Raw genomic sequence first — 325,589 nt, forward strand, 5'->3', positions numbered from 1 at the left:
TCAGCGGCCACCTAGAGCTGTCGAGCCAGCGTGGCATCGTCCAGACGTTCGTCGAACTGCCCGACCCGCCCGCTCAGACGTCCGGTGGCACCGGTACGGGGGGGAGCGGCGGGTCGACCACGCAGTCGATGGGCAACTCCAGCGAGGTGCAGATGAGTACTGGCATCGACCCCAACCCGGGACAGCCGGAACCCGAAACCGTCGACCGCGTGTTCCCCATCGCCCGGAGCGGCTGGGAGCTGGTCATCCTTGTCGTCGGGACGCTTGCCACCGCTGCTCGCCTCCGCATCGGCCACGACCTCCCCGACGAGTGATGGACCGCCGGGCGGCACTGCGGAGCGTTCGCTTTCGAGTCCTTCATATACGACCTGGCACACCGGGAAACCATGGGCTTCGAGGTACGCCGACGACTCAGTGTTGCCGACACGGTGACGTTGTTCAACGCCGTCGTCGGGTTCGTCGCCGGAGCCATCGCCTTCACTGACCCCCATCTGGCCGCTCGCCTCATTCTACTGGCGGTCATCGCCGATGCAATCGACGGGATCGTTGCCCGGAACGGTGACAGCTCGGCGGTCGGCCCGCTGCTGGATTCCGTGACTGACGTGGTTTCGTTCGGTGCGACACCGAGCCTCTTTCTCTACGTGCTGTTGACGGACGCCTACGGCGGTATCGAGGCCGCACATCCGGCCGTGTTCGTCGGCCTCGCCCTGCTCGCCTCCGCGTATGTCGTGTGTTCCATCGTCAGAACGGCGTTCTACTCGACGTATTTCGACGCACCCGACGAACGGCCGGGTATGCCGAACACGCTCGGGAGTATCATCATCGCGACGGCGTATCTGAGTGGTATTACGAACCCGCTTGTGTTGAGTATCGGCGCGCTCGCCCTCTCGTTCGCGATGATTGCTCCCTTCGACTATCCAAAGCCGGGGCCGAAATACGCCATCCCGATGGGTGTTGTACAAGCCGTCGCCGTCATCGCACCGATGGCGTTCTTCCGGGCCGGGCCGCGGGCGATGCTCGCCATCGCGCTGCTGTTCTTTGCGCTTGGACCGTGGGTTTACCCCAGAGAGTAGCCCTCGCCAGTCGCACTCTGCTCAGACCGTGTCCTCGATGAACTCTCTCAGAATGTCGTTGAACGCCTCGGGCTGTTCGACCATCGCGAGGTGTGCGGCGTCGGGGACGAACGACACCTCCCCGTCGGAGACCTCTCGGGCCAGCGTCTCGTGATACGCCCGCGGGGTCAGTTTGTCGTGCTCGCCACAGACGGCCAGCACAGGTATATCAATCTCGCCGAGTCGGTCTCGCACGTCGAATCCGTGACAGGTCATGAAATCGCGCCGGGTCACGGCCTGCCCGACCGCCGCCATCTGCTCGCGGGAGCGGGCGAGGGCCTCGTGATCCGTGTCGTGGAACAGGCGGTCCCGTTCGTGTAAGAACTCGACGGCGCGGTCCCAGTCGTTTGCGAGCCACTCCTGTAGCCCGTCGAACACCGGGAGTTCGGGGCCGGTCCCCAGCAACACTATTGCCGCGGGCGTCCAGTCCCGCTCCAGCGCCACCCACTGGGCGACGGCCCCACCCAGCGAATTACCGACCAGCACGTCCGCGTCCGTCTCCCGCCCTACAGCGACCACGTCGTCCGCGTAGGCGTCGAGGGTCGTGATCCCGGCATCGGCGTCGATGTCGTCGGAGTCACCGTGCCCGGACAGGTCCAGCGCGACAGCGGGATGAGTCGGTCCGGAGGGCGCGTACTGTCGACCCCACACGCGGTGTGTCGCGCCGCTACCGTGAACATACAGCGCCGTCGGTCCCGCTGTAGCAGACTGCGTCTCTCTGTACGCCGTGACTCGCCCGTCGTGCTCGATCCAGTTCATGCAACACCGTTCGGAAGCGGTGTGGATAAAGGATTGGCGCGCCCAGAACAGGTGTGAACCGCATTCAAGCAACTCCCAAAATTTTCCCGCCGTACGGCGTATTTCGGCGATGGGTTTATATACTTATCACGCTTACTTTGAGTTAGCATGACTTCAGAACAGCAGTTGTTCGACGAGACGCCCCTCCGCCGATTCGAGTACGACGACAGCGTCGTGCTCGCGGCGGACGTGGGACCCGCTGCCGATGCGAGTGTCGATGTGGTCGATGGGACCGTCATCGTCGTCGCTGACGGCCATCAACACGAACAAGAGATCCCTGCCGGTGACGCACGAGCGTTTATCAATCACGGGGTTCTCACTATCGAACTGTCAGAGGACGAGGGAGATAACTGATGAGACTTACTGTCAAACCACTCAAACAGAAAGACGCCGGCCGTGGCCTCGCGGCTATCGACCGCGCCGCGATGGACGAACTCGAACTCGAGAACGGCGACTACATCGTTCTCGAAGGGAAACAGGACAGCCGCGCAGTCGCCCGCGTCTGGCCCGGCTACCCCGAGGACGAGGGGAAGGGTATCGTTCGCATTGACGGGCAGCTTCGTCAGGAAGCCAACGTCGGTATCGACGACCCGGTCAACATCGAAAAGGCCGATGTCAACCCCGCGACCTCGGTCACCGTCGCGCTGCCCCAGAACCTCCGGGTTCGGGGCAACGTCGGCCCGATGATCCGGAACAACCTCAGCGGTCAGGCCGTCACGCAGGGCCAGACCGTACCGGTGAGCTTCGGCCTCGGACCGCTCTCCTCGATGTCCGGCCAGAAGATCCCGCTGAAGATCGCCGAAACCGAGCCCTCCGGGACGGTCGTCGTGACCGACTCCACAGACATACAGGTCAGCGAGATGCCCGCCGAGCAGGTCCACAGCGGCGAGGGCGCACCCGAAGCCCGCGACACGCCTGACGTGACCTACGAGGACATCGGCGGCCTCGACCGCGAGCTCGAACAGGTCCGTGAGATGATCGAGCTGCCGATGCGCCACCCCGAACTGTTCCAGCAGCTCGGTATCGAGCCGCCGAAGGGCGTCCTCCTGCACGGCCCGCCCGGCACCGGAAAGACGCTGATGGCCAAGGCTGTCGCCAACGAGATCGACGCCTACTTCACCACTATCTCCGGCCCGGAGATCATGTCGAAGTACTACGGCGAGAGCGAGGAGCAACTCCGCGAGATCTTCGACGAGGCCTCGGAGAACTCCCCCGCTATCGTCTTCATTGACGAGATCGACTCTATCGCCCCGAAGCGCGGCGAAACTCAGGGTGACGTGGAACGCCGCGTCGTCGCCCAGCTGCTCAGCCTGATGGACGGGCTCGAAGAGCGCGGGCAGGTCATCGTCATCGGCGCGACGAACCGTGTCGACGCCATCGACCCGGCGCTGCGCCGTGGTGGCCGCTTCGACCGCGAAATCGAGATCGGCGTCCCGGACAAGGAGGGCCGCAAGGAAATCCTGCAGGTCCACACCCGCGGAATGCCCCTCGCCGAGGAGATCAACATCGAGAACTACGCCGAGAACACCCACGGCTTCGTCGGCGCTGACCTCGCCTCCCTCACCAAAGAGAGTGCGATGAACGCACTCCGACGTATCCGCCCCGAACTCGACCTCGAATCCGACGAGATCGACGCCGAGGTACTGGAACGGCTGGAGATCAGCGATACGGACTTCCGCGAGGCGATGAAGGGCATCGAGCCCTCCGCGCTCCGGGAGGTCTTCGTCGAAGTCCCGGACGTTACCTGGGACTCCGTCGGTGGCCTCGAAGGCACCAAGGAGCGGCTCCGGGAGACCATCCAGTGGCCGCTGGAGTACGAGGACGTGTTCGAGTCGATGGATCTGGAAGCCGCAAAGGGCGTGCTGATGTACGGCCCGCCCGGCACCGGGAAGACGCTGCTGGCGAAAGCCGTCGCCAACGAGGCCCAGTCCAACTTCATCTCCGTGAAGGGACCGGAACTCCTGAACAAGTTCGTCGGGGAAAGCGAGAAGGGCGTCCGCGAAGTGTTCAGCAAGGCCCGCGAGAACGCCCCGACCGTGGTGTTCTTCGACGAGATCGACTCCATCGCCGGCGAACGTGGCGGCGGCACGACCGACTCCGGCGTCGGCGAGCGCGTCGTCTCCCAGCTCCTGACGGAGCTAGACGGCATCGAGGACATGGAAAACGTCGTGGTCGTCGCGACCACGAACCGGCCGGACCTCATCGACGACGCGCTCCTGCGTCCCGGCCGACTCGACAGGCACGTCCACGTGCCCGTCCCGGACGAGGAGGCCCGCCGCGCCATCTTCCAGGTCCATACCCGTAGCAAGCCGCTGGCCGACGGCGTCGACCTCGACGAACTGGCCAGCCGAACGGACGGCTACGTCGGTGCGGACATCGAAGCGGTCGCCCGCGAGGCGTCGATGGCTGCGACCCGGGAGTTCATCAACAGCGTAGACCCCGAGGAGATCGGCGACAGCGTCAGCAACGTCCGCGTGACGATGGACCACTTCGAGCACGCGCTCGACGAGGTCGGCCCCAGTGTCACCGAGGAGACCCGCGAGCGCTACGACGAGATCGAACAGCGCTTCGACCGGGCCGAACCCGGCGTCACCGACGAAAGCACGGCCAGTCGCACCTTCCAGTAGCGACAGTCGGCAACCCGACGCTGATTTTTGCGTAGTATAGCGGTTTTCTCGGTGCGTTATTCGTCGTCAGCCCTGTCCAGCGTGATTTCGCGACACTCGTAGACTTCTCTCGTCGCACCTGACCCGCCGACGGTGACCGGTCCGGAATCGGTTTCGACGGTGAGCGACCGTTCGGCCGGATTCTTACTCGATGCGGGATAGACGATACTCTGCCGGGCGTTTATTACCGGTCCTGATATCGTCGTCTCAGTGCGGTCCGCCGTCGAGAGTACCCGGGCGCGAGCGGTGATCGCCGTGCCCTCGCGCAGCGCCAGCGCCGCCGCAAGCACCGCGAACTGGAACGCCGAAAACGTCCGCGGGAACACACAGACGTCGGCGATGTAGCATTCCGTTCCCATCAGCCAGTGGCTCCCGAGGAACATCGTGAACTCATCGTGTGCGAGGTTTTCGTTATCGAATTCGGTCGCCTGATAGTCTGCCATCGAATTAGTCAGCAGTCCGGAATGCCCCGTGAGTCCGCGCTGCATATCAGCGGTCACGAGCAGTGGGGTAATGCCGCTCTCGATTGTCCGCACCGCCGTGGCAATATCGTCGTATGCGGGTGTTGGTGCTGCCTCGTCGCCATGGACCAGTAACAACACCAGCACATCCCGCTCGATAGCTGCGCCGAGTTGCGGCACAAACTCATGGAGGGCCGATTTTGGGACCGCGATCGTGAGACTCTCCTCGGCACTGTCGATAAGTGAGTGCATCGCATCGATGACTGCCGACTGGGTCCGATGGGTTTGCAGTCCCGATTGTGCCATCAGCAGAGAATTCGGTGCCACGTGTATAAATCGTCCCCTGAATTCGGAGAGAGCGTCGCTGTGGCGGGAAATGTCATCAGTGACGATAGTTGGGGTGTAACTTCTTTATGTATGTATCTCCTCGGAAGGGTGATGAAGTCACAGCCCACCGTCCTGTTTGTCCGCAGTCCAAGTCAGGACAGGGCCGCGATTTCGATGCTCCGGGACAGTGGTCTCACCGTTCACGAGTTCGACGGGGTTCGTGATTTGGAGTGTGCGCTCGGCGATTACGACGCGGACTGCGTCGTCACGAACTGCGAAGTGGAGAACCTGGACGGGACGCAGTATCTCGGTGGGCTGACGGTTATCGAACGACTGCGGGAGAGCCATCCCGAGATCCCGGTCGTCCTTTTCGCCGAGGTGACAAACGGCGACATCGCCCGCGAAGCGTACAGCCGCGACGTGTTCGGCTACGTTCCGAGTACCGTGAACGACGCCCACCAGCGACTGCTGGCACAGGTCGACGCCGCCGTCGCGTCCAGCCCCGCCCGCCAACGGGCGAACAAGCGAAAACAGCTCAACGAGGCCGTCCGGCTGGTCAATCAGGCCCTCGTCCGCTCACAGTCACGGATGGATATCGAACGCGATATCACGGCGGTTCTGGCGGGCACGGCCAGATACAGCGAGGCCTGTACGGTGACCTGTCAGCACGACAGACCGGTCGTTCGAGCGCTGGGGTCACAGCGTGACCACGTCTCCATCACTGCACCGGAACCGTTGCGCCGGGCCGAGTCGGAGGACCGACTGGTCGTTGCAGACATCGACCCAGCAACGGTCGCGGATGACACAGACGCACTGGAGACAGACTGTTCCCGAGTTCTCGCTGTCCCGCTGGTGTACGATGGGGCGTCGTACGGCGTCCTCGGAGTGTACGCCGACCGTGTCGATATCTTCGACACGGAAGAACAGGATACGTTCAGAGAGGTCGGCCACAATATCGCGCTGGCTATCGACGCGAGCCAGACGAAAGACGCGCTCCAGCAGCGGACGACGGAACTGGAACGACAGAAAGAGCGGCTCCGTGAGCTCGCACAGATCATCTCACACGAACTGCGGAACCCGCTTCAGGCAGCGATGGGACGGGTCGAACTGCTAGCCACTGAACACGCCGCCGAGGAGTTCGACGCCATCCAGCGCAGCCACACCCGGATGTCGTTTCTCATCGACGATCTCATGGAAATCGCTCGACAGGGCGGCAGACAGTACACCGTCGAGCCAGTCACGCTCTCCGACGTGATGGCGGACGCCTGGACGACAGTCGACACCGGTGGGTCGACCATCGAAATCGACTGTACCGAGACGATACTGGCCGATGGCAACCGGCTGTGTCAGCTTGCGGAAAACTTCTTCCGGCTCGCCATGGAGCAGGGCGACACCGGCAAAATAACCGTCACCGACACGGCTGACGGATTCGCCCTCGAATACGACGGTGTCCCGCTGGAGGCGGGGAACAAAGGGCCGTTTGAACTCTATTACGCCTCCAGTGACGAGGGGGTCGGGCTCCACCTCGCCGTGATCCGGGAAATCGCACAGGGCCACGGGTGGGAAATCGCCCTCTCCAACGAATCAACGGAGCGGGTCCGGCTGAACGTCACCGACGTCAAGCGGCCGGCAGCGAAAACCACGTAGCGACCCCGCCTCGCCGTACGCGACTCGAAACCGTATTTTGCATCCAGGCCGGAGTTGTGGTATGGATCTTCAGGCTCGGTATCGCGTGCCAGCACTCACTGGCCTGTTGACGGTCGTGTCGCTCGCGCTCGTGTTCGGAGCCGTTCTCGGGGCGATTCCCCAATCGGCGCTCCCCGCTGCACCCGCGAGCGTTCTCGGGGCGATCCCCCACGCCAACGCCGTGGTCAGCGCCCTCGCTATCGGCACAATCGTCGGCGGTATCCGAGCGATCCGCCGCGGCGACGTCGCCCGACACCGGAAGCTGATGCTCTCCTCGTTCGGACTGTTCGCTCTGTTTCTCGTACTGTACCTCTACCGGATAACACTTGCAGGGCCGACGGACTTCACCGGGCCATCAGTCGTCGAGACATATTTCTACCTGCCCTTCCTCGCCGTCCACATCCTGCTTGCCATCATCGCCATCCCGGCGGTGTACTACGTCTTGCTGCTGGCTTACACGTACCCCGCCTCGGAACTGTCGTCGACGAACCACCCGCGGGCCGGGAAACTGGCCGCAAGCCTGTGGCTGATCTCCTTCTCGATGGGAATCGTCGTGTACGCGATGCTGTATCTGGTCTGGTAAGGACTAGTCGCGATCCGTTCGTAGCAGGCCGAACCACAACATGTCTCGCCACACGCCGTCGAGATGCCACTCCGCCCGGTGGGTGCCTTCTTTCTTGAATCCCAGGCGTTCGACCACCGCGACGGAGCGGTCGTTTCCGCCCACAATCTTTGCCGACCATTTCCGGAGCGCCCGCTGGTCGAAGCCATACTGAACCAGCCTGTCCGCCGCCTCGGTGGCGTACCCCTGCCCCCAGGCGTCCGGGTCGAGCCAGTAGGCCAGTTCGGCTGTGCCTCGCTCCGGGTCGTGGTCCGTCATGGCGACGAGTCCGACCGGCTCGGTTCGGTCCTCGACTGGGCCCGGACTCCCGGCCGGGTCGACACAGACCAGCAGATGGACCGAGTCCTCATCGGAAAGCGTCTCTTCGTAGTAGGTCTCCATCTGGCCGCCGGTCGGCGGGCGGGCGTACGTCCCCAGCCCCCAGACCTTCTCGTCGTGAAAGACGCGCTGTATCCAGTCAAGGTCGTCTCGTTCCGGGGACCGGAGGGCGGTTCGGTCGGTTGCGAGGAAGGACGGCCCTGGCATTGGCGACTCCTCGCTCGGACTGGGGAAAAATGTAGTGCTGTGCAGCACCAACGACGCTAGTCGTCGGCCGGGCTCGATTGCGTCCCGATATCCGGGCGGACAACGTCCCGATCCGTCGCCTCGCCCTCGATATCGTAGGGATACTCGCCGGTGACACAGCCGAGACAGAGGTCAGTCCGGCTCGTCTCCAGCGTCTCCGCGATGGCGTCGATAGAGAGGTACGACAGCGAGTCCGCCTCGATTTCCTCGCGGATCTCGTCGACGGACTGGTTCCCGGCGATGAGTTCATCGCGGGAGGCCATGTCGATACCCATGTAACACGGGGCGACGATTGGCGGCGCGCCGATGCGGACGTGGACTTCTTCGGCACCGGCGTCTTTCAGCAACTTGATCAGTTGCGTCGAGGTGGTCCCGCGGACGATAGAGTCGTCGATGATGGTGACGCTTTTGCCCTCGATTGTGGACTTAATGGGGTTGAGCTTCAGCCGAACGGCCCGCTCGCGTTCGTCTTGGGTCGGCATGATGAACGTGCGGCCGACGTACCGGTTTTTCATCAGCCCCTCGGCGAACTCGATGTCCGAGCCGTCGTCCTGTGCGGCCTCGGCGTACCCGGAGGCGAACGCGCGCCCGGAGTCCGGCACCGGCAACACCACGTCTGATTCGACACCGGACTCCTCCCAGAGTTTCCGGCCCAGTTCGCGCCGGACCTCGTAGACGAGGTTCTCGTCGATGGTCGAGTCCGGTCGCGCGAAGTAGACGTGTTCGAAGAAGCAATGGGCCGTGTTCTCGGGTTCGACGAGCTGATAGGTGTCGTAGCCGGTGCCGTCGGCGTGCAAGACGACGAGTTCGCCGGGCTTGACGTCCCGGATCAGTTCGCCGTCGAGCGTGTCGATGGCAGCCGACTCGGAAGCGAGGACGTAGCCGTCCTCGAGTTCCCCGATACACAGCGGTCGGTTCCCCTGCGGGTCGCGCACGCCGAGGACCGTCTCGTCGTGCATGATGGTCAGCGAGTACGACCCGTGGATGCGGTTCATCGTTCGCTTGACGGCCCGAACCAGATCCTCCTCGAGGAGATTACGCGCGAGGTCGTGGGCGATGACCTCGGTGTCGCCGTCGGACGTGAAGGCGTGGCCGAGGTCGGCCAGTTCGTCGCCGATCTCGTCGGCGTTGACGAGATTCCCGTTGTGGGACAGCCCCAGCGATCCCGACTTGAACGAGACGGAGAACGGCTGGGCACAGCAGGCGTTGACGCTCCCGGCAGTCGGGTATCGAACGTGACCGATACCGTTTGAGCCGTTGAGCGCCTCCAGGTCGCCGGGGTCGAACGCGTCACCGACGAGTCCCATTTCGACGTGGCTGTACTGCTGGAACCCGTCGTGGGTGACGATACCGGCCGATTCCTGGCCGCGGTGCTGGAGCGCGTACAAGGAGTAGTAAAGCGGTCGGGCGGCGTCACGGTCCTCCAGAGAGATGCCAACAACGCCGCACTTCTCGTGCATTTGTGTTGAGTGAGTTATTCGCCCGCTTTCGACTGCCACTCGTAGTCACGCCGCTTGGCCGACTTGCCGAAACCGCACGACGAGCAGACCTTCTTTTTCGTGTGATACGACTTTTCGCCACACCGTCGACACTTCGTGTGCGTCGTGGTGTTTTTCTTGCCCTGACTCGGAGTTCCTGCGCCAGTCATGGAGTAATTGAGACGACGTTATCGCCGCGTATAATCGTTGTGTCTTCATCCTCGACGACGAGGTTCATGTGTTGGTCGTAGCCAGTGAGTTCCCCCTCGAACAGTTCGCCACCCTTCAGCTGTACGGTGACTGTCTCACCGAGGGACGCTTCGAGTACATCTAGCGGTCGTCCACTCATGTACGGTTTGGATAGTGATGGCCGCTTAAACGTACCGTTTGTCTGATGGCCCGCGAGACCGTTCCACTGTCTTACACGTCGACGCTAAACGGCGCTCGCTCGGCCGCTCGGACGGCGAAGCCAGCGAGCAGGTCTGCAAGCGCGTCGAGGTCGTCGGGATCGATGACCTCGACCGGCGTGTGCATGTAGCGGTTCGGCAGCCCGACGTTGACCGACGGGATCCCACCACGTGAGGTGTAGAATGCGTCCGCATCGGTCCCGGTTCGAGTGCCCGCCGCCTGCAACTGGATATCGATGTCCTCGGCCTCGCTCGTCTCTCGAAGAGCGTCGACGGCGACCGGATGGTTCGCGCTCCCGCGGGCGACGACCGGTCCCCCGCCGAGATCCACACCCGTCGCGGCCTTGCCGGGCGAACCCGGTGCGTCCGTCGCGTGCGTCACGTCAGCGGCGATGGCCACGTCCGGCGCGAGGTCGAACCCAACCATCTTCGCCCCCTGTACGCCGACTTCCTCCTGCACTGTCGAGACAGCGTACACCGTCGCATCCGGGTCTGATTCTGCCGCGCGGCGGAGGCCCTCGGCGGCCGCCCAGATACCGATACGGTTGTCCATCCCCCGTGCGGCAAGGCGGCCGTTCTCCAGTTCGCTCAGCGTCTGGACGAACGTCACTGGGTCGCCGCGGTCGACGAGTGAGTCCACCTCGTCGCCGTCCGCTGCACCCACGTCGACGTACTGTTCGGAGATTTCGGGGACCGAATCGTCGTCCGAATCCCGGAGGTGAATCGCGGTCTGTCCCACGACGCCCGAGACGGGGCCGTCTGCCGTGTGAATGGTGACGTGTTGCCCGCGGGAGACGGTCTTGTCAGAGCCGCCGATGCGGCCCAGTTTGACGAAGCCGTCGTCCGTGAAGTCTCGAACGATGAACCCGATTTCGTCACCGTGGCCCGCGAGCGCAACGGTCGTATCGCCGCCCTCGACCTTCGCGACGGCGTTCCCGTAGTCGTCCGTTCGGACCTCGTCGGCGAACTCGCTGACGTAGTCGAGCCACACCCGCTGGCTGTCGGCCTCGTATCCAGACGGGCCGGGCGTTGTCAGCAGCGATTCGAGAAACTCTCGTCGTCGTGTGTCCATACACGAGATAATTGCCCCGTGGTCATGAAAACAACGGACGGCATACGGTCTAGGACATCTCAGCGTGGCCATGGTACCGCCACGGCTAAGAGTCGGGGCGTCGAACTGTCAGTATGGCAGAATTCACCTTCCTCGAAGTACATCTCGACGGTGCGGAGTTCACTGCGAACGCTCCGTTCAGCGCTGGCGACGATGACGACGAATCAGACAGCAAATCACAGTGGTCGCGGACGGACGGGTCGAGCAACGAAACAGATACAGAAGACGGCAGCGGCCCCAGTGTCGGTCGCCTCGCGCTCGCGGTGCTCGGTGTCGTCGCAGTTGTCGCGCTCGTTCTGCGCCTGTATCTCGGCGGGTCAAAAGACGCTGATGACAGCGACGTCGACCTGTAGCGGATAGGTCTCGCTCTCGAACCGAACGCGGGGAGTCGTTTTTACAGGGAGAAGGCCTATTTTCTCCCGCCACATTTCAGGCGTATGGGAATATACCACAGCGTTCAGGCTGTCGCCGGCGCGACCGGCGACGGCCCTATCGACTGGAGTGCCGTCGCCGACGCCGCGAAGGGCGCGACGGATACGGGCGACCTCACCGTCGAGACGCCCGAACGCGACGGCTACGCGACCGACGTTCGGGACGCCAGAGACCGCGTCCGGGAGGTCGGCGAACTCGCCTTTGACCTGCCCGAAACCGTCGAGATCCAGAACCGCCACCACTGGATCGATGCCAACGTCGCCACGTTCAGTCGCGTGATGGAGCCGATCGAACAACAGGCCGAGTACATCCCCGGTATCGCCCGCGTGGTCAACACCGGATCGATGGCCGTTGCACTCTCGTTTCTGGGGAACAACGTCCTGGGCCAGTACGACCCCGTCCTGCTCGCGGACAACGACGCCCACGCACTGTACTTCGTGCGTCCCAACATCCACCGGGTCGCCGACCAGTTGAACGTCGAGCGGGACCGGTTCCGCCGCTGGATCGCGTTCCACGAGGTCACGCACGCGGCGGAGTTCGGTGCGGCCCCGTGGCTGTCTGACCACCTCGAAACGGCGATGGAGGACGCCATCGACAATCTCACCGACGGCAACATCGACCGGGCGACGCTTGGCGAACTCGATACGACGATGACTGCCGTCGAAGGGTACGCGGAACTGCTGATGGACCGTGCCTTCGACGACGAGTACGACGACCTGCGGCGGAAAGTCGACGAGCGCCGGCAGGGACGTGGCCCCATCGCGTCGCTCATGCGCCGACTCCTCGGCCTCGGGATGAAACGCCAGCAGTACGAACGCGGGAAGGCGTTTTTCGACACAGTCGCCGATGCCCGCGGCGTCGCTGCGGCGGGGCGCGTCTGGGACTCACCGGACACCCTGCCCACCGAAGACGAGATAGAGACGCCGACGCTGTGGATCGACCGCGTCGACCCCTGAAACCGCTACAGCACGCTACGCGGTCCCGCGGAACGCTTATTTCTCCGGTTCTTCCACAGGCGCTTCGATCTTCGCGACGTCGAGGAGGATTTCGCTGTTCGATTCGTCGACCGCGACGACCGTCCCGGCGACGACGAGCTTCGAGATCGGCGTCGGGCCGAGAATGACCGCCTGTCCCTCGCTGAAGTCCTGTACCGAACTCTGGAGGTGGAACCGAGCGCGGCACTTCTCCGGGTCGTGGACGTTCGTGAAGTTGATTTCCTCGACGGTGACGTCGACGCGCTCGTAGTCGTGGGCGACGACGACGCTCTCGGCCTCGTCGATCTGCTGGCGGTCGATTGCGTCGAATGCCTCGGACGTCGGCTTGTACCCACCCGTCGGGCCGGGAATACCCTCGACGAGTCCCAGCGAGGTCAGACTCTGCATCTGGTTCCGTACCGTTCCGGGGTTCCGGTCGATCTCCTCTGCGATTGTCTCGCCGGTAACTGCCTCACCGGTCTGTTGATACCTGTTTACCAGCGTCGTAAGCATCGTTCGCTGGCTGTTGTTCAGATCGATGCTAACCATACCGGTGTGTATCGGGAGCGGCTACTTATCCCATTGGGTTCACTCATTTGAACGCCGGTCGAACTCACAGACGGGGCTACTCCATGTATCCCAGCTGCTTCAGGCGGTCTTCGACGGCGTCGTCATCGTCGCTCCCGAGCGCATCATCGATACTGAGTGGCTCGCGTTCGCCGACATCAGGGTCATCAGGGAATACCGGGAGCACCTTGCCGCGCATATCAGTCGGGACAGCGCAGCCGTGGGCAGCCAGCACCGTCGGGGCGATATCGAGAATGCTGATTCTGTCGAGTTCGCCCTGTGGCTCGAAATCCGGGCCGCTGGCGGCGAAGATGCCGTAGGGCGTGTTCTCGGCCGCCCAGCGGTCGGGACCGCTCTGAATGGTCCCGCCGCCGATGCCGTCGTTGACGTGGACGCCTGGGCGCTGGTCGACGACCACGTCGGGGCCCGCATCGACGTAGGGGCCGTTGTACACTTCTTCGCCTCTGTACACGTCAGTGAACAGCGGTCCATGCTCGTCTTCCACCTCGCGTAGGTCAGCCATCAGCGACTCGCGGACCGATTCCACGTCGAACCGGGGGTTGATGTACACCGGCCCCTGGCCGCTGGCGACGACTTTCGTCTGCTCCAGGTCGATGGCTTCGAGCTTGCGGTCCCGTTTGACGCCGTCGCGTTGCGGGACGAGTTGCTGGATGGACTCGGGGACGACGCGGGCGAGTGTGTCCACCAGTCCGGCCCGCTTTGCGACCGCCAGCAGGTTTTCCCGGTCGAGCCCGATTCGCGTGAGGAGCGCGTCGACGCTCGTATCCCGAACTTGGTAGCCGTTCTCGGCCAGCCACTCGTTGATGTAGAACTCCGTCTGGGTCGCGTCACAGCCGTGGTCGGACATCAGGACGAGGTTCAGATCTTCGCGGTCGTCGAGCCGGCCGACCCACTCGTCGACCAGCTTCCACGCGCGCAGGCTCGGCTCGTCGTCCCAGAAGAAGTGATGCAGGACGTTGAGATAGAACAGCGTGACGTGGACGAAATCGAGGTCCCGCTCGTCCATGAGCGTCGTCGCCACCTCGAAGCGCTTCTCTAGCAGGTCCAGAATAGCCTCGACCTCAGCGCCGCGTTCGTCATTCGAGGACAGTAGCGGGTCCGGGTGGACGCTGTAGTCGAACCGCGATTCGAGTTCCTCGGCCAGTTCCGGCGGCGAGGTGTACCCGGAGCTGATCGATCTGTACTCCCCCTCGACGGCGTCCGGACCGCCGGCGACGACGAGGTCGTCGATATCCCGCGGCGGGTACATCGTCGGCATGTTGACGACGCCGGCCGACTGTCCCTCGTCGTTGAGGTAGTCCCACAGCTCGGCGGTGTCGTAGTCGCCGCCGTTCATCACGGTGATTTCGCCCGCGTCGAGGTCGACGTTCTCGAACCAGAAGACACCGAACCCACCGGGGTCCTTGCCCGAGGAGTAGCACTTCCAGTTCGGGAAGGTCACAGGCGGCAGACAGCTCCGCGTCCCCGCCCAGGTGCCGGTGTCCCGTAGCGCGGCCAAGTTCGGGAGCTCGCCGGCCTCGATCCACGGGTCGAGCAGTTCCCAGCTCGCTCCGTCGAGTCCGACGACGAGGGTCTTCGTCATGGTGAGACGGAGACAGGCGAGTCACTAGTCCCTTTCGCACCCGTCCCAGACATGGGTCGCCGGGCGACTACGGGCCGAAACGGACAACGCGTCACTTTTGAGCGCGCCGCCGGAAGGGTCGGTATGAGCAACCGGTCGGACATCGCACCGGACACCGTCTCGGTCGAGTTGACCGAGGACGGCGTCGTCGTGGAGTACCTCGACGGCCGTCAAGCGTTCTACCACGGCGTCCCAACGACGGTCGAAGGGAGTATCCAGACTGCGCCGGGCAAAGACACGCACGTCCTGATTACTGACGAGACAGAGACGTCGGGTATCCTCGTGTACGTCAACGACCTCCGGACACACGACGATATTCTCGAAGAGACAGGCGTCGGTCGGGTCATCCTCGACGACGGCGAGGAGGACGAACTGTTCCCGGGCGTCACGGTTCGGGACAATCAGATGCGGACGGAAGTCGAAGTCGATTACGACGTGACGAACGGTCGGGTGTTCGTCTTCGAGGAGGATGAACTCGGCGAGCGAAGCTTCGAAATCGTCGAGGCGTGACGCCTGTGTGAGGCGGCCGTGACCGCGGAACGAGGACCGTTGACCGCGGAACGAGGACCGTTACTGGATGTAGGACGGGTCTTCGTCGTCGCAGTTCTCCTCGTGCTGGCGCGCGTCGCTCTGGTCGTCGAACATCAGGCCACAGGTCTCGCACTTGTACCACGTGACCTCGTCTCGCTCGGTCTGGACAACCATACCTGAGATTCCGACGGCCGCCCGTATATTATTTTCCCGCAACACAACGGGAACCCTCAAGGGAGTCGGATTGCAAGAAGGCGGCATGAGCGGGGCCACTGACGCCGGTGTCGAACTCACCGTCGAGGGTGCGAACAAGCGCGACGCCGGGCGCGGTATCGCACGGCTACCGGAGTCCGCACGGAACGAGTTGGGCGTGTTGAGCGGGTCGCCCGTTATCATTGAAGGCGACGACAGGACCGTCGTGAAGGTCTGGCCGGCGGACGACGACGGGTCGTTCGTCCGCATCGACTCAGACACCAGAGCGAACGCCGGCGTCAACATCGGCGACACGGTTACAGTGACCAGCGGGTCGGTCTCCGAGGCCGCCGAAATCGCCGTCCAGCCGGTCGATCCGATGCCGGGCAGCGAGGACTACGAGAGTCTGGTCAGGAAGCGGCTGGTCGACCAGATCATCCAGGCCGACGAGCGGACCCACATCGATGGATTGGGTACCTTCCTCGTCCGCAAAACGTCTCCGTCGGGGCCGGTCCGGGTTACCGACGCGACGGCGGTGACCGTGCTACCTGGCCTCGACGGTGGCAGCGACGCGAGCCAGTCGTCGTCCGGCGAGGCAACGACGGCGAACACGCCGACCGCCGAGACTGAGTCCGGCGTGAGCTACGAGGACATCGGCGGTCTCGACGAGGAACTGGACCGTATCCGGGAGATGATAGAGATGCCCCTCTCGGAGCCCGAGGAGTTCCGCCGTCTGGGTATCGACCCGCCAAGCGGGGTCCTGCTGCACGGCCCGCCCGGGACGGGGAAGACCCTCATCGCCCGCGCCGTCGCCAACGAGGTCGACGCCTACTTCGACACTATCTCCGGCCCCGAAATCGTCTCGAAGTACAAGGGTGAGAGCGAGGAGCGGCTCCGGGAGGCCTTCGAGAGAGCCGAAGCGAACGCGCCGGCCATCCTCTTCGTCGACGAGATCGACTCTATCGCCGGCTCCCGCGATGAGGACGCCGACATGGAGAACCGGGTCGTCGCACAGCTGCTCACGCTGATGGACGGCCTCGAAGACCGGGGCCGGGTCGTCGTCATCGGCGCGACGAACCGCGTCGACGCCATCGACCCGGCACTGCGTCGTGGGGGTCGCTTCGACCGCGAGATCGAGATCGGCGTCCCCGGCGAGCACGGCCGGCGCGAGATTATGGACGTCCACACGCGGGACATGCCGCTGCACGACGACGTGGATCTGGACCGCATCGCTGCACAGACACACGGCTTCGTCGGGGCTGACCTCGCGTCGCTGACCACCGAGGCCGCGATGGCCGCGCTCCGGGCCGACCGCGACGACGGCGATGTCCATCAGGACGACTTCGAAACCGCGCTCGCGACGGTCGACCCCAGTGCGATGCGGGAGTACGTCGCCGAGTCGCCGACGGCGACCTTCGACGACGTGGGTGGGCTGTCCGAGGTCAAGCAGACGCTGACTGAGACCATCGAGTGGCCGCTGTCGTACGGTGAACTGTTCACCGCGACGAATACTGACCCGCCGAGCGGCATCCTGCTGTACGGCCCGCCGGGGACGGGGAAGACGCTGCTCGCTCGGGCCGTCGCCGGCGAGAGCGACGTGAACTTCATCCACGTCGCCGGCCCAGAGATCATGGACCGCTACGTCGGCGAGAGCGAGGAAGCCGTGCGGGAGTTGTTCGAGCGTGCCCGACAGACCGCGCCGAGCATCATCTTCCTCGACGAGATCGACGCCATCGCCAGCCACCGCGGCCAGGGCAACGAAGTCACCGAGCGCGTCGTCTCACAGCTGCTCGCCGAACTGGATGGCATCACCGAGAACCCCAATCTGGTCGTTCTAGCTGCGACTAACCGCCGGGACATGATCGACGACGCGCTGCTGCGACCCGGCCGCCTCGAACAGCACGTCGAAGTCCCGAACCCGGACCGTGACGCCCGCGAGGAGATTCTTTCCGTCCACACCGCCGGAAAACCACTCGCTGCTGACACCGATATCGGGGACCTTGCCGAGGAAACAGATGGCTTCTCGGGCGCAGAGCTGGAGGCCGTCGTCCGCGAAGCGTCGATGCTGGCCATCCGGGAGATGGCGTCAGCCTATGGACCCGAGGAAGCCACCGAGAACGCCGACGAGGTGGAGATCACGCCCGAGCACTTCAGTAAAGCGCTGGAGCGGGAACGGGCCCGATAACACTCCGGGCGGCGTGGCCCAGTCGAACCGTGTTTGTCTGTTCTTGCCGCTGAGATACTTCTCCGGGCGATTCCGTCGGAAAGGCGAGGAGAGGCGAAAGGGTCGACTCCGGGAAAGGAGTGAAAAGGCTGTCCGGACAGCCTTGGCGGACGAGCGACGCCGAGTGGCCGAGCAGCGAGACGGGCGTTAGCGCCGGCATCGACGTGAAAAGCGCCTTGCCGGCAGATACTCGTAGCAAATGCACACGCAAAAAAGGCCCGGTTGTCGGGTTCCGGCTACGCGTCGTCGTCGGGCGACTCACCAGTTGGTTCGCCAGTGGGTTCCTGCTGTGGGGCGTCACCGCCGCCGTCGCCGTCTTCTGTGGCCGATTTCGACCCGCCACGTCGGCCCAGCAGCGGGAGCGACCGACCGCGGAGGAGTCGTCGACCGCCGACGACTGGGACGGCGAGGACGACGAGCCACGGTGCGAGACTCGCGGCCGTCACCAGCAGGCCACGGGTGAACACGTACACGTCAGTCACGGAGGAGAGGAACGCAGCGACCAGCGACCGCTCGTGGTACGGCACCTGCTGCGCCGACGGCTCCGGGGCTGGCTCGTGAATCTCGACGCGCAGCGTCGAATAGGCGACCCGCTGTTCGAGCGAGCGCTTCTGCGCTTCGAGCCGTTCGATATCGTTCTGGACCGACGACAGTTCCTCCTCGATGCGGAGCAGCTCCTCCGTGCTGTTGGCCTGTTCGTAGAAGGTCCGCAGTCGGTCGCGGCGCTCCCGGAGGTTGGTCAATCGAGCTTCGAGGTCGACCAGTTTATCGGTCACGTCTTTCGTCGTCGTCTCCTCGGAGCGGACCGTCCCCTGTTCGGCTACCATCGACTGCGTCGGTTCGTACTCCTCGCTTGGCACTCTGACGACGATATACCCGGTGTACCACGTCTCGCCGTCATTTCGGTGGAGTTCGCGGTTGGAGTCGCTCACGTACCCGCCGGACGTGCGAGCGCGGGCAGCGATTGCGTCGGCTGTCGTGGAGTAGTTCGCCACCTCGACGACCATCCGCCCGTTGCGGATGATGGCCCGGTCGGCCGCCGCGTCACCGGCCTGGATATTTTCACTATCGCCGGCGCTTGCCCCGGAATCCGCTGCGACTGGCTGGCTCGACCCGCCGTCGCCGCCGGCCATCTGTGCGCCGTCACCGCCGCCCTGTGCCTCGCTCGTGTCGCCGCTCCCACCCAACCCGGCACAGCCGGCAAGGAGGAGGAGCGCGACGACAGCGAGGACCCTGACTCGCGAAGCCATACGGCATGGATTCGTTCTGAGAGGAGCATAACGACAGCGAACGCTCAAAAACCGCTTTTTGTCAAACAGCGACTGCAGTTACGGCCAGTCCGTCCGGCGGTCAGCAAGCGCTGGGAACTCCTCGCGCACCTGCTCGACACGAGCCGGGTCGAGGGTGGCGGTCACCAGCGCGGGGTGGTCGTCGGCGCTGGCGAGCGTCGACCCCCACGGGTCGTACACCGTCGACCGACCCAGCAGTTCCGCGTCTTCGAACTGTCCGACGCCGTTCGCCGCGGCGACGTACAGCTGGTTCTCGACGGCGCGAGCGCGGCCGAACAGTTTCCAGTGCTCGACGCGCGGATACGGCCACGCGCTGGGCACGAGCGTCAGCGTCACGCCTTCGTCGACGAGGTGGCGGTACAGCTCCGGGAACCGGAGATCATAGCAGGTGGTGACTCCCACGGTGAATCCCTCGAAGTCGACGGTCGGAACAGTCTCACCCGGTTCCAGCAACTGGGATTCCGCGGAGTCGTAGCCAAACAGGTGGTGCTTGCGGTACACTGCCCGTCGCTCCCCGTCTCGGTCGAAGAACACAGCGGTGTTGGCCAGCCCGTCGTCCGCGGGCACGTCGACCCCGGTCTCAGCACTCGCCGCCAAGTCCTCAACGACGCTCCCGGCCAGCACCGCCACGTCGTTGTCTGTTGCGACGCTGCGAATCCGGCTGAGCGTCTCGCCGTCCAGCCCCTCTGCGTCACGGGCGTAGCGGTCGAAGGCGAAGTAGCCGACGTTGAACAGTTCCGGGAGTACGACGAGGTCCGCGCCGTCCGCGGCCGCGTCCCTGATGGCGGTCGTCGCACGGCCGACGTTCTCGGCCACCGAGCCCGATGACACGTCTATCTGGGCAAGCGTGAGCCTCATGCTTCGACTTCGAGGTCGTCCCGAAGTGCCTGTTCGAGGTTCTGCATCTCGTCGTCAAGGTTCCGCTTGAAGAAGCGCTCGACGCCCGGGAGTTTGCCGTCGACGATGAACCGGTTCGTCAGTTTCGTCCCGCCGTCGGCTGTCTCTTCGAGTTCGTGTTCGCCTTGGACGGTCATCACCTTCGAGCGACCGATGAAGCGGGCGTACTCCGGGCGACGCTGCTCGACGTCCTCGGTTTTCACCGTCATCGTCCGGTTGACTACTGGAATCGGGAGCTCGATCGACCAGTTCGCGTGTGTGTCGTCGATGACCTCCCAGTCTGTAACGACGCTAATCGGCCGGGCCCGTTTATCCGGGTCGGTGATGAATTCCCAGACACGTTCCGGTGTGGCCGGCACAGTCATCGTTCGTTCGACCCGGACAGTCATGGAAGGTACTGAGGACTACTGGCCGATGAATCCACCGATTGTCACAGTGTGCAAAACCCGGCGGCGGCTATCCAGTCGGTGTGACGCGCCACGTCGTCGACCGTGCGCGCCCCCACTTCTCGATATCGACTTCGTCGGCCTCCTCAGCTAGGCGCGGGAGCCGCGCGCCCACTTGCTTCGACGAGAGGCCGAGCTGCTCAGCGATGTTCTTCGCGCGGAAGTAGCTCTCCCCACGCGAGACGCTGTCCCGGAGATATTCGAGAATGCGTCGGTCTTCCTCGCTGTAATCGGCCATACAAAAGATACGGTCTCTGCGTTTTTAACGGTTCCCTTCGCAGTCTCGCGGCTGATACCGGTATCAGGCGTCGTAGGCGTGGATCGCCACGATAGCCACGGCCGCGGCCAGCATCGCGAGCCCGAACGCGCCACCGGAGGTCACGAGCAGGTTCCCCGTCTCAAGCTCCTGTGCGTGCAGAATCGCGTAGTTGTAGCTGTTGGTTGCTGTGAACAGGGCCGCGCCGACCGAGACGAGCCCGAACAGCAGGGCCAGGCCCATCCCCATGTCGCTTTTGGACGCCTTGGAACTCATGTACGACGCTTTCGGTGTTGCCCACTTAGTTCATTCGGGCTGGGGCCACAGGATAGGGACCGCCCGTGAACGACACGACCAAGCAAGCAGCGACAGACGACGGCGACTCCCTCAGATAGCCGGTAGTATTTGTCTGCTACCTCAGCTCTCGACACAGAGCGTCCCCGTGTCATCGACTGTTACCGTGTAGCCACAGTACTGGAACAGCATCGGTAACTCCTCTGGGGCGGTGTCCAGCACCGCGTCCAGTCGCTCACCGTCGACAGCCATATCAAGGCTCCCGAGTTGTGTTGGATGACAGTCCTCGAGCGCCGCGACGGTTTCTTTGACGGCGACATGAATGGGTGTCGATGGGTCGACAGGCCGCTTCATACTGGAGTCTTCAGCATCACCAATCAAAGCTACAGGTGTTTTTCACAGCAGCCTGTCGTGCTAGTGAACCTCAGTTACGTAGCGACGGAGTCGGAAAACAGGATAGTCGCTGCGAACCGCGACCGCCTTCCGCGATAGCCGCCTCACTCGATGGTTGTGTGTTCGGACTCCTCGTTGAGTGCGAGATTCGTCGCGATCTCTGCGCTCCGGACCGCGAATTCGGCCGTCTGTTGGAGGCTGACGAGTACTTCACGCACTTCCAGTAGCGCCTCGTTGTCCATTTCGGGCAGGTCGTCGAGGATTTCGTGTTCCTTGTCGCCGATGTCCTTGTACAGCTCCCGGACCTGAATCGCGGTGTCGTAGTTGCGGTCGACGGCCGCCTGCACCGCCAGTTCGGTGATGTCGTTGACCTGGTCGGTGAATTCGCGGATACGCCGCATTGTCGAGCTGTCGACGTTGAGCGAGTGGTCCTCCGTCTCCAGCGCGATCTCGGCGATGTCCTCGGCGTTGTCCGCCGTCAGTTCGAGGTTCTTCGCGATGGAGCGGTAGCCGATGAGCGGGAAGCCGTCGTTGAGACCGATGGCCCGCGCGAGGTTCGGGTTCTGGTAGGCCGTGAAGATGAGCCGCAACAGGAGGACGAATATCTTGTTGGCCTGTCGCTCGCGGTTGAGCGCCCGCTGCGCGAGGTCGGGGTTGCCGTGAGCGAGAGACTTCACTGCCTCGTTTCGCATCGTCGAGCCGGTCGATTCCAACCGTTCGAGGAGGTTGTTGAGCGTGAAGTCCTCCGGGTCGACGGAACAGCGAATCGCGATCCGGTCGGGTGTCTCCTCGATGACACCGAGACCCATCAACTGGGTTTCGGCGTTGTAGACGGCGTTGATGTGCGAGGATTCCAGCGTCTCGCCCTCCGGGGCTTCGACGTGGATGACGCGCCGGCCGAGCACGTACTGGGCGACGATAGCCCGCTCGACGGAATCAGCGTCGAGGTTCTCCGCGTGGATGATAGCTTCTGATTCCTCAGTCTGGACAGACTCGGGCATGACTGTCAGCGTGCCTTTGCCGCCCATTCGTAGCGACACCTCGTCGCCTTTTTCAACGTCGTGCTCACTGGCCCACTCCGCCGGCAACGTCATCGCGAGCGTCGACGGTCCCAATCGCTGGACTTTCCGGGTTTCCATATGTCCTTTGTGGGGCGTGAGATACCTTAATCTTGACTATACATGATAAAATACCGCGAGCGATGTATCATGGCTTGCTGTTTTCGGTTGAGGGGGCCCATACAGAGTATTATAGATTATTTCCGAATAGTGTCGGTCTGAAATCGACATATGCCAGTAAATCACGACAGCAATCCGTATCAGACGACTTCGACGAGCCTGCGTTCGTGTCGCCCGACGCGGACCCGCAGCCAGCCGCGCAGTTCCTCGTCGAGGTCGGAATCACCTGTATCGACGCGGAGCGTGCCGATGCCGTCCAGTTTCCGCCGTGAGGCGACCACTTCGAGGTCACACTGGCTGATGACCGCCGGCGATAGCTGCTGGTTCCCCCGACCGAACACGAACCCCTGCCCGCCGATAGGCGAGACGACGATGACGTTCCGGTCGCCGAGGGCGTCGAGGATGTCAGATTCAGCGGCATCGCGGGCAAGCACCTCCCCGTCACGCCACACGTCCACGCCGAGGGTCGTCCCGTCAAACCCGAGTTGTTCCTTGATAGCGCCGACAGTACTCCCCGGACCAAGGACGTAGGTGACGCCCGACTCGACGGCGTCAGCGACACTCTCGGCGAGGGAGTCGACACTGCCGCCGCCCAGTTGCTTGGCCGACTGGCGCTGGTCAGCGACGGGGACCTCCGCGACGGCCCGGAGTTCAGTGACCACTTCTCCACCTCTGAAAGCGTCCTCGTCGATGTCGTTGACCTCCGCGCGCTCCGTCTCGGAGAAGCGGGCGACGATTCGCCCGGCCGCACGTGGCGACACGCCAAACACGGAGGAGTACACCTTAACACCAGCTGGGACGCCCAGAATCGGGATGTCCGCGTTCAGGTCGTCAAGCGTCGTCGCCACGTCGACGGCCGTGCCGTCGCCGCCGACGAACAGGATCGCGTCCACGTCCGACTCGACAAACGCTCGGACCGCATCTTGGGTGTCATCGCTCGTCGTCTCGTCGGGATTCGCCGGGGAGCCGACTACTGTCGGGTCGAACCCAGCCGCACGAGCGGTACCCGCTCCCATCGGGTCGCCGTACGCGAGCAGTTCCACGTCCGCCCCGATCTCGGCGAGCGATTCCAGCGCTGTTCGTGCCCGGTCCGGTGCGCGTTGCTCCGCACCGCGGCGGCGCGCCTCCGCAATCTTCCCGTCAGTGCCCTTGAGGCCGACGCGGCCGCCCATGCCGGCGATGGGGTTGACCACGACACCGATTCGTCGCATTCGCCGTCACTACGCGACCCTGCGGCAAAAGCGGCCCGGGAACGTGCCTTTCAAGCCACCCCACGCAGAACGCACTGCTATGTCAGTCGTACTCCAGAGTGGCGTCCAGACAGGAATCATCAACGCGTCCGGCGCAGTCATCACGCTCGGTGGCCTGCTGCTTACGTTTCTCTGGCTGAACCACCTCTACCGGTAATCACTCCGCTGTCGGTGACTCGACGCGCTCACTGAACCACGTCGCCGCCTCCTCGACTAGCTCTTCCTCTGTCCCCTCGAACCGGACGGTTACGTGGTCGCCGGGATAGCTACCGACCTTGACCGGGAACTGCTCCTGTACCTCGGCGAGTCGGTCAAGCAGTGCGCTCTCGGGCTCATCGGCGTCGACGGTGCGAACGTACCGCTGCTCGCCGGAGAACTCGTCAGCGATCTCCTCGAACATCCGCTTCATCTCGGCCGGCACGCCCGGCAAGACGTAACAGTTCTCGACGACACAGCCGGGCGCGACGCCCTCGTGGTTGGGCAAGACACGGGACCCCTCCGGCACGTCCCCCGTCCCGTCGGTCAGGTCGTCGCGCGTGTATCCGCCCTGTTCCTCAAGCCACGCGATGGCGTCCTCGCTCTCGACGACGTCCCGCCCGAACGCCGCGGCGACGGCTTCGATTGTCTTGTCGTCGTGCGTCGGTCCGAGGCCGCCCGTAACGATGACGGCGTCGAACTCCGCATGGTACTCGTTGACCACGCGGGCGATATCTGCGATCTCGTCGGGGACGACCGTCGTTCGGCCGACAGTGACGCCACGCTCCGCGAGCTGTTGTCCCAGCCACGCGGCGTTCGTGTTGACCGTCTCGCCACTGAGCAGTTCGTCTCCGACGGTGACTACCGCGACGCGCATATCGCCCGATTGGACTGGGAGACACAAATACTGTCGGTCACAGAACGTGGTAACTGTGTATCCGTTGAATCGGAGAGAAATGCTCCGTCAGGGATTTGAACCCTAGTCATCACCGTGAGAGGGTGATATGATTGGCCGGACTACACCAACGGAGCGTACACAAATTCGTAGCGAGGAGATACGTATAATCATTGCGTTTCGGCCCCGCCCTGTGTTGGTTACTCATACTGTTGGCTGTAACTATGGCAAGATATTCGCTCTATACAGACGGACAGCCGCCAGTATCACTCGTCGTCGAACGGCGATCCGGCGGCGTCGGGCTCCTGACCGGCGAGGCTGATAATGTTCTCGCGGCCGACCCTGAGCTTCGAGATGTCGCCGTCGTCTTCCATGTCCGAAAGGAGCATACTCACCTTCGACTTCGACCAGTCGGTGCTGTCGACGATGTCGACTTGCTTCATTCGGCCGCCGTTCTCCTCCAGCAGTTTGCGGACGCGGTCGCTGTCGGTGAGTAGTTCTTCATCGGGGACTGCCGGTTCCTCCGTTGTGTCGGTGTCTGCTGCAGTATCACTCGGCGGAGCCGTCGACGACTGCTCCGTGTCCGTAGCGGCCGACGGTGACGCAGCGGGCGGTTCGTCGTCGTCACGTCCCAGCACTTGTCCCAGTGTCCCGGACCGCCACGCGGCCGCACCGCCGGCGACGATGACGATCACGACGACAGCGGCCGGGAGCAGCCACGACGGACCGCTGGCGGCCTCGCCAGTTGTGTCACCGCCCGCCGTGGTGGCTCGCTCAGTGCCAGCGCTCTGACCGGTTTCGTGCGGTTGCAGCTCCACGTAAGGCCGGCGGTCGTTGAACGACTGCTCGCCGTTCCACGTGACGCTCTCGCTGTTTTCGAGCGAATCGGGAGCGCTCTGTGAGTCCGGCGTCGGTCGGACGTCGGCGAATTTCAGTCCGGGGCCGCGCTCGAAGACGAACGACTGGCTCGATCCGATGTAGAATCCGCCGTCGAACACGTCGCTGACCTCGACTGCGTCGCCCTCGACGACCGCGAAGTTACGCCAGTGGAACGACATCCGCACTGTGCCAGTGTTTTGCAGCGGGTCGACCGTCGCCGACCGGTCGTAGTCGGTCGCACTCATGTCCCGGCCAGTCACGTTCGCCCCGTACCGTGTCAGCAGCGTCGACTGGTCGACGAAATTCCGGTACAGTGGCTGCTCCGATTGCTCGAACTCCGTGGCGAACTCCTCGAACTGCTGTTGCTCGGATTCGTTCTCGAGCGGGGTCCTGTGGATGATTGCCCACTCCGCGGACCCGTTCTGATACAGCGTAACCTGGAACGTCGTCCGGTCGAACCTGTCGGGCGTCTGGACGCCGACGCTCTCGTCGGCCGGCTGTGACATCGCCAGCGGCGCGGCACCGCTCCCCAGCAGGAGAACCAGCACAAGACTGGCGACGACCAGGCGTACCATCTGTCGTATATCATCGATGGACCGCATAAAAGCGCTGTGAATAGCACTGTTCTCAGTCAGTATCCGGCCAGTGTCCGGTGATTTTTCGAGACTGGTACGACTCACATCGGTGGTGACCGAAACTGGTATCGCGCGCCGTGCGAGCGCTCGAATATCCCGGTCCGCACTGGGTTCGAAGTGGCTCTATTCGACAGTCTGTACCGTGGTATCACTAGTCTCTCGCTCGACACGCGACCATGGGAGGGGGCGATTCTTGTTTTGACACCGGCGTCTTGGCTTCTACACCGGTATTTGGTATGAATTTCCGGTGGGTTATTTAGACAGGAAGGTCCAACGAACGGTAACCTATGGGAATTGCCGAGTTCGCAAGAGATGGCCGTGTGGTGATGGGTGACCGGCCGGGGGCAGCAGTGGTGGCCGCCGTAAGTGGCTTCCTCTTGCTGGATTTAGTTGCAAAGCTCGCTGGGACAACCGTGTTCTTCCTCGGGACCAGATTACTGGGTGGGTCCCTCACCGTGGGCTCGTTGCTCTCGATGGTGGTGGACGGACTGCTTGTCGGACTGGCGGTCGGGCTCGCCGGAATCGGCCTGTCGATGACCTACAGCATCCTCGACTTCGCCAACTTCGCACACGGGGACACGGTGACTGCTGGGGCGTTCCTGGGGTGGGTCGCCGCGTACATCACAGCCGGCCTCGGGACCGGAGCCCCGATTTCCGAACTGTTCATGCTCAATTCGGGGCGGCAGTTGAGCACTGTTTCAACGTTCCTTCCAGTGCTTCTCGGACTCGTCGTCGCCGGTATCGGGTCGGTCGCCGTCGTGTTGCTCGTCGACCGCCTCACCTATCGCCCCATGCGCAATACGGACAACATCTCTTTGCTGATTGCGTCAATCGGTGTCGCGCTTGCGCTGCGCTATCTCATCGCGTTCGTCTTCGGCACACAGACAAGCGGGGTCGCAAGCGGTGGGCTTCGGGTGACGCTGTTCTCGATGATTTCGATAACCGACAACGAGATCACTCTCCTAGTGGTGTCGGTCCTGTTGATGCTCGGCGTCCACCTGCTGTTACAGCGGACGAAGCTCGGCAAAGCGATGCGGGCGATGGCCGACAACGAAGACCTCGCACGCGTGACCGGGATTCCGACCGAGCGTGTGATCCGGCTCACGTGGATTCTCGGCGGCGGCCTGGCAGGCATCGGCGGCTACCTGCTTGTGCTCGAAAGCGGCACGATATCGTTCAACTTCGGCTGGATTCTGCTCCTGCTTATTTTCGCTGCTGTCATCGTCGGCGGCATCGGCTCGATATACGGGGCGATGGCCGGCGGGATTCTCATCGGGCTGGTCGATAGTCTGGCCCTGATCTGGTTGCCATCCGGGCTGACGCGGGCCTCTGCGTTTCTGGTACTCATCGTCGTCCTGTTGTTGCGCCCGTCCGGCATCTTCGGGGGGGTGTCGACAGCATGAGTACTGTTGACAGCGTTCGAAACCGTCTGGACGCACTCCCGGACGTGGGGTTGGTCATCGGCTTCATCGCCAGTATCTGGGCCGTCATGCTCGTGCTGGCGATCGCTGTCGGCGGGGCGAACTGGGCGAACCTCGCCGCCGGCTTCATCGGGAGCGTGACCGTCCTCATGGGCGGCTACGCCATCCTCGCACTGGCGCTGAATCTCCAGTGGGGGTACACCGGGCTGTTCAATATCGGTATTGCAGGGTTCATGGCTGTCGGCGCGTACACAACGGCAGTTCTCACTGCGCCGACGGACCCGGCCGCCGGCGCTGTCCCGGGGCTCGGCCTCCCGCTGTGGGTCGGCCTCATCGGGGGCATGGTGATGGCCGCCGTTATCGGCGGTCTCGCGGCGCTGCCGGCACTCCGACTGAAGGCCGACTATCTCGCCATCGTGACGGTCGCGTTCTCTGAGATCATTCGACTCGTCGTCAACTGGAACGGTCTCGCCGAGGTCTCGCTGTTCGGAGTGCCGTTCGGAACCGGCGGCGCGACTGGCATCTCGTTCAAGTCTGCGAACGAGGTCGCGTCGACGTTCATCAACGGCGTTGGGCAGCCGATCGTAGCTGCCGCGGAGGGCGTCGGCGTCTCCGGGCCGAACCTGGCGAACCTCACGTATGGGATACTCCTCCTGCTGGTCGTGGCTGCGAGCTACTGGGTGCTCGCCCGTATCACGAACTCGCCGTTCGGTCGCGTGCTGAAAGCGATCCGCGAGGACGAGACTGTGACCCAGTCACTCGGCAAAGACACCCGGCGGTTCAAGATCAAGACGTTCATGATCGGCTGTGCGCTGATGGGGCTGGCCGGCGTCCTGTTCCGCGGACAGGCGGGCTACGTCAGCCCACAGCAGTTCAGACCGACGATCACGTTCTACGTGTTCGCAGCGCTCATCATCGGCGGCTCCGGGTCTAACACCGGGAGCATCATCGGCGCGGCGACGTTCTCCGGGCTGCTGTTCTACCTGCCCGCGCGGCTGGGCGAGAACGTCTCGCTGGGCGGCACTCGTGCACCTGGCAACATCATCGACGCAGTCGCCGGACTCGGGTCGCTGGACCCGCTTCCACTCCTTGCATACACCATTAGCAACATCAGTACGCTCCGGTTCGTCCTCATCGGCGTCGTGCTGATATACATCATCCAGAACCAGCCAGACGGGCTGCTCGGCCACCGGAACGAACCCGCAACAAGTGTGCGCCTCGACAGACCGCAGTCGGGGTCCGGAGGTGAGACAGATGAGTGAACCCGACGCGGCACCGCGACAGGAGACCGCCGTCACGAGCGACGCGATCGAGTCGCCGCTGCTGGAAGTCGACGGCCTCCGCAAGGAGTTCGGCGGCGTCGTCGCGGTCGACGGGGCGACGTTCTCCGTGGCAGAGGGGTCGCTCACTGGTCTCATCGGCCCGAACGGGGCCGGCAAGTCGACGACGTTCAACTGCATCACGGGCATTCACGAGCCGACTGGTGGCCGGGTCACCTTCGACGGCCAGAGCATTACCGGGCTCCCACCGTACACACTCGCAAACCGCGGGCTGGTCCGGACGTTCCAGATCGCCCGCGAACTGTCCGAGATGACCGTCATAGAGAACGTGATGCTCGCGCCGGGTGGACAGGTCGGCGAGTCGGTCATCCGGTCGGTGACGCCGGGGCTGCGCGGCGATGTCATCGAGGCAGAGACGGCTGTTCGCGACCGCGCGTGGGAGACGCTGGAGTTCTTCGAGATCGACCATCTCGCCCACGAGAACGCCGGTAATCTCTCCGGCGGTCAGCGGAAACTGCTGGAGATGGCCCGGGTCCTGATGACCGACCCCGAGATGATTTTGCTGGACGAGCCACTTGCCGGTGTCAATCCGACGCTGGAAGAGAAGCTACTGGAGCGGATTCACGAACTCCGCCGAGAGCAGGGCCTGACCTTCCTGCTGGTCGAACACGACATGGACGTCATCATGAACAACTGCGAACACATCATCGTCATGCATCAGGGGAGTGTCCTCGCGGAAGGGGACGCCGAGACTATCAAATCGGACGAGCGGGTACTGGAGGCGTACCTGGGAGGTGACGTATGAGCCAGCGCGCGACTGAGTCCGAAGCTGTCTCGCTTCCCGACCCAGCCGAGCGACTCCTCGCCATCCGGGACCTCGATGCGGGCTATGGCGACCTGCAGGTCCTCAGTGACGTCCACATGGACGTCGCCGACGGCGAGTACGTCGTCATCGTCGGCCCGAACGGAGCCGGCAAGTCGACGGTGATGAAATCCGTCTTCGGCCTGACGACGTACATGGGCGGAGAGGTTATCTTCAGCGGAACCGATATCAGCCAGCGCAATCCCGACGAGATCATTTACGAGGGTATCAGCTACGTCCCCCAGACGGGAAACGTGTTTGGCTCCCTGAGCGTCCGCGAGAACCTCGAAATGGGTGCGTACATCCTCGACGAGGTGCCGGAAGACCGGATTGAAGACGTGTACGACAGGTTCCCTATTCTCCGGGAGCGGTCCGACCAGTCGGCCGGGACGCTGTCGGGCGGCCAACAGCAGATGCTCGCCATGGGGCGGGCGCTGATGCTTGACCCCGACCTGCTGTTGCTCGACGAACCCTCCGCCGGGCTCGCCCCCGACCTCGTCGACGATATGTTCGATCGCATCGACCGCATCAACGACGACGGCACGGCTATTCTGATGGTCGAGCAAAACGCGAAGGAGGCACTGCGACGGTGTGATCGGGGCTACGTGCTCGTACAGGGCCAGAACCGCTACGAGGACGAAGGAACGGTCCTCCTCAACGACGAGCAGGTTCGCCAGGACTTCCTCGGCGGATAACTCGAAAAAAAGCGGCGCCGACAGCTCCGTTACTGGTTCATTGCGCTGTTGATCTCAGACGTGTAGGAGGACTGCTGTTGCTCGAAGCCGACCTGATTGACGATGGTCCCGCCCTCCGCCTCGAACGCGCCGGCGAACGCCTCCTGTAGCGCCTGGCCGTAGCTGTTGTTGACATACAGCGTCGATGCGGTCTCGGCACCGAGTTCGCCCACACCGACCTGCGCGAGAACCTGTCCCTGGAGGGCGTCGCTGGGCGGAGTGCGGAACATGTAGTCGTTGTCTTCGAGGTCGGTAATCGTCGGCGACGTAGACGCTGGCGAACAACCAACGACGGCGCTGTCGATGAGCACGTTTCTGGCGACCTGTATCGACGTTTCGGAGCTGGCTGCCCCGGTAATCGACGGGTAGCCCGCGCTGACGAGGGAGTTGGCCGCGTCGATGCCCGCCTGCGCCTGGGTCTGAGTGTCACCGACTTGGTAGTCGAACTCGAAGTCGACTTCGCCTTCGAGTTGCAGGGCCGGGAGTATTGCCCCATCGCGGATCGGCCTACCGAGCGGCCCGAGGTCGCCGGTTTCGGGCATCAACACACCGAACCGGATCGTGCGTCCGGAGTCGCTCCCGGAGCCGTTCGGTTCCGGTTGCGGGATGTCGTCGCCCGCGCTGAAGTCGACGGTGTCGAGCGATTCGACGCCCCCGCCGTCCTGGAAGCCGAAGACTTGGTACTGCGCGGAAGCCATGTCCCCGTTTTCGTCGAAGTTGACCGCACTCGATGCACCCTCGTACTGGATGTTCTCGCCCGCGGCGGCCGCTTCGACGGCCGCTGGCAGTTCGGAGGGGCCGTACGTGTCGCCCCCGGGGTTGGCGACGACGCGCATGTGATTCCGGACGGCCTGCCCGTCGTTTTCGCCGGCCAGCAGGTTTGCGAGAATCTGGACCGCCGTCGCGTCGTATGCCTGTGACGTGAACACGCCGGCCTCGTCGTAATCGAACTCGGAGGTGAACTGCTCTGTGAACGTATCGACACCGGGCCCGGCCGCTGACGGGGCCGTGCCACGGACGTTCGACATATCGTTGCCGACGTTACTCGGCAGTTCGCCGTCCTGCAGGCCATCGGTGACGAGGATGTCGGCGGCGTCGTCGCCGTAGTCGGCGTAGAAGTCCTTGAACAGTTGCACACCGCTCTGGGGATAGCCGACGACCATCAGCACGTCCGGTGACTCCGGACCGCTGTCGCCCCCGGACTCGGTCCCGGTTCCGGTCATCCCACCATCGCCACCGTCTCCGCCATCCCCGCCGTCTCCGCCGGTCTGTTCGGTTGAACAGCCTGCCAATCCACCAAGCAGACCGACAGTGCTTACCGCCCCAGTGCGCTTCAGGAACGCTCGCCGATTGGTATCGCGACTCATACCACTTACCACTGATTCGGATCTTATAAAACTATATCCTCCCGTAACCTCGCTGTTCCGTAGTCTGCTCCAGTCGCGCCGATATTTTTTGTTGTCTTCGTTAGATATTAACGCCGGAGAAACCGCTATCGACTCAGACGGCTCTCGGACTCTCGGCACATCCGCGAAAAAACGTCGAGTGTTGTCCCTTATTCGACGCGACCGACGACCTTCTCGTACTCTTCAGCAGCCTTGTCCCAGTCGACGACCTCGAAGAAGGCGTCGATGAAGTCACCGCGGGCGGGACCGTAGTCGTAGTAGTAGGAGTGCTCCCAGACGTCGAGTGCGAGGATGGGATGGGAGCCCCAGAGCGCGCCCTGATCGTGCTTGTCGACCGGCACGTTGCGGAGTTGCTTGGCAACGGGGTCGTACACGAGCAGCGCCCAGCCGCCGGCAGCAGATGCGGCAGCTTCGAACTCGCCCTTCCAGCCTTCGTAGGAGCCGAAGTCCTCCTCGATGCGGTCGAGGAGCTCGCCCTCCGGCTCACCGCCGCCGTTGGGGTCCATGTTCTCCCAGAACAGCGTGTGGAGGTAGTGTCCACTGCCGTTGTGGGTGACGTTACCCATCGCGCCGGCGCTCGAACCGAAGTCACCGGATTCGCGGTTCTCGGCGAGCGTCTTCTCGGCCGATTCGAGGCCGTTTACGTACCCCTGATGGTGGGTGTCGTGGTGCCAGGTGAGCACCTGTTCGGAGATGTGTGGCTCCAGTGCGTCGTAGTCGTACGGGAGCGGTGGCAGTTCGGGATTGGAATGTTCGGGCATATGAAAACGCCTCCATCACTATCTGTCGCGCGGCTGCCTGTTAAACGTTTAGGAGCCATTTGGTAGCACTAGGCAAGGACAGCGAGACGGAGCCGTATCTGCCCGCAGCACTGACACCACAACGCGGCCTCGTCTCGCGTGTAAGCACCCGGGAGAGTTCAGTGAAGCGAAACGAAATCGCTTTAGTCGTCTCCTCTGGCCTGCTCGAACATCGTCAGGGCCTGCTCGCGGCGCTCACTGTGGTCGACAACAGGGTCCGGGTACTCCGGCGCAGCGTTGCGCCGCTGTGTGAGCGAACACTCGTTCCAGTCGTGGATAACTTCCGGCGCGGCGTCCCGTAGCTCCGGGACGTACTCTTTAATGTACTCGGCATCCGGGTCGTAGTCTTCGCCCTGTGTCATCGGATTAAAAATGCGGAAATACGGCTGAGCGTCGGTCCCAGTGGAGGCTGCCCACTGCCAGCCGCCGTTGTCGTTGGCCGTGTCGTGATCGACCAGTTTCTCGCGGAACCACTCGTAGCCATGTCGCCAGTCGATGAGCAGGTCCTTCGTGAGGAAGGAGGCAACGATCATCCGGACGCGGTTGTGCATGTACGCCTCCGTCCGGAGCTGTCGCATTCCGGCGTCGACGATGGGATAGCCCGTCTCGCCGTCTTTCCAGGCCTGCAACAGCTCTTCGTCGTTCTCCCACTCGATCGGGTTCTCGTAGGACTTGTAGTTCGAGGTAACGACGTGGGGGTGGGCGAACAGCACCTGCGTGTAGAACTCTCGCCAGGCCAGCTGAGACTGGAACTCCCGCACGGACTCGCGGCGGTCGCCGCCAGTCCCTTCCTTGGCGTCCTGCGTCCGGTCGTACACCTCCCGAATGCCGATAGTTCCGAACTTCAAATGGGCCGAGAGCCGGGAGGTGCATTCGTCGGCCGGGAAATCCCGGCGCTCCTCGTACTCGTAGACGTTCTCGTCGAGGAAGTCATCGAGCAGGGCGCGTGCGTCGTCGGTTCCCGCCGCGGGCACGGTCGCTTCCGGCTCCTCGAAGCTGAGATCGGCCAGCGTCGGGATCGAGTCGCCGTCGACATCGGCCAACTCGTCAGTTGATGGCGGGTCGTAGGGGGCTTTCTTCTCGCGGTCGTGCCACTTCCGGCCGAAGTAGGTGAAGACGCTGTAGGGGTCGCCGTCGTTCGTCGTAATCTCGCCCGGTTCGTGTAACACGGCGTTCTGGACGGCCTCGCGGGCAACGTCCGCGTCGTCGAGTGCTTGCCGGACGGCCGCGTCGCGTTCCCGTGCAAGCCCGGAATAGTCCTTGCCCCAGGTGACTTTCTCCGCGCCGTACTTGGCTGCCAGTTCCGGTAGTACGGACGTGGGGTCGCCCTCAGCAATGACGAGGTCACTGCCGCGGTCGCGGTACCATTCACGCAAACTGTCGAGAGCGTCCAGCATGAACGCGACCCGGGGTGGGCCGGCGTGGTTGAGAACGGCCCTGTCGAAGACGAACACCGGGACCACCGGGTCGGACGGAGTCGCCGCGGCGAGGCCGGCGTTGTCCGTCGCCCGGAGGTCACGGCGGTGCCAGTGCAGGCGCATATATAGTACACGGACCAGCCCGGCCAAAAGCTACTGCCCAACGATGTTGGTCTGTCAGGCGCTGACGGACACCACTGTTATCTTTCCGCCGGTCGAGGGCCAACGTATGGAAGACGCGACCGTGACGCTGTCTATCGACGACGGGATCGCCACAGTGACGCTGAACCAGCCGGAGTCGCGAAACGCCCTGTCAGCGGAGTTGGCCGACGCACTCACTGCTAAGTTCGAATCGGTGACCGACAGCGACGCCCGGTGTGTTGTACTGGAGGGGGCGGGTCCGGCGTTCTGCGCTGGCGGGGACATCAACGCAATGGTACAGGGGGTAGAACACGACCGCCCGCCGGCTACGCAGGTCGAACTGGTGGTCTCGTCGCTCCACGAAGCGATCCGGACCGTCCACAGCTGTCCGCTCCCGGTCGTCGCAAAAATCGACGGCCCCGCCTTCGGTGCCGGCGCAGGACTCGCGCTGGCCTGTGATATGCAAGTCGCAAGCACCGATGGCCAGATCGGCTTCGGCTTCCGCCAGGTCGGACTGGCATGTGACTCCGGCGTCTCCTACTTCCTTCCGCGAATCGTCGGCCCGAACAAGGCCAAGGAACTCCTGTTTACCGGCGAACTGCTGGACGCTGCGGCAGCCGGGGAACTCGGGCTGTTCACCCGGGTGTTCGACGCAGAGACGTTCGAGTCAGCGTTTTCGGAACTCGTCGCGGACATCGCCGCTGGACCGACAGTCGCACTCGGGCACACCAAGCGCCTGGTCAACCGAAGCCTGGACAGTTCGCTGGAACAGGCACTCGAAAACGAAGCCACCGCGCAGGGTCTCGCGTTCACGACTGACGACCACGAGGAAGGGACGACCGCGTTCGTCGAGAAGCGTGACCCGGAGTTCGAGGGCCAGTAAGGTGATGACTGTAACCAATACGACCACTGATTCAGCACCCGCCAGCTAGCCAACAAATAATGCCTCCGAGTGTTCCAACACAGATCCGACCGGCCACTAGTACCGCAGCTGAACGTGTCTGTACCCCCGCTGGGATGGAGGCCACGACATGACCGACGACCCCCCGGACTGGGAGTTCAGCGAGCGGGACATGTACATTCTCCGCGAACTTTCGGCGGACCCCCAGCGGTCGTCCCGCGAGCTTGCGGATCTACTGGAGTCCGAGTACGGCATCGATGTGTCGCACGTAACGGTCAGCGAATCGATCCGGGAAATGCGCGACGCGGACGTCTTCCGTGAGACCATCGTCCCGAACGAGGAACTGTTCAATTTCGCGCTGTTCGAGTTCAAGTTCAACCCCGAGCATTTCGCCGACTCCTGGCACGACGCGATGGTGTCCATTCGGGACGACCGGCACACGCTGTTTTACTTCCTTTCCGACGGCGAATATCAGTGGAAGTCAGTGATGATGTTCCCGAGTCGGACGGCCGAATCCCGCTGGATACACAACTTCTACAAGGAACACGGCGACGTGATTCAGAACGTCCGGAACTCAGTCGTCCACAACGTCCTGAAATTCAAGACGGACCCGGAGCTGTTCACCGAGCTCGACGGCGAGAGATCGTAGCCAAGAGAGGAGACGGGTCGAAATAAAGACGAGGGAGAAGACGGCTCGACAGCGTCGTGGTTACAGTTTCCGCTCGGCGTCCTCGGCCAGTTCCTTCATTCGCTTACTGACCCGGCCCGCGTCCGAGAACTCGTCTTCGCTCATCGCCGTCGCCAGCGAGTTACCGAGTACGAACACGGCGTGTTTGTGCTCGCTTTTCGACTTGTGGACGTCCGATGGCCGCACGTCGAGTTCCTGGTAGGCGTCGAACAGCTCCGGATCGACCGAGTCCATGTCGTCGCGGAAGTACTCCATGATCGTCACCATCTGCTCGTGTAGCTCGAGAAGCTCGTCTTTGTGCATAGCTACAGTATGCGGTGGCACGTCCATAAGAATTGCTTGAGAAGGGATACCAGACGCTCACGCCCGTATTTTCAGAAGACGTACTCGTCGTCGTGGCCCATCATGCCGTCTTCTTCGAACCCTGGTTCCTCGTCTTCGTCCTGTGGTCCGGAGGTTTTGTACGCCTTGAGCCCGGTCGACAGGAGGTCCTCGATGGCTTCCTCGCGGTTGAGGAACTCGCCTTTCTCGACGAGCTGCGCGATTTGCATCTCCAGGTGTTCCGGGATATTGATCTCTACCTTAGGCATCGCAACATAGGGGGCTTCGACTATGCCCTATTTAAACTTGACGGGGGTGTGTTCGGAGATTACATAATTACAATTGTAGAACTGAGAGAGGAACTTTGTGAACCCAGATATTAATTTCCGCGAACCGGAATCTCGGTGGCGCTATGTCGCGTGGCGGGTCAGAACGGCGTAAAATAGGTGGCTCGAACACGACGGCCCGGTCGAACCACACCATGTGGAATCGAGCGTATAGTTAGGCTCAAAGGTGCGCAATCCTAAGGCATGGCTGATGGAACCACTGCGTGGTGACGAGACGACGGTTGGTGAGACAACGGTCGTCGCACGCGGGTGTCGCCTCGACGATGCACCGGTGCGGGCGGTCTTGGAAACAGACGCGCGCCCTCGGTTCTTCTGGGCGGCCGGTACAGAGTCAATCGCAGCCCGCGGGAGCGCGGCGACTGTGACTGCCGACGGGCAGTCGCGGTTCGACGACGTGCGGACAGCGCTTGAAGCGCTGTTCGATGACTGCTCAGTTTCCGAGAACCTCCCGAGTGTCGCTCGACCGCGAGCGTTCGGCGGGTTCGCATTCCACAATGGAAGCCACGACGGAGAGGACTCTCCCTGGGATGGTTTCCCCAGTGCGGCGTTTTTTCTCCCCGAGATACAGGTAACGAAGCGAGACGACGACGCCTGGCTCACGACGGTCGCGACGGGGCCCGAGGCCGCGACCGAAGCTGAGACGCTACTGGAGGAGTGGCGCGACCGGTTGGTCGCGGACCCAGAGACAGAGCCGGGAACCCCGCCGGGCATCTCACACCGGAAGCGAACGCCCACACAGGACGGCTGGCGCGAGCAGGTGGCGGCCGCCACAGAGAGTATCGACCGCGGTGACCTCCAAAAGGTCGTGCTCGCACAGAGCCTGAGTGTCGCGCTGGACGCGGAGCTATCGGTCCCGGACGTGATGGCCCGCCTGTCCGAGACGTACCCGGACTGCTACCGATTCATGCTGTCGCCGGACTCCGGCGGCACCTTCTTCGGAGCCACGCCGGAGCGGCTGGTCTCGGTCCGCGGGCGAACCGTCCGGACGGAGGCACTCGCTGGCTCGACTGGGCGTGGCGACACACCTGCCGAGGACGAGTGGCTCGCCGCCGAACTCCTCGACAGCGAGAAGGACCGCCACGAGCAGAAGCTCGTTGCCGACGCAATACGAGACCAGCTTGAGCCCTTTGCCTCGACAGTCCGCATCGGCGATCGGACCGTCCGTCGGCTCGCCACGGTCCAGCACCTTCGGACGTCGATAACAGCCGAACTCGACGACGACGAGCACGTCCTCTCGCTGGTCGAGGCGCTCCACCCGACACCGGCAGTGGGCGGACTCCCACCGGACGTGGCACTACGGACTATCCGTGAGACGGAGGCGTTCGACCGCGGCTGGTACGCCGCCCCGATCGGCTGGGTCGACGCCGCCGGCAACGGGACCTTCGCTGTCGGCATCCGTTCGGCCGTCGCTACGGAACACGAGGCGACGCTCTTTGCGGGCGCGGGAATCGTCGCGGACAGCGACCCCGACCGCGAGTGGGACGAGGTCCAGCTCAAATACCGGCCGATACTGGACGAGTTGGAATGACGGCCCCGAACGTCAACACGCTGTGGGCAGAGACGCTCGTTTCCGAACTCGCTGCGGGCGGCGTCGACGCGGTGTGTCTCTCGCCCGGCAGTCGCTCGACGCCGCTGACGGTGGCCTTCGCCGAACACCCCGACATCGAAGTGTTCTCCCACCTCGACGAGCGGTCAGCGGCCTTCTTCGCGCTGGGACGCGCCCGCCGAACCGGCGAGCCGACGCCGCTGGTCTGCACGTCGGGCACCGCTGCGGCGAACTACCACCCGGCGGTCATCGAGGCGAACCAGTCGGGCGTCCCGCTGCTCCTGCTGACGGCGGACCGCCCGCCGGAACTCATCGACAGCGGAGCGAACCAGACTGTCGATCAGGAGAAACTGTACGGCGACGCTGTCCGCTGGTATCGAGATATGCCCGAGCCGGAGGCCGAGCCGCGGAAGGTTCGGATGCTACGGACCACGGCGGCCCGCGCGCTCAGAGAGAGTACCGGCAGCGACCCCGGCCCAGTTCACCTGAACTGTCGGTTCCGGAAGCCACTGGAGCCGACGCCGATGGCCGAGGACGACCCGGCGGGCGTTCCGGCCGACTGGGCAGATGGCGACGACGCGGCCGAAACCGGCCGCGACGGCCCGTTCGTCACGACGAGCGAGGGCGTCGCTACGCCGGGCGAAGAATCGGTGCGCCGCGTGCAAGACGCACTCCGGGCCGCCGAACGGGGACTCATCGTCGCTGGGCCGGCCGACCAAGGGCTCAGTGCAGATTCGCTTGAACGGCTGGCGTCGGCTACCGGCTTCCCCGTTCTAGCGGACCCGCTGTCTGACCTGCGGTTCGGTCCACACGTCGACCGCCTCGACGTGCCGGTCTGTGGCGGCTACGACGGCTATCTCGGAAGCGACGGCGTCGACCAGTGGGACGACCCCGATGTCGTCATCCGCTTCGGTGCGTCACCGACTTCGAAGCCGTTGCGTCACTACCTCCGGGACGCCGACTGTCAGCAGTTCCTCGTCGACCCGGCCGGCGGCTGGTCGGAGGCCGAGTTCACGGCGACGGACCTGCTCGTTGCTGACCCCGATGCCACCGTGGATGCGCTCGTAGCCGAGTCGCTGAGTGGCGGCGCAGCGTCGTGGCGTGAACAGTTCGCCAGGGCGGAGCAGGCCCACTGGGACGCCGTTGCTGAAACTGCTTCGGAGACCTACTGGGAGGGGGGCGTCCTCGCGGACGTGGCGGCGCTGGCTCCGGACCCGGCCACGCTGTTCGTTTCGAACAGTATGCCGATACGGGACATGGATCGCTTCGGCCGTCCCCGTGACGCTGACCTGACCGTGCTGGGCAACCGCGGAGCCAGCGGTATCGACGGCATCACTTCAACGGCGCTTGGGGCCGGCAGCGCGACGACCGACCCGCTCGTGCTCGTCACCGGCGACCTGGCGTACTACCACGACATGAACGGCCTGCTCGCGCTCGGCCGCTGTGCGGTAGACGCGACAGTCGTCCTGCTCAACAACGACGGCGGCGGCATCTTCCACATGCTGCCCATTGAGGACCACCCCACGTTCGAGGACCAGTTCCGGACGCCACACGGGCTCGACTTCGAGCCGACGGAGGCGCTCTATTCCCTGGAGTTCGAGCGGGTGGCCGACCGCCGGCAGTTCCGCGAGCGCTTCGGCGACTCAGTCCGGAGCGATGGGACACAGGTCATCGAGGTCCGGTTCGACGCGGGCGATAGCCACGCGGTCAGAGACCGGCTTGCCGAACAGGTCGGGAAAGCCCTCGCTGACGACTGATCTGTTAGAGCCGTAGCACGGACGCCGTCAACAGCGACAGTCCGAACGGGAGCCACGTCCCCGACAGCGCGAGTGCTCCGATAAGTGAGAACGCGCTGATGTTCAGTACGACCAGTAGCACCGCCGTCGTCAGGCTCCAGCTTCCGAACACCATGATCGCAATCGTGGGTTCGGACTGGAGGTAGCCGATCATGAAGAGCGTACAGACTCCGATGGTCACATTGACCCACAGCGGGAACGCCGGAAGCAGTGCGCTGAACAGCATCACTGGATAGAGCGCGAACGTGATGGCAAACAGCGTCAGCCCCCGGCCGGTCGGCATCTCCAGAAGCGACCCGCGGGACAGGGTGTCCGTCTGTCGGACAGCGTACGCGGACGACGAACTCCAGGTTGCGCTGCTGCCGTCACTGTCGCTGAAGCCGCTGGTCGCGGTTGCGCCGGATCGCCAGGTCGACTCTGCGTTCGACGCGGTCGCCGTCTCGCCCGCCGCATCGGTCGACTGGTCGTTACTCGACGACGCATCGGTGCCAGTGGTCGAGCGTTCGTCTTTGTCCTCAGCGACGCGGTCTCTGGCGGCTCGTTCGCGTTGTGCCCGCTCCCGGGCGTTCGTCCGGGACGTCGTCCGGTCAGTGCTCGCTTCGGTTCGGTCGCCAGCCGATTCAGACTCATCATAGCCAGCACGCCGTGCCGCTTGGGCCACGTCACTACCGTCGTCGTCCGCTATGTTGCTCTCGCCCGCGACATAGGTATCGTGACCCAGCCGGTCGTAGCGCGCCCGCTCGTCCTCGTCGGTGAGCACGTCGCGGGCTTCGATGAGCCGCTGTGTCGCCTCGCCGGCGTCGGCCGCGTCGCTCACGTCGGGATGGGTTTCCTTCAGTCGCTCCCGATAGGCCGCTTCGATCGCCGCCGTCGACGCGTCAGTTGGAACGCCCAATACCTCGTAGAACGTCTCGGTCATACCGGGTGTCCCACCTGGATTCGAGGGGTCGACAGGAACGGCCACCGACGCCGCTCAGTCACTCGTTCTCGACGCCCCCTTCGGTCTCTGTGTTGTGTCCGTACGACTCCGACGGCTGCTGATGGTCCCCAGCGGACTCCGATTCACGGGTACGCGCCGTCGCAAGCCGTTCCAGCGCCGTCGCGATCCGTTCGAGCGTGAACACGAACCGCACGACCAGATACAGGAGCCAGGGGACCATAGCTACAATCAGCCCGAGTAGAATCTGCTGGAGGATTATGAAACTGTACACGACAATGAGGATGGAGAGGCCCGCAAGTATCCCCATCACCGCCTTTTTGTTCGATGTGGAGGGCATCGCTAGTCGGTTCGTGTGCGTGGCACCAAAGGGTTTCCTCCGCTGTGTGAGCCTGTACGAGGAATCTTTTTGCGAGGGCCGTCCCGAGCCACGGTATGGTCTCTGAAATATTCGACCCGGAACGGTGGACGGCCATCGACCGGTTCGACTTCACCGATATCACCTATCACCGCTCGACTGAGACGGGTGCGGTCCGCATCGCCTTCGACCGCCCGGAGAAGCGCAACGCCTTCCGGCCGGAGACGGTCGACGAACTCGCGACGGCGCTGGACCACGCCAAGCGCCAGACCGATGTCGGCTGTGTCCTCCTAACCGGGAACGGCCCCTCCGAGAAGGACGGCGGCTGGGCCTTCTGTGCCGGCGGGGACCAGAGCATTCGAGGTGAAAGCGGCTACGAGTACAGCGAGTCGCCACGCGACTCGGACACAGCGAGCGGGGAGCAAAGCGACCCGCGAGAAACGAGCGACGGCGTGGAAGACGACGCGCCGGAGAACGTCGGCCGGCTTCACATCCTCGAAGTCCAGCGACAGATCCGCCACATCCCCAAGCCCGTCGTCGCCGTCGTGCCGGGGTGGGCCGTCGGTGGCGGTCACTCGCTGCACGTCGTCTGTGACCTCACACTTGCCAGCGAGGAGCACGCGAAGTTCCTCCAGACAGACCCCGACGTGGGGAGCTTCGACGGCGGCTTCGGCTCGGCGTATCTCGCGCGACAGGTGGGCCAGAAGAAGGCCCGCGAGGTGTTCTTCCTCGGCAAGACCTACGACGCCGACGAAGCCGCCGACATGGGGATGGTCAACGACGTGGTGCCCCACGAAGAGCTTGAGGACACTGCCATCGAGTGGGCTCAGCGGATGAACGAGAAGTCACCGACGGCGATGCGGATGCTCAAGTACGCGTTCAATCTGGACTCCGATGGCATGGTCGGACAGCAAGTGTTCGCCGGGGAGGCGACGCGGCTGGCCTACATGACCGACGAGGCACAGGAGGGACGGGACGCGTTCAACGAAGGGCGCGACCCGGATTTCGACGACGTGCCGTGGCACTACTAACGCACGCCGCGTAACCGTTAGTCAGTCCTCGTAAGCGAGGGTCATGACCCACTGCGAGAAGGTGTCGTCGTGGGGGTCGACTTCTTCGTCGCCGATGAACGGCGAGAGCTGGTCACCGGCCATCAGAAGCGAGAAGTCGAGGTCGCGGGCCGCGGGGGTCAGATAATACGTGTTATGCCCCTCGTACACTGTTTCCTCACGCTGGATGAGGTCCTTCTCGAACAGGGACTCGACGATGCGACTCCCCTTTCGCGAGGAGACGTCGAGTTCCTTCCAGAAGTCGCTCTGGTGGATGCCACCGGACTCCCGAATCAGTTCGAGCCCGGCCCGCTCGCCGTCAGAAAGGTCCGCCTCCGACGCTGCTGAACTCATGTATTACTCATACCGTGAGTCGGCCGCTTAAATCTGACCTTCGACCGGGCGGTAGGGCGTCCGGCACGGTGGCCCGTCCGCGTACCGATACTCACGGTCGGAGCCCAGTGTAATAAGCGACGACGAGCGCGTGCCGAACCCGTCGCCGTGGACGCAGACGCCGTACTCGTGGTCGCTGATGGTTTCGCCTGCCCGGTCAATCCATCCGTCGGCGGATTCGCCGGGTTCCGGAGCGAGCGCCTCGTGAAGCCGCGTCGCGTTGTTCGCTTGCTCTTCGCCAGCGTCGGGCCGATTGGCCGGAATCCGGTAGTCGCCGTCCGCGCCGACGTTGACGACGACGTGGACACCGGGCTGGAAGTTCCGGACCGCGAGCTGACCGTCCCATTCCAGCAGGACTGCCGCATTCTCGTCGGCCAGCAGGAGATTGAACCCCTCGTACTCGGCCTCCCTCGTCGCTTGCTCGACGGCGCGGGCGGCTGCTTCCGCGCTTTCGTGGCTCAACGTGTCCCGGACGAGCAGGCCGCGCGAGCGGTCACCGGCGAGGTCGGCGTCAACCCAGCGGTTCGTCACCGCCGCCAGCAGGCCGTGCTCGTTGTAGCCGATCCACGTCCCGTCGGCTTCCTCGTCGGCCGGCGCGACGACGCGACTGCCCCAGTGGCGCTGTTGTGGCGGCTGTGACGGCCTATCGAGTCGCTCGTCGCGGTTCGCCGCGACCGCGACCGGCGTGCCGTCGAAGACCTGCCACGCGAGGACGATTGTGCACACGAAAGTGGATACGCTGTGGACGTAGAAAACCGCTTGGCCACGAGCCCCAATCCGCTACGCCGATTCGTTCGACTCGGCGGCAGTCTTGAGGCGCGATCGGACGGCGGAGCGGTCGACGGTGCCCGAAGCCGTCCGCGGGAGCGCGTCGACGGCCCGTACCGTCTTCGGGACCTCGTACGGCGCGAGTCGCTCGGCACAGTGGTCACGAACCGCCGTGGGCGTCACATCGCCGACGACCAGCGCGGCGACACGCTGGCCCCACTCCTCGTCCGGAAGGCCCACGACGGCCGCGTCTTCAATTGCCGGATGGGCACGAATAGTGTCGGCAACCGTGCTCGCGTCGACGTTCTCCCCACCGGTCACGATCTGGTCGTCGACGCGGCCCTCGACCCAGAGGTGTCCGTCCGCGTCCCGATAGCCGATGTCACCGGTCCGGAAACCGTAGTCGCTGAACGCGTCACCGTCACCGTTCAGGTAGCCCGGCGTCACCGTGGGGCCGTCGACGATTATCTCGCCGTGCTCGCCGGGGTCGCACGGCTTGCCATCGGCGACGACCGTAACATCGGTGAACACCAGCGGCTGGCCGACAGTGTCGGCGTTCCCGAAGGCCGTCTCGGGCCGCGCCGTCGCTATCTGGGACGCTGTTTCAGTCATTCCGTAGGTGGGACAGACTGGTATGCCCCGTTCCTGGCACCGTTCGATGAGCGTCTCGCTCGCCGGGCCGCCACCGAGCAGGACGAACCGGAGAGAAGACGGCGGTTCCCAGCCCGCGTCCAGTAGTCGCGACAGCATCGTCGGCACCAGCGAGACGCCCGTTACCCCGTGTTCCGCGAGGACCTGCTGTGTCGCGTCGGCGTCGAACGACCGCTGGACGACGACGGCGGTGCCGTACAGTGCGCTTCGGACGAACGGCGCCAGTCCGCCCATGTGGTACGTCGGTAAACAGACCAGCCAGCGGTCATCCGGGAGCACGCCGAGGCGGTACGACGACGCGACGGCGCTGCCGACGAGGTTGCCGACGGTCAGTCGGACGCCTTTCGGCTCACTGGTCGTCCCCGAGGTGAAGATGACCAGCTGGGTGTCCGTGCGGGAGAGAGATGCCGGGGTCACGTCGGTGGCTGTTTCGTCAGCCGAGACCGCCGCTGCCGTCTCGTCGGCGACGGCAGCCGCTGACAGTTCCCTGTCGACCGAAACGACGGGACAGCCGCCGAGGTCGGCCGCAAGCGACGCAGTGCTGTCTCCACAGACCAGCAGATCGGCGTCGACCGTCGAGAGCTGGCTGTGGAGCGTTTTCGAGTCGAGTTCGACGTTCAGCGGCGCGAGCGTCGCCCCGAGTCGCATCATTGCGAACAGGAGCGTCCCGACCGCCGGCCGCGTGGGCAGGAGCGTCGCGACGGTGGCGTTCGAGGCGTCGAGCCGCTGGTCGAGTTCGGCAGCCACCGCGTCGACGGCGGCGTCGAGTTCCCGGTAGGTGACCTTGTTTCCAGAATCTGCCGCAACCATTGCCGTCCGGTCAGGCGTGGTGTCGGCACGGTGGGTGACGAGGTCCTGTGTCGGCCAGTCGAGAAGGTCACACATCGGTTTCAACCTCCGCCGGCTCGATGCCGAGGCCGGTCGACTGGGGGACCGACATCGCGCCATCGGTTACTGTCGTCGGGTCCGGCGCGAGGTCGGCCGCCAGACGGTCGCCGGTCGCCAGACCGCAGGCCGCAACGTCGGGAATCGCTGCGGCGACGTGCAGCGCCGCAAGGCGGGCAACGACGGCGTCGATGGTCGTCGTGACGACCGGCTCGACACCCTGCTCGCGGGCGCGGAGCGCCAGCGTGTGAGCGTTGCCGGGGCCGCCCAGCACCATCGGTTTCAGTATCAGCACGTCGGCCGCATCGGCGTCGAGTACGCTGTCGACCCGGCGGTCGACAAGGGATTCATCGAGCGCGACACCGACACCGTTGCCCCGCAGCTCGGCGTGGCCGGCGAGATCGTCGGCGGGAAGCGGCTGTTCGACGTAGGCCACGTCCAGCGGCGCGAGCCGGTCGAGGGCGTCTTGCGCCTGGTCACAGGACCACGCGCCGTTGGCGTCGGCTCGCACGGTCACGCCGTCGCCCACCCGCTCGCGAACGGTCCGGACGCGCGCTACGTCTTCGTCGACGGTTCGCTTCCCGACCTTGAGCTTACAGCAATCGTAGCCGGCCTCGACCGCTTGCTCGACGGCGTCGGCGGTCTCAGCCGGGGACCCGTCGCCGACCGTTGCGTTGACCGGAACCCGGTCGCATCGCCTGTCGGACTCGAACCACTGGTACAGCGGCACGCCGTCGGCTCTGGCGTCGGCGTCAAGCAGCGCGGTCGCAAAGCCGTGTCGGGCGGCAGGAACCGATGCGGCGTCCAGCGACAGCAGGACATCTGTGTGCCCGCCGTCGGCTGCGACCGTGGCAGCGTCGTCGAGCCCGCGTTGGCAGTCGTCGACCGACTCCGTCCAGCCCGGGAGCGGCGTGGCTTCGCCGATGCCGGTTTCGCCGCGGTGGTCGTAGCGGACGACGAACCCGGAGCGCCGGCTGATCGTCTCCCGAGCGGTGACAAGTGGGCTTGACAGCGGGAGCGAGAACGAATTGACCTTCATAGTAGCTGTGGGACCGCGAGACCCGCCGCAAACAGGACAGAGTGGGCGAACAGCGTCTGGCCGACCCGTTCGAGCGTCGGGTTCAGTGCGTCCCCGCCGGTCTGTGTGAGGACCGTCTTCGAGACGGCCGCCGCCAGTGGCAGCGTAAGCAGCGGGGCCAGTGCCGGCAGCCCGTACTGATTGTCGAGGGCAAACACGACTGGGACGACGTAGGCCATCCCGACCATCAGGAGAAACTCGACGCGGCTCCACCCGTAGCCCAGATAGACGGCCAGCGTCTTCTTGCCAGCGGCACGGTCCGTCTCGCGGTCTCGGATGTTGTTGACGACGAGAATCGCGGTCGACAAGCCGGCCGCCGGGAGACTTGCCGTGATGGCGGCGGCAGTGACCGACCCCGGCGGTAGTGTCATCGGGAACGTGCCGACGCCGCCTGCGCTCGCAACCGCCTGTACGTAATACGTGCCGGTAACCGCGATGACACCGAAGTAGACGAACACGAACAGGTCGCCTAGGCCACGGTAGCCGTAGGGGAACGGACCGCCGGTGTAGAGAATCCCGGCGGCGATGCCCGAGAGACCGACAACAACGATAGGAAGGCCGCCGATGGCGACGAGATAGACACCAATGACGACAGCGAGGCCGTAGGTCGCTATCATCGCCCGCTTGACCTCCTCGGCGTCGATGAGGCCGCCAGCGGTTACGCGAGTGAACCCCTGTCGCTCGTCGGTGTCGGCCCCCTTCACCGCGTCGTAGTAGTCGTTCGCAAAGTTCGTTCCTACTTGGATTAGCAGCGCGCCCACCAGCGCTGCGACTGCCGGCAATAGAGCGAAGACACCGGCGTGGACTGCCAAGCCCATCCCAACGATGACCGGCGCGGCCCCGGCAGGCAGTGTCTGTGGCCGCGCAGCCATCACCCACGCCTGCCGCTTCGAAACGTCTGCCGTCGCTGTACTCATTGCTGAAAACTGGGGACGCTATCCTCAAAGCGACTGTGGTTCGACAGGCACCCAAAATATGACCGGTTCCGAGACAGCAAGATCAGGGGAGTATCACAACCACTTTATCATGATTAACCATACGATAGCCTGAGATGCATAAGCCACTGCTTACCACGGATTTTCTCGACCGTGCGCGGGAATACTACGGGGACAAAGAGGCTGTCGTCGCCACGACCGGTGAGCGCTTCACGTACGACGAGTTCGGGGAGCGAGCCGACGGGTTCTCGGCAGCGATGGCTGCCCGCGGTATCGAGAAGGGGGATCGGGTGGCCGTGCTGGACCCGAACACGCACTACCAGCTCGAAGCGGCCTACGGAACCATGCAGTTGGGTGCGGTCCACACGCCGCTGAACTACCGGCTCGTGCCGGACGATTTCGAATATATCCTCTCGGACGCCGAGGTCGACGCCGTCTACGCGGACTACGAGTACGCCGAGAAGATCGAGCCGATCCGCGACGAGGTGCCCACCGAAATTTTCGTCACCAACGACACAGATGCAGTCGACGGCGACTGGGAGTCCTTCGATGAGATCATCGAGGAGGCGGGCACCGACTACGAGCGCCCCGAGATGGACGAGGACGACCTCATCACCATCAACTACACGTCGGGGACTACGGGCGACCCGAAGGGTGTCTGCCGGACCCACCGGACCGAGACGCTCCATGCTTACATCGTCGCACTTCATCAGGAGATTTCGGACGACGATGTCTACCTCTGGACGCTCCCGATGTTCCACGTCAACGGCTGGGGCCACATCTTCTCGGTCACCGGCATGGGTGCGAAACACGTCTGTACCCGCGGCGTCGACGCCGAGGGCATCTTCGATGCCGTCAGGACGGAGGACGTGTCCTATCTCTGTGGCGCGCCGACGGTGCTGAACATTCTGGCGGACCGCTACGAGGACCACAACGGCGATATCGAGACGACCGGTGCGAACGACGTGCGCATCGCGACGGCCGGCAGCGCCCCGCCAGAGGCTGTCATCCGAACCGTCGAGGACGACTTCGGCTGGTATCTGAAACACGTCTACGGCGCGACCGAGACCGGCCCGCTCGTCACGACCTCGGACGCTCGGCGCTTCTTCGAGGACGGGAGCGACGCCCGCTTCAGCGTCAAGAAGCGACAGGGTATCGGCTACCTCGGGACGGACGTCCGGGTCGTCGACGAGGATGGCAACGACGTGCCACACGACGACGAGACACTTGGGGAAGTCGTCGTCCGCGGCAATCAAGTGATGGACCGCTACTGGAACAAGCCCGAACAGACGGAAGAGGCCTTCTCCGACCGCGTCGAGGGCTACTACCACATGGGTGACCTGGCGACGGTCGACGAGGACGGCATGATCGCCATCCGCGACCGCAAGAAGGACATCATCATCTCCGGCGGCGAGAATATCTCCAGCATCGAACTGGAGGACACGCTCTACGAACACGACGCTGTCAGCGATGTCGCAGTTATCCCTGCCCCGAGCGATGAGTGGGGCGAAACGCCGAAGGCCTTCGTCGTCCCGAATTCAGGCGACCCCGACAACCCCGGCGTGACGGCCGAGGACCTCCGAACCTTCACCCGAGAACAACTGGCGACCTACAAGGTCGTTCGCCGCGTGGAGTTCGTCGAGGAACTGCCCACGACAGCGACTGGGAAGGTTCAGAAGTACGAACTCCGCGAACAGGAGTGGGAAGACGAAGACGAGATGGTCGGCCAGGGATAGCGGCGCACAGCATCATTGGTCGGAAGTGTAAACCTGTTTATATTTAAACGGGGCCAAAAGATGGAACACGTAGCCCGCCAATGACAGGCACATGTTAGCTTCCGATTTCAGAGATGGTCTTTTAACTCAGCGTCCTATAATGTGTGACTACTACCCAAAGGTATGACGGCTATTGCTGAAACCATCTGTATTCTCCACGTCGACGACGAGCCAGGATTTGCCGAGATGACGGCGTCGTTTCTCGAACGCGAGGACGACCGGTTAGACGTGCAGGCCACGACGAGCGCCGCGACGGGACTGGAGATCCTGGCCGACACCGACATCGATTGCGTCATCTCGGACTACGACATGCCCGACTGGAACGGTATCCAGTTCCTCGAAGCTGTCCGCGAGGAGTACGGTTCGCTTCCCTTCATTCTCTACACCGGCAAAGGCTCCGAAGAGATCGCCAGCGACGCGATATCGGCCGGCGTCACCGACTATTTGCAGAAAGAAAGCGGCACCGACCAGTACGCGGTACTCGCGAACAGAATCACGAACGCTGTTGAGTCCCAGCGTGTCAAACGCGAGCGCAACCGCCAACTCGATGCTATCGAGACTGCACAGGAGGGGATCAGCATTCTCGACGAAGACGGACGGTTCATCTTCGTCAACGAAGCCTATGCGGACCTCTACGGCTACGAACCTGACGAGATGGTCGGTGAACACTGGGAACTGCTGTATCAAGAGGAAGACATTCCACGGATCAACGACGAGATCATCCCGACAGTTCAGGACACCGGGTACTGGAACGGGACGACGACAGGACTCCGTGCCGACGGGAGCACGTTCACGGAAGACCACGTACTCGCTCAGACCGACCGCGGTGAGTTGGTCTGTACGGTCCGAGATATTTCTGAGCAGCGGGACGGCAAACAGGAACTCTCCCGTATTAAACGCGCTATGGATGAGGCCCCTATCGGAATCATACTCGCCGGCCCCAAGCAGGATGACGCCCCAATAACCTACGCCAACAGACGATTTCTGGAGCTTACCGGCTACACCGAGTCGGAGGTATGCGGCCGGAACTGCCGGTTCCTGCAGGGCGAGGCGACCGAGTCGGAGCCGGTCGACGCGATGCGGGCGGCCGTTGACGAGGGCGACCCGGTGTCGGTCGAACTCCGGAACTACCGGAAGGACGGAACCATGTTCTGGAATCAGGTGTCTATCGCCCCGGTCCGTGATGACGACGGAACCGTCGTCAACTACGTCGGGTTCCAGCACGACATCACTGAGCGGAAACAACACGAACGTCGCCTCAAAGCTCTCAGTGAATCAGTTCAGGATCTGCTTCAAGCGGACACGCGTGAAAAAGTCGCCGAGATCGGCGTCGAGACGGCGCGCACTGTACTGGGACTCGAAGCGAACACGATCCACCTCTACGACGAGAACGAACGAATCCTCGAACCGGTCGCCGCCTCTGACGGGATATATGACTTGGTAGACGATTTGCCGACATTCATGCCCGGAGACAGCATCGCGTGGCGAGTCTACGACTCCGGCGACGCGCTCGCCGTCGATGACGTTCACGCCGACCCGGACATCTACAACCCGGACACGCCGATCCAAAGCGAGCTATATCTCCCCCTTGACAAACACGGAATCCTGCTGGCCGGCTCGGAAACGGCCGCGGCGTTCGACCAGCGGGACGTCGTCCTCGGGGAGATCCTTGCTGGACACGTCACCAGCGCACTCAAGCAGGTCGAGGGAACCGAACAGTTGCGCGACCACCAGCGAGAACTCGAACAGCACAACGACCGGCTCGAAGCGTTTACCAGCGTCGTCTCACACGATTTACGGAATCCGCTGAGCGTTGCGCAAGGACGACTGGAACTGGCACGCAAGCAGTGCCAAAGTGAGCATCTGGCCGCTGTCGAGCGAGCACACGAGCGGATGGACACGCTACTAACTGATCTGCTCACACTGGCGCAGGACGGTGAGACCGTGACCGACCCCGAACCGGTGGCGCTCACACCGCTCGTGGAAGATTGCTGGACAAACGTCGAGACGGCCGATGCCACGCTCGTCACCGACATCGACCGGACTGTCCTGGCAAACGAGAGCCGTCTGAAACAGCTATTCGAGAACCTCGTTCGGAACGCGGTCGAGCACGCCGGGCCGGACGTGACCGTGACGGTCGGGGCGGTAGCCGACGGGTTCTACGTTGCGGACGACGGCCCCGGCATCCCCGAAGCCGACCGGGACACCGTGTTCGAAGCCGGCTACTCGACGAGCACGGAGGGGACTGGATTCGGGCTGAGTATCGCCAGGCAGGTCGTGGAGGCACACGGCTGGGAAATCAGCGTCCATGACAGTGCTGACGGCGGCGCACGGTTCGAGATTACCGGTGTCTCGTTTGACGATATGTAGCGACTGGGAGAGCGTCCTTTTCGGCTCTTGTTGGCCCCGTTCAGAGACTCAGTCACCCTATCGCTGTTCGATGCTGAGCGGATGCTCTCGGTGGGATTCGGATGAGTCTGTCCCGTTCGTCCGCAAAAACGTCGGCCAGTCGTGTTCCGTTAGTCTTCGAGCGCGTCGGCGATGCGGTCGAGCGAGCGTCGCATGTCGTGGACTTCGTCCCGGAGCTTTCGCATCTCACGGGTGAGTTCCTCGTTGTCGCTACCGCCGGATTCCTCGTGCTGGCTTGGCGGGCCGCCGCCCATGCCGCCGGGGCCGCCCGGACCGGGACCACCGGGGCCGCCGCCCATCATGCCGCCCATCATCTGCGCGAAGGGGTTGCCCCCGCCCATGCCGCCGGGGCCGCCGCCACCGCCCATCATCTCTTCCATGCGCTCTTCGCGGCTCATCTCTTCGCCATCGCCCTCGCCTTCTTCGCGCTCCTCGGCGCGCTGCTGTCGGATCTCCTCGACCCGCTCGCGGAAGGACTTCTCCTCACCGTTGTCCTCGGTCGCCTCCGCCGATTCGCCAGCGTCTTCAGGTTCATCGTCTGCCATACGCTCGGCTTTGGTTGGGCCGCTGAAAAGGGTTGCCGTCCGAAGACAGTCGGTGTAGATGGTTGGTCAGCGAGGGACGCTGGTCCGGAGGATCGCGCCGTCTTCGGGTGACTGGTTCGCGAAGTTGCAGATGAACAGCGACCCGCGCTGGTCGCCGGTCCCGAAGAGCACGTCCGAGGGGAACACCAAACCGTCGTCCGCTGTTGCGACGGCGTCCGTGGTCCCGTCCGCAGTCACTCTGACGACGCGGTTCTGGCTGTTGGCGGCGACGTAGATGCTACCGTCCCGGCTGGTAATCCCATCTGCACCGAATATCGCACCGCCTTCGAAGAACATCGACGGCTCGCCGGCGGTACCGTCCGACTCGACCGGGACACGGAGCAGCCTGCCAGTGTCTTCGGGGGCTCGCGTCACTGCGACGTAGATATCGCCGTCGGCGTCGCGGGTAATCCCGTTCGCGCCGAAACTCTCCGTCTCCAGCCGGTCGTCGTCCAGCCAGGTCGACCGCTCGCCGTCGGTCGTGACCGCGTAGACCACGCCGCTCTGGGACTCGGTCACCAGCAGGCGCTCCCGGTCGGTATCGTAGTGGATGTCGTTCGGGAACCCACTGATGCCCACGAGCTGTGTCGCTTCGCCGTCAGCTGGGACTTCCCAGACGCCCGCCTGATCGTCCTGCGTGGCGACGGCGACGTACACCGTTCCATCGGGTGCTGTTTCGACGCCGATCGCACCGGGCAGTGTCGCAATCTGTTCGGTGTCGTCGAGCGTGAGGTCGGTCGCACCGGTCTCTGTTTCGGGGACGCGCCGAACCTCGCCGGCCGTGATACCGAAGTACAGGCCACCGTCAGGGCCAAGCGCCATATTCTCGGGCACACGGTCGCCGCCGACCGAGACGAGCGTCTCGACGGCTGCCTGGTCCGGCGTCGCTGTCTCGGTGTCGGTTGCCGGCGGCTCGTCGGTTGTCGTCGTGGGTTCGGCATCACCATCGTCAGTGGGTGACGGCGTCGAGTCAGTGGCAGTCGACTCGTCGCCGCCGGTACAGCCGGCCAGACTCACGCCGGCGATGGCGCTGCAACTCGCCAGGAACCGTCGCCGCGTCGCGCGTCGTCGGGACATACGGATACCTCTCGACGTATGGCTGACACGCCCCTGAACCCTCGGATTACTGAAACGCCGACTGTGGGTACCTGATATGGCTGGCGACGGATTCAGGCGAGCCGTCGGACTAGCACCGAGAGCCCCAGCCCACAGGCGAGCACCACGGCGAGGTTGAACGCCGCGTTGAACAGCGGCCGGTACCGGTCAGTGACGAACGTATCAATCGCTGACGACGCGGAGAAGTAGAACTGCAGTGTCGCGATGAGTGCCACGAGCGTGAGAATAGCGAACACCGCCCACTGCGCGTAGGTAGCTATCGCGGGACCCGAGTCGTCATCGGTCTCGCCGACAGCGTCGCCGGTATCCGCGTCGATATCCTGTGCCACTGTGTCGGTGTTGGAGGTATCACTCATTGGTCTGTCTCCGTGCAACGAGGAGCGCGCTTGCGAGGACCGCAAGCAGTCCGATCAGCGCCGTGAATCCGGGACCATCGGCCGAGGTCTGCTGTGGTTCGTCCATCCCCTGCTCCGCTGGCCGGTCCTGCTCGAAATCGCTGGACTGGAAGCCGACCTGTTCTCTGGTTTCGTTCTCCTGGAGGCGCTCCGTCGGATGGAGGTTCGCCGGGGAACTCTCCGTCCCGACGATGACGCCGTCGGAAAGCAGCATGCCGTCGAGCCAGTAGTTGTAGTCATCAGGCACCGTCAGTTGGGTTCTGACGATCTCAGTCCGGCCGGGGCGGATCTGGCCGACCCGCACGGTCGACTCGTCAGCGATGACATTCGAGTCAGCTTGCCGTGCTCGGAGCCGGAGTGAGAGGTCAGTAGACGGATTGTTGCCGGCGTTCGTGACGTACACTGAGACGTTCAGCGTCGTCCGGTTGTCCGAGACGCCGTCGATCCGGTAGGTGATAGAGTCCAGCGGGACGCCGGCGTTCTCGAAGCGCTGGAAGGCCACGGTACTGCGGGCGTATGCCGGTGTGAGTGCATCGACGTTCTGGACCGACTGCTGACCGGTCTCGATTCGGTCACCGTCCTCGTAGACGATCGTGTCGATCCGATAGCCGCCCGCCCGCTCGACCGTGATGTTCGACCGCACCGATACCTCTCGTTCCCCTTCGACTGTGCCAACCGACTGCCGCGTCGTCGTCGCAACGAGGCCGGTGTCCGAATCGATGGCCCGCGTCTCGACGGTGACGTTCTCGGCGGGACCGCCGCGGTGCGAGAGCCGGGCGTCGATGGCGAGCGTCACTGTCTGGCCGTCGACCGACGCCGGTTCGATGGTCGTCTCGCGGAGGTCGAGGTAGCTCTCGCGAACGTTGTCCTCGGGTTCGGAGAGCGCGCCGGGGACCGCTGTTGCACCGATGAGCATGGTCAGGACGACCACGACCACGCCACCGGTCAGGAGGGTTTCACGTCGCACACGAGGATGGGCAACAGCCGCATTTAAATGTCTTCTGCACTGTCAGATGTGGACTACAGCGACGCTAGTCGCCGGTGTTATCAGAACGCGCCGAGGCTCGACTGAAGGTCGCGGTCGGTTCCGCCGTCTGAAAGTTCGTAGCCGACGAGCTGTCGGAGGTCGACGGCGTAGACGCTGCCGTTGTTCTCAAGCACGGCGACCCGTCCCTTCGTCCCCCGGATGGTCCCCGTCGCTAGCGTCTCGGCCATCGGACGGTCCGAAAGAGAGAGGCCGTACTCGAAGTCGTAGGTCGCAAGCGGGTCGTAGCGCTCACAGAGCGACGCCCACCAGTCCGTATCGACGGACTGGTCGAATCCCGATATCTTCGTGGGGACTCTGACCCGGTCGCCCAACTCGACGGCGATGTCGGCCTCGACCTGCCGGGCGATACGGCCGTCGGCGACGGTCCGAAGGTGGGCGGCCCTGTCGGCCCCCTGCTCGCGGAGCCGCGTCTCCAGCCGCCAGGAGCGGGTGACCCCGACCTTGATCACGTCCGGCGCGAACGCCGCCAGGTACACCGCGTGCTCCTCGTCGCAGGTATCGAGGGGCTTGTTACAGTCCCCGGTACAGCGGGCACACGGCCAGATATCGGTGTGTTCCGGACAGTACGGCGCGGGGTCGTTGCCACAGTGAAAATGTCGGTCGTCGTCGACTGCACCGGCACAGTGGCGCTCGCCGAGCGTGTACGAGAGTTCGGTGCCCGGGTCTAATCGCTCAGTAGTCACGCTCCCGTCCTCGGCCAACAGGAGCGCGGCGTGTTCGTCGACCCGCGCGCGATAACCCACGACCTGCACGTCCGGCGGTTCGGCGCGGAGCCGCAAATGGCTGCCGGGACGATGCTTTTGTGTTTGTCTGTCATATCTCCAGACATGGCAGACCTACAGCTCCGAAGCCCTGCGTTCGGCGACGGCGAGCGCATCCCCGAGGAACACGGCTACTCGGCAGCGAACACGAATCCCCCGCTGGAGGTCGAGCACGTCCCGTCGGACGCGTCATCGCTGCTCCTCATCGTCGATGACCCGGACGCCGAGGAGCCAGCCGGGAAGGTATGGGACCACTGGCTCGTCTGGAACATTCCGCCGGATATAGGTCGGGTTCCGGAGGGATGGACACCTGCCGAGGCCACAGAGGGACAGAACGACTTCGGCGAGGTTGGCTGGGGTGGTCCGAGTCCGCCGGACCGGGAGCACACGTACCGGTTCCTCCTATATGCGCTAGACACGACGCTCGATCTCTCCCCGGCGGCAGACAAGGATGACGTGTACGACGCGGCCAGCGGCCACGTCGTAGAAAAGGCACAGCTAAACGGTACGTACCCGGCCTGAATCCGAGCTTAGAGTTCTTCGAGCAGTTCGCGGGTCGACTGCCGCACCGCGTCGTCGCTCGACTGCTCGGGTTCCCAGCCGAGCGCCGAGAGCTTATCGATGGAGAGGCGCATCCGCGGCACGTCGCCGGTCCAGCCGCGGTCGCCGCCAGTGTACTCGTACTCGGGGTCGATATCCATCTCGTCGGCGACGATGCTGGCGATGCGATCGACTGACGTGGTCGTCCGCGTGCCGAGGTTGAACACGTTGTGGTCCTTATCGGCGTGTTCGACGGCGAACAGCATCGCGTCGAGACACTCGGAGATGTGCATGTAGGACTTCTCCTGGCGGCCGTCGCCGAGAATTGTCAGCGTCGACGGGTCCTCGGTGAGCTTCTCGATGAAGTCGGGGATGACCGCCCCGCGCAGGCGCGGGCCGACGATGTTTGCGAACCGGAACACCCACGACTGGATGTCGTGGCTGTGGGCGTACGTCGAGACGAGCGATTCCTCGGCGAGTTTCGTCGCGCCGTAGACGCTGATGGGTTCAAGCGGCGCGTAGTCTTCCGGCGTCGGCCGCGGCGCTTCGCCGTATACCGTGGACGACGACGTAAACACGAGGTTCTCGACGCCGGCTTCCTGCATCCGTTCGAGGATGTTGTACGTGATGTCGCTGTTGTCCTCGAACTGTCGGCGAGGTGTGTCCGTATCGACCAGTTTCGACGCCGCGAGGTGGACAACGAGGTCGACGTCACTCGTGATAGCCTCGGCGACGATGTCGGGATCAGTGAGGTCGCCATCGAGGTAAGTCGCGTCCTTGTGGACCCACTCAGATTGCCCGTTCGCTTCGTTGTCGACGACCACGACGTCGTTGTCCGGAACGAGGCGCTCAACCAGATGGGACCCGATAAAGCCCGCCCCGCCGGTGACGACTATTCGCTTCTCTGATACGTCCATAGTTGCGATGTTTCGCATGCGAGGTAAAACGTTGCGGTCGCGGCCGATTCCGGGGGAGTCGGTAGGCAAGTAACGGATGACAACGTCGTTTTATAGCTTCCCCTGTGAGAGTCGGCTATGACTCGATTCACACGCCGTAGCGTTCTCTCGGCGACGACTGTAGCGCTCGGCGCGCTAGCCGGATGTGCCGGCGGCGGTTCTGAGTCGACCGAAACGGAGACTGCTGGAACGGAGACGGCAACGCCCCTCCCGGGCCAGCCCCTCTCGACGCCGGTCGCCGGCGACCCCGAGGCTGATGTGACCGTGGCGGTGTACGAAGACTACGCCTGTCCGCACTGCGCGACCTACTCGGAATCCGTCTACCCGAAGGTTCGGGAAGACTACCTCACTGATGGAACCATCCGCTACGAGTTCCACGACTTCCCGGTTCCGGTCGACAAGAACGCCTCGTGGCAGGCCGCAAGCGCCGCGCGCGCCGTGCAGGACAACGTTGGCGACGAGGCCTTCTTCACCTACTCCGAGCGCCTGTTCGCGAATCAGAATCAGTTGGGACCGGACACCTACGCCGACCTGACGGAGGGCATAGACATCGACGGCGAGACGGTTCGAGCGGCCGCGACGGGGGAACTGTACCGCCCGACGATCTCGGGTGACCGCGAGGCCGGTATCGACCGCGGCGTCCAAGGAACACCAGCCGTGTTCGTCAACGACGAGCAGGTCGAGTGGAGCGAAATCGCCTACGAACCGGTGCGGTCAGCTATCGAAGCGGCACGGAGCGACGGATGAAGGACTCACAGCAGGTGACGGTGCTCCGACTGGGCCACCGGCCCGGCCGGGACGAGCGGATGACGACCCACGTCGGGCTGACCGCACGCGCGCTCGGGGCCGATAAGGTCGTGCTGGCCAACGCTGCCCGCAACCAGGCCGACACCATCATCGACATCACCGACCGGTTCGGTGGCCCGTTCGACGTGGCCTCGACAGAGGAGCCAAAGGGGCTCATCCGTGATTTCGAGGGCCGCGTCGTCCACCTGACGATGTACGGCGAGCCGGTCCAAGAGGTTGAGGCTGACGTTCGCGAGGCCCACGCCGAAGCGCCGCTGCTGGTCGTCGTTGGCGCGGAGAAAGTCCCCTTCGAAGTGTACGAACACGCCGACTGGAACGTCGGCGTCACCAACCAGCCACACTCCGAGGTCGCTTCACTGGCCGTCTTCCTCGACCGCCTATTCGAGGGCCGGGAACTGGACCGCGAGTGGGAGAACCCCGATAGAGTCGTCGTGCCGCAGGAGACCGGCAAGCGAGTCGTCGACCCCGACGAGGAGTGATACCCACGCAGTTGTGCCGCGGGCCTTTTATCGCTCGACGCTAACTGTGGCTCAGATGTCGCGTCACAACGTGTTGCTCGTCGTCGCTGACAGTCTCCGCGCCCGGAGCACCTCCGTGCTGGGCTATCGCCGGGAGACGACGCCCTTCCTCGACGCCTTCGCCGAGGAGGCGACGGTGTACACGCAGGCTCGCAGTCCGAGCAACTGGACCGTCCCCAGCCACGTCAGCATGTTCACGGGCCACGAGGCCCACGAACACGGCGTCGACCATACCGCTAGACTCGACGCCGGTCACACAATCTTCGAGGAGCTGGCTGCAGCGGGCTACGACACTGGCTTGTTCTCCGACAATCCGTTTCTGACCGACCACGAATCGGGGCTCGACGACGTGTTCCAGACGGCCGTCGGATCGCCCGAGCAGTATGACTCGGCCTACGAGACGAACGGTTCGCTTGGCGACTGGCCCAACGGCTTCTGGTACGCCGACCGAACGCTGGAGTGGGTCGACGACCGGGAGAGCGAGTGGGCCGCCTGCATCAACTTGATGGACACCCACCGCCCGTACGAACCGCTCGCCGAGTACGACGAGTGGAGCGACGAGCGCTCCCGCGACATGCAGGAGTCGATGGGGTTCAAGTGGCACTGGGAGTTCCTCTCGGGGAACCTCTCGCTTGGCTTCGCCAGCATTCTCGAACAGATATACGACGGTGCCGTCCGGCAGGCCGACGCAATCTTCGAGACCCTGATCCGCGGACTGGACGAACGGGGCGTCCTCGACGACACGCTGGTCGTCTTCGTCGGCGACCACGGCGAAGGCTTCGGCGAGCCGACGGCGATTCCCGAGGAACCACCGGCCGTCAGCCACCGCATCGGCACCCACGATACGATGTACCACGCCCCGCTCGTCGTCCGGGCTCCCGGCCAGCGGGAGGGACACCGCGTCACTGACCTGGCGACACTCAGTCGGTTCCCGGACGCCGTCCGCGCGATGGCGCTCGGCGACGGCAATGCAGACGGGCCGGCGTTTGCGTCGCCGAACGGGACCGTCGTCGCGTCCCAGGCACCCATCGGCCCGGCGATGCGCGAGGAGGCAGAACGGGTCTGTGGTGACGCCGCCCCGTTTGCGAAGCACGCCCGCTTAGTTTATCACGACCGGCCCGGCGACGAGGTCCGGAAGCGGGCGGCGTGGGGAGACAGTGCCCACGAATCCGTCATCAAAGGCTGTGGTGGCACGGCCGAGGACAGCGATATCGATGCCACCGTCGTCCGGAACCACTTCGACAGCGAACGGTACGCCGACGTGGACATCGCGACGCCACTCGACGGCTACACCGAGTTCGAGGACGCGTCCGAGACGCAGTTTGCCGGGGACCTCGACGACCGACTGGAGGCGCTGGGATACAAATGACGACGATACCCGACACCGAACTGGTCCTCGTGGTCGCTGCAGACGAGAACAACGTCATCGGTCTCGATGGCGGCGTCCCCTGGCACTATCCCGAGGACGTGCGCCAGTACAAGGACCGGATCGCCGGCCACCCTATCATCCTCGGCCGGCGGACGTTCGATTCGATGAAGCCCATCCCGGACTGCTACACCGTCGTCCTGACGACCGACGACAGCCGAAGTGCCAATTCGGAGACGGTCGAGTACGCCACGACGCCACAGATCGCCGTCGAGGCAGCCGCCCGCGCCGGTGCGACCGAGGGGTTCGCTGGCGACAGCGCAGAAGCAGCCAACTCGCCGCCCATCACATATGTGATCGGCGGCGAGGCGGTGTACGACCTCTTCCTCCCGTTCACCAGCCGGATTTTCCTCAGCCGTATCTACGAGCGCAACGAGGGTGACCGGTATTTCCCGGATCTGGGTTCGGAGTGGACAGAACTGTCCCGGGAGGCCCACGACGGGTTCGATGTCATCGAGTACGAACAGGTATCGCCGCGACCGCTCGCCGACCTCTGACTGTTCGCCAGTGAAGACGGGCGTCTGGAACTGTCCGTGTCCTGAAAACCACAGCTGTTAAAGTAATTCAAATGACTACTATCTTGCAGCAACTCGTGATGCTAGACAAAATCAAAAAATCAGTCTCGGATGTACTCTCGGGTGGGAAGGGGCAGTCAGACAACGGACCAGAGGCCGGTGCAGTGACGGATAACCGTGTTCGGACTGGCTCCGCCGGCAATGACGGCGCGGACACGGCCGACGAACCTGCATCGAATCTCTACGAGTGTCCGTCCTGTGACTCCGTCTTCGTCGCTATCGACAAAGAGACCTGCTCCTCCTGTCGGACGCCAGTCGAAAAAATCGAATAGTGGGGTGTGTGGGGTTCTAGCGACGGACTACGCTGACGGTAGGACGCAAAAAGGGACTGCTGTCCGCCGTTGTTGCTGTTCGCCTGCAGGCACAACGAGTCTGTCCGAACAGCAGCGTGGTCCCGGCCTCTGTGTCAGCGTTCGAGAGAGGACGACCCGATGGTTTTAACCACGTGACTCCCGGATGTGCGGGTAATGGCTTTTGAGGAACTCTTGGAGGACCCCGTCATACAGAAGTACCTCCACGAGCTGGTCGGACCGAAAGGGATGCCGGTCGCCGCCGCGCCGCCGGACGGCGAAGTGACCGACGAGGAACTGGCCGAGGAGCTCGGGCTCGAACTGAACGACGTACGCAGAGCGCTGTTTATTCTCTACGAGAACGACCTCGCGACCTATCGTCGGCTCCGCGACGAGGACTCCGGGTGGCTCACGTACCTCTGGACGTTCCAGTACGAGAAGATCCCGGAACAACTGCAAGAGGAGATGCACCGCTTGCTCGACGGGCTTGAAGAGCGCCGCGAATACGAGCGGGAAAACGAGTTCTACCTCTGTGAGCACTGTGGCATCCGCTTCGAGTTCGGTGAAGCGATGGAATTCGGCTTCGAGTGCCCCGAATGTGGCAATCAGGTCGAGACGATGGAGAACACCCGCCTCGTCACTGCAATGGAGAACCGTATCGACGAACTCAGAGACGAGCTGAACGCCGACGTGGACGTGGAAGCCTGATGGTCGTTCTCGGTACAAAGGTGTACGTCGCCGGCGACGCCCGGGACCGTACGCTGGACGGACTTCGCTCGATGGTCGGCAACGAACTCAGCGACCTCGACGTAGAGTACGACATCGGCCTCCGCGACGACGAATTCCCGTCGGTGACTGTCGATGGCCCTGACGAAACTGTCGCCCGGAACCTCCTCCGTGAGGAATTCGGCGAGCTGGTCGCCGACCACGAGGACGGTGAAACCTACGTCGGGACCCTCGACAGCTGGGACGAGGACGGCTTCGTCCTCGATGTCGGCTTCGGCCAGACGGTCCGAATCCCGGCCGATCAGCTCGGTCTCGGGCAGGGGACGCCAACCCAGATCCGGAAGCGGTTCGGGCTGGTCCAGCACCTGCCGCTTCGCTTTGTGGCCGGTGACCCTGCAAGCCTTGCAGAGGTCGAGCAGGACCGCCTGTACGAGTGGACCCGTGGCAACGGCCGCATCAACGCAAACAGCGTCACGCGCTCCGAAGCGCGCGCGACAGTCAACCGTGCCGGCCACGCTCAGGACATCGTCACTGTCGAACGCATCGGCCTGTTAGAACAGAGTATCATCTGCAACCCGGACACCGACCCGCCGGGGCTGCTCGCCGATATCGGGCAGTACATGCCGTCAGAGCTGCTGGCAATCGTGCCCTGATTTCGAGCTATGAAACGCCGCCACCTGCTGCTGGTCGCCGTTCTCGCATTGGTCGCCCTCTCGGGCTGTACCGGTTTCTTCGGCTCCGAAGAGGTTGACCCGGACCGACTGAACGAGAACGCGAGCTACGACTGGAACACCTCCGCTGACGGGACCATCGTCATCGAGGAGTCGAAATACACCGCCGTCTACGCCGTCGAAAACGAGACGACGTTCGACGTGTACACTGTCGATGGCCTCGGGCGCGAGCGGAGCGTCCCTATCAGTGCGCTCCGGTTCAGATACCCCAACGGAACGGTCGTCAGCGCCGCTAACTCCTCGCTGAGCGCTACAGAGAGCCGCCAGCGAACTACTATCAATCTCTCCGGGAACGTCTCCGGAAAGGTGGGGTACTCAGTTGGGCGGACCGGCAAACGCTTCGCCTCTCCGACGCTCGTCGAGGACAGCTCGTACACGGTCGTGCTCCCGCCCAACACCGGGGCCGGGATTCCGTTCCTCTCGCGGATTAGCCCGGGTGGCTACGAGTCCGAGACTGTCGGCGGCCAGCAGGTCATCCGCTGGGACGAGGTGACCTCCGACCAGATCATCGTCCGGTACTACCTCGACCGTGACTTGTGGCTGTTCGGCGGCCTGTCGGCCATCGCCATCGTCATCGGCGTCGTGGGAACGCTGTACTACTACCGGCAGCTACAGGCAGTGATTCGCCGACGCAAGGAGGCCGGTATCGACCTTGAAGAGGAGGACGGCGACGACGACCCACGGGACCGCGGACCGCCGCCGGGGATGCGCTGAGGGCTGGTCCAGGCACAGTAAGTACCGACAGGGCGGCGAGGCGCTAACCGCGTCACTTTTTCGGGTCGGGCGTGCACACACGGCTATGAGCAACGGGTGGTTCGCCGGGCTGGACCCGGACGACGATGCGGCCGCTGTCGAACAGATAGAGGCCGGGCGAGCCGACACGCCGGAGGACTGGCCACAGCAGGCCGTCGAGGCAGGGTTCGCCGACGACGAAGCGGCCTACTACGACCGGCTACACGAGGTGACGATGGCGGCCACCAGCGCGGCGGTCGCAAAACAGGAGGGTGCCGACGATCAGCAGCTCGTCCACGCGGTCCGGGCGATGGCCGACTGCGAGCGGACGGCGAATGAACTCGCCGAACGGGTCGCCGAATGGGGCGGGAGCCGGTACGGTGACAGCGGGAGCGGCGTCGAGTACGCCCGCGCGCTGGCCGACCGGGACGACGAGGACGAGGGCGACACGGCCCTCCGGACGCTTGCCGAACAGACGGCCGGGTTGGCTGACGAGGCGGACTCGCTCCGGGCGTACATCGAGCGGACCGCGCCCGCCGTCGCGCCGAACCTCTCGATGCTGGCCGGACCGGTACTTGCGGCCCGGCTTATTTCACTGGCTGGCGGCCTCGAAGCGCTGGCGAAGAAACCGAGCGGAACGGTGCAGGTCCTTGGGGCGGAAGACGCGCTCTTTGCCCACCTCAAGGGGAATGCGCCGTCACCAAAACACGGCGTCATCTTCACCCACGAGTACGTGCGCGGGACCCGGCGGGAGGACCGCGGCTCGGCTGCACGGGCACTTGCCGGGAAGCTCTCGATTGCCGCCCGAATCGACCACTACAGCGGCGACCGTCGGCCGGACCTGCAGGCGGAACTCGATGAACGAATCGAGCGGATTCAGGCCCGAGCCGAGGAGGGCGACGAATGACGCTCCCGGCAGGCGTCGAGCGCCACGACTTCGGCGGCGAGACGAGCCTCGCCACGCAGGGCCAGCCGGTGTACGGCGAGCGGACCGACGGCGACTGGCGACGGTGGGACCCCCACCGCTCGAAGCTCGGCGCGATGCTCGAACAGGGTATGGAAACAGGTCTGGAGGGTGACGAGACCGTGCTGTACCTCGGCGCGGCGGCCGGGACGACCGTGAGCCACGTAGCGGATTTCGCCGGGCCGACCTACGCCGTCGAGTTCGCGCCCCGTCCGGTGCGGGAACTGCTGGACGCCGCGGAGAGCCGACAGAATCTCTTTCCGCTGCTGAAGGACGCACGCAAGCCCGAGAGTTACGCCCACGTCGTCGAACCGGTCGACGTCGTCGTGCAGGACGTGGCGACCAGAGGGCAGGCCCGCGTGGCGGCGCTCAACAAACAGTTCCTGACTGACGACGGGCGGCTCCTCGCGGCCATCAAGGCCCGGAGCGAGGACGTGACAGCCGACCCTGCGGACGTGTTCGACAACGTACGTGAGGAACTTAGCGCCGAGTACGAACTGCTTGAGACGGCGCGACTGGACCCGTATCACGAGGACCATCTCGGTATTGTTGCCCGGCCGCGAGAGGACTAGTTGGGATTGTTACCGCCCTGCCAGAATCGCCCGGGAAGGAACCTAATTGTGCAGCCCGAGCGGGCAGGGACGGAAGGCTTTAGCGGATCGATTCCGATGTGCTGATTAATGGACGCGACGGGTTCTGCCGAGCATTTTACCCGGATGGGAACGCTCGGCATCGAAGAGGAGTTCTACGTCGTCGACGAGTTCGGTCGCCCGACGTCTGGCACAGACGAACTCGTCTACGAGACGGAGCCGCCAGCGGTCCTCGACGGACGGCTCGACCACGAACTGTTCAAGTGCGTTATCGAGACGCAGACGCCGCGCATCGACGACCCGGCGGACGCCGGTGAGAACCTCCGGTCGGTCCGAGATGCGCTGGTCGACCACGCCGAAGCGAACGGGTTCGGTATCGCCGCCGCGGGCCTGCACCCGCTGGCGAAGTGGCGCGAACTCGAACACGCCGAGAAGCCCCGCTACAAGTCACAGCTGGACCGCATCCAGTACCCACAGCATCGCAACACGACCGCGGGTCTGCACGTCCACGTCGGCGTGGACGACGCGGACAAGGCCGTCTGGGTGGCGAACGAACTCCGCTGGCATCTCCCGTTGATGCTCGCGCTGTCGGCCAACTCCCCGTACTGGAACGGCTTCGACACCGGGCTGCAGTCCGCCCGCGGGAAGATCTTCGAGGCCCTGCCTAACACCGGGATGCCGACGGCGTTCGACGATTACGACGCCTTCGAGACCTACGAACGACGGATGCTCGAAACGGGGAGTATCGACGACCGCGGCGAACTTTGGTTCGACGTGCGGCCCCACTCCGGCCACGGTACCGTCGAAGTACGTGCGCCGGACGGACAGGCCGACCCGGACCGGGTGCTGGCCTTCGTTGAATACGTCCACGAACTCGTCGTCGACCTCGCTGAACGCTACGAGGACGGGGAGTCCGGACGGCGGCTCCGCCGGGAATTCCTCGACGAGAACAAGTGGCGCGCGATCCGCCACGGCCAGTCCGCGGACCTGCTGTCGCGTGACCTCTCGACGACGCGCTCGGTCGAGGAACTGGTCGAAATCGAGAGCGACCGGCTGGGTATCGACGGACTGTGGGAGCTGTACGACCGCGAAAGCGGCGCCGAGCGACAGCGCCGGCTTCGGTCGGAGGAGGGCGTCATGGCGCTCGCTGACTCGCTGCGCCTGTCCTGATCTGGGCTGTCGTCTGTGGTCGGACTTGGCTGTGTGATACTCCGTAGCGACAGGAGAGTCTGGGCCAAGGGTTTTTATCCAGCTATAGCTTTTGTCCTCACAGAGACAACGCATGTCTGCAGACGACAACGACCACGACGACCCCGAGGACACAGGCGATGTCCGTGAACGAATCGAACAGGAGGCAGACCGTGCGGTCGAGCAGTTCGACGAAGGGATCGTCGACCTGCTGGCGTGGGCGCTCGACACGGAGACCCGGGCACGGATCTACGTCCACCTGCGGCAACAGCCCGAGAGCACCAGTGAGGAGATAGCCGAGGGGACCGGCCTGTATCCGAGCACGGTCCGCGAGGCTCTGGCGGCGCTCACCGAGGAAGAGGTCGTGACCCGCCAGAAGCGTGAGAGCGACGGTGCGGGCAACAACCCCTACGAGTACAGCGCGATTCCGCCGAGCGACCTCGTCAACACCATCGTCGGTGACATCCAGTCGGAACTAAACACGGTGTTCAACCTCGACGACCACATCGGCGGCGAAACAACGCTGGAACCTGACGACGAGCCAGTGACGATTTCGGTCGAGGATGCGAACGACGGCACGGACGACGCCGACGCCAGCGAGGACACTGGCGACGACGGAGACGAGTCCGAGGGCGAAAACGACGACACTGACGTGTAGTCCAACCCGGCTCCAGCAGGCTGTTTCGCAAGTCGATATTACTAAACCTACCCGCGCCGTTGCCCGGGATATGAATGTCGCGCTGGGGGGAACGTTCGACCCGATTCACGACGGACACCGCGCACTGTTCGAACGCGCATTCGAACTCGGGGACGTGACAGTTGGCCTCACCAGCGACGACCTCGCGCCGAAGACGCGCCACGACCAGCGCCACGTTCGCCCGTTCAGCGAACGGCAATCCGCACTCGCCGACGAACTCGCGACGCTCGCAGCCGATCAGGAGCGCGAATGGGAGGTCCGAGAACTCACCGAGCCGACCGGTATCGCCACGGAGCCGCAGTTCGACACGCTCGTCGTCTCGCCAGAGACGGAGACCGGTGGCCGCCGCATCAACGAAATCCGCGAGGAGCGGGGCCACGACCCGCTCGAAATCGAAGTCGTCCCGCACGTCCGCGCCGAGGACGGCGACATCATCTCTTCGACCCGGATCGTCGAGGGCGAAATCGACGAACACGGGAACCTCACCCCGAACCGCACCGGCCGTCAGAACATTTCGTAGCTACCAGCCCGGCGCTTCTAACCCAGCCGTCTCTAGCAAGTCCTTCCAGCGCTGCTGAATCGTCAACCGGGAGACGTCCGTCGCCTCTGCGACGGCCGACTGGGACCGCTCCTCACCGGCGACCAGCGCACCGACGTACACACTGGCCGCCATTGTCGCCTGCTTCGACCGGTCTTCCTCTGGAACTGTCGAGAGGAACAGATCGACCGCGTGGGACCGCGCCGCTGTCCCGAGGTCGAGCCTGTCCGACGCCGCTTCGATATCGGACAGCCACTCGTCGTGCTCAATGCGGTCACTGGCGCGGTACATACAGATCCGTTGTTCCCCATCCCACCTAAACCTTCGTCGCCCGCAAGCGAAGGGTTCTTGATGCCAACGCGGATATCGACTGGTGCGCGCGGGTTGCCGAGCCAGGCCAAAGGCGTAGCGCTTAGGACGCTATCCCGTAGGGGTCCGCCGGTTCGAATCCGGTCCCGCGCACTTCTCGGCTCGAATAACTCATGAGAGCCGTGAGTGCGGAATGAGGATTCGAAGCACGGAACGAGCGAACAAAGTGAGCGATGTTCAGGCGGTTCGAATCCGGTCCCGCGCAGTCTTGCTGCGAGCAACACGCGAGCAGCAGACTCGCCAGCGGATTCCGAACCCTGGAAGACGAGTGAAATGAGTCTTCCTTCGATTCGAATCCGGTCCCGCGCAGTCTTGTTACAAAGGCGGGCGACAGACTTCGGCCTGATTCCCACACCGCAAGAATCGCGACTGCCGCTTATGTGGAGTGTCCGCGTTCTTCCAAATGAGGGATTGACGATGTCGGTGTATGACCCACTCCGTGACTCGTCTGCTCGCCCCGCAGGATCGGCTCGGTTCGAGTATGCGGTCGACGATGCGGACAATCCGACGGAGCTCACCGTCTTCAGCGATCAGGACGACGAGCTCCCGACCCACTGGATTTCGGTCGACATCGAGCACGCCGTCGCGCTCGACGAGATGCGGTGAGCGAGGGGTGGGCTCGCTCAGGTCGCGTCTGTCGATTTCTTGAACAGGGACTGGACAGCGAACGCTCTGGAAGCGTTGTGTCCGAAGTAAGTTTGCGTGGGTGCAGTCCCAAGGGAATGCACCTGCACTCTGAGAGTGCGTGGGACCGGATTCGAACCGGCGGACCCCTACGGGACAGCGCCCTCAACGCTGCGCCGTTGGCCTGGCTTGGCTACCCACGCGCGCTCTGTCTGAGTGCATTCAACTGTTTCCGGTGGGTAAATAAAAGCGCTTTCGTTTGGACCCGCCCCGGGAGGGTGTGACACTCGGTCGAACCGGACGTTTGAAATATCACGAAACCGCTACGGGGGGCATGGCCAAATACTCGACCGGCAGTGGTGGCGACAGCGCCGGCGGGAGCTGTGAGCTCTGCGGTAGCGACGGCGGCGACCTCCAGACCGCGAACGTCGCTGGTGCGACCCTCCAAGTGTGTGACAGTTGTGCGCGTGACCACGGGGAAAACGAGCGAACGACAGGGAGTGACAGCTCGCGCGACGAACAGAACCGGAAACGCAAAGCCGCACAGAACGCGGCGAAGCTGCAGGACGCACAGCGAGCCGATACGTCCCACTGGGAGGACGGCGCGGATTACGACGACGACCAGCTCCCGTATCTGGTCAGCAAGTACGGCGAGCGCGTGACGGAGGCGCGTCAGGATGAGGGACTGCAGACGAGTGAACTGGCTGAGGAACTCGATCTTGACGAAGCGGATATCCTCGCTGTCGAGCAGGGGCGCGCGACGCAGGCGAACGTCGGCGGGTCGACGATCAAGGCGCTGGAACAGTACCTCGACATCGACCTGGTCGAGTCCAACTGACCCCCTGATATTTTTCCGACTCCGGTGTAACGGCCGGTATGGACCTCTCCGCTGAGCAGCAAGCCATCCGCGACACCGTACGAGAGTTCGCCGTCGAGGACATCCGTCCGAAAGCCGCCGATGCCGACCGCGAGCAGTCTTTTCCCGAGGAGTGCTGGGACGGGCTCGCGGATATCGACATCACCGGGCTAACGACGCCGGCCGAATACGGCGGTTTCGACGCCGACAAACCGACGTACGCGCTGGTCAACGAGGAACTCGCGTACGGGTCGCTCGCGGTCGCGACGGCGCTGTCTGTCCACTGCCTCGCGACCTCGTGTATCGCACAGTTCGGTTCCGAGGCAGTGCAGGACGACTGGCTCCCCGACATGGCCGACGGCCGCCCGGTCGGTGCGTTCGCGCTCTCGGAGCCACAGGCCGGGTCGAACCCGCGGGAGATGTCGACCACCGCTCGGCGGGATGGTGACGAGTACGTCATCGACGGCGAGAAGCAGTGGATAACCAACGGCAAACGGTCGGGCGTCGTCATCGTCTTCGCGAAGGCCGACCCCGACGACCCGGATTCGATAACGCAGTTCCTGGTGCCCAAAGACGCTGAGGGGCTCACCGTCGGCGAGAAAGAGGACAAACTCGGGCTCCGCGCGAGCGACACGACGCCGCTCCAGTTCGACGGCGTCCGTGTGCCCGAACGTTACCAACTGACCGAGGAAGGCAAAGGGATGGCCGCAGCTCTATCGATTCTGACTACCGGGCGGGTCGCAATCGCTGCTCAGGCGGTCGGCCTCGCTCAGTCCGCTCTCGACGAGGCCCTCGACTACGCCAAGGAACGCGAGCAGTTCGACCAGCCGATCAGTGAGTTCCAGACGATTCAGCACAAACTCGCGGACATGGCGACGAACGTGCAGGCGGCGCGGCTGTTGACGTGGAACGCCGCACAGCAACTGGAGCGCGGTGAGCGGGCGAGAGCGGCGGCGAGCATGGCGAAGTACTTCGCGAGCGAGACGGCGGTCGACGTGGCTAACGAGGCGATTCAGATCCATGGCGGCTACGGCTACACGACTGACTACCCTGTCGAGCGCTTCTACCGCGATGCGAAGGTGACGACCATCTACGAGGGAACCAGCGAAATCCAGCAGAACATCATCGCACAGGACTTGCTGGAGTGAGGCCGAGGGGGCGAAGCGGTTTTGCGGGCGTCGGCCCTACCACTGGGTGTGACACACGACGCCGTCATCTACGACCTCGACGGGACACTCGTCAGACTGGCCGTCGATTGGGAGATGGTGACCAGCGACGTCGCGACAGTCCTGCGGGAACGAGACGTCGAGCCCGAGAGCCGCGACCTCTGGGAGATGCTGACGCTGTCTTCGGAGACCGGCCACCGAGATGCTGTCGAAGCGGCGATCACCGACCACGAGCGGACCGGTGCGTACGAATCGGAGCGACTGGCGCTCGCAGACGGCCTCCCACACAGCGTCCCCGTCGGCGTGTGCTCGCTCAACGCTGAGGAGGCGTGTCGGGCGGCGCTGGCTGTTCATGGTCTCGACAGTTACGTCGGTCCGGTTGTCGGCCGTGACACTGTCGAGTCGCCGAAACCAGACCCGAAGGGACTACTGGCGATTGCCGAAGAAATCGGGGTCGATCCCGAAGCAGCGGTGTTCGTCGGTGATTCGAAAAGCGACGCGACGGCCGCACAGCGGGCCGGGATGGCCTTCGAGTGGGCGAGCGAGTTCGATCAGGCCCGGTACCGCGCGTAGAGGTAGACGCAGACGGCCGTCAGGAACCAGATGAGCGCCCCGACGCGGACCGCGAACATCGCCCGCGCGGTCCACGTCTGGAGCGTGACCGCAGTCGACGCAAGGACGACGAGCGGGGAGCCGACGAGAATCGTCGTCACGAACGTGACCTGCATCACCCACCCGAAGTCAACGCCGTCCGGGTCCGTCTTTTCGACTGTTGGCACGTCCGATGGTACAGTTAGGTGGGGCAAGCACCTTGCGGTTTCCTGAGCGAATCGCACAACCCGAACAGGTAAGGCGCAGGCGCGCCCCCGCTCGGATATGCCAACTGTCCGGGATCTGCAGGCGATGGCTGGTGAGGAGCCGATCACGATGATGACAGCCTACGATGCCGTCACCGCGAGCATCGTTGACGACACTGGCGTCGACGTCATTCTCGTCGGCGACAGTATGGGGAACGCCGTCCTCGGCCATGACGACACGCTCCCGGTCACGCTCGATGAGATGGCGTCCCGGGTCGGTGCGGTCGCACGCGGCGCAGACGACGCGCTTGTCGTCGCCGATATGCCGTTTCTCTCCTTCGGCGCGGACAAGAGCGAGAGCATCCAGAACTGCGGACGAATGCTGAAAGAGGAGGGCGCAAACGCGGTCAAGCTCGAATCCGGGCCGCACACGGTCGAGCTGACTGACCGGCTGACGGACCTCGGCATCCCGACGATGGCCCACCTCGGGCTCACGCCACAGAGCGTGAACCAGACCGGCTACACCAGACAGGCGACCGGCCGGGAGGAGGCCGAGGAGATCGTCGACCTCGCGCGAGAACACGAGGACGCCGGCGCGTTCGCGCTGGTACTCGAACACATCCCGGCGAACCTCGCCGCTCAGGTCACCGAGGCCGTCGATATCCCGACAATCGGTATCGGGGCCGGCGGCGACTGTGACGGCCAAGTGCTCGTGTTTACCGACGTGGTCGGCCTCTCCGAGTCCAGCCCACCGTTCGCCGAGCAGTTCGGTGACGTTCGCGGTGAGGTAGCCGACGCTGTCGATGAGTACATTGACGCCGTCGAGTCCGGTGAGTTCCCGGGCGAGTCACACAGCCACACCGAGGAGGAACTCGACGACCTGTACTGAGCCGTCACATCGGTATGCCGACCTACCCAGCTGCAGTCGTCTGGTTTTCCATCCAGGCGTCGTAGGCGGACTGGTTCTTGACGACGACGGTGGCGTCCATCTTGCTATGCCCAGCCCCGCACATCTCGGCGCAGTACAGCCGGTACTCGCCGGGTTCTGTCGCGTGCGTTCGGGCCGTCATCGTCCGGCCGGGGAAGATGTCCTGTTTGACGCCCAGTTGCGGAATGTAGATAGCGTGAATCACGTCCGTCGTCCGCAGCCTGAACGTGACGTTCTGGTCGGCTGGAAGCACGAGCCGTTCCTCAGTCGTGACGTTCGCATCGGCATATGAAAACTCCCACCCCCACTGGTAGGCGAGGACGTCTATCTCCGTATCCTCCGCGAAGACGTCGCCTCCGTCGGCGGCTGCCTCGGCTGCTGCGGGTGTGATGTAGGGGTTGGCCATCACCACGAACGCCGATACGCCGACGAAGACGAGTATTGCACCTGTCGCAGCCGTCCAGGTCACTTCCAGCGCTGGGTCGTCAACCGTCGGCTTCGGGTCGTCGTTGTTCCGGAACCGGTAGATCACGTACACGAGGGTGAGTTCCACGAACAACGTCAGTGGTAGGGCGACGTACAGGAGTTGCGCGTTGAGTTCGTCGATAGCTGCCCTGTTGACCGACTGCGCTGTGGCCGGAGCAGCAAGTAGCGAGAGTCCGACCACGACAAAGCTCGCCCGAATCACGCGCCGTCGGAGACGCATTGTCACACTGTACCAACCGGTATGTCAAATAGCTTGCCCAAGGCCGATACAGGCGAGCGGTGACAGCTAGCGGGTCCGAGCCTCCTGCGTAGTTTTATGAGCGTGGGCGTGTCAGGAATTGGTAACGTGTAGCATGACAAAACGAGCAATCGTTCCGGGCCGGCACGTTACACACAGATGCTAAACAGGGCTATCGTCGAAGGGACCGCGCTGACTGTACTGGCGCTGTCAGTGCTTTGCCTGTGGCTCCGGGAGCGGCGGACGGCGCGACCGGAGAGCGACGGTGGGTACACGACCCGAGAGGAGATCGAATTCGAAATCGGTCGAATCCAGTCCGAAGTGTACCGCTGGCTGACGACGACGGACCACCGGGATATCGGCCTGCTCTACATCGCTTTCGGCACCGCCGCCGGCCTGTGGGGCGGCACCGACGCGATGATGCTGCGGACGGAACTGCTGACGCCGCCGGCAGACATCTGGACGCCGGAGACGTACAACGCGCTGTTTACCACGCACGGTCTGACGATGTTGATATTCTTTGTCCTGCCCGTCTTTTTCGGCATCGGGAACTACGTCCTGCCGCTGCTCATCGGGGCCGACGACATGGCCTTCCCGCGGGTCAACGCCATCGGGTTCTGGCTCCTGCCCCCAGCGCTGATTATGGTCCGGATGGGACTGCTGATTCAGGTGCTCGGCCAGGTGCTGAATCTGGTGCTCCCGGCGGACGCTATCCGGTTTTTCCTCACGATGCGGGAGGTGAGCGTCGGCTGGACGCTGTATGCGCCACTGTCTGTGCAACAGCCCAATCCACAGATAGACCTGCTGTTGCTCGGGTTACACCTGAGCGGCATCGCCACGACGGTCGGGGCCATCAACTTCATCACCACAATCGTCTACGAGCGCGGCGAGGGTGTCAGCTGGGCGAACCTCGACATCTTCTCGTGGAACATGCTCGTCACGAGCGGGATTGCGCTGTTCGCCTTTCCACTGCTTGGAAGCGCGCTCGTGATGCTCCTGCTAGATCGGAACCTCGGAACGGCCTTTTTCGCCACGGAGGGCGGCGGTGCCATCCTCTGGCAACACCTGTTCTGGTTCTGGGGCCACCCGGAAGTGTACATCCTCTTTCTTCCAGCGACAGGGCTGATGAGCCTTATTCTACCGAAGTTCGTCGGGCGCAAACTCTTCGGCTATCAGTTCATCGTCTACTCGACGCTAGGGCTGGGCGTCCTCTCTTTCGGCGTCTGGGCGCATCATATGTTCACGACGAGCGCGGACCCGCGAGTGAAGCTGTCGTTCATGGCCGTCTCCATCGCCATCGCCGTCCCGAGTGCGATCAAGGTGTTCAACTGGATCACGACGATGTGGGAGGGAGACATCCGCCTGACCGCGCCGTTCATTCTCTGTGCCGGCGGCATCGGGACGTTCATCATCGGCGGCGTCACCGGTGTGTTCCTCGCTGTCATCCCCGTCGATATCCTCTATCACGGGACGTACTACGTCGTGGGTCACTTCCACCTCATCGTCGTCGGCATCATCCCGTTCCTGATGATCGCCGCGAGCTACTACTGGTACCCGCTCATCACTGGCCGGTGGTACGACACGCGGATGGCGAGGTTTCAGGCGCTGCTGATCGTCTTTGGCTCGTTCGTGACGTTCATGACGTTGCTGGTCATCGGTGGGCTGGGGCTCCCGCGCCGGCAAGCGATCTACCCGCCCGAGTACCAGTTCGCCCAGCAGATCGCGACCGTTGGCGGCTACGTCATCGGCTTGAGTGCCCTGCTGTGGCTGTACAACATGCTCGTCTCGTACTGGCGAGGGACGCCCGTGACGACGACCGACCCGTGGGGCCTGAAAACGACGAACCAGTTCACACGCGAGTGGCAGTGGTTCGAACAGCGTATGATGGACAAATACGACATGGAGCCGACTGAGCCCGAGACGACGCGGCGTTCCTACGCCCCTGAAGCCGAACCAACTGGGCTGGCCGGCGGCGTCGGCACCGTCGCCCAGACCGTCTCTCGGAACGCCTGGATGGCCGCAGTCGGCGGGTTCGTCGGAACAGTCCTGATGAGCGGCGGACTCCTCACGGCGATACTCATCGGCGTCCTCGACCCGATTTCATTCGGTGAGATCGCCGAACTGGTCGGGCTGCCCGCGAGTCCGGCCATCGGCGCGGTCCTGTTCCTCGTCGGTGGGACCGTCACCTGGCCACTCCTGTTCTTGGCCTTCTCCGACTACCTCCCCGGCCGCCTCCTGTTCGAGACTGGGCTGGTGTTCGCGACACTGATATCCAGCGGGTTCGCCATCGCGTTCTACACCGGCCAGAGCGGGCTCGCGTTCGTCGGCTATCTCACCTTCGTGCTCGTCTCCCACTGGGCGTACGGCATCGGGCTGACCGTGACCTTCCAGTACCTCAAATCGGACGAGACGCTTCGCCGCCGCAGCGAAGGAGGAAGCTAACGGATGAGTTCCGGTGCTGACTCGTTCGTCTTCCAGTATCTCGCGCCCTTCGTCGGCGTCCTGCTCATCGCGGTCGGTATCGCCGGAGCGGTGCCGGGCGGCTACGCACTCGTCGAGCCGGATCTGGAGAACTGTGGCAACCCGACTATCGGCGTGGAAGAGCCGGAACGGACGGCCGAGCGGTTCAGCGGAGGCGGACCGGGACCGCGGCTCCCACAGTTGGCCTTCGAGGAACTCTCCTCGGCCGAACAAACGGCCTTTCTGACGGCTGTAGACGACCCGCTCGGTGAGGAGCAGGTCGTCGGCAGCGTGCCCAACGCCGATGCCTTCCGCCGCGGGGCAGTTGTTACCTACGAAGGTGAAGAATACTACGTGACCATCGTCGCGGAGAACACCTGCTTCGCGGCCGCGCCGCTCCAGTTCCCGCTCGGGGTGTTCGCAATCGCGCTCGGGTTCCTCGGGGTTCTGGCCCCGCCACTGTACCGGCGGCTGGTGCGGCTGGACCAGCGGGCCGGCCGGTCGGAGTAGCGGTCTCGTGGTCGGTGGTTGCTCAGAGCGCAGCACCGACGTACAGCACGACGACAAGGAACACCCACACGAGGTCGACGAAGTGCCAGTACAGCGACGTGGTCCGGATAGCTGTGTCTCGCTCGGGCGTGTAATGGCCCCGGAGCGCGCGACCGAACGCGATAGCGAGCAGCAGGACGCCGAGCGCGACGTGCAGGCCGTGGAGGCCGGTCAAGCCGTAGAACGCGCTCCCGAACGCGCCCGAACCGATACCAAAGCCCTCCACGGCAACGAACTCGTAGTACTCGTACACCTGTCCGGCGAGGAAGACGATGCCAAGCGCGAGCGTCACACCGAGCAGACCGAGGAATCGCCGCCGGTTCCCGCCTTCGAGCGCCTCGTGCCCGTAGTGGAGCGTCACGCTGCTTGCGAGCAGCAGCGCCGTGTTGATGATCACCAGCGAGCCGAGCAACGGCGGGAGGTGAGTCGGCGGCCACGACCCGGCCCGGATGAAGGCATAGTAGACGAAACCGGCGGAAAACGTCGCCACGTCGGACACGAGGAACAGAATCATCGTCGTGGCGTACAGGTCGGAATCGCCATCCCTGCGGTTCCGTAGGTAATCGGCGATGAACGCCTCGTTAGCCCACCCAGCGAGTCCGGTCAGCAGGCCAATCGCACCAGCACCGCCGAGGACAATCGGGACCACAGACGGAACCAGATCTAGTCCGACAAAGACCAGTCCAACGCCCAAGTACAGCGACGCAGCACCGATTGCAGCTATCAGGGGCCACCGGCTTCGGTGTTCGTGGCCGTCTTCGGCGACGTGTTCGGTTCCCGTCTCCGTCGAACCAGCCATGTGAACGCGTAGCACCGGGGCTGGTAAAACGGTACCCCCGTGAGTGGCGCTTCAGTTGTGCGATCCACCCGAATCTTTATCAGACCGTCAACCGACACCGAGAGTGTGGTTTACGAGACGGGTAACCAAACGGTAGACGACGCCGTCGCACGCGTGCTGGACGGCGAGCGCCTCGACCGACGGGACGGGCTGGCTCTCATCGCACAGCCGGTCGACGATCTGGCGGCCGGGGCCGACTACGTGCGCACGCAACTGGGTGACGACACCGTCGACGCGTGTTCGATCGTAAACGCCAAAGCCGGGAACTGCGCGGAGGACTGTGGCTTCTGTGCCCAGTCGGTCCACTTCGACACCGGCATCGACAACTACGGCTTTCTCGGCCCGGAGAAGATACTCGAAGCCGCAAAGCGCGCCGAACGCGACGGCGCACAGCGGTTCGGTATTGTCGTCGCCGAGAAAGGCGTCTCGAAGGAGAACCGCCCCGAGGAGTGGGAGGAGGTCCTCGAAGCCATCCGCCTCGTCCGCGACGAGACGGACGTGGAGGTTGACGCCAGTCTCGGCATCCTCACCGAGGAGGAGGCCGCGATTCTGGCTGACGAGGGGCTCAATCATTACAATCACAACATCGAGACCTCACCGCGGTACTTCCCAGAGGTCGTCCAGACCCACACCTTCGAGAAGCGGGTCGAGACGCTCCAGGTCGCCAAAGAGGCCGGCATGGACCTCTGTGCCGGCGTCATCTTGGGGATGGGCGAATCGCCGACCGACAGGGTCGACGCGGCGATGGCCCTGCAGGACATCGGCATCTCCTCGCTTCCGGTGAACATCCTGAATCCGGTCGCTGGCACCCCCATGGCTGAACAGGGGCTGCCTGATATCACGACCGAGGAGGTCGTCAAGACCATCGCGGTGTACCGCCTGCTCCATCCCGAGTCCCGCGTACGCCTGACTGGCGGGCGCGAGGTCAACCTTGACACCGACGGACAGGTGGCCGCACTGGAGGCCGGCGCGGACGGCATCCTCACCGGTGATTATCTCACTACCGAGGGACAGACGGCGGCCGACGACCTCGAAATCATGGAAGAGGCCGGGCTCGAACCGAACACCGACGCAAACGAGTTCGACCCCGAGGCGGTCAAAGAACGCGCGACCGACGAGACAGAGACGGAGACGGCGGCAGGGACAGCACAGACCAAATCAGAGCTCAAATCCGACGACTGACAATGGACGACATACGCTTTGCAGTGCTTGGAACAGGTGGTATCGGACGGCGGACGCTCGAAGTTTCACAGCACAAGGACGGCCTCACCGCGGTCGCAGCCTGTGACCGCAACGGTGTGGCTATCGACCACAGTGGCCTCGACGTAGACGAACTGCTGGAGGCGACGGAAGGCAACATCGCAAGTGGGCCTGAGGACGCGTCCGGGACGACGCCCGCGACACCCACTGACGACTACGCCTCTGACGGCGGTGCGGCCGCAGTCGAGGGTGGAGGCGACGGCGTCAAACAGCACGGCGAGCAAGCCGGCATCGTCGCCAGTGGGCAGGGTGAGCCGACGGACACGCCCATCGACGACATTATCGCCGAGAGCGACGCCATCGACGCCGTCCTGCTGGCGCTGCCGAACCTCGAACACGACTTCATCCCGCGCGTGGCCGAGCGTTTCGCCGAGGCTGACTACGAGGGCGTCATGATTGACGTACTCAAACGCTCCCGTGTCATCGGGATGCTCGACGACCGTGAGGACCTGCTGAAAGAGTCGGGTATCACGTTCGTTTGCGGTGCTGGCGCGACCCCCGGCTTCCTGACCGGTGCGGCGGCGCTGGCCGCCCAGTCCTTCGTCGAGGTCGAGGAAGTCGAGATCTGGTGGGGCGTCGGCCTCAAATCCGGCTACGAGGACAACCGCGGGACGGTCCGGGAGGACATCGCTCATCTCGACGGCTACGACATCGAGACGGCCCGGGAGATGAGCGAAGCGGAGATCGAGGCCCTCATCGACGAACACGACGGTGTGCTGGAGTTCCACGACATGGAGCACGCTGACGACGTGCTCTTGGAGCGTGCAGGAATCTGCGATGCCGAGGACGTCCACGTCGGCGGCGTCCTCGACGTGCGCTCGGACGAGAAACCGACGACGACGACGGTCAGCGTGACGGGCACGACGTTCGACGGCGAGACCGGCACAAACACCTTCGAACTGGACGACGCGACGAGCATGGAAGCCAACGTCAACGGGCCGGCGCTGGGCTATCTGAAAGCCGGCGTCCGGAACAACCGCGCCGGACACTACGGCGTGTTCGGCCCCGCCGATCTGATGCCTGGCTTCTGAGATCGCCTGATTTTGCTTTGCATGACTCACGGCTTCGACTTGAACGACCGACTCGAACAGCGCGAGGCACAGAACCTTCGCCGGCATCTGGAAGTCGCCGAATCCGTCTCGGCGCGGACCCGATTCGCCGACGACCCGAAAGGAGAGCTCCCGAACTTTGGCGACCAAGCAGTCGTCTTCGCCGCGAACAACTACCTCGGGCTGGCCGACGACAGCCGGGTCCAGCGGGCAGCTGAACTGGGCGCACGGACCGTCGGGACCAGTGCCGGGGCCTCACGGCTGGTCACTGGTGACACGCAGGTCCACCGCGGGCTAGAGCGCGATCTCGCGGCCTCGAAAGGGACCGAGCGAGCGCTGGTGTTCTCGTCTGGCTACGCGGCCAACATCGGGACTATCGATGCGCTGGCCCCGGACGTCGTCTTCTCCGACAAACTGAACCACGCCTCGATTATCGACGGCTGTCGCGTCGGGGCCAGCGAGACAGTCGTCTACGACCACTGTGACCCGGACGACTTGCGAGCGAAACTGGCCACGCGAGCGGCTGATGTCGACGAGGACGAACAGTGGCTCGTGGTCACCGATTCGGTGTTCTCGATGGACGGAGACATCGCGCCCCTGTCGGCTATCTGTGACGCCGTCGACGAGTACGGCGCGTGGCTGATGGTCGACGAGGCACACGCGACGGGGTTGTTCGGCGACAGTGCCGGCGGCGTCGTCCAACACGAGGGGCTGAGCGGCCGTGTCGATGTGCAGTTGGGAACCCTCTCGAAGGCACTGGCGAGCCAAGGCGGCTACATCGCCGGCGACGAGGTGCTTATCGAGTACCTGCTGAACGCCGCGCGGTCGTTCGTCTTCTCGACCGGACTCTCCCCGCCGAACGCCGCGGCGGCCCGCGAGGCGCTGCGAATCGCTCGTGAGACCGAACGGACGACGGAACTCTGGGACACCGTGGCGACACTCAGAGACGGTCTAGAGACGATGGGCTACGAGGTGCTTGGCGAGACACATATCCTTCCGGTGGTCGTCGGTGACCGCGACGACGCGCTGGAACTGGCCGACCGCCTGCGCGACCACGGTATCGTCGCGCCCGCGATCCGCCCGCCAACAGTGCCAGAGGGCACCTCTCGTATCCGGGTCGCGCCAATGGCGACACACACAGCTGACGACATCGCGCAGTGTCTCGACGCCTTCCGGACTGCCGGCACAGAGGTGGGCGTGCTGTGAGCGAAACAAACGACGAGTCGAAACCGGAAGGCGCGGCTGGCCAGATCGCCGAGGACGGTGTCTTCGTCGTCGGTACCGACACCGGCGTCGGCAAGACGGTCGTGACCGCCGGGTTGACGGGCTGGCTGCGCGAGGCGGGGACAGCCGCCGTCGCAGTCAAGCCCTGCCAGACCGGCTATCCGCCGGATGACGACGCAGCGTTCGTCGAGTCTATCTGTGGCACGGCCGACGCGGCAGTCTGTCTACAGCGGTTGTCGCCCCCGCTGGCACCGGAAGTGGCCGCGCGGGAAGCAGACGACGATGTCACGCTTTCCTACGAGTCAATCCGTGACGGGGTTGCCGATGTCGTGGCAGGAAGCGAGACGGCTGTCGTCGAAGGTATCGGCGGCTTGCGTGTCCCGCTCGCGGACGACCGAGAGGTCATCGACCTCGTTTCGGATGTTGGGCTTCCGGCACTGGTCGTCGCCCGTTCAGGTCTCGGCACGCTCAATCACACGGCGCTGACGGTTCAGGCGCTCCGCCGGAGAGGCGTGCCAGTCGTTGGTGTCGTTCTCAACGAGTACGAAGGTGCGACGACCGCTGAGCGCACGAATCCGGGCGTTATCGAACGGATGACCGACTGCACTGTCTGGCCGATACCACCGCTTGAGATAGATTCGTCTGCTAGCGTAATTGACGGCCTCAGGGCGCATCTCCCGCAGTCGGTGTTACAGCCGGCTATCGATCAGTAGCCGTCGTACGTGGCCGAACAAAGGGGATAGAACGGGGGCAAACCCCCGTCGTGTGACACTACGGAGCCGGTAAGGCTCCATCTGATACTTGACTACCGATCACTAAAATAGTAAGGCACGTTTCATCTGGAGATTTCCCCGTAGCCCGGGCCCGTGCTCCGTTAGGAACGGGCTACCGCCCAGCCGAAATGACGGTGCTAGAGGTCGATTGACAGCAGCGACTCGACGTCGACACCGTCGTCGAGTAGCGTCCGCATACGGTCGACCGTTGCCTCATTCCGGGTCTGTCCGGTTCGAAGCACCTCCTCGACTCTGTCTATCGTCGTCCGCGTGTCCGACTGGACTGACAGCACTGGGACGTTTTTCTCGGCCGCCTGTCCGATGACCGCACTGGCGGGCTGGAACCCACCAGTGAGGAGTAGTGCGTTGATACCGGACGCTTCGAGGGCTGCTGTCTGAACCTCCGAGCGGTCGCCGCCGGTGACGACGACGGCGTCGCGCGTCCGCCGGAAGCGTTCGAGCGCACTGCTCCCGCTCATCGCGCCGACGCTGAACCGCTCGACGTGGACATCGGTGTTGGCATCACCAGTGAGGATGTCCGCACCGAGGTTCCGGGCGAGGTCGGCAACAGTGACGCCGGCGAGCGAGCGGTCACGCGGCAGAATGCCGTGGACTGGGATGCCCTCGCCTTCGAGGAACGGGACCACGTCGTCGGCGAGTTCGTCGACCGTCGCGTCGGTGACGCCGTTGAACAGGACGCCGTCGAGTCGATCACCGATCGCTTCGGCCGCCGACAGAATTTCGTCCGTGTCACTGGGCGTGTCGTAGCCGGTGACTAACAGCACACGGGCGTCGAGCAACTCCGCGATATCGATGTCAGTAAGATCGACGATACTGCCAGTCGATAGGTCACTGCTCCCCTCGACGAGGAGCATATCTGTTCCGTCCGAACACGTCTCGATGCCCTCTTGCAGTCGCTCACGGAGTTCATCCGGGTCCTCACGCCCGCGGATGGCTTCCTGAATGAACGTCGGCGAGTAGACGATGGGCTCCATGTCGTGGAGGTCGGTCTCCAGGTCGAGCAGTTCGCGGGCGAGCATCGGGTCCTCGTCCCGCGTCTTGCCGACCGCACTCCGCAGGCGCGTCCCCTTGGGCTTCATGTAGCCGACATCGTAGCCCGCGTCGTGAGCACGCGTCGCGAGCGCGAGCGTGATAGCCGTCTTGCCGATACCTTCCTCAAGCGATGTAACGAGTAGCGTGTTCGTGTCGGTCATAGTTTCTCCTGGTCGAGGGTGAGTCGCAGGTCGACCGCCTGCACCCCGTCGGGCGTCGCGACGAGGGGGTTGATGTCCAGTTCGACGATCGCGGGGAAGTCAGTGACGAGTTGCGAGAGTCGCTGGATTGTCTCAACGAGCGTAGCCTCGTCGACGGGGTCGCGGCCCCGGGCACCCCGCAGCAGCGGTGCGGAGTCGATGTCGTCGAGCATCCCTTTCGCCTCGTTCTCGCTGACGGGGGCGACACTGACAGTGTTGTCTTCGAGTACCTCGACGAAAATACCGCCGAGGCCGAACAACAGCAACGGCCCGAACTGCGGGTCGCGGTTCATCCCGAGAATCGTCTCGACGCCGTTGTCGAGGTCGACCATCTCCTGTACCTGGACGCCGAGAATCGTCGCGTCCTCCTGGTAGTTACGCGCCCTGACGACGAGGTCCTCGTAGGTGTCACGGACCTCCTCGACGGGAACACCGACCTCGACACCGCCGATGTCGGACTTGTGCAGGATGTCCGGACTAACGATTTTCATCACCACGTCGTCGCCGATCTCCTCGGCAATCGCCTCCGCTTCGACAGGCGAGGAAACGACATCGCCCTGCGGTGTGGGAATCCCATACGCGTCGAGCAGTTCCATCGCTTCCACGCCGAGCCGGTTCGACCCGCGCCGGGCACCGGATTCGAGTATCTCCCGGGCCCGCTCGCGGTCCACATCGAAGGTCGTCGGCTCCTCGTACTCGGTTGTCCTGATCTCGCGATAGCGTCTGAGCGCGTCCAGACTCCCGACGGCGCGGGCCGGGTCGAAATAGTTCGGCACGCCCGCTTCGCTCAGGACGTTCGCACCGGCGTCGACCGACTTCCCGCCCATCAGTGTCGCCGCGACGGGTTTCTCGAACCGCTCCTGCTGTTCGACGATGCGTTCCGAGAGGTCCTCGAAGGAAAGCACTGCCGTCGGGCAGGCGACCACAACAGCCATCGAGACGCTGTCGTCCGCCAGTACCGTTTCGAGCGCCGTCTCGAAGCGCTCCGCGGGAGCATCGCCGATAATATCGACTGGGTTGTAGATATTGGCCTCGTCGGGCATCTCCTCGCGAAGTTGGGAGAACGTCTCGTCATCGAACTGCGCGAGTTGCAGGTCCGAGTCGCCGACAGCGTCAGTCGTCATCACGCCGGGACCGCCGGCGTTCGTGACGATGGCGATCTCGTCCCCGTCCGGGAGCGGCTGGCCAGCGAGAATTTGTGCGTAGTCGAACAGTTCCTGCACGGACTCGACACGGAGCGTCCCGGCCTTGTCGAGGCCGGCCTCGTAGGCCCGCTCCGATCCGGCCATCGCACCGGTGTGGGAGGCTGCCGCGCTCGCACCCGCGTCCGTGCGGCCGGACTTGACGAGGACAATCGGCGTATCCTGTGTCACCTCACGGGCCGTCTGCACGAACGAGGACCCGTCGTTGATGTCCTCAAGATAGCCCAGAATGACGTCAGTATCAGGGTCGTCACCCCACTCGGCGACGAAGTCGCTCTCGTCGAGTACTGCCTTGTTCCCGAGCGAGACGATGTCCTTGAAGCCGACATCGCGCTCGGCGGCCCAGTCTAGGACGGCGGTGATGAACGCGCCCGACTGGCTCATAAAGGAGATGTCGCCGTCGCTAGCCATCAGATTCCCGAAGGTAGCGTTGAGCCCAACGGGTGTCGACATCACACCGAGGCTGTTCGGGCCGACCAGATTCAGGTCGTACTCGCGGGCCGCTTCCCGGAGCCGCTTTTCACGTTCGGCCCCATCGCTGCCAGTCTCACCGAAGCCAGCGGTGATGACGACGACGTTTTCGATACCCGCTTCCCCGGCGTTCTCGATGACCTCGACCGCCACCGTTGGCGGCACGACGACGACGGCAACGTCGACCGACCCGGGGTCGTCCAGGCCGGCGAGGTTGTCGTAACACGGCAATCCAAGTACTGTCTCTTTGTTCGGGTTCACGGCCACGACCTCCCCTGCAAACGAATCGAGCAGGTTCGTGGTGACCGCGTGACCGACGGATCCCTCCGAATCGGTCGCCCCGACCACTGCGACACGTTCCGGCGCAAACAACGTCGATAATCGTCCCATGCCTCTATTTACTAGCTACTGTTGGGGCCGAATATAGATGTGTGGAACTCCCAGTGAGCGGGAATCTAGACGATTCATTACCGCGATTTCGGTGTGGCGGTGTTTTTGTTCGTCACCCCCGTAGAGGTGTCCGATGACTGACGCAGCACTCCTAGCACCGTTTGACGACGAGGTGGTCCGTGGGGTCGCGGGGACAAACAGCGTCGATGAAGAGCAATTGCGGTCCGCGCTCGCCGACCACCAGCGAACGATGCGTGAGAATCCAGGCGTCGAAGATCTCGTTTACGAGTGGCGAAAGCGATTCGATGACGCAGTGCTACACCGCACGCCCGAGACGTTCTTCATGGCCGTCAGAGAAGACGTCTGGGAAGAGTACGGCGCGCATCTCGGACTTGACGACTACCTGCTCGCCGCAGTCGTCGCAGTCCATCAAGAGCAAGTTCTTCGTGAAACAGCCGTCGACAGCAGCGCTATCGACCAAAACGCCGTTGCGCTCATTGCTTCCCGGCCGTCGTCGAAGTAGGTGTGTTCCTTTTCCTGTCAGGTTCCAAGCCCGGGCTAGAGCGACGGTTGTGATTCTCGGACAATATTTCAGTTCAGGTAACTAGCCATTCCATCTGAGAACATAATTTTTGGGTTCCCGAAAACATATTTTCACAAAACAATCTTTAAGTGGCTTCCACCTGTATGATAAGATGACTATGGCAACACAAGAGCACGTCCGACGCGAGTTCGGGGAAGTCGAAGAGAACGAACTCCGCCTCGACAAGGAGAAGTCCGAGCAGGTAATCAACGCGCTGAACCAGGACCTGGCGGACACGTACACGCTGTACCATCAGGTCAAGAAGCACCACTGGAACGTCGAAGGCGCCGAGTTCCGTGACCTCCACCTGTTCCTCGGCGACGCCGCCGGCAACGCTGAAGAGGCGGCTGACGAACTCGCCGAGCGCGCACAGGCCCTCGGCGGCACACCCATCGCCGGTGGGAAGGCACAGGAAGAGCACGCGTCGGTCGAACCCGAAGGTCAAGACGTGTACGACATCCGGACGTCACTCGAAAACGACCTCGAGATGTACGGCGACATCATCGAGTCGCTCCGTGACCACATCGACCTCGCGGAGAACCTCGGTGACCACGCCACAGCACAGATCCTCCGGGAGATCATCGTGCAGACCGAGGAAGACGCCCATCACATCGAGCACTACCTCGAAGACGACACGCTCGTCCTAGACTAACGTCGGTACCGCGTTTTCTCTCTCAGTTTCTTCCGCCGGATAGTCACCACCTAGCTCAGGCTGTGTAGCGTGGCGTGAACCGTTCCGGTAGAACGCAGTCCGAGACTCGAAGGAAAGAGAAACGCAATGCGGAGGGATGAACGGACTATCGTCGAAGATCGACGGTGACGTCAGTCGAAATCCAGCCGTCTCGGTTCCCGTCTTCGGTAAACACGGTTCTGTCAGCACCGCTGTCCAGTGCTGCAACGTCCGGGCGATCCTCGGAGGCCTCGACATCGTCCGTCTGTGATGGCATTACCTGAGTTAGGCACCCCTAAAGCTAAAAGGATTTTGGTTGGCCTAATCGTCTGTGGACGCCACGCCCCTGCACCGACGGCAGCGGCAACCAGAAGCTGGCCGCCGATACGGCGCGGCCTTTAGTACCCGAGGCGACAAGAGAGAGGTATGAGTTCGGACGACGACCTTACCGCCCTGGTTACGGACCTCGTTACGACGCTACAGGAGCTAGAGACGGAGGTCGAACCCACGACAGACAGCGGCCTGCCGCGGCCGCCGACGCCGGGTGAACTCCTGCGGTTCACCAGCGACGTGACCATCCCCGCAGTCATTCTCATACTGAAGACCAACGTCGAGGCGCTGAAACTTCTCCGACGAGCCCTCCGGATGGCCGAGGGGCGGCCGACCACGACTGGGTCCGCCTCGGATGAAGTGCGACAGCGTGCGAGTGACCTGAGTCGGGCCACGCTCTCCCGACTCGACGGTGCGCTGACGGACCTCCAGCAGGCTGTGGAAGGGAGGCCGGAAGATGAAGACGCTCGCGAACTCATTCAGGAAGCCCAACAGTTGCGTGACCAGATCCAGGATAGACTTGCCGACGAACCAGGGATGAGTGAGGAGGTCGACCCCGATCAGGTTACTGACGTCCCAGTGGACGTAGATGCCGAGTTACGGTCGATAAAGGACGAAATCGATGGTCCGGACAGGGACAACGACGGTACCGAAAACGGAGACGGAAGCGACGAGGAGTAACGGAATCCAGCGCGGTGTGAAAGTTATGTTGTATCAAACATAATGATTTATTATTGTACAAGTATAGGTATGAATACCGATGTCCAGCTCTACCGCTCCGGGTGGTCGCCGGGCGACCCTGTTCGTCCGGTCTGACCTCCCTTCGCCGTCACAGAAACGCTGTACCGCTATCGAACGTGAGCTACAGGAGCTGGTGTGCCGTGGCGTACTCGACGATGTCGAAACAGTCGAATGGGAGAAACGCGTGCCGCTGCAGGGCCCCGGTAACGGAACCGAACGGGGCCTGTACAACGAGTTTGCGGACTGGGCCCGCGGGGCCGGAGTCTGCCTCGCACCGTTTTTCGACACCCGGCTCTGTTACAGTTCGACGACGGGCGAGAAGCGCCGCGAACTCGTCATGCCGGCCGTCTGTCTTGCGGTCTACGAGGACGGCGGTCTCGTGCAGGTAGCCCCCTTTGCCGACGCGGGCCGAACAGAGTCTGTCGAGGAGTGCATTACGGAACTGGCCGAGACAGGGGCCCTCCCAAAGATGTATTCGACGCCCGTCTCGACCGTATAGGCCAGCGTGCCCCGTTCGGCTTCTATGCCGTCTCCGGCAGCGTCAGCTACGGTCTTCTCAGCGGCGGTCGAAAAGGGTCGCCTGGCAGTCTGTGGAGAGCGATCAGACCGGGTCCCAGCGGTAGCCGTCCCAGTCCTGACTCTCGGGCACCTTGATACCCGCGTCGGGGTCGCGGAGTTCCTCGACGTAGACCGGCTCGACCGTGTCACCTGTTTCGACCTCGTCCGTAGTCACCTGCCCGAGCGCGCGAACGAACTCGTCGCTCGCGTCGTCGATGTCCGTTACGTCGAACTCAACGATAGCGAGCGTGTTCGGCTCGCGGACACCCGGTGGCGTCGCTGTCGAATGGGTCCAGGTGACGACTTCGGCGGTCCGGTCCGCAAGGTCGAACGTCTCTTCCTGCGGTTCGCCACACTCAGGACACAGCGGATGCGTGGGATACGAGACGTGACCGTTCGAACACATACCTGCTTCCAGCGTCATTCTGCGGCCTCCATGATGGTGGTGATGACACAGTTCCCGAACCCGCCGACGTTACACGCCAGTGCGGTGTCAGCCTCGACCTGTCGCGGCCCGGCCTCGCCGACGAGCTGTTCGTAGATTTCGACGCCCTGCGCGACACCGCTTGCCCCCAGCGGATGACCCTTCGATTTGAGCCCGCCGGAGGTGTTGATTGGCAACTCGCCGTCCTTGGCAGTGGCACCGTCCATCGCCATTTCCCAGGCCGTTCCCTGGTCGGCGACACCGATCCCCTCCAACTGGAGGAACTCCAGAATAGTGAACATATCGTGCAGTTCGGCCACGTCGAGGTCGTCGGGGCCGAGGCCGGCCATCTCGTAGGCCTGCTCGCTCGATTCGACGACCCCGCCCATGACCGTCGGGTCGTCGCGCTCGTGGACGACGTGCGTGTCGGTCGCCCCGCCGATGCCGGAGACCAGCGCGTACTCGTCGGTTATCTCCTTGGCCCGCTCCTCCGTCGTGAACATGAGCGCGGCGCTGCCGTCCGTAATCGGACAGAAATCGTACAGCCGCAACGGGTCGGCGATGATGGGCGACTCCAGCGCTTTCTCCATCGTGATTTCCTTCTGGAACTGCGCCTTGGGGTTGTCGACGCCGTTTCTGTGGTTCTTGACTGCGACCCGGGCGAGTGACTCCCGGGGAGCATCGAAGCGCTCCAGATAGTGCCGGGCAGTCATCCCGGCAAAGGACGGGAGCGTCACGCCGTGTTTGTACTCGTCAGGATGGGTGATCGAGGCGATGATGTCGGTCGCCTGGCCCGTCGTCTTGTGGGTCATCTTCTCCCCGCCGACCAGCAGCGTCATGTCGCTGGCCCCGCTAGCGACTGACTGCCAGGCCTCGTAGATCCCGGCCCCGCCCGAGGACGAGGTCTGATCGACCCGTTCGCTGTAGGCCGGAAGCACACCTAGGTCGTGGGCCAGCAGGTTCATGATTCCCGTCTGGCCTTCGAACTCGCCGCTTGCCATGTTCGAGACGTACAGGTGCTCTACGTCGTCGGGCGCGACGCCGGCGTCCGTGAGGCACTCCTCGCCCGCCTGCGAGAGCAACTCACGGATCCAGGCGTCGCGTTGCCCGAACTTCGTCATTGACGCGCCGATTACTGCAACTCCCATACCTGTGTCGTCACAGGGGTCTCGTGTATGTATTACGGTCCGACCTATAGAACGAGAAGAATTTTCAGACAGTCGTCCGAACGACCGACAGCCCTTCGGCGGGTTGGTCACCGGCTAGTGAGACGAGCAACCGCCAGCCGTCGGCAGTTCGCTCCGCTTGGGCCATCTGTGGCGTGATACTCGTCCGGCGAAGCAGTTCGACAGCAATCGGCAATACCGGACAGCGAAGGTCCGACAGTGTCGGGCGATAGTTCTGTAATGTGATATATTTGGAACAACGGCCGGGACCGGTGGCCGCGGGTTCGATTGCTGCCTCGTCGACGAGCTCCGCTGCTTCGAGGTCGGCGATGGCGTCCCGAACTGGCTCTGGCCCGCTTGGCTTTCTCGGTAGCTGTCCGGCGGCTTCGCGGAGGATGTCCGCCTGTACCTCCGGGTCGAGGTGTTCTTCCAGTGCCGTGGCCATGCTTTCGAGCATCGCCAGACAGAGTCGCTCGCGGTTCTCGGTTTCCTCAGCCGCTTCGAGATAGCTGTCGATGACTGCCTGCTCGACGGAGCGATGATGGCCCGACAGTACTTCGAACAGCGACCCGGCGACCGTGTGACAGTACTCCGGGAGCGACGACGGGCCAGTCCTGACGGCGTCGGTCCCCCACGGCGCTTCACAGACGATGAGGCCGTGCACGGTGACACGTGGGTCGTAGCGACGGAGGGCGCTTCGGTAGGCAGTCGCGACACTGGCCGCTTCGGCGGCTGTTTCGCGGTCCGGAAACTGCATCCCCGACACTGGGAACGGCGGCGTGCCCGTCCTGGCGCTGACGACGCGATACGGCCCGACAGCCACGCTGAGCTCCGAGAGCCTGTCACGGATATCCGCGAGCGTTCGTCCGACCATGGTTTCCCTACAGATCCCCAGCGACGATATCGGCGACGCGCTGGCGGTCGAACAGCTCCCGGTCCACGTCGTACACCTGCGACGCGGCCCGTTCTGTGAGGACCAGATTCGTTATCGGCCCCTGGTACAGCGGCCCACCGCGGTACACGTTCCCGTTCTGGACCGCCGTCAGTTCACTCCCGGTCTGGTCCGATTCGAGGAAACTGACGACCGTATCTTCGAACTCCGAGCGGGTCTTGTTCTCCTGCCCCCGCAGGAGGAGGTATTCAGGATCGATCTCCAGCAGCGTCTCGAAGTCGACCTTGCTCCGATCGGCGTGGAAGTCCCTGACATCGGTTTTCGCGAACGCATCACGAACGCGCAAATCCCGCCACTGTTTGAAGCTAGTTCCATCCTCGATGAGGTACGGGGAGAAGCTCGTCGGCTCGTCGCTCCCAGCCCACATGATAGCCACTTCCGGCCGGTCGGAGTTCGAGTCTGGAACGATGTCGTCCAGACTCGTCCGGAACTCTTCGTGGAGGGACTGGAACGCCTCGAACCGGTCGGTCCGCTGGAACGCCCGGGCGAGGTTCTCGAAGGCTTCGTACAGCGTGTAGTAGGTGTAATCGTGCCACTCGTAGCCCGTCGAGAAGATACTGTTCCCGAAGAAGGGAGCGATCTGGGATTCGATCTCGTCGATGTCCGACTGCTCCCAAGACCCGCGGGCCTGGAGGAAGTTCGGGTCCATGACGTGGATGTCGGCGTCTATTTCGTAGAACTGCTCTTTCCCGACACCGCTGTCCCCCCACAGCTTCTGGATCGAACTTCCGTCGACGCTGACGCCCGGAATCTCGTCGTAGTACTGGGTATGATATCGCGATGGTAGCCAGACTCCCTCCGGTGCGTCGAGACCGAGCGCGATCCCCATATCTGCCCAGCTGCCGTTGTTCGCGACCCAGACCTCCGGGGCTGACTCGAAGGTGACCTCGCCGACCGGCTCCATCGAGACGGAGTAGGCCGAGTCCGTCGGTTCCGTGGTCGCTGTCGTAGTCGACTCCGCGGTCGTCGTCCCGGAATCTGTCGCATCATCAGTCGCGCCGTTACTCCCGCTCCCCGCCTCGGACTGACCCGAACAGCCGGCAACGGTTCCTGCCAGCCCGACACCGGCCGCAACGATGTACTCTCGTCGGTTCATATCTTTTTAGGCTTGCCTAAATGGTTTAAATCTTCCCATATTTAGGTAGGCCAAAAACGCCATGAATCGACAAACAGCACCACAGCCCCCGACAGTGAGAATCCACACAAAGTATATCCGTGTGTGCTAACCACACACGAAATATGCAGGAGGCCTGGCTTCAACTCCAGTGTCCGGCGTGTTCAGTCGCCTGGGAAGAGCAAGTGTCCGACCTCCCGGCCCCGGAGACACAGTTCGGCTGTGACGACTGTGGAGCCGAGCGGTCGCTGTCGGAGTTTATGCGGACGAGTCGCGACCTCGAAGTACTGCAGGAGTTTACCGAATCCTAGTACCGCGCCCGCGCTGCCGCCTTCCATTCCTCGCCGCGCTTGACGTTGTTCGGAGGGCGGCGTTTGCCCACACTCGCCAGCCGTCCGGCCAGCGTCCACTCATCGACGTACTCGACGGTCGAACGCCGCGATGATAGCTCAGCGGCCCGCTGCCGGTCAGTCAGGTGAGCACTGACTGCGGCGGTGATAGCCGCTGCTTCTGCCTGTGATGCGTCCGCCGGTATCGACAGCGACAGGTCGTCCGGGTCCGCGCTTTCACCGGGTAGCGCCGCCTCCGTGTCCGACTGTGGTGTATCGCGAGTCGCCATGTTACAGTGGGATGTTGCCGTGGTCTTTCGGCGGCGTGTCCTCCCGCTTGCGCTGCAGGAGTTCGAGGTCCTGAATGAGGCGCTTGCGCGTCTCTTTCGGTTCGATGACGTCGTCGAGGTAGCCCCGCTTCGCCGGCCCGTACGGATTGGCGAACTCGTCGCGGAACTCGTCCATCAGCTCTTGACGCTTGGCATCCGGGTCGTCGGCCTCCGCGATCTCGTTCCGGTAGAGGATGTTGACGGCTCCCCGTGGCCCGAGCACGGCCATCTCCGAACCGGGCCAGGCGTAGTTCACGTCGCTGCCCAGGAACTTCGAGGACATGACGATGTACGCCCCGCCGTAGGCCTTCCGCACGACGACCGACAGCAGCGGGACCGTCGCCTCGGCGTAGGCGTAGATGAGCTTCGCGCCCCGCCGGATGATGCCGTTGTGCTCCTGATCCGTGCCGGGCATGAACCCGGGCACGTCGACGAGCGTGAGGATGGGGATATTGAACGAGTCACAGAAGCGGACGAATCGCGCCGCTTTCTCCGCCGCGTCGATATCCAGTGTGCCCGCGCTCACGCGTGGCTGATTGGCGACGACGCCGACCGACTGGCCGTCCATCCGCGAGAAGCCCACCACGACGTTGCGCGCCCAGTTACCGTGGACCTCGAAGAAGGAGTCTTCGTCGACGATGGCGTCGATGACCTTCGTCATGTCGTAGGGCTTGCGCGGGGCCGACGGGACGATGTCGGTCACGCCGGGGATTTCCCGGTCGGGGTCGTCCCACGGTTTGACCCGCGGCGGGTCCTCCATGTTATTCGCCGGAAGGTACGACAGGAGCCGGCGAATGTTTTCGAGCGCTTCCTCCTCCGACGGGTACGAGAAGTGAGCGACGCCGGATTTGGTGGAATGTGAGCCCGCACCGCCGAGTTCCTCCTTCGACACCTGCTCGCCGGTCACCGTCTCGATAACGTCCGGCCCGGTAATGAACATGTGGCTGGTGTCCTGCACCATGAACGTGAAATCGGTCAGCGCCGGGCTGTAGGTGGCCCCGCCCGCGCATGGCCCCATAATCGCGGATATCTGGGGGATGAGGCCGCTGGCCTTGGTGTTGCGCTCGAATATCTTGGCGAAGCCCACCAGCGAGTCGACGCCTTCCTGAATGCGCGCGCCGCCGGAGTCGTTGAGGCCGATGACCGGGACGCCGTTCTCGATGGCCCGGTCCATCACTTTACAGATCTTGTCGGCGACGACCTCGCCGACCGAGCCACCCAGCACGGTGAAGTCGTGGGCGAACAGGAACACCTTCCGACCGTCGACCTCGCCGTAGCCGGTGACGACTGCGTCACCGGCGAAGCGCTTCTCCTCCATGCCGAAGTTCGTCGACCGGTGCTCGACGAACGGATCGACCTCGTTGAACGTGCCGTCGTCGACGAGGAAATCGATACGCTCCCGGGCGGTCATCTTGCCCTTCTCGTGCTGGGATTCGATGCGGGCTTCACCGCCCCCGAGTTCGGCTTCGACTCGTTTCTGTCGCAACTCTTCGACTGCGTCGTCAGGCGCTCCAGTCTCGTCTTCTGGTTCTTCCTGTTGACTCATCCTACCACTCCATCCCGCCGTTGACACCAAGTACCTGTCCTGTCATGTAGCTCGATTCCTCGCTGGCGACGAACCTCACGATGCCGGCGATGTCTTCGACGCGTGCGAACCGGTCGAGCGGGATCTCCCGCAGAATTTTCTCCTGCACGCGTTCGGGCACCTCCTCTAGCATATCGGTCTTGACAAAGCCCGGCGCGACGCAGTTCGCGGTCGAGCCCGTGTGTGCCAGTTCGAGCGCAAGCGTCCGTGTAAATCCGAACAATCCGGATTTCGTCGTCGCGTAGTTGGCCTGCCCGATGTTGCCCTGCTGGCCGACGACGCTAGAGATATTTATCAGTCGGCCATGCTCGGCGTCGCGAATGTCGTCGTAGAAAGCTTTCGTCCCGTTGAACACACCGCCAAGGTTGACATCGATAACCGTCTCCCAGTCGTCGCGGGTCATGTTTTCGAACTTCTTGTCGATAGTGATGCCGGCGTTGTTGACGAGCACGTCCGCGGGCCCGAACTCGTCGGCCACCTTCTCACGCATTGCCCGGACCTCATCGAGTTTCGCTACGTCGGCCTGCGCCGCGATAGCGGTGCCGCCGCTCTCGCGGATGTCCTCGACGACGGCGCGGGCTTCCGCCTCTGAGGATCGGTAATTAACAACAACATTGGCCCCGTGGGCACCGAGGTCTTTGGCGATTCCGCGGCCGATACCGCGCGATGACCCAGTGACGACACAGGTTTGATTTTCCAGGTTCATTTGTGGTTGATGGGAGCCCTGTTGTTTCGTACGCTCATCACCTAATCTGGCAAAGCACAGCCAAATAATAGTTCGCCTTATACAACATTTGACGACGAAGTCAGAATATAATGATGATCCCATTACAGGAGAAATGACGGCTGAAAAACAGACTCACGAGGGCAGCAAAATGAGAACGCCAAGTCTTTTAGGATGGCCTAAAGACCTGAAGTCAGTACATGACAGCCGACATCTGCGTGATGGTGCCGACGATACGAAACCACGAATGTATGCGGTCGTACTTCCAGAACGCCCGGGACCACGGGTTCGATCTGGACCGACTGTACGTCGTGCTCATCACTGAGGACTTCTGTGACACCGATGCGATGGAACAGATGCTTGACGAGGAAGGCGTCGACGGGGCCGTCTACGACGGGACCGACCGCGAGGCGTGGTTCGAGACCCACGGCGCGAGCGAGTATTCACACCTCATTCCTGAGGCAAGTCACGCTCAGACGTCGTTTGGCCTCCTCTACATGTGGGCCAACGATTACGAGTACGGCGTGTTCATCGACGACGACACGCTGCCACACGAGGACGCGGACTTCTTCGGGACGCATATGTCGAATCTGGCCTTCGAGGGCGAGATTGAGACGGTCAGTTCCGACGAACAGTGGGTCAACGTCCTCTACCAGAACGAGGACGAACACGGCCTCTACCCGCGTGGCTACCCCTACGCCGCGATGGACGAGACAGTATCGACTGCGCAGACTCGGGTCGACGACGTAGTCGCCTCACAGGGCCTCTGGACGAACGTGCCCGACCTCGACGCCGTTCGTATCCTGATGGACGGCGACCTCCAGGGACAGGCCCAGACTCGTACTAGCGGGGCGGATTTCGGCGATGACTTCGTCGCCGCCGAGGGGCAGTACCTCACCGTCTGTTCGATGAACCTCGCCTTCCGCCGTGAAGTCATCCCGGCGTTCTACCAGCTTCCGATGGACGACAACGAGTGGGACGTCGGTCGCTTCGATGACATCTGGTCGGGCGTGTTCCTCAAGCGGGCCTGTGACGTGTTAGGCAAGCAGATCTACAACGGCGACCCGCTGTGTGAACACAACAAAGCGCCCCGTTCGACGTTCTCGGACCTGACTAACGAGGTCCACGGGCTCGAACTCAACGAGCACGTCTGGGAGATCGTCGACGAGGCTGGCGCTGATGCCGATTCCTACGGTGAGGTGTTCGATGCAATCGCCACAGCGATGGCCGACGGCGATTTCAGCGACTGGGAAAACGGTGCCTTCCTTAACTACTGCGGCGAATTCATGCTCGACTGGCTGGAATGTCTCGACGAACTGGACGCCGCCGCGACGGAACAGGTCCCCGCAACCGCCGACGACTAGAAAGGCCTAAGTTGTTTAGGCAACCCTAAATCAAACAATGAGTGATTCTAACGATATGACTGGACGTAACGCGACGCAGTCTCGACGCCGCTTCCTTGCGCTCGGCAGCGCGACTGCCGCGACAGCGCTTGCCGGTTGTTCCGGCATTCTCGGCGGGGGCGGTGACGGTGAGGCCGGCACCGGAACCGGGCAGATTTCTCTTTCGGACTTCCGCGGCTCTGGCCCACTGGTAGCACAGCGGGAGGAACCCGGAGGCACCTCTATCGAAGATCTGCCGGACCTCAGTGGCGAACTGACGGTGTATCTCGGTGGCGGGGAGGGCGGACTGTATCTCGACCTTATCGAATTGCTCGAACAACGCTACCCGGATTTCTCGGCGAACCACAGGCGGCAACCCTCCAGTGACCTCGCAAACAGGATTATCGAGGAGAACGAGGCCGACGCGAGTCCTGCCGACGTGTTCATGTCCATCGACGCCGGTTCGCTCGGTGCCGTGGCCAACGCCGGTGCGACAGCGAGCCTCCCCGATGAGGCCCTTTCGACGGTCCCCGAAGCCTATCAGGACAGTGAGGGGCGCTGGGTGGGCATCGCCGGACGCGCCCGGGCGATTCCGTACAACACGAATCAGATTTCCGACTCCGATATTCCGTCGTCGGTGCAGGAGTTCCCCGAGACGGCCGCCCTCGAAAACAACATGGGCTGGGCGCCAAGCTACGGTGCGTTCCAGTCGTTCGTCACCGCGATGCGGCTCATTCGCGGCGACGACGAGACGATGTCGTGGCTTCAGGCGATGCAGGACCACGGCATCAGTACCTACGACGACGAGTTCCGCGTCTCTAATTCCTGTGCTGACGGGGAACTGGCCGCCGGCTTCGCCAACCACTACTACACGCTTCGGGTCCAGTCCGCGCGCGAAAGCTCGCCGATCGGCCTCGCGTTCACCGAGGGCGACGCTGGCGCACTCGTCAACGTCTCGGGCCTGGAGATCATCAACGGAACCGACAACGCGGACCTGGCGTCGAACTTCGTCCGGCACGTCCTCTCGGCGGAGGCACAGGAGTTCTTCGCCACCCGGACGTTCGCGTATCCGATGATTCCGGGTGTCGCACCGGTCGGCGACCTGCCGCGCATCGACGAACTGAACCCGCCGGAGATCAACCTGACCGAACTGGCCGACGTGGCCGGAACCGTTGACTTACTTCGAGACGCTGGCGTCCTCTAATATGGGTACAAAAGACCGCTACGAGCGGCTTCGGGAGCAAGCGACGACGTCGGAGCGAGACTCGTCTCCACACACACTGCTCGCAGTGGTCTCGCTGGCGATCTCGCTGTTGTTACTGGCACCGCTGGTGTGGATCTTTCTCCGGGCAGGCGAAATCGAGTTCGCGCGTGCGGTCGAATTGCTGACAAGCGACACGACTGTTTCGGTGACGCTGAACACGCTGGTACTGGTGACCGGCGTCACTGTCGCATCGATTCTCATCGGCGTTCCGCTAGCGATTCTCACCGCCCAGACCGACCTGCCGTTCAAGCGGTTCTGGACGATCACGTCCGCGTTGCCGCTGGTCGTTCCGAGCTATATCGGGGCCTTTGCGTTCGTCTCGGCGTTTGGCCCCCGGGGCGTCCTCGCGGACCTGCTCTCGCCGCTCGGTATCGAGCAAATCCCGACGATATACGGCCTGCACGGCGCGATACTCGTCCTGACACTGTTTACGTACCCGTACGTGTTTTTGACAACGCGCGCGTCCCTGCTGTCGTTCGACGGGACCGTCGTCGAGGCCGCCCGGACGCTGAACCACACTCGCTGGGAGGCGTTCCGCCGCGTCACGTTGCCACAGATCGCACCGGGTATCGCCGCCGGCGCGCTGCTGGTAGCGCTGTACGCACTCTCTGACTTCGGAACACCGGCGATTATGCAGTACGACGTGTTCACGCGGATGATCTACAACGAGTTCGGCGCGCGTCGGCTCGACTACGCCTCCGTGCTCTCGATGCTGCTGCTTGTGATGGCGCTTGGCATCCTCGCCGTCGAGTCCCGCCTCAGCGCCGGCCGGGATGGGGCCTACGTCAGCAGCGGCTCACGTCGGCCCGGGCTCATCAGGCTCGGCTACTGGAAGGCCCCGGCACTGCTGTTTTGCGGTGCTATCGCATCCCTGTGTCTGGTGCTGCCCATCGGTATCCTGCTCCAGTGGCTCCTCCGTTCCGGCACGGGCTACACCGGCGGCGGCTTCGCGTTCGAAGCGTCCTACGCCTGGAACTCTGTTGGCCTCGCGGCCGCCGCGGCCGCCATCTGTGTCGTGGCGGCACTCCCCGTCGCGTACCTCGCCGCGCGCGGCAGTTCGGGTCTCTCGTCGCTTCCCGAGCGGGCCACGTACGTCGGCTACGCCGTCCCCGGTGTCGTGCTCGGTTTGGCGCTGGTGTATCTGGGGCTCCGGTACGTCCCCTTCCTGTACCAGAGCGTCATCCTGCTGGTGTTCGCCTACGTGATTCGGTTCCTCCCGCAGGCCGTTGGGACGACCGAATCCTCGATTCTCCAGGTCGACCCGCAGTACATCGAGGCGGCGCGGTCGCTGGGCTATCACCCGCTCTCGGCGTTCCGGAAAGTCGTCTTGCCGCTCGTCGCCCCGGGTATCGCTGCTGGGGCCGCGCTGGTGTTCCTGACGACCATGAAGGAATTGCCGGCAACGCTGATGTTACGCCCGACGGGCTTCGAAACCTTCGTCACGTACATCTGGCTCGTCCAGGGTGCCGGCTACTACGGACAGGCGGCGGTCCCAGCCCTCGTACTCGTTGGCCTTTCCGGACTCTCCATGCTGGTCATTCTTCGACGGGAGGACACAAGCTAATGTCTCGACAAACACGCACACAGCAAACATCGGACTTCGACGACGTGGACGCAGCGGTAGCGAACCCGAACCGGACCGTCCTCGAACTGGATGATGTTTCCAAGGACTACGGTCACGAAGTCGCCGTCGAGAACCTCTCGCTCGACGTGAAAGACGGCGAGCTGCTGACGCTGCTCGGCCCCTCGGGGTGTGGGAAAACGACGACGCTCCGGATGATTGCCGGGCTGGAGCGCCCCTCTGACGGGCAGATCTCTATCGCCGACGAGGTCATCGCTGACGGCTCCTCGTTCCGAAAGCCGGAGGAGCGAAACGTCGGCATCGTCTTTCAGGACTACGCCCTGTTCCCGCATCTCACGGTTGCCGAGAACATCGCTTTCGGTCTGACCGAGATGGAAGAAGTCGCCGTCGCGGAACGGGTCGACGAACTGCTCGAACTGGTCGACCTCTCGACCCATCACGACAAGATGCCCAGCCAGCTTTCGGGCGGCCAACAACAGCGCGTCGCGCTCGCCCGTTCGCTAGCTCCGGAGCCGGACGTCCTCCTGCTGGACGAGCCGTTCTCGAATCTGGACGTGCGCCTGCGCGTCGAGATGCGCGAGGAGGTCCGCAAAATCCTCAAGCGGGCCGGCGTCACCGCCATCTCCGTGACCCACGACCAGGAGGAGGCGCTGTCGATAAGCGACCGCGTCGCCATCATGGACGACGGAACCATTGCCCAGGTCGGCGACCCGGCTGAGGTGTTTGAAAACCCCGAGAGCCGCTTCGTCGCGAGCTTTCTCGGGCAGGCGAGCTTCCTCTCTGCCCGGGTGACCAACGACGTCATCGAGACCGGCCTCGGCTCGTTCGATGTCGAGTTACTGAACGGGCCGGTCGAAGCGTACAACGGGGCGATGGTCGACGTACTCGTCCGGCCCGACGACCTGCAGGCGATGCCGACAAACGAGTCCAAAGCCGACGGCTACGTCGTCCACCGTCAGTACAACGGCCCCTCGTTCGTCTATCGGGTCGAACTCCATAGCGGCGATGTCGTCCACTGTATGCACAACCACGTCGAGACGTTCGAGCCGGGCCAGCCCGTCGAGGTTGACCTGGTCGCCGACCACGACCTGGCCTGGTATCCGACGGAATGACGCGACTGCGCCGGCCGGGGGTACAGGCGGGGCTGGTGGCACTGCTCGGCGGACTCGTCGTCTTCACGCTCGCCCACGTCGTTTTTCCCCATCACACAACCAACCACGACGAAGGTGTCTATCTCCAGCAGGCCGCGATGTTGCTGGAGGGACAACTGTTCATGTACCCGCCAGTCGAGGAGGCGTTCCGGCCGTGGTTCTTCGTGGCCGACGGCGGGCGGCTGTATCCGAAGTACGCGCCGGTTCCAGCGGCGATGTTCGCCGCCGGGAAACTGCTCGGCGGGTACCGCGTCGCCCTCGGCCTGATCGGGACCGGCGTCTTGGCGCTAACCTACCACACCGTCCGCGAGGCGTTCGACGCCCGAACGGGTGTGATAGCGACGCTCCTCATGTTTGGGTCGCCGCTCTTTCTCATCGACGCCTCGGTGTTTCTCTCGTACATGCCGACGACGCTCTGGAACCTCGGCTTCGCCGCGGCGTATCTCCACGCCGACCGGACGGGGAGCCGAAAGACGGCGGCCTGTGCCGGGCTTTCGATTGGTATCGCTTTCTTTGCGCGGCCGTACACCGCCGTGCTGTTCGCGACGCCGTTCATCCTCCACGCGCTGTGGTCGCTCCGGACGCGCGACCCGGCGCGATTCAAGCGTCTGTCGCTGACTGCCGTCGGCGGGCTCACCGGTGTCGCCGCGACGCTTGCATACAACCACGCCGTCACGGGCTCCGCCCTGTTGTTCCCGTATGAGGTATTCGCCCCACAGGATGGCCCGGGTTTTGGCTACCGCGAGATTCTGGGCTACTCTCGGGAGTTCACGCCAGCGATGTCGCTGGACGCGAACGCCGAACTCCTCTGGAAACTCGTCACCCAGTGGGTCGTCGCCGGGCCGCTGGGGACGCTCGCTGCAGCCGTCGGACTCGGGGCCATCGTTCGTCGCGGGATAGACGGTCGACAGGCGGCGCTGGCCGGCGTACTGCTGACGGTCCCGCTCGGCAACGGCTACTTCTGGGGCACGGTGAATATGCTCGGCGACCTTTCAGACCCGACCGACGGGCTGGTCACCTTTCTGGGGCCGTTCTACCACGTCGATATGCTCGTTCCGCTAACTGCTTTCGGTGCTGTCGGCGTCGTTACTGCCGCCCAACGGACGCAGCGGCTGGTCACCGAACAGGTCAACGCGGACCGGGTCCGCCCGGTCCTGCTCGCGGTGGCGCTCTGTAGTGCGGCGCTGGGCGGCGGCGCGGCCGTCACGACGGCGGCCGAGCCGGTTTCGGACAACTACGAGGTGACCCAGCAGTTCGAACAGGCCTACGAGCCGTTTGAGGAGCGGGACCTCGACAACAGTCTCGTCTTGCTCCCAACGCCGTACGGTGACTGGCTCAATCATCCGTTCCAGTCAGTCCGCAACGACCCGGGCTTCAACGGCGACACCGTCTACGCGATGCAACACCGCCAGTTCGAGGTGCTCGACGCCTACCCTGACCGGGACTACTACCGCTACGTGTTCCGCGGCGAGTGGGTCCCGTATCTGGGGATGCCCGTCGAGCCGCGACTCCAGCCGGTGTCTGTGGCGGCGGGCGAGACGGTCCGGACGGACGTATCGGCGTCAGTTCCGGAGCAGGCCGCGCTGGTCTCGATACGGCTCACAAGCGAGGGTGAGAATGACTACGCGACGGTTACCGGGGCTGACAGGCTCGATTTGCAGCTTTCGACTGACCGGAATCAGACGCGGCTTACCGGCGATGGCATCGACGAGCAGGTCGGCGTGTCGACACCGGAAGACGGGTCGGTCACGCTCATCATGTTCGTCGACTACGGTACCGGTGCAGGGTTCGAATACCGGGCGGAGCTGCCGGTCGACCGGACGGACGGCGGCGTCCGGACGCTGACGCCGCGACTCGAAGTCTGTAAGGATCAACGTCGCTGTGGCGGCGAAGCGGCGTACGTTCCGGGCACGCATCGCGACGGAATCAGCATGAACGCGACCACGACGGCCGTAACCACGTGAGACTCACCGATGACTGACTACGAACTTACCAGACGCGACGCACTGAAAGCACTTGGCGCGGCAGGTGTCACTGTCGCCGGCGGCGCGGCGGCGCTCGCCTGGGATGAGTCGGGAGATGACGATACTGCCGAGACAGAGGCCGACGCTGCCAGTTCCGAATCGGAGTTCGGCGAGCACGAGCGGGAAACGTACCGGGCCGTCGCCGCTATCGTCTATCCGAGCGAGGTAGCGGGCATAGAGGAGTTTGTCGACAGCTACGTCGCCGGACGCGTCGAGGCAGACTCCGAGCGAGCAGCGGACATGGCGGCAGCCGTCGCAGATCTGGACGCGTACACACGAGAATGGGAGAACAGCAACTTCGTGGCAGTAGACGCTGCGACCCAAGAAGAAACGCTCCGGGGAATGGGCGTCAAGGTCGCCGATCCGAACCCGCATGGCGACCCAAGGCACCGCGTGCGCTACTATCTCGTCAACGACCTCCTGTTCGCGCTGTACAGTTCGCCGACCGGCGGCGAGCTTGTCGGTATCGAGAACCCGCAGGGCTACCCCGGCGGCACGGGTAGCTACCAGCAACCACCGAGCGACCGGTGAGCCGGCTCCCGTCGCCAATTTCTTGCTGGGTTACCGGAACCGCTCTTCAAGCGCAACCCGAACGATGGATTTGGCGATGGCGGCCCCGCCGGAGAACGGGTCGAGTTTCGTCTCGCCTTTCCGCTCGTCGTACTCGATTGGGCGCTCACGCACGTCGTAGCCGCGCATCAGCGGCCGCATGAGCAGTTCCGCAGAGAGCCCGGTGTTCTCGGTCCAGACGATCTTCTGGAGTATCTCGCGGCGGTACGCGCGCATTCCGGTGGTCGTGTCGTGGACGCGCTTGCCCATGAGCACACTCGCGAGGAGAGCGAACAGCTCGTTCCCCAGTTTGTTCATCGCCGGCATCTGTTCGGCCCCGTAGTACAACCGGTCACCGCTGACGACGTCGGCCCCGTCGTTTATTTCCGCCAGAAAATCGGGCAGGCGTTCCATCGGATACGTGTCGTCACAGTCTGTCGTGACGACAACCGGTCGGTCAGGCGTCAGCACGGCTTCGCGGACAGCTACACCATACCCCTGTGGTTCCTGTTCGACGACTGTCGCACCGTGGTCGCGGGCGATCTCCGGTGTCCGGTCACTGGACCCGTCGACACAGACGACTTCTGCGCGGCCGTCAGTCACTGTCTCGATATCGTCGAGAACGGTGCCGATCGCTTCTTCCTCGTTGTACGTCCCCATGACGACCGCGAGGTCGTCGAACGTGTAGCCGCCCGGGTCTTCGGTCCGCGTGCCCTGAATAGCCATTGCTCGTCCGTCAGAACCCACGGTTCTTGAATGTTTAGGTTTGCCAAAATCAGTGATCGGCGAGATACGTCTCTATCGGCGTGGCGTCTTCCCAGAGATGCGTAAACAGGTCTCTCGCCCATAAAATGGCGCTGTCCGCTTCCGATATAATCTTCGCTGACGGCCAGGTCCCGTCGAGTTCTGGAAGCGTCAGGATCATCCAGTCGTCGGCGACGGCGAGTGCGTACGGGACCGGCGTGACACGGACGATCGTCTCCTCGTATCGAGCCGTATCCAGTGAGACGGACTCCTTGCCGAGCATTTCGTCGACGACAGCACAGCTTACGATCAGCCTCGAATCGGCGTTGTCGGGCATAGCCGCCTCGTACTCGGGGTGGTAGACAGGCGAAACAGCGTCGCAGTTCGAGACGCTCTCGACGCGGGTGACAACTTCGCGGACGGGGCGGTTGATGTCGGTCTGTGTGCCACGGATGACTGTGTATTCGTCGAGTTCGGGCAGGCGACACCGGAACGGCTGTGGCAGCACTGACGTGTCGTGGGACTCCCAGTACTGGGGGGCCACAGCGAAGAGTTCCTCCAGGCGCTGCTGGCGGTGAATCGTATCTGCGACCAGACGGCCGGTGCCGGTAAGTTGCCACCCGTCATCCATCGAGGTGACCAGACCGCGGCCTTCGAGGTTCGAAAGTGCATCGTAGATCGCTGACTCGCTCGCGGTGACTGCTGACAGCAGTTCGTTGGTAGCCTTGGCTCCGGGACACAGCGAGCCGATGATATCCGTCCGGACGGACGACGTTCGAACGTACTGAATAAGCGATTCTACGCCCATACTGTCCCCATACACTGTAGATTATATTTTTCATACATATCAGTTTCCATTTGTAATGGAATCTTCTTCGACTGGGAAACTATTCTCTCGGGCACTGGATATTATTGCAGCCAATGTGCCCATCTTTTTTACCGCTCACGACGCAGACACTGTTGCTGTCCACGTACGACCACGTCCCCGCTGAACGCAATGGAGCACGTTGGTCTCGTGGAATTGCCACGTTCGGGCCCGGCGATGTCGTGCCTCTGACATACTTCGCCAGCCCGAAGGGTCATGCAATCACCGTGGGTTGCCCGCCCACGGTGCTCATTGTCTCCGCTGTCGGCTCGTCCAGTCCGTCTTTTGACTGTGGACTACTGTCCCTCGTTTCCGTATCGAGCGTCTGCTATCGGGCGGTCAGCATGAGAAAGAGCTACAGCCGGCTACAGGATCAGTTCTCAGGCGGTTCGTCCGTCCCGATCCGGATCTCGTACGCTTCGATATCCTCGAACGCAGCGACTTGTCCACCGACCTCAACCGGCCCATCGGCCGTTTCGACGACCAGTGTCGCGACCTCGCGGTTCGAACTGAACGACGCCTGGTCCACTTTGCCTTCGACGACCCGGTGGTCGCCCGTTTCGACGTCCCGACCCTCTATAGTTGCGTAGAACTCCCCGTCCAGCGTCACCAGATCAGAGATACAGCGCCTGATCGTCCCATAGCGGCGCGGGAACGGCAGTCCTTCGCCGTCGCTGGCAATCGTTTCGGCAGTCGTCCACAGCACCGTATTGAGGAACCCAGACACCAGAAACCCGAGTTCCGACCGGTTGAAGATGACGCCGTACCGGTCCGTGTCACCGCGGACGCTCTCGCGGGTGGCGTACATCGAGTAGTTCCCGTCTGCGACGGCCACGACCGGCGTCGTGATACCGCGGCGGGCCTTCACCGTGGTCGCGATGGATTCGTAATCGAACCGCGCCGGGTCGGGGGCGTCCACGCTCGGCGAAATGAGAATCTCGATCGCGATGCCGGACTGCTTCCGGCTTGCGAGCCTGTCTTCGAACCGCTCTAGCAGGGCCGGCGTCAAGGATAGCGTCAGTTCGTACTCGGCCGTCTCGATGATGTCTTCGAGATACCGGAGTATCGTCGGTCGGGATTTGACGAGTGAGACAGCCTCGGGCTCCCGTGCAGGTGCCGTGTAGCGCGAGGACAGGTCGTCGACGAGGTCGTCGAGCGAGTCCTGAATCCCCTCGAAGGCTTCCCGAGGATCGATAGCGAGGACCTTCATCGGCCGGGACTCCTTGAGTTCGACCAGACCGACGTCGCTGAGGCTCCGGACCGTATCGTACACCCGCGGCTGTGGAATGTCCGTGTTCTCCGAGATTTCCGACGCTGTCAGCTCACCGTGTTGTAGCACGGCCAGGTAGGCTGAAATCTCGTACTCGCCGAGATTGAACCGCGCAATCACCTGTTCGAGCGATGCTTCCAAGTCGTCACTAGACATAGTGTGGCGTTTGCGAGTCGAGTACTAAGAACTTCGGCACTCTCTTCAGCAGACAGTTTCAGGACCAGTCGCACGAGTATCCGCTACTGTTCGTCGCCTTGTCACAGCGGCTGCCGACCCCTCCGGACTCCGATTGTTCGAGCTGCCACGGCAAAAAAAACTGCGCGCTATCGGTGCGTTCTAGTAGGAGCTAGAAATCTGGGAGACGACGTCCGCGGCCGAAGCGCCGGAGTTCAGCGATGAGATAGCGGATTCGAGCGAGGACTTGACTGCCGGCGGTGCGGCCAGACCGTGTGCGACGGACGGCGGCTGGGCATCGCTGTTCTGGAAGTCCTCTATCTGATCCTTGGAGAAGTCGTTGAACGGATCGGTGTTCACGTCAGTCCGCGGCGGAATCGACCCCTTCTTCGGGTTGAAGATCTCCTGTGCCTCCGACGTCCCGACGAACTGGCACCACAGCGTGGTCGCTTCCGGGGACGGGTTGTTGACGGGATACGGGAACGAGTCCATGTTCAGCGCGTAGTAGCCGTCGGTTCCCGGGAACGTCACGTGGTCCCACTCCTCGCCGTAGGTGAGGTCGTTCGTGATGTACGTTCCGGCCGCCCAGTCACCCTGGTGGAGGAACGCCGCTTCGCCGTTGATGACCTGATTGTTGGCCTCGGTCCAGGAAATCGAACCGGCGTCGCTCGGGATGTAGTCGAGATAGGACTGCGTGGTCTCGACTGCCGACTCCAGCGCGTCGCTGTTGGCGTCGACTTCGCCGTCGACGAAGATGGCGCTGTAGGTCTCGGCGTCCGTTTCGCCCAGAAGGACCGTCGCGAACATCTGGAAGCTGGACCACGGCGACCCAGTCTGATGTGCCATTCCGGTGTAACCGGCATCGTTCACCGTCGACAGCGCGTCGACGAGGTCAGACGGCGTTTCGAGGGATGTCGGGTCGACCCCGGCGTCCTCGACGACCTCGACGTTGTAGAAGAGGTTGTTGATCCGGTGGATGTTGAGCGGGACCGTCACGTAGTTCCCGGCGGGCTGGGCCGCGTCCTTGACACCCTGGAGGTACGCGTCCTCCATGCTGTTCTCCGACCACACGGAGTCGCCGATGTCCTTCAGCAGGTTCGCATCGGTGAACGGGAGCAGATTGTTTCCGGGCCAGGCCTGCCACGTACTCGGGTGGTTGCCGTTCTGAACCCGTGTCCGGATGTTCGCCTGCAGGTTGTCTCCTGCACCGCCGGCAATGAGGTTCTCGTCGAACGGAACGTCCGGGTGTTGCTCCTTGAAGGCGTCCATAACGGACTGAATCGCTTCCAGTCCGTCGCCTTCACCCCACCAGTGGGCGACCTCAAGTGTGCTGTACTGTGTTCCGCTGTCAGTACTGCTGTCACCGCTGCTGCCGTCGCCACTGCTGCCGTCACTACCGTCACCGCTGCTGCCGTCGCCGCTGCTGCCGTCACCACCGTCACTCCCACCGCAGCCAGCCAGCGAGGCCGCACCTGCTGCGCCAGCAATCCGAAGAGCGTTACGCCGCGTCAACCGTTTATTTGAATTGTCGTCAGTCATGGTTGCACCAATACCTCATAATTCCTTATTGAAGATTCGTACTTAATACTTCTGTATAGCGAAAGTCACCATTTGACATTCGGGTCGATCCCGGTAAATCATCTATATTACGTGATTTTTCGTGTTTGAGCGGTAAAACAAATTAATCGTATGTGAGTAAATACCTCACTACCTTACATCTGTTATCTTACATGTGACCGACAGATCCGCTTCTAGATGGGGGCTATCCAGGCCATACTGCGACGAAAAAGCTCGGGCGCGGTTCGGCCCGAGGAGTTACAGCGAATCGAACTCGACGACTGCTTTTATCTGGTCGTCCCCATCCTCGAAGGCCGCCTCGACGTGCTCCGGGTCGGTAACCGTCGTGATCAGATCATCGAGTAACCATTCCGGAAGCTCCTGTAACGTCTCGACGGCGTCCTCGAAGTGCGAGACGTGCGAGTTGACCGTCCCGATGAGACACTTGTTGTGCAGGACGATCTCGTTGTGTAGCGAGCCGCCATCGACTTCGAACTCCCACGGCTCCGGGATGCCGAGCAACACGCCGACCCCGTTCTGGTCGAGCGCCTTGACCGTCTGGAACGCGTGGGGGGCGAACCCGGTCGCCTCGTAGATGTAGTCCATCGCCTCGTAGGCATCCGGGAGTTCGTCCACCGGCGTCTCGCGGGAATCGACGTACGTGCTCCCGATCTCATCGATGATGTCGACCGTCGGATCGGGTCGGTCCCGCCGACCGACACAGTAGGTGCGGTCGTACTCCTGTTCAAGCATCCACAGTGTCAGCAGACCGAGCGAGCCGTTGCCGAGCACGCAGGCGGCTTCCGGTCGCCAGTCGAACGGTTCCCGCGTCGCGTAGGCGTGCTCGTTGGCCTTCTCGGTGATCGAGAGCGGCTCGACGAGGAAGCCGTACTCCGCGACCGACTCGGGGACGGGTACGAGGAAGTCCGCCGGCGAGGTGAAGTACTCGGCCATGAAGCCGTGGTCGCCGACGATGCCGCGTTCGGTGTACTCGCCGTCAGGTGCCATGTCGGGTTCACCCCGGCGGAAGTACTCGTTCGTTTCACCGTTCGGTTTCCGTCGGACGGTCGGGACGACGACCTGCCCCGCCTCGAGCCCCGTGCCATTGGGCTCTTCGACGACGCCGACCGCCTCGTGTCCGAGAACCATGTGGTCTGCCTCGTCGGGGAACCCGCCGTGGGACCCGTTCAGGACTTCGTGGTCTGTGCCGTCAACACCAACGCGGAGCGTCCGGACGAGTGCCTCGCCCGGATCAGGCGACGGTCGCTCCCGCTCTAGGAGCTGTGGGCCGTCGTCGTCCCGCGTAACACCAATCACTTTCATGCCAGGCAGAGAGTGAGAACACTGGGGATTAAGTCTTTCTTCAGGTCTCTGTCTCGCTGACGCTGACTGCCGCACCAGTTTCGCCGGAGCGGTAGATCGCGTCCATCACGCGCTGGACTCGCAGTGCCTGCTCGACGGTGTTCATCGACGGCGGGGTCCCGTCCCGGACTGCCGAGACGAACTGTGACTGCTCCTTTCGTTGCGGGTCCGATCGTTGCGTCTCGATGTCGGTCGTTCGGTGGTGCATCCGGCCGATGTCGGCCGTTTCGAACAGCGTCAGCGACTGGTCCGCGAGATCGAGTTTCGCACCCGCACCGGTGCCGCGGACGTAGTACTCCTGACTGTCCGGTCGGTTCGTCGCCCACGCGACCTCTAGGGATATCGTCGTACCGTCATCACAGCGGATGAAGGCACTCGCCGAATCGTCGACGCTGAACTCGGCTGCGCCCTGATCTTCGCCCCACATCTCGACGTAGGCGTACTCTTCGTCGACGCCGAACTGAGCGCGGGTGTCACCCGACACCTCGGCGACGTCCGGATGGCCAGCAACGTGTAGCGCTAGGTCGATAGCGTGGGCCCCGATATCGATTAGCGACCCGCCGCCCGCCACGTCGCTACGCGTGAACCACGACCCGCGGCCGGGAACGCCGCGACGCCTGATGTAGTTCGCTTCGACATGAGATATCTCGCCCATATCGCCCGCGTCGCGGTAGCCCACCAACGCCTCGACCGGATCGGCGAACCGCTTGTGGAAGCCGACCATACAGAACCCGTCGGCCGCTTCGGCAGCCGTAGCGATCCGTTTGGCGCTTTCGAGCGTGTGTGCCAGCGGCTTCTCGACGAGTACGTCCAGCCCCGCCTCAAGCGCCGCGACGACGTACTGCTCGTGGTATCTGTTCGGCGTCGTCACCAGCACAGCATCGACGGACCCGAACATCGCCGCGGCTTCCTCGTACACTGCGGCGTCGTACCTCTCGGCGAACCGGCGGCGCGCATCGGCATCGACATCGACGCCCGCCGCTATCGAGACCGGCTGGTCGAGCTGTTGGAGGTTAGTACAGTGAATGTCCGCGATGTTCCCCAGTCCGATGATGCCTATCCGAACGGTCTCAGTCATTGGCAGTAGTTGTCACTAAGGTGAATTAATACAACTGCTTTTCACGCTCTTCACGGTCCTCTTCCTGTTCCTGTTTCGCCTTCTCGCGCCGTCGACCGCGCCGATACTGGATGATTCCGGGGACGATTTTGTTCTTCAGATCGAGGACGAACGACACGATACCGTACGCCCAGAAGAAAAACAGCACGAGCATCCCGCTCCAGTACAGCATCGCGAGGTGGCTACTCATATCAGTCGTCTGATTCTACTTCGCTACTGGATGCAGTACCTTCGGCCTCGTACGGAATGAGGTCGTGGACGACTGCCTCACCGGTGGCCGAGTCGAACAGGTGGACGTTCCGTCGGTCGATGACAACCCCGATCTCATCGTCTTCTTCGAGGTCCGAATCGGGATCGATACTCATCAGCAACTGGTCGTTCGTCGCCAGTTCCTGCGACATCGACGTTTCGCCGTCGCCCAGCAGTAGGTAGGCGAATATCTCGTCGCCCATCGGTTCGAGGATGTCGGTCGTCGCCGTAATCATCCCTGACGGATCGGGAACCTCCGACTGGAGTTCGCCCGGATAGATGTCCTCCGGTCGGATGCCAAGCGTCACGTCGTCACCGACTCCAACGCCTTCGATGGACGACGGATTGAACTCAAGCGAGAAGTTCGGCGTCTCCAGTGTAGTTTCGGTGACTGTCCCTTCGACGAAGTTCATCGACGGTGAGCCGATGAACCCGGCGACAAAGAGATTGTCCGGCTCGTTGTAACAGGTCAGCGGCGGGTCAATCTGCTGGAGCTGGCCCGAATCGAGGACGGCGATGCGGTCCGACAGCGTCATTGCCTCCTCCTGGTCGTGGGTCACGTAGATGATTGTCGTGTCCAGTTCCTTGTGCAGGCGCTGGAGCTCCGTTCGCATATGGACCTTGAGCTTCGCGTCGAGGTTCGCCAGCGGCTCGTCCATCAGGAACACGTCGGGCTCGCGCACGATTGCGCGGGCGATGGCGACGCGCTGGCGCTGTCCACCAGACATCTCTTCGGGCATCCGGTTCAGCATCCCCTCTAGCTGGACGATGTCCGCGGCTCGCTCGACCCGGCGGTCGATCTCGTCCTGTGGGTAGTCCCGTAGCCGCAACCCGAAGGAGATGTTGTCGTACACGTCCATGTGCGGGAACAGCGCGATGTTCTGGAACACCATCGCGATGCCGCGGTCCTTCGGTGGCAGGTTCGTCACCTCGCGGTCGCCGATGTATATCTCACCCTCGGTTGGGATGGTGAGCCCGGCGATGGTTTCCATCGTCGTCGACTTCCCGCAGCCGGACGGGCCGACGAAGCAAATAAACTCGCCGTGGTCGATGTCGAGGTTCATGTCGTCGACCGCGGTCACCACGTCACCCTGGTCGTCGTAGCGCTTCGTTACGTGTTCGAGTCGTACTCTTGCCATTGTGTTACTCCTTGAGTGCGCCTGAGGTCAGTCCGCTGACGATGCGTTCCTGTGCGACGATAACGAGTATGACGACGGGGAGGACCCCGACGATGCTCGCAGCCGCCATGAGGTTGAACTGCGTCGTGTACTGGGTCTGGTAACTGAGAATCCCGCCGACGATCGGCGACCATTTCGCCGCCTCCGGCGAGGTCGCCATGATCGAACTGAAGAAGTACTCGTTGTAGACGGCGATGAACGTCAGCACGGCCGCGGTCGCCACGCCCGGCGCGGACAGCGGCATGATGACCCGGAACAGCGCGCCCAGCCGCGTCGTTCCTTCGACCCGTGCAGCGTCCTCCAGTCCGTCTGGAATCTGGCCGTAGAACGTCGTCAGGATGAAGATGGACAGCGGCATGAACAACGCACTGAACGGCAGTACCATCGACCCCGGTGTGTTCAGCAGCCGCGGTGGGGTAAACAGCGGGATGGACGTGAACGGTATCGTGATCGGGGCGTTGCCGGCGAACGCCTGAAACAGCGGGATGACGAACGCGGCTGGCGGGAAGTAGCTGATCGCCAGAATACCGAGCATCAGCAGTGCGCGGCCAGGGAACCGAAGTCGGCCGAACACGTAGCCGGCGAGGCTGGCGACGAACAGCACGATGACCGTCGTCGTGACCGCCAGCGCGAAGCTGTTCAGCATGTACAGGTGGAACGGCACCTGTTCGAAGACCGTGACGAACGCGCCTGGGTTGAAGCCTTTCGGAACCGGGAGCGGGAACGTCCCGCTGACGCCGAAGAGGTTCACTGTCGGGAGGAAACTGCCCGAGAGCAGGTTCCCTTCGGGGGTCACCGCCAGCACGACGAGCCAGTAGAAGGGGAACAGCGTCGTCACCAGGAAAAACACCATCGCTGCGTAAAACAGCGCCCGGTACACTTTGTCCGGGTTCTGGATGGCGCTCTGTGTCCAGCGCTGTAGCGGTCCGTCGCTCGACTGCTCCTGGGTATCGGTTGGCGTAGCCATGTTAGATCGCGTCCTCCCCTTGCCAAGCGATGAGTCCCATCACGACGATGCCGATAATCGCCGCAGTCACGAACGCGATGGCCGCGGATGTCCCCTCGCGGGTAGTGAACGTCGCGACGACCATACACGACAGCGACGGCACGACGGTACAGCTCGACACCGTATCGATGATGCCGTACACTCGCATCGCTTGTACCGACCGGAACAGCACGGCAACGCCGATAGTCGGCAGGATGAGTGGGAACGTGATGAGCTTGAACTGCTGCCATTTCGTCGCGCCGGCGACCTTCGCCACGTCGTACAGGCCCCGGTCGATGCTCTGGAGCCCAGCTAGAATGAGCAAGGCCATGAACGCCGATGTCTTCCAGATGTCGGCGACGATGATAATAAACGTCGCACTTGCCGTGTCGTTGAGCGTGTTCGTCGGCGCGAGCAATCCGAGGTCAGCGAGCGGTGGCGTCAGGAACCCGACGTTCGAATTGAACATCAGGAAGAAGATTATTCCCTGGATGACGACGGGGACAGCCCACGGAATGATGATAGCCGCGCGAATCCACCGTCGACCGTAGAAATCTTGATCGAGGATGAGCGCCTGTCCGAGGCCGATGAGCGTCTCGAACAGCACACTTGTGACAGCGAAGATTATCGTGACGACGAGGGCGCTGTTCAGCAATGCACCTAAGCCAAATCCTTCAGGAAGGAACGTCGTTCCACCTGGTAGGTACCGGTTCTTCCCGCCGGTGAACAGTTCGACGTAGTTCCCAGCGCCGACGAAGTTAGTGCTCGAAAAGTCCGCCGAGAGCGCGAACAGCGACAGTTCGAAGGTCCGCAACAGCGGGTACAGCGCGACGACACCCAGAAGCACGAACACGGGAACCAAAAGCAGATACGCGTACTGCGTGTCGCTGAGGTTCTCCATCCAACGCATTACGCTGACGAGTGCCCCCGAGCGTCTGGATTCACGGCCGGTTTCTGTGCTCATTCAGTTACCTCCGTCCGTCGTTTGAATGTATCATGGTAAATAATCACAGGGGTGGCCTTGTAACGCTTGCCTGCGACTTCAGGTCTGTTCTGTCGATTCGAGCGAGGACTCGAGTGTCGCCATCGCATCGGCCGAGGAGGCTTCCTGCCCGACTGCGCGGTTCGCTTGCTGCGCGATCTTGCTGGACTGGTCGCTCCAGACAGCCGTCACCGGGCGCGGCATGGTATTGTTACCGGCGACCTGCAGCGTGTCCATGTACCGGCCAACGACGGGCACGTTCTGGGCCTCGCTGGAGTTGAACAGTTCAGGCCGCGGCGGCAGCCAGCCCTGGACAGACAGCAGCGTGAGCTGGAAGTCCGGCTCCATGGCGGCGCGAATGACCTGCGTCACGGCGTCTAGCTGCTCGCTGTTGGGGTTGACCGTCATGTGCCAGCCACCGAGGGCGGCCGTGGTACCACCCGTACCGGGCTGTGCGGCCTCGCTCTCGGGCACGGCGTACGGAATCGGCATCGCGCCGAGGTTCTCGCCGAGCGCCGGGTCGTCGGTTTCCTCCGGATTGCGGCCGCCGAGTGCCAGCGAGTAGGGCCAGTTCCGGTGGAAGACCGCGTTGCCGTTGACGAACGGCGCGCGAGCGTCTTCCTCCTTCCAGCCGAGGATTTCGGTCGGGGTGAAGCCGCCACCGTAGCCCTCGAACTGGCCGCCGAAGTCCTCGTCGTGAACGAACTTCCGCATCATGTTCAGCGAGTTGATGACCTCTTCGTTGTTGACCGTGATCGGTCGGTCGCCGATCGGCCCGAAGAGGTTGTCGCGGCCGCCGAAGTACGCGCCGCCCCACGAGGACATGACCTCGTTGAACGTACAACAGGAGGTTCCCTCGTAGATGTCCCACTGGGTCGTAAAGCCGTAATCGACGTCAGCGTTGTCGTATGTGTCTGCGGCGATGTTCGACCACTCTTCCCATGTCATCGGCTCGGTCGCCCAGTTGTTGCTCTCGGGGCTGTAACCGGCTTCCTCGACGAGGTCCTTGCGGTACTGCATCGTCGGGAAGTCCGGGAACACCGGCACGCCGAACAGGTCACCGCTGCCCGGATTCCGTGCCGTGTCCGTGAACGCCGAGAAGTAGTTGTCCGACACGTCCGAAAGGAGTTCCTCGGGCAGCGTTTCGGAGAGGTTCTGGAGCTGCCCCCGCTGGATGAAGATATTCGTCCAGCCGTTGTCCATCAGGAACATGTCCGGGTTCGTCTCGCCAGCCGAGAGCAGTCGGTTGTAGTTCGACCGAGCCGCACCGGTGTCTTGGTCACGCGGGACGAATTCGATTTCGATGGAGTCCGGCAGGCCGTTGTCGTGCAGTGCCTGCTTGATCGCGTCGCCGTTGTTCTGGACAGCCACCGGGTCGAAGCCCCACTGGACCGTCGTGCTCTCGCCGCTGCTGCCATCGCCAGTCGAACCGCCGTCGCCGCCGTCACCGCTACCACCGTCACCACCGCCGACGAAGTCCGCACAGCCAGCCAGTCCACCGACGACACCTGCTGCGCCGGCGGCACGGACGAACCGTCGCCGGGAGACGCCTGTTGAGTTCCGCTCGCCGCTTGTGCCATTGTCCGACATATCTATTCTGAGCTATCCCGGACACACCTTAAAGGTTGTCCATAATTAACCACAGGTGTTGTTAATTGTCTCCCTCAGCCCGGCAATCGTGATATGTTATTGACTATTAAGCATCGTATAAATCTTTCAGTATATATACGCACGGATAGGTCAAACAGCTGTTTGCCACACAGAGAGTCTTAAACGCGCAAACTGAGGGGAAGTTTACCCACCCTGAGAAAGCAGCGGCTCGTTACTCGTACTGAACGTTCGTAATCGTAATCTCGGTAGCTTCGATTTCCTCGATGACGGCCCCCCAGCCACCGACTTCGTACGTCCCGTCGTCGGTAACCAGCGTCGCACTGATTCGACCGGCCAGTTGTGCCAGTGGGACGGGGTCCTTCCGACCGATACTACTCCCGGTGTAGTCGATGTCGGTGACCCGCCCTGTCAGCTCAACCGATTCTTTCGTTTCTGTATCGTACCCCACAATGACAGCCTCGATAATCGCGTCCTCATTCAACAGCGGTTCGATATCCCGGACAGCGTGGCGGAGGTCAACGTACGTCGTCGGGGTTTCCGGCGTCCGCTCAGTGTACAGTGTATCCCAGATTTCCCAGAGACAGGTCAGGAAGAACCAGTGGAAGACGTAGGTGTGGGTCCGATCCTTGACGAGCACGCCGTACTCGTTGACCGAGTCGTGGTGGGGCGCAAAACACGTCCAGGTCCGGTCGACCAGCACGAAAAACGGGGCCGGAATCTTGCGGTTTCGGGCTTCCGTACAGGTCCCTTCGATGTCGGAAAGCGGTGGGACTTCGTCGTCAGGCCCGGTACAGATGCTGAGTTTGATGTTCACGCCGCGGTCGTGGGCGGCAATGAGTTCCTCTCGAACCGCGTAGAACTGCTCCGGGTCCACACCGACCTGAATCTGGTTTTCGGCTGTTTCGATGAGTTCCCGGGCCCGGCTGACGACCGTTTCGAACCGCTTGACGATACTGACCTCGTGGTCTGATATCTCGGGCTGGTTCCAGCGCTCTTCGATCGTCTCTGCCGCGTCGAGGTACTTGCTCGACCGGGACCGGAGGTCTTCAAGGACCACATCTGGGTTGCGGGCGCGGGCGGTCAGGCTGTCCTGCTGGAACGTCTCGATATATCCCTTCGTTTCCAGGTCCCGGAGCACGTCGTAGATCCGTGGGTCCGGAACGTCACAGGAGTCAGCGATGTCGGTCGCCGATGCGGTCCCCAGCCCAAGTAGCGCCACGTAGGCCTCCGCCTGATACGGGGAGAGACCGGCATCTTCGAGGACATCGGTTAGTTCGCTGTCGTCCATGTGTGTACAGGGAAACTGAGAACGCAGTTAACGTGCATGGTTATCTATCGAAGTCCACGGTCAGTCCTTGCCCTCGACCGGCCACTGTGGCTGTTTCGGGGCCTCGATCCGGGCGCATTCCTCGTCGGTCAGGTCGACGTCGAGCGCCCCGACGTTCTCCTCTAGATGGTCCATCGTCCGTGGCCCGATGATCGGCGCGTCGACGACGTCCTGATGGCAGAGCCACGCCAGACTGACCTGTGCCGGTGTCGCACTCTTCGCGTCGGCGATCTCTCGCACCTCGTCGAGAACCGCCCAGTTCTCGTCGCTGAACCGGTTTGCCGTGTACTCGTCCGTACTTGCTCGGCCTTCGGATAGGTCCTCGTCGCGATCGTACTTTCCGGCGAGGAAGCCGCCGGCAAGGGGCGACCACGGGATGACGCCGACCCCTTCCATCTCGCAGACGGGCAGGAGGTTCGCCTCCTCGTGTCGGTCGACGGCGTTGTACTCCGGTTGCATCGAGACGAACCGCTCGTACCCGTCGATGTCCGCGGTGTACAGCGCCTTCTGAAACTTCCAGTTCGCCATCGTGCTCGCGCCGATATAGCGAACCAGCCCTTCGTCGACGAGATACGTCAGCGCGTCCAGCGTCTCCTCGATCGGCGTGTCGTCGTCCCATCGGTGGATCTGGTAGAGGTCGAGATAGTCGACGCCGAGGCGGTCCAGCGTGGCGTGACACTGGTCGATGATGTGTTTCTTCGAGAGCCCGCTCCCGTTCGGTCCCTCGTGCATATCGAAGTACACCTTCGAGGCCAAGACCAGTTCGCCACGACGAGCGGAGTCGATAGCATCGCCGAGTATTCGCTCGCTCTCGCCGTTCGAATACGCGTTGGCCGTATCGAAGAAGTTGATACCCAGATCGAGCGCCCGTTCGAGTATCCGACGGCTCTCGGCCTCGTCGTTTAGCATCCAGGGCTCCGCGCTCCCGAAGTTCATCGTTCCGAGACAGAGTTCGGACACGTCGAGGCCTGTCGACCCGAGCGTGGTGTATGTCACCGGCGAATCGCTCATGGCACTTTGTACCACAGCTGTTGTTAAAGAATTTTGGGACTCCGTACTGTTGTCCGAACATGAGCCGGGAACCCGCACCGGAAGAATCCGACCCGATGGGAGTACTCGAAACCCTCAGCGACGAATCCTACACCGGAGCGAACAGATGCTGGCCGTGTACAATCCTGAATCTGGGGCTCGTTGGAATCGTTGCCATGTTCTTGCGCGCACGCAACCGTCCGCGGGTGAGCCTGCTGATCGGCGTTGTCGGCGTCGCGGTGGTCTACCTTCGGGGGTATCTGGTTCCGTACACGCCCGAATTTGCCCCGCAGTTGGTGGCGGCGTCACCGGTCCCGGACGAGTGGTTTCACGGGGAGTCCGCACACGACGCGGCAACGCAGGAAGCCATGGGCCACGAGAAGCGTGACTCGCTGGCTGAGGATGTGGAACTGGACGGCGAAACCATCCTCCGGGAACTCTCGGCAGCAGGTGTCATCGAACTTGAGGGGGAGCAACTGTTTCTCACGACGGCTGTAGACACGGCGTGGCACGAGCAAATGGACGAACTGGCAGCGGAATCACTTGAGGCTCTCTCGACGACACTGCAGGCGTCGCTGGAGCAGGTCGGGCACGCGGAACCGTACGTCGACGACGCGGAGTGGATCGCACTCGGCACCGATCATAAACAACTCCTCCCCCGGCCGGTCGTCGTCGCCGAGCTCGCAGCGTACGAGGTCCTTGGTGAGCGTCTCGACGACGAGCGACTCAGAGTCGCTGGCGCGGAAGCCTTCCGGATGTTTCTCCATAGGTGCCCGGTCTGTGACTCCGACCTGGTCGAATCGTCGTCGGTGTCATGCTGTGGCGGCCATCTGGGACCGCGTCAGGACCCCGATGAGACGCTCGTCTGTCCGACCTGTGAGCAGCGACTCTATACCTTTAAAATGGGCGACAACTGAAACGGACACGGAACGGGCGAATCCGTGTCAGAGTCGGTGTTCGAGACGCTATCCGGGTTCTGTTCGGGGGGAGACGACGGACGGGAACGGCGGGAGAGTCCCGCCTGACCGCTGGTGCGTGCGGTCCCGTGGACAACCATGCTGTGTGACAGACGGTTGGCGCCGGCCGGGTTGAGGGATGGGGATGCTGGTGACCTGACGGGATTGCCACCTGGCCCCGGATAGCAGGGAGAGTGTACCCAGCCAATAGGTTAGTACAACGACTGTTGTAAATAGATTTTGGTGGGTGAAGAACACTGCCTATTAAATCCTCGCACACGGAGATGATGGTATGAAGAATATCGACGACCTCGTCGACAGTGCGTCCGACCTGGCACAGCGTGGCCTCTCTAAGGGCGAGATTGCTGATGAACTCAACGTCTCCCGGGAGACGGCGAGTTGGCTTGTCGAACGCAGCGGCACCGGCACGGAACCGGATACGAGCGACGACGGCGGTCCCCACGACATCCACGTCGACTGGTCCGCCGTCGGTCGTGACAGCAACCGGCTGTACCACGCAGGAGCGGCGATGGCTGACCTGCTCTCGAAGAAAGGCGACGACGTGGACCTCACCATCGGCATCGAGAAAGCCGGCGCACCGCTTGCGACGACCGTTGCCCGGGAACTGGAAACGGACCTCGGGACGTACGCCCCGACCAAACACCAGTGGGACGACGACGAGAGCGAAACCAGCGATGGCTCGTTCTCACGAAACTTCGCGCAAATTCGGGACCGAGACTGCTACGTGGTCGACGACACTATTACGAGCGGCAAGACGATGGGGGAAACCATCGACGCGATCCACGAACAGGGCGGCAATCCCGTGGCCTGCGTCGTGCTGGCTGACAAGCGCGGCATCGGCGACATCCGCGGCGTCCCGGTGTACTCCCTGCTACAGGTGATCCGAGTCGGCAGCGACGGCGACTCGTAACGGCCCTGACGAGTGGCCCGGCCACGCGTTTTGCCGGGCAGTCGCCGGACCTGCGCGGCCGCGCGAGAGACTATCCTTTTATTCGTGCCGTGCGTAATTCGCTGTATGACTGTACTGTCGTTTGACGAACAGGGCGTGGATGTCGTCTACGAAGGGACGGAGTTCCGCCTTGAAAAGGCCCTCATCGAAGACGCCGTCCAGAAGTCGTATCCGAACGTGACCGACCACGAGGTCCTACAGATGGTTGAACCGGAACCCGCGCTGTCGGGAGAACCCCAGCGTATCGCCGAGATTGTGAACTGACACGGGACAAATTCCTTTGAAGGATATAGAACTGTCGTGGGAAATTAATTCTTGCTGAGAACCTATATCCCGTTTGTAGGCGTTTAACTCGGTGATTATGCGCTAATTAACCATCCGAACAGTAGGCATTTAAGCCGTCAGCGCACACTGGGAGATAATGTCAGACCCACGTATCGCCGGGGCCAGCGTGACACATTTCGGGAAACACCCCGAGCGAACCGGCCGAGACCTGTTCGCCGAGGCCGGACTGGAAGCGCTTTCGCAGGCCGGAATCGACCCGGACGACGCTGAGGCCCTCTATTACGGCAACTTCATGGGAGAGCTCGCGGAACATCAGGGCCATCAGGGCCCGCTGATGGCCGAGGCCATCGGGCTGGACGTTCCAGCGACTCGCGTCGAAGCAGCCTGTGCATCCGCCGGGACAGCCGTTCGTGAAGCCGTCAAGACGATCCGGAACGGCGAGGCGGAGGTCGTCGTCGTCGGCGGCGCGGAGCGGATGACCAACATCGGGACGGCAGCGGCGACGGACGCGCTCGCCATCGCCGCCGACGATCTCTACGAGGTCCGTGCCGGGATGACCTTCCCCGGGGCCTACGCGCTGATGGCCCGGTCGTACTTTGACCAGTACGGCGGCTCCCACGAGGACCTCGCGCACATTGCCGTCAAGAACCACGAGCACGCGCTGGTCAACGAACACGCACAGATTCAAAAGGAGATCACGGTCGAGGACGCTACCGAGGCCCCGACGATTGCGTCCCCGCTGGGCCTGTACGATTCCTGTCCGATTACGGATGGCGCTGCAGCCGCCGTCCTGACGACGGAGTCCTACGCCGAGGAACACGATCTGGACGCCCCAGTCGCCATCACCGGAACCGGCCAGGGCGGCGACAATCTCGCGTTACAGGACCGTCCGCATCTGGCACAGACGCCCGCCGCTGACAAGGCTGCGGAGGAGGCTTACGAAGACGCCGGCGTCGGTCCCGACGACGTCGATTTCGCCGAAGTCCACGACTGTTTCACTATCGCGGAGGTGTTCGCAATCGAATCGCTTGGCTTCTACGAGCGCGGCGAGGGCATCGCTGCGGCACGCAACGGCGAGACGACCCGCGACGGCGACCGTCCGATAAATCTCTCGGGCGGGCTGAAAGCCAAGGGTCACCCGGTCGGCGCGACCGGCGTCGCCCAGCTAGCGACCGTTGCCTGGCTCCTCGACGGGTCGCACCCGCGGGCCGACGCCGTCCCGGACAGCACCGTCGGCGTCGCGCACAATGCGGGCGGCACAGTCGCGTCTACGACCGTCCACATCATGGAGGTGCGAGAATGACTGAATCTGCACAAGACGGCGAATACGACGCGTGGCTCGACAGCATCGAATCGGACAACGGCTACTACCTCGAATGTTCGAACGGCCACGGCTGGCTGCCGCCCCGGCGGGTGTGCCCACGCTGTCACGACCAGGACCTCTCGGAGGTCGACCTGCCGGAGTCCGGCGAAATCGCGAGCCACACGACGATCACGGTCCCGACGCCGCAGTTCGAGGACGACGCGCCCTACGTCACCGCTATCGCCGACTTCGGACCGGTTTCGGTAACGGGACTCGTCCGTGACGTTGATCCCGACGACGTCTCCATCGGCGACGTAGTCGGCCTCGATGTCGGCGAGCGCGTAACGACCGGGGAGAGAGCGGTCGTGTTCCGACCGCGCTAAGGCTCAGTTCTCGACTGTTACCGACGTCACTCTGTCACGGACCACGTCGACGAACTCACCGGGATGTTCGACGTGGGGCAGAAGCAGCGAATCGCCGAACACGACGAGCATCGCGTCCGCCTGCTCGGCTAGGTCACGACCCTTCGAGAGCGGCGTGATGTCGGCGTCCTCACCCCAGACCAGCGTCACGGGCACGTCGAAGCTGGCCAGTGTTTCGCCGAGGTCGTCTTCCGGATCGAGGAAGCCGGAGACGAACGACGCCGGCGCGAATCGCGCACCAGGCTGGTGACCGCTTTGCCACTCGTAGTCGACGATGTCCTCGGTGAGGTTGTCCATGTCGTAGTAGCCGTGGTCGGCGTGGAAGTGCCGGATAGAAGGCTTCGAGACGGTGAGGTTGTAGATGGCCTCGCCGATGACGGGGGCGCGCAGGAGCGAGCGGAGCCAGACGGTGCGATTCCCCATCGAACTGTCCGTCGGGCAGACGAGGACGAGTTCCTTCACGTCGACCTCCTGTGCCGCGCTGGCGGCGTAGGCCCCGGTCAGCGACGACGCGACGACAGTCGCGTCGGTGGTGTTGTCCTCGATAAAGTCCCGTACAAAGGCCGTGTACAGCGATGCCGAGTACAGCAGCGGCGGCCGGTCCGTCTGCCCGAAGCCCGGCAGATCCGGCGCGATGACGTGGTAATCCTCCGCCAGCGTGTCGAACACCGTATGGAACTCGTGGCTGCTGGCAGCGGCGTTGATGCCGTGGAACAACGCGAGGTCCGGATCCGACGGGTCGCCGGCCTCGGTGTACGCGATATCGAACCCGCGCCAGCGGTACGTTCCCTGTTCCCCGTCGAGCATTGGTTCGAACGCACCGGCCCGCGACTGCAGCACGCGGTTGGCAGCGGCTGTCGCGCCGACCGCTCCGACGACCGCACCGAGCGCCTTGCGGAGTTTCATACTGATGACTTGGGGCCCCGAGTATGTTATACATGCTGGACGAGCGGCAGATGGCTGTCGCTATCGGCCCGGGCAAACGTGGTTCCGTAAACGCGACAGCCCCGGACTTAGCTCCCGTCGCGAGGCTCGTCGAGACACTCTCGGAGCGGCGCGAGGACCTCGTCGACGACCGTGTATGGGTCAGTGTGGCGCTCGATGACGGCGTCGACGTACTGCTCGATACCGCCGCGGCGGTCGAGTTCGTCGACCAGTAGCTCGTTGGCGTCCTCCCGAAGCAGGGTTCGGATTTCGGCGGCGAATCGCTCCCGTGCCTGTCCCTCACGTCGGCCGGTTCGGTCCAGATACTCGCCGTGGTCGGCCAGCGTGTTCAGGAAGTCCTCGACACCTTCGCCCCGATTGGCAACCGTCTCTACGATAGGGGGGTCCCACGTCTCCGGCTCGTCGTCCACAGCACCGGCGTCGTCGGTGGCCGCGTCGTCACTGTCACTGGCGAGTTCGGTCGCGCCGTGGTGGCCGGAGTTCGGCCGGCCGCTCTGTCCCTGAAGCATCTCTCGGAGCTGCTGGACGGTCCGGTCGGCCCCGTCGAGATCGGCCTTGTTGACCACGAACACGTCACCGATTTCGAGGATGCCGGCCTTGAGCATCTGCACGTCGTCGCCGCTACCCGGGGGCACGAGTACGGCGACGGTGTCAGCAGTGCGGACGATGTCGACCTCGTTCTGGCCTGCGCCGACCGTCTCGACGATGATCTTGTCTTTGCCGAACGCGTCCAGCGCGGTCACGGCGTCGGTCGTCGCCGTCGACAGCCCGCCGAGGGACCCACGCGCGGACATCGACCGGAAGAACATGTCCATGTCGCCCGCGTTCGAGGCCATCCGTATCCGGTCGCCCAGCACTGCGCCGCCCGAGAACGGTGACGACGGATCGATGGCGATGACACCGACAGTCAGTCCCTGCTCGCGATAGGTCGCCGCAACCTTGTCGACCAGCGTGGACTTGCCCGCGCCGGGGCTGCCAGTGACGCCGATAACGTCGGCCGTTCCGGTGTGCTGGTGCAGGTCGGAGATTATCTCCCGATACCCCGGCGAGCGGTTCTCTATCTTCGTGATGACCCTTGCGAGGGCGCTGTGCTTACCCGCGAGCAGGTCAGCGACGAGATCGCTCATCGCTCGGGCGCGTTCTCGTGGATGTAGTCGATCATCTCCTCCATCGACGCACCCGGACCGAAGATTTCGTCGACGCCCTGCCCCCGAAGTTCCTCCTGATCGTCATCCGGGACAATGCCGCCGACGAGGATGAGCCGGTCGTCGAACGCGTCGTACTCCTTCAGCCCGTCGAGAATCTTCGGGACCAGTGTGTTGTGTGCCCCCGAGAGAATAGAGATACCGACGACATCCACGTCCTCCTGTACGGCGGCCTGCACGACCTCGTCGGGCGCGCGATGGAGCCCCGAGTAAATCACTTCGAAGCCGGCGTCACGGAGCGCCCGTGCGATGACGTGTGCGCCCCGGTCGTGACCGTCGAGTCCGACTTTCGCCACCAGACACCTGATGGTCCGTTCCGTCTGCTCCTGCTCGACACTCATGGCAGTACGTACCGCGCGGTGTGTTTTCATTCTTGCCCTATTCATCATGACTTATCTCGGGGACAAGTGCTCTTCTGAGCAAGAGGCCTGTAAACAATTACCACTACCTTGGTCGTGGGAAACAGCGGTCTCCCGAGTAGTCGGTTTCACGTCGGCTATAGCCCACAGAGGTCGTATTGCGTGAGCGAAACGGCCAAGTACACACTCACAGACTCCGAGGGAGGGATTCCAGAGAACGACAATTCTAAGTTCGCTGCTAGCGGCGTTTCCACCAGTGCGAACAGTCGCCGTCATCCCCGCGTACAACGAGTCGAGCACCATCGGGTCGGTGATCGACGGAACGAGCCGCTACGTCGACGAGGTCGTCGTCGTCGACGACGGGTCGTCGGACGATACCGCGGCAATCGCCCGAGAGCACGGCGCACACGTCGTCACACACGTCTTTAACACCGGTGTCGGTGGGGCCGTCAGGACGGGGTACCAGTACGCGATCCGCCACGACTACGACTTCGTCGTGCAGGTCGACGCCGATGGCCAGCACGACCCGGAGAAGATTCCGACCCTGCTGGACCACGCCGAGGACGCGGACATGGTCATCGGCAGCCGCTACCTGAACGAGAGCATCGACGACTACCCGCTCATCAGGCGGCTGGGCATCACGTTCTTTACGACCGTCGTGCGGAAGCTCGGCGGCATCGACATCACCGACGTGACGAGCGGCTTCCGCGTCTACCGTGTGTCGGCACTACAGGACATCCTCCACCGCTCGGACAACCACTGGGCGGTCGAACAGACGCTCGATGCGGCCCAGCGCGGCCAGCGGATCGAAGAGGTATCGATAGAGATGCCGATCCGGGACGAGGGTGAGTCGCAGTTCAGCCTCGACACGCTCGTGCTCTACCCGTTGCGGATGACTGACACGGTGTTTCGCGTCCTCCTCTTTCGCTAACTATGGTCTTTGGATTCGACTACTCACTGGTCAATCTCCTGTCGCTGGTCGTCGGCCTGGCCTTCCTCGCGAACGGCTACATCATCGTCCGAAGCGAACGCGAATCGTTAGAGCTGTTCGTGATGTCGCTGCTGCTCGGCACGGGACTCATCGTCGTTGCTATCGTCCCCAACGTGTTCGAGATCGTGGCGCGGCTGCTGGGCTTGGAGTGGAAAGCCCGGGCCATCCTCGTCATCTCGAACCTGACGCTGTTCGTCGCGGTGACGTACCTGCTCAACCGTATCGGGCACATGTACGACCGGCTGTCGCGGCTGAACGAGGAGCTGAGCCTTCTCCGGAGCGAACTGGAGGAACACCAGCTACGGACCGAGGACGAGCAGGATGACTGACCGTGCGGTACTGTCGATAGATTTCGAGCTGTTCACGCAGACGCCGGCGTACCGGAGCGCGTCGGGGACGACCGACCGCGACGGTGTCGGCCTCGATGGTGGCCGGTTTTTCAGGGAGACACTCGCAAAACACGACGCGGATTCGACCGCGTTCGTAGTGTCGTCAGTCGCCCAATCTCATCCCGACGCCGTGCGGGCACTCGCCGATGCGGGTATCGAGATCGCCTCGCACACGCACACACACCAGTTGCTCTCCGATCTCGACAGCGAGGAGCGGCGGGCGGAGTTGTCACAGTCGAAGGACGTGCTGGAGCGAGCCACCGACGAGCGGGTCTCAGGGTTCCGCGCGCCCGCCTTCGACATCACCGACGACCACTTCGACCTGCTTGCCGATATCGGGTACACGTACGACTCTAGCGTCGTCTCAAGCCGGTCGATTCCGGGGTGGTACGGCGGCGAGTACGACCTCCACGAACCTGCCCCGGCGACGGCAGTCCACCCGGACGCACCGGACAGCATTACTGAGTTCCCGGCGAGCGTCATGCCCGGCCTGCAGTTGCCCCTCACTGGGACCTGGCTCCGGTTTTTCGGCCCGCGGTACACGATTTTGGGCATGAAGCTGCTGGCCCGCCGGGGCATTACGCCGATGCTGTACGTCCATCCGTGGGAACTGGTGGACCTACCGGCCGTCGAGGGGGTGCCGACGCGGGTGTACGTCAGGACCGGCGACTGGATGCGACGGGCCGTCGAACGGATTCTACAGCAGGACTTCGAGTTCACGACCGCACGGGCCGTTCTGGAGGACGATGAAGCAGCCGCGACACGGCTCCACAGGGGCGAGACGCCGTGACGAACCGGGCTCGTGATCTGGGGATCACGGTCGCCCAGTACGGACTCGCCGTCGTTGCGCTGGCGTGGCTGCTCACGCAGTTCGACATCGCCAGCGCGGTCGACCTGCTCGCCGGCGTCGAGACCGAAACAGCGCTCGTGATTGTCGCCGTCAGCGTTCTCGGCATCTGTGGCCGAGCCTACACATGGCACGCGGTGATGACCCCACTTGCGCCCGCTCAGTTCCGGACCGCCGCCGGGACGACGCTCATCGTGAACTTCGTCAATCAGTTGCTCCCGTCGCGGCTCTCCGGGCGGCTAGCCGCGCCGTTTGTCCTCCGGAGCCAGACCGGGATGGCCTACAGCGACGCCGCGGCCGCCTCAGCGCTTCACACCGCCATCTTCGCGCTATACTACGGCGTGGCAGCGACCGCAGGGCTCGTGCTGGCGATTCCACTGCTCCGGCTCGAACTCCTCGTGCTACTGGCGCTCGCGACGAGCCTGTACTTCGTGGCCGGTCTGACAGTACTGTTTGGCGGCCTCAACCTCGCCTATCTGGACCGGCTTATCGGCTGGCTGTCCGGGGTGGCGGTCCGGGTTCCGCGCGTCGGTGAGGCACTCGCGTCGCAGCTCGACGGCCTGCTCGAATTCACCGACAGCTCGACCACGACATTTCGGTCACTGGTGAGCGAGCCAGCAGTGTGGCTACGCTACGCAGTCGGCTGGGCCGTCGACCTCGTGCTTGCGCCCGGCGTCCGCGTCGGCCTGCTGCTGGGAAGTTTCGGCGTCGCGTTCGAACCGCTGGTCGCGTTGCCGCTGTACCTGCTGGTCGCGTACACCGTGACGCTCCTGCCGCTGACGCCCGGCGGGATCGGTGTTACCGAAGCGACGGCGACGGCGGTGTTCGTCGCGCTGGGCATCCCAGCGGAAGTCATCATCCCCATCATCTTCGTCGACCGGTTCCTGAGTATCTACCTGCCGTCGCTCGCGGGCTGGTATCCCTCTGTTCGACTCGACGTCACGTCACTGACGACAGAATAGCCGGCCCGAGAGAGTCACGTCAAGACGGACTCAGAACGGCGGATGGCGGCTCGTGTCGCACTCGCCGTCACGTTCCAGAATAAGGGTGTACTGGTTCGCTGCGAGTTCCTGCTCGTCGGCGAACTGGTCCGTATGTGGGACGACGCCGAGCCGGAGCAGGTCGGTGAACGAGCCGGGCGTCGGTCGCTGGGGCACGAAGTTCGGCGGCCGCTCCCCGAACTCGGCGACGATTCGGTAGTTGTACTCCTCGTTCAGGAGGCTCCGGAGATAGGTGGCCTGTGCGTCGCCATTCCGGTAGTAGGTGTCCTCCTTGAGATACAGCAGATCCCGGTACCCGATCTGGATGTATCGGGGACACGCCATCGCTTCCTCCGCCTCCGAGTCCTGGCCGGCGACGTGTCGAGCGGTCAGCGAGTGCGGGACGGCGGTGTCCTGAACGTGGACACGGTACGTCTCCACCACGTCTCCGTCGTCGCTGTTGTCTTCGAGCCACGCTGTTGCTTCGTCTCGGGGCATCGACGCAAACTGTGCTGTCCCAACGCTGGCGTAAACGGCCGTCGTCACCAGCAAGATAGCCATCACCGGCCGCGCCAGAGACGACGAGCGTTCACGGAGGGCCACCAGTCGTCCGCCGACGAGCAAGGCAATGAGCGGGAACGTCGGCAGGAGGTGGTGCACCCGGAAGTCGTGCCACTGGGAGAACATCGCGATATAGGCCACCAGTCCCGTCAGGACGAGGACAGTGCCGTGGACGCCGGAACTGCGGTCACGCAACGTAGCGACAGTTGCCACGACGCTGGCGGCGGCCGCGGTAACCAGCGGCAGTCCCAGCGCACTGAAGTAGCCCCGCAGGAACCACCACCACATCGGGGCGTCGGGACCCGTTGGGTGGCTCATCCGCGAGGTCGAGCCGCCGAACACCCGCTCGATGAAGGGGTCGGCCCCTGCCACGAGCGCGGTCGGGAACCCGAGCACGATCATGGCGAAGCCGAGCAGTGCGCCACTCAGCAGGAGCTTCGGCCGGTACAGCGTCTCCGTCAGCGGCGCGTCAGTAGCATTGGCACGCAGCAGGAAGGCGACGCCGATAAGCAGGATGACCGGTGCGGCCGTCAGTTTGAACGCAATCGCGACGCCGCCGGCAGCGCTCGCTGCCAGAAACAGCGTTCCGTCGTCGGTCTGGACGTACCTGACCAGCAGATACAGCGTGAGGAGGACGAACACCAGCGCCGGCATGTCCTCGCCGGCCTCCTTCGAGATGGTGAGGAAGCCGAAAGTCAGCGAGAGCACGACGGCCGAGAGCCGGCCGGCGTTGCGCCCCTCGATTGCGACGCCGAGGCGGTACGTGAGGTAGACGACACAGAGCGCGGCAACGACGTTAGTTAGCCGGATAGAGACGAGGCTCCAGGTCCAGATCCACTCAGGGGTCCCGGCCCAGACCTCGTAGTGGCCGAACTCCCAGCCGGGGAAGGCAATCGTAGTGAACGCGCCGAGGTCCCCAGTGAAAGCCGCGACGAGTACGACAGGGAGGATAGCGAGCGCATAGAGGTACAGCGTCGCGCCGAAGGGGGCCCGACCCCACTCGATGCCGGCTTTGAGCCCCTCGAAAGTCGGTTCTTCGAGGACCGACCCGTAGACGACCATCGCGTCGAGCAAGCGGCTGTACTCGTCACGGGTCGCGAAGTTCGGGATGCGGTGCCAGAACCAGAACCCGACCATAACAGCCGACAGCAGGAGCACGTAGCGGAGGTACGGGTCGTCCCGGAGGTCCGCCCGTACTTGTTCGACAGCACGTCGGGGCAGTGACCGCCAGCCACTCATCGTGTCAGTGCTCCGGTGTGTGTGTTGAAAAGGCTGCCCTTCTCAGAAGTAGTCGGCATCGAACTCCCGGCGGAAGATGTAGTGATTGGCGTATCCCCGAACATACTTGGCAAACAGTGAGAGGTACCCTTCGTCAGCCTCTCTACGCGCGGACGTGGCCACACAGGAGTCGGCGTCGTAGGCGATTCGGCCGTAGTCTTTCATCCGCAGTGAGAGTTCCGTGTCCTCCATGAACGGGATGTCCTCGTCGAAGCCGCCCGCGGCTTCGAAGGTGTCGGCCCGGAAACTACAGTTGAAGCCCGGTTGCTGGACGAAGCCCAGCGGCCAGGACACCCGATACCAGTAGTCCGACAGCAGTTTGAACAACACGCGGTGTTTGAGACTGTCTTCGAGTGGCCGTGCGGGCCCGCCAACGCCGATCACCTCGTCGTCAGCGTAGTGCCTGAGATGCAGGCGGACCCAGTCCTCGGGAACCACCGTATCTGCATCGGTGAACAGCAGAATCGGCGCTGTCGCGGCTTCGGCTCCGCGATTCCTGGCGATTCCCGCCCCGCCTTCGTCGCACCGAACGACGGTGTCGACGAAGGGGGTGTCACGGGCCACCTGTTCCGTGCCGTCGTCGCCGCCGACTACGACGATCAGTTCCACGGACTGTGACTCGAAGGGAGCCAGACAGCGGGCCAGCGACTCCGCCTCGTTGTAGGCCGGGACGATGACTGCGGCGTCCATCTGAGCAGCAGGTACATCGTACAGACAGAAATAGCAAGCGATGCGACGGCCTGCCCGACGCTCAGGCGGTCACGAACGCCGTGCGAGAGCAGTCCCCGCGAGAACAGCGACGAGTGCAATACCGGCGAGTGTCCCGAACAGCGCCGTCGCGTTCGCAAAGGCCAGAATCGACCCCGCGAGACCGCCGCCGAGCGCGCCGACACCGAACACGCCCAGATACGTGAAGCCATACGAGAGTCCGCGCGTGCCGGCAGGCGTGTATTCCGCGACGGCAGCCTGATACATCGGCTGGACGACGAACAGCGCGACGCCCAGAAGCGCACCGAGCACCGCCAGCGGACCGAAGCCCATCGCCGACACCGGAACGAACAGCGCCGCAAGGGCGGCAAGCACCAGGAACGAGCCAGCGATACCGTATTCGACTGGAATCCGGTCGGTCAGTTTGCCGCCGGCGTACTGGCCGAGGACGCCGATGAGCAACAGGCCGGCGTAGAAGTAGTCCTGTGGCTTGAGCGTCTGGCCCGTCCCGGCCTCGATACCGAGCGCCGACAGGACGCTGGGAGGCAACAGGGCCTCTATCGGGATGGGCTCGAAGCCTGGCAAGTCTCGCAGGAGTTCCGGGAGAAACGTGAGGACGCCGCGGTAGTACAGCCCCGAGCACATGACGACAAGGAACACGAGCAGGAAGCTCCCGGCCAGCAGATGCTTGCTCTCCGAGAGGAACTCCTCAAGCGAGTCGATACCACTACTTGCCTTCGACCCGCCGTCAGTCGCGGTCGCCACTGCTGCCGTCTCGTCGAAGCTCGCCTGCGAGGCGTAGACGGCGGCGAGCAACGCCGGAACGCCGAGGACGAGCGCGACCGTCCGCCACTCGGCGACCAGCAGGAGAATCGCGGCGACGAGTGGGCCGAGGCCGATGCCGAGGTTGCCGGCGACGCCGTGATAGGCCAGTCCGGTCCCGCGCTGTTCGACACCTTTGCTGATGAGCGAGAGCCCCGCCGGGTGGTAGACGCTGGCCGAGAGCCCCCAGAGGACAAGCGCCAGCGCGATGACGACCATACTCGGAGCCAGTCCAAGCAGGATATACGAGCCGCCCATGCCGAGCAGACAGCCCGTGATGAGGCGACGGGAGCCGATACGGTCGACGACAATACCGCCAGGGAGCGCGCCCGCCCCGAACAGGCCGTAGCCCAGCGTCACGATGACGCCGACCGTCGCCGTCGTCACGTTGAACTGTGCGATACCGAGGTTGATGAGGTCGAACTCGGTGAGCCAGATGACGACGAATATCGGGACCGCCATCTCGTAGGTGTGGACCAGACCGTGTGCGAGCATGACCAGCGCGGTGATCGCTCGGTCGTTCGCGTTCACACTGTGGTTCGTGTCTGCCGCCGGCAAGTGTGTGACGGTTCCGCGCATCTACGCGTGCGCCTTTTTACCCCTTCCCAGAACCAGGGGTGGGTTTTTATGTCCGAACAGTATAGGCGGCAAGTGTGAGCAAGATCAAGGTGTCACTTCCGGACCAAGTCGACTCGGACATCCAGCGACTCGTCGAACAGGGCGAGTTCCTCAACCGTGATCAGGCCGTGGAAGACCTCCTGAAGCGAGGGATTTCGGCCTACAATACCACGACCGAAGAGACCGAGACGCTCGATGAAGAGATTTTCGACCAGACGGCCTCCGAACAGCAGGACCCGGCGATGCAGGACGATTTCCTCTAATCGCGGTTCTGTGAGAGCCGGCTGTCGTCCTCGGATGCCCGCTGTCCGGAGCCGTTGTCTTCCTGCCGCTGTTGTTTCATTTTTGCGCCGGGTTTCGGACCTCTATCGACTGACTCGTAGGGCGTTTCCGCGATGCTCTCCGGGATGATGTACCACGCGAGGCCACCGCCAACGACGGTTCCGCCAACAAACGTTACAGCGACAATCGGTAGTTCCGAACCACCGTACAACGTCACAAGCCCCATCGAGACGCCGAAGAGGAGTGCGAAGCCGACTTGCGTATATCTGAGAAATCGTTTCCGGTCGGCGTCCGTCATTGAGGGACCGACCATCAGCGGCCCCCGGTACAGACTGGGTGTGTCCGGTTGACCATCAGTAGAAGCCCCGCTCTACGTCTTCCTCGATGACGTCTTCGAACTCCGCGTCGAGTAGTTCCTCCGCTTCCTCGAACGTCTCAGTGAGTTCGCTCATCTGGTCTGGTCGGTCGTGGTGATCGAACTCCATCGGGCCATAGGCCGGGGAGTCCATCGCGTCCATCATGTCCTCAAGCAACGCTTGCGGCGACGTGGGTGCGTCCGCATGCGTTTCGAGCACCGTTTCGAGGTTCTTAGCCTTCTCCTTGGCGTCGTCCTCGTCCTCCGGTCCCTGCTGGACGCCGAAGATGCCCGACCCGTCATTCGGGAACAGCGGGTCGATATCGTCGTCGATGCGGCGGGCCACTTGCGACCCGACGCCCTGTACCTCGAAGGGGTTCTTTGCATATGTCTTCAGCTGGTAGACACCGGCGTCAGGGTGACCGAAGTAGATGTCCTCGCCGATTCCGTTCGCGCGGTCGCCCCCGACGGCACGCCAGTCCCCCGGATTGGCATTGCTCTCCATCACGTCTTCGAGAATGTCCTGCCAGTCGCGAACGCGCATTGTCAGTCGCTTGTTCGGCCTGGGTCAGAATGAACCCATCGGTCCTGAATGGCACAGCGACCGACTGGTCATCGCTGTGCGGAAGCCAAAGACCCTCGCCAGCCGGCGTGTCAGTCACGTAGCCGAACGGCTTTACTCCCCGGAACAGCCAGACGTGGTATGGAAAGCGAACGCAACGTCCTCGGCGGGGAGCTAGCTCCCTGCTCGATGGACCCGGAGACGGGGTTCATGCGCGACGGCTACTGCTACCCGCTCCAGCGCGACCCGGGACGGCACGAGATCTGTGCCGTGATGACGGCTGAGTTTCTGGAGTACAGCAAGGCACAGGGCAACGACCTCGTGACGCCGCGGCCGGAGCTGAACTTTCCGGGCCTCGACCCGGGCGACCACTGGTGTGTCTGCGTTCCGCGCTGGATAGAGGCCCACGAGGCCGGGCACGCACCGCCGGTGAATCTCGACGCGACGAGCGAGGACGTGCTCGAAGACGTGTCGCTGGAGACGCTCAAAGAGTACGCCGCCGACACCGAGTCCGATGCCGATGCGACCAGCGAATGAGCGCCGGCGCGAACGACTTTTGAGGGACCGCCCCGTCGCTTGGGTCGTGCAACAGGGGAGGGCCGAAGCATGAGCGTAGACCGTGTTCGCGGTGTCGTCGTCGACATCGAGGAGCCGAAGACGGTGAACACCCAGTACGGCGAGAGCGACCTCTGTGAGGTGACGATACGCCCCGACCGCGGGGCCGGCGAACCCACGACAGTCACACTCTGGGGGAAGTGGACCGAGAACGCCGCCGTCATCGAGACGGGCATGGAGATCGCCGTCTACAACCCCGACGAGCGGGAGTATCAGGGCGAACAGCAGTACTCCGTCGGCGGCGACGCCACGCTCGTCGTCCAGCCGGACTTCCTCGTCGACGTGACCGACATCCGGGCGTGGGTGCAGTGCCCGCGGATGTACTACCTCCGGAAACTCGACGGCGCAGAGCACGCCTACCCGCTTGTGAAGGGGACGGTCGTCCACGAGGTGTTCGGCGACCTGCTCCGCGGTCGGGACCTCGACGCCGCCATCGAAGAGCAGGTCGACGCCGCCGGCTTGGACATCGGACTGCTCGGCCGAGAGGCCGACGAGGTGGCCGGCGACGTGCGCGACCACGCGTCGGCTATCCAGGGGTGGCTCCAGCAGGGGACGCTGACTGAGACGGATGGAGCGGCGACAGCCGCTGACAACTCGGAGCGGGACTTCAGTCCCGCGGAGAGCGAGTGGCGCTCCGAGATGACGCTCATCTCCGAGCGGTTCGGCATGAAAGGGCGGGCCGACGCCGTCCGGCGCGGGATGCCCGTCGAGCTCAAGACCGGCAAGAACACCAAGCGGGAGCCGCGGTTTCAGGACAAGATTCAGGCGACGGCATACGCCCTGATGCTGGGCGAGCGCGCGGCCGGCGCGGGCAGCGCCGTCGACGCGGCCCCGGATACCGGGACACTCCTCTACACGAAAAACGCCGCCGTCGACCGGAACGAGGAGAGCGGCGATCTCTCGCCGGCCAAGGAGTTCTCCATCGGGAGCGGGCTGCTGAACTACGTCGTTCGGACCCGCAACGCGATTGCGGCGATGGAGTACGACTCTAGCGTGCCGACGGGCTACGAGGCCAACGCCAAATGCGAGTACTGCTTCGAGCAGGACACCTGCATGGCCGTCTCCGGCCGCCTCGACCAGGAATCCAAGGCGGGAACGGTCGGTCGGGCGGTGCCCGAAGAAGAGCTGGAGTACTTCGAGCGGTTCTACACGGCCGTCGAGGCCGAGCGCCGGTCCGTCCACCGGGAGTACGCGAAGCTCTGGGAACAGACGCCCGAGGAGCGCGCCGACAACGACCGGGCGCTCATCGACCTGGAACCCACCGGTCGCCGGGAACTCGACGGCGGCCGCTGGGAACTCCGCGCGACAGGGACCGGTGCCGTCTCGAAGATCCGCGAAGGCAACCTCGTGCTCGCCAGCGACGGCGACCCGGTGACCGGCAACGCCGAACTGGCGCGGGTCGAGCGACTGGGCAACGAGGCGCCACGCGCCTCGGACAGCGGGAACGGCGACGCCGTGAACGCGGAAATCGTCGTCACGGCTGACGAGCCGCTTGACCTCCGCCGACTGGACGTGTACCCCTCCGAACTGACGACCGACCGGCTCCAGAACGCGCTCCACGACGCCGTGCTCCTCCAGTCGCCCGAGCAGAAGGACGTGCTGTTCGGGCGGCGCAAGCCGGAATTCAGTTCAGTCGATGAGACGTTCATCGACAACAACGACGCCCAGAACGAGGCCGTCCAGTTGGCGGTCGGTGCCGAGGACTTCGCGCTCGTCCATGGGCCGCCGGGGACGGGCAAGACGTACACGCTGGCGCGGATGGTCCGGGCACTGATAGCCCGGGGCGACCGCGTCCTGCTCTCGGCCTTTACCAACCGCGCCGTCGACAATCTGCTGGAAGCGCTGGAAGACCAGGGGTACACCGACATCGTCCGGGTCGGCACGGAGAGCGGCGTCCGCGATGACATGCAGAAGTACCGCCTGGAGACCAGCGGCGACCCGGGCGAGTGTGCGAGTCGGCTCCAGAATGCCCAGGTCGTCGCGGCGACGACAGCTACCTGCGGCGGGAGCACGCTCCAGACCCAGAAGTTTGACGTGGCCGTTGTCGACGAGGCCGGCCAACTGACCGAGCCAGGGACGCTCGCGGCGACGACGCTGGCCGACCGGTTCGTGCTGGTCGGCGACCACCAGCAGCTCCCGCCGGTGGTCCAGTCAGAGGACGAGACGCTGACGACCTCGCTGTTCGAGCGGCTCATAGACGCCCACCCGGACGCGGGCGTGATGCTCGACCGCCAGTACCGGATGGCCCAGCACATCCAAGCCTTCGCCTCGCAGGAGTTCTACGACGGGCAGTTGCGGCCGGCGACCGGCGAGGTGGCTGCCCAGCGGCTCGACGACCTCGACGGTGTCTCGTCGGCTAGCTTGCCCGAAGGGCTCCGGGACCGCGTGGCGTTCGTCGACCCGGATGGCAGCCAAGTCGGGAACACCAACCCCATCGAAGCTGACCGGATCGCCGACATCGTCGCGTCGTACCGGTCGGCAGGGGTACCGGCCGACGACATCGGCGTCATCGCACCGTACCGCGCGCAGGTCGCCGAGATATCGAAGCGCCTGCCGGACGTGACCGTCGACACGGTTGACCGGTTCCAAGGGTCGAGCAAGGAGGTCATCGTTATCTCCTTTGTCGCCACCGGGACGCTTGACAGCCCGATATTCGAGGATTACCGGCGTATCAACGTCGCACTCACGCGGGCGAAGAAGGCGCTCGTTCTCGTCGGCGACGGCGACGCGCTGGCGACCGACGAGGTGTACGGCCGGATGGTCGAGTGGGCGCGGGGCTGACTAAGAGTCCGCGTCGCTGACCCTGTCGCCCGTCCGCAGCCCTGCAACGTGTGCGGTGAGATGTTCCCGCAGCGTATCCCTGAGTTCGCTTGCGGTGTCCTCATCGATGTCGTACACCCGAGCGACACCGCCGAGCAGGCTTGACGAACTCGCCGTGTCGGCTCCCACAGTCGCTAGGTCGCGGCGGCGCTGGAACGGCGACCGCGTGACGAACACCGTCTGGAGCCGGTAGTAGGGGACGATGCGCGTCGTGCGCCGCCAGAACCCGCTCCGGGTCGCCAGTACCGAGTCACCGAGGTCGAAGCCGCGGTGTCGCCAGCGGAGGTGGGCCGCCGGCACGACCGGGAGAAAGAGGAGGGCGGCGAGCCACCAGTAGCCCGTTGCAAGTACCAGCGAGTCCACGGCGTAGGCGACTGCGGTGAGGCCGGCCGCGGCCAGTGAGAAGCGAGCGAGATAGCGCCGACGGGCGCGTGTGGGCGACCGGTCGAAGTCGAGGTCGCCGAACGGCTCGATATCGCGGGCCAGTTCGTACACCTCCTCACGGGGGGCCAGCGGGACGGCGACACCCTGCGTCGACTGCTGGTTTCCACCGCTGTAGCCGGCCGTCTCGACGGCCAGCGTCGCGTAACCGAACCGCCGCATCAGGATGTTCTCGCGGATGGTGACTGTCTGGACCTTCTCCATCGGGATGTTCCCGCTGTAGCGGCGCAACAGTCCCCGCTCGTACCGGAGGTCGCCGTCGGCCTGCGTGAGCTGGAAGCCGTAGTACTCGATGACTGTCAGCGCCACGCTGACGACCAGTGCCAGCAGGAGGAACTGGATGGCGGAGAGGGCGGCGAAGACGACGAGTCGCGTGGTTTCCGGTGAGCTGGCCAGCCAGCGGACGACAGGTCCATTGAGCGATGCGCCGGAAAGGGTCGCGTTGAACCGCAGGACGGCCCAGACGACGTCCATCCCAAGCGGGAGCGACGCTAGCGTCAGGACCGGCGCGGCCGGTCGAACGGAGACGAGCGCGTACGTCAGGAGTTCGCGCTGGTCGAACGCGAACAGCAGCGACCCGTCCGGCTGGTCGCGTTCCGCCGTGTCCGAGGCCGAAACCGGGTCCCCAAAATCATCCGCCGTCTGGGCGTCACCGGTCCGTGCAGGCGTGGAGCCGTTCACTCCGGGGAGATCAGCGTGGGCTGCCCGGCTAGATGTCGCAGCCTCGGACACCGCGTCGGCGGCTCCCGTCTCGGTCCCGGTGGCCTCGTCCCGGTCGTGGGTTCGTACGTAGTTCCGGAGACGTTTGACTTCGGTCTCGTCGACCGCGTCCAGTGTGGCTTCCGTCGCACTGCCACCGGCCGTCTCGAAGCGGACGATTGCGAGTCCGAGCAGGCGGTTGATGATGTTCTGTTCGACATCGAGGTTCTGGACGCGACCCAGCGGAATCTGGCGGGACTGTCTGGCGAAGACGCCGGATTCCACGGTGAGCGTGTCCCCGTCGAGTTCGTAGCGAAAGCGGAGATAGCGCGCCAGCGCGTACCCACTAAACGTCAACGCACCGAGCAGGCCGAGCAGCGGAACCGCGAACCCCGGCAGTCCGAGCATTCCGGTTCCGAGTGAGCCCCCGAAGAAGCCAAAGAAACCGCCTTGCAGCGCTGCTCTGGCGACGCGCAGGACCGCACTCCGGGGGTGGAGCCGGTTCATACCGCGTCCGTGGCCTCGCTCTCGTTCGCGAGGTCACGGAGTTGTTCGCGTAGTTCGGTCGCCCGTTCCGGTCGTAGCCCGGGAATGGTGATGTCCGCGCCGCGGGTCCCGGCGGTGTAGACGACAACGCTCGCTAGCCCGATTGCGCGTTCGACCGGGCCGCGCGTGGTGTCGACGTGCTGGACGCGGACGTACGGCACCGACGTGTCGGTCCGGGTGACGACACCACGAAGGAGAAAGAGCGCGTCGTCCTGCAGGTCAAAACGCCAGATGCGGTGAGCAGCGATGGCGTGGGCGACACCCAGAAGCACGAGCACAACCCAGCCGCCGACGATGACCGTCTGTGGCAGCGAGACAGCGAACCGGTCGACGAGATATGCGATGACGCCGAGTACCGACGCCTGGATAACTGTCGACAGAACCCACAGCAGTCTCACCCGCGGGTGGAGCGACTCCATGTCCGAATTGAGGGGCCGGCCGCGGATTAACGGTTTGGCTCCGGGGCGAAATTGGAAGCGTTTCGACCCACACACGGGGCAAACAGTGGGCGAAATCGTCCGGAACTTCGAAAAACGTCCTTGTATGCCCCCGACGCCGGACAAGGCGTATGTCACGAAGCCGACGGACGTTTCTGACGACGCTCGCCGCTGCAAGTGTCACGCTCCCGCTCGCCGGCTGTGCCGGCGGCGACGGGCAATCCGGAGACGAGGAGACGGAGTCGATGAACGACGAGGGAACTGATTCGATGGAGGGCGAAGCGATGACTGAGTCGATGGATGGCGGCGAAACGAACAGCTCGATGGTACAAGGTAATGAAACGGAGTCGATGGAGGGCAGCGCAATGACCGAATCGACGACGGAGCCCGCGGACGGCGAATCGATGGGTGACGACGAGATGGACGCCGGGATGACCGAAAACGAGACGGCGTCGTACGCCACCCAGTGACGACCGCAACGAACTACACGCGCTCGTTGACCTGTTCGGAGACCCGCTCGCCGGGCCGACGGAGGTGGCCGCTCTCGACCTCGTAGACGTAGCCTGTCACCGTGACGTCGTCGGGAATCAGCTCGTGGTTTTCGAGGTATTCGACCTGTGCCGCACAAGCCGCATCGATGTCGTCGGTCATCCGGACCCACTCCGCGATTGACGCGTCACCGATGTCTAGCTCCGGCAGTGCTGGGTCCAGATCGATATCATCGAGGTCGCCGTCGACCGCGGCCTCGAACCCCGCGACGATATCCTCGTCGGACGCGCTCATCATCCCACAATCGGTGTGGTTGACGACGATGATTTCGGTCGTATCGAAATACTGTGTTGTCAGCGCGGCCGAGCGAATTACGTCGTCTGTCACTTTGCCGCCGGCGTTGCGGTATATCTGTGCGTCGCCCAGCGAGAGGCCGAGCGCGTCCTCGACGGGGATTCGCTCGTCCATGCAGGCGACGACGAGCAACTGCTTGTCGGTCGGGATGCCCTTGCGCCGTCGACGCGCCCAGTCGTCCCTCGCGTCGACGCCGTCGTCGACCGATTCGTGGACGTGGCCGGCCTCCGGTTCGCTGTGCTCGTGCGTGTCGTCGTCGCTCCCGTGTGTGTGGTGTGGCATTGCAGAACACGCCTTTGTGCCACGTGACCTTTACTGCTTGCTCGGCGGCAGTCCAGCGGAGGGAAGACAACCAAGTCGGGCAGTGCAAGCCGCTCAGTCGTCAGTGGCGACAGCGCTGTCTTCGCCGTTTCCGTCCTCGATTTCGTTCAGGACTCGCTGGTGGAACTCCTGGAGGACGGCCGATTCGTCCTCGGCAAGCACCACGTCGCTGGCCATCAGCGTCGCGAGGCCGAACGCGCGCGGCGACGGCGAGTCGACGCGGGTCCGGACCACGTCCACGTCACCGTTTTGTATCGCACGCAGGACGGTCTCGATGCCGTCGGCGTTCAGTTTGTCCTCCAGAATCTCGCGGTAAGTCTCCTCGACGACGGCGAAGTCGCCGAGGTCCTCCGCGAACCCGAGCAGCATCTCCGAGGACACCTGTTGTTCGCTGGCGGACTTCTCGTAGCCCTTGTAGCGTTTGAGAATCATCAGCGACCGCGTGGCGTTGATGCGGAAGTACCGCTGGAGAAGGTCCGTCCCGTCGAGGCTGGCCCGGAGGTCCTCGCGGGCCGTCTCGGGGTCTAGGTCTCCGACGATTCGCGCGATATCGACCTTCCGGTTCAGCGGCATCGAGAGCGTGAAGCCGTTGTCGGCGACGGCGACCTGAACGTTCGCGCTTGCTTCCCGGGCGATGTGATACGCCAGTAGCCGAGAAAAGCCGTCGTTGAACCGCCGGCCGTAGTTCGAGTGGACGTGGTAGTGCCGTTCGTACTCGTCGTGGTCCAGCGTCTCCTCGATGACGAGCCGGTCGGTCGTGGCCACGCTATCCGAGCCGGCATAGGCCACCTGTTCGCGGAACATCCGCGCGATAGCTCGAACGCTGTTCTCGTCGACGGGGAAGGTCCGGAGCCAGTTGCGGACCTCTGACATCCCGCCGTCGGCCAGCCGGTCCAGCAGTTGGCCCTGGAAATCGAGGATCTCGCGCCCGAGGTCGTACGAAAGCGGGAGGCGTTCGGAGAACCACGACGGCACCGTCGGGCGGGCGGCGGTCCGGTCGACGTACACCTTCGACCCGCGGCGGTAGCGGTACTCGAAGTTGTCCCCGCCGAGCACGAACACGTCACCTTTCTCTAACGTGTCCAGATACGATTCGTCAAGCTGGCCGACCCAGCTGTCGTCGCTCCGGGTGACCACGTCGCAGGTAAACGAGTCCGGAATCGTTCCAATGTTGGTCATGTAGATGACTCGCGCGAGCCGACCGCGTTTGCCGATGAGGTGCTCACCCACGTCGTACTCCTCGTAGTGGTGCTCGCCGTCGGGCGCGTCGTTGGTGTCCCGCCAGATCTTGGCGTAGACGTTCTTGTCCTCCATTCCCGGGTAATCAGCAGTCATATACCGCATCAGCTGCTCCCAGTCCTCGTCGTCGTAGTTCCGGTACGGGTAGGCACGACGGAGGACACTCTTGAACGTCTCTTCCGGGCGGACATCGTTGATAGCCATGCCGTAGACGTGCTGTGTCGCCACATCTTGTGCGTTCTCGGGGATGAATACGCGGTCGACAAAGCCCCGCTCGGCCTTTTCGAGCATCACCGCACACTCGACCAGTTCGTCACGGTCGAGCGCGATGACGCGGCCCTCGACAGTCTCACCAAGTTGGTGGCCCGCGCGGCCGATACGCTGGAGCAACGCGGCGACGGACTTGGGCGAGCCGACCTGTACGACGAGGTCGATGTGGGGCATGTCGATACCCAGTTCCAGGCTGGTCGAGGTCGTCACCACATCGAGTGACCCCTCCTTCAGCGACTCCTCGATGTCGCGGCGTCGCTCCTTCGAGAGCGAGCCGTGGTGACAGCCGGAGTTCGATTCGTCGTAGTCGTCGAACTTCTCGCGGAGGTTATGCAGGACCCGTTCGGCCCCCGAGCGCGTATTGGTGAACACGAGCGTGTTGGTGTGAGACTGGATATGGTCGTGGAGTTGCTTGTAGAACCGCTCGGTGACGATATCCCGCGGCGTGTTGATGAGGTCATCGGCTGGACAGGACAGCTCCATGTCGAAATCGCGGGCGAAGCGCGTGTCGACGATCTCGTAGTCGCGAGGGTCGCCGCCGGGCTCCTCGCGGCCGACCAGGAACTCCGCGACGGTGTCGAGCGGCTCAACGGTCGCCGAACAGCCGATTCGCGTCGGCGGTTCCTCGACCATCTCCTCTAATCGTTCCAGTGACACCGAGAGATGGGTCCCGCGCTTGTTCTCGGCGAGGCTGTGGATCTCGTCGACAATGACGTACTCGATAGTTTCGAGTTTCTGCTTGAACTTCGGTGAGTTGAGCAGGATTGCGAGGGTTTCCGGCGTCGTATTGAGGATGTGGGGCGTCGTTTCGAGCATCGCCTGCCGCTCACTGTCGCTGGTGTCGCCATGGCGGATCGCGTGGCGGATTTCCACGTCCTCGCCGCGCTCCGCAAGCTTGGCCGTGATGCCGTCCAGCGGTTGTTCGAGGTTCCGGTGGATATCGTTAGCCAGCGACTTCAGCGGCGAGACGTACAGGCAGTAGACGGAGTTCTCCAGTTCGTCCTCGCGGGCCTTCCCGAACAGTTCGTTGATGATACCGGTAAAGGACGCGAGGGTCTTGCCGCTCCCCGTGGGCGCGCAGATGAGGGCGTTCTCGCGCTCGTGGATGAGCGGGATGGCCTCCTTCTGTGGCGGCGTGAAGAAGCCGCCGTTGCCGGGGACGAACTCGCCGAATTGCTCGACCCACCACTCTTGGACGACAGGTGCGAGGCGGTCCAGCACCTTGCCATCGTCGATGTCGACCGCCTCCGGGTCGAAGCCCGGGTCCGTCGCTGCGAGACGCTCGCGTCCTCCCATTGTCGGCTCTTACCGACCAGTAGGACTGCCACGGCAAGTGGGTTCCGCCATATCGATGGGGAAAACGTCTAAGCGACCGCCGCGTCTGGCCTGAAGCATGGCCGAATCCTTCGACGTACTGACGCCGCTGGTGACGCCATTCGACGCCGACGGCAACCTCGATGTTGCTGGCCTGGAATCGCTGATCCGGCACGTCGTGGCGGCCGGCGTTGACGGGGTCGTTCCCTGCGGAACGACCGGCGAGTTCGAGACGCTATCACCGCAGGAGTACCGGACCGTCGTCCGAACCGCGACGGAGACAGCGCCCGACGACTGCCGCGTCATGGTCGGGACGGCCGCCACAGATGTTTCGACGGTCCACGAACGGATGGCGTTCGCCGCTGAACAGGGCGCGGACAGTACCCTGGTCGTGCCGTCGTATTACGGCGGCCAGGCCAGCGGGGCGGGTAACGAGGGGTTCTTCGACGCGGTGCTGGCCGACGCGCCGCTGCCCGTCTACCTCTACAATATTCCCGGAGCCGTCGGACAGGAGCTCTCCGTCAAGACCGTCGCCGCGCTCGCGCAGTCTGACGCTGTCGCAGGGCTCAAGGACTCCTCGGGCGACCTCTCGTACGCCACCGCGGTCATGAATCAGACGCCCGGAGACTTCAGCGTCTATCAGGGCCACGACGGCCTGTTCGTCCCGTCGCTCGTGCTGGGCGGCGACGGCGGCGTCAGCGCCCTCTCACACCTGCTGTTCGACGATCTGGAGCGGGCGGGCACCGCCGTCGCCAGCGGTGATGTCAAACAGGCCAGGGCGGTCCAACGAGACATCCTCTCACCGCTTTCAGAAGCGTGTGCCGAGTTCGGCTTCGCACCCACGGTGAAGGCGTTGCTCGCCGACCGCGGCATCATCGACCACGCGACGGTGCGGCCGCCCCGGGCCTCGCTCTCACCGGACGCAGTGGAGTCCGTGACCGGGATATTGTAGCGGCAATCAGAGCGCGCTGCTCAGCAGACCGCGCGCACTGCTGTCGTAGATGATGTGTCGTTTGTCACCTCCGATAGAGCTCTGAGACTCAAATAGCCCTGTGAGGTTCCACGAGATTCATTACGCTGGGCGGCAGTGAACGCAATATATGTCGTTGCTGCCCTCCCGCGGTCCCGACACGAGCACCTCACAGGACGGGGAGCTACAGGTCGTCGGGGTCGACGAAGACGTCTCAGCCGTACTCGATGCCCTCTCTTCGGAAACGGCCAGAGAGATTCTCAACACCGTCTACGACGAGCCGGGAACGCCCTCGGAACTAGCCGACCGACTCGATATGTCGATACAGAAGGTCTCCTATCATCTGGAGAAACTGGAAGAGGAGGAACTCATCACCGTCGCCGGGGTCCAGTACTCCGAGAAAGGGCAGGAAATGAAGGTGTACGAGCCCCCGGAGGACCCGCTGGTGTTGTTCGTCGGGACGCAGGAACGCAAGCAGTCGCTCCGGTCGCTCGTCCGCCGTGTCCTGCCTGTCATCGGGGTTCTCACCGCGGCCAGCGTCATGCTGCAACTCCTGCTCGGGCAGTTCCCGATCCAGTTCGGGAGTTCGGGGGCCGGCGACGCGGGAACCGCCGGTGACGGTGCGCAGGGCGGCGGGGACGCGGAGAGTCTGGATGCAGCGAACCAGACGGCCGCGACGGCCGAACCCACGCCAACCCCGACAGCGTCGGACGACGGCGGATTCCAGATAGCCGAGGCGACGGAGACGCCAGAGGCCACGCAGGCCCCGAGAAGCACTCCGGCTCCGGAAGCCGATACGCCGGTCGCAGCAATGACCGAGGAGGCACGGCAACTAACGACCGACGCCGCGGCCGGTGGCGGCTTCCATATCGAGCCCGGCGTGGCCTTCTTCCTCGGCGGGCTGCTTGTCCTGACGCTGTACGTCTCGTTCTGGGCGTACAGAAACTACCGCTGAGTCGGTTCAGCGACCCACCCGCTTCAGTCCGACTCGGTCCGTTCGGCGACCAGCACGCCGGCCTGTTCGGTAACCATCTCGACAGCTGTCAGCGCGTAGCCAGCATCGGTGAATGCATCGGCGAGGACGCCGACCGTCGCCGGGTCGTCGACTTCAGGGCTGTAGAACGGCGCGTCGGGGTCGTCGTCGCCGAACAGCATCACGTCCCCGAGGACGATTCGTCGCGGCTCCAGATCGGCGATGGTGTCGATAGCCTCGCGTTTCTCGTCGTCGCCGAGATGATGCATCGCGAAGTTCGATGTGACGATGTTGACCGGGCCGTCGACGTTGGGAGCGCGGAATCGACCGTCGCCGAAGGAAGCGTTCTCGACGCCGCGCTCGTCGGCTTTCTCCCGAGCTTTCTCCAGCATCCCGTCGCTGATGTCGCGGCCGATAATCTCCCGTGCATCGGGCGCGAGCGCGAACGCGATGGCTCCGGTGCCAGTGCCGAGGTCGAGTACCACGTCGTCGCTTTCGGGAGCCGCGTGGTCGACAACAAAATCGACACAGGCGCGATACGCCGCCGAATCCTGATCCTCGTCGTAGGCATCAGCGTGTTCGGAGAACCGCTCGGCGTGTTCGTCGAGTGATTTCTTCATACGCCCTTCTCGTCGTGCTCGCACAAGTGTCTCCCGCTCCGTTTCGCGGTTTTGCCGCAAACGCGGTTCGGTTAAAACGGTTTTTGAGCCACGGGTGAATTTTTGCTATCCCCGTCCGAAGCATGAACTGCGCCGTCGTCGGGTGACCTTCCCACACGGCCGCCCTGACCCCGTCCCCGCCGACGGCCACCGCCCTCACTCCGCTGACGCTCCCTGGTGGTTCCCCTGCCGACGTGTGCCCCCAGACACCAACCCTTTGTCCGTTCGCTCGCTGTCGTCCGGTATGCGTCTCACGTTTCTCGGCACCGGTAGCGCCATGCCCACCGGCTCTCGAATGCAATCCGGCCATCTGCTGGAGTCCGACGGGAACCGCTTGCTCGTCGACTGTGGCAGCGGCGTGTTGCACTCGCTGGCCCGAACAGACGCGGGATACGAAGGCGTCGACACCGTCTTGCTGACACATCACCATCTTGACCACGTCTCCGACCTCGACGTGCTGATGAAGGCCCGCTGGCTGGCCGGTGAGACGGACCTCACGATAGCTGGCCCACCGGGGACGAGCGATCTGGTTCGGGATCTGCTCGAAACACACGACTACATGCAGGACCGGCTGGACTTGACACTCAAAGACCTCGACGGTGGAACGTTCGAGCTGGCAGGGTTCAGCGGCGACACCTGCGAGACGCGCCACTCGATGCAGTGTTTCGCGTACCGGCTCTCCGTCGACGACGGTCCAGCGATAACGTTTGGCGCGGACTCGGAGGCGTTCACGGATCTCATCGAGTTCGCCGACGGGTCGGCTGTACTCGTTCACGACTGCGCGTTCCCGGACGATGTGGACGTATCGAACCACCCGACGCCGAAGACGCTCGGAGAGACCCTCCGCGATGCCGACGCCGAGGTCGGCCGCGTGTACCTCACGCACTTGTATCCACACACCGAGGGCCGACACGAGGAGATGCTGGAGTCGATAGCGGAGAGCTACGATGGCGACGTACAGTTCGCTGAGGACGGCCTGACAATAACGGTCAGTTAGACACGTTCGAGCGTGACTCGGAACTCGGCCCCGCCGGCATCGCTTTCGGCCACGCTGACGCTGCCGCCGTAGGATTCAGTCAGCGCCCGAACGAACCCGAGGCCGAAGCCGGTCCCCGAACTCTCCTGGCCTTTCACACCCATCTCGAAGATATCCTCGCGCAGGTCCGGCGAGACACCGTCCCCGTCGTCGGCAAAACAGACCGTAACCTCGTCGGGACTGACGTCCGCCGGGTACACTCGCATATTGATCTCGCCCTCGTTGTGGACCGCCGCGTTGGACATGATGTTCGTGAACACCGAGTCGAGCAGGTCACCGCCGTACACCTGATAGTCGAACTCGGCCGCATCGAAGTCGACGGTCAGCGACTCGTAGTTAGCTTCAATGTCACGCACCGTACCTCCAAGGACAGATTCGAGGTCGTGTGGCTCCGGATTGTCCTGTGTTTCCAGCGTCGAGACGAGGTCGCCAACGCGCTGGATGAGGTCGGCAGCGCTCTCGGCCGCGCGCTGGATCTTGCCGGCGTACTCCTCGGTCTGGCCGTCGACCTGTCCAGCGACGACGTCGGCGAACCCGGCGATGACCTGCAGGTCGTTACCCAGGTCGTGACGAAGCAGTCGGTCGTACATCTCGATCATCTCCTTTCGCCGTTCCAGATCGCGGTGTGCCCGTTCTAGCCGTTCACGGGAGCGGATATTTGAGATGGCTGTCGCGGCGTGGGTCGCGAGGATCTCCATCGGTCTGACGTACTCGTCCCCGAACTCCTCGACACTCCGTGACCGCGTGACCAACACCGCGGTCACCTCGTCGCCCATCCGGGCTGGGACAGCCAGGGCACCAGTCACGTCCGAATCGGCCGTGACAGCGGCATCAGACCCCTGCTCGACCAGCGTCTCGCCAGCCTCCTGCGCCCGTCGAGCAAGGTCACTCGGTGGCTCGCCCTGAACGAGGTTCGGGTTCGTGCTGTGGACGACTCGGAGGTCATCCTCGCGCACCTCGACGAACGTAGAGTAGGAGAAATCGAACAGCAGTGACATCGCTTCGAGCGTGAGAGAGACGACTTCGTCGACGGACTCGCACCGATTGAGCGCCTGACCGTACTTGTTCAGGTCGGCGACCTGTCTGGCGAAGTCCTGTTGTTCTTCAAACGACATATCACCGACTCCTCGCAGACATTGGAACTACGTATTAATGGAGAGCGCGGCAAAAAACGGTTTCGGGAGACTCACCGATGGCGTAATAGATGACAGACATGTAGCGTGAGTATGCGGCCTCAGTCGAGTCGGTAGCGCAGCAGCGCGGCGATGCCGCCGAGATTCGAGAGTTGCTGTCCCGGAGCGAACTCCGCGGAGAAGACGGTCACGTCCCCGCCTTTCTGCTCTGTCGTTTCGATGATCTGGTCGACGTCGATATCCCAGTCGCCCTCGCCGGCCCGCTCCAGTCGGAGTCGCTCATCGAGCACGAGCAGCGTCTCAATAGCACCGTAGTCGGCCGCCTTGGCGACTTCCTCTGGGCCGTACGCCACTTCCGAGCCCGACCCGATGCGCTCCATCAGTTCGTCGATGTAGTCGGCCTCCTCAGCGATACGTGTCTGCTGTTGGACATCCTCAACAGCGCCGCGTTTGAGCACTTCGTGAACCCCGCGATCGCCGACAGCGGACGTGTCTACGACCGTGATCTGTTCGGCGATGTCGGGAATCTCGTCCTGAAAGTGGTCCAGCGCGTCCTGTTTGGTGAAGCCGGGGCCGGCGAGGATGTAGGCGTCCACGTCCTGCCGTTTGAGAACTGACGCCAGTTCGTCGAACAGTTCCTTTCGTGGGCGGGCGTACTCCCCTTTCCCGGTCGTTGAGGTGATGGTCGCCCGCTCCTCGGTGCCGTACTGGGCAACTGTGTGGACGTGTGCTTCGCCTTCCTCCACGGTCGCAATCGCCACGTCGGGGTTCTCCGTCGCCTCGACGGCCTCCTCAAGCCGGTCGGCCTGATCGGGCTTGAGGTGCTTCTCGACGGTGAGTTCGGTGTGTTCCTCGACGTTGAGCGTGTGGTGAAAGCCCAGCTGGTCCTCGCGGGAGCAGTCGACGATTTCGCCGCCGACCCGGAGGCGGTTGGCGAACTTCGCGAACTCCACGTCGGTGACCTCGATCTGAATCCACATCGGCTCGCGCTCGCCGCCTTTGTCCCGGAGGTTGTCGTCGTTGCGCTGGATGCGCCGCGTCGTGTCGCCGGAGACAAGATCCCCCGGCTCGATGACATACGAGAGATGCCAGAGGTCGTCCAGCGTCTCGGGGACCACCTCGATTCGTTCTGCCCCTTCCGCGGTGGTCTCCTGACTCTGTATTTGCATACTGAAGCGTCCGCTTCATGGACACAAGTGTTCTGCCATTCGACGCGCCGCGACGGCAAGAACCCGGTTCCGACCGGGTGTGCCGAGCCACTCAGGCGACAGAGCCTGCGGTTGGCGTCTGTGACTCGCTTGCGAGGGCTGGCACCTCTCTGACGGCGGTTCCGATAGCGTACGCACCGGCGACGTTGCCGTAGAACGAGAGAAACGGTATCAGGACCGCGCCGACGACGGTGACGGAGGCGAACCCGCCGACCACCTGCGCGCCGATGGCGATGGCGACCGCCACCAGCCACGCGATAGCGTAGGTCTGTGATCCACCGACCGCGCGCAGCGTGCCGGGCGAGAACGCGGGCCCGACACGCCCGGTCACTGCGTACGCAGCCACGGCTGCGGGGAGCAGATACACCGCGCCGAGCGAGACTACAACGGTGACAGCGACGACGACGAGTGCAAACAGGAGGCCGATGAGCGAAAGTCCCGGCGCTGGGTCGCCGCCTGTCGTCGTGACCACAGAGGCTGGCACAATGAACGAGGCGACTGCGAGGCCGATGACGACCAGCGGGACGAGCCCGTACACGAGCGAAATCAGGAACGCGACTACACCTTCAATGAACAGGTCGCCCCACTCGTCGAACACTGGCGGCTCCCCGTCGGCACCGTCGCTCACTGCTCGGATGACACGGACGAGGTAGCCGTACACGAACAACACCGGGATGAAAAACACGCCCAGCAGACTCAACACGCCACCGATAAGGATAGTTTCGATTTTCTGCTCGCCGGTCCAGGGGTATCGGAGTGCGTCTTCTAACATGGAGACTTCGTAACGGTTTGTATCCGGACAGTCCCGGAACCCCAGCCACGGATCAGTGTTGTTGAACCAATATCATAAATCCGGGCGCTCCAGCAGCACGGAAAGACCTGGCACAGAGACTGGATCAGGCCGCGGGCTGGGCGTCGGGCGTCTCGTCACCGGCGTCGACGACGGGCATATCCCGTACCGCGGTCCCGACCGCGTAGGTCCCTGCCACGTTCGCGTAGAACGTCACGAAGGGGACCAGCACTGCGCCGATGACGACGGCGTTCAGGACACCGATGACGACACCGGCGAGCAGGCTGATACCGAACGCGACCAGCCAGCCGGTGGCGTAGGTCCGACTGAACGCAAGCCGGCGGAGTTCAGCAGGTGCGAACGCCGCCGCAATGCTGTCCGTCCGGACGTACGCAACGATTGCGGCCGGGAGCACGTACGCGATGGCGAGCGAAAGGACGGTCATCGCAAGCGTGGCGACGAGGGCGATGAGGCCGACGGCCAGTCCGCTTCCGGCGCCGTTGCCGCCCAGACCCAGCGTCGCGCCGCTTGCGAACACCGCTACGAGGGCGATAGCCGCCGGGATGAGTGAGTAGACGAATCCGATAGCGAACACCTTCAGGCCGTCCATACCCAGGTCGCCCCAGTCGTCAAACACCGGCGGTTCGGCTTCGCCGTTCAGCACCGCCCGGAGCGTCCGGACGATGTAGCCGAGGACGAAGAACACCGGCACGAGGAGGAAACTCAGGAGCAGCAACACGCCCCCGATGGCGATAGTTTTCACTGCGCTGTCGCTGTCCCGGGGATACGATAGTGCTTCTTGGAACATGATGGTACTCCGTGACATCAGCCTGGCCGGCGTGGCCGCTGCCACGTCAGTCACGACGAGGTGTCACATCAAGTTATAATACAACTTACAGGTATATATAGCAATACGTGTGCCGTGCTGTCAGGTGTAGCCGGACAGCTCTCAGTTCCACTACCTGTCGGCGTCCCCGTCCGCAGCCGCCTGCAACCGCGCGAACGCCTCCCACGAGGGGTCGGCTCCGGGATGTGACTGTCGAGCGCCGTCGACGTACAGGCCCTCGCCGTCGGTCACCTCGCCGACGACGGCGGCCGGTGTCCCGCGGTCCCGGAGCGCGCCGACAACGTCGTCGGCGTCCGCAGGGTCAACTGCGGCTAAGAGCGTTCCGCAACTACTGACGTGCCAAGGATTGATATCGAGCGCGTCACAGAGGTCCGTGACGCCGTCGGCGACCGGCATTGCGTCGCTGTCCACGTCGAACTGGACGCCCGCACCGTCGGCCATCTCGATGAGCGCGCCGGTAATGCCGCCCTCGGTGGCGTCGTGCATCGCCGTCACGGTTCCGGCGTTAGTCGCGGCCATGGCATCCTTGACGAGAGCGGTGTCGGCCAGTCGCTCTTGGGCGGTAGCGATTCGGTCGGGCGACAGCCCGATCTGCGCCGGGAAGAGGTTTGCAAACAGCCCAGTGACTTCGGCCCCGGGGCCGGTCCCGACGACCAGTTTGTCGCCCGGGCGCGCGCCGTCCGGCCGGACGATGTCGTCGTGGGACCCAACGCCAAGCACCGTCGCGCCGCCGACCCAGGAGTAGTCGACGCCCGAATACCGGGCGGTGTGGCCGGTGACGACGCTCACGCCGACTTCTTCGGCCCGTCCGGCGAAGCCGTGCCACATCGCCGCCAGTTCGTCGTCGGTCATCTCGGGCGGGAGCGTGAACGTTACGGAGAGGTGCGACGGCGGGATGCCTGAGACGGCAACGTCGGCCAGCACCACGTCGAGTGCAAACCGACCGGCCCGCTCGAAGCCCAAGTCGGGGAGGACAGAGAGCGGGTCGGTGGCTGTGACGAGGGCGTCGCCGCCCACGTCGATGACGCCGAAGTCGATGCCGTGAGTCGGCCCTAGCGTCACGTCCTCTCGGTCCGCACCCAGTTCCGGGTAGATGACGCTATCGAACAGTTCGCGGTCGATTTTCCCGAGGTCACTCATGGAGTCGGCCACCACCGGCACGGCGTTCTCTCTGCCCCAACATGGTCACTCCTCGGACATTCGGCTGCCGCCGGGCGGCAGGAACTCCTGTATCTGGTCCGGACTGGCGACCTTACGGACGAACGACTCGTCGGCGAAGCGGGACCTGAACTCCCGGTACAGGCGCTTGGCGATGTCGTTCTGGGCGTACTGGCCCGGTTCGACCGTGATACTGGTCGCGGCCTGCCCCTCGATGGCTGCCGGCGGGCCGCCGATGACCCGCGTCTCGTCGTCGCAGGTGATGCCGACCGCAACGCCGACTGGCGTGGACTCGAAGTACGTCCGGTCGCCGCGGATGGCGAAGCCGCCTTTCTCCAGGTACTCGCCGCTTTCGGGCGTCTTCGACACCTGGTCGGGGTCAACCATGTACACGTCGCCGGCGAACTTCCCGTCTTTCCAGACCGAGGAGTACGAAACCGCGAACTGCGCGGCCTGGTCCAGCGAGGACTGCGGGAACTCTACCTCCTTAGACGGCTCGCTGGGGCCGGTGGCCTTGAGAACCGTGACCGGGCCGCCGTGTGCCTGTGCGTGGAAGAACTTGTCACCACCCTCCAGGTACTTCTGGACGAGTTCCTCGTTGTCATCTGCGTCCCGACCGCCGATGACGAGGAAGCCGTCCGAGGTGTGGACCCAGCGGAACTGCTCGTACCAGCGCTCGGTCGACCGGGTGGGGATGGACTGCATCGAGAGCCAGTCCGTCGGTTCGTCCTCGCTCTGGTCCTCGTCGGTCTCGTCGTCACCGTCGTCGGCCTCCCACTCGTCACGTCGCTCTTTGACCGCTTCGAGGTCCTCGCGCGTATTCTCGATGGCGGCGAGCGCGCCTTCTTTCTTCTCCTCAATGCGTTTGGCTTCCTTGTACAGTTCGTCGGCGTTCTTTTCGACGCCGGTGAAGGCGTCCACTGTGACCCGCGTCCCATCGATGTCGAGGGTTACCGTCCCCTCGCTCCCGTCCAGCGAGACGACTGCCTCGGCGGCCGCGATGCCGCGGTCGGCTCCCTCGTCGAACTTCGATTCGATGTCGTCCCAGGACACGTCGTCCTCGCGGGCAGCCTGGACCGTCGAGAGTACGTCGTCGACGAGGTCGTAGTTGGCGTACAGCAGTTCGGCCTTCTCCCGTTCGACCTCGGCGTCGGCCTCGAAGTCCTCGATAGCCTGCTTCTGCTGCTGGATGATGCGCTGCTGTTTCTCTATCTCGGCCTCGAAGTCCGGGCGCTGTGTCTCGCCGCCCTCGACTTCCTCCTCCCGCTGGAAATTGAAGAAGTAGTCGTCCAGCGCGGAGTTGAACTCCGTGAAGGATTCGCTGTAGAGTTCCTCGTACTCCGACAGCGGAATCGGGGTCACGTCGACGCGCCGCCGGTCCGGGTCATCGCCGGACCCCTCGTTACCTGCACCGTCACCGTCGTCGAGCGTCTCGTAGTACACCCGCGGGTCGACGTTCCCCTCACGCAGGCGCGTCCCCATCTCGTCGATGAGTTCGTACAGCCGCTCGAAATCGGATTCGTCGAGGTCGTCGACGGCGACGTTGTAGTCGATGCCGGCGCGGGTACACAGCTCCTCGCCGTAGAGACCGCCGAAGTTCAGTTGTGTCGCCAGCGTCCGGACGAGGTCAGCGTCGGATTCCTTGATACGGGCAACGAAGCCGTCGTAATCGACGGTCATCGGGTTGAATCTCGCCGAGGGGAACTCGTAGGGCGTCCCCGGCGCGACGGTCCGTGATTTGAGCCGGACCGTCTCCAGACAGTCGATGACCTCGCCGTACTCGTCCAGCACGGCGACGTTGCCGTCGCCGAACAGTTCTGCAACGATGGTCGTCGATCCGTCCTCGCGGTCGAACTCTAGTTCGATGATACGGTCGAACTCGAACTGCTCGACGCGGACGAGGTCAGCGCCCGACAGCCGGTTCCGGAGCATCATCGCGAAGTCCGGCGGTCGACCCGGCGCGTCGGGGACGTGGCTCTGGTCGGCAACGTGGGCGCGCTTGACGTCACCGACCTCGATGAGGAACTCGACGCGCCCGCGGTCGAAGTCCCGGAGCTTCAGTCTGACGAGGTCGTCCTCGGGGTAGAGGTACGCCTTGTCGAGCTTCGCGCCCTCGTAGCCGGCGAGTTCGCCCTCCAGAGCGGCGAGGTCGACGCTCGTCAGTTCCCGCTTGTGGTCCATGTCGGTGGCTGTCGGCGGGCACCCAAAGGCGTTCCGTTACCCGCTGTCGGCGATTGCTTCGCCCATCTCCAGTCCGTTCCGTAGCGCCGCGTGGAGTCGCCCCTCGCCAGCCACCCAGTCGCCGGCGAAGTGCAGGTCGTGCTCGGCCGCACACGACAGCAGGTCGTGGTCGACCTCGCCCTCGGGCTGAGAGTAGCGCCAGTGCTGGTGGTCGGTCCAGTCGGGGTCGGCCAGCCGATCGTCGTCCAGCAGTCGGGCCGTCCGAGTTGCGATGTCGTCGATAAGCGTGTCGGGGTGTTCGTCGTAGTTCGCAATCGACCACGGCTCATTCATCTGGACCAGCAGGAGCGACTCCCCGTCGGGGACGTGGCCGTCCTTGCACTCTTCGCGGCCGATCCAGCCGATGTCGTGGTCCTTGTCGCTGTTGACCGCGGCGTACCACGGCACGTCGAGTTCGAAGGGGTAGTGCAACACCCCGGCGATGACCGTTCGATAGGGGACCGAAGCGACCTCCTGTCGGAGTTCCCGGCAGTCGTCGTGGTCCCACCGCGACTGCCCCAGCAGGTCAGCCGTCTGCGGAGCCGGCGGTGTCAGCAGCGCGGCATCGAAGTGCCCGAGGTCCGCTCCGTCGTTGTCCTGAAGCAGCCAGCCGTCGCGCTGTCGCTCCAGACGCTCGACCCGCACGCCGTTCTCTACCTCGGCGTCCGTCTCGTTGAACAGCCGCTTTGCAACCTGTGTAATACCTGCCTCGTACGTCCATTTGTGTTCGTCAGCATCTCGACCGGCGTCGATGTCGCCGGTCCGGTCGAACGCATACACTGGTTCCTCAATGTCGACGAGCCCCTCGGTCGGGAGTGCCTCGGTGACCAGTTCGGTCACGCGGCCGTCGTCGGCCTTGAGATAGTTCGCCCCGTACTCGTACGTGCAGTCGCCGTGGCGCCGGGTCGCGGCGCGCCCGCAGACACCACGGCTCTTCTCGAACACTGTTACGTCGACGTCCGTGTCGCGGAGCGCGTAGGCTGCCGCCGCACCGGCACCACCAGCACCGACGACTGCGAGGTTACGAGACATACTTGCCAGTCGGGCGGTACGAGTAAAAATCCACCACACAACCAGTTCGGACCGCCCGCCCGTGGTCCGATTCAGCGATCCCACTGGCGTCGAGAGCCCCGACCCGTCCAGCCGATGACGGCGAGTATTGCGATACCGACACCCACCTGGCGGAGTGAGAACCCCGGTCCCTGTGCCGCGGTCGTCGCCTGCTCGTCACCGTCAGTTCCGGAAACAGATTGATTTTCGACTCTGAGCGGCCCCGCCGTCTCACCGTTGACCTGTACCGTTCCGTTGACTGCCTCAAACTCGGTCTCGACGACCGTCTCTTCCCCTGGGTCAAGCGCCACCCGATCCGTTGCCACGGGTTCGCCGTCGACCGTCACAGTCAGCGTCTCGTTGACCGGCCGCGAACGGGTGTTCGTTACTGTTGTTCGCACAGTCGTATTGAACCCGGCCCGGACCCAGTCAGCCGACAGGGACGCGTCCGAAATCCGGACGTCGGCGCTCCCCTGTCCGCCGGGGGTGGGTGCCCCGTCGGTGTCCGTTTCTGTTTCCGTCCCGAACCCGACGGTTCCGTTCTCGTTACCTGTCGTGTTGTCAGCAGGCGCACCGCCGCCCGCGGTTTCGTTCCGGGTCGTCGTGTTCTCCTCGTCGTCTGCATCGGCCGAATCGTTTCCGTCAGCGCCATCATCTGCGTCGGTTTCCTCTTGGATTCCATTCTCGGTCGGTTCATCCGTTTCAGTCGGTTCTTCTGTCTCCTCGGTTTCCGCAGTTTCTGTGGGTTCTTCGGTCTCGGTCGGTTCCTCAGTCTCCTCGGTTTCTGTGGGCTCTTCCGTTTCAGTCGGTTCTTCTGTCCCTTCAGTTTCTGTGGGTTCTTTAGTCTCGGTCGGTTCCTCTGTTTCCTCAGTTTCTGTGGGTTCTTCAGTCTCGGTCGGTTCCTCTGTTTCCTCAGTTTCTGTGGGTTCCTCTGTCTCAGTCGCTTCTTCCCTCTCTTCGGTCTGCTCACCGTCATCCTGTGTGTCGGTCTCGTTAACCTGCCCGAGTAGTGTCCCTGTGTGGCGTTCGAGAACAGATGGAACGATGGGTCCGGGTGTACTTGCTGTGGTGTCTGACTCGCTCTGTGGACCGGCGTCGGAAGCGACCACGCCGCCGACGGCGAAGACGGATGCGAACACAGTGGTGGCAAAAACGACAGCGACGGCAGTACAGAGTGTTCTGGCCTCGCTCATACAGGGGATACGTGAGTAAACGATTAGTTACGCAGCAGCCAACCCGTCGGTAAGGTCGTCCTTCCAACGCTGAAACTGGAGAGACGGAAAGTCCCTGTCCACTGGAGCCTTACACCCGTCGGCGGAGTCGGGCGATGCCAGCGAGTAGTGCCACCACGATTGCCACTAGCTGGACGGTGAACCCCGGGCCAGACGCTGCGACCGTTTTCGCGGCTGGCTCCGCGCCGCCGCCCTCACCAGTCTCATCAGTTCCGGACCCGCCTGTACTCTGGGCGGTGTCTGAGCCGACACGCAGATCACCGGCACTGACGCCGTTGACCGCGACTGCGCCGTCGACAGCCTTGAACTCCATCGTCACAGTAGTTTGTTCGCCGGCGTTGAGTCGAACGGTCCGAGAAGCGACTGGATCGCCGTCGACAGTGACCGTCAGCGTCTGTTCGACGGTTTCGTCGGTCGGATTCTCCACTGCCGCTCGCGCCGATGTGTTGAAGCCAGCCCGGACCCAGTCAGCCATCAAGGACGCATTAGAAACGGTGAGTTCTGCGGGCATCGGTGTCGATACATTCGTATTCGGGGGGCTAGCTGTCGTCGTCGGGGTGGACGCATTAGCGACCGGGGAGACGACAGCGATGGTCGAGAGATTGGACGATGATGCCTGGATAGACTTATTGGTCGCGTTGGCGGTACTGGGTAGCTGACTCCAGGACCCGTTGTGATACTGGAACACCCGGACGCTGTCCATCGATCCGTTGGTCGGAAGCGCCGATTCGTTGAGCCGCAGGGTGTACGTCGCTCGGCTGATGTCGGACGCATTTGCGCCGGAGGTGACGGTCACGTACCCACGCACGCCGTCTTCCTGAACTTCGGTCATGTCGTTCGGCGTGGCGTGCGGGCCGAGCATCGTCGCGTTGAACCCATCACTTTCGTTGGTCACGTTGAGCGAGAGTGCAGAGAGGGTGAACGCCGGCTCGGTCTCGGACGGACCAGAACGGTTCAGCGACTGGGAGACCGTCGAGTTTGCGGCGTCGGCAGTCACTCGGACAGTGACCCCGTTGTCGATCTGGGACTGCGAGATGGCGGGAGCCTCTGCGCCGCCGCCGTTATCGGTCTCGTCTGCGTCGTCATCGAAGTCGAATCCGCCGCCTCCACCGCCTCCACCGCCTCCACCACCGCCACCGCCGCCTCCGCCTCCACCACCGCCACCGTCGCTACTGTCTTCAGCTTCGACAGCGAGCGTTTCGGTGGGGACGTTGCCAATGGAGAGTGACCGATTGCCCTCATCGTCGAAAGAGATACTGAACGAGACAGTTGCCGTCTCACCGCCGGCAATCGGACCGACAGTTTTGGACTTGAGTGTCCGGTTGCTTTCTGTAAGCGCCACGGTGTAGTTTCCACTCTCTGTGCCGACATTTGCGACAGTTGCTGTCACGTCCACTGAATCGCCGGTTTCGACGGACTGATTACTCAGTTTTGCGTCGCGAACCTCGAATCTCGAAGACTGCTCGTCCGTAGCTGTTTCAGTTCCAGTCCCGTCTTCATCGGTGGCGGCCTCAGTTTCGTTCTCTCCCTCAACCGTAATCGTCTTGCTCACATCTCCGACGGAGAACTGATGGGTTCCAGTTTGCTCAAAGGTGTGGACGTACGTGTCCGTCCCCGACTCACCCGGTCCAAGACTGAACGACACTGCATCGACAGACCTGTCGTCGACGTATGTGAAAATATCTCGCTGACCGGACACAGCCCCAGTGTTCTCTGCAGTGACGGTCAGTTCGACGGCACCGCCCTCGGTGACCGTCGTCCGGTTCCACGAGTGGTCCGTGACAGTGATATTCGGCTTACCAACGACCAGCGTGCCGGCGGAGTCACCGTTGACTGTCACCTCGTGTTCCCCATCATCGATGTAGCCGCCGTCATCGGTCTCTAACACGTAGGTCGTGGTCACGTTTCGTTCACCTGGTTCGACGGTGACCTCTGTTGAACTGATGACCGTCACCTCCCGCCCGCCAATTTCGACGGTAATCGGCACAGTTCCGGCAGTGCCGCCCGTGTTCTCGAAGGTGACCCAAACCTCGGGTTGGGGCGTTTGCATCTCCGCCGTATTGACTCGCTCGTCTATCAAGCCGGCATCACGTACCTTGATGTCTGGTGGGCCTGCCCCACCCCCGTTCTCTGCTTCGACAGTGAGTGTCCCGGCGGCCGCGTCGTTTATCGAGATACTTCGATTACCGCTCTCGTTGAATGAGCGGATGTACGACACCGTCGTCGAATCACCACCATCCAGCGTCACCTCTCTTGTTACCTCGGTTTTGCCATCGACGGTGAACGGCACCTCAAAGCTCCCTTCCCGGTCGCCGGTGTTCGTTACGGTAGCAGTTATTTCAACAGCTTCGCCAACGTTGACCGTAGATCTATTGAGTTCGCGCTCTGTCACCGCAAAACTCGGTGGCTCGCCGACCATGATGGTTTGCGTCTCCCCAGCGGTACCGAACTCGAACTCACCAGCTTCGTCGAACGTGTGTACGTATTTCTCTGTCCCCGACTCGTCCGGCTTAAGATTGAACGATACCCCGCCGTCGGATTTCCCGTCGACGATGGTGAAGATGTCTCGCTGTCCGGAGACAGTGCCCGTATTCTCCGCGGAGACAGTCAGTTCGACGGCTCCACCCTCACTGACTGTCGTCGTATTCCAAGAGTGGTCCGTGACGGTGATATTCGGTTCGCCGACGACCAGCGTGCCCGCGGGTTCACCGTTGACTGTCACCTCGTGTTCCCCGTTTTCGATGTAGCCACCGTCACTGGTCTCCAGCACGTACGCCGTGGTCACGTTACTCGACTCATCCGGCGCAACCGTCGCTTCGTCGGGGCCGATGACCGTCACTTCCCGCCCACCGACCTCGACGGTAATCGGCACAGTTCCGGCAGTGCCGCCCGTGTTCTCGAAGGTGACCCAAACCTCTGGTTGGGGCGTTTGCATCTCCGCCGTATTGACTCGCTCGTCTATCAGGCCGGCATCCGTTGCCCGAATGTCTGACTCTCCGATGGTTCCTGTCTCGTGATTGGACGCAGCCGCGACACCCGGCCCAAACATCGGGGTCGTCGACACCGCAACCACCATCAGTAGCGTCATCGCTGATAGCCACAGGCCCGTAATCTTACCCATGGGGTGGTCGATGACAGTATGGTAATTAGTTAGCGGGAACGAATCGCCAAGTAAGGTCCTATTATCGCGTTTACCGTCCGCTACCGCCAGTTCTAGTCTAATAAGGGGCGAACCCCAACATTACAGGTAATGGTCTGTTCGGCACGCCCGGACCACAGGGCTGGCGTGTCGGTATACATATAGTACCTCAAACGGCGACCGTTCTTTCGGTCGTCGCCTGAGTTCTGCCGCGCGATGAAGGCAACTCTCGGCTAGCCAGACACACAACAGCGCAGTTCTGCAGCGATGCCCTATCGACAGGACAGTCAGTCCACACGTCCGAGGATGGCAGAAGGAGAAAATCAGGTCGAGCGGCTATCAGAGACGCTTGCTCACGTATGGGCCGTCCTGCTTGTACCCCAACTTCTCCCGGTAGTACTGTCGGACACCGATACCGGAAATGACAGCCAGTTTCGGGAAACCGGCATCACGGGCCAGTGTCTCTGCTTTCTCCAGCAATCTCTTCCCGTAGCCCTTGTGCTGGTGGTCCCCGTCGTCGCCCTCCTGGCCGACGCCGACGGCGTTGCCGTAGACGTGGAGTTCGCGAACGATTGCGGCGTCCTGTAGCTCCCGGCGTACCGGATCGTTGGGGAACCGGAGCCGACAGAAGCCGACGAGCACGTCGTTCTCGAAGTCTTCGAAGGAGATGAAGTGTTCCGTGCCGCCACAGGCCTCGTAGGTCATCACGTCAAGTTCGATGTTCTCGGCCTCGTCGTCGCTGTGTCCGGCCTCCCGACAGCGGATACAGTCACACGTCCAGCCGTGTTCTTCCATGCGCTGCCAGGCGAGCTGGCGGAGGTTCGACTTCCAGACGCCGCCCTCGATGAAGTCCGCCGGGATGTCCCGCTGGACGCGCTGGAGGCGGGTGTAGCGGGGGATCATGTCCTTGATTTCGGCGACTAACTCGGCGGCCTCGTCGTTGTCCAGCGGGTCGAACTCGTCTTTGCGCCACCAGTCGTAGGTGACGGTTCCCTCGACGATCAGCGTCGGGTATATCTTCAGATAGTCCGGCCGCCAGTCCGTCTCGTCGAAGATGCGTCGGAAGTCCTCCAGACACATCTCCTTGGACATTCCGGGCTGGCCCGGCATCATGTGAAAGCCGACTTTGAACCCTGAGTCGCGCAGGCGGCGGTTGGCGTCGATGGAGGCCTGGACGCCGTGGCCGCGGTGCATCTCACGGTTGATGCGCTCGAAGGTGGTCTGGACGCCCACCTCGACTTTCGTGGCGCCGAGGTCGAGCATCCGGTCGATCTGTTCGGGATCACACCAGTCGGGCTTCGTTTCGAACGTCGTGGCGACGTTGCGGACGTCAGCGGTCTCGTTTTCCGCGATGACATCCTCAAGATACCGGAACTCGTAGTCGTCTTCGGCGAAGCTCACGTCCTCTGCGGGCGTCGGCTCTCCATCCACGTCGAAGTCGTTCATCGCCTCTAGGGCTCGCTTGACGAACCACTCCTGATAGTCGTGGCTCCGAGCTGTCATCGTTCCGCCCATCACGATGAGTTCGGCCTTGTCGACGGGGTGGCCGATTTCCCGCAGTTGGTTGAGCCGGAGGGTCACCTGTCCGTACGGGTCGTAGTCGTTCTGTTCGCCGCGTGCGGCCGCGGGCTCGTGGCCGGTGTAGGACTGGGCGGAGGAGAACTCCGAGTCGGGACCGCCGGGACAGTACAGGCACTTCCCGTGGGGGCACCGCTCTGGCGATGTCATGATCGCGATAGGGGACACACCTGAGGCGGTCCGAACGGGCTTGCGCTGGAGGACCTCCTCCAGCACCTCGCGGTGTTCCTGTGGCGCGTAATCGAGCAGTTCGGAGTTTTTCGGCACTTTCGGTGCGGAGTACTCCCGACAGACGTCGATCTTGGCTGATTCGACATCGTCGCGCTCGACCTCGCCTGCGAGAATCCGGTCGACCAGCTCCGCACACACCTGCTGGAAGGTCTCTGTCTCGTCTGGGTCCGGCGTCTCCGTGCTCATCGGCGTTGTGCGAAATCGGCGTCTCGGCCGAATAAGCGTGTCGCTCGGGTATCGTCAGCGACAGGGGTAGCCGTGGGGTTCATTGTGCTGTCACACCAAATAGACATATGAGCGGTGATACTGACGACACTGGAAGCCTCGACCGCCCGACCTTCCGTGGCTGTGTGTTCTGTTACAGCGCAGAATGGGCGTACTACGGAGCCAAGAAGGCAGCCAGGTCCGTCTCGTCACCGGATACGTAGGGCCCGTCGAATTCCGGAAACAATCCGGGGCCATCTGACCTCTGCCGCAGACGCCCTCGTTATTTTGAGTGATACTGCGGGTAAGTCACTACAGGTTGACCAAAGCGTGAGAACGACCGTCGATACGTCAATGCTGGTGTTGACGATCCGCTGTATTGTGAGCGGCCGGTAACACGGCTGCCGCCCAGAGAGCGGCGACAGACTAATTTCTAGAAACGACGACCGGTTCTCCGGCCACGACGGACGCACCGAGCGACGCTATATTCCTCCAATAAGGGGGTGAACGCGACGATACCGCAGTTCAAGCATTGATAATCCGCACGAAAGGGTTAATTTGCGGTACTCAAAGGATGTGTACGTATGGCACAGCCAACGGGAGATATCGGGCATACAACAGGCAGCAATCCGAGCGTAGCCGAGCGGCTGGAGAATTTCGTATCTTACATACCAGACGGCTCGACAATCCCGGACAAACAGTGGCGCAACCGGCACCGGAGTGTGGTGCTGGTAACATTACTGCATATCCCGTTTCTGTTCGGGCTTGGTATCTACACTGGGTCAACACCGATAGCTGAAGCGCAAATCCCTGCTACCGCGCTCCCTCGGGTCTTGTTACTCTGTGGGGTTGTGTTTGCCCTGTCTGCAGGTAGTCTCATCACTCGATTCAGGCGGCGAATCAGGACGATACTCTCAGTCACGGCGGTGTTCGTGTCGTCGCTGGCTCTCGTCCAACTCTCTGGCGGTTATATCGAGGCCCATTTTCACTTCTTTGTCGGGATGGCGATCGTCGCTGTCTACGAGGACTGGGTCCCGTTCCTGTGGGGACTGGGGTATGTAGTTATGACCCACGGGTACTTCGGGACCATCGACCCGAGTCGCGTCTACAACCACACGGCAGCGATTAACAACCCGTGGGTATGGGGGCTCATCCACGGTGGGTTCGTCCTGATGCTGTGTGTCGCCCTCGTAAACAACTGGGTGTCAACCGAGCGGTCACGCGAGAAATCCCGAGCGCGTTTCGAAGAAGCCGAACAGCGTGCCTCGGAAATTGACGATCTCCAGGCCAAGCAAGAAGAAATAGAGCAGCAACGCGCTGAGGCGAAGGAGGCCCGTGAGAAAGCGGAGCGCAAGATGCAGGAAGTCGAGCGGCAAAACACTGAACTGCAGGAGACGGCCAGCAGATTCAGTGAGGCGATGGCGACCGCGGCCGACGGTGACCTGACGGTTCGTGTCGATCCCGACAAGGCCGACAACGACGCGATGGCCCGGATCGCCGAGTCGTTCAACAAGATGATGACGGAGACGGAATCGACGATGGAAGAGATACAGGCGTTCTCAGAGGAAGTCGCGTCCACGAGCGACCAGGCCACAGCCGGTGCCAACGAGGCAACGGGGGCCAGCGAAGACATGAGCGAATCGATTCAGGGCATTGCCAGCGGGGCGGACGAGCAACGGGAAATGCTTGAAACCGTCTCCGGCGAGATGACCGATCTGTCGGCGACCGTCGAAGAGGTCGCCGCCTCCGCCGAAACCGTCGCAGAGCGGTCCCGCGAGACAGCCGAAATCGCTGACGACGGCGAAGAGACAGCACAGGAAGCGATAGCGGGCTCCCGTGAGGTCCAGACAGCGATCGACTCGACAGTCGAAAACGTGGAGCGACTGGACGAGAAGATGGCCGAGATCGGCGAAATCGTCGAACTCATCGGCGACATCGCCGAACAGACGAACATGCTGGCCCTGAACGCCAATATCGAGGCTGCACGGGCCGGAAACGGGTCGGGCGGTGACGGGTTCGCCGTCGTCGCGGACGAGGTCAAACAGCTAGCCGAGGAGACGCAGGACTCTGCGACCGAGATCGAGCAGCTCATCGCGGAGACGCAGGCGCAGACCGAAACGACGGTGACGGAGGCACGTGGGGCCAAAGAGGACATGCAGGAGAGTACAGAGGCCGTCAAAGAGGTCGTCGACACGTTCACGCAAGTGGCCGAGAACGCCGAGGCGACCGACAACGGTATTCAGGAGATCAGCGATACGACCGATGACCAGGCCGCCACGACAGAGGAAACTGTGTCGATGGTCGAGGAGGCCGTGGACATCAGCGAGGCGACCGCCGCGGAGACCGAAACCGCGTCGGCGACGGCGGAGGAACAGGCCGCGTCTATGTCGCAGGTCAGTGCCAGCATCGAATCGCTCGCCGAGCAGTCCGAGCGACTCCAGACGATGCTCGCAGAGTTTGAGGTCGGCAGCCGCTAAGGCTCACTCCTCCCAGTACTCTTTTTCCGCGTTCATATCGAGATACGTCGACAGCGTGCGGTCTGCTTTCTCGCCGCCCGGGGGCGACCCGGCGTACAGTCCGACCATCTCCCGGTCGGGGTAGACGGTGATATCCGGCTCTTCCATCGTCGAAACCATCAGCAGTCGGAGTTCGGACTCGCCGGCTTCGATTTCGTGGGCACTCTTCTCGCCGGCCGGGAGCGCGACGTAATCGCCCGGACTGAGTGCATGTTCCTCGGCCTCGGGGCCGAGCCAGAGCGTTCCCGTCCCATCCCGAACGAATATCGCTTCCTCGTTGCCCTCGTGATAGTGGCGCACCCAGAGTCGCTTGCCCGGCGGGACGGTATAGAGGCTTGCGCCGATTTTTTCCCCGCCGGCGGCGTCACCGATCTGTTTGCGCTTGAACGTCCGGTCGCCGTGTTCGTGGTCGGTCCAGTCGAGATCGGCTTCGTTGACGGGCCCGTCGCTCATGCCCGGTCAGACTGCGGGCGGAGAGAAAAAGTCTGCTACGTTACAGTTCGTCGGCCAGCACGTCGAGCGTGGCGTCGAGGACGGCCGGGCGTTCGCCGGCCAGGTAGCGGATGGTCCCCTCGCGGACGCTCCGCGTCGCGACGCCGCCTTCGGGAACTCGCTCGCTGACTTCGCTGACTAGCTCGTGCAGGTCCAGATCCCCGTTGGCACGGACGTACATCGTGTCCGTCGAGATGCCGAGCACGGCGTCGCTCTCGTCGCGAACGTCCCGGTGGAGTTCATCGAGCAGGAGCGACTCCGGCGGGAACTCGTACTGGTGAGTGAACGCATCCGTGTCGAGCACGGCGATGTCCACGTCCCCGACGGTCCGGTGATCGAGGTTAGCCCGAGCTGTGGACACCTCCTCGTCGACCTTCTCGCGGAACTGCTCGGCGATGTGGCCGGCGAGACCGCCCACGTCCTCCTCGTCGTCACCGAACACGAGGTCGGTGATGAGTTCGCGCTTGTCCTCGTAGGACTGGTAGTGGGCTTCGAGCGCGACGGCTTCGCGGAGCTCCGACACCGCGGTCTCGTCGTAGCCGGCCTCGCTGGCAGCCGCAACGTAGGGCTCCGGGATGTCCTCCCAGAAGCTCACGGCCGGGAGGTGCCCCAGGTCGCCGCGAACGTCCTCGTTGACGTGTGCGGCCACGTTGGCCGCGAGCGACGTTGAAGTAGTCTCCGAAACGGCGTCGGCCGACGGTGAGACGACAGCGTCAACCGTGTCGACGACCGCGCCGTCGACGTCGATGTCGTCGATGACGACACTCGGCGCGCCGTAGACGTTCAGCAGGTCGAAGCCGTCGAGGCTCTCGCGCGTGCCGCCAGCGGCGACGAAGACGAACAGCGGGAGCTTCTCCTCGTGGCGCTCCCGGTTGTCCAGCATCGTCGTCGTGTCCTTCGTCGCGTCGTCCATGTCGTAGACGCCGCCCTCGATAGGTCGCCGGTCGAAGTAGTGGTACTTCGCGTCGGCGCGGCGGTGCTGCTCGGTGACAAGCGGGAGCGCGGCCCGTTCGAGGGCGCTGCCGGCGAGGTAGCCGTCCGCGGTGTTGGCGTGGCGGACGATGACCGGTCGGTCGGTCAGCACTGCCTTCCGGATCTGGGTCGCCGCTTCGACCAGTTCCTCGGAGAGCGCCGCGACCGCCGTGTCGTCGGCGAGCGGTTCGGCCGTGTCGGGTCGGGCTTCGTCGTCGAGGGCGTCGGCAAGTCGCTGTTCGACTTCCTCGCGTTCCTCTGCTTCGAGCACGTCGAGTTCCTCGGTTTCGACCTGCAGTTCGCCGCGACGCTCGCGGACTTCGCCCGACAATCGGATGTAGTCGTCTTCTTCGACTTCAGGATAGGCACGAACGCCTGCTTCGACGAAGGCCGCGCAGTCGACGGTGCCGGTTTCGTCCTGTAGTTCGAACACCGTCGGTCCGGAGGTCTGCCGAATGCCGACGACTTCGCCCTCCAGTCGAACGTCCGCACCGACGTGGTCGTCAAGGTCGCCGATAGCCGCGGCGACCGGTTCGGCGGTGGTCGCTTCGTCCGTCTGCTCGTCGCTCTCTGCGTCGGCTTCCTCGTCGGATTCGGTCATGACGGCGGTGTTCGACCCGCTGTCGTTGCCGCCGACGGCCGCGGTGCCCTCGACGCGGTCGTCGTCGCTGGCCCGGCTGACAGCACCGGCGCTTGTGGCACTCTCGGATTCAGACTGGCTTGTGCCGGAGTCGTCGTCCGCACTCGATCCGTCGTCGTTCTGGCTTGTTGACTCGTCGGCTGTCGATTCGGACTCGACCTCGCCGGAGCCGTTGTCGGACTGCACCTCGTCGTCGTCGTCTTCGTTCTCAAGCAGGACGGAGTGGCCGATGTCCGGGTCGTCGACAAGGACGCCGCGGAACTCGCGCTCGGACTGGCGGATCGACCAGCCGAGGTCGACGTTGCCGTTGTCCCGTACGTTCTTGACCTGGACGTAGACGGTGTCGCCCGAGTCCCAGTCGAGGGAGTCGAGCCGTTGGTCCAGTTCGCTCCGGTGGAGCAGCCCCGTTACGCTGTCGCCGATGTCGACGAACACGCCGAACTCGGCGAAGCCGTCGACACTGCCGCGGTAGTAGCGGTCGACCGATAGCTGGTCGGCACGAGACCCGCGGAACTCGAACAGGGCGTCCTCCTCGTGGAGGTCACAGATGCGTCCTTCGACAGATTTGCCGCAGATGATACACGAACCCATTACACGGTGCAAGCATGTCGGGCCTAAAACGGTTGTCGAATTCCGGACGAACGAAACAGGTCCGCTATTCGAACATCTCGCTCTCCTCTTCCAGCAGTTCGAGCCCTGATGCGACCGCTTTCGCCTGTTCCGGGAACAGGGCAACCTCGATTTCGCTCCCCTGTTCGTCTTCGAAGGCAATTTTCACGCGCTTGTCGCCGTACTCCCGAACGTCGACGCCCTCCACGTCGTACATCTTGATCGTCGCTTCCTTGTTCGACGGCCCGACGCTCTTGAACGCTCCATCCTTGAGTTCCAGCATGAACTGGTCGATGTCGATACTGAGCATCGTGTGGAAACGCACGCCGGCGGACCCTAAAACCCGTAGTCAGCAGCCAGTACCAAGAGGGCCTGGAAGCCGCGGAAGCCGTAGCCGAAGATAATCGCGGCCGGGATGGCCCCGACGATTGCGGCGACCGGAAGCCGGATATTGTGGATCACGGCGGTGCCAAGCAGGTACAGCCCCGCGCCCCAGGCGGTGACGAGTACCCGGACCTCGGCGCTGGGCAGGCCCGCCAGCAGACAGGGGGCCATCGCGTAGCACATCACCTGCACGGTCTCACTGACGCCGCCGCGGTCCGACGCGGCGGGGAGCAACAGCAGGGTCTGCAGCGCCGCCGTTAGATGCACTGTCGCCGGCGTGACGAACACCAGGATGGCAAACAGCGCCAGCACCGCGACGCCGGGCGAGAAGCCGCCGATAGCAGGGTAGTCAAACGGCCCCGTAGAGAGGAGTCCCCGTTGAGCCAGCTTGACGACGGCGTAGCGGCTCACTTCCTCGAAGAGGACGACCGTCGCCGCGAACACCAGCCCCGGTGCCTGGTCGCCCGGCGCGACGCCGGTGCGGAAAAAGCGCCGCGGACGGCTGAGTATTTCTACCCACGCACGCACCAGCGCGACTGGCCCGCGGTCCCGGCCACCGGTCGGATTCTCGACCCACTGAGTCACGCTGGGAACTTGGGCGCGGGACGGTTTGACCGTTTCCTTCTCTCGGTCAGTGGCCCCGTCCGGCTCGGACACGCACAGCGGTCCTCACAGCTAATCGTCCGCTCCTTCGAACCGAACGCTCACAGCTCGGACACGCATAGCGGTCCTCACGGCTAATCGTCCGCTCCGATATTCTCCGTACTCTCGAAACACGCCGGGTCCGGCTCGATGTTCGCGTACTGGACGGCTTCCTCGCCGAGGGTCATCACGCGTTTCTCGATATCGGCGTCGACTATCTGGCCGTCAGCGATGTGGTTGCGCGCCTTCGGAATCGCAGCTTGGTGGGGGATAACCCAGCAGTTCAGTGCCCGGCAGACCGAGCGGAGGTGTTCGAGCGCGGTGATCGGAAAACCGCCGCCGGCGACCGCTAGCAACCCGACCGTCTTGTGTTCGAACTCGTCGAAGCCACAGTAGTCGAGTGCGTTCTTCAGCACGCCGGAATAGGACCCGTGATACACCGGCGTCCCCAGCAAAATCGAATCAGCTGCGTGGATGCTGTCAGCGAACTCGACGGCGTCGCCTGCCTCGCGGTGGTCGGCATCGAACACCGGCAGGTCGAACTCACGGAGATCGAGCAGTTCCGTCGTCGCCCCCAACTCCTCGGCAGCGGCGAGCGCGCGCTCGACACCGACTCTGGTGTAGCTCTGGTCTCTGAGACTGCCGACGACACCGACGACGTGTGGTTCGGACATGGCGGCTCTATGGAGCGGGGCCGGTATATCGATGGGGGTGACGAGGCGCACCGCTGGGCTCGGTTTCCCTGCCAGTTTGTCACGACTACGGCGGGTACCTGGCCACCGCTCAGTTGTCGTGGTACACGTAGAGGAGGTTCGGATACGGGATGTATGCGACGCGTTCCAGTCCGCCACCGCTGACTTCCTTTTTCAGATGAACGCCGTTCGATCCTTCGACCACGTCGTGAATGTTCTTGATTTCGGTGCCGTCACTCAACTCAGCTGTCATGTGTGACATTAAATCTCATACGCGCCCTGGTCGTAAAGCACCCCGGGCTGTGCGTGGTCGACGACACCAGTGGCTGAGAGTATCCCGGATTACGCGTGGCTCGCTGGCGCTAGCGGCTGGAAAAGGAGTCCACAGCTCAGGAGCCGAGTTGAATCTTCTCGGACGACGCCTCCTCGCGGGAGCGGTGGCCGAGGTCCGCTTTCAGCGCCTCGATAGCCTCCTCCGGGTCGGTTTCCGAATCAAAGACCCGGTCGAAACCGAGCGCTTTGAACGTCTCGCGCGTCTCCTCGAAAGAGTCCTGCCCGACAGCGAGATTGCCGCCGATGTAGGTCGTCACGTCCAGCCCGGCCTCATTGATCTGCTGCTGGAACCCCTGGCAGTCCTGCTCGGCGTGACCGTACAGTGACGAGACGAGTATCGCTTCGGCGTCGTGTTCATCCGCGGCGTCGATGAACTCCGACTGGGACGACTGGACACCGAGGTTGATTACGTCGAACCCGGCCGCTTCGAAGGCTCGCTCCAGAATGGTAATCCCAACGACGTGCGCGTCGGAGCCGATGACACCGAGGATGACTGTCCTCATACAAGACCACCAATGGGTGTCAACTACATAAACCTAATGATAAACCATTATAGATTATGCGAACAGTTCACACACCGGGGAGAGGATATTAGCCATGATAGCACAAACAGACCGATAGACACACATCTATGGTACGCGACACGCCTCAGCCTCTGTCCGAGCCTCGGGTACTGCGCCGCCTATCGCGCCAGTCCACACACTGTGGCACCCGCTTGGAACCACCCATCTGTCCGTCGTCGGGACACGCATGACGACCATCCGCCGAGCCTTCGACGCCGACGCCGACGGCATTCGTCGGGTCGCGCGGGCGGCGTGGCACGATGCCTACGACTCGCTTGATTCCGACGTCATCGACGAGACGATATCCGACTGGTACGCCGACCCGCTGGGCAGCGCGCTCCACGGATGGGCTGGCGGCGTCCCCGCCAACGACCTCGACGACATCGAGGCGACGCTCCTGGTTGCCGAGCAGGACGGCGAAATCATCGGCTTCACACAGGGCATCACCATGCACACGATGGGGACGATGCTGCGGCTGTACGTCCACCCGGACCACCACGGGGAGGGTGTCGGGACGGCGCTGTACGACCGACTCGAAGACATCTTTCTGGAACACGGCGTCGAGCAGTTCCGGGCGCTCGACCTAGCCTCGAACGACCGGAGCCGGGAGTTCTTCGAGAACCTCGGCTTCGAGCGGACCAAGACTCGGACACTCACCATCGGCGGCGACCCCTACGACGAGGCCGTGTATTCTCGCGAGCTGTCGCCCGAGGACGGCGACGAGTAGGTCTGCAGGGCGGTCCCGAGAGCATCTAAGGGACACTGAACCACCAGTGACAGCACTGTGGCCCCGCCTCAGATGCCACTGACCGTCTCGATGAGCGCGATTGATTCGAGGGCCATCCAGCAGACGAACACCACGTACAGACCGAGCAGCGTGTACGCCTCGCGGTCAGAGAGTTCGAGGTCCGTCCGGATGAACACGATGAACACCAGCGTGGCGAACCCCAGAAACCCCATCGTCGGAATCGCCACGAGGAAGTCGATTGTCGCCCGCCCTGCCAGGAGGACGCCGACGGGAATCGCTACCAGCAGATTGAACGTGTTGCTTCCCAGGACGTTCGTCAGGCTCGTGACGCTGTCGTCGTCTTTCGCCGCCCGGATGCTGACGAAGGCATCGGGAAGGCTCGTGCCGGCGGCGATGACTGTCAACCCCCAGAGAAACGTCGGCGTGTCGAAGATGACACCGAGGGAGAGTGCGCCCTGGACCATTCCCTCGACGCCGACCGTGATGACGACGAGACCAATCCCTAGCATTCCCCATTCCCGGCCCGGCCGGACGCTGTTAGTTTCGTTCGCGACGTGCTCGCTAGCGTCCTGCTGGTGTAAGAAGACGTAGATGCCGTAGGTCACGAGCGGGATGGCGGCGAGCGTCGGGGTCAGGATAGCCGCCCGATTGGTCCCACCTGGGACGTACGTCGCTCCGAGCGCGAACACGATGAACAGGATGAGGATGCTGATGACGTAGAACTGGGCGTCTTTGTGGACGATATCGCGCGTGGACCGAAGCTCCTCGCTCGAAAGCGCCGCGAGGGCCGGGATCACGAGGAGATTGAATATCGCGCTCCCGACGATGGCACCGACGCCCAGCGAGAACTCGTCGTGGACAACGGTGCTGATGACGACCGAACTGATCTCGGGAAAGCTCGACCCGACGGCGACGACGATTGCGCCGTGGACCGCCACCGGCAACCCGTAGTACCTGCTCAGCCGTTCCGCGGCCCGCTCGAAGTACGTGCTCCCTTTCCAGATGACAGCAGTTGCGACGACGATGAGGGCGACCGAACCAAGCAGGCCAGCCATTGTGGACGTATTGACCGCATGGGTTCAAGGGTGTATGCCACTCGCGGTCAGCGCTTGAGGCGTGCAAGGAGGCCGTCGTCGGTGTCCTTGACAGCGACTAAGCCGTCGTCCGCAAGGTCCTCCAGAAGGCCGCCGAGCCACTCCCGGCCGTACTCGCCGTCGGGGGCGTAATCGACGCGCACACGCGGACCGAGCTCGTCCAGTCGCAGTTCGTCGTACTCCTTGAGCGCTGAAATGACGCGGCCGCGCATCTGTCGGCGGCTCCCCTCGAACTCGGGCTGGGTCGGGACATCCGGCGCGGTGAAATCGCCCGTCTCGTAGGCGGAACACCACTCCCGCCAGGGGCACTGTGCGCCGTCACAGTCCGGCGTCTTTTCACAGGCGACACCGCCCAGTTCCATGATGGCGTTGTTCCAGACCCGTGACTGCCCCTCGGGCATGAGCGTGCTCGCGGCCGTCTCGAACGCCGAATCGTCGTCCGGCACGTCGAAGGCCCGATACAGGACGCGTTTGACGTTCGTATCGACGACGGCGTTCCCGTTGTTGAACGCGAAGGAAGCGACGGCGTTGGCGGTGTATGGGCCGACGCCCATCAGATCGCTGAGGCCGTCCGGGTCCCGGGGCCACTCGCCGTCGTAGTCCTCGACCACTTGGTTGGCCGCCTCGTGGAGGTACTTCGCCCGGTTGTTGTAGCCCAGCGAGTGGCTGGTCCAGAAACCCACCACGTCCGAACGGTCAGCCTCGGCCAGCGCCGCCGCGGTCGGCCAGCGGTCCAGAAAGTCCTCCCAGGCGTCGACGACCCTGTCGAGCTGGGTCTGCTGGCTCATCACCTCGGAAACGAGGATCTCGTAGGGCTCTGTCGTCTCCCGCCACGGGTACGAGCGGTGGTCCGCCTCGTACCACTCCACGAGCGCGTCCTGGACAGCCGACGGGTCCGCGGGCACGCCGCCCGGACGGTCCGTCGCTGTCGACTGGTCAGTCATACCCCCGTTTGGCTCCGTCCTGATTTGTGCGTGGCGGTCGTTGCTGCTCGTCGAAGACCGTGCGTCTGGAAAGAATCATCGCCCGAAGTAGACTCCATCTCCCAACAAGCACAACCGATAGTGTCAGTCGTCAGCGTCGGATCGTCCCCACTCGAACTCGGTTCCGTACCAGTCCGGCTCGTCCTCGCTGAACACGTCCGCGAACACGAACATCGCGCCGTCGGGGTAGGTCGTATCGATGTACACCCGCCAGCCGTGGGCCTCCGCGATGGTCTTGACGATAGAGAGGCCGAGCCCGGTTCCGTCCTCGCTCGTCGTGTGGCCGTACTCGAAAATGTTGTCGACCGCGTCGGTCGGTATCCCAGGCCCGTCGTCGGCAACGTAGAAGCCGTGTTCCGTCAGCCCGACCGTGACAGTCACGTCCGGGCCGACGTGGTCGATGGCGTTTCGAAACAGGTTCTCGAGGGCTCGCAGTAGCCGTGCCCGGTCAGCATCGATGGTTCGGCTGCCCGCGACTTCGATGCTGGCGCGTTTGTTGTCGATGTTGTCCCACGCATCGGTGACGACGGCCTCTAGCGGTACTGGAGCCGTCTCCTCGACGCTTGCGCCCTTTCTCGTCAGCGTCAACACGTCGTCGATTATCGACTCGATACGGTCGTGTGCGTCTTCGAGTTTCTCGATGTGGGACTGGAGGTCGGCCGAGTCCGTCTCCGGGTCCGATAGCCGCGTCGCCAGCAGTTCGACGTGGCCGCGGGCGACCGTCAGCGGGTTCCGGAGGTCGTGGCTCAGCGTCGACGCGAACTCGTCCAGCCGCTCGTTCTGGCGTTCGAGTTCGTGGCTCGACCGCTCGGCCTCTTCACGAGCCGCCTGCGCCTGTCGGATCTGACTCCGGAGCGTGTCCCGCATGTTTTCGAAGGCGTCGTACAGCCGCCCAATCTCGTCCTTCCGAACTGTCGAGATGTCGACGCCGAGGTCACCCTGTTTCATCGCCTGCGTTCGGTCGCGGAGCTGTACCAACGGTCGCACCGTGTGCCGTCCGAAAAGATACCCTGCGACGCCCAGTGAGACGACTGCCGTCCCGATGACAGCGAGAAATCCCAGACGGACGAGTCGGCCTGTCCCGTACAACGACTCGCGCTCAGCGCTCGTCGCGACCACCCACGACGTGCCGTTGACGGGTGTGTACGTTGTGACATGGGACCCAGTTTCGATAGTCGTTGTTTGGCCCGCTGTTGCGGCCCGGAGGCCGTCCTGACTGATCGGTACGGAACTGCTCTGACCGTCAATAAGCGGGTCCCCGTCCCCGGTGAACAGTCGCGTCTCGAACCCGTTGCGCCCGTCGTCCAACTGCTCAATTGGGACCCGGGCAACCAGCACTAGTACTCCGTCGCCATCGGAGACGGGCGTTACGAACGCCATCGAGTGGCCGTCACCGTCCGCATATGCCGTCGATTGTACTACTGTCTCGGTATCTGTGGTGTCGTTCATCGCCGCCATCACGGGAGACTCCCACGCGGGTTCGACCGCCCACGGTGACCGGCCTTCTGTACTCGTCCCAGTGCTCGCGATGACTATCTGAGAGTCGTCAACGGTGGAGACGTAGTGGAGCGAACGAATCTGTGACGACTCTGCCGTGGCTGCTGTGGTAAGATACTGTCTGATATCTGCGGGCGTCCCAGTGCCGTACACCCCTGAGGCTGCGATAGCGATTGCCTCCGTCTCGGTGGTCGATCGCCACTGCTCGATACTGTCGGCACGATGCGTAGCCGACGTTTCGAGGTCCATCACCGCGTCGCTGACGACCCGTTCCTGTATCAGGGAGTAACTACCGAAGCCGACGGCTGCGAGTACGACGATGATTACTGCCAGCGCGACAGCGAACTTCGCCGCGTAGTTACGCGTGTACACGTCCGGGAGGACTGCGTGAAGTCGCTCTCGCAGCCCGTCGGACTGGCTAGACGCTGCTGTCTTGTCCCCACCACCTGTCATTATCTGATCTGAATCTGTCAGTAGTTGACCGCTACCCATCGTTATGTTCAACCCATGATATAATTTATCATATGTAATACTCGCAGGGACACGTGTTTCGAGGGAGCGGCCCCAGACGAGTCGTAAGGGGTTTCCTCGCGCTCATCGTCCCCTTTCGTATGAGCCTCGACGATCTACAGGATGATATCGAAGCGGCGTACGGTGACTTCGACGACGAGTTCGAGCTGTCGATCGACCGCGAGACGCGTAACGAACTCGCGATGCTGTCAGTCGCACTCGACCCGGACGACCCGGACGAACTCATCAGGCGCGCGGTGCATATGCTGTTTCAGTCGACGGTCGACCGTGGAACGCTGGATTTCCACCTCCGGTCGAGTTACGACTGCACGTACGACGAGTATCTCTCGGGAATGACTTTCGACCAGATGACTGGGAACGACTTCCCCCAGCAACAGGACAAGGACGACCGGCGCTACCAGTTTTAAACGAAGAGCCCCAGCGCCAGCACCGTTGCAACACCCAAAACCACCGAACTCCAGAACGCGACGCGCGTGGCGAAGGCTCGGTTCGGTCCCGGGGCAGTCAACGCTGCTTTGACCATGATACTGGCCGCCGTCGCGGCGAGGATAGCAAGCATCGCCGTCGGCCCGTCGATAGCGCCGCCGCGGTACAGCAACACGGCCGAGGTCGTCGCCCCGGCGCTGGAGACCAGTCCGCTGAGCGCCGACGTGATGTAGAGACCCGTCGTTCCGAACTGCGTCTCCGCGAACCCCCCAGCGACCACGACCAGCAGGAACACGCCGCCAAAGGCAAGTGCATTCCGTAAGGAGAACGGGCTTTCAAGACCCATATCGACTGTCTCAGCCCAGTCGGCGGTGTATGCAGCGACGGCGACGCTGCCGACGATAACGGCCCCCAGTGGAATGATTGCCTCTACCAAGACGCCACGCTCGACCGTGAAGAACACGGTAATGAGAAGATTCCGGAGCGCCATCGCTGCGTCGGCTAGCAGAATCGCGGCAACGGCATACGAGGTTGCGTCCGGCCGCTGTCGGACGTGGTCGAGCATCGTGCCGACGACCGCCGTCGACGACGCCAGGCCGCCGAAAAAACCGGTGACGGCGATGCCACGACCGCCGTACGTCTGGACGATAGCGTAGTTGACGATGCCGATGCCGGCGACGAACACCACCATCAGCCAGATAACGCGCAGTTCTACGGTCACGTCGACCAGTCCGCCGGGTAGCTCGACCGGTTCTGATGGGAGCAGCGGGTAGATGACGAAGGCGATGATGGCGAACTCCGTCGCCGAACGCAGTTCCTCGCGGGAGAGTCCCCACGCCAAAGAGTGGAGTTCCCGCTTGAGCACCAGCAGCAGCGACGAGAAGACGGCAACCGAGACGCCTTCGAGGATGAACCCCTGTGCAACCAGCGCCCCGACGCCGTAGGCGACGAGCATCGACACAAACGTGGTCAGTGACAGCCCATCGTCTTCGGCATCGCCGAGGAGCCCCTGCACTGCGAGCAAAATCCCTTGTACGATGACCAGCACGCCACCGACGACGAGCAGTGCCTGATTCTCGACCAGCGTAAACACCGCGGCGAGCAGGCTAATCAGCGCGAACGTCCGAATGCCGGCCGACTTCTGTGACCACTCCCGCTCTAGCCCGAGAAACATCCCGAGCGCCCCCGCAAGCAGGATTCGAAACACAGTCGTCTGAATCGGCTCCGGGGATAGTTGCAAGAGGGTCGACATAACACACATACGTGTGATATTAGTTAACGGTTGGTGGTGCTATGGAGTCTTTCCTGGCTGCTTGTACGGCGAAGATATCCGCGACATGGTAACTGCCTCATCGATCTATCCGTCAGGGCAGCGTATCCGCCGGAAACTGCCTCTGAGTTGAGAATCCCACTGACATGAAATAGGCAGTGTGTCCCGCCAGCGATCGGGGTCGAACCGCGTTACCACTTACCTCCGCCCGTAGCCAATACAGACTACCATCAGTTTCCAATACCCCATCCTCACAATTATCAATAAATGAATTAGTAATCCGAGTTCTTGTTTCTTATTTTCTGCTATCTACAACACGAACGGCCGATTTCTACACAATATGTGAGTGCCCGATCGAGATCACTCAAATTTGATAGACAGAGGGAAATTATAAAATGACCCTAAATCAACTCTGGCGTGTGGGATTAGCGCCAGGCATACCAACGTGGGTTCTCCTCATCGCATTCGGTATAAACCTGGGGATCGCTGGCATTGCGATTCGCCGGAGGGGAGTCCGCGGAGCGGTCCCGCTCGCCGCCATAATGGTCTGCGTAGCAGTTTATTCGCTCGGTAACGGCGTTCTGGCGGCAAGCACGACACTGTCGACGTACCGGACCGGCCTCCTTGTGAAATACCTCGGGGTGCTCGGACTCGGGCCAACGCAGTTCTGGTTCGGGCTGACATACAGCGGCCGGGAATCACTCCTGACCCGCCGACGCTGGGCGCTACTGCTTGCTCCGGCGGTCGTCATTTTGGGGTTTGTCGTGACCGCACAGTCACACGACCTGCTGTGGACCCTCGACGGGTTCGTGCAGGGACCGCCGCTCGCGAGCCCGGAGCGCGAGAACGGCCCTGTCTTCTGGTTTAATCTCCTGTACCAGTACACTCTGATAGGGACGACGTACGTCATCGTCGGACTCTTCGGACTCAAGCGAAGCGGCCGGTACCGAACACAGGCGACGTTGATGTTGCTTGGCGGCATTATTCCGCTGATTGCGAGCGTGGTGTTCATCTTCGGCAGCGGTCCGATGGGGTCCGCCGACCAGACGGCGTTCGCATTCACTTTTACCGGGATCGTCTTCGCGATCGCGCTCTTTCGCTTTGACCTCCTTGACCTGATGCCCGTCGCGAGGCACACGCTCATCGAAGAAATGGCCGACCCAGTCTTCGTCGTTGATAAAGACGAACGGCTTGTCGATATAAATGAGGCTGGGGCAGACTTCCTTGATGATGAAAGGGCGACAATCGGCCGGTCCGCATCCGAAGTCATGCCGTCCTATGACTCGCTCCCAGACGGCGACGGCAGTGCCGACGCCGATGTCATCATTGAGGCTGACGGCGACCCGCACTACTTTGATATTAACCGTTCGACACTCACCGACCAAACTGGCTCAATGATCGGACACCTGCTCATCTACCGTGACGTGACCGATCGACGTATCGCTGAGGAGCGGTTCCAGCGCCTCATCGAGCGGTCTTCGGACATGGTAACTATACTGGACGAAGACGGGAATTTCACGTACGTCAGCCAGCCGGTCGAGAAGATACTCGGATACGAGCCGACCGAGCTGGTCGGTGAGAACGTCATCGAATACGTCCATCCCGACGATAGACAGGGTGTTGCCGAGGATTTGGACAAGTACGTCGATGATTACGGCTACTCCGGCACGTACGTCGTGCGATTCCGCGACGCAGCGGGCAACTGGCGTTTCATCGAAGCGCGCGCAACAAATCTGCTTGCCGACCCGTTCGTCGAGGGCATCGTCCTCAACTCCCGAGACGTGACCGAGCAACTTCAGCGGAAGTGAAAACTGGAGCGACAGAACGAACGGCTCGACCAGTTTGCGAGCATCGTTGCACACGACCTTCGGAATCCATTGAACGTCGCGAGTGGACGACTTAGCCTACTTGAGAGCGATATCGCTAACCACGACGCATCGATTGGGACGATTCAGGAGCAACTCAAGCGCATGGAGTCGATCATCGACGACTCGCTCACGTTGGCTCGCTCAGGAGAAACAGTCACTGAAACCGACGAGGTTGATCTCGAGATGATCGCATACGATGCCTGGCAGAGCGTCGAGACTGGCAGGGCGACCCTCGTCGTCGAAACGACGCTCCAAATCGATGGTGACCGTAATCGGCTCCGGAATATGTTCGAAAACCTGTTCCGGAACAGCGTCGAACACAACGAGTCGGCTAACCTAACTGTCAAAGTCGGGTCCTTACCCGACGGAGTCGGCTTCTATGTTGAAGACACCGGAACGGGCATCCCCAGCGAGGAGCGTGACGCCGTGTTCGAACAGGGATATACGACAAACACGGAGGGGACAGGATTCGGCCTCGCCATCGTTAAAGACATCGTGCAGGCCCACGGGTGGGACATATCAGTCACTGAGGGCGAGAGCGGCGGAGCCAGGTTCGTGATCGAGTGCCACGAGTCACCCATGGTGAACCAACCTGGCACCACATGACGCTGAACGACCCCGTCAACCGGGCTACAGGCGTACAAGGTGTGTATGTCTCCAGCGACGAATGCCGTCATCGTAGCGTTACCTGCGCCGCACTGAAGACGGACGCAGTGCTACCAGCGAAACGACGGCCTCAGCACAATCGGCGCTGCGACGTTGTTATAGGTCGACGTACTGGTCTTCCCACTCGCGGCGTGCGTCTATCTCACGACGCCCGCGGCGCGTGAGCGTGTAGAAGTTGGTCCGGCGGTCGCGCTGCCCCTTCTCGACTAGTCCCTTGTCGACCAGGGTGTCGAGGTTCGGGTAGAGACGGCCGTGATGGATCTCCTTCTCGTAGTACGCTTCAAGCTCCTCCTTGATAGCTAAGCCGTGGGGTTCCTCTCTGCCAGCGATCACGTAGAGAAGGTCACGCTGGAATCCTGTCAAGTCGTGCATCGATTCACCTATGTAATGATTTAGTATCTATACTGTTAAATATATCGGCCCAGAGAATTTGACATATTTTCGTCATCTCGGGGTGTCGAATTTTCTGCACATAGACTCTCAGTCAGCGTTTTGTCCATATGGTAAATACAGTCAGTATATCATCATTCTCCGGAAACTGATGGCAACAGTATTAATTATCACTGTAGAAAACAGTCAGCAGAACAATAGCTGTTTGAAGCCGAGGGAGTAGTCGGCCGCAACGTCACTGTGGCGTATCTCAGAACGATGGTCGACGCCCCGGGAGACGGATCCGAGATTACGCTCAGCGCATGGACGGGGTCACGTCGCGCCGCCATCGAAGGTGGAGTTCGAGGTGAAAGCCGAGCACGAGTGCCCGGAGGGCGGCGTCGGAGAGCTCAGCATCGGAGTCGAACCGGGGTGGTCCGAGAGCGCGACAGAGACAGAGGGGTCTATCGAGTAAGTCGTATCGTCCAGCAGTTCCTTTTCCGAGGGACAGAAATCTCTCGTCTTAGATCGTTTGCAGCGAAGTAAGTGGAAAGCGGTCGCGAAAAACGCGACCGCTTGCCGCCCTGAATTGGTCCCCGCTGACGCTTCGGCCCTCCAAGCGAAGCGTCACTTGGTCGAATGGGGCAGAATAACTTAAAAGTACCGGCCCCGTCCAGCAGGTGTTAGTTATCGAATTAAAAGCGGATGTAAGCTGTAACTAACCTAGATATGTTCCTCCTCAAGCACCCATCCAAGTGCCCGCTTGTAGTGGGTGAACATCATACGGACTCGCTCGTGGTCCATCTCCTCGTCGTCTAGCTGTTCAGCGAGGAACTCGTACTGCTCACGGATCTCGTCTTGCGAGCGCATACGTTGGCGTAGACAACCCTCACGGAACAATCTTGAGGGCTGGCCTCTCAGCATCACGTATGAAAGTCCGCGGGGAGCGCGAGTGTCAGGACTGTGGCACGCGATGGCGGTACTACGAAACTGGGAGCATCGCCTGTCCGGACTGTGGGAGCATCCACAGTGTCGGCATCGACGAGCTCACCGAACACACCGACACACCGGCTACGCTCGATCTGACGCCTGTCCGGAGCCGAATCGACACGGATACGACGCGGGAGATCGCTGACGCAACCGCCAAGCGCTGCCGGGAGTACACGCGCAAGCGGGGATTCATCGACGCGGGCGAACTTCGCCCGCTCGACCCGACGTTCGTCGCCGCGGTCGAACTCCAGCACATCGGCACACACCTCTCCCGAGAGTTACGTAGCGGCGACCCGGCGGAGCGGTACTTCTACGAACTGCTCGGCGGGGCTGACGACGGCGACCGTCCCGCCGTCGACGAGGTCCCGTCGGCCCTTCGAGTGCCGTACGGGCTGGCGATGGCGGCCGCCGTCGACAGCTATCAGCGGGACGTGCGGACGTATCTGGACGCCAATCCGGACCCGACCGCACGACAGCTCTCCGGGCGGATTCGCGACCATCGGAAGCGCATCGAGGCACTAGACGGCGATGTCGACCCCACGGACGCGAACCGCCTCGTCCATGCGGCGCGGGACCTGGGGTCGTACATCACCGGCGACGAGAGCGCCTTCGTCAGAGCTGAAAACTGGCTCACCGGAATCGAGGACGATACGGTTTAAGCGGTCACCGGAGCCGCCGTACAAGCGACTCGTCCAGGCAGTCCGACGGCACTGACGCTTTCCACGCCGCGGTCTCGATCCCCTCGCCGTCGAGGCCGGGGTCCGACGCGAGTATCGTCGAGTCAGCTGTCCCGCGATAGGTTCCGAAAAAGAACGTCGCCTCGCGGTCGCCGTCAGTCACTGTGACCTCGGTGACGGCAGCCAATTCGTCGACGGCGATACGGACACCAGTCTCCTCGCGTACTTCGCGACGCACCGCTTCCTGCCGTGTCTCGCCGGTTTCGACGCCGCCACCCGGGAGCTTCCAGATGTCGTCCTCGTAGACGAGTAGCAGGCGGTCCGCCGGGTCGGTGACGAGCGCGCCGACCGCCCAGCGAAGGCCGCGGTCGGCACGGGCACAGACGCCGTCTACGCCCGCCGCGTCAGTCTCTCTGGTCACTTGGCGGGTGAGCACATCGCGGTCCGCAAAATCCGCAAGCGACGGCATTCAGGGGAGGTCGACGTCGATGTCGTGTTGCAGGCCCGTCGCTTTGACCGTGTTGTACAGCAACATCGCGCGGGTCATCGGGCCGACGCCGCCGGGGACCGGCGTGATTGCGCCAGCGACCGCTTTCGCGCTCTCGTACTCGACGTCGCCGACGAGTTCGTACCCCTTCTCCGTGTCGGCGTCGACGCGGTTGATGCCCACGTCGATGACCGTCGCGCCCTCCTGAATCATCTCGCCGTCGATCATTTCGGGGACGCCAGCCGCAGCGACCAAGATATCGGCATTGCGCGTCCGTTCAGCGAGGTTCTCGGTGCGGGAGTGACACACCGTCGTCGTCGCATTGCCGCCCGGCGCTTTCTGGATGAGCAGGTTCGCCATCGGCTTGCCGACGATGTCAGAGCGGCCGACGACGACGGCGTCTTTGCCCTCAGTGTCAACGCCCGCGCTCTCGATGAGCTTCTGGATGCCGTGGGGTGTGCAGGGCTTGTAGCGGGCGTCGCCGGCCACGAGCCGACCGACATTTTCCGGGTGGAAGCCGTCGACATCCTTCATCGGGTCGATGGCTCGCAGGACCGACCTGTCCTCGACGTGGTCGGGGACCGGCATCTGGACCAGAATACCGTTGACATCCTCGTCGTCGTTGAGGTCCTCGATGGTGTCGTACAGTTCGGCGGCATCCGCGTCAGGGTCGATATCTATGTCGATGGCCTCGATACCGACCTCCTCGCAGTCGTCCTGTTTCATCGAGACGTACGTCTCGCTGGCCGGGTCCTCAGACATCAGCACCGTCGCCAGCGACGGGCGGTGACCGGCGTCGGCCAGGCGGTCGATGGACGCGACAAGGTCGTCCCGAATCGACTGTGCGACGGCGTTGCCGTCGATAATCTCTGTCATTAGGTACAACGGCGGCGCGGGGCGGTATGAACGTCCCGGATTTCAGTCAGCCGCGACAGGCTGGCACGCTCAGGGACAGTCCGACTCGGCGACCGACTGCCGCTCGGCTCCCTGCTGGATAGCCCGCGTCGCGCCGCTCCGGACAGCCATCGTCATCGCTTGCCCGCCGTACCCGTGGGTCTGGTCGTGCCCCCGGACTACGACACAGCCAACGTCGTCGGGAACGGTAATCGTCTCCGAACGGGTGAACGGGCCCGTCGAGTGAGCGTGCAGGAGCTCCCGGCGCCCGAGTCGGTCGCCGGCCAGCGTTTCGACTTGCCACCAGTTCGCATAGCCGTCCTCGCCGTCGTCATCGTGATAGAGAGTTACGTCGAAGCGGTAGTCGCCGCCGCCCTCGTCACTGACATCGACGCCGACGACGTTGGCCTCCCGCAGATCGATTTCCTCGGCATCGGGCGTCTGGCCAGCAGTGGCCCGCTCGTCTGTCGCAGCGGCAGCATCCGTCTCTGACACCGTAGCCGCTGTTGTGGACTCGCCCCCGCTGTCATCGCTGTGTCCGGTTTCCTCTCTCGACTCGACCTCGAACTGCGTACAGCCGGCGACTGTCGAGAGGGAGGCACACAGTGCATAGAGCATCCGGCGTCGAGTTGTGCGGGGCATACCGGACGCGTCGGGTGGAAACAATAAAAAGTGAGTCGCGAAGTGTGCGGATAGCAGCACCGCGGGTGACCGCTTCTGTCGCTATTCGTACAGCGTGTACTCGTCGGTCATCTCGTCCACGCGGTCGCTGACTTCCGCCACGACATCGTCGTCATGGGGCGCGTCGACGACCTTGTAGATGAGATCCGCGACCTCGCGGCAGGCGTCCTCGTCGAAGCCACGGGTGGTGAGCGCAGGCGTGCCGGCGCGGATGCCCGAGGGGTTGAACGCCGAGCGGGTCTCGCCGGGAACCGTGTTTGCGTTGAGGACGATACCGGCTTCCTCCAGCGCTTCCTCGACTTCTTTGCCGGTGGTGTCGGGGTGGGACGGCCGGAGGTCGATGAGCACGAGGTGGTTGTCCGTCCCGCCGGAGACCAAGTCCAGACCGTGTTCCTTGAGTCGGTCACCGAGAGCGACGGCGTTGTCGACGGTCTGCTCGGCGTACTGATCGAACTCGGGGGCCAGCGCCTCACCGAAGCCGACGGCCTTGCCGGCGACGTTGTGCATCAGTGGGCCGCCCTGCGAGCCGGGGAACACCGCGCTGTCGATGTCGTCGGCGTACTCCTCGTCGCACATGATGATGCCACCGCGACCAGCGCGGATGGTCTTGTGCGTCGAGCCTGTGACGAAGTCGGCAACGTCGACCGGCGACTCGTGGACGCCGGCGGCGACGAGACCAGTGATGTGAGCGATATCCGCGAGGTGGTAGGCGTCGACCGCATCGGCGGCTTCCTGAATCCGCTCGAAGTCGACCTCTCGGGGGTAGGCAGAGTAGCCCGAAACGATGATGTCCGGCTCGAACTCCTCTGCGTGGTCGTGGAGACCTTCGTAGTCGATGTAGCCGGTCTCTTCGTCGACCTTGTACTGTTCGACTTCGTACACCTGCCCGGCGAAGTTCGCCGGGTGGCCGTGCGAGAGGTGGCCGCCGTGGGTCAGGTCAAGCGAGAGGATCTTGTCGCCGGGTTCGAGGACGCCGAGGTAAACGCCCATGTTGGCCTGTGAGCCGGAGTGTGGCTGGACGTTGACGTGGTCCGCGCCCCACAGCTCCTTTGCGCGGTCGATAGCGAGCTCCTCAACGTCGTCGGCGTACTCGCAGCCGCCGTAGTAGCGTTCACCGGGATAGCCCTCGGCGTACTTGTTCGTCAGTTCGGAGCTCTGTGCCTCCATCACAGCCTCGCTGACGTGGTTCTCGCTGGCAATCATCGCCAGCGTATCGTTCTGCCGGCCTCGTTCGCCCTCCAGGGCGTCCGCGACTGCCGGGTCCGCTTCCCGTACGGTTTCGTAGCTCATGTATCCGAGTCAGGACCGATACGACAATAATCTACCCTTTGACCCACGCGTGTGTAGCGTTATCGTTCCTCAGTTGGTACCGCGGGTATGGTGGGCGGTGACGGCGTGCTGACAACCATACGTATATATCAGATGACGTTCCACATATCCACACATGGTCACCTGGGGGGTGGCAGGCGAGCGGGTGGGCCGGGACGGCGGTGAAACGCTGGACTGGGATGGGGAAACGGTCGACCCGACCGCACTGGTGCACCAATTACACGACAGAGAGAGTACGGACGGGGAGCAGCTACCACGGCGTGTCGACGATTGTTATCGCGGGTCTGTCACCGAACTGGCGCTGCCGGCGGTGAGTGCCACGGTAACCCGAGTTGACACTGACGCCGATGCCGGGACAGTTGATTCACCGACAACGCTTGAGGACGGAGAGTACCTGTTGACGATGCAGGCCCGTGCTGCGGATAGTGACCGGGAATCGCCGCTGGGCGTCGTAGACGACATTCGGATCCACGTTCGCTTCGACGGTCCGGCGTCGCTCCATTCGGCCGGTATTACCACCGTGCTTGGTTTCCAAGAGCCGACGAGCATTACCGTCGGGTTCGTCTGGGAAACGAACGCGGAGCGGCCGCATCTGCAGGTCCCCGCGACGCCCGAAGGGCTCGCAACGGCGATTACGCATCTGAGCGGGGCGCATCACACGATGCAGCCGTCCCGCTCGCACCCGGAACTCCGCGGACACCCACCGATAGTCACGACCGGCGAGACAACCCGTATTCCGGAACCGGTGCGACAGAACCGTCCCGAGACCGGTATCACGCTCCGTGTTCCGGAGTGCGAGGCGGAACTGCTCGTCAGCGCCCCGTTGGCGTACTATCTCGGGGCCAAAGTGGTGGTCGAGTCACGGGATGCCGCACTGTTGACAGCCGAAGACACGTCGGTACACCTCTCTTTCGACGCGTGGCCATCGCTACAGGCCGGCGTCGCAGCGCTGCTTCGGAAGGTGTTCTATCTCGACTGCCAGGTCAGACGCGTCGACCCGGCCGAGAGCGGCCCCCGTATCACGTCGGCGCTCTCGCTCGACCCGGATACGCTTCGGTCGCTGTCGCCGGCCGGCCGACTCGAACGGTACATCGAGGTCTCGGACGAGGCCGTGAATTCGATTCTGCCTGAGTGGCCCCTCTCGACGTACGTCTCGCCGGAACCGGAGCGGGTCCGCTGCCTGCCGTTCCTACTCGACCGGCTCAGCCTCATCTACCTGCCGGACAGCTCCCGGCTCGACCAGGATGAGCTGCTCGACAGGACGCTGGCGGATTCGTATCTGAGCCGCGGGTCGGCCGAGCGCCCGCCGGTCATCGATCCGAACCTGCGCGAGGGGCAGTTGCACTCGTGGCTCGCTCCGGGGAACCCGATAGACGCCTGCAAAACGCCGACGGAAGCGTACGTAAATCGCTACCGGAGTCAGAACCGGGACACCGGCAGTCAGCGGGTCGCGGTGGTCCTCAACGACGAGGAGATGGCCGACGAACACACAGAAGTCACAGAGATATACCAGGCAGCGGACCTCCCGATGGACGTGCAGGTCAGCGAACTGCTATCGGTCAACGAACTGGCCGACGTGTTCCGCCAACCGACCGATTTCGTCCACTTCATCGGCCACTGCGACGAGGCGGGACTGCGTTGTCCCGACGGTAATCTGTCGCTGTCGTCGCTCTCGGAAGCCCGAACCCAGACGTTCTTCCTGAACGCCTGTGGCTCCTACGATGAAGGGCTCGATCTGGTCAAACAGGGCGCGGTCGCCGGCGCGGTGACACTCACCGACGTGCTGGACAAACACGCCGCTCTGGTCGGGACCGCCTTCGCACGCCTGCTCAGTAACGGGTTCAGCATTCAGCGAGCGCTGGAACTCGCTCGCCGGCGAATAATGATGTGCAAGGACTATGCGGTTGTCGGCGACGGGACCTATTCAATCGTTCCTACTCCTGCACATCCGGCCGTCGTCTGGCTCTCTGAGGGGGAGACAGGGTTCGACGTACAGTGTACGGTCGTGTCTCCGGAACGGCCCGGTGAGAGCTACCGCCTGCCGTTCGACGACAGCGCCGCACTGAACGGCGAACAGACGAGCCACTCGCTCGACGCTACGGAGTTGGCCGACGCACTGAGTCAGACCTCGCTGCCTGTCATCTACGACGGGGAGTTCCACTGGTCCGACGACCTAGCTGCGCGCCTCCGGACGGACTTCTGAGGACGGTAGAACTATCAGACAATCGAGATAGGCCAGACGGCCGCCGTCTGTTTTCGAACTGGCCGACCGAGTGGTCGCGGCAATACAATGTTCTACAAGAACCTTTGATACTAGAGATCAGATTTGATCCGGTACCCAGGTCCTGGCTTCTGGCGGGAAGGAAACAGTGACACCAGCCACTGGTTCAATCAGATTTACACGGCGTTACCGAGTGGAGCAGGAGGTTCAGTCCGTGAGTCTAACGGCTTCTGCTTAGGACAACTGACCAATATTTTATCGCTGTTCGCTGGTGGGTGTTGTCGGATTGTTGGCGAAATCAACACAGTATGGCCGGTAAAATTAAATATAACAGTACACTATATACTGGCAAGGGACAATGACCGAAAATCTCCTGCAAGACGACGTCGGGTCTATGTTGACCACGGTGTTTGGGGCAACCGACGAGCCGGTGTACGTCGTGAACCCGTCGCGGCAGACCATCTCTGAGCTTGTATCGACACTAGACGCAGATTCGGGCGCTCCCGAAGTTCGGCTGCTGGCCGACGAACGGGCACTGAAAGACGTCATGGACGATTTCCTCGTTGCGAGCACCGCGGCCGATCTCATCGACGAGGGGCGGCTCACGATGCGGCTGCTCGACGACGTACCGAACCACTCGGTCGCGGTAACCGTCGATACGGTGTACGCGCTCGTCACGATCAGCGATACGGTCGGCGGTCTCGGGACCGACGACAGAGAGTTCGTGGACAACGCCTACGACTACTACGACTCGGCGTGGGAAGACGCCGACGAGTACTCGCTCCGGACGCCGCCGCTCAACCGCGTCCAGAGCACGCTGGAATCCGACATCGGCCCGGAAACCGCGTCGGACTTCAACGACGTTCTGAACTCACTGTCGACGGCCCGCGGCGACGGCGACGGCCTCGATGAGGTCACCATCAGCCTGCTCGTGGCCGCACGGAACGGCGAACTACTGTACGACATCAGCAAGTGGGGCGAAGATGTCGGGCTGGCGAGCAAGGCGACGTTCTCGCGGACGAAGACGAAGCTCGAAGACATGAACCTCATCGACACCGAGAAGGTCCCGATTGATGTGGGTCGACCACGACTCCGCCTGATGCTCGGCGACGACCGACTCAAAGACGCCGACCCGGACGAACTGGCCTCCGTCGCCCAGTCCATCCTCGCCGCGTAGGTTTTTCCCCCTTCACCACGAGGGCTTCGGCATGCGAACTGTCGAAGTCGTCGGGCGTGGACCGGCCGTCGATGCACTTGTCGCGTTTCTCGCTGATATCGACGTTTCAGTGGCACAGCCCTCGACACCGGCGGAGAGCAGTGGCGACCTCATCATTGTCGTCGATACCGTCGGTTCGGAGACGTTTGCGGCGTGGAACGACCGGGCGAAAGGTAATGACGTCCCGTGGGTCGCCGTCGAACTGGGTGGCGTCGGTGGCGTTCCAGTGACTGACGCCGCGATCAGCGGATTCGGACCGGAGACCGGCTGTTTCGACTGCCTTCGGACCCGGGTGGAGGCGACGGTCGATGACACCGAGGAAGCCACAGCGGCCCCGACGGCAGCCACACAGCGGTTCGCGGGGTCGCTGGCCGGTCGGCTGGTAGCCCAGTTTCTCGACGGCGACGCTGCCCTCTTCGGGACTGTCACGGAACTCCCACACACCCAGCGGCGGTTCCTCCCCGTCCCGGGCTGTGATTGTGGCGGGACACAGAGCCACACCCTCGGTGACGGTCGACAGACGGCCCACGACAGCGAGGCGCTGTCACGGGCGGAGCTGGGCCTCGACGACCGGGTCGGCATCGCTACGGAGGTCGGCGAAGTCGAATCGTTCCCGGCTCCGTACTATCTGTCGACGCTGGCTGACACCGTCGGCTTCAGTGACGTGTCTGCCGCCGCCAAGGCCGCGGGTGTCGCCATCGACTGGGATACGGCATTCATGAAGGCGCTGGGCGAGAACTACGAGCGATATGCAGCCGGCGTCTATCGAGACGGGAATCTACAGCGCGGGACAGTCGCCGATATTCCGGATGCCGTTCCCCCTGATTCATTCGTCAGAGACGAGGCCGTGTGGGACGAATCGACAGCACTCCCCTGGGTCCCGGTGGAAAATCTGCTGACCGACGAACGTCGGTCGCTTCCCGCCGAAACTGTCCACTATCCGCCGCCGTCGAACGCCGTCAGACCGGCAACGACGACCGGGCTCGGGCTGGGAAACACCGTCACTGAGGCGCTGCTGACTGGGCTGTACGAGGTCATCGAGCGTGACGCCGCGATGCTGTCGTGGTACTCGACGTTCGAGCCGCTCCAGGTGGCTGTCGATGACCACGAGCAGTACGACACGCTTCGGCGGCGCGCAACATCTGAGGGCCTCGACGTGACAGCGCTGTTGCTGACACAGGATGTTGACGTGCCAGTCATCACTGTCGCACTGGAACAGGACGAGTGGCCGCGCTTTGCGCTCGGGACCGACGCGGATCTGGACCCTGGTTCCGCCGCCGTCGGCGCGCTGGAGGAGGCGCTCCAGAACTGGATGGAACTCGACAATATGGGTCCGGAGGCGGCTATGGATGCACAGGGCGCTATCGGCCGCTATGCCAAGTCTCCGGGCAAGGCGGCCGACTTGACGGAGGCAGAGACGGCGGTCCCGCTGGACTCGCTCGGACCCGACGCAGCCCTCTCCGGCGAGGAAGAGCTAGAGACGTTGTGTGACCGGGCGGCTGACGCAGGACTCGCGCCGTACGGGACGCGGTTGACGACGCGCGACCTCGAACAGATCGGGTTCGAGGCGGTTCGGGTCGTCTGTCCGTCGGCACAGCCGCTGTTCTTCGGTGAGTCGTTCTTCGGCGAGCGGGCTGAAACCGTTCCGGCCGATCTGGGCTTCGAACCGCGGCTTGAGCGGGAGCATCATCCATTCCCGTAGAAACAACCGATACAGCGAGAGGTGGAGGTAGATACCGGATAGCCGGGTGTTCAGATACCGAACGTCGCCCGCAGCATATCCCGCGTGCCCGGCCCGAGGCCGACTGCGGTAACGGCGATGAGCAACAGGAGCGCGTACCGCGGGCTGTCGTCGATGAACTCCTGATTGAACAGCGAGACGACCAGCGAAGCGACGGCGAGCTTGACGACCAGGAACGGCCATGACGTACCGATAGCGGCTGTTATCCCGGCTGGCTGGAGCGCCTCGGTGGCCTCGATGACGAACCTGTTAGCCGGGTGTTTCGGGTAGTACGTCAGCGGGACGTTGAGCGCGTCGAGCCAATCGGCCAGCAGGACGTTCGCGACGCCGTCGATGGCGTGGCCCCAGATGACGAGCAAGCCGATATAGCCAGTTCCGTCGTTCAGTGCCGGTCGGTAGGACTCAAATAGACGGTACAGACCGTAGGACAACACCGACGCCAGTCCGACGGTCGTAATGAGGACTGACGGGTACAGTGTCGCGTACTCGCGGGTGAGGGCGACAAACGTCAGATACAGGAGCGTCACGGCGACGAACGCTCCGCCGATAGCGCCGGTCACCCGGTAGTAGCTGTCGATGATTCCCCGGCGTTCGAGATCCACGCAGGCGACGAGGACGAGCAGCGTCAGCAGGAACACCGTCCCGTAGATGACGGGACTGATGATGAGCGAACTCAGCGGGTACTCGACGATGGGTGTGACTCCGGCGTCGACCGCGCGGTCGGTCGCGTCCTCGACAGTCCGCAACGCGCCGCCGAGCAGCATGAACGGGACGAACGCGAAGTAGAGCTTCGGGTCTTCGGCGATGTCCAGCCGCTCGAGGAGGAAGTAGACACCGACGAGCATGTACACCAGAATCAGCATGTAGCCGATCTCTGAGACGATAGTGTACCCCGGTTCTGCGATGAGCCGTCCCTCCTGTATAGCCGCTTTACAGCCCTCGTACACCGGTTGTGGCCCGGACGCAGTCATCTCAGCACAGCTGGCCGACTTGGCGTCCGCGTACACTGGCCCCCAGAAGTATTGCCAGAGGAACCGATCCCAGACGGCCTGTGGAGCGGCCACAACGGCTCCGACAGCGACGAGGAGGACAGCAACGAAAGAGCCCACCCAGAGCTGGCCGGGCCCGTACTCATCGACGGCTCGCTCGAGCGTTTCCATGGCCGAGTGACCGGTGGCAGGCGGTTTTAGCGTTCCGGTCCCGTGTGCGTGGAGCGGAAGTCCGCGGCCCAGTGGTGCCGAACTGCTGCGCGAAAGTACGCTCAGTCCTACCTGAGCGCTTCGTTGCCGGCCGCCACGAAGGCCTCATGTGCCTCGCCGTTGGAGGCGACGACGGAATCGCTGTCGTGGGTCCAGGGCTCGCCATCGAGGTCAGTGACCGTGCCGCCGGCCTGTCGGACCATATGGACGCCAGCGAGCGTATCCCATGGTGCCATCGGGCGCGTGCAGACGAGTCCTTCGAGCGCCCCGTCGGCAACGTGCGCCAGCGTTGCCTGGAACGAGCCCAGGCGCCGGATGTCACCGAAACGGTCGCCGACGGCGCTGCACAACCGACCGAACTCGTCCCTGTCATCGCGGTCCCACCAGCCGACGGGAGCCACGGCGAACGTCTCCGGGTCGGTTCGTCCACTTACCGAAAGTTCAGTCTCGTCTCGCGTCACACTTTCTGGGCCGGCCGCGTAGAGGTCGCCATACGAGGGGAGATAGGTCACCGATGCGACCGGCTCGCCGTCGACAACTGCGCTGACGACCGTCCCCCACAGACGCATCCCACGGACGTAGTTCGCCGTTCCATCGATCGGATCGATTACCCACACAGAGCCGCTTTCTGGGACGCTATCGACTGCTTCAGGGTCGTAATCGGCCTCCGGCCCGGCCCGCGTGGAAAGGTCTTCCTCACAGAGGAACCGGTCGCCGGGGAACTCCTCCAGAACAGTCGCAACGACTTGCCGCTGGGCGTCACGGTCCGTCTCCGTGACGAGGTCGTTTTTGTTGGCCTTCGACTCGACGCTGAGATCGCCCCGGAACTGCTCCCGGGCCACGACACCGCCAGCGCGGGCCGCTCGCTCGGCGACCGCCGCCCGATGGCTTGCATCTGTCATACCTAACGGTGGACCGCCCGCGTTCAAACCGTCTCGCCTTCCAGCAAAACAGGGCCGACCGCCAGCGAGGAGTTACTCTTCTTCGACAGCCTCATCAACAGCGTCGAGAATGGCTTCGGCGATGTCCCGCGCCTCATTGGGCGTGTACAGGACCTGGTTCCCCAGTGACTGTTCAATACGGACGTAGCCGTCATCGTCCTCAATGGAGAAAAACGCTGTATTCTCCAGCGGTGGCACGTGCAGGCTGGCCCCCTCGGACTGATCTGTGGCCATGTTATTGTTTAGCACATAGGGCGGCTTAAATCTACGGCTCTGGACAACAACGGTCGCCCAGTTACAAATATTAATAATTGGGCCACAACGGCTTATACTCAGCCCAGATATGTACGTATATGGCATCGATACGTGGGGCACTTCGGTTCAGCAAGGACATCTCAGTTATCGCACTTTTGGGAGTTGTCTACGTCCTTGGGTTAAGCGTGGCAACGCTGATCAGTGCATCAGAGGATCGACTGCCGCGGATACATGCTGTTGGTGGCGAGATACGGAGCCGGCTTCGCCGCCCAGTATAAGACGCTCAGCAACCATGACGCCAAAGCCACCGACCGGCGCATGGAATCGAGTGACTGTACCCGGAACTCGTCTACTCGAACTACCGCAGTTTCCCGATTACAGATAAGTTCCGGGCCGCTGCCCAGTGCCTCTCGTAGTAGTTTCCCAGTGTCGTTCGACATTCGCAGACGTGGCTTCCTGTTGTCAGCGCCCGTCTTATCACCTTGCTTGAAATAGACTACGGTGAGACCCGCAGGAGACATAGTCTACTAGTCTGATAGATGTCTGCTTCACAACGTACATTAGTGCGTGAATAATGTGCTTTATTGATAGATGGTACGCTACACGAGGGTCATGGACCGAAGAAATTGTGTACAATCAGCGGAAAACGGGATTTCTCATGCCAACCCTTGTTATTAATGATGAGTTATTCCACCCGACAGCTTTATTATACGCTGCTTTGACATGACAGCCTGTGTGGGAGCCGTGCGGTACCTGTCAGAAATTAACCATTGAGATTAGATAAAATGGGGCCTACTAGCCGTATTCATCGAAAGCCGACCAGGGGAGTGGAGAGTGCATGCTACCAGACGCACCAGCTATAGCCGAGGTACGGGAATGACGATACAAGCAAATCAGGCAAATCAAGCGGGTCAACAGGGGATCACGAAGACTGTAGACGAGTTTCTCGTCACGCCAGAGAGCGAAGTCACGCCGGTTTTGAGCGTCGTGATGCCCACCCTCAACGAGGAGAAAGGAATCGTAGAATGTATTGATCGGATCAAGACAGCTATCTCGGAGTTACGTGTGCCGACCGAGATCATCGTGAGCGACAGTTCGACTGACACGACTCCGGAGTTAGCTCGCGAGCGGGGTGCGACAGTCGTGACACCTGATGAACCGGGCTATGGCTATGCGTATCGCTACGCGTTCGACAAGGCACGGGGAGAGTACATAGCGATGGGCGATGCCGACACGACGTACGATTTCGAGATGATTCCCCAACTTCTCGAACCGGTCCAGAACGGCGACGCGGACATCTGTATGGGAAGCCGACTGGAGGGTGAGATCCGGGACGGGTCGATGCCGCCACTCCACAAATACGTCGGCAACCCACTGTTGACGCGGTTCCTGAACACGTTCTACGGGGCCGGTGTAAGCGATGCACACAGCGGCTTCCGTGTGTTCACCAAAGACGCGCTCGAAACGCTAGAGCTAGAGACGACCGGGATGGAGTTCGCCAGCGAGATGATCATGGAGGCCGGTGCGAACGACCTCACCATCGAGGAAGTCCCGATTATCTACCACGAGCGGGAAGGCGAGGAAACGCTCGATAGTTTCAGTGACGGCTGGCGACACGTCCGATTCATGCTCGTGAACGCGCCGGACTACCTGTTCTCGTATCCGGCTCTGTTGCTCGTCTCGGTCGGGGCAGTGTTGATGTCGCTGTCAATCGCTCGGCTGTCGATCGGTGGCGTCAACTTCGGCATACAGACCATGGTCGGCGGGTCGTTGCTGGCAATCGTCGGGTATCAGGTCTGGACGCTCGCGCTGTTCAGTTCCATTGCTGCGAACCCGATCAACAAGCCGGACGGCGTACTTGTCGGCATAATACGGGAGCAGTTCCAACTTGAACACGGCGCGTCGATCGGCATTCTCGCGGCTGCAGCCGGGATTCTGTACCTGGGGAGCGTGTTCGGACAGTGGCTGCTTGCCGGGGAAGCGGCGTTGCCGTCAGCCACGGCGACCCTTCTGGCCTCGACAGTCGTGGTGCTGGGGCTACAGACAGTGTTCGGGTCGTTCTTCATGAGTATGCTAGCAGACAGCAGCTAACCGTTGACTGTCGTTTTAACGGGATTAGTCAGTTCTGCGTACATCTGCTAGAGCACGTTCCGTTCTCGACGCATTCGATGTCGGGCTGTGTTCGGTTCTCGGCGACGAACTGCCACTCGTTTCGACCCACGCTGTCAGTGCCGTTTGAATAGGTGAGCTGTCTGTACAGCCCGTTGTAGTTCATCACGCTATCGTATTCTGTCCGGGAGTAGCGCTCCTCGTCGATACCATCTTGATGGGCGTCGAGCCCCATCGCGTGCCCGAATTCATGCATGAACAGCGACGCGGTGATCTTCGTCGAATCGAACCGCTCCATTGCCGCGATTTCAGGTCGGCCTGCACCGACGAAGTAGTCATCACCGTTGTATGCGACGTCGTCGGTTAGCAGGACGTAGTAGTAGCCCTCAGAACGGTACTCGGAATGGTTGGCCCGGAAGTCGTAGATGTCGTTCCCGACACCAGCACGGGATTTCGAGTACACCGTCCCGTTGGCCGAGAGGTTAGTATCGTCCGTGACGAGATGGATATCGATCCCGGTGGAGCCGTCGGGGTTCGAAACGGGTGCATTCTCAAAAGTCTCAACAATAGATGTCCGAACCGGATCGCTGAGCGTCGTTGCCTGTGTGGAATCGACTTCAACGTAGATGTCCGTTCGGAGCGGGTCTGCATCCGGAATTGCCTGCTTACAGCGAACTTCCATGCCGTCCGGATAACCGTCGCCGTCCGTGTCCGCGTTGGTCGGGTCAGTGCCGTAAACGGACCGCTCTAGCGAATCCGACAGGCCGTCCCCGTCTGTATCAGTGGCGTTCGCATCGGCTTGTGCCTGCTGCACATTCGGTGTATCGGCCCCACCACCACTAGCGGTGTTCACCTGTGGAGACATTCCAGCGACTGGGAACACAACACCCGCCAGAAGTACCGTGACGAGGACAATAGCACCGAAGCGAACCATCGACACGTTATGGAACCAGCGGGGACTTGAACCGGCAGCGTCATCTTGATCTTTAGCCTCAGTATTAAGACTGATTCCGAAAATCTCATTCAGACAGATACCCAAAAATCGGGATAAAGTAGAGCTTTGAGGCATCTATACGCCAATGTTTTCGGTTGAAGATTAAGTAACTGATTCTCCGAATATCAGTATCGATTTCGATAGTGAATGCAGATCTACATTTGGAGTATTCAGCGAGTCTGTCGGTATCTTCAATGGGCTCGATTCAGTAACAGGAGCTAATGCGTGTTACCCGGCGGTTCTGGCTCACGCTCACTGCTATCGGGAGCCTCGTCGTAGGTGGTGGGCTGCTCGATGCGCCCCTGTTAGTCGTCGGAGCTGTCGGGCTCGCAGGCTGGCTGCTCGCAATGCAGCTTGCGTTCGTTCGTGGCGTTTCACGGCTCGAAGACGAACTCACGGTTAGCCAGTCGTTCGACCGGTCCCGAATACGGACCGGTGCCGAAGCGAAGTACACACTTGATGCATCGGTTGACGCTGCCGGCGATCATCTGCCGCTTTCCATCGAAGCACGGATTCCACTCACAGCGCAAATGGAAGCGGGCCCCTCTCCGGATATCACTCTCGGTATGTCGATGCAGTCGTCATCAGTGACACTCCCACTCACCTGGGAAACTGTTGGCACCTACACCGTTCCCGGAGCCACAGTGACGGTCAGTGACGGCACCGGGTTGTTTGCTCAGTCGTTCACAACGGCTCCCGGACCGGAAATAGCAGTCGAGTCCCCGTCGGTCGGCCCGATTCACGTTGGCCAGAGCGGGAAACAGTTGCTACGCGGCGTCGGCGAGCACGATGCCCGCGGGCGAACCGGCGGCCTGTCAGCCGAGGAAATCCGGAAGTACGTCCCGGGCGACGCACTGAAGTACGTCGACTGGAAGGCGACTGCCAGACTAGACGAGGCGCACGTCCGCAACTACGAAGCCGAGAGTAACCGTAGCGTAGTACTCGTCCTCGATCACCGTCAGACGCTGGGCGACGGTGTACCTGGCGAAACGAAGCTGGAACACCTCAAAGCGGTCGCCGCGGCGTTCCGGCAGCGCGCCGAAACGACCCGCGACCCGTTAGGGTACGTGACTATCGATGACGCAGGCGTAACGGAAACCGGAATCCCGGCAGCGAGAACCGAGGCCTACAGATCGTGCCAGCATCGGATCAACGACATCGATACCGAAGCTGAAACGACGGCAACAGCCACCGCAACAGCGGCTTCTACCGGACGGATGGCAGGGACGGTGTCCCCGACGGCCGACACGCAATCACCGATGGAAGCGACGCTGCTCGCGTATCGGGACGCCGCCGGATCAAAACGACAGCTTCCCAACCAACCGCTGTACAACGGGTTGCAGGCGGCACCACACGAGATACGCAACGCGGATCTGCTGGTCATTTGTACCGACGACAGCAACCCGAGTGAACTACGGAACACAGTTGGACTGGCGAGACGCAACGCAACGGAGGTTGTCGTGTTTATCGCTCCATCAGTAGCCTTCGATACGGACCTCCTCACTGACCTCGATACTGCATACGAACGGTATCGAGCCTTCGACCAGTTCCGGCGCGAACTGAACGAGATCGACTCGGTGACAGCCTACGAGGTTGGGTCCCCAGACCAGATCTCGGCTATTCTGTCCGGCAGCCCAGCGAACACAGAACAGAGGAAGTACGCATGAGCGTCGCACTGGAAACGAGGGTACGCTCGCTCCGATCACTGCCCACCGTGCTCGGCCTGCTGGGCATCGTCGTAGCCACAGGTGGACTCGTCTGGGGCGGGCCGGTATGGCTTGGTTTCGTCGGTGTTGTCCTCGGCGGTCTCTACCTGTCCGGAACACCCGTTCTCGCGGTCGTGCTTGGACAGATAGCACTCGTCACAGTCGATACACCATCACTGCTACCGCTCGTTCTTGTCGAAGGCGGCCTGTTCCTTGCATTGCTTTCGGTAACTATCGAGACGCCCGACAGCCGAGTCGCTGGCAGCCTCGTCGCACTTGTCGTTCCACTGCTCGGCAGTCTCGCCTGGCTGTCGCTCTGGCGCTGGAACGTGGCCCCCCTCAGAGCCGGGTCCGCCCTGGTCGTCGGTATTGCCATCGTCGGCTATCTCTTCCATCGCTATCTGCTGATAGAACTCGACATCGTGACTGAAGACACAGCTTCGGATCGTGATTTCCTATGAGCCAACCCGAGCCTACGCAACCGGATGCATCAGGTGATGACAGCACCCAACAGACGGATATTGTGCGGGACCGCCAGACACTCGAAGCGGAGATGGAAGTGTTACGGGAGGAGAACCGCCGGTTGCGCGACTCCTATGCGCATGCGAAGCGGGCAACGTTCAGACGGACCGCAGTGGGCTTCTTTGCGGTCGGTGGACTCTCACTCATAGCGGCGTTCCTCTTTCCAGCCTTGCAGACGATCTTCGTCGCGTTCGCTGGAACCGGTGTGTTCGCCGGTATCGTCACGTTCTATCTCACTCCCGAGCGGTTCGTCTCGGCGTCGGTCAGTGACACGGTGTTCGACACGCTGGCCGATGTCGAACAGCACCTCGTCAGCGAACTGGAACTCCAGACCGAGACGGTGTATGTCCCGATGGCATCCCGTCCAGAGACGAATGCGCGTCTGTTCGTCCCCCAGCACGTCGAGTACGCGGTTCCGGATCCAGAGCAGTTGGGAGAACTGTTCGTTACGAGCGGTGCCGAGGCGGAGCAGGGCATATCGCTTCCCCCGACTGGAGATCGTCTGTACACCGAGTTCGAGCAAACGATGTCGGGCGAATTCGGTAGCGACCCCGATGCAATAGCAACACAACTGACTGCAGCCCTGTCCGAGCAGTTCGAACTCGTCGAGGACACGACAATCGAAATCGATGACGAGAACCGAACCGCTTCTATTGCCATCGACAATCCTGCGTTCGGCGACATTCACCAACTAGATCACCCAGTGGTGTCCCTGCTTTCGGTAGGGTTTGCCACGGGCCTTGACCGACCTGTCACTGTCGATACGCGCGACGATGACCGCTTCAGCGGTGTCGTGACGGTTTCGTGGGATACACTCGAACAACCATCGGCGCAGTCCGATGGCGTAGCAGCCCGAGAACGAGAGACGACACCAGCCCCGGAAAACAGCTGACGTCAGTCCGGTCGCTACTCGAATTCCCGTTTCGTCCCGCCATCACCAACCGCTTTCTCGACACCCGTACTGTGGTCGGTGTCGGACCCGGGCGGCGAAATCGACTGGAGGATTTCTTCGATAACCGCCTCGGGACCGATCTGGCTTAGTTCGGCATCGCTGTTCATAATGAGACGATGCCGCAACACCGGGAGCGCCATCTCCTTGACATCGTCCGGAATGACGTACTCCCGGCCGTTCAGACGAGCGACTGCTTTGGCCGTATTCTGCAGGGCGATTGTCGCCCGGGGTGAGGCCCCGTGAACGACGTTTCGATGGTCCCGCGTCGCGCCCACGATGGCGAGAATGTACTCCTTGATGCTGTCTTCGATGTGTGTCTCAGGGACCACCGACCGGGCGTCTAGAAGTTCCTTCCGGGAGATAACCTGCGAGATAGAGTCCGCGTCAAGCGTCGGGTTCGTGTCGAACTGGTCGAGGATGGCACGCTCCTCCTCGGAGTTGGGTATCTCAGTGACGAGTTTCATCTGGAACCGGTCGCGCTGGGCCTCCGGGAGTTTGAATGTCCCCTCCATCTCCAAGGGGTTCATCGTCGCAACGACGGTAAACGGCGTCGGGAGTTCGAGCGTCGTTCCTTCAATGGAAACCTGCTCCTCCTGCATCGCTTCGAGGAGTGCACTCTGTGTTTTCGGCGGGGCACGGTTGATCTCGTCGGCGATGACCAGATTCGTAAACACTGGGCCTTTCTGCAGTTCGAACTCGCCGTTTTGCTGGTGGTACACCGTCGTTCCGGTGATATCCGCAGGGAGGAGGTCGGGCGTCATCTGGACCCGAGAGTGCTCGAGATCCGTCGCGTTGGCGACGAGCGTGGCAATCGTCGTTTTCGCGACACCGGGGACTCCCTCCAAAAGCACATGACCGCGTGTAAGCATGGCGACAGTAATGTGGCGAAGGACCTGCTCGTTACCGATAAGAACGGTCTCCGTCTCCTCCTTGAGACGGTCGTACAGCACCGACGGATCAGTCATTGCGTTGACGTTCGGACCGCTGTTTAATAATGGCTTCCGTTACTCGCTCTACCTGTGCGGTTCCCCAGTCTGGATGACGGGCTCTGAGATACTTCTCAACGCCATCCCGGGAAAGATGCGGGTTCGGCCTGCGGCCTCTATGTTCCCGGAGTCGCTCTCGGAGTCGATCGTCGAGACGGCGGTCGTACGCGAGCAGCATCCCGACCAGCACGACGCCACAGAACAGCAACAGCGCGTCCGACCGCTGCACGGCGAGGACGGCAGCGGCCACTGGCGGAACACTGCTGGCGCGTGAATAATCCAGTAGGGCCGTGTCGTGGTTGGCGACGATGTTCTGGACGAACCGTCGGTTGTCACCACGTTCGAGCATCGCGTTCACGAAGATACTCGGATCACTGACGGCGATAACTCGACCGTCGCCGACCGATTCGCTCGTGACGACGGGTCGAGACGCTAACTGCTCCTCACCGTCAAGGTTGGCGTTCCCGTTGCTGTCGAGGTAGGCATACTCGGAGGTGTTGACGAGTGTCGTCGCGTTGCCGGCTCTGACAGTCGTCCCGTAGTTGAGGACGACAGTATCGACGCCGGTCGTCTCCGGATAGTCGCCGGCAGGCGTCGCTTCCGGGAGCGAAGAGTTCCGGTAGTAGTTCCGGTTGTCGTACACCGGGCGGCCGTCGAAGCGTGCGTCTGCACCGACAGCAGCGAGCAGCTCATTTCCGTGTGGGCGGTAATCCTCGGCGACGACGAGTGTCCCGCCGCCCCGGACGAACTCCGCAATCCGCGTGCGCTCGCTCGACGAGTACGGCTCTGCCGGCGAGAGAACGACCGCAACGGTGCCGTCCGCGCCACTCGTCGGATACTGACTCACGTTCGTTCCGACAGTCACGTTTGCACCGGCATCAGTTGCGACGCCTCGGAGTTCACCTGCCCCGTCCCACTGGGAGTTGTACGCACCGAACGCCGCCGAGGACGTACTCGCGGCGTAGACGAGTGCGATGACCGTGAGGGCGGTGTAGGCGGCCAGCAGGAGCTGCGGGAGAGTGAGCGACGGCAACCGCGAGTCCTCAAAGAGCGGTGTCAACGCCATCAGACCAGCCCCGGCGGTAGAATCTCGAGGATACGTTTGATGACCACGTAGGCAAAGCCCACCAGTCCGAGCCCGATGAGCCACCAGAGCCGCCGTCGCCAGCGCGGCGACACGGCCTGCGGTGCAACCAGTTCGACAGTAACGAGAAACCCGATCAGCGAGACAACGAAAAACAGCTCCAGCGTCAGCGCATCCAGGAGGGTCAACACGAGGATGGTACCAAGCACCCACGCGAGATGCCCGTAGATGAACTGCTGGCGCTGTCGGGTCGCCATGCTACGGCGTTCTTGTCGGTAGACAGTCAAAGTTCCGACCGACGGCTGCTGACTGAGCCACGAGATAACGGCTACCCTAGCAGTTCGGCTCAGTCGTCGCTAGGCTGTCTCTCGTCGACCGACTCGGCATCGGGCGTCCGCGTTCGGTCACCACTCGGGAGCAACGAAACCGGCGAGGCCGTCAGATAGGGAACCGTTGCGACGAGGGCACCGAATAAGGCGAGCGAGACGCCGCCAAGGAATATCGCTGCGAGGATCGCCGGCGGCGTCCGCGCGGAGAGCCGGAAGCCGAAGAAGACCAGCCAGCCAGCCCGCTCCAGCAGCTGTAACGCGGCGACCGACAGGCCGAGCGCAAGCCCAGTCGCCGGAATCGCGATACGAGCGATGTCGGCCAGGATCGTCCGTAAAACCCGCCACTGCGTCGCACCGGTCGAGCGGTGGATACCGATAGCCTGCCGACGCGCGTGGACTCCCTGTGCGAACGTCGCCGTGGTACTGCCGACAGTACTCAGCGCCGAGAGGACGACAAGGACGCCCAGAATCAACTGGACGTTTCCGAACACACCCTCGACGGAGCGCTCGATCGGCGTTCCGGACGCGTACGACCCGCTGCTTGCCACCGCAGATGCCAGCCGGCGATCACCGGTCACCTCGTAGTCCGCCGTGGTGAGGGTGGTCCCGTTGGCTGTCACTCGATAGGTGTACGTTCCGGGCTGGCCTCGTCCGCCATCCGGAGAGAACCGCGTTTGCGTGACGTTCCCCGGCGGCATATAGACGGTCCGGTTCCGGGAGACACCGGGACCGACGACGCGCACGTCGCGGGTAATAGGTTCTTGCCAGGGGTTTGCGAGTCCGATCCTGAGGGTTGGCGTCGTCAGGACCGACCCCGAAGACGGCGAGATCGACAACTCCCCGTACAGTTCCCGCTCTGTACCCCGAACGATCTGGATGGCGTGTGTCGCCGTCTGGTCACCCGAACGAGCTGTTATCGTGTAGTTCCCGGGCTCGCGTGGCAGAGGAACGACGGCGACACCGCTCGATCCGGTTCTGAGCGACGGCCCGTTCACCGTGACGGTGGCGTTCGAAACTCGCTCGCCAGTTTTCGTGACGACGGGGACGGAGAGCCCCGACCCGGGCGGGGCCTGTGACGGCAACTGGCTCGGAATCTCGATTGCGTTCGGCGAGACGACAGTCACTGAATGAGTGTACTCCCCGGCGGTTGCGTTTGTGGTCCCAAGCTCTGACGCGGGAAATGAGACAGTGCCAGTCCGCTCCTGTCCCGGCGGGACAGCCACCGTCGTCGTCCGCTGGTCGCCGCGATACCGGACGGTGACTTCCCGGTCTGCACGCTCGTTGCCGACGTTTCGGACGGCGACGGTGAGGTTGACTGTGTCACCTTTCGTGACGCGCCTCGGACCCGATAGCCCCGTCACGACAGCGCCCGACCGGTTGGCCGTGACACCGTCGGCATCGTCAATCCCTGATACCGACCCTTTCACGCGGATCATATGGACCTGTCCTTGCCCGGTCGCCAGGTCGGCCGCGGAGTCAAGCGGGAGAATGAGCAGGTCATCGAGTGTTCTTGGGGCGTCGTACCGCCCGACGACGGTGACCCGGCGGAACCCGGGCTTGACGCTCCCGCTGACGGTCAGTTCGTCACCGATCTCGACATCGAGCGTCCGCGCGAGGTCGCTCCCGATGACGGCCTCGTCGTGTCGCTGTGGCCGCTTGCCTTCGACCAGCGTGGCCCCGGTGACGTTCGCGAACGCGTCGTACTCCGCCCCGTGAGCCATGTACGGCTGCCCGTCCGAAACTTGAGCGTAGATTATCTCCGGGCTAGCCGGTGTCCCGTCGGCCCGCAGGGCTGCGGCGTACTCAGCGTCGAGGCGGCTGTTCAGCGGGTGGGGCGCGCCGGCTTCGGTGATGGTCCCGGAGCCACCCGCCCCGCCGCCGAGTGGAGACGCGAGGCCAGCCAGTGAGACGACGAGCAGGAACGTGATGCCGAAGACGGTCAGTGTCGCCGCCGTCGGGACGACCGAGCGCCACGACAGGAACGTCGGGGAGACCCAGCTTCGGACTCTCGCGAGCGTCGACTGTCCGGACTGGCCAGACAGAGTATGACGGTTTCCGAGGGATGCCGGCGGGCGAGTCGCCGCCGGATAGGCCGCGAGCGCGCCGGCGACCAGCCCCATCAAGACGAAGACACCGGCGACGGCACCGACGACGGTGGCGCTCTGGCCGGTGACGGTGACATCGAGCGCGATCGGGAGGCCGACATAAATGGCGACGTTGACCAGCGCCTTGATCAAGATGAGTCCGATGGCGTAGCCCAGAACGACGCCAGTGGTCACGAGGAGGCCAGCGCGGAGCGTAAACAGGAGTCCCACGCGCCACCCCGACGCGCCGGTCGAGCGGATGACCCGTATCGCGTCGAGGCGGTCGCGGACGCTCATCCGCGTGACGTTGTAGACGACGATGAGGACCAGCAATCCGCCGGCGGCCGCGGCGATGCCAAGCGCCCAGAGCACCTGCTCCAGTCCGCCGAGGACGTACAGGAGCGCGCTGACCAGCGGTGCTCCCTCGCTGGGCAGACTCCCCAGCCCGGTTCCGCTCGGGCTGTGGTCGATGACGAAATAGCCGGTGACGCCGACCCGTTGAGCGGTCGAGGCGTTCGTCGCATACCACTGATTCGAGAGGAACGTCGTTCCCCGCTCCTGTGGTACGACGGTGAGCGAGACGGTGCCGTTCGACCCGCTGACCGTTCGCGTCCGCTGCTGGGAGACCGGCCCCCGGCCATCAACGCCGTCCGGAATCGTCGGTAATCGCCCCTCCTGCCACTGAGCCGACCCCTCGATGAGCACCCTGGGAGTATCGGGTGGAATACCGACGAGACGAACGTCGGTCCCGTCTGTGGTCGCCGTCGCTGTCGGGAGCACGGTGACATCTTCACCGGTTTCTGGTAGGCCGTTCTCCGCGTCGTGATAGGTGACCGTCCCGGAGTTCGCAAGGGGTTCGGCGAACGTTTCCGAGTACGTGACCGCAGTGAACAACAGCAGGACTGTGCCGATGAGAAACGCGGCCGTCACGGCGACGACGACGACGGTGAGCCGGTCCCGTCTGGACCAGCGAAACAGGAGGGCGTTTCTGTATCCCATCGGTTCGTTAGTTCGTCTCCGTGGACGGGCTTGCGTCTGGCGTCGAGGCGGCATCGGAGACGAGCGTGCCGCCGCGGATGAACAGCCGTTCGTCGAACCGCTGTGCCAGTTGCGGGTCGTGGCTGATGACGACGAGGGCGGTTTCCGTCGACTCCTTCATGCTGAACAGGAGGTTCAGCACCGACTCGGCAGTGTCCGGGTCTAGCTGCCCGGTCGGTTCGTCGGCGAGGACGATTTCGGGGCGGTTCGCGAGCGCCCGTGCGATGGCGACGCGCTGTTTCTCACCCCCACTCAGCGTCGCTGGGTACTGGTGTTCGAGCCCGGCGATGCCCAGCCGTTCGAACAGCGTGTCCAGCCAGCCCGGGTCGCGGTCGCCCGCGTGCTCCTGCGGGAGCGACGCGTTCTCGCGGGCCGTCAGGTCGCCGATGAGCTGGAAATCCTGAAAGACGAACCCGAGCGTCGTTCGCCGCAGGCTCGCACGCTGGCGTTCGGACAAGGTACTCGCGTCCCGGCCGTCAACCTCCAGCCGACCGCTAGACGGTGGTTCTAGCAGTCCAAGGACGTTGAACAGCGTCGATTTGCCGGCCCCACTAGGGCCCTGAACGAGCATCGCCGCGTCGGACCCGACCGTGAGTGAGACGCCGTCGAGAATCTTGGTGCCCCGTCGTGTGACACACAGCTCCGAGCCGACGAGGACGGGGTCAGTCATTGTCGGCCTTTCTGCCGGCCCCGTATTGTATGCCACGGTTACATACCCGGGAGCCATGAAGGTGGGGACTATCGAACCGGGTCCGCTCAGCACCTCGTCAGCAACTCGTCCGATTCCCGCCGGGCCGAACGAGGTACACCGAATCAAGACCGCGCGTGTCATAGACCACGTCGTTCTCGTAGCGCCACTCCTCCAGCGCCGCGGGCGTGGTCCTCTCGCTTCCTGCCGGGAATAGGTGTGCTCCGGTGGTTCCCCACGACGACCGCGAGAGCGTCGGGCAGTTGGGTTCCGCACCACCACCGAGCCATCGGGCGGTCGGCTGGTACGTGCCGTTGGACGCACCCGGATAGTACAAATCGACGATACGGCTGAACGGGTGGTCAGACGCCCACTGCTCGTCGACGTGGTCCGCGGTGAACGTCGCGGCCGCGAACTGCGATTCGGTCGCCCCGGTCGGGAACGCTAGCGTATCGAGGTTGACGAACGCGATCGGCATCGTTGCAACCGCGGCCACTACGACGACGACTGTCAGGACTGTTGCGAGTCGGTGGCTGTGCGTCCTTGGCGTTCCGAGTCCGCCGTCCGGCGTCGGCGACCGCCGATAGGCGACGGACACGACGCCGAGGCCAGCAAGTACGAACACGGGTAGATGAACGAACGTCTGCCCACGGAGCGCCGTCCCGTAGTACTCCGGCGTCAGCGAGGCGGTCAACGAGAAGTACACGATGACAATCGGTGCCAGCAGCAGCGCCAGCACGACTGGACCGATCCGTCGACGGTCGCGGCTCGCACGTGGGAGTCCGACGACCGCAAACACCACCGGGACGGCGAAGGCCGCGACGAGCACCAGAAGCCCCGCTGGCGTGGTCTGTGTCCCGGGGAAGACGGTCTGCAACGCGTTCGCGCCGAGCGTCAGGAACCAGAGGCCGACCGCGCCGCCGATGGTCACCCGCTGCAGACGAGCGCTCGTCCGCTGAAACCAGACCAGCGTCGCCACCAGCACGACGAGCCAGGCCAGGAACAGTCCCGGATACGCGCTGATGCGGTCGACGTAGGGAACCACCAACTGGGACTGCTCCGCGATCCGGTAGTACCCCCACATGTACACCCAGAAGCCCGCGACGACGGCGAGCGCAGTAACGGCGTCACGGCGCGACGGAATCCTGGCGAGATGGGCGGCTAGCACCCCCGTCAGTACCAGTCCAGCGATGAGCGAGCTGAACGTATGTAGGAGCGGGAAGGCAGCGAACAGGACGACCACAACTGCGCCCCATCGACGCCGGTATCGCTCCGTCGTGAGCAACCGATGGACGGCAATCGCAAACAGCGGAAGCAAGAGAAACGCCAGCGCCTCCTCGTCCGTCTGTCCAGTCCGCCGGAGATAGATTCCCTCCACCGCGAGCCCCATTCCGACCACGCCCATCGCCAGCGTCGTCCGCGAGTGACGCCAGCGACTCGACTGTGCGAGGCGTTTGACCAGCGCCATCGCCGTCAGACAGGACGCCGCACCGGTCACCCCGACGACCGGCTGGGCGATGTACAGCGGCCGCTCACCGGTGATTGCGCCGACGACTGTCAGAACAGCGGTAAACACGATGTTGTCCGCGCGGAACCGCGCGAGGGGAAACGTTCCGGTCCGAAGCGTGTCCCTAGCCAGGGCGACGTAGCCGAATCCGTCTAGCGTCGAGGGCAGCGGCGTCCAGTGGAGCGTCGTCAGTCGGGCCGCGACTGCCACGGCCAGCACAGCTACGATGAGCAGCACTCGCCCCTTCCGGCCGTCACTCATTGGCGGGTCCTACAGCGGGTGGGTGTAAGATAGTTACCGCATTTCGACGGGCGACCCGGCCGCCGTTACAGCCAGTCATCCGGAGACAGCTACCGCTAGCCCCCTCCAGAAACTCGTTCGACCCGGTGGACAGAAGCGGCTGGGCCCAGCTTATATGTAAGAAATTTTATATTATAAGGAGCGACCAGCCGGTCACGAGTCCCCGTTCGACTTGATTTTGCGGGCACGTTCGACGGCCGCTTCCGCGCGTGCCGGATCAACCGATGTCGGTGCGAACGCTGCCGTCTCGAAGGCTTCGACGACCGTTTCGATATCCGTCATCCGTTCCTCGGGAACGCCGTGCTCCTGGCTCCGCTGGAGGAGTTCCCAGTGTGTCGCCCCCTCGTCAATGCCGTTTTCCACCGCTAGCTCGTCGTGGACTGCGGTGTACGCTACCATCGCTGCGGCGTCGTAATTTTCGCTAGCCAGAGACGTCTCGGCGCGGTCCTCGAACGTCGGAGTCGTCGCGTCCGGTTGCGTCCCCGTCTGGTCTGGCCCGGTCATCGATGCCGCAGTTTCCCCAGCTGGGACAGCCGAGTCCGTAGTCCGGGACCGGCGGCCCCGCGATACGACGAACCAGGCCGCGACGATAACTGCAAGCACTGCCCCGCCACCGAAGATGGGCAGCCAACTGTATCCGATAATCCCGTTTACGAAGCCAGTTGCTGGGTTCTCGTCAGGGCCGACCGGTGGGTTGCCGCCACCGGACCCAGCTACCAGCGTTGTCGTTGCGGTCGCGTTACCGAGGTTTGAGCTCGGTTCGTCGTACGTGGCGGTAACCGTAACTGACTCGTTGTTCTGCAGATCCTCAAGGACAGTCTGAAAGGACCCGTCCCGGTCCGTCTCGACGAGTTGGGTTCCACCAGCACCGACCTGCAGCCGTACCGGGCGACCCGCGACAGGGTCCCCAGCACTGGTCTGGAGTTGCCCCCGAACGAGGACCCCCTCAGCTGTTCGCGATGCATTCACTGAGAGGGTCGTTCCGGTTTCGACGACGACAACAGGGGTTTCCGACTGTGCGCCCGCTATCGCTCGGTTCTCATACGGAATCCAGGCGACAACTTGGCGGTCACCGTCGTTTATCGATGCCGGGAGTCGGATCGTTTCTGTGGCGGTGCCGTTCGGTCCGGTCGTCGTTCGTGCGACGACGGTATCACCAATGGCGAACTCGACTGGTACCTCGTCGACACCTCTCAACCCGACTGTCACGGACGCTGTGGCGTTGAGTCGGTCGCCGTACCCCACCGTCTCCGGTGCGATTTCGTTCGTCACGTCCGGGGTCACCTGTTGTACGTCAATCGCGAACGTGGCGTTGTCGGACAGGTACACCGAGTCGGCATCCGGGACGTACTCGACCCGCACGGATTGTGACCCGAGCCTGGCCGAGCGTGGCCGGTACTGCGTTTCGAACGCGCCGCTCGAATCAGTCTGTACAGTCCGAGTCCGGTTCTCGATCCTGAGTTCGACCGCCTCGTCCGCGACGACCGAGCCGTTCTCAGTCTGTATCTGCCCGGAGACCGTTCCGGGGTCGCTAAACGATGCAGTCGAATCGATCGCCTGAACCGTGAGTGTCGTTCCGACGAGCGTCTCTTCACGGATAACTGCCTGCGTCGCCGTGATGTTCGCTGTCGTCTCGTTGATCTCAGTCTGTCCAGAAGAGAGGTCGACAGACGTCGCGTTCTCGATCCGGTCGAGATTCCGGTTCAGTTCTTTGGTCCTGTCGCTGATGTTCGCTGCCGTTCGCTCCATCGCACGCGCAGTAACACGAGCCTCGCGTTCGTTACCCCGCTCGCGTGCTGTCTGATACGCCGCGTACTGTTGCCGATACCGCTGGACCTCGTTCGTGAGATTCCGCTGGTTCTCGCGCGCGGCCTCAAACTCTCTCGCAGCAGTATCGTCCGTATCCGAGGACGTGTCTCCGGCAACCTCGACGTACTGCTCTAGGCGCTTGTCGTAGTCGTCGCCGAGGACCGACCGAGCCTGGTCGTACTGGTCGTTCGACAGCGCAATACTACTGTTTTCCAGCTGCCCTCCCATCGTCCGGGCTAACCAAGCGGCCGTTTCGTCACTGTACTCGCCGTCCGATACCGAATCCGGGTTTTCTTGTTGCGTCTCGTTATCGTCCGTCGGCGTCTCCACCTGCCGGTTCAGAGCCGGACCCCCGTCATCAGTTCCCATCGCTGCCACCCCACCAGCGCCCACTGTGAGCCCTACTACTGTCAGGGTGACCAGCACGACCCACGACTGGCTCCGGAACACACCGAGTTATTCTGCTGGTTTGATAAAATCCGTTCGGTTGCCTCACCGGAACCAGTCGCAGTCATATACTGTGACAGAAAGCGACGTAATCAGCTATTTTTTTACCGCGCCGACATGACTCACTGCTAATGGCTGAAACCAGGGCGTGGAAACTCCTCTTGCCGCGCCAACTCCGCCACCTCCCGGCCGATCTGGCAGGAGTCATCGGCGTGGTGATTCTGACGAATCTGGCTGCCCTCCTGCCGGTCGTCTCCGACACGCCGGTCCGTATCATCGTCGGACTCGTGTTTGTCCTCTTCATTCCCGGCTATGCGTTCATTGCAGCGCTGTTTCCGGAGGCCGGGAGCGGACCGAATGCTGACGATGAAACTGTCGCGAATCATGAGGCTGACGGGATTGACGGGATCGAACGGACTGCACTCTCGTTCGGACTCAGTATCGCCCTCGTTCCGCTGGTCGGACTGGTGTTGAACTTCACGCCGTGGGGCATCCGCCTGCTTCCGATTCTCGTGTCACTTAGCGGGTTGACGGTCGTGTTGACCGCTGTCGCGGCTGTTCGACGCTGGGCGTTGCCCGCCGATGAACGGTTTCGCGTCCCGTACCGTGCGTGGCTCAGTGCCGGACGTGCGGAGTTGTTCTCGCCGGCCTCACGGACGGACGCTGCCCTGAACGTGCTATTGGTCCTGAGTATCCTGCTTGCGGCCGCCAGCGTTGGCTACGCGGTCACAGTACCAAAGGACGGCGAGCGGTTCAGCGAGTTCTACCTGCTGACCGAAGACGAGGACGGCGAACTCGTCGCTGACGGCTATCCGACGGAGTTTCAACAGGGCGACGGTCGCTCGTTGATCGTCGGTATCGGGAATCAAGAACACGAACGGACGGAGTACACCGTTATCGCCGAGTTACAACGCGTCGAACGCGTCGGCAACGAGACCCGGGTTCGGGAACGATCGGAACTGCGGCGTTTCCAGCCGACGCTGGGACACAACGAGACTTGGCACCGTCAGCACGAGGTGACACCCAGAATGACTGGCGACAGGCTTCGGCTCCAGTACCTGCTGTACCGCGGTTCACCACCTGAAACTGTGGACCAATCGACCGCGTACCGGGAAGTCCATCTCTGGGTGAACGTAACCGGTTAATCCACGTTCCCGTAGAGGGCAGAGCTAGCCCAAATAAACGGGGCTGGCCCACTGCCTACTCTCTGAACACCGAATCCGGCGAACAGCTTTTGTTTTCTCGGATCATTCGATTCACGGTGTACCCCACAGGCCACTTCCTCCTCGCAGCCGTTCCGCTGACGATATATACGGTGGTTCGGTGGCGTCACCTCCCGTCCGGGCCGATGGTACTGCTCCTGCTTGTTGCGACGCAACTCCCGGACGTAATCGACAAGCCGCTCGCGTGGACGTTCGCTATTCTTCCGAGTGGGCGTATGCTAGCCCACTCGCTGGTCATCTCGCTCCCCGTCCTCACCGTCGTTGTACTGCTGGCTGCCCGCCGTAGCTACGGGCGGTACGCAGTGGTGTTTTCTGCCGGCTACCTCTCGCACATCGCCGGCGACTTCTATCCGATTGTGCGGCTCGGAACTGACTACTACTTCTTTCCGAACCTGTTCTGGCCGCTGTTGTCAGCAAACCCCGATGGAACGCCGTCGTTTGCGGCGCATTCGCCCGACAGTCTACTCTCGCTTGCCGTCCCCCTGATCGTCTTCGGACTGGCCGTCAGCTACAGTCTCGTGACGGTGTACCAGAGATACGAGCAGGTCCCAGCCGAAATACCACAACGGTAATACGTTCACGGCCGGCAGTCGTTGCCACTGAAGCAGTGGGTCTCAAGCGGCGGGTTTCGGGCTATCCGTCAGAGATCGTGGCTGCTGTTCCCAACACTGGAGAGAGACGGCTAAAACGAAAACGACTGTTCAGACTGGGGCCGCGGATTCGATCGGCGTTTCGCCGCAGTCGACACAGATGTACTCTTCGTCAACGGTGAGCACAACCGGTGAGTTACACTTGATGCACTTGATTTTCGCCGCACGAGATGGCTTTGCGTAGTCCCCCATTGTATGTACCTTACACAGTCATGTTATATGTAAAATTTCATAAAATTATCCCTTTCAGCAACATTGTGTCTGTAACCGCTAGTGACATGATAGTTCAGTTATCCGGGAAACGTAGAGTTCGGATTGGTATACAGCGGGGAAAGAAATCGCGTCAGAGAATAACCGAAGCCGCTGCGTAACCTGTCGAGTTCGTTAGTCCCGTCGTGCCAGGAACCCGGCACCTAGCAGTGCTAGCACCGCGACGAGGACGGTGAAACCGGGACCACTCGATTCCGTGGTTTCGACCGTTCCAGTTGTGGCTGTCTCATCGGGTTGCTGTGCCCCACCTCCTGCGGTCGTAACTGTTTCCGTCGGTTCCGTTCCGACTTCAGTCTCGGTACCGTCGTCGGTTTCAGTGTCAGTCGTCGCTTCGTCCGTCGTGTCTTCTTCAGTGCTCTCGTTATCGGAGTCGTTGTCGTCGTCGGAGTCGTTATCGGAGTCGTTGTCGTCGTCAGAGTCGTTATCGGAGTCGTTGTCGTCGCTATCGTCATCGTCATCGCTGTCACTGTCATCATCGTCGCCCGAATCCGTCTCGTTCGACTGTGACAGTGTGACCGTTCCGGTGGCGGAGTTGATCTCGTCTGAGTCTTCGCCAATGGCGATGTGCACGTACGTGTACGTCCCGTTTGGCCAGGAGTCGAGCGTTTCGACATCGACGGTCGTATCGGGGGCATCAGATACCGTCGTCGCAGAGGCATGCATCACGTCATCACCGGTCGAATCCGGTGATGCTTCGGAGAGAACGAATCCGAACAAACCGACCAATCCCGCCGACGGCATCGCTCCTGCCGTCGTCGTGTCCACATCGGTGAAAGTGGCGTCATCATCGGTTGACGAGACGCCGTTGACACCGTCGAAAGAGTTCTCCACCGTGACCTGGTCTTCCGAGAAGTTCTCACCGATTTCGCCGGTCACACGGACGGTGCTCGTCCGCTGTTGGAGTTCGTCCTCGTCGAGTACCAGCACGGCGTGCGTGACAGAATCGTCGTCCAGTTCGGTCTCGATATCGAGCGAGACGTTATCGCCAGCGGTGATATTGTCGGAGGGGGCATCGACCGTAGACGCGCTTTCCTGAACCAGCGTCTGTTCGACGCCGACGACAGTCACGTTCCCATCGGCCGTAACATTGTTGTCCGAAACGGACAGGCCCTGTCCGTCATCGACAGTGACCAGGATAAAGCCGTAGGCACCACCCGAGTCAGGTGTATACGACGTTTCGAGCACCCCGTTATTGTCTATCGAACCGACCCCTTCCGCGTCATCTAGCAGTTCGACCGAGTTGGCGTTGGAATCGTTCGTAAAGATATCAACCAAATCGGTTCTGATACTTCCTTCGCTAAACCCGGACGCAGATGGGTCTTCAGAAAGTCTGACAGCGAGCAGTTGCGCCTCATCGCCGGCAAGTCCCGTCGTTCCAGCACCGGTCGTTGATTCGAACGTCAGATCCACTGATTCGCCCGTTTCGTGAATCGTGTACTCTTCTCTGTTGAGGGGGACGTCACCGGTCTGGGCGGACTCGATGTTGATATACGTCTCCGGGGCTGCTATCGTCGTTGGGCCGGTTGAGGACGTCCGAAGCGGGAGCAGCGACCGTTCCCAGACGTCCACGTTTTCCGTCACTGCTCTCGTTTGCTCTTCATCGACTGGCGTTGCCGCTGCCGACGTTACCGACAAGGGCGCGGCTAACACCAGCAGCACTGTAATCGCACAAATTACAGTTCGTTTTCCTTTTGTTGTTTTATCCATTACTGAATTTTTTCGGAGGGGTATGGTATAATTCTTATGCAGTGACATTCGACGGTACACAGTATCATATCAAGGTTACAAAACACGTAGACACTGTCTGGGAATTTTACAGCGCAAATCATGGATCGTGTCCCGGTAAGTTACCCTATTCGTATTTGTGAAAACGGTCCGAATTGACGTGTTTTTGATAGTAAGGACTCGACAGTGGGCCCGGGTTTAACATCAGTTATCCAATATTTGCCGCGTCATTGAGTAGAATCCGCACACGTCGGCGCACAAAGAGGTGCTGTGTTCGGTGGCCTCAACCAGTGAAGGCCGCCCCAATCAGTTATTCCGCGTCCTCTTCGTCGTCTCCAGTATCATTCTGTCCGCCACCGTTGTCCGGAGGACCGCCACCGTTGCCCGGGCTACCACCGTTATCAGGGCCGCCGCCCGGACTCACTGCCACCGTGCCGGTATCCGAGTTGATACTCCCTGTTTCGTTACCGACTGCGACGTGGACGTACTGATACGCACCGTTTGGCCAGGAATCCAGGGTCTGGACCGTCACGTTGGCGTCAGCGTCACCGCTGACAATCGTTGTAGAGGCATGGATAACGTCTCCGTCAGCGTCCGATTCGGCTTCGGAAACCACCGTGCCGAACAGCCCCGGTAACCCGATCGAAGGTATCAACTGGTTCTCGGAGAGGTTGAAACTCCCCAGTATAGTGTTGCTCCCGACTGTTCCGACACCGCTGACAGCATCGAAGGAATTCTCGACGGAGACCTGGTCAGCGGAGAAACTCTCGTTCAGTTCGCCCGATACAGTCACCGTACTCGACTGCCGCTGGAGTTCGCCCTGTCGGACCAGCAGGACCGCGTGGGTAGCGTTTTCGTCTTCCATCTCAGTGTCGACAGCCAGCGTGACGTTGTCACCGGGGTTGACCGGGTTCTGGGTCCGCTCGACGTTCGAGGCGTTGTCCTGCACCACGGCCTGTTCGACGCCGACGACGGTCACGTTCCCATTGACGGAGACGTTGCCGTCCGACACCGATAGCCCGTCATCACCCTCGTCGACAGTCACCAGAACGAAGCCGTATGCGCCGCCCGATTCGGGGGTGTAGGACGCCTGCAGTTCGCCATCCTCGTCTATCGTGTCGACGCCTTCCGCGTCATCGAGTAGCTCCGATGACGTGGTGTCCGAGTTATTTGCGAAGACATCTTCGAGGAAAGCGCCGGAAATGTTGCTGGCGTTTACCCCTGCCGTAGTCGGTGCTTCATCCAACTTGACAGCCAGCAGTTGCGCCTCGTCGCCGGCGAGTGCTCTCGTTCCAGCGCCGATCCTTGGTTCGAAAGACATGTTTATCGACTCGTTGCGCTCATGGATCGTCACCGTCCGCTTGTTGAGCGGTAAGTCGCCAGTCGCAGCTGATTCGACGTTGATGAACGTCCGCGGTGCCACTATCGTGGTCGGCCCTTCTGACGTCGTTCGAAGCGTGAGCGGGGACCGCTCCCACACGTCGACGTTTTCGGTCACCGAGATCGACTGGCTCTCAGCAACTGGGGTTGCCCCAGCAGTGGTCGTCACTGATAACGGACCAGCGAGTACCAACGCGACCGCCATGACGAAGATGACAGTCGTTTTTATTATTGGTGTTTTTACCATTACAGAAACATTACTGAAGCCTGTGATATATTTCTTGTGCAGCGGTACTATTTTGGGGCCTTCACAAGCCCTCTATACCGACATATACTATGAACTGGAGTGAAATTGACTGTTTTTCTGTAGTTATGAGTTTGTGACAAATAGCTACAGATAAGATGGTAATTAACCGATGGTAAAAGAGTCTATATAGTATCTCAGTAACTGTAGCCTGTGGTTAGAGTTGTACTTATTGAACTGATCTGGTACAATTTATTAGAGAGTCGGCTCATCGGGCAGGCGTCACAGGCTAGTTACCGAGGGGTGGCTAAATGTGTGCGCCGCGATTCCACCCGGTCCCAACGAATACTCGGAAGCATGACATCGACCTGTTTTCGGTCGATTGTGACGTGGCGGACATTCCTCGGAATCCAGTCTGGACAGAGCATAGTGAACGGTATCGCTGAGACGCGTCTCTGGCACATCGGTTCGGAGAATTGCGAGGGAAGATCGCTCCGTGCGAGTCTTCCGGCACCGGTCGGCCGTCGTCTTCGCAGCGAGATACCATCGGGGTCGATGGCGTACTCGCGACCGTAACGAAGGCCGCTCACTGTTTGCGAGGGACCGTGTCGGTCCAACAGTGCGAGGGAAGGGATTTGAACTACGCGGAGACGGGCAACCGCCCCGCCTCCTCTCGTTCAAACCCTTCCGCGTGCATCCTTCAGCGCCGCGCTATGCGGCCCCTATGCGATGCGAGGGAAGGGATTTGAACCCTTGGACCCCTACGGGAGCGGATCTTGAGTCCGCCGCCGTTTCCTGGCTTGGCTACCCTCGCACGCGTATTGCATTCGGTACACATGGCGGTACGGTATAAATGTCGTACGGAAGCGACTCAGAGCCAGTGGGACACTGTATCATTAATTGAAAGCGTTTACACACTGGTCGCACTGTTGCGTGGTCAGTGGTAACCTTTGATGCCCACTGGGGCCGATCGAACCGGTGGTTTGACCCACCGGCGAACCAATAGCATAGGCATGGACGACCACACGCGCGACCCGACCGTCGAGGCCCCCGAGGGGAACCCATCGGGCTGGCGAACCGACGGTCAATGGGAACACGAGACGCTCAGGCGAGCCGTCGTCCACGGCGTCCGTCTGTACAACTCCGGAGAGTTCCACGAGTCACACGACTGCTTCGAGGACGAATGGTACAACTACGGCCGCGGGAACACGGAAAGCAAGTTCCTCCACGGCATGGTGCAGGTCGCCGCTGGCGCGTACAAACACTTCGACTTCGAAGACGACGACGGGATGCGGTCGCTGTTTCGCACGTCGCTGCAGTACTTCCGTGGCGTCCCCAACGACTACTACGGCGTCGACCTGCTAGATGTGCGAACGACGGTAACGAACGCACTGTCGGACCCGTCGGCGCTGCACGGCTGGCAGATCCGTCTCGACGGCGAGCACCCGACGTGTCGCCCGGAGGACATCGAGTTCGCGGAGTCGCTCGAACATTGACTGAATCCGGATAATTCTAAAGGCTGGAAGCGTTAGCATGGACAGATGCGAATCGAGCAACTGGGAGACGGGGTTCCAGAGGTGGCCGTCGTGGGGAGCATCCACGGCGACGAACCGTGCGGTCGGGACGGTATCGAAGCCGTCCTTGCCGACCCGCCGGAGGTCGAGCGACCGGTCAAATTCATCATCGCGAACGAGGCCGCCCTCGACGCAAACAAACGATATCTCGATACGGACCTCAACCGATCGTTCCCAGGCGATGCTGACGGCGAATCACACGAGGAGCGGTTGGCCGCGGCTCTCGCCGCAGAACTTCAGGACTGTACCGTGCTTTCGCTGCACTCCACACAGTCCTACGACGGAATGTTCGCCCTCGTCGACGATCTCACGTCGGAAATGGAGACCCTCTGTAGTGCCCTTTCCGTGGACGCCGTCGTACAGACGAAAGGTGCAAACGAGGGGCGATTGTTCGCGACGGTGGACTCCGTCGTCGAAGTCGAGTGTGGCTACCAGGGCTCCGCGGAAGCCGCCGAGAACGCGGAGCAGGTCATCCGGGAGTTCCTCGCCGCTACCGGCGTTACCGCTGCGTCACCGCTACAGCGAGAGACATCACTTCCGGTATTCCAACTCGGCAAGCCGATTCCGAAGTCGGCAGCCGACCAGTACGAGGTGTTCGTCAGAAACTTCGAGCCTGTGCCCGAGGGAGACCCTGTGGCAGCAGCCGATGACGAAACCGTCGTTGCGGAGGAGCCCTTCCACCCGGTGTTGCTCTCAGCCTACGGCTACGAGGACGTGTTCGGCTTTACCGCGGATCGGATCGGGATGCTAGACTGACGCGGGGTTATAGCGGGAATCGGTCCAGTCGGTATCTCACTGTCGGATCAGTCATCGTTCTGGGCGAAGACGTCGTACGAGGTATACTCGATCGTATCCGGGTCGTCCGCAAGAACCGGGGCAAGTAGTTCGTCCTCCCAGCGGAGCCACGCATCCGGATACGCCGACTTCGGGAGCGGATCGTCGACAGGCCCCCAGACAGCCTCCCAGCTAGCCTGACTCTCGTACACCCAGACTGCTGCGAACTGGTCCGTACGGCTTCCCTCGATGCCACGCCCGATCCGATAGTCGACCAGTCCGGGGATGTCATCGAAGAGATTCTCGTCGACTGCCGCCGTAACTGCGTCGCGAAAATCGTCGGGGCTTGCCGAGTCAGCTAATTCGTACTGGTGGATGCTTACGATCATCCTGTAGTGTCGATTTCGTTTTCTGTCACCATTGCTGTGTTCCCTGGCCCAGAATCCCTGGCCGCTTGCAGTGGCCCAACTGCTACGTTTTGCGATGGCACAGACGGATTTGTACTCAAGCAGTCGGCCAGCCGCCGTCGTGGTCAAACCCCGTTTATTAGAGAGGCTACAGGTCAGCACACCACGCACCACACCATGATTTATTCTCTCACAGACCGTGCTTGAGAATGTATGTCAGAGCAAATCCAGCAGGAACTCGACGTCGACCGGTTCACACTGGGGCTCGTCGGACCAGATCAGGAATGGGCCGGCACAGTGGCCGATGGCGGGACCGTTCGCACGCACACGCCCCCGGCGTGCTGGGGGCCGATGATTACCCCCGAGTTCCGTGGCGGCCACGAGGTGACACGGCCGATCCGGGTCGAGAACGCCGAACCCGGTGACGCGCTCGTCGTCCACATCAAGGATGTCAAAGTGACGAGTGTCGCGACAAGCACGGGCAGCATGGCCGAACGCGAGGACGCCTTCGGGAGCGACCCGTTCGTCGACCACCGATGCCCGGAGTGTGGGACCGAGTGGCCCGAGAGCGTCGTCGAAGGCACTGGCGAGGACGCGATTCGGTGTGCAGAGTGTGGGGCCAACGCCTCGTCCTTTGGCTTCGAGTTCGGCTACACCGTCGCGTTCGACGAGGACCGCTCTGTGGGGCTCACCGTCGGCCCCGATGGTGCCGCGGACCTCGCAGAGCGCGCCGACGAGGCGATGGCACTGCCCGACAACTCTCGGCAACACCCGATTCTGTTGTACAAGCCCGACGAAATCCCGGGAACGCTCGGGCACCTCCGCCCGTTCATCGGGAACATCGGGACGACGCCGTCGGTCGAGTTCCCCGATTCACACAACGCCGGTGACTTCGGCCAGTTCCTCATCGGGGCCGACCACGACTGGGGGCTCTCCGATGAATCGGCCCTGAACGCCCGTACGGACGGTCATCTGGACTCGAACGACGTCCGGCCCGGCGCGACGCTCATCTGTCCAGTCGAGATAGACGGCGCGGGCCTCTACGTCGGTGACCTACACGCCAACCAGGGCGACGGCGAACTCTCGCTTCACACGACCGACGTGAGCGGTCGCACCGAACTCGAAGTGAGCGTCATCAAGGACCTCGACATCGACGGCCCGCTCCTGCTCCCGAACGAGTCGGACCTGCCGGATATCGCCAAGCCGTACACGGATGCTGAGCGGGAGGCAGGCGACGCCCTAGCCGCTGAGCATCATGTCGGCGATGTCGTCGATGCAGCGCCGCTCCAGATCATTGGGTCCGGCGCTACAATCAACGACGCCACCGAGAACGCGTTCGCACGGGCCGGGACGCTCTTCGGTATGTCAGAGGGAGAAGTCCGAGCGAGATGCACGTTCACTGGCGGTGTCGAGATCGCCCGACTGCCCGGCGTCGTGCAGCTCTCGATGCTCGCCCCGATGGACCTCCTCAAAGAGCGGGGCCTCGCTGCTACCGTCCGCGAACAGTACGACCTGTAGTTGAACGGCGGCCGTTGGCGCTCACCCACCGCGCATCGCCGGGAAAAGCTCGATCGTCGCGTCGGGTGGCACCCGCTCGTCACGATCAGCACTGTCGCCGTCGACCATCACGCGCACACTCGGTCGGAGGTCACCGCCCTCATCGACCAGCTGTGATTCGGCCCGCGGATACGCGTTGACGAAGGCCGTAATCACGTCTCCAACAGTGTCGCCATCGACAGTAACCTCGACTGTTTTCGCTCCTGTTGCCGCCCGGAGCGGCCCGTACACGGTCACGTCCACACTGCCCAGTCAGGTCCCAGACCGCAAAAAGATACGTCTCCTTTCAGTGTCGCCGCTGGATATGAACTGGTTCACTGACAATACAGCCCGACTACATCGGATACTCCGTCCCGGTTTGTGCAAATGCTATCGCGATTCGAACTGGAACCAAACCAGTAGAGTGGCCGGCTGCGATGACAGAAAGCAAACATACAGAAGAGGTTTACAACCACAGTTGAAACCGAATAATTGCTACTATGCCCTCCAAGCAAGCCGTCAGTAGCCTCGGGAGTCTGCTCGCCGTACTCGGGCTCGCCGGGGTCGCAACAGCACAGCCTACAGCCCCGGGTGGTAGTGTGGGCCCGGCGTTCAACGTCGTTCTCCGATTCGGTGTCGGGTTCGTCATTCTCGCAGTATTAGGTGCTGCAGCCGCCGCTATCGGGCCGAGATACACAACTAACGCCGTGCGGGAGATTCAGGACGACCTCGGCGGCGCAATCGGCTGGGGAGTCCTCGTCGGCATTTTCGTCCCCATCGGGCTGGTGATACTCGCACTGACAATTATCGGGGCGCTGATCTCGATCCCCGGGTTGCTTCTCATCGGCATCCTCAGCATCGTCGGTACCGGCATTACTGCCGTCTGGGTCGGGAATTCGGTCATCGGCGATGAGGGAACTGTTAGCGCGATAGATGGCGTCGCCGGCGGACTGTTACTGGCCGTCCCCTTCGCAATTCCAGTCGTCGGCGGCCTCCTCCTCAACCTCATAGCGCTCGTCGGCCTCGGTGTCGTCGGACGTGGGCTGTACGAGGACTGGACGGACTGAGCGAGTGTTCGCCGACGGTTGAAGCGGTTTCTCTCGGGTTCAGCTCGCACCGGGACACCCGAGTTCGTGCGGGTCGTCGTACACCTCTGGCGGAATCGAAATGGCGGTTGGGTCACCGTACTCACTGTATTGGACCGTGATCGTGGCAGTTGCAGTCGCGCCACGCTGTGAGATTTGTATTCTAAGTTCCGACTGTACCGGTCGGTTCGTTTCCGGATCAAGCCAGAGTTGCGCTGTCGCGTTCTCAAGCGAGGCGCGGTTTAGATCCATGTCACCAGCCTGTCGGCGATCCATGAGTGATTCGATAGTCTCGGCGCTCGGGGACGCCGTGACAAGGACAGTCCGGTTGCCGTCGAGCGTCTCGTTGCCCCGCCAGTAGACGTTCGAGCGTTCGAAGAGCAGTAGTTGCCGATGGAGCGGCGTCGCGGTCGCCCACGGATCGGAGCGCGATACGTTCTCGACGGCGTAGCCGCCCCAAGGGTCCTGACAGCCCTGGTACGCTTTGTACCCGTCGACATAGGACTCGATCGTCTGGTCTTGCATCCGCGTCGTCGCTTGCATCCGTTTTGCCGAGACGTTTACCGCACCATCTCCGTCGACTCTCACGGTCCGTGATTGCTCACCATCCGACGCTGTCACGTGCATCTCCATCTCGAATCGGTACGCTTCGACGGCGGCGACAGTGCTGTTCGCCTCCTCGACAGCCGCGACGGCTCGTTCGTCGCTCGGTGGCGGGGTATCAGTCATGAATGTCCCACACCCGGCAAGGAGGGAAACGATGCATACGGCGAGGACCAATCGTCGCATACAGTGTTCTCGCTCGCCCGTCCGTCTAAAATCTCATGGGTCTGATTCGACAGTCTAGCAGCCGAAAACAGCGCCCTCGCTACACTATAGGGGAAGCTCCCGGCAGAATGGGGTCACTCCGTCGTCAGTAACTCCAGTTTCCCGTCTACGCGCTTGGGTTGCAAGCAGGTGGAGAAACAAGCACAGAATGCAAGCGAACAGGCCGCTCCGGTTGGGACTGCTGTCGGTCTGGCAATCGTCTCCGGAGAATCGTTATTTCCGACCTGATATGCAGTATTCAGGCTCTAGCGTGGTGCAGACACCACTATCTACTGTCGAGTTGGGCTTGCAGGTCCACGGCTAGCACGTACGCCACCAGCATCAGGACGAGCACCGAAAACCCGGTCCAGAGATGCAGATTCACTGCGCCCTCGCCGACCCACTGTGGGACTGGCGAGCGTGCGACGGGCGGTTGGAGCGGCCAGAGCAAATCCGACGACACGTACAGGTTCGGCGGCAGGATTTGTTGATTATCGGCTACCAGATGTGAGAGGTGGGCGAACGCAAACGCCGTTCCAAGTCGAGTCCGGTCCGTTCGGATTGCGTATGCGATGACGACAATCGAGAGCGGAATCGCGAACGGGAGCGAGTGCATAAACACCCGTCCGGAGGGAATGAGATGAAGTTCGTACGCTAACGGCTTGTCGATGATATCTGGGAACTGGCTGCCGAAGAACGTAACCGCGACCAGCTGGAGCGACGGGAGCTGTCTGTCCCGGAGGAGTGCGTACACTGCGACGGGGAGGAGGGCGATGATGAAATGCTCGCTCGGGAGGACCATTTTCTGGTTAGTAGTGCTGAGGTCGTGTGCGAGGAAATGCCTTGTGTGGGATGGGGTTTTGCGTTTGCTATTACGGTGAAAGAGTCAGTTCATACTGGTCGCTTCACAGATACTGTGTTGAGGGGTCTGAGCATTTGGGATATATTAGAATGCTTGATGAACCCTTACAGTAAAGTGAACTTGTGGACTACATCGTGCAAGGTAGAACTACCGGTGATGTGCTTGAAAAAGTATATTTGACTGATCATCGCAAACGTCGATGGACATGAGAACAATATGGTGTTAAATTATCGCACGGTTGATGGCCGTTTTTGTGACATGGAATGTACAATATGAGCCAGAATGACGATCAGAGTCAAGATCCGCTAACAATTATTGCGATAAATAAAAAGAGTTGGAAGAATCAGCAGCCAGGTGGGGCGGAGATAAATCTCGAACAAACTCTTACGCGCTTGAGCAATTATGGCCATGATGTGCATCTTTTGACCGGAGGAGAAACCAACAGACCACGTGAGGAAGTAGCAAATGGTGTTAGAATCAGGCGCGTTGGGCAGTTTGACCTTCCTTCTCCGTGGGACATTATTATCACGTATATCTTAGTCAATTTATACTATTATGTAGCATCGCGAAAAATATCTCCTGATGTCATCTATACCGTGAATTCCCCCTTGCCTTGGATTATAATATCACAGATACCAAAGGTTAGCATATACCACCATCTAACACTAGATTCTTTCTCCGAGACCCATCCGTTCCCACAGAACATTATCGGATATTACTCCGAACTGCTGGGTGTGTATATTGACCGAGGAAAACACGTGATTAGTGTAAGTCCTAGCACAACTGATACGCTCTGTTCAAGAGGACACCAACGCGATAAAATCCACGAGATAAAAAACGGACTAAACCATGATGCGCTTCAACCGGGACAGGATCGGGATGAGCCGTCAATATTATTTATTGGAAAGTTGGAACGGTACAAAGGCGCTGACAGGCTGCCTGAAATTCACAAATTAACGAAGCAAAAGCTCGAAAAAAGTATTAGATTGGATATCGCTGGGCGCGATGGACCTGAAAAAGATCTGCTGCAGAACTACTGTGAAAACAACAATGACGCAGTTTTCCATGGATATGTGTCAGAATCAGAAAAGGTTGAGCTACTTCAATCGGCTTGGGTCCTCGCTGTCCCCAGTCGGGTGGAGGGGTACGGAATTGCAGTTATTGAGGCAAACGCCTGTGGCACACCAGCAGTAGGAGCTGATGTTGAAGGGGTGCGTGACTCTATTATCGATGGTAAGACAGGATTACTCAGTGATGCAGGGGATATAGACGAATTCGCAGAAGACATATCTAGTATAATAGAAAATATGGAATTAAGACATTCACTGGAGGGTGAGGCTGTAAAATGGGCAAAGGAGCATTCATGGGGCAGGGCAGCATCTAGTCTTGAACATACCTTCTACCTCGTTGTGAACAAGAACAACTAGATCAGTTTTTCCATTTCTGTTGTAGTTTTTTCCACTGTTTTGGACCATAGTAAATCTTCTTCATGTAGCACGTCCCGACCATCAAATGATAGGTTCCCATCAGATTTAATTTTATTAGCAAGCTCGACGATATTTGATGCCATCTCATCTATGTCTCCCGGCTCAAACGTCCGTCCCGCCTTTCTAGCGATTGATTTGATTTGTTCCAACTCACTCACTACGATAGGAGTTTGGGTTGAGAGAGCTTCCATCACAGTTCGTGGGAATCCTTCTGACCGGCTCGGTAATACAAACACATCAGAAGATCTGTAAATTCTTGGCATGCACTCATATTCTACGTGACCCAAAAATTTCACAGAATCACTTACTCCCAACTCTTCTGATAGCGATTTTAATTCTTTCTTCAGTGGGCCTGTTCCACAAATATACAGATTCGCATCAATACCGCTTTCTGATAACATGTGGAACGACTTGATAGCGTCCTGTGGACGTTTTCCCTCTACCAACCTTCCGACAAATAGTATCCCCAACTTCTCATCGCATATCTGTTCGGATTTCTCACCTGTTGGTGAGAATCGATTTTGATCAACTCCGTTAGACACGACGACGGCAGGAGTATCCGTGATTCTGCTGATTCTTGTCTTCTCTTCTTGAGTATAGCACAGAATTTTCTCTGCACTATTGAATGTATATCTTCCAATTGTTTCTAAATGAATGTGTGCTAACCAACTTGGGACGCTCTGTGAAATCAACGAATGATTTGTAATAATCATCGGTGTAGACCGTCTGCGGGAAAGGAAACCAGCAACATTTGATGCAGAATAAAAATGTGCATGTGCATGCAAAATATCGTATTCACTTACTACCCGCTTAAGGTCGTTGTACAATCTAACGGATACATGATTCCCTAGCGGAGAGACTGTGGCAGGGTATGATATTTTCTGATACCCCGAACATTCTTCGCGTACAATCTCATCAATGTCATCCCTGATTGTTACAACAGTTACGTCGTGGCCGCTGTGGGCCTGATCTCTACTCAAGGCGTGAGCATGATATGCGCCACCACCAACCACTTCCGGAAAGACTTCTTGGGAAATCCTGAGAATACGCATCTGATCAATACTGTGGTAGTACACAATTAGATATATACATAACGGACGCTTGAGGCCCATTCAGGATTTAACACTTTTACCAGTAGACGATCTAACGTTTATCTAACGATCGCTACACTACAATACTATGGAAAATAAGTCTGCAGCCAGGATGTGGAAAGTTCTAGGGATATTGCTAAGTCTCATACCAGCACTTTCGATATTTTCAGTGATCCCCACCACATACCAACGCGATGTTTGGTTTTCGGGTGATTCAGTAGTAACAAGGCACATTGTTATGCATGGACAGATTCCCAGACGGGAGTCCGAAATAGCTACAGGTTTGTCTGGAACGGCCGAATTGCCTAGCGGCATTTCATCTTCAATCGACCATTTTTTTAAACCAACTCTCCAAGCAATTATATCAATAACAACCGGAATGAGTCAAAATTTACTATCCTCATCCACACCGTTCTATTTGTTAATAATACTTGTGAGTACCTGTCTCTTATTACGGATTCTTAATCAAAAACAGTATGCCTTCATTTTTGGACCTCTTCTAGGTGTAGCACCCGTGTATACAGTGAACGGTTTTCTCAGTTTGAACGTACTTCCACGGTTTGTGATGTTCGTTGGTATTTTATCACTTATCTTGTATTTTGATGAATCCCGTTTAGCTGCCTTCCCAATTATATTAATCTCAATTTGGTTAGGAATACAGAAACCAGAGATATGGGCAATATTTTCAGCCACCCTTGTATTGGGTTGTCTGATCAAGAGCGCAGTTAGTAAGCGGTATTGGTTTGTCGTATCTTCCCCTATTGTTACCACGCTAAGTCTCCTTCCGGTGATCTTCTCCTTTTCAAATTATCAGTACTATCTGGCCAAGGTGGTATCGGGTCTTGTTTACCTTAGATTCTCTTTACCAACCAGTTCAAATAGTGTTAAACCACCGTACGTTTTAGCTCATAAGTCATACGGCCTCATCGCTTTCGTTCCAGTCGCATGTTTGGGTGTCATTGGTGGTGTATTGTTCATTCGTCGAATTTTACATCAGGTGTCCGGCCAAAATAATAATGTAAGCGGAAGCGACATTGTAATATTCAGTTGGGGTACAGCGGTATTGATGATAAGTGTGTCATTCTTAGCATCTGGCACATTTTATGTTATTACAAGAACTTACACACTAGCGTTTCCGCTAGTGTTAATCGGTGCCGCGATCTATATTAGCAGGGTTAAGAAAGACGATTTATTCTATCCAGATGCACATACCTTTATAATTATTATTGTATTCGCATGCGTGATTTTCTTGCAAGTGAGTACACCACACGCAGATATTAACACGATTAACGATGATGCCTCTGCTTGGGGAGAGTGGTCTCAGGACTACGCGTCCGAGTTGGTAGTACTCGGGGACAGAACTACGAGTGCTGTATTAGCTGATCATAATCACTACCTAGGTAGACAGCCAACTGATGTCCAGTCGCATAGGTTGACGTTCTATGAAAACGATTTCGACTCTTTCAACGACCACACCGATTCACACTCAGACATGGTCGTACTATACGACAGTATGACCAATGATGGGTTGTACACGCAAAACTTTGCAAAGATCCCTATTACCTCTTCTTCATATAACACGAGGGTAACCAACAGCCATCAAGTGTATTCAAATGGCGAATATCATGTTCTGTTATGAGACTGTCTAAAATTGCAGTAGTTACATATATTCTGCTGCCGGTGGTTGGATATCTATATGTGCGTGAAGTTTTCCCCTGGTGGACAGTTGTATTCTTGGCCCTTTCTTATATCGCTCTGTTCAGTATTGTCCAGTTGTTAAATAAGTATGGTTAGTCATGGATCGGTAGCCGATCATGAGGCAAACATACAATGATTGAAGTGGCATAGTGACCTCGTACATATCAATCAAATAATGAAGTATTCAACGGTAAATCTGGATGAGATTGATCTTGATGTCAGGTCAACCGGTGGTACGCCAGAGATCTCTGTGGTAATACCTACAATCCCCAAGAGTAGCCACAAACGTGTTGTTGAAGATTTGAAAAGCCAGCATTTTGAAGCAGACTATGAGATAATTGTTGTAAACGACAGTAGCATCAACGCTTGTCAGGCGAGGAACGCAGGCCTTCTTACCGCGGATTCACCGATTGTCGCTTTCACCGATGATGATTGTCGGATTCCTTCAGATTGGCTACAGAAAATCAGTAATAGTTTCGATGACAACACTATCTGCGTGGAAGGCAGTGTGAGTGGGGGTATAAATTACGAAGGTGAGAGAGGATACCTAACCTGCAACTTGGCTGTCGACCGACAAAGTGCGATTAGCGCTGGGGGGTTCAATAGCGAGTTCAGCGGTTGGCGGGAAGACACAGAGTTCGGGTGGAGGATGGAGCGTGATGTCTCTGGAGAATGTAAATACAACGAGGGAACCCATGTTGTCCACCCAAAAGCTTCTAGATCAGATTATGAACATGATAAAGAAGTCAGGTTGCGACATCGCTTCCCTGAACGGTATGATTCTGTTATGAACAGTAGCTATACAGACATACTATACAGAAAGTTGAAGAGGCTTGGAGTTGTCGATTTAATTAACCTATTTAGGCATGGTGGACGACACTAGCAACAAAGAATTAGATCGCTCTATGGACTCAAGAAATTCACTGGCGACTATAAAACAGACTAGTAAGGTGGTTCACTATGGATAGTATCGCTGTTGTCGTACTTGACACACTGAGATGGGACGCGTTCGATGAGTACTTTGATTGGATACCTGGAATTAAATTCACAAATGCCTACTCTACATCACATTGGACCATCCCTGCCCATGCTTCGTTGTACACAGGCATGTATCCAAGTGAAGTGGGTGTGCATGCTAATTCCCTCTCTTTAGAATCGGATAGCACACTGCCCCAACTGCTGAAACAAAAGGGCTACAATACGCGATTAGTTAGCGCGAACCCACATATATACATGTGGGATGGATGGCGACAAGGTTTTGATGAGGCGATCTCACCCACAAATTTGGACCCAAATAAACAGAAGGTACTTGACTGGGATGAATTCTATGCAGAATGCGAAAGTTCGGGACTTCAAAAGTACAGTTCTGCACTGCAACGCTGTCTCACATCGGATTGTGCCACTGTTCCTTCGATCATTGCTGGATTGAAAACTACGGATCACCCTGCACTCTCAAGATTGGCGAAGGCTATGGGGAGCGATAAGGTATCAAAAAAAGGTATTGAGGTGGTATCTTCCCGAATTGATTCTATGAACTTTGGTGACTCAGAATTCGCACTTGTCAATTTGCTTGATGCACATACACCTTATGCACCTCCAGAGAACTTCGCCTCAGTCGATACGCCGGTAGATGTATTGACAGGCGAGGGGTTCTCAGAAACAGAGGAAGACCCCGAAGTGATTGTTCAGGCATACAATGACTCCGCGAAATACCTATCTGCCGAGTATAAAAAGCTCTTTGAACAGCTCCAGAGCGAGTTTGATGTGGTAATTACACTCTCTGATCACGGAGAAATGCTCGGTGAGCATGGGAGATGGAACCATGGCTATGGTCTTTACAAAGAACTGACGCACGTTCCAATTGCCATCTCCGGAAAGAACATTGAGAATAAAATTGATGATTCAGTGGTAAACCTGATTGATATTCACAAGACAATACTTGAGATAGCAAACCTTGATGCTGATTCTCGAGGTCAGAATCTATTGGATTCACCAATGTCAAAGAACTGTTTGTTTGAGTATCACGGATTTCTAGATTGGCATCGGAAACAGTTTGACAGAATGGAAGTTCCAGAAGAGGTATTTGATAAATATAATACGAACCTAAGAGGATTTGTTACCAAAGATAACGAATACGCTTATCAAATACACACTGAACCGCAAGATGGGGTGGTTCTCAAATCCGATATCGATGATCAAGTTGCGAAAGACAAACTTGAGGAATTGATAGAGAAACTAGATGTGAAAACGAGGACCCGCGAGGAGGATTACGAAGACGTATCTAATAGCGTCAGGAAACAGCTTGAGGACCTTGGATACGCCTGAGATAACTTGATTCAGCACACATGGCATGTCCATTTCTATAGACTTGGCTAGTTCCTGAATAATAAAGAAAATCTAAATAAGACAAAAATGCTAACAGAGTGTTATACGAGTGACTGACAGCTCAAGCAGACTAGAATCAATATCATCGTTGGGTTCGATCTCTCAGGGGGCCAGCCTGTATCTGATCGGTAAAGCCTTCCGGCAAATTATTCTCTTCGTGCTTAATCTAATTCTCACTAGAGGCTTGGGCGCATCGGTCTATGGGATATATTCATATCTAATGGTTTTGATGTCTTTTTTGAAGGTAATATCTCGCTTGGGTGCCGATAATTCATTACTGAGATTCTTGCCTGAGTTCGGAGAGGACCCCCAGTCGCAACGAGTGATGCTCACAATCGCTACATCTACCACTCTCATTGCGAGCGCATCTGTTGCAACTGTGGTTTTTTTCACTGCACCCTTGATCTCGGCCTATACCCTGAATGAATCACTGTTCATCGATGTTCTGAAAATAGGAGCATTCGCTTTACCCTTTATTGCACTGTCTAGCATCGTCTACTCATCATTCAAAGGTATAGAGCGAATGGATTACAACGTATTATCGACCTCAATCTTCGAGCCTTTACTCAAATTGATTTTCGTTGGGGGAACAGTATGGTTTGGATATTCGGTGATTGGCGCTACTAAAGGCCTGATTGCTGCGAGTTTAGCAACTCTGGCTATATCTGCTGTGGTGTTACAATCACAGACACAACTGGACCGGTTTTCAATTCCCTCCGAAGAGAAGGTGAGAGAGTATTATAATTTCTCGATCCCACTTACGTTCACACAAATTGGGAATGTGTTCTACAACCGAGTAGACTTGTTAATGGTTGGTCTACTACTCTCTGGTGATGCAGTCGGTATCTACAATATCTCAATTCTGATAGCCGGCGTCCTTGCTTTACCTCTAAACGCGTTTAATCAGCTGTTCCCTCCGATTGCCTCGAAATTATATCAAGATAATAAGCTATCAGAGTTGGATGAAACTTATAGCACAATTACCAGATGGATTTTCACGATTGCCTTGTTGCCAGCCATCGCGACAATATTGTTTGCAAGTGACATTCTATTTATATTCGGTAGTGAATTCACAGCTGGGTTTTGGGTTCTCGTCCTGTTCACCATTGCCCAGCTAACTAATTGTATGGTAGGACCCAGTGGATATCTACTGATGATGACGGATCATCAATATGTGACAATGTATAATCAAGTAATCTCCGGAGTACTAAATGCGATACTGAATTATGTGCTTATCACAAGGTATGGTTTCTTAGGAGCAGCGATAGCCACTGCAACGGTATTATCAGGTATAAATATAATTAGGGTCATCCAAGTTTGGTATTTCGAAGGGATTTATCCATATAATCAACGATATTTGAAGCCAATAGCAGCAGGTACCCTCTCAGCGCTTGTAATGTACCTTTGTAAGACGATCTTTTCTGGGTACCAACTCCTTGTAGTCGGTGGAGTATTAGGAACAGTTATATTTTATTCTACTCTAATGATTTTAGGATTTGAAGACGAGGAAAAAGAAATTTTCTGGGATATGATAGACAGAGCCTGAGTAAAGATCACTTATTAATAGTTAGAATTGGTTAAGATATTATCATGACAATAGGCACACCAATATCATTTTGTCCCGGACATCTCCGCGTTCGCGTTTGTAATCCCGACGAGGCGAAAATTCAGTTCGAGTATGACCGGAGATTGCATACGACAGACCTCGTACAACCTCTAATCGGTCTCGGGTATCCTACTGTCAAACGATCCACAGAATGTTCCAAATTCTAGGCTACACACATACTTCAACACCACCGTAGGCAAGGTTTCACTATCAAGGTGCAGGTGTACTCGCCGCGCACTACCAAACAGATCCGAGGTGATCCTCTAGATACTTTACTGTAGCCTTCGTGGTCCCGCAATCTCTGAATTCTTCGGCGACCGAAATTAGCCGAAACTCGCCCTTGACGTCGCCGTGCGTCTAACACTTCTACTATTCTGGTTTTACACAGAAGTCCATGCCGGCTCTGCCGTCCAACTCAGGATGTTGTGGACTGCCATCTCTCCATGCTAAGATATGACCCTAACCGTTCCTACGTCCAGAACGGTCCGGAATTGACTGTCGGAATGTACTTTAAGATTGTAGTATTTCGAAAGGATCTCTCCACTCTGTCCCTTCCGAATCTGAGACTGTTACCATTCAATCACGGCATCAGCCAATTCCTGTTCACCCCGTCCATTTTTTCTATTGACTTACTCACTAATTACGTCTCGTAACCGGAAAACGTACGCTATAATGAGTCCTTGAACGGTAGCTATGTTGTTCAGTTAATTGATATTGGCTATATGTCCGTACATTCTGGTATTTCCTCCGAGTTAATTTACTACAATCATTTAGAAAGGTGATGATGCTGAACTTGTTCTAAGGTATATTCAGCCATCCTCAGCCGCTTGTTCTAACTCCAACGTATATTCAGCCATCCTCAGCCACTTCCAACTCCACCAACGTCAGATCCCGGTCTAGCATACAGTAGTCATGCGGCGGATCACCAATAATCTCAGAGATACGATATTCCTCATCAAATTCAGCCCCAGCAGGCTCACAGTAGGGATGGCTGGGACATTCGGTGTGTGGACAGGGGCCCGGCAGCGACGCCTTACTCCCAGCGTACGCACCCTTCGAGGGGACGTTCGCCTGGATCGGCGCGGGCTCGACCTCGACAGCCCGAACGCCGGTGTCGTGCATAGCACAGTCTAGCGTTTGGCCGCTCTGTCGGACGTTGGTGATCCGGTAGCGGTTTCCGGTCGTCAGATTGAGGCATTGGTCGCGGTAGGGACAGTCAGCACAGCCGCTGGCTTCGCCGCGGTAGACGAACTCCGCGCCGGCCTCGGCGAGGCGCGTCCCGACAAGCGTGACAGTGGTCATACCGGACTATAGAATGTCGCCACGGTAAAACGTCATGTCCGACCGGTGAGGTCGTCCAGTTTGTCCAGATACGTCTCGCGGGGCACCTGGTACAGCGAGCGGTAGTCCAGTTCGCCGTCGGCGAAGCGAGTCGCCAGTTCGATAGCGCCCTCGACGGCAGCGTCGCGGCCCTCGTAGGAATCGGCGTCGCGCTCGACTTCGGGTTCCAGATAGAAGGAGACGTACCAGCGCTCCCCGGTCCGGTCAGCGCCGGGGCGGCGGGTCCGCTTCCCGCGCGTGAGATAGATGGTCGGGAGACACGGCGCTGGAAACTGCTCCGAATCGAACACGTCCGGGCGGTACGCGAGGATGAGCTTCTCGTCAGTCTCGTTCCACACCGTCCAGTCTTCGGGGAGGCCCGACAGGTCCATACCGCTGAATTGGCGTGGACCGGCAAGAATCCGCTGGTCCGTCCCAGCGTCCGCCAACTCCAGTGACCGACACTCGGTTGCGTGATGGCAACGCCGGTACATTGGGTCGCCACTCCGTGTGTCCCGTTCTCAACCGCCAATCAATACGGCAACAGATTCACATCAATCCAGCGCTAAACACTGGCCGACACACCGAAGAGAACAGTTGACAACCGACACAGTATATAAACCAATCAAAAACTAATGAGATATGTTAACATAGTTGTGGCCCGCCATCCCCGCATTCGGCTGACCAGAACACCGGAATTTATCGGCGGTATGCCAACAGTAGGGCAAAGTTCTTATACGAACAGAACTCGTATCGTAAATAGTATCGGAAACAGTTCGGCACTGTCTCCCGTTACCACGCCAGGTCGGAACAGTCCCCGTGTTCCGCCCGGCAGGTCAGCCATGGAAGGGTACACGCGCCACCCTGCAGCGAAGGGTGCTTCAGCGGCCGTATGCGGCCACATCTGCGGCGGACAGCATCGACACCGAGTAGACACACAGCCCCGGGGTCATCCTGCAACAGTCGGTGGTCGCCTGCAGCCACGACGAACTACTGAGATAGCATGAGCAAGAACAAAGAGACACTCGAAGCGCTGAGCAAGGAGTACCGTGACACGATACCGGCGGACCTCCGGAAGACGAACACGTTCGACTGGTATCTGCAACAGTTGTACGACGAACCGAAGATCGCCCGCAACGCCCACCAGCGCGTGGCGGATATGTTCGACTACTACGGCAAGACCTACGACGAGGAGGCCGGCGTGGTCGAGTACGAGCTGGCGAGCGAGGACCCGCTGAACGACGGCGAGAACACCTTCTACGGACGGGTCATCCACGAGGCCATCCACGAGTTCGTCAACAAGGTCAAGTCCGGCGCTCGCGGACTCGGTCCGGAGAAGCGGATCAAGCTCCTGCTGGGACCGGTCGGCTCCGGGAAGTCCGACTTCGACCGCCAGGTCCGGCGCTACTTCGAGGACTACACCAGCCGGGACGGGGGCCGGATGTACACGTTCCGCTGGACGAACCTCTGTGATGTCATCCACGACCAGGACCCCGCCGACGACGTGGTCCGGTCGCCGATGAACCAGGACCCGCTCGTGCTCCTCCCGCAGGCACAGCGGGACAAGGTCATCGAGGACATCAACGCGGCGCTCGATGCTCCCTACACCATCCGGAACGAGCAGTCGCTCGATCCCGCCTCGGAGTTCTACATGGACCGCCTGCTGGCGGAATACGACGACGACCTCCAGTCCGTCCTCGAAAACCACGTCGAGATCGTCCGCTTCGTCGCCGACGAGAACCAGCGCCGCGGGATCGAGACGTTCGAACCCAAGGACAAGAAAAACCAGGACGAGACGGAACTCACCGGCGACGTCAACTATTCGAAGATCGCCATCTACGGCGAGAGCGACCCGCGAGCCTTCGACTACTCCGGCGCGTTCTGTAACGCCAACCGCGGCATCTTCTCTGGCGAGGAGCTGCTGAAGCTCCAGCGGGAGTTCCTCTATGACTTCCTCCATGCCAGTCAAGAACAGACAATCAAGCCCAAGAACAACCCCCGTATCGACATCGATCAGGTCATCGTCGGCCGGACGAACATGCCCGAGTACCGGGACAAGAAGGGCGACGAGAAGATGGAGGCGTTCAACGACCGGACCAAGCGCATCGACTTCCCGTACGTCCTCCAGTACGAGGCCGAGGCCCAGATATACCAGAAGATGCTGCGAAACGCCGACCTGCCGGATATCCAGGTCGAGCCCCACACCCTGGAAATGGCGGGCCTGTTCGGCGTCCTCACCCGCATTGAGGAACCGGACAACGAGTCCATCGACCTCGTGCAGAAGGCAAAAGCCTACAACGGCGAAATCGACGAGGCCGACGACGTCGACGTGAAGAAGCTCCGGGAAGAAGCCGAGAAGATGGCCGACATCGGCGAGGGGATGGACGGCGTCTCCCCGCGGTTCATCGGCGACGAGATCGCCGAGGCCATCATGGACTCGATGCACCGCAGCCGCGACTTCCTCTCGCCGCTGACGACGTTCAACCACCTCGAAGGCAACCTCGAGAATCACGGCTCCATCGACGAGGAATCGTTCAGCAAGTACTACCGCTTCCTCGAACTCGTCCGCGAGGAGTACAAAGAGAGAGCCATCGAGGACGTGCGCCACGCGCTGGCCTACGACATGGACGAGATCCAGCGCCAGGGCGAGAAGTACATGGACCACGTCATGGCCTACATCGACGACGCGACCGTCGAGGACGAACTCACCGGCCGCGAGCAGGAGCCAGACGAGCAGTTCCTGCGCTCCGTCGAGGAGAAGCTGAACCTCCCCGAGGACCGCAAGGACGACTTCCGGCAGGAAGTGTCGAACTGGGTGTCCCGGCGCGCCCGCGAGGGTGATACGTTCAACCCACAGGACAACGACCGCCTGCGCCGCGCCCTCGAACGCAAGCTCTGGGAGGACAAGAAACACAACATCAACTTCTCCGCGCTGGTCTCCAGTTCGGAGATGGACGACGAGGAGCGCAACCAGTGGATCGATGCCCTCATCGAGCAGGGCTACTCCGAGGAGGGTGCTAAGGAAGTGCTCGAATTCGCCGGTGCGGAGGTCGCCAAAAGCGAGATGGAAGAGTAATGACTGGCGAGGAGTACATCGACCGCGCGGACGAGTCCCTCGACGCCGCCTACGAGGCCCCGATGAGCCTCGCGGAGTACGTCGACGCCGTCCTCGAAACACCACAGGTCGCGGCACACGCCTCGAAGTACCTGCTCGATGCCATCGAGGACGCTGGGACGCGGATGGTCATCGAGGAGGGCGAGGAGAAGGAGCGCTACCGCTTCTTCGACGATCCGTACAACGACGGCGAACACGCCATCCTCGGCAACACGGAGGTACTGAACGCCTTCGTCGACGACCTGCGGTCCATCGCGGCCGGCCGCGGCAAAGACGAGAAGATCATCTGGCTCGAAGGGCCGACAGCCACGGGCAAGTCGGAGCTGAAGCGCTGTCTCATCAACGGCCTGCGGGAGTACTCGAAGACGCCCGAAGGCCGGCGCTACACCGTCGAGTGGAACGTCGCTGGCGCGGGCGGCAACGCCACCAGCATGACCTACGGGAACGCGGCCATCGAAGACGAGGACGACTGGTACGAGAGTCCCGTCCAGGCCCACCCGCTGACGGTGTTCCCCGAGGACGTTCGCGCGGACCTGCTCGCCGAGGTCAACGAACGCCTCGACGACCACATTCCGATCCGCGTCGATGGACAACTCGACCCGTTCTCCCGCGAGGCCTACGACTTCCTCGAAGAGCAGTACCGACGCCAGGGCGAGACAGACCTGTTCTCGGCAGTCACCCAGCCGGCCCACCTCCGGGTGAAGAACTTCGTCGTGGACGTGGGCCGTGGCATCGGCATCCTCCACTCCGAGGACGAAGGGACGCCCAAGGAACGGCTCGTCGGTTCGTGGATGCACGGGATGCTCCGCGAACTCGATTCGCGAGGCCGGAAGAACCCACAGGCGTTCAGCTACGACGGCGTCCTCTCGCAGGGCAACGGCCTGCTGACCGTCGTCGAGGACGCCGCCCAGCACGCCGACCTGCTCCAGAAGCTGCTGAACGTCCCCGACGAATCTCACGTCAAGCTCGACAAGGGCATCGGGATGGACGTGGACACCCAGCTCGTCATCATCTCGAACCCGGATCTGGAAGCGCAGCTCAACAAGCATGCCGACCGCGAGGGGCAGGACCCGCTGAAGGCGCTGAAGCGCCGGCTCGACAAACACGAGTTCACGTACCTGACGAATCTCTCGCTGGAGGCCCAGCTCCTGCGGCGGGAACTGACGAACGAGACCGCGGTCTGGGACCCCGAAACCTGGGAGGAACTGGAGACGTGGATTCAGGAGCCACTGACTATCTCGGTCCGGGATCAGGTCGAGACGGCCACCGAGAAGGAACTGGCCCCGCACACCGTTGAGTCCGCGGCCCTGTACGCCGTCGTCTCGCGGCTCGACAGCGCCGAAATCCCGACGGGGCTGGACCTCGTCGACAAGGCGCTCCTGTTCGACCGGGGCTACCTGATGGAAGGCGACGAGCGCGTCGATATCGAGGACTACGACCTGGAGACCACTGCCGAGGACGGCGACCACGGCATCCCGGTCACCTACGTCCGCGATATCATCGCCGACCTGCTACACGAGCCACAGGATCGCCACCACCCCGACCTCCCGGTCGAACACGTCCTGATGCCTCGCGACGTGCTCAACGCCGTCGCCGAGGGGCTGGAGGACGCCCCTGTGTTTTCGACCGGCGAGGCCACGGAGTACGAGGAACGTGTCGTGACTGTCAAGAACTACATCTTCGGCCAGCAGGAACAGGACGTGCTCGACGCGATGATGCGTGACAAGCGCGTCGACGAGGCGACCGTCGAGGAGTACATCGAGCACGTCTACGCCTGGGAATCGGACGACCAGATCGAGAACGAACGGGGCGAACTCGTCGACCCGGACCCGCTGAAGATGAAGGTGTTCGAGATCGAGCATCTGGGTCGCTTCGACGAGAAGAACTACGACGGCAACGAGCCCGACCACGCCGTCGAGCAGTTCCGCACCGAGAAGATCATCACCGCGCTGAACCGCCACGCATGGCAGCGCCGCGACGAGGAGTTCCGAGTAGGCGACGTGAACCCCAAGGAGATCCCGGTCATCAACACCGTCCTCGGGAGCTACGACTGGGACGACATCCAGCGGACCTACGAGGACTTCGAACCCGGCCAGTGGGACAACCCGCCGTCCGGGACCGAGACGGCCCGCCTCAAGGCGAAGACGCTGGACAACATGGTCGAGATGTTCGACTACACCGAGGCGTCGGCCGAGTTGACGAGCCGACACGTCATGAGTCAGGTGAGTTACAGATGGGACTAAAAGACGACCTCGAACGGTACCGTGACGTGGGCGAGGAGCGCCGCCAGGACCTCGCCGAGTTCATCCAGTACGGCGATCTCGGCCAGTCTCGGGGCGACTCCGTCCGTATCCCGATCAAGATCGTCGACCTGCCGGAGTTCGAGTACGACCAGCGCGATCAGGGTGGCGTCGGCCAGGGCGAGGGCGCTGAGGAGGGCGACCCGGTCGGCCAGCCACAGCCCCAGCCCGGCGATGACGACGGTGACGAAGACGGCGAACCCGGCGAGGAAGGCGGCGAACACGAATACTACGAGATGGACCCCGAGGAGTTCGCCGAGGAACTCGACGAACAGCTGGGCCTCGACCTCGAACCGAAGGGCAAGAAAGTCATCGAGGAGAAGGAGGGTGACTTCACGGATATCACCCGAACCGGCCCGTCCTCGACGCTCGACTTCGAGCGGCTGTTCAAGAAAGGGCTCAAGCGGAAGCTCGCGATGGACTTCGACGAGGACTACGTCCGCGAGGCGCTCAAAGTCGACGGCTGGGGGCCGGCCACCGTCTACGAGTGGACCCGCGAGCAGAACATGCCCGTCTCGAAGGCGTGGATCGACGACGCCTACGAGGAACTGCCCGCCGACGAGAAAGCCGTCTGGGACTCCATCGAAGAGATGGAGGACAACGTCGAGAAGGTCGAGACCTCCCAGCGCATCCGCCGGGAGGGTGTCGACCAGATCCCGTTCCGCCGCGAGGACGAGCGCTACCGCTACCCCGAGATCGTCGAGGAGCGCGAGAAGAACGTCGTCGTCGTCAACATCCGGGACGTCTCCGGGTCGATGCGCCAAAAGAAGCGGGAACTGGTCGAGCGGACCTTTACGCCACTTGACTGGTATCTCACGGGCAAGTACGACAACGCCGAGTTCGTCTACATCGCCCACGACGCCGACGCCTGGGAGGTCGAGCGCGACGAGTTCTTCGGCATCCGCTCGGGCGGGGGCACCCGCATCTCCAGCGCGTACGAACTCGCAGCGGAAATCCTCGAAGAGGAATACCCATGGAGCGAGTGGAACCGCTACGTGTTCGCGGCGGGTGACAGCGAGAACTCCTCGAACGACACCGAGGAGAAGGTCATCCCGCTGATGGAACAGATCCCGGCGAACCTCCACGCCTACGTGGAGACCCAGCCGAGCGGGAACGCTATCAATGCCACCCACGCCGAGGAGGTCGAACGCAACTTCCGGGACGCCGACAACGTCGCGGTCGCGTACGTCTCCTCGCCGGAGGACGTGGTGGACGCCATCTACGACATACTCAGCACGGAGGACCAATGAACAACGATAGATTCGCGAAACAGCGCGTGGCCGATGACCTCGACGAACCGGTCAAGGAGGCTGGCAATCTCGCCAGAAAGCTCGGGCTGAAGCCGTACCCGGTGAACTACTGGATCGTCGACTACGACGAGATGAACGAACTCATCGCCTACGGCGGATTCCAGCAGCGCTACCCGCACTGGCGCTGGGGCATGCAGTACGACCGCCAGCAGAAACAGGGCCAGTTCCTCGGTGGGAAAGCCTTCGAGATCGTCAACAACGACGACCCGGCCCACGCCTTCCTGCAGGAGTCGAACACGCTAGCCGACCAGAAGGCCGTCATCACCCACGTCGAGGCCCACGCGGACTTCTTCGCCAACAACGAGTGGTTCCGGATGTTCACCGACGGCTCCTCCCGAACGACGACCGACGCGTCCGGTGAGGACCGCCGCCGCGGCCCCGACGCCGCCGGGATGCTCGCCCGCCACGGTGACACCATTCAGGAGTACATGCAGGATCCCGATATCGAGCGGGCTGAGGTCGAGCGGTTCATCGACCACGTCCTCTGTCTGGAGGACAACATCGACCAGCACGTTCCCTACAGCCCGGTCGAGACGGTGCCCGAGGAGTTCGAGGACATCGAAGGGGCCGATGTGACCGACCAGCTGGATGACCTCGACCTTTCCGAGGAGGTCAAACGGCAGGTGTTCGACGAGGAGTGGCTGGACGCTCAGCGCGACGACGACGAGAACGTCACGTTCCCCGCTGAACCCGAGAAGGACGTGCTCGGCTTCCTGCGCAAACACGGCATGCAGTACGACGCGGACGCCGAGCGGGCGATGGAGATGGAGGACTGGCAGAAGGAACTGCTGGAACTGCTCCGCCGGGAGGCGTACTACTTCGCTCCCCAGAAGATGACGAAGGTGATGAACGAAGGGTGGGCCTCCTACTGGGAATCCCTGATGATGACCGGCGAGCAGTTCGCCGGTGACGACGAGTTCATCCTCTACTCCGACCACATGTCGAAGGTGCTGGGGTCAGGCGGGCTGAACCCCTACAGCCTCGGGCTGGAGATCTGGGAGTACGTCGAGAACACGGAGAACCGCCGTGAAGTCATCGAGCGCCTGCTCCGGGTCGAGGGCATCACCTGGCGGAACTTCGACGAGAGCGTCGACTACGAGACCGTCCAAGACCACCTCGAACCCCCCGAGTGGCTCACTGACGTTCCGGGTCACCTCGACGACCTCGATCCCGAGGACCCACGCGTCGATAGCGAGGGGCTGGCAGCGGCCCGCGACAGCGAGTTCGACGTGGAACAGTACCCCTGGAAGGTCCTGACCTACGAGGGACTGGCCCACCGGCACTACTCGCTGGTCAAACCCCAGTACCGCGGCTTCGTCTCCCGGATCGGCCAGGAGGAACTGGAGCGAACCGCCCGCTACATGTTCGACGACTCGCGCTACGACAGCGTCGCGGAAGCGCTTTCGGACGTGGACTACACCCGCGGCTGGGAACGGATGCGGGAGATCCGGGAGAGCCACAACGACGTGACGTTCCTCGATGAGTTCCTCACCCAGGAGTTCGTGGACGACAACGACTACTTCACCTACGAGTACACCCACGCCTCCGGCGACTATCGGGTGACCTCGACGGACCACGAGGACGTCAAAAAGAAGCTGATGTTGCAGTTCACCAACTTCGGCAAGCCCACCGTTGTCGTCGAGGACGGCAACTATCAGAACCGCAACGAACTGCTGCTCGCCCACCAGTACAACGGCGTGATGCTCGACATCGGGCAGGCCAAGGAAGTGCTCAAGCGCACCTTCGAACTCTGGGGCCGCCCGGTGAACCTCCTGACTATCGTCAAGGAGTTCGACGACCACGACGTGGAGGTCGCCAAGCGCCGCGACCGCGAACCCGAACCCGAAGAGGTCGGCAAGCGCATCCGCTACGACGGCGACGAGGTGACCGTCACCGACGTGGACTGGGTCGAGGTCGAACACCTCACCGCGACCGATATCGACTACAACACCAAGCCGGACAAATGGCTGGCCTGAGCGCTGCGCGGCGCTCTCGGAGCGGGCGGAGAACCGCCCTGCGACACTGACAGGCAGGTTCTCGTTGAGCCACCCGAATCGTATATAATAAATGGCCTATCTTCACATAGGTCCGGAGAGTGGCATTCGATATGAACGCAACTCGGTTCACCGTCAAAAGCGACACGCACACAGACGTGATTGATATCACCGACCGGGTACGGGACGTGATTCCCGAAGACGCCGAAGGGACCTGCACCGTGTTCGTCCGCCACACCACCGCGGGTATCACTGTCAACGAGGCCGAGCCGCGACTGCTGGGCGACCTCAGCGACGCACTCGGCGACCTCGTCTCGGACAGTGGGTGGGACCACGACGAACTGGACGGCAACGCGGATTCACACGTCCGGGCGATGGTCGTCGGGGCGAGCGAGACGATTCCCGTCCGCGACGGGGACCTCGACATGGGGACGTGGCAGTCCGTGCTGTTCGTCGACTGTGACGGGCCACGCGAACGAGCCGTCGACGTGGTCGTCACCGCCTGAGCCCGGCTGCTGGTGACCGACAATCAGGCCGCTTCGACCTGCTGCTCGCCGTATATCTCGGCGAGTTTCTCGCGGTACGCGCTGCGGATGTTGCGGCGCTTCTTCTTCATCGACGGGGTGAGCAAGTCGTTTTCGGCGGTCCACTCTCGGGAGACGAGCGCGAACGACTTGATCCGCTCGACCCGTTCGAGTTCCTCGTTGACCGCGTCGACAGCGGTCTGGACCCACTCGTGGACACGTTCGTCGTCGACCAGTGCTTCGGGATCGTCGGGAAGGTCGACACCCTCGCTGTCGGCCCACCGGCGGAGTTCCTCGAAGTTCGGGACGATTATCGCGCCGACGAACTTCTGGTCGTCGCCGACGACCATGACCTGGTCGACCCGGTCGTTCGTCGCAAACTGGTCTTCGATGGGCTGTGGTGCGACGTTTTTGCCCGTTGAGAGGACGAGCAGTTCCTTGAGGCGGTCGTGATAGATGAGGAAGTCGTCGTCGGTACGTTCGACGATGTCGCCGGTTCGGAACCACTGAGTGCCGTCGATTTCCGTGAAGGCCCGTGTCGTCGCATCTGGCGCGTTCCAGTACCCCGCCGTGACGTTTGGGCCGTCGACGAGCAGTTCGCCTACGTCGCCAGTGACGTCGTCGAACTCGCTGGCGTCGACAACACCGGTATCGATGTGGACGTCAACGTCAGGCAGCGGGGCACCGAGGGTTCCGGGGCGGGCGTCTTCCGGCGGATTCACAGTCAGGACCGGCGACGTTTCCGTGAGGCCGTACCCTTCGAGTATCGTCAGCCCCATCCCGAGGAACGTCTCACAGAGCGTTTTCGAGAGACTGCCACCGCCACTGACCATGAACTCGATGTTCCCGCCGAGCCGTTCTTTGACCGTGCTGTAGACGAGACGGTCCGCGAGTGCATGTTTCGCCGTGAGTATCGGTCCCGGGTCGTCGGTCCGGGCATAGTCGCGGGCCACGTCCATCGACCAGTCGAAAATCCGTTTTTTGAGCGGGGACTCGCTGGCCTGCGTTCGCATATTGTCGAAAATCCGCTCGTAGACTCTGGGAACGCTTAGCCCGGTCATCGGTTTGACAGTCTGGAGGTCGTCAGCCAGCGTATCCGGGCTTTCGGCGTAGCTCACAGCTGCGCCGGACGCGTACATGAAGAAATGGCCCGCGAGACGTTCGAACACGTGCGCTAGCGGGAGGAACGCTATCGAACGCGTCTCGGGGGTAACGGTCGGCAGGTGCGACGGCTTGTCGGGTCGTGGCCCGATTCGCCTGCGCGTCTGATTGACGTTCGCCCGGAAGTTGCGGTGGGTGAGCTGGACCCCTTTCGGCTGGCCCGTCGTCCCGGAGGTGTAGATGAGACTCGCTAGGTCGTCGGGGTCGCGCTCGTCCAGCCAAGACTGGTACGCCGTCTCGCTGAACGTCTCCTCGCCGCGCCGATACACCGTATTGAGTGTGTACACGTCATCGCGGTCCACGTCAGTGTCGTCCATGACGACGATGAACGAGAGGGACAGGTCCTCCTCGACAGCCAGGACGCGGTCCAGCATCGCAGCGTTCTCCACGACGACGGCGCTCGCCTCCGGGTCCGACAGCAGATACTGGACCTGCTTCGGCGAGGAATCCGTGTACACAGTCGTCACCACCCCACCCGCAGACAGAATGGCAAAGTCACTCAGCGCCCACTCCATTCGTGTGTTGGACAAGATACCGACGCGAACGTCCGAGCCGACACCGAGGTCACGGAACCCTGCGGCCAGGTATTTGACCAAGTGGTGCATCCGCTCGTAGCTGAGTTCGGCGTAGTCGCCGTCGGGAGCCGCCGGTATCACGTCGTCGGTCAGTGACCGATCGTAGACGCCACCCTTGTACAGTTGGGCCGTCGTCTCGGCGTTCCGGGTCGCGCTTGCAGCAAACATCTCGCCCAGCGTGTCGTCGCCGATGACTTCGTCAGTGTACGCTTCCTCGGCCTGACGCCAGTCAGCGTGATTGCCTGCAGTCATGTCATACTGCAGTGTTCACTAGGCCATCCCAAATATGTGCAGGATGTTAACACTCTATTGGTTTGTCGGAGTTGATTCCGTCAACGGTTTTGAAAGAAAGGACGACGACGGGATGGGAAAGTGTCGCACCAAGACTATATCTCAGCCACAGCATAGTCGAACTATGGTCTTCTCGACGGAACCAGCCTGGGATGATGCCGTAGATCAGTTCGTCAAGACCTACGAGAACGCTATTGTGTACGCGGATATCGATCAGGAGACAGTGTTACACGAGGGAGCGGTTCGCGTCCTCGCAAACGGCTGGGTCGAACTCCCCACCGGGCGACTTCTCTCACCGGACGCTGTCCACCACATCGATACGCAGATGAACTGAAACGAAGGTTCGGTTGTAACAGCGGAAGATGCACCCAAACGATCCGAACCGTGAGTGACGCACGGCAAGCGGTCGCCGTCCAGACGACGGGTAGAACAGACGCGTTACTGCCACTCTGTCCGGCAGTCCTCGTTGCAGAAGTGAGCCGTTTCGACGCTGCCGTCCTCTATCCATGTGATAACACGGTGAGTCACTTCGTTGGCGATAGCATCACCGCATGTAGCACACTCCGGTGCCTCGTCCTCGTCGATATCTTCGTGGTGATCTGATGTCGGGTCGACCATCTTAGTTGAGAGTGTCTTTCACGCCACTTAATCCCACATACTTGCACTGAACGTCACGAACATACACGAATGTCGAATCGGTAACAGAATGGCAGTAGCGTGTACGTGAGCCGGACGGACGCCCGCTGTGCAGTCCCGCTATCGGTCCCGGGTAACAGACTCTCCGGGGGTAGTTGTTGCGCCCGATGAGAGCACGACGCCGGCGTTCAGGCTGGTGTTGATGGCCGTCTTCGCGCCGTCGCCCGCGACGACGCCGAACTTCCGCCGGCCCGTCGAGACACGGTCGCCTTTCACCGTCATCCGGACCTGATCGCCGTCGTGGCGGAGGTTCGCCACTTGCGTTCCTGCACCAAAGTTGACCTCGCGACCGATGACGCTGTCACCCACGTAAGAGACGTGCGGGACGTTGGAATCGGCCATCAACACTGTGTTCTTGAGTTCGACTCCGTGGCCGACGTGAGTGTCCTCCCCAAGAAGGGTCGCGCCCCGGACGTATGCGTTCGGTCCCACGTGTGCGCCCGAGCGAACCAGCGCCGGCCCCTCGATGACGACGCCGGGTTCGACGACCGCGCCCTCCTCGACGACGACTTCGCCGCGCAGGTCAGCATCACCGCGCACCTCCCCGTCGAGTCGCCGGTCCAGTTGCCCCAGTTTCCACTCGTTAGCTTCCAGTAGCTCCCAGGGCCGGCCCACGTCCAGCCAGCGGTCGACTTCGACGGCAGTGACCGTCGCCTCCTCGATAACTCTCGCAAGCACGTCCGTGATTTCGCGCTCCCCGCGGTCGCTCAGCGGCACGTCAAGCCAGTCCCGTGCCTCGGCTGGGAAGACGTACGCCCCGGCGTTTGCCAGCTCCGTTGGCGGCTCGTCTGGCTTCTCGACGATGTCGGTGACGGCACCCCCGTCTGTCGACAGCACGCCGTAGCTCGTTGGGTCGTCGACGCGATAGGCAGCGACCGACGGCGCGGCATCGAAAAGGCCACTGAGACTCTCAGCGTCGTAGAGGTTGTCGCCGTTGAGGACTGCGAATGGGCCATCAAGGTGGTCCTTCGCGGCTGCCACCGCGTCGGCAGTCCCCAGTTGCTCCTCTTGGACGGCAAAGCTGACCGGGACGCCGCTGTACTCGTCCCCGAAGTACGAGCGGACCGCCTCGGCCTCGTAGCCGACGACGAAGATGAGTTCGTCGGCCCCTGCCTGGATCGCCGTATCGGCGGTGTGTGCCACCAGCGGCCGGTCAGCGACCGGGAGCATCGGCTTCGGTGTGTGGTCTGTCAACGGCCGCATACGCGTCCCCTGCCCCGCTGCGAGTACGACTGCTTGCATGGTCTACCCGTCGCTCGGCCCCGGAAAATACCTACCGCTGTTGACGCGATAGGGAAGCGGGAGACACAGAAGTTACCTGGGTGAGGTTGTGGGCGAAGTCGTGCTTACACTTATTCCACGGCCTTGAACGTCCACTCCGCGCCGAATGGGGTCGTTCGGTAGTCCCACCGTCTGTCTGAATCCGGTTCCGTTACCAGTTCGATGGTTCTGGTTTCGCCAGCGGGAATCCGCTGTGTGTAGGGTCCATCAGAGTCGATGTACCACGTATCTGCGGAATAGCCAGCGAATATGCCCGGATCGTCTGGCGTCTTGAATTCAAGTATGGACTTGAACACCCCCGCGCTGTCACCGACGTTTTCGACCTCCATCTCAACGATTGCTTCATCGCCTGTAACGTCTTCCGGCGGAACATCGATGTTCGCCATTTCGAACTCGGGGAAGCCACCGGGTGACTGAAGCGGGATTTCGATATCAGCGACCGCACTCCCTTCTGCGAGGTTTATTCCGAGTGTGAGGTCGTCGACCTTGGCCTTCGGGACAGCGTAAATCAGATGGCCGCTGTAGGTCTGCCCCGGATTGATGTTCTCCCCGACTGCGTTCGTTCCGTCACGACTTGCAGCCGACTGGCTCACGAAGCTCGATTCGGGGACGACAAAGTCGTCTTTCGACACTGTCTGGGCCTCGCCTGTTCCGTTCTCAAGCGTAACGCTCAGAATCAGCAGGATGTTATCTGAGACCGTTTCGCGAATGGCGTGTGCGGTGTTGTCGCCCAAAGTCCGTTCGCCAGCGGAGAGCTCGTAGGTTATCATCTGTTCGTAGGTCATATCAGACACTGTGGCCTGGACCCCACTGGCAAGCTCAATGCTTTCCCCAGTGCTCCCCTGCTTCGGGAGGACAGACACAGTTGACGTGACTGTATCGTCGACAGCATAGAAGTCGGAGGACGCTTCAAACGCCCACGCTCCGGCATACTCGGCGTCAACACGATAGCTATGCGAAACTTCTTCGCCGGACGCCAGTCCATCAGCGTTGACTGTGACTGTCTGTGGCTCAGTGTTAGCTGATTCTGAGTGAACGAACTCTATGGTTGCATCCCCGGAGATCGGCTCACCACCGACGTTGACGGCGGTCACGTCACCCTCGATGGTATCACCGAACGCGACCTCTTTTGGCCCACTCACGGAGAGCAGTTTCAGCCGCGCTGGTGCCTCCTGATCTACTTCGTACGTTGGTTCTGGTGTTGACGTGGACTCACTGCTTCCGTCACCGCCGTCGCTACCACTACATCCTGCAAGGCTGAGTGCAGCGATGCTGCTTCCGATCGTACTCACGTATGTTCGTCGGTCCATGTACTACTCGCTTTATATACGTGTACAAATATGTTTTCTTTTATCTATATACTTGTCAAATATGAATGTATAACATCTTATTATTCAACACAGGTTCTTGTAGGTCCATTCGATCGAATCGACTGCCAGGATAGCGGATACCACTGGTTGCCCCACAAACAGGAGTCTGACAGTTGGGCGGTCGTTCGAAATACGGTACTGAGTCCGGTGTCGGTAGTCATTGGTCTACGGTACAGCACCCAAATAAAGCAGTGACACAATCGACACGAAACTTATGCCGGAGCGAGAGCCAGCCCGTCGTAATGAAATCCCGACGGACGTTTCTGGTCGCGTTCGGGGCCGCGCTCGCTGGCTGCGCTGGTCTCGATGGCAGCCAGACCGCGACGCCGGAGTCAGCAACCCCGACGGGCACGACAACGCGGTCCGACCAACGTGCTGAGACAGCGACGGACCAGCGGACGGCAAGCGACAAGCGTCCCGACCCGCCGGAGGGTGACGCAGTCCGGTGGACGTACCAGACGAACGGCCCCATGACGGGACAGTGGCCTAGCTACGTGACGGACCGACCGGTCGTGCGGGATGGGACAGTGTACGCCGTCGGTGGGACCAATGACCGAGGAACCCCGCCCCAAGAACGCATGCAACCGCCCAGAAGTCAGAACGTCTACGCAGTCGGCACCGACGGAACACAGCAGTGGCGCTACGTGGCGAACAAGAGCGTGCCCGTCGTAGCTCCCGCAGCCAACGGGGTGTACGCTATCGTCGGCTGGAACACGAGGATGCTGGGAATTGGTCAGCAACTGGTTCGTCTAGAGAACGGGGAGTTACAGTGGCGGACGGAACCACAGGATAGATATCTGTCCATTCTCGGAACCGCCGACGAGACAGCCATCGTAAGCACGCATGACGATGAGATCAACCGTGCCGGAGAGTCACTGTTTGCTGTCACCGCCGACAGCGGAAGGCGGTTCGAACGTGAAACTGGGGATATCCGCAAAGCAGTGGTACAGGATGGGACAGTGTACGCCCATGAGGGGCCCGACCGCACCAGTGCGTTCGACACAAGCGACGGCACGCGTCACTGGTCATATCCGGGACGACTGCTGGGAGACCCGTCAGGACACTACGGAGATTCGCTGTACGTCAGGGAAGAAACGGATTCGGGTGAGCCTGCACTCGCTGCGATAGACGAATCGACAGGGGATTCCAGCTGGCAATATCGGGAGGGGAAAGCCACTGAGGACGGCTTCAATGTGACGGGCGCAGTCGAACGCGATGGGACGGTATACGCGACAGAGTTCGGCGGACGCCTAGTTGCGCTCCAGTCAGCGGACGGGACCGAACAGTGGCGGTACCCGACAGCGGATGACACGAGAGGTCCGCCGGTCGTCGCCAACGATACAGTGTGCGTTCCTGTTGGTAAGACGACAGTCCATGCCGTTGACCGAAGTGCCGGAGAGCGCGTCTGGAGTCACTCCTTCGAGCGGCCGTTACGAGAGATGCAGACGGCATCCGATGCGGTTGTGTGCTGGACGCAGGGTGCCGATGCCGCTGGCGTACACGCGCTTTCCTTCGACGGCGACCCGATGTGGCGCGTCATCATTCAGGGAACAACGACTGCCCCAACGGTCACGGAGTCCGGAACGTATATTGGAACACGGAGCGGCTACATCCTGAAACTTGGACAGTGAGCCCGCTACGTACCGTATCTGTACAGAAGCATGCTATACAGAACAGCGGCGAACGCCGTTGCTCGCGGAGTAGTTCGCGACAGTAATGTGCTCGGTCAGGGATTTGAACCCTGGTCCTCGGCTCGAAAGGCCAAGATGATTGGCCGGACTACACCAACCGAGCGTACTCAGTCGTTCCGGGTGGACCAATTTAACCCCATCGAAATAGACGCTACCTGAGGATGCGTACCACAGGCGTGCGACTACGGAGAGCAGACCGCCCCCGTGACGTATCCACGAAAAAGATGCTCCGTATTTGCCTGGCGGACGAGTCCGCTATTACTTCCCTTCGAAGTCCGGCTCCCCGTCGCCCATGAACGCGTTGATGCCCTCCATCACGTCGTCGGTGCCGATGAGGTGGCCGAAGGCCTGTGATTCGACTTCGAGGCCGGCGTCGATGTCGTCGCGGCCGGCGAGCATCGCGCGCTTGGTGAGTTTCTGTGCGACCGGCGGGCCGGCGGCCATGTCTGTGGCCATCTCCAGCGCCCGCTCGTGGAGGGCGTCGTTGTCGACGACCTCGTTAATAAAGCCGTACTCGGCCATTTCGTCGGCGTCGTAGCGGTCGCCGGTGAAGATAATCTCCTTTGCGCGGCCCTCGCCGACGATGCGAGCGAGGCGTTGCGTGCCGCCCCAGCCCGGCAGCAGGCCGAGGTTGTGTTCTGGCTGACCCAGTTCGGAGCGTTCCGAGGCCACGCGGAGGTCGGCACAGGTCGCCAGTTCCATCCCGCCGCCCAGCGCGTAGCCGTCGATGCCGGCGACGACCGGCATCGAACATTCTTCGAGCTTCCCGAAGGTTTGCTGGCCCTTACGGGAGAGTTCAATAGCGTCCAGCGGCGTCGCGTTCGAGGCCATCGCCTGCACGTCGGCCCCGGCGGAGAACGCCTTGTCGCCGGCCCCGGTCAGCAGGATGGCACGCACCTCGTCGTCGTCTTCGAGCAGGTCGACTGCGTCGGCGAGGTCGTCCATCAGTTCCGGGCTGACGGTGTTCATCCGGTGGGGACGGTCGAGTTCGATGTGACCGACCATGTCACCGGGATATTCGACCGTGACGTTGTCGAACTCCGCCGGCGCATCGTCCTCGCTACCGTAGAAGCCGCCCGCTTCGGCAGCCTCTCGAAGGCCGTCAGAGACGGCGTAGCGCTCTGCGCCGGTCGCCTCGTGGGTTTCTTCGAGTGTATCGACGAGCGTCTCAAGGCCGGTCTTGTCGGCAATCTTCGCAGGACCGTCCGGGAAGCCACCGCCAAGCTGGACAGCCTGATCGATGTCCGCGACGGGAGCGACGTCGTTCTCGACGAGCTTCCCGACCTCGTTTGCCATCACGGCGACGAGGCGGTGCTCAACGTCTTCGCGGCCGGCGTCGGTCGGAATGTCGACGCCGCCGTTCTCGTAGTCGTAGAAGCCCTTCCCAGTCTTCTTCCCGAGTTCCTCGTTCTCTACTTTCTCTTCGAGCAACGGACACGGGGCGTAGGGCTCGCCGAGGACCTCGTGCATGTACTCAAGCACGTGCAACCCCACATCGTTACCAACCTGATCTGAGAGTTCGAACGACCCCATCGGCAGGCCCATGTCTAACTTCGTCGTCGAGTCGACCTCGGCGATAGTTGCCTCATCGTTGTGGACGAGCCACGCGGCCTCGTTCATCAGCGGGACGAGAATTCGGTTGACGATGAACCCTGGCGAGTCCTTGCGGACGCGGACCGGCGTTTTGCCGAAGTCCTCCGCAAGCGCCTCGATAGCGTCCAGCGTGTCGTCGCCCGAGTGTGCGCCGGAGATTACCTCGACCAGTTGCATTCGCACAGGTGGGTTGAAGAAGTGCATCCCACAGAACTGCTCGGGCCGTTCGGTCACTTCCGACAGTTCCGTGATAGAGAGGCTGGACGTGTTCGTGGCGAAGATGGCGTCTTCGGGCGCGTGTGCTTCGACCTCTGTGTACACGTCCTTCTTGATCTCCATTTTCTCCGGCACAGCCTCGATGACTACGTCGACGTCGCTGACCGCTTCCTCAACATCGACAAGCGGCGTCACACGGTCAAGTGCCGCATCAGCCTCGTCCTGCGTGAGCTGGTCTCTTTCGGCCAGCTTGTTCAGCGACCATTCGATGTTGTCGTAGCCGTCCTCGACGAACTCGTCTTTGATGTCCCGCATCCGCACATCGTAGCCTGCGAGCGCGGCCACTTCGGTGATTCCATGACCCATGTTCCCGGCACCGAGCACGGCGATAGTGTCAATATCCTCGAAATCCATGACATATCGTTCCACTGCCGGCCGAGGCTTCAACGTTTCTCTCGTTAGAAAACCACTCTCAAGTTTATTTCGGATTACAAACCATTAATGCATATCACGTCAGCACACCACATATGGACTTCGAACTGACGAAAGAGCAGCGACAGATAAAGGACGAGATCGCCCGGTTCGCGGAAAACGAAATCAAGCCCGTCGCGACCGAGTACGACACGGAAGAGAAGTTTCCCCGGGAGATTGTCGAGAAGGCCGCCGAGATGGGGCTGACAGGCGCGAACATTCCGATGGAGTACGGCGGAGCAGGCTACAATACGCTGACGAACGCTATCATCGCCGAGGAGCTGTTCGCGGCCGATCCCGGTATCGGTCTGAGCATCCAGTCGGCCGCCTTCGGTGCTGACGCCCTCATCGGGTTCGGCTCGGAGGCCCAGAAGGAGGAGTACCTCGAACCCGTCGCGACGGGCGATGCCATTATGGGCGCGGCCATCTCCGAGCCCGACACCGGCTCTGACGTGTCGTCGGTGTCGACGCAGGCGCGAAAGGAGGGCGACGAGTGGGTCATCAACGGCAACAAGATGTGGATCACGAACGGCTCGGTCGGCGACTACTTCGTCGTCCTCTGTGAAACTGACCCGGATGCGGAGGGACGGTACAACGGCTTCTCACAGATCCTCGTCGAGTCTGACCGCGACGGATTCGAGGCGGAGAAGATTACCGGAAAGCTCGGCATCCGAGCGTCGGACACGGCAGAACTCATCCTCAACGACGTGCGCGTCCCCGAAGACAACCTCGTGGGAACGCGCGGGGCCGGCTTCCTCCAGATAATGCAGTTCTTCGACGAGACCCGGACCGGCGTGGCCGCACAGGGCGTCGGTATCGCTCGCGGGGCCGCCGAGCGCGCGCTGGAGTACGCGCAGGACCGCGAGCAGTTCGGCCAGTCCATCTCAGAGTTTCAGGCCATCCAGCACAAGCTCGCCGAGATATTCACCGAAATCGAGGCCGCACGGCAGCTCACCCACAAGTCTGCCTGGAGCGTCGACAACGACGCCGACAAGCTCACGCAGTTGGCGTCGATGGCCAAGGAAAAAGCCTCCCGCGTCGCCGTCGAGACCGCCGACGAAGCCGTCCAGATCCACGGCGGTGCTGGCTACGTCAATGACTTCGATGTCGAGCGGTTCTACCGTGACGCCAAGATCACCCAGATCTACGAGGGGACGACCGAGATCCAGAAGAACATCATCGCCCGGGAACTGCTCGGGAAGGGCATGACTTGAACAGGCCCCGGTTGTCGGCGTTTGACAGTCCTTCGCCCGCCTCACCGACCCGGGTGGCTGCGTCTCACGTGCGTGGGCTCGCTGGAGGGTGAATATGGTCGAACCACTGCTTTTTAACCGAGCGAGCGACGTAGTTGGAGCAACGATGGGCGACCGAGTCTCATGCCCCGCTATTCGCCCGCTTCGGACCGTGATCAGTTGCTGCTCTCCCCGTCGCTGTTGTCCTCCTCAGTAACTTCTGTCCGGTGATTCGGACCGCGACCGACTGTCTCGTGCGCAGACGATACGCCATCACTACAACACACCAATGTTCGACCGACTGAAAGCGGATATCCGTACAGCACTCACAAAGGACCCGGCGGCGACCAGTGCCATGGAGGTCGCGCTCACGTACCCCGGCCTGCACGCGATCTGGGCCTACCGCATCGCCCACTGGCTCTGGACGAACGACCGGAGGTTACTCGCCAGGCTCATCTCCCACGTCACGCGGTTCCTGACAGGCGTCGAGATCCACCCCGCCGCGGAGATCGGCGAGCGCGTGTTCATCGACCACGGGATGGGCATCGTCGTCGGCGAGACGGCCGAGATTGGCGACGACGTGCTCCTGTACCACGGCGTCACCCTCGGTGGCACGTCAATGCGCCGGGAAAAGCGCCATCCGACGGTCGAAGACGGCGCGACCGTCGGTGCTGACGCCTCGATAATGGGGCCGATAACGGTCGGAGAGAACGCATCCGTCGGCGCTGGCGCTGTCGTCGTCGATGACGTGGCCCCAGAGACGACGGTCGTCGGCAACCCAGCCGAACCGGTCGGCGCGGCCGGCATCGCCTCACCGAATCCCGACCCCATCATCGCCGACGGCTAACAGCGACAGACACGTTCTTTTCCGTCGAGTCAGTACCACAGAGCGATGAGTAACTCGCCACACGAGGCGTTGCGCGCAGACCCCGACATCGGGCCGCTGGTCGAGACCCACGGCGAACTCACGCTCGACCCCGCGTCGGACCTCTTCGAGCGGCTCGTCGTCTCGATTCTCCGCCAGCAGGTGTCGATGGCGTCGGCCGCCGCGACACGGGAGCGGCTGTTCGACGCCGTCACCGTGACACCGGCAGGCATCAGAGACGCTGACGACGAAGTGCTCCGGGATGCCGGCCTCTCGCGGCAGAAGACCCGCTACGTCAACGAGGTCGCCGATGCGTTTCTGGAACACGGCTACTCGCTGGAGACGTTCGAGGACGCCGCTGATGAGGAAATCCACGAGGAACTGACTGCCATCACGGGCGTCGGCGACTGGACAGCGAACATGCAGCTGCTGTTCGCGTTCGGCCGCGAGGACGTGTTCCCGGTCGGCGACCTCGGCATCCGGAAGGGGTTCGAAGCCGTCGTCGGCGAGGGCTACAGCCGCGCGGAGATGCGCGAGTACGCCGAGCGGTGGTCGCCGTATCGGAGCTACGCGAGCCTGTATCTGTGGCGGGCTAGCGAGGACATCGCCGAGAGTGTCGCGGAAGTGAACGGAGACTGAACCGGGCCGGAAGCTGGTACTGGCGCGCCGTTACTCTTCGCTCTGTTCCTCTTCCTCGGTGTCCACTTCCGTCTCGTCGTCCGCGCGGCGGTTCACGTCGACCTGGTAGTGTTTGAGGATGTCCCGTCCCAGCAACAGCGGGTAGTCCATGTGCCCGCGGTCTTCGACGCTGGCAGTGACGGTGTGCTGGGTCCCGCCAACGCCGACGACGAGGTCGACAACTGGGCGCGAGCGGCCGGACTTGAGGCTCCCGGATTTGATCTTCACGATGTCGAGAATCGGCCCCGTTCCGATTTCCGCGGCGAGTTTGGCGTCGATACTGGTTCTGGTCGCACCGGTGTCTGACTTCGCGAGAACGGACTTTGTCCCCTGCGTTCCGGTGACGACGACCTCCTCGATGTAGCCCACGACGACGTTTTTCTGCGCTTGCGGCTGTGGCTTCTTCGGCGTACACGCGGGCTTGGAGTCGTCGAGTCGGTCGGAGAGCCGTTCGACAGTTTCATCGTCGACGCTCCCGCCGGCCCGCTCGATGGCGAGCTGAGCGATATAGGGGGCGGGACTGACACCGCTGGCCTTGAACAGGCCGCGGAACCCGGCAGTGGGGTTCACTTCGAGCACGTAGTAGCCGTCATCGCTCTGGACGATGTCGACGCCGGCGTAGTCCAGCCCGATGGCGTCGACTGAGTCGAGCGCGATCTCTCTGACGCGCTCGGGGAGTTCGCCCGTCATGTCCTCGACCTCGCCGCCGAGCGCGACGTTCGTCCGCCACTCGCCATCGGGCGCGTAGCGGTTCATCGCCCCGACGATCTGGTCGCCGACGACGTACACACGGAGATCGTGGTGGCGTTTCTCGTCGTGTTCCATGTACTCCTGTAAGAACGCGTAGCGACCGCCGACTTGTGCGTTGACCTGATTTTCCAGATCAACCATCCACGTTCCGCCGCCGTGGGTGCCGATAGCCGTCTTGTACACCGCGCGGTCACCGAAGCGGTCCCGCTCCTCGTTCAGCATATCGCTCGACAGAGCGAGCAACGCATCCGGGACCGGGACGCCAGCGTCAGCCAGCGCGGCAGCGCTCGAAAACTTGTGTAAGGCCGTCGTCGCAGCCATCGGCTCGTTCAACGTCGGTGCGAGCCGGCTGATAGTCATCCCGAGCCCGATTCCTTCCGCGGGATGTTCGCTGCTGGAGAGCAACAGCCGATTCGCGACCACGTCGACGTCGGGTTCGAGCGTCATCTCGCCGTCGGCAACGCTAATTGCGGTGTTTTCGGTCCGAAGCCACTCCGTCCCGTAGCCCATCTCGTCGACCGCGTTCAGGATGGCCTTCGACTCCTTGCTGGAGTGGAGACTGAGGACGCCCACCGTGAGGTTTTGATCGCTCATGCTGTCGCTTTCTGTCGGCCTCAGTATAGGTGTACGGATATGGCATGCCGTACGGCCCCGACGTGGGACCGCCTCGCCGGAGGGGTTTTAGCCGCCGCCTCTTGTTGTGAGTGCATGGGCAAAGCCGAGCCGTTCACCTACGACGGGGGGATCGTTGCGCCGGGCGAGACCCGTAACGTTCGCTACACGGTCAGCGAGACGTATCTGGGGGACGCCGTCCGGATGCCGGTTACCATCGTCAACGGCGAGCGGCCCGGTCCGACAGTGTTTCTCACCGCAGCGGCACACGGTGACGAACTCAACGGCATCGAAGTCGTCCGGGAGGTCGCCCACGAGTGGGACCACGAGGGGCTGGCGGGGACACTGGTCTGTCTCCCGGTGCTGAACGTCCCGGCGTTTCTGGCACAGGAGCGATACCTGCCGATCTACGACCGGGACCTGAACCGCTCGTTCCCCGGCGATCCCGACTCGACGAGCGCAAAGCGGATGGCCCACGAGATCTTCCGGAACTTCCTGGCCCCCTGTGACGTGGGCCTCGATTTCCACACCTCCACGCGCGGGCGGACGAACATGCTCCACGTCCGAGCGGACATGGAGGACCCCGAGGTTGCGCGGGTCGCAAACGCCTTCGCATCGAACGTCATCATCTCCTCGGAAGGGCCGTCGGGGTCGCTCCGGCGGGAGCTGAGCGATTCGGGCGTCCCAACGATCACGATAGAGATGGGCGAAGCCCACCGGTTCCAGCGGCCGCTCATCGACTCAGCGCTGGAGAGTGTCCGATCGGTGCTCGCGGAGTTCGGCCTCCGGGACTCCGATACGGTCCGGTGGCCGGGCTGGCGCACGGTCATCGACGACAGCGGCGAAAAGACCTGGATCCGTGCGGACTCGGGCGGCCTCGTGGATATGCACTACGACCGCGGCGACTTGGTGTACGAAGACGACGTGATCTGTACGATCGCGAACCCGTTCAAGACGGAGAACACGCTGATGCGTGCGCCGTTTACCGGCCTGCTGGTCGGCATCCTCGAAAACCCACTGGTGTACCCCGGTAACCCGCTCTGTCATCTGGTCCGACTCGACGACCGGACACAGCGGGCGATCGAGTGGAACCGCCGAACGAACGACGACGATTGGTAACTGTGGAGTAGTCAATTGACGAACGTCTTCGGGCGGGATTCCGGCGATACGCGTCCGTTGTAGAAACTACTATCTGTCCCCGGACTAACCCCCCAGTGTATGAGTCAGTCTTACAATCGCGGCACCGTCGAGGACTTCGGACGGTGGCGGGAGTTCACGGCCGGGATGTGGGCCTGGATCTTCCACAAGTTCACCGGCTGGGTTCTCGTGGGCTACCTGTTCACCCACATCGCGGTGCTGAGCACTTCGGTCGGCGTCGATCCGGCGAGCGCGCAGGCAGGCAGCGACCTCTACACCAGCACGCTCAGCGGCCTCGAATCGCTGCTGATCGTCCGGTTCCTTGAAGTCGGTCTGCTGGCCGTCGCCGTCTTCCACATCCTCAACGGCATCCGACTGCTGATGGTTGACCTCGGCGTGGGCCTTGAATCGCAGGACAAGAGCTTCTACGCGTCGCTGCTGCTGACCGGCGCTATCGTCGTCGCCAGCGTGCCGACGTTCCTCGGGGGGAAGCTAGTCTAATGGCCCAGCACTACTCCTCTTTCGACCGCGGCGGGCGTCGCTGGCTGTTCCAGCGGCTGACAGCAGTGTTCCTCATCGGCGTGCTCGCGTTCCACTTCATGCTATTGCACTTCGTGAACCACGCCTCTGACATCACGTTCCTCGGCACGCAAGCCCGGATGAGTCAGGTCAGCTACTTCGCAACGATGTGGCTGTTCCTCGTCACCGCGACGTTCCACGGCGTCAACGGTGTGTACAACGCGCTGGTCAATCAGGGACTCACCGGTTCCCAGAAAAACGCAGTCAAATACATGCTTGGCATCGCCGGCCTCCTGCTCGTCGTGCAGGGGACCCGCGTGTCGCTGGCCATGACGACCCTCGTCTGAACTATGAGTACGCAAATCGAACAACAGGAAACCGAGACGGAAGCCGACGAGGAAACAGAGCCCGAGGTCGAATCCCCGGGCGATCGTCGGCGCGCACAGCGAGACGAACGACAGGCACAGGAGCAGGCCCAGCGGGAAGTCGAAGAGGAGACGCTCGACGACGAAGACACGATCACGCTGAAAGTGTTCCGCTACGACCCTGAAGTCGAGGGGAAGCAGGAACCGCGCTTCGACGACTTCCGTGTTCCGTTCCACAAGGGCATGACCATCCTCGATGCCCTCATCTACGCACGGGACCACTACGACTCCTCACTGACCTTCCGACACTCCTGTCGACAGGCTGTCTGTGGGTCAGACGCTCTGTTCGTCAACGGACGACAGCGCCTCGGCTGCAAGACGCAGATCTCCGAGCTTGAGGACCCCGTCCGTATCGAGCCGCTGCCCCACCAGGAAGTGGTGAAGGACCTCGTCGTCGACATGGAGCACTTCTACGACCAGATGGAGGCCGTCGAGCCGTACTTCGACGCCGACGAGACGCCGGACGACAAGCTCGAAGAGCAGCGCCAGACCCGGGAAAACCGCGAGAAGGTCAAGATGTCCACGCGGTGTATCTGGTGTGGCGCGTGTATGTCCTCGTGTAACATCGCCGCTGGTGACAACGAGTATCTCGGCCCCGCCGCCATCAACAAGGCGTACCGCTTCGCGATGGACGAACGCGAAGGCGAGAACCGCAAGCAGGAGCGACTCCGTATCATCGAACAGGAACACGGCGTCTGGCGCTGCCAGACCCAGTTCTCCTGTACCGAAGTGTGTCCGAAAGACATCCCGCTGACCGAGCACATCCAGGAACTGAAGCGGGAAGCGGTCAAGAACAACCTCAAGTTCTGGTGAATTCGGGATAGCATTCCTTCTGCAGAAAGCCGCTAGTCGTCAGGTACGCTGCGTCTGTCGCCACCTGTCATTGGTCAGTTGTTTCAAAAGCGTACGCGCTTCCTCCCACGACTTTAGTCGTGGGCTTCCGCGCTGCTTCCGCTGTGACCCAGAGTCGCCTGAGACAGTCACTATAGAGACATGGGCCCACAGTGCGTTCAGGAGCTACTAAGATTTATTGGCAGCTCTGGACAACTACTCAACAAATGTCCCTCCCTGCGGTCATCAGGAAAGATTTCAACGACGCAATCCGCTCAGGAGCGTTCCTCGCTACCACCCTGTTGTTCGTCCTCGTTGCCGGATTCTGGGCGGCGATTCAGCACGTCCCGCTGACGGCTTCGGCGAGCGATGTCCCGACCAGCACGCTGGCGCTGCTCAACAGTATGGGTCAGCCGATGAGTTTCTTTGTCCCACTGCTGGGGTTAGCCATCTCCTATGCCGCTATCGCCGGTGAGCGTGACAGCGGGAGCATCAAGCTCCTGCTCGGCCTGCCGAACTCGCGCCGTGACGTTATTCTCGGGAAGTTCATCGGCCGGTGTGCCGTTTTGACTATCGCTATCCTCAGCGGCTATTTTGTCGTCGCTGTCTTCGCACTGTTCACCTACGAGTCATTTGCGGCCGTCAAATTTGTGCTCTACACCATCTTGACGGTCTTCTACGGTGCGGTCTATGTTGCAATTGGTATCGGCTTCTCGTCGATACTGAAGTCTCAGTACACAGCGGTTATTGGTGCGGGGGGACTTTACATCCTCTTTCAGCTCGGATGGGACGTTGTAACGGCTATTTTGCAGGTCATCACTGTCGGCTACACGCCCCCAGATTCCGGTGCACCTCCGTGGCTGATTGTCGTCCACGCTCTCAACCCGACTGCGGCAGTCGGCTACGCGGCACGGGCGATAATCCCCACGTTCGACGAAATAATGTCCTACCCAGTATCGGCTTCATTCTACCCGCCGAAGTGGGCCGGGTTCGCCATTCTTGGGGGCTGGCTCGTTCTATCACTTGGGTTCGGCTACATTCGGTTCCAGTCAGCGGATATAATGTAACGTTGCACAGTCCGACAACGATGACGGCGTGGTGCGTCCGTTCCCCACTCTGTACTGTCGTGGTCGGGCTCGCCCGTTACTCCCGTCTGGCCGTCGCCAGTGCGAGAATCGCTGTCACGACCTTGTTCATCGACGCATCAACCCGGCCTCGGCCGGGTCATCGGTCGCCGGAGGTCAACCGCCATATCGCCGTGGATGCTCTCGACCTGCAGCCCATCAGTTTGGAATGCAGCTAGGTGGTCGCCTCTCGCAATGAGGTGGACCTCGTGGCCCGCGTGCGCCAGCCGTGCGCCCAGATAGCCGCCAATACCGCCAGCGCCGAAGATACAGAGTTTCATACTCTGTAGGCTTACAGCTGACCAGAGCAAAGGGACTGGGGGCAGTCTGTCGCGGCAAAGCGCAAGCGCCCCCGCAGCGGTCAGGAGTTCCGACAAATGAACTCGAATCGCGCACCGCCGCTTTCGCTGTCGGTCGCGATGACTTCCCAGTTGTGTGCGTCGACGATCTGTTCGACGATGCAGAGCCCGAATCCGGTTCCGTCATCGGCCGTCGAGTAGCCGGGTTCGAACAGGTCCGCAGTGCCGTCGGGGAAGCCCGCCCCGTCGTCCGTGACATAGAATCCCCACGATTCCGTCCCGACAGTGACGGTCACGTCGTCGCCACCGTGTTCGATAGCGTTTCGAAAGAGGTTCTCCAGTAATTCCAGCATCGCACCCTCGTCGGCCTTGATGCTGTCGTCGGCGTGGGTTTCAAGTGTTGCGTCCTGGGTGTCGACCATCGACCAAGCCCGCTGTGAAAGGGTATTAAGATCGACTATCTCGGTTTCCGCCGGATCAACGCCCTGTTTGGCGAGCACGAGCAGGTCGTCGATGAGTGTGTACATCCGATCGATGCTCCGCTCGGCCCGCTCGAAGTGTGCGTCCTCGCCTGTCTCGCGTGCGAGTTCGAGCGAGCCGTCGAGAACGTCCAGCGGGTTCCGTAGGTCGTGACTAATCGCGTCCGAGAACCGTTCGAGGCGCTGGTTCTGTCGCTTGAGTTCTTGCTCGCGCTGTTTCCGCTCGGAGATATCACGGGTCGTCACGACGACGTGGTCTTCCAGTGGGCCGCTCGCGACCTGCTGGCCGCGGGACTCCGCCCAGATCCAGTCGCCATCTGCGTGGCGGTACCGGTGCTCGATGACAGCGACGTACCCCGGATCGTCTATCATCCGGCCGAACTCGGTGAGTGCGGTCGAGAGGTCGTCCGGATGCACGTACTCGAAGAGGTCCGAGTCCTGCATCGCGTCCTGTTCGTAGCCGAGGACGCGTTCCACGGATGGGCTGATATACTCGACGCTGCCCTGCTCGTCGAACACGGTGAGTACGTCGGAGGTGTGTGTGACGAACTGGTGGAACCGGGCCTCGAAGCGCGGCCGGTCGCTGACATCACGGGAGGTGAACACCCGGCAATCGCGGTCCGTCTCGGTATCCGCTGAGACGATGGTTTCGAGCCAGACCCAGTCACCATCGGCGTTCCGAAACCGGTACTCCGTCCCGTCGTCTTCCCGTTCGCCCGCCAGTGTTGCCCGGACCCGCTCCGCGTCCTCTGGGTGGACGAGGTCAAGCCAGTTGGTGCCGACGAGCGACTCCATATCGTACCCCAACACCCGTTCGATTGCTGGGCTCACGAACCGTATTATCAATTCGCCATCAGTGACCGTCAGTACTGAGGGTGCCTCTGCTAACACCGCTTCGAAGTCATCAGTTGACGTGAGATACTGGTCTGGCATCAGGGTGGGAACGGGTCGGGCCCGTAGTGACACTATCCGGTGGGTCTAGTATCAGTAGTTGGTTCCTAAGTATTCACAGCGCGTGATATAATTCCATCGGATAGGTCAAAAATTCACCCTGAGTGACAGTAGGGCCCTATGTCAGGAACGGATAGATCCCGCTATTGGCGTCGCACTCAGTAACGCAACAGGGAGGCTTAAGTTTGGCTAATCCTAAGCCGAAACTACGCCAAGAGACACTCTCACAATGTACGAACACGATGTTATCGTGGTCGGCGCGGGTGGCGCTGGCCTCAGGGCGGCTATTGCAGCGGACGAAGAGGGTGCAGACGTTGCCCTCGTGACCAAGCTCCATCCGGTTCGGAGCCACACAGGTGCCGCGGAGGGGGGAATCAACGCTGCCCTCCAGGAAGGGGACTCCTGGGACCTCCACGCGTACGACACGATGAAGGGGTCCGACTACCTCGGCGACGCCCCTGCCATCGACACCTTCGCCAAGGACGCCCCCGAAGAGGTCATCCAGCTTGAGCACTGGGGAATGCCCTTCTCGCGCGAGGACGACGGCCGCGTCTCCCAGCGCCCGTTCGGCGGTCTCTCCTATCCGCGGACGACGTACGCGGGTGCCGAAACCGGCCACCACCTGCTGCACACGATGTACGAGCAGGCGGTCAAGCGCGGCATCGAAGTGTACGACGAGTGGTACGTGACCCAGCTCGCGGTCACTGACCACGACGACCCCGAGGACCGCGTCTGTCACGGCTGTGTCGCATACGACATCAAGTCCGGCGAGATTCAGGGCTTCCGCGCCAACAACGGCGTGATTCTCGCGACCGGCGGCCTCGGACAGGCCTTCGACCACACCACGAACGCCGTCGCCAACACCGGCGACGGCTGTGCGATGGCCTACCGCGCCGGCGTGCCGATGGAGGACATGGAGATGATCCAGTTCCACCCGACCACGCTGCCGTCGACGGGCGTCCTCATCTCCGAGGGGGTCCGCGGTGAGGGTGGTATCCTCTACAACGACAACGAGGAGCGGTTCATGTTCGAGCATGGCTACGCCAACAACGAGGGAGAACTGGCCTCCCGTGACGTGGTCGCCCGTGCCGAACTGACAGAAGTCAACGAGGGCCGCGGTGTCGAAGATGAGTACGTCGACCTCGACATGCGCCACCTCGGCGAGGAGCGTATCCTCGACCGACTGGAGAACATTCTCCACCTCGCGGAGGATTTCGAGGGTGTCGACGGCCTCGACGAGCCGATGCCGGTCAAGCCCGGCCAGCACTACGCCATGGGTGGCGTCGAAACCGACGAGAACGGCGAGACGTGTATCGACGGCCTCTACGCGGCCGGCGAGACCGCGTGTGTTTCGCTGCACGGCGCGAACCGACTCGGGGGCAACGCCCTGCCGGAACTGCTCGTGTTCGGTGCCCGCGCCGGCCACCACGCCGCCGGCAAAGACATGAAGACCGCCGAAATCCAGACCGGCCCCTCTGCCAAGAGCGAGCCCGGCGACGTGGAGCCGCCAGTCGACCCCGGCGCAATCGACGCCAGCAGCGACGATGTCGCCGCCGACGGGGCCGCGGTCGAACCGAAGGCGGTGCTCGAAAGCACCGTCGAGCAGGAACGCCAGCGCATCGAGACCCTCATTGAGTCCGACGGCATCAACCACGCCGAAGTCCGCGCGGACGTCCAAGAGACGATGACCGAGAACGTCAACGTGTTCCGGACCGAGGACGGCCTCGAAAAGGCCCTTCGGGACCTCCGGACGGCGCGCAAGGAATACGAGAACGTCGCCGTCGAGGACCCGTCCCGGACCTACAACACGGACCTCATCCACACCATCGAGACCCGCAACATCCTCGACGTGGCCGAGGCAATCACGCTTGGTGCACTTGCCCGCGAGGAGTTCCGCGGCGCACACTGGCGTGCGGAGCACCAGGAACGCAAGGACGACGAGTGGATCAAGCACACGATGCTGGCCTGGAACGAGGGACAGCCGGAACTATACTACAAGCCCGTCATCCTCGAAGGCGACGAGGAAACCTACGAACCGAAGGTCCGGTCGTACTGACGGTCTGACCACCGGCTGCGACGCTGTTTCTGCGATTTTTAGGGTGCGCCGACGAGGACGAACGTGCTCTCTGTCTCGCCGTTGTGAATCGTCCGTTCGGCCTCCGGCGGAAGCTTGATTGCGTCGCCCGCTTCGAGAGAAACGTCTTCGCCGTCAACCTCGACGGTGGCTGTCCCCTCAACAAGGATGTACACCTCTTCGTGACCCTCATCGGCATGGTCGTGCGGTTTGCCGGTCCAGCCGGCATCACAGTCCAAGACAGTAACGCCGACCTGCTCACAGTCCAGCGGGTCTCGAAGGAAATGCATTGCATCTGCGACCGGTTCCACGTCGGTGTAGTTGACTTTCGTGTAGCTCACGTCCACTGGTGTCGCCAGCCAGCGCAAAATAAGTTGTTGTGGATCCGATAGGAAAGGGCGCAGAGACGGATACCGCTCCGACGCTGGGCGCTACCGCTGGTGAGACACAGATCAGCGACCGGCTAAGCGGCACTCGAACGTCGGGAGCGTTGAGTGCGGAAACACCCGCAATCATCACTTACTTGGTTGTCAGGAACGTATTACGGGTAGCTTGGAAGGGTGGCTCAGTGGTAGAGCGCTACCGACCAACATGCCAGAATCGGTTGGTGGTTACCCCGCAAAGGGCTCCGCGTGGTTCGACTCCCGCCCCTTCCATTTTCGGACATTCGCCGTGAGCGTAGCGGCCGGTACTGGTGTGTCACACTCGCCAGTCAAGCCTGACAGCTGACTGCCCAAAACTACCGCAACCCCGGGTTGACTATGAGCTATCGGAGATCGAAAACCGCCAGTGTGGGAGCCGACGGCTCACAGGAAGTGGAAAGGTAAGGAATGTGGGGGTGGGGGGTGGGGTGGTGCGGCACCAGTATGGTGCCTATCTCAGATAACGAGGGGAGGCGTATAAAAAGCCGTCGCTGGGATTATCACATTTGATTTCGGTAGCGCACCAGCCCCAGCCGCCACGCTATTGACGCAGAAAGCAACCAGAAAACAACAGCGACGTGTCCCAGTTCCGACCAGTTATTTGTGGGTGAACAGCACGACCTTCCCGTCGTTGATCGTCGTACAGAGGTCCATCTCGAAATCGAGATTGAGGGAGGTGAACTCCTGCTTGCAGACGACCATATCGTCGAATGGCTCTTCACAGGACGGACAGGCCACAGCCGTCGTGTTCTGGTAGGAAGCGATCGCCTCGTTGTCCTCGCGCGGCGTCAACGACGACCGAAGTTCATCGAAATCGTCCATGTTCGGGCAACCGCGGGCGCACGGTATAAATCATACGCCGCCCCGGCACCAAGGTATTAAAGTTTACTTGTGGTAATACAATCACAATGACTTCACCCGGTGGCGGAACGCGCTTCGCACTCGTCGCAGGAACCACGGAAACCGCAGGTCGGGCGGGGATCAGTGCCGCCGGAGCCGATCCCGAACTAATGTCGGTAACGCCCGCTGCAGACGCCGAACTGGTGACCTACGGCACACCAGTTCGGACGGGCGTGACGCCGGTCAGTCCGAGCGGCTGTCCGACGCCAGCGCTGGTGACGCGGGCCGTCCGAGAAGTCCTGGGATTTGACGCCACAGTTGTCGATGGCGGCTTGGCCGAAAAGACCGGGGCACCGACAGTCTCTGTCGGCGCACGCCCGGGCAAGGACATCGCGGAGCAGGACCCGGTGCCGACGGCCCACGGGGCGTTCGCGGCCGCCCGACAGTTCGGCCAGTCGCTCCCGGCCGACGAACTGTATCTGGGCGAAACCATTCCCGGCGGGACGACGACGGCGCTCGGTGTCCTTCGTGCACTGGGCGAAACGGGAATGGTCTCTTCGTCACTTCCGGAGAACCCGACAGCGCAGAAGGAAACGCTGGTCGCCGAGGGACTGCAGGCCAGTTCGCTCGCACCGGGCGACGCCGCGAACGAACCGAAGCGAGCGGTCCGCCGGATGGGCGATCCCGTTCTGGCGACGCTCGCCGGGCTGACCGCAGGGGCCGTCGAGAGCGATACCGCCGTAACGCTTGCCGGCGGCAGCCAGTGTGTCGCCGTCGCCGCGCTGGTCAGGCACGGCGGCTACGAGGGGCCGCTCGGACTGGCGACGACGAGCTACGTGGCTGACGACGAGAGCGCCGACGTGCGGGCGTCGGCCGACCGACTCGACCTCGACCTGACAGTGACGGACCCCGGCTTCGACCAGAGCGACCACGTCGCGATGGAGCGGTTCGTCGCCGGCGAGGCCAAGGAGGGGGTCGGCATGGGCGGTGCGCTGGCACTCGCCGACCGCGCCGGCATCCCGATGGCAGAGGTCAGGGACCGCTTCGCGGCCATCTACGACGATCTGATCGGCGACGAACCGACACCGACAGCCGAGGAGGGGACGTGACGATGGAGGGGGTCGTCCTCGCCGGCACGAGCTCCGGCGTCGGCAAGACCGTTGCGACGCTGGCGACCCTGACAGCACTTGAAGACGCCGGGTATCAGCCACAGCCGGCCAAGGCAGGTCCGGACTTCATCGACCCAAGTCATCACGAAGCACTTGTCGACACGCCGTCGCGGACCCTCGACCCCTGGCTCGCGGGCGAAGACGGTATGTGTCGCACCTACTGGCGCGGCACGGGCGACATCTGCGTCGTGGAGGGCGTGATGGGGCTCTACGATGGGACGAAGACATCGACGGCAGCCGTCGCCGAGGGGCTGGACCTCCCGGTCGTTCTGGTCGTGGATGCGAAAGCCGGCATGGAAAGCGTCGCCGCAACGGCGCTCGGGTTCGCACAGTACGCCGACCGCATCGGCGTCGATATCGACGTGGCCGGCATCCTCGCACAGCGCGCCCACGGCGGCCGACACGCCGACGGGATCAGGGACGCACTCCCCGAGGACCTCGCCTACTTCGGCCGGATTCCGCCGATGTCGGACCTGGAGATTCCCGACCGCCATCTCGGGCTCCACATGGGCTCGGAGGCCGGTCTCAATCGCGACGCGCTCTCGACGGCGGCGGAGACCATCGATGTCGAGCGGCTAGTCGAGACAGCACGGGCACCGCCGGAAGTCGCGACTACGGAGCGAAATACTGGCGACCCGCCGGCTGACCACCGGGTCGCTGTTGCACAGGACAGCGCGTTCTGTTTCACCTATCCCTCAGTGCTCGAACGGCTCCGGTCCGAGGCGACTGTCGAGCCGTTCTCGCCGGTCGCCGGCGACCCAGTCCCCGACGCCGACGCGATATATCTGCCCGGCGGCTATCCGGAACTCCACGGCGAGTCGCTCGAAACCGGTGGCACGCTCGACGAGCTAGCCAGTCGTGCCGCCGACAGCGTCCCCATTTACGGCGAGTGTGGTGGGCTGATGGCGCTGTCGGAATCGCTGACGACGACCGACGGCGACACCTACGAGATGGCCGGGGTTCTCCCCGCAAACATCGAGATGCAGGACCGGTACCAGGCGCTCGACCACGTGGAGCTGGAGGCGCAGTCAGACACCGCCGTGGCCGCGTCCGGAGCGCACCGGCGCGGACACGAGTTCCACTACTCCGCTGCGACACTCGGCAACGACGCGTCGTTCGCCTTCGACGTGGTCCGCGGCGACGGCATCGACGGCGAACACGACGGCCTCACGGAATACAACACCGTCGGCACGTACTGTCACTGCCACGGGGAGAGCGGCGCGTTCGGTCAATTGCTGGCAGTGCCTTCGAAAGATATCTGACCGGTGACCCGCCGTCGGACGTGTGGCTGACTGCCCGCAACCTTTTTTTCGACAGACAGCATCGTTCTGATAATGAACGAGTTGCGCGACCTGCTCGGAGACCTGGTCGCAGACGTCGACGCCGTGTTCCTGTTTTCCCCGAACGCGTCGTTCTTCGAGGAGTTCGACGACGTCGACGAGGAGATCGTCGTCGTCGGGCCGGAGAACACCCTCGATGCGGAGCCGTTCGTCGAACTGCCGATTGATTTCACCGACCTCGAAGGGCGCCTTCGCTTCGGTATCGAGGGCGCGCTAGAGCAGGGCATCGTCGACGAGGGCGACGAGGTGCTCTGTGTGACCGAAGTGCTGGATGGGTCTGAGAACACGCTCGTTCGGGTCCAGACCAACGACTTCTCCCCCTCCGGCGTGTACGACATGTTCGTCAACTCCAGGGCGGACGCGAGCGTCGTCCGCGACGTCTTCGAGGTCGCCATCGAACTGGGGAAGAAAGGCCAGAAGGGCAAGCCCGTCGGTGCTCTGTTCGTCGTCGGTGACGCCGGCAAGGTGATGAACAAGTCCCGGCCGCTGTCGTACAACCCCTTCGAGAAGTCCCACGTCCACGTCGGCGACCCCATCGTCAACGTGATGCTCAAGGAGTTCTCGCGGCTCGACGGCGCGTTCGTCATCTCCGACGCCGGCAAGATCGTCTCCGCGTATCGGTACCTCGAACCATCCGCAGAGGGGGTCGATATCCCCAAGGGACTCGGCGCTCGGCACATGGCGGCCGGCGCAGTCACCCGTGACACCATGGCGACGGCTATTGTTCTCTCGGAGAGCGACGGGCTCGTACGGGCGTTCAAAGGCGGGGAGCTGGTCCTCGAGATCGACCCCGAGGAGTACTGAGGATGCAGTTCGGCTTCGACTGGGCGACGGTCATCCGGCGGGTGTTCTCGCCACAGGGAACGTTCGTCTTTTCGCTCGTAGTACTGGCTGTGGGTATCGTGCTTGGCTATCTCGTCTGGCGCTCGTCCCGGCGGTTCATGCGCGAACTCGGTGTCCCAGAGGCGGTTGAGGGAACGCCTTTCGAGCGGACGGCGAGGGGACTTGGCACATCGACCGTCGGCATCGTCTCGAATCTCGCAGCGCTATTCATCTACATCACGACGGTCACCGCCGTCCTCAACATCGCGCAACTGACCGACCCGGAACTGTACTGGGCCCGCTTCACGTCGTTCCTGCCCGACCTGTTTATCGCCCTGTTCGCCGTCATCATCGGTCTCATCGCGGGCGACAAGGCCAAACTCATCGTCTCCGAGCGGCTGCGCAGCGTCAAGATGCCCGAGGCGACGGTCCTGCCCGAACTCGTCAAGTACAGCATCTTCTATCTGGCAGTGCTCATCGCCCTCGGACAACTGGGCGTCGAGACCCTCGCCCTGCTCATTCTCCTCGGGGCGTACGCGTTCGGGCTGGTGTTCGTCTGCGGGCTGGCACTGAAAGACATCCTGCAGGCCGGTGCGGCCGGTCTCTACCTCCTGTTGACAGAGCCGTACAGCATCGGCGACGAAATCGTCATCGGCGACCAGAGCGGCATCGTTCAGGAAGTCGACATCCTCGTCACGCGTATCGAAAGCGACGGCGAGGAGTACATCATCCCGAACAAGCGCGTCTTCAACACGGGCATCGTCCGTGTTCGTGGCTAAGCGAGGTTATGGTTCTTCGGTCGGCTCGTCGTCCGAGCTCAACGGTTCGGCCGGGACGCCGGCAACCGTCGTCTCTGGTGGCACGTCGGCAGTAACGAGCGAGTTCGCCGCGACCTGTGCGCCCGGACCGATTTCGACGCCGGGCAGCACAATCGCACCTGCACCGATCATCGCCCGTTCCCCGACGACGACCTCGCCGGTCCGGTACTCGTCTTGCAGAAACTCGTGACACAGCAGCGTCGCGTCGTACCCGATGATGGCGTGGTCGTCGACGGTGATGAGCTCGGGCCAGAACACGTCCGGTGTCGACTCCAGCCCCCAGGCGACACCGTCGCCGACGGTGACACCGAGTCGCGAGAGCAGCCAGTTCTTGAGCCGGAGGCTCGGCGAGATGCGACAGACGAGGATGACAACGTAGTTTATCATCACCCGGAGCGGGTGTTTGGCGTCCGGCCACGGGAACAGGGAGTTGTACAGGCCGGGCGTCGGGTGCTGGCGCAGCCGGTCGTGTCGTGGACCACTCACGTCCGTCGTGTACGGGGCCGCGGTACTCAAACCCGGCGGCTCCGATGCCGCGCGCTCAGTCCGCGCCGCCGCGGATGTCGTCCATGTGGTCGATACGCTGCTGGACGAGGTCGGCTTTGCCGATGTCGTGGCGGACCCGGAGGCCCTCCGTACCGGCCCGCTGCAGCGCTTCCTCGGCGATGGCCTCCGCGTCGCTAATCGTCTCTGCCAGGCCAACAACGGCGTAGGAACGAGAGGTGGTGGTGTAGATACCGTCCTCGCGGTCGTCGACGCTTGCGTAGAACAGCAGTGCCTCCGGGGCTATCTCCGCGTCGTCGCCGGACTGCTCGCGATGATCCTGAACGACTTCGGCGATTACGTCGTCGTCGATAGTCACCTTCGCCCCGGCGTCAGGGTCGGTCGGATAGCCGTCCGGGACGGCGTACTTGCAGACGGTCGCCATCGGGCGGAACGAGAGCTGTGGCAGCGGGTCACCGTCGCGGGCAGCAGTCAGCACGTCGAGGAAGTCGGTGTTCAGCACCGGCAGCGTGTTCATCGCCTCGGGGTCGCCAAAGCGGGCGTTGAACTCCACGACGCGTGGCCCGGTCTCAGTGAGCATGAACTGGCCGTACAGCACGCCCTTGTAGCCGTCGAGGGCCTCGACGGTCGCACGGAGCACATCGACGGCGTCCATGTAGTCGTCCTCTTCCATGAAGGGTAGGTGGAGGCTGGCGTCGGAGTAACTCCCCATGCCGCCGGTGTTCGGACCCTCGTCGCCCTCGTAGGCTCGCTTGTGGTCCTGTACCGCCGGCGTGACGCGCAGTTGGCCGTTTGCGACAAAGGCCTGGACGGTGAACTCCTCACCGACGAGGCGCTCTTCGAGGACGACGCGGTCGTAGTCGGAGCTTCGGAGGTACTCTTTGGCCTCCTCAGCGGTGCACTGGTCACCGATGACGCGGACGCCCTTACCGCCAGTCAGCCCGGCAGGCTTGACCGCGAGGTCGCCGTCGTACTCGTCGATGTACTCGCAGGCGGCCTCCATGTCCTCGAACGTCTCGAAGTCCGGACAGCCGGGGATGTCGTGTTCGCGCATGAACCGCCGCTGGAACGCCTTGTCCGTCTCGATGCGGGCCTCCTGTTCCTGTGGCCCGAAAGTGTAGACTCCGGCGTCATCCAGCGCGTCGGCGACCCCGGCGGCGAGGGCCGCCTCGGGGCCGATGACCGCCAGCGTGGCGTCAACCTCCCGAGCGTAGGTCGTCACTGCCTTCGGATTGGTCGTATCGAGTGCCTCGAAGCCGTCGGCGAGGGCGACGATGCCCGGGTTCCGGTTGCTGGCACAGGCGTACAGCTCCCCCGGCGAGTCCGCGAGCGAGCGCGCAATCGCGTGTTCCCGGCCGCCGCCACCCACGAGCAGCACTGTCTCTGACATACCCGAAGGCCGGATGGGCTCTCACGTAAGTATTGTCTTTTCGCCGGTTTTCGCTGACTGTGGCGGTTGTTTCTGTGTCGAGCGCAGACGAGTCGCCAGACGGAGACCGGGAGCTACTTCACCCGACCGCCTGCCAGACAGGTGTGTGTCCCCTCCCCGCCCATTCATCGACCCCGCAACAGGAGAGATCGACAGGGCCCAGATACTTTCGGAGGCCGTGCCACTCGCGAAACTCGTCGGCGTGTTCGTTGCCGGGAGCCTCCCGTTCTATGCCATCGCCTTCTTCGGTGCCGAGAACTCCGCGCTGGGTGCACTACTGGCCCTGATCGGTGATTTTATTCTCGCCGTCGGCGCTGGAATTGCCCTGATGTACGTCATCGCCCGTGGAATCCGGCTGGCGGGCGAGTGAGGCGTCGCTGCCGGCGTCGCGTTCCTTTTCACCGCGGCGCTCCCAGCCACGGGTATGAGCGACGCCACGGACCCGACGGCCCGAAACCGACTCGACGAGGCGGAGAGCCCATATCTTCGCCAGCACGCGGACAATCCGGTCAACTGGCAGCCCTGGGACGAGACGGCCCTAGAGGCCGCCAAGGAACGGGACGTGCCCATCTTCCTCTCGATCGGCTACGCGGCATGTCACTGGTGCCACGTCATGGAGGAGGAGAGCTTCGAGGACGAGGCCATCGCCGAACAACTGAACGAGAACTTCGTCCCGATAAAGGTCGACCGCGAGGAGCGCCCGGACCTCGATTCGGTGTACATGAGCATCTGTCAGCAGGTGACCGGCGGCGGTGGCTGGCCGCTGTCAGCCTGGCTCACGCCGGAGGGGGAGCCGTTCTACGTCGGGACGTACTTCCCGCCGGAGGAGAAGCGCGGGCAGCCGGGCTTCGGTGACCTGCTCCAGCGCCTCTCGGACTCGTGGTCGGACCCCGAACAGCGCGAGGAGATGGAGAACCGCGCCCGGCAGTGGACCGAGGCTATCGAGAGCGACCTCGAAGCGACGCCGGCTGATCCTGAGGACCCCGCCGAAGATATCATCCAGACCGCCGGGACGATTGCCCACCGCGGCGCGGACCGGCAGGATGGCGGCTGGGGCTCCGGCGGCCCGAAGTTCCCCCAGAACGGGCGACTGCACGCATTGTTGCGGGCATATGCTGACGGCGGGCAGGAAGACTACCTGAACGTCGTCGAGGAGACGCTGGACGTGATGGCCGACCGGGGGCTGTACGACCACGTCGGCGGCGGCTTCCACCGCTACGCGACGGACCAGCAGTGGGCCGTTCCGCACTTCGAGAAAATGCTGTACGACAACGCCGAGATTCCCCGTGCCTTCCTCGCCGGTTACCAGGCCATCGGCTCGGAACGCTACGCGTCGGTCGTCCGGGAGACCTTCGAGTTCGTTCAGCGCGAGATGCAACATCCAGAAGGAGGTTTCTTCAGCACACTGGACGCGGAAAGTGCGCCAATCGATGAGCCTGAGGGCGAGACGGAAGAGGGACTGTTCTACGTCTGGACGCCCGAGCAAGTCCACGAGGCTGTCGACGCCGAGACGGACGCCGACATCTTCTGTGACTACTTCGGCGTCACGGAGCGGGGCAACTTCGAGGGCGCGACCGTACTCGCCGTCCGAAAGCCGGTATCTGTGCTGGCCGAAGAGTACGACCAAACTGAGGACGAAATCACGGCGAGCCTCCAGCGGGCGCTAAACGAGACCTTCGAGGCCAGAGAGAGCAGACCGCGACCGGCCCGCGACGAGAAGGTGCTGGCCGGCTGGAACGGCCTGATGATTCGGGCGCTGGCCGAAGGGGCCATCGTGCTGGACGACCAGTATGCAGACGTGGCAGCCGACGCCCTCTCGTTCGTCCGGGAGCACCTGTGGGACGAGGATCAAAACCGGCTCAACCGCCGGTACAAGGACGGCGACGTGGCTATCGACGGCTACCTGGAGGACTACGCGTTCCTCGGCCGCGGCGCGCTGACGCTGTTCGAGGCGACCGGCGACGTGGAGCACCTCGCGTTCGCGATGGACCTCGGCCAGGCCATCACGGAGGCGTTCTGGGACGACGACCAGGGCACGCTCTTCTTTACCCCGACCGGCGGTGAATCGCTGGTCGCACGGCCGCAGGAACTGACCGACCAGTCGACACCGTCGAGTACGGGCGTCGCTGTCGACCTCCTGCTGTCGCTATCCCATTTCAGCGACGACGACCGCTTCGAGAGCGTGGCCGAGCAGGCCATCCGAACGCACGCCGACCGCGTCTCCTCGAACCCGCTCCAACACGCCTCGCTCACGCTGGCGACGGACACCTACGAGCAGGGTGCGCTGGAACTCACGCTGGTCGGAGACCAGTCGGACTACCCAACCGAGTGGACGGAGACCCTCGCCGGGCGGTACGTTCCGCGGCGTCTGCTGGCCCACCGACCGGCCGAGGAAGGCCGCTTCGAGCAGTGGCTCGACACGCTGGGACTGAAGGAGTCGCCGCCGATCTGGGCTGGTCGCACGCAGGTCGACGACCGACCGACGGTGTACGCCTGCCGGAACTTCGCCTGCTCGCCGCCGAAACACGACCTCAAGACGGCGTTAGACTGGGGCGAGACGACTAACGATACGGAATAAGATTACGCCATTGCGGCTTCGATCTTGTCGGCGAGATACACCGCGATAGGGACCGGCTCTTCTTCGACGAAGCGAGCGATCTCCTCGCCGTCGTGTTCGACGACAACCGTCGGGATGAGTTCGATGTCGTACGCATCGACTTCCGGTCCGGTCTTCGAGCCGTCGTCTTCCTTCTCGACGGGGTAGTGGTGAATCTGGGCGTCCGGAACGCCGGCGGCTTTCAGGGCCGCCCCGAAGTCGGGGAGCTGCGCCCGGCAGTCCTTACACCAGTCGCCGCCCCAGATCTTGTACTCGAACTCGTCAGCATAGCGTGTGAGAACGTCGACGGTGTCGGAATAGGCGTCTTCGACCCACACCGGATTCGGCTCCATGGTTTCGAGCGTCTGACTCATAACTGGCTATATGTATTCGGGGGGCTTGAAATCCCCGGCCGCGAATTTCCCGCTTCAGACGGTTTTCAGCGGATACGTCGGGATTTCAGTCGCAGGAGAGCTGACGCGCTAGCGATCGACTGGGAGTGTCGTCCGAATGTCTCGCGACGACCGGCCGATTTCGACGGTGTAGGTTCCAGTATCGACCGTCCATCCGGAATCTGGGTCGTACCGTGAGAACGCCAGATCGTCCAGCGTCAGTTTCACAGTCTGCCGCTCGCCGGCGGCTAACTGTACCGCCTCGAACCCAGCGAGTTCCCGCTGTGGGCGGTCGACGCCGTCCACGGGCGGCGGTCGGACGTAGGCCTGAACGACTTCTCGGCCCGACCTGTCAGCGACGTTCTCGACTGGAACTGCGACCGTCCGCTCGCCTGTGTGTTCGGCTTCGCCGTATTCGAACGTCGCATACGAGTGACCGTGGCCGAACGGATAGGTCGGGTCCGCGTCTTCGTCGTCGAAGTGTCGGTAGCCGACGAACACGCCCTCGTCGTAGTGGACTTCATCGTCAACGCTGGGGTAGCGGCGCTCGACTCCTGCAGTCGGGTACTCGCGTTCGGGGGCGAAGGTGACCGGGAGCCGGCCGCTCGGGTCGCGGTCGCCGTAGAGGACAGCGGCCGCCGCGTCGCCGTCCGCCTGCCCGGGGTACCACTGTTCGAGGACCGCGGCCACGTCCTCGCGCCACGGCAGTTCGACGGGGCCGCCGGAGCGGACGACGACCACGGTGTTCTCGTTGGCTGCGGCGACGGCCGAGACGAGTTCGTCTTGCCGGCCCGGCAGTGCAAGCGTGTCCCGGTCCCGCGCTTCAGTCGTCGCGTCGCGTACGAACACGACGGGGACATCGGCTGCCTCGGCCGCGTCGACAGCGTCGTCGAGCGACGGCTCCCGTCGGGTGGTGTCCTCGGCCGAACCGTCGGCCTCGTCGTCCTCGCCGACGAACGGCAGAAGGTCGAACAGCGAAACGGACTCTATCTGCGGGACGCCGAACGCTGTCGTGACTGCGCCCTCGGCACGGGATTCAATTCCCTCGACTGGTGTGACTGAGTGGACCGGTGTCGTTTCGGAAGAGCCGCCGCCACCAAGTTTCGGCTCGTCGACGTTCGGGCCGATGACGGCCACGTCCGCCCCGTCAGCCAGCGGCAGGACGCCATCGTTGTCCAGCAGCACGGTCCCGCGGGCCGCCACGTCCGCGGCGATATCTCTGTGTCGCTGGCTGTCGATTTCGCCCGCATCGTCATCGGTTTCACCGCCTTCGGCGGTGCTCCGGCTGCTGTCCAGCCGTCCGAATCGGGCCATCTGACCGAGAATTCGCCGGACCATGTCGTCAAGGCGTTCAGCCGGGACCTCGCCGCTGTCGAGGGCTTCGGCCAGCGGGTCGCCGAACAGGCCCGCGTGGGTCGCGTCCGGGATGCCGTCGGGCCACTCGAACTCCTCGGTATCATCCGCAGTGCTGCTGTCGGTGGCTTCCGCTGCGCCGGGGGCCGCCACCCCGGGCATCTCTACGTCCATGCCCGCGTTCGCCGCGCCGACGGTACTCTCCAGCCCATACCAGTCCGAAACGACGTAGCCGTCGAATTCCCACTCACCTTTGAGCACGTCGCCGACGAGGCGCTCGTGGTCACTCATGTGCGTTCCGTTCACGCGGTTGTACGCCGTCATCACCGACCCGACGCCAGCGTCGACGGCCGCGCGGAACGGCGGGAGATACAGCTCACGGAGCGTCCGCTCGTCCACTTCGGCGCTGACGGTCGTGCGATGTGTCTCCTGATTGTTGGCGACGAAGTGTTTCACCGTGGCGACGACATCGGCGGACTGAATGCCGTCGACGAGGCCGGCCCCGACAGCGCCGGCGTGGACCGGGTCCTCGGAAAGATACTCGAAGTTGCGACCACACTGCGGGACCCGAATGATGTTCACGCCAGGTGCGAGCAGCGCGTCCTGTCCGAGCGCCGTCGCTTCGCGGCCCATCGCCGCGCCCTGTCGACGGGCCAGGTCGGTGTCGAACGTCGCAGCGGTCGCGATCGATGCCGGAAAAGCAGTCGCACGCTGTCCCTCTGCTCGGATGCCAAGCGGCCCATCGACGAGCCGAAATGGCGGAATCCCGGCCTCTTCCACGCCCGGCAGGTACCCCGTCGCTGTGCCCTCCGGGTCAGTTGCGCCGCGGACGAGCGCGAGTTTCTGTGTGCGGGACAGCCGAGCGAGCAAGGCACCAGTGTGATCGTCGTCAGCCATATCGCAGTTCACAGCCGAGCGGGCCTTATACTGTTGGCTGCTTACGACGAGACCTCAGACAGCCGTGTCGGCCTTGTTTCGAGCCCCGAGATGACGAGTTTCGCGCCGCCGAACCGACTCTCCGTCATCTCGACGTCCCACCCGTGGGACCCGACGACATGCTGGACGATGGCCAGTCCGAGGCCGGTTCCCGACTCGGAACTGGTGACGCCGTGCGTGAATATCTCCTCCCGTTCCCCGGGCGGCACACCGGGGCCGTCGTCACCGATTGTGAACCCGTCGGGGGTGGCATCGACGCGTATCGTCACCCCTGCGTCCTCCCGACCCACATTGTCGTCGGGCTCCGTTCGACTACGCCCGTCGTCGGCCCCTTGTCGGCCGCTTTTGCTACCGTGTTCGACACTGTTCCGGAACACGTTCTCGAACAGCTGCAGGAGCTGGTCGCGGTCGCCAGTGATCTCCCTGTCGCCGTCGATTTGCAGCGTCGCATCGCCGGTGTCGACGTGGCCCCAGGCAGCCTTCGCCAGCGCCGAGAGCTGTAGCTCGACTCGGTCGGTCGACTTCTCGTCGCGGGCGAATGCCAGCACCTCGTCGATGAGGCTGCTCATCCGTTCGTGGGCTTCCTCGACGCGGTCGAACTCCTCGGGGTCGTTGCGTTCCCGAGCCAGCGCCAGTCGGCCCGAAGCCACGTTCAACGGGTTCCGAAGGTCGTGGGAGAGGACAGCGGCGAACTGGTCGAGCTGCTGGTTCCGACGTTCGAGTTCTCGCTCCCGCTGCTTCTGCTCAGTGATCTCATGAACGAGAAAGACGCGCCCGACCAGCGCGTCACGGGAGTCGTACAGCGGTGTGAGCTGGACATCGAAAAACCGGTCGCGCTGCTCGATGACGGCCTGCGTTTCCTCGGCGTCGTCGTTCAAACCGCGGTACTTTTCAAGGAGGTCGGGCGACGGTTCGAGCGCGGCCTCGACGGATTGACCGACGAGAGCCTGGTCTTCGAGTAGCTGACGGCCGGCGTCGTTGGCCTCGATGATTGTATCGTTCGTGTCGACGACGAACACAGCGCTGTTGAGCGACTCGACGACCTCCCGGTGGGCGACCGGCGAGATGTCCAGCAGTCGTCCCCTGAAGAACGCCCACGTGAGAATGATCCCGGTTCCCGCCAGCAACAGCGGTGTGAGTTCGATGCCGGTGTCGCCGAAGATGCTGAGAACGCTCCCGAACCACGGGAAGGCGATGGCCAGCAGAACGGCGTACACCTGCTTCCGATACAGATGGCCGGAGACGAGTGCGTAGTGGATAATGAGCGCACTCGACACGGCAATGAGTGCGTAGGAGTACACCAGATGTCCCCAGAAGACAGGCCCGACGGTAATCTCCCAGCCGTACATAGCGGCGTCTGTGGGACCAGAAATCCGGTATATCAACCCATCGGGGCCGCCAAACAGTGCCGCAAAGAAGACGAGGGGTTCGACAGACAGTAACGCGACGGTCCGCCAGCCGAGATAGCGGTTGTGGTCGGTGTAGGCCAGCGCGAACACGAACAGGCCGGCCATCGCGGGCATCACGCCGACGAACACGCCGTACGCGAAGAACAGAGCCAACTCAGTCCCGCGCGTCAAAACACCAACCGCAGCACAGAGGTCCCATATCGAGAGCCCGGCAAGCAGAACAGAGAGCGCGGTCCCGCCGGGAGAGTCACGCCGGCTCCACGCATACACCGACAGCGTCCCGAGGACGACGGCCACGACAAGCAGAAAAAAGGCGTACGCAACGAGCAGCGTGGCCATTACTGAACAATCTGGCCCAGCGAGTAAATGGGTTCCGGCCAGTTCGAGGGATTTACCCACTCGCTCGGCATACCAGCGGGTATGCCTGTCGACAAGCAGGAGTTCGACGAGATACTGTCGTTCGAGCTCCACGAACCCGCAGATATTCTCGATGCCGACAAACTGTACACCATCCCAGAAATCGCCCGCCTCCTGCAGGGTCTCCCGGCGGATGCGGAACTCAACGAGGCCAACGAGTCGGTGTTCATCGACTGGGCGATCCCGTGGATGATCTTCAATCAGGACGACCTCGTGATCGCCGACCCGCAGGACGACGACGTCGTCGGACTGTACGGCCTCGCCGAGTCATGAAGCTCCTCGTCGCCGGCAGTGACCGGGTCGACGCGGGCAAGACCACGTTCAGCGTCGGCCTGCTCGAACGGACCAGCGCCCAGGGGTTCAAGCCCAGAGCGGGCAACAACTACTGGTTCGACCACGACGACTACCAGCGAGCAACGAACGAGGGGCGACTGTACGGCAAGGACGCAAAGCGCCTCGCGGCTGCGTCACCGAGCGATGTCACCCCGGAGGAGATCAATCCGATTCACCGCCTCTGGCATCCCTCACCGGGAGCCGAGACGGGCCTGCTCGGCAAGGAAAACCAGCAGTTCGTCGTCGATCGGGTCGGCCGCCCGAGTTCCGAGACGGGCGTCGAGTACGTCGTCAACGGGACCGTCGACTTGCCGGAGTCCGCTTCCGAACGACTCCCGCTTGCCAACGCCCCACGAGTGACCTCGATCGCCGACTTCAACGACCTGATGCGGGTGATGCACGTCGAAGCGCTGGACTCGCTCGCAGCAGATATCGAAGCGGCGGACCGGGCGGTCGTCGAATCCTACGGCGACGTGGCCCGGCCGCTGTCGGGCATCGAACCGGACGCCGTCGCCGTCGTCGAACCGGGCCGAGCACGCATCTACGACGGCGACCGGTACGCCAAGGCCTGTCAGATCGCCACCGGCGGCCCCGGCGACGGCCAACTGGAGGAGCGGGTGCCGAACGTCGTCGACCTTATCGAACAGGTCGCCGCGGTACGCCTGCCCGCACTCGACAGCGAACAACGCAGTGACCCGGCGGCTGTCGCCAATGCGTACGACCACGCCTACGATGCGCTACTGGCCTGTGCGTTCGACTGAAAACTGTGCGCTGAGCCGGCCTCAGAACTTCGCGGCTTGCAGCGCCAGTTCGATGTCCTGATACGGCGCGTCGGTGACGCTCGGTCCGTGGCCGGTGTGCATCTCCTGTAGGTCCTCGTCGACAACCGACAGTACCCGCTCGATGCTGTCGACGAGCAGGTCCCGATTCCCTTCGTCGAGGTCGGTCCGGCCGAAGCTCCCGTTGGCAAACACAAGATCACCAGCGAACAGGATGCCGGCGTCGTCCGAGTAGAAGCAGAGATGGTCGTTCTTGTGGCCGGGCGTGTGCAGCGCCCGGTAGTCGTGGTCGCCAAGCTGTATCGTCTCGTCGTCGGCGATAGCGTGCTCGATTCCGTCCTGGTCCGTGTCGTAGCCGTACACCGGGACGTCGAATGCGTCGACGACGCTGTCGAGGTTCTCGACGTGGTCGTAGTGGGTGTGGGTGACGGCGACAGCGTCGATATCGTCGACGTGTTCTTCGACAGCCGACACCACATCGAACTCGTTACCGACGTCCACCAGCACGGTTCGCTCCCCGGTGACGAGGAACACGTTGCTCGTGAAGGCCTGTTGCCCACGGGCGAGATTTCGAATCATTACCCGCCTATTGACCGTCGTCCCGGATGTGGGTATCGTTCTGTCACCGCCCGAGACGCGCTGCACGCCCGCACCCACAGGGCTATGTACGTGGATATGCAAACGGGGGATAGTAGAACATTATGTCAGATTCGGACCTACCTGTGGTGCTTATCGTCGAAGACGAACCAGATGTTGCCGAGACGTACAAACTGTGGCTGCAACAGGAGTACGAGGTCCGCATGGCACAGAACGGCGACGAGGGCCTGGAGCAACTGGACGCGGATGTCGACGTCGTGCTGCTCGACCGGATGATGCCCGGACTCTCCGGGGATGAAGTGCTTGAGCGCATTCGCGAGCGTGACCTTGGCTGCCGGGTGGCGATGGTCACCGCCGTCGAGCCGGACTTCGATATTCTGGAGATGGGCTTTGATGCATACCTCTCGAAGCCGATCCGGAGCGAACAGCTCCACGAGACGGTCGACAATCTGCTCGACCGCTCCGAGTACGACTCCCTGCTGCAGGAGTACTACGCACTCGTCGAGAAGCAGGCGACGCTCGAAGCGACGAAGTCGAGCGCGGAACTGGCGGAGAGCGACCAGTACGACGAACTAACCCAGAGAGTCGTGGAGATGCGAGACGACCTCTCGGAGACACTCGGTGGCATCGAAGACGACTCCGATTTCATCGCAACGCTTCGCGGACTGAGCGACGATGAAGACAACTGAGCGACAAACAATGTATGATCTCACCTCAGTAATAGAGTTCGATGCGCTCAGTGAGGTCCGGCCAGGATCTAGTATCCTGATCTCCGGCCCAGCAATGAGCGGGAAGGAACGACTCGCATACGATATTCTCGCCGATGGGTTGGACAAGGGTGACGGCGCAGTGGTCGTGACGACCGGTGACGGCGCGGGCAGCGTCGTCGAGGAGTTCCGATCGCTCGTGCCAGACCTCGACGGCTCCCAGCTCGGTGTCATCGACTGTCGCGGCGAGGGTGGCACGGACGAGGAGGCCATCGGCAACGCCCACGCCCACCACGTCTCTTCGCCCGGTGATCTCACCGGCATCGGTATCGGCATCACGAAGGCGCTGGAGGGGCTGCACAACGCCGGCAACGAACAGGGCCGGCTAGCCCTCGTCTCGCTGTCGACGATGCTGACATACACGGACAAGAAGACCGTCTTCAAGTTCTGTCACGTGCTGTCCTCGCGGCTGGACTCCGCGGGCTACATTGGCGTATTCACTATCGACTCAGGAGCCCACGACGACCAGACCCTGCAGGTCATCAAGCAGGCGTTCGACGGGATGATCGACGTGCGCGACGCGGAGGGCGGCGGCCGAGAGGCCCGCGTACTCGGCCTGGCCGGCGAGCCGACCGACTGGCAGGACATCTGAGTCCGGAGCCATCCACAGGTGGTCCGAACGCCCTGTCGGTCCGGGAAGGAAGTATTTTGCCGCTCCGGTTCACCCACCCGATATGGACGTAAAGCTGCTCGAAGCGACAGACGACCCCGAGGATCTCATCTGCAAGGCAGCACGCAACGACTACAGCGACACCTCCGTCGGCAGCCAGTCGTTCGAAGCGACGATGGCTGAAGTCGACGGCGACACCCTCGACGATAAAAAGGAAACGCTCATCGGGCATCTGCTCGACCACGGCCACTTCGGCCCCTTCGAACACGCGCAGGCCACCTTCGCCGTGGAAGGCGTCTCCCGCTCCTGTATGGCCCAGATCACCCGTCATCGACACGTCTCCTTCGACGTACAGTCGATGCGGTACGTCTCCTTCGACGACATAGACCCAGAGGCCGTCCGTGAGGGTGAATTGGTCGTGACCCCGCCGTCCGCGACGGACCCGGACTGGATCGGCCGGAATCAGCAGAAAGCGAGCGTCTCCGACGAGGAGTTCGAGAAGCGCACAGAGATATTCAAGGATACCATCGAGCAGGCGGTCGAATCGTACCAAGAACTGCTTGAGCTGGGAATGCCGCCGGAAGACGCCCGGTTCGTACTGCCGATCGGCACCAAGGTGAACATCGTGATGTCGATGAACGCCCGGATGTTGATGCACGTCGCGGATATGCGAGCCGCGGCGGACGCACAGTGGGAGATTCGGGAGATGACAGAGGAGATGCTCGACCTGGCGGCCGACTGGTGTCCGAAGACCTTCGATTACTACGAACGGGAGATGAAGGGACGCAAGAACCGCCTCGCACCCTGACACTTCCGGAGCTTCTCGTGGTGATTTAGAACGGCTGTCTCCGACTGTGAGTACCGTCGATTGTCGAATCGGCCTTGATACTCACAACGGCAATAGCAATACTCAAGACGTTTTGTTGCGTAAGCGGTCGGATTTCGGAGTATCAAAAGACGAAACGAGTACGACACATTCATTACCGCACATCCTAGATGAACAATTGTGTCTTACGAGGTTGAACGTCCCACCCGTCGGTCGGGCACTGCGTCTGATGTGATGTGTGCTGTCGACGATGTCGACGGCCAGCAGCGGTTCGTCATCGCCGATATTGCCCACGATGACACCTGGATTTCGATGGTAGCGGACGAGACCTGTACACTTACAGCCTGGCGATAACGGCAGCTACCGGCTGATACGGATTGTTGTAGATTATTTCCGGATAGTGCCCTCTCGAGGTCGACACAGACCGGTAAATCGCTCCAACAATCCGTATGAAAAGTTTTTGTTGACCGCTCTGTGACGTATGAGTATGGAATACGACGATATGCTCGACCGGGCGATGGAGGAGACGCCCGAGATCGACGGCACAAGCGAGCGGTTCGAGGTTCCCGATCCAGATGTCCGACAGGAGGGGAACGTCACCGTCTACGAGAACTTCCAGTCGACGTGTTCCCGACTCGGACGCGAGGACGACCACGTGATGAAGTTCCTGCAGAACGACCTCGGGACGAGCGGCCACATCGACGAAAGCGGACGGGCACGACTGACCGGTGAATTCGATGCCAACCGTATCGAGGCGTCCATCGACGACTACGTCGACGAGTTCGTGCTCTGCTCGGAGTGTGGACTGCCCGACACGCAACTGGAGCGGGAACAGGGTGCGCTGTTGCTCCGCTGTGAGGCGTGTGGCGCACGCTCGGCGACGAGCGAGTAGTTACTGCAGTCCTTTCAGCGTCTGCAAGTCGTTTTCCGTGCGGGTGAAAACAGCGAGCCGATGGCTCGCGTGACAGTTCGGGCAGTGGAACGTCGTGTCGTGTCGCGGCAAATCTGTCGGCGTCGATTCCCAGTCTTTCTTACACTCAGGACAGAGCAATCGCACGTACGCTTCCTCCATGTATGTTACTCACACACATAGCCAATGATAAAAAGCCTTGTCGTCTCCCCATTAGTCTGCCTTCACTCGAGCGTCAGGCCGGAAGATCTTCGGCTTCGAGGAGCTCCTTGTATCGGTTTCGGATAGTTACTTCAGAGATGTCAGCGACGTCGCTGACCTGGCTCTGTGTGACCTTCTCGTTGGTCAGCAACGCGGCGGCGTAGACGGCCGCAGCGGCGATACCGACCGGTGATTTACCGGAGAGCATCCCCGACTGACGAGCACCTTCGACGAGGTCGCGGGCCTGTCGCTGGGTCTCCTCGCTGAGTCCGAGGTCGGAGATGAACCGCGGGAGGTAGTGTTCCGGGTCCGCCGGCTGGACTTCGAGGCTGAGTTCTCGGACGATGTAGCGGTAGGTCCGCGTGAGTTCCATCTTTTCGACGCGGGAGACGCGGGCCATCTCGTCCAACGACCGGGGATTCCCGGCCATACGGGCGGCCGCGTAGAGCGCGGACGTGGCGACGCCCTCGATGGAGCGACCCGGGAGCAGGTCGTCACCGAGCGCACGGCGATAGATGACGCTGGATGTCTCGCGGACGTTCTGGGGAAGCCCCAGCGCAGAGGCCATCCGGTCGATTTCGCCGAGTGCCTGCTTGAGGTTGCGTTCCTTGGAGTCACGGGTCCGGAACCGTTCGTTCCAGGTCCGGAGCCGCTGCATCTTCTGGCGCTGCTCACTGGAGAGGGAGCGCCCATAGGCGTCCTTGTTCTGCCAACCGATGTTAGTCGAGAGGCCCTTGTCGTGCATCATGTTCGTCGTCGGCGCGCCGACGCGGGACTTGCGATCCTTCTCTGCGGAGTTGAACGCCCGCCACTCCGGCCCGTGGTCGATCTCGTCCTCCTCGACGACCAGCCCACAGTCTTCACAGACTGTTTCGCCGTGTTCAGTGTCCGTAACGACATTCCCACTACATTCGGGGCAGGTCTCTACGGCCTCCTGTTCTGTCGATTCGGTGATTTGCTCGTCTCGTTCTCGTGTGCTTGTCCGCGTTGTTGATTCACTCATGATTGGGAGTCCTGTTCTGCCGGGTGCAGAAATTTTAAGACTGATTGGGGGTTTGTCTTACCCTATAGTTAGTCCGTAAAGTATATAAATCTTTCGCCGATTTTCGGCATAAACCGCAGTATGACGGCGTGATAGGGTATAGCATGGCTCGTGTAGAGATATATAACCTTGGCGGTGACCGCCAACTCCTGAACTTGACGCGTAATCGGGGGACTGCAACGCCGTGTGACTCCGTCGGTACGGCGCTGAACGACCAGCCCACGCCTTGCTCCATCCACTCCAGTTCAGTCGAGAACGGCGAGTGGGTCCCGGAATTACCGGGTCAGCGGGAGTCACAGTGTGGTTCCGCACATCGTGGGGGAGTGATGAGATATAAAAAGCGATGTTACCAGTCAATACAGCTTGGTTATAATTACGTACCAGGTACATACATTCATGCAGCGACAGCCCCTGTCTGAGGAGGATCGTGGCGACTGCTCAGTCGAGCGAGATCCACGCCAGAAACAGTAGCCCACCGAGTTCCAGTATCGCGACAAACGTCATTGCGCGGCCGGCGACAGGTGCGGCGCTTCGCAACAAGACGGCGACCTCTGGATCAAGGACATAATAGTAGACGGACAGACAGTTCTCGGCGAGCAACAGGAGCCCGAAGACGGTCAGTCCCAGCGCGTGTTTTGAGCGCACCGCCAGGTAGTTCCGAGCCCAGACTGACAGCAGCATCAGCAGCACAACGACATTAAGCGCGGAGGCGACACTCGCCGCGGTCATCCAGACTGCCATCTGTGCCCCCCTATGCCGGCTCGTGGTAAAACTCCGTTCTTGCTTTCGGCCATTGTCACTCGATCTCCGCGATGATTTCCTCGATGGTGTCCCAGTACTGTTCGGTCCTGTCTGTCAACATGTAGACGGAACCGTAGTCGCCGCCGGTGTTGTCAACGACGCCGTTGTCCAACAGCACGTCGAGATGGTGCCGGACAGTTTTGTAGTCAAGGTTGAGGTCCTCCGCCAGTTGGTTGGCATTCCGGGGCCGTCGCTTGAGGGCCTTGAGGATACGGGCTCTGTTTGGCCCCCCACGGGTCCCGGAGAGAACGTACCAGAGGACACCCTCCATCAGCGAACCTATCTCTCCGGTCACACGTATATCCTCTGGCCAAATCCATGATAGCTGCCTACGACCGAAACCGGGGCAGCCAGGCATCAGCGGAAGTCACGGGGATCGGGTCGACCCGGCCGAGCAAGGGGTAGGTAGACATCGGAAGAGAGCCGTTCCGGTCAGCTGTTATGACTACGCAGACTGTAGTGTGCCCCGGCCTATGGGAGCAAGACACCGGCGCCATCGACGTTGTCGCCGTTGATCGCGTGGATGTATCCATTCGAGGCCTCGATGTTTGTCTCGAAGATTTTGGCCTGGCCGCCATTGAGAACAGTCCCATCGACATATATTTTCGCTCCGTTCAGTGTCGGCACCTCGTCGGAAGTGGTGACCGACTCGGCGTCGCGACGACCTGGAGCAACGTGGTACGTAAGGATTTCATCGAGATCGTCTCGGTTCAACAGCTCCTCCTTGCTAATACCTAAGTCGCTCAGCAAGGTTTTGAACGCCGCATTGGTTGGCGCAAACACTGTCAGCTGTCTGTTTCCGTCGAGCGTCTCCACAAGATCTGCTTCATCCAGTGCCGCAACCAGAATCGTGAATCGGCCGTCATTCGAGGCAATGTCGGCAATCGTCTCACCGTCTCTCGGCGGCGCAGCACTCACGGTACCGACACCACCGACTGCGACTGCTGTTCCAGCACCGATACTCCGTAGGACACCGCGTCTGGTTCGTTTCATGGAAACCCAGACGATTCGGAGGACCATTGACACTTAATCGGTTTCCGAACTGGGACCCAAATTCGACCATAGTTTCAGACTGTAAACAGATGCCCCTCAGTCGGCACGTCAAAGAGCCCGATACGTGCGCCCGCGTCCAGCCACGCGTGCCCGTACGAGAACGACGCTAAGGCGTTCACGAGGTCGTCGTCGTCCCTGAAGTGACGCCCATCTTCAAGATACGCTGACGCCATCTCCTCACACTCCAAGGCGGCATTGTGCATCGGTGTCCCTTCAGGAGGTGCGACTGATGCCGCAGCAAGTGCCTCCGCGAGTAGTCCTTCGTAGCGATCGGTCTTCTCTTCGAGATCAGCGGCCATACCCCCAGCAAGCCTCGGGAGCGGCCTAAGCGTGTCGTCACGGTTCGCGTTCGGCGCACGACAACACAAGCTAAATACGGCCTGGTAGTCTAACTTGGCTAATGACAGAATCGGTCGAACACCGACGACTCATCGTCGCTGGCACGGGCGCAGCGGGACTGACAGCGGCCATCTACGCCGCCAGAAGCAACAACGACCCACTCGTTCTCGAAGGCGACGAACCCGGTGGGCAGCTCACGCTGACCAGCGAAGTCGAGAACTTCCCCGGCTTCCCCGAGGGCCTCTCCGGTCCGGACCTCATCAACAATATGAAAGAGCAGGCCCAGCGCTTCGGCGCTGAACTCGAACACGGTATCGTCGCCGACATCGACGACAGCGAGCGGCCGTTCCGCGTGGAACTGTCGAACGGCGACGTCTACACCTGCGACGCCTTCATCGCCGCCTCCGGAGCCAGCGCCCGCACGCTGGGCGTCCCCGGCGAAGACGAGCTGATGGGCTACGGCGTCTCGACGTGTGCGACCTGCGACGGCGCGTTCTTCCGCGGCGAGGACATGCTCGTCGTCGGCGGCGGCGATGCGGCCATGGAAGAGGCCCACTTCCTCACGAAGTTCGCCGACACCGTCTACATCGCACACCGCCGCGAGGAGTTCCGCGCAGAGGACTACTGGATCGACCGCGTCCAGCAGAAGGTCGACGAGGGTGAAATCGAGATCATGCGCAACACCGAACTGCTGGAAATGCACGGCTCTCCCGAAGACGGCGTCGACCACGTCACCCTCGCGCAGAACGACGAGGGCCATCCCAGCGAGAAGCTCGACGACGATGGGACCGAAACCTTCGACTTCGACGTTGGCGCTGTGTTTATCGCCATCGGCCACACGCCGAACACTGACTACCTCGAAGACACCGGCGTCGAACTGGACGACACCGGGTACATCCAGACCCACGGCGGTACCGGCGGCGACCAGACCGCCACCGACGTGGACGGTCTCTTCGGTGCCGGCGACGTGGTCGACTACCACTACCAGCAGGCCGTCACCGCCGCCGGGATGGGCTGTAAAGCTGCCATCGACGCTGACGAGTACCTCGAATCACAGGCCGAGGCCGCCGCCGAGGCGGAGTCCGAAGCCGCTGCGGAAGCCGACGACTGAGCCGCTTGTTTCTCCGACGGTTCCGGACCGCCGTCGAGACGCATATCGAGGCGTCCGTTGCCCAGTCGTCTATTCATACAGACCCACGCGGATCCGAGTCGCGAGTCCACGCTGACTCGTCGCCAGTATCACGAGACATATCTTATCATTGGCGTTGCGTGGTTCACTATTGTCAGCTTTGATAATATTGTCCAAAGATATTACTGTACGTCTGAGGGAAGTGGTTGGTAGATACGGGGGCGGACTCGGGCGAGACGCGACGACAAGCGGGAGGAAAGTGTTCGGAAGTTCGGGCGTTTCACCGGGGCGGCGGCGAACGGCCGACCCGCTGACCGCGGTCGAGGGGTGGATGAAACCGTCGGTTCGGCGTACCAGCCACTCCGAAGCCCCTACATTCGACAAGTATGACACGGATCACTCCACGTAGGCGAATACAGGCGCTCGCGCTGTCACTGATGCTGGTTGCGGCAGTGTTCGCGGCGACGGTGACGCTCTCAGCCAGCGCCGCCGCCGCGGTGAACAGTTCGACGTTCGAGGTGACGGACGACCCCGTCACGCCGGACGGGACGATCACTGTCGAGGGGAACCTCGACTCCACCGGCGATGTCACCTTCCTCGTCCAAGACCCCGACGACGACGACATCGCCACGGTGACGAAGACCGTCCAGGACACCGACTTCTCGGTCGAAATCGACCTGAGCGCGATGAGCTTCGGGGACGGTCTCGACGACGGAAAGGCGCGGCTCTCGGCCGACACCGGGAGCGGCTTCAAGTCGTCCGAGGCACAGGACACGTTCGTCGTCGACAACGAGTACCCGACGGTCGACATTGACTCGCCCGACGACGGGGCGAACCTCACTGGCGCGCCGACCATCAGCGGGACCGCCTCCGACGACGCCGGACTCGACACCGTCGAGGTGTCCATCCAGCGCAGCAACGGCGATTACTACACCGGCTCCGGCTGGCAGAGCTCGGAGACGTGGCTGAGCACGTCCGGGACGACGGACTGGAGCTACGACACGGACGAAAACGGGATCAACAGCGACGACGCGTTCACCGTCAGCGTCCGCGCCACAGACAAAGCGGGACAGACCCACTCGTACTCCTCCGGTCCGCCGACACCCGACGCGAATACACTGCGTGTCGACTACACCGTTGACACGACGAAGCCGTCTATCAGCGGCGTCACGGTCACGGAAAAGGACGGTGACGACACCGTCGAGGTCGGTGACACGGTCAAGGTATCGGCGACGGTGACCGACGCGACGGCCGGTGTCGACACCGTCGCGACGGACGCGTCGGCGCTGGGTGGTCCGGACTCGCTGACGCTGTCGCACGTCTCCGGCGACACCTACTTCGACTCGTTCACCGTCTCGGATCCGTCGGCGAGCGACGGCTCGGTCAGCCTGAACGTGACCGCGTCGGACTACTTCGGCTCGACGCGGACCGACTCCGACTCGGTGACGTTCGAAACCGCCATCGACTCGGTCGACAGCCTCCAAGTCCACAGCGAGTTCGTCGGCGTCGTCGAGGACACGAACACCTCGATACGGGTGACAGCCGACGGCGTGCGCGACGCCCAAGGGAACCTCGTCGCCAGCGGCGGCGCGGCGACCGAGACCGCGACGGTCGAGATCGCCGGGACCAGCTACACCGTCGATGTCGAGGATGGGTCAGTCGACGCGCGTATCGACCCAACGAAAATAACGGACGACGTGAACACCGGGTCGACGACAGTTTCCATCGCCGAGGCCAACGCGCAGTCGGACACGGACGCAGTCGGGCTTGTCCACGAGGCCAACGGGCTGGACGAGGGGTACCAGGTCGAGGGGACGCCGATGGACACGTCGGACGTGGTCTTCCAGAACGTTAGCGACGTGACGACCTACGACCCCACGGCAACGAACACGAAGTGGGTCTCGCCGGACGAGGAGCAGGCCGGCGAGGGCTACTACGTCTACGGGACCGATTCGAGCGCCCGCATCGGGTACACCTACGAGGAGACTGGCCAGCTCCACTCCCGATACCTCCACGAGGGGTACAACCTCGTCGCCGCAACGCCCGATCTGAACTCCGGGTCGTCGGTGACGGTCGACGCCGATCTCGGCGAGGGTGTCACGGTGAGTGACAGCGCCATCACGGTGTACGTCCGCGACGAGAGCGAAGACCTTACCGACCCGTCTGGCGACGCGGACGTGTCGGCGTTCACCACCGCTTCCGGGTCAGAGTCCCTCTCGGACTACGAAGGGTACTTCGTCTACCTCGACTCCGGCAAGGAGATCCGCACCGTAGACGGGGAAGGCTACGATCCGAGCGAGGGAAGCTGATTCCTGCCGCTCGCCTCCAGCCGATGAGTGACGGACCAACAGCCGAGAATTGGTCGCACCCGATAGAATGAATCCGAATCGCACAGCTATGACACGCCGCCAACTCGTCGTATCCGCCGCCCTCATCGCCCTGCTCGTCATGACCGGCGTCGTCGCCGGACCGACGCTCGGTCAGACTGCGCCGCCGAACGCATACTACGGAGCCGCGGAGTCGACCACCGGAACGGACGCCCCGGTCGGAACGACCATTGTCGCCGTCGCAAACGGCGAGGTACAGGACTCAGTCACGGTCGAGACGACCGGCGAGTACGGCGGCTCGGACCCGACCGCGGACAAGCTCCGAGTCAGCAGCGACATCGATTCGACGGTGACGTTCCACATCGACGGCCCCGACGGAGCGGAGGCTGCCGAGACGGACCCGAACCCTACCGGCGAGGTCGAGCAACTGGACCTGACCTTCCCTGGCGGGACGTTCGGCGGACCCACGCCGACGCCGACCGAAACCGACACGGCGACCGAAACCGAGACGCCGACCGAGACGCCGACCGAGACGGCGACTGCCACCGAGACGGAAACGGGAACGCTGACCGAAACCGACACGGCGACTGCCACCAAGACGGAAACGGCAACACCGGCCGAGACCGCCACAGACGCTGTGACAGAGACGGCGACGGACGATGCCCGGACAACGGAATCGGGCGACACGGCTGGCTCGACTGGTGACGCGTCCGACGGGTCGGGGTCGGACCAATCGGCGACGGACGGACCGGACGCGGAGGTCTCGGCCGGTGCGACGTCGGCCGACACGGGTGATGACCGCGCCCAGAACGCGGCCCTCTCGGTGACGAACGCGACGCTGAACAGGACGCAGGTCCCGGTCGGCGGGGTCGTCGCAGTGAACGCCACGGTCCACAACGAGGGGAACACGACGGCGACGCGCGCGGTCGGGCTCACGGTCGCCGGCGAGCCCGTCACCTCGCGGAACGTCACCGTCCGTGCAGACGAGTCAGGGAGCGTCCGCTTCCGGTATCGGGCTAACGAAACGGGGGAGTACCCCGTCGCGGTCGGGTTCGCGTCCGCGGGGACGCTCACCGTCGGAGAGTCCGGTGGCGGCCTCGTGCCGTGGGGGCTGCTCAAGACGGTCGCCATGTCCGTCGCCGGCCTACTCGTCGCCGTCTACGCCGTGCTGAAAGCGCTCGCCATCTACCTCGGGTACTGAACGTCATATCGGTGAGACTGGCTTTGGCCCGCACCTGACGTGCCGTCCAGTCCCACATCCACAGACCCTTTAGGATAGCCCCCGGAGTCGATGGCATGGCAACCGATACTGTCACGCTGACTATCGACGACGGCGAGGAGACCGACGAACTCACAGTCCCGAGCGAACTCGTAGATATCCTTCGCGAATCGCCGGACGAGACGGACCCACAGGTCGTCGGCGACATTGCGATGTTCGGCATGACCCAGCGGATTCACAGCGCTGTCCACCACGCACAGGGCGAGCCGGACGAGCAGATCGTCGCACTCGAAGAGGAGACCAGCGAACTGTTCGAGGAGCGCTTCGGACAGTCCTTCGCCGAGCTGACCGGCCACGACCACTAATTCTGCCGGCCAGTTCTCAGAACTGCCAGTGTAGCACTACGCCGTCGTCGACACGTTCGACGCCGGCCAGCTCCGGCTCCGGGAAGTCCTCGATGAAGCCGTCGCCGTCGGCCAGCGTCGGCGCGTCCCGGCCGCCGATGACCTTCGGCCCGATGTAGACGAACAGTTCGTCGACCAGCGCCTCCTCTAGCAGGCCGAAGATGAGTTCGCCGCCGCCCTCGACCATGAGCTGGTCGATGCCGTCACCCTCCAGCTTCGCGAGCGTCGTCGTCAGGTCAACCCGGTCCTGGCCGGCAGCGATGACGTACGCGCCGGCGTCTTCCATCTCCTCGATGAAGTCCGGCGGCGCGGCTTCGCTGACGAGGAGGTAGGTCTGAGCGCGGCCGTCAAGCACTGTGGCGTCCGGTGGCGTGCGGATACGGGAGTCGGCGATGACGCGTGCGGGGTTTTCCGGGTCGCCGCGGTCAGCCCGGGCGGCGCGGCGATCGGCGTCGTCAACGGTCAGCGAGGGGTCATCGGCGAGAATCGTCCCGACGCCGACCATCACCGCGTCGCTGTCGGCTCGAAGCTGGTCGACGCGGTCGAAGTCGTCCGGGCCGGAGATAGCGATCTGTTCGCGGCGGCGAGAAGAGAGTTTCCCGTCGACACTCATGGCGGCGTTGACGACGACGTGCATACTCGTTCGTGCCGGCGACACGTCAAACGGCTTTTGGGTTACGCTCAGGAGGAGGTCGTTTCGGGGCGTTTCGAGAGCTTCCGGACATCGAGTTTCTTTACCGTGCCGTCAGCGGTTTTCAGCTTCAGCACCGTCTTTTTGAGTACGAGTTCCTCGACGTCGAGCGTCGTCTCCGTGCTCCAGCCCCGGAGCCTGACCATCCCTTCCTCGTCGATTTCGAGGAACGTCCGGGGCTTGCGCTGGGACCCCATCGTCCACTCCTCGTCACCGACAGAGAGTTCCTGCCCGCCGCTTTTCGCCCAGCGGAACACGCAGGCGAACTGCTCGCGGGGTTCGTCCGCACGGTCGTGGTCGACACGGGTCCACTGCTCGAAGTCGACGCCGAAGTGGGCGGCCCACAGCTCCAGATACTCGAAATCGAACTTCTTCTTGCCGTCGTTGTTCCGACCGCTGCGCCAGATGACGTGGGCCTCTGACGGCTTCGACCCGAACATACTGCCCATTGTCAAGCACCCCCATTCCCGCACCCGCTATCAGTGTCGATAACCTTCTGCCCGGTTAGCTTGATGTGGCCAGTAGCGGAATTATTGGCCGTTCGAAACCCACTAACTCGGTCAGAGAGCATATTCTGAGAGATTACAGTATCATAAATAAGAATTTTGGGCGATTTCAAACAGGTATCGACAGCTGTACCCTACACGGCTGGCCGAAAACGCTTTTGAGTACTCCCGTCGAATCATCAGTCGATGTCTCTCGAAGACCATGCCGAGGAGCTCGCCTCCGACCTCGGTGTTGACAAAGAGGAGGTCACACGCGACCTGGAAAACCTCGTGAACTACTCCGTCCCGATGGACGAGGCCAAGCAGAGCCTCAGACGGAAGTACGGCGATGGCAGTTCAAGCGGCGACAGCACGCCGTCGAGCAAGGCCATCAGCGAGGTTTCGACCGACGACTCGAACGTGACGGTCACCGCCGTGGTGCTCACGTCCGGTCGACGGTCCATCCAGTACAACGGGGAACAGCACGTCATCCGCGAGGGCGAACTCGCCGACGAGACCGGGAAGATCTCGTACACCGCGTGGGATGGCTTCTCTGGCGACCTCCAGCCCGGCCAAACCGTCCGACTGGGCAATTCCGGCGTCCGAGAGTGGGAAGGCCAGCCGGAACTCAATCTGGGCGACAGCACTAACCCCGAGGTCGTTGACGAAACACTCGACATTGACTACGATGTCGGGGGTCGCGCCACGCTACAGGACCTTGCACCGGGCGACCGCGGCATCACTGTCGAGGTGCAGGTGCTGGAATGCGAGCAGAAAGTCATCGACGGCCGTGACGGCGAGACGACGATTCTCAGCGGCGTCGTTGGCGACGAGAGCGGCCGGCTCCCGTTCACCGACTGGGAGCCCCACGATGAAATCAAGGAAGGGGCGTCCGTACGCCTCGAAGAGACGTTCGTCCGTGAATTCCGCGGTGCGCCGTCGGTAAATGTCTCCGAGTTCTCGACGGTGACCGCGCTGGACCGCACGGTCGATGTCACCGAAGACGCACCGCGGCTGTCCATCCGCGAGGCCGTCGAGAGCGGCGGCCTGTTCGACGTGGAACTGGCCGGTAACGTCATCGAAGTGCGGGACGGCTCCGGCCTCATCGAGCGCTGCCCGGAGTGCGGCCGCGTCATCCAGAACGGCCAGTGTCGCTCCCACGGCGCTGTCGACGGCGAGGACGACCTGCGGACGAAGGCCATCCTCGACGACGGGACCGACACCGTCACCGCAGTACTCGACGACGAACTGACCGCCCGCGTGTACGGTGGCGATCTCGATGACGCCCGCGAGCACGCCCGCGACGCGATGGATAAGGAAGTGGTCGCCGACCGTATCAGCGACCGCATCGTCGGCCGCGAGTTCGTCGTCCGCGGGTCGCTGTCGGTCGACGAGTACGGCGCGAACCTCACAGCTTCGACCTTTGTCGAGGCCGACGACGACCCGGCGACGCGTGCGCAGGCCCTCCTTCAGGAGGCGGATACATGAGCGAATCCGGAGATAGCGGCCCCGGCCGCCGAGAGGTCGCCCATCGGCTGTTCGCCGCGGAGTTCGACGACGCCGACTTTTCGTACTCCGAATCCGACGAGGAACGGGCCCCGAACTACGTCGTCACGCCGACCGGCGCGCGGGTCAACCGGCTGTTCCTCGTCGGCGTTCTCACCGAACTCGAACAGGTCAACGACGACGTGTTGCGCGCTCGCGTCGTGGACCCGACCGGCCCGTTCGTCATCTACGCCGGTCAGTACCAGCCCGACGAACTGGCCTTCCTCGAAGCCGCCGATCCACCGATGTTCGTCGCCGTCACGGGCAAGGCCCGCACCTTCCAGCCCGACGACAGCGACCGGGTGTTCACCTCGGTTCGACCCGAGAGTATCAGCGAAGTCGACGCGGACACGCGCGACCGCTGGGTCGTCCAGGCCGCCGAGCAAACCGTCTCGCGGGCCGGCCAGATAGCCAGCGCGAAACAGACCGGTCTGGCCGGTGACGACCTCCGCCAGGCGCTGGTCGACCAGGGCGTCGACGAGAGCGCCGCGGCCGGCATCACGCTCGCGCTGGACCACTACGGCACGACCGGCGACTACCTCGACGCGCTCCGAACGACCGCGCTCGACGCCGCTCGCGTCGTCGCTGGCGACACGGACGAAGCGGAAGGGCTGTCGCTGTCACCGGACGACGGGGCCGATGACCCGATCCCGCTGCTGGCCTCTCTTGACCTCGACACCGACGTCTCTGGGCCAGAGACGACCGCGGACAAGGCAGGCGCGGGCGCGGTAGCTGACGAACCGGAACCGGTGTCAGACGCGGGCGAGTCGGAGACGGGAACGGCCGATGACGAGCCGGTGGCTGGGACAACCGAGAGCGACACGGCAACGGAGGACGCTGCCACCGACGAGACAGCAGACGTTACGGAGTCCTCGCCGTCAGAGGCGGAGCCCGAAACCGTCGATAGTGAGCCCGAAACCTCGACCACAGCTACGTCCGCGAGCGAACCGGAGCCGTCGTCTGAGACCGACGGCGTGGCGGGCGGCGAAACGACGAAAGTCGACGCTGACGGCATTGCCGACGAGCCAGAACCGGCCACGTCGACGGCCCCGGACAGCGACGCAGCGACGGCAGACGGGGACGAGGACCTCGGCGAGTTCGATCCGGAGTTCGAACTGGACGAGGACGAGCGCGAGGAGATCGAACAGGAGTACGGCACCGATTTCCAGACTGGTACGGAGGTCGACGAGCCCGGCGAGGCCGGTATCGAGACGCCGGACCCTGACGAGGAGATGTCCACCGAGGCGGACGCGGGCACGTCAGTAGACAGCGAGCCGGAGACGGAGCCCGCCTCCGCGACAGAGTCGATTCCGGAGCCAGAACCCGAACCGGAAGAAGAGGCGGAGACAGCGCCCACGTCCGAACCCGAAACAATCGGGTCCGAGACCGAAACAGCCTCAGAACCCACCTCCGAAAGCGACCAAGTAGACGACGGCGACACGGGGCCTGCCGAGGACGAGGACCTCGAAGACGCCGCGATGGAGGTCATGGACGAACTCGACGACGGCAACGGGGCCGACCGCGAAGAACTGCTGGCGGCGGTCGTCGACCGCTACGGGGCCGACGCCGACGCGGTGGACGACGCCATTCAGGACGCCCTGATGGGTGGTCGGTGTTACGAACCCGACGACGGCAAGCTCAAACCGATATAAGCGAACGACGACTCACAGCCGGTTCCGGGAGCGATCTGGAACTGAGCCGCGGTGCTTTTCTCGCCGGACGGCCAACACAGGAGCAATGCGTGTCGAACCGCTTCCCGGCGTTCCGGCGGCCACAGTCGACACCAACGGGGAGCGGTTGCTGGCGGTCGCAGACTACCACGCCGGCATCGAAGCGGGACTCAGATACGAAGGGGTCGAACTTCAGTCGGCCGCCGAGGCCCGCCGGGAACGGTTGCTAACGTGTCTCGACCGAGCCCGTGCCGACCAGTTGGTCATTATCGGTGATCTGGGCCACGCTATCGGCGACCCGTTCGGGGATGAGCGCACGGAACTCGGTGCGCTGTTTGAGGCTGTCGACGTGCCCGTGACGCTGGTGAAAGGGAACCACGACGGCGGGCTGGAGCCGGTTCTATCCGACCTCGATACTGAGATTGAGGTAACACCGGGACACGGAACCCGTATCGGTTCGGTCGGGTTCGCTCACGGCCACACGTGGCCTGCGCCGGACGTGCTCGAAGCAGACGTTCTCTGCGTCGGCCACGAGCACCCGGTCGTCCGGCTAGAGGACAGCGTCGGCGGGGCCCAGAAGGAGCGGGCCTGGCTCCGCGGCTCGCTGGTGAGCGAGCCCTTTTCAGAACAGTTCGACCAACCAATCGAGAACGCACCGGATATCGTCGTCTTTCCGGCATTCAATGACCGCTCCGGGGGAACGTGGGTCAACGTCGACGGGCAGGAGTTCCTCGCTCCGTTCCTGCCCGAGGGAATGGCGGATGCCGAGGCGTTCCTGCTCGATGGCACGCGGTTAGGGGCCTATCAGCAGGTCTGAGCCGGCCGACTGTACCCGTTTATCCTTCTGAAAGCGTCGCTTCGAGTTCATCGACCAGTTCAGCGTTACCGAGGAACGTCGGTGTCCGGTCGTGGATGCCGTCCGGTTCAACGTCGAGTAAGGACTGCGAGCCGTCGCTGGAGGCCCCGCCGGCTGCCTCAACGAGGTACGCAAGCGGCGCTGATTCGAAGTGGACCCGGAGCTTCCCGTTTGGATACCCCGTCGTCGCCGGATACCCGAACAGCCCGCCGTACTCAAGCACCTGCGCCAGATCGGCGACAGTCGCCCCACCGTAGCGGAGCTTCAGGTCCCGCTCGAAGGACTGCGCGATGTCGTTGAACTCATCGGTGCGCTCGCCGGTCTTCCCTGCGAGGCCGACAACTGTCGCTTCCGCCGGCAGTTCGAACTGGCCCCAGCGCTCGCTGTGACCGTCCCGGAGAAGGTGCTCTTGGACGACATCGCGGTCGGACCGAGCGATAGTTAGTGTCGTGTACGGGCCGTACAGCACCATCAGCGACGCGACCATTTCCCGGCCTGCCGCGGGGAGCTCGGCGTCGTAAACCCCGATTATCGTCCCTACAGAGTTGTTCGAGGCGAGGTTCGAGGAGCCATCGAGCGGGTCAATCGCGACGCTGTAACCATCGCCGCAGTCGACCACGTCGCTGCGCTCCTCGCTCGCGTACGCGCCGATACCATCGATGTACGCGAGTGCGTCGAAAAACAGGTCGTCGGCCCACACGTCGCCACCGACCTGTTGTTCCCCGCTGGGGTTCTCGCCGGCCGACCTGTTAGCGTAGTTCGCCAGGTTCCCGCTGACGTAATGCGCCGTATCCTTCACCGCTCGTTCGATCTCGTCGAGCGTGTTCACAGGCCATCACCAGCCGAAAGGCCATACGAGTTCGTCATACTCTCACATGTCTCCGGGCAACGACATAAGGCTGTACCCGTCGCTCCCCCGCAACGCCCGCAGTGCCCTGGTTACCGACGGCGTACGAGAGGGGGTGACACAACGTGTTTAACCCGGTGTAGTCGCTAGAGAGGGGCGATGACTGACGGGGTCGCTCGCGGCGATGACGCCTTCACTGCGCTCGGGCCGGCCGTCCGCAGTGCGCTCTCAGAGCGCGGCTTCACGACGCCGACCGACCCACAACGAAAGGCGATTCCGACGCTGGCCGACGGACGGGACGCGCTGGTGGTTGCCCCGACCGGAACCGGAAAAACCGAGACAGCGATGTTGCCGGTTTTCGATGCACTGGCCGAGTCTGAGGACCGCTTTGGCATCGGCGCGCTGTACATCACGCCGCTCCGGGCGCTGAACCGGGATATGCGCCAGCGTCTCGACTGGTGGGGCGAGACGCTCGGCCTCGAAGTGGACGTTCGCCACGGCGATACGACGGACTACCAGCGCCAGAAGCAGGCCAACGATCCGCCGGACGTGCTCGTGACCACGCCCGAGACGCTCCAGGCGATGCTCACCGGGTCGAAGCTTCGGACGGCGCTTGAGGACGTCGAGCATATCGTCATCGACGAGGTCCACGAACTCGCCGCTGCCAAGCGGGGCGCGCAGTTGACGGTCGGGCTGGAACGACTCCGGGAACTGTCCGGCCGGTTCCAGCGAATCGGACTCTCGGCGACAGTCGGCGACCCACACGAGGTCGGCCGGTTTCTCACCGGTGGGCGGACGTGTGCTATCGTGGAGGTGGACATCGGCAGCCGGCTGGACATCGAGGTGGTCCGGCCCCAGATTACCGACCGCGACGAGGAACTGTCGAGTACGCTCGTCACCGACGCCGGAACGGCCAGCCACGTTCGGTACATTGCAGACCTCATCGACGAGCACGAATCTGTCCTGCTGTTTGTCAACACCCGACAAACTGCCGAGGCGCTGGGCTCGCGGTTCAAGGAACTCGGGACCGACCTCGGTGTCCACCACGGGTCGCTGTCGAAGGAGGTCCGCATCGACGTGGAGGACCGCTTCAAGGCCGGTGACCTCGACGCCTTGCTGTGTACCTCCTCGATGGAGCTGGGTATCGACGTGGGCCACGTCGACCACGTCGTCCAGTACGGCAGCCCCAGGCAGGTGTCCCGCCTCGTCCAGCGGGTCGGCCGTGCCGGCCACCGCCGGGACCTCGTTTCCTCGGGCACGGTTGTCACGACCGACACCGACGACACATTGGAGGCGCTGGCGATTGCGAGACAGGCCGAGGCCGGCGATGTCGAACCGGCGGAAATCCACGACGGCAGCCTCGACACCGTTGCCAACCAGATCGCCGGGCTGGTGATGGACACCGGCGAAATCCGGGCGATGCGGGCCTTCGAGATACTGACCCGCGCGTATCCGTTCCGTGACCTCGACGAAGCACAGTTCAAGCAGGTCATCGAGGAACTCGCGGCGAACAACGTCATCTGGCTCGACGAGGACCGGGACACCCTGGAGAAGCGCCGCGGCACCTGGCAGTACTTCTATCAGAACCTCTCGATGATTCCCGACGAGGCCACCTACGACGTTGAGGACGTCGCCTCGGGCCAGCAGGTCGGGACCCTCGATGAGAAGTTCGTCGTCAACTTCGCCACGCCCGGCGAGGTATTTGTCCAGCGCGGGGAGATGTGGCGCATCACGAATATCGACGAGGAAGAGGAGGTCGTGACCGTCTCGCCCATCGAGGACCCCGCCGGTGAGGTCCCGTCGTGGGTGGGGCAGGAGATTCCGGTTCCAAGGGCCGTCGCCGCCGAGGTCGGCGAACTCCGCCGTGTGGCTGGTCGGCAGCTACAGGAGGGGGCCAACACCGATGCCGTCGCCAGAGACGTGGCGGCGCGCTACGCCGCCGGCCCGGAGACCGTCGCCGATGGGCTCTCACAGGTGGAAAAACACGAAGGGCCAATTCCGGACGATACGACTATTCTGGTGGAGTTCCACGGCCGGGAGGTCATCGTCAACGCCTGCTACGGCCACAAAATCAACGAGACGCTGGGACGGGTCCTCTCGGCACTGCTCGGCCAGCGAGCGGGCGAATCAGTCGCGATGGAGGTCGACCCCTACCGGATTACGCTGGAGGTCCCGCGCCGGATCACCGCCGGCGACGTCATCGAAGTCATCGAGGACACCGACCCCGACCACCTCCCGGCGCTCATCGAACTCAGCCTGAAGAACGCCGATGCACTAAAATTCAAACTGGCGCAGGTGGCGACGAAGTTCGGGTCGCTCAAGCGCTGGCGCGGTCGCGGGTCGACGGACTTCGGCCGCGACCGCCTGCTTGCCGCTCTAGAGGACACGCCGATGTACGACGAAGCCCTGCGCGAGGTGCGCCACGAGGACCTCGCCATCGAGGCGACGGCCGACCTTCTCCAGGACATTCAGCGCGGCGACGTGGCGCTCGAAACGGTCGGCGAGCACACACCCATCGGGACCGGCGGTAACTCCTCCGGGCGGGAACTCCTCTCGCCGGAGAACGCCGACGCGAGCGTCATCAAGACCGTCAAGGAGCGCATCCAGAGTGACCGTGTCATCCTCATGTGCTTACACTGCAAGGAGTGGGACCGAAAACAGCAGGTCAAGCGCGTGCGCGACCAGCCGTCGTGTCCGCAATGTGGGTCGACCCGCATCGCCGCGCTGAATCCCTGGGCCGAGGAGGTCGTCTCGGCCGTCCGGACCGACGACAAGGACGACGAACAGGAGAAGATGACCGAACGGGCCTACCGCTCGGCCTCGCTGGTCCAGAGCCACGGGAAGCGAGCGGTAGTCGCGCTGGCGGCTCGCGGTGTCGGGCCGCACAATGCCGCCCGCATCATCAACCGTCTACGGGAGGACAAGGACGAGTTCTACCGGGACATCCTCCGGCAGGAACGGGAGTACGCACGGACGCAGTCGTTCTGGGGCTGAGGGCGGCAACGGACGCCAGCGGGCTAGCTCAATTCCCGAATTGCTTCCGTGAGCCGTGGCTCGATAGCCTTCGGGTCTGGCTCTTCGATGGTAAGTTCGGTGTGTCGTTCGTCGGCGTCGGTCATCTCCGAGAGCAGTCCGGCGCTACGGTCGATCTCCAGATACACTGTGAGCCGGTCGTCGTCGAATACCGGGACGATTTCGACCTCGTCGACCTGATCAGAGAACTCGCCGCGCTGTGGTCGGAACTCGAACTCCTGAACGAAGTTCGCTGAGGTAGTGAACAGGCTCCCGGCCGTTGCCTCACAGGCCGAGGCGTGGAGCGAGAAGCCGAGCGAGTCCAGCGCGTCGAACACCGCCTGCGTTCGGTGTGTCGGTTCGACCTCGATGTAATCCTCGTCGCCAGGGTCGACCGCCATCGAGATATCGAGGCCGGTCTCGATTTCGACGGCCGTCGAGCGTGTGGTTACTGGCGTCTCCCGGGGAATGTCGATGGTAGTCTCGAAACGCCGGTTTTCGCCCGTTTCGATAGTGAACGGCTCGGTGAGTTGCCACTGGTCGATGATAGCGTCCTTGTACCCCTCGTCGGACTTGTATTCAGTTTCCAGCGCGAAGTAGATCGCGTCGATATCCTGGTCCGTCGATCCGCCCTCAACGTGGACTTCGGCCCGAACGGACTCACCGGCTCTGACGGAGTCTGTCGGCAGCACCGTGTCCACTGTCGCAGACCCGATACCGATTCTGGAGAGCACGTCTTTCATTGGTATTGTGCAATTCAACCGTCATATAGTATAAAGTCCAGGGAGCTACAGGGCGAACAAATCATCTGCAGGAGGACACAGACAGTTCTGCGGTTGGTGACCGATCAGCACAGCCCAGCACACGAGATCGGTCATAGTCACCGGCGACGACAACAGATGTACACGCGATCAAGAATCAGGGGCATCCTGACCGAGTATGACCAGTCCCGCGACGTTGTTATTCAGGTCAGTCAGAGAGTGAGCGCGGAACTCGTAGGACTGTCGTTGACCACTGTCAAGGCGAAGGCTGGCCGTGACAGTCGTTCGGCCAGTGCGAAGTGCGTCGTCAACCGCGTCAGTAATCGTCTCCCGTTCGTCGTCGGGAAACAGGTCGGTGATCGGCGTTCCGACGGCTGTGTCTTCGGTGCGCCCGATAAGCTCGAGTGCGCGGCGGTTACAGTGCTTGAGGTGGCCATCGATATCGGTAACGAACAGTGGGTTATCGAGCGTATCGAGCGCCTGTTGAATAACAGCACGTTCTTCGCGTAGCTCCTGCTCACGGGCGTACCGTTCGGTGATGTCGGTAAACGCGACGACGAGTTGCTCGACTTCACCGTCTCTGATTATCGGCGTGGTGTTGGCTTCATGAACGACCTCCCCGACTGGATGGTTAAGTGTCACCGTGTAAGTGATTGTTTCGCGCATGGCGACACATTTCCGATACGCGCCGGCGACCGCTCTGGCATTCTCATAGCCAAGTGCCTCCTGTGGGGTCTTACCGATAAGTTCCGACTCTGCAAGTCCCGTAAACTCCAGTACCCGTGAGTTACACCGCCGGAAACGAAACCCGTCTTGTTCGACATCGACGAGCAAGAGTCCGTTCCGTGTGTTCTCGAAAACGGCGGCATACTCCTCTTTGGTCTCGCGTAGCTGTTTTTCTGAGTGATAGCGAGTGACAGCGTTGTTGATACGGTTGGCCAGTAGTTCGTACTGTTCGGTCCCGGATTGTTTCTGTAAGTAGTCTGTTGCACCGGCAGAGATAGCATCGCTTGCGATCTCTTCGCTTCCTCGGCCAGTAAACAGGATGAACGGGAGTTTGGAGTGTTCCGCCCGGACGGCTTCTAAAAACTCAAGGCCGTCTCTCCCGGGCATCTCGAAGTCAGAAATAATGCAGTCCGGTGAGAACTCATCGAGCAGGTGTAGCCCTTCTGTCGCGCTTGCGGCAGTCTGCACGTTGAACCGACTGTCTTTCCGTTCGAGGAGGTCAGCAGTCAGGCTAGCAAGCCCCTTGTCGTCGTCGACATGTAGAATATCAACGCCCCCCATATACTACATCAGGCCTGTAGTAGATTATTTCTTTCCATCATCCAAATTACATTCTTTGGCTGGAAACCCCCCGACGGGACAGTGATTCGGCCGCATGGATGGTGCTGCGCTATGGTGTAGTATTAGCGCTACCCAACAACGGCTTTCTGGTAATTTGATACTATCCGGACCACTCAAACCGCTCGGTGCGCAAAGAGGAGTATGACCGAGTGGCGCAAAGCGTCGGACCCCGCCTGTCCGGAGTGTGGGGAGCCGTTGGAACCTACAGCGATGGCCTGTCCACACTGTGACGCGTCGCTGCTCACCGACGAACAGGCAGAAATGCTTGACGAGCGCCTGACCGAAACGCTGGAATCGATGGATTCCGGTGCACCGACGTGGGCAGTCACGCTTACTGGCCTCTCGCTCGGTATCGCCATTGCGCCGCTCGTGCTGTATGCCGTCGTCATCCTCGTCGGCGACCTCTCGGTTCCCGTGGCCGTCGGCGTCCTGCTGGCCGGCTGGCTCGGCCCAGCCGCGTATCTCTCGCGGCTCCGGAACCCCAGCGAGGTGCTGGCCCGCGGGCTGTACCTCGTCGTCGCCGGCGTGGCAGTCGTCGTACTCGTCGTCGGCTACGAAGTCCTCCTGTCAGATGGTCCATCAGTCGTCTCCGAGCAGACGGCGCTCGTGTCGCTTGGTCTGGCGATTCCGGCAGCACTTGGAGCGCTCATCGCACGCCGTGCGGCCCGGCGGGCTGACCGGCAGGCCCGCGGGGAGCCGGGGCCGCTCCACGAGCGTTTCGGTATCGACGACGACGAGCCCGACAACTGAAAACGCCTAAGCGGGCCGCCGTTCTCCACCCGTCCATGCGACTGGAGGAGTACTGGGGCATCGGCCCGAAGACGTCCGAACTGCTCACCGAGGAGCTGGGCGTCGAGCGGGCCATCGAGGCCATCGAGTCGGCGGATACACGAGCGCTAACCACGGCCGGCCTCTCCCGGGGGCGCGCGACGCGCATCCTCCGGCGGGCGACCGGCGCCGAGTCGATGGACCTACTCGCCACCAGAGACACCCGCGACGTGTACAAGGAACTGCTCGACCTCGCCGAGGAGTACGCGGTCACGGCGGACGCAGCGGACAGCATCCGCGTACTGACGCCGCTACCGACCCGCGAAGCGATGGACGAGCGGCTGGACGGCGTACTCGAAGCGCGGGACACGTGGGCCGACCTCTCGGACGCGGAGCAGCGAGCCGTCCTCGACGCGTTCGACGCCTACGACGCCGACGGGGGCGAATTGGCCGCGGTCGACGTGGCGCTCGCCCTCCAGAACACCGGCATCGAGAGCGGCGTGTTCGAACCGCTAGCGGCCATCGACGGGGAGTCACTGTCGGCTGGCCGGGCAGCACTCGCTGGCCTCGCGGGCGACGGCGACACTGTCGGCGAAGGGGCCGACGACGAACTCGACCGCCTGGGCGACCAGCTCGGGCAAATCGAGGACCTCGCGGCCGCCTCGATGGAGGTCGTCGAAGCTGTGCAGGAGGGTGCGCGACGACCCGACGAGTTCCAGGACGCGCTCGTCCGGCACGTCACGAGCGAGACCGGCATCGACGCCGCACGAATCCGCGACGCGATGCCTCGGGAGGCGACCGACGCACGGGACTTCGTCGACGTGGCGCTCCGGGAGCTCCGGACCACACTCCGAAGCGACGTGCAAGAGCGCGAGCGGGCGGTTGCCGACCGGCTGGAAGACGACCTCGCCGATGCGCGTGCGGACATTGACGCCGCAGTCAAGGCGGTGGACGACATCGCGTTCTCCGTCTCACTCGCCCGATTTGCTATCGCATTCGATTTGACGCGCCCCACCTTCGTCGAGGATCGCAAGACAATCGCAGTCAAACGCGCGCGGAACCTCACCATCGCCGACATAGAGAGCGTCCAGCCGATCACCTACGCTATCGGCGACCACACGCTGGACCTGGACCAGGCGAACCAGCCACCCAGCGGCGACCGAGTGGCTGTCCTGACCGGCGCGAACTCCGGCGGGAAGACGACCCTGCTGGAGACGCTGTGTCAGGTGCAACTGCTGGCCCAGATGGGGCTGCCGGTCCCCGCCGAGGCCGCAGAGGTTGGCATCGTCGACACCATCGTATTCCACCGGCGGCACGCTTCGTTCAACGCCGGCGTCCTCGAATCGACGCTGCGCTCGGTCGTGCCGCCGCTGACCGAGAGTGACCGGACGCTGATGCTCGTCGACGAGTTCGAGGCCATCACCGAACCCGGCTCCGCCGCCGACCTGCTGCACGGGCTCGTGACACTGACCGTCGACCGCGACGCGCTTGGCGTGTTCGTCACCCACCTCGCAGACGACCTCGAACCGCTGCCCACGGAGGCTCGCGTCGACGGCATCTTCGCTGAAGGGCTGAATCAGGACCTCGACCTGCAGGTCGACTATCAGCCCCGCTTTGGCACCGTCGGGAAGTCCACGCCGGAGTTCATCGTCTCCCGACTGGTCGCAAACGCCGCCGACCCCGTCGAGCGCAGCGGGTTCGAGACGCTCGCTACAGCTGTCGGCGAGGAGGCGGTTCAGCGGACGCTTTCGGACGCGCTCTGGACCGACGAGTAGCGTCCCGGAGTTACGACAGCGAACTGGCGACGACTTGCTCCTCCTCTTCGACTGCCTCGGCGACGTTTGCCAGGAGCCGCCGCACTTCCCGGCGGTTGTACCATCTGATAACCGGCGCGAGAAGGAACTCTGGGAGCGGCCCTGGAACTTCGTAGTCGGCGGCGTAGGTGAGCTGCGTACCGCCATCCTCGGGTTCGAACCGCCAAGCGATCCGCCCCGTCAGGTCGCCGTCCATGTTGTAGACGATTCGCTCGGGCGGCTCGTACGTCGCCGCGCGGACCTCGCCGGTGAACGAGACGCCGAACATCCTGTACTCGTAGGCGGCGCGGTTGCCGCTGTTCGGCAGGCGTTCGATACGCTCGGCACGGGACAGACTCGGCGTGACGGCCGCCTGGTTCGACGGCTCGTCCATGAACGCGAACACCGTCTCGACTGGCGCATCGAGCCATCGGTCGTCGGACGTATGGACGGTCATACGTACCGCTTCGCGCTACAGTATCTTACAGGCTCGGCTGCGCAGTGAGGGTAAACAGGGCAGAAACGACTGTGGCCCGTCTCGGCAGCTACAGCCGCCGGGTGCGGCGTGACTGTGCTCTGCTCTTCGAGTCGCGTCACCGTCTGTCGATGACAGTGGCAAGGTATATTCAATGCATGGATGTGGACTTCCCGGCAGGACTTGAACCTGCGCCGGGCGAGGGCCCGGGTCCGGTTGGAATATTCGGGAAGACAGGGGGAGTGGAGGGCTGCGCTTACGCGTCACCGGTCACGTCGACGCGGTTGACCGCCATCACGCCGAATCCGTCTTGCAGGAGTTCGCCGCGGTCGTCCGCGGTGTTCCGGTCGTCGTCAGCCTGCAGCGTGAGCGACACGTCGGCGTCGACCCGGATGTCGGTCCAGGTGGGCCGCACGCTGGTCACGCGGTCGACGGCCACGTCTTCGACGCCGTCGACGGCCGCGAGGACGTCGGCGACACCGGCTTCGAGGGTCTCGGACCCGCCACGCGGAACGCGCAGTGATAGGTCGGCCGATACCTCGGTCGGGGGGGTCGCCTGCAGCGACATAACGCCGACGGCCGGAGTCGAACCGGGCCGGGAGGGCACTCGCCAATTGAGTCGCGTCGGTCGGGGACTGCGCGGGTGGCGGGCGCGTACGTCCGGCCGGGAGCGGCCGGTCAGGGATTCCCACACCGGGACGATGGGGAACCCGAGGGCTGGACAGCGTGATAGCGACACGGTACGGTACAGGCTCAGGGGCGAGCGGCGACACGCCGACAGACCATACTGTGCGGTGCAGGCCTCTCAGACGGAGCGGCCGAGCGGGGGGTAGAGTCCCGCCGCTCGACAGTGAGCCAAATCGAATCCCCGCCGCAGTGCGGCGTCCGTGAGTGGGACGCCGGTCCCACGGCGGCGAACCAGTCTATGGTGCCACGGACGGAATCTTCACCGAACAGGTGTCCGCGGCGGCCCGTTCCCCAATAAGGGGTGCATACTCGACCGTAGCGTCGAGGCTACGTTCGATGGCCGACCGCCCGCTGTACAGCCAGCGAGCGAACGACGTTGGCGCGGGAACGGGAAATGCGTAGGTCATGGGTCACCACGTCGGTGAAAGCGACGTATATGTGACCAGAACTGGTGATATATTAAATCTGTTTCAGACATGATACCAAATATCAAACCATCAGCGGTCGCTGGCAAGACGGTAACCGACAGCACGATTCAGTCGGCCGCTGCTGGTTGCTGTGGCGGAGCCGGCCCATCTGTACTCGCCTCGCCGTGTGAGGCTGTTCCAGCCAGCGTCCGCGTGGAGTTCCCAACGACGAGCAGGCTACTGGCCGTCATCGCCAGGGCCGCAAACAGCGGGTTCAAGACGCCGAGCAGCGCGAGCGGGAGCGCAACGGCGTTGTAACAGAACGCCCACGCGAGGTTCTGACGGACCCGGGTTCGGGTTGCGGCCGTCACCGAAAACATGTCGGGGACGGCCCGCAGGTCGTCGGTCGTTACGACCGCATCAGCTGCATCGGCGGCCAGCGACGTGCCCGAGGCCATGGCGATGCCTACGTTGGCGGCCGCCAGTGCCGGGGCATCGTTGCTCCCGTCACCGATCATCGCGACGGTCCCGCGGGACTGCAGTCGCTCGACAACTTCGGCTTTCGCCTCGGGCGGTACCCCAGCGAACACCTCGTCGACGCCGTCGTGGCGCTCGAACGGGGTGGCGGCTTCGGGGCGGTCGCCAGTAATGACAACTACGTCGCGGTCACGAGCGAGCGTCGAGACGACTGACTCCCAGTGCGAGCGGAGCCTGTCGCCCGCGACGAGCACGTCCCGCGCTTTGCCGTTCCATCCGATAAGCGCCGGAACGCGCCCGTTCTCGGTCGCGCGTTCACACCGGTTTCGGAGATCGGTGGGCACGTCGAACCCGATGTCGTCGAACAGGGCTTGCGTCCCGACAGCGACGTGTTCTCCGTCGACCGTCGCACTGACGCCCTGTCCCGGGTGTTGCTCGAACCCGGAGACGGCCGCGTCCGGGACCGGGACGGCGTCTGTGACGGCCTCAGCGACGGGGTGGTCAGCGAACTGCTCGACCGCGGCTGCCCGGGACATCGCCCCCTCGTCGGCGCGCTCCAGTAGTTCCATCTCACCGGTCGTCAGCGTACCCGTCTTATCGAAGGCGACTACGTCTGCATTGGTCGCCGTCTCGAACACCGCGTCACCGGTTACGACGGTCCCGCCGTCGAGTGCCCGGCGGATGCCAGCCGCGGTCGCCAATGGCGTCGCCAGCCCCAGCGCGCAGGGACAGGAAACCACGAGCACCGCCAGCCCAGTCAGCATCGCGTCCGTGGGTGTCGCTCCGGCGACGAGGTGCCCGATGGTGGCGAACACAGCCAGAACGACCACCAGCGGGACGAAGACGGCGGCGATGCGGTCGACCAGCCGCTGGACGCCGCCGCGCGTGCTCTGGACCTCCCACAGCAGGTTCGTCAGCCGGTCGACGGTGCTCTCGGCGTCCGGTCCGACACGCACGACGACGCCGCCCTGCGTGACCAGCGACCCCCCGATGACCACGTCGCCGTCCGCCTTCCGGACTGCCAGCGACTCCCCCGTCACGAGCGACTCGTCGACGGCGGCGGTCCCCTCAACCACAGTCCCGTCGACAGGGATTCGCTCGCCGGAGCGGACGACGACTTCGTCGCCAGCCGACAGCGCCCCCACGTCGACCTCCTCGTGACCACCGTCAGTCCGTCGTCGAGCGCTATCGGCTCGCTGTGTGGTGAACTCCGTGAGGCGGTCCAGCGCGCGCCGCCGGACCCGGTCCTGATAGTAGTCGCCGACTGAGACGGCCATGACGATGACCGTCGCCACGTCGAAGTACACCTCTGTATGTCCCAGAATGACAGCGACGACGCTGTAGAGGAAGGCTGTCACAGCAGCCATCGCGACGAGTAAGTCCATGTTCGGCCGACCAGCGCGGAGGCTGACGTAGGCCCCGCGAAGCAGTGGCCACCCGGTGTACCCGACCACGACGCCGGTCATCACGGCCATGTTCCACAGCAGGTAATCCCCCGCCTGCCCCGAGGGGTCGAACAGCAACAGGGACTGATCCACGCCGAGGTAGGCCGGGTAGAGAAAGAGGATGTACCACAGCATCGTCATCATCCCGAAGAAGCCGCCGACGATGAGACGCCCCTCAAGTTCGTACTCGTCGTCGGTTTCCGTGGCCTGCAGGCTGGCGTCGTAACCGGTTCCGGCCACTGCCTCCCTGAGGTCCGACTCAGAGAGCGCGTCGGCGTCGTAGGTGAGTTTCATCGTCCCCGTCGGGTAGCTGGCTGCCGCGGCGGTGACGCCGTCGTGGTCTATGGCCCGCGCTTCGAGGAACGTCTCGCAGGTCGTACAGTGCATCCCATCGACAGAGAGGAAAGCCGTCTCGCCGTCGGCGTCGTCCGGATCGGGGCCAGTGTCGGCGGCGTCGCGGCTCTCCGTCGCCGGGTCGTCAAGCGTCCGCGCGACCTCCAGACAGCCACGACAGCAGAACGTCCCCTCGACCGCCTCATCAGTGACTGGCGTCTCGACCGGTAGATCACAGAGCGTACAGTGAGTCATGTCCAGGGCATCGGCAGTGGTGGTTTCGGGATGACGATACCGAACGCCGCCAGGCCGTTCGACAGCGGGACGAGCGCGAGCGCGATGAAGACGACACCGAGTGCCCGGTGCAATGTCGCGCGATGGCCTGGCGACAACGTGCCGAAAGCGGTCCCGTAGGCGAACACCAGCGGAAACGTCCCGAGGCCGAGCGCGGCCAGCGAGAGCCCGCCGGTGAGCGCAGAGCCGGTCGCAAACGCGTAGAGGAACGCCGGGTAGAGCAGCGGACAGGGGAGCAAGCCGTGCATCGCGCCCAGTGCGACCATCCCCGGGCCGTCGACCCACCGGTCAACTCTGGCGACGAGCGACGCGGAGAGTCGCTGGAACAGGTTCCCCACCAGCGGTAGCGACCGGGCCACATCGACGGCGCGACCACGAGAGAGATACCCCAGGCCGACGGTGATGATAGCGAGGCCAACGAAAACCCCGACGGCTCCCCGGACAGCAGTTCCAAGACGTGCCAGGCCAGCCACATCGTACAGTACACTGCCAGCAGCGCCAAGTACCGTCCCGACGAGCGCGTAGCTCAACGTCCGTCCAGCGTTGAACAGCGCGTGCTGACGTATTTCGTGACCTGACACCGGCCCGCCGTCGTCAAGTCTATCGGCGTAGGTGGTGACTAACGGCCCGCACATCCCGAGACAGTGAACGCTCCCGACCAGCCCAAGCCCGACGAACGCCGCGAGGCCGGCCGTTTCACCGGAGCTTAGCCCCGCCGTCCCGAACGGCATATCAGACGGGACGCGACTCTGTTGGCTTGGTCATCAAGAACAAACTGCTGGCGATGATGACGACGCTGACGAGCGAGAGCGCGACGATGGTGCGGCCGGTTCCCTGCATGTAGTACGCGACCGGCGCGAGCCCGAGCAGCGCCAGCAACGTTACGAGCCGAGGGCTTGACGCAGACATACCTGACCGTACGTTAGAGGGGTTATAAAAAGAAACGGGTCGTTCCTGCCGGCTGAAAACACCAACAGGGGTTTTTTTAGGTAATCTGCTATTCTCCCAGATATGGTACGGCACGAAGCTAGAAGCAGTCAGCTGCCAGATTCGCACGACGCGGTGGGGGTGCGACGATGGCGCTGAGTCGGCGACAGTTCGTCGGTGCCGCAGCCGGGACAGCGGCGCTGGCCGCAACTGGCACGGCGACAGCACAGGAGGAACCGGACTACGGCGGCTGGTTCGATGATGTTTCGAACTACGACGGGACCGCCGACAAGCGAGGCCAGGACACTGTGACAATCACCGTCGGCGCGCAGGGCAACAACGGCGCGTTCGCCTTCGACCCGCCCGCGGTGATGGTCAGTCCGGGCACAGAGGTCGTCTGGGAATGGAGCGGCGAAGGCGGCGGCCACAACGTCGTTTCGGACGGCGACGGGCCGCTTGACTCCGGAAGCCCGGTCAGCGAGGCCGGAACGACCTACAGCCACACCTTCGAGTCTGAGGGGATGTTCAAATACGTCTGCGTCCCCCACAAATCGCTCGGTATGAAGGGCGCCGTCGTCGTTCGGCCCGGAAACGGTGGCTCCGGTGACGGCGGCTCCGGCGGGCAACAGCAGCAAGGCCCACCCAAGAATCCGGATTACGGCGGCTGGTTCGACGACGTCTCGAACTACGACGGAACGACCGTCGACAGAACCGACGCCGACAGCGTCGAGATATCGGTCGGCGCACAGGGCAACAATGGCGCGTTCGCCTTCGACCCGCCAGCGGTCCGGGTGACGCCCGGCACTGAAGTAACCTGGACCTGGACCGGTGAAGGCGGCGGCCACAACGTCGTCTCGGACGGTGACGGGCCACTTGACTCCGGCAGCCCGGTCAGCGAGTCCGGCACGACCTACAGCCACACTTTCGAAGAAATGGGCGTGTACAAGTACGCCTGTACGCCCCACAAGTCGCTTGGCATGAAGGGCGCCGTCGTTGTCGGTGGCCCGCTCGGTGGCAGCGGTGGCGGCAGTGGGGGCGGAAGCGAACAGGAGGGTGGCGGTATCGAACTCTCCGGCCCGCAGTGGCTTCTCTCGGGCTCGGTTCTGCTTGCGTTCTTCTCGCCGCTGTTGTTCGCAGTTGCGATGCGACGCCGTCAGAACGGGCGGCCGCCACAGACGGGTGAAGGTGGCGAGCTGCAGCGGGCGACCGGCCCGGAACCAGTTGAAGAGGCCGCGGAAACTGAACCGGCCGTCGAGCTGGGCCACGACGAGTACGACCCGAAGGGAACGGCGGCACTGGTCGCCTTCTACTTCGTGTTGATCGGCCTGCTGTGGGTGTTCATGTACTTCGTCGAGTTCCTCGGCCGCGTCTCGATAATCGGGTGATATCATGCAGGTTCATAGATTCGAAAAGGTTTGGCTCGGTGCAGCGATACTGCTCATCGTCGGGTTCATCGCGACCATCGCCTACGGCTCGGTCGGCGTCGGCGTCGGGATGGTCGACGATTCGGGCGGACAAATAAGTGCGCAAGAAGTACAGAACGGGAACACTGGCACCCAGTTCGACGACCCCGGCGTCGTCAAGACGGGCGAAGATAAGTACACCGTGTACGTTGTCGCCCGGCAGTTCCAGTTCGTTCCAGGGAGCGGAGACAATCCGGTCCAAGTGCCCGCAGGTGCCAACGTAACGTTCAGGGTGACCAGTGCAGACGTGGTGCACGGCTTCTCCGTGGTCGAAACAAACATCAACACGATGGTCATCCCGGGTCAGGTCTCAGAAGTCTCAGCACGGTTCAACGAACCCGGCACCTACGGGCTTATCTGTCACGAATACTGCGGGGCGGCCCATCACACGATGGGTGGCTCCGTCGAAGTCGTCCCACCGGAGGAGTACGATATGCAGCAAGAGAACATCGACCAGTCAGCAGATGATGCACAGGCTCAGGAGGAGGCGGATCAGTAATGGTGTTCGTCGATTCCTATCCGAAAACGTCGAAAATAGTCCGTAGCGAGTTCATTGTGGCGTTCGTCGCCCTTGGAATCGGTGCGTTATTTGGCGTCGTTCAGGCGCTCCATCGAACCGGCGTGTTCCGCGGATTCATCAGTTCTGCGGACTACTACACGATTCTGACGGGCCACGGCGTCTTGCTGGCGCTCGTGTTTACCACGTTCTTCATCTCGGGACTGTTCACGTGGGCCGTCGCCAACAGCCTCGAACGGGAGCTGCCACACCGTATCGCCTGGTCGGGCTTCTGGATAATGCTTACAGGAACAGTGCTTGCGGCCGTGTCCATCATCGGCGGTCTCGTCGGTGCGCCGTCGATTCTGGGTCACGATCTTAAAGCGGACGTGCTGTTCACTTTCTACGCCCCGTTGAAGGCTCATCCGGCATTTTACATCGGTGCGGCGCTCATCATCGTCGGTTCGTGGATCGCCGGCCTCGCGTACTTCAAGGCGCTGTGGGAGTGGCGATCTGAGAACCCGGATGAACGCATTCCGCTGCAGACGTTCATGGTCCTGACGACGATGCTGATGTGGTACGTCTCCACCATCGGTGTCGCCGTCGAGGTCGTCGCCTTCCTCATCCCGTGGTCGCTCGGACTCATCCAGAACGTCGACCCGCTGCTGACGCGGACGCTGTTCTGGTACTTCGGCCACCCGGTCGTGTACTTCTGGCTCATGCCGGCGTACCTCGTCTGGTACACTATCCTGCCGAAACTGGCTGGCGGCCGACTGTTCAGTGACCCGCTGGCCCGCGTGGTCTTCGTCGCCTTCCTGCTGCTCTCAACCCCGGTCGGCTTCCACCACCAGTACACCGATCCCGGTATTCCCTCGGGCTACAAGTTCATCGCGATGACGAACACGATGTTCTTGCTGTTGCCCTCGCTTTTGACCGCGTTCACCGTGGTCGCCTCGGTTGAACATGGCGCTCGCCAGCGGGGGGCAAAGGGCTACCTCTCCTGGCTTCGGAATCTGCCGTGGGGCAAGCCGGCCTTCGCCGGCTGTATGCTCGCCGGCCTGATGTTCGCAGCGGGAGGCTTCTCCGGCATGATCAACGCCGGGATGAACATCAACTACCTCATCCACAACACCATCTGGGTGCCCGGCCACTTCCACCTCACTGTCGGGACTGCGTTCGCGCTGACGGCGATGGCTATCAGCTACTGGCTGGTCCCGCAGATCACCGGGAAGAAACTCCGACAGCGAAGCATCGCTACGCTCCAGCCGTACGTCTGGTTCGTGGGCATGGCGTTGATGTCGAACGCCATGCACCGGGCCGGCCTCGCCGGCATTCCGCGACGGACTGCCGAACCGACGTATGACGAGTTCGCGTTCGAGGGGGTCGCCGGAACAGTCGGCGAAATGCGAATCCAGATCGCCATCGGCGGCTTCCTGCTGTTCGTCGGCGCCGCGATGTTCCTCATCGTCATGGCTGACACCCTGCTCGCTCGCCGCGGTGGGACGCTGTCGGTCAACAGCAACATCCCAGAACCGCTGTCCGGCGCGGACCACAGCCCGCGTATTCTGGACAACTACAAGCTCTGGACGGCAATTGCCCTGCTGCTCATCGTCATCGCCTACGGGCCACCACTCGCCAGCATGGTCGCTGATGGACTGTTCGCGCCCGGTAGCCCGCCGATCCCGGTCTAACACCACTTCACTACTCTCTCATCATGTTCGACGACGTCGACGGTCCGGAGCAGAAAACGCTGCTACGACTCCTCATCATCGTCGGAATCGGCTTGCCGATCCTCATCGAGGTCGTTACCTTCGGGAGTATGATGGGGCACCACTTAACCGGAGACACCGGGGGAGAGGCGGTCCCCGGAACGCCGACTGCGGAGCCGGCCGGTGCCGACGTCGGCGACCCGATTCTGAAATCCGCCAACGTCTCAGCCCGCATCGACGCGGCGTCTGTCGTCACGGCTGACGATGGGTGGCGGTTCACGCTCGCAGTGAACGTGACGAACACTGGGTCAGACCCCACAGCAGTTCGTCTCGACAGCGTTACCACCCGCAGCGGAGAGACAGTTGCGGACACCGCAAGCACTGGACAGCTACCAGTGGGAGACACTGACGACGTGACCAAGTCGTGGCTTCTCCCGCCCGGTGAGCGCCCGGACACCGTCGCTGTAACGGTGTTCGTGTACCCGGACGAGGAATCAGTACAGTCGACACAGTACACCGTCGCACTCGGCGACATCCCCGTTTCGAACCGCTGACCACCTCACCCGTCGACGGGGTCGCCACAGGACGGACAGGTGTCAGCGTCGGGCGGCAGCGACTCGCCGCATTCGCTACAGTACGACTGGCCGGCGTCCCGGCCGCCCGGTGTGAAGACAGATGTATCATCCATCCACGCTTCATCGGTTGTCGAGGTGGTCTCGTTCGTATCGTCCGTCCCGGCTGTCTCAGAGTCCGCGCCTGTTCCAGTGTCGTCGACCGTCGCCTCCGGTTCTGTAGCAGCCCCTGACGGCGGCGCGTTGCCCTGTCCCGATTCGTGAGCAGGCGGTTCCGCAGCCTGAGCCTCGTCGGGCGAAAACACTCGGGTCCCGGTGTGTCCCGGTGACTCCGCGTCGCTGTCGTCATCTTCGGTGTCGGTTCCAGTCTGTTCCCGAGAATCCGGTGCAGCGTCCACAGCCTCTTGGGCAGTTGGACGCTCGGTTCCGTTTTGCGCCGATCCGGCCGGTGGCATGATCGGGTGCCGCTGGTCCGGACGACGCTGCCAGTTCGAAAGCGGCGCACGGATTCTGACCGGGGTCCCAGCGAGTAGTTGGAAGAGGAGGTACGCACTCGCCAGCACGCCGGGGACGGCAATGAAAATGGGTGTGGCCTGTGCTGGCTGAACGCCCGTCAGCTTGAGGGCTATCTCAACAACGGGACTAATACCAGCCTGAGTCAGCCACGGGGACAGCGCCGGCGATACGCCGGATGCGGTGTCCATCTGGACCAACCACCCAGTACTAAGCGAGACTGCGCTCACGAACACCAGCAGCGACAGGAGTGGTGGGACCGAAAGCGTGTAGACGCGGTGTCCGTAGGCGACGGTCCGGACGACGAGATGCACTGTCCCGAACAGTACGACCACCGTGAGCGGCCACAGCTGCCCGAGTATGACACTGAGCAGCAAGCAGCCGAGGAGTACACTGCCGGGGATAGCGAGTAACAGGCTTGGATGGTCCAGCCGATACGCGTCGGCAAGGTTGCCGTGCCTGTTCCGAAGCCGCCGGTTGATGAGGACAACGGTCGCCAGTGACGGACCGACGAGCCAGAGACCAGCGGCGAGTACAGTTCGTAGCGTGACAGTTCGGCCAGCGAGTGTCGCAAGAACAGTCCGTTCGAGCCCTGGGAACTGCGCCAGCAGCAGCCCCGTCGCGAGTACCCAGCCACCGTAGACGAGCCATGCCAGACCCACACCCACAAATAGCCAGGTTTCCGCTCGGAGTAGTGCGGCGGACTCGCGGAGTTCCAACCCCAGTCGACCACGCTCCATCAGCCTGATATTTCCCGACCGACCGCTTAACTGTGGGTGGTCACGCCGCCCGAAGTGTCATCGTGGCGACGCCCGAGAGTTCGAGTTCGTCGCCCGGTTGGATCGGTTCCCGGTCGCCTTTCTGCAGCTGGGTCTCGTTCAGCCGCGTCGGGTTGTCCCCGAGATCGACCAGATAGTACCCGTCCGGCTGGCGGTCGAACCGGACATGTTCGCGGTGGATCCGAACCGCTTCGTCTTCCGGTCGGCCGGCATCCAATAGTGCTGCTCGGATCTCTCGGCCGATGCGATCCCCGTCTTCGACAGTGATATCTCGGCCCTCAATCGAGAGGACGAGCTTATCCGGTACCGCCGCATCGTCGGTGGATTGTGAGGCGAGTGTGTCGACGGCGTTGCCCGCGGTTGCTGACTCACTCTCCGTCTCGTCGGCGGTCGACGGCCCTGCCGAGTCAGCCGTCGACGTGTCGCTCTCGCCGCGATGCGCGTCTAAGTTCTCTCCACAGTTGACACAGAAACTGGCATCGTCGTCGACAGCGGTATCACAGGACGGGCACGCGTCGAGCGAGCGGTCGTCTCCCGGTGTGATGTCCTGTACGTCGGCACCGCAGGCGACACAGAAATTCGCGTCAGCGTCGAGTTCGCGGTCACAGTCCGGACAGGTAATCGTCGCCGGGTCGTCATCTGTCTCCGGGGTTTCGCCTGACTCCTCGGCGTCCGCTTCGGAGTCACCGCTGGACTTGTCCGGGGTGTCGTCGGCCTCGTCGGGTTCTTCCGCAGCGTTCGGCCCGGTTCCGTTTTCGGCCTCGGCGTCGGCCTCAGGTTCGTGTTCCGTCGCCGTCTCCGCCGTCTCATCCTCTGCCTCGGCTGCCCCAGTGTCCGAGGCCGCATCCGCCGAGACGTCGTCGGCGCTAGCATCGTCACCAGTGTTGCCATCCGGCGTGTCGGGTTCGTCACTGGTCCCCATCGACCGGCCACCCGTCGGGTCTGCCTCGTCCGTGCCTTCCGGTATCAAGTCGGCGTCGTCTGGCACCCCATCGTCGGTGTCAAAATCAGCGGCGCTTTCGTCAGTGTGTTGCCACTCACCACAGTCCGGGTTTGTGCACCATCCGCCCGCGACTGTCGGATCAAAGTCCTCGTCGCATATGGGGCATTTTACCGTACGGTCGGATTCAGGCATGGGTTTCGTTAGGTCCTACAGAGTCGAGAAATAAAATACTTGTCCCACGAAACTTTCTCTCTACTCGTCTGTCATAATCACTGTGTCACGTTCGGAGATATCGAGGTCAGGATCGATATCTCGAACTGGCATCCCACCGCTTTCTGGTGTTTTTGGGAGCGCACTGTCAGCGAACAGGAGCACGGAGATGTTGTCTTTCCCACCGCGGTCGTTTGCAAGTGACACGAACTCCTGACTCGCTTCGTCGAGGGATGCTGCATCGAGGACAACGTCGCGGATCTCGTCGTCGGTGATGACCTCGTCGTGGATACGCTCGGCCACCGAATCAGCGTGATCCGAATCGACGTACTCCTCGTATAGCTCCGGCGCGTCGGTCTGTGCGTCAATGAGTCCGTCGCTGGTCGCCAACACCGTGTCTTCTGCGTACAGCCTGACCGTTCGTGTGTCCACCCCAACAGTCGCCTCATCTGGGTCCTCGTAGCCAGACCCGCCCAGCGCGCGCGTGATTTCGTTCCCATTGGGGTGGACATGTGCTTCCACGGGATCGATTTCGTCGCTGTCGACCCACTCCTGAACGACGGCGTGGTCTCTGGTCAGCGGCGAGATGGTCCCACGGGCACTGTTGACGACGTAGGCCCGGCTATCACCGACCCAGCCGTAATGGAGTTTGCCGTCGGCGTAGATCCCCGCGACAACCGTCGTGTAGGACTGTGTCCCGGTCTCGTTTGCGTACCGGATAATCTCGCGGTGAGCCGCCGTAATCGCCTCTGCCACGGCGGTTTCGAGTTCCCGCTCACCGGGCGGGTCCGGAAGGACATCACGGGCGACATCGACATCGAAGTCCCCGGGATAGCTCCGGGCCGTTCGAATCGCCACGGGAGCAAGCTGTTCGGCCACAATGGTCGTCGTGATATACGACGCGATGTCGCCGGCGTCGTGCCCGCCGGCCCCGTCAGCGACCACGAACACGCCGGCCGAGCGGTTCATCGGTTGTTCGGTGCCATCGGGTTCGGACGTATCTCCGTCGTCAATGTCAGCACCGTCCGTGTCGGCGGCCGTATACGCCGCCGTCTCAGTACCGACTGTCTCGTCTGTCACCTCCGCCGGCTCGCCGTCGTCTGCTGTATCCGAATCCTGCGGCTGCGGTCTGTCTTGCCCGCGGTAGCCGTCCCGGTGGCCCTCCTCGAACACCGTCAGCGAGACGCTGTCCTCGTTGATGCCCTGTCCTCGCTTCCTGTCGCCGATGTCGTAGTTCGTGCTGTATCTCATGACTCCTCCGGATGGAACTCGAACGTGACCCCGTAGGTCGGGTGGACCAGCGACACCAGATCACCGTCGGTCAGTGTCACTGACTCGGGGGGCACGTCACCGTGTCTGTCGGTTGGGTCCTCGCCTTCGGAGCGCAGACGGTTGCGTCCGGGTTCCGAGAGGACCCGCTGCCAACCCGCCCCCTTCTGGACGAACGTCCCGTTGAGGCTCCGGTCGTGGAGGGCCCACTCGCCGTCCTCGATGTCGAACTGGACCTGCACTGAGGAGATGTACTCTCCCTGCGGGTCTTCGATTGTTATCGATGCCGGGGGACCGCTCGCGCCCTGCCGCCCGATAGTGTCGCCCGGTTCGACGGTGAACTGCCTGTCCGCCTGGATGTACGTCACCGACGCCGTCGCTGGCGGCGTCGGATCTCGCCGTTCGAGGACCTCCTTGAGGACCGTCGCGTTCCGGTATCGGTCGCGGTAATGTGACTGCGTGGCCCGTTCGACGATTTCGGCCAGATAATCGTCGCAGTCGGCCCCGAACGCCTGCGGGTTCACCCCGTCTTTCTTCGGGACGCTCCCCTTGAGGAGGAACAAGAGTATCTTTCCGATCGAGTACACGTCCGACCAGGGACCTTGCCGAACGTCGGTTCGACTGGCCTCGGCGACCTCGCGGGGCTTGAACGGCCCCAGAATCGTCGTCCCGGTGTTCCCGGAGGAAGGATCTTCGGTGGCATCGAACCCCGTCGCCGTATTGAAGTCGATCAGCGTAGGCGTGATGTCGGGCGTAAGCATCACGTTCTCCGGTTTCAGGTCCCGATAGACGATCTCGTTTTCGTGGAGAAAGCCCATCGCGTCACAGAGATCGATGCCGATCTGGCGGACCTGTTCGCTGTCGTCGATTGGGCCGTGCTGGTCGATGACCTCGTCGAGTTCGATCCCGTCGACGATTAGCTGGACGACCAGAAACGGAACGTCACGCTCTGTGACCTGGTCGTAGTAGTCCATCACGTTCTCGTGGCCGCCGGCCCGGCGGATGCGTTCCAGCGAGCCGACCTCTTTTTTGAAGTACTCTTCGATGATGTCGGGGTCGTTCTGGGATTCAGTGTAGTTGGGGTATTTGACGGCGACCGACTCGCCGCTCTCGATGTCTGTAGCGCGGAACGCCTTTGCGAACCCTCCCTTGCCAAGGAACTCCTCGAGTTTGTACTGGCCGGCGATGACATCACCGCTCTCAGGTTCCCAGGTCATGAATCACCCGTTTCTCCGGCCAGTAGCGGCCCTGCTGACACCACAGATCGGGACGGTCACTTCTGGATACCCTCGTCGGTGACGATTTTCGTCGCCTTGTTTTGCTCCTTGCGTCCGCCTTCCATCACGATGCGTGTCTCCCGTTCGGCTGTCTCGACGGCCTCGGTATCCTCGCCGTGGATGCGCGTCATCCGCTCCAGTTGCGTCTGGGCTTCGGCAACGTTGCCCTTGCCGAGTTCGGTCTTGATAACGGTCTGTCGGTGGTCCACGTCGACCTGTTCGTTGTGTTCAGCCAGTTTCGCCTCGTCGTCGGTGTAGTCGACGGTAATTGACTCCTGCGTCGTTTCGCCGCCGGCGTGTAGCGTGACATCCGCCAGAGATACGGCGTCTTGCGGGTCATTGGCCGGAGCGTGGATCTTCAGGACGACCCGCTGGGTTTCCCGCTCAAGCAGGTCGGGCAGCGGCACGACGGCCGTGTTGTTTTCCCATTCGGGGTTCACGGACTGGGTCTGTGGAAGCGAGCGGTACACCTCGCTCACCTCGACACCGTCAGCCATGTCAAGTTCGAGACGGGCGTCAGGAGCGACAACGGTCCCAGCCTCCTCGACTGCGTCACCGAAAAACGACTCGATATCACCGGCGGCGTCCAGATGTGTCCATTCGCCGCGGGCAACGGTCCCGAGCGTCCGGATCGTCTCCTCGCGGTAGTCGCTCCCGATGCCCGCCGCCTTGATTCTGATACCCTCAGTGTCGATTTCGCGTGCTAGCGTGCCGAACGCCTCGGGGTCGTGGGAGTTGTCCTTCCCATCAGAGAGGAGCAAGACTCGCCGGGCCGTGTTATCGTCGGTCGGTAGATCCTGCAGAGACGCCTTCGCTTCCAGCAGGCCGCTGTACATATCAGTGCCCCCGCCTGCAGAGATGTCAGCGACCGCGTCCACTGCCGTTTCGCGCGAAATCGTTCCCCACCGCGTCGGCGAAAGCACCGTCGTGACCTCGTTGTCGAAGGCGATGATCGAGATGTAATCCTCCTCGTCGAGAAGCCCGAACACCCACTCAGCGCCGGCGCGTGCCTGCTCGATGTCGTCGCCGGCCATCGATCCACTGGCGTCGATACAGAGGGCAATCTGTCGCGTAGGTGGTTCCTCCAACCGTCCGGGCTCGACTTCGATCTCAGCGGTCAGTTTCGCCCCGCCCGTCGGCACGTAGGGTCGGTTGACCTCGCTCACGACAGTAGCGGTCATACTGGTAGATGGGTCGTACGGAGTAATTATATGTTTCCCTCAAATCGAGGGAAAAAAGTTCCAATCACGGTACAGCCCAGTAGCCTCTTGCTACTATCTGTCCCCACAGTAGTAGGTGCTATCTACGGAATCTGTCGCACTGTCTCGACGCGACTCCCGACCCAGAGAAGGGTTCCGAGCAGCGCCACGACAGTGAGGGGAAGGAGCCACTGGAACAGCGAGAGAAGCCCAGCGCTTGCCTGCACGCCAACAACGAGCAGGATAGTGGGCCCACAGCAGGCGAACCCGGAGAGCAGTCCTGGTAGTCCCGACACAACCCCTGCACCCGAGCCGAGACGGCAGGCCGCTGGGCCGCGCCACGCGACGACGGAGACGGCGAGGTTGAGTCCGACTAGCGCTGCCAAGACGCCCCCGAGAAGCATATTCAGCGGCGCGACGAGCAGTTCGACCGGGCCGACGACCACTAATGCAACCGGTTCCCACTGAAACGGGCCGACCTGCCGGAACGCACGAGTGAGCGGGTCACTGACGACAGAGATCTCGTAGGCGGGTGGGCCGAAACCCAGGTGTCTGAGACCAGCGAGATACAGCAGGAAGTACGCCACTCCAAACACACCCAGAAACACCTGTCCGTCACGGCGGCTGAGCGCTCCGCTGACCGCAACCCCGGTGTTCCGAAACAAGCGTTGGATGCTGGCAGCCGCACCTGTCTTGTCGGTCGAGCCGTCAGTTGACATACCCGCTCCCCGGATAGAAGCCGGCCCAGGCGAACCACATCGCGTCGAAGGACAGCGTGCGGTCCAGCGGGAGCGAGTCGGCATCATATGCCGTCGCGTCGATCATGTAGCCGTCGTCCGACGCTGCAACTGACATCGATTCTGGGTTCGCGTACACGTACCCGCTTGCGAGGTCAGTATCAGCGATAGCGACGTACGGCGTGTCGTCGATACGGCCGGTCAACACACCCTGATTCAGCAGTGTTTCCTTGTCGAATGCGAGCGCCCCTGTTTCCGTCCGCGTTCCGATGACCACGACTTTCGGGTGAGCGCGACTGTCGCCGTGCAGGGGTTCGAACAGCGTCCGCGTACTCGAATAGTAGCCACGCTTCTCGTTGTACTGACCGTACGGGTCAACGCCATAACGCCGTGAGAACCCCGTGTCTTCGGTGAGGATGCGCGTCTCCGGATAGACGCTGGACCAGTGGCTCCACGTTGTCCAGGTGACCCGGAACTCACGCAGCGACTCGCCAGTTAGTGGGCCTTTAATTGCCGTCGCGAGCATCTGTGGCCACCAGCTATCGGTGCCCCGGTCGTACATCGTCAGATTCGAGTTTACCAGCCGCCCGGAGACGCCAAACTCCACCGGGCCACGCTCGAACCCCTGGGCGGTGCCCGTTAACGGACAGTACGTCACAGCGACGGCGTCGCCGGCAATGGTGTCGTTCACTATCTCGTGATGGACGAGTATGTACTGGGGATAGGCTTTCGCCTCCCCGTCCCGGACGACGCCGAACACCGGGTCGTCCGGAGCTAATCCGTCCGGGGGCGTATCCGCAAACGTCGGGTCGTCGATGGCCGGAATCCCATCTTTTGGAACGCCGCCGCTGACGATATGCTCTTCGAGTGTCCCAGTCTCGTAATCCAGATGCAGGCGGCTATCAGCTGTGGGCGGTTCTGGTCTGTCGTTCCGGTCGGTTGCCGTCGACGCCGCGCTGGTTCCAGTGCTGGAGTCGGGTTCCGAGCCAGCTCCAGCAGTAGCACCGTCATCCCCAACACAGCCTGCGCCGCCGAGCGTCACACCGGCCCCAACTGTAGTGAGAAACCGTCGGCGGGAAATCCTCATGCTATGTGTGAGTTTCCCAACCACTAAACCTCGCGGTGAGGTGCCGGTAACTCCCTGTTCGGCCGCTCAGCGAGGGGGTTTCGGTGAACGGACCAGCGGTCGGACCGCCTAATCGGCGAGGGTAGCGACCAGCGACGAGACGTACGCCAGTTCGTCCTCATTGACGCCGTGGCCCATCCCCTCGTAGATGCGCTCCTCGACATCCCCGTTCAGCTGCTCGAAGACCGAGGCTGTGACGTGCACGCGTTCTTCGGGGATGTGTGGGTCAACATTGCTACAGCCCAGAAACACCGGTGTCTCCTCGATGTCGCCCTCGTACTCACTTTCGTCGATGGTCTCGCCGATGAGGCCGCCACTGAGGGCGACGAGGGCACCGTAACGCCGTGGGTTGCGAGCAACAAATTCGCTTGCGAGACAGGCCCCCTGCGAGAAACCCAGCACGAGCACGTGATCAGTCGGTATCCCGGCTTCCTCAGCCTCTGTGACAGCATCCTCGATAGCCTGTAGTCCCGATGTCCGCCCGGGCTCGTTCTGCTCGACTGGCGAGAGGAACGAGTTGGGATACCAGGTGTTCCGCGCGGCCTGCGGCGCAAGGAGAGCCAGCCCGTCCTGCTGGAACTCCGCCCCCATCTGGACGATGCTTCGAGCCGTCGCACCCCGGCCGTGGACCAGCACTGCCGCCGCGCTTGCCTCCGACAGCGCAGTTCCCGCGGTCACGAGCTGCTGGCCCTGATGGGGGCCGCTCATCGCTCTCCTTCCGGTCGTTGGCTTCGTCCTGTCACGCCCGTGCAGTCGGTTTCCCCTACAGTTCGCCCGGCCACCGTAGTCAGCCACCGTGTCGTATGCATACTCCAGATAACGCGCGAAGACACTTGAGTTGGCACTTCGGTCAATCGGTCGAAATATCCCGTATTCAGGTTCGCAGGCGGAGTTCGATGTCGTCGCCGTCGTGCACTGTGAGACCGGCATCGGTTTCCGCGACAGCATAGTCGGACTGACGGAGGCGCTTCTCTGCCGACTCAAGAGTCGCTTCGTCGGGGAGTTGAATCTCGAACCACGCCAGTCCCTGCCCGGTTTGGGGCCCGGACCGCCGCTGCCAGACGTTGGCACCGATGTGGTGGTGGTAGTCACCGGCCGCCAGGAACACCGCGCCGTCGTACGTGGCCCTGACGCGCAGTCCGAGTGCGTTGGCGTAGAACGACCGGGCTGTCTCCACTGACGAGACTTCTAGATGTACGTGTCCGATGTCGGAGTCCCCGGGCATCGACTGTTCGCCGGTCGCAGCAGCCGCGACTGACTGCGTGTCGAGGGGTTCAGTTACCATTTTGACGTGCCCCGACGGTGTCTCACTCCACGATGCCCGCGGAAAGTCCCGATAGATCTCGACGCCGTTCCCGGCCGGGTCCGACAGATACAGCGCCTCGCTGACACCGTGGTCCGATGCGCCGTCGAGTGTCCACTCCGAGTCGATACGCTGGAGTGCGTCACCCAGCGCCGCTCGCGATGGAACGCGAAACGCAATGTGATACAGCCCGGTCGATGAAGCCTCTCTCGCTGGTGCGTCTGGACGATGATGCAGAACTAACAGTTCCTGTCCACCCGCACCGAGTATCGTCCGATCGTCGTCTGCGTCCAAGACATGGAGACCGACAACATCACGGTAGAAATCGACAGTCGATGATAGATCAGCAACAGTCAGGGCCACCCGACCGATCTCGGTTTCCGGGGGAAGCGTCGCTTTGTCCATACTGATAGGAGACGTAGACAGCCCATAGTTCTGGGTGCCAGCAGTAGACACCCGCAATACGTTTGAGGTGGCAGTGTTCGCCCTAGCGCGCTCCACCGGTGAGTACGCTTGCTTTGCTAGCACACAGCACTGTCTTTTGGGAAATGGTAAAATTTAGTGTAAAATATCCAGAATATACTCCACATCAAAAATTATGCATAAACTATTACGTATTATTAGCAGAGACGTGTGTTAACCTTCATCAGAGTAGTACTATAACCTTCGAGTTGTTACCTTGGGTTGACTATGAAAAAGCAGGAGCTCATCCACCTTCACGGCCTGCTTGCACAGGTACAGAACCACTACGAAGCCGAATCCGGGACAGAAGTGGACCACGACGAATACGAGGAACTGGGCGTCAAGCCGACATCGATTCACAAGTCGAAAACAGACCACAAGGCCGCTGTCTTTGCGATTGCTGACGGTATTGCCTCCGAAATGGCTGACGAAACCAAAGAGCCTGTTTCTGCCGCCGCGGACTAACGGTTCTCCGTAGTTTCTACGCAGTTCTCCCGACCAGCACTGCGATTAGTGACCGTATAACCGCTGTCAGACGTATGTCAGAGCTGCAATACGTCGAGAGTGCAACACAGAGATTCCCCTGCCACTCGGTGGCCGTGCTTACTCGTCGATTAATTCCTCGAACTCGGGTAACACGTCGTCCGATTCGTCCTCTGACTGGTCCGGTGGCAGGTCGTCGGCCTCGGTTGCCGACTCTGCGGACGAGGACTCGTCTTCTGCCGTCTCGTCTGACTCCTCCGGAATCTCTTCGATTTCGAGCACGTCGAGCGGGATGTTCTCGAGCCGTTGCCCGATCTCCTTGCGGGCGATGCGGGCGGCGTGTTCGTCCCGTTCGACGTTGAAGACGGTCATCTCCAGTTCGAGTGCGACGAGGCTTTCATCGGCTGCGAGAAACGCAGGTTCCAGTGTCTCACCGCAGTGCGGACAGTGCCGATCTCCCATGTTGATTTCGACGTAGTTGAGGTCGGGATTCAGCATCTCGCCCGTCTTCGAGATGGCGATGCGAACTGCCTCATCCGCAGATGCCACGTCGTACACTGGGACTGCGGCCTCGACAACAACTCGGCAATTCATGGTAGTATGTTTGTTTCCCAATATAATGAAGGTTAGCCCTGAAACAGTACTTCTCGTACTTCCCGTATACCGGGGTGCAGAGAGACGGAGAACCCGACCGAGTAGTAGACTGCAAAACATCACGACGACGAAACACAGTGATAGGTGAGACGGGTGCGGCTGCTAGGTTGCTAGTTGGTATCAAACCAACGCAAGCGGAACTCGTAACGCCATTACCTCCGAGCCCGTATACTCGAACAATGGAACAGGGCGTCATTGATGTGGAGTCGCTGGCCGGCGGTATCGATTTGCAGGCAACTGTCGAGAGCGGGCAGTCATACCTGTGGAACCGGGACGACGGCGAAATGTACCAGCGCGAGGGTGCAACCGGCGGCGACGCGTGGTACTGGACGACAATCCGCCGAGACGGGTCACCAGCAGTCATCCGTGTTCGGCAGCGGGACGGGGTGCTCGAATGGGAATCAACAGTCGACGCCGAGGCGATACTCAGACGGCTCCTTCGACTTGACGACGATCTCGCCGCGATTCGGGCGACGGCACCGGACGACGACGTGGTTCAGTCGGCCTACGATACGTTCTGGGGGATGCGGCTGGTTCAGGACCCCCCGTTTGGCTCCCTCATCTCGTTCATCTGCTCGGCCCAGATGCGTGTAGCTCGGATTCACAATATGCAACAGGCGCTCCGTGACGCGTTCGGTGAAACGGTCGAGTTCAGCGGGCGGACGTACAACGCCTATCCGACGCCGTCCGCGCTGGCAGAGACAACAGAAGAACGGCTCCGGGACCTCGGACTGGGCTATCGCGCACCGTACGTCCAGCGCACTGCGGAGATGGTCGCAAGCGGCGAGGCCGACCCCGAGGAAGCTGTCGGCCTTGACTACGAGGACGCCAGGGAGTCGCTCACCCGCTTCGTCGGCGTCGGCGACAAGGTCGCGGACTGCGTGTTGCTGTTCTCGCTTGATTACCTCGAAGCGGTCCCGCTAGACACCTGGATCCGGACGACCATCGAGGAGTATTATCCGGAGTGCGAGCGGGGGAACTACACCGACACGTCGCGGGCGATCCGGGCAGCACTGGGTGGGGAGTTCGCCGGCTACACGCAGACGTATCTGTTCCACTACCTCAGAACGGGCAGTAACGAGGACTGACACGCGTGGCGGAAGGCGACAGTATAACGGAGTCCGCCGGCAAACCCTCGGCTATGGCTCGCACGCGAGCACACGTGTTCGTCTCCGGTCGTGTTCAGGGCGTCTATTACAGAGCGACCACGCGGGAGCGCGCACAGGACCACGGGGTCGAGGGGTGGGTCCGCAATCTCGACGACGGCCGCGTCGAAGCGGTGTTCGAAGGCCCCGAAGCCGACGTGGAAGCGATGATCGAGTTCTGCCACGAGGGGAGCGAACGTGCGAACGTGACCGATGTCGACGTCGAGCACGAGGACCCGGAGGGTGTCGACGGGTTCGAGGTCCGCTGGTAGGCCGCCGTCCCGTAGAGTTACTTCACTGGCGAGCGAACCCGCGGCTATGCTCACCGGCTCCGAAATGGGTGTCGTCGATGAGAACGCCGCTGCGCTCGGCGTCCCGCGCAAGCAGTTGATGGAGTCGTCCGGACACGCCGTCGCACAGGCGGTCCGTACCATCGCTGACCCCGGCGACCAGGTCACTATCGTCGCCGGACGGGGAAACAACGGCGGGGACGCGCTCGTCGCCGCCCGCTTCCTCGACGACTACGACCTCCGCGTCCTCCTGTTGGGCCGTCAGGGTGCTATTTCGACGACAATCGCCAGGGAGAATTGGGACGCCCTCCAGCAGGCCGAGTATCCGACGGAGACGGTCAGGGATTCCTCGGCACTACATCTCGGAACCCCTGCTGTCATCGTCGACGCGATGTTGGGCACGGGCATTACCGGCGACCTCCGGGAACCAGCGGCGACGGCCGCCGCGGCGATGAACGAGAGCGACGCGACCGTCCTCTCTGTGGATGTCCCGTCCGGCCTCGACGCCGAAACGGGGCGGCTGGCCGAGAACGCCGTCGACGCCGACCACGTCGTCACGTTTCACGACATCAAGCCCGGCCTGCCGGACCTCGACGTACCAGTCACAGTCGCTGACATCGGCATCCCCGACGCAGCGGAGTTGTTCATCGAGCGGGGCGACCTCACCCGGCTCGAACGTGACCCCGCGAGCCACAAGGGCGACAACGGCGAAGTGCTGGTCGTCGGCGGCGGTCCGTACACCGGTGCGCCGGCGCTTTCCGCACAGGCTGCACTCAGAGGCGGGGCCGACCTCGTTCGAGTCGCCTGCCCCGCTGTCGTCGCTCGCGAGATCCAGTCCTACAGCGAGAACCTCATCCTCAGACCCTTCGACGGGGAAAACCTCGCGCCGCCGCACGTCGACCGCCTCGCCGAACTGGCGGCGGACCACGATACGCTGATCGTCGGGCCCGGGCTCGGGAACGCCGACGCGACGCTGGAAGCGGTCGCGGACCTGCTGTCCGGATTTGAGGGAACGGCCGTCGTCGATGCCGACGCTCTGTCTGTGATTCCGGACATCGAAACGGACGCGGAACTCGTCTGTACGCCCCACCAGGGCGAACTTCTCGGTATGGGCGGTGAGACCGCCGAAGACTGGCGGGAACGGGCGGACCTCGTGGAGTCCTTCGCCTCGGAGATCGGCCAGACGCTGCTGGTCAAGGGTCCGTACGACATCGTCTCTGACGGCGAGCAGACCCGCGTCGGACGAACCGGCAATCCCGGGATGACGGTCGGCGGAACCGGCGACGTGCTTGCGGGCGTGACGGGCGCACTCGCCTCTGTGCAGGACCCACTCGATGCGGCCGCCATCGCCGCCTACACTGTTGGCAGCGTCGGTGACCGTGTCGTCGACGACCGCGGCTACGGATTGGTCGCGACGGACCTGCTAGACGAGATACCGAGCGTTCTGTGGCAGCGAGAAGCAGAACCGTAGCGTCCGTAGTCAGGCCGACGCACCGACCAGGTCCCCGGCTTTCGCCCGGGATTGCTCGATGATGGCCGGCCTGGCTTCGAACTCGATGACTACCTGATCGCCGTAATCGACCGTGTCGACGCTAGCGTGGTCGTGGATCCACGAGACGAGGCTCATCGTGTCGTCGGTCATCGGAAGCACGAGCCGCTCCCGTTCGTAGTCTGGCAGTTCGTGGTCGATGCGGTCCGCCAAGTCGTCGATGTTGAGCCCCTGTTTGGCGCTGACAGCGACAGGGTTCGGTGCCAGCGACGACAGCGCGTCTTTCTTGCGACGGACCTCTTCGTCGTCGACCATATCGGTCTTGTTGAGGACCGTGACGATCGGGGCCTCGTTGCGCTCGTACAGCGTGTCGTGGCTCGTCACCAACTTCTCGCGGATCTCCTCGACTGACTCCGAAATATCGACGACGAGCAAGACGAGGTCGGCGTGGTACACCGACCCCAGCGTGGACTTGAACGACTCAACGAGCCAGTGGGGGAGGTCCTGAATGAACCCCACCGTATCGGTGACAAGCACCTCGCGCTTGCCGATTTCGGCGCGGCGAGTGGTCGTCCCGAGCGTCGTGAACAGGCGGTCCTCGCTCTCTGCCGTGGTGTCGAGGTCGGGGTGCAGGTCGTCGTTCTCGTCCACGTCGAGGTCATCTGCGAGGCGGCGCAGCAGCGTCGACTTCCCGGCGTTAGTGTAGCCAGCCAGCGCAACGAGGTCGAAACCGGACTCGCGGCGCTGTTCCCGGCGATGGCGCTCGGTCTCCTCGATGGATTCCAGTTCGTCCCGGATGTTGGCGATCTGCTTTTTGATGTCCTCTTCGCGGGACTCGTCGTACTCGCCGAGCCCCATGAACCCCGGGCGCTCGTCGCGTTTGGCCAGACTCGCCTTGGCCTCGGCACGCGGGAGTTCGTAGCGGAGCTCTGCGAGTTCGACCTGCAGCTGGGCTTTCCGTGTCTGGGCCCGCTGGCCGAAGATTTCGAGGATGAGCCGGAAGCGGTCGATGACGCGCACACGCTCGGGGAGTTCGTTCCCGATGTTGTACGTCTGATACGGGCCGAGCTGGTTGTCGAAGATCACGACAACGGCCCCTTCGCGGGCGACCACGTTGCTCAGTCGCGTTACCTTCCCCTCGCCGAGGTGGTACGCCGGGTCCTCCGTTCTGGTCTGTGTGATCTCGCCGACGACATCGTACCCGGCCGCCCGGGCAAGGTCCCGGATCTCTTCGGTGTCGGCGGTGCCACTGTCGACGCGCTTCGCGATGACCGCTCGTTCGGTGGTGTGTGTCGCCGTCACTCGTTGTGAGGATACGGTGTCCGATTATTTAACCCCCCGGGCGGTTCGCAGTAACGTCCAGTGAGGCGGTGGTTCAGCGGTAAAAAGGCAGATGCCACGCGGTAACGGCGGTCGGTTGCTGACGTGGGACCGCTCTGTCTCGCGATAGCCACCGAGGCGGTGGCGTTTACTCCGATCTATTCGAGGTCGAAGCGGTCGAGCTTCATGACCTTGCTCCACGTGTCCACGAAGTCGTGGACGAGCTTCTCCTCCGCGTCAGCAGAGCCGTAGACTTCCGAGATCGCTCGGAGTCGGTCGTTCGAGCCGAAGATTAGGTCGATGCGTGTGGCTTCCCACTTGACCTCGCCGGTGTCGCGGTCGAGACCCTTATATCGGTGTTCCGAGTCCGCTGCCGGCTCCCACTCCGTGCCCATGTCGAGCAGGTTCACGAAGAAGTCGTTGGTCAGCGTCTCCGGCTCGTCGGTCAAGACGCCGAGGTCGGTGTCCTGATAGTTCGCACCGATCGAGCGCATGCCGCCGATCAGCGCCGTCAGTTCTGAGGCCGTCAGGTTCAGCAGGTCCGCGTTGTCGACCAGCACTTCCTCGGCCGGTCGCACGATGTCGTCCTGAATGTAGTTCCGGGCCCCGTCGACCTTCGGCTTGAGCGCGTCGAAGGAGGCAGCGTCGGTGTGTTCCGGCTCGGCATCCACTCGGCCGGGTTCGAACGGGATCTCGACGTCGTAGCCGGCGTTCGCTGCCGCCTGCTCAACGGCTGCGTTACCGCCAAGCACGATCAGGTCCGCAAGCGAGACCTGCGTCCCGTCGGAGCGCGAATCGTTGAACTCCGCCTGGATGTTTTCGAGCGTTCCCAGGACCGTCTCTAGCTGTTCCGGCTCATTGACCTCCCAGTTCTTCTGGGGTTCGAGCCGGAGGCGAGCGCCGTTGGCACCGCCGCGCTTGTCGCTGTCGCGGTAGGTCGATGCCGACGCCCACGCGGTCTTGACGAGCTGGGAGATAGAGAGGTCCGAGTCGAGGATCTCCTCTTTGAGTTCGGCAATCTCCGCGTCCCCGATGAGGTCGTAGTCAGCGTCCGGGAGCGGGTCCTGCCAGATCATCTCCTCGTCAGGAACCTCCGGGCCGAGGAACCGCTCGGGCGGCCCCATGTCGCGGTGGGTCAGCTTGTACCAGGCCTTCGCGAAGTTCATCCCGAACTCCATCGGGTTCTCCTGGAAGGTCTCCATGACCTCTCGGTAGTCCGGATCTCGCTTCAGCGCGATGTCCGTCGTGAGCATCATCGGCGTCTGCTTTTCGTCCGGGTCGTGGGCGTCCGGGACGCTGTTTTTCAGCTCCTCGCTCTTGGGTGCCCACTGCCACGCGCCGCCGGGACCCTTCTCCGGCTCCCACTCGTAGTCAAGCAAGTTGTTGATGTAGCCCATGTCCCACTCGGTCGGCGACTGGGTCCACGGCCCTTCGATACCGCTCGTGATCATCTCGCCGCCCTTGCTGTTCCCGTTCTTGTTCTGCCACCCGAGACCCTGTTGCTCGATTGGGGCCGCTTCCGGCTCGGGACCGAGGTTCTCTTCGGGGTCGTCAGCGCCGTGGACCTTCCCGAACGTGTGTCCGCCGGCGATGAGTGCAGCCGTCTCTTTGTCATTCATCGCCATCCGGTCGAACGTCTGGCGGATGTTCTTCGCCGACGCCTCGGGGTCCGGGTTGCCGTTTGGCCCTTCCGGGTTCACGTAGATGAGGCCCATCACGGAGGCACCGAGCCCTTCCTGGAGTTCACCGGGCTCGTCGAAGCGCTCCTGCGTTTCCATCTCGTCTTCCGGCCCCCAGTTGACAGCCTTGTCCTCCTCGAAGGCGTCCTCGCGGCCGCCGGCGTAGCCGAACGTCTTGAATCCCATCGACTCGATGGCGACGTTCCCTGCGAGGATCATCAGGTCGGCCCAGGAGATCTTACGGCCGTACTTCTGCTTGATCGGCAGGAGCAGTCGCCGCGCCTTGTCGAGGTTCGCGTTGTCCGGCCAGCTGTTGATCGGTGCAAAACGCTGCCGACCGCCAGCCGCACCGCCGCGCCCGTCGGCGGTCCGGTACGTCCCGGCGCTGTGCCAGGCCATCCGGATGAACAGCGGACCATAGTGGCCGTAGTCGGCTGGCCACCAGTCCTGGGACGATGTCATCAGCTCTTCGAGATCCGACTTCACCGCTTCGAGATCAAGTTTCTGAAACTCCTCCGCGTAATCGAAATCGTCCTCCATCGGACCGACATCCCGGGCGTTCTGATCGAGAATCTCCAGGTTCAGCTTGTTTGGCCACCAGTCCTGGTTAGATTTTGGTCGCCGCGACTGTCCGCTTGAGGCACCGCTCATATCGGAATTCGGTGTTTCTGCCATCTTAACAGTAAGAAGGATTCGTTCCTCGAATACAAATCTTTGGATATGAGTAAAGAAATAGCACAGTGTCGAAAATAATTCCCCCTGAATTCTTTGGGATACCCGGGCA

Annotated in this window: 317 protein-coding genes and 6 tRNA genes (1 of these 323 only partly in view); 148 read left to right on the forward strand and 175 right to left on the reverse strand. The window is 62.4% G+C overall.

The features are described from left to right. Together ACYJ11_RS13950 and ACYJ11_RS13955 are read left to right on the forward strand one after the other, a co-directional pair. Positions 1–314, forward strand: the 3' end of a protein-coding gene (locus ACYJ11_RS13950) for a metal-dependent hydrolase (protein WP_461648202.1). 379 nt of this gene lie to the left of the window's left edge; only the last 314 of its 693 coding nucleotides appear in the window; the start codon falls outside the window, past its left edge; it ends in the stop codon at positions 312–314. Between the two features lie 72 nt (positions 315–386). Beyond that, entirely contained in the window at positions 387–1,073 is a 687-nt protein-coding gene (locus ACYJ11_RS13955; protein WP_461648203.1) for a protein sorting system archaetidylserine synthase, read from the forward strand. Between the two features lie 21 nt (positions 1,074–1,094). Here the strand turns inward: ACYJ11_RS13955 and ACYJ11_RS13960 are convergent, their stop codons facing one another. After that, on the reverse strand, positions 1,095–1,871 hold the full coding sequence (locus tag ACYJ11_RS13960; RefSeq protein WP_461648204.1) for an alpha/beta fold hydrolase: 777 nt from the start codon (positions 1,869–1,871) through the stop codon (positions 1,095–1,097). A 147-nt stretch (positions 1,872–2,018) separates the two neighbouring features. On the opposite strand from ACYJ11_RS13960, the gene ACYJ11_RS13965 reads away from it, so the two are divergent. Both ACYJ11_RS13965 and ACYJ11_RS13970 read left to right on the forward strand, forming a co-directional pair. Further along, positions 2,019–2,264 (forward strand): DUF7127 family protein, encoded by a 246-nt coding sequence (locus tag ACYJ11_RS13965; protein ID WP_005534511.1) that lies wholly within the window; start codon positions 2,019–2,021, stop codon positions 2,262–2,264. Beyond that, a complete protein-coding gene (locus tag ACYJ11_RS13970) occupies positions 2,264–4,537 on the forward strand; it encodes a CDC48 family AAA ATPase (protein WP_461648205.1) in 2,274 nt (757 codons plus the stop codon). The genes ACYJ11_RS13965 and ACYJ11_RS13970 overlap by 1 nt, the downstream gene beginning before the upstream one ends. 56 nt (positions 4,538–4,593) lie before the next feature. On the opposite strand, the gene ACYJ11_RS13975 is transcribed toward ACYJ11_RS13970, so the two are convergent. Further along, a complete protein-coding gene (locus tag ACYJ11_RS13975; protein ID WP_461648445.1) occupies positions 4,594–5,346 on the reverse strand; it encodes a TrmB family transcriptional regulator sugar-binding domain-containing protein in 753 nt (250 codons plus the stop codon). Positions 5,347–5,475: 129 nt separating this feature from the next. Here ACYJ11_RS13975 and ACYJ11_RS13980 point away from each other — a divergent pair, with 129 nt between their 5' ends. Then, a complete protein-coding gene (locus tag ACYJ11_RS13980; RefSeq protein ID WP_461648206.1) occupies positions 5,476–7,011 on the forward strand; it encodes a hybrid sensor histidine kinase/response regulator in 1,536 nt (511 codons plus the stop codon). Positions 7,012–7,072: 61 nt separating this feature from the next. Continuing rightward, on the forward strand, positions 7,073–7,633 hold the full coding sequence (locus ACYJ11_RS13985; RefSeq protein ID WP_461648207.1) for a DUF420 domain-containing protein: 561 nt from the start codon (positions 7,073–7,075) through the stop codon (positions 7,631–7,633). A 3-nt stretch (positions 7,634–7,636) separates the two neighbouring features. On the opposite strand, the gene ACYJ11_RS13990 is transcribed toward ACYJ11_RS13985, so the two are convergent. The 5 genes from ACYJ11_RS13990 to ACYJ11_RS14010 form a co-directional block, all read right to left on the reverse strand. Beyond that, positions 7,637–8,197 (reverse strand): GNAT family N-acetyltransferase, encoded by a 561-nt coding sequence (locus ACYJ11_RS13990; RefSeq protein WP_461648208.1) that lies wholly within the window; start codon positions 8,195–8,197, stop codon positions 7,637–7,639. Positions 8,198–8,253: 56 nt separating this feature from the next. Continuing rightward, on the reverse strand, positions 8,254–9,696 hold the full coding sequence (gene purF, locus ACYJ11_RS13995; RefSeq protein WP_461648209.1) for an amidophosphoribosyltransferase: 1,443 nt from the start codon (positions 9,694–9,696) through the stop codon (positions 8,254–8,256). A 14-nt stretch (positions 9,697–9,710) separates the two neighbouring features. Then, positions 9,711–9,884 (reverse strand): 50S ribosomal protein L37e, encoded by a 174-nt coding sequence (locus tag ACYJ11_RS14000; protein WP_004517916.1) that lies wholly within the window; start codon positions 9,882–9,884, stop codon positions 9,711–9,713. After that, positions 9,881–10,063, reverse strand: coding sequence for an LSM domain-containing protein (locus tag ACYJ11_RS14005; protein ID WP_004517917.1), 183 nt, complete (start codon positions 10,061–10,063; stop codon positions 9,881–9,883). Before ACYJ11_RS14005 ends, ACYJ11_RS14000 begins: the two co-directional genes overlap by 4 nt. 71 nt (positions 10,064–10,134) lie before the next feature. Continuing rightward, the gene (locus ACYJ11_RS14010; protein WP_461648210.1) at positions 10,135–11,193 is read right to left on the reverse strand and encodes a M20/M25/M40 family metallo-hydrolase; all 1,059 of its coding nucleotides are present in this window, start codon (positions 11,191–11,193) and stop codon (positions 10,135–10,137) included. Between the two features lie 113 nt (positions 11,194–11,306). On the opposite strand from ACYJ11_RS14010, the gene ACYJ11_RS14015 reads away from it, so the two are divergent. Next, the gene (locus ACYJ11_RS14015) at positions 11,307–11,585 is read left to right on the forward strand and encodes a hypothetical protein (protein ID WP_461648211.1); all 279 of its coding nucleotides are present in this window, start codon (positions 11,307–11,309) and stop codon (positions 11,583–11,585) included. Between the two features lie 84 nt (positions 11,586–11,669). Then, entirely contained in the window at positions 11,670–12,620 is a 951-nt protein-coding gene (locus ACYJ11_RS14020) for a zinc-dependent metalloprotease (protein WP_188977041.1), read from the forward strand. A gap of 36 nt (positions 12,621–12,656) precedes the next feature. Here ACYJ11_RS14020 and ACYJ11_RS14025 read toward each other — a convergent pair whose 3' ends face one another. Then, positions 12,657–13,187, reverse strand: a complete 531-nt coding sequence (locus ACYJ11_RS14025; RefSeq protein ID WP_023843253.1) for an Rrf2 family transcriptional regulator — start codon at positions 13,185–13,187, stop codon at positions 12,657–12,659. A gap of 76 nt (positions 13,188–13,263) precedes the next feature. Further along, the gene (locus ACYJ11_RS14030) at positions 13,264–14,808 is read right to left on the reverse strand and encodes an alkaline phosphatase family protein (RefSeq protein WP_461648212.1); all 1,545 of its coding nucleotides are present in this window, start codon (positions 14,806–14,808) and stop codon (positions 13,264–13,266) included. 123 nt (positions 14,809–14,931) lie between these two features. On the opposite strand from ACYJ11_RS14030, the gene ACYJ11_RS14035 reads away from it, so the two are divergent. Continuing rightward, positions 14,932–15,357 carry a DUF5796 family protein gene (locus tag ACYJ11_RS14035; RefSeq protein ID WP_170096055.1) on the forward strand — a complete coding sequence of 142 codons (426 nt, stop codon included), beginning with the start codon at positions 14,932–14,934 and terminating at the stop codon, positions 15,355–15,357. 60 nt (positions 15,358–15,417) lie between these two features. On the opposite strand, the gene ACYJ11_RS14040 is transcribed toward ACYJ11_RS14035, so the two are convergent. Beyond that, entirely contained in the window at positions 15,418–15,552 is a 135-nt protein-coding gene (locus tag ACYJ11_RS14040) for a DUF7128 family protein (RefSeq protein ID WP_004517924.1), read from the reverse strand. 85 nt (positions 15,553–15,637) lie between these two features. On the opposite strand from ACYJ11_RS14040, the gene ACYJ11_RS14045 reads away from it, so the two are divergent. Next, entirely contained in the window at positions 15,638–17,755 is a 2,118-nt protein-coding gene (locus tag ACYJ11_RS14045; protein ID WP_461648213.1) for a CDC48 family AAA ATPase, read from the forward strand. Between the two features lie 275 nt (positions 17,756–18,030). Here the strand turns inward: ACYJ11_RS14045 and ACYJ11_RS14050 are convergent, their stop codons facing one another. From ACYJ11_RS14050 to ACYJ11_RS14100, 11 genes are all read right to left on the reverse strand, one after another. Continuing rightward, positions 18,031–19,044, reverse strand: a complete 1,014-nt coding sequence (locus ACYJ11_RS14050) for a DUF4349 domain-containing protein (RefSeq protein ID WP_461648214.1) — start codon at positions 19,042–19,044, stop codon at positions 18,031–18,033. A gap of 78 nt (positions 19,045–19,122) precedes the next feature. After that, positions 19,123–19,941, reverse strand: coding sequence for a carbon-nitrogen family hydrolase (locus ACYJ11_RS14055; protein WP_461648215.1), 819 nt, complete (start codon positions 19,939–19,941; stop codon positions 19,123–19,125). Further along, positions 19,938–20,369, reverse strand: coding sequence for an SRPBCC family protein (locus ACYJ11_RS14060; protein WP_461648216.1), 432 nt, complete (start codon positions 20,367–20,369; stop codon positions 19,938–19,940). Before ACYJ11_RS14060 ends, ACYJ11_RS14055 begins: the two co-directional genes overlap by 4 nt. 67 nt (positions 20,370–20,436) lie before the next feature. Then, positions 20,437–20,664: a DUF7123 family protein gene (locus ACYJ11_RS14065; protein WP_170096060.1), complete on the reverse strand. Its 228-nt coding sequence runs from the start codon at positions 20,662–20,664 to the stop codon at positions 20,437–20,439. Positions 20,665–20,727: 63 nt separating this feature from the next. Next, the gene (locus ACYJ11_RS14070) at positions 20,728–20,958 is read right to left on the reverse strand and encodes a DUF7525 family protein (protein WP_229727241.1); all 231 of its coding nucleotides are present in this window, start codon (positions 20,956–20,958) and stop codon (positions 20,728–20,730) included. 141 nt (positions 20,959–21,099) lie between these two features. Beyond that, the gene (locus tag ACYJ11_RS14075; protein WP_461648217.1) at positions 21,100–21,330 is read right to left on the reverse strand and encodes a HalOD1 output domain-containing protein; all 231 of its coding nucleotides are present in this window, start codon (positions 21,328–21,330) and stop codon (positions 21,100–21,102) included. A gap of 143 nt (positions 21,331–21,473) precedes the next feature. After that, positions 21,474–22,508 carry a phosphate signaling complex PhoU family protein gene (locus tag ACYJ11_RS14080; RefSeq protein WP_170096062.1) on the reverse strand — a complete coding sequence of 345 codons (1,035 nt, stop codon included), beginning with the start codon at positions 22,506–22,508 and terminating at the stop codon, positions 21,474–21,476. A gap of 179 nt (positions 22,509–22,687) precedes the next feature. Next, the gene (locus tag ACYJ11_RS14085) at positions 22,688–23,758 is read right to left on the reverse strand and encodes an ATP-NAD kinase family protein (protein ID WP_461648218.1); all 1,071 of its coding nucleotides are present in this window, start codon (positions 23,756–23,758) and stop codon (positions 22,688–22,690) included. Positions 23,759–23,954: 196 nt separating this feature from the next. Beyond that, positions 23,955–24,650, reverse strand: a complete 696-nt coding sequence (locus ACYJ11_RS14090) for a competence/damage-inducible protein A (protein WP_461648219.1) — start codon at positions 24,648–24,650, stop codon at positions 23,955–23,957. Positions 24,651–24,730: 80 nt separating this feature from the next. Next, positions 24,731–24,805 (reverse strand) — tRNA-Glu (locus ACYJ11_RS14095). Between the two features lie 129 nt (positions 24,806–24,934). Further along, positions 24,935–26,149, reverse strand: a complete 1,215-nt coding sequence (locus ACYJ11_RS14100; protein WP_461648220.1) for a helix-turn-helix transcriptional regulator — start codon at positions 26,147–26,149, stop codon at positions 24,935–24,937. A 320-nt stretch (positions 26,150–26,469) separates the two neighbouring features. On the opposite strand from ACYJ11_RS14100, the gene ACYJ11_RS14105 reads away from it, so the two are divergent. From ACYJ11_RS14105 to ACYJ11_RS14120, 4 genes are read left to right on the forward strand one after another with little or no spacing between them, the layout of a single operon-like run. Further along, complete coding sequence (locus tag ACYJ11_RS14105) at positions 26,470–27,585, forward strand: branched-chain amino acid ABC transporter permease (protein ID WP_170096066.1); 1,116 nt, start codon at positions 26,470–26,472, stop codon at positions 27,583–27,585. Beyond that, entirely contained in the window at positions 27,582–28,865 is a 1,284-nt protein-coding gene (locus tag ACYJ11_RS14110; RefSeq protein WP_461648221.1) for a branched-chain amino acid ABC transporter permease, read from the forward strand. The genes ACYJ11_RS14105 and ACYJ11_RS14110 overlap by 4 nt, the downstream gene beginning before the upstream one ends. Next, complete coding sequence (locus tag ACYJ11_RS14115) at positions 28,858–29,688, forward strand: ABC transporter ATP-binding protein (RefSeq protein WP_461648222.1); 831 nt, start codon at positions 28,858–28,860, stop codon at positions 29,686–29,688. Before ACYJ11_RS14110 ends, ACYJ11_RS14115 begins: the two co-directional genes overlap by 8 nt. Next, a complete protein-coding gene (locus tag ACYJ11_RS14120; RefSeq protein WP_005534464.1) occupies positions 29,685–30,440 on the forward strand; it encodes an ABC transporter ATP-binding protein in 756 nt (251 codons plus the stop codon). Before ACYJ11_RS14115 ends, ACYJ11_RS14120 begins: the two co-directional genes overlap by 4 nt. A 29-nt stretch (positions 30,441–30,469) precedes the next feature. Here the strand turns inward: ACYJ11_RS14120 and ACYJ11_RS14125 are convergent, their stop codons facing one another. The 3 genes from ACYJ11_RS14125 to ACYJ11_RS14135 form a co-directional block, all read right to left on the reverse strand. Further along, positions 30,470–31,846 carry an ABC transporter substrate-binding protein gene (locus tag ACYJ11_RS14125; RefSeq protein WP_461648223.1) on the reverse strand — a complete coding sequence of 459 codons (1,377 nt, stop codon included), beginning with the start codon at positions 31,844–31,846 and terminating at the stop codon, positions 30,470–30,472. A gap of 188 nt (positions 31,847–32,034) precedes the next feature. Then, a complete protein-coding gene (gene sod / locus ACYJ11_RS14130; protein WP_461648224.1) occupies positions 32,035–32,646 on the reverse strand; it encodes a superoxide dismutase in 612 nt (203 codons plus the stop codon). Positions 32,647–32,828: 182 nt separating this feature from the next. Beyond that, entirely contained in the window at positions 32,829–34,226 is a 1,398-nt protein-coding gene (locus ACYJ11_RS14135; protein WP_461648225.1) for a cryptochrome/photolyase family protein, read from the reverse strand. A 43-nt stretch (positions 34,227–34,269) separates the two neighbouring features. Here ACYJ11_RS14135 and ACYJ11_RS14140 point away from each other — a divergent pair, with 43 nt between their 5' ends. Beyond that, the gene (locus ACYJ11_RS14140) at positions 34,270–35,127 is read left to right on the forward strand and encodes an enoyl-CoA hydratase/isomerase family protein (RefSeq protein ID WP_461648226.1); all 858 of its coding nucleotides are present in this window, start codon (positions 34,270–34,272) and stop codon (positions 35,125–35,127) included. Between the two features lie 148 nt (positions 35,128–35,275). Then, on the forward strand, positions 35,276–35,794 hold the full coding sequence (locus ACYJ11_RS14145) for a winged helix-turn-helix domain-containing protein (protein WP_461648227.1): 519 nt from the start codon (positions 35,276–35,278) through the stop codon (positions 35,792–35,794). Between the two features lie 60 nt (positions 35,795–35,854). On the opposite strand, the gene ACYJ11_RS14150 is transcribed toward ACYJ11_RS14145, so the two are convergent. Both ACYJ11_RS14150 and ACYJ11_RS14155 read right to left on the reverse strand, forming a co-directional pair. Next, entirely contained in the window at positions 35,855–36,136 is a 282-nt protein-coding gene (locus tag ACYJ11_RS14150; protein WP_004592794.1) for a UPF0058 family protein, read from the reverse strand. 71 nt (positions 36,137–36,207) lie between these two features. After that, positions 36,208–36,423 carry a ribbon-helix-helix domain-containing protein gene (locus tag ACYJ11_RS14155; RefSeq protein WP_004517946.1) on the reverse strand — a complete coding sequence of 72 codons (216 nt, stop codon included), beginning with the start codon at positions 36,421–36,423 and terminating at the stop codon, positions 36,208–36,210. A gap of 268 nt (positions 36,424–36,691) precedes the next feature. Here ACYJ11_RS14155 and ACYJ11_RS14160 point away from each other — a divergent pair, with 268 nt between their 5' ends. Together ACYJ11_RS14160 and menD are read left to right on the forward strand one after the other, a co-directional pair. Beyond that, the gene (locus ACYJ11_RS14160) at positions 36,692–38,029 is read left to right on the forward strand and encodes an isochorismate synthase (RefSeq protein WP_461648228.1); all 1,338 of its coding nucleotides are present in this window, start codon (positions 36,692–36,694) and stop codon (positions 38,027–38,029) included. Then, positions 38,026–39,804 (forward strand): 2-succinyl-5-enolpyruvyl-6-hydroxy-3-cyclohexene-1-carboxylic-acid synthase, encoded by a 1,779-nt coding sequence (gene menD / locus ACYJ11_RS14165; RefSeq protein WP_461648229.1) that lies wholly within the window; start codon positions 38,026–38,028, stop codon positions 39,802–39,804. Before ACYJ11_RS14160 ends, menD begins: the two co-directional genes overlap by 4 nt. Positions 39,805–39,808: 4 nt before the next feature. On the opposite strand, the gene ACYJ11_RS14170 is transcribed toward menD, so the two are convergent. Continuing rightward, positions 39,809–40,762, reverse strand: coding sequence for a J domain-containing protein (locus tag ACYJ11_RS14170; RefSeq protein WP_188977077.1), 954 nt, complete (start codon positions 40,760–40,762; stop codon positions 39,809–39,811). A gap of 58 nt (positions 40,763–40,820) precedes the next feature. Continuing rightward, complete coding sequence (locus ACYJ11_RS14175; RefSeq protein WP_461648230.1) at positions 40,821–41,120, reverse strand: hypothetical protein; 300 nt, start codon at positions 41,118–41,120, stop codon at positions 40,821–40,823. Positions 41,121–41,215: 95 nt separating this feature from the next. On the opposite strand from ACYJ11_RS14175, the gene ACYJ11_RS14180 reads away from it, so the two are divergent. Further along, on the forward strand, positions 41,216–42,169 hold the full coding sequence (locus ACYJ11_RS14180) for a 1,4-dihydroxy-2-naphthoyl-CoA synthase (protein ID WP_461648231.1): 954 nt from the start codon (positions 41,216–41,218) through the stop codon (positions 42,167–42,169). A gap of 21 nt (positions 42,170–42,190) precedes the next feature. Here ACYJ11_RS14180 and ACYJ11_RS14185 read toward each other — a convergent pair whose 3' ends face one another. The 5 genes from ACYJ11_RS14185 to ACYJ11_RS14205 are packed head-to-tail and all read right to left on the reverse strand — an operon-like array spanning position 42,191 to position 46,879. Continuing rightward, positions 42,191–42,541, reverse strand: a complete 351-nt coding sequence (locus ACYJ11_RS14185) for a helix-turn-helix transcriptional regulator (RefSeq protein ID WP_004517952.1) — start codon at positions 42,539–42,541, stop codon at positions 42,191–42,193. Between the two features lie 27 nt (positions 42,542–42,568). Continuing rightward, entirely contained in the window at positions 42,569–43,306 is a 738-nt protein-coding gene (locus tag ACYJ11_RS14190; protein ID WP_461648232.1) for an NRDE family protein, read from the reverse strand. A 54-nt stretch (positions 43,307–43,360) separates the two neighbouring features. Continuing rightward, on the reverse strand, positions 43,361–44,884 hold the full coding sequence (gene menE / locus ACYJ11_RS14195) for an o-succinylbenzoate--CoA ligase (protein WP_461648233.1): 1,524 nt from the start codon (positions 44,882–44,884) through the stop codon (positions 43,361–43,363). Further along, positions 44,877–45,923, reverse strand: coding sequence for an o-succinylbenzoate synthase (menC, locus tag ACYJ11_RS14200; RefSeq protein WP_461648234.1), 1,047 nt, complete (start codon positions 45,921–45,923; stop codon positions 44,877–44,879). Before menC ends, menE begins: the two co-directional genes overlap by 8 nt. Continuing rightward, positions 45,920–46,879, reverse strand: coding sequence for a 1,4-dihydroxy-2-naphthoate polyprenyltransferase (locus ACYJ11_RS14205; protein ID WP_461648235.1), 960 nt, complete (start codon positions 46,877–46,879; stop codon positions 45,920–45,922). The genes menC and ACYJ11_RS14205 overlap by 4 nt, the downstream gene beginning before the upstream one ends. A gap of 134 nt (positions 46,880–47,013) precedes the next feature. Here ACYJ11_RS14205 and ACYJ11_RS14210 point away from each other — a divergent pair, with 134 nt between their 5' ends. Together ACYJ11_RS14210 and ACYJ11_RS14215 are read left to right on the forward strand one after the other, a co-directional pair. Next, positions 47,014–48,633, forward strand: a complete 1,620-nt coding sequence (locus ACYJ11_RS14210; RefSeq protein WP_461648236.1) for a long-chain-fatty-acid--CoA ligase — start codon at positions 47,014–47,016, stop codon at positions 48,631–48,633. Positions 48,634–48,795: 162 nt separating this feature from the next. Then, positions 48,796–51,042 carry a hybrid sensor histidine kinase/response regulator gene (locus ACYJ11_RS14215; RefSeq protein WP_461648237.1) on the forward strand — a complete coding sequence of 749 codons (2,247 nt, stop codon included), beginning with the start codon at positions 48,796–48,798 and terminating at the stop codon, positions 51,040–51,042. A gap of 149 nt (positions 51,043–51,191) precedes the next feature. On the opposite strand, the gene ACYJ11_RS14220 is transcribed toward ACYJ11_RS14215, so the two are convergent. The 5 genes from ACYJ11_RS14220 to ACYJ11_RS14240 all read right to left on the reverse strand — a co-directional run bounded on the left by ACYJ11_RS14220 (position 51,192) and on the right by ACYJ11_RS14240 (position 55,003). Further along, entirely contained in the window at positions 51,192–51,626 is a 435-nt protein-coding gene (locus ACYJ11_RS14220; protein WP_170096086.1) for a hypothetical protein, read from the reverse strand. Between the two features lie 66 nt (positions 51,627–51,692). Continuing rightward, on the reverse strand, positions 51,693–52,742 hold the full coding sequence (locus ACYJ11_RS14225) for an SMP-30/gluconolactonase/LRE family protein (protein ID WP_461648238.1): 1,050 nt from the start codon (positions 52,740–52,742) through the stop codon (positions 51,693–51,695). Positions 52,743–52,834: 92 nt separating this feature from the next. Then, positions 52,835–53,137 carry a hypothetical protein gene (locus tag ACYJ11_RS14230; protein WP_188977099.1) on the reverse strand — a complete coding sequence of 101 codons (303 nt, stop codon included), beginning with the start codon at positions 53,135–53,137 and terminating at the stop codon, positions 52,835–52,837. Further along, positions 53,130–54,143, reverse strand: coding sequence for a DUF7490 domain-containing protein (locus ACYJ11_RS14235; protein WP_461648239.1), 1,014 nt, complete (start codon positions 54,141–54,143; stop codon positions 53,130–53,132). Before ACYJ11_RS14235 ends, ACYJ11_RS14230 begins: the two co-directional genes overlap by 8 nt. 80 nt (positions 54,144–54,223) lie before the next feature. Then, entirely contained in the window at positions 54,224–55,003 is a 780-nt protein-coding gene (locus ACYJ11_RS14240) for a DUF2797 domain-containing protein (protein ID WP_461648240.1), read from the reverse strand. Positions 55,004–55,051: 48 nt separating this feature from the next. Between ACYJ11_RS14240 and ACYJ11_RS14245 the strand changes: the two genes are divergently transcribed. Further along, the gene (locus ACYJ11_RS14245) at positions 55,052–55,507 is read left to right on the forward strand and encodes a YbhB/YbcL family Raf kinase inhibitor-like protein (RefSeq protein ID WP_461648241.1); all 456 of its coding nucleotides are present in this window, start codon (positions 55,052–55,054) and stop codon (positions 55,505–55,507) included. Positions 55,508–55,515: 8 nt separating this feature from the next. Here ACYJ11_RS14245 and ACYJ11_RS14250 read toward each other — a convergent pair whose 3' ends face one another. Beyond that, entirely contained in the window at positions 55,516–56,442 is a 927-nt protein-coding gene (locus ACYJ11_RS14250) for an NAD-dependent epimerase/dehydratase family protein (protein ID WP_461648242.1), read from the reverse strand. 117 nt (positions 56,443–56,559) lie between these two features. On the opposite strand from ACYJ11_RS14250, the gene ACYJ11_RS14255 reads away from it, so the two are divergent. The 13 genes from ACYJ11_RS14255 to ACYJ11_RS14315 all read left to right on the forward strand — a co-directional run bounded on the left by ACYJ11_RS14255 (position 56,560) and on the right by ACYJ11_RS14315 (position 66,245). Further along, positions 56,560–57,228, forward strand: a complete 669-nt coding sequence (locus ACYJ11_RS14255) for a DsbA family protein (protein WP_170096093.1) — start codon at positions 56,560–56,562, stop codon at positions 57,226–57,228. Continuing rightward, positions 57,225–57,767, forward strand: coding sequence for a tRNA (cytidine(56)-2'-O)-methyltransferase (locus tag ACYJ11_RS14260; protein WP_461648243.1), 543 nt, complete (start codon positions 57,225–57,227; stop codon positions 57,765–57,767). Before ACYJ11_RS14255 ends, ACYJ11_RS14260 begins: the two co-directional genes overlap by 4 nt. Before the next feature lie 55 nt (positions 57,768–57,822). Continuing rightward, positions 57,823–59,175, forward strand: coding sequence for a sulfatase (locus ACYJ11_RS14265; protein WP_461648244.1), 1,353 nt, complete (start codon positions 57,823–57,825; stop codon positions 59,173–59,175). Continuing rightward, on the forward strand, positions 59,172–59,729 hold the full coding sequence (locus tag ACYJ11_RS14270) for a dihydrofolate reductase (RefSeq protein WP_461648245.1): 558 nt from the start codon (positions 59,172–59,174) through the stop codon (positions 59,727–59,729). The genes ACYJ11_RS14265 and ACYJ11_RS14270 overlap by 4 nt, the downstream gene beginning before the upstream one ends. A gap of 71 nt (positions 59,730–59,800) precedes the next feature. Next, positions 59,801–60,079, forward strand: coding sequence for a hypothetical protein (locus ACYJ11_RS14275; protein ID WP_005534422.1), 279 nt, complete (start codon positions 59,801–59,803; stop codon positions 60,077–60,079). A 195-nt stretch (positions 60,080–60,274) separates the two neighbouring features. Continuing rightward, a complete protein-coding gene (tfe, locus tag ACYJ11_RS14280; RefSeq protein WP_064288044.1) occupies positions 60,275–60,805 on the forward strand; it encodes a transcription factor E in 531 nt (176 codons plus the stop codon). Then, a complete protein-coding gene (locus tag ACYJ11_RS14285) occupies positions 60,805–61,476 on the forward strand; it encodes a DUF2110 family protein (protein ID WP_188977111.1) in 672 nt (223 codons plus the stop codon). The genes tfe and ACYJ11_RS14285 overlap by 1 nt, the downstream gene beginning before the upstream one ends. A 9-nt stretch (positions 61,477–61,485) precedes the next feature. After that, positions 61,486–62,268, forward strand: a complete 783-nt coding sequence (locus ACYJ11_RS14290; RefSeq protein ID WP_461648246.1) for a DUF5803 family protein — start codon at positions 61,486–61,488, stop codon at positions 62,266–62,268. Between the two features lie 85 nt (positions 62,269–62,353). Continuing rightward, the gene (locus ACYJ11_RS14295; protein WP_461648247.1) at positions 62,354–63,193 is read left to right on the forward strand and encodes an NOP5/NOP56 family protein; all 840 of its coding nucleotides are present in this window, start codon (positions 62,354–62,356) and stop codon (positions 63,191–63,193) included. After that, complete coding sequence (locus tag ACYJ11_RS14300) at positions 63,190–63,822, forward strand: fibrillarin-like rRNA/tRNA 2'-O-methyltransferase (protein ID WP_461648248.1); 633 nt, start codon at positions 63,190–63,192, stop codon at positions 63,820–63,822. Before ACYJ11_RS14295 ends, ACYJ11_RS14300 begins: the two co-directional genes overlap by 4 nt. Positions 63,823–63,930: 108 nt before the next feature. Beyond that, positions 63,931–65,010 (forward strand): glutamate--cysteine ligase, encoded by a 1,080-nt coding sequence (locus ACYJ11_RS14305; RefSeq protein ID WP_461648249.1) that lies wholly within the window; start codon positions 63,931–63,933, stop codon positions 65,008–65,010. A gap of 112 nt (positions 65,011–65,122) precedes the next feature. After that, positions 65,123–65,686, forward strand: a complete 564-nt coding sequence (locus ACYJ11_RS14310; RefSeq protein WP_461648250.1) for a helix-turn-helix domain-containing protein — start codon at positions 65,123–65,125, stop codon at positions 65,684–65,686. 70 nt (positions 65,687–65,756) lie between these two features. Then, on the forward strand, positions 65,757–66,245 hold the full coding sequence (locus ACYJ11_RS14315; protein WP_461648251.1) for a phosphopantetheine adenylyltransferase: 489 nt from the start codon (positions 65,757–65,759) through the stop codon (positions 66,243–66,245). On the opposite strand, the gene ACYJ11_RS14320 is transcribed toward ACYJ11_RS14315, so the two are convergent. Then, the gene (locus ACYJ11_RS14320) at positions 66,246–66,554 is read right to left on the reverse strand and encodes a cyclin family protein (RefSeq protein WP_004961393.1); all 309 of its coding nucleotides are present in this window, start codon (positions 66,552–66,554) and stop codon (positions 66,246–66,248) included. It lies immediately after the preceding gene. 86 nt (positions 66,555–66,640) lie between these two features. Between ACYJ11_RS14320 and ACYJ11_RS14325 the strand changes: the two genes are divergently transcribed. Together ACYJ11_RS14325 and ACYJ11_RS14330 are read left to right on the forward strand one after the other, a co-directional pair. Continuing rightward, positions 66,641–66,725 (forward strand) — tRNA-Leu (locus tag ACYJ11_RS14325). Between the two features lie 285 nt (positions 66,726–67,010). Continuing rightward, on the forward strand, positions 67,011–67,238 hold the full coding sequence (locus ACYJ11_RS14330; protein ID WP_229727239.1) for a DUF7511 domain-containing protein: 228 nt from the start codon (positions 67,011–67,013) through the stop codon (positions 67,236–67,238). Between the two features lie 136 nt (positions 67,239–67,374). Here the strand turns inward: ACYJ11_RS14330 and ACYJ11_RS14335 are convergent. Beyond that, a tRNA-Leu gene (locus ACYJ11_RS14335) sits at positions 67,375–67,459 on the reverse strand. A gap of 131 nt (positions 67,460–67,590) precedes the next feature. Here ACYJ11_RS14335 and ACYJ11_RS14340 point away from each other — a divergent pair. From ACYJ11_RS14340 to ACYJ11_RS14350, 3 genes are read left to right on the forward strand one after another with little or no spacing between them, the layout of a single operon-like run. Beyond that, positions 67,591–68,094: a helix-turn-helix domain-containing protein gene (locus tag ACYJ11_RS14340; RefSeq protein WP_005534404.1), complete on the forward strand. Its 504-nt coding sequence runs from the start codon at positions 67,591–67,593 to the stop codon at positions 68,092–68,094. A gap of 38 nt (positions 68,095–68,132) precedes the next feature. Further along, positions 68,133–69,260: an acyl-CoA dehydrogenase family protein gene (locus tag ACYJ11_RS14345; protein ID WP_188977124.1), complete on the forward strand. Its 1,128-nt coding sequence runs from the start codon at positions 68,133–68,135 to the stop codon at positions 69,258–69,260. 48 nt (positions 69,261–69,308) lie between these two features. Then, the gene (locus tag ACYJ11_RS14350; protein WP_461648252.1) at positions 69,309–69,851 is read left to right on the forward strand and encodes an HAD family hydrolase; all 543 of its coding nucleotides are present in this window, start codon (positions 69,309–69,311) and stop codon (positions 69,849–69,851) included. On the opposite strand, the gene ACYJ11_RS14355 is transcribed toward ACYJ11_RS14350, so the two are convergent. Beyond that, the gene (locus ACYJ11_RS14355) at positions 69,830–70,057 is read right to left on the reverse strand and encodes a DUF5822 domain-containing protein (RefSeq protein WP_005534398.1); all 228 of its coding nucleotides are present in this window, start codon (positions 70,055–70,057) and stop codon (positions 69,830–69,832) included. The genes ACYJ11_RS14350 and ACYJ11_RS14355 overlap by 22 nt on opposite strands. 97 nt (positions 70,058–70,154) lie before the next feature. Between ACYJ11_RS14355 and panB the strand changes: the two genes are divergently transcribed. Then, positions 70,155–70,964: a 3-methyl-2-oxobutanoate hydroxymethyltransferase gene (panB, locus tag ACYJ11_RS14360; protein WP_461648253.1), complete on the forward strand. Its 810-nt coding sequence runs from the start codon at positions 70,155–70,157 to the stop codon at positions 70,962–70,964. A 22-nt stretch (positions 70,965–70,986) separates the two neighbouring features. On the opposite strand, the gene coxB is transcribed toward panB, so the two are convergent. Beyond that, entirely contained in the window at positions 70,987–71,709 is a 723-nt protein-coding gene (gene coxB / locus ACYJ11_RS14365; protein WP_461648254.1) for a cytochrome c oxidase subunit II, read from the reverse strand. A 177-nt stretch (positions 71,710–71,886) separates the two neighbouring features. Between coxB and ACYJ11_RS14370 the strand changes: the two genes are divergently transcribed. Further along, entirely contained in the window at positions 71,887–74,169 is a 2,283-nt protein-coding gene (locus ACYJ11_RS14370; RefSeq protein WP_461648255.1) for a DUF6789 family protein, read from the forward strand. Positions 74,170–74,172: 3 nt separating this feature from the next. Next, complete coding sequence (locus ACYJ11_RS14375; RefSeq protein ID WP_461648256.1) at positions 74,173–74,697, forward strand: hypothetical protein; 525 nt, start codon at positions 74,173–74,175, stop codon at positions 74,695–74,697. A 22-nt stretch (positions 74,698–74,719) separates the two neighbouring features. Here ACYJ11_RS14375 and ACYJ11_RS14380 read toward each other — a convergent pair whose 3' ends face one another. Beyond that, entirely contained in the window at positions 74,720–75,535 is an 816-nt protein-coding gene (locus ACYJ11_RS14380; protein ID WP_461648257.1) for a cytochrome c oxidase subunit 3, read from the reverse strand. A gap of 105 nt (positions 75,536–75,640) precedes the next feature. On the opposite strand from ACYJ11_RS14380, the gene bioB reads away from it, so the two are divergent. The 4 genes from bioB to bioD are packed head-to-tail and all read left to right on the forward strand — an operon-like array spanning position 75,641 to position 79,820. Continuing rightward, the gene (bioB, locus tag ACYJ11_RS14385) at positions 75,641–76,756 is read left to right on the forward strand and encodes a biotin synthase BioB (RefSeq protein WP_461648258.1); all 1,116 of its coding nucleotides are present in this window, start codon (positions 75,641–75,643) and stop codon (positions 76,754–76,756) included. After that, a complete protein-coding gene (locus ACYJ11_RS14390) occupies positions 76,744–77,865 on the forward strand; it encodes a transcriptional regulator (RefSeq protein ID WP_461648446.1) in 1,122 nt (373 codons plus the stop codon). The genes bioB and ACYJ11_RS14390 overlap by 13 nt, the downstream gene beginning before the upstream one ends. 21 nt (positions 77,866–77,886) lie before the next feature. Beyond that, positions 77,887–79,089, forward strand: coding sequence for an aminotransferase class I/II-fold pyridoxal phosphate-dependent enzyme (locus tag ACYJ11_RS14395; RefSeq protein WP_461648259.1), 1,203 nt, complete (start codon positions 77,887–77,889; stop codon positions 79,087–79,089). Next, positions 79,086–79,820 (forward strand): dethiobiotin synthase, encoded by a 735-nt coding sequence (gene bioD / locus ACYJ11_RS14400; RefSeq protein WP_461648260.1) that lies wholly within the window; start codon positions 79,086–79,088, stop codon positions 79,818–79,820. The genes ACYJ11_RS14395 and bioD overlap by 4 nt, the downstream gene beginning before the upstream one ends. Before the next feature lie 197 nt (positions 79,821–80,017). On the opposite strand, the gene ACYJ11_RS14405 is transcribed toward bioD, so the two are convergent. Further along, positions 80,018–81,094 (reverse strand): phosphotransacetylase family protein, encoded by a 1,077-nt coding sequence (locus ACYJ11_RS14405; RefSeq protein ID WP_188977145.1) that lies wholly within the window; start codon positions 81,092–81,094, stop codon positions 80,018–80,020. Further along, entirely contained in the window at positions 81,091–83,196 is a 2,106-nt protein-coding gene (gene acs, locus ACYJ11_RS14410) for an acetate--CoA ligase alpha subunit (RefSeq protein ID WP_461648261.1), read from the reverse strand. Before acs ends, ACYJ11_RS14405 begins: the two co-directional genes overlap by 4 nt. 133 nt (positions 83,197–83,329) lie before the next feature. Here acs and ACYJ11_RS14415 point away from each other — a divergent pair, with 133 nt between their 5' ends. Further along, on the forward strand, positions 83,330–83,719 hold the full coding sequence (locus ACYJ11_RS14415) for a hypothetical protein (RefSeq protein ID WP_461648262.1): 390 nt from the start codon (positions 83,330–83,332) through the stop codon (positions 83,717–83,719). A gap of 178 nt (positions 83,720–83,897) precedes the next feature. Continuing rightward, positions 83,898–84,431, forward strand: coding sequence for a DNA starvation/stationary phase protection protein DpsA (gene dpsA, locus ACYJ11_RS14420; protein WP_170096121.1), 534 nt, complete (start codon positions 83,898–83,900; stop codon positions 84,429–84,431). Positions 84,432–84,576: 145 nt separating this feature from the next. Here dpsA and ACYJ11_RS14425 read toward each other — a convergent pair whose 3' ends face one another. Continuing rightward, positions 84,577–84,726 carry a hypothetical protein gene (locus tag ACYJ11_RS14425; protein WP_004517997.1) on the reverse strand — a complete coding sequence of 50 codons (150 nt, stop codon included), beginning with the start codon at positions 84,724–84,726 and terminating at the stop codon, positions 84,577–84,579. Positions 84,727–84,875: 149 nt separating this feature from the next. On the opposite strand from ACYJ11_RS14425, the gene ACYJ11_RS14430 reads away from it, so the two are divergent. Together ACYJ11_RS14430 and ACYJ11_RS14435 are read left to right on the forward strand one after the other, a co-directional pair. Next, positions 84,876–85,460 (forward strand): DUF7547 family protein, encoded by a 585-nt coding sequence (locus ACYJ11_RS14430; RefSeq protein WP_461648263.1) that lies wholly within the window; start codon positions 84,876–84,878, stop codon positions 85,458–85,460. Between the two features lie 79 nt (positions 85,461–85,539). Then, positions 85,540–86,019: an HTH domain-containing protein gene (locus ACYJ11_RS14435; protein ID WP_461648264.1), complete on the forward strand. Its 480-nt coding sequence runs from the start codon at positions 85,540–85,542 to the stop codon at positions 86,017–86,019. A 102-nt stretch (positions 86,020–86,121) separates the two neighbouring features. Here the strand turns inward: ACYJ11_RS14435 and ACYJ11_RS14440 are convergent, their stop codons facing one another. The 4 genes from ACYJ11_RS14440 to ACYJ11_RS14455 all read right to left on the reverse strand — a co-directional run bounded on the left by ACYJ11_RS14440 (position 86,122) and on the right by ACYJ11_RS14455 (position 89,716). After that, on the reverse strand, positions 86,122–86,502 hold the full coding sequence (locus ACYJ11_RS14440; RefSeq protein WP_461648265.1) for a Zn-ribbon domain-containing OB-fold protein: 381 nt from the start codon (positions 86,500–86,502) through the stop codon (positions 86,122–86,124). After that, entirely contained in the window at positions 86,499–87,650 is a 1,152-nt protein-coding gene (locus tag ACYJ11_RS14445; protein WP_461648266.1) for a thiolase family protein, read from the reverse strand. The genes ACYJ11_RS14440 and ACYJ11_RS14445 overlap by 4 nt, the downstream gene beginning before the upstream one ends. Before the next feature lie 64 nt (positions 87,651–87,714). Further along, positions 87,715–88,542: a DUF7551 domain-containing protein gene (locus ACYJ11_RS14450; protein ID WP_421642213.1), complete on the reverse strand. Its 828-nt coding sequence runs from the start codon at positions 88,540–88,542 to the stop codon at positions 87,715–87,717. Positions 88,543–88,549: 7 nt separating this feature from the next. Continuing rightward, entirely contained in the window at positions 88,550–89,716 is a 1,167-nt protein-coding gene (locus ACYJ11_RS14455) for an ABC transporter substrate-binding protein (protein ID WP_461648267.1), read from the reverse strand. Positions 89,717–89,859: 143 nt separating this feature from the next. Here ACYJ11_RS14455 and ACYJ11_RS14460 point away from each other — a divergent pair, with 143 nt between their 5' ends. Then, on the forward strand, positions 89,860–90,045 hold the full coding sequence (locus tag ACYJ11_RS14460) for a DUF7836 family putative zinc-binding protein (RefSeq protein ID WP_170096128.1): 186 nt from the start codon (positions 89,860–89,862) through the stop codon (positions 90,043–90,045). Here ACYJ11_RS14460 and ACYJ11_RS14465 read toward each other — a convergent pair. The 3 genes from ACYJ11_RS14465 to ACYJ11_RS14475 are packed head-to-tail and all read right to left on the reverse strand — an operon-like array spanning position 90,042 to position 92,683. After that, positions 90,042–90,353, reverse strand: coding sequence for a hypothetical protein (locus ACYJ11_RS14465; RefSeq protein ID WP_461648268.1), 312 nt, complete (start codon positions 90,351–90,353; stop codon positions 90,042–90,044). The two genes, ACYJ11_RS14460 and ACYJ11_RS14465, sit on opposite strands and share 4 nt — an antisense overlap. 1 nt (position 90,354) lies before the next feature. Then, positions 90,355–91,938, reverse strand: a complete 1,584-nt coding sequence (locus ACYJ11_RS14470; RefSeq protein ID WP_461648269.1) for an acyl-CoA carboxylase subunit beta — start codon at positions 91,936–91,938, stop codon at positions 90,355–90,357. 1 nt (position 91,939) lies between these two features. Then, positions 91,940–92,683, reverse strand: coding sequence for a beta-ketoacyl-ACP reductase (locus ACYJ11_RS14475; protein WP_005534366.1), 744 nt, complete (start codon positions 92,681–92,683; stop codon positions 91,940–91,942). Positions 92,684–92,901: 218 nt separating this feature from the next. On the opposite strand from ACYJ11_RS14475, the gene ACYJ11_RS14480 reads away from it, so the two are divergent. Genes ACYJ11_RS14480 through ACYJ11_RS14505 form a run of 6 tightly spaced genes read left to right on the forward strand, consistent with a single transcriptional unit; the run spans position 92,902 to position 100,635 of the window. Continuing rightward, positions 92,902–94,065: an alpha-1 4-glucan-protein synthase gene (locus ACYJ11_RS14480; protein WP_461648270.1), complete on the forward strand. Its 1,164-nt coding sequence runs from the start codon at positions 92,902–92,904 to the stop codon at positions 94,063–94,065. Positions 94,066–94,120: 55 nt separating this feature from the next. Continuing rightward, complete coding sequence (locus ACYJ11_RS14485; RefSeq protein ID WP_461648271.1) at positions 94,121–95,287, forward strand: extracellular solute-binding protein; 1,167 nt, start codon at positions 94,121–94,123, stop codon at positions 95,285–95,287. A 1-nt stretch (position 95,288) separates the two neighbouring features. Continuing rightward, positions 95,289–96,911 (forward strand): ABC transporter permease, encoded by a 1,623-nt coding sequence (locus tag ACYJ11_RS14490; RefSeq protein WP_461648272.1) that lies wholly within the window; start codon positions 95,289–95,291, stop codon positions 96,909–96,911. Then, entirely contained in the window at positions 96,911–98,041 is a 1,131-nt protein-coding gene (locus ACYJ11_RS14495) for an ABC transporter ATP-binding protein (protein WP_461648273.1), read from the forward strand. Before ACYJ11_RS14490 ends, ACYJ11_RS14495 begins: the two co-directional genes overlap by 1 nt. Further along, positions 98,038–100,044 carry an ArnT family glycosyltransferase gene (locus ACYJ11_RS14500; RefSeq protein WP_461648274.1) on the forward strand — a complete coding sequence of 669 codons (2,007 nt, stop codon included), beginning with the start codon at positions 98,038–98,040 and terminating at the stop codon, positions 100,042–100,044. The genes ACYJ11_RS14495 and ACYJ11_RS14500 overlap by 4 nt, the downstream gene beginning before the upstream one ends. A 9-nt stretch (positions 100,045–100,053) precedes the next feature. Beyond that, complete coding sequence (locus ACYJ11_RS14505; RefSeq protein WP_461648275.1) at positions 100,054–100,635, forward strand: gluconate 2-dehydrogenase subunit 3 family protein; 582 nt, start codon at positions 100,054–100,056, stop codon at positions 100,633–100,635. A gap of 30 nt (positions 100,636–100,665) precedes the next feature. Here ACYJ11_RS14505 and ACYJ11_RS14510 read toward each other — a convergent pair whose 3' ends face one another. The 13 genes from ACYJ11_RS14510 to ACYJ11_RS14570 all read right to left on the reverse strand — a co-directional run bounded on the left by ACYJ11_RS14510 (position 100,666) and on the right by ACYJ11_RS14570 (position 115,085). After that, on the reverse strand, positions 100,666–101,379 hold the full coding sequence (locus ACYJ11_RS14510; protein ID WP_461648276.1) for a dolichyl-phosphate hexose transferase: 714 nt from the start codon (positions 101,377–101,379) through the stop codon (positions 100,666–100,668). 49 nt (positions 101,380–101,428) lie between these two features. Then, positions 101,429–102,205, reverse strand: a complete 777-nt coding sequence (locus ACYJ11_RS14515) for a helix-turn-helix transcriptional regulator (RefSeq protein ID WP_461648277.1) — start codon at positions 102,203–102,205, stop codon at positions 101,429–101,431. Between the two features lie 430 nt (positions 102,206–102,635). Further along, the gene (trmB, locus tag ACYJ11_RS14520; protein WP_170096139.1) at positions 102,636–103,688 is read right to left on the reverse strand and encodes an HTH-type sugar sensing transcriptional regulator TrmB; all 1,053 of its coding nucleotides are present in this window, start codon (positions 103,686–103,688) and stop codon (positions 102,636–102,638) included. A 180-nt stretch (positions 103,689–103,868) separates the two neighbouring features. After that, entirely contained in the window at positions 103,869–105,245 is a 1,377-nt protein-coding gene (locus ACYJ11_RS14525; protein WP_461648278.1) for an ABC transporter substrate-binding protein, read from the reverse strand. A gap of 276 nt (positions 105,246–105,521) precedes the next feature. Further along, positions 105,522–106,586, reverse strand: coding sequence for a glucose 1-dehydrogenase (locus tag ACYJ11_RS14530; protein WP_461648279.1), 1,065 nt, complete (start codon positions 106,584–106,586; stop codon positions 105,522–105,524). 40 nt (positions 106,587–106,626) lie between these two features. Beyond that, positions 106,627–107,703 (reverse strand): Gfo/Idh/MocA family protein, encoded by a 1,077-nt coding sequence (locus ACYJ11_RS14535; RefSeq protein WP_461648280.1) that lies wholly within the window; start codon positions 107,701–107,703, stop codon positions 106,627–106,629. Positions 107,704–107,728: 25 nt separating this feature from the next. Then, positions 107,729–107,932 carry a hypothetical protein gene (locus ACYJ11_RS14540; protein ID WP_421642202.1) on the reverse strand — a complete coding sequence of 68 codons (204 nt, stop codon included), beginning with the start codon at positions 107,930–107,932 and terminating at the stop codon, positions 107,729–107,731. Between the two features lies 1 nt (position 107,933). Further along, the gene (locus ACYJ11_RS14545; protein ID WP_421642201.1) at positions 107,934–109,130 is read right to left on the reverse strand and encodes an ABC transporter ATP-binding protein; all 1,197 of its coding nucleotides are present in this window, start codon (positions 109,128–109,130) and stop codon (positions 107,934–107,936) included. A 4-nt stretch (positions 109,131–109,134) separates the two neighbouring features. Next, a complete protein-coding gene (locus tag ACYJ11_RS14550; RefSeq protein ID WP_170096144.1) occupies positions 109,135–110,136 on the reverse strand; it encodes a carbohydrate ABC transporter permease in 1,002 nt (333 codons plus the stop codon). Position 110,137: 1 nt separating this feature from the next. After that, a complete protein-coding gene (locus ACYJ11_RS14555; RefSeq protein ID WP_461648281.1) occupies positions 110,138–111,118 on the reverse strand; it encodes a carbohydrate ABC transporter permease in 981 nt (326 codons plus the stop codon). A 78-nt stretch (positions 111,119–111,196) separates the two neighbouring features. Beyond that, positions 111,197–112,726 (reverse strand): extracellular solute-binding protein, encoded by a 1,530-nt coding sequence (locus ACYJ11_RS14560; RefSeq protein WP_461648282.1) that lies wholly within the window; start codon positions 112,724–112,726, stop codon positions 111,197–111,199. A 232-nt stretch (positions 112,727–112,958) separates the two neighbouring features. Beyond that, positions 112,959–114,035: a TrmB family transcriptional regulator gene (locus ACYJ11_RS14565; protein WP_188977191.1), complete on the reverse strand. Its 1,077-nt coding sequence runs from the start codon at positions 114,033–114,035 to the stop codon at positions 112,959–112,961. Between the two features lie 60 nt (positions 114,036–114,095). Continuing rightward, positions 114,096–115,085, reverse strand: coding sequence for an aldo/keto reductase (locus tag ACYJ11_RS14570; RefSeq protein WP_461648283.1), 990 nt, complete (start codon positions 115,083–115,085; stop codon positions 114,096–114,098). A gap of 59 nt (positions 115,086–115,144) precedes the next feature. Here ACYJ11_RS14570 and ACYJ11_RS14575 point away from each other — a divergent pair, with 59 nt between their 5' ends. The 5 genes from ACYJ11_RS14575 (at position 115,145) to ACYJ11_RS14595 (ending at position 119,000) form a co-directional block, all read left to right on the forward strand. Further along, positions 115,145–116,020, forward strand: a complete 876-nt coding sequence (locus ACYJ11_RS14575) for a hypothetical protein (protein WP_461648284.1) — start codon at positions 115,145–115,147, stop codon at positions 116,018–116,020. A 331-nt stretch (positions 116,021–116,351) separates the two neighbouring features. Continuing rightward, positions 116,352–116,990: a transcriptional regulator GfcR gene (gfcR, locus tag ACYJ11_RS14580; protein WP_005534332.1), complete on the forward strand. Its 639-nt coding sequence runs from the start codon at positions 116,352–116,354 to the stop codon at positions 116,988–116,990. Between the two features lie 105 nt (positions 116,991–117,095). Next, a complete protein-coding gene (locus ACYJ11_RS14585) occupies positions 117,096–117,293 on the forward strand; it encodes a DUF5800 family protein (RefSeq protein ID WP_004592677.1) in 198 nt (65 codons plus the stop codon). Between the two features lie 157 nt (positions 117,294–117,450). After that, a complete protein-coding gene (locus ACYJ11_RS14590; RefSeq protein WP_461648285.1) occupies positions 117,451–118,617 on the forward strand; it encodes a thiolase domain-containing protein in 1,167 nt (388 codons plus the stop codon). Continuing rightward, positions 118,614–119,000 (forward strand): Zn-ribbon domain-containing OB-fold protein, encoded by a 387-nt coding sequence (locus ACYJ11_RS14595; protein WP_005534330.1) that lies wholly within the window; start codon positions 118,614–118,616, stop codon positions 118,998–119,000. Before ACYJ11_RS14590 ends, ACYJ11_RS14595 begins: the two co-directional genes overlap by 4 nt. Positions 119,001–119,003: 3 nt before the next feature. Here the strand turns inward: ACYJ11_RS14595 and ACYJ11_RS14600 are convergent, their stop codons facing one another. The 3 genes from ACYJ11_RS14600 to ACYJ11_RS14610 form a co-directional block, all read right to left on the reverse strand. Then, positions 119,004–119,945, reverse strand: a complete 942-nt coding sequence (locus ACYJ11_RS14600; RefSeq protein ID WP_461648286.1) for an alpha/beta fold hydrolase — start codon at positions 119,943–119,945, stop codon at positions 119,004–119,006. Positions 119,946–120,052: 107 nt separating this feature from the next. Beyond that, positions 120,053–121,111 (reverse strand): methylmalonyl Co-A mutase-associated GTPase MeaB, encoded by a 1,059-nt coding sequence (gene meaB / locus ACYJ11_RS14605; RefSeq protein ID WP_461648287.1) that lies wholly within the window; start codon positions 121,109–121,111, stop codon positions 120,053–120,055. Next, positions 121,108–121,530 carry a cobalamin B12-binding domain-containing protein gene (locus tag ACYJ11_RS14610; RefSeq protein ID WP_004592670.1) on the reverse strand — a complete coding sequence of 141 codons (423 nt, stop codon included), beginning with the start codon at positions 121,528–121,530 and terminating at the stop codon, positions 121,108–121,110. The genes meaB and ACYJ11_RS14610 overlap by 4 nt, the downstream gene beginning before the upstream one ends. A gap of 274 nt (positions 121,531–121,804) precedes the next feature. Between ACYJ11_RS14610 and ACYJ11_RS14615 the strand changes: the two genes are divergently transcribed. From ACYJ11_RS14615 to ACYJ11_RS14630, 4 genes are read left to right on the forward strand one after another with little or no spacing between them, the layout of a single operon-like run. After that, a complete protein-coding gene (locus ACYJ11_RS14615) occupies positions 121,805–122,479 on the forward strand; it encodes a glycosyltransferase family 2 protein (RefSeq protein WP_005534326.1) in 675 nt (224 codons plus the stop codon). 2 nt (positions 122,480–122,481) lie between these two features. Continuing rightward, a complete protein-coding gene (locus ACYJ11_RS14620; RefSeq protein WP_170096154.1) occupies positions 122,482–122,868 on the forward strand; it encodes a DUF2304 domain-containing protein in 387 nt (128 codons plus the stop codon). After that, positions 122,861–123,718 carry a polysaccharide deacetylase family protein gene (locus ACYJ11_RS14625; RefSeq protein WP_461648288.1) on the forward strand — a complete coding sequence of 286 codons (858 nt, stop codon included), beginning with the start codon at positions 122,861–122,863 and terminating at the stop codon, positions 123,716–123,718. Before ACYJ11_RS14620 ends, ACYJ11_RS14625 begins: the two co-directional genes overlap by 8 nt. Next, positions 123,715–124,737 carry a lysylphosphatidylglycerol synthase transmembrane domain-containing protein gene (locus tag ACYJ11_RS14630; protein ID WP_461648289.1) on the forward strand — a complete coding sequence of 341 codons (1,023 nt, stop codon included), beginning with the start codon at positions 123,715–123,717 and terminating at the stop codon, positions 124,735–124,737. Before ACYJ11_RS14625 ends, ACYJ11_RS14630 begins: the two co-directional genes overlap by 4 nt. A 30-nt stretch (positions 124,738–124,767) precedes the next feature. On the opposite strand, the gene ACYJ11_RS14635 is transcribed toward ACYJ11_RS14630, so the two are convergent. The 3 genes from ACYJ11_RS14635 to ACYJ11_RS14645 all read right to left on the reverse strand — a co-directional run bounded on the left by ACYJ11_RS14635 (position 124,768) and on the right by ACYJ11_RS14645 (position 128,703). After that, positions 124,768–126,555 (reverse strand): ArnT family glycosyltransferase, encoded by a 1,788-nt coding sequence (locus ACYJ11_RS14635; RefSeq protein ID WP_461648290.1) that lies wholly within the window; start codon positions 126,553–126,555, stop codon positions 124,768–124,770. A gap of 42 nt (positions 126,556–126,597) precedes the next feature. Beyond that, entirely contained in the window at positions 126,598–127,284 is a 687-nt protein-coding gene (locus tag ACYJ11_RS14640) for a glycosyltransferase (RefSeq protein ID WP_461648291.1), read from the reverse strand. 69 nt (positions 127,285–127,353) lie between these two features. Then, entirely contained in the window at positions 127,354–128,703 is a 1,350-nt protein-coding gene (locus ACYJ11_RS14645) for an MFS transporter (protein ID WP_461648292.1), read from the reverse strand. A 74-nt stretch (positions 128,704–128,777) separates the two neighbouring features. Between ACYJ11_RS14645 and ACYJ11_RS14650 the strand changes: the two genes are divergently transcribed. Continuing rightward, positions 128,778–129,005, forward strand: coding sequence for a ribbon-helix-helix domain-containing protein (locus tag ACYJ11_RS14650; protein ID WP_004518043.1), 228 nt, complete (start codon positions 128,778–128,780; stop codon positions 129,003–129,005). Here the strand turns inward: ACYJ11_RS14650 and ACYJ11_RS14655 are convergent. After that, the gene (locus ACYJ11_RS14655; protein WP_188977217.1) at positions 129,002–129,337 is read right to left on the reverse strand and encodes a hypothetical protein; all 336 of its coding nucleotides are present in this window, start codon (positions 129,335–129,337) and stop codon (positions 129,002–129,004) included. The two genes, ACYJ11_RS14650 and ACYJ11_RS14655, sit on opposite strands and share 4 nt — an antisense overlap. Positions 129,338–129,377: 40 nt before the next feature. After that, entirely contained in the window at positions 129,378–129,923 is a 546-nt protein-coding gene (locus ACYJ11_RS14660) for a hypothetical protein (protein ID WP_004961247.1), read from the reverse strand. 159 nt (positions 129,924–130,082) lie between these two features. Here ACYJ11_RS14660 and ACYJ11_RS14665 point away from each other — a divergent pair, with 159 nt between their 5' ends. Together ACYJ11_RS14665 and ACYJ11_RS14670 are read left to right on the forward strand one after the other, a co-directional pair. Then, the gene (locus ACYJ11_RS14665; protein ID WP_188977219.1) at positions 130,083–130,478 is read left to right on the forward strand and encodes a DUF2237 family protein; all 396 of its coding nucleotides are present in this window, start codon (positions 130,083–130,085) and stop codon (positions 130,476–130,478) included. A gap of 69 nt (positions 130,479–130,547) precedes the next feature. Further along, positions 130,548–133,337, forward strand: a complete 2,790-nt coding sequence (locus ACYJ11_RS14670) for an AAA domain-containing protein (RefSeq protein ID WP_461648293.1) — start codon at positions 130,548–130,550, stop codon at positions 133,335–133,337. Here the strand turns inward: ACYJ11_RS14670 and ACYJ11_RS14675 are convergent, their stop codons facing one another. Continuing rightward, positions 133,338–135,023 (reverse strand): PH domain-containing protein, encoded by a 1,686-nt coding sequence (locus ACYJ11_RS14675; RefSeq protein ID WP_461648294.1) that lies wholly within the window; start codon positions 135,021–135,023, stop codon positions 133,338–133,340. Beyond that, positions 135,020–135,481, reverse strand: coding sequence for a PH domain-containing protein (locus ACYJ11_RS14680; protein WP_188977225.1), 462 nt, complete (start codon positions 135,479–135,481; stop codon positions 135,020–135,022). Before ACYJ11_RS14680 ends, ACYJ11_RS14675 begins: the two co-directional genes overlap by 4 nt. Before the next feature lie 149 nt (positions 135,482–135,630). On the opposite strand from ACYJ11_RS14680, the gene ACYJ11_RS14685 reads away from it, so the two are divergent. Then, positions 135,631–135,969 carry a hypothetical protein gene (locus ACYJ11_RS14685; protein WP_461648295.1) on the forward strand — a complete coding sequence of 113 codons (339 nt, stop codon included), beginning with the start codon at positions 135,631–135,633 and terminating at the stop codon, positions 135,967–135,969. Positions 135,970–135,982: 13 nt separating this feature from the next. On the opposite strand, the gene ACYJ11_RS14690 is transcribed toward ACYJ11_RS14685, so the two are convergent. Then, positions 135,983–136,624 (reverse strand): beta-class carbonic anhydrase, encoded by a 642-nt coding sequence (locus tag ACYJ11_RS14690; protein ID WP_461648296.1) that lies wholly within the window; start codon positions 136,622–136,624, stop codon positions 135,983–135,985. Between the two features lie 93 nt (positions 136,625–136,717). After that, positions 136,718–139,468, reverse strand: a complete 2,751-nt coding sequence (locus tag ACYJ11_RS14695; RefSeq protein WP_461648297.1) for an ATP-dependent helicase — start codon at positions 139,466–139,468, stop codon at positions 136,718–136,720. A gap of 97 nt (positions 139,469–139,565) precedes the next feature. Here ACYJ11_RS14695 and ACYJ11_RS14700 point away from each other — a divergent pair, with 97 nt between their 5' ends. Both ACYJ11_RS14700 and ACYJ11_RS14705 read left to right on the forward strand, forming a co-directional pair. Then, entirely contained in the window at positions 139,566–140,438 is an 873-nt protein-coding gene (locus tag ACYJ11_RS14700) for a dihydrodipicolinate synthase family protein (protein ID WP_461648298.1), read from the forward strand. Between the two features lie 148 nt (positions 140,439–140,586). Then, a complete protein-coding gene (locus ACYJ11_RS14705) occupies positions 140,587–141,411 on the forward strand; it encodes an ArsR/SmtB family transcription factor (protein ID WP_461648299.1) in 825 nt (274 codons plus the stop codon). 23 nt (positions 141,412–141,434) lie between these two features. Here the strand turns inward: ACYJ11_RS14705 and ACYJ11_RS14710 are convergent, their stop codons facing one another. Then, on the reverse strand, positions 141,435–142,049 hold the full coding sequence (locus tag ACYJ11_RS14710; RefSeq protein ID WP_461648300.1) for a class I SAM-dependent methyltransferase: 615 nt from the start codon (positions 142,047–142,049) through the stop codon (positions 141,435–141,437). A 283-nt stretch (positions 142,050–142,332) separates the two neighbouring features. On the opposite strand from ACYJ11_RS14710, the gene ACYJ11_RS14715 reads away from it, so the two are divergent. After that, positions 142,333–143,085: an MBL fold metallo-hydrolase gene (locus tag ACYJ11_RS14715; RefSeq protein WP_461648301.1), complete on the forward strand. Its 753-nt coding sequence runs from the start codon at positions 142,333–142,335 to the stop codon at positions 143,083–143,085. On the opposite strand, the gene ACYJ11_RS14720 is transcribed toward ACYJ11_RS14715, so the two are convergent. The 10 genes from ACYJ11_RS14720 to ACYJ11_RS14765 all read right to left on the reverse strand — a co-directional run bounded on the left by ACYJ11_RS14720 (position 143,082) and on the right by ACYJ11_RS14765 (position 157,896). After that, entirely contained in the window at positions 143,082–144,239 is a 1,158-nt protein-coding gene (locus tag ACYJ11_RS14720; RefSeq protein WP_461648302.1) for a sensor histidine kinase, read from the reverse strand. The genes ACYJ11_RS14715 and ACYJ11_RS14720 overlap by 4 nt on opposite strands. Positions 144,240–144,358: 119 nt before the next feature. Then, positions 144,359–145,426: an mRNA surveillance protein pelota gene (locus ACYJ11_RS14725; RefSeq protein ID WP_014040421.1), complete on the reverse strand. Its 1,068-nt coding sequence runs from the start codon at positions 145,424–145,426 to the stop codon at positions 144,359–144,361. Positions 145,427–145,517: 91 nt separating this feature from the next. After that, a complete protein-coding gene (locus ACYJ11_RS14730) occupies positions 145,518–146,237 on the reverse strand; it encodes a DUF4013 domain-containing protein (protein WP_461648303.1) in 720 nt (239 codons plus the stop codon). 124 nt (positions 146,238–146,361) lie between these two features. Further along, positions 146,362–147,063, reverse strand: coding sequence for a DUF4013 domain-containing protein (locus ACYJ11_RS14735; RefSeq protein WP_461648304.1), 702 nt, complete (start codon positions 147,061–147,063; stop codon positions 146,362–146,364). Between the two features lie 150 nt (positions 147,064–147,213). After that, on the reverse strand, positions 147,214–148,242 hold the full coding sequence (locus tag ACYJ11_RS14740) for an AIR synthase family protein (protein ID WP_461648305.1): 1,029 nt from the start codon (positions 148,240–148,242) through the stop codon (positions 147,214–147,216). 45 nt (positions 148,243–148,287) lie between these two features. Then, complete coding sequence (rqcH, locus tag ACYJ11_RS14745) at positions 148,288–150,441, reverse strand: ribosome rescue protein RqcH (RefSeq protein ID WP_461648306.1); 2,154 nt, start codon at positions 150,439–150,441, stop codon at positions 148,288–148,290. 36 nt (positions 150,442–150,477) lie between these two features. Next, positions 150,478–151,512, reverse strand: a complete 1,035-nt coding sequence (locus ACYJ11_RS14750) for an NAD(P)/FAD-dependent oxidoreductase (protein WP_461648307.1) — start codon at positions 151,510–151,512, stop codon at positions 150,478–150,480. 71 nt (positions 151,513–151,583) lie between these two features. Further along, positions 151,584–152,723, reverse strand: coding sequence for a hypothetical protein (locus ACYJ11_RS14755; RefSeq protein ID WP_461648308.1), 1,140 nt, complete (start codon positions 152,721–152,723; stop codon positions 151,584–151,586). A 109-nt stretch (positions 152,724–152,832) separates the two neighbouring features. After that, a complete protein-coding gene (locus ACYJ11_RS14760; RefSeq protein WP_461648447.1) occupies positions 152,833–155,850 on the reverse strand; it encodes a CARDB domain-containing protein in 3,018 nt (1,005 codons plus the stop codon). Between the two features lie 390 nt (positions 155,851–156,240). Next, complete coding sequence (locus tag ACYJ11_RS14765) at positions 156,241–157,896, reverse strand: tRNA uridine(34) 5-carboxymethylaminomethyl modification radical SAM/GNAT enzyme Elp3 (RefSeq protein ID WP_461648309.1); 1,656 nt, start codon at positions 157,894–157,896, stop codon at positions 156,241–156,243. A 107-nt stretch (positions 157,897–158,003) separates the two neighbouring features. Between ACYJ11_RS14765 and ACYJ11_RS14770 the strand changes: the two genes are divergently transcribed. Together ACYJ11_RS14770 and ACYJ11_RS14775 are read left to right on the forward strand one after the other, a co-directional pair. Next, positions 158,004–158,138 (forward strand): hypothetical protein, encoded by a 135-nt coding sequence (locus ACYJ11_RS14770; RefSeq protein ID WP_461648310.1) that lies wholly within the window; start codon positions 158,004–158,006, stop codon positions 158,136–158,138. 360 nt (positions 158,139–158,498) lie between these two features. Next, complete coding sequence (locus ACYJ11_RS14775; RefSeq protein ID WP_461648311.1) at positions 158,499–160,391, forward strand: methyl-accepting chemotaxis protein; 1,893 nt, start codon at positions 158,499–158,501, stop codon at positions 160,389–160,391. Between the two features lie 3 nt (positions 160,392–160,394). Here ACYJ11_RS14775 and ACYJ11_RS14780 read toward each other — a convergent pair whose 3' ends face one another. The 7 genes from ACYJ11_RS14780 to glmS all read right to left on the reverse strand — a co-directional run bounded on the left by ACYJ11_RS14780 (position 160,395) and on the right by glmS (position 165,697). Further along, positions 160,395–160,883 carry a cupin domain-containing protein gene (locus ACYJ11_RS14780; protein WP_461648312.1) on the reverse strand — a complete coding sequence of 163 codons (489 nt, stop codon included), beginning with the start codon at positions 160,881–160,883 and terminating at the stop codon, positions 160,395–160,397. 40 nt (positions 160,884–160,923) lie between these two features. Beyond that, a complete protein-coding gene (locus ACYJ11_RS14785) occupies positions 160,924–163,125 on the reverse strand; it encodes a DHH family phosphoesterase (protein ID WP_461648313.1) in 2,202 nt (733 codons plus the stop codon). A 64-nt stretch (positions 163,126–163,189) separates the two neighbouring features. Then, on the reverse strand, positions 163,190–163,453 hold the full coding sequence (locus ACYJ11_RS14790) for a hypothetical protein (RefSeq protein WP_004592637.1): 264 nt from the start codon (positions 163,451–163,453) through the stop codon (positions 163,190–163,192). Between the two features lie 26 nt (positions 163,454–163,479). Further along, entirely contained in the window at positions 163,480–164,112 is a 633-nt protein-coding gene (locus ACYJ11_RS14795; RefSeq protein ID WP_461648448.1) for a YIP1 family protein, read from the reverse strand. A gap of 152 nt (positions 164,113–164,264) precedes the next feature. Next, a complete protein-coding gene (locus ACYJ11_RS14800; protein ID WP_461648314.1) occupies positions 164,265–164,843 on the reverse strand; it encodes an NADPH-dependent FMN reductase in 579 nt (192 codons plus the stop codon). A 109-nt stretch (positions 164,844–164,952) separates the two neighbouring features. Continuing rightward, on the reverse strand, positions 164,953–165,114 hold the full coding sequence (locus ACYJ11_RS14805) for a hypothetical protein (protein ID WP_461648315.1): 162 nt from the start codon (positions 165,112–165,114) through the stop codon (positions 164,953–164,955). A 136-nt stretch (positions 165,115–165,250) separates the two neighbouring features. After that, positions 165,251–165,697, reverse strand: a complete 447-nt coding sequence (gene glmS, locus ACYJ11_RS14810) for a methylaspartate mutase subunit S (protein ID WP_005534263.1) — start codon at positions 165,695–165,697, stop codon at positions 165,251–165,253. Positions 165,698–165,944: 247 nt separating this feature from the next. Here glmS and ACYJ11_RS14815 point away from each other — a divergent pair, with 247 nt between their 5' ends. Then, positions 165,945–166,484, forward strand: a complete 540-nt coding sequence (locus ACYJ11_RS14815; RefSeq protein WP_461648316.1) for a GNAT family N-acetyltransferase — start codon at positions 165,945–165,947, stop codon at positions 166,482–166,484. A 68-nt stretch (positions 166,485–166,552) separates the two neighbouring features. Here the strand turns inward: ACYJ11_RS14815 and ACYJ11_RS14820 are convergent, their stop codons facing one another. From ACYJ11_RS14820 to ACYJ11_RS14830, 3 genes are all read right to left on the reverse strand, one after another. Beyond that, a complete protein-coding gene (locus tag ACYJ11_RS14820; protein WP_461648317.1) occupies positions 166,553–167,560 on the reverse strand; it encodes a sodium:calcium antiporter in 1,008 nt (335 codons plus the stop codon). A 47-nt stretch (positions 167,561–167,607) separates the two neighbouring features. Continuing rightward, entirely contained in the window at positions 167,608–168,543 is a 936-nt protein-coding gene (locus ACYJ11_RS14825) for an HhH-GPD family protein (protein ID WP_461648318.1), read from the reverse strand. A gap of 123 nt (positions 168,544–168,666) precedes the next feature. After that, complete coding sequence (locus tag ACYJ11_RS14830) at positions 168,667–170,532, reverse strand: sensor histidine kinase (protein WP_461648319.1); 1,866 nt, start codon at positions 170,530–170,532, stop codon at positions 168,667–168,669. A 158-nt stretch (positions 170,533–170,690) separates the two neighbouring features. On the opposite strand from ACYJ11_RS14830, the gene ACYJ11_RS14835 reads away from it, so the two are divergent. Beyond that, positions 170,691–171,017: a hypothetical protein gene (locus tag ACYJ11_RS14835; protein ID WP_005534254.1), complete on the forward strand. Its 327-nt coding sequence runs from the start codon at positions 170,691–170,693 to the stop codon at positions 171,015–171,017. Here the strand turns inward: ACYJ11_RS14835 and ACYJ11_RS14840 are convergent. Further along, a complete protein-coding gene (locus tag ACYJ11_RS14840; RefSeq protein WP_461648320.1) occupies positions 171,014–172,297 on the reverse strand; it encodes an MgtC/SapB family protein in 1,284 nt (427 codons plus the stop codon). The two genes, ACYJ11_RS14835 and ACYJ11_RS14840, sit on opposite strands and share 4 nt — an antisense overlap. Before the next feature lie 404 nt (positions 172,298–172,701). On the opposite strand from ACYJ11_RS14840, the gene ACYJ11_RS14845 reads away from it, so the two are divergent. Continuing rightward, a complete protein-coding gene (locus ACYJ11_RS14845; RefSeq protein ID WP_461648321.1) occupies positions 172,702–174,114 on the forward strand; it encodes a histidine kinase N-terminal 7TM domain-containing protein in 1,413 nt (470 codons plus the stop codon). 3 nt (positions 174,115–174,117) lie between these two features. Then, positions 174,118–174,780, forward strand: a complete 663-nt coding sequence (locus tag ACYJ11_RS14850; RefSeq protein WP_461648449.1) for a sensor histidine kinase — start codon at positions 174,118–174,120, stop codon at positions 174,778–174,780. 156 nt (positions 174,781–174,936) lie between these two features. Here ACYJ11_RS14850 and ACYJ11_RS14855 read toward each other — a convergent pair whose 3' ends face one another. After that, positions 174,937–175,212 (reverse strand): PadR family transcriptional regulator, encoded by a 276-nt coding sequence (locus ACYJ11_RS14855; RefSeq protein ID WP_004518082.1) that lies wholly within the window; start codon positions 175,210–175,212, stop codon positions 174,937–174,939. A gap of 265 nt (positions 175,213–175,477) precedes the next feature. On the opposite strand from ACYJ11_RS14855, the gene ACYJ11_RS14860 reads away from it, so the two are divergent. Continuing rightward, positions 175,478–175,684 (forward strand): amphi-Trp domain-containing protein, encoded by a 207-nt coding sequence (locus ACYJ11_RS14860; RefSeq protein WP_461648450.1) that lies wholly within the window; start codon positions 175,478–175,480, stop codon positions 175,682–175,684. A 248-nt stretch (positions 175,685–175,932) separates the two neighbouring features. On the opposite strand, the gene ACYJ11_RS14865 is transcribed toward ACYJ11_RS14860, so the two are convergent. Beyond that, the gene (locus ACYJ11_RS14865; protein WP_461648322.1) at positions 175,933–176,079 is read right to left on the reverse strand and encodes a hypothetical protein; all 147 of its coding nucleotides are present in this window, start codon (positions 176,077–176,079) and stop codon (positions 175,933–175,935) included. Between the two features lie 59 nt (positions 176,080–176,138). Between ACYJ11_RS14865 and ACYJ11_RS14870 the strand changes: the two genes are divergently transcribed. Next, complete coding sequence (locus ACYJ11_RS14870) at positions 176,139–176,858, forward strand: DUF7117 family protein (protein WP_461648323.1); 720 nt, start codon at positions 176,139–176,141, stop codon at positions 176,856–176,858. A 4-nt stretch (positions 176,859–176,862) separates the two neighbouring features. On the opposite strand, the gene ACYJ11_RS14875 is transcribed toward ACYJ11_RS14870, so the two are convergent. The 4 genes from ACYJ11_RS14875 to glyA all read right to left on the reverse strand — a co-directional run bounded on the left by ACYJ11_RS14875 (position 176,863) and on the right by glyA (position 180,228). Next, a complete protein-coding gene (locus ACYJ11_RS14875; protein WP_461648324.1) occupies positions 176,863–177,345 on the reverse strand; it encodes an NUDIX hydrolase in 483 nt (160 codons plus the stop codon). Beyond that, positions 177,346–178,239, reverse strand: coding sequence for a bifunctional methylenetetrahydrofolate dehydrogenase/methenyltetrahydrofolate cyclohydrolase (locus ACYJ11_RS14880; RefSeq protein WP_461648325.1), 894 nt, complete (start codon positions 178,237–178,239; stop codon positions 177,346–177,348). It lies immediately after the preceding gene. A gap of 69 nt (positions 178,240–178,308) precedes the next feature. Beyond that, positions 178,309–178,899: a hypothetical protein gene (locus ACYJ11_RS14885; protein ID WP_461648326.1), complete on the reverse strand. Its 591-nt coding sequence runs from the start codon at positions 178,897–178,899 to the stop codon at positions 178,309–178,311. Positions 178,900–178,980: 81 nt separating this feature from the next. Beyond that, a complete protein-coding gene (gene glyA, locus ACYJ11_RS14890) occupies positions 178,981–180,228 on the reverse strand; it encodes a serine hydroxymethyltransferase (RefSeq protein WP_461648327.1) in 1,248 nt (415 codons plus the stop codon). Between the two features lie 154 nt (positions 180,229–180,382). Here glyA and ACYJ11_RS14895 point away from each other — a divergent pair, with 154 nt between their 5' ends. The 3 genes from ACYJ11_RS14895 (at position 180,383) to ACYJ11_RS14905 (ending at position 185,406) form a co-directional block, all read left to right on the forward strand. Beyond that, on the forward strand, positions 180,383–182,470 hold the full coding sequence (locus tag ACYJ11_RS14895; RefSeq protein ID WP_461648328.1) for a hypothetical protein: 2,088 nt from the start codon (positions 180,383–180,385) through the stop codon (positions 182,468–182,470). Positions 182,471–182,846: 376 nt separating this feature from the next. Then, positions 182,847–183,665: a transcriptional regulator TbsP gene (tbsP, locus tag ACYJ11_RS14900; RefSeq protein ID WP_461648329.1), complete on the forward strand. Its 819-nt coding sequence runs from the start codon at positions 182,847–182,849 to the stop codon at positions 183,663–183,665. A 31-nt stretch (positions 183,666–183,696) separates the two neighbouring features. Then, positions 183,697–185,406, forward strand: coding sequence for a YcaO-like family protein (locus tag ACYJ11_RS14905; RefSeq protein ID WP_461648330.1), 1,710 nt, complete (start codon positions 183,697–183,699; stop codon positions 185,404–185,406). 50 nt (positions 185,407–185,456) lie between these two features. On the opposite strand, the gene ACYJ11_RS14910 is transcribed toward ACYJ11_RS14905, so the two are convergent. From ACYJ11_RS14910 to ACYJ11_RS14920, 3 genes are all read right to left on the reverse strand, one after another. Then, positions 185,457–186,605: a DUF63 family protein gene (locus tag ACYJ11_RS14910; RefSeq protein ID WP_461648331.1), complete on the reverse strand. Its 1,149-nt coding sequence runs from the start codon at positions 186,603–186,605 to the stop codon at positions 185,457–185,459. A 107-nt stretch (positions 186,606–186,712) separates the two neighbouring features. Continuing rightward, entirely contained in the window at positions 186,713–187,546 is an 834-nt protein-coding gene (locus tag ACYJ11_RS14915) for an inositol monophosphatase family protein (protein WP_461648332.1), read from the reverse strand. A 72-nt stretch (positions 187,547–187,618) separates the two neighbouring features. Next, positions 187,619–187,819, reverse strand: coding sequence for a hypothetical protein (locus ACYJ11_RS14920; RefSeq protein WP_004518094.1), 201 nt, complete (start codon positions 187,817–187,819; stop codon positions 187,619–187,621). Between the two features lie 897 nt (positions 187,820–188,716). Here ACYJ11_RS14920 and ACYJ11_RS14925 point away from each other — a divergent pair. Beyond that, positions 188,717–189,931: a glycosyltransferase family 2 protein gene (locus ACYJ11_RS14925; protein ID WP_461648333.1), complete on the forward strand. Its 1,215-nt coding sequence runs from the start codon at positions 188,717–188,719 to the stop codon at positions 189,929–189,931. A 28-nt stretch (positions 189,932–189,959) separates the two neighbouring features. Here ACYJ11_RS14925 and ACYJ11_RS14930 read toward each other — a convergent pair whose 3' ends face one another. Then, positions 189,960–190,763 carry a hypothetical protein gene (locus tag ACYJ11_RS14930; RefSeq protein WP_461648334.1) on the reverse strand — a complete coding sequence of 268 codons (804 nt, stop codon included), beginning with the start codon at positions 190,761–190,763 and terminating at the stop codon, positions 189,960–189,962. A gap of 401 nt (positions 190,764–191,164) precedes the next feature. Here ACYJ11_RS14930 and ACYJ11_RS14935 point away from each other — a divergent pair, with 401 nt between their 5' ends. Genes ACYJ11_RS14935 through ACYJ11_RS14945 form a run of 3 tightly spaced genes read left to right on the forward strand, consistent with a single transcriptional unit; the run spans position 191,165 to position 194,063 of the window. Further along, on the forward strand, positions 191,165–192,610 hold the full coding sequence (locus ACYJ11_RS14935; RefSeq protein WP_461648335.1) for a DUF58 domain-containing protein: 1,446 nt from the start codon (positions 191,165–191,167) through the stop codon (positions 192,608–192,610). Continuing rightward, complete coding sequence (locus tag ACYJ11_RS14940) at positions 192,607–193,110, forward strand: hypothetical protein (RefSeq protein ID WP_421642962.1); 504 nt, start codon at positions 192,607–192,609, stop codon at positions 193,108–193,110. The genes ACYJ11_RS14935 and ACYJ11_RS14940 overlap by 4 nt, the downstream gene beginning before the upstream one ends. Continuing rightward, positions 193,107–194,063, forward strand: coding sequence for a hypothetical protein (locus ACYJ11_RS14945; RefSeq protein WP_461648336.1), 957 nt, complete (start codon positions 193,107–193,109; stop codon positions 194,061–194,063). Before ACYJ11_RS14940 ends, ACYJ11_RS14945 begins: the two co-directional genes overlap by 4 nt. A 14-nt stretch (positions 194,064–194,077) precedes the next feature. Here ACYJ11_RS14945 and ACYJ11_RS14950 read toward each other — a convergent pair whose 3' ends face one another. From ACYJ11_RS14950 to ACYJ11_RS14980, 7 genes are all read right to left on the reverse strand, one after another. Next, on the reverse strand, positions 194,078–195,088 hold the full coding sequence (locus tag ACYJ11_RS14950; protein WP_188977310.1) for an AAA family ATPase: 1,011 nt from the start codon (positions 195,086–195,088) through the stop codon (positions 194,078–194,080). Beyond that, positions 195,081–196,175, reverse strand: a complete 1,095-nt coding sequence (locus ACYJ11_RS14955) for a DUF4350 domain-containing protein (RefSeq protein ID WP_461648337.1) — start codon at positions 196,173–196,175, stop codon at positions 195,081–195,083. Before ACYJ11_RS14955 ends, ACYJ11_RS14950 begins: the two co-directional genes overlap by 8 nt. Beyond that, positions 196,175–196,450 carry a hypothetical protein gene (locus tag ACYJ11_RS14960; RefSeq protein ID WP_170096207.1) on the reverse strand — a complete coding sequence of 92 codons (276 nt, stop codon included), beginning with the start codon at positions 196,448–196,450 and terminating at the stop codon, positions 196,175–196,177. Before ACYJ11_RS14960 ends, ACYJ11_RS14955 begins: the two co-directional genes overlap by 1 nt. A gap of 89 nt (positions 196,451–196,539) precedes the next feature. Next, a complete protein-coding gene (locus tag ACYJ11_RS14965) occupies positions 196,540–199,605 on the reverse strand; it encodes an ABC transporter permease (RefSeq protein WP_461648338.1) in 3,066 nt (1,021 codons plus the stop codon). Between the two features lie 7 nt (positions 199,606–199,612). Then, the gene (locus ACYJ11_RS14970; RefSeq protein ID WP_461648339.1) at positions 199,613–200,314 is read right to left on the reverse strand and encodes an ABC transporter ATP-binding protein; all 702 of its coding nucleotides are present in this window, start codon (positions 200,312–200,314) and stop codon (positions 199,613–199,615) included. A 97-nt stretch (positions 200,315–200,411) separates the two neighbouring features. Then, positions 200,412–202,100, reverse strand: coding sequence for a sodium:phosphate symporter (locus ACYJ11_RS14975; RefSeq protein ID WP_461648340.1), 1,689 nt, complete (start codon positions 202,098–202,100; stop codon positions 200,412–200,414). A 192-nt stretch (positions 202,101–202,292) separates the two neighbouring features. After that, a complete protein-coding gene (locus ACYJ11_RS14980; RefSeq protein ID WP_461648451.1) occupies positions 202,293–204,317 on the reverse strand; it encodes a hypothetical protein in 2,025 nt (674 codons plus the stop codon). 209 nt (positions 204,318–204,526) lie between these two features. Between ACYJ11_RS14980 and ACYJ11_RS14985 the strand changes: the two genes are divergently transcribed. Together ACYJ11_RS14985 and ACYJ11_RS14990 are read left to right on the forward strand one after the other, a co-directional pair. After that, complete coding sequence (locus tag ACYJ11_RS14985) at positions 204,527–205,540, forward strand: DUF1616 domain-containing protein (protein WP_461648341.1); 1,014 nt, start codon at positions 204,527–204,529, stop codon at positions 205,538–205,540. 116 nt (positions 205,541–205,656) lie between these two features. Further along, positions 205,657–206,190: a metal-dependent hydrolase gene (locus tag ACYJ11_RS14990; protein ID WP_461648342.1), complete on the forward strand. Its 534-nt coding sequence runs from the start codon at positions 205,657–205,659 to the stop codon at positions 206,188–206,190. A gap of 129 nt (positions 206,191–206,319) precedes the next feature. Here the strand turns inward: ACYJ11_RS14990 and ACYJ11_RS14995 are convergent, their stop codons facing one another. From ACYJ11_RS14995 to ACYJ11_RS15010, 4 genes are all read right to left on the reverse strand, one after another. Continuing rightward, positions 206,320–206,460, reverse strand: coding sequence for a hypothetical protein (locus ACYJ11_RS14995; protein WP_005534211.1), 141 nt, complete (start codon positions 206,458–206,460; stop codon positions 206,320–206,322). Positions 206,461–206,652: 192 nt separating this feature from the next. Beyond that, positions 206,653–208,245: a PGF-CTERM sorting domain-containing protein gene (locus tag ACYJ11_RS15000; RefSeq protein ID WP_461648343.1), complete on the reverse strand. Its 1,593-nt coding sequence runs from the start codon at positions 208,243–208,245 to the stop codon at positions 206,653–206,655. Between the two features lie 328 nt (positions 208,246–208,573). After that, positions 208,574–209,848 carry a PGF-CTERM sorting domain-containing protein gene (locus ACYJ11_RS15005; RefSeq protein ID WP_461648452.1) on the reverse strand — a complete coding sequence of 425 codons (1,275 nt, stop codon included), beginning with the start codon at positions 209,846–209,848 and terminating at the stop codon, positions 208,574–208,576. A 769-nt stretch (positions 209,849–210,617) separates the two neighbouring features. Further along, positions 210,618–210,701 (reverse strand) — tRNA-Leu (locus ACYJ11_RS15010). A 199-nt stretch (positions 210,702–210,900) separates the two neighbouring features. Between ACYJ11_RS15010 and ACYJ11_RS15015 the strand changes: the two genes are divergently transcribed. Together ACYJ11_RS15015 and ACYJ11_RS15020 are read left to right on the forward strand one after the other, a co-directional pair. Continuing rightward, on the forward strand, positions 210,901–211,383 hold the full coding sequence (locus ACYJ11_RS15015; protein WP_461648344.1) for a DUF309 domain-containing protein: 483 nt from the start codon (positions 210,901–210,903) through the stop codon (positions 211,381–211,383). Between the two features lie 45 nt (positions 211,384–211,428). Continuing rightward, positions 211,429–212,217: a M14 family metallopeptidase gene (locus tag ACYJ11_RS15020; protein WP_461648345.1), complete on the forward strand. Its 789-nt coding sequence runs from the start codon at positions 211,429–211,431 to the stop codon at positions 212,215–212,217. A 47-nt stretch (positions 212,218–212,264) separates the two neighbouring features. Here ACYJ11_RS15020 and ACYJ11_RS15025 read toward each other — a convergent pair whose 3' ends face one another. Beyond that, the gene (locus tag ACYJ11_RS15025; protein ID WP_461648346.1) at positions 212,265–212,624 is read right to left on the reverse strand and encodes a hypothetical protein; all 360 of its coding nucleotides are present in this window, start codon (positions 212,622–212,624) and stop codon (positions 212,265–212,267) included. A gap of 231 nt (positions 212,625–212,855) precedes the next feature. Here ACYJ11_RS15025 and ACYJ11_RS15030 point away from each other — a divergent pair, with 231 nt between their 5' ends. Next, on the forward strand, positions 212,856–214,160 hold the full coding sequence (locus ACYJ11_RS15030; protein WP_461648347.1) for an acetamidase/formamidase family protein: 1,305 nt from the start codon (positions 212,856–212,858) through the stop codon (positions 214,158–214,160). 21 nt (positions 214,161–214,181) lie between these two features. Here the strand turns inward: ACYJ11_RS15030 and ACYJ11_RS15035 are convergent, their stop codons facing one another. Further along, on the reverse strand, positions 214,182–214,442 hold the full coding sequence (locus tag ACYJ11_RS15035) for a ubiquitin-like small modifier protein 1 (RefSeq protein WP_461648348.1): 261 nt from the start codon (positions 214,440–214,442) through the stop codon (positions 214,182–214,184). A gap of 236 nt (positions 214,443–214,678) precedes the next feature. Here ACYJ11_RS15035 and ACYJ11_RS15040 point away from each other — a divergent pair, with 236 nt between their 5' ends. Next, positions 214,679–215,245 carry a hypothetical protein gene (locus ACYJ11_RS15040; protein ID WP_461648349.1) on the forward strand — a complete coding sequence of 189 codons (567 nt, stop codon included), beginning with the start codon at positions 214,679–214,681 and terminating at the stop codon, positions 215,243–215,245. Between the two features lie 39 nt (positions 215,246–215,284). Here ACYJ11_RS15040 and ACYJ11_RS15045 read toward each other — a convergent pair whose 3' ends face one another. Further along, a complete protein-coding gene (locus ACYJ11_RS15045) occupies positions 215,285–215,992 on the reverse strand; it encodes a LolA-like protein (RefSeq protein ID WP_461648350.1) in 708 nt (235 codons plus the stop codon). A 364-nt stretch (positions 215,993–216,356) separates the two neighbouring features. Further along, positions 216,357–216,872, reverse strand: a complete 516-nt coding sequence (locus ACYJ11_RS15050; RefSeq protein ID WP_461648351.1) for a metal-dependent hydrolase — start codon at positions 216,870–216,872, stop codon at positions 216,357–216,359. 332 nt (positions 216,873–217,204) lie between these two features. On the opposite strand from ACYJ11_RS15050, the gene ACYJ11_RS15055 reads away from it, so the two are divergent. Next, entirely contained in the window at positions 217,205–218,359 is a 1,155-nt protein-coding gene (locus ACYJ11_RS15055) for a glycosyltransferase family 4 protein (RefSeq protein ID WP_461648352.1), read from the forward strand. Here ACYJ11_RS15055 and ACYJ11_RS15060 read toward each other — a convergent pair. Next, positions 218,356–219,495, reverse strand: coding sequence for a glycosyltransferase family 4 protein (locus ACYJ11_RS15060; RefSeq protein WP_461648353.1), 1,140 nt, complete (start codon positions 219,493–219,495; stop codon positions 218,356–218,358). The two genes, ACYJ11_RS15055 and ACYJ11_RS15060, sit on opposite strands and share 4 nt — an antisense overlap. Positions 219,496–219,598: 103 nt before the next feature. On the opposite strand from ACYJ11_RS15060, the gene ACYJ11_RS15065 reads away from it, so the two are divergent. From ACYJ11_RS15065 to ACYJ11_RS15080, 4 genes are all read left to right on the forward strand, one after another. Then, complete coding sequence (locus tag ACYJ11_RS15065) at positions 219,599–221,149, forward strand: hypothetical protein (RefSeq protein WP_461648354.1); 1,551 nt, start codon at positions 219,599–219,601, stop codon at positions 221,147–221,149. Positions 221,150–221,383: 234 nt separating this feature from the next. Beyond that, positions 221,384–222,091 (forward strand): glycosyltransferase family 2 protein, encoded by a 708-nt coding sequence (locus ACYJ11_RS15070; RefSeq protein ID WP_461648355.1) that lies wholly within the window; start codon positions 221,384–221,386, stop codon positions 222,089–222,091. A gap of 77 nt (positions 222,092–222,168) precedes the next feature. Continuing rightward, on the forward strand, positions 222,169–223,533 hold the full coding sequence (locus ACYJ11_RS15075) for a sulfatase-like hydrolase/transferase (protein WP_461648356.1): 1,365 nt from the start codon (positions 222,169–222,171) through the stop codon (positions 223,531–223,533). Positions 223,534–223,642: 109 nt separating this feature from the next. Continuing rightward, entirely contained in the window at positions 223,643–225,139 is a 1,497-nt protein-coding gene (locus ACYJ11_RS15080) for a flippase (protein ID WP_461648357.1), read from the forward strand. 909 nt (positions 225,140–226,048) lie between these two features. On the opposite strand, the gene ACYJ11_RS15085 is transcribed toward ACYJ11_RS15080, so the two are convergent. Both ACYJ11_RS15085 and ACYJ11_RS15090 read right to left on the reverse strand, forming a co-directional pair. Next, positions 226,049–226,501, reverse strand: coding sequence for a UPF0179 family protein (locus ACYJ11_RS15085; protein WP_461648358.1), 453 nt, complete (start codon positions 226,499–226,501; stop codon positions 226,049–226,051). 32 nt (positions 226,502–226,533) lie between these two features. After that, on the reverse strand, positions 226,534–226,911 hold the full coding sequence (locus tag ACYJ11_RS15090) for a DUF5820 family protein (RefSeq protein ID WP_461648359.1): 378 nt from the start codon (positions 226,909–226,911) through the stop codon (positions 226,534–226,536). A 611-nt stretch (positions 226,912–227,522) separates the two neighbouring features. Here ACYJ11_RS15090 and ACYJ11_RS15095 point away from each other — a divergent pair. The 5 genes from ACYJ11_RS15095 (at position 227,523) to ACYJ11_RS15115 (ending at position 235,744) form a co-directional block, all read left to right on the forward strand. Then, on the forward strand, positions 227,523–229,595 hold the full coding sequence (locus ACYJ11_RS15095; RefSeq protein WP_461648360.1) for a PrkA family serine protein kinase: 2,073 nt from the start codon (positions 227,523–227,525) through the stop codon (positions 229,593–229,595). Beyond that, entirely contained in the window at positions 229,595–231,877 is a 2,283-nt protein-coding gene (locus ACYJ11_RS15100; RefSeq protein WP_461648361.1) for a PrkA family serine protein kinase, read from the forward strand. The genes ACYJ11_RS15095 and ACYJ11_RS15100 overlap by 1 nt, the downstream gene beginning before the upstream one ends. Beyond that, the gene (locus ACYJ11_RS15105) at positions 231,868–233,184 is read left to right on the forward strand and encodes a YeaH/YhbH family protein (RefSeq protein WP_188980182.1); all 1,317 of its coding nucleotides are present in this window, start codon (positions 231,868–231,870) and stop codon (positions 233,182–233,184) included. The genes ACYJ11_RS15100 and ACYJ11_RS15105 overlap by 10 nt, the downstream gene beginning before the upstream one ends. Continuing rightward, positions 233,181–235,220, forward strand: a complete 2,040-nt coding sequence (locus ACYJ11_RS15110; RefSeq protein WP_461648362.1) for a SpoVR family protein — start codon at positions 233,181–233,183, stop codon at positions 235,218–235,220. Before ACYJ11_RS15105 ends, ACYJ11_RS15110 begins: the two co-directional genes overlap by 4 nt. Before the next feature lie 131 nt (positions 235,221–235,351). Continuing rightward, a complete protein-coding gene (locus tag ACYJ11_RS15115; protein ID WP_461648363.1) occupies positions 235,352–235,744 on the forward strand; it encodes a secondary thiamine-phosphate synthase enzyme YjbQ in 393 nt (130 codons plus the stop codon). Between the two features lie 23 nt (positions 235,745–235,767). On the opposite strand, the gene ACYJ11_RS15120 is transcribed toward ACYJ11_RS15115, so the two are convergent. Then, complete coding sequence (locus tag ACYJ11_RS15120; protein ID WP_461648364.1) at positions 235,768–237,750, reverse strand: AMP-dependent synthetase/ligase; 1,983 nt, start codon at positions 237,748–237,750, stop codon at positions 235,768–235,770. A gap of 163 nt (positions 237,751–237,913) precedes the next feature. Between ACYJ11_RS15120 and ACYJ11_RS15125 the strand changes: the two genes are divergently transcribed. Further along, positions 237,914–238,123: a hypothetical protein gene (locus ACYJ11_RS15125; RefSeq protein ID WP_005534174.1), complete on the forward strand. Its 210-nt coding sequence runs from the start codon at positions 237,914–237,916 to the stop codon at positions 238,121–238,123. A gap of 104 nt (positions 238,124–238,227) precedes the next feature. Here ACYJ11_RS15125 and ACYJ11_RS15130 read toward each other — a convergent pair whose 3' ends face one another. The 3 genes from ACYJ11_RS15130 to ACYJ11_RS15140 all read right to left on the reverse strand — a co-directional run bounded on the left by ACYJ11_RS15130 (position 238,228) and on the right by ACYJ11_RS15140 (position 241,076). Then, on the reverse strand, positions 238,228–238,407 hold the full coding sequence (locus tag ACYJ11_RS15130; RefSeq protein WP_170096254.1) for a DUF7576 family protein: 180 nt from the start codon (positions 238,405–238,407) through the stop codon (positions 238,228–238,230). 138 nt (positions 238,408–238,545) lie between these two features. Next, a complete protein-coding gene (glmU, locus tag ACYJ11_RS15135) occupies positions 238,546–239,727 on the reverse strand; it encodes a bifunctional sugar-1-phosphate nucleotidylyltransferase/acetyltransferase (protein WP_461648365.1) in 1,182 nt (393 codons plus the stop codon). A 110-nt stretch (positions 239,728–239,837) separates the two neighbouring features. Next, positions 239,838–241,076: a DUF4352 domain-containing protein gene (locus ACYJ11_RS15140; RefSeq protein ID WP_461648366.1), complete on the reverse strand. Its 1,239-nt coding sequence runs from the start codon at positions 241,074–241,076 to the stop codon at positions 239,838–239,840. Between the two features lie 302 nt (positions 241,077–241,378). Here ACYJ11_RS15140 and ACYJ11_RS15145 point away from each other — a divergent pair, with 302 nt between their 5' ends. Continuing rightward, entirely contained in the window at positions 241,379–242,767 is a 1,389-nt protein-coding gene (locus ACYJ11_RS15145; protein WP_461648367.1) for an outer membrane protein assembly factor BamB family protein, read from the forward strand. Positions 242,768–242,855: 88 nt separating this feature from the next. Here ACYJ11_RS15145 and ACYJ11_RS15150 read toward each other — a convergent pair. Both ACYJ11_RS15150 and ACYJ11_RS15155 read right to left on the reverse strand, forming a co-directional pair. Next, positions 242,856–242,930 (reverse strand) — tRNA-Glu (locus ACYJ11_RS15150). 155 nt (positions 242,931–243,085) lie between these two features. Next, entirely contained in the window at positions 243,086–245,050 is a 1,965-nt protein-coding gene (locus tag ACYJ11_RS15155; protein ID WP_461648368.1) for a 3-hydroxyacyl-CoA dehydrogenase/enoyl-CoA hydratase family protein, read from the reverse strand. Between the two features lie 113 nt (positions 245,051–245,163). On the opposite strand from ACYJ11_RS15155, the gene ACYJ11_RS15160 reads away from it, so the two are divergent. The 3 genes from ACYJ11_RS15160 (at position 245,164) to ACYJ11_RS15170 (ending at position 247,843) form a co-directional block, all read left to right on the forward strand. Beyond that, the gene (locus ACYJ11_RS15160) at positions 245,164–246,321 is read left to right on the forward strand and encodes an acyl-CoA dehydrogenase family protein (RefSeq protein ID WP_461648369.1); all 1,158 of its coding nucleotides are present in this window, start codon (positions 245,164–245,166) and stop codon (positions 246,319–246,321) included. A gap of 307 nt (positions 246,322–246,628) precedes the next feature. Further along, positions 246,629–247,186, forward strand: a complete 558-nt coding sequence (gene cysE, locus ACYJ11_RS15165) for a serine O-acetyltransferase (protein WP_461648370.1) — start codon at positions 246,629–246,631, stop codon at positions 247,184–247,186. Between the two features lie 45 nt (positions 247,187–247,231). Then, positions 247,232–247,843 carry a DNA-3-methyladenine glycosylase family protein gene (locus ACYJ11_RS15170; protein WP_461648371.1) on the forward strand — a complete coding sequence of 204 codons (612 nt, stop codon included), beginning with the start codon at positions 247,232–247,234 and terminating at the stop codon, positions 247,841–247,843. Between the two features lie 30 nt (positions 247,844–247,873). Here ACYJ11_RS15170 and ACYJ11_RS15175 read toward each other — a convergent pair whose 3' ends face one another. Then, positions 247,874–249,226, reverse strand: a complete 1,353-nt coding sequence (locus ACYJ11_RS15175; protein ID WP_461648372.1) for a RimK family alpha-L-glutamate ligase — start codon at positions 249,224–249,226, stop codon at positions 247,874–247,876. A gap of 114 nt (positions 249,227–249,340) precedes the next feature. Between ACYJ11_RS15175 and ACYJ11_RS15180 the strand changes: the two genes are divergently transcribed. The 5 genes from ACYJ11_RS15180 (at position 249,341) to ACYJ11_RS15200 (ending at position 253,223) form a co-directional block, all read left to right on the forward strand. Then, positions 249,341–250,363: a succinylglutamate desuccinylase/aspartoacylase family protein gene (locus ACYJ11_RS15180; protein ID WP_461648373.1), complete on the forward strand. Its 1,023-nt coding sequence runs from the start codon at positions 249,341–249,343 to the stop codon at positions 250,361–250,363. A gap of 99 nt (positions 250,364–250,462) precedes the next feature. Next, on the forward strand, positions 250,463–250,882 hold the full coding sequence (gene sdhC / locus ACYJ11_RS15185; protein ID WP_005534156.1) for a succinate dehydrogenase, cytochrome b556 subunit: 420 nt from the start codon (positions 250,463–250,465) through the stop codon (positions 250,880–250,882). Next, positions 250,882–251,247, forward strand: coding sequence for a succinate dehydrogenase hydrophobic membrane anchor subunit (locus tag ACYJ11_RS15190; RefSeq protein ID WP_004592521.1), 366 nt, complete (start codon positions 250,882–250,884; stop codon positions 251,245–251,247). Before sdhC ends, ACYJ11_RS15190 begins: the two co-directional genes overlap by 1 nt. A gap of 3 nt (positions 251,248–251,250) precedes the next feature. Then, positions 251,251–252,138, forward strand: a complete 888-nt coding sequence (locus tag ACYJ11_RS15195; RefSeq protein ID WP_004961005.1) for a succinate dehydrogenase/fumarate reductase iron-sulfur subunit — start codon at positions 251,251–251,253, stop codon at positions 252,136–252,138. A 245-nt stretch (positions 252,139–252,383) separates the two neighbouring features. Then, on the forward strand, positions 252,384–253,223 hold the full coding sequence (locus tag ACYJ11_RS15200) for an ABC transporter permease (RefSeq protein WP_461648374.1): 840 nt from the start codon (positions 252,384–252,386) through the stop codon (positions 253,221–253,223). Positions 253,224–253,360: 137 nt separating this feature from the next. On the opposite strand, the gene ACYJ11_RS15205 is transcribed toward ACYJ11_RS15200, so the two are convergent. Continuing rightward, entirely contained in the window at positions 253,361–253,561 is a 201-nt protein-coding gene (locus ACYJ11_RS15205) for a 2-dehydropantoate 2-reductase (RefSeq protein WP_229775383.1), read from the reverse strand. An 80-nt stretch (positions 253,562–253,641) separates the two neighbouring features. After that, entirely contained in the window at positions 253,642–254,991 is a 1,350-nt protein-coding gene (locus tag ACYJ11_RS15210; RefSeq protein ID WP_170096266.1) for a PAS domain S-box protein, read from the reverse strand. A gap of 247 nt (positions 254,992–255,238) precedes the next feature. Between ACYJ11_RS15210 and ACYJ11_RS15215 the strand changes: the two genes are divergently transcribed. Beyond that, a complete protein-coding gene (locus ACYJ11_RS15215) occupies positions 255,239–257,065 on the forward strand; it encodes an FAD-binding protein (RefSeq protein WP_461648375.1) in 1,827 nt (608 codons plus the stop codon). Positions 257,066–257,103: 38 nt separating this feature from the next. Here the strand turns inward: ACYJ11_RS15215 and ACYJ11_RS15220 are convergent, their stop codons facing one another. Further along, positions 257,104–257,424 carry a cupin domain-containing protein gene (locus tag ACYJ11_RS15220; RefSeq protein WP_170096268.1) on the reverse strand — a complete coding sequence of 107 codons (321 nt, stop codon included), beginning with the start codon at positions 257,422–257,424 and terminating at the stop codon, positions 257,104–257,106. A 213-nt stretch (positions 257,425–257,637) separates the two neighbouring features. On the opposite strand from ACYJ11_RS15220, the gene ACYJ11_RS15225 reads away from it, so the two are divergent. After that, positions 257,638–257,739 (forward strand) — tRNA-OTHER (locus tag ACYJ11_RS15225). Between the two features lie 363 nt (positions 257,740–258,102). Here ACYJ11_RS15225 and ACYJ11_RS15230 read toward each other — a convergent pair. Beyond that, complete coding sequence (locus ACYJ11_RS15230) at positions 258,103–258,327, reverse strand: DUF7385 family protein (protein WP_005534142.1); 225 nt, start codon at positions 258,325–258,327, stop codon at positions 258,103–258,105. 86 nt (positions 258,328–258,413) lie between these two features. Here ACYJ11_RS15230 and ACYJ11_RS15235 point away from each other — a divergent pair, with 86 nt between their 5' ends. From ACYJ11_RS15235 to ACYJ11_RS15250, 4 genes are all read left to right on the forward strand, one after another. Further along, positions 258,414–259,454, forward strand: coding sequence for a nicotinate-nucleotide--dimethylbenzimidazole phosphoribosyltransferase (locus ACYJ11_RS15235; protein WP_461648376.1), 1,041 nt, complete (start codon positions 258,414–258,416; stop codon positions 259,452–259,454). A 2-nt stretch (positions 259,455–259,456) separates the two neighbouring features. Continuing rightward, a complete protein-coding gene (locus tag ACYJ11_RS15240) occupies positions 259,457–260,776 on the forward strand; it encodes a cobyrinic acid a,c-diamide synthase (protein WP_461648377.1) in 1,320 nt (439 codons plus the stop codon). 72 nt (positions 260,777–260,848) lie between these two features. Further along, the gene (gene dacZ, locus ACYJ11_RS15245) at positions 260,849–261,658 is read left to right on the forward strand and encodes a diadenylate cyclase DacZ (protein ID WP_005534138.1); all 810 of its coding nucleotides are present in this window, start codon (positions 260,849–260,851) and stop codon (positions 261,656–261,658) included. A gap of 2 nt (positions 261,659–261,660) precedes the next feature. Further along, a complete protein-coding gene (locus tag ACYJ11_RS15250; RefSeq protein ID WP_188980144.1) occupies positions 261,661–262,455 on the forward strand; it encodes a mechanosensitive ion channel domain-containing protein in 795 nt (264 codons plus the stop codon). Positions 262,456–262,461: 6 nt separating this feature from the next. Here the strand turns inward: ACYJ11_RS15250 and ACYJ11_RS15255 are convergent, their stop codons facing one another. Beyond that, a complete protein-coding gene (locus ACYJ11_RS15255; RefSeq protein ID WP_461648378.1) occupies positions 262,462–263,010 on the reverse strand; it encodes an acyltransferase in 549 nt (182 codons plus the stop codon). A 25-nt stretch (positions 263,011–263,035) separates the two neighbouring features. Continuing rightward, a complete protein-coding gene (gene purD / locus ACYJ11_RS15260) occupies positions 263,036–264,388 on the reverse strand; it encodes a phosphoribosylamine--glycine ligase (RefSeq protein WP_461648379.1) in 1,353 nt (450 codons plus the stop codon). A 145-nt stretch (positions 264,389–264,533) separates the two neighbouring features. Here purD and ACYJ11_RS15265 point away from each other — a divergent pair, with 145 nt between their 5' ends. Further along, positions 264,534–264,797: a hypothetical protein gene (locus tag ACYJ11_RS15265; protein WP_461648380.1), complete on the forward strand. Its 264-nt coding sequence runs from the start codon at positions 264,534–264,536 to the stop codon at positions 264,795–264,797. A gap of 54 nt (positions 264,798–264,851) precedes the next feature. Next, the gene (locus ACYJ11_RS15270; protein WP_461648381.1) at positions 264,852–267,005 is read left to right on the forward strand and encodes a thioredoxin domain-containing protein; all 2,154 of its coding nucleotides are present in this window, start codon (positions 264,852–264,854) and stop codon (positions 267,003–267,005) included. 2 nt (positions 267,006–267,007) lie between these two features. Here the strand turns inward: ACYJ11_RS15270 and ACYJ11_RS15275 are convergent, their stop codons facing one another. The 3 genes from ACYJ11_RS15275 to ACYJ11_RS15285 form a co-directional block, all read right to left on the reverse strand. Next, positions 267,008–267,397 carry a thioredoxin family protein gene (locus tag ACYJ11_RS15275; protein WP_461648382.1) on the reverse strand — a complete coding sequence of 130 codons (390 nt, stop codon included), beginning with the start codon at positions 267,395–267,397 and terminating at the stop codon, positions 267,008–267,010. Between the two features lie 108 nt (positions 267,398–267,505). Next, a complete protein-coding gene (locus tag ACYJ11_RS15280) occupies positions 267,506–269,665 on the reverse strand; it encodes a beta-glucosidase (RefSeq protein ID WP_461648383.1) in 2,160 nt (719 codons plus the stop codon). 41 nt (positions 269,666–269,706) lie between these two features. Further along, positions 269,707–271,452, reverse strand: coding sequence for a histidine kinase N-terminal 7TM domain-containing protein (locus ACYJ11_RS15285; RefSeq protein ID WP_461648384.1), 1,746 nt, complete (start codon positions 271,450–271,452; stop codon positions 269,707–269,709). A gap of 27 nt (positions 271,453–271,479) precedes the next feature. Between ACYJ11_RS15285 and ACYJ11_RS15290 the strand changes: the two genes are divergently transcribed. After that, a complete protein-coding gene (locus ACYJ11_RS15290; protein WP_188850945.1) occupies positions 271,480–271,803 on the forward strand; it encodes a DUF5827 family protein in 324 nt (107 codons plus the stop codon). Further along, positions 271,800–272,624: an ATPase gene (locus ACYJ11_RS15295; protein WP_461648385.1), complete on the forward strand. Its 825-nt coding sequence runs from the start codon at positions 271,800–271,802 to the stop codon at positions 272,622–272,624. Before ACYJ11_RS15290 ends, ACYJ11_RS15295 begins: the two co-directional genes overlap by 4 nt. Positions 272,625–272,645: 21 nt before the next feature. Here ACYJ11_RS15295 and ACYJ11_RS15300 read toward each other — a convergent pair whose 3' ends face one another. Beyond that, positions 272,646–273,221, reverse strand: coding sequence for an MBL fold metallo-hydrolase (locus tag ACYJ11_RS15300; RefSeq protein WP_461648386.1), 576 nt, complete (start codon positions 273,219–273,221; stop codon positions 272,646–272,648). Positions 273,222–273,343: 122 nt separating this feature from the next. Between ACYJ11_RS15300 and ACYJ11_RS15305 the strand changes: the two genes are divergently transcribed. The 5 genes from ACYJ11_RS15305 to ACYJ11_RS15325 all read left to right on the forward strand — a co-directional run bounded on the left by ACYJ11_RS15305 (position 273,344) and on the right by ACYJ11_RS15325 (position 276,334). Continuing rightward, positions 273,344–273,928: a response regulator transcription factor gene (locus ACYJ11_RS15305; protein WP_005534123.1), complete on the forward strand. Its 585-nt coding sequence runs from the start codon at positions 273,344–273,346 to the stop codon at positions 273,926–273,928. Positions 273,929–273,938: 10 nt separating this feature from the next. Then, a complete protein-coding gene (locus ACYJ11_RS15310) occupies positions 273,939–274,598 on the forward strand; it encodes an RAD55 family ATPase (protein ID WP_461648387.1) in 660 nt (219 codons plus the stop codon). Between the two features lie 82 nt (positions 274,599–274,680). After that, positions 274,681–275,424 (forward strand): FAD-dependent thymidylate synthase, encoded by a 744-nt coding sequence (thyX, locus tag ACYJ11_RS15315; protein WP_188980120.1) that lies wholly within the window; start codon positions 274,681–274,683, stop codon positions 275,422–275,424. Positions 275,425–275,622: 198 nt separating this feature from the next. Next, a complete protein-coding gene (locus ACYJ11_RS15320) occupies positions 275,623–275,796 on the forward strand; it encodes a DUF7556 family protein (RefSeq protein ID WP_154021034.1) in 174 nt (57 codons plus the stop codon). Between the two features lie 133 nt (positions 275,797–275,929). Further along, positions 275,930–276,334 carry a translation initiation factor IF-2 subunit beta gene (locus tag ACYJ11_RS15325; protein WP_461648388.1) on the forward strand — a complete coding sequence of 135 codons (405 nt, stop codon included), beginning with the start codon at positions 275,930–275,932 and terminating at the stop codon, positions 276,332–276,334. Here the strand turns inward: ACYJ11_RS15325 and ACYJ11_RS15330 are convergent, their stop codons facing one another. The 6 genes from ACYJ11_RS15330 to ACYJ11_RS15355 all read right to left on the reverse strand — a co-directional run bounded on the left by ACYJ11_RS15330 (position 276,335) and on the right by ACYJ11_RS15355 (position 279,748). Beyond that, positions 276,335–276,514 carry a DUF7836 family putative zinc-binding protein gene (locus ACYJ11_RS15330; protein WP_004515550.1) on the reverse strand — a complete coding sequence of 60 codons (180 nt, stop codon included), beginning with the start codon at positions 276,512–276,514 and terminating at the stop codon, positions 276,335–276,337. Positions 276,515–276,587: 73 nt separating this feature from the next. Beyond that, positions 276,588–277,556 carry a transcription initiation factor IIB gene (locus ACYJ11_RS15335; RefSeq protein ID WP_004592494.1) on the reverse strand — a complete coding sequence of 323 codons (969 nt, stop codon included), beginning with the start codon at positions 277,554–277,556 and terminating at the stop codon, positions 276,588–276,590. A 477-nt stretch (positions 277,557–278,033) separates the two neighbouring features. Then, on the reverse strand, positions 278,034–278,336 hold the full coding sequence (locus ACYJ11_RS15340; RefSeq protein WP_416008217.1) for a hypothetical protein: 303 nt from the start codon (positions 278,334–278,336) through the stop codon (positions 278,034–278,036). Between the two features lie 55 nt (positions 278,337–278,391). Next, positions 278,392–278,667 carry a winged helix-turn-helix domain-containing protein gene (locus ACYJ11_RS15345; RefSeq protein ID WP_188852121.1) on the reverse strand — a complete coding sequence of 92 codons (276 nt, stop codon included), beginning with the start codon at positions 278,665–278,667 and terminating at the stop codon, positions 278,392–278,394. A 200-nt stretch (positions 278,668–278,867) separates the two neighbouring features. Next, the gene (locus ACYJ11_RS15350) at positions 278,868–279,389 is read right to left on the reverse strand and encodes a fasciclin domain-containing protein (protein ID WP_461648389.1); all 522 of its coding nucleotides are present in this window, start codon (positions 279,387–279,389) and stop codon (positions 278,868–278,870) included. Between the two features lie 74 nt (positions 279,390–279,463). Then, positions 279,464–279,748, reverse strand: a complete 285-nt coding sequence (locus ACYJ11_RS15355) for a DUF357 domain-containing protein (RefSeq protein WP_461648390.1) — start codon at positions 279,746–279,748, stop codon at positions 279,464–279,466. A gap of 101 nt (positions 279,749–279,849) precedes the next feature. Between ACYJ11_RS15355 and ACYJ11_RS15360 the strand changes: the two genes are divergently transcribed. From ACYJ11_RS15360 to ACYJ11_RS15375, 4 genes are all read left to right on the forward strand, one after another. Beyond that, positions 279,850–280,899 carry an NAD(P)/FAD-dependent oxidoreductase gene (locus ACYJ11_RS15360; RefSeq protein WP_461648391.1) on the forward strand — a complete coding sequence of 350 codons (1,050 nt, stop codon included), beginning with the start codon at positions 279,850–279,852 and terminating at the stop codon, positions 280,897–280,899. A gap of 404 nt (positions 280,900–281,303) precedes the next feature. Further along, on the forward strand, positions 281,304–283,226 hold the full coding sequence (locus tag ACYJ11_RS15365) for an Ig-like domain-containing protein (RefSeq protein WP_461648392.1): 1,923 nt from the start codon (positions 281,304–281,306) through the stop codon (positions 283,224–283,226). 88 nt (positions 283,227–283,314) lie between these two features. Continuing rightward, a complete protein-coding gene (locus tag ACYJ11_RS15370) occupies positions 283,315–284,445 on the forward strand; it encodes a hypothetical protein (RefSeq protein WP_461648393.1) in 1,131 nt (376 codons plus the stop codon). A gap of 95 nt (positions 284,446–284,540) precedes the next feature. Beyond that, positions 284,541–284,828 carry a DUF7545 family protein gene (locus ACYJ11_RS15375; protein WP_004592488.1) on the forward strand — a complete coding sequence of 96 codons (288 nt, stop codon included), beginning with the start codon at positions 284,541–284,543 and terminating at the stop codon, positions 284,826–284,828. Positions 284,829–284,844: 16 nt separating this feature from the next. Here the strand turns inward: ACYJ11_RS15375 and ACYJ11_RS15380 are convergent, their stop codons facing one another. Next, positions 284,845–285,504, reverse strand: coding sequence for a 2,5-diamino-6-(ribosylamino)-4(3H)-pyrimidinone 5'-phosphate reductase (locus ACYJ11_RS15380; protein ID WP_188980110.1), 660 nt, complete (start codon positions 285,502–285,504; stop codon positions 284,845–284,847). 44 nt (positions 285,505–285,548) lie between these two features. Next, positions 285,549–286,007 carry a hypothetical protein gene (locus tag ACYJ11_RS15385; RefSeq protein ID WP_461648394.1) on the reverse strand — a complete coding sequence of 153 codons (459 nt, stop codon included), beginning with the start codon at positions 286,005–286,007 and terminating at the stop codon, positions 285,549–285,551. 243 nt (positions 286,008–286,250) lie between these two features. On the opposite strand from ACYJ11_RS15385, the gene ACYJ11_RS15390 reads away from it, so the two are divergent. From ACYJ11_RS15390 to ACYJ11_RS15400, 3 genes are all read left to right on the forward strand, one after another. Then, complete coding sequence (locus ACYJ11_RS15390) at positions 286,251–287,531, forward strand: Single-stranded DNA binding protein (protein ID WP_461648395.1); 1,281 nt, start codon at positions 286,251–286,253, stop codon at positions 287,529–287,531. Continuing rightward, positions 287,528–289,240, forward strand: coding sequence for an RPA family protein (locus ACYJ11_RS15395; protein ID WP_461648396.1), 1,713 nt, complete (start codon positions 287,528–287,530; stop codon positions 289,238–289,240). The genes ACYJ11_RS15390 and ACYJ11_RS15395 overlap by 4 nt, the downstream gene beginning before the upstream one ends. A gap of 85 nt (positions 289,241–289,325) precedes the next feature. After that, the gene (locus ACYJ11_RS15400; RefSeq protein WP_461648397.1) at positions 289,326–290,075 is read left to right on the forward strand and encodes a metallophosphoesterase; all 750 of its coding nucleotides are present in this window, start codon (positions 289,326–289,328) and stop codon (positions 290,073–290,075) included. Positions 290,076–290,094: 19 nt separating this feature from the next. On the opposite strand, the gene ACYJ11_RS15405 is transcribed toward ACYJ11_RS15400, so the two are convergent. Then, on the reverse strand, positions 290,095–290,943 hold the full coding sequence (locus ACYJ11_RS15405; protein ID WP_461648398.1) for a class 1 fructose-bisphosphatase: 849 nt from the start codon (positions 290,941–290,943) through the stop codon (positions 290,095–290,097). A gap of 177 nt (positions 290,944–291,120) precedes the next feature. Between ACYJ11_RS15405 and ACYJ11_RS15410 the strand changes: the two genes are divergently transcribed. Continuing rightward, positions 291,121–293,955: a DEAD/DEAH box helicase gene (locus ACYJ11_RS15410; protein WP_461648399.1), complete on the forward strand. Its 2,835-nt coding sequence runs from the start codon at positions 291,121–291,123 to the stop codon at positions 293,953–293,955. A gap of 23 nt (positions 293,956–293,978) precedes the next feature. Here the strand turns inward: ACYJ11_RS15410 and ACYJ11_RS15415 are convergent, their stop codons facing one another. Together ACYJ11_RS15415 and ACYJ11_RS15420 are read right to left on the reverse strand one after the other, a co-directional pair. Then, entirely contained in the window at positions 293,979–294,716 is a 738-nt protein-coding gene (locus ACYJ11_RS15415) for a sporulation protein (RefSeq protein ID WP_461648400.1), read from the reverse strand. 168 nt (positions 294,717–294,884) lie between these two features. Beyond that, complete coding sequence (locus ACYJ11_RS15420) at positions 294,885–296,021, reverse strand: PAS domain-containing protein (RefSeq protein ID WP_461648401.1); 1,137 nt, start codon at positions 296,019–296,021, stop codon at positions 294,885–294,887. A 201-nt stretch (positions 296,022–296,222) separates the two neighbouring features. On the opposite strand from ACYJ11_RS15420, the gene ACYJ11_RS15425 reads away from it, so the two are divergent. Together ACYJ11_RS15425 and ACYJ11_RS15430 are read left to right on the forward strand one after the other, a co-directional pair. Next, positions 296,223–296,831 carry a zinc ribbon domain-containing protein gene (locus ACYJ11_RS15425; RefSeq protein WP_461648402.1) on the forward strand — a complete coding sequence of 203 codons (609 nt, stop codon included), beginning with the start codon at positions 296,223–296,225 and terminating at the stop codon, positions 296,829–296,831. 35 nt (positions 296,832–296,866) lie between these two features. Continuing rightward, positions 296,867–298,624: a MutS-related protein gene (locus tag ACYJ11_RS15430; RefSeq protein WP_461648403.1), complete on the forward strand. Its 1,758-nt coding sequence runs from the start codon at positions 296,867–296,869 to the stop codon at positions 298,622–298,624. Between the two features lie 10 nt (positions 298,625–298,634). Here ACYJ11_RS15430 and ACYJ11_RS15435 read toward each other — a convergent pair whose 3' ends face one another. The 6 genes from ACYJ11_RS15435 to ACYJ11_RS15460 all read right to left on the reverse strand — a co-directional run bounded on the left by ACYJ11_RS15435 (position 298,635) and on the right by ACYJ11_RS15460 (position 303,669). After that, positions 298,635–299,099: an SRPBCC family protein gene (locus ACYJ11_RS15435; protein WP_461648404.1), complete on the reverse strand. Its 465-nt coding sequence runs from the start codon at positions 299,097–299,099 to the stop codon at positions 298,635–298,637. A gap of 274 nt (positions 299,100–299,373) precedes the next feature. Next, the gene (locus tag ACYJ11_RS15440; protein WP_188980085.1) at positions 299,374–299,685 is read right to left on the reverse strand and encodes a hypothetical protein; all 312 of its coding nucleotides are present in this window, start codon (positions 299,683–299,685) and stop codon (positions 299,374–299,376) included. Between the two features lie 355 nt (positions 299,686–300,040). Then, entirely contained in the window at positions 300,041–300,211 is a 171-nt protein-coding gene (locus tag ACYJ11_RS15445) for a hypothetical protein (protein ID WP_461648405.1), read from the reverse strand. 128 nt (positions 300,212–300,339) lie between these two features. Then, positions 300,340–302,721: a heavy metal translocating P-type ATPase gene (locus ACYJ11_RS15450; protein WP_461648406.1), complete on the reverse strand. Its 2,382-nt coding sequence runs from the start codon at positions 302,719–302,721 to the stop codon at positions 300,340–300,342. Further along, positions 302,718–303,491 carry a sulfite exporter TauE/SafE family protein gene (locus ACYJ11_RS15455; RefSeq protein ID WP_461648407.1) on the reverse strand — a complete coding sequence of 258 codons (774 nt, stop codon included), beginning with the start codon at positions 303,489–303,491 and terminating at the stop codon, positions 302,718–302,720. The genes ACYJ11_RS15450 and ACYJ11_RS15455 overlap by 4 nt, the downstream gene beginning before the upstream one ends. 1 nt (position 303,492) lies before the next feature. Beyond that, positions 303,493–303,669 (reverse strand): hypothetical protein, encoded by a 177-nt coding sequence (locus ACYJ11_RS15460; protein WP_170096305.1) that lies wholly within the window; start codon positions 303,667–303,669, stop codon positions 303,493–303,495. Between the two features lie 167 nt (positions 303,670–303,836). On the opposite strand from ACYJ11_RS15460, the gene ACYJ11_RS15465 reads away from it, so the two are divergent. The 4 genes from ACYJ11_RS15465 to ACYJ11_RS15480 are packed head-to-tail and all read left to right on the forward strand — an operon-like array spanning position 303,837 to position 307,909. Then, complete coding sequence (locus tag ACYJ11_RS15465; RefSeq protein ID WP_461648408.1) at positions 303,837–305,072, forward strand: halocyanin domain-containing protein; 1,236 nt, start codon at positions 303,837–303,839, stop codon at positions 305,070–305,072. A gap of 4 nt (positions 305,073–305,076) precedes the next feature. Beyond that, positions 305,077–305,649, forward strand: a complete 573-nt coding sequence (locus ACYJ11_RS15470) for a cytochrome c oxidase subunit II (RefSeq protein WP_170096307.1) — start codon at positions 305,077–305,079, stop codon at positions 305,647–305,649. Continuing rightward, the gene (locus ACYJ11_RS15475) at positions 305,649–307,337 is read left to right on the forward strand and encodes a b(o/a)3-type cytochrome-c oxidase subunit 1 (protein ID WP_461648409.1); all 1,689 of its coding nucleotides are present in this window, start codon (positions 305,649–305,651) and stop codon (positions 307,335–307,337) included. Before ACYJ11_RS15470 ends, ACYJ11_RS15475 begins: the two co-directional genes overlap by 1 nt. Before the next feature lie 23 nt (positions 307,338–307,360). Beyond that, positions 307,361–307,909, forward strand: a complete 549-nt coding sequence (locus ACYJ11_RS15480) for a hypothetical protein (protein ID WP_461648410.1) — start codon at positions 307,361–307,363, stop codon at positions 307,907–307,909. Between the two features lie 5 nt (positions 307,910–307,914). Here ACYJ11_RS15480 and ACYJ11_RS15485 read toward each other — a convergent pair whose 3' ends face one another. From ACYJ11_RS15485 to ACYJ11_RS15525, 9 genes are all read right to left on the reverse strand, one after another. Further along, positions 307,915–309,180, reverse strand: coding sequence for a zinc-ribbon domain-containing protein (locus ACYJ11_RS15485; RefSeq protein ID WP_461648411.1), 1,266 nt, complete (start codon positions 309,178–309,180; stop codon positions 307,915–307,917). 40 nt (positions 309,181–309,220) lie between these two features. Beyond that, positions 309,221–310,354, reverse strand: coding sequence for a double zinc ribbon domain-containing protein (locus ACYJ11_RS15490; RefSeq protein WP_461648412.1), 1,134 nt, complete (start codon positions 310,352–310,354; stop codon positions 309,221–309,223). A 60-nt stretch (positions 310,355–310,414) separates the two neighbouring features. Further along, a complete protein-coding gene (locus ACYJ11_RS15495; RefSeq protein WP_461648413.1) occupies positions 310,415–311,623 on the reverse strand; it encodes a PP2C family protein-serine/threonine phosphatase in 1,209 nt (402 codons plus the stop codon). After that, positions 311,620–312,858: a serine/threonine protein kinase gene (locus tag ACYJ11_RS15500; RefSeq protein ID WP_170096313.1), complete on the reverse strand. Its 1,239-nt coding sequence runs from the start codon at positions 312,856–312,858 to the stop codon at positions 311,620–311,622. Before ACYJ11_RS15500 ends, ACYJ11_RS15495 begins: the two co-directional genes overlap by 4 nt. A 56-nt stretch (positions 312,859–312,914) precedes the next feature. After that, entirely contained in the window at positions 312,915–314,099 is a 1,185-nt protein-coding gene (locus tag ACYJ11_RS15505) for a vWA domain-containing protein (RefSeq protein WP_188980063.1), read from the reverse strand. A 122-nt stretch (positions 314,100–314,221) separates the two neighbouring features. Continuing rightward, on the reverse strand, positions 314,222–314,836 hold the full coding sequence (locus ACYJ11_RS15510) for a hypothetical protein (protein ID WP_461648414.1): 615 nt from the start codon (positions 314,834–314,836) through the stop codon (positions 314,222–314,224). Then, the gene (locus ACYJ11_RS15515) at positions 314,826–315,941 is read right to left on the reverse strand and encodes a DUF3179 domain-containing protein (protein WP_461648415.1); all 1,116 of its coding nucleotides are present in this window, start codon (positions 315,939–315,941) and stop codon (positions 314,826–314,828) included. Before ACYJ11_RS15515 ends, ACYJ11_RS15510 begins: the two co-directional genes overlap by 11 nt. A gap of 108 nt (positions 315,942–316,049) precedes the next feature. Continuing rightward, positions 316,050–316,688 carry an alpha/beta hydrolase gene (locus ACYJ11_RS15520; protein WP_461648416.1) on the reverse strand — a complete coding sequence of 213 codons (639 nt, stop codon included), beginning with the start codon at positions 316,686–316,688 and terminating at the stop codon, positions 316,050–316,052. Positions 316,689–316,854: 166 nt separating this feature from the next. Next, positions 316,855–317,688 carry a VOC family protein gene (locus tag ACYJ11_RS15525; protein WP_461648417.1) on the reverse strand — a complete coding sequence of 278 codons (834 nt, stop codon included), beginning with the start codon at positions 317,686–317,688 and terminating at the stop codon, positions 316,855–316,857. A 285-nt stretch (positions 317,689–317,973) separates the two neighbouring features. On the opposite strand from ACYJ11_RS15525, the gene ACYJ11_RS15530 reads away from it, so the two are divergent. Continuing rightward, positions 317,974–318,210: a UPF0058 family protein gene (locus tag ACYJ11_RS15530; protein ID WP_004592453.1), complete on the forward strand. Its 237-nt coding sequence runs from the start codon at positions 317,974–317,976 to the stop codon at positions 318,208–318,210. Between the two features lie 138 nt (positions 318,211–318,348). Here the strand turns inward: ACYJ11_RS15530 and ACYJ11_RS15535 are convergent, their stop codons facing one another. After that, positions 318,349–318,822: a DUF555 domain-containing protein gene (locus tag ACYJ11_RS15535; RefSeq protein ID WP_005534052.1), complete on the reverse strand. Its 474-nt coding sequence runs from the start codon at positions 318,820–318,822 to the stop codon at positions 318,349–318,351. Positions 318,823–319,061: 239 nt separating this feature from the next. Here ACYJ11_RS15535 and ACYJ11_RS15540 point away from each other — a divergent pair, with 239 nt between their 5' ends. Genes ACYJ11_RS15540 through ACYJ11_RS15550 form a run of 3 tightly spaced genes read left to right on the forward strand, consistent with a single transcriptional unit; the run spans position 319,062 to position 321,788 of the window. Beyond that, positions 319,062–319,970 carry a DNA-3-methyladenine glycosylase family protein gene (locus ACYJ11_RS15540; RefSeq protein WP_461648418.1) on the forward strand — a complete coding sequence of 303 codons (909 nt, stop codon included), beginning with the start codon at positions 319,062–319,064 and terminating at the stop codon, positions 319,968–319,970. A gap of 53 nt (positions 319,971–320,023) precedes the next feature. Then, entirely contained in the window at positions 320,024–320,299 is a 276-nt protein-coding gene (locus tag ACYJ11_RS15545; protein WP_461648419.1) for an acylphosphatase, read from the forward strand. 46 nt (positions 320,300–320,345) lie between these two features. After that, positions 320,346–321,788 carry an NAD(P)H-hydrate dehydratase gene (locus ACYJ11_RS15550; RefSeq protein WP_461648420.1) on the forward strand — a complete coding sequence of 481 codons (1,443 nt, stop codon included), beginning with the start codon at positions 320,346–320,348 and terminating at the stop codon, positions 321,786–321,788. Between the two features lie 9 nt (positions 321,789–321,797). Here ACYJ11_RS15550 and hflX read toward each other — a convergent pair whose 3' ends face one another. Together hflX and katG are read right to left on the reverse strand one after the other, a co-directional pair. Next, positions 321,798–323,108: a GTPase HflX gene (gene hflX / locus ACYJ11_RS15555; protein WP_461648421.1), complete on the reverse strand. Its 1,311-nt coding sequence runs from the start codon at positions 323,106–323,108 to the stop codon at positions 321,798–321,800. A gap of 176 nt (positions 323,109–323,284) precedes the next feature. Beyond that, positions 323,285–325,480, reverse strand: coding sequence for a catalase/peroxidase HPI (gene katG / locus ACYJ11_RS15560; protein WP_188980045.1), 2,196 nt, complete (start codon positions 325,478–325,480; stop codon positions 323,285–323,287). Positions 325,481–325,589 lie beyond the last annotated feature (109 nt).

It is taken from the genome of Haloarcula sp. H-GB5 (assembly GCF_054850705.1).

What these genes read in the sequence shown, in the direction of transcription:
- ACYJ11_RS15125 (WP_005534174.1), top strand. Translation starts at nt 237,914, where the DNA reads ATGGTCTTCTCGACGGAACCAGCCTGGGATGATGCCGTAGATCAGTTC.
- ACYJ11_RS15550 (WP_461648420.1), top strand. Translation starts at nt 320,346, where the DNA reads ATGCTCACCGGCTCCGAAATGGGTGTCGTCGATGAGAACGCCGCTGCG.
- coxB (WP_461648254.1), bottom strand. Translation starts at nt 71,709, where the DNA reads ATGCGTCTCCGACGGCGCGTGATTCGGGCGAGCTTTGTCGTGGTCGGA.
- ACYJ11_RS14865 (WP_461648322.1), bottom strand. Translation starts at nt 176,079, where the DNA reads ATGCGCTCGCAAGACGAGATCCGTGAGCAGTACGAGTTCCTCGCTGAA.
- menE (WP_461648233.1), bottom strand. Translation starts at nt 44,884, where the DNA reads ATGTGTGACCTTCTCGACTGGCCGACACAGGACCTCGTCACCCACCGT.
- ACYJ11_RS14585 (WP_004592677.1), top strand. Translation starts at nt 117,096, where the DNA reads ATGACTGTACTGTCGTTTGACGAACAGGGCGTGGATGTCGTCTACGAA.
- ACYJ11_RS15065 (WP_461648354.1), top strand. Translation starts at nt 219,599, where the DNA reads ATGGAAAATAAGTCTGCAGCCAGGATGTGGAAAGTTCTAGGGATATTG.
- ACYJ11_RS13985 (WP_461648207.1), top strand. Translation starts at nt 7,073, where the DNA reads ATGGATCTTCAGGCTCGGTATCGCGTGCCAGCACTCACTGGCCTGTTG.
- ACYJ11_RS15235 (WP_461648376.1), top strand. Translation starts at nt 258,414, where the DNA reads ATGACTTCACCCGGTGGCGGAACGCGCTTCGCACTCGTCGCAGGAACC.
- ACYJ11_RS15495 (WP_461648413.1), bottom strand. Translation starts at nt 311,623, where the DNA reads ATGAGATACAGCACGAACTACGACATCGGCGACAGGAAGCGAGGACAG.
- ACYJ11_RS14815 (WP_461648316.1), top strand. Translation starts at nt 165,945, where the DNA reads ATGACGACCATCCGCCGAGCCTTCGACGCCGACGCCGACGGCATTCGT.
- ACYJ11_RS15450 (WP_461648406.1), bottom strand. Translation starts at nt 302,721, where the DNA reads ATGACTCACTGTACGCTCTGTGATCTACCGGTCGAGACGCCAGTCACT.
- ACYJ11_RS15335 (WP_004592494.1), bottom strand. Translation starts at nt 277,556, where the DNA reads ATGAGTGAATCAACAACGCGGACAAGCACACGAGAACGAGACGAGCAA.
- ACYJ11_RS15525 (WP_461648417.1), bottom strand. Translation starts at nt 317,688, where the DNA reads ATGGACAAAGCGACGCTTCCCCCGGAAACCGAGATCGGTCGGGTGGCC.
- ACYJ11_RS15290 (WP_188850945.1), top strand. Translation starts at nt 271,480, where the DNA reads ATGGGTTCCGGCCAGTTCGAGGGATTTACCCACTCGCTCGGCATACCA.
- ACYJ11_RS14910 (WP_461648331.1), bottom strand. Translation starts at nt 186,605, where the DNA reads ATGGAAACGCTCGAGCGAGCCGTCGATGAGTACGGGCCCGGCCAGCTC.
- thyX (WP_188980120.1), top strand. Translation starts at nt 274,681, where the DNA reads ATGGACGTAAAGCTGCTCGAAGCGACAGACGACCCCGAGGATCTCATC.
- ACYJ11_RS14270 (WP_461648245.1), top strand. Translation starts at nt 59,172, where the DNA reads ATGACGACGATACCCGACACCGAACTGGTCCTCGTGGTCGCTGCAGAC.
- ACYJ11_RS14595 (WP_005534330.1), top strand. Translation starts at nt 118,614, where the DNA reads ATGACTGAATCTGCACAAGACGGCGAATACGACGCGTGGCTCGACAGC.
- ACYJ11_RS15210 (WP_170096266.1), bottom strand. Translation starts at nt 254,991, where the DNA reads ATGCCAGACCAGTATCTCACGTCAACTGATGACTTCGAAGCGGTGTTA.
- ACYJ11_RS15370 (WP_461648393.1), top strand. Translation starts at nt 283,315, where the DNA reads ATGACACGCCGCCAACTCGTCGTATCCGCCGCCCTCATCGCCCTGCTC.
- ACYJ11_RS14300 (WP_461648248.1), top strand. Translation starts at nt 63,190, where the DNA reads ATGACGCTCCCGGCAGGCGTCGAGCGCCACGACTTCGGCGGCGAGACG.
- ACYJ11_RS14320 (WP_004961393.1), bottom strand. Translation starts at nt 66,554, where the DNA reads ATGTACCGCGCCAGTGACCGCATTGAGCACGACGAGTGGCTGTCCGAT.
- ACYJ11_RS14695 (WP_461648297.1), bottom strand. Translation starts at nt 139,468, where the DNA reads ATGGGAGGACGCGAGCGTCTCGCAGCGACGGACCCGGGCTTCGACCCG.
- ACYJ11_RS14285 (WP_188977111.1), top strand. Translation starts at nt 60,805, where the DNA reads ATGGTCGTTCTCGGTACAAAGGTGTACGTCGCCGGCGACGCCCGGGAC.
- ACYJ11_RS14010 (WP_461648210.1), bottom strand. Translation starts at nt 11,193, where the DNA reads ATGGACACACGACGACGAGAGTTTCTCGAATCGCTGCTGACAACGCCC.
- ACYJ11_RS15455 (WP_461648407.1), bottom strand. Translation starts at nt 303,491, where the DNA reads ATGCCGTTCGGGACGGCGGGGCTAAGCTCCGGTGAAACGGCCGGCCTC.
- ACYJ11_RS14440 (WP_461648265.1), bottom strand. Translation starts at nt 86,502, where the DNA reads ATGACGCTGGAAGCAGGTATGTGTTCGAACGGTCACGTCTCGTATCCC.
- glmU (WP_461648365.1), bottom strand. Translation starts at nt 239,727, where the DNA reads ATGCAAGCAGTCGTACTCGCAGCGGGGCAGGGGACGCGTATGCGGCCG.
- ACYJ11_RS14560 (WP_461648282.1), bottom strand. Translation starts at nt 112,726, where the DNA reads ATGTCGGACAATGGCACAAGCGGCGAGCGGAACTCAACAGGCGTCTCC.
- ACYJ11_RS14760 (WP_461648447.1), bottom strand. Translation starts at nt 155,850, where the DNA reads ATGACGCTACTGATGGTGGTTGCGGTGTCGACGACCCCGATGTTTGGG.
- ACYJ11_RS14590 (WP_461648285.1), top strand. Translation starts at nt 117,451, where the DNA reads ATGTCAGACCCACGTATCGCCGGGGCCAGCGTGACACATTTCGGGAAA.
- ACYJ11_RS15490 (WP_461648412.1), bottom strand. Translation starts at nt 310,354, where the DNA reads ATGCCTGAATCCGACCGTACGGTAAAATGCCCCATATGCGACGAGGAC.
- ACYJ11_RS15040 (WP_461648349.1), top strand. Translation starts at nt 214,679, where the DNA reads ATGCCCTCCAAGCAAGCCGTCAGTAGCCTCGGGAGTCTGCTCGCCGTA.
- ACYJ11_RS15240 (WP_461648377.1), top strand. Translation starts at nt 259,457, where the DNA reads ATGGAGGGGGTCGTCCTCGCCGGCACGAGCTCCGGCGTCGGCAAGACC.
- ACYJ11_RS15415 (WP_461648400.1), bottom strand. Translation starts at nt 294,716, where the DNA reads ATGAAAGACGTGCTCTCCAGAATCGGTATCGGGTCTGCGACAGTGGAC.
- ACYJ11_RS15355 (WP_461648390.1), bottom strand. Translation starts at nt 279,748, where the DNA reads ATGGCCGCTGATCTCGAAGAGAAGACCGATCGCTACGAAGGACTACTC.
- ACYJ11_RS14260 (WP_461648243.1), top strand. Translation starts at nt 57,225, where the DNA reads ATGAAGGACTCACAGCAGGTGACGGTGCTCCGACTGGGCCACCGGCCC.
- ACYJ11_RS15445 (WP_461648405.1), bottom strand. Translation starts at nt 300,211, where the DNA reads ATGACCTACGCATTTCCCGTTCCCGCGCCAACGTCGTTCGCTCGCTGG.
- ACYJ11_RS14940 (WP_421642962.1), top strand. Translation starts at nt 192,607, where the DNA reads ATGAGCGTCGCACTGGAAACGAGGGTACGCTCGCTCCGATCACTGCCC.
- ACYJ11_RS15285 (WP_461648384.1), bottom strand. Translation starts at nt 271,452, where the DNA reads ATGGCCACGCTGCTCGTTGCGTACGCCTTTTTTCTGCTTGTCGTGGCC.
- ACYJ11_RS14735 (WP_461648304.1), bottom strand. Translation starts at nt 147,063, where the DNA reads ATGTTCCAAGAAGCACTATCGTATCCCCGGGACAGCGACAGCGCAGTG.
- ACYJ11_RS15075 (WP_461648356.1), top strand. Translation starts at nt 222,169, where the DNA reads ATGGATAGTATCGCTGTTGTCGTACTTGACACACTGAGATGGGACGCG.
- ACYJ11_RS14680 (WP_188977225.1), bottom strand. Translation starts at nt 135,481, where the DNA reads ATGGAGTCGCTCCACCCGCGGGTGAGACTGCTGTGGGTTCTGTCGACA.
- ACYJ11_RS14960 (WP_170096207.1), bottom strand. Translation starts at nt 196,450, where the DNA reads ATGGCGACCCGACAGCGCCAGCAGTTCATCTACGGGCATCTCGCGTGG.
- ACYJ11_RS15140 (WP_461648366.1), bottom strand. Translation starts at nt 241,076, where the DNA reads ATGGACCGACGAACATACGTGAGTACGATCGGAAGCAGCATCGCTGCA.
- ACYJ11_RS14085 (WP_461648218.1), bottom strand. Translation starts at nt 23,758, where the DNA reads ATGCGACGAATCGGTGTCGTGGTCAACCCCATCGCCGGCATGGGCGGC.
- ACYJ11_RS14870 (WP_461648323.1), top strand. Translation starts at nt 176,139, where the DNA reads ATGAAAGTCCGCGGGGAGCGCGAGTGTCAGGACTGTGGCACGCGATGG.
- ACYJ11_RS14715 (WP_461648301.1), top strand. Translation starts at nt 142,333, where the DNA reads ATGCGTCTCACGTTTCTCGGCACCGGTAGCGCCATGCCCACCGGCTCT.
- ACYJ11_RS14570 (WP_461648283.1), bottom strand. Translation starts at nt 115,085, where the DNA reads ATGAGCGATTCGCCGGTGACATACACCACGCTCGGGTCGACAGGCCTC.
- sod (WP_461648224.1), bottom strand. Translation starts at nt 32,646, where the DNA reads ATGCCCGAACATTCCAATCCCGAACTGCCACCGCTCCCGTACGACTAC.
- ACYJ11_RS14275 (WP_005534422.1), top strand. Translation starts at nt 59,801, where the DNA reads ATGACTACTATCTTGCAGCAACTCGTGATGCTAGACAAAATCAAAAAA.
- ACYJ11_RS15310 (WP_461648387.1), top strand. Translation starts at nt 273,939, where the DNA reads ATGTATGATCTCACCTCAGTAATAGAGTTCGATGCGCTCAGTGAGGTC.
- ACYJ11_RS14920 (WP_004518094.1), bottom strand. Translation starts at nt 187,819, where the DNA reads ATGGCCACAGATCAGTCCGAGGGGGCCAGCCTGCACGTGCCACCGCTG.
- ACYJ11_RS15435 (WP_461648404.1), bottom strand. Translation starts at nt 299,099, where the DNA reads ATGACCGTCCATACGTCCGACGACCGATGGCTCGATGCGCCAGTCGAG.
- ACYJ11_RS15205 (WP_229775383.1), bottom strand. Translation starts at nt 253,561, where the DNA reads ATGAAACTCTGTATCTTCGGCGCTGGCGGTATTGGCGGCTATCTGGGC.
- ACYJ11_RS14180 (WP_461648231.1), top strand. Translation starts at nt 41,216, where the DNA reads ATGGTCTCTGAAATATTCGACCCGGAACGGTGGACGGCCATCGACCGG.
- ACYJ11_RS15175 (WP_461648372.1), bottom strand. Translation starts at nt 249,226, where the DNA reads ATGAGCGATCAAAACCTCACGGTGGGCGTCCTCAGTCTCCACTCCAGC.
- ACYJ11_RS14485 (WP_461648271.1), top strand. Translation starts at nt 94,121, where the DNA reads ATGACTGGACGTAACGCGACGCAGTCTCGACGCCGCTTCCTTGCGCTC.
- ACYJ11_RS14170 (WP_188977077.1), bottom strand. Translation starts at nt 40,762, where the DNA reads ATGACCGAGACGTTCTACGAGGTATTGGGCGTTCCAACTGACGCGTCG.
- ACYJ11_RS14550 (WP_170096144.1), bottom strand. Translation starts at nt 110,136, where the DNA reads ATGGCTACGCCAACCGATACCCAGGAGCAGTCGAGCGACGGACCGCTA.
- ACYJ11_RS14465 (WP_461648268.1), bottom strand. Translation starts at nt 90,353, where the DNA reads ATGGCGACTCGCGATACACCACAGTCGGACACGGAGGCGGCGCTACCC.
- ACYJ11_RS15485 (WP_461648411.1), bottom strand. Translation starts at nt 309,180, where the DNA reads ATGGAGCGTGGTCGACTGGGGTTGGAACTCCGCGAGTCCGCCGCACTA.
- ACYJ11_RS14150 (WP_004592794.1), bottom strand. Translation starts at nt 36,136, where the DNA reads ATGCACAAAGACGAGCTTCTCGAGCTACACGAGCAGATGGTGACGATC.
- ACYJ11_RS14140 (WP_461648226.1), top strand. Translation starts at nt 34,270, where the DNA reads ATGTTGGTCTGTCAGGCGCTGACGGACACCACTGTTATCTTTCCGCCG.
- ACYJ11_RS14040 (WP_004517924.1), bottom strand. Translation starts at nt 15,552, where the DNA reads ATGGTTGTCCAGACCGAGCGAGACGAGGTCACGTGGTACAAGTGCGAG.
- ACYJ11_RS14145 (WP_461648227.1), top strand. Translation starts at nt 35,276, where the DNA reads ATGACCGACGACCCCCCGGACTGGGAGTTCAGCGAGCGGGACATGTAC.
- ACYJ11_RS14075 (WP_461648217.1), bottom strand. Translation starts at nt 21,330, where the DNA reads ATGAAGCGGCCTGTCGACCCATCGACACCCATTCATGTCGCCGTCAAA.
- ACYJ11_RS14495 (WP_461648273.1), top strand. Translation starts at nt 96,911, where the DNA reads ATGTCTCGACAAACACGCACACAGCAAACATCGGACTTCGACGACGTG.
- ACYJ11_RS14035 (WP_170096055.1), top strand. Translation starts at nt 14,932, where the DNA reads ATGAGCAACCGGTCGGACATCGCACCGGACACCGTCTCGGTCGAGTTG.
- ACYJ11_RS15350 (WP_461648389.1), bottom strand. Translation starts at nt 279,389, where the DNA reads ATGAAACGAACCAGACGCGGTGTCCTACGGAGTATCGGTGCTGGAACA.
- ACYJ11_RS14005 (WP_004517917.1), bottom strand. Translation starts at nt 10,063, where the DNA reads ATGAGTGGACGACCGCTAGATGTACTCGAAGCGTCCCTCGGTGAGACA.
- ACYJ11_RS14915 (WP_461648332.1), bottom strand. Translation starts at nt 187,546, where the DNA reads ATGACAGATGCAAGCCATCGGGCGGCGGTCGCCGAGCGAGCGGCCCGC.
- ACYJ11_RS14665 (WP_188977219.1), top strand. Translation starts at nt 130,083, where the DNA reads ATGGAAAGCGAACGCAACGTCCTCGGCGGGGAGCTAGCTCCCTGCTCG.
- ACYJ11_RS15520 (WP_461648416.1), bottom strand. Translation starts at nt 316,688, where the DNA reads ATGAGCGGCCCCCATCAGGGCCAGCAGCTCGTGACCGCGGGAACTGCG.
- ACYJ11_RS14405 (WP_188977145.1), bottom strand. Translation starts at nt 81,094, where the DNA reads ATGACCGACACGAACACGCTACTCGTTACATCGCTTGAGGAAGGTATC.
- ACYJ11_RS15430 (WP_461648403.1), top strand. Translation starts at nt 296,867, where the DNA reads ATGCGACTGGAGGAGTACTGGGGCATCGGCCCGAAGACGTCCGAACTG.
- ACYJ11_RS15200 (WP_461648374.1), top strand. Translation starts at nt 252,384, where the DNA reads ATGTCCCTCCCTGCGGTCATCAGGAAAGATTTCAACGACGCAATCCGC.
- rqcH (WP_461648306.1), bottom strand. Translation starts at nt 150,441, where the DNA reads ATGGACCACAAGCGGGAACTGACGAGCGTCGACCTCGCCGCTCTGGAG.
- ACYJ11_RS14765 (WP_461648309.1), bottom strand. Translation starts at nt 157,896, where the DNA reads ATGAGCACGGAGACGCCGGACCCAGACGAGACAGAGACCTTCCAGCAG.
- ACYJ11_RS14775 (WP_461648311.1), top strand. Translation starts at nt 158,499, where the DNA reads ATGGCACAGCCAACGGGAGATATCGGGCATACAACAGGCAGCAATCCG.
- ACYJ11_RS14670 (WP_461648293.1), top strand. Translation starts at nt 130,548, where the DNA reads ATGAGCGTAGACCGTGTTCGCGGTGTCGTCGTCGACATCGAGGAGCCG.
- ACYJ11_RS14030 (WP_461648212.1), bottom strand. Translation starts at nt 14,808, where the DNA reads ATGACGAAGACCCTCGTCGTCGGACTCGACGGAGCGAGCTGGGAACTG.
- ACYJ11_RS14600 (WP_461648286.1), bottom strand. Translation starts at nt 119,945, where the DNA reads ATGAAACTCCGCAAGGCGCTCGGTGCGGTCGTCGGAGCGGTCGGCGCG.
- ACYJ11_RS14110 (WP_461648221.1), top strand. Translation starts at nt 27,582, where the DNA reads ATGAGTACTGTTGACAGCGTTCGAAACCGTCTGGACGCACTCCCGGAC.
- ACYJ11_RS15460 (WP_170096305.1), bottom strand. Translation starts at nt 303,669, where the DNA reads ATGTCTGCGTCAAGCCCTCGGCTCGTAACGTTGCTGGCGCTGCTCGGG.
- ACYJ11_RS14535 (WP_461648280.1), bottom strand. Translation starts at nt 107,703, where the DNA reads ATGACTGAGACCGTTCGGATAGGCATCATCGGACTGGGGAACATCGCG.
- ACYJ11_RS14340 (WP_005534404.1), top strand. Translation starts at nt 67,591, where the DNA reads ATGGCCAAATACTCGACCGGCAGTGGTGGCGACAGCGCCGGCGGGAGC.
- ACYJ11_RS14565 (WP_188977191.1), bottom strand. Translation starts at nt 114,035, where the DNA reads ATGGACGACAGCGAACTAACCGATGTCCTCGAAGATGCCGGTCTCTCC.
- ACYJ11_RS15180 (WP_461648373.1), top strand. Translation starts at nt 249,341, where the DNA reads ATGGGCAAAGCCGAGCCGTTCACCTACGACGGGGGGATCGTTGCGCCG.
- ACYJ11_RS14380 (WP_461648257.1), bottom strand. Translation starts at nt 75,535, where the DNA reads ATGGCTGGTTCGACGGAGACGGGAACCGAACACGTCGCCGAAGACGGC.
- ACYJ11_RS14290 (WP_461648246.1), top strand. Translation starts at nt 61,486, where the DNA reads ATGAAACGCCGCCACCTGCTGCTGGTCGCCGTTCTCGCATTGGTCGCC.
- ACYJ11_RS14425 (WP_004517997.1), bottom strand. Translation starts at nt 84,726, where the DNA reads ATGCCATCACAGACGGACGATGTCGAGGCCTCCGAGGATCGCCCGGAC.
- ACYJ11_RS15500 (WP_170096313.1), bottom strand. Translation starts at nt 312,858, where the DNA reads ATGACCTGGGAACCTGAGAGCGGTGATGTCATCGCCGGCCAGTACAAA.
- ACYJ11_RS15375 (WP_004592488.1), top strand. Translation starts at nt 284,541, where the DNA reads ATGGCAACCGATACTGTCACGCTGACTATCGACGACGGCGAGGAGACC.
- ACYJ11_RS15155 (WP_461648368.1), bottom strand. Translation starts at nt 245,050, where the DNA reads ATGGATTTCGAGGATATTGACACTATCGCCGTGCTCGGTGCCGGGAAC.
- ACYJ11_RS13980 (WP_461648206.1), top strand. Translation starts at nt 5,476, where the DNA reads ATGAAGTCACAGCCCACCGTCCTGTTTGTCCGCAGTCCAAGTCAGGAC.
- ACYJ11_RS14855 (WP_004518082.1), bottom strand. Translation starts at nt 175,212, where the DNA reads ATGCACGACTTGACAGGATTCCAGCGTGACCTTCTCTACGTGATCGCT.
- ACYJ11_RS14820 (WP_461648317.1), bottom strand. Translation starts at nt 167,560, where the DNA reads ATGGCTGGCCTGCTTGGTTCGGTCGCCCTCATCGTCGTCGCAACTGCT.
- ACYJ11_RS15170 (WP_461648371.1), top strand. Translation starts at nt 247,232, where the DNA reads ATGAGTAACTCGCCACACGAGGCGTTGCGCGCAGACCCCGACATCGGG.
- ACYJ11_RS14230 (WP_188977099.1), bottom strand. Translation starts at nt 53,137, where the DNA reads ATGAGTGATACCTCCAACACCGACACAGTGGCACAGGATATCGACGCG.
- ACYJ11_RS15045 (WP_461648350.1), bottom strand. Translation starts at nt 215,992, where the DNA reads ATGACTGATACCCCGCCACCGAGCGACGAACGAGCCGTCGCGGCTGTC.
- ACYJ11_RS15030 (WP_461648347.1), top strand. Translation starts at nt 212,856, where the DNA reads ATGTCAGAGCAAATCCAGCAGGAACTCGACGTCGACCGGTTCACACTG.
- ACYJ11_RS14845 (WP_461648321.1), top strand. Translation starts at nt 172,702, where the DNA reads ATGACCCTAAATCAACTCTGGCGTGTGGGATTAGCGCCAGGCATACCA.
- ACYJ11_RS14015 (WP_461648211.1), top strand. Translation starts at nt 11,307, where the DNA reads ATGGCAGAATTCACCTTCCTCGAAGTACATCTCGACGGTGCGGAGTTC.
- ACYJ11_RS15470 (WP_170096307.1), top strand. Translation starts at nt 305,077, where the DNA reads ATGCAGGTTCATAGATTCGAAAAGGTTTGGCTCGGTGCAGCGATACTG.
- ACYJ11_RS15365 (WP_461648392.1), top strand. Translation starts at nt 281,304, where the DNA reads ATGACACGGATCACTCCACGTAGGCGAATACAGGCGCTCGCGCTGTCA.
- meaB (WP_461648287.1), bottom strand. Translation starts at nt 121,111, where the DNA reads ATGAGCGATCTCGTCGCTGACCTGCTCGCGGGTAAGCACAGCGCCCTC.
- ACYJ11_RS14895 (WP_461648328.1), top strand. Translation starts at nt 180,383, where the DNA reads ATGGTCACCTGGGGGGTGGCAGGCGAGCGGGTGGGCCGGGACGGCGGT.
- ACYJ11_RS14835 (WP_005534254.1), top strand. Translation starts at nt 170,691, where the DNA reads ATGAGCCTCGACGATCTACAGGATGATATCGAAGCGGCGTACGGTGAC.
- ACYJ11_RS14555 (WP_461648281.1), bottom strand. Translation starts at nt 111,118, where the DNA reads ATGAGCACAGAAACCGGCCGTGAATCCAGACGCTCGGGGGCACTCGTC.
- ACYJ11_RS15110 (WP_461648362.1), top strand. Translation starts at nt 233,181, where the DNA reads ATGAACAACGATAGATTCGCGAAACAGCGCGTGGCCGATGACCTCGAC.
- glyA (WP_461648327.1), bottom strand. Translation starts at nt 180,228, where the DNA reads ATGAGCTACGAAACCGTACGGGAAGCGGACCCGGCAGTCGCGGACGCC.
- ACYJ11_RS14825 (WP_461648318.1), bottom strand. Translation starts at nt 168,543, where the DNA reads ATGACTGACCAGTCGACAGCGACGGACCGTCCGGGCGGCGTGCCCGCG.
- ACYJ11_RS15475 (WP_461648409.1), top strand. Translation starts at nt 305,649, where the DNA reads ATGGTGTTCGTCGATTCCTATCCGAAAACGTCGAAAATAGTCCGTAGC.
- ACYJ11_RS15280 (WP_461648383.1), bottom strand. Translation starts at nt 269,665, where the DNA reads ATGGCTGACGACGATCACACTGGTGCCTTGCTCGCTCGGCTGTCCCGC.
- ACYJ11_RS13990 (WP_461648208.1), bottom strand. Translation starts at nt 8,197, where the DNA reads ATGCCAGGGCCGTCCTTCCTCGCAACCGACCGAACCGCCCTCCGGTCC.
- ACYJ11_RS15515 (WP_461648415.1), bottom strand. Translation starts at nt 315,941, where the DNA reads ATGAGGATTTCCCGCCGACGGTTTCTCACTACAGTTGGGGCCGGTGTG.
- ACYJ11_RS15275 (WP_461648382.1), bottom strand. Translation starts at nt 267,397, where the DNA reads ATGAGTCAGACGCTCGAAACCATGGAGCCGAATCCGGTGTGGGTCGAA.
- ACYJ11_RS15020 (WP_461648345.1), top strand. Translation starts at nt 211,429, where the DNA reads ATGCGAATCGAGCAACTGGGAGACGGGGTTCCAGAGGTGGCCGTCGTG.
- ACYJ11_RS14100 (WP_461648220.1), bottom strand. Translation starts at nt 26,149, where the DNA reads ATGCGGTCCATCGATGATATACGACAGATGGTACGCCTGGTCGTCGCC.
- ACYJ11_RS15330 (WP_004515550.1), bottom strand. Translation starts at nt 276,514, where the DNA reads ATGGAGGAAGCGTACGTGCGATTGCTCTGTCCTGAGTGTAAGAAAGAC.
- ACYJ11_RS15195 (WP_004961005.1), top strand. Translation starts at nt 251,251, where the DNA reads ATGAGTACGCAAATCGAACAACAGGAAACCGAGACGGAAGCCGACGAG.
- ACYJ11_RS14415 (WP_461648262.1), top strand. Translation starts at nt 83,330, where the DNA reads ATGACTGACGCAGCACTCCTAGCACCGTTTGACGACGAGGTGGTCCGT.
- ACYJ11_RS14525 (WP_461648278.1), bottom strand. Translation starts at nt 105,245, where the DNA reads ATGACTGACGACAATTCAAATAAACGGTTGACGCGGCGTAACGCTCTT.
- ACYJ11_RS15095 (WP_461648360.1), top strand. Translation starts at nt 227,523, where the DNA reads ATGAGCAAGAACAAAGAGACACTCGAAGCGCTGAGCAAGGAGTACCGT.
- ACYJ11_RS15325 (WP_461648388.1), top strand. Translation starts at nt 275,930, where the DNA reads ATGGAATACGACGATATGCTCGACCGGGCGATGGAGGAGACGCCCGAG.
- trmB (WP_170096139.1), bottom strand. Translation starts at nt 103,688, where the DNA reads ATGTCTAGTGACGACTTGGAAGCATCGCTCGAACAGGTGATTGCGCGG.
- ACYJ11_RS14620 (WP_170096154.1), top strand. Translation starts at nt 122,482, where the DNA reads ATGGTCTTTGGATTCGACTACTCACTGGTCAATCTCCTGTCGCTGGTC.
- gfcR (WP_005534332.1), top strand. Translation starts at nt 116,352, where the DNA reads ATGAAGAATATCGACGACCTCGTCGACAGTGCGTCCGACCTGGCACAG.
- ACYJ11_RS14135 (WP_461648225.1), bottom strand. Translation starts at nt 34,226, where the DNA reads ATGCGCCTGCACTGGCACCGCCGTGACCTCCGGGCGACGGACAACGCC.
- ACYJ11_RS15505 (WP_188980063.1), bottom strand. Translation starts at nt 314,099, where the DNA reads ATGACCGCTACTGTCGTGAGCGAGGTCAACCGACCCTACGTGCCGACG.
- ACYJ11_RS14305 (WP_461648249.1), top strand. Translation starts at nt 63,931, where the DNA reads ATGGACGCGACGGGTTCTGCCGAGCATTTTACCCGGATGGGAACGCTC.
- ACYJ11_RS15340 (WP_416008217.1), bottom strand. Translation starts at nt 278,336, where the DNA reads ATGGCAGTCTGGATGACCGCGGCGAGTGTCGCCTCCGCGCTTAATGTC.
- ACYJ11_RS15145 (WP_461648367.1), top strand. Translation starts at nt 241,379, where the DNA reads ATGAAATCCCGACGGACGTTTCTGGTCGCGTTCGGGGCCGCGCTCGCT.
- ACYJ11_RS15230 (WP_005534142.1), bottom strand. Translation starts at nt 258,327, where the DNA reads ATGGACGATTTCGATGAACTTCGGTCGTCGTTGACGCCGCGCGAGGAC.
- ACYJ11_RS14635 (WP_461648290.1), bottom strand. Translation starts at nt 126,555, where the DNA reads ATGAGTGGCTGGCGGTCACTGCCCCGACGTGCTGTCGAACAAGTACGG.
- ACYJ11_RS14950 (WP_188977310.1), bottom strand. Translation starts at nt 195,088, where the DNA reads ATGACTGATCCGTCGGTGCTGTACGACCGTCTCAAGGAGGAGACGGAG.
- ACYJ11_RS15400 (WP_461648397.1), top strand. Translation starts at nt 289,326, where the DNA reads ATGCGTGTCGAACCGCTTCCCGGCGTTCCGGCGGCCACAGTCGACACC.
- ACYJ11_RS13970 (WP_461648205.1), top strand. Translation starts at nt 2,264, where the DNA reads ATGAGACTTACTGTCAAACCACTCAAACAGAAAGACGCCGGCCGTGGC.
- ACYJ11_RS15055 (WP_461648352.1), top strand. Translation starts at nt 217,205, where the DNA reads ATGAGCCAGAATGACGATCAGAGTCAAGATCCGCTAACAATTATTGCG.
- ACYJ11_RS14610 (WP_004592670.1), bottom strand. Translation starts at nt 121,530, where the DNA reads ATGAGTGTCGAGCAGGAGCAGACGGAACGGACCATCAGGTGTCTGGTG.
- ACYJ11_RS14430 (WP_461648263.1), top strand. Translation starts at nt 84,876, where the DNA reads ATGAGTTCGGACGACGACCTTACCGCCCTGGTTACGGACCTCGTTACG.
- ACYJ11_RS14435 (WP_461648264.1), top strand. Translation starts at nt 85,540, where the DNA reads ATGTCCAGCTCTACCGCTCCGGGTGGTCGCCGGGCGACCCTGTTCGTC.
- ACYJ11_RS14245 (WP_461648241.1), top strand. Translation starts at nt 55,052, where the DNA reads ATGGCAGACCTACAGCTCCGAAGCCCTGCGTTCGGCGACGGCGAGCGC.
- ACYJ11_RS13965 (WP_005534511.1), top strand. Translation starts at nt 2,019, where the DNA reads ATGACTTCAGAACAGCAGTTGTTCGACGAGACGCCCCTCCGCCGATTC.
- ACYJ11_RS14975 (WP_461648340.1), bottom strand. Translation starts at nt 202,100, where the DNA reads ATGAGTGACGGCCGGAAGGGGCGAGTGCTGCTCATCGTAGCTGTGCTG.
- dacZ (WP_005534138.1), top strand. Translation starts at nt 260,849, where the DNA reads ATGAACGAGTTGCGCGACCTGCTCGGAGACCTGGTCGCAGACGTCGAC.
- ACYJ11_RS15395 (WP_461648396.1), top strand. Translation starts at nt 287,528, where the DNA reads ATGAGCGAATCCGGAGATAGCGGCCCCGGCCGCCGAGAGGTCGCCCAT.
- dpsA (WP_170096121.1), top strand. Translation starts at nt 83,898, where the DNA reads ATGGCAACACAAGAGCACGTCCGACGCGAGTTCGGGGAAGTCGAAGAG.
- ACYJ11_RS15105 (WP_188980182.1), top strand. Translation starts at nt 231,868, where the DNA reads ATGGGACTAAAAGACGACCTCGAACGGTACCGTGACGTGGGCGAGGAG.
- ACYJ11_RS14225 (WP_461648238.1), bottom strand. Translation starts at nt 52,742, where the DNA reads ATGTCCCGACGACGCGCGACGCGGCGACGGTTCCTGGCGAGTTGCAGC.
- ACYJ11_RS14970 (WP_461648339.1), bottom strand. Translation starts at nt 200,314, where the DNA reads ATGACTGACCCCGTCCTCGTCGGCTCGGAGCTGTGTGTCACACGACGG.
- ACYJ11_RS14780 (WP_461648312.1), bottom strand. Translation starts at nt 160,883, where the DNA reads ATGAGCGACGGGCCCGTCAACGAAGCCGATCTCGACTGGACCGACCAC.
- ACYJ11_RS15120 (WP_461648364.1), bottom strand. Translation starts at nt 237,750, where the DNA reads ATGACTGCAGGCAATCACGCTGACTGGCGTCAGGCCGAGGAAGCGTAC.
- ACYJ11_RS14730 (WP_461648303.1), bottom strand. Translation starts at nt 146,237, where the DNA reads ATGTTAGAAGACGCACTCCGATACCCCTGGACCGGCGAGCAGAAAATC.
- menD (WP_461648229.1), top strand. Translation starts at nt 38,026, where the DNA reads ATGACGGCCCCGAACGTCAACACGCTGTGGGCAGAGACGCTCGTTTCC.
- ACYJ11_RS15085 (WP_461648358.1), bottom strand. Translation starts at nt 226,501, where the DNA reads ATGACCACTGTCACGCTTGTCGGGACGCGCCTCGCCGAGGCCGGCGCG.
- ACYJ11_RS14155 (WP_004517946.1), bottom strand. Translation starts at nt 36,423, where the DNA reads ATGCCTAAGGTAGAGATCAATATCCCGGAACACCTGGAGATGCAAATC.
- ACYJ11_RS14065 (WP_170096060.1), bottom strand. Translation starts at nt 20,664, where the DNA reads ATGGCCGATTACAGCGAGGAAGACCGACGCATTCTCGAATATCTCCGG.
- ACYJ11_RS14980 (WP_461648451.1), bottom strand. Translation starts at nt 204,317, where the DNA reads ATGGGAACTGATGACGGGGGTCCGGCTCTGAACCGGCAGGTGGAGACG.
- ACYJ11_RS15050 (WP_461648351.1), bottom strand. Translation starts at nt 216,872, where the DNA reads ATGGTCCTCCCGAGCGAGCATTTCATCATCGCCCTCCTCCCCGTCGCA.
- ACYJ11_RS15005 (WP_461648452.1), bottom strand. Translation starts at nt 209,848, where the DNA reads ATGGCGGTCGCGTTGGTACTCGCTGGTCCGTTATCAGTGACGACCACT.
- ACYJ11_RS14545 (WP_421642201.1), bottom strand. Translation starts at nt 109,130, where the DNA reads ATGGCAAGAGTACGACTCGAACACGTAACGAAGCGCTACGACGACCAG.
- ACYJ11_RS14655 (WP_188977217.1), bottom strand. Translation starts at nt 129,337, where the DNA reads ATGGTCGGTCCCTCAATGACGGACGCCGACCGGAAACGATTTCTCAGA.
- ACYJ11_RS15215 (WP_461648375.1), top strand. Translation starts at nt 255,239, where the DNA reads ATGTACGAACACGATGTTATCGTGGTCGGCGCGGGTGGCGCTGGCCTC.
- ACYJ11_RS14160 (WP_461648228.1), top strand. Translation starts at nt 36,692, where the DNA reads ATGGAACCACTGCGTGGTGACGAGACGACGGTTGGTGAGACAACGGTC.
- ACYJ11_RS15270 (WP_461648381.1), top strand. Translation starts at nt 264,852, where the DNA reads ATGAGCGACGCCACGGACCCGACGGCCCGAAACCGACTCGACGAGGCG.
- ACYJ11_RS15305 (WP_005534123.1), top strand. Translation starts at nt 273,344, where the DNA reads ATGTCAGATTCGGACCTACCTGTGGTGCTTATCGTCGAAGACGAACCA.
- ACYJ11_RS14215 (WP_461648237.1), top strand. Translation starts at nt 48,796, where the DNA reads ATGACGGCTATTGCTGAAACCATCTGTATTCTCCACGTCGACGACGAG.
- acs (WP_461648261.1), bottom strand. Translation starts at nt 83,196, where the DNA reads ATGGGACGATTATCGACGTTGTTTGCGCCGGAACGTGTCGCAGTGGTC.
- ACYJ11_RS14785 (WP_461648313.1), bottom strand. Translation starts at nt 163,125, where the DNA reads ATGGGTTCGTGTATCATCTGCGGCAAATCTGTCGAAGGACGCATCTGT.
- ACYJ11_RS14700 (WP_461648298.1), top strand. Translation starts at nt 139,566, where the DNA reads ATGGCCGAATCCTTCGACGTACTGACGCCGCTGGTGACGCCATTCGAC.
- ACYJ11_RS14790 (WP_004592637.1), bottom strand. Translation starts at nt 163,453, where the DNA reads ATGCTCAGTATCGACATCGACCAGTTCATGCTGGAACTCAAGGATGGA.
- ACYJ11_RS13955 (WP_461648203.1), top strand. Translation starts at nt 387, where the DNA reads ATGGGCTTCGAGGTACGCCGACGACTCAGTGTTGCCGACACGGTGACG.
- ACYJ11_RS14750 (WP_461648307.1), bottom strand. Translation starts at nt 151,512, where the DNA reads ATGTCTCGTAACCTCGCAGTCGTCGGTGCTGGTGGTGCCGGTGCGGCG.
- ACYJ11_RS14710 (WP_461648300.1), bottom strand. Translation starts at nt 142,049, where the DNA reads ATGAAGAAATCACTCGACGAACACGCCGAGCGGTTCTCCGAACACGCT.
- ACYJ11_RS15420 (WP_461648401.1), bottom strand. Translation starts at nt 296,021, where the DNA reads ATGGGGGGCGTTGATATTCTACATGTCGACGACGACAAGGGGCTTGCT.
- ACYJ11_RS15440 (WP_188980085.1), bottom strand. Translation starts at nt 299,685, where the DNA reads ATGTCGCTGCAGGCGACCCCCCCGACCGAGGTATCGGCCGACCTATCA.
- ACYJ11_RS13960 (WP_461648204.1), bottom strand. Translation starts at nt 1,871, where the DNA reads ATGAACTGGATCGAGCACGACGGGCGAGTCACGGCGTACAGAGAGACG.
- ACYJ11_RS14770 (WP_461648310.1), top strand. Translation starts at nt 158,004, where the DNA reads ATGAGCGGTGATACTGACGACACTGGAAGCCTCGACCGCCCGACCTTC.
- ACYJ11_RS14530 (WP_461648279.1), bottom strand. Translation starts at nt 106,586, where the DNA reads ATGAAAGTGATTGGTGTTACGCGGGACGACGACGGCCCACAGCTCCTA.
- ACYJ11_RS14475 (WP_005534366.1), bottom strand. Translation starts at nt 92,683, where the DNA reads ATGAACCTGGAAAATCAAACCTGTGTCGTCACTGGGTCATCGCGCGGT.
- ACYJ11_RS14500 (WP_461648274.1), top strand. Translation starts at nt 98,038, where the DNA reads ATGACGCGACTGCGCCGGCCGGGGGTACAGGCGGGGCTGGTGGCACTG.
- ACYJ11_RS14720 (WP_461648302.1), bottom strand. Translation starts at nt 144,239, where the DNA reads ATGTCGTTTGAAGAACAACAGGACTTCGCCAGACAGGTCGCCGACCTG.
- cysE (WP_461648370.1), top strand. Translation starts at nt 246,629, where the DNA reads ATGTTCGACCGACTGAAAGCGGATATCCGTACAGCACTCACAAAGGAC.
- ACYJ11_RS14955 (WP_461648337.1), bottom strand. Translation starts at nt 196,175, where the DNA reads ATGGCGTTGACACCGCTCTTTGAGGACTCGCGGTTGCCGTCGCTCACT.
- ACYJ11_RS14505 (WP_461648275.1), top strand. Translation starts at nt 100,054, where the DNA reads ATGACTGACTACGAACTTACCAGACGCGACGCACTGAAAGCACTTGGC.
- ACYJ11_RS14060 (WP_461648216.1), bottom strand. Translation starts at nt 20,369, where the DNA reads ATGACTGTCCGGGTCGAACGAACGATGACTGTGCCGGCCACACCGGAA.
- ACYJ11_RS14105 (WP_170096066.1), top strand. Translation starts at nt 26,470, where the DNA reads ATGGGAATTGCCGAGTTCGCAAGAGATGGCCGTGTGGTGATGGGTGAC.
- ACYJ11_RS14965 (WP_461648338.1), bottom strand. Translation starts at nt 199,605, where the DNA reads ATGGGATACAGAAACGCCCTCCTGTTTCGCTGGTCCAGACGGGACCGG.
- ACYJ11_RS15130 (WP_170096254.1), bottom strand. Translation starts at nt 238,407, where the DNA reads ATGGTCGACCCGACATCAGATCACCACGAAGATATCGACGAGGACGAG.
- ACYJ11_RS15380 (WP_188980110.1), bottom strand. Translation starts at nt 285,504, where the DNA reads ATGCACGTCGTCGTCAACGCCGCCATGAGTGTCGACGGGAAACTCTCT.
- ACYJ11_RS14330 (WP_229727239.1), top strand. Translation starts at nt 67,011, where the DNA reads ATGTGGAGTGTCCGCGTTCTTCCAAATGAGGGATTGACGATGTCGGTG.
- ACYJ11_RS14705 (WP_461648299.1), top strand. Translation starts at nt 140,587, where the DNA reads ATGTCGTTGCTGCCCTCCCGCGGTCCCGACACGAGCACCTCACAGGAC.
- ACYJ11_RS14880 (WP_461648325.1), bottom strand. Translation starts at nt 178,239, where the DNA reads ATGACAGAGATTATCGACGGCAACGCCGTCGCACAGTCGATTCGGGAC.
- ACYJ11_RS15390 (WP_461648395.1), top strand. Translation starts at nt 286,251, where the DNA reads ATGTCTCTCGAAGACCATGCCGAGGAGCTCGCCTCCGACCTCGGTGTT.
- ACYJ11_RS14625 (WP_461648288.1), top strand. Translation starts at nt 122,861, where the DNA reads ATGACTGACCGTGCGGTACTGTCGATAGATTTCGAGCTGTTCACGCAG.
- ACYJ11_RS14645 (WP_461648292.1), bottom strand. Translation starts at nt 128,703, where the DNA reads ATGCGCGGAACCGTCACACACTTGCCGGCGGCAGACACGAACCACAGT.
- sdhC (WP_005534156.1), top strand. Translation starts at nt 250,463, where the DNA reads ATGAGTCAGTCTTACAATCGCGGCACCGTCGAGGACTTCGGACGGTGG.
- ACYJ11_RS14210 (WP_461648236.1), top strand. Translation starts at nt 47,014, where the DNA reads ATGCATAAGCCACTGCTTACCACGGATTTTCTCGACCGTGCGCGGGAA.
- ACYJ11_RS14675 (WP_461648294.1), bottom strand. Translation starts at nt 135,023, where the DNA reads ATGAACCGGCTCCACCCCCGGAGTGCGGTCCTGCGCGTCGCCAGAGCA.
- ACYJ11_RS14395 (WP_461648259.1), top strand. Translation starts at nt 77,887, where the DNA reads ATGACTCACGGCTTCGACTTGAACGACCGACTCGAACAGCGCGAGGCA.
- ACYJ11_RS14885 (WP_461648326.1), bottom strand. Translation starts at nt 178,899, where the DNA reads ATGCCCCGCACAACTCGACGCCGGATGCTCTATGCACTGTGTGCCTCC.
- tfe (WP_064288044.1), top strand. Translation starts at nt 60,275, where the DNA reads ATGGCTTTTGAGGAACTCTTGGAGGACCCCGTCATACAGAAGTACCTC.
- ACYJ11_RS14690 (WP_461648296.1), bottom strand. Translation starts at nt 136,624, where the DNA reads ATGCCACACCACACACACGGGAGCGACGACGACACGCACGAGCACAGC.
- ACYJ11_RS14460 (WP_170096128.1), top strand. Translation starts at nt 89,860, where the DNA reads ATGCAGGAGGCCTGGCTTCAACTCCAGTGTCCGGCGTGTTCAGTCGCC.
- ACYJ11_RS15160 (WP_461648369.1), top strand. Translation starts at nt 245,164, where the DNA reads ATGGACTTCGAACTGACGAAAGAGCAGCGACAGATAAAGGACGAGATC.
- ACYJ11_RS14725 (WP_014040421.1), bottom strand. Translation starts at nt 145,426, where the DNA reads ATGCAAATACAGAGTCAGGAGACCACCGCGGAAGGGGCAGAACGAATC.
- ACYJ11_RS14025 (WP_023843253.1), bottom strand. Translation starts at nt 13,187, where the DNA reads ATGGTTAGCATCGATCTGAACAACAGCCAGCGAACGATGCTTACGACG.
- ACYJ11_RS14470 (WP_461648269.1), bottom strand. Translation starts at nt 91,938, where the DNA reads ATGAGTCAACAGGAAGAACCAGAAGACGAGACTGGAGCGCCTGACGAC.
- ACYJ11_RS14575 (WP_461648284.1), top strand. Translation starts at nt 115,145, where the DNA reads ATGAGCCGGGAACCCGCACCGGAAGAATCCGACCCGATGGGAGTACTC.
- ACYJ11_RS15250 (WP_188980144.1), top strand. Translation starts at nt 261,661, where the DNA reads ATGCAGTTCGGCTTCGACTGGGCGACGGTCATCCGGCGGGTGTTCTCG.
- ACYJ11_RS14045 (WP_461648213.1), top strand. Translation starts at nt 15,638, where the DNA reads ATGAGCGGGGCCACTGACGCCGGTGTCGAACTCACCGTCGAGGGTGCG.
- ACYJ11_RS14755 (WP_461648308.1), bottom strand. Translation starts at nt 152,723, where the DNA reads ATGAGCGAGGCCAGAACACTCTGTACTGCCGTCGCTGTCGTTTTTGCC.
- ACYJ11_RS14925 (WP_461648333.1), top strand. Translation starts at nt 188,717, where the DNA reads ATGACGATACAAGCAAATCAGGCAAATCAAGCGGGTCAACAGGGGATC.
- ACYJ11_RS15100 (WP_461648361.1), top strand. Translation starts at nt 229,595, where the DNA reads ATGACTGGCGAGGAGTACATCGACCGCGCGGACGAGTCCCTCGACGCC.
- ACYJ11_RS14840 (WP_461648320.1), bottom strand. Translation starts at nt 172,297, where the DNA reads ATGTGTGTTATGTCGACCCTCTTGCAACTATCCCCGGAGCCGATTCAG.
- ACYJ11_RS14055 (WP_461648215.1), bottom strand. Translation starts at nt 19,941, where the DNA reads ATGAGGCTCACGCTTGCCCAGATAGACGTGTCATCGGGCTCGGTGGCC.
- ACYJ11_RS15425 (WP_461648402.1), top strand. Translation starts at nt 296,223, where the DNA reads ATGACCGAGTGGCGCAAAGCGTCGGACCCCGCCTGTCCGGAGTGTGGG.
- ACYJ11_RS14265 (WP_461648244.1), top strand. Translation starts at nt 57,823, where the DNA reads ATGTCGCGTCACAACGTGTTGCTCGTCGTCGCTGACAGTCTCCGCGCC.
- ACYJ11_RS14250 (WP_461648242.1), bottom strand. Translation starts at nt 56,442, where the DNA reads ATGGACGTATCAGAGAAGCGAATAGTCGTCACCGGCGGGGCGGGCTTT.
- panB (WP_461648253.1), top strand. Translation starts at nt 70,155, where the DNA reads ATGCCAACTGTCCGGGATCTGCAGGCGATGGCTGGTGAGGAGCCGATC.
- ACYJ11_RS15025 (WP_461648346.1), bottom strand. Translation starts at nt 212,624, where the DNA reads ATGATCGTAAGCATCCACCAGTACGAATTAGCTGACTCGGCAAGCCCC.
- menC (WP_461648234.1), bottom strand. Translation starts at nt 45,923, where the DNA reads ATGAAGGTCAATTCGTTCTCGCTCCCGCTGTCAAGCCCACTTGTCACC.
- ACYJ11_RS14185 (WP_004517952.1), bottom strand. Translation starts at nt 42,541, where the DNA reads ATGAGTTCAGCAGCGTCGGAGGCGGACCTTTCTGACGGCGAGCGGGCC.
- ACYJ11_RS14125 (WP_461648223.1), bottom strand. Translation starts at nt 31,846, where the DNA reads ATGAGTCGCGATACCAATCGGCGAGCGTTCCTGAAGCGCACTGGGGCG.
- purF (WP_461648209.1), bottom strand. Translation starts at nt 9,696, where the DNA reads ATGCACGAGAAGTGCGGCGTTGTTGGCATCTCTCTGGAGGACCGTGAC.
- ACYJ11_RS15070 (WP_461648355.1), top strand. Translation starts at nt 221,384, where the DNA reads ATGAAGTATTCAACGGTAAATCTGGATGAGATTGATCTTGATGTCAGG.
- ACYJ11_RS14310 (WP_461648250.1), top strand. Translation starts at nt 65,123, where the DNA reads ATGTCTGCAGACGACAACGACCACGACGACCCCGAGGACACAGGCGAT.
- ACYJ11_RS14080 (WP_170096062.1), bottom strand. Translation starts at nt 22,508, where the DNA reads ATGGAAACCCGGAAAGTCCAGCGATTGGGACCGTCGACGCTCGCGATG.
- ACYJ11_RS14685 (WP_461648295.1), top strand. Translation starts at nt 135,631, where the DNA reads ATGTCACGAAGCCGACGGACGTTTCTGACGACGCTCGCCGCTGCAAGT.
- ACYJ11_RS15360 (WP_461648391.1), top strand. Translation starts at nt 279,850, where the DNA reads ATGACAGAATCGGTCGAACACCGACGACTCATCGTCGCTGGCACGGGC.
- ACYJ11_RS14945 (WP_461648336.1), top strand. Translation starts at nt 193,107, where the DNA reads ATGAGCCAACCCGAGCCTACGCAACCGGATGCATCAGGTGATGACAGC.
- ACYJ11_RS14515 (WP_461648277.1), bottom strand. Translation starts at nt 102,205, where the DNA reads ATGGGCGTAGAATCGCTTATTCAGTACGTTCGAACGTCGTCCGTCCGG.
- ACYJ11_RS14455 (WP_461648267.1), bottom strand. Translation starts at nt 89,716, where the DNA reads ATGAACCGACGAGAGTACATCGTTGCGGCCGGTGTCGGGCTGGCAGGA.
- ACYJ11_RS14295 (WP_461648247.1), top strand. Translation starts at nt 62,354, where the DNA reads ATGAGCAACGGGTGGTTCGCCGGGCTGGACCCGGACGACGATGCGGCC.
- ACYJ11_RS14120 (WP_005534464.1), top strand. Translation starts at nt 29,685, where the DNA reads ATGAGCCAGCGCGCGACTGAGTCCGAAGCTGTCTCGCTTCCCGACCCA.
- ACYJ11_RS14995 (WP_005534211.1), bottom strand. Translation starts at nt 206,460, where the DNA reads ATGGGGGACTACGCAAAGCCATCTCGTGCGGCGAAAATCAAGTGCATC.
- ACYJ11_RS14090 (WP_461648219.1), bottom strand. Translation starts at nt 24,650, where the DNA reads ATGCGCGTCGCGGTAGTCACCGTCGGAGACGAACTGCTCAGTGGCGAG.
- ACYJ11_RS15510 (WP_461648414.1), bottom strand. Translation starts at nt 314,836, where the DNA reads ATGTCAACTGACGGCTCGACCGACAAGACAGGTGCGGCTGCCAGCATC.
- ACYJ11_RS14490 (WP_461648272.1), top strand. Translation starts at nt 95,289, where the DNA reads ATGGGTACAAAAGACCGCTACGAGCGGCTTCGGGAGCAAGCGACGACG.
- ACYJ11_RS14740 (WP_461648305.1), bottom strand. Translation starts at nt 148,242, where the DNA reads ATGAGTGACCTCGGGAAAATCGACCGCGAACTGTTCGATAGCGTCATC.
- ACYJ11_RS14070 (WP_229727241.1), bottom strand. Translation starts at nt 20,958, where the DNA reads ATGAGTTCCAAGGCGTCCAAAAGCGACATGGGGATGGGCCTGGCCCTG.
- ACYJ11_RS14905 (WP_461648330.1), top strand. Translation starts at nt 183,697, where the DNA reads ATGCGAACTGTCGAAGTCGTCGGGCGTGGACCGGCCGTCGATGCACTT.
- ACYJ11_RS15410 (WP_461648399.1), top strand. Translation starts at nt 291,121, where the DNA reads ATGACTGACGGGGTCGCTCGCGGCGATGACGCCTTCACTGCGCTCGGG.
- ACYJ11_RS14375 (WP_461648256.1), top strand. Translation starts at nt 74,173, where the DNA reads ATGAGTTCCGGTGCTGACTCGTTCGTCTTCCAGTATCTCGCGCCCTTC.
- ACYJ11_RS14315 (WP_461648251.1), top strand. Translation starts at nt 65,757, where the DNA reads ATGAATGTCGCGCTGGGGGGAACGTTCGACCCGATTCACGACGGACAC.
- ACYJ11_RS14255 (WP_170096093.1), top strand. Translation starts at nt 56,560, where the DNA reads ATGACTCGATTCACACGCCGTAGCGTTCTCTCGGCGACGACTGTAGCG.
- ACYJ11_RS14830 (WP_461648319.1), bottom strand. Translation starts at nt 170,532, where the DNA reads ATGACAGGTGGTGGGGACAAGACAGCAGCGTCTAGCCAGTCCGACGGG.
- katG (WP_188980045.1), bottom strand. Translation starts at nt 325,480, where the DNA reads ATGGCAGAAACACCGAATTCCGATATGAGCGGTGCCTCAAGCGGACAG.
- ACYJ11_RS15345 (WP_188852121.1), bottom strand. Translation starts at nt 278,667, where the DNA reads ATGGAGGGTGTCCTCTGGTACGTTCTCTCCGGGACCCGTGGGGGGCCA.
- ACYJ11_RS14540 (WP_421642202.1), bottom strand. Translation starts at nt 107,932, where the DNA reads ATGAGTAGCCACCTCGCGATGCTGTACTGGAGCGGGATGCTCGTGCTG.
- ACYJ11_RS15385 (WP_461648394.1), bottom strand. Translation starts at nt 286,007, where the DNA reads ATGGGCAGTATGTTCGGGTCGAAGCCGTCAGAGGCCCACGTCATCTGG.
- ACYJ11_RS15190 (WP_004592521.1), top strand. Translation starts at nt 250,882, where the DNA reads ATGGCCCAGCACTACTCCTCTTTCGACCGCGGCGGGCGTCGCTGGCTG.
- ACYJ11_RS15540 (WP_461648418.1), top strand. Translation starts at nt 319,062, where the DNA reads ATGGAACAGGGCGTCATTGATGTGGAGTCGCTGGCCGGCGGTATCGAT.
- glmS (WP_005534263.1), bottom strand. Translation starts at nt 165,697, where the DNA reads ATGAGGACAGTCATCCTCGGTGTCATCGGCTCCGACGCGCACGTCGTT.
- ACYJ11_RS15480 (WP_461648410.1), top strand. Translation starts at nt 307,361, where the DNA reads ATGTTCGACGACGTCGACGGTCCGGAGCAGAAAACGCTGCTACGACTC.
- ACYJ11_RS14800 (WP_461648314.1), bottom strand. Translation starts at nt 164,843, where the DNA reads ATGTCCGAACCACACGTCGTCGGTGTCGTCGGCAGTCTCAGAGACCAG.
- ACYJ11_RS15465 (WP_461648408.1), top strand. Translation starts at nt 303,837, where the DNA reads ATGGCGCTGAGTCGGCGACAGTTCGTCGGTGCCGCAGCCGGGACAGCG.
- ACYJ11_RS14640 (WP_461648291.1), bottom strand. Translation starts at nt 127,284, where the DNA reads ATGGACGCCGCAGTCATCGTCCCGGCCTACAACGAGGCGGAGTCGCTG.
- ACYJ11_RS14875 (WP_461648324.1), bottom strand. Translation starts at nt 177,345, where the DNA reads ATGCCGTCGCTTGCGGATTTTGCGGACCGCGATGTGCTCACCCGCCAA.
- ACYJ11_RS14510 (WP_461648276.1), bottom strand. Translation starts at nt 101,379, where the DNA reads ATGGCTATTCAGGGCACGCGGACCGAAGACCCGGGCGGCTACACGTTC.
- ACYJ11_RS14345 (WP_188977124.1), top strand. Translation starts at nt 68,133, where the DNA reads ATGGACCTCTCCGCTGAGCAGCAAGCCATCCGCGACACCGTACGAGAG.
- ACYJ11_RS15000 (WP_461648343.1), bottom strand. Translation starts at nt 208,245, where the DNA reads ATGGATAAAACAACAAAAGGAAAACGAACTGTAATTTGTGCGATTACA.
- ACYJ11_RS15300 (WP_461648386.1), bottom strand. Translation starts at nt 273,221, where the DNA reads ATGATTCGAAATCTCGCCCGTGGGCAACAGGCCTTCACGAGCAACGTG.
- ACYJ11_RS14935 (WP_461648335.1), top strand. Translation starts at nt 191,165, where the DNA reads ATGCGTGTTACCCGGCGGTTCTGGCTCACGCTCACTGCTATCGGGAGC.
- ACYJ11_RS14985 (WP_461648341.1), top strand. Translation starts at nt 204,527, where the DNA reads ATGGCTGAAACCAGGGCGTGGAAACTCCTCTTGCCGCGCCAACTCCGC.
- ACYJ11_RS15530 (WP_004592453.1), top strand. Translation starts at nt 317,974, where the DNA reads ATGAAAAAGCAGGAGCTCATCCACCTTCACGGCCTGCTTGCACAGGTA.
- ACYJ11_RS14370 (WP_461648255.1), top strand. Translation starts at nt 71,887, where the DNA reads ATGCTAAACAGGGCTATCGTCGAAGGGACCGCGCTGACTGTACTGGCG.
- tbsP (WP_461648329.1), top strand. Translation starts at nt 182,847, where the DNA reads ATGACCGAAAATCTCCTGCAAGACGACGTCGGGTCTATGTTGACCACG.
- ACYJ11_RS14000 (WP_004517916.1), bottom strand. Translation starts at nt 9,884, where the DNA reads ATGACTGGCGCAGGAACTCCGAGTCAGGGCAAGAAAAACACCACGACG.
- ACYJ11_RS15545 (WP_461648419.1), top strand. Translation starts at nt 320,024, where the DNA reads ATGGCTCGCACGCGAGCACACGTGTTCGTCTCCGGTCGTGTTCAGGGC.
- ACYJ11_RS15015 (WP_461648344.1), top strand. Translation starts at nt 210,901, where the DNA reads ATGGACGACCACACGCGCGACCCGACCGTCGAGGCCCCCGAGGGGAAC.
- ACYJ11_RS14020 (WP_188977041.1), top strand. Translation starts at nt 11,670, where the DNA reads ATGGGAATATACCACAGCGTTCAGGCTGTCGCCGGCGCGACCGGCGAC.
- ACYJ11_RS14175 (WP_461648230.1), bottom strand. Translation starts at nt 41,120, where the DNA reads ATGCCCTCCACATCGAACAAAAAGGCGGTGATGGGGATACTTGCGGGC.
- ACYJ11_RS14220 (WP_170096086.1), bottom strand. Translation starts at nt 51,626, where the DNA reads ATGGCAGACGATGAACCTGAAGACGCTGGCGAATCGGCGGAGGCGACC.
- ACYJ11_RS14205 (WP_461648235.1), bottom strand. Translation starts at nt 46,879, where the DNA reads ATGAGTACAGCGACGGCAGACGTTTCGAAGCGGCAGGCGTGGGTGATG.
- ACYJ11_RS14445 (WP_461648266.1), bottom strand. Translation starts at nt 87,650, where the DNA reads ATGGGAGTTGCAGTAATCGGCGCGTCAATGACGAAGTTCGGGCAACGC.
- ACYJ11_RS14480 (WP_461648270.1), top strand. Translation starts at nt 92,902, where the DNA reads ATGACAGCCGACATCTGCGTGATGGTGCCGACGATACGAAACCACGAA.
- ACYJ11_RS14050 (WP_461648214.1), bottom strand. Translation starts at nt 19,044, where the DNA reads ATGGCTTCGCGAGTCAGGGTCCTCGCTGTCGTCGCGCTCCTCCTCCTT.
- ACYJ11_RS14805 (WP_461648315.1), bottom strand. Translation starts at nt 165,114, where the DNA reads ATGACAGCTGAGTTGAGTGACGGCACCGAAATCAAGAACATTCACGAC.
- ACYJ11_RS15090 (WP_461648359.1), bottom strand. Translation starts at nt 226,911, where the DNA reads ATGGACCTGTCGGGCCTCCCCGAAGACTGGACGGTGTGGAACGAGACT.
- ACYJ11_RS14450 (WP_421642213.1), bottom strand. Translation starts at nt 88,542, where the DNA reads ATGGTCGGACGAACGCTCGCGGATATCCGTGACAGGCTCTCGGAGCTC.
- ACYJ11_RS14115 (WP_461648222.1), top strand. Translation starts at nt 28,858, where the DNA reads ATGAGTGAACCCGACGCGGCACCGCGACAGGAGACCGCCGTCACGAGC.
- ACYJ11_RS15295 (WP_461648385.1), top strand. Translation starts at nt 271,800, where the DNA reads ATGAAGCTCCTCGTCGCCGGCAGTGACCGGGTCGACGCGGGCAAGACC.
- ACYJ11_RS15115 (WP_461648363.1), top strand. Translation starts at nt 235,352, where the DNA reads ATGAACGCAACTCGGTTCACCGTCAAAAGCGACACGCACACAGACGTG.
- ACYJ11_RS15535 (WP_005534052.1), bottom strand. Translation starts at nt 318,822, where the DNA reads ATGAATTGCCGAGTTGTTGTCGAGGCCGCAGTCCCAGTGTACGACGTG.
- purD (WP_461648379.1), bottom strand. Translation starts at nt 264,388, where the DNA reads ATGTCAGAGACAGTGCTGCTCGTGGGTGGCGGCGGCCGGGAACACGCG.
- ACYJ11_RS14660 (WP_004961247.1), bottom strand. Translation starts at nt 129,923, where the DNA reads ATGCGCGTTCGCGACTGGCAGGACATTCTCGAAGACGTGATGGAGAGC.